The organism is Mediterraneibacter glycyrrhizinilyticus, assembly GCF_015560805.1.
Taxonomy (GTDB): Bacteria; Bacillota; Clostridia; order Lachnospirales; family Lachnospiraceae; genus Schaedlerella; species Schaedlerella glycyrrhizinilytica_A.
This window is the reverse complement of record NZ_JADMSO010000002.1, coordinates 1-374,001: the sequence shown is the minus strand read 5'-3', so window position 1 is coordinate 374,001 and position 374,001 is coordinate 1. Positions and strand designations below refer to the sequence as shown.

317 protein-coding genes, 1 tRNA gene, 1 rRNA gene, 1 other RNA gene, 5 pseudogenes and 1 riboswitch are annotated in these 374,001 nt (G+C 45.8%); of the genes and pseudogenes, 50 read left to right on the top strand and 275 right to left on the bottom strand.

Annotation, left to right across the window (positions count from 1 at the left end):
- The 5 genes from I2H87_RS03665 to I2H87_RS03645 all read right to left on the bottom strand — a co-directional run.
- Positions 1-82 (bottom strand): 16S ribosomal RNA (locus tag I2H87_RS03665); the annotation flags it as partial.
- Positions 83-874: 792 nt separating this feature from the next.
- Positions 875-2,578 carry a hypothetical protein gene (locus I2H87_RS03660; protein WP_044954853.1) on the bottom strand — a complete coding sequence of 568 codons (1,704 nt, stop codon included), beginning with the start codon at positions 2,576-2,578 and terminating at the stop codon, positions 875-877.
- Between the two features lie 94 nt (positions 2,579-2,672).
- Positions 2,673-4,118, bottom strand: a complete 1,446-nt coding sequence (locus I2H87_RS03655) for a TrkH family potassium uptake protein (protein ID WP_195609350.1) — start codon at positions 4,116-4,118, stop codon at positions 2,673-2,675.
- An 8-nt stretch (positions 4,119-4,126) separates the two neighbouring features.
- A complete protein-coding gene (gene trkA, locus I2H87_RS03650; RefSeq protein WP_195609349.1) occupies positions 4,127-5,491 on the bottom strand; it encodes a Trk system potassium transporter TrkA in 1,365 nt (454 codons plus the stop codon).
- 340 nt (positions 5,492-5,831) lie between these two features.
- Positions 5,832-7,907 (bottom strand): elongation factor G, encoded by a 2,076-nt coding sequence (locus I2H87_RS03645; RefSeq protein WP_195609348.1) that lies wholly within the window; start codon positions 7,905-7,907, stop codon positions 5,832-5,834.
- A gap of 226 nt (positions 7,908-8,133) precedes the next feature.
- Between I2H87_RS03645 and I2H87_RS03640 the strand changes: the two genes are divergently transcribed.
- Positions 8,134-9,231: a prephenate dehydrogenase gene (locus I2H87_RS03640; protein ID WP_195609347.1), complete on the top strand. Its 1,098-nt coding sequence runs from the start codon at positions 8,134-8,136 to the stop codon at positions 9,229-9,231.
- Positions 9,232-9,250: 19 nt separating this feature from the next.
- Complete coding sequence (gene aroA, locus I2H87_RS03635; protein ID WP_195609362.1) at positions 9,251-10,543, top strand: 3-phosphoshikimate 1-carboxyvinyltransferase; 1,293 nt, start codon at positions 9,251-9,253, stop codon at positions 10,541-10,543.
- Positions 10,544-10,673: 130 nt separating this feature from the next.
- On the opposite strand, the gene folK is transcribed toward aroA, so the two are convergent.
- The 5 genes from folK to I2H87_RS03610 are packed head-to-tail and all read right to left on the bottom strand — an operon-like array spanning position 10,674 to position 14,808.
- Complete coding sequence (gene folK, locus I2H87_RS03630; protein WP_009267566.1) at positions 10,674-11,498, bottom strand: 2-amino-4-hydroxy-6-hydroxymethyldihydropteridine diphosphokinase; 825 nt, start codon at positions 11,496-11,498, stop codon at positions 10,674-10,676.
- A gap of 54 nt (positions 11,499-11,552) precedes the next feature.
- Positions 11,553-12,377, bottom strand: coding sequence for a dihydropteroate synthase (folP, locus tag I2H87_RS03625; protein WP_009267567.1), 825 nt, complete (start codon positions 12,375-12,377; stop codon positions 11,553-11,555).
- Positions 12,374-12,907 carry an HD domain-containing protein gene (locus I2H87_RS03620; RefSeq protein ID WP_009267568.1) on the bottom strand — a complete coding sequence of 178 codons (534 nt, stop codon included), beginning with the start codon at positions 12,905-12,907 and terminating at the stop codon, positions 12,374-12,376. The genes folP and I2H87_RS03620 overlap by 4 nt, the downstream gene beginning before the upstream one ends.
- Positions 12,908-12,926: 19 nt before the next feature.
- Positions 12,927-13,481, bottom strand: coding sequence for a GTP cyclohydrolase I FolE (folE, locus tag I2H87_RS03615; RefSeq protein WP_009267569.1), 555 nt, complete (start codon positions 13,479-13,481; stop codon positions 12,927-12,929).
- Positions 13,459-14,808 carry a bifunctional folylpolyglutamate synthase/dihydrofolate synthase gene (locus I2H87_RS03610; RefSeq protein WP_195609346.1) on the bottom strand — a complete coding sequence of 450 codons (1,350 nt, stop codon included), beginning with the start codon at positions 14,806-14,808 and terminating at the stop codon, positions 13,459-13,461. Before I2H87_RS03610 ends, folE begins: the two co-directional genes overlap by 23 nt.
- 140 nt (positions 14,809-14,948) lie before the next feature.
- Here I2H87_RS03610 and I2H87_RS03605 point away from each other — a divergent pair, with 140 nt between their 5' ends.
- The 3 genes from I2H87_RS03605 to I2H87_RS03595 are packed head-to-tail and all read left to right on the top strand — an operon-like array spanning position 14,949 to position 18,274.
- Positions 14,949-15,326 carry a GntR family transcriptional regulator gene (locus I2H87_RS03605; protein ID WP_009267571.1) on the top strand — a complete coding sequence of 126 codons (378 nt, stop codon included), beginning with the start codon at positions 14,949-14,951 and terminating at the stop codon, positions 15,324-15,326.
- Positions 15,319-16,221, top strand: a complete 903-nt coding sequence (locus I2H87_RS03600) for an ABC transporter ATP-binding protein (RefSeq protein WP_009267572.1) — start codon at positions 15,319-15,321, stop codon at positions 16,219-16,221. The genes I2H87_RS03605 and I2H87_RS03600 overlap by 8 nt, the downstream gene beginning before the upstream one ends.
- Positions 16,196-18,274, top strand: a complete 2,079-nt coding sequence (locus I2H87_RS03595) for a DUF6449 domain-containing protein (RefSeq protein WP_009267573.1) — start codon at positions 16,196-16,198, stop codon at positions 18,272-18,274. The genes I2H87_RS03600 and I2H87_RS03595 overlap by 26 nt, the downstream gene beginning before the upstream one ends.
- Before the next feature lie 120 nt (positions 18,275-18,394).
- Here the strand turns inward: I2H87_RS03595 and I2H87_RS03590 are convergent, their stop codons facing one another.
- From I2H87_RS03590 to I2H87_RS03570, 5 genes are all read right to left on the bottom strand, one after another.
- On the bottom strand, positions 18,395-19,822 hold the full coding sequence (locus tag I2H87_RS03590) for a phospholipase D family protein (protein WP_009267574.1): 1,428 nt from the start codon (positions 19,820-19,822) through the stop codon (positions 18,395-18,397).
- Entirely contained in the window at positions 19,819-20,301 is a 483-nt protein-coding gene (locus I2H87_RS03585; RefSeq protein ID WP_009267575.1) for a precorrin-2 dehydrogenase/sirohydrochlorin ferrochelatase family protein, read from the bottom strand. The genes I2H87_RS03590 and I2H87_RS03585 overlap by 4 nt, the downstream gene beginning before the upstream one ends.
- Before the next feature lie 4 nt (positions 20,302-20,305).
- Complete coding sequence (locus I2H87_RS03580; RefSeq protein WP_044954857.1) at positions 20,306-20,953, bottom strand: precorrin-8X methylmutase; 648 nt, start codon at positions 20,951-20,953, stop codon at positions 20,306-20,308.
- Between the two features lie 94 nt (positions 20,954-21,047).
- Complete coding sequence (locus I2H87_RS03575) at positions 21,048-22,955, bottom strand: endonuclease MutS2 (protein ID WP_195609345.1); 1,908 nt, start codon at positions 22,953-22,955, stop codon at positions 21,048-21,050.
- 575 nt (positions 22,956-23,530) lie between these two features.
- Positions 23,531-25,111, bottom strand: a complete 1,581-nt coding sequence (locus tag I2H87_RS03570; RefSeq protein WP_195609344.1) for a glucose-6-phosphate isomerase — start codon at positions 25,109-25,111, stop codon at positions 23,531-23,533.
- 295 nt (positions 25,112-25,406) lie between these two features.
- Here I2H87_RS03570 and I2H87_RS03565 point away from each other — a divergent pair, with 295 nt between their 5' ends.
- Positions 25,407-26,756 carry an MATE family efflux transporter gene (locus I2H87_RS03565; RefSeq protein WP_195609343.1) on the top strand — a complete coding sequence of 450 codons (1,350 nt, stop codon included), beginning with the start codon at positions 25,407-25,409 and terminating at the stop codon, positions 26,754-26,756.
- Positions 26,757-26,810: 54 nt separating this feature from the next.
- Here the strand turns inward: I2H87_RS03565 and I2H87_RS03560 are convergent, their stop codons facing one another.
- The 30 genes from I2H87_RS03560 to I2H87_RS03410 all read right to left on the bottom strand — a co-directional run bounded on the left by I2H87_RS03560 (position 26,811) and on the right by I2H87_RS03410 (position 59,060).
- Entirely contained in the window at positions 26,811-27,680 is an 870-nt protein-coding gene (locus tag I2H87_RS03560) for a YitT family protein (RefSeq protein WP_022151701.1), read from the bottom strand.
- Between the two features lie 11 nt (positions 27,681-27,691).
- Positions 27,692-28,786 (bottom strand): bifunctional adenosylcobinamide kinase/adenosylcobinamide-phosphate guanylyltransferase, encoded by a 1,095-nt coding sequence (locus I2H87_RS13970; protein ID WP_330611463.1) that lies wholly within the window; start codon positions 28,784-28,786, stop codon positions 27,692-27,694.
- Between the two features lie 25 nt (positions 28,787-28,811).
- The gene (locus I2H87_RS03545; RefSeq protein WP_195609342.1) at positions 28,812-30,455 is read right to left on the bottom strand and encodes a peptide ABC transporter substrate-binding protein; all 1,644 of its coding nucleotides are present in this window, start codon (positions 30,453-30,455) and stop codon (positions 28,812-28,814) included.
- A 21-nt stretch (positions 30,456-30,476) separates the two neighbouring features.
- Entirely contained in the window at positions 30,477-32,315 is a 1,839-nt protein-coding gene (locus I2H87_RS03540; RefSeq protein ID WP_243273864.1) for a dipeptide ABC transporter ATP-binding protein, read from the bottom strand.
- Positions 32,300-33,130 carry an ABC transporter permease gene (locus tag I2H87_RS03535; protein WP_022151954.1) on the bottom strand — a complete coding sequence of 277 codons (831 nt, stop codon included), beginning with the start codon at positions 33,128-33,130 and terminating at the stop codon, positions 32,300-32,302. The genes I2H87_RS03540 and I2H87_RS03535 overlap by 16 nt, the downstream gene beginning before the upstream one ends.
- Positions 33,131-33,150: 20 nt before the next feature.
- A complete protein-coding gene (locus I2H87_RS03530; RefSeq protein WP_195609341.1) occupies positions 33,151-34,080 on the bottom strand; it encodes an ABC transporter permease in 930 nt (309 codons plus the stop codon).
- Positions 34,077-35,618: a uroporphyrinogen-III C-methyltransferase gene (gene cobA, locus I2H87_RS03525; protein WP_195609340.1), complete on the bottom strand. Its 1,542-nt coding sequence runs from the start codon at positions 35,616-35,618 to the stop codon at positions 34,077-34,079. Before cobA ends, I2H87_RS03530 begins: the two co-directional genes overlap by 4 nt.
- On the bottom strand, positions 35,615-36,544 hold the full coding sequence (hemC, locus tag I2H87_RS03520) for a hydroxymethylbilane synthase (protein ID WP_195609339.1): 930 nt from the start codon (positions 36,542-36,544) through the stop codon (positions 35,615-35,617). The genes cobA and hemC overlap by 4 nt, the downstream gene beginning before the upstream one ends.
- The gene (locus tag I2H87_RS03515) at positions 36,520-38,043 is read right to left on the bottom strand and encodes a cobyric acid synthase (protein WP_195609338.1); all 1,524 of its coding nucleotides are present in this window, start codon (positions 38,041-38,043) and stop codon (positions 36,520-36,522) included. The genes hemC and I2H87_RS03515 overlap by 25 nt, the downstream gene beginning before the upstream one ends.
- Positions 38,044-39,090: a pyridoxal phosphate-dependent aminotransferase gene (locus I2H87_RS03510; protein WP_195609337.1), complete on the bottom strand. Its 1,047-nt coding sequence runs from the start codon at positions 39,088-39,090 to the stop codon at positions 38,044-38,046.
- Positions 39,091-39,186: 96 nt separating this feature from the next.
- Positions 39,187-40,149 carry an adenosylcobinamide-phosphate synthase CbiB gene (gene cbiB / locus I2H87_RS03505; RefSeq protein ID WP_195609336.1) on the bottom strand — a complete coding sequence of 321 codons (963 nt, stop codon included), beginning with the start codon at positions 40,147-40,149 and terminating at the stop codon, positions 39,187-39,189.
- Positions 40,146-40,736, bottom strand: coding sequence for a histidine phosphatase family protein (locus tag I2H87_RS03500; RefSeq protein WP_195609335.1), 591 nt, complete (start codon positions 40,734-40,736; stop codon positions 40,146-40,148). The genes cbiB and I2H87_RS03500 overlap by 4 nt, the downstream gene beginning before the upstream one ends.
- A 42-nt stretch (positions 40,737-40,778) precedes the next feature.
- Positions 40,779-41,531 carry an adenosylcobinamide-GDP ribazoletransferase gene (gene cobS / locus I2H87_RS03495; RefSeq protein ID WP_195609334.1) on the bottom strand — a complete coding sequence of 251 codons (753 nt, stop codon included), beginning with the start codon at positions 41,529-41,531 and terminating at the stop codon, positions 40,779-40,781.
- Between the two features lie 34 nt (positions 41,532-41,565).
- The gene (cobT, locus tag I2H87_RS03490) at positions 41,566-42,657 is read right to left on the bottom strand and encodes a nicotinate-nucleotide--dimethylbenzimidazole phosphoribosyltransferase (RefSeq protein WP_408631509.1); all 1,092 of its coding nucleotides are present in this window, start codon (positions 42,655-42,657) and stop codon (positions 41,566-41,568) included.
- 14 nt (positions 42,658-42,671) lie between these two features.
- Positions 42,672-44,156, bottom strand: a complete 1,485-nt coding sequence (locus I2H87_RS03485; protein WP_195609333.1) for a cobyrinate a,c-diamide synthase — start codon at positions 44,154-44,156, stop codon at positions 42,672-42,674.
- 11 nt (positions 44,157-44,167) lie between these two features.
- Complete coding sequence (gene cbiE, locus I2H87_RS03480; RefSeq protein ID WP_195609332.1) at positions 44,168-45,409, bottom strand: precorrin-6y C5,15-methyltransferase (decarboxylating) subunit CbiE; 1,242 nt, start codon at positions 45,407-45,409, stop codon at positions 44,168-44,170.
- Entirely contained in the window at positions 45,402-46,133 is a 732-nt protein-coding gene (gene cobJ, locus I2H87_RS03475; protein WP_195609331.1) for a precorrin-3B C(17)-methyltransferase, read from the bottom strand. The genes cbiE and cobJ overlap by 8 nt, the downstream gene beginning before the upstream one ends.
- Entirely contained in the window at positions 46,130-46,999 is an 870-nt protein-coding gene (cobM, locus tag I2H87_RS03470; protein ID WP_195609330.1) for a precorrin-4 C(11)-methyltransferase, read from the bottom strand. The genes cobJ and cobM overlap by 4 nt, the downstream gene beginning before the upstream one ends.
- Positions 46,996-47,745, bottom strand: coding sequence for a precorrin-2 C(20)-methyltransferase (gene cobI, locus I2H87_RS03465; RefSeq protein WP_117550776.1), 750 nt, complete (start codon positions 47,743-47,745; stop codon positions 46,996-46,998). Before cobI ends, cobM begins: the two co-directional genes overlap by 4 nt.
- A gap of 16 nt (positions 47,746-47,761) precedes the next feature.
- Entirely contained in the window at positions 47,762-48,904 is a 1,143-nt protein-coding gene (cbiD, locus tag I2H87_RS03460) for a cobalt-precorrin-5B (C(1))-methyltransferase CbiD (RefSeq protein WP_330611461.1), read from the bottom strand.
- Between the two features lie 31 nt (positions 48,905-48,935).
- Entirely contained in the window at positions 48,936-49,709 is a 774-nt protein-coding gene (locus tag I2H87_RS03455; RefSeq protein ID WP_195609329.1) for a sirohydrochlorin cobaltochelatase, read from the bottom strand.
- Between the two features lie 47 nt (positions 49,710-49,756).
- Entirely contained in the window at positions 49,757-50,614 is an 858-nt protein-coding gene (locus I2H87_RS03450) for an energy-coupling factor ABC transporter ATP-binding protein (protein ID WP_195609328.1), read from the bottom strand.
- Entirely contained in the window at positions 50,602-51,369 is a 768-nt protein-coding gene (gene cbiQ, locus I2H87_RS03445; RefSeq protein WP_195609327.1) for a cobalt ECF transporter T component CbiQ, read from the bottom strand. The genes I2H87_RS03450 and cbiQ overlap by 13 nt, the downstream gene beginning before the upstream one ends.
- Positions 51,370-51,374: 5 nt before the next feature.
- Entirely contained in the window at positions 51,375-51,689 is a 315-nt protein-coding gene (locus I2H87_RS03440; protein WP_195609326.1) for an energy-coupling factor ABC transporter substrate-binding protein, read from the bottom strand.
- 5 nt (positions 51,690-51,694) lie between these two features.
- On the bottom strand, positions 51,695-52,441 hold the full coding sequence (locus I2H87_RS03435; RefSeq protein ID WP_195609325.1) for an energy-coupling factor ABC transporter permease: 747 nt from the start codon (positions 52,439-52,441) through the stop codon (positions 51,695-51,697).
- A gap of 103 nt (positions 52,442-52,544) precedes the next feature.
- Positions 52,545-52,745, bottom strand: a riboswitch (cobalamin riboswitch).
- 129 nt (positions 52,746-52,874) lie between these two features.
- On the bottom strand, positions 52,875-53,624 hold the full coding sequence (gene cobK, locus I2H87_RS03430; protein WP_195609324.1) for a precorrin-6A reductase: 750 nt from the start codon (positions 53,622-53,624) through the stop codon (positions 52,875-52,877).
- 8 nt (positions 53,625-53,632) lie between these two features.
- Positions 53,633-54,727, bottom strand: coding sequence for a cobalt-precorrin 5A hydrolase (locus I2H87_RS03425; RefSeq protein WP_195609323.1), 1,095 nt, complete (start codon positions 54,725-54,727; stop codon positions 53,633-53,635).
- 49 nt (positions 54,728-54,776) lie between these two features.
- On the bottom strand, positions 54,777-56,906 hold the full coding sequence (locus I2H87_RS03420; protein WP_195609322.1) for a glycogen debranching protein: 2,130 nt from the start codon (positions 56,904-56,906) through the stop codon (positions 54,777-54,779).
- Complete coding sequence (locus I2H87_RS03415; protein WP_195609321.1) at positions 56,896-58,317, bottom strand: sensor histidine kinase; 1,422 nt, start codon at positions 58,315-58,317, stop codon at positions 56,896-56,898. Before I2H87_RS03415 ends, I2H87_RS03420 begins: the two co-directional genes overlap by 11 nt.
- Before the next feature lie 35 nt (positions 58,318-58,352).
- Positions 58,353-59,060 (bottom strand): response regulator transcription factor, encoded by a 708-nt coding sequence (locus tag I2H87_RS03410; RefSeq protein ID WP_195609320.1) that lies wholly within the window; start codon positions 59,058-59,060, stop codon positions 58,353-58,355.
- A 229-nt stretch (positions 59,061-59,289) separates the two neighbouring features.
- On the opposite strand from I2H87_RS03410, the gene I2H87_RS03405 reads away from it, so the two are divergent.
- The 4 genes from I2H87_RS03405 to I2H87_RS03390 are packed head-to-tail and all read left to right on the top strand — an operon-like array spanning position 59,290 to position 61,913.
- A complete protein-coding gene (locus I2H87_RS03405) occupies positions 59,290-60,069 on the top strand; it encodes an ABC transporter ATP-binding protein (protein ID WP_054703250.1) in 780 nt (259 codons plus the stop codon).
- Complete coding sequence (locus tag I2H87_RS03400; RefSeq protein ID WP_195609319.1) at positions 60,066-60,830, top strand: ABC transporter permease; 765 nt, start codon at positions 60,066-60,068, stop codon at positions 60,828-60,830. Before I2H87_RS03405 ends, I2H87_RS03400 begins: the two co-directional genes overlap by 4 nt.
- Positions 60,827-61,597 carry an ABC transporter permease gene (locus I2H87_RS03395; protein ID WP_195609318.1) on the top strand — a complete coding sequence of 257 codons (771 nt, stop codon included), beginning with the start codon at positions 60,827-60,829 and terminating at the stop codon, positions 61,595-61,597. Before I2H87_RS03400 ends, I2H87_RS03395 begins: the two co-directional genes overlap by 4 nt.
- A gap of 37 nt (positions 61,598-61,634) precedes the next feature.
- Positions 61,635-61,913 (top strand): hypothetical protein, encoded by a 279-nt coding sequence (locus I2H87_RS03390; RefSeq protein WP_009267618.1) that lies wholly within the window; start codon positions 61,635-61,637, stop codon positions 61,911-61,913.
- A gap of 81 nt (positions 61,914-61,994) precedes the next feature.
- On the opposite strand, the gene queA is transcribed toward I2H87_RS03390, so the two are convergent.
- The 6 genes from queA to I2H87_RS03360 all read right to left on the bottom strand — a co-directional run bounded on the left by queA (position 61,995) and on the right by I2H87_RS03360 (position 69,193).
- Entirely contained in the window at positions 61,995-63,020 is a 1,026-nt protein-coding gene (gene queA / locus I2H87_RS03385) for a tRNA preQ1(34) S-adenosylmethionine ribosyltransferase-isomerase QueA (protein ID WP_009267619.1), read from the bottom strand.
- Positions 63,021-63,071: 51 nt separating this feature from the next.
- Positions 63,072-65,492 carry a phenylalanine--tRNA ligase subunit beta gene (gene pheT / locus I2H87_RS03380; protein WP_195609317.1) on the bottom strand — a complete coding sequence of 807 codons (2,421 nt, stop codon included), beginning with the start codon at positions 65,490-65,492 and terminating at the stop codon, positions 63,072-63,074.
- A gap of 68 nt (positions 65,493-65,560) precedes the next feature.
- On the bottom strand, positions 65,561-66,580 hold the full coding sequence (gene pheS, locus I2H87_RS03375; protein WP_195609316.1) for a phenylalanine--tRNA ligase subunit alpha: 1,020 nt from the start codon (positions 66,578-66,580) through the stop codon (positions 65,561-65,563).
- 406 nt (positions 66,581-66,986) lie between these two features.
- Positions 66,987-67,832, bottom strand: a complete 846-nt coding sequence (locus I2H87_RS03370; RefSeq protein WP_009267622.1) for a YihY/virulence factor BrkB family protein — start codon at positions 67,830-67,832, stop codon at positions 66,987-66,989.
- Positions 67,833-68,098: 266 nt separating this feature from the next.
- A non-coding RNA gene (ssrS, locus tag I2H87_RS03365) (6S RNA) lies at positions 68,099-68,279 on the bottom strand.
- Positions 68,280-68,311: 32 nt separating this feature from the next.
- Positions 68,312-69,193, bottom strand: a complete 882-nt coding sequence (locus I2H87_RS03360; RefSeq protein ID WP_009267623.1) for a YitT family protein — start codon at positions 69,191-69,193, stop codon at positions 68,312-68,314.
- 232 nt (positions 69,194-69,425) lie between these two features.
- On the opposite strand from I2H87_RS03360, the gene I2H87_RS03355 reads away from it, so the two are divergent.
- Positions 69,426-70,208 (top strand): EFR1 family ferrodoxin, encoded by a 783-nt coding sequence (locus I2H87_RS03355; RefSeq protein ID WP_054703248.1) that lies wholly within the window; start codon positions 69,426-69,428, stop codon positions 70,206-70,208.
- 138 nt (positions 70,209-70,346) lie between these two features.
- Here the strand turns inward: I2H87_RS03355 and asd are convergent, their stop codons facing one another.
- The 3 genes from asd to I2H87_RS03340 all read right to left on the bottom strand — a co-directional run bounded on the left by asd (position 70,347) and on the right by I2H87_RS03340 (position 73,662).
- Positions 70,347-71,432, bottom strand: coding sequence for an aspartate-semialdehyde dehydrogenase (gene asd / locus I2H87_RS03350; protein ID WP_195609315.1), 1,086 nt, complete (start codon positions 71,430-71,432; stop codon positions 70,347-70,349).
- Positions 71,433-71,487: 55 nt separating this feature from the next.
- Positions 71,488-72,867 carry an argininosuccinate lyase gene (gene argH / locus I2H87_RS03345; RefSeq protein ID WP_009267627.1) on the bottom strand — a complete coding sequence of 460 codons (1,380 nt, stop codon included), beginning with the start codon at positions 72,865-72,867 and terminating at the stop codon, positions 71,488-71,490.
- 102 nt (positions 72,868-72,969) lie between these two features.
- Positions 72,970-73,662 carry an epoxyqueuosine reductase QueH gene (locus tag I2H87_RS03340; RefSeq protein ID WP_009267628.1) on the bottom strand — a complete coding sequence of 231 codons (693 nt, stop codon included), beginning with the start codon at positions 73,660-73,662 and terminating at the stop codon, positions 72,970-72,972.
- Between the two features lie 163 nt (positions 73,663-73,825).
- Here I2H87_RS03340 and I2H87_RS03335 point away from each other — a divergent pair, with 163 nt between their 5' ends.
- The gene (locus I2H87_RS03335; RefSeq protein ID WP_009267629.1) at positions 73,826-74,593 is read left to right on the top strand and encodes an ABC transporter ATP-binding protein; all 768 of its coding nucleotides are present in this window, start codon (positions 73,826-73,828) and stop codon (positions 74,591-74,593) included.
- A complete protein-coding gene (locus I2H87_RS03330) occupies positions 74,586-75,398 on the top strand; it encodes an ABC transporter permease (protein WP_009267630.1) in 813 nt (270 codons plus the stop codon). The genes I2H87_RS03335 and I2H87_RS03330 overlap by 8 nt, the downstream gene beginning before the upstream one ends.
- A 177-nt stretch (positions 75,399-75,575) precedes the next feature.
- On the opposite strand, the gene I2H87_RS03325 is transcribed toward I2H87_RS03330, so the two are convergent.
- Positions 75,576-76,622: a serine hydrolase gene (locus tag I2H87_RS03325; RefSeq protein ID WP_009267631.1), complete on the bottom strand. Its 1,047-nt coding sequence runs from the start codon at positions 76,620-76,622 to the stop codon at positions 75,576-75,578.
- 3 nt (positions 76,623-76,625) lie between these two features.
- Positions 76,626-78,899, bottom strand: a complete 2,274-nt coding sequence (locus tag I2H87_RS13890; RefSeq protein WP_009267632.1) for a protein kinase domain-containing protein — start codon at positions 78,897-78,899, stop codon at positions 76,626-76,628.
- A gap of 296 nt (positions 78,900-79,195) precedes the next feature.
- Here I2H87_RS13890 and I2H87_RS03315 point away from each other — a divergent pair, with 296 nt between their 5' ends.
- Both I2H87_RS03315 and I2H87_RS03310 read left to right on the top strand, forming a co-directional pair.
- Positions 79,196-81,028 carry an NAD(P)-binding protein gene (locus I2H87_RS03315; RefSeq protein WP_009267633.1) on the top strand — a complete coding sequence of 611 codons (1,833 nt, stop codon included), beginning with the start codon at positions 79,196-79,198 and terminating at the stop codon, positions 81,026-81,028.
- On the top strand, positions 81,022-82,764 hold the full coding sequence (locus tag I2H87_RS03310) for a [FeFe] hydrogenase, group A (protein WP_009267634.1): 1,743 nt from the start codon (positions 81,022-81,024) through the stop codon (positions 82,762-82,764). Before I2H87_RS03315 ends, I2H87_RS03310 begins: the two co-directional genes overlap by 7 nt.
- Positions 82,765-82,907: 143 nt before the next feature.
- On the opposite strand, the gene I2H87_RS03305 is transcribed toward I2H87_RS03310, so the two are convergent.
- On the bottom strand, positions 82,908-83,669 hold the full coding sequence (locus tag I2H87_RS03305) for an SDR family NAD(P)-dependent oxidoreductase (protein ID WP_009267635.1): 762 nt from the start codon (positions 83,667-83,669) through the stop codon (positions 82,908-82,910).
- A 236-nt stretch (positions 83,670-83,905) separates the two neighbouring features.
- Here I2H87_RS03305 and I2H87_RS03300 point away from each other — a divergent pair.
- Both I2H87_RS03300 and I2H87_RS03295 read left to right on the top strand, forming a co-directional pair.
- Positions 83,906-83,978 (top strand) — tRNA-Thr (locus I2H87_RS03300).
- A 186-nt stretch (positions 83,979-84,164) separates the two neighbouring features.
- Complete coding sequence (locus tag I2H87_RS03295) at positions 84,165-85,532, top strand: sodium-dependent transporter (RefSeq protein ID WP_117550797.1); 1,368 nt, start codon at positions 84,165-84,167, stop codon at positions 85,530-85,532.
- A gap of 101 nt (positions 85,533-85,633) precedes the next feature.
- Here the strand turns inward: I2H87_RS03295 and I2H87_RS03290 are convergent, their stop codons facing one another.
- The 16 genes from I2H87_RS03290 to I2H87_RS03215 form a co-directional block, all read right to left on the bottom strand.
- Entirely contained in the window at positions 85,634-86,527 is an 894-nt protein-coding gene (locus I2H87_RS03290; RefSeq protein WP_009267637.1) for a mechanosensitive ion channel family protein, read from the bottom strand.
- A 19-nt stretch (positions 86,528-86,546) separates the two neighbouring features.
- The gene (pgeF, locus tag I2H87_RS03285) at positions 86,547-87,404 is read right to left on the bottom strand and encodes a peptidoglycan editing factor PgeF (RefSeq protein WP_009267638.1); all 858 of its coding nucleotides are present in this window, start codon (positions 87,402-87,404) and stop codon (positions 86,547-86,549) included.
- The gene (locus I2H87_RS03280; protein WP_022152527.1) at positions 87,395-87,772 is read right to left on the bottom strand and encodes a YraN family protein; all 378 of its coding nucleotides are present in this window, start codon (positions 87,770-87,772) and stop codon (positions 87,395-87,397) included. The genes pgeF and I2H87_RS03280 overlap by 10 nt, the downstream gene beginning before the upstream one ends.
- 51 nt (positions 87,773-87,823) lie before the next feature.
- Complete coding sequence (locus I2H87_RS03275; RefSeq protein WP_009267641.1) at positions 87,824-88,615, bottom strand: ribonuclease HII; 792 nt, start codon at positions 88,613-88,615, stop codon at positions 87,824-87,826.
- Between the two features lie 39 nt (positions 88,616-88,654).
- Positions 88,655-89,200 (bottom strand): signal peptidase I, encoded by a 546-nt coding sequence (gene lepB / locus I2H87_RS03270; protein WP_009267642.1) that lies wholly within the window; start codon positions 89,198-89,200, stop codon positions 88,655-88,657.
- Between the two features lie 20 nt (positions 89,201-89,220).
- Positions 89,221-90,069: a ribosome biogenesis GTPase YlqF gene (gene ylqF, locus I2H87_RS03265; RefSeq protein ID WP_195609314.1), complete on the bottom strand. Its 849-nt coding sequence runs from the start codon at positions 90,067-90,069 to the stop codon at positions 89,221-89,223.
- Between the two features lie 16 nt (positions 90,070-90,085).
- A complete protein-coding gene (gene lepB, locus I2H87_RS03260; RefSeq protein ID WP_009267644.1) occupies positions 90,086-90,754 on the bottom strand; it encodes a signal peptidase I in 669 nt (222 codons plus the stop codon).
- An 88-nt stretch (positions 90,755-90,842) separates the two neighbouring features.
- Positions 90,843-91,190 (bottom strand): 50S ribosomal protein L19, encoded by a 348-nt coding sequence (gene rplS, locus I2H87_RS03255; RefSeq protein ID WP_009267645.1) that lies wholly within the window; start codon positions 91,188-91,190, stop codon positions 90,843-90,845.
- 156 nt (positions 91,191-91,346) lie between these two features.
- Positions 91,347-92,204: a tRNA (guanosine(37)-N1)-methyltransferase TrmD gene (trmD, locus tag I2H87_RS03250; protein ID WP_044954869.1), complete on the bottom strand. Its 858-nt coding sequence runs from the start codon at positions 92,202-92,204 to the stop codon at positions 91,347-91,349.
- Positions 92,204-92,707: a ribosome maturation factor RimM gene (gene rimM / locus I2H87_RS03245; RefSeq protein ID WP_009267647.1), complete on the bottom strand. Its 504-nt coding sequence runs from the start codon at positions 92,705-92,707 to the stop codon at positions 92,204-92,206. The genes trmD and rimM overlap by 1 nt, the downstream gene beginning before the upstream one ends.
- A gap of 78 nt (positions 92,708-92,785) precedes the next feature.
- Positions 92,786-93,016: a KH domain-containing protein gene (locus I2H87_RS03240; RefSeq protein WP_009267648.1), complete on the bottom strand. Its 231-nt coding sequence runs from the start codon at positions 93,014-93,016 to the stop codon at positions 92,786-92,788.
- A gap of 23 nt (positions 93,017-93,039) precedes the next feature.
- Positions 93,040-93,285, bottom strand: a complete 246-nt coding sequence (gene rpsP, locus I2H87_RS03235) for a 30S ribosomal protein S16 (protein WP_009267649.1) — start codon at positions 93,283-93,285, stop codon at positions 93,040-93,042.
- A 51-nt stretch (positions 93,286-93,336) separates the two neighbouring features.
- Positions 93,337-94,686, bottom strand: a complete 1,350-nt coding sequence (gene ffh / locus I2H87_RS03230) for a signal recognition particle protein (protein WP_022152522.1) — start codon at positions 94,684-94,686, stop codon at positions 93,337-93,339.
- A gap of 1 nt (position 94,687) precedes the next feature.
- Complete coding sequence (gene ylxM / locus I2H87_RS03225; protein ID WP_009267651.1) at positions 94,688-95,038, bottom strand: YlxM family DNA-binding protein; 351 nt, start codon at positions 95,036-95,038, stop codon at positions 94,688-94,690.
- A gap of 124 nt (positions 95,039-95,162) precedes the next feature.
- Entirely contained in the window at positions 95,163-96,458 is a 1,296-nt protein-coding gene (locus tag I2H87_RS03220) for an ATP-binding protein (protein ID WP_009267652.1), read from the bottom strand.
- A 189-nt stretch (positions 96,459-96,647) separates the two neighbouring features.
- Complete coding sequence (locus I2H87_RS03215) at positions 96,648-97,559, bottom strand: S8 family peptidase (RefSeq protein WP_009267653.1); 912 nt, start codon at positions 97,557-97,559, stop codon at positions 96,648-96,650.
- 136 nt (positions 97,560-97,695) lie between these two features.
- Here I2H87_RS03215 and I2H87_RS03210 point away from each other — a divergent pair, with 136 nt between their 5' ends.
- The gene (locus I2H87_RS03210; RefSeq protein WP_009267654.1) at positions 97,696-97,920 is read left to right on the top strand and encodes a hypothetical protein; all 225 of its coding nucleotides are present in this window, start codon (positions 97,696-97,698) and stop codon (positions 97,918-97,920) included.
- Positions 97,921-98,004: 84 nt separating this feature from the next.
- Here the strand turns inward: I2H87_RS03210 and I2H87_RS03205 are convergent, their stop codons facing one another.
- Entirely contained in the window at positions 98,005-98,157 is a 153-nt protein-coding gene (locus tag I2H87_RS03205) for a hypothetical protein (RefSeq protein ID WP_195609313.1), read from the bottom strand.
- Between the two features lie 135 nt (positions 98,158-98,292).
- Between I2H87_RS03205 and I2H87_RS03200 the strand changes: the two genes are divergently transcribed.
- Positions 98,293-98,832: a hypothetical protein gene (locus tag I2H87_RS03200; protein WP_195609312.1), complete on the top strand. Its 540-nt coding sequence runs from the start codon at positions 98,293-98,295 to the stop codon at positions 98,830-98,832.
- Between the two features lie 67 nt (positions 98,833-98,899).
- The gene (locus tag I2H87_RS03195; protein ID WP_009267657.1) at positions 98,900-99,181 is read left to right on the top strand and encodes a hypothetical protein; all 282 of its coding nucleotides are present in this window, start codon (positions 98,900-98,902) and stop codon (positions 99,179-99,181) included.
- A 190-nt stretch (positions 99,182-99,371) separates the two neighbouring features.
- Here I2H87_RS03195 and I2H87_RS03190 read toward each other — a convergent pair whose 3' ends face one another.
- Complete coding sequence (locus I2H87_RS03190; RefSeq protein WP_054703279.1) at positions 99,372-99,845, bottom strand: acyl-CoA thioesterase; 474 nt, start codon at positions 99,843-99,845, stop codon at positions 99,372-99,374.
- 176 nt (positions 99,846-100,021) lie between these two features.
- Here I2H87_RS03190 and I2H87_RS03185 point away from each other — a divergent pair, with 176 nt between their 5' ends.
- Both I2H87_RS03185 and I2H87_RS03180 read left to right on the top strand, forming a co-directional pair.
- On the top strand, positions 100,022-100,876 hold the full coding sequence (locus I2H87_RS03185) for a tRNA pseudouridine synthase A (protein ID WP_195609311.1): 855 nt from the start codon (positions 100,022-100,024) through the stop codon (positions 100,874-100,876).
- 28 nt (positions 100,877-100,904) lie between these two features.
- The gene (locus I2H87_RS03180; protein WP_195609310.1) at positions 100,905-101,948 is read left to right on the top strand and encodes a putative ABC transporter permease; all 1,044 of its coding nucleotides are present in this window, start codon (positions 100,905-100,907) and stop codon (positions 101,946-101,948) included.
- Between the two features lie 51 nt (positions 101,949-101,999).
- Here I2H87_RS03180 and I2H87_RS03175 read toward each other — a convergent pair whose 3' ends face one another.
- The 43 genes from I2H87_RS03175 to I2H87_RS02965 all read right to left on the bottom strand — a co-directional run bounded on the left by I2H87_RS03175 (position 102,000) and on the right by I2H87_RS02965 (position 155,289).
- Complete coding sequence (locus tag I2H87_RS03175; protein ID WP_117550808.1) at positions 102,000-103,169, bottom strand: pyridoxal phosphate-dependent aminotransferase; 1,170 nt, start codon at positions 103,167-103,169, stop codon at positions 102,000-102,002.
- 91 nt (positions 103,170-103,260) lie between these two features.
- Positions 103,261-104,058: a metallophosphoesterase gene (locus I2H87_RS03170; RefSeq protein WP_195609309.1), complete on the bottom strand. Its 798-nt coding sequence runs from the start codon at positions 104,056-104,058 to the stop codon at positions 103,261-103,263.
- Positions 104,059-104,190: 132 nt separating this feature from the next.
- Positions 104,191-105,960, bottom strand: coding sequence for a DUF6044 family protein (locus tag I2H87_RS03165; RefSeq protein WP_009267665.1), 1,770 nt, complete (start codon positions 105,958-105,960; stop codon positions 104,191-104,193).
- Positions 105,961-106,056: 96 nt separating this feature from the next.
- On the bottom strand, positions 106,057-106,572 hold the full coding sequence (locus tag I2H87_RS03160; RefSeq protein WP_117550812.1) for a KdsC family phosphatase: 516 nt from the start codon (positions 106,570-106,572) through the stop codon (positions 106,057-106,059).
- Positions 106,573-106,585: 13 nt separating this feature from the next.
- Complete coding sequence (locus I2H87_RS03155) at positions 106,586-108,142, bottom strand: aldolase catalytic domain-containing protein (RefSeq protein WP_195609308.1); 1,557 nt, start codon at positions 108,140-108,142, stop codon at positions 106,586-106,588.
- Positions 108,129-108,875, bottom strand: coding sequence for a 3-deoxy-manno-octulosonate cytidylyltransferase (locus I2H87_RS03150; RefSeq protein ID WP_117550816.1), 747 nt, complete (start codon positions 108,873-108,875; stop codon positions 108,129-108,131). The genes I2H87_RS03155 and I2H87_RS03150 overlap by 14 nt, the downstream gene beginning before the upstream one ends.
- A 54-nt stretch (positions 108,876-108,929) precedes the next feature.
- On the bottom strand, positions 108,930-110,051 hold the full coding sequence (locus I2H87_RS03145; protein WP_195609307.1) for a polysialyltransferase family glycosyltransferase: 1,122 nt from the start codon (positions 110,049-110,051) through the stop codon (positions 108,930-108,932).
- Positions 110,039-111,442 (bottom strand): lipopolysaccharide biosynthesis protein, encoded by a 1,404-nt coding sequence (locus tag I2H87_RS03140; RefSeq protein ID WP_117550820.1) that lies wholly within the window; start codon positions 111,440-111,442, stop codon positions 110,039-110,041. The genes I2H87_RS03145 and I2H87_RS03140 overlap by 13 nt, the downstream gene beginning before the upstream one ends.
- Positions 111,435-112,475, bottom strand: coding sequence for a beta/alpha barrel domain-containing protein (locus tag I2H87_RS03135; protein ID WP_117550822.1), 1,041 nt, complete (start codon positions 112,473-112,475; stop codon positions 111,435-111,437). Before I2H87_RS03135 ends, I2H87_RS03140 begins: the two co-directional genes overlap by 8 nt.
- Positions 112,475-113,533, bottom strand: coding sequence for an acyltransferase family protein (locus I2H87_RS03130; protein ID WP_195609306.1), 1,059 nt, complete (start codon positions 113,531-113,533; stop codon positions 112,475-112,477). The genes I2H87_RS03135 and I2H87_RS03130 overlap by 1 nt, the downstream gene beginning before the upstream one ends.
- Positions 113,526-114,527, bottom strand: coding sequence for an aspartate aminotransferase family protein (locus I2H87_RS03125; protein ID WP_009267679.1), 1,002 nt, complete (start codon positions 114,525-114,527; stop codon positions 113,526-113,528). The genes I2H87_RS03130 and I2H87_RS03125 overlap by 8 nt, the downstream gene beginning before the upstream one ends.
- 10 nt (positions 114,528-114,537) lie before the next feature.
- Positions 114,538-115,503, bottom strand: coding sequence for a glycosyltransferase family 2 protein (locus I2H87_RS03120; RefSeq protein WP_227183208.1), 966 nt, complete (start codon positions 115,501-115,503; stop codon positions 114,538-114,540).
- Positions 115,500-116,699, bottom strand: coding sequence for an ATP-grasp domain-containing protein (locus I2H87_RS03115; protein ID WP_195609305.1), 1,200 nt, complete (start codon positions 116,697-116,699; stop codon positions 115,500-115,502). Before I2H87_RS03115 ends, I2H87_RS03120 begins: the two co-directional genes overlap by 4 nt.
- A gap of 49 nt (positions 116,700-116,748) precedes the next feature.
- Positions 116,749-117,882, bottom strand: coding sequence for a dTDP-4-amino-4,6-dideoxygalactose transaminase (rffA, locus tag I2H87_RS03110; protein ID WP_195609304.1), 1,134 nt, complete (start codon positions 117,880-117,882; stop codon positions 116,749-116,751).
- 37 nt (positions 117,883-117,919) lie between these two features.
- Complete coding sequence (locus I2H87_RS03105; RefSeq protein WP_195609303.1) at positions 117,920-119,578, bottom strand: hypothetical protein; 1,659 nt, start codon at positions 119,576-119,578, stop codon at positions 117,920-117,922.
- A gap of 369 nt (positions 119,579-119,947) precedes the next feature.
- Positions 119,948-121,456 (bottom strand): hypothetical protein, encoded by a 1,509-nt coding sequence (locus tag I2H87_RS03100; RefSeq protein WP_117550835.1) that lies wholly within the window; start codon positions 121,454-121,456, stop codon positions 119,948-119,950.
- 11 nt (positions 121,457-121,467) lie between these two features.
- A complete protein-coding gene (locus I2H87_RS03095; protein ID WP_009267685.1) occupies positions 121,468-122,400 on the bottom strand; it encodes a glycosyltransferase in 933 nt (310 codons plus the stop codon).
- Between the two features lie 18 nt (positions 122,401-122,418).
- Positions 122,419-123,354 carry a glycosyltransferase gene (locus I2H87_RS03090; RefSeq protein ID WP_054703215.1) on the bottom strand — a complete coding sequence of 312 codons (936 nt, stop codon included), beginning with the start codon at positions 123,352-123,354 and terminating at the stop codon, positions 122,419-122,421.
- A gap of 30 nt (positions 123,355-123,384) precedes the next feature.
- Entirely contained in the window at positions 123,385-124,206 is an 822-nt protein-coding gene (locus I2H87_RS03085; protein WP_009267687.1) for a LicD family protein, read from the bottom strand.
- A gap of 57 nt (positions 124,207-124,263) precedes the next feature.
- Positions 124,264-125,355, bottom strand: coding sequence for a glycosyltransferase family 1 protein (locus tag I2H87_RS03080; RefSeq protein WP_117550839.1), 1,092 nt, complete (start codon positions 125,353-125,355; stop codon positions 124,264-124,266).
- A complete protein-coding gene (locus I2H87_RS03075) occupies positions 125,352-125,849 on the bottom strand; it encodes a glycosyltransferase (protein WP_009267689.1) in 498 nt (165 codons plus the stop codon). Before I2H87_RS03075 ends, I2H87_RS03080 begins: the two co-directional genes overlap by 4 nt.
- Positions 125,850-125,861: 12 nt before the next feature.
- On the bottom strand, positions 125,862-126,311 hold the full coding sequence (gene pssD, locus I2H87_RS03070; protein ID WP_009267690.1) for a PssD/Cps14F family polysaccharide biosynthesis glycosyltransferase: 450 nt from the start codon (positions 126,309-126,311) through the stop codon (positions 125,862-125,864).
- 2 nt (positions 126,312-126,313) lie between these two features.
- Positions 126,314-127,687: a hypothetical protein gene (locus tag I2H87_RS03065; RefSeq protein WP_009267691.1), complete on the bottom strand. Its 1,374-nt coding sequence runs from the start codon at positions 127,685-127,687 to the stop codon at positions 126,314-126,316.
- Positions 127,684-128,913: a hypothetical protein gene (locus tag I2H87_RS03060; protein ID WP_195609302.1), complete on the bottom strand. Its 1,230-nt coding sequence runs from the start codon at positions 128,911-128,913 to the stop codon at positions 127,684-127,686. Before I2H87_RS03060 ends, I2H87_RS03065 begins: the two co-directional genes overlap by 4 nt.
- Before the next feature lie 3 nt (positions 128,914-128,916).
- Positions 128,917-130,329, bottom strand: coding sequence for a sugar transferase (locus I2H87_RS03055; protein WP_195609301.1), 1,413 nt, complete (start codon positions 130,327-130,329; stop codon positions 128,917-128,919).
- 3 nt (positions 130,330-130,332) lie between these two features.
- Positions 130,333-131,787 (bottom strand): flippase, encoded by a 1,455-nt coding sequence (locus tag I2H87_RS03050; RefSeq protein WP_044954829.1) that lies wholly within the window; start codon positions 131,785-131,787, stop codon positions 130,333-130,335.
- A complete protein-coding gene (locus I2H87_RS03045; RefSeq protein WP_054703210.1) occupies positions 131,784-132,818 on the bottom strand; it encodes a glycosyltransferase family 2 protein in 1,035 nt (344 codons plus the stop codon). The genes I2H87_RS03050 and I2H87_RS03045 overlap by 4 nt, the downstream gene beginning before the upstream one ends.
- Before the next feature lie 49 nt (positions 132,819-132,867).
- A complete protein-coding gene (locus tag I2H87_RS03040; protein ID WP_195609300.1) occupies positions 132,868-133,989 on the bottom strand; it encodes a glycosyltransferase in 1,122 nt (373 codons plus the stop codon).
- Between the two features lie 15 nt (positions 133,990-134,004).
- Complete coding sequence (locus I2H87_RS03035; protein ID WP_195609299.1) at positions 134,005-135,408, bottom strand: O-antigen ligase family protein; 1,404 nt, start codon at positions 135,406-135,408, stop codon at positions 134,005-134,007.
- Between the two features lie 32 nt (positions 135,409-135,440).
- Positions 135,441-136,514, bottom strand: coding sequence for a glycosyltransferase family 2 protein (locus I2H87_RS03030; protein ID WP_054703208.1), 1,074 nt, complete (start codon positions 136,512-136,514; stop codon positions 135,441-135,443).
- A 17-nt stretch (positions 136,515-136,531) separates the two neighbouring features.
- A complete protein-coding gene (locus I2H87_RS03025) occupies positions 136,532-137,752 on the bottom strand; it encodes a glycosyltransferase family 4 protein (protein ID WP_009267700.1) in 1,221 nt (406 codons plus the stop codon).
- Between the two features lie 16 nt (positions 137,753-137,768).
- Entirely contained in the window at positions 137,769-138,470 is a 702-nt protein-coding gene (locus tag I2H87_RS03020; protein ID WP_009267701.1) for a sugar transferase, read from the bottom strand.
- Positions 138,460-139,662 carry a DegT/DnrJ/EryC1/StrS family aminotransferase gene (locus I2H87_RS03015; RefSeq protein WP_022151988.1) on the bottom strand — a complete coding sequence of 401 codons (1,203 nt, stop codon included), beginning with the start codon at positions 139,660-139,662 and terminating at the stop codon, positions 138,460-138,462. Before I2H87_RS03015 ends, I2H87_RS03020 begins: the two co-directional genes overlap by 11 nt.
- 3 nt (positions 139,663-139,665) lie before the next feature.
- Positions 139,666-141,726 carry a nucleoside-diphosphate sugar epimerase/dehydratase gene (locus tag I2H87_RS03010; protein WP_009267703.1) on the bottom strand — a complete coding sequence of 687 codons (2,061 nt, stop codon included), beginning with the start codon at positions 141,724-141,726 and terminating at the stop codon, positions 139,666-139,668.
- Between the two features lie 18 nt (positions 141,727-141,744).
- Positions 141,745-143,529: an LCP family protein gene (locus I2H87_RS03005; RefSeq protein WP_195609297.1), complete on the bottom strand. Its 1,785-nt coding sequence runs from the start codon at positions 143,527-143,529 to the stop codon at positions 141,745-141,747.
- A 154-nt stretch (positions 143,530-143,683) separates the two neighbouring features.
- Complete coding sequence (glf, locus tag I2H87_RS03000; RefSeq protein ID WP_195609296.1) at positions 143,684-144,784, bottom strand: UDP-galactopyranose mutase; 1,101 nt, start codon at positions 144,782-144,784, stop codon at positions 143,684-143,686.
- A gap of 151 nt (positions 144,785-144,935) precedes the next feature.
- Positions 144,936-146,264: a S1C family serine protease gene (locus I2H87_RS02995; protein WP_195609295.1), complete on the bottom strand. Its 1,329-nt coding sequence runs from the start codon at positions 146,262-146,264 to the stop codon at positions 144,936-144,938.
- Between the two features lie 137 nt (positions 146,265-146,401).
- Positions 146,402-148,228, bottom strand: coding sequence for a glutamine--fructose-6-phosphate transaminase (isomerizing) (gene glmS / locus I2H87_RS02990; RefSeq protein ID WP_195609294.1), 1,827 nt, complete (start codon positions 148,226-148,228; stop codon positions 146,402-146,404).
- A gap of 130 nt (positions 148,229-148,358) precedes the next feature.
- The gene (locus tag I2H87_RS02985) at positions 148,359-149,882 is read right to left on the bottom strand and encodes a cohesin domain-containing protein (protein ID WP_022151996.1); all 1,524 of its coding nucleotides are present in this window, start codon (positions 149,880-149,882) and stop codon (positions 148,359-148,361) included.
- A 33-nt stretch (positions 149,883-149,915) separates the two neighbouring features.
- The gene (locus I2H87_RS02980) at positions 149,916-151,505 is read right to left on the bottom strand and encodes an LCP family glycopolymer transferase (RefSeq protein WP_195609293.1); all 1,590 of its coding nucleotides are present in this window, start codon (positions 151,503-151,505) and stop codon (positions 149,916-149,918) included.
- 65 nt (positions 151,506-151,570) lie between these two features.
- Positions 151,571-152,497 (bottom strand): glycosyltransferase family 2 protein, encoded by a 927-nt coding sequence (locus I2H87_RS02975; RefSeq protein WP_195609292.1) that lies wholly within the window; start codon positions 152,495-152,497, stop codon positions 151,571-151,573.
- Positions 152,478-153,875, bottom strand: coding sequence for an O-antigen polymerase (locus I2H87_RS02970; protein ID WP_195609357.1), 1,398 nt, complete (start codon positions 153,873-153,875; stop codon positions 152,478-152,480). Before I2H87_RS02970 ends, I2H87_RS02975 begins: the two co-directional genes overlap by 20 nt.
- Positions 153,876-153,885: 10 nt before the next feature.
- Positions 153,886-155,289: an undecaprenyl-phosphate glucose phosphotransferase gene (locus I2H87_RS02965; RefSeq protein WP_009267714.1), complete on the bottom strand. Its 1,404-nt coding sequence runs from the start codon at positions 155,287-155,289 to the stop codon at positions 153,886-153,888.
- A gap of 268 nt (positions 155,290-155,557) precedes the next feature.
- Here I2H87_RS02965 and I2H87_RS02960 point away from each other — a divergent pair, with 268 nt between their 5' ends.
- Together I2H87_RS02960 and I2H87_RS02955 are read left to right on the top strand one after the other, a co-directional pair.
- Positions 155,558-156,538 (top strand): glycosyltransferase family 2 protein, encoded by a 981-nt coding sequence (locus tag I2H87_RS02960; protein WP_195609291.1) that lies wholly within the window; start codon positions 155,558-155,560, stop codon positions 156,536-156,538.
- An 18-nt stretch (positions 156,539-156,556) separates the two neighbouring features.
- Positions 156,557-158,530: a DUF2142 domain-containing protein gene (locus tag I2H87_RS02955; RefSeq protein ID WP_195609290.1), complete on the top strand. Its 1,974-nt coding sequence runs from the start codon at positions 156,557-156,559 to the stop codon at positions 158,528-158,530.
- 664 nt (positions 158,531-159,194) lie between these two features.
- Here the strand turns inward: I2H87_RS02955 and rfbD are convergent.
- The 17 genes from rfbD to I2H87_RS02870 all read right to left on the bottom strand — a co-directional run bounded on the left by rfbD (position 159,195) and on the right by I2H87_RS02870 (position 178,215).
- Positions 159,195-160,037 carry a dTDP-4-dehydrorhamnose reductase gene (rfbD, locus tag I2H87_RS02950; RefSeq protein WP_009267718.1) on the bottom strand — a complete coding sequence of 281 codons (843 nt, stop codon included), beginning with the start codon at positions 160,035-160,037 and terminating at the stop codon, positions 159,195-159,197.
- A gap of 111 nt (positions 160,038-160,148) precedes the next feature.
- Positions 160,149-162,596, bottom strand: a complete 2,448-nt coding sequence (locus I2H87_RS02945) for a glycosyltransferase family 2 protein (RefSeq protein ID WP_195609289.1) — start codon at positions 162,594-162,596, stop codon at positions 160,149-160,151.
- Between the two features lie 31 nt (positions 162,597-162,627).
- On the bottom strand, positions 162,628-163,227 hold the full coding sequence (locus I2H87_RS02940; protein WP_195609288.1) for a hypothetical protein: 600 nt from the start codon (positions 163,225-163,227) through the stop codon (positions 162,628-162,630).
- Between the two features lie 16 nt (positions 163,228-163,243).
- Positions 163,244-163,978, bottom strand: coding sequence for an ABC transporter ATP-binding protein (locus I2H87_RS02935; protein WP_009267721.1), 735 nt, complete (start codon positions 163,976-163,978; stop codon positions 163,244-163,246).
- 39 nt (positions 163,979-164,017) lie between these two features.
- Complete coding sequence (locus tag I2H87_RS02930) at positions 164,018-164,794, bottom strand: ABC transporter permease (RefSeq protein WP_009267722.1); 777 nt, start codon at positions 164,792-164,794, stop codon at positions 164,018-164,020.
- Positions 164,795-164,811: 17 nt separating this feature from the next.
- Positions 164,812-165,372: a dTDP-4-dehydrorhamnose 3,5-epimerase gene (rfbC, locus tag I2H87_RS02925; protein WP_009267723.1), complete on the bottom strand. Its 561-nt coding sequence runs from the start codon at positions 165,370-165,372 to the stop codon at positions 164,812-164,814.
- Positions 165,373-165,481: 109 nt separating this feature from the next.
- Positions 165,482-166,360, bottom strand: a complete 879-nt coding sequence (rfbA, locus tag I2H87_RS02920) for a glucose-1-phosphate thymidylyltransferase RfbA (protein ID WP_022152005.1) — start codon at positions 166,358-166,360, stop codon at positions 165,482-165,484.
- Between the two features lie 124 nt (positions 166,361-166,484).
- The gene (rfbB, locus tag I2H87_RS02915) at positions 166,485-167,561 is read right to left on the bottom strand and encodes a dTDP-glucose 4,6-dehydratase (protein ID WP_009267725.1); all 1,077 of its coding nucleotides are present in this window, start codon (positions 167,559-167,561) and stop codon (positions 166,485-166,487) included.
- A gap of 61 nt (positions 167,562-167,622) precedes the next feature.
- Entirely contained in the window at positions 167,623-168,036 is a 414-nt protein-coding gene (locus tag I2H87_RS02910; RefSeq protein ID WP_009267726.1) for a DUF2304 domain-containing protein, read from the bottom strand.
- 15 nt (positions 168,037-168,051) lie between these two features.
- Positions 168,052-168,741 (bottom strand): glycosyltransferase family 2 protein, encoded by a 690-nt coding sequence (locus I2H87_RS02905; protein WP_009267727.1) that lies wholly within the window; start codon positions 168,739-168,741, stop codon positions 168,052-168,054.
- Positions 168,738-169,913: a glycosyltransferase family 4 protein gene (locus tag I2H87_RS02900; protein ID WP_195609287.1), complete on the bottom strand. Its 1,176-nt coding sequence runs from the start codon at positions 169,911-169,913 to the stop codon at positions 168,738-168,740. The genes I2H87_RS02905 and I2H87_RS02900 overlap by 4 nt, the downstream gene beginning before the upstream one ends.
- A 29-nt stretch (positions 169,914-169,942) precedes the next feature.
- Complete coding sequence (locus I2H87_RS02895; protein ID WP_195609286.1) at positions 169,943-170,824, bottom strand: LicD family protein; 882 nt, start codon at positions 170,822-170,824, stop codon at positions 169,943-169,945.
- The gene (locus tag I2H87_RS02890; RefSeq protein ID WP_195609285.1) at positions 170,821-172,089 is read right to left on the bottom strand and encodes a lipopolysaccharide biosynthesis protein; all 1,269 of its coding nucleotides are present in this window, start codon (positions 172,087-172,089) and stop codon (positions 170,821-170,823) included. Before I2H87_RS02890 ends, I2H87_RS02895 begins: the two co-directional genes overlap by 4 nt.
- Before the next feature lie 186 nt (positions 172,090-172,275).
- A complete protein-coding gene (locus I2H87_RS02885) occupies positions 172,276-173,937 on the bottom strand; it encodes a GH25 family lysozyme (protein WP_195609284.1) in 1,662 nt (553 codons plus the stop codon).
- A gap of 120 nt (positions 173,938-174,057) precedes the next feature.
- A complete protein-coding gene (locus I2H87_RS02880) occupies positions 174,058-175,596 on the bottom strand; it encodes a BCCT family transporter (RefSeq protein WP_195609283.1) in 1,539 nt (512 codons plus the stop codon).
- Complete coding sequence (locus I2H87_RS02875) at positions 175,593-176,480, bottom strand: NTP transferase domain-containing protein (protein ID WP_195609282.1); 888 nt, start codon at positions 176,478-176,480, stop codon at positions 175,593-175,595. Before I2H87_RS02875 ends, I2H87_RS02880 begins: the two co-directional genes overlap by 4 nt.
- Positions 176,470-178,215 (bottom strand): phosphotransferase, encoded by a 1,746-nt coding sequence (locus I2H87_RS02870; protein ID WP_117550861.1) that lies wholly within the window; start codon positions 178,213-178,215, stop codon positions 176,470-176,472. The genes I2H87_RS02875 and I2H87_RS02870 overlap by 11 nt, the downstream gene beginning before the upstream one ends.
- A 184-nt stretch (positions 178,216-178,399) precedes the next feature.
- Here I2H87_RS02870 and I2H87_RS02865 point away from each other — a divergent pair, with 184 nt between their 5' ends.
- Both I2H87_RS02865 and I2H87_RS02860 read left to right on the top strand, forming a co-directional pair.
- A complete protein-coding gene (locus I2H87_RS02865; protein WP_009267737.1) occupies positions 178,400-179,443 on the top strand; it encodes a hypothetical protein in 1,044 nt (347 codons plus the stop codon).
- A 158-nt stretch (positions 179,444-179,601) separates the two neighbouring features.
- A complete protein-coding gene (locus I2H87_RS02860) occupies positions 179,602-180,429 on the top strand; it encodes a hypothetical protein (protein WP_195609281.1) in 828 nt (275 codons plus the stop codon).
- A gap of 73 nt (positions 180,430-180,502) precedes the next feature.
- On the opposite strand, the gene I2H87_RS02855 is transcribed toward I2H87_RS02860, so the two are convergent.
- From I2H87_RS02855 to I2H87_RS02695, 33 genes are all read right to left on the bottom strand, one after another.
- On the bottom strand, positions 180,503-181,888 hold the full coding sequence (locus I2H87_RS02855; RefSeq protein WP_195609280.1) for a transglutaminase domain-containing protein: 1,386 nt from the start codon (positions 181,886-181,888) through the stop codon (positions 180,503-180,505).
- An 81-nt stretch (positions 181,889-181,969) separates the two neighbouring features.
- The gene (locus I2H87_RS02850; protein WP_243273863.1) at positions 181,970-183,067 is read right to left on the bottom strand and encodes a hypothetical protein; all 1,098 of its coding nucleotides are present in this window, start codon (positions 183,065-183,067) and stop codon (positions 181,970-181,972) included.
- A gap of 19 nt (positions 183,068-183,086) precedes the next feature.
- The gene (locus tag I2H87_RS02845) at positions 183,087-184,619 is read right to left on the bottom strand and encodes an MBOAT family O-acyltransferase (RefSeq protein WP_009267742.1); all 1,533 of its coding nucleotides are present in this window, start codon (positions 184,617-184,619) and stop codon (positions 183,087-183,089) included.
- Between the two features lie 119 nt (positions 184,620-184,738).
- Positions 184,739-185,581 carry a hypothetical protein gene (locus I2H87_RS02840; RefSeq protein ID WP_009267743.1) on the bottom strand — a complete coding sequence of 281 codons (843 nt, stop codon included), beginning with the start codon at positions 185,579-185,581 and terminating at the stop codon, positions 184,739-184,741.
- 90 nt (positions 185,582-185,671) lie between these two features.
- The gene (locus I2H87_RS02835) at positions 185,672-186,700 is read right to left on the bottom strand and encodes a hypothetical protein (protein ID WP_195609279.1); all 1,029 of its coding nucleotides are present in this window, start codon (positions 186,698-186,700) and stop codon (positions 185,672-185,674) included.
- Complete coding sequence (locus tag I2H87_RS02830) at positions 186,687-188,225, bottom strand: MBOAT family O-acyltransferase (RefSeq protein WP_195609278.1); 1,539 nt, start codon at positions 188,223-188,225, stop codon at positions 186,687-186,689. The genes I2H87_RS02835 and I2H87_RS02830 overlap by 14 nt, the downstream gene beginning before the upstream one ends.
- 50 nt (positions 188,226-188,275) lie before the next feature.
- Positions 188,276-188,503 (bottom strand): acyl carrier protein, encoded by a 228-nt coding sequence (locus I2H87_RS02825; RefSeq protein WP_009267746.1) that lies wholly within the window; start codon positions 188,501-188,503, stop codon positions 188,276-188,278.
- 119 nt (positions 188,504-188,622) lie between these two features.
- A complete protein-coding gene (locus I2H87_RS02820; RefSeq protein WP_009267747.1) occupies positions 188,623-189,885 on the bottom strand; it encodes an alanine racemase in 1,263 nt (420 codons plus the stop codon).
- A 16-nt stretch (positions 189,886-189,901) separates the two neighbouring features.
- Positions 189,902-191,434 carry an amino acid adenylation domain-containing protein gene (locus I2H87_RS02815; RefSeq protein ID WP_195609277.1) on the bottom strand — a complete coding sequence of 511 codons (1,533 nt, stop codon included), beginning with the start codon at positions 191,432-191,434 and terminating at the stop codon, positions 189,902-189,904.
- 24 nt (positions 191,435-191,458) lie between these two features.
- Positions 191,459-191,734: an HPr family phosphocarrier protein gene (locus I2H87_RS02810; RefSeq protein ID WP_009267749.1), complete on the bottom strand. Its 276-nt coding sequence runs from the start codon at positions 191,732-191,734 to the stop codon at positions 191,459-191,461.
- Positions 191,735-191,776: 42 nt separating this feature from the next.
- Positions 191,777-193,066 carry a CdaR family protein gene (locus I2H87_RS02805; RefSeq protein WP_195609276.1) on the bottom strand — a complete coding sequence of 430 codons (1,290 nt, stop codon included), beginning with the start codon at positions 193,064-193,066 and terminating at the stop codon, positions 191,777-191,779.
- Positions 193,053-193,928 (bottom strand): diadenylate cyclase CdaA, encoded by an 876-nt coding sequence (cdaA, locus tag I2H87_RS02800; RefSeq protein WP_009267751.1) that lies wholly within the window; start codon positions 193,926-193,928, stop codon positions 193,053-193,055. The genes I2H87_RS02805 and cdaA overlap by 14 nt, the downstream gene beginning before the upstream one ends.
- 30 nt (positions 193,929-193,958) lie before the next feature.
- Complete coding sequence (locus I2H87_RS02795; RefSeq protein ID WP_195609275.1) at positions 193,959-195,056, bottom strand: hypothetical protein; 1,098 nt, start codon at positions 195,054-195,056, stop codon at positions 193,959-193,961.
- A 3-nt stretch (positions 195,057-195,059) separates the two neighbouring features.
- Positions 195,060-195,455, bottom strand: a complete 396-nt coding sequence (locus I2H87_RS02790) for a hypothetical protein (RefSeq protein ID WP_009267753.1) — start codon at positions 195,453-195,455, stop codon at positions 195,060-195,062.
- A 58-nt stretch (positions 195,456-195,513) separates the two neighbouring features.
- Positions 195,514-196,260 carry a ComF family protein gene (locus I2H87_RS02785; protein ID WP_330611457.1) on the bottom strand — a complete coding sequence of 249 codons (747 nt, stop codon included), beginning with the start codon at positions 196,258-196,260 and terminating at the stop codon, positions 195,514-195,516.
- A 5-nt stretch (positions 196,261-196,265) separates the two neighbouring features.
- The gene (recD2, locus tag I2H87_RS02780) at positions 196,266-198,476 is read right to left on the bottom strand and encodes an SF1B family DNA helicase RecD2 (protein WP_195609274.1); all 2,211 of its coding nucleotides are present in this window, start codon (positions 198,474-198,476) and stop codon (positions 196,266-196,268) included.
- A 58-nt stretch (positions 198,477-198,534) separates the two neighbouring features.
- Positions 198,535-199,524, bottom strand: a complete 990-nt coding sequence (gene mreB, locus I2H87_RS02775) for a rod shape-determining protein (protein ID WP_009267756.1) — start codon at positions 199,522-199,524, stop codon at positions 198,535-198,537.
- Positions 199,525-199,731: 207 nt separating this feature from the next.
- Positions 199,732-202,578, bottom strand: a complete 2,847-nt coding sequence (gene uvrA / locus I2H87_RS02770; protein WP_117550879.1) for an excinuclease ABC subunit UvrA — start codon at positions 202,576-202,578, stop codon at positions 199,732-199,734.
- Between the two features lie 9 nt (positions 202,579-202,587).
- Entirely contained in the window at positions 202,588-204,576 is a 1,989-nt protein-coding gene (gene uvrB / locus I2H87_RS02765; RefSeq protein WP_022152240.1) for an excinuclease ABC subunit UvrB, read from the bottom strand.
- Between the two features lie 148 nt (positions 204,577-204,724).
- Positions 204,725-205,015, bottom strand: a complete 291-nt coding sequence (gene rhuM, locus I2H87_RS02760; RefSeq protein WP_022152239.1) for a RhuM family protein — start codon at positions 205,013-205,015, stop codon at positions 204,725-204,727.
- Positions 205,016-205,277: 262 nt separating this feature from the next.
- The gene (locus I2H87_RS02755; protein ID WP_022152238.1) at positions 205,278-206,573 is read right to left on the bottom strand and encodes a DUF6070 family protein; all 1,296 of its coding nucleotides are present in this window, start codon (positions 206,571-206,573) and stop codon (positions 205,278-205,280) included.
- Between the two features lie 192 nt (positions 206,574-206,765).
- A complete protein-coding gene (locus I2H87_RS02750; RefSeq protein ID WP_195609273.1) occupies positions 206,766-211,604 on the bottom strand; it encodes a SpaA isopeptide-forming pilin-related protein in 4,839 nt (1,612 codons plus the stop codon).
- A gap of 409 nt (positions 211,605-212,013) precedes the next feature.
- Positions 212,014-212,370 carry a hypothetical protein gene (locus I2H87_RS02745; protein ID WP_009267764.1) on the bottom strand — a complete coding sequence of 119 codons (357 nt, stop codon included), beginning with the start codon at positions 212,368-212,370 and terminating at the stop codon, positions 212,014-212,016.
- A 2-nt stretch (positions 212,371-212,372) separates the two neighbouring features.
- Entirely contained in the window at positions 212,373-213,863 is a 1,491-nt protein-coding gene (gene thrC, locus I2H87_RS02740) for a threonine synthase (protein ID WP_195609272.1), read from the bottom strand.
- A 14-nt stretch (positions 213,864-213,877) separates the two neighbouring features.
- Complete coding sequence (locus I2H87_RS02735; protein ID WP_009267766.1) at positions 213,878-214,369, bottom strand: 3-isopropylmalate dehydratase small subunit; 492 nt, start codon at positions 214,367-214,369, stop codon at positions 213,878-213,880.
- The gene (gene leuC, locus I2H87_RS02730; RefSeq protein ID WP_195609271.1) at positions 214,366-215,643 is read right to left on the bottom strand and encodes a 3-isopropylmalate dehydratase large subunit; all 1,278 of its coding nucleotides are present in this window, start codon (positions 215,641-215,643) and stop codon (positions 214,366-214,368) included. Before leuC ends, I2H87_RS02735 begins: the two co-directional genes overlap by 4 nt.
- A gap of 131 nt (positions 215,644-215,774) precedes the next feature.
- The gene (gene ytvI, locus I2H87_RS02725) at positions 215,775-216,905 is read right to left on the bottom strand and encodes a sporulation integral membrane protein YtvI (RefSeq protein ID WP_195609270.1); all 1,131 of its coding nucleotides are present in this window, start codon (positions 216,903-216,905) and stop codon (positions 215,775-215,777) included.
- A gap of 17 nt (positions 216,906-216,922) precedes the next feature.
- Positions 216,923-217,537: a ribosome biogenesis GTP-binding protein YihA/YsxC gene (gene yihA / locus I2H87_RS02720; protein WP_117550892.1), complete on the bottom strand. Its 615-nt coding sequence runs from the start codon at positions 217,535-217,537 to the stop codon at positions 216,923-216,925.
- Between the two features lie 29 nt (positions 217,538-217,566).
- Positions 217,567-219,912: an endopeptidase La gene (gene lon / locus I2H87_RS02715; protein WP_195609269.1), complete on the bottom strand. Its 2,346-nt coding sequence runs from the start codon at positions 219,910-219,912 to the stop codon at positions 217,567-217,569.
- 185 nt (positions 219,913-220,097) lie between these two features.
- Positions 220,098-221,369 (bottom strand): ATP-dependent Clp protease ATP-binding subunit ClpX, encoded by a 1,272-nt coding sequence (clpX, locus tag I2H87_RS02710; protein ID WP_009267771.1) that lies wholly within the window; start codon positions 221,367-221,369, stop codon positions 220,098-220,100.
- Between the two features lie 67 nt (positions 221,370-221,436).
- Complete coding sequence (clpP, locus tag I2H87_RS02705; protein ID WP_009267772.1) at positions 221,437-222,018, bottom strand: ATP-dependent Clp endopeptidase proteolytic subunit ClpP; 582 nt, start codon at positions 222,016-222,018, stop codon at positions 221,437-221,439.
- Positions 222,019-222,061: 43 nt separating this feature from the next.
- Entirely contained in the window at positions 222,062-223,348 is a 1,287-nt protein-coding gene (gene tig / locus I2H87_RS02700; protein ID WP_022152230.1) for a trigger factor, read from the bottom strand.
- Between the two features lie 259 nt (positions 223,349-223,607).
- Positions 223,608-224,162 carry a DJ-1 family glyoxalase III gene (locus tag I2H87_RS02695; protein WP_195609268.1) on the bottom strand — a complete coding sequence of 185 codons (555 nt, stop codon included), beginning with the start codon at positions 224,160-224,162 and terminating at the stop codon, positions 223,608-223,610.
- Positions 224,163-224,359: 197 nt separating this feature from the next.
- Here I2H87_RS02695 and I2H87_RS02690 point away from each other — a divergent pair, with 197 nt between their 5' ends.
- Together I2H87_RS02690 and I2H87_RS02685 are read left to right on the top strand one after the other, a co-directional pair.
- A complete protein-coding gene (locus tag I2H87_RS02690; RefSeq protein WP_054703123.1) occupies positions 224,360-224,815 on the top strand; it encodes a CYTH domain-containing protein in 456 nt (151 codons plus the stop codon).
- Positions 224,816-224,941: 126 nt separating this feature from the next.
- Entirely contained in the window at positions 224,942-225,319 is a 378-nt protein-coding gene (locus tag I2H87_RS02685) for a helix-turn-helix transcriptional regulator (protein WP_195609267.1), read from the top strand.
- 111 nt (positions 225,320-225,430) lie between these two features.
- On the opposite strand, the gene I2H87_RS02680 is transcribed toward I2H87_RS02685, so the two are convergent.
- The 10 genes from I2H87_RS02680 to I2H87_RS02635 form a co-directional block, all read right to left on the bottom strand.
- Positions 225,431-226,639 carry an aspartate kinase gene (locus tag I2H87_RS02680; protein WP_054703125.1) on the bottom strand — a complete coding sequence of 403 codons (1,209 nt, stop codon included), beginning with the start codon at positions 226,637-226,639 and terminating at the stop codon, positions 225,431-225,433.
- A 1-nt stretch (position 226,640) separates the two neighbouring features.
- Positions 226,641-227,846, bottom strand: coding sequence for a cofactor-independent phosphoglycerate mutase (locus I2H87_RS02675; protein ID WP_195609266.1), 1,206 nt, complete (start codon positions 227,844-227,846; stop codon positions 226,641-226,643).
- Between the two features lie 14 nt (positions 227,847-227,860).
- Complete coding sequence (locus tag I2H87_RS02670; RefSeq protein WP_117550900.1) at positions 227,861-229,078, bottom strand: homoserine dehydrogenase; 1,218 nt, start codon at positions 229,076-229,078, stop codon at positions 227,861-227,863.
- A gap of 77 nt (positions 229,079-229,155) precedes the next feature.
- Positions 229,156-230,260, bottom strand: a protein-coding gene (gene prfB / locus I2H87_RS02665; RefSeq protein WP_195609265.1) for a peptide chain release factor 2 whose coding sequence is annotated in 2 segments (ribosomal slippage) — positions 229,156-230,184 and positions 230,186-230,260 — 1,104 coding nt in all. Because the reading frame shifts where the segments join, the coding sequence is not laid out codon by codon here.
- A 68-nt stretch (positions 230,261-230,328) separates the two neighbouring features.
- Positions 230,329-232,905, bottom strand: a complete 2,577-nt coding sequence (gene secA / locus I2H87_RS02660) for a preprotein translocase subunit SecA (protein WP_195609264.1) — start codon at positions 232,903-232,905, stop codon at positions 230,329-230,331.
- A 179-nt stretch (positions 232,906-233,084) separates the two neighbouring features.
- Entirely contained in the window at positions 233,085-233,867 is a 783-nt protein-coding gene (gene hisA / locus I2H87_RS02655) for a phosphoribosylformimino-5-aminoimidazole carboxamide ribotide isomerase (RefSeq protein WP_195609263.1), read from the bottom strand.
- 138 nt (positions 233,868-234,005) lie between these two features.
- A complete protein-coding gene (locus tag I2H87_RS02650; RefSeq protein ID WP_195609262.1) occupies positions 234,006-234,392 on the bottom strand; it encodes a hypothetical protein in 387 nt (128 codons plus the stop codon).
- Between the two features lie 90 nt (positions 234,393-234,482).
- Positions 234,483-236,435 carry a fructose-1,6-bisphosphatase gene (locus tag I2H87_RS02645; RefSeq protein WP_195609261.1) on the bottom strand — a complete coding sequence of 651 codons (1,953 nt, stop codon included), beginning with the start codon at positions 236,433-236,435 and terminating at the stop codon, positions 234,483-234,485.
- A gap of 34 nt (positions 236,436-236,469) precedes the next feature.
- Positions 236,470-237,231: a 4-hydroxy-tetrahydrodipicolinate reductase gene (gene dapB, locus I2H87_RS02640; RefSeq protein ID WP_044954898.1), complete on the bottom strand. Its 762-nt coding sequence runs from the start codon at positions 237,229-237,231 to the stop codon at positions 236,470-236,472.
- Between the two features lie 125 nt (positions 237,232-237,356).
- On the bottom strand, positions 237,357-237,986 hold the full coding sequence (locus tag I2H87_RS02635) for a single-stranded DNA-binding protein (RefSeq protein WP_117550910.1): 630 nt from the start codon (positions 237,984-237,986) through the stop codon (positions 237,357-237,359).
- Between the two features lie 259 nt (positions 237,987-238,245).
- Between I2H87_RS02635 and typA the strand changes: the two genes are divergently transcribed.
- The 3 genes from typA to hpf all read left to right on the top strand — a co-directional run bounded on the left by typA (position 238,246) and on the right by hpf (position 241,342).
- Entirely contained in the window at positions 238,246-240,075 is a 1,830-nt protein-coding gene (gene typA, locus I2H87_RS02630; RefSeq protein WP_195609260.1) for a translational GTPase TypA, read from the top strand.
- Between the two features lie 12 nt (positions 240,076-240,087).
- Positions 240,088-240,699 carry a transporter gene (locus tag I2H87_RS02625; protein ID WP_009267788.1) on the top strand — a complete coding sequence of 204 codons (612 nt, stop codon included), beginning with the start codon at positions 240,088-240,090 and terminating at the stop codon, positions 240,697-240,699.
- Between the two features lie 85 nt (positions 240,700-240,784).
- Positions 240,785-241,342 (top strand): ribosome hibernation-promoting factor, HPF/YfiA family, encoded by a 558-nt coding sequence (gene hpf, locus I2H87_RS02620; RefSeq protein ID WP_009267789.1) that lies wholly within the window; start codon positions 240,785-240,787, stop codon positions 241,340-241,342.
- Between the two features lie 107 nt (positions 241,343-241,449).
- Here the strand turns inward: hpf and I2H87_RS02615 are convergent, their stop codons facing one another.
- On the bottom strand, positions 241,450-242,103 hold the full coding sequence (locus tag I2H87_RS02615; protein ID WP_009267790.1) for a YigZ family protein: 654 nt from the start codon (positions 242,101-242,103) through the stop codon (positions 241,450-241,452).
- Between the two features lie 245 nt (positions 242,104-242,348).
- On the opposite strand from I2H87_RS02615, the gene I2H87_RS02610 reads away from it, so the two are divergent.
- Complete coding sequence (locus tag I2H87_RS02610) at positions 242,349-244,961, top strand: transglycosylase domain-containing protein (RefSeq protein ID WP_195609259.1); 2,613 nt, start codon at positions 242,349-242,351, stop codon at positions 244,959-244,961.
- A 104-nt stretch (positions 244,962-245,065) separates the two neighbouring features.
- Here I2H87_RS02610 and I2H87_RS02605 read toward each other — a convergent pair whose 3' ends face one another.
- The 4 genes from I2H87_RS02605 to ftsH all read right to left on the bottom strand — a co-directional run bounded on the left by I2H87_RS02605 (position 245,066) and on the right by ftsH (position 251,368).
- Positions 245,066-246,013 carry an ROK family glucokinase gene (locus tag I2H87_RS02605; protein WP_195609258.1) on the bottom strand — a complete coding sequence of 316 codons (948 nt, stop codon included), beginning with the start codon at positions 246,011-246,013 and terminating at the stop codon, positions 245,066-245,068.
- A 39-nt stretch (positions 246,014-246,052) separates the two neighbouring features.
- Complete coding sequence (hprK, locus tag I2H87_RS02600; protein ID WP_009267794.1) at positions 246,053-246,982, bottom strand: HPr(Ser) kinase/phosphatase; 930 nt, start codon at positions 246,980-246,982, stop codon at positions 246,053-246,055.
- A gap of 202 nt (positions 246,983-247,184) precedes the next feature.
- Positions 247,185-249,038 (bottom strand): excinuclease ABC subunit UvrC, encoded by a 1,854-nt coding sequence (gene uvrC, locus I2H87_RS02595; RefSeq protein WP_054703130.1) that lies wholly within the window; start codon positions 249,036-249,038, stop codon positions 247,185-247,187.
- 113 nt (positions 249,039-249,151) lie between these two features.
- Complete coding sequence (ftsH, locus tag I2H87_RS02590; protein WP_117550915.1) at positions 249,152-251,368, bottom strand: ATP-dependent zinc metalloprotease FtsH; 2,217 nt, start codon at positions 251,366-251,368, stop codon at positions 249,152-249,154.
- Positions 251,369-251,554: 186 nt separating this feature from the next.
- Between ftsH and I2H87_RS02585 the strand changes: the two genes are divergently transcribed.
- The gene (locus I2H87_RS02585; protein ID WP_022151780.1) at positions 251,555-253,033 is read left to right on the top strand and encodes a DUF1846 domain-containing protein; all 1,479 of its coding nucleotides are present in this window, start codon (positions 251,555-251,557) and stop codon (positions 253,031-253,033) included.
- A 73-nt stretch (positions 253,034-253,106) separates the two neighbouring features.
- On the opposite strand, the gene I2H87_RS02580 is transcribed toward I2H87_RS02585, so the two are convergent.
- Positions 253,107-254,399, bottom strand: coding sequence for a PucR family transcriptional regulator (locus I2H87_RS02580; protein WP_009267798.1), 1,293 nt, complete (start codon positions 254,397-254,399; stop codon positions 253,107-253,109).
- 160 nt (positions 254,400-254,559) lie between these two features.
- On the opposite strand from I2H87_RS02580, the gene I2H87_RS02575 reads away from it, so the two are divergent.
- Positions 254,560-256,584, top strand: a complete 2,025-nt coding sequence (locus tag I2H87_RS02575) for an NAD(P)/FAD-dependent oxidoreductase (RefSeq protein ID WP_195609257.1) — start codon at positions 254,560-254,562, stop codon at positions 256,582-256,584.
- 74 nt (positions 256,585-256,658) lie between these two features.
- Here I2H87_RS02575 and I2H87_RS02570 read toward each other — a convergent pair whose 3' ends face one another.
- The 26 genes and pseudogenes from I2H87_RS02570 to I2H87_RS02450 form a co-directional block, all read right to left on the bottom strand.
- Positions 256,659-257,228, bottom strand: coding sequence for a phosphatase PAP2 family protein (locus I2H87_RS02570; RefSeq protein WP_054703132.1), 570 nt, complete (start codon positions 257,226-257,228; stop codon positions 256,659-256,661).
- 43 nt (positions 257,229-257,271) lie between these two features.
- On the bottom strand, positions 257,272-258,261 hold the full coding sequence (locus tag I2H87_RS02565; RefSeq protein WP_022150881.1) for an aldo/keto reductase: 990 nt from the start codon (positions 258,259-258,261) through the stop codon (positions 257,272-257,274).
- Position 258,262: 1 nt separating this feature from the next.
- On the bottom strand, positions 258,263-258,883 hold the full coding sequence (locus tag I2H87_RS02560; RefSeq protein WP_009267802.1) for a metallophosphoesterase family protein: 621 nt from the start codon (positions 258,881-258,883) through the stop codon (positions 258,263-258,265).
- A gap of 3 nt (positions 258,884-258,886) precedes the next feature.
- Positions 258,887-260,803, bottom strand: a complete 1,917-nt coding sequence (locus I2H87_RS02555) for a BMP family ABC transporter substrate-binding protein (RefSeq protein ID WP_009267803.1) — start codon at positions 260,801-260,803, stop codon at positions 258,887-258,889.
- A gap of 101 nt (positions 260,804-260,904) precedes the next feature.
- A complete protein-coding gene (locus I2H87_RS02550; RefSeq protein ID WP_009267804.1) occupies positions 260,905-262,488 on the bottom strand; it encodes an ABC1 kinase family protein in 1,584 nt (527 codons plus the stop codon).
- On the bottom strand, positions 262,481-262,885 hold the full coding sequence (locus I2H87_RS02545; protein ID WP_009267805.1) for a phasin family protein: 405 nt from the start codon (positions 262,883-262,885) through the stop codon (positions 262,481-262,483). Before I2H87_RS02545 ends, I2H87_RS02550 begins: the two co-directional genes overlap by 8 nt.
- 149 nt (positions 262,886-263,034) lie before the next feature.
- Positions 263,035-263,421 carry a diacylglycerol kinase family protein gene (locus I2H87_RS02540; protein ID WP_009267806.1) on the bottom strand — a complete coding sequence of 129 codons (387 nt, stop codon included), beginning with the start codon at positions 263,419-263,421 and terminating at the stop codon, positions 263,035-263,037.
- Positions 263,422-263,779: 358 nt separating this feature from the next.
- Entirely contained in the window at positions 263,780-264,652 is an 873-nt protein-coding gene (locus I2H87_RS02535; protein ID WP_195609256.1) for an Rpn family recombination-promoting nuclease/putative transposase, read from the bottom strand.
- 76 nt (positions 264,653-264,728) lie between these two features.
- On the bottom strand, positions 264,729-264,962 hold the full coding sequence (locus tag I2H87_RS02530) for a hypothetical protein (RefSeq protein ID WP_009267809.1): 234 nt from the start codon (positions 264,960-264,962) through the stop codon (positions 264,729-264,731).
- A 97-nt stretch (positions 264,963-265,059) separates the two neighbouring features.
- A complete protein-coding gene (locus I2H87_RS02525) occupies positions 265,060-265,998 on the bottom strand; it encodes a nucleotidyltransferase family protein (protein ID WP_009267810.1) in 939 nt (312 codons plus the stop codon).
- A 52-nt stretch (positions 265,999-266,050) separates the two neighbouring features.
- Positions 266,051-267,151, bottom strand: coding sequence for a UDP-galactopyranose mutase (gene glf / locus I2H87_RS02520; protein ID WP_117550925.1), 1,101 nt, complete (start codon positions 267,149-267,151; stop codon positions 266,051-266,053).
- Positions 267,152-267,179: 28 nt separating this feature from the next.
- On the bottom strand, positions 267,180-272,771 hold the full coding sequence (locus tag I2H87_RS02515) for an SDR family NAD(P)-dependent oxidoreductase (protein WP_195609255.1): 5,592 nt from the start codon (positions 272,769-272,771) through the stop codon (positions 267,180-267,182).
- A gap of 16 nt (positions 272,772-272,787) precedes the next feature.
- Positions 272,788-274,629: a glycosyltransferase family protein gene (locus tag I2H87_RS02510; protein ID WP_195609254.1), complete on the bottom strand. Its 1,842-nt coding sequence runs from the start codon at positions 274,627-274,629 to the stop codon at positions 272,788-272,790.
- 15 nt (positions 274,630-274,644) lie between these two features.
- The gene (locus I2H87_RS02505; RefSeq protein ID WP_009267816.1) at positions 274,645-275,826 is read right to left on the bottom strand and encodes a polysaccharide pyruvyl transferase family protein; all 1,182 of its coding nucleotides are present in this window, start codon (positions 275,824-275,826) and stop codon (positions 274,645-274,647) included.
- Between the two features lie 34 nt (positions 275,827-275,860).
- Entirely contained in the window at positions 275,861-278,635 is a 2,775-nt protein-coding gene (locus I2H87_RS13885; protein WP_195609253.1) for a polysaccharide pyruvyl transferase family protein, read from the bottom strand.
- Positions 278,632-280,455 carry a glycosyltransferase gene (locus I2H87_RS02495; RefSeq protein ID WP_083460734.1) on the bottom strand — a complete coding sequence of 608 codons (1,824 nt, stop codon included), beginning with the start codon at positions 280,453-280,455 and terminating at the stop codon, positions 278,632-278,634. The genes I2H87_RS13885 and I2H87_RS02495 overlap by 4 nt, the downstream gene beginning before the upstream one ends.
- Positions 280,452-281,405 (bottom strand): glycosyltransferase family 2 protein, encoded by a 954-nt coding sequence (locus tag I2H87_RS13770; RefSeq protein ID WP_243273860.1) that lies wholly within the window; start codon positions 281,403-281,405, stop codon positions 280,452-280,454. Before I2H87_RS13770 ends, I2H87_RS02495 begins: the two co-directional genes overlap by 4 nt.
- Positions 281,406-281,558: 153 nt before the next feature.
- Positions 281,559-281,936 (bottom strand): annotated as a pseudogene (locus tag I2H87_RS14130) (hypothetical protein); the annotation flags it as partial.
- A 27-nt stretch (positions 281,937-281,963) separates the two neighbouring features.
- Entirely contained in the window at positions 281,964-282,899 is a 936-nt protein-coding gene (locus tag I2H87_RS02485) for a DUF6270 domain-containing protein (RefSeq protein ID WP_195609251.1), read from the bottom strand.
- A gap of 23 nt (positions 282,900-282,922) precedes the next feature.
- Positions 282,923-284,818 carry an HAD family hydrolase gene (locus I2H87_RS02480; protein ID WP_195609250.1) on the bottom strand — a complete coding sequence of 632 codons (1,896 nt, stop codon included), beginning with the start codon at positions 284,816-284,818 and terminating at the stop codon, positions 282,923-282,925.
- Positions 284,819-284,931: 113 nt separating this feature from the next.
- A complete protein-coding gene (locus tag I2H87_RS13965; RefSeq protein ID WP_330611446.1) occupies positions 284,932-286,488 on the bottom strand; it encodes an ABC transporter ATP-binding protein in 1,557 nt (518 codons plus the stop codon).
- 11 nt (positions 286,489-286,499) lie between these two features.
- Positions 286,500-287,273: an ABC transporter permease gene (locus tag I2H87_RS02470; RefSeq protein WP_054703149.1), complete on the bottom strand. Its 774-nt coding sequence runs from the start codon at positions 287,271-287,273 to the stop codon at positions 286,500-286,502.
- Complete coding sequence (locus tag I2H87_RS13960; protein WP_195609249.1) at positions 287,270-288,703, bottom strand: LCP family protein; 1,434 nt, start codon at positions 288,701-288,703, stop codon at positions 287,270-287,272. Before I2H87_RS13960 ends, I2H87_RS02470 begins: the two co-directional genes overlap by 4 nt.
- A 20-nt stretch (positions 288,704-288,723) precedes the next feature.
- A complete protein-coding gene (locus tag I2H87_RS02460) occupies positions 288,724-290,166 on the bottom strand; it encodes a hypothetical protein (protein ID WP_195609248.1) in 1,443 nt (480 codons plus the stop codon).
- The gene (locus I2H87_RS02455; protein ID WP_195609247.1) at positions 290,138-290,983 is read right to left on the bottom strand and encodes a glycosyltransferase; all 846 of its coding nucleotides are present in this window, start codon (positions 290,981-290,983) and stop codon (positions 290,138-290,140) included. The genes I2H87_RS02460 and I2H87_RS02455 overlap by 29 nt, the downstream gene beginning before the upstream one ends.
- Entirely contained in the window at positions 290,940-292,163 is a 1,224-nt protein-coding gene (locus I2H87_RS02450; RefSeq protein ID WP_195609246.1) for a glycosyltransferase family 4 protein, read from the bottom strand. Before I2H87_RS02450 ends, I2H87_RS02455 begins: the two co-directional genes overlap by 44 nt.
- 423 nt (positions 292,164-292,586) lie before the next feature.
- Between I2H87_RS02450 and I2H87_RS13760 the strand changes: the two genes are divergently transcribed.
- Complete coding sequence (locus I2H87_RS13760) at positions 292,587-292,835, top strand: DUF234 domain-containing protein (protein WP_054703156.1); 249 nt, start codon at positions 292,587-292,589, stop codon at positions 292,833-292,835.
- Positions 292,836-292,973: 138 nt separating this feature from the next.
- Here the strand turns inward: I2H87_RS13760 and I2H87_RS02440 are convergent, their stop codons facing one another.
- On the bottom strand, positions 292,974-293,882 hold the full coding sequence (locus I2H87_RS02440) for an Abi family protein (protein WP_195609245.1): 909 nt from the start codon (positions 293,880-293,882) through the stop codon (positions 292,974-292,976).
- A 566-nt stretch (positions 293,883-294,448) separates the two neighbouring features.
- Between I2H87_RS02440 and I2H87_RS02435 the strand changes: the two genes are divergently transcribed.
- Complete coding sequence (locus tag I2H87_RS02435; RefSeq protein ID WP_054703158.1) at positions 294,449-294,766, top strand: helix-turn-helix domain-containing protein; 318 nt, start codon at positions 294,449-294,451, stop codon at positions 294,764-294,766.
- Between the two features lie 49 nt (positions 294,767-294,815).
- Here the strand turns inward: I2H87_RS02435 and I2H87_RS02430 are convergent, their stop codons facing one another.
- Both I2H87_RS02430 and I2H87_RS02425 read right to left on the bottom strand, forming a co-directional pair.
- A complete protein-coding gene (locus I2H87_RS02430; protein WP_133302625.1) occupies positions 294,816-294,995 on the bottom strand; it encodes a hypothetical protein in 180 nt (59 codons plus the stop codon).
- A gap of 125 nt (positions 294,996-295,120) precedes the next feature.
- Positions 295,121-297,631, bottom strand: a complete 2,511-nt coding sequence (locus I2H87_RS02425; protein ID WP_195609244.1) for a glycoside hydrolase family 3 N-terminal domain-containing protein — start codon at positions 297,629-297,631, stop codon at positions 295,121-295,123.
- A gap of 212 nt (positions 297,632-297,843) precedes the next feature.
- On the opposite strand from I2H87_RS02425, the pseudogene I2H87_RS02420 reads away from it, so the two are divergent.
- The 5 genes and pseudogenes from I2H87_RS02420 to I2H87_RS02400 form a co-directional block, all read left to right on the top strand.
- Positions 297,844-298,518, top strand: a pseudogene (locus I2H87_RS02420) (ABC transporter ATP-binding protein); the annotation flags it as partial.
- Between the two features lie 46 nt (positions 298,519-298,564).
- Positions 298,565-299,302 (top strand): ABC transporter permease, encoded by a 738-nt coding sequence (locus I2H87_RS02415; protein WP_195609243.1) that lies wholly within the window; start codon positions 298,565-298,567, stop codon positions 299,300-299,302.
- 33 nt (positions 299,303-299,335) lie between these two features.
- A complete protein-coding gene (locus I2H87_RS02410; RefSeq protein ID WP_195609242.1) occupies positions 299,336-300,091 on the top strand; it encodes an ABC transporter permease in 756 nt (251 codons plus the stop codon).
- A gap of 62 nt (positions 300,092-300,153) precedes the next feature.
- Entirely contained in the window at positions 300,154-300,828 is a 675-nt protein-coding gene (locus I2H87_RS02405; RefSeq protein WP_195609241.1) for a response regulator transcription factor, read from the top strand.
- Positions 300,804-302,144 carry a sensor histidine kinase gene (locus I2H87_RS02400; RefSeq protein ID WP_195609240.1) on the top strand — a complete coding sequence of 447 codons (1,341 nt, stop codon included), beginning with the start codon at positions 300,804-300,806 and terminating at the stop codon, positions 302,142-302,144. Before I2H87_RS02405 ends, I2H87_RS02400 begins: the two co-directional genes overlap by 25 nt.
- 78 nt (positions 302,145-302,222) lie before the next feature.
- Here the strand turns inward: I2H87_RS02400 and I2H87_RS02395 are convergent, their stop codons facing one another.
- Entirely contained in the window at positions 302,223-303,473 is a 1,251-nt protein-coding gene (locus I2H87_RS02395) for an L-lactate MFS transporter (protein ID WP_195609239.1), read from the bottom strand.
- Positions 303,474-303,689: 216 nt separating this feature from the next.
- On the opposite strand from I2H87_RS02395, the gene I2H87_RS02390 reads away from it, so the two are divergent.
- On the top strand, positions 303,690-304,307 hold the full coding sequence (locus tag I2H87_RS02390) for a TetR/AcrR family transcriptional regulator (protein WP_009267844.1): 618 nt from the start codon (positions 303,690-303,692) through the stop codon (positions 304,305-304,307).
- A gap of 59 nt (positions 304,308-304,366) precedes the next feature.
- Positions 304,367-304,867, top strand: a complete 501-nt coding sequence (locus I2H87_RS02385) for a DUF6512 family protein (protein ID WP_009267845.1) — start codon at positions 304,367-304,369, stop codon at positions 304,865-304,867.
- Here the strand turns inward: I2H87_RS02385 and I2H87_RS02380 are convergent.
- The 16 genes from I2H87_RS02380 to I2H87_RS02305 form a co-directional block, all read right to left on the bottom strand.
- Complete coding sequence (locus I2H87_RS02380; protein ID WP_195609238.1) at positions 304,859-306,967, bottom strand: ABC transporter permease; 2,109 nt, start codon at positions 306,965-306,967, stop codon at positions 304,859-304,861. The two genes, I2H87_RS02385 and I2H87_RS02380, sit on opposite strands and share 9 nt — an antisense overlap.
- Positions 306,957-307,724, bottom strand: coding sequence for an ABC transporter ATP-binding protein (locus I2H87_RS02375; protein WP_195609352.1), 768 nt, complete (start codon positions 307,722-307,724; stop codon positions 306,957-306,959). Before I2H87_RS02375 ends, I2H87_RS02380 begins: the two co-directional genes overlap by 11 nt.
- A 129-nt stretch (positions 307,725-307,853) precedes the next feature.
- Positions 307,854-308,900, bottom strand: a complete 1,047-nt coding sequence (locus I2H87_RS02370; RefSeq protein ID WP_195609237.1) for a sensor histidine kinase — start codon at positions 308,898-308,900, stop codon at positions 307,854-307,856.
- A gap of 78 nt (positions 308,901-308,978) precedes the next feature.
- Positions 308,979-309,674 carry a response regulator transcription factor gene (locus I2H87_RS02365; protein ID WP_009267849.1) on the bottom strand — a complete coding sequence of 232 codons (696 nt, stop codon included), beginning with the start codon at positions 309,672-309,674 and terminating at the stop codon, positions 308,979-308,981.
- A 111-nt stretch (positions 309,675-309,785) separates the two neighbouring features.
- Positions 309,786-312,410, bottom strand: coding sequence for a pyruvate, phosphate dikinase (gene ppdK, locus I2H87_RS02360; protein WP_009267850.1), 2,625 nt, complete (start codon positions 312,408-312,410; stop codon positions 309,786-309,788).
- Between the two features lie 151 nt (positions 312,411-312,561).
- The gene (locus I2H87_RS02355) at positions 312,562-313,977 is read right to left on the bottom strand and encodes an aminopeptidase (RefSeq protein WP_195609236.1); all 1,416 of its coding nucleotides are present in this window, start codon (positions 313,975-313,977) and stop codon (positions 312,562-312,564) included.
- Between the two features lie 87 nt (positions 313,978-314,064).
- A complete protein-coding gene (locus I2H87_RS02350; protein WP_009267852.1) occupies positions 314,065-315,450 on the bottom strand; it encodes an aminopeptidase in 1,386 nt (461 codons plus the stop codon).
- A 1-nt stretch (position 315,451) separates the two neighbouring features.
- Positions 315,452-316,852, bottom strand: coding sequence for a glycine--tRNA ligase (locus I2H87_RS02345; protein WP_009267853.1), 1,401 nt, complete (start codon positions 316,850-316,852; stop codon positions 315,452-315,454).
- Between the two features lie 121 nt (positions 316,853-316,973).
- On the bottom strand, positions 316,974-317,723 hold the full coding sequence (recO, locus tag I2H87_RS02340; RefSeq protein ID WP_009267854.1) for a DNA repair protein RecO: 750 nt from the start codon (positions 317,721-317,723) through the stop codon (positions 316,974-316,976).
- A 258-nt stretch (positions 317,724-317,981) separates the two neighbouring features.
- Positions 317,982-318,881 (bottom strand): GTPase Era, encoded by a 900-nt coding sequence (gene era, locus I2H87_RS02335; RefSeq protein WP_009267856.1) that lies wholly within the window; start codon positions 318,879-318,881, stop codon positions 317,982-317,984.
- A gap of 18 nt (positions 318,882-318,899) precedes the next feature.
- Positions 318,900-321,833, bottom strand: a complete 2,934-nt coding sequence (locus tag I2H87_RS02330; RefSeq protein ID WP_195609235.1) for an insulinase family protein — start codon at positions 321,831-321,833, stop codon at positions 318,900-318,902.
- A 157-nt stretch (positions 321,834-321,990) separates the two neighbouring features.
- Positions 321,991-322,368, bottom strand: coding sequence for a DUF1667 domain-containing protein (locus I2H87_RS02325; protein WP_009267858.1), 378 nt, complete (start codon positions 322,366-322,368; stop codon positions 321,991-321,993).
- A gap of 17 nt (positions 322,369-322,385) precedes the next feature.
- Positions 322,386-323,660 carry an NAD(P)/FAD-dependent oxidoreductase gene (locus I2H87_RS02320; RefSeq protein ID WP_117550972.1) on the bottom strand — a complete coding sequence of 425 codons (1,275 nt, stop codon included), beginning with the start codon at positions 323,658-323,660 and terminating at the stop codon, positions 322,386-322,388.
- Entirely contained in the window at positions 323,657-325,156 is a 1,500-nt protein-coding gene (locus tag I2H87_RS02315) for an NAD(P)/FAD-dependent oxidoreductase (RefSeq protein ID WP_054703170.1), read from the bottom strand. The genes I2H87_RS02320 and I2H87_RS02315 overlap by 4 nt, the downstream gene beginning before the upstream one ends.
- 195 nt (positions 325,157-325,351) lie before the next feature.
- Positions 325,352-325,816, bottom strand: coding sequence for a hypothetical protein (locus I2H87_RS02310; protein ID WP_009267861.1), 465 nt, complete (start codon positions 325,814-325,816; stop codon positions 325,352-325,354).
- 89 nt (positions 325,817-325,905) lie between these two features.
- Positions 325,906-326,832, bottom strand: a complete 927-nt coding sequence (locus I2H87_RS02305) for a DUF5688 family protein (protein ID WP_009267862.1) — start codon at positions 326,830-326,832, stop codon at positions 325,906-325,908.
- 224 nt (positions 326,833-327,056) lie between these two features.
- Here I2H87_RS02305 and I2H87_RS02300 point away from each other — a divergent pair, with 224 nt between their 5' ends.
- Entirely contained in the window at positions 327,057-327,383 is a 327-nt protein-coding gene (locus tag I2H87_RS02300; protein ID WP_009267863.1) for a PadR family transcriptional regulator, read from the top strand.
- Positions 327,376-327,912, top strand: a complete 537-nt coding sequence (locus I2H87_RS02295; RefSeq protein ID WP_009267864.1) for a DUF2812 domain-containing protein — start codon at positions 327,376-327,378, stop codon at positions 327,910-327,912. The genes I2H87_RS02300 and I2H87_RS02295 overlap by 8 nt, the downstream gene beginning before the upstream one ends.
- Before the next feature lie 429 nt (positions 327,913-328,341).
- On the opposite strand, the gene efp is transcribed toward I2H87_RS02295, so the two are convergent.
- The 23 genes from efp to I2H87_RS02180 form a co-directional block, all read right to left on the bottom strand.
- A complete protein-coding gene (gene efp / locus I2H87_RS02290; RefSeq protein ID WP_009267865.1) occupies positions 328,342-328,899 on the bottom strand; it encodes an elongation factor P in 558 nt (185 codons plus the stop codon).
- Positions 328,900-328,987: 88 nt separating this feature from the next.
- Positions 328,988-329,482: a YqeG family HAD IIIA-type phosphatase gene (locus I2H87_RS02285; RefSeq protein ID WP_009267866.1), complete on the bottom strand. Its 495-nt coding sequence runs from the start codon at positions 329,480-329,482 to the stop codon at positions 328,988-328,990.
- Positions 329,475-330,266 (bottom strand): shikimate kinase, encoded by a 792-nt coding sequence (locus tag I2H87_RS02280; protein WP_009267867.1) that lies wholly within the window; start codon positions 330,264-330,266, stop codon positions 329,475-329,477. The genes I2H87_RS02285 and I2H87_RS02280 overlap by 8 nt, the downstream gene beginning before the upstream one ends.
- Before the next feature lie 115 nt (positions 330,267-330,381).
- Positions 330,382-331,149 carry a peptidoglycan recognition protein family protein gene (locus I2H87_RS02275; RefSeq protein ID WP_117551042.1) on the bottom strand — a complete coding sequence of 256 codons (768 nt, stop codon included), beginning with the start codon at positions 331,147-331,149 and terminating at the stop codon, positions 330,382-330,384.
- A gap of 82 nt (positions 331,150-331,231) precedes the next feature.
- Positions 331,232-331,753, bottom strand: a complete 522-nt coding sequence (locus tag I2H87_RS02270) for a EutP/PduV family microcompartment system protein (RefSeq protein WP_009267869.1) — start codon at positions 331,751-331,753, stop codon at positions 331,232-331,234.
- A 5-nt stretch (positions 331,754-331,758) separates the two neighbouring features.
- Positions 331,759-332,187 carry a BMC domain-containing protein gene (locus I2H87_RS02265; protein WP_009267870.1) on the bottom strand — a complete coding sequence of 143 codons (429 nt, stop codon included), beginning with the start codon at positions 332,185-332,187 and terminating at the stop codon, positions 331,759-331,761.
- A gap of 11 nt (positions 332,188-332,198) precedes the next feature.
- Positions 332,199-332,561 carry a BMC domain-containing protein gene (locus I2H87_RS02260; protein ID WP_022152429.1) on the bottom strand — a complete coding sequence of 121 codons (363 nt, stop codon included), beginning with the start codon at positions 332,559-332,561 and terminating at the stop codon, positions 332,199-332,201.
- 294 nt (positions 332,562-332,855) lie between these two features.
- Positions 332,856-334,310, bottom strand: coding sequence for an IMP dehydrogenase (gene guaB, locus I2H87_RS02255; protein ID WP_009267872.1), 1,455 nt, complete (start codon positions 334,308-334,310; stop codon positions 332,856-332,858).
- Positions 334,311-334,593: 283 nt separating this feature from the next.
- Positions 334,594-336,219 (bottom strand): chaperonin GroEL, encoded by a 1,626-nt coding sequence (gene groL, locus I2H87_RS02250; protein ID WP_022152431.1) that lies wholly within the window; start codon positions 336,217-336,219, stop codon positions 334,594-334,596.
- Between the two features lie 69 nt (positions 336,220-336,288).
- Complete coding sequence (gene groES / locus I2H87_RS02245; protein ID WP_009267874.1) at positions 336,289-336,576, bottom strand: co-chaperone GroES; 288 nt, start codon at positions 336,574-336,576, stop codon at positions 336,289-336,291.
- Between the two features lie 133 nt (positions 336,577-336,709).
- Positions 336,710-337,036 (bottom strand): hypothetical protein, encoded by a 327-nt coding sequence (locus I2H87_RS02240; protein WP_009267875.1) that lies wholly within the window; start codon positions 337,034-337,036, stop codon positions 336,710-336,712.
- A 140-nt stretch (positions 337,037-337,176) separates the two neighbouring features.
- Entirely contained in the window at positions 337,177-337,956 is a 780-nt protein-coding gene (gene codY, locus I2H87_RS02235; protein ID WP_009267876.1) for a GTP-sensing pleiotropic transcriptional regulator CodY, read from the bottom strand.
- A 92-nt stretch (positions 337,957-338,048) separates the two neighbouring features.
- On the bottom strand, positions 338,049-340,124 hold the full coding sequence (gene topA / locus I2H87_RS02230) for a type I DNA topoisomerase (protein WP_009267877.1): 2,076 nt from the start codon (positions 340,122-340,124) through the stop codon (positions 338,049-338,051).
- Between the two features lie 48 nt (positions 340,125-340,172).
- Positions 340,173-341,297 carry a DNA-processing protein DprA gene (gene dprA / locus I2H87_RS02225; RefSeq protein ID WP_117550982.1) on the bottom strand — a complete coding sequence of 375 codons (1,125 nt, stop codon included), beginning with the start codon at positions 341,295-341,297 and terminating at the stop codon, positions 340,173-340,175.
- The gene (locus tag I2H87_RS02220) at positions 341,294-342,886 is read right to left on the bottom strand and encodes a YifB family Mg chelatase-like AAA ATPase (RefSeq protein WP_195609234.1); all 1,593 of its coding nucleotides are present in this window, start codon (positions 342,884-342,886) and stop codon (positions 341,294-341,296) included. The genes dprA and I2H87_RS02220 overlap by 4 nt, the downstream gene beginning before the upstream one ends.
- Before the next feature lie 229 nt (positions 342,887-343,115).
- Positions 343,116-344,177: a sulfate/molybdate ABC transporter ATP-binding protein gene (locus I2H87_RS02215; RefSeq protein ID WP_054703172.1), complete on the bottom strand. Its 1,062-nt coding sequence runs from the start codon at positions 344,175-344,177 to the stop codon at positions 343,116-343,118.
- Positions 344,178-344,236: 59 nt separating this feature from the next.
- Complete coding sequence (gene modB / locus I2H87_RS02210) at positions 344,237-344,941, bottom strand: molybdate ABC transporter permease subunit (RefSeq protein ID WP_022152436.1); 705 nt, start codon at positions 344,939-344,941, stop codon at positions 344,237-344,239.
- A gap of 17 nt (positions 344,942-344,958) precedes the next feature.
- Entirely contained in the window at positions 344,959-345,861 is a 903-nt protein-coding gene (gene modA, locus I2H87_RS02205) for a molybdate ABC transporter substrate-binding protein (RefSeq protein ID WP_195609351.1), read from the bottom strand.
- Positions 345,862-345,889: 28 nt separating this feature from the next.
- Entirely contained in the window at positions 345,890-346,825 is a 936-nt protein-coding gene (locus tag I2H87_RS02200; RefSeq protein WP_117550986.1) for an MOSC domain-containing protein, read from the bottom strand.
- A gap of 23 nt (positions 346,826-346,848) precedes the next feature.
- Complete coding sequence (moaA, locus tag I2H87_RS02195) at positions 346,849-347,826, bottom strand: GTP 3',8-cyclase MoaA (RefSeq protein WP_117550988.1); 978 nt, start codon at positions 347,824-347,826, stop codon at positions 346,849-346,851.
- Between the two features lie 11 nt (positions 347,827-347,837).
- Positions 347,838-348,857, bottom strand: a complete 1,020-nt coding sequence (locus I2H87_RS02190; protein ID WP_195609233.1) for a molybdopterin-binding protein — start codon at positions 348,855-348,857, stop codon at positions 347,838-347,840.
- Positions 348,854-349,834, bottom strand: a complete 981-nt coding sequence (locus I2H87_RS02185; protein WP_195609232.1) for an NTP transferase domain-containing protein — start codon at positions 349,832-349,834, stop codon at positions 348,854-348,856. Before I2H87_RS02185 ends, I2H87_RS02190 begins: the two co-directional genes overlap by 4 nt.
- 24 nt (positions 349,835-349,858) lie before the next feature.
- Positions 349,859-350,875: an XdhC family protein gene (locus tag I2H87_RS02180; RefSeq protein ID WP_195609231.1), complete on the bottom strand. Its 1,017-nt coding sequence runs from the start codon at positions 350,873-350,875 to the stop codon at positions 349,859-349,861.
- A gap of 264 nt (positions 350,876-351,139) precedes the next feature.
- Between I2H87_RS02180 and sigK the strand changes: the two genes are divergently transcribed.
- Positions 351,140-351,757 (top strand): RNA polymerase sporulation sigma factor SigK, encoded by a 618-nt coding sequence (sigK, locus tag I2H87_RS02175; protein ID WP_009267888.1) that lies wholly within the window; start codon positions 351,140-351,142, stop codon positions 351,755-351,757.
- Positions 351,758-351,764: 7 nt separating this feature from the next.
- On the opposite strand, the gene I2H87_RS02170 is transcribed toward sigK, so the two are convergent.
- The 10 genes from I2H87_RS02170 to mtaB form a co-directional block, all read right to left on the bottom strand.
- Positions 351,765-353,093, bottom strand: a complete 1,329-nt coding sequence (locus tag I2H87_RS02170; RefSeq protein ID WP_022152443.1) for a Na+/H+ antiporter NhaC family protein — start codon at positions 353,091-353,093, stop codon at positions 351,765-351,767.
- A gap of 134 nt (positions 353,094-353,227) precedes the next feature.
- Positions 353,228-353,578, bottom strand: a complete 351-nt coding sequence (locus tag I2H87_RS02165) for a PqqD family protein (RefSeq protein ID WP_022152444.1) — start codon at positions 353,576-353,578, stop codon at positions 353,228-353,230.
- A gap of 2 nt (positions 353,579-353,580) precedes the next feature.
- Positions 353,581-355,497 carry an OPT family oligopeptide transporter gene (locus I2H87_RS02160; RefSeq protein ID WP_022152445.1) on the bottom strand — a complete coding sequence of 639 codons (1,917 nt, stop codon included), beginning with the start codon at positions 355,495-355,497 and terminating at the stop codon, positions 353,581-353,583.
- Between the two features lie 112 nt (positions 355,498-355,609).
- Positions 355,610-356,857, bottom strand: a complete 1,248-nt coding sequence (locus I2H87_RS02155; protein ID WP_009267892.1) for a peptidase U32 family protein — start codon at positions 356,855-356,857, stop codon at positions 355,610-355,612.
- On the bottom strand, positions 356,854-357,546 hold the full coding sequence (locus I2H87_RS02150; protein WP_009267893.1) for an O-methyltransferase: 693 nt from the start codon (positions 357,544-357,546) through the stop codon (positions 356,854-356,856). Before I2H87_RS02150 ends, I2H87_RS02155 begins: the two co-directional genes overlap by 4 nt.
- Before the next feature lie 2 nt (positions 357,547-357,548).
- Positions 357,549-359,213, bottom strand: a complete 1,665-nt coding sequence (locus tag I2H87_RS02145; RefSeq protein WP_044954909.1) for a ribonuclease J — start codon at positions 359,211-359,213, stop codon at positions 357,549-357,551.
- A gap of 20 nt (positions 359,214-359,233) precedes the next feature.
- On the bottom strand, positions 359,234-359,494 hold the full coding sequence (locus tag I2H87_RS02140; protein WP_054703177.1) for a DUF1292 domain-containing protein: 261 nt from the start codon (positions 359,492-359,494) through the stop codon (positions 359,234-359,236).
- 55 nt (positions 359,495-359,549) lie between these two features.
- A complete protein-coding gene (gene ruvX, locus I2H87_RS02135) occupies positions 359,550-359,966 on the bottom strand; it encodes a Holliday junction resolvase RuvX (protein ID WP_009267896.1) in 417 nt (138 codons plus the stop codon).
- 7 nt (positions 359,967-359,973) lie between these two features.
- A complete protein-coding gene (locus I2H87_RS02130; protein WP_009267897.1) occupies positions 359,974-360,237 on the bottom strand; it encodes an IreB family regulatory phosphoprotein in 264 nt (87 codons plus the stop codon).
- 85 nt (positions 360,238-360,322) lie between these two features.
- Complete coding sequence (mtaB, locus tag I2H87_RS02125; RefSeq protein WP_195609230.1) at positions 360,323-361,618, bottom strand: tRNA (N(6)-L-threonylcarbamoyladenosine(37)-C(2))-methylthiotransferase MtaB; 1,296 nt, start codon at positions 361,616-361,618, stop codon at positions 360,323-360,325.
- Between the two features lie 122 nt (positions 361,619-361,740).
- Here mtaB and I2H87_RS02120 point away from each other — a divergent pair, with 122 nt between their 5' ends.
- The gene (locus I2H87_RS02120; RefSeq protein ID WP_009267899.1) at positions 361,741-361,974 is read left to right on the top strand and encodes an HPr family phosphocarrier protein; all 234 of its coding nucleotides are present in this window, start codon (positions 361,741-361,743) and stop codon (positions 361,972-361,974) included.
- Positions 361,975-362,126: 152 nt separating this feature from the next.
- On the opposite strand, the gene thiI is transcribed toward I2H87_RS02120, so the two are convergent.
- From thiI to I2H87_RS02065, 12 genes and pseudogenes are all read right to left on the bottom strand, one after another.
- Positions 362,127-363,308: a tRNA uracil 4-sulfurtransferase ThiI gene (thiI, locus tag I2H87_RS02115; protein WP_009267900.1), complete on the bottom strand. Its 1,182-nt coding sequence runs from the start codon at positions 363,306-363,308 to the stop codon at positions 362,127-362,129.
- A gap of 25 nt (positions 363,309-363,333) precedes the next feature.
- Positions 363,334-364,491 carry a cysteine desulfurase family protein gene (locus I2H87_RS02110; RefSeq protein WP_195609229.1) on the bottom strand — a complete coding sequence of 386 codons (1,158 nt, stop codon included), beginning with the start codon at positions 364,489-364,491 and terminating at the stop codon, positions 363,334-363,336.
- A 59-nt stretch (positions 364,492-364,550) separates the two neighbouring features.
- Positions 364,551-365,285: a 16S rRNA (uracil(1498)-N(3))-methyltransferase gene (locus I2H87_RS02105; RefSeq protein WP_195609228.1), complete on the bottom strand. Its 735-nt coding sequence runs from the start codon at positions 365,283-365,285 to the stop codon at positions 364,551-364,553.
- Between the two features lie 80 nt (positions 365,286-365,365).
- Positions 365,366-366,331, bottom strand: coding sequence for a 50S ribosomal protein L11 methyltransferase (gene prmA / locus I2H87_RS02100; protein WP_022150932.1), 966 nt, complete (start codon positions 366,329-366,331; stop codon positions 365,366-365,368).
- A gap of 48 nt (positions 366,332-366,379) precedes the next feature.
- Positions 366,380-366,946, bottom strand: coding sequence for a cyclic pyranopterin monophosphate synthase MoaC (gene moaC / locus I2H87_RS02095; protein ID WP_009267904.1), 567 nt, complete (start codon positions 366,944-366,946; stop codon positions 366,380-366,382).
- Positions 366,947-367,065: 119 nt separating this feature from the next.
- Positions 367,066-368,397, bottom strand: coding sequence for an alanine/glycine:cation symporter family protein (locus I2H87_RS02090; protein ID WP_456299353.1), 1,332 nt, complete (start codon positions 368,395-368,397; stop codon positions 367,066-367,068).
- Between the two features lie 48 nt (positions 368,398-368,445).
- Positions 368,446-368,832, bottom strand: a pseudogene (locus tag I2H87_RS14070) (GNAT family N-acetyltransferase); the annotation flags it as partial.
- 63 nt (positions 368,833-368,895) lie between these two features.
- Positions 368,896-369,330, bottom strand: a pseudogene (locus I2H87_RS14065) (GNAT family N-acetyltransferase); the annotation flags it as partial.
- A 3-nt stretch (positions 369,331-369,333) separates the two neighbouring features.
- Positions 369,334-369,810, bottom strand: coding sequence for a GNAT family N-acetyltransferase (locus I2H87_RS02080; protein ID WP_195609226.1), 477 nt, complete (start codon positions 369,808-369,810; stop codon positions 369,334-369,336).
- The gene (locus I2H87_RS02075) at positions 369,797-370,315 is read right to left on the bottom strand and encodes a methylated-DNA--[protein]-cysteine S-methyltransferase (protein WP_195609225.1); all 519 of its coding nucleotides are present in this window, start codon (positions 370,313-370,315) and stop codon (positions 369,797-369,799) included. Before I2H87_RS02075 ends, I2H87_RS02080 begins: the two co-directional genes overlap by 14 nt.
- Entirely contained in the window at positions 370,302-371,270 is a 969-nt protein-coding gene (locus I2H87_RS02070; RefSeq protein ID WP_195609224.1) for a virulence RhuM family protein, read from the bottom strand. Before I2H87_RS02070 ends, I2H87_RS02075 begins: the two co-directional genes overlap by 14 nt.
- Before the next feature lie 333 nt (positions 371,271-371,603).
- Positions 371,604-372,329 (bottom strand): helix-turn-helix transcriptional regulator, encoded by a 726-nt coding sequence (locus I2H87_RS02065; RefSeq protein WP_022150926.1) that lies wholly within the window; start codon positions 372,327-372,329, stop codon positions 371,604-371,606.
- A gap of 281 nt (positions 372,330-372,610) precedes the next feature.
- On the opposite strand from I2H87_RS02065, the gene I2H87_RS02060 reads away from it, so the two are divergent.
- The 3 genes and pseudogenes from I2H87_RS02060 to I2H87_RS02050 all read left to right on the top strand — a co-directional run.
- Complete coding sequence (locus I2H87_RS02060) at positions 372,611-373,198, top strand: helix-turn-helix domain-containing protein (RefSeq protein WP_022150925.1); 588 nt, start codon at positions 372,611-372,613, stop codon at positions 373,196-373,198.
- A gap of 125 nt (positions 373,199-373,323) precedes the next feature.
- On the top strand, positions 373,324-373,491 hold the full coding sequence (locus tag I2H87_RS02055; protein ID WP_009267911.1) for a hypothetical protein: 168 nt from the start codon (positions 373,324-373,326) through the stop codon (positions 373,489-373,491).
- A gap of 201 nt (positions 373,492-373,692) precedes the next feature.
- Positions 373,693-373,923 (top strand): annotated as a pseudogene (locus I2H87_RS02050) (transposase); the annotation flags it as partial.
- Positions 373,924-374,001: the final 78 nt, after the last annotated feature.

Genomic DNA, 374,001 nt, shown 5'->3' with positions numbered 1-374,001 from the left:
CCGGTAAAGTGCTTCGTTCGACTTGCATGTGTTAAGCACGCCGCCAGCGTTCATCCTGAGCCAGGATCAAACTCTCGCATAAAGAACTTGGATTTGGTCTTTTCAAATCCTACGTTCGTTTGCGCTCCGCATGTTCTTAGTGAGGTATTCCCGAACTTAGAACTGTCAGAGCTTCTTGTTTGTCTTGGTCAAGAATCGCTGCTAGCAATTCTTTTCCTTTTTTACTGTTTGGTTTGTTTCAAACCGTTCTTAAAAATCTTCTCTTAAGAAATTTTCAAGGATCTGTTGTCTATTGTTCAGTTATCAAGGTTCTTTGTTTTTGCTATCTGTTCAAGCAACAGCTTTAATAGACTATCACATCGTTTCCTGTTTGTCAACAACTTTTTTCAAGTTCTTTCATTCAGCCTCGATGTTTGCCGCCGGATGATCCAGGATCACATCTTCTGTACTCCTCTGTACTTACGGTTTCCAGAACGAAACATCCCCTTTGTATCCCAGCGGCAGCCAAGCCCCGGTCTGCAAATCTTTTTTGTTTTGTTCCTGTCCCCTCAGCGACGAAGACTATCTTACCATCGTCTCCATTAATTGTCAACGTTTTTCTTGTTTTTTATTTATTTCATGCAATTCAGACAATAATAGGATTTCCCGGTTTTAAACGGAATAATTGTCGCATTTTTCTTCTGTTGCCGAGTTTATTTGATTATTTCGGATAAAGAGACTCTCTTCATTCTATTTCTAACACAGTAAATACATTTTCATAAAAATCAAAAAAAGAGAACAGCATTCTTCTTTCTTGAAGTTACTGCTCTCTTTCTCTGATTTTTCTTTCTTTTTTACTCTACTCTTCACTCTGAGAGTTGCTCTGTTTCAGATTCTATTCCTCTGGATTTTCTGTATCCGAATCATTTTCACTCTGACTGTTTTCCCCTGTATCTGCTTCAGCAGCCTCTCCTTTGGAAGCACTTCTATTCGGACTGCTTCCATTCAAAGAAAGTACTGTATTCGCTTTTTCATCTTTCTTATATTCGACAGTCACTTCATCGCCGACATCATATTTGATAATATCGATGAAATCTACCACTGACACGTCAAAAATATCTTCCGATCCTTCCAGCATAATATAATAGTGAGAATTTCCCTCTATGACACCTTGAGCGATCTTGGAAATCTTTGCAGTCATCGTCTCAACTTCCCGGTTATCCGGCTCATCCACTTTAATTCCGTTTTGGTACATCAGTTCCGTATAAACTTCCTCACATTCACTGACCGTATCTCCAATCGCAACGATCTGATATTTCTGCACATTTACCATTGCATACTTTTTCACCAGCCCTGCATCATCTTTCAGTGCGATAAAATATGTCGGCTCTCCGGAAATATTTAACAGAAGCGGGAATGTAGCCACATATTTCAGATTCTGCACCTGACCTTCCGCTGAAGACATTGCGGACGCCTCGGTTGCACCTTCGATCGCATAGAATTTCGTTTCCATTGTACGCTGGTTCATCAATACAAATCCAACATTTGACTGGTCTCCGCTTACAGATGTTACGCCTGTATATACCCAAACATCATCGTCGATCGCAAGATAGTTATATCCATTTGTAGTGATCAGACAGTCTTTCTGCCCCAGAATACTATTGAAATATCCATGTTTTAATGTTCCGTAATAGTCATACAACTGTACCAGCAGATCAGCCGAATATGCATGGTCGATCCATTCCGGAACTTCATCGATCGCATAATCTTCTGTTTCTCCCGTAACAGCATTGCAAAGTACAACTCTGCCCACGGTCACACCGCCAAACAGACCGATATTATACTTCTTCACCGGACATACCCAGTACGGTACACCCTCTTCATCAATTTCAAAACTCAGATCATCAAAAATATAAGTCGGATATTTAAAACGAAGATGACGATAAATATTCCGGTTAAAATGATCGCTTGTCGTATATTTCATTCCCTCTTTAAGCTTCACCAACTCAGTATTCTGTGTCGCCATATCAATCTTTACATATGCCGGAATTCCATCTTTCTGGTTCGTAAACCATTTGATCAGATTCGCATAACGAAGCGGTGATACTCTCACCGGCTGATCCTGATAGTTGATCTGACTATATAATTCATCCACTTCAAACTGAGAAACCATATCTACCATGCTTCCCATTTTACGATTTCCAAGAAGTGTTGCAGAATCTTTATCCAGAAGAGGGATCTGATCAAACGATAGTTCTTCAATATCTTTTGTAAATTCTCCCTCTTCCACCTTTAAAAGCTGCTGGTATTTTTTTGCATTGATGATCGGTGAAGACAACAGACTTCCGATCAAATATGCTCCCACAACCAAAACACCGGCTGCCACGATCACTTTAAATCCTTTCAGCCTCTTTAATTCAAAACGTGTTGGTTTCTTCTTTCCGAGATACACTGCCGCCACGATCAGCACGACAATGATCATAAACATCCACAGATCCGAGGAATGGATATTCACTGCCGGAAGTGCCACATAGTAATACACTGCCGCAAATACCAGAGCCGCGATCACTGCGACCAGCTTCATTTTTCCTTTTTTCATACTTTGTCCCTTTCTTTTTACAAATCTGCTGTTTTCCCCCTCTTCTGTATCTGTGCCGTCCTTTTCCACCTCTTTCCATTTATGATAAACCACCCTAAAATCTGCGTCTCCAAAGTTCCGGTGACATCAAAAGCAGATATGGGAAGATTTCCAAACGTCCCAACAACATATCCATGCAAAATACAAGTTTTGACAACGGCGAGAACATATGGAAATTTTCCACCGGTCCCACCATGGAAATTCCCGGTCCGACATTATTTAGTGTTGTCAGTACCGAACTGAATGTTGTGGCAAAATCAAAATTATTGATCGAAACAAGCAGGATTGACACCATCATCACAAGAATGTAGCTGATAAAATAGATGTAAACGCTCCGTATCGTATCATTCCCCACACGTTTTCCATTGATCTTTACGATCGTTACTGCTTTCGGATGCAGCATTCTTCTTACTTCCTGCTTGATACTTTTCACAAGGATCAAAAAACGAGATACTTTGATTCCGCCTCCGGTAGATCCGGCACACGCTCCGATCACCATGATCCCTAATAATACAACCTTGGACAATTCGGGCCACAGGTTAAAATCCGCTGTACAAAATCCCGTTGTCGTGATCACAGACGCAACCTGAAACGACGCATACCGGAATGCATGCACGATATTTCCATAAATGCCGAGAATATTAACAGTTACGATCGCAACCGCTCCTGCAATGATCCCAAGATATGCATGAAGTTCTTCATTTTTCAATGCATCTTTCCAATTCTTCAGTCGGATCAGGAAATACAGATTAAAGTTTACTCCAAATAAAATCATAAATACCGTGATCACACCGTCGATATAGGCACTGTCATAATACGCCACACTGGCATTTCGATTAGAAAATCCTCCGGTTCCCGCCGTACTGAATGAATGAAGCAGCGCATCATAAAAACTCATTCCGCCGAACATCAAAAACACTACTTCCGCCGCTGTAAGCACAAAATACATCAAATAAAGGATCCTAGCCGTCGCTCTCGCTTTCGGCACCAGTTTATCCGCTTCCGGTCCCGGTACTTCCGCACGCATCAGGTGCATGGAATGCTCATCATCCAGAGAAGTGAGCATCATAACGAATACAAGCACACCCATTCCGCCGATCCAGTGAGTCAGACTCCTCCAAAAAGCCACACCTTTCGGAAGAGCTTCAATATCTGTGAGAATAGTAGATCCTGTTGTCGTGAATCCGGACACGGTTTCAAAAAATGCATCCACATAACTTGGAATGCTTCCGGTCAGCACAAATGGCAGTGCTCCAAATAAAGACCAGAGAATCCAGGCCAGCCCGACAATCACAAGTCCCTCTTTCGCGTAAATAACTTTGTTTTCCGGTCTTTTTCTTCCGAAAATGAAGAAAATAGCGCCAAGAACCGCACTGACGATCAAAAACTGAATAACGTCGCTTTCCCCATAGAGGAATGCAACGAATGCCGGAATCAAAAGGACCGCCCCCTCTACTCCGAGCATTTTTGCAATAATATATACAATCATCTTGTTATTCATGTCTGCACCTACAACAAAATCTCTTCAATATCCTGAATCTGCTTTTCCATAGTAACTACGATCACATTGTCTCCAACCCGGATACAATCATCCCCACTCGGATAGATGATCTTCCGATTTCTGACGATACAGGCAATCAGATTATTAGATTTCAGAGACAGTTCTTTCAGAGGTATATCTGTGTATCTTGTCTTCGCCTTGATCGCAAATTCCAGTGCTTCCACTTTTCCATCTACAAGCTGATACATCGTCTCCACATTAGCGCTTCCCTGAGAATTTCTTCTTGCACGGACATAGCTTAAGATTGCATCTGCAGTCGCAGTTTTAGCCGACACGACACTGTCCAGTCCGAAATCCTCTACCATCCGCGCCCGTCTTTCTTCATTGATCTTCACGATCACTTTCGGAACCTGCTGACTTTGCGCGAACAATGCCATAATGATATTTTCCTCATCCATTCCGGTCAACGCAATAAATGCATCTGTCTCTTCGATACCTTCTTCGATCAGCAGATCATGATCCGATGCATCACCGTTGATGATCGTTACTTTCGGAAGGATCTCGCAGAGATTTTCACATTTTTCCGAATCTTTTTCAATAATCTTCACCTGCATCCCCATGTTGCAGAGCCGTGTCGCCAGATAATAGCTGACCCGTCCGCCTCCGCAGATCAGAACCCGCCTGATCTTTGTCTGTGCTTTTTTATGCCCCAGCGTCTTAAAGAAATCATTGATCTCTGCATGGGATGCCGCCATATGCAGACGGTCGCCTGACTGCATCACATATTCCCCATCCGGGATAAACACATCGCTTTCTCTTTCCACTGCACACACAAGCACTTTAATCTGATACTTTGCATACATTTGCGCCAACGACATACCAACCAGGGAACTGTCTCTGATCACCGGAAATTCGATCAACTCCACTCTTCCTTTGACAAACGTCTCAACCTTGCTTGCCGATGGCACTAAAAGCAGCCGGGAAATCTCTCCGGCCACAGTCATTTCCGGATTCACTGCCATACTCAGATGAAGGTCTTCTTTCAGAATATCAATCTGCTTAAAATAAATCGGATTACGCACTCTGGCAATCGTATGTCTTGCCCCCAGTCTGCGCGCGATCAGACAACTCAGCATATTGCATTCATCTGTGGAAGTACATGCGATCACAAGGTCTGCCTCCGGAACTCCTGCGCTTTTCTGTACTTCAACACTTCCACCCTCTCCGGTTACACAGAATACATCCAGACGGTTCATCGCTTCACCGAGCTTTTTCTCATTACTGTCGATCAGAACAATATCATAATCTTCTTCCGACAGCTTTTTGGCAAGCATATAGCCTACCTTACCGTCCCCGATAATGACAATCTTCATTTTTCTTTTCCTCTTCTTTTTTACTCTGTAACTGTCCAATCGGGACAATCATTCCCCCAATTGGACAGTAGAAGAATTATAACACCTTTATATAGAAAGTACAATCCTTTTCCCTTTTAAAACAACGTCTGAAAATCCCCCGAAAAATAAAGCGAGAAATCCGATGCGGTATTCGCCCAATCACCGGAAGTGCCAAAAGGCACATTCCGGGATTGTAAGCAGTCGCCAAGGTCCCGGGCAAGCCCGGACTTTGGCTCGTCACCTATACCAAAAAAGCAGTGCCGTCAAGCATCTGGCACTGCTTTTTACTCTGCATAAAATTATACGTCCTCTTTTATTCCTACTCTTCTTCTGAACGTGCTGCGATCTCTTTTTCCTGTACATCTGACGGTGCCTGCTCATACCTTGCAAAACTGTACTCATAAGTGCCTCTTCCCCCCGTCATAGAACGGAGCACCGTACAATATCCAAACAATCCTGTCATTGGAATATCCGCTTCGATCACCTGCTTTCCGCCCATCAGCGGGTTCATACCGAGCACTCTTCCCCGTCTCTTATTCAGATCTCCCATCACATCACCTGTATAGCTGTCCGGAACGGTCACTTTTAATGAAGCGATCGGTTCTAACAGGACAGGATGTGCTTCCATAAATCCTTTCTTAAATGCCTGCACAGTTGCCGTCTTAAATGCCATTTCTGAAGAATCTACCGGATGATAAGATCCATCATAAAGTGTTGCTTTCACACCTACTACCGGATACCCTGCCAGAGGACCTTTTACAACAGAATCCTGAAGCCCCTTTTCCACTGCCGGGAAATAATTCTTCGGAACCGCTCCGCCTACGACCTCTTCTTCAAATACATACGGAGTTTCCAGATCTCCCGACGGCTCAAACCGCATCTTAACATGACCGTACTGTCCATGTCCTCCGGATTGTTTCTTATATTTCATATCCACATCGGAATTCTTCCGGATCGTCTCGCGGAATGCCACTTTCGGAGTTTCCAGTGTGATCTCGACTTTATATCTTGCCGCGATCTTACTTGCCGCGATCTCAAGATGCTGATCACCCATACCATACAGAAGCGACTGCCGGTTTTCACTGTCGTTGACCGCTTTTAACGTCACATCTTCTGCCATCATCTTCGCAAGCGCCTGAGATACTTTGTCTTCATCCCCCTTATTCTTCACAACGTATCTCATATATGTATACGGCGAGGAATAATCTGTCTTCTGATATAAAATCTGTGTATTCTTCGTGGAGAGCGTATCCCCGGTCTTTGTACTTGCCAATTTGGCGATAGCGCCAATGTCACCTGCAAACAATTCGGTTACTTCCGTCGGTTTATTGCCGCACATCGTATAAAGTTTGCCCGGCTTCTCCTCCGCATCTGCCCCCGCGTTATAAAGAACATCGTCTCCTTTAAGCACGCCGGAACACACTTTCACAAATGAGTACTTTCCGATAAACGGGTCTACCATCGTCTTGAACACATAAGCACTCTTTGCTTTTGCAAAATCATAATTTGCTTCAAACATATCATTGGTTGTCCGGTTCAATCCCACACATTTTCTCTTATCCGGACTCGGGAAGAAACGGACAATATCGGAAAGCAGATTTGCCACGCCCTGCGCCTGGATATTCGATCCCATCGCTACCGGAACGATGTCGCCGTCCATTACCTCTGTACGCATCGCTGCACGGATCTCTTCGATTGAAAACTCTTCGCCGTTAAAATAGCGCTCCATAAATTCTTCGCTCGTCTCTGCTACCGCTTCCATCAGGGAATCTCTCAAAATCTGTAAGTTCGGAAGACAATAATCCGGGATCTCACATTCTTCTCTCTGTCCGATATCAGTGTATCTGCGTCCCGCATTCTTGATCACGTTGATATAACCTACCAGTTTTTCATTCTCACGGATCGGCTGGAAATGCGGAGCGATCTTCTTTCCATAACGCGCTGTCAGATCTTCCACAATCTGACGGAAGCTTGCATCGTCCACATCCATCTCTGTCACATAGACCATACGAGGAAGATTGTACTTATCACAAAGTTCCCATGCCTTTTCCGTACCAACCTGAACACCGGCTTTTCCCGACACTACAATAACAGCGGCATCCGCTGCACTGACGGCTTCTTCTACTTCTCCTACAAAATCAAAATATCCGGGAGTATCCAAAATATTGATCTTAGCTTTTTCCCACTCGATCGGTACGACACTTGTACTGATTGAAAATCCACGCTTCTGCTCTTCTTTATCAAAGTCGCTGACTGTATTGGCTTCTGAAATCTTTCCCATACGATTGGCTGCTCCTGATACATAAAGCATCGCCTCTGTCAGACTTGTCTTACCGCTTCCGCCATGTCCTAACAAAACCACGTTTCTAATCTCATCTGTTCTGTAAACCTTCATGCTGCTGCCTCCTTGCGTGTCTTTTTCTGTGCGCCCTTAACGTTCTCACAGCGCAAACAAATTATGTATATATTGTACTAAATTTCTATTTACATTACAACTATTTTATGAATTTTTCACAATATATTATTTCGTTTTCTACTCGACTTTTTTCTTTACTATCACACTTTAAAGTGATAGAATATTTTTATATATGCCGTATCGGCAGAAAGACGAGGAACAGACTATGACTACAAAACGTATCGGCTTCATCGGACTCGGACTGATCGGAGGATCGATCGCCAAAGCGATCCGCCAATATTATCCGGATTACGAACTTCTTGCATTTGATAAAAATAAAGAAACTCTGGCGCTTGCAGTTCAGGAGGGAACGATCCACACCGCCTGCACTTCCATCGACGATCATTTTCAGAACTGCGCTTATATCTTTTTATGCGCACCGATCGCTTATAATACCGCTTATTTAAGCCAACTGAAACCATATATCACAGGTAACTGCATTTTAACAGATGTCGGAAGTGTCAAAACATCCATCCATGAAGAAGTCATCGCGCTTCAAATGGAAGAGCATTTCATCGGCGGACATCCGATGGCCGGTTCGGAAAAAAGTGGTTTTGTCAATGCAAAAGCACATCTGATTGAAAATGCCTACTATATTATCACGCCGTCCGCCAAAGTTTCCGGTGAAAAAGTCACAGAATATAAGACATTTATCGAATCACTTAAGGCGCTGCCGATCCTTTTGGATTATCAAAAACATGACGCCGTCACCGGGACGATCAGCCATCTTCCGCACATTCTGGCTTCTGGTCTCGTCAATTTTGTGCGCGAGACCGACACCGAAGATGAACTGATGAAGCAGCTTGCCGCCGGCGGATTTAAAGATATCACGCGGATCGCATCTTCCTCTCCGGTCATGTGGCAGCAGATCTGTCTGAAAAACCGGGAAAACATCTCCCGGATCCTCAGCGCATATATCGAAACATTAAATCAGGCGAAACTGGCGATCGACACCGGTGCGGAAAAAGCTCTTTATTCCTTTTTTGAAACATCCCGCGACTACCGGAACTCCATGCCGAACAGTTCCGCAGGACCGATCAAAAAGCAGTTTGCCATCTACTGTGACATCATTGACGAGACCGGAGGAATCGCCACGATCGCAACGATCCTTGCCAGCAATATGATCAGTATCAAAAATATCGGGATCGTCCACAACCGGGAATTTGAAGAGGGTGTGCTCCGGATCGAATTTTATGATGAAGATTCTTCAGCAAAAGCCGCCGCTCTTCTGCAGAAATACCGTTATATCGTCTATGAAATTTAAGAAAGAGAGAAGAAATATGATTGAATTAGCTGCCGTTACCGGCTTAAAAGGTAAAGTAACTGTTCCGGGAGACAAGTCCATATCCCATCGTTGTATTATGTTTGGTTCCATTGCCAAAGGCAAAACTGTCGTACGCAATTTTCTGCAAGGCGCAGACTGTCGTGCCACGATCCATTGTTTCCGTAATCTCGGGATCGAAATTGAGGATCGGAATGATTCGGTCATCGTGTATGGAAAGGGGCTTCACGGTCTGCAGGCGCCCACACGTCTTTTGGATGTGGGCAACAGCGGCACAACCACCCGCCTGATCGCAGGGATCCTTGCCGGGCAGCCATTTGATTCTAAGATTTCCGGCGATGATTCCTTAAATTCCCGTCCAATGAAGAGGATCATCGAACCTCTGACAGAAATGGGGGCAGATATCACAAGTATTCTGCACAACGGATGCGCGCCTCTGTATATCACACCGGCTGCGCTGCACGGAATCCATTATGATTCCCCGGTTGCCTCAGCACAGGTCAAATCCTGTATTCTGCTCGCCGGGCTTTATGCCGACGGAGAAACAACAGTGACAGAACCTGCACTTTCCAGAAATCATACAGAGTTGATGCTAAGAGAATTCGGAGCGGATATCCGTTTTACACATGCATTGGACAGTACAAAAGCCACCGCATCCATCCGCCCCTGCGAAGAGCTTTACGGACAAAATATCACTGTTCCGGGAGACATTTCCTCCGCTGCCTATTTTATCGCAGCCGGACTGCTTGTTCCGGATTCCGAAATTTTAGTGCAGAATGTCGGCATCAATCCCACTCGGGCCGGGCTTTTGAAAGTCTGCGAAGATATGGGCGGCGACATTACACTTTTGAATGAGCGGACGGAGGGCGGCGAGCCGATCGCCGACATTCTGGTTCGCACAAGCAGCCTGCACGGTACAACGATCCAGGGTGATCTGATCCCGACTCTGATCGATGAGATCCCGATGATTGCTGTCATGGCATCACAAGCCGAGGGCACCACGATCATCAAAGACGCAGCCGAACTGAAAGTGAAAGAAACCGATCGGATCGAAACGATCACAGATAACCTAAAGGCAATGGGATGTGATATTACCCCGACCGAAGACGGTATGATCATCCACGGCGGTTCCTTGCTGCACGGCGCTACAATCCATACACTTCTGGATCACCGCATCGCCATGGCATTCAGCATCGCCGCCCTGATCGCCGACGGTACGACGAAGATACTGGACAGCCAGTGTGTGGATGTGTCTTATCCGAACTTTTATGATACGTTTGAAAATCTGTTATAACTCTTCCGTAATACAGAAGACTGCATATAAAGAAGCCGGCTATTCTAAAACACCTTGAAATAGCCGGCTTCTGTACTTTCGTGTATCTCTCCTGTATAAAATTTTCCTGTCTTATACGATCACCATTCTGTTACGCATTACAGTCTTCCAACATTTCCCGCACCGTTTTTCCATATACGGGATGCCTCTTATAAGGCGCGATCTCGTGCAGCGGTTCCAGCACAAATTTCCGTTTGTGCATCTCTACATGTGGGATACATAATTCTTCTCTCTCCAAAACAAGATCGTCATAAAGCAGAATATCCAGATCCAGCGTCCGCGGTCCCCAATGGATCACACGCTCTCTTCCCGCATTTTTCTCAATCTCATGGATGGATTCCAACAGTTCTTCCGGACTTAAAAGCGTTTTAAGTTCCAGACATCCGTTCAAAAAATCATCCTGCTCCACCATACCGTATGGCGGCGTCACATAAAACTTGGAACAACGGACAACTTCCGAATCCCGACATTCATTCAACGCTCTCACCGCCTCTTTCAGGTATCGTTCTTTATCCCCGATATTGGATCCCAGCGCAATATACGCTGTATGCCATGCACGTTCGATTTCCACGGAAACCGTATCCATCGGAAGTCCCACCGGCGCCCATGGTTTTTTGATCTCCACCCACACTTTTTCCAGATGCGGTGTGCCAAGCAAAAGTTCTCTTGCCAGAGCTTCCGCCGCCCGCTCGATCAAAAGAAATGTATGTTCTTTCAAATAAGAATCAACAAACCGGCTCACCTCTCCGTAATGGATCGAAGCCGTCAGATCGTCTGTCATGCCCGCTTTTCTTGTATCCGTATACATCGTGATCGATACAAGAAATTTCTGTCCCAATCTTGTCTCTTCCGGAAATACACCGTGATTTGCAAATATTTCCAGATCTTTAATCTTAATTATATCGTATATTTTCATCCGATCATTGTCCTCCCGTCTGTCACTCCATGTTCACATTCTATCTGCCTTATCCTATCGGACAGCCAGATCATGTTCCCGGAAAATAGCTTCTGCCATCCGGATCGCACGGGCATTGGTCTCCACATCATGTACACGCACAAAAGAACAGCCTTGTTCCACGCCGAGAACGGTCGTCACCAATGTTCCCTCCTCCCGCTGATCTGCCGGCAGATCCAAAGTCAGTCCGATCACCGATTTTCGGGAAGTTCCCAGAAGTACCGGATAGCCCAGTTCTTTCAGACGTCCCACCACACGTATGATCTCCAGGTTCATCTCATATGTTTTTCCAAAGCCGACTCCGGGATCCAACATGATCCGGTCGTCCGGGATGCCTGCCGCTTTCGCGATCTGTACGCTTTCTCTCAGATCATCCAGAACATCCTCCACATAATCTGTGTAGTCGATCTGCTCCCGGTTCTGCATTAGGCAGCATGCCGCCTGATGGCGCGCGATCACTTCCGCCATGTTCTCATCATATTTCAGTCCCCATATATCATTGACCAGATCCGCACCGGATTGAAGCGCCGCCTCCGCAACTCTGCTTTTATATGTGTCGATAGAGACCGGAACGTCAAATCGTTTTTTCAACTGTTCGATCACCGGCGTCACACGGGCGATTTCTTCATCTTCGGTGATCTGTATATGCCCCGGTCTTGTCGATTCGCCACCCACGTCCAGAATGTCCGCGCCTTGATTTACCATTTCTTCCGCATGAAACAACGCCGCGTCCAGAGAATCAAATTTTCCGCCATCCGAAAAAGAATCCGGTGTTACATTCAGAATTCCCATAATATAGCAATGATTTTTTGTGTCAAAATTTTTCGTTCCGATCTTCATCTGTCGACCTCCATATTCTTTTTCGCCTGTTCCCAGTTACATTCCGCTTCCGCCGGACATATAAAACAAAGTCTTGATTTTTTATCGCTCTCATAAAGCAGACGTTCCAGATCTGTCTGTCCGTTCCGACTGCTGCGATGTCCGCGTATCGCCTGAAGAATCGCCGCTTTCTCTTCTTTAGAAAACTCGTCTCCCAGATCGTTCAGGATCGTCCCGGCAATCTCGGCGGATGCAATTTCATGCGGGATCCTTTCCTTATATTGAAGTGCTTTCCCTATATCGTGCAGCAAGGCAGCGGTATATAAAACTTCCCTGCGGATTCCAAGCCTCTCCTCTAGATTCTGGATATAAGCGATCCGTGCCACATCCAGAAAATGTTCCGCCGAATGACAACAAAACTTCCGCCCCTGTTCCGCTTCTTGAAGCTGACGGTAAGCTTCCGCATACAGCGGATGCTCCCAGATCTCCTGCAGCACATTCCGTCTCCGCTCTTTTCCCTGTAAATTCTCCTGTTCCATCTTCTGTTCCATCTTCTGTTCCATCATTCCTTTACGAAAGCATTCTGAAAAATGTATTCTGCAAAGCTTCCTCCTCTGCAAATACACCGCGTTTTGCCACCGTTACCGTCTTGCTTCCCGGCTTTTTGATCCCGCGCATCGTCATACACATATGTTCGGCTTCGATCATTACCATAACCCCTTTTGGCTCCAGATATTTCTCCAACGCATCTGCGATCTGCCCGGTAAGCTGCTCCTGGATCTGCGGTCTTCTCGCGTAAACTTCCACAGTCCGTGCCAGTTTGCTGAGACCGACAACCCGACCGTCCGGAATATAGGCGATATGAGCCTTTCCATAAAACGGGAGCAGGTGATGTTCACAGGTAGAATAAAAAGTAATATCTTTTTCTAAGACCATCTCGCTATGTTCCACTGTAAAGGTCTTCGCCAGATGCACACCCGCGTCTTCGGTAAGCCCGCCGTAAATCTCCTCATACATCCGGGCGATCCGCTCCGGCGTCTCGACCAGCCCCTCTCTGGACGGATCTTCCCCGATCCCCTCCAATAAGAGTCGGACTGCCTGCTTAATTTTCTCCTGATCGATCATTCTCACTTCCTCCCCTTTCTCCCAAAATATTCTCCGCACATCGGATCACTTCTCCCAAATAAGAAAGCGATCCGAATGCCAATATAATATCCTCTTTTCCCGCATCTGCTGCCGCCAGTTCCACCGCTGTTTCCACCGCTCCTGCTGCCTGCACCTGTACAAAGAGTCCCTCTTTCGCTTTGAGTTCATCCAATGTCTGTTTTAACCCCCCCGCCGGAAGCGTCCGCTCTGTATCCGGCAGGTTCACAGTATAAACCTGCTTTGCAAGCGGCAGCATGATCTTTGCGATCTCTTCATACTCCTTATCCCGGAACACTCCCATAATACAGATCAGGCGTTTTCCCGGGAAATATGTCTCCAACGATTCCCTCAGCCTTTTTGCCGCATCTGCATTGTGCGCGCCGTCCACCAAAAACAGCGGTTCTTCACAGATCGTCGTGAAGCGTCCGATCCACTCTGCCTTATAAAGTCCCTGCCGTATCACATCTTCCGGGATTCCAAAAGCACGCGCCGCCTCCCATGCTGTGATCGCATTGAGAAGCTGATGCCGTCCGGCAAGACGGATCGACAATGCTTCCGTTCCTTTGTATGAAAACGTCTGTCCACGATAAGTTTCTTTTTCAATCTGAATCTTTTCCGGCTCGGTAAAAATCAAAGAACAGCCCTTTTCCTCTGCACATTTTTTAATCACTTCATGTACTTCCGGCTCCTGTGCCGACGAAATCACCATGCAGTCCGGTTTGATGATCCCCGCTTTGTTCGCTGCAATTTCCTCTAATGTATTCCCAAGCACGCCCATATGATCCCGACTGATCGAAGTAAATACAGCCGCTTTTACATTGCTTACAATATTGGTCGCATCCAGCGCCCCGCCCAGACCGGTCTCCAGTACGACCAGATCGCAGTGCATTCTTTTAAAATACAAAAAAGCTATTGCGGTTTCGATCTCAAATACAGTCGGGCTTTGTTTTCCCTCTGCCTCCATACGCGCAACAGCTCTCTGAACTTCTTCCACTAATTCTGCAAATACATCTTCGGAAATCCATCTGCCGTCAATCTGGATCCGTTCCAGATACCCCATGACAGTCGGCGAAATATAATGCCCCGTCCGATATCCGGCAGCACTAAAAATTGAAGAGAGATACGCCAGTACCGATCCTTTCCCGTTCGTCCCTGCAATGTGGATAAACGAAAGAGTATCCTGCGGATCTTCCAGTTCATGCAGCAAATTCCGAATCGTATCCAAGCCAAGTACACTTCCGTATTTCGACACGTTGTCCAAATATACCCTTGCTTCTTTATATGTCACGATTTTCTTCCTTTCCATCTTTCATTCGCTGTCCATAATATCACTTCTTCTTTATTCTCACAAGTATTTTCCTTGACTTTCTGAAAAACTTATGCTACTTTGAGTGTACTATTACAGTTAATACACTTCTTCAAAAAACAGTAGAAGGGAGAATTGAAATGATTACCATCGATTATACGAGCCGGCTTCCACTCTATGAACAGATCGTAGAACGGTTTCAGATGCTGATCATCAAGGGGATCCTCCCCTCCGGGAGTCAGATGCCATCCGTGCGGGCGCTTGCCGTCGACCTTGCCCTTAATCCGAATACGATCCAGAAAGCCTATTCCATGTTGGAGCAGCAAGGCTATATCTTTTCCGTAAAAGGACGGGGGAACTTTGTAGCCGACGTCCACACACAGATCTGCGAAAAGCAGAACCGATGCAAGGCTGATCTGAAAGAACTTGTAAGCCATGCCCGGGAGCTCGACATTTCAGAAGAAGAGTGCCACAGACTCATAGAGGAAATTTACCACACGGAGGTGTCCCATGATTGAATTAACAAATGTAACCAAATCTTTTTCTAAACTTTGTGCCGTCGATCAGGTCAGCGCCACGATCCGTGAGGGTCTGATCTTTGGACTTGTAGGCAGCAACGGCGCCGGAAAAAGTACGCTTCTGCGCCTGATCTCCGGCATTTTGAAAGCGGATTCAGGAACGATCACACTGGATGACGAAGATATTTTTGAACATCCGTCCGTCAAACAAAAGATCTGCTTTCTGTCGGATTCCATTTTCTTTTTTCCAAATGCGACCGCCAATACAATGTGCCGCTATTACAGAATGGTTTACCCGGACTTTGACAGCGCCGCATTTTACAGTCTGATGGAGAAATTCGGGATTCCAAAAGATCAGAAACTTGCAACCTTTTCCAAAGGAAAGAAGAAACAGGTTTCTCTTTTGCTCGGGATCTGCACGAAAACACAGTATCTGCTCTGTGACGAGACATTTGACGGACTGGATCCGGTCATGCGTCAGGCAGTCAAAAGCCTCTTTGCTTCCGAACTGCTCAACCGGAACTTCACACCGATCATCGCCTCGCACAGTCTGCGCGAATTGGAAGACATCTGCGATCAGATTGGTTTGATCCACAACGGTCATCTTCTGTTCACACAGGATCTGGACACGTTAAAATGCAATCTCTGCAAAGTACAATGTGTCATCCCGGATCCGGCAAAAGAGGAACAGCTTCTGTCCCGGCTTCCAATCCTGCAGTACGAGAAAAGCGGTTCTCTCCTCACGATCACTGCCCGTGGTTTACGGGAGGATATTTTAAGACGTGTCAACGAGACAGAGCCGTTGTTTGCAGAAATCCTGCCCTTATCTTTGGAAGAAATCTTTATCAGTGAAATGGAGGTAGAAGGCTATGACGTCAAAGATCTCTTATTCTAAATTCATACGGGAAAACATCCGCAGGAGAGGCTGGCTTCTGGCAGTCTCCATGATCCTGATGTTTTCCATGCAGACGCTTTGGACCGCGATGCGGATCGAAACGCTTCTTTCCGGTTCCGCTCACTCTCCGAAAGCCGATGTAGCCTCTCTGGAAAATCTGCATTTTGCAGGATTTTTGAACGGGTTGGAAAATCCTCTGTTTGCAGTTCTTGTGGTCCTGCTCGCTTTATGCTGTGCAGTCAGTGGATTTTCTTATCTTCACAGATCAGAAGAGACTGATTTTTTCCATAGTCTTCCTCTGGCTCGCAGGCAGCTTTTCCTGATCTCATACACCGGCGGATTGATCTTGTTTCTTGTTCCATATCTGCTTGCCTGCATCGGTACGATCGCAACGGCTTATGCGATGGGAATCGGAAGCTGCATTTCCATCGCGGACTGCCTGTTGTCGATGCTTGGATGTATCCTTGGATTTTTGATCCTATACCAGGCCGCCATCGTTGCAATGATGCTGACAGGCAAACTGATCTCCGGCATACTTGCCGCAATCGTATTATACGTTTATACCGAAATGATCGCCTCGCTGTCCAATGCGCTCCCATCGCATTTTTTTGACACCTACCATGCGTCTGCCGCCGGAAGCGCCGACCTGATCAGGAATTTTTTATCTCCGATCGGATTGTATTCCCATCTGTATGCACAAACCGGATGGTTTGAGGGCACAGACCGGATTTCCCTGTTGCTCTCCGCTCTTTTTGCAGCGGCAGTCTGGATCGTCCTTACATGGGTTGCCGCATACTTCCTGTACCAAAAGCGTGGATCGGAAACTGCGGGAACTGCGCTTTCTTATCCGTTTTTCGCCGGATGGATCAAGTTTTTTGCCGCAGTGCCTGCCTCTTTGACCCTTGGACTTTTTGTCGCTTCCTTTTATGGAAACAATTCCGATACATGGGTAATTTTGATCAGCCTGCTATCGGTTGTCCTCCTGTGTGGGATCACGGAATTTATTTATCACACAGATTTAAAACAGGTCACACACGGAAAAGTATCTTCCTTTCTGTCGATCGTAACTGTTGCCGGAATCCTCGTCATCCTGCATTTTGACCTTTTCGGCTACAACACATGGCTTCCAAAAGAAAGCGAATTAAAAAGCATTGCCTTTACCGCAGACAGTTTTTCCAACTACTTTACCTATTATAATGATGGAAACGGAACGAAATCTTATGGGCTTCTGGATGAAAAAGAACTCCAAGTGACAGCCCCTGATCCGCTTCTTGCACTTGCCAAAGATGGGGTGCAGAATTATAAAAACGGGATCAAAACAGAAGACATTTACGAGGAATATGCAGACGACTATATGCAGATCAGCATCCGTTTTACGCCAAAATATGGAATGCCTGTTTACCGGGATTACGCGGTCTCCAAAAACGCCGTACTGGATTCCCTGGAGACACTCTGCAAAAATGAAACTTATCGAAAAAATTTGTTTCCTGTTTTCCAACTGGACACGGATAAAGTCTCCGAGGTCAAACTGACGGATATTTATCAGGTACCTCAGACACTTTCTCTTTCTTCCGAACAAAAAACGGAACTGTTTCACGCTTATGAACAGGATATCCTGAAAACCGACATCCGGATTTTGCAGACAGAATATCCGATCGCCGAGCTGACCGCTGGATTTCCCACAAACTACCATGCCGGCAATGATCTGATTTCAGAAGATTCCATAGAAAGCGTGACTTACCTTGCCCCGATGTCCCAAATGTATATTTACGAAAATTTCACGAACACTTTGGATCTTTTAAGCGAATACGGATATACGATCCGACGGGAAATTGCACTTTCCGATGTGCAGCATATGGATCTGGAATCCAATCTGGATGAATCAGAGCCTACAACACTGCAGGCAATCACAGACCCGGAAGAAATGCAGGATCTGCTGGATCAGCTGCATTATCCGTGTCCGGGGATCCTCGGCGGAAAAGATTTGCCCCGGCAATATATAGAGCTTTCCCATACGGCTTATCCTTATCCGATCTACTATCCATTGGTATGATAAATAAGAACTTCATCCGGCAGGATTCTCCGACCACGATGGAACCATAAAAGGCTCTAATGAGAGAACCACCCGCAGGATCCGGTATTTTCATCCGGTTCTCTGCGGGTGGTTCTCTCATTATAAAAATCTTCTCAGCGGAATCGTCACAACCCGGAGTACACCATAAAATACTTTTTTTCCGGTGCTGAGTTCTTTTGCTTCATAATTTTCTCCGTAAGAGTACGTTCCGTCTTCTTCTACTGTTTTACTGTATGTCTTATCCCGTTCGGCTTCTTCCCGAATCACGGCGTTGAGTTCTTTCGAATCCACCGCCAACATCAGTTCCGTATCCTGATAAGTGCTCCGCATATCCATATTGTAAGAGCCGACGATACTCATCCGGTCATCGATCAGAACCGCCTTTGTATGACAGGAATGCTTTCCCATAAACTCATACACTTTCACGCCTGTCGCATGGATCTTCTCTTTCTGGTTCAGATAATCCGTACATCCCCATGGGTTCGCGCCGCTTGCCACGTCATTTGTGATGATCTCCACCGAAACGTCCGAATCCCGGAGATTTTCCAGATCCTGATACATTTCTTTTCCGCAGATGATATACGGCGTGTAGACCGTCACCTGCTTTCCATCCTGCATCAACTGATTGAGCGAATACCACATCCACGGTTCCTTATTCGCCGCTTCCGCCGGATTATATAGCAAGGATACTTGATTTGTCTCCATCGTGTAAGCATTCCAGTCCCATTCCCGGTAAGCTTCTGGATAGAGTTCCATCAACTGTTCCCGGCGTTTTTTTAATTTTTCCGCACAGTCTTTTACTTCTTTCGTACGGTCTTTGCAAAGATATTCTTTACTTTCCGGGCGATTCCACACCGTATCAAAATAAGACAGCAGCTGATTCACGGAGGAATCCCCGTCCACATCCGGCTCATATATCAACAGTTCCCTGTCAATATTTTTGGATGAAGAATAATCTCCCAGGAACAGGTTCACCGTATTTCTTCCTCCGAGCAGATAAATCTTCCGGTCACAGATCACATATTTATCATGCATCCTTGCCTGCAATGTCCACGGCTTCAGCAGATTCACCAGATTGTAGATCCGCATCTCCACATTTTCATGGGCTGTCAACGCCTGAAACCATTCATTTCCGCGCATATCCAGAAAGCCGCTGCATCCGTCCACGATCACTTTCACGGAAACGCCGCGGTCGGCTGCGCAAAGAAGCGCCGACATCATATCTTTTCCGGCTTTATCCGCATTAAAGTCAAATGTGGACACAATAATTTCGTCCTCCGCTTCCTCGATCATACGCAGACGGCAAAGCAGTGCATCGGTATTATCATTGATATATGCCACCCGCTCCGTTCCTGTCTGCTCCTGATAAAACGTCCGTGTCTGAAAATGCTTTTGAAAGGTTTCCGATACTTTTTTATGCGGAATATACGGAACGACAAGCGCCGCGATATAAAGAAGCAGGATCACAAGCAGTATTCTTTTTACCGGCAGCTTCCGCACCGACGAGAGAATCGTTTTCCAGTTCATAATGTTTCCTCCCTGAATAATTGTTCTATTCTCCCCCTCACTCTGCGCGTCCTGCCCGGATCTGCGCCGCCGGAATTGATTCCGACCACAAGTTCTTCCTCCTGTACGACCGCCGGAAAATAAAAGTCACATGCATCTTTATCATCCGCTGTATTCACAAGGATGCGTCGCTGTTCTGCTTCTCCCCGTCTGGCACAGTCTTGTACGATCGTCTGATTGACTTCTTTTTTGTCCGTTGCAGCAAATACAAGATCCATCTGTTCCAGATCTTTCTCTTCATACATTTTTCGATGAAGAATCAGTTTGCCCGCATCTGCCAGCTTCTGCAGTTCTTCCGTCACCTCCGGCGCAATGACCGTCACGTCCGTCTGAAACTTCAATAACGTCTTCACCCGTCTCTCAGCGATCTTCCCGCCTCCTGCCACGAGGATTCTAAACCGGGATATATCCACAAACATCGGAAAATATGAATTTTTCATTTTCTCATGCCTCCAGCATATAGAGCAATGCGTTGCAGATACATGCCGCAATATTGCTTCCGCCTTTCCGTCCCCGCGCCACAATATACGGCGTCTCATCCAATGTTAAGATCAATTCTTTCGACGGCACTACATTGACAAATCCGACCGGAACTCCGATCACAAGCTCCGGACAAACCCGCCCCTGCCGGATCAGCTCGTAAAGACGGATCAGCGCTGTCGGCGCATTCCCGATCGCAAAGATCAGAGGTTCCTGAAGCGCCGCCGCTTTCTCCATGCTTGCCACCGCCCGTGTTGTCTGATGCTCCTTTGCCCAGACGGCAACGTCCTCATCCGACATAAAGCAGTGGACTTTTCCTCCGTACTGCGCCAGCTTCTTTTTGTTGATGCCGGATTTTCCCATCTGCGTGTCCGTCACGATCGACGCGCCGTTTCGAATCGCCGAGAGCGCTTTTTCCACTGCATGCTCCGAAAACACAAGATTTTTCGCATAATCAAAATCTGCGCTCGTATGGATACATCGCTTCACGATCGGCTCGGTACCCGGAATCAATTTTATTTCTCCCAACTCTTCCGTGATGATCTCGAAACTTCTTTTTTCAATCTCCGCCGGAAGCACCTGCTCGATCTCTGCCGGAATCTCTCCTGTCATCTCTTCCCTTGCTTCTGTTACTTCCAAGTTGATCTTTTCACGTTCTGCCATACTTTTCATCTACTTTCTTTTTTACAATTAACAATTGTCCTCATTATAGCACAATGCGGATTTCACCGTCCACACATTTTCCACGATCCATCTGATGACGAAGTTTCCGGTTCTCCACCGTATCAAATACAATAGAAAAATCATAGTCTTCCGGATAGAGCTGATCGGCTGCCACCTGCAGCTTCACCCGCTTCTGATTGATCCAAATCTTCTTTTGCGGCATCTGCACACGGAGCACTCCTTTTTCATTCGCCGTCTGGCAGACGATCCCGATTTTTTTATCCGGATAGATCATCACGCTGTCTCCGATCCGAAACGCATAGCTTTTGCTTTCCTGTGCTGTCTTTGTCTTTCGTTTCTGCACTTTCGCCACATGGGTCTTTTTCAACGTCTCTTCATTACAAAGCTGCTTTAACTCCTCCGGAAGCGTTCCGTTATACGCTGCTTTTGCAGCGGTTTCCAGCATCGTTTTCGGCATTCCCATCCGTCCTGCAATATAGAACGCACAGCTCTCCCCGGCTTCTCCGATCACCAGTTGATACAATGGTTTCAGGCTTTCTTTATCGAATGTCATCCGCGCATTGACGATCCCGTCGGTATGTTCCGCATATTGTTTTACTTCCGGGTAATGGGTCGTCACCAGAAACAGCGCGCCGCTCTTTTTCAACTCTTCCAGTATCGCGATCGCGATTCCCATTCCCTCCGTCGGATCTGTTCCCGATCCCAATTCATCCATGATCACAAGACTTTCTCCGTTGATCCTGCGCAGGATATCCAATACGTTTGCGATGTGTGCGGAAAATGTAGACAGATTCTCGGATAAGTTCTGTCCATCCCCAATATCACAAAGGAAACTGCTGTTCATACAGATCATGGCCCGACGGCACGTCACATGAAGTCCGCACTGCGCCATCATACAATTGAGCGCAACCGTTTTGATCGCCACGGTTTTCCCTCCGGTATTTGGACCGGTGATCACAACACCGCGAGTCCCCTCTCCCATCGAAAACTGAAGCGGCACACAGCTTTTTCGCTCCATCAGCGGATGTCTTCCGTCCTCCAATACGATTTTCCGCTCCGTATTGATCTTCGGCTCCGCCGCGTCCCATTCCAGACTCAGTTTCCCTTTTGAAAAAATAAAATCCAGTTTCTCGATCATCCGGATATTCTGTTCGATGACCTCTGCATTGTCATGGATATATGCCGTCAATTCATATAAGATCCGTCTCTCTTCATTTTCTTCCCGGATCTTAAGAAGCTGGATTTCCTCATAATGTCTGGAAACCGCCGCCGGTTCCATGAACACGGTATTTCCTGTCGAAGACTGGTCGATCACGATCCCTGCCACTTTATTCTTATATTCTTTTTTTACCGGAATACAGAGATGTCCGTTCCTGATCGTACTGAAGCTGTCTGCCATGTAGGACTTTCCCGCCCGCATCGCCCGGTCTGCCTTTTGCCGCATGGCATCCTCTTCCTTTTCAATCTGATTTCGGCACGTTTTTAGTAATTTGGACGCCTGATCATCCACTCTTCCACTGCGGATCTGCATCCGGATCCTGTCCCGGATTTCTGTCAGCGGATCCAGATTTTCCTCATAATATGCCAGGGAAATCTCATAAGTTTTTCCCTGTTCCAGATATTTTTTTAATCTTGACACCGCAGTCAGCGCCATCTCCACACCCTCCAGCTGCTCTGCACTCAGACAGCCTCCTTTTTCGGCGATCATCACCCATTCTTTTAACCCTTGAAGCGAATCCAAAGGCGGAAATCCATTCTTTTCCATCAAAATTTTTGACTCCGACGTTTCACGTATTGCCGCTGATAATTCATTCTCCGAGAGGATCGGTCTCATTTCCGCTATTTTATTCTTTGCATATTCCGTAAGGGCCAGTTCTTTCCAAACTGCTTTTACTTTGTCAAATTCTAACTGTTTTTCTGTATTGTTCATTTCGAAACTCCTTGTCTGCTTTTTGTTTTTCTTTTTTATTTCACTTTTTACTGTTTCTGTCCGCTTTTTCATCTGCTTCAAAAAAGGAATCTCCCTGCAGAACAATACCGTTCTTGCACACAAATCGCCGAAAGTGCCAAAAGGCACATTCCGGGATTGTAAGCAGTCGCCAAGGTCTCGGGCAAGCCCGGACTTTGGCTCTTCACCTATACAAAAAGAGAGTACATCCCTATGACATACTCTCCTTATCTCACACGCATAAAAGGCGGACGCATTCTTTTCACGAACACATCTGATGAGAACCGTGTATGTCACCAGCCTGACAGAAACAACGAATGGGATCGTGATAGAAAAAGGTATCACGAACAAAGCACCTTTTATGTGCCTTTCCCCTTACTTTTCTTTGTTGTTATCTACCTGCCACGCTGGACATCCACACACCTGCCTTTTATATTCTCTGATTCTTACTTACCGTCTTTTCGACCTCGCCCATTATAACCTGAAATTTTCCGAAAAGTCAAGCTTAAAATATGAAGCAACTCCCGAAAGCAGCTCCCGAATGAAAGATTCAGCCGCTAAATATTCAACAGATCGCTGAATGCTTTCAGTGCACCGTCTGTCTCATGTGCCAGCACACGTTTTGCCAGTACTTTTCCGAGCTGTACGCCCTCCTGATCGAAGCTGTTGACATTCCATACAAATCCCTGGAACATGATCTTATTTTCAAAATGAGCCAGAAGCGCGCCCAATGCTTTCGGATCCAGCTGTTCTCCGATGATCATGCTGGACGGGCGTCCTCCCTCAAAGTTCTTGTTCTTATCCTCATCTGCTTTTCCACATGCAAACGCAACAATCTGTGCGGCAACATTTGCACAAAGCTTCTGCTGGCTTGTACTGTCTTCGATCACAACATCCGTGCCGATCTGGCTGTTCTTAAATCCGACAAACTGAAGCGGCACGATATCGGTTCCCTGATGAAGAAGCTGATAAAACGAATGCTGTCCGTTCGTTCCCGGTTCACCGAAGATCACCGGACCGGTCGGATACGATACCGGTTCCCCGAAACGGTTTACGGATTTTCCGTTGGATTCCATATCCAGCTGCTGCAAATGTGCCGGGAAACGGCTCAATGCCTGGGAATACGGAAGAACGGCCGTCGCCGGATAACCCAAAACATTCCGCTCGTAGACGCCGATCAGCGCGTCCAGCATCGCCGGATTTTCCAGCAGATCTTCTTTCATGGACAGACGGTCTTCTTCTGCGGCGCCCTCCAAAAACTGTGCGAACACATCCGGTCCGAACGCCAGGGAAAGTACGGCTCCGCCCACTGCGGATGTGGAAGAAAAGCGTCCGCCGATATAATCATCCATAAAGAATGCCGCCAGATAATCCTCGCTCTTTGCCAGCGGAGAGGTCTCGCTTGTCACGGCGATCATATGTCTGGATGCGTCCAGTCCTGCTTTCTTCAATGCGTCTTTTACGAAAGATTCATTGGTCAGTGTCTCCAGCGTCGTTCCCGACTTGGAAACAAGCACGAAGATCGAATGTGCCACGTCGATCGAATTCAGGACTGCTGCCGCATCATCCGGGTCTACATTGCTGATGAATTTTGCTTCCATCTTAAATGTATCGTGCTTCTTTGCCCAGTTCTCCAATGCCAGATACATCGCTCTCGGTCCCAGATCGCTTCCGCCGATTCCGATCTGTACGACAGTCGTAAATTTTTCACCCGCCGCATTGGCGATCTCTCCGGTGTGTACTTTCTTTGCAAATTCCGCGATCTTTTCCTGCTGTTCTACATAGAACGCCCGTTTGTCCACACCATCGGCAACAACCGTATCTCCGAGCTGTCCCCGTGTCAACTGATGAAGTACCAGACGTTTCTCTCCTGTATTGATCACCTCTCCGTTATACAACGCTTTATATTTTTCTGTCAGCTGCGCCTCATCCGCAAGTTTGGAAAGTACGGAAAGTACGTTCTCATCCACCTGCTTTGCCGCGTAATTATATGTAAGCCCTGCCGCCATCAAAACACTGTAAGCCTGAACACGCTTTGCGCCGTTCTCACCGCTCATCACCTCTGCAAGGTTTACACGTTCTGCATGTTTCATCTCTTCATAGGAAGCCAGAGTATCTAAATTCTTCCAATTTGTCATACTTGTCTCTCTCCTTTGGTCGTAAATTTCGTCACAACAATGATTATACTCTGAAAGCCCTCAAAATTCAATGCCGGCACACAGAATTCCGTACAGAATATTCGCCATCTGTTTTCCGTTTCCATCCAAAAACTCTCGGGATATTCCTCAAAATTTTTCTATTACTTTTTTCCCGCTTTCTTTATAATAATGAAAATGCACATATATTTTCTTCCATGCCGGTCGGCAGGAATTTTATCGTTCCTCCTGCCGGCATTGTAAAAAATAAAACTCATAATGAGGGGTATGACATATCATGAAGAAGAACAAACGTACAATGGATCTGACCACCGGTAATCCGTTGGTTCAGATTTTTCTTTTCTCGCTGCCGCTCGTATTCGGCACATTATTTCAGCAACTGTACAGCTTTGCGGATACAGTGATCGTAGGACGGTTCCTCGGTGTTTCCGCATTGGGTGCGGTCGGTTCCACCTATTCCCTACATTTTCTGACATTGGGATTCGTACAGGGTGCCTGTATCGGCTTCGGTATTCCGATCGCCCAGAGCTTCGGCGCGAAAAACCGCGATGATATCCACCGGTATCTCTGGAATGGCATGTGGCTCTGTCTTATGATGGCTCTGCTTTTGACGGTCGTCATGTTTTTTGCTGCCGCTCCGCTTTTACAGCTCGTACATACGCCGGACGATCTTTTCCCAATGGCGCTCACCTATATCCGCATCATTTTTCTTGGAATACCGGCAAGTATTTTGTACAACTATTCGGCAAGCGCGCTGCGTGCCTTTGGAGATTCCAGACACCCGTTTTATTTTCTGCTGATCTCCAGCCTGCTGAACATCCTGCTCGATTATCTGCTGATCGTCCATTACCATATGGGCGTAGACGGTGCCGCATGGGCGACCGTTTTCAGCCAGCTGATCAGCGGACTGTTAAATACATGGTGGCTTTTAAACAAAATCGAACTGATTGAAATCCGAAGAAAGGATTTTGCGCTTTCCGGATTCCATATCAAGCAACTCTGTGTGATCGGACTTCCGATGGGATTTGAATATTCCGTTTCCGCCATTGGAGCCGTGATCATGCAGAATGCGATCAATCTGCTGGGAAGTGTTGCCGTTGCCGCACAGACTGCCGGAGAGAAGATCCGTCAGATGTTCACACTCCCGATGGAAAGCATCGGTATGGCGATGGCAACTTACACCGGTCAGAACTACGGCGCCGGACGGATCGACCGGATCAAAAGCGGAATTAAGAATGGTCTTCTGATCCAGGGAATTTATTGTATTTTCGCATGGATCCTGATTTTCTTCTGCAAAGGATGGTTTGTAGAACTTGTTCTCGGCAGCAAAAGCGTGGAAGTATCTGCGCTCGCGATCCAATACCTTGCGATCATCAGCATGCTTTTTATATTCCATGGATCTCTGATGATCTTCCGGAACGTGCTTCAGGGACTCGGATACAGCATACAGGCGATCCTCTCCGGAATTGGAGAATTGATCGGGCGCGGCATCGGCGGATGGTTCGCGGTTTCTTTCTTCGGATACACCGCGATCTGCTATTCCAATCCGCTTGCATGGGCGCTGGCTCTTTTCTACTGTGTATGGATGGTAACACGGATTTTAAAAAAGATTCAGACAAAGCAATAAAAAATCCCTTTCCGCTTCTCCTTTTCAGAAGTCGGAAAGGGGTTTTTATTCTTCTCATCGTTTTGGGCGATACCTCATCTCAGACACCGTATAAACCGTAATAAATGCTTCCGGATCTTCCCGGTTGATATAATCCATCAATTTCTGGTATTCCCCTTTATCTACGATCGTAATGATCTCATTTCGTTTCTGCATATTGTAAGCTCCGATCGCTTCATAGACCGTGGCGCCGCTGTGCAGTTCATGAAGAATAAACTGACGCAGTTCATTCTCTTTCTTTGTGATGATGCAGACTCTCCGTTTCAGGTTTTGTCCGAAAATAAAATGATCCAGCACGATCCCGTTGAAGTACGTTCCGAGAATACTCAGTACAACCGCCTTTTTGTCATAGACAAGCGCAGAAGAAAGCGCCACGCACATTCCGGATAAAGACATTGCCTTTCCAAGTTCCATGTGCAGATATTTATTCATGATCTTCGCCACAATATCCAGACCGCCGGACGACGCATTCCGGTTAAATAAAATGCTCAATCCCACACTTACCACTAAAATATAACAGATCACATCCAGTTCCGGACTTGCCGTCATCGATTCAAAATCCGGGAATATCTTTTCATATAACGCCAGAAATAACGGCAGTACGATACTCGTATAAACCGTTTTCACACCGAATTCTTTTCCGCACGTCAGAAATCCGATGATCAAAAGCACCACATTTAAAACCATCGTGATCGCCGACAACGGCAGCGGGATAAAATTGGAAAGCACGATCCCCAATCCCGAAATACTGCTCACCGACGTCTGGCTCGGCACAAGAAAAAAATAAACTGCGGCAGAGATCACTGCCACCGCCGCGGTCAAAATCACCGTCTCTTTTATCAGATCTCCATAATTGATCTTTTTTGTTTTTATCTGTGTCTCCATTTTCTTTTCCCTCACATCTCTTTTATCCTTGTATCGATCCCGCATACGATCCGATCCACCGCTGCCGCTTTCCCGGCAAGTCCGGTACAGATTCTTCCGACCGTCTCACGGTATGCCCGGTCAAATGCATCGACCGGAACCAGACCGTATCCGATTTCCGTGCACACGATCACCCGGTCCGGATTCGTCTCGATCAGCCGTCTGACCAGCCGCCCGACTTCCTCTTCCGCCTGACAGCTTATCTTTTCTTTCTGCTGACGCGCTTTGTTTTCTTCTCCCCGCATCCAGCGGGAAATCCATGCTTCCAGATGCAGGATGCCCTCCGCCTCCCATATATCATCCATCTTGCAGACTGAGCCGTCGCACCACCGAAGATCCGGATACGCGCTTTTGACATACGCTGTTTTCCCCTGAAATGCTCCGCCGACGATCAGGTGAACTCCCTTTCTTTTTTCTTGTTTTACCATTTCTTCTTTCATCCAAACGTCACTCTCCGGACTTCGTTCCCTACTCCCCAAAAAGACTTCTTTTTCTTTGACAGACAACGGGATTCCATAGACTACTTCCGTCACTTGAACAGCCCGTTTGGCCATCCAGCAGTTGATCTTTCCCAGCAGTTCTTTGTACCGGTACATCTCCGGGCTGTCCTGTGCGGTCTCCGAGCAGACTTCATTTGTCACAACGACAACCTGTCCGCAGAAATCGCACAATGCCTCGATACCCTCTTTGACAGCCTCAAATGCGCCGCTTCCTGCACCCGTTTCCTCAAACATTTCATTGGCAGTCAGATTTGACATACATTCCAACAAGACGACGGATGGTCTGTTTCCTTTTATTTCTTCCTCACGCACAAATCCTTTCAGATCCAGATAACATTCTTTTGTCAAAAAACCTTTGTCTTTCCGCATCTTCCTGTGACGGGCGATCTTTTTTTCCGTCTCCGCGCCGTAAGGGATCATTGTGGCGAGATACCAGACTCCGTCGTCAGATCCTTGTTTTTCCTCGTCTGAGGCTTCCTGACCGGATTTTCCGCGTAATTTTTGCACCAATGCTTCCGCATATTCCGATTTCCCGCTTCCGCTTCCTCCTGTCACCAAATATAACATTCTGCTCCTCTTTCTTTGCTTCCGTTTAATCTGCCCACTTTGCATAGCGGTATTCCAACGCTCCGGTTGCCGCGATCTGTGTGATCCCCTCCAATTTTGGCCGGATCAGATTACAGCTCTTCATCGAATAAAGCGGGATCACATAAAACTGTTCTCCTACGGCAAGGCGCTCCGCCTGATGCATCAGCTCCGCCCGTTTTGCCGGATCTGTTTCCGTATCGGACGCCGCCACCAAAGCGTCATACTGTGCATCCTGAATTCCGCTGCAGTTATAGGTGCTGTTGGACAACAGCATCGACAGATACGTATAAGGATCCGCAAAATCTGCGGTCCAGTTCATCCGACACAGATCGAAATTCCCTGCCCGGCGCTCGGAATAGTTCACCTGTAATTCCTGTGCATTGAGCTTGATCTCAATATTCAGATTTTTTTTCAGCTGTTCCTGAAGCACCTGCGCCGTGTCCGAATCCATCTCCAACGTCGGATAGTTATACGTCAGCACCGGAAATCCCTCCCCGTTTGGGTATCCCGCTTCTGCAAGAAGTTTCTGTGCTTCTTTCACATTTTCCTGAAACGGTGGTTCCGCTTCCTGGATAAAATAATTTCCGGTCGTCTTATCTTTCATATACGCCGCGATAAAATTGACCGTCGGCTCCGTATCGCCGCCCACAGCCTGACAAAGATTCTCCCGGTTCAGCGCCAGACTGATCGCCTTTCTGACCCGGACGTCCTGCAACGGCTCTACATTCAGATTGGGGTAAATATACCGGGTCGCGATCGTCTCCGTGATCTCCAGATCTTCTTTTCCCTCATACAGGCTCATCACCGTGGACGGCAGTCCGGTCGCCGCATCTGCTTCTCCGCTTTCGTAAGCATACAGCATCGCTTCCTGACTGTCAAAAAAACGATAGGTGATCTCATCCAATGAAACGGCATCCGCATTCCAGTACGATTCATTTTTTTTAAGCGTCATATACTGTTCCGGTACATATTCCGCAAGATAAAACGGACCGTTCGATACACTTGTCTTTGGATCGGTATCCCAGCCGCTTCCGGTTTCTTTTGCATAGGTACTGCAGGACGGTGTATAGACCGGAAGCCGCAGCAGATCCAGAAAATAGACGCACGGTTTTTCCAGATAAAAGATCAGCGTATAGTCGTCCGGCGTCTCCACTCCGAGTTCTCCGCTCTCCATCTCTCCGTTGTAGATCGCCTCGGCATTCCGGATCGGAAACAGATAATTTGCATAGCCGCTCCCGCTTTTCGGATCCAGCGCCCGCGTCATCGTATTCAGAAAATCCGCCGAAGTCACCGGCGTCCCGTCCGACCACGCCGCTTCTTCCCGCAGATGGAACGTCCAGACCGTCGAATCTTCATTGACTTCGTAGGACTCTGCCGCCCGGTAGTCGATCTCTCCGTCCGCATCAAATGTCAATAATTCGTCCAGCGCCGATACCGAATACGTCAGATAGGTAAGGGCAATACTGCCTGCCGGATCCATCGAACCGGTATCGCTGCTCGCAGCGACGGTGATACTGTTTCTCTCTTTTCGTTCTTCTGCTCCGGCTTTGTCCGTTTTGCCGCACCCTGCTGCCGCTGCCACAGTCACGAACGCCGCCATCACTGCCGCTATCCATTTCTTCCCCGCGTTTTTCCCGATCTTGTACATTCTTTGTTCCTTTCTTCTCATTCAAATCTGGGAAGCCATCCGGTACTCTTTGCTTCGTTTTCCGCTGTGCTGTTCCGAATACAAGAAACATGCCACTTCCCGATCTTCAAACCGGTAAAGTTCCGGTCGTTCTTTCTTACAACACTCCATCACATATCCACACCTGTTGGCATAAGGACAGCCGTTTTCCTCCCCACTGCCTGTACCGCCTCCTGACGTCAGCCCGGGAACATTTCGCCGTCTTCTCATTTTCTTCGGATCGGCAGTCAACGTCGAAAGCATCAATTCTTTTGTGTACGGATGCCATGGTTCCCTGTAAAGTTGTTCTGCATCTCCGCTTTCCACAAGCCTCCCATTGTAAAGAACGCCGATCCGGTCACAAATCCGCCTCACGACATTCAGATCATGGGAAATAAAAAAATAAGTCAGCTCCTGTTCTCTTTGCAGACGTTCCAATAATTGCAAGATCTGTTCCTGTACCGTCACATCCAGCGCGGATACCGGTTCATCCAATACGAGAAGTTCCGGCTTCAGCATCAATGCTCTCGCGATCCCGATCCTTTGCCGCTGTCCGCCGGAGAGCTCCCCCGGGTATTTCTCAAGGATCTCCGGTTCCAATCCTACTTTGAAAAGCATTTCCGCTGCTTCTGTCTTCCACACATCCTGCATGCCACCGCCCCAGATCTCAAGCGGTTCCGATAAGGCTTCTCCGATCGTTCTTTTCGGATCCAATGCTTGCGCACAATTCTGAAAAACCATCTGGATTTTTTGACACTGCGCTTTGCTCCTGCCTTTTTGTAAAGATTTCCATCGCTCTTTCAGATACAAAATCTGTCCCGCCGACGGTTCTATAATTCCGGTCATCATTCTTGCAAGCGTTGTTTTTCCGCTCCCGCTCTCCCCGACCAGCCCATAGGATTCCCCTTTTCGCAAAAAAAACGAAACATCCTGCACTGCTTCCGTCGATTTTTTTTTCAAAAAATGAAATTTTGTATATTGAAAGGAGAGATGTTCCGCCTGAAACAGGATCGTTTCTGAAATCCTGTGCTTATCCTGCGACCGGCTGCCATGTTTCCTTGCCGCTTCCACCAGTTCTCTCGTATATTGTTCTTTTGCTTCATGAAAAATTTCTTCTGCCGTTCCCGTTTCAATGATCTCTCCGTCTTTCATCACAAGGATTCTCTTCGCCAGTGCCGCAACGACTCCAAGATCATGGCTGACCAGTAAAACCGATGTGTGCGTCTCTTCCGCGATCCGCTTCAGGCGGTCTAAAATCTGCCGCTGTACCGTGACGTCAAGAGCGGTTGTCGGCTCATCCGCGATCAACAGCGACGGGCGGCATGCCAATGCGATCGCAAGCACAATCCGCTGCTGCTGCCCGCCGGAAAGTTCAAACGGATACCGTTTCATTATTTCTTCCGGATTCCGGATCCCGGTCATCTCCAACAGTTTTTCCGCATGCTCCCACGCACGTTTCCGACTGTTTTTTTTCTGCTGCTGTGTTGCTTTTTCCGTCACAGGTTCCGGATGCAGAAGAATTGTTTCGATCAACTGTCTGCCTACTTTGATCGTCGGATTCAGATAGGCAGACGGATCCTGAAACACCATCGCAGCCGAGGATTTTCCTCCCCGGATCCAAAGCTGTTCATAAGATACGTCGGCATCCTGCGGAAGAACGTCGAGAACTGCGCGCATCACGGTACTTTTCCCGGACCCGGATTCTCCGACCACTCCGACGATCTCGCCGCATCCCACGTCAAAGCTGACGTCGCGCACCGCTTCTTCTTTTTGACCGCCATGTTGAAATTCCACATGCAGATGCCTGACGAAAAGCAGTTCTTCTTTCATCTTCTGTTCCATCCTCCCTTTTGTTCCAGACCGACTCCGATCAAGTGCAGCGAGATCAACAAAAGACTCAGAACAAGGATCGGATATAACATTTGTGAGGGGTAAAGACGCATCTGACTTCTTGCCGCCTGGATCAGACTGCCGAGACTCGCCTGTGGCGCCTCGATCCCCACACCTACAAAACTCAAAAATGCTTCGGTAAATATCGCTTTCGGTATAAAGAACGTCAGGGAAACGATCACCGGTCCCCACGCATTCGGAAGCACATGTGTTCGCAGGATCCGGATCGGTCCCGCTCCCAGGATCCGGGCAGCCTCACAAAAATTCAGTGTCTTCACACGCTGTACTTCGGCGCGGACGATCCGCGCCGATTCCACCCAGCCCGAAATACAGATCCCCAAAAGGATACTTCCCGCATTGGCGCCGAATGTCAATGTGATCAATATCACATAAAGAAGAGACGGAACCGCATCGACCAGATCTCCGAGACGCATCAGCAGAAGATCGATGATCCCTCCCGCATATCCCGCAGCCGCTCCGATCACGATCCCCACTGCCCCGCAGATCGCCATACTGCCGATCCCGACAAACAGACTGATCCGTGTTCCATACCAGACACGCACGAATAAGTCCCGTCCAAATTTGTCCGTCCCGAAAAGATGTGCCGCGGAACTTCCGAGATTCTGCAGATCCGGATTCTGTTCCGCATAGGACTGTCCGGAGAAAATCGGAACCAGTACTGCCAGAAGTGTGAGCATTGCCAAAAGGATCACTCCTGTTTTCAATATGAAATTACTTTCTGCTTTCTGCCGATCTTTTCGTTTCATCCTGTTTTGCGTTCCTCTTTCTATACATCTTTTAAATAACTTTTCCGGATCCGCGGATCCATCCAGGCACAGAGCAGATCCACTGCCAGGTTCACACCGATCACCACAACTCCCATAAAAATCGTCAGCCCCATGATCAGCGTATAATCCCGGTTTGCAATCGAATTGACAAATTCTCTTCCCAGCCCCGGGATCGTAAAAATACTTTCCACAACAAAACTTCCGGTCAAAAGAAATGCCGCTGCCGGTCCCGCATAATTCAGTACCGGGATCCAGGCATTTTTCCAGACATGCGTCCAGGCGATGCGGCGCATGGGAAGCCCTTTCACTTTTGCAAGTACAACGTATTCTTTTTGCAGTTCCTGTCTGCATGTATGACACATCAGCCTTGTCACAACCGCCGTCGGATAAGCTGCAAGTGATAAGACCGGAAGCAGATAACTTGTCCACGAATCCAGTCCTACAACCGGAAGCAGTTTCCACTGTACCCCAAAAACCAACGCAAGAAGCAGGGCGATCACAAAATTCGGGATTCCGGCGCCGAAGATCGTACCGAATAGAATCGTTGTGCGAACCCACCTTTTTTGCGAAAATGCCTGAAGCATCCCCAAAAGCGTACCTGCCACAAGCGATACGATCACTGCCAGTATGCCAAGGGAAAGCGTCGCCGGCAATGCCCTCGCGATCACTTCCGTAACGCTTTCTCCCGGGTTCATATAGGAAATCCCCAGATCTCCGTGCAGCAGATTTCTCATATAAGTAACATACTGTGCAGACACCGGTTGGTCAAGCCCGTATTCCTGTTCCATCTGTTCCAGCACCTCTCCGGATACATTGCCGGTCTGAAACGGACTTCCGGGCATCTGTCTTGTCAAAAAGAAAGCGACGGTTATCAGCATCCATACCGACAGCAGACTGATCAGAAACCGCTTTCCTGTATAGCGGATCATGCCCGTTCTTCCTTTCCGTACAATAAAAGAAGCTTCTCTACCAGACTGTCTATTGTCGCCTGATCGGATATCTGTACCTGCATCCCGTAACGTTCTGCCTCCTTTGCAGTCTGCTCTCCGATGCAGACTGCCCGGATATTCGTGTAATCGGTCAGTTTCATACTCTGTACAAATCCATGTACCGTGGAAGCGCTTGTGAACGTCACCGCGTCCACCTCCCCGGAGCACACCGCATTTACGATCTCATCATGCAATGCTTCATGAAGTTCGCAGACCGTCTCATACAGCGCCACATCCTGTACCGAAAGCCCTGCGTCCTCCAAAGGGGGCAGCAGCGCTTCGGATCCGTCTTTTGCACGGACGATCAACACTTCACTTCCCGGCTTTGCATTCTGTGCAATGGATCTGCCCAAATGTTCCGCGTCATATACGTCCGGCACCAGATCCGGGATCAATCCAAACGAACGCAGTGCCTGTCCGGTCGCGCTTCCGATCGCCGCGATCCGAAGCTCCGTCTGTTTCCGAAATAATTTTCGGATATCCCACGCCTGTTTTTCCAACTGTTCAAAAAATGTCGCTACTCCGATCGGACTAGTGAACACAAGCCAGCTTTCAGCACTTGTGCCAAACTGTTCCAATGCCGCGGTCAGCTCCGGATTCGGCTCCACCGGTTTGGTGCGGATCGCCGGAAGTTCCAGCACCTGTGCTCCCAGATCCCGAAGCTTTCGCGCAAGAGACGAACTGTGCTGTCTCGGACGGGTGATCAAAAACTGTCTGCCGCCAAGCACACGTTTTTCTGCCCAGTGAAATTGTTCTCCCAACCGGCAGACTTTCCCGACCACAATGATCGCCGGCATTCCGATCCCCGCTTTTTTTGCCTCTTTCGGGAGATGTTTCACATCCGACACGACGCTTAGCTGCGCCGCCGTCGTTCCCCGCTCCAAAACTGCCGCCGGCATATCCGGCTCCATTCCCGCTTCCAGAAGTCCGCTGCAGATCGATTCCATCGCCGTGATCCCCATCAGGAAAATAAGCGTTCCGTTCAAGCGGACGAGCGCATCAAAATCGATCTGCAGTTTTCCGCCTTTTCTCGGATGCCCGGTGATCACATGAAACGAAGAAGTATAATCCCGGTGCGTCACCGGAATTCCTGCATATGCCGGAACCGCAGATGCAGAAGTCACTCCCGGAACGACCTCATAAGGGATCTGATGCGCTGCGAGAAGTTCCAGTTCTTCCCCTCCACGGCCAAAGACAAACGGATCTCCGCCTTTTAAACGCAGCACACGTTTTCCTTTCTGCGCTTCCTGAAGCAAGATCGCATTGATCTCCTCCTGGGGAACCGGATGGTGTCCCGAGCGTTTTCCCACATAGATCCGCTCCACATGATCCGGGATCTGGCAGAGGATTTCCGCGCTGACCAGCGCGTCATATACGATCACGTCCGCTTCGCAGAGCAGCTGTCTTGTTTTCACCGTCAGAAGTCCGGCGTCTCCCGGACCTGCTCCGGCAAGCCATACTTTTCCTTTCTCTGTCATCCTGCATTCCTCCCATATTTTTTCATACGAACAGCAAGCTCTTCACCCAGTTTTTTTGCCGTTTCCACGGCTCCGGTGATCGTATCTGTCCGAAACGTCTCCATCCCCTCTTCAAAATACAACCCGGTCAGTTTTAATTCTTTCCCTGAAATCTGCGCATGTGCAGCAACCGGCGATGTGCATCCGCCGTCCAGCGTCCGTACAAACTGCCGCTCGGCAAGCGCTGCCCACTCGCTTTCCCTATTGTGAGCGCAAAGAAGTTTGCCGCATTCCAGCATCCCGGACATGTACTGTAATTTTCCGTCTTTTCGGATCTGTACGGCAAGAATCCCCTGTCCCGCCGCTGGGATCATCTCTTCAACCGAAAAATACCGTCCCGGCAGTGAAATCCCAAGTCTTTTCAGACCGGCTGCCGCAAGGATCGTTCCGTCCATGCCCTCTTCCTCCAGTTTCCGGAGACGGGTCTGTACATTTCCACGGATTCCCCGCAGGCTGCAGTCCGGATACATCTGTTTCATCTGGATCGCCCGTCTGCGGCTGGATGTGCCGAGAATCCCGTTCTGTGGAAATGCTCCCATTCCGGTGCGAAAGATCAGTACATCCCGCGGATCTTCCCGCACACTGTATGCCGCGATCGGAAGTTCTTCGTTCTCTTCCATCGGCAAGTCTTTCAGACTGTGTACCGCAAGATCGATCGTTCCGTCCAAAAGTGCCTGATCCAGTTCCCGCACAAACAGTCCTTTTCCCCCGATCGTCTCCAGACTTTTATCCAGGATCTTGTCCCCGGTCGTTTTCATCGTCACAAGTTCCGTTCGGATCTCAGGATATGCACACTCGATCTGCGCCCGGATCAGTTCCGCCTGCATCACCGCCAGCCGGCTCTTCCTGCTTCCGATCCGTATTACTTCTCCTGCGGATAATTCCATCTGTCTGCCGCCCCTTTCTCCAAAATTTTGTAAATCCGTTCCATATCCAGATTTTCCCGGATGATCTCTGCCAGTTTGTCATACTGCTCTTCTTTATGCTGCGCCATATCTTTTGTCCGGATTGCTTCCGGATCCATCCCTTTCTGATACATCAATATCGACAAAAATGCCTGCGTCATTTCCGCCCGGTCAAAAATCCCATGGATATAACATCCACATACGCTGCCGCACGCTGCGCCGTCCTCCTCTTCCGTCGTCAGATTCAGGATCGGAGACGCTCCATGCAGACGGATCGTCTTCCCCATATGGATTTCATATCCCTCGATCTCCACACCGTTCAAAGGCGAAAACATTCCGTTCAGATTAGAAAAAGTCCCCCCGATACGCGTTCTTCTCTTCTCCGGCTGAAATATCGTAGAAGTCGGAAGCAGCCCCATTCCGCGGATCGTTCCTCCGTGTTCCGTCTGCTCCGGATCCGAAATCTGTTCGCCGAGCATCTGGTATCCGCCGCAGATTCCAAACACGATCCGGTCTGCCGAAGCATGTTTCAAAACTTTTGCTTCCAACCCGTTCTGCCGCATCCAAAGCAGATCATCCATCGTGTTTTTACTTCCGGGAAGAATCACCGCATCAGGATTTCCAAATGAAGACGCATCCGTGACATAACGGACGGAAACGCCCTCAAGACATTCCAGCGGCATAAGATCCGTAAAATTGGAAATCCGCGGAAACCGGATCACTGCAATATCGATCAAGGCGTCTTTTTGTTTCCGGTCAAATCGTTCCGTCAGGCTGTCCTCCTCGTCCAGATCCAGATGAAAATACGGGATCACGCCAAGCACCGGTCTGTGGATCTTTTCTTCCAGCATCCGAAGCCCCGGCTCTAAGATCGAGACGTCGCCGCGGAACTTGTTGATCACCGTTCCGACGATCCGCTCTTTCTCATCCGCCTCCAAAAGTTCCATCGTCCCGACTAACTGCGCAAATACGCCGCCCCGGTCAATATCGCCCACAAGAAGTACCGGTGCATCCAGCATCTCAGCCAGACCCATATTTACAATATCGTTTTCTTTTAAATTGATCTCTGCCGGGCTTCCCGCCCCCTCGACCACAATCATATCATATTCTTTTTCCAATGTGTGAAAGGCATCCAAAATGACCGGAATATATTCCTGTTTTCTGCGAAAATATTCTGCCGCCGACATCACGCCCGCCACTTCTCCGTTTAAGATCACCTGGGAACCGGTATCGTTCGTCGGCTTTAACAGGATCGGATTCATCGCCGCAGCAGGCTTCACTCCTGCCGCTTCCGCCTGCATGACCTGCGCCCGTCCCATTTCCAGCCCCTCTTCCGTGATAAAAGAGTTCAGTGCCATATTCTGTGATTTGAACGGAGCCACTTTATAACCATCCTGCTTAAAAACTCTGCAAAGTCCCGCCGCAAGCACGCTTTTTCCGGCATTGGACATCGTCCCCTGTACCATGATCACTTTTGCCATTTAAAACACCTCCATAAACGCCTGAAACAGCCGCATATTCTCTTCTCGTGTTTTGACTGCCACGCGGTAATCACCTTTGGAAAGACCGCCATAATTGCTGCAGTCTCGGATCAAAATTTCCTTTTCCAGCATCCGCTCCCACAGATCTTCACTCCCGCGAAACATCATAAAATTCACTTCCGACGGAATATAGGAGATCCCAAGCCGCTCCATCTGCCGCTCCATCCATCTGCGCTCGCCTGCCACATATCTCCGGGTTTTCTCCACCCGGTCTGTCTCTTTCAGCGCCGCCGCTCCCGCTTCCTGCGCAGCAGTCGATACACTCCACGGCTGCCGCATCTGCTCCATCTTATCAAGCAGTTTCTTATCAGAGCAAAATCCATAGCCGAGACGAAGCCCCGGCATCGCATGTATTTTTGTAAAAGCGCGGAGTAAAAACAAATTCGGAAATTTCTTCATTCGATCGATGTTTGCCCGCGCTGTCTCCGGATTTTCCAGAAATTCACAGAAACACTCGTCCAGCACGACAAAAATCCCCAGTTTTTCACATCTCTTGAAAATCTGTTCCAGCAATTCCGCAGAGATCGTGCGTCCGGTCGGATTCATCGGAGAACTGAGAAACAGCATGTCGATCTTTTCCGTGAGAGATTCCAGTACGTCCTCTCCGGGATCGAACTGCCGTTCTCGCTTCAGTGGGATCTTTTCCACAATACAGCCAGCTGCCAAAAGCGCCCTCTCATATTCGGAAAAAGCCGGAGCCGTCACAAGCGCTCTCCCCGGTCTTTTGGCAAATGCGAGCAGAAAGAGCAATTCTGCCGCTCCATTTCCGAACACGATGTTCTCTTCGCCGACCCCATACGCCTTTGCCGTCGCCGCCCGCAATTTCCGACAGCGGCTGTCCGGATAATGTGTCATCTGTAAAACGCCCTGCCCTGCCGCCTTAAGTACCGCTTCGCTTGGTCCCAATGGATTGATATTCACCGAGAAATCCAACAGCGTTTTTTCCTGTCCGTATGTATAAATATCACCGCCGTGTTCATAGCGCATCCCGTTTCTTCTCCTTTTTCTTACTTCTTCTTTTCCGGATGTTTCGGACAAACGAAGTCCGACTCCGAAAAATACATCCCCGTTTTCCCGGTCTCTTTAAATCAGACAGAGCAGGAAGCGAAGACTGCCGAACAAAAACAGCGTCAAAATCTCTGTCGCATACATCAGCAAGGCTGCCCGCTTAATGTCTTCCGCTTCCACACTCCGAAGCGGATCTCCGATCGTCTCTTTTTTATATCGTTTGCCGAAATAACAGGCGTCTCCGGCAAGCTGTATTCCAAGCGCCCCTGCGCACACCGATTCTGTCTGCGCCGAGTTCGGGCTCGCATGTTTCCTCCGGTCCCGCAAAAAAATCTTCCATGCCTGTTTCCCGTCCATCCCGCACAAGAAAGCTCCGGCGATCATCAACAGAGCGGAAATCCGAGCCGGGATGTAATTGACCACATCGTCCGCTTTCGCCGCGGTTCTTCCGATATAAAGATAAGTTTCCTCTTTATATCCAAGCATCGAGTCCATCGTGTTGACCGCCTTGTAGGCAAATCCAAGGGGCGCGCCGCCGATCAGCAAAAACAGAAGCGGCGCGATCACGCCGTCGGACGTATTCTCCGCGACGGTCTCCACCGCCGCCTTTGTCACTCCCTCTGCATCCAGACTGTCCGTGTCCCGTCCCACGATCATGGAAACCGCCTTTCGCGCCGCCGGAAGATCCTGTTTTTTCAATTCCCGATAGACTTTCATACTCTCTGTCTGAAGCGATCTCGCCGCCAGGATCTGATAGCACCAGAAGCTTTCCAGACCAAACGAAAGAAGCGGATGGATCTTCTCTGCCAAATATAACACCCCTGCCGGAACTGCCGTGGAAACAAGCAGGACAACCACAAAAATCACACCGCCTCCGATCAATAGACGCCGTTTGGATCCGTTTGCGATCCGCCGACAGATCTGTTCACATTTTGCGATCAAAGCACCGATCAGACGGACCGGATGATACAGCCAGTACGGATCCCCCAATACAAAGTCCAAGATACAGCCTGTCAGACAGACAGCCAAAATCCTCATAATTTCCTGATCTCCTTACATGTTCCTCTCAAAATTTCACGTTCTGTTCTCACATAAAAGGCGGCTCCGTTCTCCGCCTGCCAATGATAAAACGGACGTTGTTTATGATCCAGCCATTCCAGGATCGCCATGATCGTTCCGCCATGGACAACAAATGCCGCCCGTTCGATCTTTCGCTCCTGAAGTTCCGTTACTTTCTGTACAAATCCCTCTACACAGCGTCCGGCAAATCTTTCTCTGGACTCGCCGCCCGGAAATGCTTCCATACCGCCGCTGTCGATCCATCGCTGATATTCCGGTCTGTTTTTCAGTTCCTCATAATTCCTATTTTCAAACTGCCCGAAATCACATTCCCGAAATGCATCGCATACTTCCTGTTTTTTCCCCGGAAAAAGCAGTTCTGCACTTTCCCTGCATCGTTTCATAGGACTGACTGCAACACAGCGTACATCCGGCAGGATCCGATGTAGCCTTTTTTCCCATAAATCCCGTTCGCTTCCGGAAAGGATCGACTCATCCGTCGTCCCGATATAACGTTTTTCCAGATTTCCTTTCGTCTTCCAGTGACGGATCAAATACAGTTCCAACCTGAAATACCTGCCTTTCATCCTTTTTTATTTTTTCCGGCTCTATCCGACCAGAACAACTCCGCTCAAGATCGCCAGTTCGCAGATCTGCAGAAAATATCCTGCCAGATCCCCGGTCATTCCGCCAAACTGTTTTCTGCTCATCCATGCATAATAACCGAATGTCCCGGCTGCACAGAGAAGCGCTGCCACCCCCGACACCGGGCACTGTATCACCATCCAGACGGCAGCCGCTGCCGCATAGATACACATCGCAATCCGCGTTTTTCTCTTTTGGGATCCATCCTGAAATGTCTTCCCCAGTCCGTCCTCCCGCGCCGCCGGAAATGTCACCACCGAAAATCCGCTGAGCGCCCGGGAGAGGACTGCACCGGCTGCCAGCACCGGAAGCATTTCCGGACGGACTTCACTCCACATTGCAAGGCTCCAGATCAGATAGATACCAAGTCCCAAAACCGCAAATGCCCCGGTGTGGGAATCTTTTAAGATCGCCAGCTTTTTTTCCCGATCCCCGTAAGACGCCAGTGCGTCCGATGTGTCCATAAATCCATCCAGATGGATGCCTCCGGTCAGCAGGATCGGAAGCAGAGTCATACATGCCGAAAAGAACAAAACACCATAGTCCCGCCCTAAGATCCAGCTTCCCAGAGCATACTCGCAAATTCCGATCACAATACCCACCATCGGGAAAAAACACATTGCATACTTCATATTTTTCTCCTGCCATGCAATATGCGGCATCGGAAGTTTGGAATACATCGAAAACGCAATGATCATTGACTGCAGTACGTTCATCTCTCCGTCTCTCCTTTCCTCTTCCTGCTTTTCTCTACTTCAAGATCTGATACTGTTCTACCTGAATATCCGAAAAAGATCCCATCTTTCGATACACCTGCAGTCCCATCTCCAGAAGCGGCATCACGGCAACGGCGCCGCTGCCCTCTCCGAGACACATATCACAGGTCAGAAAAGGGGTCAGGTGCAGCGCTTCTAAGATCATCGCCCCGGCCGGTTCTGCCGAAACATGGGAGGGCAGCACATATCCTGCCGCATCCGGAACCATCCGCACCGCACACAGTGCGGCCACAGCAGAAATAAATCCGTCGATCACAACCGGCACATGGTATAATGCGCCGCCTAAAAAGAGTCCGGTCATCCCCGCAATATCCAGTCCGCCTACTTTGGACAGAACATCCGGTACGTCCTGTGCATATGGAGCGTGCGTCCGGATCGCCTCACGGATCACCCGGATTTTCCGCTTAAGTCCCTCGCTCGTCAGCCCTGCGCCTTTCCCGGTCACTTCCTCCGGATCTTTTCCAAGCAGAACAGACGCCACGGCGCTGCTTGTCGTCGTATTCCCGATTCCCATCTCTCCGGTTGCGATCACTCCATAGCCTTTCTCCCGTAACTCTCTGACGATTCCAATACCGACTTCAATCGCTTTCCACACTTCCTGCCTGCTCATCGCCGGCTCTTTCGCGAAATTTTTTGTACCTCCGGCAACTTTTTTCTCTCCCACAGTCAGCCCCGGTACATCTGTCGCCATTCCGATATCAACGGGAAAAATATCCACGCCTGCCACTTCCGCCATCATATTGGTGCTGGCAGCTCCTTTTGTAAAATTCTTTGCCACGATCGCAGTGACTTCCTGTCCGGTCTGTGTAACCCCCTCCGCCACGATCCCATTGTCTGCGCACAGGATCACCAACGCTTTTTTCTCCAGCGTATAATCTGCAGTCCGCTTGATCCCTGCCATCTGTATCACAGCGTCTTCCAACTTTCCGAGACTGAACAATGGCTTTCCGACCGTCATCCAGTGCGCACGCGCCTGTTCCATACTTCTCTCATCCACCGGAAGAATGTGCCTGCGCAGCTTCTCCACTTTGTCATCTGCACCCTCTGTTTCTTTTTGTTCCTGCATTGTCATCACCTGGGTCACTCCTTTCCTCCGGCTTTCGCACCATTCTTTTCTCTGTCGTTCACATCATGTTTTCTCTGCCTGCATAATTCCACAAACCGCTTTGCCACCTCCGGATTGGAATAAAAATGAAGATGCGGAAAACCTGCCAGCAGATTTCCTTTCATATGCACACATTCCCAGCTTCTCTTTCCGTCCGGCTTCACGGCAAGACAGTCGCTCCCATTGTTCGTACTGTCCCAATAATGAAATTCATGCCCCCGCAGTTCTTCTCCCTGTTTCAGAAAAACAGAGTCTCTCTGCGCTTTCAGACGGATATAACCAAATCGCTTCAGCCGCCCGGCTGCAAAACCATTTCCCTGGATCACGCCCGCCATCTCATACTGCTTTTGGTCTTTCCCCTCCAGACTGTCATGCAGATACAAAAATCCACCGCATTCCGCAATACAGGGAAGTCCATTTTGGATGGCTTCCCGCACAAAGCGGCGCATCCTCTCATTTTCGGAAAGTGTCTCTGCATACAATTCCGGATATCCGCCTCCTAATAAAAGACCGTCGATCTGTTCCGGAAGTTTGGTATCTGCAAGCGGAGAAAACGGGATCAATTCACATCCGAGTTCCCGCAAAAACCGGAAGTTATCCTCATAATAAAAACAGAATGCCCGGTCTCTTGCCACTGCGATCTGCACCGGGATCGGCTCTTCCCGTCCCCAGTCCGGCACATGTTCTCTCCTTTGTTCCCATTCAGAAACCGCCCCGCTCTCTGCGATCGAACGGATCTGTTCCAGATCGACGGTTGTTTTCAAAAGCGCTCCCGCGTCGAAAAGCTGTTGCCGGATCGCTGCGATCTCCTCCGGAAGCACCAGCCCCAAATGCCGGCTCTCCAAATGAAACAACGGATCTTCCGGAATATATCCGACAACCGGGATCGCATACCCGTGTTTGAAAAGTTCCCTCTCGATCATCTCTTTCAGCCGCGGATACAGCATCCCGGAACAACGGTTCAGTAAAATTCCTTTGATATGGCTGTTCTTCCGAAATGCCAGCATACCAAGTAAAAGCGGCACGATCGAAAGCGCCGTCCCTCTGCACGGCACAAGAAACAAGACCGGCATATGAAGCGCATCCGCCACCGCATAGGAACTGGCTGCGTCCGAATCCAACGAAAGACCGTCGTAATACCCCATCACGCCCTCTGTTATGATCAGATCCGCATTTGCACTGTGGCGGACAAATAATTCCCGCATCACTGCTTTCTCACAAAAAAACAGATCCAGATTTTCGGACGGGATCCCCAACACTTCCCGATGGAACATCGGATCGATATAATCCGGTCCGCATTTGCAGGCTGCCACCTGCAGTCCCTCCCGAAGAAATGCCGCCATCAAGGCACAGGTCACCGCCGTCTTTCCGCTTCCGCTCCCCGGCGCCGCGATCAGGATCCGCGGGATTTTACTGCTGTGCGCTTTCACATCCTGCACATCTCTTTTTTTCTGCTTCATAACACCTTTCCTCATTGATCTTCGGATGGTTCCGGACGTCCCTCCGAAATAATGTAAACCGGATTCAATCCGGTCATCATATGATACGCGCCCAATGTCCGCGCTCTCGATACGCTGACCTGTACGATCTCCGGGTTTCGCAAAAGTCCGCATTCCTGCGCTTCCAGCACCTCCCTCAGCGTCTCCAGAGAGATCGCGTTCAGCACGATCCGGACATCCGGATTCTTTTGCTTCACACACGCAAGGATTTCTTTTAAATTTCCGGAGCTTCCTCCGATAAACACATGAGTCGGAGGTTCCAGTTGTTCCAATGCTTCCGGCGCTTTTCCGAAAACCGGAGTCACCCAGTCTGCCCGGAACTTTCTTTTGTTTTCCTCGATCAGGCGGATTCCCTCCTCTTTTTGTTCCACCGCATAGACACGGATCGTGTCGGATCTTCCCGCCGCTTCCACCGCGACCGATCCGGTTCCGGCTCCCACATCATAAAGCACCGCATGTTCACACAATTCCAGCTTCGCAAGACTGATCGTGCGGATCTCCTCTTTTGTCATCGGAACTTTTCCGCGGATCCATTCCTCATCCGGAATGCTTCTTCCGATCCGAAGATCCGGCTGCTCATTTTGTACCAGTACCGTACACAGCCCATCCAGATCTTGCGGACAAAGTTCTTCGCCCCGTCTGCAAAAAATCTCTTCCTCCGGATAAGACAGATTTCTTCCGATCCAAAATGTGAGCCGGTTCAAATCGTACTCCCGGATTTTTCCGCAGACTTCCGCTCCGTTTTCCTTTCCGCCAAGGAGCAGAAACGTCTTCGCATTCCGCGCGATCATCTGCACATAATTCTGACTTCTTCCGTGAATACTCGCAAGCTTCGCATCCTCCCAGGATACGCCCAGTTTTCCTGCCAGATAGACGACCGAGGAAATGCCGGGAACCACGATGACTTCATATTCTGCGAGCGCCTCTTTTAATTTCCGCGCACCGCTGTAAAATCCGGGATCTCCGGAAAGAAGTACCGCTGCCGTCCGGATGTGATCTTGCTCTTTAAGCCACGCACCGATCACTTCCGGCTGGTAACTCTCCAACACTTCTCCTGATGCATGACCGCTTTCTTTTAACAAAACGGCAGCTTGCCGCACCATCCGTTTCGCCCCGATCACGGCATCACATCGCCGCAGGATCTCCTGTGCTTCCATCGTCATCTGGTTTTCGTTTCCCGGACCGATCCCGACAAGATACACCCGCTTACACATCCCGATACCCCCTCGGCGTCACCATATAACCGTCCAGATTTTTTGTCTGTTCATTTCCGACATAGACCGTGGTAAACATATCCGCCTCGGTCTGTTCCAGTTCTTCCAATGTGAGGATTTTCTTTTCTTCCCCGTCGCGTCCGATATTTTTGACGATGCCGCAGACCGTATCGGCACGTTTATATTCCCGCAGGATCCGGCATGCCCGTGCCAGATGATCTTTCCGCTTTCTGCTGGACGGATTGTAAATACAGATCACAAAATCCGCCGCTGCCGCCGCCCGGAGACGCGCCTCGATCTTCTCCCACGGCGTCAGAAGATCGCTCAGACTGATCACCGCAAAATCATGCATCAGCGGAGCGCCCAACACTGCCGCTCCTCCGGTCGCCGCGGTAATCCCCGGGACGATCTTTAATTCCACCCCCGGGTAATCCGCTTTCAATTCGTACATCAATCCTGCCATTCCGTAGACTCCGGCGTCTCCGCTGCACACCATCGCCACATCCTGTCCCTGCTGCGCCTGTTCCAGCGCCATCTTACAGCGTTCCGCCTCTTTTCGCATCGGAGTCATCAAGAATTGCTTTTCCGGAAATTCTCCCCGGATCAGATCGATATAGACCGTGTACCCTGCGATCACCGGACACTGTTCCAGCGCCTGCCGTGCCTGTGCCGTCATCTGCTCGCCTGCGCCCGGTCCAAGTCCTACCACATAGACGATGCTCATACCGTATCCTCCTCTCTGAAATGCGTGCCGTTTGTGTGATCTGCCGCGCCTATATACATAACGTTTCCACGATCTGATGTCCCCGGATTTCCACTGCTCCTGTCATCCGGCGGCAGGCTGGCTTTCCGGAATTCCGTGGTAAATGCCGGATTATAAAGTTCGGATCGGTCGTACTGATCTCCAAGCACATTTCCGACGACGATCAGCGCCGTCTTTGTGATCCGATTCTCTTTCGCCGTCTGCTCCAAGGTAGATACGGTACAGCGGCAGACTTTCTCATCCGGCCAGGTCGCCTTATATACGATCGCGGCCGGCGTCTCCGGCGCATATCCTCCCGCCTTTAATTCTTCCTGAAGTTTTCCGAGCAGCCCGGTACTCAAAAATAAAACCATCGTCGCCTGATGCGCCGCAAAACTCCGGATGCTTTCTTTCTCCGGTACCGGCGTTCTTCCAGCCATTCGTGTGATCACGACCGACTGGGATACGCCGGGCAGCGTATACTCCGCTTCCAGCGCCGCCGCCGCTCCGCAAAAGGAACTGACCCCCGGACAGATTTCATAGGAAATATGCTCCTTTTTCAATGCGTCCATCTGTTCCCGGATCGCACCGTAAAGGCAGGGATCTCCAGTATGCAGACGGACAACGTTCTTTCCGGCGCGCTCTGAGCGGATCAGAACATCCAGCACTTCTTCCAGCGTCATCCGCGCGCTGTTATAAACTTCACATTCCGGTTTCTTCTGATCCAGAAGCGCCGGATTGACAAGCGAACCTGCATAGACGATCACATCCGCTTCCTGAAGCAGACGCGCCCCGCGCACCGTGATCAAATCTTCCGCGCCGGATCCGGCGCCCACAAATGTAATCATGCCTGTTCCTCCTTCATGATCAAAAGTGAATAATATCCCGCATCATCCGGGATTTCTTCCACATTTTGATAAATCTTCTCCGTTTCCATTCCACAGTTTTCAACCATCCGGATCTTTTGTCCCATCTCTCCGGCTTTTTGCTTCACATAAGGCATTTTCCGTCCGGCTTTCATCAACACCTTTGTTCCCGGAAATCCAAGCGATTCCTCAATCTCGTAAGACGCCGGGATCACATGCAGTTCTTCCTTATTCTCCACAAGCCCGATCCCAAGCCGCGCTGCCGCCGCACAAAAAGACGGGATCCCCGGGATCAGTTCCGTCGTATATCCTGCACGTTTCAGCCGTTTCTGCACATACAGACAAGTAGAATACACGGTCGGATCGCCAAGCGTAATACAGGCGATCTTCTTTCCCTGATCCAGCAGTTCTCCGGTCAGGGCCGCGCAGGCGTCGTGGATTTCGATCAACTTTTTTTTCTCCTTGATCATCGGCATTGGAAGATATAACTTCGCTTTCTCCTCCATCTCGGGCACCATCGGCAATGCGATCTGATATGCTACGCACCGCTTCAAATATTCCGGATAACGTGCCGCTTCTCCGGCGGCTTCCACTTCCGGCGCTTTTAAGGACGCGTCCGATACGACCACTGCCACAATGTCACATTCCCGGATCGTGCTGATCGCTTTTACCGTCATCAGTTCCGGATCTCCCGGTCCCACTCCGATCCCGTAAAAAATTCCCTGCATCTTCTTATGCCTCCTGTCATTCTGCTCCTGCTCTTATCTCTTTTAAAAGAGCTTCCGCTCTTTTCGTTTTCCCGAGTATCCCGTCTTCGGTAGAAAATACGATCGCTTCCACTTGAAGCGATCCTCCCGCACGATGGCGCAGATGAAATTCAATCCGCTCCATCACCCGCTCCATCACTCCGGACAGGATTCCTTTTTCTTTCAAAAGTTCCAGCGCTTCCGTTGTCGTAATACAGCTCAGGATCGCCTGTACACACTCCGCCGAAGCTCCCTCTGCCGCCGCATGGGCTGCCAGCACTTCCATCCGGCAGTCCGCCTGTCTCGAATGAGTATTCATCACACCGGCCGCCACTTTGATCAACTTGCCGATATGTCCGATCAAAAGCAGCGACCGCATTTCCAGATTCACCGCGGCGTCGATCGTCTCCCCGATATAATTGCTGCATTTGACTGCCTGATCCGTATCGACGCCCAGCTGCTCTGCCAGAAAGTCCCGCCCGTAATTGCCGGGAACGACACAGCAGCGGTCGATCCCATTTTCTTTTAACATCTTCATTTCCAGAAAGATCGTATCCGTCAGCGCTTTCTCACTCATCGGCTCAACGATCCCGCTCGTTCCGAGTATAGAAATCCCGTTTTCGATCCCCAGTCGTGGATTGAATGTTTTGGCAGCAAGTTTTTTCCCCTCCGGAGCGGAAATGATCACAGAGAAACCGCCCTGATACCCATACCGGATGCTCTGTTCTTTTACCGCCTCCAAAATCATCTGCCGCGGCACCCGATTGATCGCAGCGGCACCGACCGGCTGCTCCAGCCCCTTTTTTGTGATCCGTCCGATCCCCTCTCCGCCGTCTAAATAAATCCCCGGCTCCGGTTCTTTTCTTACTTCGGCATAGACATAAATCCCGTTCGTCACATCGGGATCATCCCCGCTGTCTTTGCGGACCGCACACCGCACACCATGTTGTCTACGCTCGATCTGTTCCACTTCCAGATCCAGCTCGACCCCTTTGGGCGTCATCAGACGTACCTGTTGTATCACTTCTCCGGACAGGAGCATACAGACTGCAGCTTTCGCAGCGGCGGCCGCACAGCTCCCGGTCGTATAACCCGTCCGCATTTTTTTCTGTTCTACCCAAACTTCGCTGTTATTTTTCACCGCACCCCTCTCCTCCCGTCATTTGTATTCTTTAGATCACAGCCGTGATATGCTCCGCGAACATTTTTCGGATTCCCCGGAATTCTCCGAGCCCGCGCAGGATCACCCGGACTTCATATCCGTTCTCTTCCAATTCGGATTTCCAGGAATCCTCTTCTCCTGCCATATCATTTTTCGCATGATCGCCCGCTACCAGCATGAACGGCATCAAAACGACTTTTTTACATCCCGTGATCTCCAGCTTCGTCTGCACATTCTGCAAATTCGGAAATCCCTCCACAGTTCCCACAAGTACCTGACGGTAGCCGAGCAGATGAAACGTATATTCCAGTGTCGGGTATGCCGAATTGGCATGATGATCCGTTCCGTGTCCCATCAGGATCAACGTCTCGTCTTCCGCCGGATCGACCTCCGCCATCACAGCGTGCACTGCTTTCTTATAGTCTTCTGCCGTACTAAGAAGCGGCGCTCCGATCTGCATCGTTTCAAAACGATCCCGGTACGCTTCCGCCGCTTCCAGCATCCGGTCGTTCTCGATCCCGTTGATCACATGGGTCGGCTGGATGACCGCCGTTTCGATCCCGTCTGCCGCCATCCGCTCCAGCGCTTCCTCCACATTATCAAATATCAGATTTTCCTTTCGCTTTAATTTCCGCAGGATCATGCCGCTTGTAAATGCGCGATAAACGCGGTATTCCGGAAACTGCGCGGCAATATACTGCTCGACTGCCGTGATCGTCCGTTCCAGTGTATCGAGATGGCTTGTTCCAAAACTGACAACAAGGATTCCTTTCTTCTGCTCCATCTTTGTCCCTCCTTTTGCTTTTCTGCAAATAACCTGCCGCCGGCTCGTCAAAGTAACCGTTCCAATTCCGCGATACTAAGCGGCGGATGTTTTTCTTCTTTTAATATTCCACGCGCGCACAACCTCCGATAAAGCCGCAGCGCGCCGGGTTCCTCCAGATTTGTCCGGTGCAGGGCATCCGTATCGGCGCAGATTTCTTCGGGTGTTCCCATCCGCAGGATCGTTCCGTCTTTCATCAGAACGATCTCATCCGCCCAGGCGCAAGCGTACTCGATATCATGCGTCGCGATCAATACCGTGATCCCCTCTTCTGCAAGCTGATCCACATAATCATTGACGATCTTCGTATGCTTCGGATCCAGAGCAGCCGCAGGCTCATCTAAGATCACGACTTCCGGATGCATCACGAGAATATCCGCGATCGACACCTGTTTCTTTTGTCCGCCGCTCAACGCGTGGGTCGGACGATCCTGAAACGGTGTGATCCCAAGCCGTTCGATCACCTTGCGCACTTCCTCTCTTGCCTCTGCTTCCTCCACGCCCAGATTCAAAATGCCAAATGAAATCTCCTGTATCACATTTGCCGAAAAAAGCTGGCTGTCCGGATCCTGAAATACGATCCCGACTTTGCTTCGCAGTTCCAGAAGTCCTTTTTTTGTATATTCCACCGGTTTTCCATGGAATAAAATTTCCCCATGATCCGGACGGTGTATCCCGTTCATACAGAGAAACAATGTAGATTTCCCGGAACCGTTGGCTCCCATCAATGCAACTTTTTTTCCTCTTCGAATCTTCAGATTTACCTTTTGAAGTGCCGGCAGTTCCTCCGGATCATAAGAAAAAGAGACATTCTGCAATTCCAATATCACCGGGGTCTCCCTATCATTTTTTTTCAACGTATCCATAGTGCCACTCCTGTCAAAATGAGTTCAAATACGATCACCGCCGCCAATTCCTTTCGTTTCACCGGACGTTTCTCATGCAGGATGCGGATCTTTCCGTCATATCCGCGCGCCTCCATCGCAGTATACAGGTCATTGGAGCGCTTCAGTGCGCGGACAAAAAGCACCGCGCAAAGTTCCCCGAACGAGCGCAGCGACGTCCGATAATCCTGATATCCCAATCTGCAGTTCTGCGAAGTGCGGATCGCAGATGCCGTATCCGCCAAAATAAAAATATAGCGGTAGATCAACAGCATCAATTCCGTCAACAGTTCCGGGCAGTGCAGCTTCTCCAGCACCAAAAGGATTTCCGGCATCGGTGTGTTCAGCGACAGCACATACAGGCAGGAAACCGACGCAAGCGAACTTCCGATCAGCCGTACCGCCTGCCGGATTCCGTTCCGGCTTCCGGTCAGATACCAGCTTCCGATTGAAACAGCATAAGAGTCCAGCGGCGTCTTTGACAGATTGAGGATCATTGCCGCCGTCCCCAGTATCAAAAAAGCCAGCGGAACAAGCATCAACTTCCGGTAAAAAGGAAACGGGATCCTACCTTTTTTCACAGTCAGAATCCCATTCGCCAATAATACCAGCGCCGCTGCCGCAAGCGACCTGCTGATCAAGCAAATCAGCATTGTCGCCGCCGCATAGGCAAATTTTAAGCCGGCATTTACACCTCTCAATCCGGAATGGTAACAATAATGATCAATTGTATGCATACCGGTTACTCTTCATCTTTCATCCATTTTTTCCGTTCCACGAACCGTCCCATTACAAAAGCGATGATTCCAACGCCGATCCCGGTCTGTACGCAGAACAACATACTTTCCACTTCCCCCGGAAGTTCTCCGTCCAACGCTGTTTCCAGCACCGGAGTAAACCAAGGTTCATATTCTCCGTGGATTTCTTCCACCATCACGCTTCCCGCGTCGTCTGAACCGCCGAATTCCGCGTCTTTCAATGCAAACAACGGAATAAAAGCGATCAAAACAGCCACGATCAAAAGTCCTAAAATCAATTTCTTATTCTTCTTCGCCATTTTGATCAGACCTCCTTTAAAAATCCGACTGCTTTCAGCTCCGGACGCGCGTAGGATTCCAACGCGATCACGATCACAACGGTCAGGATCCCCTCGATCACTGCAAGCGGAAGCTGTGTCGGTGCAAATACTCCGAGGAATTTCACTGCGGATGCCGCGATTCCGCCGGATTCGGACGGATAAGCAAGCGCGAGCTGGATGCTCGTCACACAGTATGTGAAAAGATCACCTAAAAATGCCGCGAGAAATACCGATACTTTCCGATTCAATTTACATTTTTCACAGAGCTTATAAAGTCCAAACGACACAAGCGGTCCGGCGATCGCCATGGAAAATGTATTCGCTCCCAATGTTGTCAGTCCGCCATGCGCCAATAAAATCGCCTGGAACAACAATACGATGATCCCCAGCACACTGACTGCTGCCGGTCCCAACAGGATCGCGCCGAGTCCGGTTCCGGTCATATGGGAACAGCTTCCTGTGACCGACGGGATCTTTAAAGACGAGATCACGAAAATAAACGCGCCGGACATGGCGATCAGCGTGATCGTCTTTCGATTTTCTTTTACTCTTTTTTTCAGGGAAATCAATCCTGCCGCAAGAAACGGCAGACAAATAATGCCCCATGTCACACAGAATGCCACCGGAAGATACCCCTCCATAATGTGCATTGCATTCGCAACCGGAGCAGTGGCAAACAGGATCGTAAATGCGACCGTTGCCCTGAGAAATGCTTTTTCTTTTTTTGTCATACTCTCTTCTCTCCTTTTGTAAGTTTCCGTTTTGAAATATGCCAGGTAAACCACAAAACAAGAGACTTTGTGCAGCGTCCACCCGGTTATATTCCCGTAACCCTCTCAGATTCCTTTAAAAGCGGGTATTCTGACTTAGGCATCAAACACACTGTTCCGCCTTCTCATAGACCATTTGTCTACAATGACATCATGGAACAGCACTACTCCCATACAGCAACGGGCATTGTGCAGGACTCTCACCTGACTTCCCCGACGCACTGCTTTTCAAAAGACAGCGCTCCCTTTTAAAGTGCTTGCCGAATCTGAAACCTGAACCGCAGAACCTGCGGATCTGATATAGTATACCATAGTTGCTATATGATTTCAATCCTGCGTGCTGACCGATTCGGTGATTCTGATTCGGTGATCCCGGATCCGGTTATGACCGCTCTTATAAATGCTTCCGAAACCACGCGATGATCTCTTCTGCTTTTTTCCCGTCTTCCTCCGGTCTTCTGATCACAACCAGACAGGCTCCGTTCTCTTTTGCCGCCTCCAGCTTTTCCGGAAATCCGCCGGCTTTTCCGGTTTCTTTCGTCACAACGTATTTTGCATCCACATGAGCGATCATCGCTTTGTTCATTTCCTTTGAAAACGGTCCCTGCATCGCCAGCAGATGTTTCCCCTCTAAACCAAGCCCGATGCTTTTTTCCACCGCCTCTTTTGTAGAAAGAACTCTCGCATAGCATCGGCTGCGGAACTCTTTTAATCTTGTGTATTTCTGTAATTCCTTGCTTCCCGTTGTGAGCAGGATATTGCCTGTTGTCTCCTCCAAATATGTCACCGCTTCCGCAATACTCTCTACAAATACACACCCCTCCGCCGGTTCCCGGCTCTCCCGCAGACATCGGATATATGCGACTGCTTCCGCCCTGCATGCCTCCCGGATGTTTTCCGTGACGATGCGGGCAAACGGATGGGTCGCATCGATGACCAGCGTGATCTGTTTCTCCCGAAGAAAGCTCTGCATCTGTTCCTGATCCATCCGTCCTCTGACCACTTCCGTATTCTCACAGACTGCTGCCGAAGCCTCTCCGTATTCTGTCGCAACACTCACATAGACATGCACCGGATATGCACGGAGCGCCCTCACAAGCGCATTTCCCTCCGTCGTCCCGGAAAACACAAGTATCTGTTCCATATTCTCTCCTATCTGAATCTCAACACTTTTTCTCTTTCCACCGCCGCCGCCGTCATGCCTTTCCGGCGATTCTTTCCAAACACCGGCTTTCCATCCGGCGCGCAGGCTCTCGCCGCCCGCTCGCAGACGTTGTCCACCCCGGTCACCGACCGTACAAATTCCGAGGATTCTTCCACCTCCCCGGTCTTCATCAGTTCCTCCGCAGAATAACAGCGAAACGGGACATGCAGCTTTTCCGCCAGCCCGATCAGTCCCGGCTCGTCCTGCTTTAAATGGATACTGGCGATCGCAGTGATCTGTTCCATCCGGCATCCATGCTCCTCCAGGATCTCCCGCAGTCCGCTTTCGATCGCCGCTTCCTCCGTTCCCCGTCTGCATCCGATCCCCACCGCAAGATTCTGCGGGATCAACTGCAAGATCCCGGCAGGGCAGGCTTCTTTTTTCCCGCTGACCCAGATTCCAAAACCTTGCCGCTTTGCAAATGCTTCTAATTCTGATTTGCTCCCGCAAAGCCTGAGACGATCCGGGAATGTGCCCTGCCACGGATATTCCGCATAAAACCCGACACATTTCCCGTCCAAAAGCGCCGCCGAAATCTGTTTTGCCGTAGTTCGATTCCCGATGCGAAGCCGGTTATCCGCAGCAAAAACATCCACCGCAAAAACCTGTTCCACATCCGTAGCCGTTGTGATCACCGGTTTTGCTCCCACAGATCCGGCGATCTCCCGGGCGATCTCCACGGCTCCGCCCACATGCCCCGACAACAGCGGGATCACATATTCCGCCCGTTCATCCATCACAAGTACCGGAGAGTCCGTAAACTTATCTTTCACCCAAGGGGCGATCAGCCGGACGGCGATCCCCGACGCGCCGATGAACAAAAAAGCTTCTTTGCCCCAGTACTGTCCAATCCATGCACTCCGTTTTTCTTTCTCCGGAAGCGGTGCAAGACAGAGTTCTCTCTCGTTCTTATCTGCAAAGCGTTCCACCGTATAGCAGGAACAGCGATATCCGATCTCTGTTAATTTTTTCCCTATCTCCCGGTTCAGCCTGCTCCCCTGCTTTGTAAAGCTGATCACCCGGATCTTTTTCTCTTCGTTCATTCCTTTTTCCCTGTTTCTTGATTTTTCTGCGTTTCAGCTTTCCTGCTTTTTAATATGATTTCGTTGTAAAAACGGCTACGGAACGCGGCTTCATCACGAATTCCGATTCAATCCGCACTTCTTCTCCCTCCGGATAAACATATCTCCCCGCACCGTCTCCATATGTGTTCACGCAAAGATACCATGTTTCTCTCCCCTGCAGATCCGGCAGAAAGATCCTTGTATCCTCCCAATATGGGTTCACTGCCACATAGACAATATCGTCTTTTCCTTTTTCCGAATCATATCCGGCAAAAGAGACCGCCAGCATCCGTGCTTCTTTCTCGATATTCAGCTCCCCGTATTCGTTCCTTGTGTTCAGAGAACCTAATCCGCAAACTGCATCCGGCAGCTTTTTCCGGATCACCGTATGTTTTTTCCGAAAATGGATCATAAATTTGAAAAACTCGAACAATTCACGGTTTTTCTCCAAAAGACTCCAGTCCAGCCAGGACACCTCATTGTCCTGACAGTAGGAATTGTTGTTGCCGAACTGTGTGTTTCCGAATTCATCGCCTGCCAGAAACATCGGCGTTCCCCTGCTGCACATCAGTACCGCGCAGGCATTGCGGATCATCCGAAAACGAAGCATCTTTACTTCCGGATCGTCGGTCTCCCCCTCCGCTCCACAGTTCCAGCTCCGGTTGTCGCTCGCGCCGTCGGTATTGTCCCATCCGTTGGCTTCATTGTGTTTCGTATTGTAAGAATACAGATCGTACAGCGTGAACCCATCGTGACAAGTCAGAAAATTCACACAGGAATTGTAGCCCGCATACCGTTCGTTGCCGTCCTGCGTGTATCCGCCGTACAGATCTCCCGATCCGGATATACACCACGCCGCAGTCCACGCCTCCCAGAGATCGCCTTTCAGGTAACTGCGCAGACAATCCCGGTATCTTCCGTTCCACTCTGCCCAGCGCCGGTTTGCCGGAAACTTTCCGACCTGATACATGCCGCCGGCATCCCATGCTTCCGCGATCAGCTTTACATTACTCAAAACCGGATTGAACGCCAGACTTTCCAAAAGCGGCGGATTGTTCATCGGAGAACCGTCCGCATTTCTCCCGAGGATGCTTGCCAGATCAAACCGGAATCCGTCGATCCGATAGTTGATCGTCCAATACTGCAGACATTCCAGGATCATCTGCCGCACCATCGGATGGTTGCAGTTCAAAGTATTGCCGCAGCCGCTGAAATTGTAATAGTTCCCATCCGGCGTCAGCATATAATAAATCTTATTGTCAAATCCTTTGAAACAAAATGTGGGACCTTTTTCATTTCCCTCCGCGGTGTGATTGAACACAACGTCCAGGATCACTTCGATCCCATTCTCATGCAGCTCCCGGATCAGCGTTTTTAACTCCGTCCCCTCCCGGTTGTATTCCTCGGCAGCCGTATAGCTCGTGTTCGGCGCAAAAAAGCTGACGCTGTTGTATCCCCAGTATTCGAGCAGCTTTTTCCCATCCACCTCCCGGCAGTTCACAGTCTCATCGAACTCAAAGATCGGCATCAGTTCCACCGCGTTGACGCCCAGTTCTTTCAGATAAGGGATCTTCTCCCGCAATCCCTCAAATGTACCTTTCTGTTCCACACCGGAAGACGGGTGTTTCGTAAAGCCGCGGACATGCATCTCATAGATGATCAGATCGCTCATTTCCCGTTTTGACTGCGGCATATCGCCCCAGTCAAACACATCTTTCACTACCCTTGCATGATAAGCGCCCTCTTTTTTCTCGCCCCAGATCCGCTGTCCCGCCACTGCTCTCGCATATGGATCCAGCAGTACGTTTTCTTTCCTGAACCGCAGTCCTTTTTTCGGATCCCACGGTCCATCCACACGATAGGCATATTCCAGATCTTCAATATCCAGCCCAAAAACGATCATGGAATATACATCCCCGATCCGGTATTCATCCGGAAACGGCAGCACCGCGTACGGCTCTTCCTCGCCTCTGTGAAATAACAAAAGTTCACAGGACGTTCCTCCGGAAGTATGTACCGTAAAATTCACCCCCACCGGAAGCGGCGTCGCTCCGTTCGTCTCAAACATCCCCGGTCTTACAAGATAACCGGAGATCTCGCCCACCGCATTAAACGAAGTGTGGGATTCTACTGTATAACTTTTCATATCATGTTTCATCATCGTTCTCCTTTATCGGGAAATGCATTTCCACCGCAAAACCGCCTTTTTCCTCCTGTCTTCCATGATCCAGAAGCACGGTTCCTCCGTGTGCTGCCACGATCTGGCGCACGATCAGAAGCCCCAGTCCATGACGAGGTTCTTCCACGCCTCCGTCGCTCATCATATAATGCGGAGTGCTCTGTAATTTCTGAAGTTCTTCCTCGCCAATACCGATCCCGTCGTCTTCCAGCCGGATCACAAACGCTCCGTCCCCTGCATCCGTTTCTACCATAATACCACATCCATCCGGATTGTGTACCTGTGAATTTGTCAGGATGTTCCCGATTGCCCTGCAAAGCAGATCTTTATCTCCGCGGATCATCCCGCGGCCGCTTCCCTCTTTTGCTTCAAAACAGATCGGATATTTCTCCTCAAAATCCAGATTGGCGAATTCCGCGACCGTCTGTCTGACCACCGCCGCCAGACTGATCCGTTCCATATGAAGCGGCTGCATTTGATACTCCAGCTTGGAAGCGAGGTTCAGATCATTTACGAGATTTTTCATCTTCACACTCTGCAGACGGATCATCTGCGCCCGTTTTCGCGCCTCGTCCGGAAGTTCTGCGTCATCCTCCATCTGCGCGGCATATCCCATGACCATGGAAAGCGGCGTTCGGATATCATGCGACACGCCGGAGATCCAGTTCGCACGGGCACGCTCTTTCTTCTTAAGTTCCTGTTCCTGTATTTTCAGTTTTTCGGACGCTTCATTGACCGAATGCGCCAGATCCGTAAACAGTCCTTTCTCCCGGACATAGACCCGTTCCTCGGGAAGCGCTTCGATCCCGCGGATCAACGGGCGGATATATCTGACGATCCCCGAAGTGGAAAATGCGTAGATCAGAAACACTACCAGCAGATTCACAAGAAAGATCATCACTGCATTTCGCGGCAGATTTTTGATCAGAGACAGATCATACGTATTCCACATCGATTTCCAATACGTCTCTTTCGGATGTCCCATGATCAGCAGATCATTTTCTCTCGCCGCGGTTGTCGTCGGATAATCCTCGATATACCCCAACGTATCCGCGGAAATCTGCGCAGCCGTATAATGAAGCGGGATCTCCGCCGGCAGGTTCTCACTGTACCATACAACATCGCCGGTCCCGTCTTGAACAAGAACCGCCCACGCATCCCGCTCTGCTAAAATCTGTTTTCCGCGTTCCGAAACAAAATAAGTTCCGTCCCCGTTTTCCTGTAATTCCGCCGTCAGTTCTTCCGTCACCTGCCATCCGCCCCCGCTTGCCACTCCCTGAAACGAGACACCGATAAACAGGCAGATGTTCAGTACAAACAAGACCAAAAGGGAACATACAATGATCATGACAAACCGGCTGACCAGTTTCAGTATACTCTTATTTCTCATCTTCTACTCCTTTTGCGTTCATTTACAAAGGCGACTTACTCCTTGTCTGCCAGCGTCAGTTTATATCCCAATCCGCGCACCGTCAGCAGTGATACGGGGCTCGACGGATATTCCTCGATCTTCTCCCGGATCCGGCGGATGTGCGCCATCAGAGAATTTTCATATCCGAACGGATTATCCCCCCATGCCGCTTCACAGAGCTGATCGATCGTCACGATCCGCCCCGCGTTCCGGTACAATGCCTGTAAAATCTCAAATTCTTTTGCTGTCAGCGGAATCCGCTCTCCGCCGCGGATCACTTCTGCTCTGGAAAAATCAATCTGACTTCCTTTCAATGTCACGACCGGTTTTTCATCTTTATAGAAACGGCGAAGTATGATCCCGATCCGAAGAAGCAGTTCTTTCGGCAGAAAAGGTTTCACAAGATAATCATCCGCGCCAAGCCCGAGTCCGTGTAGCCGGTCTGAGTCCTCCCCTCGCGCCGTCAAAAATAAAATCGGGATATCCAGAAAACTTTTGATCTGTTCAAACAGGAAAAAGCCGTCTCCGTCCGGCAGCATCACATCCAGGATTGCCAGTTCTGGCATCCATTCCTGACAAACGCCAAGCGCTTCCCGCATGGTTCCCGCGGTTTTGATCTGCGTATACCCGTCCTGATTTAAAATCGATACGACCATCTGTAAAAGCCCCGGTTCATCATCTACAACTAAAATCCGTTTCTGTTTCCATCTGTCAAAATCCATAACAATTCCTCCTACTTTCTCCTGTCAAAAATTATACCACCACTTTCCGGACACTCCTATCCCCCGGTTTCATTTGTAAGGTAATCGTAAGGTATTCACAATCCGAACGCAAGATTCGTTTTTTATACTCATTACAGCGGAACGAACAAACGTATTTTCAAAGAACGTTTCCCTCCAAAGTTCCCGCAAAAAAACGCCGCATTTCCGCGGCAGAATGAGGTGTCATACGATGAATATCATTGAAACAAAAAATTTAACCAAATCATACGGCAGTTTTACCGCTGTCTCCAATGTAAACCTGCATATCCGGAAAGGAACTGTCTATGGCTTCTTAGGTCCCAACGGAGCAGGAAAGTCAACGACGATGAAAATGTTTCTGGGGCTCACAAGACCGACGCTCGGAAGTTTTCAGATTGACGGAAAGACATTTCCGAATGACCGTGTCGCGATCTTGAAAGAGATCGGATCGTTCATCGAATCTCCGGCATTTTACGGCAATCTGACCGGAGAAGAAAATCTGGACATCATCCGACGTATCTTAAAGCTTCCGAAACACAGTGTAAAGGATGCTCTGGAACTGGTCGGTCTGACGGAATTTAAAGACCGTCCGGCAAAAAAGTATTCGCTCGGGATGAAACAGCGTCTCGGACTCGCCGGCGCTCTGATCGGTCATCCACCGATTTTGATCCTGGATGAACCGACCAACGGACTGGATCCGGTCGGCATCCACGAGATCCGCACGCTGATCCGTTCTTTGCCGGAACAATACGACTGCACCGTACTTGTCTCCTCCCATCTGCTTCCTGAGATCGAACTGATGGCGGATGACATCGGAATCCTGAACCACGGACATCTTCTGTTTGAGGGATCTATGGAGCAGTTGAAAGCATATGCCCATGAGAACGGATATCCCACAGATAATCTGGAGCAGACTTTTCTGGCGCTTGTAGACGAAGACAACCAACAACTACTCCGCAAAAAAATAGAGAAAAGAGGGAAAAGATCATGACGCAAACACCGACCATCGGATTTTTCCAGATGCTTCCGCTGGAATGTAAAAAATTGAAACGGACCGGATGCCTGCCCGCAGTCGTGCTGTGCGGACTATTTGCGGCTGCATTTCCTCTGGCAAATATGCTGGTGCGCCCGGAAGCATTTACAACACTTCCGGGAGATCCGCTTTCCATCCTTGCCGACGCCAACTGGCAGATGATCGCGATGCTCAACATTTTGCTCTCGATCTGCCTCTGCTGCATCATGTATCACACCGAATTTGCCGACCGTGGGATCCAGAAGTCCGAAACGCTCCCGGTCAAAGCGCACCTGCTGTTTCTCGGAAAAGGAACCATTCTCGCTGTTTCCGGCATCGTTGTGATCCTGACGGAATGCGCGGCGCTCGGCTTCTGTGCGCTCCACTGGTTTCCGGCTTATACATTCGACAGCTCCGCTGCCTTTGCTCTTTTGAAATTCGCCGGCTTTCAGTGGCTCATGCTGCTCCCCACAATGCTGCTGATGCTTTGCATCGCATCCATCTGCTCAAATATGTGGACGTCGCTTGGAATCGGCATCATCCTGACTTTTACCATATATGTGTTTCCACAGAAGAATCTGCTGCTTGGTCTGCTTCCGTTCTCCACGCCTTATCATCTGCTGTCAGAATCTGTCTCGGCAGATCAGACGCTGCTTTATCCGGCAGCCTGCGCCGCGGAAACGATTCTGTTCGCCTTGTGCGGCGCCATTTATCCATCGATCAGGAGGTATCATTCATGAACTTTTTTTCTTTGATCCAAATAGAACTTCAAAAAATCAAACGCTCCAAGATCCTGCTGCTTCTGGTCATTCCGGTCTTTATGATGTGGATCCCGAGTATCCTCAATGCCGATGGGATCTTCGACACACAGGGAATCCCGATCACACCGGAATCTAATTTTTTCGTTCAGGGCTTTATGGGCATGGTCTGGTTTATGATCCCTGCCACGCTCATCCTCTGTACCGTACTGCTCCGGCAGAACGAACATACCAATCATGGGATCTTAAAAATGCTGGCGCTTCCCATAAGCGGTCCCGCCCTTTGTCTTGCAAAATTTACCGTGCTGATCCTGCTTACTTTTGTACAAATGCTCCTGCTGATCCTTGCATACTACTTAAGCGCAGCGGCGGCATCCGCAATGGTTGACTACACACTGCTTCTGCCGCCGCTTTTTGTTTTTCGTACTGTATTTGGATTTTATCTTGCTACCGTCCCGATGGCTGCCGTCTTCTGGATGATCGCGGTACTGATCGCCTCTCCGATCTTCCAGATCGGGATCGGACTTGCTTCCATCGTGCCCTCCGTCCTGCTGATCAACACAAAGGTCTGGTTCGCCTACCCGATGTGTTATCCGTTTTATCTGCTGATGATCGCATACGGACGGGCTGCCGCCGGGGTCTATGAGACAACCATCGACTGGATCCCATGGATCCCGATTGCCGCCTTGCTCACGCTCGCCGCACTTTTCATCGCCTGCCTCCGTTTTGGTCACGCAGAGCGAAAATAAAGAACACTTCCAAATCTATCCTGAAAGGAGATCACTTATGAAAACTAAAATTTATACTACTGTTTCCACGATCATGTTGTTCATCCCATGGGGGCTGCTTTTCCTCCGGCGCTATGACTGGGCGCTCCAGATGCCGATGGCAAAAATCCTGATTTCCGGCTGCGCCGCTTTGATGATCGCCGGTGGCGTCTTCTCCGTGATCGTCTATGCCAAAGGCAACGTCCGCCACCTCTGGATGCAGATCTGCATGATCATCCATATGCTCTATGCTGCCGTCGGGATCGCGGCGTTCTGCATGATGGCAATTTCAGATTAAAACATTCGATCACTCCGGGATCTACTGCGCTTGCGGCGGCTGCCGACATCATAGATACATCCGCCGCAGTCAGCGCAGCCATCATTCGATAAACATCGCATCTCCAAACGAGAAAAAGCGATATTTCTCCCGAACCGCTTCCTCGTAAGCCGCCAGCACATGATCTCTTCCGGCAAGAGCGGACACAAGCATGATCAGCGTGGATTCCGGCAAGTGGAAGTTTGTGATCAGACAATCTAATATTTTAAACTGATAGCCCGGATAAATGAAGATTTCCGTCCATCCGCTGCACGCTTTCAAACGCCCGTTTTCATCCGCCGCAGACTCGATCGTCCGGCAGCTTGTCGTTCCCACACAGATCACTCTTCCTCCGTTTTCTTTCGCGTGATTGATCTTCTTGGCTGCTTCCTCATCAATCTGGTAAAACTCAGAATGCATATGGTGTTCCGTCACTTCCTCTACTTTTACCGGACGGAATGTTCCCAGACCGACATGCAAAGTCACGCGGGCGATCTCAATCCCCTTATTCTGGATTTCCTCCAAAAGCTGCGGCGTAAAATGCAGTCCTGCCGTCGGCGCTGCCGCCGAACCCTCGTGGGTCGCATACACGGTGTTATACCGGTTCCGCTCTTTCAACTGGTGGGTGATATACGGCGGTAGCGGCATCTGTCCGAGCTGATCTAAGATTTCTTCAAAAATCCCCTCGTAATGAAACCGGATCAGACGGTTTCCCTCTTCCACAACATCCACGACTTCCCCGATCAGCAGCCCGTCCCCGAAACTGACTTTGGATCCGACTTTCATCTTCCGCCCCGGTTTCACGAGCGTCTCCCAAGTATCATTTTCCCTGCGCTTCAAAAGCAGCACTTCGATCTTCGCTCCGGTTCCCACGCGCTCTCCGATCAGACGCGCCGGAATCACCTTTGTATCATTGATCACAAGGCAGTCTCCCGGATTCAAATAGTTGATAATGTCTTTAAATACATGATGCTCCGTCTCCCCGGTTTTCTTATTTAACACAAGAAGCCGGGAAGAGGAACGATCCTCCAAAGGATCCTGTGCGATCAGTTCCTCCGGAAGATCATAATAAAAGTCACTCGTCTTCACTGTTTTGTTCCTCTCTAAATTTCACCTGCGCTCCGTGCGCGGATGCCGTTTCTATTTTCTCAGTTCGATCTCCATCTCTTCCAGAGCTTTCAGGATCTTCTCCATAGCCGCAGATACGTCCGCCTCTTCCAATGTCCGGTCTTTCGCGCGGAATACGATCGTATACGCAACGGATTTGTATCCGTCTTTGATCTGCGCGCCCTCATACAGATCGAACAGCGCAAAGCTCTCCAGATATTTTCCGCCTTTTGCTGCGATCACATCTTCGATCTGTCCCACAAGGATTTCTTTCGGCACGACCATACTGATGTCACGGCTGACTGCCGGATATTTTGCGATTCCCTCATACTTTCTGTCGAATGTCGCATACTCCAGGATTTCCGGCATGTCGATCACTGCCACATAAGCGCGCTCGCCGATTCCGTAAGTATCCGCCACTTCCGGATGTACTTCTCCGAGATAACCGACTACTTTTCCGTCGTAAATGATGTTCGCCTGTCTTCCCGGATGCAGATACGGTTTTCCTGCGTTCGGATCATACGTTTCACGCTGCTTCATACCGATCTTTTCGAAAAATTCTTCCACAACGCCTTTCATTGTGAAGAAATCTCCGTCTCCGTACATTCCCAATGTAAACTGCATCCGCTCCTCCGGAAGTTCCGTCAAAGGAAGCTGTTTCGGCAGATAAATATTTCCCAGTTCGTACAGTCTGACATTTTTATTTCTCCGATTGTAGTTCGTCGCAAGAGAAGTCAGCATTCCGTTCAGGGAAACGGTTCTCATCACGCTGTAATCTTCTCCCAGCGGATTCATGATATCCACGGTACGGCGAAGTTCGGAATCTGCCGGGATCAAAAGCTTATCAAATACTTTCGGGCTTTCAAAGGAATAGGACATTCCCTCGCTGAATCCGCAGAATTCCGCAATATCCCGTGCGATCTGTTCAATACGCAGTTTGAAAGAAAGCTTTCCGGCTGTCGCTTCTCCGGACGGAAGTGTCGTCGGAATGTTGTCATATCCGTAGAATCTTGCAACTTCCTCCGCAAGATCTGCGATACGGAACAGATCATGACGGAATGTCGGAGCGATCACTTCTTTTGTCTCCGGATCGTATCCGAGATCGATCTTTTCAAAATAAGCAAGCATCTGTTCTTCAGAAAGATCTGTTCCGAGCATTGCGTTGATCTTGTCCGCATCAAACGGTACGCGGACCGGTTCTTTCACTTTGCTGTACACATCCACGGTCCCGCCGACTACTTCTCCGGCTCCCATTTCTTCGATCAGCTGGCAGGCACGGTCGATCGCCGCTTTCGCATTGTTCGGATCCAGTCCTTTTTCAAATTTACCGGAAGCGTCGGTACGAAGTCCGACTCTCTTACTGGATTTGCGGATATTGACGCCGTCAAAGCAGGCAGCCTCGAACAGCATCGTCTTGACATCGTCGGTGATCATGGAATTTTCCCCGCCCATGATCCCGGCAATACCGATCGCTTTCTCGCCGTCGCAGATCATAAGAACGTCTTTGTCCATCTCCCGTTCCTGTCCGTCCAACGTTATGAACTTCTCTCCATCCTGTGCATTTTTTACAACGATGTGACGATCTACGATCGTGTCCAGATCATAAGCGTGCATCGGCTGTCCGTATTCTTCCATCACATAATTTGTGATATCCACCAGATTATTGATCGGGCGGATTCCGACCGACGCCAGTCTTCTCTGCATCCATTCCGGAGACGGTCCGATCTTGATATTCTTCACGACACGGGCACAGTAACGCGGACACAGCTCGGTATTTTCCACCGTTACTTTTACATAATCATTGACGTCCTCGCCATTTCCTGTCTCTGTCACGACCGGCGGACAGAATTTTTTGCCGAACGTAGCTGCCGCTTCCCTTGCGATACCGACAACACTGTAACAGTCCACACGGTTGGACGTGATCTCATACTCAAATACGACGTCGTCTCTTCCGAGCGCTTTGATCGCGTCTGCGCCGACTTCTGCATCTTCCGGGAAAATATAAATGCCGTTCTCCGGCGCTTCCGGATACATATTGGTATCCGATCCCAGTTCCTCGATGGAGCACATCATTCCGTAACTTTCCACGCCGCGCAGTTTCCCTTTTTTGATCTTGATCCCGCCTGCAACGCGCTGTCCCGGCTCATGTCCGCCAGCGACACGTCCGCCGTCCAGTACGACCGGGACCTTTGCTCCCTCAAATACATTCTTCGCGCCGGTCACGATCTGTACCGTCTCGCTGCCGACATTCACCTGGCAGACAACCAGCTTATCCGCATCCGGATGTTTTTCGATCTTGTCGATCTGTCCGATCACGATTTTTTCCAGATCTGCATCCAGTTCTTCAAATCCCTCTACTTTTGTTCCTGACAATGTCATCGCATCAGTATATTCCTGCGCAGTCACGTCCAGATCCGGGACATACGCTTTGATCCATGATAATGAAGTATTCATGTTTGTTCCTCTCTTTCTGTTCAATACTCGCCTTGCTTTTGCTCGTCTCTTATCTTACCGCCTGAAAACTAGAACTGTTTTAAGAACCGGATATCATTTTCATAGAGCAGGCGCATATCGTCGATTTCATATTTCAAAAGTGCGATACGTTCCAGACCGACGCCAAACGCAAATCCGGTGTATTCTTCCGGATCGATCCCGCACATTTCCAATACGTGCGGATGAACCATTCCGCAGCCGAGGATCTCGATCCAGCCGGAACCTTTGCAGAAACGGCATCCTTTTCCGCCGCATTTGAAACAGCTCACATCCACTTCCGCGCTTGGCTCTGTAAACGGGAAATGATGCGGACGGAATTTTGTCTTTGTCTCAGGTCCGAACAATTCTTTTGCAAATTCCTCCAATGTTCCTTTCAGATCCGAAAACGATACATTTTTGTCGATCACAAGTCCCTCGATCTGATGGAATGACGGAGAGTGGGTCGCATCTACTTCGTCTGAACGGAACACTCTTCCCGGCGCGATCATACGGATCGGAAGTTTTCCCTGCTCCATCACACGCGCCTGTACCGGTGACGTCTGTGTACGCAGCACAATGTCTTTATTGATGTAAAAAGTATCCTGCTCGTCTTTTGCCGGATGGTCTGCCGGAATATTCAATTTTTCAAAATTGTAAAGATCGTACTCTACTTCCGGACCCTCTACTACTTCATATCCCATTCCTACGAAGATCCGCTCTACTTCTTCCAATGCGATATTGTTCGGATGCCGATGTCCCACACTGCTTTTCTTTGACGGCAGCGTCACATCGATGACTTCCTGTTTCAGCTTTTCCTCTCGGATCGCTTTCTCCATCTTCGTTTTTGTCGCTTCCAGCATCTCTTCGATGACCGCTCTCGTCTCATTGACCATCTGTCCGACTTTCGGACGGTCTTCCGGGGCTACGTCTTTCATGCTTTTTAAGACTGCTGTCAATTCCCCTTTCTTACCGAGATATTTCACTTTTACATCATTGAGTTTTTCCAGTGCATCTGCCGCTTCGATCTGCGCCAGCGCATCTTTTTTGATCTGATCCAATCTGTCTTTCATCTGGTATCTCCTTTCCTGAATCCTTTCGATTTTCTTATGAATGCAATAAAAAAACTCCATCCCACATAGGGACGAAGTCATTCGCGGTACCACCCTGTTTCCCCGGCAATCCATTCCGCCCGGAGCACTCAAGTTATGCGTAACGTGCAGTCTACGGCGCTTCCTACCCGTCTTCTTGCAGAACTTCTGTCAAACCATCTGCCTCTGCTGATAAAAAGACTCTTCAAAAACGCAGCTTGCGTGGGAAATTCGGTCGCCATCTGAACTAAAGAGAACTCGCAGCCGGTGATTCTCTCTCTCTGATAGAAATATGGTTTCCTACTTTACACGGTCATTGCTTTTTTCCTATAAATCCGGCTCACCAAGCCGAACGTATTTCTAATTGTAAACATCTGTTTTCCAAATGTCAAGATAATTTTCCAAAATAGTACCGTTCCAACAGTGCGTTTACCTCACCGCCAAGCAGGATCACATACATACACATATACAGCCACAACATGATCAGGATCAATGTCGTCATACTTCCGTACATACTCGAAAATCCGGTAAAAATATCCAGATACACGGAAAACAAAAACGAGATCAGAAGCCATCCGCAGGCAGTAAATACCGCTCCCGGAAGCTGCCGCTTCAGAGTTGTCTTCCGGCGGTTTTTCCGGTTGGGGAGGAAACGGTATACAATATCCCAAAAGCAGGTCAGCACAGCCAGCGTCACGACCGTACGGATCCGGATGATAAAATCCGTTATATGACGGAAAAACGGCGCGTGTTCATTGACGATCGCGCTGATGCTGTTGCCGAAAACAGATAGCAGCAGAGACAATACGATCGCAAGGATAAACAGTACTGTATAAAAAGACGCCCGGATCCGCAGGTAGATATAATTACGCGTCTCAATATTTTCATAGACACAATTGAGTCCCGAAGTCACCGAAAGCACCCCTTTTCCGGCAGACCAGAGCGCCACTAAGATCGTAACGGAGATCACCGAGCCGGACTGCGCATACGCCTGTGTCACGATGGATCGGATCATCCCCTCCACCGAAGACGGAAATACCTGAGACAAGGCGTCCATCACCGCCGTCATCGTGATCGGCGTGTACTGTACCAATGTCATCAAAAGCAGGATGATCGGGATCAATGACAGCACAAAAAAGTATGCCGCCTGTGCAGCATACGCTCCTGTATGATGAGAATTGATAATGGCGATCACTTTGAAAACTTTTTCTTTCAAACGTCTGTTTTGCTTCATAATCTCTTCACTTTGCTTTTACAGCTTCCCCCTGATTTTATATTTCATGATCATAGCGTCAGTGTGCAAAGGAGTATACGGTCGAAGAAGAGCAAATCTAAGCCTCTTTGTTGTTGCTTTCGCTCCGCGTACGTCTCTGTACGCGTCGTTCAAATGCCTAAAAGAGACTTAGATTTGTCTCTTCTCGACTCACAGACCTCAACTGACGCTGTCGTCTCCGGATAAAGAAAGCACTTTCCGTATGGAAAGTGCTTTCCTGATTCTTTTGAGTCCCCAAAATGCCGTTCCCTGTATTTTGACTCCTAGCTGACGCTAGGTGGGCGACCGCATCTGCTTTTTTGTCTTCCGCTGCATAAACGGCGGCTTGACATATTACAGAGATGTAGGAATCCCGTTTAAAGTAATGTAGGTTCAAAATGACAGGGGTATCGAACACCCCAGGTTATTTCTGAGAGTATTATAACGCATTTACTTTGATTTTACAAGAGGTGTTTGTGCAAAGTAAATCCACGCCCTTTCACTTCACTCACCTGACTGATCACCATAAATGCTTTGTCATCGATCTCCATGATAAGCTGGTTTAATTTCGGCAGCTCCCGGTTGGAAACAACAGTCATGACCAGAAAGCCTTTATTATGAAGATAACCGGATTCCGTCCGGTACAATGTGGTTCCCCGATCCAATTTCTGATGGATCATCTCATTGATCTCCTCATAACGCTCGCTCATGATCTTCACCTGCATCTGATTTTTTCCCATCAAAAGAACCTTATCCACAAGCACTGTATAGATCATAACGAGCAGGATCCCATACAGACTCTTTTCGGTATCCCGGAAGAACATCTGACCGATCAGGATCAGAAAATCGAATGTATACAATCCGACCGATACCGGAACGCCCATTTTTTTATTCAGGATCAACGGCGGAATATCCATACCTCCCGTCGATGCTCCCGCTTTAATGACCATACCGATCCCTACGCCGATCGACACTGCCGCAAAAACCGTACAGAGCATCGGATCGTCTGTCAGATCCTGCAGCCATTCGATTTTTTGAAACACCCCGAGTATGACCGGAAAATAAAACGTACTGATCAACGAAGTCAGAGCAAATGCTTTTCCGAGCAATACGACCGCCAACAGAAACATGACCGTATTAAATATGGCCGCAAACAATTCGATCGGCACACCGAAATAATGATTGACGATCAGTCCCAGACCGGTCGTTCCGCCTGTCACCAGTCCGGTCGGAAGAACAAACGCCACGATTCCGGCACAATAAATAGTATTCCCGAGAAGTACAAAAAATATCTTCTTCAGATTAAAAATACTTCGCAGTTCCTTTTTTGATTCCACAGTCATAATTTCCCGTTTTCCTCTCTTTTATTTCTTAGTCTGCCTTGGATTTTATCGCATTAAATCAATAAATTTGCCGTAAAACGCAAGAAAAACAGGTTGCGAAACCTGCTTTTCTCTCACGTTGAACAGTATATCATTTTTTCAAAAAAGTGCAAGCATTTATCGCGTGCATTTTATGTATAAATATGATATAGTTACAGTTATACTTATTTTTGGATAAAAGGAGTTTTGCTTTATGAAAATGAACGAACTGGGACTTGTCTACTTCAGTCCTACCGGAACCACACGAAAGGTCATCATGGAGGCAGCAAGGAACATCGACTTGAAGTCTGTTTCTTACGATCTTTCCATCCACAAAGAAAAGAAGCCTGCAATGCAGTTTAAAAAAAATGATCTTGTGCTGTTTGGGATTCCGGTCTATGCCGGACGCGTTCCAAAGACATTTCTGGAATATTTTGAAAACTTACAAGGTGACAACACACCGGCGGCGCTCATTGCCACTTACGGATGCCGCGAATACGAAGACGCACTTCTGGAATTAAAGAATGAAGTGGAAAAACGCGGATTTAAAGTGATCGGAGCCGCTGCATTTCCTACAGAACATTCGATCGCGCGCAAGATCGGAATGAGCCGCCCGAACAAAGAAGATTTAAAAGTGATCGCAGATTTCGGCGTACAGTTAAACCGCAGAGTCAAAAAATCCGAAAATTTTGATAACATTTCCATCGAAGTTCCGGGCAACGACCCTTACAAAAAATACAGCACGACATCCCTTACACCGAAAGTAGACACCACACTGTGTACCGAATGCAAGGCATGTGCCAAAGCCTGTCCTGCCGGAGCGATCTCAATGACCGATCCAAAAAAGACCGACAAAAAGCTCTGTATCTCCTGTATGCGCTGTGTCCGCTCCTGTAAACAGAGAGCCCGTTATGTCAGCACATTTAAGATGAATCAGTTGGAAAAGAAACTTACAAAAATCTGTAAGACCGATAAAGCCGCCGATATTTTTATGTAACTATTTTTATTGCAAACAAAAGACTGCCGCCTTGGACATGAGGACGATCTCACAATGATCTCCCCTGTTTCCAAGACAGCAGCCTTTTTATGATTCTTTTAGCATCTTTCTTAGCGTGTTTCCCCTTGGACATCGACGCTACTTTTTCGCGATATATCCTTTTGCGGTCAGCGCTTCTGCACAAAGTACAGCTCCGCCTGCGGCTCCGCGGATCGTGTTATGAGACAGTCCGACAAACTTGAAATCAAACATGCTGTCTTCTCTCAAGCGACCGATCGACACGCCCATTCCGTTTTCATAATCCACATCCAACTGTACCTGCGGACGATTCTCCTCTTCCATATAACGGATGAAATGTTTTGGAGCGCTCGGCAGTCCTGCCTCCTGCGGAAATCCTTTGAAGTTCACCAGTTTTTCAATCAGCTGCTCTTTCGTCGGTTTCTTTTCAAAATTCACAAATACAGCGGCTGTATGTCCGTTTAATACCGGAACACGGATACACTGACATGTGATCTTCGGGAGTTCTGCTTTCACGATCTCACCGTTTTCCACTTTGCCGAGAACACGAAGCGGCTCCTGCTCGCTCTTCTCTTCCTCACCGCCGATGAAAGGAATGATATTCTCCACCATCTCCGGCCAGTCTTTGAACGTCTTTCCTGCTCCGGAGATTGCCTGATATGTTGTAGCCACAACTTCTTTCGGTCCGAACTCTTTCCATGCCGCCAGACACGGTGCGTAACTCTGGATCGAACAGTTCGGTTTTACCGCGATAAATCCGCGTGTTGTACCGAGACGTTTCTTCTGGTCTTTGATCACTTCAAAATGATCGGCGTTGATCTCCGGTACGACCATCGGCACATCCGGCGTCCAGCGATGCGCGCTGTTATTGGACACAACCGGTGTCTCCGTCTTTGCATATGCTTCCTCGATCGCTTTGATCTCCTCTTTTGTCATGTCCACTGCGCTGAACATAAAATCAACTGTAGCAGCAACCTTTTCAACTTCGTTGACATTTAACACAACGAGATTCTTAACTGCTTCCGGCATCGGCGTCGTCATTTTCCATCTGTCTCCGACTGCCTCCTCATAAGTCTTTCCTGCGGAACGCGGGCTGGCAGCCACAGTTACCACTTCAAACCATGGGTGATCCTCCAAAAGAGAGATAAATCTCTGTCCGACCATTCCTGTTGCTCCAAGTATTCCTACTTTTAATTTCTGATCCATTTTATTTTCCTCCTGTCTTTCCTTTTGATTTCCCATATAAACGGAACATGAACCTCTATTCTGTAAGCAAATATGCTTCTTCCATCTCGATCACTTTCTGCATCGCCTTTTGTCCCGGCGCTCCGATCGTGTTGCGCATCTCCACACAAGTCTTCATACTGATGGCGTCATATATATCTTCCTCAAACACCGGAGAGATCGCCCGGAATTCTTCCAGACTCATATCATCCAGCGCTATATTTTTCTCAATGCAGTAAAGGACGAGTCTTCCGACGATCCCATGCGCATCCCGGAACGGTACTCCATGATTTACAAGATAATCTGCCGCGTCGGTGGCATTGGTAAATCCATGCTTTGCACTGTCCTCCATCCGTTTCGGACGGAAACGCAGTGTGTCCAGCATTCCGGTGAACAGCGCCAGACAGCCTTTCGTCGTGTCGATCGCGTCAAATACCAGTTCTTTATCTTCCTGCATGTCTTTATTATAGGCCAGCGGGATCCCTTTCATCGTCGTGAGCATAGACATCAGCGCGCCGTACACACGTCCCGTCTTTCCACGCACAAGTTCCGCGATATCCGGATTTTTCTTCTGCGGCATAATGCTGCTTCCGGTACTGTACGCGTCGTCGATCTCCACAAACTGATACTCGTTGGAATTCCAGATGATGACTTCCTCCGAAAAACGGCTCAGATGCATCATCACCGTAGACATCGCCGATAACAACTCGATCAGATAATCCCGATCCGCCACGGAGTCCATACTGTTTAAAGTCGGTCCGTCAAAATCCAGAAGCTTGGCCGTATATTCCCTGTCCAGCGGATAAGTCGTACCTGCCAGCGCCCCGGATCCGAGCGGACAATAATTCATCCTTTTATAAATATCTTTCATCCGGGAACGATCCCGCTTAAACATCTCAAAATATGCTCCCAGATGATGTGCCAGCGTGATCGGCTGTGCTTTCTGCAAATGTGTAAATCCCGGCATAAACGTCTCGGTATGCTCTTTCATCAATTTCAGAAGACTCTGGAGGATCCCCTTTAAAAGCGCATCCAGTTCCAAGATCTCATCCCGCGTGTAAAGCTTCATATCCAGAGCAACCTGATCATTTCTGCTTCGTCCGGTATGTAATTTCTTTCCGGCATCGCCGATCCGGTCGATCAGATTCGCTTCCACAAAACTGTGGATGTCTTCATATTCTTCCGTGATCGGAAGCGTTCCGTTCTCCACATCTCGCCTGATCCCCTGTAGTCCCTCGATGATCTGCTCTTTTTCTTCGTCCGTTAAAATTCCCTGTTTGGCGAGCATTGTCACATGCGCGATACTTCCTCTGATGTCCTGCTCCCAAAAACGCCGGTCAAATGAAATGGATGCGTTAAACTGATATACTAACCGGTCTGTTTCTTTTGTGAAACGACCACCCCATAATTGTGCCATTCCCGAATTCCCCTTTTCCTAATCAAATGCTGTTCAAAATAGCAGGCTTTTCTTTGCCCGATATCTTCTCCATAGTTTAGCACAGTAACGTGTGAATGTCCACTATAAAAATGATTCTTTTTTATGATTCTTTTTGTGATCTTTTTCACTGGTTCCCTTTCGCTCTGCTCTCTTTCGTTCCTCCAGCGAGAACACACAGCCGCAGTAATCCTGCCGGTACATCCCGTATTCTTCCGACAATTCCACTGACCGCTTATATCCGTTTTTCTTTTTAAAATCCGAAAACAAATACTTCACACCGTATTGTTCTGCCAGTCTGCCTCCGATCTCATTTAACTTCTGTGCATTTTTCATCGGGCTGATACTGAGCGTCGTCGTAAAATAATCATACTTTTCTTCTGCTGCGAGCCGGGCGCATTCTTCCAACCGCATCTCATAGCAGGAAAAACACCGTTCTCCGCCCTCGGGAATCTGCTCCATTCCGCGCGCCATATCATAAAACCGCTTTGTGTCATATTCTCCCTCGATAAACGAAATAGGATGCCCCCACTCCCGCTTCCGGATCAATTCCTGCTGTTCACACACCCGCATCGAATATTCCTGCTCCGGATAAATATTCGGATTATAATAAAATACCGTGATCTCCATGTATTCGGAGAGATATTCCAGCACATAACTGCTGCAGGGCGCACAGCAGCTATGAAGCAAAAGTCTCGGAACTGCCTTTTGTCCGGAAATTTCCTCCAGCTCCCGTTCCAATACTCTCTGATAATTTATTTTCTGATTTTGTTTCATGAACGATTCTCCCTCATGTCATTTTTAAAATCTCGACCCAGAACCTGAGTATATCACACAGCGCTCTTTTTCACAAATCTCTTCTTCTTTCATAAATTAAAATATCAGAAGCCCCCGCCGTCACAAGGCAGTCATACAAATAACTTAGGATTGGAGTGTTTCAATGGAACCTGTACTGGAATTATCAAATGTCAATTATGCATACCACACAATGGATGGGGAGACCAAGGCGCTGAACGATATTTCATTTTCTGTCGCTCCCGGAGAATTCGTTGCTTTCGTAGGTCCCTCCGGATGCGGAAAATCCACGCTTCTCTCCATTCTCTCCGGTCTTTTGAAAACAGAAACCGGACAGATCCGTGTCAACGGAAAGGATTTGAAAGACAGCACGACAAACATCGGATATATGCTGCAGCACGATCATCTCTTTGAATGGAGAACCATTTACCACAATGTACTGCTCGGACTTGAGATCCAGCATATGCTGACGGCACGCACACGCGCCAAAGCGGAAGAACTTCTGGAACTCTACGGTCTGAAACCTTTTGCCGACTCCAGACCGTCCGAACTTTCCGGCGGAATGCGCCAGAGAGCCGCGCTGATCCGGACTCTGGTACTTGAGCCGGATATCCTCCTTTTGGATGAACCTTTTTCCGCACTGGATTATCAGACCCGGCTTTCTGTCGGAGATGACATCGGACAGATCATCCGAAATGCACACAAGACGGCGCTTCTCGTCACCCACGACCTTTCCGAAGCGGTAAGTCTGGCTGACCGGGTGATCATTCTTACCAAACGCCCCGCGTCGGTCGCGCGCATCGTGCCGATCACATTTTCTTTGGAAGATGATACGCCGATGCATCGTCGTGATGCACCCGAATTTAAAACTTATTTCAATCTCATCTGGAAGGAGCTGAACAAAAATGACTGACATTTCCCCGGAACAGATCCGGTATCTCAATCAAATAAAACGACATGTCTACATCGTCCGTACTGCGAGGATCTTCATCCTTTTCGGCTTTCTTATCCTCTGGGAATTGGCAGCCGATACCGGGATCATCGATTCTTTTATTTTCAGCAGCCCCTCCAAGATCGTCCGGTGCTTCCGGGAAATGGTCTCGGATCACACGATCTTTTTCCATATCTGGACAACGCTGTATGAAACGATCATCAGCTTTCTCCTCGTCACAGCTTTCAGCATCCTCGCGGCAGTTCTTTTATGGAGCAGTGTCAAGCTTTCCGAGATCCTCGATCCTTATCTTGTCGTCTTAAACAGTCTCCCGAAATCTGCACTCGCCCCGCTTCTGATCGTCTGGCTCGGAGCCAACTCCAAAACGATCATCGTTGCCGGAATGTCCGTTGCGATTTTCGGAAGCATATTGAACCTGTATACGGAATTCAAGACTGTCGACCCGGAAAAGATCAAATTGATCTACACGCTCCACGGCACCAAACGCCATGCGCTGACAAAAGTCATACTGCCGGGTTCCGTTCCGGCGATCATCAGCAACATGAAAGTCAACATCGGTCTGTGTCTGGTCGGTGTCATCATCGGAGAATTTCTCGCCGCCAGAAACGGACTCGGCTACCTGATCATCTACTCCAGTCAGGTCTTCAAAATGGATTGGCTGCTGATGTCGATCCTTCTACTCTGTATCATGGCGATGGGACTCTATGCGCTGATCAGTCTGGCTGAAAAATGGTATCTGAAACGAAACAACAGTGGGATCAGATAACGCAGCGACGCGGTCTTCGCGGAACGATTTATGCGAGACGATGCAATTTCCTGTCAAAGAAAAATCCAGATGGAATCCCTTTGTTTCGGACTCCGTCTGGATTTTGTATACCTATTGAAAATAGCGTCAGTGTACAAAGAGAAATACACCTTGTACACTGACGCTGCCTTTTGTTTCTCACTGCATCATTTCATATACAACACCGGAAGTTCTCGCTATGAACTGACGTGCCTGATAAGGATCTATAAGATTTTCAGACATCACACACAGCACATAGGTACCGCTGTTCCCATATACGATGGCTGCATCATTTTCCACATCGGAAAGTTCTCCTGTCTTATTTCCGACGATCACCCCGCCCGGAATACCGGATGGGATCTTACTTCTGCGCTCCTGCTGTTTCATATATTCCAAAATACTTGCGCTTCCTTCCAGCTGTCCGGCATTTGCCATCTTGAGAAAATTACAGCAGTCACGGACAGATGTGTAATTATCGTCGACATCATTTGGCTGCAGCATCAGTCTTCCCATATGAGTGTCCGAAAATCCATGATTGGCAGCGTACTGATTCACCAGCGCCATTCCGTTTTCCGCACTTCCGCCTCCAAGCCTTGTCACAAGCTGATTACAGGAATCGTTGTCACTTACCCGGATCATACTCCCGATCAAAGCCTCTGTCTCCCCGGCATAAGACTCATACACGCTGACGTTCCCGTAATTCTCATATACACAGCCTGCCACATACAGTTTGATCAAACTCGCCGCCTGCATCGGTCCGCCTCCGACAAGAGCAAGGTCATTCGCATCGACTGAACCTGCACAGATTGCCACCGTTCCTCCTGCCCCGTATTCCGTATTGACCAGATTTTCCAACTGTGTCTGCATCTCTGCAGGATCGGCACTTCCCGCATTGGACGGAGCTGTATTTTCCGCGGTTTCATTCACCGCTCCGTCTGTCTGCTCATTTGCTGTCTGCGCTTCCAATGCCTTTTTCTCCTGTTCTTCCTTTTCTCTCATCGCTTTTTCTTCTGCTGCTTTTTGCTTTTCTTCTGTCTCTGCAACGACTTCTCCTTTGATCACAGATTCCTCTTTTTTCGCCGCCTGCTTCTCGGCGTGAGACTCTGTCAGAACTTTCCCGATCAGGATCAGCAGAAAGATCAGCAGAATCGTTTCCAAGATCACCAGAACCCGGAGCAATCCTTTGACTTTGCTTCTTTTCTTCATATGCTATTTCCTCAGATATTCACTGTTCACATAGCCATATGCATCCAGATCCGGTACATATACATACCAGTATGTTCCGGTTGAGAAATCGATCACATCCACTTCCTGACCGTTTGCGATCTTGCCGATTTCATTTGCAGAGTCAAATGCTTTTGCATTACGCAGTGCCAGATATCCTGTCGATACATTTGCATAATACACGTTGTCATTATAAATATTTACACTTGCATAAGATGAGACAAGATAATCACTGTTTGTATATCCGTAGCTGCCCAGACTCGGTGAATATACATACCAATACTGTTCATTTGTCCGGAGCGCATATACATAATCTCCGTTGTACATTTTCCCGATCTCGTTTGATGCGTCAAAAGCTTTTGCATTGCGCAGTGCCAGATATCCCTTGGATACATTGATATAATATACCCCCTGATAATTTGCCGGCGGATTGCCCGGTCCTAACAGATCTCCGGTTTTCTGAGGCGCCTGCTGTGTATTTGCAGTTGCAGCCGCATCCTCTTCTTTTATCTCCGTTTTCTCGTCTGAGAGTTTACTGCTTTCCACATATCCAAATGCACTTTTTCCCGGAGCGTATATATAAGAATACTGATCCCCCGACATCGCCAGTACCGTCACTTCTTCGCCGCTTTCCGCCACTCCTAACGACACTGCCTCTGTGTCCGGTGTACTTAATATCGTCAAAGTTTCATCTTTCCCTACGTTCACATATTTCGTTGCCGGCTCCATCACTGCGTCACTTTTGTTCGTCAGGTAATGATAGTCGATATATCCTGTCACATCCTCCGCTTCCACATATACTTTCCAATAGCGGTCATCTCCTTTTTCCACCAGAGAAACCTTTTCTCCATTGTCCAGTTTTGCTACAACTTTGCCGTCTTTTTCTTCTGTTTCACGGACTTTCATCACATCTTTGCAGCCTGTCACATAATAATCCCCTGTGGTCTCGACTTTTTCTTTCCCTTTCCATAAAAATACGCCGATCCCCCCAACTGCTGCCAAGATCACCACTACGACTGCGATCACGATTCCCCAACGTTTCTTCTTCGCGGGAGCCTGTCGCTGTATGTCCGTCTGTGTACCATATGGCGGCTGCTGATATGACTGCTGTGTGTAGGGCTGCTGTCCATAAGACTGCTGGTTATATGATTGCTGTGCATACGGCTGCTGATTATACGGTTGCTGCATATTCGGCTGCTGATTATACGGTTGCTGCCCATAAGACTGCTGCTGTGTATATGCCGCCTGTCCACCGTACATTGTATGATCTGCAAACTCTGTCACAGAATCACCGGCAGAATCCATCTCGCAGCCCCGGATCATCCCCAACAGTTCCTCCATAGTCTGGCAGCGGCTTTGGGCATTCACTGCGAGACCATACAGTAATATATTCTCCTGCCGTTTTGAAATTCTGGCTCCCGTTTCGGACGGACGCTTCAGCAGATCCTGTCCTCTCCGTTCCGGTGCCTCGACCGGAGTGATCCCTGTGATACATTTATACATGGTTGCGCATAATCCGTACACGTCTGTCCATGGACCCTGCATTTCATTCCCCATATACTGCTCTTCCGGCGCATATCCTTTTTTGATCGTCCCGGTCTGTTCCTGACCTTGTTCCATGTAATACTGTGCCGATCCGAAATCCATCAGCTTCAGACAGCCTTTGTTCAGATACATGATATTGTCCGGACTGATATCCCGATGGATCACACCTAATTTGTGCATTTTTCCAAGAACAGTGACGATCGGATCGATCAAACGGAACACCTTTCCCGCATCCATCGGTCCATTTTCACGGATATAATCTGCCAATGTTCTCCCATCCAGATATTCCATGACCATATAGGCAGTCGCATTCGCTTCAAAAAAGTCCCGCACGTTTACAATTCCTGATTCTTCCGAAAACTGTGCTGCCTTTCTCGCTTCATCCAGAAAACGTTCCACGCCCGCTTTCACAAATTCACGCTGTTGATCTGTTGAGATCGTCAGCTCGTCTGTAACGGCATGATTACGATTAACATGCCCCGCCGGATAAAATTCCTTGACTGCAACTTTTGTATCCAGCACAAGATCACGACCTATATAAGTGATCCCGAAACCGCCCTCTCCGATCACATTTCCGATCAGATATCTTTCCCGAAGCACGGTTCCCGGCTTCAAATGGTGCGGCGCAATATCGGCAATCTGTAAATTTACACAGTCAGCACAAAGCGTTCCGGTTGTAACTTCTCTCATACAATTCATACAATACTTTTTCATATGTACGCTCCTTTATCTCCCTATGTTATTTTTTCATTCTTCCCTCAACTCTCTCTTTCCTCCATATTATAAGTTCATTCACACGCAATAGCAATAAAAATTCCAAATCTTTCCGGCACATCTCACCGTTTCTTTATTTTTCTATGCTTTCTTTGATCTGAATTGAAAAAATATGTCTTTTTCTTAACAATGCTTGCACTTTTTTGTGCATATGGTACAATTTTTGCATAGGTGCGCTTCCTTTTTCGGGTTATTTTCAGCGTATTCCTCAAAATTCAAAGGAGAGGTGAACAAATATGAGCAGACTAGAACTATCCACCCCAACTCAGGCTCAGCTCGTTGTGGAAGGTTTGTACAAAGATCTGGAACGCAGGATCGAATCCAGTCCTCCGGGACTTTGTCCGGTTGACTTATCCAGAGCTTTCCTCGACATGTGCCATGCCCAGACATGCGGCAAATGTGCTCCATGCCGGATCGGACTCGGACAATTGAGCCATTTTATTACCGACGTGTTGGACGGAAAAGCCACACTGGAGACACTGGATGTGATGGAAGAACTTGCACTTTCCATCATGGATTCCGCCGATTGCGCGATCGGATACGAAGCCGCGCACATGGTATACAAAGGACTGATCGGCTATCGTGAAGACTATGAAGAGCATATCCGGCAGGGACGCTGTACATGTACATATCATCAGCCGGTTCCCTGTGTATCTCTTTGTCCTGCGGAAGTTGATATTCCGGGTTATATCGCTTTGGTCGGAGAAGGCCGCTATGCCGACGCCGTCCGCCTGATCCGAAAAGACAATCCGTTTCCGACTACCTGCGGTTTTATCTGCGAACATCCATGTGAGGCCCGCTGCCGACGCAATATGGTAGACGACAAGATCAATATCCGCGGGCTCAAACGTGTTGCCGCCGACTTTGCCGGAAAAGTTCCTCCTCCGGCTTGTGCCGCTCCGACCGGAAAACACATTGCCATCGTAGGCGGCGGTCCCTGCGGTTTGAGCAGCGCTTACTATCTGCAGCTGATGGGACACCAGACGACCGTATACGAGATGCTTCCGGAGCTCGGCGGTATGCTTCGTTACGGAATCCCGAATTACCGGCTTCCGAAAGAACGTCTGGACGAAGACATTCAGGCGATCCTGGATACCGGTGTCGAAGTACAGTACGGAAAACGGATCGGAGACGATCTCACGATCCAGCAGCTCCGCGAGCAATATGATGCCGTCCTGATCTCCATCGGCGCAAGCACGGATAAAAAGCTCGGAATTGAGGGTGAAACTGCAGAGGGTGTGATCTCCGCCGTTCACTTCCTGCGCGACGTCGGTCTCGGAAAGAAACCGGATCTAAGCGGTCAGGAAGTTGCCATCATCGGCGGCGGAAATGTCTCCATGGATGCAGTCCGCACTGCGATCCGCCTCGGTGCGAAAAAAGTCAGTATTGTCTACCGCCGCCGGATCGCCGATATGACCGCACTTCCGGACGAGATCGAGGGAGCGATCGCCGAGGGCGTCGAAGTCCAGGTATTAAAAGCTCCGTCCCGGATCGATCTGGACGAGAGCGGACATATCAGAGGATTGTTTGTCACTCCGCAGATGGTCAGCAAGATCAAAGACGGACGTGCCAGCATCCGGCCAACCGGCGAGGAAGATCTGTTCATCCCTTGTACGACTTTGATCGTCGCGATCGGACAGGATATCGAATCCGGTCACTTTGAACAGGCGGATTTCCCGGTCATGCGCGGGCGACTGATGTCAGCAAAAAATGCCGGCTTCGAGAATATTCCGGGCGTCTTCACCGGCGGGGACTGTGCAACCGGTCCATCTTCCGTGATCAAAGCGATCGCCGCTGCAAAAGTGATCGCGGCCAATATTGACGAATATCTCGGATACCATCATATTATCACCGCAGATGTTGAGATTCCGAAACCGCGTCTTGACGACCGTACTCCGTGCGGAAGAGTGAACATGACCGAGCGCGAAGTCTGTGAACGCGTCTGTGATTTTGAGGGAGTCGAAAACTGCATGACGGAACAGGAAGCGAAGCAGGAAGCAAACCGCTGCCTGCGCTGTGACCACTTTGGTCTCGGAGTCTTTAAAGGAGGGCGGAAAACAGTATGGTAAATCTTACAATTGACAATAAAGCGATCTCCGTTCCCGCCGGAACCACCATTATGGAAGCGGCAGAGGCAAACGGAATCCGGATCCCAAGATTATGTTATCTGAAAGAGATCAACGAGATTGGCGCCTGCCGTGTCTGCGTTGTAGAAATGGAGGGAAAAGAGAAACTGATCACATCCTGTAATAATATCGTGGAAGACGGGATGGTTCTCTACACAAACAGTCCGAAAGTGCGGATGAACCGGAAAAATACGGTCAAACTGCTCCTTTCCCAGCACGACTGTCAGTGTGCGGTCTGTGTCCGCAGCGGTAATTGTTCCCTGCAGCAGCTTGCAAATGACTTGAACATCATCGATCCTCCGTTCCATCAGGAACTGGACCGTATTCCTTGGAATATGAACTTCCCGCTGATCCGGGATTCCGCAAAATGTATCAAGTGTATGCGCTGTATTCAGATCTGTGATAAAGTACAAAGTCTGAATATATGGGATCTGGAAAGCACCGGTTCCCGTACAACGGTTCATGTATCGAAAAACCGGAAGATCGAGGAAGCCGACTGTTCCCTCTGCGGTCAGTGCATCACCCACTGTCCGACCGGAGCGCTGCGGGCGCGTGACGACACCGCAAAAGTATGGAAAGCAATCGACGATCCGAACAAGATCACCGTCGTTCAGGTCGCTCCTGCCGTGCGTACCGCATGGGGCGAAGCGCTCGGGCTTTCCCGTGAGGAAGCGACAATGGGCAAGATCACGGATTCCCTGAGACGTCTCGGTTTCGACTATGTATTTGATACGACATTTTCCGCGGATCTTACGATCATGGAGGAGGGCAGTGAATTTGTAAAGCGCCTTACATCCGGTGAATTAAAAGACCGTCCGATGTTCACCTCCTGCTGTCCGGGCTGGGTCCGTTTCATCAAATCCCAGTATCCGCATCTGGTCAAACAGCTTTCCACTGCCAAATCGCCGCAGCAGATGTTCGGAGCAGCGATGAAAACCTATTTTGCCAAATCGATCGGTGTCGATCCGGAAAATATCTGTACCGTTTCCGTTATGCCTTGTACCGCAAAAAAAGGCGAGTGCAATATGGAACTCTTCTATGAAGAATATGCCGGTCATGATGTGGATCTTGTGCTGACTACCCGGGAACTGACCCGCATGATCCGTTCCGCCCACATCGCCCCATCTACACTGAAAGATGAGGTATGTGACGAGCTGATGCAGGATGGTTCCGGTGCCGGTGTGATCTTCGGCGCGACCGGAGGCGTTATGGAAGCGGCTCTTCGTTCCGCTTATTTCCTTGTAACCGGAAAAAATCCGGATGCAGACGCATTCAAAAACGTCCGCCGCACACGGGAAGACGAATTCACGATGACTGCTGAAATCCCGATCGGCGATATTACGGTACGAACCGCGGTCGTCAGCGGTCTTGCCAATACCCGACGTCTGATCGAGCGGATCGAACGCGAAGAAGTTCATTTCGACTTTGTCGAAGTAATGGCCTGTCCGGGCGGCTGTGTCGGCGGAGGCGGACAGCCGATCCATGACAGCGAAGAACTGGCGCTTACACGAAGTAAAAACCTTTACTTTCTGGATGCGTCCAATGAACTGCGGTTCTCACATGAAAATCCGGATATACAAAAACTATATGACGACTTTATGGAGGCTCCGCTTTCTCATAAAGCACATATGCTTCTCCATACCGACCATAACGCGTGGGAGATGCCGAAGCGGAAATAGTCAATTCCGGTAAATACCGATTTTTAACCTCTAAATAAAAAACGAATCTCCCATAGGAATCAAGGTTTTCATACCTTACATCCTGTGGGAGATTCGTTTTTCTTCATAGAAATCTTATTTTATGTACCGGCACTGCCGCTATATTATAACATCGCTCCGAAATCAGATACAAGAACCTGTCCGGTGATTGCACGAGACTCGTCACTCGCAAGGAAAAGCAGGATATTTGCCACATCCTCCGCTGTACAAGACTGTGTTCTCAGATTGCTATGTGTTGCCATTGCGCCGATCATATCCTGATCTAATTCTGCTGTCGCCGCAGAACCTGTTGTCATCGGTGTCAGGATATTTCCCGGACATACTGCGTTGCAGCGGATATTGTCATTCTGGAAACGAAGCGCGGTATGTTTGGTCACACCGATCACTGCCGCTTTGGAAGATACATATACAGCGCCGCCGCATCCTTTCTCTCCTGCCACGGATGCAACGTTCACGATAGAAGCGCCACTCTGCATTCTCTTCGCTGCCGCACGGATACAGCGCATCGTACCTTTCTGGTTCGTGTCGATGATCCGATCCAGATCTTCATCGGTGAAACGATCGATCGGCTTTAATCCTGCTTCCAGGATTCCGGCATTGTTAACCAGAATATCGATCTTGCCATACTTCTCCATCGCTGCTTCCATCAATCTCTCCGGATCTTCCGGTTTGGAAATATCCGTTGATAATGCGAGCACTTCTCCTCCTGCCTGTCTGATCTCATCGGCAATCTCTTCTAATGCTGCCGCTCTTCTTGCAGTGATCACTACAGATGCTCCCTCCGCTGCAAATAATTTCGCAGTTGCGGCTCCTACTCCGGAGTTACCTCCTGTGATGACTGCGACTTTTCCTGTTAAACGTCCCATTTTTTGTTCCTCCTTTATTTTTGAAAGAAATTTTTCTATTGAGAACTATACCACGCAAACAAGATTCCTGCAATGATATTTCAGAGATATCGCCGGAATTTTTACTGAATTTTCACAAAATTTCCCATAATTGAGGCACTAAAAGTTTGATGAAATTTTTGCGGATTTTTTTCAAAAAAACTGTTGAAATATATTTCATAATGCGCTATACTATTAAAGGTTCGTTTTATAGCCGTGCCGAAATAGCTCAGTTGGTAGAGCACTTCACTCGTAATGAAGGGGTCGTCGGTTCGAGTCCGATTTTCGGCTGACGAAAAACCGCAGATCCTATATGGATCTGCGGTTTTTTCTATATTACGAACAGCGTCCGTGTACAAAGGGAAATACACCGTCGAGGTCTGCGAGTCGAGACGAGGCTTATATTTGCTCTTCATCGACCGTTTTTCCTCTTATACATCGACGCTAAGAATGTTTATGAGAGAGAGGGAAAGAAAAATGAAACGAGAAAAGTTTGGTTCCCGTCTTGGGTTCATCCTCATTTCAGCAGGATGCGCGATCGGATTGGGAAATGTGTGGAGATTCCCGTACATTACAGGAGAATACGGCGGAGCCGCATTTGTCCTGATCTACTTATTCTTCCTGCTTGTGCTGGGACTTCCGATCATGGTAATGGAATTTTCCGTAGGACGTGCAAGTCAGAAAAGCGCGGCGCTGTCGTTTGATGTATTGGAACCGAAAGGCACAAAATGGCATTGGTATAAGTACGGTGCGATGGCCGGTAACTATCTGCTGATGATGTTCTATACAACAATCGGCGGTTGGATGCTTCTTTATTTCTTTAAGATGATCGGAGGACAATTCGAGGGGCTGGATGCCGAGGGCGTTTCCAACGCATTCGGAGAGCTGATGGGGCAGCCGGGGCTCATGGCAGTCTGCATGATCGTCGTTGTCGCGGCATGCTTTGCGATCTGTAACCTCGGACTGCAAAAAGGAGTCGAGAAAATCACAAAAGTAATGATGGGACTATTATTTGTACTGATGATCGTTCTTGCGGTCCGTTCCATTACGCTTCCCGGAGCCGGTGAGGGTCTGAAGTTTTATCTGCTTCCTGATTTTGGAAAGATCAAAGACGCCGGGCTGACGGAAGTTGTATTTGCGGCAATGGGACAGTCCTTTTTCACATTGAGTCTTGGAATCGGTGCGATCGCCATTTTCGGAAGTTACATCGACAGATCCAGAAGTCTGACCGGTGAGGCAGTCTGCGTTACGATCCTGGATACCTGCGTCGCATTGATCTCCGGTCTGATCATCTTTCCGGCATGCTTCGCATTCGGCGTCAACCCGGACAGCGGTCCGAACCTGATCTTCATCACACTGCCGAATATTTTTAACTCCATGAGCGGCGGACGGATCTGGGGCGCTTTGTTCTTCCTCTGCATGTTATTTGCAGCGGCATCTACGATCATTGCGGTCTTTGAAAATATCATATCGTTTGCAATGGATCTGACCGGATGCAGCCGTACAAAGGCAGTGATCTGCAATTTGATCGCGATCATCGTTCTTTCGCTTCCATGTCTTCTTGGATTCAACGTATTGAGCGGTGTACAGCTTCTCGGAGAGGGATCCACGATCCTGGATTTTGAAGATTTCCTTGTAAGCAACAATCTGCTTCCGCTGGGAAGTTTGATCTACCTTTTATTCTGCACAAGCCGTTATGGCTGGGGATGGAAAAATTTTGTATCGGAAGCAAACAGCGGAACCGGAATCAAATTTCCGAAATGGGCAAGAATTTATGTTTCTTACATTCTTCCGCTGATCGTACTGTTTATTTTCGTACAGGGATATTGGTCTATCTTCCATTAAAAACAATTTTTGCAAAAAGAAGCTCCGGTCGGCATTTTGAATGCCGCCGGAGTTTCTTTTTTGAAACAAATACTTTCGCGCCTTTTCTTTCTTCTTATCTTTTACTCTTGTCCGTTTTTCACATGCACGGTCATCTGATTGTACGGGATCTCGATTCCCTCTTTATCAAATGTCAGCTTGATCTCCTCCAGCAGATCCCATCTTGTCTGCCAGTATTCTTCTGTTTTCACCCATGCACGGATCCCAAGGATCACCGCACTGTCGCCCAGCGAATCCACAAAAACTTTCCAGTCTTCCTCTTTGAGGATGTGTTCATTTTGAAGAAGCATTTCTTCCAAAAGCTTCTTTGCTTTCTTCAGATCCGACTCATAGGATATACCAAGCTTCAAATCCAACTGACGTTCCGCTTTTGCCGTCACATTCGTCAAACTATTGTTTGTCAGTGTTCCGTTCGGTATCACGATCGTTTTATTCTCCACCGTCGTCAGCTTTGTGTAAAACACTTGTATTTCTTTTACCGTACCCTCATTTTTATTCGTGTCTTCGATAATATAATCACCTACCACGAACGGCTTTAACAAAAGGATCTGGACGCCGCCTGCCAGATTGGACAAAGTCCCCTGCAATGCCAATGAAATCCCCACGCCGGCGGATGCAAACAGCATCGTGATCGACGAAAGCTCTATCCCTAGATTCGCGGCGATGATGATCATAAGAATCGTATAAAGAAGAAACTTTAAAAACGAATCGGTAAATTGTCTGACTCCCTGATCCGCATCTCTTCGTATAAAAGAATTACTCACGCTTTTGCGGATCCACCGGATCAGAAAACGTCCGATCAGAAAGATCAAAAGCGCGATCAGAAGCCGGATCCCAAATGAGACCATATCCGGAATATGATCTTGTAAATACTGTACCAGTCCGCTTACATTTGCCTCTACTTCATTCATCGATGCTTCCGCTGATTCCTGTATGATCTCCGTTGTCGACTCCATCTTTTGTCTCCTTTCTTTCTCACGTTTCTTCATTCAGCGCCAGAAATGCCGCCAGATTGCCTCTTTGATCACCCATTGCCCGGTGAGAATACAGCACTTCACTGTTACAATGTGTACAAATATTCGTCACCGCAATATGTTCTGTTTTGATTCCGGATTCCAGAAAGATCATTTCATTTGCCCGCCAAAGATCCATCTGGTATTTTCCGTTTTCTTTCTTATAAAACAAGGATGCCCAGTCTTTCTCCGAAAAATGCTCTTGAAACTGCCGGATCACTTCCTCGCTCACTTCGTAGCAATCCTGACAGATCGATGGTCCTACGGCTGCCAGAATATCTCCCGGGTCGCATCCGTAAACTTCCCGCATCTTCCTGACCGTCTCTTTCCCGATCTTCGCAACCGTTCCCCTCCATCCGGAATGACTCAGCCCGATCACCTTTTTCACCGGATCCACGAAAAAAAGCGGCACACAGTCTGCATAAAATGTCACAAGACAGATCCCCGGAACATCCGTCACGAGACCGTCCACATCCTGCCACGCAAGCGGTCGTGTGATCCCCATTCCCCGATCTGCTTCTGTCACAACGCGCACATTTGACGTGTGGGTCTGCTGCGAAAATACCATATCCTCACAGCGGACGCCGATCGCATCGGCGATACGGCAAAAATTCTCCCGGACATCTTCTTCCCTGTCTCCACGGGTAAAACTTAAATTCATCGACGCATAGCATCCCTCGCTTACGCCTCCGAGCCGGGTGGAAAATCCGTGCTTCACAATCCCGGTATCCGAAAGCAGCGGATACCGCAGATAAGGAACTTCCCCGTCTTCCACTTCCAAAATCCGCTCTGCATTTTTATAGCTCAATTTCAAATCCATGATATCTCTCCCTCAAACGCATTCTTGATCACAGAGATTTTCCCATCCTCAATACCGATCACATCAAACCGACACGGCACATCCCCGATCCCATGCACGGTAAGATAATAAAGCGCAGACCTCCAGATCCGCCTCTGTTTTCTCGGATCCACAGCCTCCGCCGCGCTTCCGCAATGTAGATCTTTCCGGTATTTCACCTCGCAAAAGACGAGAACTCCGCCCTCTTTTGCGATCAGATCGATCTCTCCCATCGGACATCGATAATTAAACGCTACGATTTCATATCCATACTGTTCCAGATAAAATCCCACAGTCTGCTCATAAACACTCCCGAGCCTGCGATGATTCCTTTTCTTTTTTTCCGCCATAACTTTTCCTGCGACTGCTGATGACGATCCCCTTGATTCAAATGTATGTATCTACACAAAATTTTTGATGAAGCTCTGCCGATGGATCGGGGTTGCCCCCATCTGTTTCAATGCCGCGATATGATCTGCGGATCCATATCCTTTGTTCTTCGCAAATCCATATCCCGGAAGCACTTCTTCATACTGTATCATCAGACGATCCCTTGTAACTTTCGCCAAAATGCTTGCCGCCGCGATCGAGACACTTTTTGCATCCCCTTTCACGATCGGTACCTGCGGCACATCAAGCCCCGGGATCCGCACTGCGTCATTGAGCAGCACGTCCGGTACGACGCCGAGCGCACGGACAGCTTCCCGCATTGCCTCATAGGTTGCCTGAAGAATATTGATCTCATCAATCCTGGCAGGGGACGCCATCCCGATCCCTGTCGCCACCGCTTTTTCCATGATCTCGTCATACAGCGCCTCCCGACACTTTGCGGAAAGCTGCTTGGAATCATTCAGATAAAGGATCTCGCAGTCCTTAGGAAGAATCACAGCGCCTGCCACGACCGGTCCCGCAAGCGGTCCCCGTCCTGCTTCGTCAATTCCGCAAATATAAGTACAATCCGCGTACTGCCGTTCAAACTGCCGCATCACATCCAGACGCTCCCGCTCTTTTTGGAGTTTCTCTTTCTGTTTGTGGCACCGCTCGATCAGGACTTGAACCCCTTTTCGTCCATCCTGTGCATATTTCAGGCACAACACATCCAACGCTTTCTGCTGTTTCTCAGTCTGCGCTTCTTTCTGTACATTTTCAAATTCTTTCCGGATCTCTCCGATACTCTTCTTCTCGCTGCTCATGCCGCTTTCCTCACTTCTGATATACTCTGCTCTCCTCCGCTATTCGTGACGGATCACTCCGAATTCATCCAACGGCCAGATCCGGATCCATGCACGTCCCAGAAGATCTTCTCTCTTTAAGACGCCGACGGTTGCATCCCGGCTGTCGGAACTGTGATTCCTGTTATCTCCCAGCACAAAATATTCGTCGCTTCCCAATGTGATCGGCTCGCCGGCAATTCCGGCATTTTCCATCGGTTCATTTCCATAATTCTCATCCAGCGGCTCCCCGTTGATATAGACGATTCCGTCCGCCACCTGAACAGTCTCTCCCGGAAGTCCGATGATCCGCTTGATATAGTATGTATTTTCTTCATACTGATATGGGAATACAACGATCTCAAATCGTTCCGGCTCGCGGAAACGGTACGAAATCTTGTCTACGATCAGATTATCCCCATCGGAAAGTGTCGTCTCCATAGAGTGCCCGCTTACCCTCGTCCTCTGTCCTACGAATGTGATGATCAGATACGTCAGTCCGATGATGACCAATATATAGATCAGCCAGCCCCCCAGTTCCTTTAATATACTTTTTTCTTCTTCCATACTTTCCAAGTCCCTCTCCGTCAGTTATTTTCCGGTGTCTCCAATGTAATACGTCCCAGACGTCCGTTTCGAAAATCATCCAGAAGAAGTTTCGCCGCCTTTTCTGTATCCAGTTCGTTTCCTTTCACAAGACAATGTCTGCTCTCTGCGATCCCTCTCAGATTTTCAAATCCATCCGCAGATTCTTCGATCTCATATTTCTCTTTCAATACGTCCGGGTAAGAGTTCACGAGAAAACCGGTCAATTCCGCTGCCAGTTCTTCCGTGTTGAGGATTTCATCCTTGATCGATCCGATCCACGCCAGCCGCAGACCGACCGTCTGATCCTCAAATTTCGGCCAGAGGATTCCCGGCGTATCCAGAAGTTCTACGTTTTTATTCAGCCGGATCCACTGCTTTCCTTTTGTCACTCCCGGTTTGTTCCCGGTCTTTGCACAGGCTTTCCCCGCCAACGCATTGATAAACGTGGATTTCCCCACATTCGGGATTCCGACGACCATTGCACGGACCGGACGGTTTAAAATACCACGTTTCCGGTCGCGTTCGATCTTTTCTTTGCACGCTTCCTGGATCACACCCTGGATCGACTTGATCCCGCCGCCTTTCTTCGCATTTAACTTTACGACGGAATATCCTTTCTCTTTAAAATATGCTGCCCACACATCATTCATCCGCTCTTCCGCAAGATCGGACTTGTTCAGCAGGATCAGCCTCGCTTTATTCTTTCCGAGTTCATCCAGATCCGGATTTCTGCTGCTGACCGGAACCCGGGCGTCCACCAGTTCAATTACAAGGTCGATCAGCTTCATATTCTCCTGCATTATCCGTTTCGCTTTCGTCATATGTCCCGGATACCACTGAAAATGCATACTACGTTCCTCCCTCTTAATCTTTGATCCATCCAAAATTCTTTCCAAAACTTGCCACAAACCATACTTTTCCGTAAATATCTTCACGCTTTACATTTCCCACATCCGCCATCCGGCTGTCATCGCTGCTTGTATGATTGTCGCCCATCACAAAATATTCACCCTCGCCAAGCTTGACGGCGTCTTCCGCGATCCCCGGCGTTTCGATCTCAAATGTGTAAATGTCCTCCACATGTTCTTTGCCGTCGATATAGATCGCACCGTCTTTGATCTGCACCGTTTCTCCCGGCAGTCCCACAACTCTTTTGATCGAATAATGTGCATTCTCATTCCCGTTCGGCTTGAACGCGATCACATCTCCCCGCTTTGGTTTGCTCGCATTATATACCAGACGGTTCACCAAAACAATGTCACCGTTATGCAGCGCCGGACGCATCGAATCTCCTGCATTGCTGACACGCTGTCCGAAAAAGAACACCAACATAAATGCCAGAAGACAAACACAGACGATCTGGATGCCCCATACGGAAATCTTTCGCAGATCCCACTTCCGAAACGACACATGTTCCGCCGGAAAATGTAGTTTGGTCTGTTTCATCTTCTTAAGACTCGATGTCTGACGGCGTTTTTTATATTTTTTCTTCTTCGCTTTTTTCTTTCCCTCGCCGGAAATCATTTTTTTCATAATCTTTCCCCAACTTGTACACTGACATGATCATAAAAACGAAAAGGGACAAATACATGTCTGTAATTGTCCCTCTCATCGTCACTGCTTATTTTACTAACTCTTTTACTTTTGCTCTCTTACCTACACGGCTTCTCAAGTAGTTCAGTTTTGCTCTTCTTACTTTACCAAGACGAACAATCTCTACTTTTTCAACGTGCGGAGAGTGAACCGGCCATGTTTTCTCAACACCAACACCGTTGGATGTCTTTCTTACTGTGAAAGTCTCTCTTACTCCGCCTCCCTGTCTTTTCAGTACAGTTCCTTCGAATACCTGGATTCTTTCACGGTTTCCCTCTTTGATCTTAGCGTATACTTTTACAGTATCACCAACATGGAATTCCGGAGCGTTCTCTTTTAACTGCTCAGCTTCAAGATTTTTAATAATATCGTTCATTGTGTGACCTCCTTATTCTTTGACGTTCTTAACACTCGCCTGTTCGGTGCCAGAGGACCATCGCTCTTCTTTACACAAACAACTGTTGTAGTTTACCACATTTTTCTTCACATTTCAAGTGCTTATGCACATTTTTGTTTGCCTTGTCGTACATTTTTATTCGCCTTGTTCCGTATCCCGTTCTGCAAGCCAGCGCTTTTCTTTCTCCGTCAGCTCACATTTTTCAAACAGATCTGGACGGCGCTCCCTCGTTCTTAAGATCGACTGCTGCCGTCTCCATTTCTCAATATTCGCATGATGACCCGAGAGCAATACTTCCGGCACTTTTTTCCCATGCCATTCCTCTGGTCTGGAATACTGCGGATATTCCAGCAGATGATCCTGAAACGATTCAAATTCTGCCGACACATCGTTGTGAAGCACGCCCGGAACCAGTCTGGAGATCGTATCTACCATGACCATTGCCGGAAGTTCCCCGCCAGTCAGCACATAGTCTCCGATCGACACATAATCTGTCACGATCTCTTCCAGTACACGCTCGTCGATTCCCTCGTAATGTCCGCAAAGCAGGATCAGATCCTCTTCCTTTGCCAGTTCTTCCGCCATTTCCTGACTAAACGTATCCCCCTGCGGCGAAAGATATACGACACGCAGCTTCTTTTTTTCTGTTGCTTCTTCTATATTTTCCGCCTGTACTGCACTTACGGTCTGTTCCGCACTTTCCGCCTGCTCTAAGCCTTTCAGTTCCCCTGTGCACTCCGCCTGTGCTGCCCGCGCCAGTATCTGATCCTCCACTGCTTTATACGCCAGATAAACCGGCTCCGCCTGCATCAGCATACCTGCGCCGCCGCCGTAAGGATAATCGTCTACGCTCTGGTGCTTGTTAAACGCATAGTCTCTGATGTTGACCGCCTCAATGGACAGCAGTCCTCTTGCGGCTGCCCGTCCGATGATACTCGTATTAAGTCCGCTCATCACCATTTCCGGAAATAAAGTTAATATGTGGAAATTCATCATACGAGCCCCTCCAGTAAATGTACTTCCATCTGCATATTTTCAACATCCACATCCAAAATGCACTCGTGGATCGCCGGAATCAGCACCTCTCCGTATTTTTCAAACTCGACGACATATACTTCATTCGCTCCGGTTTCGATCACATCTTTCAACGTACCGTTTTCTCCGTCATCTGTCTTCACTTTCATTCCGATCAGATCTGCAATGTAGTATTCATCCTCATGAAGTTCCACAGCGTCTTCCCGGCTCACAAGAAGAGGTCTGCCTTTGTATCTTTCGATATCGTTGATGTTGTCAATCCCTTTAAATTTCAGGATCACAAACTGTTTGAAAAATTTGACATTCTGAACTTCCAGCGGAATCTGCTCTTTTCCCGCATCCAGAATCACATGCCTGAGCTCTTTAAAACGTCCCGCATCATCCGTTGTCGGAAATACTTTCACTTCTCCGCGAATCCCATGTGTAGAAGAAATCACTCCTACCTGAAAAAACTGCTCCATCTTTATCTCCTGTCTTCTCTGAAAAAGAAAAGGACAGTTACTCCGCACCGGGATAGCTGCCCTTTTTCTATTCTGTTATTACTGCATAATGTCAACAACGACTCTTTTATCTTCTTTTGCCGCAGCAGCTTTGACAACGGAACGGATCGCTTTTGCAATTCGTCCCTGCTTGCCGATCACTTTTCCCATGTCTCCGTCCGCAACGCGTACTTCGATCACAGTCGTTCTGCCGTCCTGGCGTTCCGTCACTGCAACACCGTCCGGATCGTCAACCAATGCTTTTGTAATTACTTCTACCAATTCTTTCATTTACGCGCACCTCCGCGAAACGATTATTTTTCGATTCCTGCTGCCTTGAAGATCTTTCCTACAACCTCTGTCGGCTGTGCTCCATTGTTGAGCCATTTCTTTGCTGCTTCTTCGTCTACTTTGAATACGCTCGGATCCTGGTTCGGATCATATGTTCCGATCTCTTCGATGAACTTTCCGTCTCTTGGGGATCTGGAATCTGCTACAACGATTCTATAAAAAGGAGCTTTCTTCTGTCCCATTCTTTTTAATCTGATTTTTACTGCCATGTTCTTTACCTCTTCTTTCTTAAAAATATTGTATTCTTTGTTATCTATGTGTTAAAAAGGAAGTTTAAATCTGCCTTTTTTACCACCTTTTCCGCCCATGAGTCCCGGAAGCTTCTTCATCATCTTCCGCATCTCATTGAACTGTTTCACCATCCGGTTGACTTCTGCAATGTCAACGCCCGCGCCTTTTGCGATCCGGTGTTTTCTTGAGGGATTCAAAAGATCCGGATTGCGCCGCTCCTCCGGAGTCATAGAGTAGATCATCGCCTCCATCTGCGCCATCTTCTTTTCATTTTCTTCCGAATCCAGATCCGGCATCTTTTTGCCGCCGATCCCCGGCATCATTCCCATAATACTGGAAAGTCCGCCCATCTTTTTCATCTGGCTCATACTCTCCAGATAATCTTCAAAGTCAAACTGTGCTTTTTTCAGCTTCTGCGTCATCTGTCTGGCTTTTTCTTCATCCAGTTCCGCTCCGGCTTTCTCGATCAACGTCAGCACGTCTCCCATTCCCAATATACGAGACGCCATTCGGTCCGGATAAAACTGCTCCAAATCCGAAAGTTTCTCTCCCATGCCGACATAAAGTATCGGACATCCGGTCACCGCCTTGATCGAAAGCGCCGCACCGCCTCGCGTATCACCGTCTAACTTGGTCACGATCACGCCGTCAATGCCGATTTTTTCATTGAAGCTGGAAGCTACATTCACGGCATCCTGACCGGTCATCGCATCCACAACGAGGATCGTCTGATGGACATTTACCGCTTCTTTGATCTCCTGAAGCTCCGCCATCATATCTTCATCGATATGCAGACGCCCGGCTGTATCGAGAATCACGAGATTATTGTGATTCTTCGCCGCATGTTCCATCGCTGCTTTCGCAATATCCGCCGGCTTTGCCTTATCTCCCATGGAGAAAACTTCCACTCCCTGTTTTTCACCGTTGATCTGCAGCTGTTTGATCGCTGCCGGACGATATACGTCGCAGGCAACGAGAAGCGGTTTCTTGCCTTTCAGCTTGAACTTTCCTGCCAGCTTCGCTGTTGTGGTCGTCTTACCGGCTCCCTGCAGACCTGCCATCATGATCACCGTCGTCGCGCTTCCCGGCTGGAGTGTAATCTCTGTCGTCTCAGATCCCATCAGAGCTACCAGTTCTTCATTTACGATCTTGATCACCATCTGTCCCGGATTCAGACCGTTCATCACATCTTGTCCGACTGCCCGTTCCTGAACATTTTTAATAAAGTTCTTTACAACCTTGAAATTGACATCCGCTTCCAAAAGCGCCATCTTAACTTCTTTCAGTGCTGTCTTTACATCTTCTTCTGTGAGCCGTCCTTTACTGCGAAGATTTTTAAATACATTCTGCAGTTTTTCTGTTAAGCTGTCAAATGCCATTCTATAACTCCTCTATTATCAGACCGGAGATTTTCCTGATCTGCGCTATCATCTCTTCGGTATTCTGCTTTGTCTTTTCATACTGATCCAGTAGCGCTTCGATCTCATGGACATTTTCTTTGATCGAAAGAAAACGTCTTACAAGATGGAGCTTTTCTTCATACCCTTCCAGTATCTTCTGGCATCGCTTCACCAGATCATGAACGCCCTGTCTGCTGATCCCTGCATCCTGCGCGATCTCGCTTAGGGACAGATCTTCCAACACAAACTGCTCATAAATCTCTTTCTGGTGGCTGGTCAGCAGCTCGCCGTAGAAATCATACAGCAGTGCCTGTTCTAAAATCTCATTCACTTTCATCACCTCTGTTATATTACTAGAACAGCCGAGAGTTGTCAAGTGTTTTTTCTTGACACTTTGCAGTGTAAAGGGGAAGCTGTCGCTTTGACGAAGTACATAACTGCTATATAGAACCTGATTATTTTTCAAGAATCTGCGGATCAAGAAGAAAATCATAAATATTCACAGTCAAGATACCATAATCGTCATAATAGGGCTGTACAATATCTTTCGTAATAACAATCTTTTTAAAAGAATCATCAATCTTTCTGAACGGTCTAATCTCCTGAGTACGTTTTGCTTCATCCGGCAATGAATATGCTGACTGGATGTAATATCTGGAAGAGCCAAGATTACATACAAAATCAACTTCCAGTTGTTTTCGTTTTACCTTACCATCCGCATCTTTCCCTGCAATCGTAACAACACCAACATCCACACTATAACCACGCATACGCAATTCATTGTAAATTACATTCTCCATAGAATGAGTCTGTTCAAACTGACGAAAATTGATTCTGGCATTGCGGAGCCCGAGATCAGAAAAATAATATTTCTTTGGGGTTTCAATATATGCCTTTCCTTTGATGTCATATCTCTGTGCCGATTCGATCAAGAAAGAATCCTCAAAACAATCCAGATATTTTTTTATAGTCTTAGCAGTTATTTTAGACTTCTTTACAGTCTTAAACGTGTTCTTTAACTTTTCAGGATTGGTAAGAGAACCAATGGCAGAAGAAAGGATATTCAGCAAATCTTCCAGTTCTCCAATATTCTTGATACGGTTACGTTTAAAAATATCTCGAATATATATTTCGCTGAACAAATTCTGCAATGTCGCCGCCTTGTCTCCGGCATCTTCTCGAAGTACAACAAGCGGAATACCACCATAAAGCATATATTCTGACAACCCCATATACTTATCACCTTTGTATACAGACATAAATTCTGCAAAACTCAATGGATACATATGAATTTCGTCTCCACGTCCGGCAAACTCTGTCACAATATCTTTGGACAAAAATTTTGCATTGCTCCCTGTCACAAAAACATCCATATTATCATTACGGAGGTAACCGTTCAATACAGCTTCAAAGCAATCCATCAATTGTACTTCATCTAAAAGTAAATAGTACATACCATCAGCAGTAACCTTAGAATGAATATATGCCATGAATTTTTCCGGATCAACTCCACGTTTTTCCTTTTCAATCTGAATAAGACTTTCGCCAATCAAATATAGGTCATCTGCTGAGTCAAAAGCAAAACGAATAATATGGTCATCAGTAATACCGGATTCCAGCAAATGGTTATAGAAAATGTTATTCAACAAATAAGACTTTCCACACCTACGAATTCCGGTGATCACCTTGATCAGCCCATTGTTTTTTCTTTTAATCAATTTATCCAAATAAAAATCTCTACAAATTTCCATATAGCAGCCTCCTCAGGAAAGATTTTTGCAATTTTATATACTTTTCAGTTCCATACTACCGTATCTCTCCCTACAATTCAATATGGGGACGTAATTTTAGGGAAGATTTTTGCAACTATTTATATTTTTCCGTTCCAAAATATGTTATATACTTCATTAGTAAGTATTAGCGTCGGTGTAAAGGGGAAGTCATCGCTTCCCCTCCATGAACCATTTCATATTCAGTATTCCCCATCCGCCAACACTGCTGTTATATGGTACGCAGCTTTCCCGCAGACGAAGTTTCACCTCTACATTTGACATATCAGGATATTTGGAAAGCACGCAGGCTACCGCTCCGGATACAATCGGTGTTGCCATAGATGTGCCGCTCTTCTCTGTATACGGCTGTTTCCATTTATTTATATATGCTCCGTTACAGCTCGTAATGTATGTTCCCGGTGCAACTAAATCCGGCTTAACCACGCAATTTTCCGTCGGACCTCTCCCGGAATAATCCCATCGCCTTTTTCCCACACCATTTCGCTCCGGCAGATTCACAGCCCCTACAGTGATCACTTTCCGGCTGCTTCCCGGCGCAGCCACCGTTCTTTCTTTTGGTCCGTAATTACCTGATGAAACTACAACTGTCACTCCCGCATCCCAAAGCTTTTCAACACTCTGTATCAGCCTTTCTTCCTCTTTTCTCTCCAATCCGGGATGTGTACCAACCGAAATATTTACAATATGGATATCCTGTGTTTGGATCAATTTCAAAATCCAGTCGATCCCATTTACGACTGCATCTACATTTCCATTTCCGTCTTTATCTAATACCTTTGCGATCACCAGTTTCACATTTGGCGCCATTCCTGCATACCTGCCATCTGACATTTTCCCACTGCCGCCCAAGATCCCTGCCACATGAGTCCCATGTCCGCTGTCATCATACACTTCCTCTCTGTGATCCACAAAATCTCTGAACGCCACTATCCTGCTGTCAAAATCCGGATGGAGGGAAATTCCTGTATCCAGAACAGCAGCCGTGATCCCCTGTCCCAGATATCCGTCTTTGATAATATCATCACAATAGTAGTTGATCGTCTCTTTCGCCGCGTTCATAATGAACTCCTTTTTAATTAGAATATGCATGAACAAGGCTTTGGAGAATATTTACAAACTTCAAAAAATCCTGCACACATCTGCATTCGGCACATATTATGAAGTGTAAACAATTTATTTGTCGGAGGATTTATTAATGAGTGAATTAAGTGCAACGAACTGTGGATGCGGATGCGAAAACGGCGGAATCTCCAACGGAAACAACTCTTGTCTGTGGATCATCCTGCTCCTTTGCTGCTGCGGTGGTTTTGGCGGCGGATGTAACGGCGGCGGATGCGGATGCGGCGACAATTTCGGCGGAAACAACTCCTGTCTGTGGATCATCCTGCTCCTTTGCTGCTGCGGTGGATGCGGATTCTGACTCTCCTCTCTCTAAAAACTCCCCGGTGCATATCCTGCATCGGGGAGTTTTTTGTATAGGTTTCCATATTTGCGGCAGATCCGTTTACTTTTCATCTTTCAAAGGACTTTTCTGTCCCTCCTCACATTGCCTGCTTCGTTCTTCCTGTACTTCCTCTTCCGTAATCTTACGTTTCAGCATACAATCTTCATCAATCTCATACACTGCATTTCCGTCGATGATCAATTTTCGCTTCATGCCCCGTACACTCCTGTTATTCTTTTCTCTACTATAATATGTAGAGACTCTGTCCTTAGTCTTTCCTCATATTTCATTTCTACTCCACATATATATCGAATGTGGGATATGATTGCCAAGATCGGGAGTGTATTCATGGAAAAGAAACCAACAAAACCAATGACGCCATTTGACGAAGTGACGATACCATTTGAACTGACGCTTTTGAAACTTATTTTGCCCTATACTTCTGCCGCCAAAGAACAAACTGTGTGGATCCTCATAAAACTGATGGAATTAAAAAATACGATCCGCTTTTTTAAACATCCCGAACACCTCCAAACGACCTTAGGTCTCACCGCCCAATCTGTCCCGCATTCTCCCACGGAAATACTGGATATTCTGACTCCCTATCTTTCACCGGAACAGACACAGACCATAGAACAATTTCAAAATGTAATGAACATGATGGAAATTGTACAAATGTTCCAAGCAGAAACCGCTTCCGATACCACCGGCTCAGCGTCGCCGGATCCGGAGAATCCCGGTTCAAATCCTTTCGGAACTTTCAATCCTGCCGATCTTATGATGAATATGCTCTCCGATGAACAAAAAGAAATGTTCCAAATGTATCAGGATCTGTTTTCCGACGCTTCCGATTCTTCGAAGCAACCATCGGAAAACTCCGCAACCTGATCCTACACTATTCTCCATATATTTTCTAAATCATTATAAAATTATAAAGAAAGGAATGAATATAAATATGAACGATTGGATTAACAGTCCACTTTTAAAAGATATTGATCCTGTCAAATTAGAGCTGATCAAAATGGCTGCTTCACAGACTTCCGGGAAATCCGGAAAAGATCTTGCCCCAGTCATGCTTGCCCTGATCACCAGCGCAAATAAAAAAGGGATCCGCTTTACAGCCGAAGAAATCCAACTGATCCTGGAAATTCTAAAAGACGGAAAATCTGCGGAAGAACAGGCGCAGATCGAACGCACAATGAACATGGTAAAAAGCCTGCTCCTCAAAAAAGGCTAGCGTCGATGTATAAGGGAAAAACGCCTCAAGCCGCGTAATTCCGGTGATTTTCAGCGTTATCCTCAATCAGCGGATGTCCTCAGTACGCTTCCATCGTCTGCCTTGAAAATCACCGAATCATCTGCGGTTGAGGTCGGTGAGCACGGGAGCTTACGCTCCCTTGTCCGCTGAAAGCAGCCTGAATTCATTTTCAGAATCCCTCTTCTTTTCGCTTTTTACGCATATCTCTCCGTTTCTTTGCTGCTTCCCATTCTGCTTTTTCTTCCTCGCTTTCCAAAAGCAGCTTCGGGACCGGACACGGTTTATCATTTTCATCCAACGCAACCATCGTAAAATATGCCCGGTTGATCGGTCTCCTCATTCCCTCCGTGTCTTCTATATAAGTATCTACGCGTACTTCCATGGATGTGGTTCCCACATAAGTTACTTTTCCGATGATCACGAGAAGATCCTGTTGATATGCCCCTCTGATAAAACGCAGGTTGTCCACCGAAGCCGTCGTACAATTACATCGGGTATGCCGCATTGCAACGATTCCCGCCACCTCATCGATCCACTGCATCAAAATACCGCCAAACAAACGCCCTGCCGCATTCAAATGATTCGGTCTTACAATATGCACCGTTTCTACTCTCGATTCCCCGACTGTTCTCTCTTCTGTCATAATATCCTCCTCGTCTGTATTCTTCATTAAATTATAGACTTTTTTCCCTGCTTTCGCAACTTTCATATCGTACAAGTTTATCCGTTTTCTCCAGCCTGCTTGCAAAGTCATTTCACATCGAGTAAAATAGCGTTATGCCAGAATGAACATGATAAACTATGAAAGAGGATTGCCTTATGCGAAATATAAAATTAACGCTTGAATACGATGGTTTCCGTTACAACGGTTTTATACAGCCTCCGAAAAAAGGAAATAAAACAACCGTCTCCGGCAAGATCACCGATGTCTTGTCACGGATGGAGTCTGCGGATACTGTTGCAAATACTGCCACAAATACTACTGCGGATACTGCCACAGATCTTCCCATAGATTTTCCCACAGATCTTTCCACCGGTTTTTCGGCTCTGTTTTGCGGAGAACGGACTGCCCCGGGCGTTCATGCACTGCAACAGACCGTAAATTTCAAAACGGATTCCGCATTATCCGTCGGAGAGATCCGGACTTACCTGAACCATTATCTCCCGCAGGATATTGTCGTATCTGAAGCAGTTGAGACTGCGGATCGTTTTCATGCAGAATTGAATGCCCGCTCTCGTACTTATGAATACCGCATCATCTGCTCGGCATTTCCGGACGTTTTTTTCCGAAAATATGCACATTTTCTATCGCAGCCTTTGGACATAGCCGCTATGGATCACGCTGCCGGACTGCTGACCGGGAAACACGATTTTGCAGCATTTTCTTCCGGAAAAACAAAAAAATCTACCGTACGTGAACTTTATTCCATTGATTTTGAGACCACAGACATTTCTACCGATAACGAACCTGACCGGGAAGAAATCCGGATTTACCTGAAAGCCAATGGATTTCTCCAGAAAATGCCGCTCTCACTGATCGGCACACTTTTGGATATCGGGCTTGGCAAGCGTACCCCGGACTGTATCGAACAGATTTTTTCCGGACAAGAAGATCCGTCACATTCCGCAGTGGCTCACGCATTGTTTCTGAAAGAAATCGAATATAACAATTAAACTTCAATCCTGTATTGGGAGGTACATTATGGATATTTCTATGAAAATTTATTTCCTTGCTCTATACTTTTTTGTATATGGCTTTCTCGGCTGGTGTACGGAAGTTGCATTTGCCGGTTTCAAAGAACGTCACTTTGTAAACCGTGGCTTTTTAAATGGTCCGATCTGCCCGATCTACGGCGCCGGAGTGTCTCTTGTGATCCTGTTCCTTACCCCATTACAGGATCATTTACTTCTCCTTTACATAGCTTCTGTTCTTCTCGTTACTTTATTGGAGGGACTGACCGGATGGGCAATGGATAAGATCTTCCACAATAAATGGTGGGATTATTCCAATATGCCGTTTAACATCGGCGGATATGTCTGCCTCTTATTTTCTCTGATCTGGGGCGTTGCATGCGTTGCGATCATGGAATTTATCCATCCGCTGATCCATAAACTTCTGACATTTCTGCCACGCCCGCTCGGCATTGGATTGATCGTAATCTTTACCATCATTCTGTTTGCCGATCTTTATGTGACAGCTTCGGAAATTTTCAAATTTAACCGAAAACTGGAAGCTATGGAAAAGATCGCACAGGAACTGCACGAAATTTCCGATCAGATCGGTTCTGATATTTATGAAAAAACTGTTCTCGCCATGGAAACGGCTTCCGACATTAAGGAAAAACATCGCGAAACATTGGAGGAACTTAAAGAAAGACAACAACAGGCATTGGATGAACTCAAAGAGAAGCAGCTGCAAGCACTGGATGAACTTAAGGAGAAAAATGAACTGCTTCAGGAACATCGCGATGCTTTCAAAGAACATCTGGAAGATCTCCGGGAAACCGCCGGCGACTTTGCTGACAGGATCGACTTCCGTGAATTCACCGAAGATCTGCGCGACCGCTCAATGGAGCTCTCGGAAGATATGAAAACCCGTATTTCCGCACTTCGCCTGCGTTATCAGGAATTGGAGCAGAAACCGGACAGAGTTGCCCGTCGTCTGCTGCGGGCATTCCCACGGCTGGAATCCCGGAATCATAAAGAACGGGTGGAGAAATTGAAAGAGAAGATTGGGAAGAGATAATTAAAATAGGGGGGATTAAAATCCCCCTCTCCGTGAAAGCTTCATTTTTCCTCATGCAAACTCATTTTCTAACCTTTGCAATCTACAAATCGCCTGTTCCAATGTCTTCATGTCACATGCAAAAGAAAATCTTATATAATTTTTTTCTCTTATTCCATATGCACTTCCTGGAACGCCTAAAACACCTATTCTCTCTAGCAGTTCCAGTTCTACACTCTTTGTTATATTTGGTAATTGTATTTTTACCCAAGCATAAAATGCACCTTCCGGAACCAAACATGAAAGAAATTTTATTTTATTTAATTCTCGAATAAAATAATCTCTTCTCCTCTCATATTCTTTTCTCATCTTTTTAATTTCAAGATCGCATTCAAATACCTTTAGTGCAGCTCGCTGAACAAAAGGGCTCAAGCCTGTGATCGTATGGGCATATAATTTAAACATTACGTCTACAATCTTTTTTTCTGCAATCACGTAGCCTATCCGCCATCCTGTCATTGCCGCACTTTTGGAAAACCCATTCACCGTAATTACTCTATTAAATATTTCTTTATAAGATGCCATACTTATACTCTTTTTGCTATCAAATGTAATTCTGTTATAGATTTCATCCGATATTAAATAAATTTGATGTTGTTTAACAATATCGAAAAGAATCCCACTTTCTTTCTCACTTAATATCTTTCCTGTTGGATTATTGGGATAATTGATAATGATCATTTTTGTTTTCTCAGAAATACATTCTTCTAACTTCTCTTTTTTTATCTCGTATTTATCATCAAAATCCAATTCGCAAATAATCGGAACTCCACCACAAGCTTTTACGATCGGGGCATACGATACCCACATAGGAGCTAATAAAATCACTTCATCCCCTGCATTGATCAAAGAAACGACCGACATAAATATTCCAAATTTCCCTCCAGGTGTCATTATGATATTTTCGGCTTTACATGAAATCCCATTTTCTTTTTCTTCATACTCTGCTATTTTTTCTCTTAACTCTAATAATCCCTGTCCAACTAAATAATGTGTATCGCCCTCTCTTAAGAGTCGAACTGCTTCATCTACTATAATAGCCGGTGTATCAAAATCTGGTTCTCCACCTGTAAGATTTACAACATTTTTTCCCTCTTTCTGTAATTGAGTTGCTTTTTGCATTAATGTAAGAGATTTCGAATCTTCTATTTTTTCTATATATTGATTAAACACATTGTCCATGCATTTGCTCGATATTTAAAAATAAATATCTTACTCCTTTCTACTGCTTTTATTCACATTCTGATCACATAGATTTCTGAATCTTACTACATTATTTTTTATACAATGTAACAAGCAGGAGTTCGGGAAAATTTCCTATCCGAACTGGAAACAAACTATCTCCAAGACCTCTGCTTACTATCATTGAAGTATCTTCTTTACAAATGATACCTTCCGCATATTTAGGGAAAAATCCTTGATGCGGTGCCAAAACACTTCCCAAAATCGGCAATCTAAACTGTCCTCCATGAGCATGTCCCGAAAAAACCAGATTTATTTTCACTTTAGAATAATAGTTAATAAATTCTGGTCGATGCGATAATAATATTGTATACATCCCCTTTTTTCGTTGATTCAATATAGAAAGCCTTTTAAGAAAATATTTTGCAAATAAAGAATCATCTATCTTCCCCAATTTTCGTAGTGCTGCATATGGATCGTCTATCCCGATCAGTTGAATACTGCTTTCTTCCTTTTTCAATTCTATAATTTCATCATGTAAAATCACTACTCCGCTTCGTCTCAAAAAAGAAAAAAAAGCACGCCTTACTTCCTCTTGAATTTCCCATTCATGATTCCCAGTCACATAAAATACCGGTGCAATCTTTATAAGTCCTCTTATATATAGGCACGCTTGCTTCATACCAGCATGATATTGGTCAATCATATCACCTGTCATAAAAATATAGTCTGGTTTTTGCTGCCTGCTTAATTGAATTAACTTTTCTTGCCTGTCCCCAAAATCACAATTATGTAAATCAGAAACGTGAAGAATCCGACACCCATTAAATGATTCTGGCAAGTAATTATCTTCGATATTTAATTTTGTAAGATCTATTTTTTTGTACATAAACAGCCCACTCCATTGTATCTTTTGCTCGAAATACTATATTATCAAAGGGCAATGCCTAAATCAGCTTTGCCCTTTGATAACTTAATTAAAAATAGATTTCTATCAGCTTTATAAATTTTCAGGAATATTTTATACTGAATAAACATAAACAGTATATGGTGAGTATTCATCCGTATGCACTGTATTTATCAATGATATTCCCAATTCAGCACTATTTGTAATCTGTACTCTCGAAAAAATATATTTTCCATTCATTTCTTTAAACACATCCATGTCCATATATAACTCTGTTTGTGTTAATTCAAATTCTTTTGGAGAAAGAAATTCCCATTCCGAAGACCAGATATATGCTCTCATTCCCGAAGAACGCTCCCAATAAGACTTATGTCCCTCATCTCGTTCCAGTTCCGGGTATATGAGCTTTTCAAATTTATCATGATAATCCAATGGATAATTTGAATAATATCCGTCTAAAGTCTTAATGCCATTATATTGAAGTACTGATGGTTCAATGCCATAAGCTACAGCCCATTCCCCATCATATCCAATTTCATTCTTAACTGTATCAAACAAATCCTCCGAATAATATTCTCTCCAAGTCCACTCATGATTCCCATCTTTAAAGCTATTATTTCCCAATAATGCAGCAATATTACAATATAATTCATTATACATAGAGTTAGATTGTGTATACATAGGGTCAAACGCAGTTGAACAAAAAGCAAGTATAAGAAAGCATATAGCAATAACTTTTTTATTTATATAATCGCATACCAAAGCGAATAATACCAGCCACATAAAAGGACTCAACCATGCAAATCTAGAAAATCCAAATCCCGAAGCAAACGGTATCAAACGTCTAAACAACGCATTATTATCAAAACAGCATGCTAACGTATTAAATATAATGCACCCATAAATTGTAATATATAATATGAGTACTTTCTTGTTTCTTATTTTCTTTCTAATTGCTGAAATGATTAAAAAAATCAAAAATATAGTACATACAGGTATGACCACATATCTTAAGGTAGCTCCCCCTGTATGATAATATCCATTTTTAAACAAAAAAGCATCTTTAAATTTTCCAAGTGACTGAAATACAGTTTCCGAATAACTCGATGACTTCAATGATTTTATAGTTTCCCGACTTCCGTGTAATCCTTGCAGTACATGATGAGAATTTGTCACAGTATATGCCGCTATCAACATTACCAATCCACTCAGAAGTTTAAAGTTAATTTTTCTTTCTTTTACAGAAACAACAATCAAAAAAATGGCTGTATAGAAGAGTGCAAATAATGCCAACATTGTAAATGATGTTGTAAATACAAATATTAACAATATTGGTATGTAACGTTTTTTCCCAGTTTTATAAATCATGTAAACACACAGACACCACCATGGTAAAGAAGCAAAACCTAAAGCTGCATGCGGCCATGTCCCAAGTATTCCATAAACTAATCCGCAAAGACACCAAAGATTAGGATTTGTATTGATCTTATCATATTCTTTTATTTTTATAGATAAAAAGTAAAATCCTAAGGAGGCTCCCAGCACTTTTAAAATATAAACAGCATAATATGCAACTAAAGTGGGAAAAAGTGCATAAATCCATGACTGAACACTCAACTCAACCCGGTATTCCGCCCGTAACACTTCCCCGCCTAAAAAAGGAATGGATTCATTAAATTTCCAAAAAAGATCAGTATCTCGTATCATTTTGTAAATAGGAACATTAGAATCCATATTATCATTAAGTGTTACATATATATTATCCCGCATAACAATTGCAAAAATGATCAGTATAAGAATATATATCCCCAATGTAATTATGCCATAATTTTGTTTTATTATATTTATTAGTTTATTATTATGCTCTTTACTTTTAGTACTCATCTTTACTTCTATCAATATCTCCCATGTTTATTTTTTGTGAGTAGCTCCAGTGTACAAGAGGCAATACGTCCTTGGTACACTGACGCTGTCTTTCTTTCAAATACCAATCCCATAGACTTCTGAAACAGCTCGATCCCATTCGCCATACTCACGCAATAAATACTCGATGATATCGCGAACTGCCCCATATCCTCCTTTTACATTGCTCACATAATCTGCAATTTCCCTTACTTCTATACAACTATCCGACGGACAACCTACAAAACCTGAAATTTTCATCGGTGGAATATCATTTAAGTCATCCCCGATATATCCAACTTCTTCTTTTAAAATTTCATTTTCTTGCATAAACTTTTTTAAAAATGACAATTTATCTTTAACATTTTGAAAAAGATAATCTACTTTTAATTCTGTCATCCTTCTCGTTGTTGCTGCACACTCTCGCCCTGTCAGAACCATTATTTTAATACCTGATTTATGTGCGGCAAAAAAACCTGCCGCATCTTTCGTACAAAATTTTTTTAATTCATTCCCATGTTCATCATAATAAATGCCTGCATCTGTCATTGTTCCATCAACATCTACTACTAACAACTTCACTTTTTTTTTCATCAAGCTTCTCCTTCTATTTATAAGCAGATTCTGTGATATAGATTACATCAACCCCGATTTTTTTAATTGCACTATTCACAGACAAATTATAATTTTTGTCACAGCCCCGAGAACTTTTTAATGATGATTTATAATAATTCTTCTTCCCATCAGTATAACCGTCTGCTCCTGCTACATATACAGACTCAATTCCCAATCGCCTTAACAATTTCAATGCCATTATATAACTATTATATCCCTGATCAAATGCACTTGCCAGTGAATTATAATTTAATCGTATCGTATTCTTATCTGTATTTATATTTGACGTTGTAATAATCTGACAGTATGTATCTGCTGACTGTACAAATCGTTTTGCATTGCTAAAAAACGCAAAATCTACATGATAGTCTTCCGGAACAAAATTGATTGAAATAATTACCGGATCGTTTATCTCGATAAATGTTAAAATATCTGTTTTATTTTCTTTGATGGATACCCCCGGAGCCATTAATAATATTTTTTTATTTTTCAAACTTTCTTTAAGCCTGGTCACAGTTTCGTTATCATCAATTATATTATTCTTGTATGCCTGATATTTATTCTCAGCATATTCGCGGTCAAATGTCGAAGCTTTTTCTCTATCAAAAGCCGCTAAAATATGATTAATATCTCGATTTGACAAATCCCCCTTTTCAAGATAATATTCCGCATAGTTTCTGTGCAAATTAAAACGGGCCGACAAAAAATATGCCGGGGTATAACCCCATTCAGATTTTCCTTTAATCGGTTCTATATATTCTTGAATGGCGTCCATCAAATAATCAATATCATATGTAGAATCTGTATAATCATTTAAATAATCCGCAATTAACTCAATTGGTAAATTTCCCGGTATCCTGCCCATTCCAAGTAAGCTGCCATCAATTGCAATTGGTCTGTTCAAATGCTTATCAACAAATTGTTGAGCAAGGCAACAACTCAACGACATGTTTTCATGCAAATGTAGCGCAACTCTGATATTCTTGTCTAAATTATTATCCACCAAACTTACAATCCGATCCAAATCCCTGCGTTTCATACTCCCGAATGTATCGACAATAGAAAACTGATAAGGTTGAATTTCATTTACTTGTTCAATGATCCACAAAATTCTCTCATCCGAATATCCCATAATATTGATCGGATTAATACTCAATTTGTAACCTTTTCTTTTAACTTCTCTCGCAAAGTCCATTCCCTCTTCTATATCATAATCATGCGCGGTGATCCGGATCATTTCGATTCCTTTTCCAGAGTAAGGAGTTAATTTATTAATATCATAATTACTCCTCATTGCCATTGCCGAATATCTTGTTTTTCCTTTTTTTTCTGGCAATAATCTATTTAATTCTTCAATTGTATTACATACTGTAATATCTTCATTATACACATCTACATTTCTTAAAAAACCAACTTCAACAAAATCTACCTCTGCTTTTGTTAAAAAACGTATAATCGCACGGGCATTATGATACCCCCACTTCCATTCATTAACATAGCCACCATCTCTAAGTGTACAGTCTAATAGTTTTAAATCATTTTTTTTCATAAGCACTTCTCTCTTTAATTATTTTTCTCACAAGTTCAAGATCTTTCTTCGTATCCACAGATATTGTCTTATACTCTGATTTAATTGCTTTCACTTTTATATCATTTTCTACAAATCTCATCAGATCATTTTCTTCCGCTATTTCTAGCAATGATTTTTCTGTACTATTATAAAATGCTAAAGCTGCTTTTGAAAAAATCTGTATCCCTGTTACTTTTTCATACTCAAATTCTAATGTCCCCTTTGGATACGGAATCGGGCTTCTCGAAATTAATAATACTTCTCTTTTTGCGTTAGTCACACATTTCTGATTACTAAAATCAATTACTTCCGATGGTTTTTCTATCACATTTGTTAATACAGAAACATAGCAATTACCTAATCCATTCATATCTTCAGGTATGATTAACGAAAAACTGTTATTATCAATCAATGGTTCATCCCCCATTAACATCAAATACAAATCTGCATCTGCTTTCATGGATACTTCATGTAGTCTGGAGGTTGGAGTATCGTGATTCTTGCTCGTCATTAATACATTCATTGAATATTCTCTACAAACGTTATATATTCTCTCATCGTCTGTCGCAACTACTACTCCACTTAACAATTTACATTTTATAGCTTCTTGATATACCCACCAAATCATAGGTTTTCCACATATATCTGCAATTGGCTTTCCCGGAAGCCTACCTGATCCAAACCGTGCTGGAATAACACCAAGTACTTTCATTTCATCACACTCCTCAACTTTTTATAATTGAATGTTATATCTGTACTTTCCATTTTATATTGTAGTGATCATATAATGTCCCTCTGCAAAATTCTCGCAATATTCAATCACCTCTTCATCACAAAGTAAGCGATATTTTGTCCCACTCTTCATATTTTCTTCGTACATTCCATCCAACAATATCAGATTGCATGTTAACTGATATGCTTTCATATACAACATAATAGCGCTTGTAGTAATCAGTATAATATCTTTTCCTTTTAAATACGGCAGTAGAACTTCGGCTGGTACTGAATTATCAACTTCCAAACATTTTATACCATTTTCAAATTGATAAACACTTTGCTCTCTGGGATGTTTTTTTAATAAAATATTTTTATAAGACCTTTGTATATAATTTTCTATACGCTCTATATATTTTTTATCATCCACTACAAAATCATCTAACGATCTGGTGAATAAAACCGCCTCTGTCTTTTCAAAATCAATTTTTTGAATTGCCGGATAAATCTTCTTAACTATATGATCAAACAATTTTTCATCCGTACCTTCCTGTGTATATAATTGTCTGATCTCTTTATAATTCCTATACTTCATTTTTTCTGGCTGGCTCGAATACTTTATACAGTATCGGTCTGGCTCAAACCAAAACCACCCAGGACTACAGTAACCCATTTTCGCCAAAAAAAATCCTTGCCAATTATATACCGATTTCATTTTTTCTTTGGATATCCATCGTGGTCTATTACTATAATCATTGATACCATCCTCAAGAATAACTATTTCTTTTTCTTCTCCCAATGCAACACAGGCCCCTGAAACTACTCCAACATCTGCAATCACTACTATTTCATCATAATCATTTAGCACTACATAAGAGTTCATAAGTTTTTTACAAAATTCCTTATGTTTTCCAATAATAAAGTGTCCAAACATAGATAAAATAACTTTTATTTTTTTCATACCTGACATATTGGAAAAATCAGTATCATATTTATATATTTTAGAAAAAACTCCCGATTCCTCACAAAAAGTATGCATGTATTCTCCTTTATATCCATTGGGCAAACACAATGCGTCCCATTCCTTTATTTTTCCTTTATTACAGTAATACCAAAGAAATTGATAAAGATTATGAGGATCATATATAATAGCAAGCCCTTTCATTTTTTCCATATCCCACCTTTCCATTCACTTCTTTTTACATATGTATAAATCAAGATGATCATTAATAGACTTCCGTATACAATATATCTAATCCACATAGTCTCATAAACTGTATATGACAAAACTGAAACTCCACTTATCCATAAAATAAAACATAAAAAAACTTTTTTTGAATAAATATGCTTCATACATTTTCCTGAAACGATTCCTGTTAAAATGAATAATAAGAAATAAGAAACAACTGTTGTGTAACATGCTGCCACGGCACCTGCTCTTGGAATCAACACCGCATTTAAAATGATATTAATAATCGCACACACACAAACACACATGGATAGAATCATATTTTTTTTATAAAACAAAGTAATTTCTGTATAAAATCTGTAAAGCATCATCATGCAGGCACTTACAACAAATGGGACAATATATTCAAATTGCCAGTAACTAGATGGAGCAATAATTTTTACTACTTCAGGACCTGCCATAATCAATCCAGTAGTTAAGATAGCAATCACTACCAAATACCACTTTTGGATATTTCCAGCCTCATGTACATCCTGTTCATCCAATTTCTGATAAATCCAAGCCTGTCGAACCGGCGCGACAGCTTGATCCACAGCTATGATCGCATAACCTAAATAATAAATCACAGAATATACTGCCGTATCACTACTTCCACATATATTCGTAATCATGACCTTATCGCATTGTTGCATCAGCATATATGAAATAGACATCACAACTGATGGTAACGCTATGGAAAGTGCATATTTCCAATCATTGATATCAATTAATTTCCCTTTATATCTCATCATTTCTATAAAGAGAAGAACTGCAATCCCACATACTCCTACGGTACTTCCAATAACTCGGATCTCAAAAGAAGTCTGACTAAGAAATAGCATAAAAAGTATCGGAATTATAAGTTGAAATGCATACGGTAATATTAAAAGCCATTGTTTTCGCTTATAGTCATTCTCCATATTTGCCGAATACATTCTATAATTAATTACAAAAAAACCATAGGAATGAAGCAGCAACATCACTATAATAAAAACAGAAAATTCATTTAACAGTATTTTTCCTGCCAACAATACTACCACGGAACTCAATATCATAATCACAAATGAAAGACACAGTACAGATTTACGAAATTCCTTTATTCTATTTTTTTTATCAATGTAGGCATTATTTAAAGCATAATGAAGATTTGCTCCTATCAACACGGTCACAACTGAAACATACGCATAATATGTACTATATAAACCATAGTCATTTTGATCCATTAAACGTGTAAAAACGATAATTCCTAAAAAAGTCATCCCCTGCCCAATAATGGTTGCAACTATATAGATAATCGAAGACTTTAAAAGCGGATTTATTTTCTTATTACTAATCATTGTATATCTCCGAAAAATATTCTGCGAAACTATACGGATTGTCCTCCAAATCCCTCGGTAATGAATCTGCTATTTCACATAATCTTTCATAGTTCATCGTTAATTTATTTTCCTTACTATATGCTACGATAAGACGTAAAGGATCTACCTCTTTCTGACTACTACATTTGTATATATCTTTTAGAAAACTAGAATGAAATTCTGCATATCCGCATATATAATCTAACGGATTTACAAGACTCTGTCTTACTATATTCCGTAATCCTGCATATCCATATTCTAAAACCCTAGGTATATCAAATCCTGTATTATACCCTCTCCGCTCTAACGACATGATAACCTGTTCTAATGAAGCGTTTCCTAAACTTCTTCCCAATCCTTGGAACGAACAATCTACATAGTCCATGCCTTTTGAAACACAATAAATTGTATTTTCTACTGCAAGTCCCAGATTATTATGTCCGTGAAATCCTAGTTCTACATTGGACATTCTTCTTGTACTTTCGATATATCTTCCAATCTCATCAGAACTCATACTGCCTGCTGAATCTACGATATATACACAACGCGCTCCCACATTGTGTACTTCTGCTGCTGCTTTTGCAAACTCTTCCGGTTCTGAAGCATATGTTTTCATAAAATTCACAAACACTTCCAGTCCTTCATAACACCCTTTTTTTACATACGGTATCGCTTTTTTATAATCAGAACATGCTACGCCGATCCGTATAAAATCCATTCCGTTTTTCTTTGCCAGCTCAAGATCTTCCATTCGTGCAATACCAGGAATACAAAAAAAACCTAATTTTGCCTTACCTGCAACTTTTCTTGCAGCTTTCATATACTCCTCATCCGATTGCAATGCAATACCATGCTCAGGACTACTCGCATTTAAACCTTGTCCATGACCAATTTCAATATACTCTATTCCAATTTTTTCAGCTTTTTCCACCAGGTTTTGGACATCTTTACAACTAAATTTAAAATCAATTGCATAACTTCCATCTCGAATTGTTGTATCTAATATTTTCACTATATACTCTCATTCCTTTCTCGTTCGATCGTTTTTTTTCTTTTTAACCAACTATTAAAGGGCTTTTCAATCAACAGATAAGACAAAATTGCCATTGCCCAACTTAAAACAACAAACCACACCACCGTACTTATCTTGCATAAATCAATGTCAAACAATGCCGCCACAATATTTCTTACACAGCTCATCGGCTCATTCCATATATATACTCCAAAAGATACTTTCCCCAAAAAAGAAAGTGTTCTACATTCTCTTTTTGGATTTGGTATCCATCTCATTACTAAGATCAAGACAGGAATCCACAACATAAGGGTATAAAAATAAAAATCTCCTGTTTCCAGAAAATGCGGCTTTGTTTTTAATAATCCTAAAAAGATAACCGGTAGCATCAAGCTTGCTAGTTCGCAACGATTTTTCCTTACTCTTTCAAAATAATCCGCGAGAAGAACACCGGCAAAAAATGAAAAGTATCCTCTGCTGACATAGCGATTTAAAAACAAGGTATTCCACATATACGTATTAGTCACAATACCTATCCCCATCATGAACAGATACATGTAACACTTATCAATTTTTAAACGCTCAGAGACTTTCGTACAAACAAATAGCCAGACATAACAAAGTAGTAAAACCGATAAATACCATGTCGGCTGATTTATACTTTCCGTTTGGATCAGTCCAATTGACTGGAGTCCTAATGCATTTATCACAATATCCAACAAATCACGGGAAAAACCAACATTGTTAATAATGGAATCATTTATATAACGCAATATCGTTTCTACAAAAACACTAATTGCAAGTAATGGAATAATACGATTTGTTCTCCGAGACATAAACTCTTTAAAGGTTATATGATCATCTAAAACAGACTTGTACACCATTACACCTGAAATCAAAAAGAATAGTTCAACAAGATAAGCAAAATTAAATGTTCCTCCATAAAACTTTATATGCTCAAAAGTAATATCTACTCCCTGTTGGTAATGATGTAAAACAATCAATGTCGCTGCTATAACTCGTAAAAGATCAATTGCTACATTCCGCTTTTTATCCATAGGCTATATTTTTCCTCATCTCCAATACTGTATTAGCAAGAAATCTCATGTCTTCCTCATCATATCTTTGGTCTATCGGCAAAAATACAGCGTTATCAGACATGTTGATTTCAAACTCATTTCCCTTTTTCAGTAATTCCTTTCCTTTCCACAATGTCGAAACAAATATCTTTTTTTTCACCAACTCTGATTTTATTTTTTCTCCATGATCACTTATCAATAACGGATATTGATATGCCGGACATTCTTGCGGAATCAATAACTCATTTATATTTCCCAACTCTTGATGTAAAACTCTATAATTTTTTATTCTTCTATTCTTTACATTTTCATAATCCACATTTTTTAGTAAACCAACTGTTAGTTTGGACATGCCTGTATATTGTTCTGCAATAATTTGATCTGCTGCTTTTTTTTCATGGTACGCTGCATTTACTCCACATTCATATGCTTTCAATAAATATCCGGCATACGCACAAGAATTTGCTAATTCTGGTGTCGATATTGAAATACCCTCAGCTACTACATAAGATCCATCCGGTACTCCAAAAAATTTTCTCGCGGAATATACATTATATATATTCTTTTGAAATATTGGCTCAGCAAAAAAGGAATGTGCATAATCAATAATCACCGCTGCTTTTTCATATTGTTTTGCAATTCTGGAAATGTCCTCTGTCTTTACCCCGAAATAATCTACCAGCAATATTAAATTTTCTTTCTCATCAGGAATTTTTTCCGGACATAAATCACTGGATATATGATAAAATGAAATATCCACTCCACTCTGCTTTAAAGCCTCTGTCGTCGACGGACAGTAATAATATGGGATCATTATTTTTAACGGTTTTTCTTGTTCGATAATATATTGAAAAGATGCCTTGACCGAATTAAATCTTTTTAAATACTTACTATACCTTTCGAACATTTCAGTTCCAGAATTTAACTCAAGCGGTAAATATCCTCCATACTCGCTCTTCCGTTCGTATCTCATACAATACCACCTACATTTCATCTGATTCTTGATAGTCTTTTATTACAAATTGCGGTGCATTATTTAAGGATATATATATTCGCCCTACATATTCACCAATCAATCCCATAAAGCACAAAAGAACTCCAAACATGAACAAATTCACCGCCATTATGGAACTATATCCTGCATTTACTGCTGCTCCTGCAAGCTTCATAATTATAATCGCCAATCCATAAAGAAATCCGCCGGCAGCGATAATAATTCCAACCCATGTGGCTATACGTAGAGGTTTTATGGAAAAAGAGGTAAAACCATTTAACCATAGTTCAATCATTTTCTTTAAACTATATCCCGATTTTCCTGATAGCCGCTCTCTATGTGTTACATTCACATTACAAGCATTTTGTGTGGCTCTCAACATCAATCCTCCTAAATAGGGAAATGAGTTAGGATAGCTGATCATTTGATCTACAACAAAACGTCTTGTGACCCAATATGTTGTCAATTCGAGTCCATGTGGCTTCGCAATAAGCCATGTGGCCATACTTTCATTTAAAACAGTACCTAGCTTTCTAAATAGTGAACGCTTTTCTCTCACTGCATATTTTGCTTCAACCAGATCGTAACCCTCTTCAATCTTTTGAAACAATTTATCAAGTTCATTAAACGGTGTCTGTCCATCATCATCTCCGCAAACCACATAGTCACCTGTTGCTTGATTCAAAGCTGCCATAACTGCAGAGGGCTGTCCGAAATTTCTTGCCAGATTAACTCCTTTGATATATTTTTCCGTCTTTACAAGTTCAAGGATTGCATCATATGTAGTTCCATCCGGAGATCCGTCATTCACTAATATAATCTCATAGTCATATTTATTCATTGAGTTATTCATGACTTCTTTTATTTCCTGAACGACTCTTCCTATTGTATTTGTTGAATTGTAACAAGGAATTACAAAACTTATTTTTTCTCTTTGTGCCTCACTGCTTATCACTTGAATACCACCTTTATTTTCTGCAATATTTTTTCCATCTCTTCAATAACTTTTTCCTTGTCATCTCCACCAATAATAAAATGTCCAGGACGAAGTCTCCCATATGCTGGTTCCTTTAATTCGTCACCAGCCTTGATCTCTAATTGATAGTCGATAAGCATTGGATGATTTTTTAGAAACTCGATTCCCTCTATATGTTCTACCGTTCCCTCTCCAAAATCAAAAAACCTCATGATTACATATCGTTTTTTAGAAAACTCTTTATTTTTTACAAACTCTTCATCTACAGGTTCGCCTAATGCCTCTTTTATCAAATATTCGTAATTATCTATTCCCGACATAAATGGAACTATTTTTCCTGACAAATTACTTCCACCACCGCGCGCTCCTGCCTCAATCAAATAAAACTTTCCTTTATAAAACTTATATTCACAGTGTGTAAGTCCCATAGGCAATCCCATTGCCTCTATCAATTCTCTATTTGCTTTTCGCAACAAATCATAATCATACTTATCTGATGTATAGGAATAGGATTGCATCATAGAAATATTAGGATTTTCCGGATACATCTCTTTTACCGAAATACATAACGGATAATGATGACTGTTTATAACCAATCCATCAATTGTAAATTCTGCTCCATCAACATATTCTTCTGCAAGAAATACTTTCCTACGATTAGACCATCCTATCGTATCTTTATATTTTTCTTCTAATTGTTTTCTCGAGGTAATGGTATATACCCCTCTACTCGATTGACTGTCGATTGGTTTTATAATGATTTTTTTGTATTTTTCAAGCATAACAACAGCATCATCTATGCTTTCACATAGCTTAAAATCCGGAACACAAATATCATTTTCTTTACAAAACTTTCTTTGAAGCGATTTATCCGTAAATAAATCTGCTTTCTTCGTTCCAATTCCTCTTAAATTCAACTGTTCATTTAAAAATGCTACCGTTGGTACTGCAATATCACTTTGATCTGAAATCACTGCATCGGGAGAATGTTTTTTCGCAATCTCAAGATTTTTCTGTTTGTCTAAAACATCCGCTACTTCCCCTAGATCAGCATACTTAAACCCTTTAGAATCTTTATAAAGATTAGAACAGATAACATAGTGCCCCATACTTTTTGCTTTTTTTATTAATTCAATCTGCCAATCTCCGCCTGCAATCACCATAATTGTCGACACGTTTATCTACTCCTTCCATCTCTTTATCGTGATTTATCATTCCTATTTTTTACAATCCCTTATAAAAATTTTTAATACTTTCTGTCACACATTCTATATTTTCTTTCCCTAATCCATAGTACATCGGAAGTCTCAGCAATCTCTCGCTTTCCCGCGTTGTATATTTATCTTCTCCATGAAATACCCCAAGTCTTTTTCCAGCCGGAGAACTGTGCAGCGGAATATAATGAAATACACTATTGATCTGTTTTCCTTTTAAATAGAAGATCAGATCTGTTCTTTCTTTCAAATCTCTTGTCTTAATATAGAACATATGAGCATTATGTACGCATCCCTCCGGAATAACAGGAAGCTCAATCCGCCCCTCATCTGCCAAAGGTTTTAATTGTTCATAATACAAGTTCCAACTCCGCATACGATCATCGTATATTTTTTGTGCATCTTCTAACTGTGCCCACAAATAAGCCGCATTCAATTCACTTGGAAGATAAGAAGATCCGGCATCCATCCATGTGTACTTATCAATCTCACCACGGAAAAACTGACTTCTGTTCGTTCCTTTTTCACGAACAATTTCTGCCCGAAGAATATTTGCTTTGTCTTTGATCAGTAAGGCGCCGCCCTCTCCCATGCTGAGATTTTTCGTCTCATGAAAACTATAGCATCCATAATCGCCGATCGTGCCAAGCGGACGACTTTTATAGGTCGCCATCACGCCCTGAGCAGCATCTTCGATCACATACAGATTATGCCGCTTTGCAATATCACAGATCGTATCCATCTCACAGGAAACACCTGCATAATGTACCGGAACGATTGCTCTGGTTTTCTCTGTGATCGCATCTTCAATCAGGGTTTCATCTATATTCATCGTATCCGGACGGATGTCAACAAAAACCGCCTTTGCCCCGCGAAGCACAAATGCGTCGGCTGTGGATACAAATGTATATGACGGCATGATCACTTCATCTCCCGGTTTTATATATGTCAGAATTGCTGCTAACTCTGTCGCATGAGTACATGATGTCGTCAAAAGAACTCTCTCACTTCCCGTCTGTTCTTCCAACCATCTGGAACACCGTTTCGTAAATGCCCCATCTCCGCATATTTTTTTAGAACGGATCGCCTCTTCCAGATAAATCAACTCTTTTCCTGCTACCGGAGGCACATTAAAACTAATCATTTCGTTTTCTCCCTTTCCTCATCTGCATTTTTTCTAACTATTTTTCATAAAATTTCCAAATAGTATATCCATCCACTTCTTTGTACACTTCGGCGCGAGCTTCCGGGTAATAATGTTCTCTTAGATAATTCAATTTCACCTCAGGCGCATAATTATCAACAAGATATATATTTTCCTTCACAAGTGACTGAAGCGGATTTTCTATATTTTTTTCTTTCAAACTTTGGACAATATCCGGAAAGTTCGTCGTAACCCCTCCCATATATCCAAAATTATCATGATATCCCACCGGAAGCGCTTTCCACGGGGACCACTCAAAATAAAGTGTCTGTATCGTTGTTGCAAAATCCAAAAAATAATAATTTTCCTGATGATTCTCTATTTCACCCAAAAGTCCGTTTTGGGGTCGTCCTTTATTTACTACTTTCCGATATTTTGCTGCATCATAATTCCCGGAATCATAAAATGTATCATCTATATATGCGATCCGCTCCTCAGATGTCACTTCCCGATAGCTTTGATCCGGAATATAAAGGACAATATGAGCAGCTATGCAAAGCCCGGACAAGATCATACATAACCGCATACCGGTTCGTTCTTCTGCAAAAAGAGGTTTTGTTTTCTCTCCTGAATCCCAAAAATAAAGTCCACACAAAAATATTCCTAAAAATATGGAATACTCCACCCGGTATACATGCCGTTCCGCAAAGCAAAAATACACAAACAATCCAATACCTATGACAATACTTCCCAGAGTCATCCACCATTTTCTGTTGTTGAAAAAAATCCCAAGTATCAGAAATAATGCACATGCAAAAAATACGGGCATTCCCGAATAATTCCGTTCCCGCAGCCGTCCCATGATCACATCAAATGTCATATCTTGTTGTTCTTGATAAGTAGAAATCGCATCTGCTGTCTGTTGTAATTTCTCAATGGTAAAGAAGTCATTGTCTGCAAGCGTCCAATTGCGCATCATGTAATAGTCATTCTCGGATATTCCTACGCTCTTCAAATCCTCCGCATATGCTTCATATCCATAATTACTCGCATCCACAACATCTGCGCGAGCACTGTTATATGCGGTAAAAAATCCATATGCCTCATCATTGTTATAGGTATACCAATCGATCCATTTACATCCATATGCTGCTCCGATCACCAAACAACCGGACAATACGATCGTAAGGAGTGGATATTTCCATCCTTTTGCCAAACTATCTTTTCTGACATACAACTTCCAAAATTCATATCCTAAGATAAAGAGAATAAATCCCCCTGCAAGATAGATCGTCGAAAATCGAACCATCGTTCCTATGAGACAAAGAAGTCCTCCAAATATCATTTTCCAGATACTCTTTTTTTCAAACAATGCCCATAAAAACAGCATTGCCCCAGCCATAACTGCAAACATGGCAGTCTTTGTAAACTGCACAAGAATATATGCATCATTTGAAAAAAACAAAATCAGTAAAACAGAAAGCATAAACGCCTTTTCTTTTTCCAGTTTTTCAAACAATACATATGTCACTGTTGTCGATGATACAAAAATCAGAAAAACCTCTGCCACGAAATACCAACTGATTTGAGGAAAAAGATAATATAAAGGAAGCAACAAATATCCAATGATCACATTTACAAAAATCATTTGAGGGTTCGGTGCATCACCGTATGCTCCGGACATAATCGAAGCCATAATAAAATCATCCGATACCTCATACTTCATATCACAGAAAAAAACAATCAACAGGAAGAAGATAAGATTTATCCCAACAGCTAAAAACATAGGGGAAGATAAAATCTTTTTTACCTTATTCTCTTTTTGTGAAGTTGATAAACTCTCCTCTTTCAATATGCATATTCCCTTTCCGTTTATATAAATTCAAGCATGTGTTTTTATTCCTCAAGTTGGAAACTTAAGGATTTTTGTATTATGTTATTCCTCATCTGTGCTTAAATCTTACATATTATAACATGTTTCTACATTTTTTTCTACTAAAGATTCAATTTTCCAGACTTTTCGTTTTTTGTTATGTCCTTGAAATGCGAAACTCATTAAATTCTGTCACTTTGCAATATATTTAAAGAAAAATGAATGATCTGTCGGTCCTGAAAAATTTCTGCCATTAAATATATCTTTCAGATCTGACGAGGGCTCATATACCGGTTCTTCCGTATACAAACGCTCAATCGTCTCCCGAAATGTTCTTCCAATTTCATGGATTGGTGTCATACTCCCTATCAAAAGTGTAAGAACAAGCATCCCCACGATCATCCGATCTTTCTTTTTATTTGCTTCGATCAACGTATCCATCACGAATACCATCAGAATCAACAAAGCCGGGATCGATGCCCGCATACAAAAGTCGCTTGCCGCTCCAATCTTAATAAATGGAATCAATAATAAATTAATTAAAATGTAGTAATATAATGCATTCTTTTTTTGATAATTATAAAGTATCAGGAAATATACGCCTACTTCCAACAAAATAAACATAAAATATTTTAACGGATGATCGGTATAGGCAGCTCCAAGAGATTGTTTTTCCATCACTGTATTTCCGGATAAGTTAATGGACAAATATAAAAATGAGAAAATCCCGATCACACCGCCTCCCAATATATTCTGTACGGTAAATGTATCTTTGATCCAGCTTTTTGTATAAGAAACGAATCGTTCTTTTTTTGTTTTTCCCTGAACATTTTCATATCTTCTTGTAAACATCCAAAAACATACAAGAAAGAGAAGTCCTACAAATCCAAATGTACTCGGCAGCATACAACATGCCAGTATCACTACGATCGATCGGTTATTTTTCTGCTTCCATGCCAACATTGTGCAGAGCCATGCCGGAATCGCCTGATTGAACACCCAGAAAAGCTGTGTTGTCATACTGGAATATTGATAAGGTTGTCCAACCCACCACTCAAGATGCGCATCCCCAACCCACGCCTGTAATGTCCCGGTGCTCAGACAATATCCGATCACGTCCAGTCCGCTGAAAAATATAAGTATCAGCAAAGACCACATCAACAGTTTTTTATATCGTTCACACAGCAGATAATACACAAGTGTGATTCCTAAGATTGCCCAAAAAATCTGAAAACCATATCCCGCTTCCAGACCGAAGATTTTTCCGACTACCGCTGCCGGAAGCCAAAAACCAATATAGTATACAAGACTTGTCGCTGTCGTTCCTTTTGGCATGATGTCCAGATTGACATCATAATTGATCACAGGCCAATCATACTGAACTAAAATATCAAAAATGGCGTTTCTTGCACTATGGTCTGTATTTTGAAATACAAGCCGTCCGATCCCTGAATAATAGACCCAGACTCCGATGACCGTGATGATAAAGACAATCTTTAACAGATTTTCTTTGTGCAACTCGGGAATCCAGCTTTTCTCCATTTCTTTACATATTTTATAAAAGCTAAAAATAAGTACGAACAAAATCGGTATCCAGAACCGTTTTCCCATCCAGCCGACTGCAAATATCAGAAAAGGAAGCATAATATACAGATATGCGATCACTTCCACCATTTTAGATTCTTTCAAATGATATTTCATCCGCTTCACCTCTATCCCGGAAAATATTCTTTCACGATCCCCAGTTTTCCCTGTTTCGCGTCTTTCCGGCAGCGATTCAGCATTTCCAGATTGTACACATAATCTTTTCTGCTGATGATATGCTGCATTCTCCAGTAGATCAGCCGCAGTCTTGGGATCGCATAGCTCATGATACAGTCCGTTTTATTTCCATACTTCCTGCATGTGTAAAAATAATTCCGGAATCCATAATAATCTTTCCAGAGATACCGTTTACTGCTTCTCTGGCTGTACAAATTTGTCTTATGATTCAGCCGGGCACGGTTGATATTTCGGATTTCTGTGTGCATCCGGATACGAAGCGAATATTCCAGATCGTCATTCCAGATAAAAAACTCTTTCTCCGGAAGACCGATCTTCTCCACGATCTTTCTTCCAACAACCAATCCGCAGAACGACGCGGCGTCCAGTTCAAATTCCTCTCCTTTGTACACTTCTTCCGGAATATTTACCATCTGTACGCTTCCCGCTTTTTTTCTTCTCCGGCGATGAAGTGTGTCGATCTGTCCCTCTGTCTCCACCACTCCGGTAAACGCACCGCATTCCGGATGACTTTTGACCGCCTCTGCGATACTGCTTAGGAAATCCGGCGCGATCATCGCATCGTCGTCGATCAACAAAAACCAGTCTCCTTTTTCCGCAAGCGCTGTTTCGACGCCGCGGGAGAAACCGCCTGCCCCGCCGAGGTTTTCGGATTCATTTACGATATGATACAATGGGCTTTGAAACTGCTCTTCCTGCAGATATTCAAGTGTGCCGTCCGTACTTGCATTGTTGATGATGATGATTTTTTCCGGCATTTTCTCCTGATTCGATGCATGCGCAACACACTCTTTCAACAACGCAAGTCGGTTGCACGTCACAATGATCACGCTGAAGCGTGGCTCTTCCTGTCTGTTTTCCATTCGTTTTCCCTCTCTGTCTTAACGTTTCATTTCCTTTTTGAATAATACAATGATCCAATCGGAAATCCATGTCTTCGGTGCATAATAACAATCTAAATATCGTATCAGCCGGATACCGCATAACAGACTATGATCTTTCAAAAAACGAAGTCTGTATCTGCTGTATCGGATCACTTTCCCGATGATCCTTTTTTGCCGATCCGAAAGAATGATATTCTGCTCTTTTATAAACTGCTCCAGTTTTTTCAGCACTTCCACATAATAAACAGCATCCGCCGTCTTCTTTGCAAGCCCGGTCGTTGCCACGGATGAGGCATTGTTGGCATGCCGCCGGAACCGGATCAACGGTTCATGATACAAATAGAGTCCGCCGGTCAGATTGGCATACCGCCAGAACAATGCATCATGCGGGTATTTTTCAAACCAATACAATTTGATCTTTTCCGCAAATGATCTCCTGGTACAATATACGCACCCCGGTCTGTGTACATATAAAAAACCGGTATCAAACGGATATTGTTCCAGCGTACCGTCGCTTTGCATTTTTTCCTCATTTCTTACCTTGTCCACCGCAGCGTCCATATAAAACGGCGTATAGTCCGAAGCCAGAACCGAGATCTCCGGGTGCTGTTCCATGACTGCACACATTTTTTCTAATTTTTCCGCTTCCCAAATATCATCCTGATCCGCAAAAAAGAGAAGGTCTCCCCTTGTCTTTTCGATCCCCTGCATGAAATTTTTTTCCCATCCGCAGTTTGTCTCATTGCGGCATATGCTCCAGTTTTTCAGATCATATTTCTGAATATACGCTTTGACTGCCTCAACCGTCTGATCTTTGGAACAATCATCGCTGATCACAACCTCATCCGCCGGACGGGTCTGCAACCGGATCGAATCCAGTTGTTCTTCCAGATAGGTTGTTCCATTGTAGGTTGACATAATGATCGATACCATGATTTTTTATTATTTCCTTCCATTACAATTCTACAATTCGATTTTCCACGGCTCATGCGTCACACGGTCTTCTTCCGGCGGAAGTTCCATATAAGTATTGCCGTAAAGCTGCTCCAAATACCAGCGGTAATCATGGAACACCGGAAAATCGTGGTCTTCAAACTTCAATGTTTCCGCCGGATAGACCTTTTCAAACGGCCATACCCTGTTCATTTCTTTGTCTCCCCGTGTGATCGGCGCGCGGTAATAAGCGTCTGCCGCCTGTTTCGGTTTGGATTTCAAAAAACGGGTCCCGAAATGCTGAAGCGCAGTGTTCGAAAATGGCGCCAGCAGTCCTTTCAGCATTTTCAATACGATCTCTTTTTTCCCGCTTCCACCCTGCACGGTCATATGGACCCGGCGAAGCAAAACCGACCGCAGCAATGGCTGCCAGAAGTCGCATTTCCTGATCCCCTCTGCGTGTTCCCGTTCAATCCCCTCCATCGGGAAAATATCAATAAAAACGCCCTGATGACTCTTCACATACCTTTCTTCCTTTGTGATAAATGTCGTTCCGTTTTTCCGAAGTTTCGCAAAGAAGTTCCAATATCCGGGATCGGTCTCGATACACTGCAGATGATACCCTTTTAATTTTCCCTCGCGGAATACGTCGATCAATCGATTATAATCTTCTCTTGGCATCAGCACGTCGATATCGTCATCCCACGGAATAAAACCACCGTGCCGAAGCGCGCCGAGCAGCGTTCCCCCCTCCAGAAAATAAGTCAGATTTTCTTCTTTGCACACACGATCCAACTCTATTAAGATCTCCAGCTCTCTCAATTGAAGCTGTCTTGTCAGTTCATTTGCCATCCTTTGTATCCTCTCCCATTTTTTCACATCCAGCATACACGTTGTGTTTTCTGTTTTTTAAGACCGGATCAGGTCTTGATACATTTCTTTTAAATGCGCCGCATTTTCCTCCAGATCATATCCTGCTGCTTTTAATGCCGTCTGTCCCATCCTGCAAGCTTTTTCCCGATCCGGGATCGGCATATCTGCAATCGCTTTGGTCCATTCTTCTGCTCCTGCCTCCAACGGCAGATACTGTACCAGGTCGCACAGTTTACACTCTCTCGTGATCACATCAGACAGCACACTCGGCAGTCCGGCTGCCTGCCATTCCATCACAACAAGCGGAAGTCCCTCATGTCTGCTTGGAAGCAGCATCAGATCCATTGCATTTAAAAGTTCCGCCACATTCGGTACATTTCCGAGAAACAATACCCGATCGGCAATGTGAAGTTCCTGACACTGTGCTTTTACAGCGTCCATCCGCTCTCCGTCTCCCATCAGCACAAGGCGTGCTTTCGGATTTTTTTCGGAAAATTTTTGAAATACTTCCACAACAAATTCCTGATTTTTCACTTCATTAAAGCTGCCCACATGACCGATCACAAAAGCGTCTTCCATCTTCCACTGTCTGCGGAACCGCTCCCGGATCTCCGGTAAATATGTCAGCCGTTTTAAATCCCGCCCATTCGGGATCACCGAAAACGGGCGCTCTTTGTAAAGCCACTCGCCAGCCGCTTTTCCACAGGCATAACGTTCCGTCACAAGATGATAAAACAGAGGGCGCAGTATCTTGTCCTCTGTCACATGGGTGCAGCTTGTATTGTGGCTGTGCGCGATCCGCACGTTACATCCCCCTAGTTTCGCACCGAGAAGGTCAAACGTCATTGTCGCACTGTTGCCGTGAACATGCACGAGATCATACTGCTGCTTCCGTATCAGTTTTGCAAGCCGGATCGTATAAAGCGGCGGATTGGAATTCCGGCAGTCCAAATGAAATACCCGGCATCCAAGATCGAGAAAACGCTTTTCATATTCCGGATTGGATGGTTTTACCGCAAGAATATCAATCTCCATCCCACTTTTATCCATCGCCTGCAAATATTGATACATACAGTCTGAAATTCCATTGTAATTGATCTCAACCGTTGTGATCCATAATAGTTTCATTTCACTACTTCCTCTACAATCTTTTCAAATGCTTCATTGAATTTTGCATTATTACTGGTCACTTTCGATGACATTTTCGATACGATCTGATCATAATCGGAAACGATCGTTTCTAACTCCGCAATGTCCATGACCGGGATGATATTTCCGTACCGTTTCGCCACTGCCGCCGCAAACTCCGCCTGATGATCATTGACATGCTCGTCAAATTCTGCGCGGCGCGGAACAACGATCGGAATCTTTTCTTCCTGAAGCGCCATCATAAAGCTTGCCGGTCCGCCATGCGTGATCACGATCCGCGCTTCCTTGACATTTTTTATCATCTCCGCATAAGGGATCAGTTTTTTCCATTCACAATACTTTGGCTCATATGTAGAAAAGCCGGATTGTATCATGACCGGTTCCTGAATGGTCCCGTTTTCTTTTAATCGGTCGATTTCCGTAAGCAGCCGGTCAAACGGCTGTTCATGTGTTCCTACTGTCACAAATATCATATCAGTCTCCCCTTAGAAAATACTTCCCAAATTGATCGCTTTTTTGTACACCTGTTTCATCTCTTCCCACTGCACGATGAAACGGTCGGTCACCGGATATACCATTTTGCCTGTCATGGTCGGTTTATCGATCCGGTCAAACACTTCGATATAGATTGTCTTCATCCCAAACAATTTTCCGAGATAAAAAAACGGAACTGCGACCGCCGCCCCGGAGGAGACAATTACGTCCGGGCGTTCTTTTCTCAATACTTTCCAGGCAAGTCTTGTATTGATCAACAATGCTTTCAGGCTCCGGTTCGTCGGGTAATAGCAATGATAAACCTGCTCTCCCTCCAGAATGCTGTTCGCATCCTCCTTATTAAACGTCACCCAGAACCGTTCCTTATCCTGCCAGAACGGCTTCAGCATATACAAATGGGTCAGATGTCCGCCCGATGAACCAACCAAACATACTTTCATAATTATTTTTCAATCTCCCTTTTTTCCAGTTCTTTCAGCTTTTCTTCCGATACCAGTCGTATTTCCCCTGGCTCTGTTCCCAGATCTTCCGATGACAGTGACCGGATATACCATCCTCCGCCGCCCTCTTCCAGAGTCATGCCGACCACATACGTTTCTCCCGCATACCAGAACAATACCGCATACTGCTGCTCTTTTCCATCATCCTGGAGCAGCACAGATTCCGTCAGATCAAAATACATAAAATACTTCGGATCTAATTCCTGCACGATCTTCCTGCCGGATTTTCCAATGATCTGCAAAGAAGCTTCCTCCTCATTGTAATCATCTCCTAAAAAGCCGTAACAAAATCGCTTTACCATCTCCGCGATTTCTTCCTGTTTCTGAAGAACTTCTACATTCGTATGTTCTAATTCTTCCGGGCTTTCATCCATGCAATACGCAAGCGCACGTCCCATATCTACTTTCTGAATACTCCTCACAAATGCTTCAATCGTTGATTCTGCTGTATCTTCTCTCAATGGATTCAAGACAAAATAGTTTGCCGGAAGACGCATTTCCTCGATGTCCTCATCCGTCAGTCCTGTATCCTCAAATAATGTGCTGTCCAGATTTTTCTTCTGCAACTGTTTTTTATAATCTTTTTCTTTCATCGTACCTTTCAGCGCCGCGAATTCTTCCTCTGTCGTTTTCCGCATCGGAGCTTCTGCCGTCGTGTCCGTCAATGCAGATCCAAGTGTCAGGACTTTCCATGAATCTCCATAATGCGCCATCGTAAGTCCGAGCAGATAGTCCTCTTCCTCACAGGAAATCCATACCATCAACTCTGTTAGGCAGTCGCCGCCCCAATTTTCCAGTATCTTACTATTGCCGCTTAATTTCTCCGGTTCCAGTTGTTGTTTCGGATCGACATAACAGATTTCTTCCACCTGAAATTCTCCCGCTTCTTTCAACTGCGCCGTCAGATTTTCCAGATTCGCCGTATACTCCCCAGCAAGCTCTGCCGCTGCCAGTTCATTATAATTACTGTAACTTCCGGACGGAGCGATTTCCATTTCCGTATAGAATTCTCCTGCCTCATTGATCAAATTCGCAAGAGATATATTCAAAATACTCTCATCAATCGCCATTCCCCGCAATGCCTTATCCAGATCCTGCTCTTTCACAGCTTCCACAAGATAACCCGCCACAACTTTCGGATCATTTATCACAGCCTGTGTCTCAGCCTGTGCAAGTTCCTGCGTGATATATTTCGGATCCACGGTCGTATGCGATTCCACGAACTGATATGCCGCCATGATCCCAACAACAAGAAAAGATCCTGCCACACCGCATACGACCGGATTTTCTTTCAAGAATTTTCCGATTTTTTTCATACTGTCTGTTTCCTTTTCTTTTTCCAATCCAATCTTTTTCCTGCTTTCACCGTCATATCTGCAAAGACCGCCCACAAAAACGGATTATAAGAAATATCCATCATATGATGCTCGATCATACACTGCACCGCCACAACCGCAAGGATCCAGAGCAGTACCCAGTTTTTCTTTTGGATCGCGGAAAAACCGATCACACTGCAGATGATCAAAATAATGCCAAGCAGGACAATTCCAAACTGCAGCGCCAGATTCATATAAGAACAATCCAGAAAGAAATACATTTCCGATTCTTTTACGGATCCCCCGTTTCCGATCATCGGGATATACTGACCCAACAATGAAAATCCAAACAGATCCACACCCTTTTTTCCGTAAGAAAGCCGGAAATTGATCAAACGGTTCAGAAATGCCGTCAACGGATTTTCGGAAGAATAGAAAACCGTCATCAACGTCATAAACAACGCGCAGATCACCGTGGACATCGCCAGAAGCCACGACCAGATCCGGTTCATCACATATATCTTTCCCTGCTTTTCGGCTCTTTTGTGCCGGATCTTATTGTACAGAAACGCCCCTGTCGCAACGAGGATGCAGACTGTGTTCACCCGGGCATCACAGAACACATAGACAAATACGCCTGCGCCTGCCATCAGCGCAAGCTCCACATAGTGAATACGCTCTCTGCGCAGATACCCATAGGCAAGCAGACTATAAAGCACATGGGCGGAAAAATCCGTCGGATAACAGATTCCGAACGCAATACGCGGACTTCTTCCCTCCTGGATATACACCAGATTTTCTGTGAATCCCAAAAGCGCCGCTGCCATCGTGATCGCCAAAAGTCCGGCTGTCACTGCCACATAGACTTTCAATATCTTCTCAAACGAAGTTCCTTTGCTCCCGAGGATCAGCAATAACGTATTTAATACAAGGGGATCCGACGTACGGATCCAGACTGCCAGAAAACACAGACTGATAAGCGCCGCAAACAAAACTTCTTTCAGATCATAGATTTCCACATAAGTCAGCTTGATCAGGATCACTACGATCAAAAGCACACGCAGATATGCCGGAAAGTTCTCTCTCCATTCGATCGGAAACGTTGTCGTCACCAGAAAATAATAGCCAAGAAGAAGTGCGAATACCGTCAGATAAAGAAAATCTGCAATGCTTTTGATCTTTTCTTTTGATATCCGGTATCCAAAGATCTCCGTCGTTCCTCCCATAGATTATACCGATCCTTTCCCTGTGATTACGATTTTAACCGTCTGGAACAAGATCTTGAAATCCAATCCGATGTTCCATCCCGTAATATATTTTTTATCCAGCTCCACAACTTCTTCAAAATCCACGATGTCGCTGCGTCCGCTCACCTGCCACATACCGGTCAGTCCCGGTTTGGCGGCAAGACGCGCTTTGTGGTGCTGTTCATACTGTTCATATTCATCGACTGTCGGCGGTCTCGTCCCTACCAGACTCATGTCCCCTTTCAGCACATTGAAGAACTGCGGAAATTCATCGAGAGAAGTTTTCCGCATAAAATGCCCGATTGGAATGATCCGGGGGTCGTTGTCCATCTTGAACATCAGCCCCTGCATCTTATTCTGCGCCATCAGTTCTTTTTTCCGTTCCTCCGCATCCGGATACATGGAACGGAACTTATAAATCTTAAATTTTCGTCCGTTTCTTCCTACCCGTTCCTGAGAAAAGAAGATCGGTCCCGGACTCTGGATATAAATGATCGGCGCAAAGATCACCGTGATCAGCGCTGTCAGGATGATCCCGACGATACCGCCTAAAATATCCATTCCTCGTTTGAGCATCAGTTGTCTCGGATCCGCGAAACTGATACTGGATGTGATCACCATATAATCGCCGACATTCTCAATGATCGCGCGGTGGGAACTCTTTTTCCGCTCCCCGATCCGCAGATGGCAGGTGATTCCCATCTCATTGCATGCTTCCACGATCTGCTCGCGCATGGCAGATGCATCCGGAAAGTATAAAAATACCTCGTCCACAACGTTCTCCCTCAGATAGTCGAACATCGACTCCCGATCGGCTACGACAGGAATATCGCAGATCGTCTTTTCTTTGCTCTCCTGATCCGGCAGGATGATCCCTTTCACATAATATCCGGAATATCTTTCTGCCGTCAGACCGGAGATCATCTCCTGTGCATACTTCTCCGGAGTGATCAGTATCATCGACTGCAGATAGCGATGGTCTTCCATTTTTCTGTGGATCGTACGTTTTCTCATAAGCCGCGCAAAGTAGATCACTACGATCCCGAGCACCCAGAACTGTAATAAAACGGCTCTTGAAAAAATGCGGGAAGTCTGGGTCACAAACAGATAGCAAAAAACTGCCAGCACTTCCGATGTCACAAAAACTGCCGTCATTTTCATTTCTTCAAACGGGCTTCTGCGCAAAATGTCTTTATAATTCTCCAGAAAGAATGTCAGACAGATCTGCACAAGCATGATGATGATCCCGAGATTTCTATAATTTTTATCCGTATATGGAATATACATTCCATACCGGATGATATAAGACATGACATAAGCAAGCTGTAAACAGACTACATCCAACAGCATAAAATCCAAGTGTTTCAGCCAAGGATTTTTCTCTTTTTGGTACATGATTTACCCTCTCTTCTTCACGAGCCTCAGACACGACTCCAATGTACTTGTTACGAATGTTTCCCGCAACATCAGTAAAATTATACCATATGTGCCGAAAAAGAAAAGGGCCGACACACATAATGTAAAGAAAATGCCAAGATTGGTAAGCGCTCCGGCAAAATATCCTGCTGCCGTCGCCCCGGCAAGTCCAAGGATGATCTTCCATACCTGGATCTCTTTTACGATCCCTTTCAGTTCTTTGTGCAGACCAAATCCCTGGATCGCCAGCACAAGCACCTCTGCCATCAAGGTGGAAAATGCCGCGCCGTCCGCACCGAATTTCGGGATCAGGATCAGATTGAACACAAAGTCCAGTACTGCTCCCGCCGTCACCGAATACACAACTTTGATCTCCTCTCCCCGCGGCGTCAGGATCTGGATGCCGGTAATATTTGACAATCCGATCAAAAGTACCGTCGGCATCAGGATCACCATCGGTCCGACAGCCGGCAGGAAGTCTTTTCCCGCCAGAAGCAGGATGGATTCTTTTGCATACAGTGTAAAATAAATAGAAACCGCCGTCGCCACGATCAGCACAAAGCTTAATGCCTTTGCCACCAGTTTCCGGAATGCCTCTTCCGCTTCCTGCTGTACATAGTAGGACAAACGCGGGAGCATGACGGTTCCGAGAGATGTGACGCAGGTCACCAGTACGGTCTTCACCTTGATCCCCGCATTGTAATATCCGACCTCGATGTCGCCTTTCATAAACTGCAGCATCACAACATCAAGATTCAGATAGACACTGGTCGCTGCCGACAAAAGGAAAAACCGAAGTGTCGGCTTGATATGCTGCCGTAAATTATAACTTCCTGTTTTCTTAAATGAAACAAATTTGCGCAGACGCAGGAAGTTCATCACATAAGAGCCGAAACTTCCGACCACATAGACAAATCCATACAACACATAATCTTCCGGCTTGCGGATCAGAACGAACATCAACGCCATTCCGATCACTTTAAACACAAGTGCACACGTTGTGATGTAAGAATACTGTTCCAGTGCATTATAAAGCCATTGTACACCGATGGAAGTCAGACCAATGCTGAGCGCCGTTACCATCAGCAGTTTTCTCTCTGCCGCAAACTCCGGTATCACAAATAAACTCACAAAAAACACAATGTACGTGATCGCGGTAGTGATCCCGCTGATGATCAAGAGCTCCTGTACAGTCTGGGACAATTTTTCCTTGTCATCCCGCACTTTTGCACAGGCGCGCACGCCGTAGGTCGGCAGTCCAAGCGATGCAAACATCGTAAAATAGGAAACGACCGACGTCGCAAAGGCCACCTTTCCATTGCCCGCCACGAGAAGCACACGGGAGATATAAGGAAATGTGATCAGCGGAAACAATACCGACGATACCGTCAGGATCGCATTCATAATAAAGTTAAATTTTACGGAATGTGTCTTCATACTTTTCTCACCTTTGCTCTTACCCGGCTTACCCATGTCCAAAAACGGTATCCTTTAAAATTCCGTTTCCGAAGCGCCGCCAGCATATGGCTTTTTTCTCCGGAAAGCCTGTATATTTCTTCACTTGTTTTCTTTACTTCTGCATCAAATGCGAGGAACTGGCGGCGAATTTCTTCATTGCCCCCCGGAAAACTTGCAAAAATCCCCGCCTGATCTCCGACCATCACAGCCGCCCGATTGTTGAGATATTCCGCCTTTTTTTTCTGTGCCGGAGAAGTCTCCTTGTTTTCCTCTGACATTTCACTGTACTTCGCCGCGAACTGTACAAGCCGCATCGTCACTTTTACATGATCCGGGAGATGTTTCTGGAATCCCTGCATGCTGACGCTCTGTGTCGCCTGGGCAAGGCGGTACATATACACCGGAATCTCATAATATTCCACCGTCTCCACAAATGGTACCGGAAATGTGATGTATTCATTGTCCACATAAAAGCAGTGCTCATCCAGCCTGATCCCGTTCTCTTTCAGGATCGCCGTCCGGATCACCAGCGCGTGCATCAAAATATCGGTGTTCCCGACAACCACCTCAAATCTGCACTTCGGATGCGCTTTCAGATACGGAAATGTTTCCAGTTTCTTCTCTTTTGTTCCATCATTGACTTTATAATAATCAGTCACAACGTAGTCGGCGCCGCTTGTTTTCAGGCGATGGAGCAATTCCGTGAATCCTCCGCGGTCCACCCAGTCATCTCCGTCCACTACTTTAAAGTACGTCCCTTTCGCTTCCTCGATCCCCCGGTTGATCGTCGAACCATGTCCGCCGTTTTCTTTCGAGATCAGACGGAATGTCTGCGGATAACGCTTCTCATACGCAGCCCCGATCTCCGGTGTGCGGTCTTTTGACCCGTCATTGACGATCAGCACTTCCAGATCATCCATGATCTCCGGGATCACAAACGACTCCAACGTTTCTTCCAGATATTTTTCCACATTATAAGACGGCACGACAACCGTCAGTAGTTTTTCCATGAGAACCTCCATTTTCAGAAATTATTTTCAGAAATCCTTTTCAATCATCTCATTTTACCAAATCTGTCAGCATCTGTTTCTGCGCTTCCAGCGTATAGTTTTTTGCTTCTTTTAAAAATACGGCGCTACTTCTCTCTTTTCCTGTCATCTGCAAAATCGCGTCTGCCCACTCCGACGGTGCCTCCTTTGCCGGGAGAAACATACAATTTTCCGTGATTTTCGTTTCCGCTGTGATCGTATCACTCAATACGCAGGGAAGTCCGGTACACTGCGCTTCCACCCCCACAGTCGGAAGTCCCTCGAAATGAGAGGGAAGCACAAATACGTCCATCGCCTGAAAGATCCGCTCCACATCCGGTCTCCACCCAAGAAAATGAACTGCCTTTTCCAGTCCGGCTTCTTTTATCTGCCGCCGGATCTGTTCCATGCGGATTCCCCGACCGACCAAAAGGAGCACTGCTTTTTGATTTTTCCTGTAAATCTCTTCAAAAACCCGGATCAAAAACTCATGATTTTTTTGATAGCAGAAATTCCCTGCATGTCCGATCACAAAAGCATCTTCGATCCCCAATTCTTTTCGGATCTCTTCCCGGATTTCCGGATGATATGAAAATCGTCTCTGATCAACTGCATTGCAGATCACATGAAATTTACCGGATTCCACCACTTTTTTCGGATACATCCAATATCCCGCTTTCTTAGAGCAGGCATAAAATTCTGTTCCGGCGCGGTACAGGAACGTCCGGCAGATCTTTTGTAACGTGTCAAACACGGCTCGTTTCGCGGCGCTCTCGCAGTCGTTACCGCCGGAATGGCTGTGCAGCATTCTTCGCGGAACATGCATCGACCAGGCTGCCAGAGCCGCAATGCAGTCCATAGAAGTGGAGATGTTCAGATAGACCATCCCGTACTGTTCTCGTCGGATCAATTCCCGCACCTGCTGGAATTGTCTGACCGGATGATGCAGATTTGCAATTTCATATAAATGAGAACCATATTCTCTCAACAGACGTTCTTTCAACTCCGGATCTGCTTCATTGGTCAAAAGGTCGATCTGCAGTCCCTCTTCTTTTACCGCATCGAGAAAATGCAGAATGTAATTGTCCACACCGCCGGACGTTCCGTCCATAATAAATCCAAGTAGCATTTTCTTTTTCTGTATCTCCGTCATCCGCCTCTTCTCCTCCTACAAAACATCGGACTTTTCACACGACTCATCCTTATACGGCACGAGCAGCGTCATCATATATCCAAAACACAGCCAGAAAATATATGTCTGAGGTCCGTTCAGATAAAACACCATGGAAATAAACAGACTCCCGCCTCCCATCGCCGCGATCACCGCAAAACATCCGGATAGAAACGTCCAATCCTCTGCTTTTACATCCCGGATCCGTTTTGCCAAAATCCAAAGTGTATTCCCTGCCAGGATCAGAAAAATAACGATCCCAACGATTCCCTGACTGACAAGGATATCCAACACCGAATTGTGCATCGAGTCATATTTTGCATGGATCGCATTATCAACCAGATATGTCTCCGGAAGAATTTCTTCTGCGTACGCCGTCATATTACGGAAGCTGACGCCGAAAACAGGGGAAGTCTTTGTGATCTCCAGACCGCTCTTCCAAATGTCCAGCCGTCCGTTGCTCGCGTCATTCTCCAGTTCCGTCTTGCGCGTATCTTTTTCGTACTCCGGTGTGACCGCTTTTTTCGGCAGGACCGCCACAAGCCGGGCGTCCATTTTTTCAAAGACAACTCCGCCTGCTTCTGCCGCGCCCAATGCCAGAACCGCCGTCAAAATCGCAATGAGCAATGGAAATCCGATTTTTCGGATCCGAAATACCCGGTCTTTCTCTCGTTGTTTCTGAAACTGACGGAAAAGCCCCCAGAAAAAGATACCTGCCGTCAGCGATACGATCCCGGTCCGGGAATCCGACAATACAAGATAGACAAACTGGATCACGATCGTAAGCAGACAGATCCCTTTCTGCCATCTTTTTTTTGCAGTCACGATCAGGTAAATTGTTAGCAGAATCGCAGCGACCGCGATCGTGCCGCCGTGATTCGGATCGTCGTAGATCCCCCAGAGTCTTCCCCATTTCAAACCGACCACTTTTGCTGTCGCTCCGGATCCGATCTTATACCCTCTTCCCCATACGACCATGGACAGGCTGACCAGATTTGCGATCGTACAATATGCCACCCACACCCACGCCAATATGCGAAATTCCTGTTTCATCTCGTCCGGTTCATACATGTAGGAGGAGCCATAGATCACGATCATTGAAATGCCAAGCCAGAGCATTTCTTTCAGATTGTCTGTCACGCCATACTGCCGGGTCAGTCCCGAGCTGATCAGGTAACTGACCAGAAAAGCCGCGATGATCCAGATATTCGGCATTTTCCGATATACATGAAACTGTGCCGCCATGCAGACAGCCGTCACAGCCCCGAACAGGACCAGGATCAACGTGGCGATTTCCATCACCGCCGATCCATTGACAAACGCATTGAATGCAAGCAGCACATAAAGCAGGTCATATAGTTTAAAGTAAAAAATCAGTTTCTTCATTTTTGGTTCTGTCATAACTCTTATCCTTTTCTTTGATCTCCCCCTGATCATCTGCCGGATTTCACCTTGGAATATAAAATCGGAAATCCGTGCCGGACAATATAAATCCCCCGTCCCATCAAGAGACAGAGCATCGTCCGTTTCCACTTTAACAGACGAAGCGCGATCTTAAGCGTCCTGCTCTCATCAGCCTTGGCCACCGGGATCAGATCTTCAAACAATCCCTGACAGAACAATGCGCGGCAGAACATATATCGCTGCTGATGATCCATCCCCGACCTTTTGTCGCAGTTTCTCTCCAGTGCGGACAAGATATACCGTCCATACAGACCGCCCAGCACCTGTTTGACTTCTTTTGTACAAAGATTCCAGTACACATGCTGATCGTAGATCATTTCGATCCGACGTTTGTGCAACGCAAAATAATCCGGCACGAATTTATTCGTCAGATTTTCCTCCAACCGTTTGGCATAATGGTACGGAGCGATCCCGAGAATATTCAGCCGCTCAATATCCATGAAATATTGAACGTTAAACACAATATCTTCGATCAATGTGACCGTCTCAAACTTTAAATTTAATTTCCGCATATAATCCAGACTGTAAATCTTATTCCATGTATATCCGTACAACGTCTGCTGTTCTAATGAAAGTACTTCTTTTCTCAGCTCTTCTTTGCCTGTGCAGAATTTCTCTTCCGGGCAGATCTCATGGGTATAAGAAAGTGCGCCTTTTCCGTTGTAATACTCTTCTACCAGTCCAAACATCACGACTTCGGCCGGATTTTTTTCCAGAGACCTCCTCACCTGTTCCAGAACATCCTTATCCACGGTGTCATCCGGATCCATAAACCAGATGTAAGATCCGCAGGCTTCTTTCATTCCCGCATTGCGTGCCTTACTCAGCCCTACATTTTCTTCCAGATGGAGCACCCGGATCCGCTCGTCTTTTTGGGCTTCCCGGTCTGCGATCTCACCGCTTCGGTCTTTCGCACAGTCGTCCACAACAATGATCTCCCAGTCACTTTCCGTCTGCGCCTGAATGCTGCGGATCGCCTGTTCGATATAGGCTTCCACGCCGTAAGCGGGCATCACGATGCTAAAATAAGGTTTTCTGGTCATATTGCTGATTTCTCCTTTTATTTCTCCAAGAGTCCGGCGATCATCCGCTCGATCTTCCGGTAAGATTTCTTCCGGTCAAACTCATTCTCCGCGATCTGACGGGCTTTTACTCCCATCTCAAGCCGTTTCTCTTTATTCTCATACATATCTTCGATCATATCCGCAAGCACGATCACGTCTTCCGGGATGATATTGACGCCAAATCCGTCTTTCTCCACTTTTCCGCGGAATTCCGGACTCATGCAAGTATTGATCATCGCTTTTCCGGCAGCCAGATAATCGCCGATCTTCGTCACGATACTCTGCGGCGCTTTTTTCACAAATGAATTGACAAGGATGTCTGACTTTTTCAGATAAGCCGCCATCTTTCCATACGGCGCATAACCGACAAACTCCACGGAATAGATCTGTTTCATATTTGCCAGCTCTTCCAGTTCTGCTTTCAGAGGTCCTCCGCCAAGGATCTTGAAACGGATATCGGATCTTCCGCGTTTTTCCAATTCTCCCGCAGCAAGCACCATCGTACGGATGTCGTAGCTTGTCCCGATCGTCCCGGCATAGGTCACCCAGAACTCGTCTTCCGCTTTGTTGACCTGCGCCATATATTCTTCCGCACCGTTATCAAAATCTGCAAGATCATTGCCCACATAGACGGTCTCCCTCGGAATCTCCCGTTTCTGATGCAAGAATGGGCGATCGCGGTATTCATCCGACGTTCCGATCACACCGGATGTCAGACCATACACTTTCTCCGCGTCCCGCTGAAGCGGATAGAACAGCACGGAACTGACGACCGGGATATCCAGCACCATCCGCATGGCCTCCGGCCAGAGGTCGTTCACATCCACGACAAACGGAATCCCTTTCTTTTCCGCATAGCGTGCGGCGGCAAGCGCCACATCATTCGGAGGGATCTCCGCATAAAGCAGATCATAGTCTCCCTCTTTTTCCAGAAGCGCCGTCAGGTTTTTCGCTGCGATCCGATGACTGCGTATTCTTTGCAGGTCAATATTCTTCTTATAACCCGGCTCATAAATAAATTTCAAACCAAATTTATAGTCATCCGCTTTGATCTTTTCCAGATCTCTCTGTTCTTTCTCCCAATGCTGGAATGTCGTCGTGATCAGATCGACTTCATACCCTGCGTCTGCAAGAAATTCACAAATATAGCGGAATCTTGTGTATCCTTTTTCCTGGTTCAGACGAACTCCCATTGTGATTACTGCGATTTTCTTCATCTTTTTTCTCCCAACATCATTTTAATACGGCAAGCACGGTATCGATCATGAGCTTAAAATCTCCGAACACACTGAATTCTTTCAGATAACACAGATTCCAGCGCATCTTTTCCGGCAGGACATATTCGACATAAACTTCGTCCACACTTTTTCCGGTCTTCGTAAGATAAGATTCCATGACTTCATCTTCATCTTTGTACGCAATACTCGTCCTCGAAGTAATTCCTGCCGGGAGAAGAAGCGTCGCATACATTTCTTCCGTATATTCATCTACATATTTTTTCACTTCCGGTCTTGTCCCGACAAAACTCATGTCTCCGGCGATCACATTAAAAAGCTGCGGCAATTCGTCCAGTCTGCATTTTCTGAGAAGCCGTCCCATCCGTGTGATCCGCGCATCTCCGGATTTCGTGATCGCCGGTCCTTTTTTGTCCGCATCGTTCACCATCGTCCGAAATTTGAAAATGCGATATAGTTTCCCATATCGCGTAACCCGTTCCTGCCGAAAGAAAACGGGACCTCTGCTGTCTAATTTGATACAAAGTGCGAGAATCAGCATCACCGGAGAAAGTACCAGACTTAACCCCAGCGCAAGGATCAGATCGATCCACCGTTTGACTATGATCCCGGCTTTTCGTTTTTCCAATGCCTCGTAATACGGTCTCACCGCATCACGCCGCATCGTTTCGGGAAGCTCATTCCATTTCTTAAAATACATTCCGAAATGCCTCCGTTACATATACAATTTCTTCATCCGTCAGTTTTGTGTGAAGCGGAAGTGTGATCTCATTCTCAAACTGACGATAGGCGTTCGGGTAGTCTTCGATCCGAAACCCGAGATTTTTATACGCTGTCAGCATCGGAAGCGGTTTATAATGCACATTCGAGGCGATTCCTTTTGCAGCCAGTTTTTCAATGACCTCATTACATTCTTCCCGGCTTTTTCCGTTCAGGCGCACGAGATATAAATGTCCGCTGGATGTGCTGTGCTCGGTATAATGATCTAAGAGCATCACCGGTAAATCTTGAAATGCCCGGTCGTACGCTTCAATGATCTCACGTCTGCGTTTTAAAAGTTCCGGATAACGCTTCAACTGCACAAGTCCGATCGCCGCCATAATGTCTGTCATATTACATTTATAAAGCGGCGCTGCAATATCATATTCCCATGCTCCGGCTTTTGTCTTTGCCAGTGCGTCTTTGGATTGTCCATGCAGGGAAAGCAGCATATATTCACGGTACAGTTCTTCCCCGTCGATCCCCGACTTTTCCACCCGGTCTGCCCAGGTAACGGCTCCGCCCTCCGCAGTCGTCAGATTCTTCACCGCATGGAACGAAAAACAGGTGAAATCCGCAATCTGTCCGCACATCATTCCATTTGCAGATGCGCCGAACGCATGCGCCGCGTCTGCCATTACAACCACTCTGCCAAGCGCCCGCTGCCGTTCATTGGCAGGACGAAACAACGCTTTCTTTTCTTCCGTGATCTGAAAGATCCGGTCATAAAAGCTGTACGGGAGCCCCGCAAGATCCACGCAGATGATCGCTTTTGTCCGTTCCGTCACTGCCGCCGCCGCCTGTTCCGGATCCATCTCGAACGATCCCGGAAGCGTATCGACAAGTACCGGCGTTGCGCCGGTATGACAGATACAGCTGCATGTAGCCGTATAAGTGTATGCGGTCGTGATCACCTCGTCTCCCTCTCCGATCCCCATCACACGGAGCGTCATCTCCAGACAGGCGGTCGCCGAATTCAAACAGACTGCCTTACTAGTTCTGCAATACTCTGCGATCCGCCGTTCAAATTCCTTTGTTTTCGGACCGGTCGTGATCCATCCGCTACGTAACACTTCCGCGACACTTTGTATCTCCTCTTCCGTAATATCCGGCGGTGAAAACTGCACGTTCATTGATCAATTCTCCTCTTTTCCCATCTGTTCTTCGTAATGAGCCACATCCATATCTGCAACTCCTCTGTTCAAAAAAGCGGTCGGAAGATTCGTCCTTGTATCCTGAAAATCTTTTTTCCATCCGGACTGGATCTTCTGATCCCGGATGATATCTGCCTCGCGCAGATGATAAGTCGGCACGATCTTCTTGACGATCCGTTTCATCTGATCGGTCTCGGCATACGCCTCCTGATACAGTTCTTCCAGATCCTTTAAAAATTCTTCTTCTTGAAATTCCAATGGACGTCCGATATGGATCAGCTCGTTCTCTGTTCCTTTCAGTCCCTCTTCTTCCATCAGAAGTTCCTCATAAAGCTTCTCTCCCGGTCGCAGTCCGGTATATTTGATCTCGATGTCCACGCCCTCTTTCAGCCCCGACAATCGGATCATATTGCGCGCAAGGTCGGCGATCTTGACCGGTTTTCCCATATCCAGCACGAAGATCTCTCCGCCCTTTGCGCTTGCTCCCGCCTGTAAAACAAGGGAAACCGCTTCCGGTATCGTCATAAAATACCGGATAATATCCGGATGGGTGACAGTGACCGGACCGCCCTCCTCGATCTGTTTGCGGAACAACGGGATCACGCTTCCGTTACTTCCCAGTACGTTTCCAAAACGTACCGCCACATATTCGGTTTTGGAGCGGTTGTTAAATACCTGGATGATCATCTCGCACATCCGCTTGGACGCCCCCATGATATTCGTCGGATTGACCGCTTTGTCAGTAGAGATCAACACGAATTTGCTCGTCTTATAACGATCTGCTGCCAAAGCAACTTTATAAGTCCCGAACACATTATTTTTGATCGCCTCATTCGGACTGTCTTCCATCAGCGGAACGTGCTTATGCGCCGCCGCATGGTACACGATGTCCGGACGATATTTCTCAAACACACTGTTGACTTTCCGCCCGTTGCGCACCGAACCGATCAGAACGACCAGATCCAGATTCGGATATGTCCGTTTCAGTTCCTGCTGGATATCATAAGCATTATTCTCATAAATATCGAAAATGATCAGCTGGCGCACGCCGTTTGCAGCGATCTGACGGCAAAGCTCGCTTCCGATACTTCCGCCGCCTCCGGTCACAAGCACCACTTTATCCGATACATAACGCCCGATCTTTTCCGTCGTGATCTGGATCGGATCTCTTCCGAGCAGATCTTCGATCTCCACATTCCGAAGCTTGGAGACACTGACCTCGCCGTTGACCAACTGATACACACCCGGGAGGATCTTCAGTTCACAGCCCTGCACCTGCTGGCAGATCGCAAGGATCTTTCTCTGCTCCACCTTGCTGGCGCTCGGAATCGCCACGATGATCTCGTTGATCGCATACCGTTCTGCATATTCCAGAATCTTGTCTCTTCCGCCTACGACTTTCACACCGTGGATATAAGTTCCCTGCTTTTTCACATCATCGTCGATGACACAGCAGATCCTCGCATCCAGTTCCGTGCTCAGTTCCAGTTCTTTCATGACCACATTACAGGCCTCTCCTGCACCGATGATCATCGTATTCCGGACATGTCGCCCATGAATATTGCTTCGGTATAAAAGCCGTACAAGCCGATATGAAAACCGGCTCACACAGGTTAGAAGAAACAGCGATGCTCCGTAAAGCAAAAAGTAACTTCTGAAAATCGGCTTATAAGTAAAAAAGTAGAAAAAGATATTCAAAAGGATCGATGCGATACATCCCTCGATCACATATACCAGTTCTTTGATACTGGCAAACCGCCAGAGACTGGAATACAATTTCAGGACTGCAAAGATCAGGACAGTTCCGACGGTGTTGACAAGCGCCGCCGAAACAATAGAATCTACATACCACAATTCAATATCGCTGATCTTCATATTAAAGCGAAGCCACAGTGCCAAAAAAGAACTTAGATTGATAAAAATGATATCCAATACGATCAATAAGACCTTATGCTGCGGAAATGACTCAACCCTTTCTTTTAAACTCTGCTTTCCCTGCTTTCTTTGCTTTTTTTCTTCTTTTTCTGCTGTTTTCTTTTCCATTTGTTTCTCCATGTATCATTACTGTACAACTTCCGAATCCGTAAATACTTCTCCGTTCTCTACGGAATCGATCATTGCCTTAATGGATGCAACCGAATTCGGATCCGGCTGCGTTACATACAGAAGTGATCCCGGTGAAGAGAAGCAATACTGCTGGTCTCCGGTTCCCTCTGCCGCAACGGATTTGATATTCCATGCGCCTCCGTCGCTCAACTGTGTCTTGATCAATGTCTGGATCTGATCCTGAGACATGTTTGTGTCCACATTGCCGCTCACACTGTTCAGAATACCGTTTGCTCCCACAAGGATCGCAGGGGAAACTGCCTTTTTGATCATCGCAGTGATCACTGCCTGCTGGTTCTTTCCTCTCTGGAAGTCACCGCCGTCCACATTCATACGTTCTCTTGAGAACGCAAGTGCCTGCTGCCCGTTGAAATGGTTCTCTCCCTGCACGACGTTCATGACCAGTCCGGTATCTTCACTCGTTGTGAACGCCTGCTCGGAATACACATCCACACCGCCCAGCGCATCCACCATCTCCACAAGGGATGTGAAGTTTACACGGGCATAAAAATCGATCGTCGTATCATAAAGCTGTCCCAATGTCGCCATCGATGCATCTACGCCATAGATGCCCGCATGAGTCAGCTTGTCCAGTTCTCCTCCGGAGATTCCCGGAATCTCCACATAGTAGTCGCGCGGCGTCGTGACGAGCAATATCTGATGGGACGTCGGATTGACGACTGCCATAATATTTACATCACTCCGGCTGTTTGTCTCGATCGCGCCGTATACGTCGATACCGCTGATATATACGGTAAACGTATCGTCTTTTACTTCTACCTGCTCGGCAGCATTATTCTCCACTTTTGTCTCAATGGAATGAGAATAGATCACTTTGATGCTGTTGCCGAAATCACCGAACTCTTCACTTAAGATCCCGTTATAAGCTTCATTGTAAATGATCGCCTGCACGTCTCCGTTGTGCAGCGCGGTTGCCTGTTCCTGCACACTGCGGTACTCCGTCTCCGCGATCGCACTTCCCAGTTCCTCATTGATCGCGCCGACCGTCTCCTGAATCTCCTCACCTTTCAGCGCATACTGCACGCCAAAGCTGTAATCTTTTGCGTCCTGGATCGACTCTGCCGGATCGTCTGCCAATACGGCTACCACAACCTTATCCACTTTCGTACCGCTTCCGGAAATCTCGCTGACCGTTCCGTTTGCCTTGAAAATATAGAAAGATCCAACTGCCAGGATCACCGACATCAGTACACTGAAAATCTTTCCGGCAATCCCTTTCTTTTTGGACAAAAGCTGACTCGTAAATACGATCAGCAATGCGATCAGCAAAAGTCCCGCTATGATCGCCAGATATTTGACCGGCAGCATATCCAGCACAAACAACGCGATCATAAACACAACCGATGCCACTGCCTGGATCACGCCGAGCACAACGCCGATCATCCAGCTGATCTGATTATCCCGCTTTCCATGTCCCTTTTTATTCCCGGGATAGCCGTTCTTTTTTCCGCTTCCGATCACAGATTTTGCCGGATTCTCATATGCCACCCGCTGTCTCTGCTCTTCCATTCTCCGCTTCCGCTGTGCCTGCGCCCTTTTATCCTGCGCGCTTCTTGTCGGCTGCTTCGTACTTCCGGCGCTCTTTGCTCCGCCTTGTCTTGCGCCGCTCTGCTTTGCACTGCTCCTGCTCTTCGGACTTCCGCCATTCCCCGTCTTTCTCGTACGTTCCCCGCTTCCTGCCGGTCTTGTATTTCGTACATTCTTTCGTTTTTCTGCCATTGTTTCTTCCTTCCAAACTTTTCCTGTCTGTTCTCAGAACCAGTTACTCACATTCGGTTATCATATCATTTTTCGTGTTTTTTCGCAACAATTCCGAAACATTTCCGTCACAATATCCCGTCTGTCCCAATTTCGAAACACTTGCCCACCGCTTTCACACGCCCATCTCTTCGAGTTTCAGAAGCGCTGCCTCAACCACCTTATCCATATCATAATACTGATAATTTCCGAGACGACCGCCGAAGATCACATGTTCCTCTTTCTCCGCAAGTTCTTTATAGGCGGCAAACAATTTACCGTTCTTTTCATCATTGACCGGATAATACGGTTCCATTCCCACTTTCCACTCGGAAGAATACTCTCTCGATATCACGGTCTTCTCCTGTGTGCCGAATTCAAAATGCTTATGTTCGATGATCCGGGTATACGGCACTTCTCTCTCCGTGTAATTTACGACCGCATTGCCCTGATAGTTGTCAGTATCCAGCACTTCTGTTTCAAACCGAACGGAACGATATTCCAGAGCCCCCAGCTGATAATCAAAATATTCATCGATCATACCGGTAAAGATCGTCGTATCCGCAATATCCGGATTTGATTTTCGGAATTCAAAATAATCCGCATCCGTCTGTACGTCCGCTCCCTCTAGCATTTTTTCCACGATCTTTGTATAACCGCCGATCGGGATTCCCTGATAACGGTCATTGAAATAATTATTGTCGTAGGTAAAACGCACCGGAAGACGGCGGATGATAAATGCCGGCAGTTCGCTGCAGGATCTTCCCCACTGTTTTTCAGTATATCCTTTTACCAGTTTTTCAAACACATCTTTTCCCACAAGAGAAAGCCCCTGTTCTTCTAAGTTCTTCGGTTCTATGATGCCGGTCTCTTTCACCTGTTTTTCGATCATCGCTTTCGCCTCCGCAGGTGTTTTGATTCCCCACATCTTACTGAATGTATTCATATTAAACGGGAGATTGTACAGCTCGTCTTTATAAACCGCGACCGGAGAGTTGATATAATTGTTAAACTCCGCGAACTGGTTCATGTACTCCCATATTTTTTTATTGGATGTATGGAAAATATGTGCGCCGTATTTGTGCACATGGATCCCCTCTATATCTTCACAGTAGATATTTCCGGCAATATGGCTGCGTTTGTCGATCACAAGACAACGTTTCCCTTTCTTCGTCAGTTCGTGTGCCATCACCGCGCCATATAAACCTGCTCCTACGATCAGATAATCATATTTCATGTTAAAACCCTCCTATGTATTTAATCGGAATCAGTATAGCACAATTCCGGAAATATGTATAGTTCGGTTTTTTTATGAAAAATGTGCATGAAAAACGGGAAAGAAACCTCTGACGGATCTCTTTCCCATTTTCACACGTTCTGATTTATATTTATTTTGCTGCTTTTCCAAGCGTCACATCCACGGTCTTCTCGCTGTATTCCCCGTTATTCTCCGGGATGCTGACCGTCACGGAAACGGTCTCGCCTGCCGCATAATATTCCAGTTCACTCTTTAAAGCATCCATAGACTCTACTCTTGTGCCGTTGATGGCAGTGATCACATTTCCCTTAGTCAATCCCGCGTCATCTGCCCCGCCGCCTCTTGTCACTTCATCGATATAGACGCCGGTCGGCATGCCGAACTGCTCTGCATTCTGAGCAGTCACGTCAAATCCGGTGATCCCAAGGTATCCTTTTTTCTCTTCCGGCACTTTCGCTTTCGTCTTCTGACTCATCAGATTATCCAGAATATCCATCACATCACTGATTGGGATCGCATAACCCATTCCTTCCACCGTCGTGCCTGCGATCTTGGAGGAATTGATGCCGACAACTTCTCCGTTTGCATTGACCAGCGCGCCGCCGCTGTTGCCCGGGTTGATCGCCGCATCTGTCTGGATCAGCTTGATATCGCTTGTCACTTCTTCTCCGGTCTGTGCATCTGTCCCGCTGTTCTGTCGATTTAGGGCGCTGATCACACCGGTTGTGACGGACTGACCGTATCCGAGTGCATTTCCGATCACGATTGCCGGTTCCCCAATCTGTAATTTTGTAGAATCTCCCAATGTCGCCACTGCGATCGCTTCCATCGTATCCGAAGAGATCGTATCAAGCGGTACTGCGATCACCGCGAGATCATGCTCGGAATCGGTTCCCTTGATGTTGGCTTCCAGACTCGTCTCATCATCGAATGTCACAGTCAGTGTCTCGCTTCCCGCGATCACATGATAGTTTGTCACGATCAGAAGTTCCTCATCTGTCTGGGAAATGATGATTCCGGATCCCGCGCTCTCACTCTCCTGCTGGGAAACGCCGCCGAAGAAATTCTGCACTTCCTGTACGCTCAGATTGGTAATGGATACAACCGACGGCATCACATTTTCCACAACACCGGAAACGTCGGATGTCACAACGCTGGACGACTTTGTCAATGTCGTTCCGCTGACTTTCGATGCCGTTTCCTTACTCTCTGTATTTTTTTCAAGCCCCAGCACTTTGCTTCCGACCAGATTCGACGTCAGAAATACGGCACTCGATACGACTCCGAACAGCAATGCCAATCCTACAACCGCTACCGCTCTTGGCATTTTCTTTTTTTCTTTTGGCTCCCGCGGCTCATGACCGTGAGACCATCCCTGATTACCGCCTTGATTCTGATATTCATTCTGACCATTCTGCTGATGATCGTCCGGGTTATAATAACTGTATTGATTTTCCATAAGGCATCCCTCTTTCTCTTGTGCTTCATTTTATGATGTTATCATAACCTGTCTTTGTGATAAAATTGTGTTCAATGTTTTAACAGATTTTGTTCTGCATGAATCACCGGCAAAAGCAGTTCTTCTTGCCGTTCGTCTTATTCCACTGTCACTGATTTCGCGAGATTCCGCGGTTTGTCCACATCGCATCCACGTCCCACAGAAATATAATATCCGAACAGCTGCAGCGGAATGATCGCAAGAGAGTTTGTAAAATAGCGGTTTGTCTGCGGTATATAGATCACATAATCCGCCGCCCGTTCCACCTCGCGGTTTCCCTCATTCGTCACTGCCAGCACAAATGCCCCGCGGGTACGCACCTCCACCATATTGCTGATCATTTTCTTGTACAGGTCTTCCTGTGTCAGCACTGCCGCCACAAGCGTCCCCTCCTCGATCAGGGAGATCGTTCCATGTTTCAGTTCTCCGGCCGCATAGGCTTCCGAATGGATATAAGAAATTTCTTTCAGTTTCAATGAACCCTCCAGAGAGATCGCATAATCGATCCCTCTGCCGATAAAAAACACGTCTTTCGCCGCAAGATAACGGTTCGCAAATTTCTGAATCCGGTTTTTATTATTCAAAAGCATCTCTACCTGATCCGGCAGTTTCTTCAGATCTTCGATATAACCATGCAGTTCTTCCTTTCCGATCACACTGCGCACCTCCGCAAATTTCATCGCAAGAAGATACAATGCGATCAGCTGGCTGGAATATGCTTTTGTCGTTGCGACGGCGATCTCCGGTCCTGCCCATGTATACATCACGGTATCTGCCTCCCGGGCGATCGAACTTCCGACCACATTCACGATACCAAGCACTTTTGAACCTTTTTCTTTTGCCTCCCGAAGCGCTGCAAGCGTATCTGCAGTCTCCCCGGACTGACTGATCACGATCAAAAGCGTGTCCCGGTCGATCAGTGGATCCCGGTAACGGAATTCCGACGCAAGATCCACCTCTACCGGGATCCTTGCCATTCCCTCGATCACATATTTCGCAGTAACTCCCGCGTGATAAGCGGAGCCGCAGGCAACGATCATGATTTTCTTCACCGCCCGGATTTCCTCCTCCGACATATCTAATTCCTCGATCACGATCTCCTGACCACGGATCCTCGGTGAAAATGTATCCGCGATCGCTTTCGGCTGCTCATACATTTCTTTCAGCATGAAATGTTCATACCCGCCCTTTTCCGCCGCATCTACATCCCAGTCAATATGGGTCGGGTTTTTCTCGATCGGCTCCTCATCCACATTATAAAATTCCATGGTATCTGCTGTCATGCAGACGATCTCTTCATTTTCAATGAAATAAACATCTCTTGTGTATTTCAGGACTGCCGGTACATCGGATGCGATAATACATCCCCCCTCTGTATGACCGATGATCAGGGGACTGTCCTTTCGCACGGCATAAAGCTGATCCGGATGATCCTGAAACAGAATACCAAGGGCATAGGATCCCTCCATCCGGTGCATGATCTTTGTGATCGCCTGAAGCGGATTTCCTTTATAATAGTAATCCAGCAAATGGGCGATCACTTCGGTATCTGTATCGGATACAAATTCATACCCCTTTGCCTGCAGCTTCTTTTTCAGTTTCAAATAATTCTCAATGATCCCGTTATGTACCACAACGATACTCTGCTCTTTATTAAAATGCGGATGCGCGTTCACATCGGACGGTTCTCCGTGTGTTGCCCAGCGTGTATGCCCGATCCCGATCGTTCCCGGAAGCGTTTCTCCCCCATGCGTCAACTCACTCAACACTTTCAGTCTGCCCTTTGCTTTTTTCATACCGATCTGTTCCCCGTCATATACTGCGATCCCTGCCGAATCATATCCCCGGTATTCCAGTTTTTCCAGACCATCCAGCAAGATTGGCGCTGCCTGCTGCTTTCCGATATAACCTACAATTCCACACATAATCTGTTCCTCCCTTTTCTTTCTGTCATGTAAAACAGTTCCGTATGCGATGCACCGCTCTGTTTCATGCCTCCATAAATTCGAAAAGGGCAGCACCGCCTCCGCAGTGCTGCCCTCCTCACAGCTTCTGTCAGATGTCTATGAAATCAATTCCGTAATCCTTGTTCTTTTTTGAATTTCCACGGTCTTCTTCTACGTCGTAATCATCGTAATCGTCGTAGTCATCATAGTCATCGTCTTCATACTCTTCGTCGTAACCATCGTCATCATAATCATCATCTTCGTAGTCGTCATAGTCATCGTCCGTAAAGTCGTCGTCATCATACAGTTCATCATCTTCATCATACGTTTCATCGTCATATGCATCGTCATCATCATACGCATCGTCATCGTAATCATCATCTTCAAAATCATCTTCCAGATAATCGTCATCCTCGTCATCGTCTTGTCTGACAAACTGTTTTCTGGAATTTTTCTTTACTTTCGGCAGATCATCTTCCTCATCAAAATCATCATACATTGCATCCAGTTCCGCATTGCTGTGTCCCAGCTTCACAGAAAGTATGATGATAACGATCAGAAGAAGCAGGATCACGGCCGCTGTCGCGGCTGCCACGATCATAAAATACTTTTCCACAAAATCCTGGGCTTTAGCGATCAGCCCACTTCCCGCTTTCTTTTCCTCTGTTTTTTTCTCGGAAACAACATAGCGTTGGTAAGTCCCCTCCATGGAATCATATTCATAGAAGCCCTCGTTGCCGTTGCTGCTCAGTGCATTCACGAGGTAATAATCCGTTGCTTCCATATTCTGCCATGCCGGGAAGATCGTTCCGTTTAATTCCAGAGTCGTCTCCGCAAACTGTTCCGGGAGAGAACTTCCGTCTCCCTCTCCGAGGATCAGCAGATAAAACTCATCTCCCATGATCACCTGCTCCGCTGCAACAAACTTACTGTTCTTCTCATCATACAATGCCATGATCGGATCGTTTTCCCCTGTCACAAGGAAAACAAAGGATTTTCCGGAATTGTCCTGTACAACAGCGCTGTGTTCCTCTCCATTATAAGTAATCGTCGATCGGGTAAATCCATCCGGGATCAGCGCATCTGTAAAATTCTCATAAACCGCATACATCGTACCGGCAACTTCGATATTTGCCTCTCCCAGTTCCTTGTCTGTCTCCCCACTGCTTTCCGTTCCGGAGGCTGCTGTTCCATCGCCCGGTTCGATCGTAACGGTCGAGCTTCCAAGCTGCAGGTTCAATGTACTGTTGTCAAACATATATGCAGTCGCCGCCGATACGTCGAGTGTTGTACTTCCCTCCGCAAGCGCTTTGAATACCATTTCATATTGAAGTTCCGTCTCTGTTCCGGTTCCCGCCGCAAAAAGAGTGACCGTTCCGTCTCCGCCCTCTGCATTCGTCCCGCTGACAAACTCCAATTTTGCAGGATCGTAAGTGACCGTCGCCTGACCATCCCCGATCGGGCTGCCATTCGCCTCGATCTTTCCGGTTACCGTAATATTCTCTCCTACTTTTCCTGTCGGATCCGAAAAGTGCAGGATACCGTCTGCCGCATGACTCACGATCATCGGTGAGATCATTGCAAAACATGTGACCGCCGCTGCCATGATCCATTTTCTTAATTTCTTGTTCATTTGCACAACCTCTTCTCTTTTTGTTTCAGCCGCCTAGTAATATACCCCGGTTCCATCGCCGGTTCCGGAGGTATCTCCCGTCCATGTTCCGTCTCCCGAAGTGTCCCCGCTCCATGTATCGGTTCCGCCTCCCGAAGTGCTTCCATCCCAGGTTCCCGTTCCCGAAGTGTCTCCGCTCCATGTATCGGTTCCGCCTCCCGAAGTGCTTCCATCCCAGGTTCCCGTTCCCGAAGCGTCTCCGCTCCATGTATCGGTGCCGCCTCCCGAGTAGTCGCTGTATCCCGAGCTGTCGGTATTTCCGGAATAATCGTTATATCCGGATCCATCATCCCCCGAGAGATAACTGTATCCGCTCAAATAAGCGATCTCATCGCTGATTTCTTTCACCTTGGATGACGGAACATACTCTTCTTCGTCGCCAAACAGATATTCATGTAACGCGGTCGCATTGCTCAAAAGCGTGACCGGAACTACGACATTCCCCGCATCCCCGTAATCCATCGTATCTCTTCCGTCTTCCGTCGGGAATCCGGTGGATTCTGCCAGTTTGTATTTCTTTACATCCTTTGCATACGCGAGGATCTCTGTCAGTTTAAAATTCGTCTTGACTTTCGGGAATACCCGGTCAATGATCTTATTCAACGTAGAAAGACTTGCCTGCTGTGCTTTCACTGCGATCTGTGTCAGCACTTCGCGCTGTCTTGCCGCACGCTGATAGTCGTCTCCGATCGCACGGATCCGGGCATATGCCGTCGCCTGTACGCCTGTCAGATTCTGGAGTCCCGGTTCCGTCACCGCCCAGGTATCCACGCCTGTATTCTCAATGATCTCACACGCATATCCGTTGATATACGGGATCTCCTCTTCCTTGACATCGATCGGTATTCCTCCCAATGCATCGATCACGTCGACCAATGCGGAAAAGTCTACCGTCACATAATGCTGGATGTTCAAGTCAAAATTACGGTTCAACATCGCGACCGCTTCCTCTTCTTCTCCAAAAGAATAGGCTACATTCGCTTTATTATAAGTACCGTCATCCTGCTGAAGCAATGTATCTCTGTAAATCGAAGCCATCCGGATCTCTTTTGTCTCCCGGTTCAGGCTTGCGATCATGATCGTATCGCTCCGCGTTCCCATCTCCTCGTCTTTTTCACGGGTATCCAGACCAAACAATGCAACGTTCAGATAACCGGTCTCATCATAAGTCAGTTCATCGGAAATACTCAGTTTATCCGGATTCAATTCTTCCGTCTTCAATTTGCTCATCTTGCTGGCAAGTACGCCGATCGCCGCCAGCACAAGGAGAAGCAGCACGATCAATACACCGAGCAATATCTTCTTTCCGATCGAATTCTTTCGTTTTCGCTTCCGCCGCTTCTTGCTCCCGCCGCGGACAGCTTCCCCGCCTTTCCCTTTCCGGTTCTGTGCTCTCATTCTCTCCAGCCGGGCTTCCTCCTCCATCCGCGCGCGGTTCTGCGCTCGTTTTGACGATTGGTCTTCCCTGACTCTTCTTTTTCCGTCCTCCTGACGCCGTCCGGCATCCTGCTGACTTTTTTTCCGTCTTTTTGCATGCTCCGGCGCTCTTCTATTCTCTGGACTTGCTGGTTCTCTCTTCGCCATGACTTATCCTTTCTTTCGTCCGTAAAAACTTTTACACTTCATCATACATGATTTTTCCGAAAACATCAACTGTTATTCTCCCAATAACGGCGGTTCATCGTACATCTCCGTATGACCTGGCCAGGCAGTTTCTTATACTGTTTTCCCAGCCGGTATCCAAGAAATTTGAACCCGCTCTTTGTGACAAGTGAAAAGATCAGCCACGGTTTTTTGATCCGGATCAGATATCTTGCCGTTTCTTTTACGAGACGGATCCCCTCATTTTCCGACTTTACTTCTTCAAAGATCTGCGGAAAATCCGTCTGGGAAACCGCCAGATCAAAATTTCTCTTAAATTGCTGCATACAGCTGTAATTGTGCGAGTGTATCACCTTTGCCTCTGCGGCATATGCGACTTTATAACCGCTTTGTATGATCTTCGCCGCCATCACCATATCTTCATTGAAGATCATTTTCTCCTCAAATCCGCCGAGAGACTCGTAAATCGGACGCCGGTACATCGCACATACATCGGAACAAAAATACGTCTTGATCCCCATTTTGGGCAGATCTTCCGCCGATTTCACACAGCTTTCAGGCGGATAGTTAAACGACCTCGTATATCGTTCGATCAAATGGCAGTCCGGCGCCGGCAGCTGCCGAGCATATGCCGCGCCTACTTTTTCATCCTCGAAGCAGCGGTATAACGTCTCGATCAGATCTTCCCCCACCGGAACCGCGTCCTGTGTCATATATAATAGGAACTCTGCCTTTGAGCGCATTGCCGCTTCGTGCCGTGTCCCGCCGTGGTCAAACTGTTCCGGACGGATGTGGGTCACGATCACCTCATCCGTAAATTCCGTCAATTCTTTCGGAAAACTTTCGCTGACTGTATTGACCAGATAAATATGATCCGGTCTGCGGCTTTGTTTCAGCAGTCTTCGCACGAGCAGTACAACCCGCTCATCCGGACGGTATGTCGGGATAATAACATCAATCTGATTCTTTCTCATTACTACTTCCTCGCCTTATTCTTTTCAACTTTTTTCCATCTGTCTTTTTGCGCCATGAAATCCCCGCATACATCATCATCGTGAGCGCCAGCCAGAACCATGTTGTCGGATTGCTGAACCATGTTGTAAAAAAGGAAAGCCCCAGATAGATCGCAATCTGTCCATAGAATAAATATACGAGTGGGTTTTCACTTTTTTTCGTCCAGCGCGTCAAGAGAAATGCACCGCCGCCAAGTACCAGCGCAAAGAGCACGACTCCTGCCGTCCCGAAATCATAATACGCATCGTAAAAGATCGTCAGTGTCGTCAACTCCGGTTTTGTCGTATAAAGCGGAAATGCAACTAACTGCGGAAAAACAAATTTTAATCCGGTCAGTGCAAACACCGGGAACAGCATTTTCAAACCATGTGTAAATTCCGGAAGCTGCGCGACCATGCAGTTAAAATTTTCATAATTGTTGACCACATACATATACGGCTGCGTCACAAAAATCGGCATTTCACTGTACTTCATCTCAAAAATACTGTTTAGATAAGTTACGTCATGTCTTCTCGCCACCGTCAGAAGTACATAGACCGGAATCAGGATCACGATCCCCGTCACGATCATCTTCCATGTAACATGGCGGTAGACCATCAGATAAACGACTGCAGCAAATCCAACCGCAAACAAAAGCTGAAATCTGGACACACACAGGATCGGAATTCCGACCGCCGTCACATTTCCGCAAATAAGAAGTATAAGTCCCGCCGGATTCCATTTTTCCACCAATCGAAAATACAGTACGGAGAGCGCAGGGATCAAAATACAGCTGATCGTAAAATAGTGAACCCCCGATACATGAAAATAAGAGTACGCATGCGGTTCCGGAGAAAACAGCGGGATGAAACCGACTACTGCCGCTTCCAGAAGAAAACAGGCAATAGATCCGAACATCAACGCTCCGATGCAGATCAAAATGCGCCGGCTTTTTCCCTGATCCCGCTTCCAGTCCGTTTTTTCTGCATGCGGCAGTTGTTGTTGCTTTCCCTTTCCATTTGCACCATTTCCGTCTGCAAATCTTTGCTCCAACAGATCATATCCTGCCATAAAGAAAAGATATCCAAAAAAGAAGCAAAGCCATGTTGTATTTTCCCAGTCCTGCTGCAGTCTGCTCAACTGTAGACAGGCAAGCCCCTCGCCCCCGATCCAGGACGCCGAAAACAGTCCCCGCAGATCCGTAAGGACACCGCTTCGCTTCACACTGAGCACATACAAAAACAAAGCTTCCCCCATCAAAACAACTCCAGCCGGATACGAATATCCGGCTTTTGACAAGACCACACAAAGTGCATAGCATATAATATATGAAAGATAATCTACTTTTTTTGTCTTCATCATTGATCCTTTAGTATGCATTCTTATTGATAAATCCTTTAAAAAATGTCAGAAGAATGATCTTAAAATCGAATCCGATCGTCCAGTTCTCAATGTAATAAAGATCGTACTCGATCCGCTTCCGAATGGAAGTATCTCCGCGGTATCCGTTGACCTGCGCCCATCCGGTGAGTCCCGGGCGCACCTGATGTTTGATCATATAACGCGGGATCTCTTCTTTGAATTTGTCTACGAACTGCGGACGCTCCGGTCTTGGACCGACCAGGCTCATAGTTCCCATCAAAACATTGAACAACTGCGGCAGTTCATCGATACTTGTCCGACGGATAAATCTGCCTACCGGCGTAACCCGAGGATCGTTCTTCGTTGTCCACTCTTTTTTCTCATCCGTATCTTCCTGTACAACCATGGATCGGAACTTGTACATATAGAATGGCTTGTTCTTCAATCCGATCCGTTCCTGTTTAAAGATCAGCGGCCCCGGAGACGTCACCTTGATCACGATCGCCGTGATCAGCATGACCGGTGAAAACAAAATCAGCGCCACAACTGCGCCGAACAAATCCACACTGCGTTTCACAAACCGGTTCAACAGATTGTTCAGCGGAACTCTGCGGATATTGATGACCGGAAGCCCCTGAATGTCTTCCGTATATGGTTTTGTCGGAATGATGTTGTTGTAATCCGGGATAAACTTCGTATGCACGCCGGATTTTTCACACATTGCAACGATGTGCTCCAGCTTCGCGTATTCTCCCAATCCCAATGTCACCGCGATCTCATCCAGTTTATTTGCAGGCAGGATCTGATTGAGATCTTCGATCACCCCGATCACTTTCACGCCCTTATATTCCGTACCGATCGGCTTGTTGTCATCTAAGATCCCACGCACCGAATATCCCCAGCCGGGATTCGCTTTGATCCGGTCAATATACTGTTCTGCCGCCCTGCTGTATCCGACAAGGATCATATGTTTCTGATTATATCCCTGTCTCCGGATCCTGCGCAGGATCAACCGGATCACATTTCGCTCAACAACTTCAAAAAATACATTGCTGCATCCGAACACAAACAACATCGTACGGGAAATATCGCCCATTCTGAGCACATATAAGATCAGGATCAATCCCATCAATCCGATCACATTCGCCTGCAGCACGCGCCATGCCTCCAGACGCCGTCCCATGATCCGCTTCGGAACATACAGACGGAATGCATAATATAAGATCAGAAAAACCGGAACGATCACATACAGCAGTTTCATATAGGACTGCCGGCTGAGATACCACTCGTCCAACGCAAACAACCCGCTTCGGAAACGGATATACCACGCAAATATATAAGAAACAACAATCACTGCCGCATCCAGCAATACCTGCATCCAATTCAGCAGTTTTTGATTTTCTTTTATCATAAATATCAAGCTTCCTTTTCTATCCATTCATCGGCGCTATGAGATCCGGCGCCGCCGGCAACATCAGCATACAACGCTTAGTACGCTGACGTTATCTGTAATATAATACTATATTTTACAGGAAAGGACAAGGAAAATCACTAATTTTACACATTCTGTTTTCCATTTTGTAACACTTTTGTAAAATATTTTCTGTTTTCTTTCTGGCAACCTGACAGGAAATTTGCTATAATACAACAGAAATCATTAAAATAAACGAGGTATCAGAATGAAAGTAACGGTTATCATTCCGAATTATAACGGAAAACATTTCCTGAAACCCTGCCTGGATTCTCTTAAAAAGCAGACAATGCAGGATTTTCATACATTAGTTGTAGACAATGCTTCTTCCGATGGAAGTCTGGATTTCATGAAAGAGCATTTTCCGGAGATCGAGGTTCTGCATTTGGATCAGAATTATGGCTTCAGCGCCGCAGTCAACGCCGGCATACGGCACGCGCAGACTCCATATGTCATCCTTTTAAATAATGATACGACTGTGGATCCACATTTTACAGAGGCGCTTCTCCATGCCATTGAACGATCACCGGATATTTTTTCGGTCAGCAGTAAGATGATCCAGATGTATCACCCGGATCTCATCGACAGCGCCGGGGATCTTTATACGCTGGTCGGCTGGGGCATCTGCCGCGGAACCGGGCGGCCAATTTCCAATTATACGGAAGCCGACGAGATCTTTACCGCCTGTGCCGGAGCCGCAATCTATCGAAAAAGCGCATTCCGCCGTATCGGATATTTTGACGAATCCCATTTCGCCTATCTGGAAGACATCGATATCGGCTATCGCGCACGGATCTACGGTTTCAAAAATATGTACTGTCCGGACGCTCTCGTCTATCATGTCGGAAGCGGGACAAGCGGTTCCAAGTATAACAGCTTTAAAGTAAAATTATCCGCCAGAAACAGCATATGGCTGAATTATAAAAATATGCCGTTCATTCAGCTGGTCGTTAATTTTCTTCCGCTTTTTGCCGGGTATGCGGTTAAATACCTGTTTTTCTGCAAAAAAGGATTCGGAAAAGACTACGCCGACGGGATCCGGGAGGGACTCTCAACGATCCGTTCCTGCAAAAAAGTACCGTTTCAAATGCGGCACCTTTCTTCTTATATAAAAATAGAAGCAGATCTTTTTTGCCACACTTTCCGCTATGCGGGAGATTGGTTTCAAAGAAAACTGTTCCATAAATAAGCGACTGGAGACACAACTATGAACTTATCTGTAACAAAATCCAAAAATCCAAAAAAATCAGCCGGACAGACCGACCACATGCACGGCGACCGGAAGCGTTCACTGCTGCGCATCATATTGATCGTAATCCCGGTTTTGTTCCTTGCATTTTTAAGTGAACTTGCATTTCAGATTCCCGCGCTCAGAGATTCCTACAACACGCCGCTTCCTGTCACCTCCGCTTCACACAAAGGATGTGAACCGGATGGGGACAGCATTGTCTGCGGCGCAGAGAAAAGCAGCGTCACATTCTGTTTCGATAAACAGTATGTCGGAAAATTTTATTTTTCGTTTGAACGCGAAGCGGCGGATAAACTGGCGGATTTTCAAATCTCCGTACATAGCTATAATGTATTCGGCACAGAAGAAATCGTGGAATATACCGACCAGAATCCAAATCTGATCCATACCTCCACCATCAACCTGCATAAAGAAGCCGACGAGATCACGATTCGCGTACCGGAGGGATTGGACGGACTCAAAATTACCAATGCCGGAATTAAAAATGAGTTCCAATTTTCCAAAGAACGATTCTTCTTTTTCCTGGCGTTGTATGCTTTGATCGCGTTTTTATTTTTTTCGCGATCTGCCTGGGCAAAAAAAGTCGAAAGCCGCTTTCTCGTCTTTACACTTGTGATCGGTACCGTTTTTGTTTCCGTACTTCCGATCAGCAAAGTCGGCTGGGATGAAGAAATCCATTTTAACCGTGCATACACACTGCCGATCACCCGTACCGCAAAATTAACACCGACATTGCATGAATATACCGCCGTCAGTCTCACGAACTGGCCTTATAATCTGCCTCAGTCGAAAGAAGAAAAAGTCGAATTGTTTGGTTCTCTCGATACACTTGCAGATTATCGCAGCCCGGAAGCGATCGAAATATCCAATAAACCAAACCTTACCAATTTCTACAATCTGCATTATATTCCTCAGGCATTGGGGATCAAAGCCGGTCAACTGCTTCATTTAAACTTTGGCTATGTCTATATGCTGGGGCGGTGGTGCAATTTGCTGGCTTATGCGGTGATCATGTACTTTGCTATCAAAAAACTGCCGATCGGGAAACGACTGATGGCAGCGATCGGTTTAATGCCTACGCCGATCTTTCTTGCAAGCACCTATTCTTACGATGCCATGATCATCGCAGGAATCACGTTTGGTTTTGCATACCTGCTCGCCGAATTGCTGGATCGGAAGAAACCGCTCGAGACAAAGAATTTCGTCTTCTTTGTTGTGTCGATCGCAGTGGCATCTCTTGCCAAAGCGATCTACATTCCGCTTGTACTGATGGGACTTTTGATTCCCAAAGATAAATATAAAAATAAAAAACAGCGGACGCTCTGCCGTCTTGCAGTGATCGGTTCCGTCCTGCTTTTGATCGGAACTTTTATCCTGCCAAGCTTTATTGCACCGCCTGCAACCGGCGATGTACGCGGCGGTGATACAAACCGGGCTGCACAGCTTGCACTCGTCCTGTCTCAGCCGATTTCTTACCTTGGAGTATGGTTTGAAAACTTCTCTTCTACAATTGTATGTTTTACACTCGGACCGGACAGCCTTGCTTTTTTAGGTCATCTGGCAACTTCGCCCTGCGTGCACCTGATCATGATCCTGATGATCGTTTTGATCCTGACCGATACTGCCGGACTTTCGAATCGCCATATGAACATAAAGGAAAAAGGCGTACTGACGTTCCTGCTTCTCGCGATCGCCGGAATGATCTGGTCCGCTCTGTATCTGGATTTTACGGAAGTCGGAAGAACCACGATCGCCGGAGTGCAGGGACGATATTATCTGCCGCTGCTCTTCCCATTGTTCAGTATGTTTCTTCCAGTGAAGCTTCGTACATTGTGGAACGAACGAAAATACGACCTTGCCGTCTTCGCAGTGATCGCATGCATTGAATTTAAAACGATCTATGACTGCGTATTGGTACCATTTAATATCTAATCTCATTAAAAACGTCCTGCCAGAAGTCTGGTAATATTACCGGTAATCAAACTTTGATTCTCCGGTATCATAACCTTTCTTTCCAACAGGACGTTTTTTATTCTCTTTTATTAATAAAATCTATCACATAATCCTACAAACCAAATTCTTCAAACTTATCTTTCATCAACTCCATCAATGCTTCACACATATCCTCTGCCTCCTCTCGAAATGGTTCTGGATTTGCACGAACGATCACATCCATCACCGATTGATTCCTTTTTCTGTTGTATCAGGAGATCCCCATTTTTTCGGAAACTCCTGCCTGATAAATGATGAAAAGCATGAATTTTCCGAAAAACCAGAATTGGATTTAGATCTACAATCTTCCAGAATTGAGATTGCATATAGAAACAATGACTTGAAATATACCGTCATGTATTCAAGAAAATAATGCTTTAAAAATAGTATAGCATATCTTTATCAAAATAAAAGGAGCAAAATAAAATAGTTCCGAAGTCCTCTCTCAATGTTGTACACATCATAAAAATAGCAGTCCGGTCACACAATTCAAACGACCAGACTGCTATCTTTTTGTATAGGCAACGAGCCAAAGTCCGGGCTTGCCCGAGATCTTGGCGACTGCTTACAATCCCGGAATGTGCCTTTTGGCACTTCCGGTGATTTACAATATAATCTCCAAATACCGTTTCAGCGCATCCTGCCATGCCGGAAGCGGTGTAAATCCATTCTCCGTCAGCTTGCTTTTATCCATCCGGCTGTTATGCGGACGTTTTGCTTTTGTCGGGAATTCGTCGCTGCTCACCGGATTCACTTTCACATCCCGTCCTGCCTGACGGAAGATCTCGCAGGCAAATTCATACCAGCTGCAAAGTCCCTCATTCGTCGCGTGATATCTACCATATTTTTCGGTTTCGATCATATCTACCAATAATACAGCCAGATCATACGTATATGTCGGAGAACCGATCTGATCATCAACCACATTCAACTCGTCATGTGTCTCGGAAAGCTTCAACATTGTCTTGATAAAGTTCTTTCCGTTTACACCAAATACCCAGGCGATCCGGATCGTAAAGAATTTATCCAGATACTTTTCAACTGCAAGTTCACCCTCATATTTGGTCAATCCGTAAACATTCAACGGATGACGCTCATCGTCCGGCTCCCACGGACGGGTTCCCTCACCGTCAAACACATAATCCGTACTGATGTACATCATCTTAATATCCAGTTCTTTACAAACCTTTGCAATATTCTCGGTTCCCTCCGCATTGATCTTACGGCAAAGCTCCACCTGATCTTCCGCAGCATCCACAGCGGTATACGCTGCGCAGTGGATCACTGCTTCCACCTCGGATGCCCGGATCACTTCATTTACTTTTTTTGCATCGGTAATGTCCATTTCTTCCACATCCACACCGATTCCTGTATGTCCGCGCTTTGCCAGCTCGTTCATCACGTCATGACCAAGCTGTCCTTTTACACCTGTCACTAAGATTCTCATGAGTTATCCTCCTTATTTCTTGCTTTCCCCTGTGTTTTCCACATCCCGAAACACCACTTTCCACATAGAAGTGGATAATTTCCGCACCAAAACGCATGATTTTCACGATACTTATTTCACACGCAGACTGAAATCATTCTTGTCCAGAGTCAGGTTCGGGCTGTAATACGGATCTCCCTGATCGAGAAATTCTTTCCATACCCGCATAAAGTTGTCAATCTCGGAATTGAACCGTTCCACTTTCTCTTCATTATCCTCATATCCTCTGGATTTTGATTCATAATGCATCAGTTCCGCATACGGATTATAGACGATCAAATAACCCGCCTTTCGAATTTTCAGGCAGAGATCCACATCGTTAAATGCAACCGCCCACTGCGGATCGAATCCGCCGACTTCCTCATATACGTTTTTTCGCATCATCATACATGCTGCCGTCACTGCGCTGTAATCCTGCGCCATCACGATCCGTCCGAAATATCCCGGAGATTCGTGTGGAAAATCCGTAAACGCATGTCCGGCAACGCCGCCCAGTCCGACGATCACGCCCGCATGCTGGATACTGCCGTCCTCATAGTAAAGCCGGGCGCCAACCGCCCCGACATCTTCCCGCATACAATAGCCGAGTAATTCTTCCAGACAGTCCTCATTGACGATCTCCGTATCATTATTCAAGAACAGCAGATATTCTCCGCCCGCTTTTTCAACGCCGAAATTATTGATCGCCGGATAATTAAATCCGGTTCCATCCCAAAACACAACTTTTGCTTTTGGATTCTTTTTCTCCAATTCCTTGTAATAAGCAAACGTTTCTTCCTTTTCACTGTTGTTCTCCACAACAATGTACTCTACATTTTTGTAAGTCGCTTTATTTTCAATCGAAGAAATACACTTCTCCAGATCTTCTGTATGATCCTTGTTCGGAATGATGATCGAGATCAACGGTTCACCGTGGAGATGGTATTTGGATCGGTAAATTCCTTTATATTCCGTCTGCATCACTTCCGCATCGATCCCCACACGGGCGTAATGAGCCTGCACGGCACGTCCGCCGGCGATAAACGCATATTCCTTACTTTCCGGATTCTCCGCCGTAGAATCTTTATGCGCGCGCCAGTGATACAAAATCTTCGGGATATGATGGATGTGTTCCGATTTTTCCACACATCGGAGAACAAAATCATAATCCTGTGCCCCGTCAAACTTCGGATTGAGCATTCCAACCTGCTCTAAGATTTCCCGTTTTACAACAAATAAATGACAAATATAATTGTTGCAGCGAAGCAGATCGATGTTAAAATCCGGTTTGAAATGCGGCATAAAGAACTCTTTGCCTTTCATATCCACTTTATCTTCATCTGTATACAAAAGTTCGATCGACCGATCCTCGTTCAATGCTTTCACACATTCATACAGCGCATCCGGCGCCAGCAGATCGTCATGATCAGAGAAAGCAATAAAATCTCCGGCTGCGATCTTCAGCGCTTCGTTCGTATTTTCCGAGATCTGAAGCTGTTCTCCCGTATATACGACACGGATCCGCGGTTCTTTGTGAGTAAGTTCATTCAGAACGCCCTCTATCGGAGAATCTTTTCCGCTCCCATCGGAAAAACACAACTCCCAATTCTTATACGTCTGCGCCTGCACGGACTGTACAAACTCCCGCAGATAATTCTCCGGCGTCTTGTAAAGCGGCACGACGATCGAAATCTTTGGCGCATACTGAAAATGTGCTTCACGCTGTGCCTGCAGCATTTTTGCTGTCGGCGCATTCCTCCGGATCCATGCTTTATAATTGATCGAATCCTGAACCGTGATCTTCTCAATACTACGTTTCACCGTTTCCTTAAATCCAAACTGCTGATAGTATGCTCTCGCCTTTCGGTAATATTTATCGAAAAGTTCGGCACCTTTTTCCAGTGGAGAATACACAAGCGTGATCGGAAAATCCGCCTTTTTCGTCGAAGATTCCAGATGCACGATCACTTTCTTCGGAGCATCCCCCTTATTCACCGCCTCAAATCCAACGATCTCATCCGCACTGTTTTCCGGATATAATTTCTGAACGTCACTGCGCCGTTTTCGCTTGATCTCGGCATCATATTTTTTGCCGGATTTATCAAACAATCCAAGCTCCACGGTTCCGTCGTCAATATACCAGCCGGAAACACGGAATCCGGTACTTAAGAGATTGCCGCCGTCAATATATTTCGCCATCTTACCCTGAAGATGCTGTAATCGTTTCGTCGAGATCTCCAACGCCGGTCCGCCCTCTCCCTCATAAAAATTCATGACCTGCAGATTTCTGCACGCTTCCCATCCTTTCGGAAGATCGATCCACAAAAAATACTGTTTGGTCACTTTCAGACCATCCAGCGCTTTTACGGCGCCGCCTACAAAGTCTTTCTCTTCCATTGTAAAATGGATCTTCTTTTTATCCAGGCAGACTCTCAGCTCATTATTGCCGATCGTATTCTCCCGAAACCATCCGATCACAAGAAATTTGTTCTTGTCTTTTGTATGGAAGCGATACGTCGTCGCTATGAATTTATTTTTCATTCAATTTCTACTCCTTTTATTGATACTCCCGCTATTTAAACAGTTTGTATAATGTTCTCATAAATACATAAACAAATGCCACAAATCCAAGCAGTACGATAAATGTCTCCACATCAAATCTGTGACAGAGCATCCGGCTTACAAGTACGCCGTTCGTATCATTCCCTTTCACAGTCAGTTTTCCGACATTTCCCTGAGTCACATAAAAACTCAGTCCGTTCTGCTCGTCGCTCCCCTCGCACGCCAATACAAGCGTGTATTCTTTTCCTTTTGTATCTTCCACTCTCGGAACTTTTAATTTATTGATCTTGTTATTCTTGATCTCTGATCCGGCAACAGAAAATTCAGAAACTTTTTCGTTGGATCCTGCATCTTTCAAAGTCCCCAAAAGTGTTACGTCCTCCGCATTCCCCACAGATGAAATCTTCAGATTGATCCCGTCGATCGCCTCATCTTTCATCGTAAACGTCTGCTCCAACGTTTCACCCTCTTCCAAAATACCGGTATTGATAAAATCTTCACTTTCCAGACTTCTGTCGTACAAATATATATTTTTATCTACATGCGCATATAAAAACGCACCTACCAAAATCGCAGCGATCAAGACTGCACTACTGATTTTCTTCTTCATATACTGTTAATCCTCATTAAGACTGCGCGTAAATATCACAGATATCTTCTGTGTTTCCAAACATCTTCAGGTGTCCCTTTTCCAGCCACGCCATCTTATTGCAGATTTTCTTGACCTGCTCAAGACTATGGGATACAAAAAGGATCGTTGTCCCATGATCCCGCATGTTCTGGATCCGCGCCTCACATTTTTCCTGAAAATGAAAATCTCCTACCGAAAGGACTTCATCAACGATCAGGATGTCCGGCGTACCGATCGTTGCGATCGCAAACGCAAGTCTGGAAACCATTCCCGAAGAAAAATTCTTGACCGGAACATCCATAAACTCCGCCAGTTCTGAAAATTCCACAATATCCGGATACTGCTCTTCCATCCGCGCACGGTTATATCCAAGCAGCGCGCCGTTCAAAAATACATTTTCCCGGGCTGTCAGATCCATATCGAATCCCGCGCCAAGCTCGATCAGAGGCGCGATCGTCCCATTGACCGCAACTTTCCCCTCCGTCGGTTTTAAAACGCCTGCGATCACTTTCAGCATCGTACTTTTTCCGCTGCCGTTCAGACCGACCAGCCCGACCGAATCGCCGCGCATCACTTCAAACGAAACGCCCTGCAGCGCCATAAACGCATCATAAGACACTTGCCGCTTGATGCTTTTGATCACATATTCTTTAAAACTGTCAAATTTTTCTGATGAAAGGTTGAATTTCATCGATACATTATCCACAGTTACAATCGGATTTCTTTCCATATTCTGCTTACCGCTCCTACTATTTCATCAGTTTTCTTTTTACAGATTCAAAATAAATTCATCCTGGTTCTTATAGAACACATACAGACCAAGCGCCAATGCCAGCGCCGCCTCGGCAATTCCGAGTAATACGGAAAATACGGATGGCAGTGTATTGTTGAACATCACATCCCGAAACATCAGCAGATAATTGGTGAGCGGATTGATCATGACGATCGTCTTCACAACATCCGGCAGCGCTGCCATCGGGTAAATAACCGGCGTCAGGTAAAGAAGCCCTGTTGTAAACACGGAATACAGATGGATCACATCCCGAAAACGTACCGTGATCGCCGCCAGGAACATTCCCACACCAAAAGAAAACAATACGACCATCGCAAGCGGGATCACAGACAAAAATACCGTCCAGTGCAACTCCGCTCTCGTCGCTACCATCACAAGCAGCAGCGCCGTAAAGGATGCCATCAGATTGATAAAACTGGACATCACCCTGGAAAGCACGAACAAGTACTTCGGCACATACACTTTCTTGATCAAAGAAGCGCTGCTGATGATCGCCGACATAGAACTGGTCGTCGAATCATTGAAAAAGTTAAAGATCACCTGACCGCTCAATACATACAACGGAAAATTTTCCACATCAAATTTAAAAATACTGGAAAATACGATGGAAAGAATGATCATCATGCAGAGCGGATTTAGGAGCGTCCAAAGGACGCCCAGAACAGACCGCCGGTATTTGATCTTGATGTCTCTCGCAACCAGCTCCGAAAGAAGCGGCTGAAATTTCACAAAGTTCCTTATATAACTTGACACGTTTCTCCTCCGTAATCCTACTTTCTATACTCGCGAATGCCGCCCCAATGCTGATCCTTTTCTGAAATGATCAGGTCTTTCTCTGTCATCCCCTCCGGCATCGGCCAGTCTACTCCGATCTCCGGGTCATTCCATGCCAGACCGCCCTCGTCGTTCGGATGATAGAAATCCGTACATTTATATGCGAATTCCGCGGACTCTGACAATACGACAAAACCATGTGCAAAATTCTTCGGAATAAAGAACTGCTTTTTATTTTCCGCAGAAAGCAGAACTCCATGCCATTGTCCGTATGTCGGAGAGCCCTCTCTTAAATCTACTGCAACGTCATACACCTCTCCGCTCACAACCCGGACCAGTTTGTCCTGCGGATAGTTGATCTGGAAATGCAGTCCTCTCAGCACGCCTTTTTTAGAACTGGACTGGTTGTCCTGCACAAACTCCATATCGATCCCGGCTTCTTTGTAATCATTGTAATTGTAAGTTTCCATGAAATACCCTCTTTCGTCTCCGAAAACCGCCGGGGTGATCACTTTTAATCCTTCGATTTCGCAAGTTTCTACTGTAATTTTTCCCATTCTGCAACCTCTTTCTCTCTTTTTTGCCGTGCATCCCAATTTCTCTCTCCGGATCCATACAGCAAGAATGATGCAGGTCATGTCTGTACAAGACCTGCACCGTTTATATTTATTCGATATATTTGCCGTCCATGACATCTTTTAAGTAACGTCCGTACTGATTCTTCTGGTACAGTTCACATGCTTCGCCCATCTTCTCATTGTCGATCCAGCCATTGTTGAACGCGATCTCTTCGAGGCAGGCGATCTTACGGTTCTGATGAGTCTCCACAGTCTTGACAAAATTCGTCGCATCAACCAGGGACTCATGTGTTCCTGTATCAAGCCATGTAAATCCTTGTCCGAGAAGCGTCACATCCAGATTTCCCTTTTCCAGATAGATCCGGTTCAGATCGGTGATCTCCAGCTCTCCGCGCGGACTCGGTTTGATCTGTTTCGCGTACTCTACAACATGACTATCATAGAAATACAATCCTGTCACCGCATAGTTTGACTTCGGATGTTCCGGTTTCTCCTCCAGAGAAACTGCCTTTCCGTCCGCATCAAATTCTACCACGCCGAATCGTTCCGGATCATCTACATAATAACCGAACACGGTCGCGCCGTCTTCTTTCGCCGCAGCGGCTTTCAGACGTTTTCTCAGACCATGTCCGTGGAAAATATTATCGCCCAAGATCATCGCGCAGCTGTCTCCTGCGATAAACTCTTCTCCAAGTAAAAATGCCTGCGCCAGTCCGTCCGGTGACGGCTGTACTTTGTATTCCAGATGAACGCCGAACTGACTTCCGTCTTTTAACAGTTCCTCAAATCGCGGCGTATCTTCCGGAGTTGAGATGATCAGGATCTCACGGATCCCCGCCTCCATCAGAATACTGAGCGGATAATAGATCATCGGTTTGTCATAGATCGGAAGCAGCTGTTTACTTGTAACCTGTGTCAGCGGGTACAGTCTCGTTCCGGAACCGCCCGCCAAAATAATACCTTTCATTTGTTCGTCCTCCAGTTTTTCTGTCGTGTATATCTGCTCGGAAACAGCCTTTTTGCCATTCTTTACACATATACAGCAACGCAAACCAGCAGTATCCAAGGATACTGCTGATTTTTATGACCGTTTATTTGTACATCTCTTCGTAATACTTCTGGTAATCACCGCTTGTAACATTCTTCATCCATTCCTCATTTTCAAAGAACCATTTGATCGTCAGACGGATTCCATCCTCAAATTTCGTCTCCGGATACCAGCCGACCTCTTCTTTGATCTTGTCCGGTGCGATCGCATAACGTCTGTCGTGTCCTTTTCTGTCCTCGACATAAGTGATCAGATCTTCGCTCACCAGTTCTTTTCTCGGATCTCCCTCCGGAAGCATCTCCTGCAGTGTATCCAGAATGATATGGATGATCTGGATGTTCTGCTTCTCATTGTGACCGCCGATATTGTAAGTCTCAAACAGTCTGCCTTTTTCCTGAACCATATCGATTCCCTTTGCGTGATCTTCTACATAGAGCCAGTCGCGCACATTTTTTCCGTCTCCGTATACCGGAAGCTTCTTGCCCTGCAGCGCATTGTTGATGATCAGCGGGATCAGCTTTTCCGGGAACTGGTACGGACCGTAGTTGTTGCTGCAGTTCGTAATATTTGCCGGGAACTTATAAGTATCCATGTAAGATTTCACAAGCATATCCGAAGATGCTTTGCTTGCGGAATACGGGCTGTGCGGATCATACGGAGTCGTCTCATAGAAGAATTCATCCTCGTTCTCCAAAGATCCGTACACTTCATCTGTGGACACATGTAAAAACTTCTTGTCCGGCTTGAATGTTCCGTCCGGAAGTTCCCATGCTGCTTTCGCTGCATTGAGCATCACCAGAGTACCAAGTACGTTCGTCTTTACGAATACTTCCGGATTGCGGATGCTTCGATCCACATGGCTTTCCGCCGCAAAATGTACAACACGGTCGATGTCATTCTCGTCAAAGATCCGGTTGATCGCCTCAGAGTCGCAGATGTCCGCTTTTACAAATGTATAATTCTCACGATCTTCGATGTCTTTCAGATTCTCAAGATTTCCGGCATAAGTCAGCTTGTCCACATTGATGATGCGGATCTCGTTGTCATATTTCCGGAACATGTAATGAATGTAATTTGAACCGATAAATCCGGCTCCTCCTGTTACCAAATAAGTTCTCATAATTGCACTTCCTCCATTGCATATTATTTTCTATTATACCATTTCTACGGCTTAAAATCAACTATTGCACGCTGTTCTTCACATCTGCGTCATTCTTGGCTTTGTTCTTGACGTTGTTCTTCATTCCTGCGTCTTCTTTTCGTTCCCTGCTTTCTTTCTGAAGCGCCTGTGCCTGTGTCAGTTCTTTGATCTGAGTCGACATCCGGGATACCGTCACCGTCAATGTGAAAATGATCACCAGAGAGAAGCAAAATCCAAGGAAAAACAGCATATTGACCGGACTTGCAACCCCGGCTTCATGGGCAAGCCATGTCAGGATCTGCGGAAAACAGTCCAATACAAGAATCCCTCCTCCGACAAACAGCCAGGCAAGCGCATACTGCAGTTCCAGACTTTTTTTTCGAATCATATTGATAATAGCAGCCAGCCCTAACAAAACGCCTGCAGCTACGATGATCTGAATTTTAATATCCATCTTCCCATCCTTTCCTTATCGACGAATCCGTTCGATCAAGATCGCCAACGTCACTTTGACCATATAATACACTGATTTCTTCATGGAAATCGAGGAAACACCGCCCTCGCGTTCCCGCATGATCACCGGCACCTCCGCTACTTTCAGACCTTTCCGGAGGATCGCCACAACACTTTCCGGTTCCGGATAATCCCTTGGATAATCCTTTGAAAATAATTCGATCACATTCCGTCCCGCCATACGCAGTCCGGAAGTCGGATCGGTGATCGTCTTTCCGGTCATCAGCCGTATCAGCCCGGAAAAGAACCGGATCCCCACCCGGCGCATCCCGGATGACTGAAATCCCTGTTTCTCGATAAATCGGGAGCCAATGACCATATCGACCTGATGGATTTCCAGATATTCTGCCATCAATTCCAGAAATTCCGGATCGTGCTGCCCGTCGCCATCCACCTGCACTGCCATGTCATACCCGTTCTCCCATGCATATTTATAGCCGGTCTGGACAGCTCCTCCGATCCCCAGATTGATCGGGAGATCCACATAATGAAATCCATGCTCCTCACAAATTTCTTTCGTCCGGTCTGTGGAACAGTCGTTAATAACAATATAATCAAATCCAACCGCATCCCTCTCGATGGACTCCACTGTTTTTACGATATTTGCTTCTTCATTGTATGCTGGTATGATAATTAACTTCTTCAACTGTTTTTCCTCGGTTTTCCTGTTGTTTTTTCCTGACAAAGCTGTCTCACCTGTGCAGATACGATATCCCATGTATAATGTGCTTTCAGCCGTTCATATGACAGCTCCGCCGCCGCATCCCGCGCTTCCCCCATCGAAACCGCCCTGCGCAGCGCGTCGGTCAGCCTCGTCGTCTCGTTGTCCTCGATCACCATTCCATAGTCATCCGTCGGGAACGTCTCTTTTGCACCGCCGCGTTTTGTCGTCACCACATAACAGCGGCATGCGATCGCTTCCAAAATGGAAGTGGAAAAGCCCTCGGAGAATGACGGCAGGCAGAAAATATCGCTTTCCGAAAGCATGGTGATGATCTCCTCAAACGGAAGTCTGCCAAGCGGGATCACATGCTCGTTCTGCCGCGCATTCACCAGTTCCTCCAAATCTCCGTCCCCTGCGACCCAAAGATATAGGTTCGGGTTCTCTTTCGCAAGGATGTCCATCGCATCCAAAAGCTGCGGGATTCCTTTTTCCGGTAACAATCTTCCGGTAAATGTGATCACCGTCGCATCTTCCGGAATCTGAAACCGACTGCGGTATGTTCTCTCTCCTGCCGTTAAGAGACGTTCAATTTCCTCCAGATCCACCGAATTATAAAGAACCCCTCTCGCCTTGATATGGAAATGCCAAAGCCATTCCACACAGGCTTTTGAAACCCCATAATAATCTTTGCAGAATAACTGTCCCACTTTTGTGATCATATGCTCATAAACACCGCCGATGGCATCCCACATCTTATTGTTCACGGAAAGATGGCTGCTTCCATGATCGATCGTGATGACCGGGATCTTTTTGCTCCATGCAAACCACTGCCCATACAGGGAATGAATGTAAAACCGCGTGTTCACGATCACGAAATCAAAATTCTTCTCCCGTAAAATATGGTGGATCTTGCGAAAATCACCGTTAAATTTCAAGACCGGATAACGTCCGTCCAACAAGTTGATGCACGGCATCCGGTATACCGTGATTCCCTCCATCTTCTCGTACGACGCGATCCGCTGTACATTCGAAGTCACTACCGTCACCTCATCCCCCGCCTCGGTCAGCTTTTTCGCAAGATTGTATGTATAGCGCTCTACACCGCCAAGATGCGGAAAATACTGCGCCGCAAAAATACAGTATCGTCGTTTCATTTCCTTCTTCTCCTGTTGTTTTCTGCCGTTTATTGGTTGTAGATCGGCGCCTCTCCCTCAAACTGGATCACTTTCGGCATATGGTTCACACGCTCATTTTCCGGAGGCAGTTTCATATAGTCGCCGTACACATGTGTCAGAAATTCATGATTGTTTGCCGGAATATACAGTTCCATATCTTCAAACGGAACTTTCTCAAGCGGAAACAGATCTTTCTTTTTTATTTTGTCTTTCAGACAGCCGTTATATTCAAAGGACGTCACATATTCTCCGCCGCCTCCGTTATAGCAGGTCGCCGTCCGTACAAATTTCCGATACAGACTTCTCGGTGAAACACGGAATAATTTCAGCACGGCATGCACGCAGGCACAGGCTGCCGCCATCAGGTTTCCGACAAGACCGTCCGCTGCGATCACCGGCTGTCCGGAACCGCACAGGAACAACATCCGCCCCCAGAATACCGCCATTCTTCCCTGCTTCTTCTGTGCACGCGCTTCTTCCGCCACCTCATCCAACGGAAAGATATCCAGATCGATACACTGTTCATAGGGAAGATTTTCCGTCACCTCTGAAATAAATTTCGTATGTTTCCGCTGCAGATGCGTCACGGTACATGTATAATCTCCATCCAGCTCCGGGGTCATCAGCTGATACCGTTCTGCCATCTCCTCCGGAAAGATCTGCAAAAACTTTTCGTAGTCTTCTCTGAGCATCGCCACATCCACATCGTCATCCCACGGAATAAATCCGCCGTGCCGCACTGCCCCGATCGCAGTGCCGTACACTGCAAAATAATGCAGCTGATGTTTTTCACATACCGCGTCAAAGTCACGCAGGATCTCAACCTGCACACGATGCAGCTTGTCCAGCACTTCTTTTTCATACGGTTTGTTCACTGTATATTTTTTCATACTTCACCTGACTTTCTCCGATAACTGCTCACAAACAACACTGCCGTTAAAAGCAGATAAACTGCCATTGCCGTACAATAGGCAAGGGATGCGCCCATCACAGCCCATTCTCCTACCAGCCATGCGGCTGTCAGCATGATATAGATCCATGTCAGCGCATAAGCGATCACAAGCACATACTGTCTGCGCAGTACAACAAGCGCATTATCCAGTACCGCCGCAAACGTATAGACACAGCCGCCCACCATGATCACCAGAAGTTCACTTTTATAAGCTGACAGATCCACCGCATAGACAATAGACAGAACCGGGATTCCGAGCAGTGCGCTTCCGATCATCAATACAATGCTGATCGCAAGCAGATACCCGATGATCTTTCCCAAAATTTTCAAAAAACGACGTTTTTCCCCTCGGTTCCATACGATCGCCATCTGCGTGATCATCGGACGGAACACGATATATGCCAGATTCAGAACCGATGCCGGCATAAACAAAATATTGAACACCGTCTGGATCCCCGCACTCATCTCTCCATTGGCGATCGCCGTATCGATCACCATCTTCGGCTCATTCAAGATCGACATGATCAAAAACGCATTGATAAATAATGGAAGTCCCTCCCGGAACATGTTTCCAAACCAGCCGCTCCGGTCACGCCCGTCCGGCACATCCCGAAATCGTTCCACTGCCATATGATACCGGAGATCGTAGATAACAAAGCAAAACAGATAAACGCCAAACAGGATCGCACAGGAAACCAGCAGATTTTTCGTAAAGATCAATCCGCATGCAAATCCTGCCGCCGCAAGGATCACCCGATAAGTCAGCGCTTTCCCGGACAGATCCAGGCGTTCTTTCTGCTGAAACCATCCCTCATACACATCCGCCAGAGAATCCACTGCACGGAACAGGCAGACAACAAGCACGACCAGCGCCTTTTCCCCTGTATAACCGCGGACTACGATATACGCGGCGCTGCTTACGATCATTGCCGCCACCGTTACGATACGGAAGATCAGATAGTGCCGGAACAAAAACGTCCCCTGCACGTCCGTCGCCTGATAGACACGGATCTGAAACGTTCCTACGGTTGCCATCAGCTGACTGATCGTCCAGGCAATGCTGAAAATGTCTGCCTCGCGGTCATCCAAGAAACGGGTCACGATCATCAATGCAACAACAGAAAACAATGCATTCACAATACTTCCGCAAATATTCCATATATAAATCGAGCGTTCGCCCGGCTGTTCTTTTATCGATTTCATACTGTCGATCCTTTTTCTTTTTTCCTATGCCGGCATACTGCAACCGACATCTCCGGCTAGTATACCGCAATCCTGCCATCCTGTAAAGTAATCATGAAAAAGATTTCCCATGCGATAAAACAAAAAGACTCTTCATCCGGAACCTTCTTTTCTCAAGATCCAGTCTGAAAAGTCTTTCTCTTTTATTTACCAGTCACATCTTCCGTCACTGAAAAATGTATATTCCACACCGTCGATCACCTGTGTTCCCGTGACCATCGCACCGTTCCCCGGTGTCAGATAATACCAGGTGTCTCCAAGCAGGAGCCAGCCTGTCGCCATCGCTCCGTTACCCGGTGTCAGATAATACCATGTATCTCCGACCAATACCCAGCCGGTCGCCATCATTCCTGACGGATACATGTAATACCAGCTGTCGCCAACCAATACCCAGCCGGTTCTCATCCATCCGCCCGGATCCAGATAATACCATGTATTTCCGTCCAGGAACCAGCCGCTTGCCATGGCTCCCGACGGATACAGATAGAACCATGAATCCCCGATAAACTGCCAACCTGTCGCCATCATTCCCGACGGATACATGTAATACCATGTATTTCCGACAAGCTGCCAGCCGACTGCCATCTTGCCGTCCTCTTTCAGATAATACCAGATGCCGCCCAATTCCAGCCAGCATCCGCTCAGACGGGCGCCGGAGCTGTTCATGTAATACCATTCGTTCTCAATATACTGCCAACCGGTCAGCATATATCCGTTTCCATCAAACCGGTAAGTTTGACCATTGATCTCTTTCCATTCATTTTTCGGATATGTTCCGTCATAGCAATGATACCACCAGCCGCCGCCATCAAGTCTCCACTCTCCGCCAACTTCCGGTTTTCCATAACCTGCTGCCGGTTCTGTCCGAGGCGTCACGATCGTTGTGTAATCTTTGTAACCGAAGTTAATATCAACGTTTCCGTCGATCCCTTTCACACGACCGGTACTGCTGCACTGCCAGATCCCGCGCGGGATGCTGTCATCCGGTTCGATACCGTAAGCCGCAACCCAATGTTCCACATCGCTGACATAGGACATGTCCACCACATTTTTATACCAGTTTTCATTTGTGTAGATCATCGGCGTATACCCTGCCGACTTCACTTCGTCACTGAACGCTTTCGCGATCTTTCCAAGCGCGGTTTTCCCAAGATTCACCTGAGAAGAATCTTCCATGTCGATCACAAGCGGGTAAGATACAAGGTAGCCCGTCGATTCTTCGATCAAAAACTTCGCGTCTTCCACAGCCTGTGCTTCATTCGTCGCTTTACTGTATATGTACACACCGACCGGAATCCCCGCCGCATTGGCTCCTGCCATATTCTGCTCGAAATACTTGTCCACAACATGCTCATACTTTCCGGTCTTCGGATCGGTATAACTGTAACCACCGCGGATGATTGCAAAATCATAACCATCCTGCTTCACCGCATTCCAGTCAATATCCACCTGCCACTCGGAAACGTCGATACCTTTCAACGTATTCTCATGTGCATCGGCATCTTCTCTCCAATAACCGTCACTGGCAAAATAATACCATTTTCCGTCAATCTGCCGCCAGGCTCTCTGTGCCCAGCCTCCGTCTTCATCCTGATACCACCAGCCCTTTGCATCCTGCTTCCATCCAGCTTCCACACGCGCCCGCGCATAAGTGCTGATTTCCTCATCGGCTTCTTTGCCCATCGAAACACCGGCAGTATGATCTTCCTCTTCCGCTGCATGTACCGGAAGCAGTGAAGCAGACGCCACTGCCATGCCAAGGCACAAGCCTCCGATGATTCCCGAAAAAAGGGTCCCTTTTTTGATCATTCGTTCTCTCCTCTCTTGTTCATTCGTACCGAAATTGTCGTCTGAAAGCGCTCCCCGCCAAACAACAATTCCTGTTTTTAGATTCCTATGTATTATAACGAATCCCTTTGTCGTTTTCAATCATTTTTTCTCCGATCCACTTTCCAGATATTTCCGCGCATCCTTGAAGAAGCTTGCAACGATCGCAATGACGATCAAACCGATCGGAAATGCTGCGATGATCGCAACCGACTGCAGACTGCTGATCGAATTTTCGGAAAAGATCAATGCGATCGGGAACAGAATGAACAAAACAGACCAGAATGTACGCACACGTTTATCCGGTTCCTGATCCACATCCAGCTTCTTATAAGAATAAGAAGAAACAACCATCGTCAGCGCGTCAAACGTTGTCGCATAGAAAGCGACCATCGTCACAACAAGGATCAAAAGTCCCAGCTCCGGCAGCGGCAGCGTATGGAAAATTTCCAAAATCGCAGCGGAAACATCCCCTCCCGCGGCGATCTCGCCTGCTATGTCAATCGTTCCTTTCATCTGCTGTGACAATCCATAATTTCCGAGCACGATAAAGGACGTAAATGTTCCTGCCAATCCCCAGCCATATCCGCCGAGTACCGTATTGCGGATCGTCCGACCTTTGCTGATTTTTCCGATAAAAAACGGATTTGCCACACACCACGCCATCCAATAAGCCCAGTAGAAGATCGTCCAGTTCTGTACGAAAGAATTTTCACGGAGCGGATCCGTCCATGTACTCATGCCGATAAAATTCTGTGCCAGATTCCCGATCGAAGACACTCCGGTTTCCAGAATATACCGCATCTCTCCGCCGCCCACAAGAAAATAGACAAGCAGTGCAAAGAAAAGATAAGTACATCCGGTTGCTAGACGCGCAACCCCTTTCATTCCAAACCATACCGTCAACGTATACACGACTGCGATCAACAGCAGGATCATGATCGTAAGCGTCACGCCTGCCGGTATATGAAATACCTCGCCGAGCGCCGCGGACAACAGCGGCGTTGCCATGGAAAATGTCGTTGCCGTTCCAGCCAAAAGCGCCAGCACCGCGATCAGATCGATCGCTTTTCCAAGCCAGCCGTCAACACGATTGCCGAGCAGCGGGCGGCAGGCTTCCGAAAATTTTTGTTTTTCCCTGCCTCTGACATGAAGCATAAATCCAAACGCGACTGCAAGTACAATGTAAAAACTCCATGCAGTCGGTCCCCAGTGAAACAACGGATACGTTGACGCCCATTTCTGGATCCCGCCCATCGCTTCAATCTGCGGTTCATTCGCATACAACGCCCATTCACATAACGAATAAAACAAGATATCTGCCGCCATTGTAGACGTAAAGATCATCGCTCCCCACTTGTAATCGGAATATTCCGGTTTTTCCACATTTCCAAGCCTGATTTTCCCGTAACGGGAAAATGCCATATACATACTGCAGATCAAGGCTCCCGCTGCGATCAACACATAATAAATTCCCAGATCGTCTCCCAAAAATCCCCGGATCTTTCCAAGCACATTCGTGGACTGCTCCGGTAGGATCATAAACAACGCACAAAGTACAACGATCCCGATCAGCGGTACGGTCATCGTCACAAGATCCAGCTTTTTCATCAGTCCCTTTTCCAGTTTTTCCGGTTTCATTTTTCATACCTCCCGATCTGTTTTTTCGCATATTCGTATCGATATTTCACGCCACGGCAATCAAATTCGATCCCCACGACCTGATTTCCTTGTTTGAGCGGATAAATCTGCCGGATCTCTCCCTCCGTACATTGTAAGATATCCGCCAGATTCTCCATAATCGCAGATCCCGTCTGATCCAGGTACTTCGGATCAAACGCCCGAAGTTCTTCCAAGCTGTCAAATTCACAGATTTTCTGATCTTCAAACTTCTTCTGATACAAGACCAGCTCTTGCCTGTGGAGGATAAACAGATCTTCCCAGAACAGATTTTCCGAAGCTTCTTTCCGCATCGCTTCTTCCAGATAAGCACAAAGTTTCGCGGTGAACGGTTCCGCAAGAAATGCATGTCCTTTCATGACCCACTGATCACATCCGCCGATCTCCACTTCCCGGATCCGTCCGTTCTCATCGGCAAAGACGCACCACTCATCGGTCTCTCCCGCTTCAAAAACCGTCGCATAGTAGGAATCTTCTTCCTCTGACCGAAAGACATTTTCCGGAAAATAATTGTCGCCGCAGCAAATATAAGTATTCTTCAAATGTTCCCGAACGACATACAAACTGGAATGATTGTTTCTTGTTTCATAATATGGATTTTCAACCAACGTCACCTTAAACTTTTCTTCCAAATAAGAAAAACATTCTTTTTTGTACCCGGTCACGACGAAAATTTCCTCAATCCCGGCTTCCCGAAGCTGCCGGATCTGCCGCTCGATCAGAACCTCGCCGTGTACATTCAAGAGCGCTTTCGGCGTCTCGTATGAGAGCGGCGCCAACCGCGTAGACATTCCCGCCGCCATGATCACCGCATTGTCCACTTTATATTTTTTATCATTCTGCATCTTCCATTCTCTCCTTTGCAAGCCGGTAAAATTCTTTCGCATAGCGATACTGCCTCAGAGAATATTCTCCGAATTCCACGCCCATCATACGCTTATATTCACACCAGTTGCTCCACAACAATCCGCAGACCGCAATATAACAGTAAATCTTCGTACGGACTTTCTCCGGGCACGCCCCCTCAAAATAACGATCGATCAGCCAGTCGATCCGTTCCCGGTCATACATCGCATAGATCGCGAACATCGCTACGTCTACATGGATATCCTGCATCCCCGCATATTCCCAGTCGATCAGATATGTTTTCTCTCCCGCAAACAAAAAATTATCATGATTTGCGTCAATGTGTGTCAACGCGATCTCTTTCGGCTGCCGGTCAATATACGCTTTCAATTCATAGATCTGCTCTTTGACTTTCTGATAATCTTTGAATACGGATTTCTCACCGTTCCAAAGAGATTCATAATACTCCATCTGCTCGAACAGATCAAATGAATGATCGACTTTCAGCCTGCAGTCGTGGAACGCGCGCAGATATTTCATCGCACGCGATACATCTTCATCGGAATCCGGATCACAGGTTCTCGCGTCCACAAATTCCGTGATCTTATATCCGTTTTCAGGAGAAATGTATCTCACCGGATCTGCGATCTCTTTTCCTTTCAGCGCCTGATAGACGTCATATTCCTGCTTGCGGTTGATCATTTTTCCGGTTCCCTCCCCCGGAATACGGGCAATATAGCGTTTTCTCCGACAGGTAAACTGAAACGACCGGTTCGTCATCCCTTTCTTCAATGCACGGATCTCCACGATCTCTTCTGTCCTGCAGTCCAGCACCTCTCCGATCAGTGAGAGTATGTCGGAATTCAACTGACTGGAATGATGATCCAGTTCCCGAAGTTCTTCCAGTGTGTTGATCTCATGAACAAGGTCTCCTTTCACTTCTCTCGGCCGTAAGTGCATCTTCCCGTCCCACACAAGAGCATCCTCCCAGAATGACTGGCGGTACTCCCGCTTTCCAAACAGTTTTTCCGCCTGCTCCTTAAGATGTCCCGCATCTTCTTTCAGAATATATGCGATCCCGATCATGCGGTTTCCGGCTTCTTCCCCTTTTGTCAGAACAAGCTCCTTTTTCCGGTTCACCCGGAAAATACTTTCCTCACTCTTTTCTTCCCCTACCATATACCAGGAATACCATTCCCGATCTGAAAATGGATTTTCCCTGCACCATACGTCGCACGGGATGATATAAGTATTTCCGATCTTGTGAAGAACCTGTTTTAAAGAATACAGATTGTTTTTCACTGCGTAATCTTTATTGAACACAAGGTGTACTCCATATTTATCGATCAAATATTCATACTGCTCTTTCATAAAGCCGACGACAATATCAATCTCCTTTACACCGGCTTCCAAAAGCTGTCGGATCAGACGTTCGATCAGAGGTTCACCATGGACTTCCAAAATCCCTTTCGGAACTTCCACGTTGATCGGGACCATCCGCATTCCAAATCCCGCCGCCAGGATCACTGCATTTTTCGGACGTTTTTCCTCCATCTCATTCCCGGCTTTTTTTGTCAGTCCCATCTGCCCATCCAGATATCCGGTCTCAACCAGTGTTTTCAGCGCACTGTTGATTTTTCCCAAAGAGTATCCTGTTTTTTCAGACAGTTCTCTTTGGTTTTTATATCGTTCATCCGCAAGGATGTTCATCAATTCATATTCTTGAATGTTCATGTAATCTCTCCTCTCTATTTTCACGAACAACCTGCTATTGATATTACATGTTTCTTTACAAAAATGCAAGTATTTTATCCTATTTTTAGAAGTTTTTCCTATTTTTTTCATCTTCTTTATTGTCTATATATGAAACTTGTCCTATAATAATGGTGATAAAGCCTATGAAAAGGAGGGAACTTTTATGAAAAAACATTTTAAGGCTCTATTACCGGTACTGCTTCTGACCGGACTACTGTTTGGACTTTCCATGACAGCTTCCGCAGAAGACTCCAAAGAAGGTTACTGGGTTCAGAACGGTGACCGATGGTGGTTCCAGTGTACAGATGACTGGTATCCGTCCAATGGTCTCTACGAAATCGACGGTGTAGAATATGCTTTCGATCAGTGGGGATACATGGTGACCGGATGGTGGCAGGATGAATACGATAACTACTACTATTTTGATCTGAACTCCGGCGCAATGCAGAAAGGCTGGGTATGGGACGGTGCATGGTACTACATGGATCCGGAATATGGATTTATGTACTATGACGGTTACTTTTGGATCGACGAGACCAGTTATCTCCTCAGACCGGACGGATCTATGGTAAGCGGCTGGTACTACTATGACTACGATCCAACAGATGAATGGGAAGGCAGCTGGCAGTACCGTAATCAGAATGGTACTAAATATGACGGATGGCTGTTAGACGGCGGTCAGTGGTATTACATCGCAGATAGTTATATGGTAAATAATACTGCTTTTTCTCCGGGTATCTATGAAGAAACAGGCGATGAAACCGCATGGATATTCGACGCTGCCGGACATCTTGTATATGGCGGATGGTATTGGGTAACTTACGAAGGCGAAGGCGGAACTTGGTTACTTGCAAATGCCGACGGTACCGGATATAACGGATGGCTCTGGGAAAACAATCACTGGTACTACATCGATAATGGCTACATGATCAACAATACCACTTACACCGCACCGGACGGATATATCTACGCATTTGACGGATATGGATATCTTGTAAATCAAGAGGGATGGATCTGGATCGGTGACAGCGAATATGGCTTCTGGACTTATACAGATGGAAACGGCGCAGTTCTGACGAACAGTTGGAAATGGATCGACGGAAAATGTTATTACTTCGGCGAATATGGAAATATGTACTCTAACGGAACATATATGATCGACGGCGTAGAATACTCTTTCGATCATACAGGCGCATGGATTCAGTAATAATCAGAAATTTCTTAATTTCATACAACACATACAAAAGAGGGCAGATCTTGTCCTCTTTCTTTTTATCTTTTTTCTGATTCTTCATTGTTTATTTTCTGATTATCATCTATAATGGTATATAATAACTGTTTTTTACGAAAAGGAGGGACTATTTTATGAAAAAATCTTTAAAGGCTTTACTTCCGATCCTGCTTTTGACGGGTCTCTTATTCGGACTGTCTATGACAGCTTCCGCAGCAGATTCCGGAAAACGCGGAGACTGGGTCAATTCCCCGAACGGATGGTGGTTCCAATGTACGGACGGAACCTACCCCAAAAACGGACTTTATGAAGTAGATGGAACCGCTTATGCATTTGATGCAAACGGCTACATGGTGACCGGATGGCATTTCCTCTCCGATTACTGGTTCTATTTTAAAGACTCCGGCGCAATGCAGACCGGATGGTTCTGGGACAAGGCATCCAATGCCTGGTACTACCTGGATCCACAATATGGATATATGTACAGCGACGGAGTACGCTACATCAACGGAACACGTTACGCCTTTACTCCAAGCGGGCAGATGGTAACCGGATGGTATTATGAAACATGGTACAGTGAATCCGCCCAGGCAACAGTCGGCGACTGGTGTTTCTTCAATGCAGACGGCACCGCTTACAACGGCTGGCTCTGGGACGATGCTTCCAATGCCTGGTATTATTTATCCCACAACAAAATGCTCCGCGGCCTGTACGAGATCGACGGATATATTTTCTACTTTGACGGCTCCGGGCGCATGGCAACCGGATGGACGTACACCGATACCGGATTCTGGTATCACTTTACAGGAACCGGCGCTGCGGATCTTGGCTGGATCTGGGATGAAACTTTCTATTCCTGGTATTACTTGGATCCGACCAACGCTTACCTGTATACAAACGGAACTTACAATATCGATGGCACACTCTATACATTTGACCATACCGGCGCATGGATCCAGTAAAGATCCTGACAAGCGAAACGGGAAATCACGATTTCAAGTGATTTCCCGTTTTTCTCATTCCGCCTTTTTTATCTTATAAATAATATTTGTAAGAAAATGGAGATTGTCCAAAGCAGTTATATCCTAATTCATATTCCAGATCCGGATCATAAATCGCTCCGTTGATCTCTACCCAGCCATGATCCACCCATTTGCCGGATACAGATGTTGTATATCCCGAGATGATCCGTGCGTCATATCCAAGCGCTCTTGCCGTATATCCGAACAATGCCGCAAAGCTGTGGCAGTCGCCATAACGGTTATTGAACATCTGGACTGCACGCCATTCCTGCCATGTATATCCGGCAGGCGTCTCTTCATAGAATGACTGATAAGTACAATTATCTACGATCCAGCGATAGCAACTGTAAAGATCATTTCCTGCCAGTGCGATCACCCCCTGCGCTGCCGCATTGGCTGCAGCAAGACCTGCATTCCATGCACCGGAAGAATCCAGCTCATATCCGTCGATCACTGTATCATGTGCCATCACGCCATTCTCATACATGTAATACCACATTCCGTTAATCTGGTTCCAACCGGTCACCATATTGCCGGACCCGGTCACATAATACCATTCCCCACCGAGCTGCAGCCAGGTTGCGGAAGCCATCGCACCATTGGAATGAAGATAATACCAGGTTCCGTTCAGATTCAGCCATCCGGTCTGCATCACTCCCTCTGCGTCCATGTAATACCATGTCTGTCCGTCCAATGTCCAGCCGTTCTTTGCTTTCGCACCGCCGACATTGTAAAAATACCAGTTTCCGTCTTCCTGGATCCACTGATTCTCATACATATGTCCGCTTGCGTTGAATCGGTACTCCTGTCCGCCGATCTCCTGTGCGCCGTTCATCATCCGCCCGGTCTCCGTATCCAGATAATACCAGCCATCCCAGCGTAAAAGCCATCCATAACTTTTCATTCCGCCCGGACCATAGTAATACCAGCCGTCTTCTCTCTGAACCCAGTTATCCTCGCACATCCGGCCGGATGCGTCCAGATAATAGGTCTGTCCGTCGATCTCTTGTTCCCCGGTCAACATCACTCCGGTATTCCAGTCCAGATAGTACCACGCGTCAAGATTGATCCAGCCATAAGCACGCCGTCCGCTCTCCTGCAAATAATACCAGGTTCCATCGTCATTCAGCCAGCCGGTCTGCATCGCTCCGGTGCTCTCATCCAGATAATAAGTTCCATCCGGAAGATAGAGCCATCCGGTTGCCCTCTGCCCATCCGCATAATAGTACCAGCCGCCGTCTTCAACCTGCCATCCGGATTTCTGATTTTCCGTTCCGGCATCCTGCGAGTCACTCTGGTTCTCCGTCTGACTTCCATCCGCAGATTCTGTCGCATGAACGGTCGCCGTTCCCAGCATGCACATTGACAAGATCAGAAATAGTGCCATTTTCTTTTTCATGCTTCCACCTCATGTTCTTTCAAATTTATCACTTATCAGTATACTCCCTGCTACAATTTTTGACAAGTTCTATTCCGTGTTCTATTCCATCGACGGGATCGCATCCAACACCTCGCCGAGCACACGCGAATACTCACGCGCCGCATCTCCGTTCATATGTCCGTCGTAATCCGTGAAGTTCGTGATCTCATGCGAAAAATCCGCAAAATATTCCCGGTTGAAATTCAGGTATCTGACATCCTTTTTCTCAAAAAATTCCGCAAAATAATTCCATGCATCCTGATAATTTGCCTCGTATGCAACGAGAGTCGATGCCGGAACCGGTGTCGATACCGCCACAAATTCAATATCATTTTCCCGGCAGAGATCGATCAGCCGCTCCAGATATTCCATATTCTGCTGCTTCACACTGTCTCTGGTGAAAAGCTTCAAAGCCTCGTTTTCCATCGAAAGCTGCGTCGTATCCACCGGATAACGTTCAATGAATCCGCTCTCATGATATTCCTGCTTGCTTCCTTTCAGGAAAGAAACATCATAGTTATGCATCCATTTCTGATACACGGTCTCCCACACTTTTTCCAGATCATATTTGAAAATGTATTCATACCACGGGAAGATCGCCGTACGGAAATCACATTCCATCATCGTTGCCTGAAAATACTCCAGTTTCGCTCTGGAGAGCGGAAACTCATGATAAAACAGCAAGTAGTTATTCCCGACTTCTTTTTCCGTCACAAAATATCCGGGATCCACTTCGTAAATGATACGCTCCGGCTTTTCCGTCTCGATCATCAGTTTCGTCAGATAATACGCATCGACCGCATATTCGCCGCCCACACACAGATTATGGGCGCTTCGTCCGGTCTCTTCCGACACAACGTCCGGATCAATGTTGATCTTTCCGTGAGAGGTTCCCAAAAATATATCCTGATGTGCTTCCGTCGTTACCGTATGAATATCATTTCTCATAAAGGTGCACGGATACAACAGATAATCCAGTCCGAACAGTACAAGCAGGACCGTCGCGATTCCCCCGACCAGTTTTCCGCCGCTGATCAGGCAGCGCATTCCCTTGGTGCGCTTTTTTCTCAAAACTTTTTTTCTTTTCACATTTCTTTTCACAGGTTTCCTTTTCCCGTTCTTATCGTTTTCCATCGTATTTTCGATATTATTTTCCATATTGTCTGCTCCTCCTTTCCTAGAACTGGGCGTAAATGAATCCGCGCACGGAAGCAGTCGAGCCCAAAAATCCTACTGCAAGAAGCAGCCCAAGATAAATTGCAAAATGGAACGCCGGCGGCCATGCCGCGATCCGTTCCCGGATCGAAATACCGCGCTCCTGGAGGAGTCCTACTACAAAGAGTACAAGGCATCCCGCTCCGAGAATGCACAATACCGTAATGGTCTGAACGGTACCTCCCGCCCCGGTTGTGATCGTAAGAAGCTGCGACGGATCAAATTGTGTGACGGCATATCCCATCATCCGAAACGCATCCCCAACACTTTCCGCACGGTCAAAGAACCAGCTGATATTTACAAGCAAAAAAGTTCTCACAACGCAGAAAATATGATACCATACCGCTTTGTCATTGATATGCAGCTTCTTTTTCCACGTCCGGTATGTATCCGCCATTAGACCGCTGAACGCGATGATCAGTCCATTGTAAATTCCGTAAACAATATAACGCCATTCTGCGCCATGCCAGACCCCGACCACAAAGAATACGATCAGATTCGCCAGACAGATCGGGATCACTCTTCCCTTTTTCCGCCCGAAGATCTTTTTCATCAGTTTGCCAAATGCGCCCATCCAGCCGGAAAGAGAGATCGGATAAAATACATAATCTTTCATCCATGTTCCCAGCGTGATATGCCACCGATGCCAGAAATCCGTAATCGACACTGCGAAAAACGGGCGTTTGAAGTTCTCGTCCATCTCAACGCCGAACAGGGATGCCACACCGATCACAACATCCATTCCACCTGAGAAATCCGCATAAAGCTGGATCGTGTAGAACAGCACCCCGAAAATTGCAAGTCCGCTGTACTGATCCGGCGCTCCGAAAATGGCATCCACAAAGACTGCCGCCCAGTCTGCCAGAACCATTTTCTTAAAAAAGCCCCACAGGATCCGTTCACATCCATGTAAGATCCGCTTTCCCGAAAAAGAATGTTCCGCGTAAAGCTGGTTTGCCAGCCGACCGAACCGTCCGATCGGTCCCTGCAGGATCTGCGGAAAGAACGATACAAACAACGCGTACCTGAACACATTCTTCTCTGCCTTTACTCGTTTCCAGTATACATCAAGCAGATACCCTGCCGTCTGAAATGTGTAAAATGAAATTCCAAGCGGGAGAAGGATCTCGATCCCGCGCAGTTCCATATGAAACAGTGCGTTCAGATTTTCTACAACAAAATTCGTGTATTTTATAATCCCGAGCATCCCGAAATTCAGGATCAGACCGCAGATTAAAATCGCTTTCTGCAGTTTTTTATTTCCTGTTTTCCCATTCTCGTCCTTATTTTCCGCAAATTTTTCGATCAGCCGTCCGCACAGATAACTGCACAACGTGGAAAATAAGATAAAGTACACATAGCGCGGTCCCGAATAAATATAATAAACATAACTTGCCACAAGAAGCACAAGCCATTGGATCTTATGCGGCAGAATATAATATAAAACAACCGTTATAAAAACAAATAAAATAAATAGATTTGATGTCAAAGACATGTTCGTTTCTCCTATGTAAAATTGAGGGTGTCTCAAAAGTCTGCCGCCGGAAAATCCATATCTCAGCTTACTTCTGAAACGCCCTCAAGCTTTTTCATCCAGTCTGTCAATTCAAGTCTCTACTGTACCAGTCCGTCATTCAGACATCCGCCGCCACCGCCTGGCTGTGGAGCCGGAGCCGGTTCTGGAGCTGGTGCCGGAGCAGGATCTGTCCACTGCTGTTGCTGTGCCCATGCTTCCGCTTCTGCCTGCGCCTGTGCTGCCGCCGCTGCTTCCGCTGCCGCCTGTGCTTCTGCTTCTGCCTGCGCCTGCGCTGCTGCTTCTGCCGCCGCCTGTGCCTGCGCTTCTGCCGCTGCCTGTGCTTCTGCTTCTGCCTGCGCCTGTGCCGCCGCCTGCGCTTCTTTTACGGAAATCTCTGCATCTTTTGTACTCACGACTTTCTTTGTCGTTGTATCTTCATATTTCAAAAAGACAACCTCTTCTTCCAGACAAAGTTCGCTCTCTTTAAAACTTCCAAAGTTGACCGTATGAAGCGCCAGATGACTCTGATCTGCAAAATAAACCTGGACTTCGTAAGACGCAGCGTCTCCTCCCGCAGCTGTATCCGCTGCTGTATCATAATAAAGGATCCGGCTTTCTCCGTTCTTAAATACGTCGCCCTCTGTCATCAGCCCCGCACCGTACTCCGGCAGATTCCCCGCTTTCAGCGCGATCCCGGTGATATCTTTTCCGGTACTGTTCTTCAGCGTCACGGAAATCACAGATTCTCCCTCTGCTTTTGTTCCGATCGTTTTCAGTTCTTCCTTTTTCGCATCTGCTTTTTTATCAGTCTGCTTTTTGTCTGTCTTCTCTGTTGATTCGGTCTTCGCGTTCTTTGTATCATCCGCTTTATCCCCACAGCCTGAAAGGGATCCCACTGCAAGCAGACAGCACGCTCCGAAAATCAGTATCTTCTTTCTCATCTTTGCTACTCCTTTGTTTCAAACATCCTTCAGTTTTCGCTTTTCAACGCTTCTATTATAAGGGATGCCCCCTGACCGGTCAAGTGCTTCTCACATATTCCGGGATAAACTCAGATATTCGCCGAGGATCCGGCTGAATTCATTTGCTCCATCCTCGTACATATGCCCCTCCATATCATAATACTTTTCCAAATCTGCCGTAAACGCTCCATTCTCATTGAAATCGATCAGAGGAACCCCCTGCTTTTTCAGCAGTTCCTCATAATACTGCCCGGACGCTTCATATCCTTCGGGGTTGGCGGTCCTCGTCTCTTCCGGCGCCGGAAGGATCACTGCCACAAACTCAATATCCTGTTCTTTACAATATCGGATCATCTCGATCAGATCCTCTTCCCTGTCTTTTTTGACCGCTTCCTCATTCCAATTCAGCCAGCTTTCCGCTCTGACCGTTTCTTCTTCCGGACGCTGGCGCGCCAGAAATCCCTCTCCGCGATAAATCGTCTGCGCATCGCTGACAAGCGCCGGATCATAATTCCGATATGCCTCCGATAATTTCATTTTCATAATTTCAGGTGCCTGAGAAAGATGATTCCGGTAGAACATCCATTGATGCAACAGAATCCGAAAATCGTCGTCCAGATATTTATCCGCCGCATAGCGGACTTTCACTGACGAAAAGGACATCTCATGGAGAACAAACGGATCTGCCATTCCCTGAAATTCTTCCACCGTATAATAACTCGGATCCAATTCATAGATCACACGCTTCGGCGGGTCGATCCTGCATGCCTCCCGGATCAGGTAAAGATCATCCAATGGATAAACGTTCCCCATGCAAAGGTTCGTACTCTTCCGTCCGGTAACCTCATCCACAACAGCCGGATTGATATTATTCGCTCCGCGGGACGTTCCGATAAACAGATCATCATATCCGCCCTGTTCCAGATTATGCAGGTTCATCCGCGCATACGTTACCGGAAGCAGCGCAAATCCAACCGCTTCATTCAATAAAACTACGCAAAGAAGAAACAAGCCTGCATACAGAATTCTCTTCCATTGCTTCCTCTTTCCGGTGGCACACATTTTCTTAACATCTGTCTCAAAATCAGAATTGTGCATAGATAAACCCTCCTTTCCCCGCTGTGATATATCCAAAGAAAGGCAGTGAGAACAGGAGTATCATCCAGATCCCCCATCGGATCAAAAGCGGATAGGACGAGATCCGTTCCCGTATCCGGATGCCTTTCTCCTGCAAGATCCCGACAGCAAACAGTACCGCAACACCGATCAAAAGCTGGATATAGTCCAGACGATCCAGCCCAAGCTGTAAAAGTGTCCCGTCATACAATGCAGAAATCCGGAATCCGAGAACCGTATTTTTGATCATCGTAACTGCCGCCGATAAACTGAGCGCCATATCGAAATACCAGCTGATATTCACGAGGAAAAATGTACGGATGATCCGCACGATCTTCCACCCAAACGACTTCGGATCGATATGTGTCCATTCAAATCCTTTCCGAAATACCGGTGCAAACAGACTAGCAAGCGCAATAAGCACGCCATTATACAAACCGTAAACGATATATTTCCACGCAGCGCCATGCCAGATGCCGACAACAAGAAATACGACGATGTTTGCCGCACAGATCGGAAGCACACGTCCTGTCTTCTTTCCGAACCGCTTTTTGCTCCACTTTCCAAAACGGCTCATTCCTTTGGAAAGAGAAAGCGGATAAAACACATAATCTTTCATCCATGTTCCGAGCGTAATATGCCATCGATGCCAAAAATCCGTAATGGAAACTGCTAAAAACGGGCGCTTAAAGTTTTCATCCAATGTAATACCGAACAATTCCGCTGTTCCAAGCACCACATCGATCCCACCGGAAAAATCTGCATACAGTTGGATCGAATAACAAAGGACTGCTACCATGACAGTGATTCCCATATAGTCTGTATAATTCTGAAAGACCTGATTGACGACCACACCGGCACGGTCCGCCAATACCAGCTTTTTAAAATACCCCCACAAGATCCTCTGCGCTCCGAATCCGATCCGTTCCATAGAAAACGAATGCGTCCGGTACAACTGTTCAACCAGGCGATCGTACCGACCGATCGGACCTTGCAAAAGCTGTGGAAAAAAGGATACAAACAATGCAAAACGAAATACATTTTTCTCTGCTTTGCATTTTCCCCAGTATACATCCAGCAGATATCCCATTGACTGAAATGTATAAAATGAGATTCCAAGCGGCAATAAAACCGTTTGAAATGAAAAACCTGTATGAAAGACCAGATTGATATTTTCCACAAAGAAACCGGCATATTTTAAAATTCCGAGAATCCCAAAATTGAAAACGAGTGTCAGGATCAACACTCGTTTCTTTTTCCGTTTCTTTGTGCCTTTTTCAATCTCTGTGTCTCCCACAGACCTTTCCAACATTTCCAAACTGCATCCGGCAACATAGGTTGTCAATGTGCCGGATAACAAAAAGAATACGACTCCGACGCCCGATGACAGATAGTAAAGATAACTAAATGCCAAAAGCCAGATCCACTGCCCTCTTTTCGGTATCAGATAATATCCGCCTGCTGAAATCAATATAAAGATTAAAAACTCTGCAGATACAAGTGACATGATTCTCCTCCCAAGATCATCGTCCGACGCGAGATTATCAAACAAAAAGCCTATTCATTCTGTAAACGCTGTACCATTGCCCACAGAGCCGCTGCGGAATTGAAATTTTCCGGAATGATTTCTGCCGGAGTGATCGAAATGTCGAATTCATCTTCCAATTCCCCTACGATCGACAGGATTGCAAAAGATTCCAAAATCCCGTCATCGATCAAAGTTGTACAGTTCTCATAATCTGCATCCGGCTGAATGTCTTCTAAGATTTCAATTAATTTTTCCATAAATGTTTCTCCTTCTCTTTTCTTGATTTTTATTTTTCAACGATAGCATCGATGTACAGGAAAAAATACTTGTCTTCTGTCGTGCCATCGTAAGCAAACCATTTCATCTCCGCCTGCTCTTAATGAACCGAATTCCACTCATTGGTCGGAAGCGCGCCCCGGATCTGTTCCAATCCGTTTTCCTCCGACCAGAAAAAGATCTGCGGAAGATCCCTGCTCAAAAACAAGTAGATCCCCTCTGTCACCGAGTAAGCACCCGTCCGTTCAAACACAAGGACATCGCCGATCTTTGCATCAACAAGAGGCAGCTGTTTTACGATCACATCGCTGACGGTACAAAGCGAGCCGCAGATATTCCATGCTTCTTCCCCGCCTCTTTCATTCAGAACAGGCTCTTTTTCCGATTGTTCTGTCCGGGATTTTGTGTACTCCGTCTCTTGCCTCACATGGCAGAATTTCGGAATTTTCATCGCCATCATCTGCCCGAAATAATTCAGATGATGGATCCCGCCGTCTACAATACAGTAATTTTGTCCCAGATTTCGCTTTTGATCTACGATCCGGGTCACATAATATCCACAGAATGCCGCCAGAAAGCGTCCCATCTCCAAAACAATCTTTCCCCGAAACCGCATGGAGTCCAAAGATTTTGAAAACGCATCCAGCATTTCTGCCTCCTGCTGCAGTTCTTCCTCATGGTCGAGGATTTCATTTTGGAAATAAGATACGGGAAATCCCGGACCATATTCTAAAATCTCCGCTTCATATCCATACGCTTCATTCAGTTCCGTAAGCAAGGAATCCAGTTTTTCTAATTCTCCCGCCAGTTTTTTCGTCTTTTTCTGTGTTCCGGAATACCATTGAAGTCCGACAAAATCCAACTGCGGAAATGCTTCCCGCTGACAAATGATCTCACGGATCACTTCCGGATCCATCCCAAATTGATTTCCGCTCGTCACCCGGAGCAGCACACGCAATGTCAGGTTTCTCTTTTTTCCCTCTTCCGCTAAAATCCTAAGATGCTCGCCGGACTCCACGGTAAAAATCCCATCCTGACCATATCGATCCAGAACCGATTCCATATCCGAAACATTTTTGTACACACCGGATAATACGATCTTCTCCCGAGGAATCCCGCTTCTCTCACAAATGTGAAATTCCCCCGGTGAACAAACCTCAAAGCAATCTACATATCCTTGAAGCGGTTCGATCAGAAATGGATTTGCTTTCATCGCATAACAAATTTCCACGCGCGCACCCAATTTCTCTTTCAGCTTTCTTACTCTCGTACGCAATGCATCCAGGTCAAACACATACAACGGAGTCCGCTCGTTTTTCGTGATCTGAGCAATTGTTTTTGCATCCATATTGTTCTGTTCCATCCTCACCTTTCTCTTTTCAACACTTTTCAATCCCGGCTTCCCGCATCAATGCTTTCCGGTCGATCTTTCCGTTCTTTGTCAGCGGAAGATGTTCCATTTTCTGAAATGCATTCGGGATCATAAACGGCGGAAGAATCTCGGAAAGTGCTTTCACGATCTCACGCTTTTCAATCTCCCCTTCATAAAATGCAAGGATCCGTTTCTTCTCCTCATGAAAAATACAGCATGCACGTACGATCGCGTCCACCTGATCCATTGCCGATTCGATCTCGCCCAATTCAATCCGATGTCCCATATGTTTGATCTGGAAATCTTTCCGGGATGCGTAACAAAGCTCTCCGGTCTCATTATAATATGCAAGGTCTCCGGTCCGGTAGATCGTTTCCGGATAATACGGATTCAGCGGATTTTGTACGAATGCCCTCCGCGTCTGTTCCGGCGCCTGATAATAACCAAGAGCCAGCGCCGTACCTGCTACGCAAAGTTCCCCCTTTTTGTTCGCTTCCTGCACAAGTTCCTCTTCTTCGTCCAGCAAGAATACTTTCTCATTCGGAAACGGAACACCGATCGGAAGAACATCCCCTTTTTGAAATTCCCGGTCGATCTTATAATATGTGCAGTTACAGGTGATTTCCGTAGGTCCGTACAAATTGACAAACTGTGCCTTTGGCAGGTATTTTCTCCAGATATTCAAATGCTTGATCGGCATCACTTCTCCGCTGAACAAAACTTTATTGATCTTTTCCGGTACTTTATAATCAAATCCTTTCAATGTGGAAATGATACATACCGCCGAAACCGCCCAGATCAAAGTCGTCACATTCCGCTCACAGAGATAATCCAAAAGTTTCGTCGGAAATGAAAAATACTGTTTCGGGATCATGACCATTGTTGCCCCGGTCTTTAAAGTTGCATAAATATCTTTGACCGACACATCAAAATCAAACGGCGCCTGATTTCCGATCACATCTTCCTCTGTGATCTCAAACAACTCCGGAAAATATTCCATAAAATCGATCACAGATCGATGGCTGACAACAACACCTTTCGGAATTCCCGTGGAACCGGACGTAAAATTCACATACAACGGATCGACATCGGCTGCATTGGCACGAATCACATCCAACACATCACCGTCCTCTTCCGAATCTTTCATCTGCTCGTAATAGACGATCTTTCCTTCAAATCCAAGCGCATCTGCCGTCTTTCTGTGATCCTCCGACATCACAACAAGAAGTGTGGCATCCAATGTCTTTAGGATCTGCTGAAGACGGGATACCGGCTGTTTGGGATCCAAAAGAATATAAAAACATCCGGCATTGACGATTCCGAAAAATGTCTGGACAGTCTCCACACTTTTTTCACCCAGAACAGGGATCGGACGTCTTGCCTCTGACATCCCAGCCAGCGCGCTTCCGATCCGGCGCGCGGCTTCCCATGTCTCTCGATAGGTACTCATCTTTTTCTCATCCTCAAACGCCGTTTTATCCGGATAACGCTCTGCCGAATGCTCCAGATACTCCAGTACATTTGATGTCGCTCTGTTCATCTTATGTCCTCCCCTTGTGCCTTTTTATTCTCCAAGCCCGTCTTCTACGATCTGGACCATCACATGAAGCGCCGCTTCTTCATCTTCCCCGTCACAGATGATCGTAACCTCGTCTCCGTTTTTGATACATGCTCCGAGTACGCTCAATACACTTTTTGCATTGGCACTCACTTCTTTTGTTCTGCTTTTTTTCTCAATTAAAATCTTACATTCAAACTGCATTGCAGTTTTGCAAAAAAGTCCTGCCGGCCGTAAATGTAGCCCCGTCGGATTTTTAATTATGACTTTTTCGCTCAGCATGTAGAACTACCTCCTGTCTGTTTTTATTCCGGTATTTTTCTTTCAGTGTCCTGACTCTGCCGCCTTTTCTGCTTCATCTTTCTTTTCTGTCAAAGTCACCGTAACTGCCAGACTGTTCATCACCGTAACCCCGGAATCCACTTCAATATTAACCGGAATTTCATAAACTCCCGGTTCGGTATAATCCTTCAAATTAATAGACGCCGCGTTCTGGATATCCAATTTTTTCAGCAGTTCTTCTTTTCCTGTAAACTGTACTTCCAGATCCGCATCGGATTCCACACTCACTTTCAAATTCTCCGCAAGATTCGTTACCCGGATCGCACCGACCGGCAGCGTGATCGTTCTTCCGCCCTCCTGCTCCACCATTGCGGTAACCGCTACTTTATTCGTTGTCTCGTCGACAAGCTTGATCCCATCCGGCAGATACGGCGAGATATCTACCGTCTGTTCCACTCTGGAGCTGGCGCCGCTGATATCGATCTCAGAAGCATTGACTTCAATTTCATCCACTTCACTCAAAGCTTCTTTTGTACCGCATACAACGACGCTCTCCGGTTCACTGCTCCACCCGGTGTACGTATATCCGGATGCCGGTGTGCCGGAAACATTAAATTTCAGTGCCACCTTTTTTGTCCTTAACATCTGCACGCTGACTGTCACACCTTTATCTCCCAAGTTGTTTGTCAGTTGTGCCACATTCATCGTATTTCCATTGCCGTCATAATAGTGAAGCGTCGCCGCCACATCAGTGTCTTCCGATAAACCGGTCACATCGATCTTTGCAACGACACGTTCGATATCATCAACGATCTGTTCCGATCCGCCGATCGTGATCTTTGCCGGATTAACTGTCGTCTCACCTACAACATATCCGTCCCTCGGCGTTCCCTCTGTCACAACCAAGATTGGGAAATCGTTGGATACAACCGCCTCAATCTGTACCTGCAGATTATGAGGTGACACTTCCGTAACAACGCTTGTATCATTTTCATCATATCCTGCGATCGTTGCTTTGATCGGGATCAATCCGGTACTGCTGTCCATCTCCCGGAAATCGGCCTTTGCGGTAATATCTGAATTTTTGATGTTTTCCAATATAGAACGCCGTGCGTGAACTGTTACCCGGATAGATTCCGGCGCATTCACGATCTCATAAGTGGAACCGTTATTCAGAACGATCTCGTCATTTTCCATCGTAACCTGCACGTCATCAAAGACTTTACTCATCTTTGGATTGTCTATATTGACAACGAACAGCCACAATAAGAATGAAAACAAAAGCGCAATGATCTTCAGCCCGATATGCTGTGTAAATTTATGCTCTTTCATTCTTACTACGCCATCCTTTCCATTTTGCAAACTTTTTCGGTTCCGAATTGCGGTACTGGATCTGATTCAGCCGCGTTGCAAGATAGTCCGGGGTCACGCCGCGAACCAACTGACCTCCCATAGCAATGGAAACCTGTCCGGTCTCTTCCGATACTGCGATCACAAGCGCATCGCTGACTTCACTCATTCCCAAAGCCGCGCGATGTCTTGTCCCCAGATCTTTACTGATCTGCATATTATCGGAAAGCGGCAGATAACAGGTTGCTGAAGTGATCCGGTTTCCGCGCACGATCACCGCTCCGTCATGCAACGGTGTATTATGCTCAAAAATATTGATCAAAACCTGCTCAGACACTTTACAATCCAGTTCGATCCCGGTCATCTCATACTCGGTCAAATGAATTGCCTGTTCCACGACAACAAGCGCCCCCGTCTTTACACTTCCCATACTGAAACAGGCGCTGACAATGCCCTCCAGCGTCTCATCGGTAAATCTCTGATTTTCCCGGTTCTTATCAAACAGGGAGATATTGCTCAGTATATTTTTTTCTCCCAGTTTCTCAAGCGCTCGGCGCAGTTCCGGCTGAAATACGACCACCGCCGCGATCGCCAGCACATTGATCGACTTCCCTGCCAGATACAAAATCGTATTCATCTGAAAAAATGCCGCGAAGAGAATAAACAGACCAAGCATCAATATTCCGCGAAGAAGCATCCATGCTTTTGTATTCATGATCCATTTCATGATCTGATATACGATCACAGAAATGATCAGGATTTCCAGAATATCTGTAACTCCAACTTGTGGGAAATACCAGTCTCCCATATACTTTGTCAGGACATTTGTGATCCACTGCTGCATCTCTTCACCTCCTTTTCCCGTATATCCTGCTTAATTTTCTTCTCCCGGGTCATCCAGACCGAGTTCTTTATTCAGGCTTCTCGTCAACAGAATTTCATCTGCACTCTTTGCTTCCTGCTCCCGTCTTCCTACTTTTCCATTCGAGCGGTTCTGTACTGCACTCTGCTTTTTCACCTGCGCTACATCGATCTTTCCGGTATCCTGTCTTTCATTGATATGTTTCACACTCTTTTCCGGTACGCTGACTGCAACTTTCGGCACCGCTTTTACATAATAATGGTATTCGTCGTCTTCAAATTCCAGATGCTCTGTTCTGGAATAATCAACTGCCAAAAACAAGACTTCCAGAATCAGACCGACTGCAATCGCAGCCGTTCCGCCGACCAAAAGTACCACATAAGAAATATGGGTGTTCAACACCACATTTCCCGCAACGCAAACGACAACTGCAGCTGCGGTTCCCGCAACCGACGCAATCTTCCATGCATGATCCAATGCCCGGGTGCGCACACTGTACACAACAAGCACACAGAAGATCACCGCTGCGATCATAACCCACATTTCTTTATTGGCAAGCGTCTGCTTTGTAAAACTCATCAGACCTTCCACCATACTGTTCGCACTTCCATCTTTGAACGTACTCGATGACATCTTCACAAAATGAACCATATAGTATGTAAAAGCACCGCACACAGCCGGGATCAGGCAGACCGGTGTTCCGAGAAGTCCGATCCCCACGACCACGGCAAACGGAACTTTCAGCGCAAATCCCACCGCTGTCAAGAGCGCCAGCCAGGCAAGCCTTGATGTAAAACGGAAATAAAAAATATACATCACGAAAAAGTACATCACCGCAACGATCGCGATCACCATAGACAGAGAATACAGGTGAAGCAGGATCAATGCAGTTGCCGCCAAAATCATAATGATCGTCGGCAGAAAAGCACAAACTGCTGCAAGCCCAACCGTACAGAGTCCGGATGATGCCGCTTTCATGAAACCAATATTGGAATTGATCAATCCAAATACGAGAAGTCCCAAAATCAGCCGCATTCCTATCGTGATATAGGTTGAATATTTTGCATATAATACCTGTAACTGTTCTTTCATGACAAGCAATGTACTCATATCTTATTTTTTCTCCTTCATTTCCATCTTTCCAAGCCGTGCCAGATCTCTGTAATACTTTTTCATGCGTTGTTTTGCTTTGTTATATTTTCCTTTATAAAAATTTCCGGCAAACACACAGTATATGATCACAAGGATCAGATAAATCCCAACCGCGATCGCGATCATCAAAAGCAGTTTCGTGATCGTCAGATTCTCCAATAGTGTATTCAAATTGCAAAGTGCATAGAGTCCTGCCAGGATCGCATACCCGACTGTGATCCACAGGACGGTGATCAATGTGTTCAGACTTGCATAATCTTTCTTATAGTAAGAACTGATCCTCAGATCTTCCTTTGCATGTTTTTTCTCATACGCGGACATCTTCGCCATCAGTCTGATTCTTTTTTTATCTAACATTTTCAGCCTCCGCTTATTCTTTTCCACAGTAACCCATCCTGTTTAGTATAGCATATACTCAAAGCCCTTGTCCAATGCTTATAGTCAAAAAATACACTTTTTGCACCCCTGCTTTTTTCAGTGCTTCCGCTGTTCTGTGGATCGTATTGCCTGTCGTATAAATATCATCCACAACGAGAATACACCGCTTTGGTTTCCATCCGGGAACAACGGAAAACGCGCCTTTTAAGTTCTGTCTCCGTCCTGCATCGTCCAGTTGTTTCTGATATTTTGTCTTCCGGATCCGTCGTACCGCTTTCGGCTCCACCGGGATTCCCGAAAGTTCTCCCAACGCTTTTGCCAACAGTTCCGCCTGATTAAATCCGCGCGTGCGCTTTCTTGACGGATGCAGCGGTACCGGAACGATCTCCTCAATTTCCCACCGTCGGATCCACTTTCCATACCGACTTGCCATCTCCCGAGCAAAAATCTCTGCATAATATCTTTTATTATGAAATTTAAACTGATAAATCGCCCTCTGTACAAGTGCAGTGTGCAGATATAAACTCCGCCCCTGATCAAATGCAAGTTCATGCCTTGCACAGTCGGCACAATATTCCCGTTCTTCTTCCCGCAGCGGTTTTCCACATTTCATGCAGCAAGGCTCCTCCACATACGGTAATTTCCCACTGCATGAAAAACAGATCCCGCGTTCTCCCGATTTTTCCGCACCGTTAAGAATCTTCCCGCAAAACGGGCAGACCGGCGGATACAAAAGATCTAATATTTTCTTCGTTTTTCTTCCTCCCGCTTCTTTTTCCTGCACAGTTTTTAGAATTCACAGATCCGCTCCGCAAGACTGGTGTAACGATTTTGTTCACTTTTATTCCGGATCATCTCCTGAAATACCTGCTCACTGCCTACGATCGTCAGACATTTTTTCGCCCTCGTCACTGCGGTATACAACAGATTCCGATTATACAAAAGTCTGGGACCCTGCAAAAGTGGGATGATCACTGCCGGGTATTCACTCCCCTGTGACTTATGTACTGTGATCGCATAGGCCAGCTCCAGCTCCTCTGCCATCTCGAACGGATACTTTACTTTCCGGTGTTCATCGTATTCGACTTCCAGCGTCTCGTCATATGTATTGATCTCTGTTACGATTCCCATATCTCCGTTAAATATACCCTGTCCCTGATCGACAACTAAACCATATTTTGTCTTCACTTCCCACTCCAGCTGATAATTGTTCTTGATCTGCATCACCTTATCGCCCACCCGGAAAACCCTACCGCCGATCTCCGTCTCTTCTTTTCCCGGTTCTGCAGGATTCAAATACTTCTGCAGGATCAGATTCAGACGTTCCACACCGAGAAGTCCTTTTCTTGTCGGCGTCATGACCTGGATTTCATTCTGCGGCGCATTGACATATTTCGGCAGCTTTTTCTGGATCAGCGTAAGTATCACACGGATCACGGTATCCGCATCCTGTCTCCGCAGGAAAAAGAAGTCCCGACTTTTATTGTCCGGCACGACCGGCTCTCCGGCATTGATCTTATGCGCATTAACTACAATATCGCTCTCTCCCGCCTGTCGGAAGATCCGGGTCAATGTCACAACCGGAAAACGCCCGGAGGCAATGATATCTTTAAGCACACTTCCGGCCCCCACAGACGGCAGCTGATTGACGTCTCCAACAAGGATCAGTCTTGTTCCGGCAACGACCGCAGAAAGAAGCGCATGCATCAGTGGAAGATCTACCATAGACATTTCATCGATGATGATCACATCCGTTTCCAGCGGATTCTCCCGGTTGCGCAGAAATCCGTTGACATTTCCCTCTTCCTCCGGATTGCCGCTCACTTCCAACAACCGGTGGATCGTCTGCGCCTCGTATCCTGTCGCCTCCGTCATGCGTTTTGCCGCACGACCGGTAGGAGCTGCCAGCAAAATATCCATCCCCTCACTCTCAAAAAACTGGATCATCGTGTTGATCGTGGTCGTCTTTCCGGTTCCCGGTCCTCCGGTAAGCACGAGGAGGCCATGTTTGATCGCCTCGATCACCGCCTGATGCTGAAGTGCGTCCAACGTGATCTTCTCTTTCTCTTCTACTTTTTTCAATCGTTTTTCGATCATATCTTCCGGCATCTCGCAGTCGATATCAAGATCATGCAGCATTTTCGCCGTATTCAGTTCCAGATAATAATAATGTGCCGGATAAATACGGATCTCTCCGTTTTCTTCTTTCATTACCGTCTTTCGGTCAATGCAAAGATCCATCACATATTTCTCTACCTCTGAGATCTCCACTCCCAGAATCTGCATCGCTCTTCGCGCAAGTACATCCTGCGGCAGATAAATGTGTCCCTCTCCGACAGCCTGCTGGAGCACATAGAAAAGACCGCTCCGGATCCGGAAATCGGAATCCGCGTGAATCCCGATCCGTGCAGCGATCTCATCCGCCGTCTTAAATCCGACTCCGTCAATATTATCCGCCAGCTGATAAGGATTTTCTTCCAACACCTGATAAAGTTTCGCACCGTAATATTCGTAGATTTTTACACCTAACGTCGTGGAAATGCCATATTTCTGCAAAAAAAGCATTGCCTTTCGCATCTCTTTTTTCTCTTCCACCTGTATCGCGATCTCCCGGGCTTTTCTCTCGCTGATTCCTTTGATCTCCGCAAGCCGCTCCGGTTCCTCCTCTATAATGCGAAAGGTATCTTCCTTAAACCGCCGGACGATCCGTGCCGCCAGCGCGGCGCCTACTCCCTTGACTGCTCCGGAGCCGAGATACCGTTCGATGGACACCAGATCTTCAGGTTCTTTTACCCGGTGACTGCTCACACGAAGCTGGGTTCCGTAAATGTTGTGATTCACATACTCCCCCTCCAGTTCCAGCAGCTCGCCCTCATTAATGTAATTGAAGTTTCCCACACAGGTCACTCCTCCGTTTTCATTTTCCAGACTGAACACCGTATATCCATTCTCACCGTTTCGATACACAATATGGTCTACATATCCGGTTATCGTCTCCATGTTTCCTCCTTAAGAAAAACAGGTCACTTCGCCGGTGACCTGCTTATCCCCATATTTATCAATAGTCTCTTTTACCACTCATAAACTCAACAAACTGTCCGGTACCGATCGCCACAACTTTCATCGGTTCCTCCGCAGTCATTGTATTGATCCCGGTCCGTTCTTCGATCAGTTCTTCCAAACCTCTGAGCATCGCGCCGCCTCCGGTCAAAACGATCCCCCGATCCAGAATGTCCGCCGACAACTCCGGCGGCGTCTGTTCCAGAACCCCGATCACCGCTTCCACGATCTGACTGGTCGTCTCACGGAGCGCTTCTTCCGTCTCTGACGAAGTGACGGTAACCGTCTTCGGCAGTCCTGTCACGAGATTTCTGCCGCGCACTTCCATCGTCTCTTCTTCCACAAGCGGGTAAGTGGTTCCGATCTTGATCTTAATATCTTCCGCCGTGCGCTCTCCGATCAGCAGATTATGCTTTTTCCGCATATAGCGCACGATCGCTTCGTCAAAATCATCCCCTGCCACTTTGATCGAAGTGTTCACGACCGCTCCGCCAAGCGAGATCACCGCAATATCCGACGTTCCGCCTCCTACGTCGACGATCATGTTCCCGCATGGTTTTGCAATATCGATCCCGGCGCCGATTGCAGCTGCCACCGGTTCCTCGATCAAATGTACTTCTCTGGCTCCCGCGGCGAACGTAGCTTCCTCCACGGCTTTCTTTTCTACTTCTGTCACACCGCTCGGCACGCAGATGCTAATCCTCGGCTTTTTAAACATCCGACGCCCCATCGCTTTCTGTACAAAATACTTGATCATCTTTTCCGTAACCGTGTAATCCGAGATCACGCCCTGCCGGAGCGGACGCACCGCCACGATATTTCCCGGGGTTCTCCCAAGCATCAGTCTCGCCTCTTCTCCGATCGCTTTGATCACATTCGTATCACGGTCAAAGGCAACAACCGATGGTTCTTTCAGGACGACACCTTTTCCTTTCACATACACGAGAACGCTCGCCGTTCCCAAATCTATTCCGATATCCACAGACATACAAACTCTCCCTTCTATCTACGCCTCTCCCAAAGGCACCCTTATCACCCATCTTTTTTCTCATTCGTATCTTTCTGCTTTTCTTTTGTATCGCTTTGCAATTCCCCCATACGAATGTATCTTTCATCCGTCTGCTTCTCTTCATTCACCCAAGTTGCTCTACTAGTATAATAAAATTTTCCATAAATGGAAAGTCTTTTTTGCTATCTATTGTTTCTTCAGAATTTCATCTATATACTTCCCTGTATAGGAATTTTTATTTTTCGCAACCTCTTCCGGCGTACCGGTCGCCACAACCGTACCTCCTTTATCGCCGCCCTCCGGTCCGATGTCAATGATATGATCGGCGGTTTTGATCACGTCCAGATTATGTTCGATCACGATCACAGTATTCCCGTCATCTGCCAGACGCCGCAGAATTTCCGTTAATTTATGAACATCTGCAAAATGAAGACCGGTTGTCGGTTCATCCAGAATATACACTGTCTTTCCGGTACTTCGCTTACTCAATTCCGCCGCAAGCTTGATCCGCTGTGCCTCACCGCCGGAAAGTTCCGTAGATGGCTGTCCCAATCGGATGTAGGAAAGCCCCACGTCATTCAGCGTTTCCATCTTTCTCCGGATACTCGGCACATTTTCAAAAAACTTCACCGCTTCCTCCACAGTCATGTTCAATACATCGTAAATACTTTTTCCTTTGTACTTCACATCCAGAGTCTCCCGATTATAACGTTTTCCGCCACACACTTCACACGGCACATATACGTCCGGCAGGAAATGCATTTCAATTTTCAATATACCGTCACCGGAACATGCTTCACATCGTCCGCCTTTGACATTAAAACTGAATCTTCCCTTTTTATATCCTTTCGCTTTCGCATCCGGCGTTGCCGCAAACAAATCCCGGATCAAATCAAATACACCGGTGTAAGTAGCCGGATTCGACCGCGGAGTCCGTCCGATCGGTGACTGATCGATGTCGATCACCTTATCCACCTGTTCCAGTCCCTCGATCCGTTTATGTTTCCCCGGTATTGTCCGGGCACGATTCAGCTCTTTTGCCAGCTTCTTATAAAGGATCTCGTTGACCAGGGAACTTTTTCCGGAACCGGAAACTCCTGTCACACAGGTCATCACTCCGAGCGGAAACTCCACGGTAATATTTTTCAGGTTGTTCTCCCTTGCACCGACAACTTTTAAATATCCGGTCGGCTTTTTCCGTACTTCCGGTACCGGGATCTTTTTCCGACCGCTCAAATATTCTCCTGTGATCGACCCCGGACACTGCATCAATTCCTGCGCCGTCCCCACTGCTACAACTTTGCCGCCATGCTCCCCGGCACCCGGACCGATGTCTACAATACAGTCGGCTGCCAGCATCGTATCTTCATCATGTTCCACCACGATCAGCGAATTTCCAAGATCCCGCAGGCGCTTCAGCGTCATCAGCAGTTTGTCATTGTCTCGCTGATGCAGACCGATACTCGGCTCATCCAAAATATAGGCAACGCCGACCAGACCTGAACCGATCTGTGTTGCCAGCCGGATACGCTGTGCCTCTCCGCCCGACAAGGTTCCGGTTGCACGCGCCAACGTCAGATAATCCAGTCCCACATCCATCAAAAACCGGGTACGCGCCTTGATTTCCTTTAAGATCTGATCTCCGATCAAATGCTGTGTCTGCGTCAATTCCAGATTTTCCAGAAATTTCTGCAGTTTTTCGATCGAAAGCGCCGTTACTTCGGCGATATTTCGATCACCCACGGTAACTGCCAGTGCGCTTTGCTTCAAACGTTGTCCTTTACACTCCGAACACGGCGTAATATTCATAAACGTCTCATACTCCGCTTTCGACGCCTCGGAATGCGTCTCGCGATAACGCCGCTCCACGCTCCGGATCAGTCCCTCGAACGCCACGTCATAGACGCCCTCGCCCCGCTGCCCTTTGTAATATACTTTGACAGCCTTTCCATTCGTACCGTAGATCAAAACATCATGGATCTTTTTCGGATAGTCTTCAAACGGAGTGTCCAGATCAAATTTGTATTCTTCACACAGTGCCTGAAGAATCGCATTTGTAAAGCTTCCCTTATCCGCACAGGACTGCCAGCCAAGCACCGCGATTGCTCCCTCATTGATACTTTTGGACGGATCCGGGATCATCAGTTCTTCTGAAAATTCCATCTTGTATCCGAGTCCAAAACAGGATGGACATGCCCCGAACGGATTGTTGAATGAAAAACTTCTCGGCTCAATCTCATCGATACTGATCCCGCAGTCCGGACAGGAAAAGCTCTGACTGAAATTCAGCGGTTCCTGTCCGATCACATCGACAACCAGCAGCCCCTCCGCCAGATTCAAGACATTTTCAATAGAATCTGACAGCCGCTTTTCAATCCCCGGTTTCACGATCAGACGATCCACAATAATCTCGATATTGTGTTTGATATTCTTATCGAGCGTGATCTCTTCGGACAATTCATACAGATTCCCGTCAACTCTCACACGGACATATCCGCTGCGTTTTGCCCGCTCGAATAACTTTACATGCGTTCCTTTTCTTCCCCGCACGACCGGTGCGAGCAGTTGGATCTTTGTCCCCTGCTCAAGTCCCATGATCTGATCGGTCATCTCATCTACCGACTGCTTCTTGATCTCTTTTCCACACTTCGGGCAATGCGGGATTCCGATCCGCGCATAAAGCAGACGGAAATAATCGTAAATCTCCGTCACGGTCCCAACGGTGGAACGTGGATTGTGATTCGTTGATTTCTGATCGATCGAGATTGCCGGAGACAGCCCCTCGATACTCTCCACATTCGGCTTTTCCATCTGCCCGAGAAACTGTCTCGCATAGGAAGACAGGGATTCCATATACCGTCTCTGCCCCTCTGCATAGATCGTATCAAATGCAAGGGAAGATTTTCCAGATCCGCTCAGTCCTGTCAGCACAACAAGCTCATTTCTGGGAATATCTACATCTATGTTTTTTAAATTATTTTCATTCGCGCCACGGATTCGAATATACTGTCTGGCATCCATCTTTGTACCCATTCTTTATTCTTACTCCTCCATCTCCTGTAAGGTCTTCTTCAATTCAAGTAATTTATCACGCAGCTCTGCCGCCGCCTCGAAATTCAGATCTGCCGCTGCTTTCTTCATCTTCTTTGTCACTTCACCGATCAGTTTCTCAAGTTCCTGACGGCTCATTGATTCCGGATCTTTCTCCAGTTTCATCTGTGCACTGTCCACTTTCTGGGAAATGCTGATCAGATCGCGCACTGCCTTTTTGATCGTCTGTGGGGTAATTCCGTGTTCTTCGTTATATTTCATCTGGATCTCCCGACGCCGTTTTGTCTCTTCGATCGCCATGCGCATCGAATCCGTCACGGTATCCGCATACATGATCACATGTCCCTCGGCATTTCGGGCAGCACGCCCGATCGTCTGGATCAAAGACGTCTCGGAACGCAGGAATCCCTCTTTATCCGCATCCAGAATCGCAACCAGTGTGATCTCCGGAATGTCCAATCCCTCTCTCAGCAAATTGATGCCGACCAGTACATCAAACACATCCAGACGCATATCACGGATGATTTCCGTCCGCTCCAACGTATCCACATCCGAATGCAGATATTTTACACGGATTCCCACTTCCCGCATATAATCGGTCAGATCTTCCGCCATCCGCTTTGTCAGCGTTGTCACCAGAATTTTGTTTTTCTTGGCGATTTCTTTGTTGATCTCGCCAAGCAGATCGTCAATCTGCCCCTCCACCGGACGCACTTCCACTTCCGGATCCAAAAGACCGGTCGGACGGATCACCTGCTCTGCCCGAAGCAGCTCATGCTCTTCTTCGTATACCCCCGGAGTCGCCGACACAAACAGTACCTGATTTATTTTACTTTCAAATTCTTCAAAATTCAAGGGGCGGTTATCTTTCGCCGACGGCAGGCGGAAACCATAATCCACCAACGTAGATTTTCTCGATTGGTCTCCGTTGTACATACCGCCGATCTGCGGCACCGTCTTGTGGGATTCATCGATCATCATAATAAAATCATCCGGAAAATAATCGATCAGCGTATATGGCGGCTGTCCCGGCGCGAGCCCCGCCAGATGCCTTGAATAATTCTCAATGCCCGAACAAAATCCTGTCTCTTTGAGCATCTCGATATCAAAATTCGTCCGCTCTGCGATCCGCTGCGCTTCCAGAAGCTTGTCCTGCCTTTTAAATTCTTTCACACGCTCGTCCAGTTCTGTCTCAATATCTTTCACCGCACGATTGATATTCTCTCGATCCACAACGTAATGTGATGCCGGAAAAATTGCAGCATGCTTTAACTCATCCTTGATCTCCCCGGTCAAAATATCAATCTCGGTGATCCGATCGATCTCGTCGCCGAAAAACTCGATCCGAATCGCTGTCTCTGATTCATATGCCGGGATCACTTCGACCACGTCGCCCCGCACGCGGAATGTTCCGCGATGGAAATCCATATCGTTGCGGTCATATTGGATCTCGATCAGCTTCGCCATCAGTTCGTCCCGCTCTTTGATCATGCCCGGTCGCAGAGAAATCACCATGTTCTGATAATCCATCGGGCTTCCCAGACCATAGATACAGGATACACTGGCGACAATGATCACATCCCGACGCTCGGTAAGCGCCATTGTAGCAGAAAGCCGAAGCTTGTCAATCTCATCGTTGATCGCGGAATCTTTGGCGATGTAAGTGTCCGAGGAGGGAACGTAGGCTTCGGGCTGGTAGTAATCGTAGTAGGAGACGAAATATTCGACTGCGTTATTCGGAAAAAATTCTTTGAACTCTCCATATAATTGCGCAGCTAAGGTTTTATTATGCGCGATGATAAGCGTTGGTTTATTCAATTGTGCGATGACATTTGCCATCGTAAATGTCTTGCCCGAACCGGTAACACCAAGAAGTGTCTGGCATTGGTTGCCCTCCCGGAAGCCTTGCACAAGTTGTGCTATTGCCTGGGGCTGGTCACCGGTTGGGGAATATTCTGATACTAATTCAAAATGATCCATGATTTACCTTTCCTTTTAAGCTAATTTCAAAACTGTTCTTTCCTAGCGTAATCAGCAGTTCTTCAGATCAGGAAAACGCCATTTCCGCAATCTAGGCTTTAGAATAATATTGTAAAATGTATCCACATAGCAATAATGATAATATATTTTATTGTTCATTTTTTCCATCTGACACCTCCTTTATTTCCAATTCCAACAGTACATGATCAAAATCACTCTGATACAATCTATCCTGTTTCACCCGATACTTTTTAAACTCACTTAACGCATGTTCTTCTGCTATTTGAGCTGATATACTTCCTGCATGCGTTAAAATTTCTTTCTTTGATAACCTTAAAATTCCTTCAAATTGTTCTGCCCAATCTTCCATTTTCATTGGAACTTGTTCTTCCGCCCGCATTTCTGCCAAATCCAAATAAGCATTAACAATCCTTGCCATTGCTTTGTGTTATAGTTTTTCCCATCTGAAGCAGTTATTCGAAATTTTCGAATAACTGAATTCTCATCTAATTCTCCATCCGCAAATATTTTCTTCAGATGATAATTAATCGTATGAGTTTCCACATTATAGAGAAATCCCATCCTTTTCTCTCTTTATACTCTCCCGTCATTATAACAGAATCTAAAATAAAAGTACAGAAAAACCGAATGTTTGTTCTGTACTTTAACATTCGAAAAAGTCTTCTATCACCTGCAAATTCTTAATCTCGCCACTCATCCGATATCCCTCCATAATAACCTTCCCATTCTTCATCTGTAAGCCGTGGCGTATACCACGGCGCGGGCTCTGTTTTCAAGCTCGCACTTCCTGCCGCATTTTCCCCGCTTTCCTCCTCTGTCTCTTCCGTTCCTACCACACGATTCGATATATACTGTACTTTGCCGTCATCAAGCAGTTTCACGACCAGTTCACTCGCGATCGCACAATCTGTTTTTTCTTTTATCCATACAGCTTCCACAAACAGTTTCAATTCCCCGTTTTCCAACTTCTCATAAGATACCACTTCCGGATAAGGTACAAATGGGAGTTCACAATCATATAATCCTCTCGGTCTGTAACGGTAAGTCCGGTTTTGTTCCTTATAAATGGTCTGCGTCCGGATCTGTGTCGGGCTGATCGGCAGATACGTCTGCAGAACTTCCTCGAACGACTGCTCCGGGATCTGATATTCAGCCCCCTCTTCCCCCCTATATGGAAATATTTCTCCATACTTCATCGAATACATTTGTTCATACAGATCATACAATTCTAAATTCGTATAATCCGCAGGATCCCAGTTTGTGATCAGCATATTATTTAATTCATATCCGATTGGAAGTACATAATGTCGGTTCAGTTCCCGGCATTTTGGATCCAGCGGTTTCACGCGAAATCCGATATCCCCTGTTGCTCCGTCATATCCGGGCGGATGGTATTCTTCCATAAAGAGATAACCTTTCTCGGTATATTTCCAATCATATACTTCAAACTCATGATAATAGTCCACGATTGGTTTATTATCTTTCCAATTTAAAGCACTTTCTCTTGCATAAATCTTCCCATTTTTTGTTGTCAGATCATAGCGCACAAATCCACCGTGATCCAGTACTGCCAATATCGTCGCCTCTTCTTTCTTTTTATTCTCTGCCGCCCGACAAAATGTTTCCACCTGCTCTGCATGAGTCATATCGATCTGATTCTCCAAATCTACGGCAGAGTATCCGGCTTCTCCAAGATATGAGATCACTTGCTGCCGAAATTCCAAAGTATCCAATTGCTCTTCTTTCTCTGCTTCCTCATAAAGTACCCGATACCCCTCTGCCAGTTTCTTTGAATCGGATATGATCTGATTTCGTATATTTCCCTCTGCATGTTCAGATTGTTTCTCATGCCCTTTGTCTTTTTCTTCTGTCGCACATCCGTTGAATCCAAACGTGCATGCCACAATCAGAAAAATACCGATACTATATCTCATTTTTCTGAAAACAGATTTTCCGGTTTTCTCTTTCCACCACATAACTTCACCTCTTTTTTCTTTCTTTTAGAAATCTCTTCATCCTACCTTTCAATCTTACATCTGTAATATTTTAAATTCAAGAGATCTTTTTTTAATATTCTCAAAAAGCGCAAAGAAAAAAGATCCGAAGCCTTTTCCCCCGGATCCTTTCCCTCTTCTAGACATACACACATCACTGCATATCGTCTCTGTTTATTTTCGCCTTTTTCTTCTGTATACAAGATCTGCGACAACCATGCTTCCGCTGATCACCACTGTCAGAAGCACTGCTGCCAAAAACCAGACGTCATCTCCTGTCTTTACACTCTCTGGTTTTTCTTCTGTTTTCATTGCCGGCATCTTCACACCGAACAGGATCGTCTGTTCCTGATCTTCCAAATCTTCATGTGATAAAATCTCAGTCTCTCCAATATATACTTTTTCAAAAACAACAACGGACTTTCCATTTAAACCGGTTGCGTCAAAACTGAATCTTACTTCTGCCGTTCCATCCTTTTCTTCCGGAACAAAACAAGTTTCCGCTGTGACCGTTTTTCCATCTACATGCAGCACTTCTCCGTTTTCCCGATTCATTAAAGTTCCAACAATCCGATATTCCTGTCCAATCTGAAGATTTCGGAATTCCAATGTATCGATCAATACGGTCTCTTTTTCCGGAAATGCCTCCTGTGTACCTGTTTTTTCACTTCGTGCTTTTGTGCCCAGAAGCTGTGTTTTTTTGTTTTGAATGCGCAGAATGTCTGTACTTTTGCCGTCAGCCGTGATCTGTCCGTCCTCAGAAACCTCGATCGTATATTTTACCGGATCGAGCATATACCCGGGAACGGTCATCGTCTCCTGAATCCAGTACGTTCCCGGAAGAAGTCCCCGCAAATGGATCTCTCCGTTCTCATCGGTTGTCCACAGTTGAATCGCGCTGATGCTCGTATCTCCGTTTTCAATCGGCATCGCACTGTCGCGGACAGTAAAACGTACTCCGGAAAGTGGCTCCTTTGTCTCCGCATCCTGTTTCAGTATTGTCAGTTCTGTCGATGTGTTTTTCAAATGCAGCGTTTTCAGAACGACCGGCGTATCCTGATCTTCATACATCAGATCGATCGGGTAGCTTTGCTGATCCAACACATATCCGACCGGAGGTTTCTTCTCCGTGATCACATATTTCCCGAAAAACAGTTCTTTGCTGCATGCAATACCGGCTCCTTTTTCTTCCATATCTTCTATTTCGATTCCGGTTGTGATCGTATCTGCAAGTTCTCCCTTTTTCAACTGCACCGTACCATCCGGCGTTATAATATCTTCTGCCGCTTGGATTTCAAACACCGCCCCGTTCAGTCTTTCCTTTGTCGAACGATCAGTTTTTACAATTCGGATTTTCCCCATTGCATTTTCATCCTCCATCCGTACTTTTTGTATTTCCTCGGTATTCGCCACTGTAAAGCGCACATCTTCCGCGACCAGATAACCGCTCGGCGCCTCAATCTCCTTGAAAATATATTCGGTTCCGGGCAGCAATTTTTCTGTCAGATGAGGAGTTTTCTTTCCTTTCCACTCATCCACAACATTTCCCGAAAGATCTGTGATCTGATATCGGCCGCCCTCTAATACTTTGCCGCTTGCACGATCATGCTTCGTAAATTCCACTTTCGTGTAATCATTCTCCACATTCAGGATTTCTTCTTTCTCTCCGTTTATAGTTCCATCCGCTTCAACTACAACTTCATACACCGCCGGATCCAATATATATCCCGGCAGTGTCCTGATCTCCTGAAGACAATACGTTCCGGGCAAAAGCTGTTCCAGAAGAATGGTTCCGTCTTTTTCAGTCGTCACTTCCCTCTTTTCGTTCTCTTCTCCTTTTTTCCAAAAATGAAACGTCACGCCCGAAAGTGGGGTTTCGCTCCCTTTTTCGCTCTTGACCAGCCGCACTTTCGTCGGTTCGTTTGGTATACTTATTTCCGTCAGCACGACCGGCGTGTTTTGATCCTGATACTTGATCTCCACTTCATAGCACTTCGGATCCAACACATAACCATCCGGCTGCTTTGTTTCCTGAATCTCATATTTACCGATATACAGCTCCTTGCTTAATGCTGTCCCGTCCTCTCCGACGATCAATATTTCCGCTACTTCTCCTTTCTTTATACGCACAGTCTGATCCGGAGTCACAATATCCTCCGACGCACGCACTTCAAATACCGCGCCGGAAAGTTTCTCTTTTGTCTCCGCATCGATTTTCTCGATCTGTATTTTTCCCATTGCATTTTTATCAAAATACTTCACCACCAAAGGCTGATCCCACACCGCTCCCTCTTTCACTTCGAACTGCAGGAGTTCTCCTTTCAAATATCCCTCCGGCGCGTTTACTTCCTCCAGATAGTACACTCCGTATTTCAGCTTTTCCGGAAATGTAAACTGCCCGTTTTCGTCCGTCTTAAATGTCTTATGCACCACTTCCGACGGATAATGCGTCGTCATCATGATCGGTTTCTTATCCGCATCGAGCAGACGGAATTCCACACCTTTTATCGGAATCTTTTTTCCGGTTGACGCATCCATTTTCACAACGGTGATCGGACTGACGATCAGCTTATCCTCTTTATAAATTCCTTTCCACACGATGCCCTCCTCCTGAATGGTCACTTCAAACGGCTCTATCGGTTTTAACCCCTCCGGATGTTTTGTCTCTTCCACCAGATATGTGTCAAACGGAAGACTTCCCCTCGGATGTTCTTTGGATGCTGTGGTCGCATAGCCGTTTTTATCCGTCACGATCTTCACAACTGTTTTTCCCGTCGTTTTCGACGTAAACGTAAATTCAACGCCCTCCAGCCCCTGCAGTGTATCTTCATCCTCGTTCTCATTTTCCCGCAGTTTGATCAGTTCCACATCTCCGCGAATGACCCTCTCCTTACTCTTCGTTTTGTATAAGAAGACCCGATTCTCCTCATCTTTCGCCTCTCCTTTGATCGGGTATTCTTTCTCATCCAGCAAATACCCATTGGACGCTTTTGTTTCTTTCACCGTATAATTCCCAAGCGGAAGTTCTTTCGTTTTTGCATATCCCTTTTTATCTGTGATCAACGTCTCCACTACGTTTCCCGCCTGATCTCTTACTTCATATTCTGCGCCTTTTAAGACCGCCACTCCCTGTGCTTCTCCTTTGTCCGTCTCACTGTCCACCTTTTGAATTTCAATTTGGATCTTCTGCGGTGTCTCCCCGCTTACAACTTCATATTCAAATACCTGTGTAATCTGATCGGTCGCTTCTCCCTCCACAATGTGAGTTTCCTCATCGATCAAATATCCGTTGGAAGCCTTGACCTCCTTTACTTTATAGGTTCCCGGAAGCAGTTCTCGGGAGACAGCAGCCCCCTTTTCATCTGTCGTCAGTGTATCCACAACCTGATTTTTGCTGTCACGTACTTCATACACCGCACCTTTCAATGTCGCATTCGCCGCAGACTCTGCTTTTCCGCTTTCTTTATCTACCTTCTGAAGACGAATCCTGATCTTCTGCGGCGTATTGGGAACAACCGGCACCTGTTCTCCTGTAACCGATTCCTGATCCGTTCCATCTTCCTGTATTTTCCGCACATACAATGTTTCATTTAAAAGATAGCCGTTTGGCGCTTTGCATTCCCGGATCGTCACGATCCCAAGCGGAAGCATGCTTTCTCCGGAAGCAGTCTTATAAAATGCATCTCCCGATACAAGATACGCTTCCTCGAGTTTTGCCAAGACCTGATGATACGTTTTATCATATTTTGTTTCCAACACCCAGGTTCGCGCCGGGGCAATCCCACTGTCTGCCGGATCCGAATCATAGACTGCCGGATCCACTGCATAATATTTCACCTCGAACCGTGCTCCCTCCAGCTTCTTAAGCTGTTCCTCTGACGGCTGCTCCCCTTGATCCGCATCTGTCTTTTCCACGATCACAGAAATCGGTTCATGGATAGCCTTGTCTTTCGCGTGATATACCCCCATCTGTCCGCCCGGTACTGATACTGTCGATTCCGACCAGTCCGGATTTAACGCATATCCTTTCGGCGGCACAAGCTCTTTGATCCAATATTCTCCCACCGGCAGGTTTTCTGCCTTTCCATAACCATTGGCATCGGTTGTGATCACTGCATCCGGATTGACATAATCGCCGCTGTCACGGTACACGCCATACTGCGCTCCCTCCAGAGAATATGCAGCATTGCCCTCCGTGACGGACGGATTTTCCGATTCTTTGTACAATTCCAGCCCGCCGGTATTCTCTGTCAACCATAATACTGCCTGAGCCTGCCAATATTCGCACACATAAAATGTACCATGCCCGGTGTATCTCCCGGATCTTTCCATCTCCTGCACCCAATTTACCGCCGAAGTCAGTACTTCTTCCTGAAAAGCAAGGTCTGTCCAAGACGCACTTCCCGAAAAAATATGCAGGTTTGGCCATCCCCATCCGTAATATTCATTCAGCTCTCTCCAGACAAGGAGCTGTGTAAAGAAATATTTCCCGAGATCATCCAAGTCGCTTCTCTGATTGTAAATGTATTCCTGATACAACGCGAGTCTCGTAACTTCCGTCTCATTCAGTCCAACCTCCTGCGCATCTGTCGGATAATACTGGATCCCGTCTCTGAATGATGTTTTTGCATCAATACAGATCGTCGGCTGTCCGTTGATTCCGATCACGCCCTCATTCCATTGAAAAACCACGGTTCCGTCGTCATAATTGGATCCAATGATAATATCCGTATCCTGCAAATGACTGCTCCAATATGTTTCACCCGAAAACGGAACCTGATTCTTTTCAAGATAATTTCGCCATGCAGTCGCGGAAATCCTTGTGTCGAGCTCTCCCTCTTTCGGTCCGAATAAACGTTCCAGATCACTGGTCTTTCTTCCGCTTTCATTTTGCGTCTGTTCCGTTTCCGCCATGCCGGGTGCTTCCTCGGCATGAACTGCCGATGCAAGCGGAAACAGCAGAACGATCAATGCTGCCGCCGCACAGCGGATCCATCGTTTTCCTCTGTTCACCTTTCTCCTCCTTTTATCGACCGGAGGCAGGGAATCTTTTCTTCATTTTCGATGCCTCCTTTCTTAACCGGAAACACCACATCTCTCATCTGTTACTTTTTCATCTGCCGCATTTTAATTTTGATCATGCAGCATATCGTACACCTCGCCCATAAGCGCTGCGCTCCTCCTTTCTTCTGTTGTAAAACTCGTTTTGGATCCTGGGATGAAATTCCCGTGAATTTTAGAAATGTCCTAAGACGAGTAACACAATCATAGCCCCTCCTCTTCGATTTGTCAATAGTCGTTTTCGGAGATTTTCTATGAACCGGTTCGTCGGACTTCCTTTCGTCATATACCGCAACGAAAAAAGGACCTGATGCCAAAAACATCACAAGGTCCTCACTTTCGTCTTCTTTCCGATTCTCTCTTACGAGCGGAAAAATTCTTTTTTCAATTTTGTTGTATATACCATATACCAGACTAAAACAGCTAAAAACAAAAACATTCCGACATAGTCTACGACCGCGATCGGCGTCACAAAACAATGGATCGCATCGATAATTCCATAAACCACAGCCGTAACGGAAAAGATAAGTACCGCTGGAAGCGCTTTCGCCAAAAATCCCTCCCGGTCTTTGCACTTATATTCCACATAGCTTTTCCCCAAAAGGAGCGCTTCGTTGATCGGACCTCCTTTTTTCATCTTCACATATGCGTAAATACCGTAAAGTCCGCAAAATAATACCAAAACGCCTATAAATCCAAATATACTGTCATCCATCATGATTATCTAATCTCCAATATGTCTTTTACCGTGTCTTTCATCTTATCAGCATCACATTCCCGCGTATGCCGGATCTCCGCATGCAAAATCTCTTTGATCGCACACGGGACTTCCATATTGGACGCCTTTTCCAGTTCATCGATCAATGCAAATTCATCCATCTGCGCATAAGCGTCATCGATCGCGGACATCACGCTTCTGACAAACTTATACGGACTCGCAGTGGATGCCACAAGCATTTTTCTGCTGTCTCCGCTTTCCTTACGGTATGCTCTGCTCACATGGGATGCAACCGCCGTATGGGTATCCATCACATATCCGGTCTCTTTATACACATTGTGGATCGCGGCTTTCGTCTCCGCTTCCGTTGCGTATCCGCCCGCAAAATCTTTCAGCTTTTCTTTCATCTCCGCCGTGATCTCGTATTTGCCGTTCTCTTTCAACTGTTCCATCAGTTCGCTGTCTTTCTCTGCGTCCTGCCCGGAAATCGTATAGATCAGCCGTTCCAGATTACTGGAGATCAGAATATCCATCGACGGGGAAGAAGTCAGCACAAATTTCCTGTTTCTGTCATAAGTTCCGGTCTGGAAGAAGTCAAACAATACTTTGTTCTCATTGGAAGCACAGATCAGTTTTCCGATCGGAACTCCCATCTGTTTTGCATAGTATGCGGCAAGAATATTGCCGAAGTTTCCGGTCGGAACCGTCACATTCAGTTCTTCTCCATCTGCGATCTCTTCATTTTCCAACAACTTGGCATAAGCATACACATAGTAAACGATCTGCGGGACAAGACGTCCGATATTGATCGAATTCGCAGAAGAAAACTGGTATCCTGCTTCCACAAGCTCTTTCTCCAGTTCCTTATCTTCAAACAGCGCTTTCACACCGCTCTGTGCATTGTCAAAATTGCCGTGGATCGCAACGACCGATGTATTCTCTCCTTTTTGCGTTACCATCTGCAGCTCCTGCACACGGCTGACTCCGTTCTTCGGATAAAATACGATGATCTTCGTTCCCGGAACATCCGCAAATCCTGCAAGCGCCGCTTTTCCGGTATCTCCGGAAGTCGCCGTCAGGATCACGATCTCATTTTTTACCTGATTTTTCTTTGCCGCGGTAGTCAGAAGATGCGGCAGGATCGACAGCGCCATATCTTTGAACGCGATCGTCGCTCCGTGGAACAGCTCCAAATGATAAGTATCTCCCACTTTTACAAGCGGCGCGATCACCTCGGTATCAAACTTGGAATCATAAGCACGCGCAATACAGCCTTTCAATTCCTCTTCCGTAAAATCTGTCAGAAACTGTTTCATCACTGCGTAAGCTGTTTCCTGATAAGACATCGTCTTCAGTTCTTCCATCGTCACATCCAGTTTCGGGATCTGCACCGGCACAAACAATCCGCCGTCCTCCGCCAGACCTTTCAGGATCGCTTCGGAAGCGGTCGCCGTATGCTCTGCATTTCTTGTGCTCTTGTATAATAAATTCATGATTCTTCCCTCTTTTACTTTTTCTTGCTGTTGGTATAATTCACAAGACCGCCTGCCGCGATCAGTTTCTGCATGAATTCCGGGAACGACTGTCCCTGAAATTCAGTCCCTTTCGTCCGATTATAAATCTTTCCGGAGTCAAAATCAACTTCAACTTCATCTCCGTCTTCGATTCCTCTTGCCGCTTCCGGACATTCAATGATCGGAAGCCCGATGTTGATCGCATTCCGGTAAAAGATCCTTGCAAATGTCTCCGCAATGATGCAGCTCACGCCGACTGTTTTCAGGCAAAGCGGCGCATGTTCTCTGGAAGAACCACAGCCGAAATTCTTATTTGCCACGATCAGATCTCCCGGTTTTACTTTATTCACAAACTCCGGATCGATATCCACCATCGCATGGCTCGCCAGTTCCTGCGCGTCAAATGAATTCAGATACCGCGCCGGGATGATCACGTCCGTATCCACGTTGTCTCCATATTTAAATACACGTCCCTGTGCTTTCATGACCGGTCACCTACTTTCTCTGGATTTGCAATGCATCCCTCGATCGCGCTCGCTGCCGCTACTTCCGGGGATGCCAGATAGATCAGGGAATCTACATGTCCCATACGTCCGACAAAGTTCCGGTTCGTCGTGGATACGCATTTCTCCCCGGCTGCCATGACCCCCATGTGTCCGCCCATGCACGGTCCGCAGCTCGGTGTGTTCACCGCACAGCCAGCGTCTACGAAAATGTCAAGAAGTCCCTCTGCGATACACTGCTTATAAATCTTCTGCGTTGCCGGAACTACCATCACCCGAACGTCCGGATGCACCGTATGTCCTTTTAAGATCGCCGCTGCCTTTCTCATATCTTCCATCCGTCCGTTTGTACAGGAACCGATCACAACCTGGTCGATCCGGATCGGATCCATCGCCTCGATCTCATCGATCGTCTTTGCATTGCCCGGAAGATGCGGGAATGCGACGGTCGGACGCACTTCTGACAGATCGATCTCGATCACCTCGTCATATTCCGCATCCGGATCTGCCTCATAAATCTGATATGATTTCTTCGTATGTTCGTTCAAATATGCTTTTGCCGCGTCGTCCACCGGGAAGATCCCGTTCTTTGCGCCTGCTTCGATCGCCATATTTGCCATCGTAAACCGGTCGTCCATCGACAGATTGGCGATGCCGTCCCCGGTAAACTCCATAGACTTGTAAAGCGCGCCATCTACACCGATCTTGCCGATGATATGGATAATGATGTCTTTTCCGCTCACATACGGTCCAGGCTTTCCGGTCAGCACAAACTTGACTGCGCTCGGAACTTTGAACCAAAGTTCTCCGGTCGCCATACCGGTCGCAATGTCCGTCGTGCCGACTCCGGTGGAAAATGCTCCCAGCGCCCCGTATGTACATGTATGGGAGTCTGCGCCGATGATACATTCTCCCGCTGCCACAACGCCTGCCTCCGGGAGGATCGCATGCTCCACACCGGATTTTCCCTGTTCAAAATACCAGGTCAGTCCCTGCGCTTTCGCAAACTCCCGAATTGCCTTTGAGTTCTCCGCTGATTTGATATCTTTATTCGGTGTAAAATGATCCGGAACAAGTACGACCTTGTCCTTATCATATACCTGATCTGCCATCTGGCTGAAAATCGGCAACGCCATCGGACCGGTAATATCGTTCGCCATTACAACGTCCAGTTTTGCCATGATCAATTGTCCTGCTTTCACAGAATCCAATCCTGCATGTGCCGCCAGTATTTTCTGTGTCATTGTCATTCCCATTACGACACCCTCCTCCTTTTCCAAGTCTCATTATGACAGACATTTTACCATACTAAAGCAAGAAAAAAAAGGGGAAATATTATCCCTTTGGGAATATTCCCCTTTATAGCTCCCTGTCTTGTATACTGTTTTTATTCTTTCGGCGGATTCCGAAGTTCCAGGATCCCATCCACAAGGATCCTGACATCATCCAAAATATAATCGAACGCGCCTGCCTGCAGCATATTGATCAAAACCATTCCTACCGGCACCGCCAGGATCATTCCGAGCACGCCGCCGATCCGGTATCCGATATACAAAAGCAACAATGTGACAAGCGGATTCATGCCCACACTGTCCGCCACCAGTTTCGGCTGCAGAAGCTGACGCACAAGCTGTGTCACCGCATAGATCGCGATCAGCAGGATCGCCATTTTATAATCTCCCATCAGAAACTTATAGATTCCCCATGGGATCATCGCCGTTCCCGTTCCGAAGAACGGAAGAAAATCCAGAAACGAGATCAGAAATGCAATCAGTACAAAATACCGGACGCCGAGCACGGCAAATCCAACAAGCAGGATCAGAAAGACAACCCCCATGATCTTAAACTGTGCCTTGAAATATCCGCCCACCGCATAGCGCAGATTGTCCATCACCAGCGTCATCCGTTTCTCCACCGACGGCGGCGCGATCTGCTTCATCCATTTCAGCACGTCCTCCCGCTGGATCGTAAAGAAATACGCGGACAAGATCGCCACAATGACCGAAATCAGATAAGATGGAAGACTTTTGGCAAAATTCCCCGCCGCCATCACCGTCGGCTCACTGATGCGTGAAACAAGATCTCCCATATATTGATCCAGATTCGCCACAACGGTATTCCACCCGTCCTGAATCACAACCGGAAGTTTTTCAAAAATGCCCGACATCGCGCTTCCGATCTGGCGCAGTCCGCTCTCCAACTGCGCGTACAGTTCGGGAATATTTTTGATCAGATCTCCCACTTCCAGTATGATCCGGCTTACGGCAAAATAAATCCCGACAACGATCAGACCGATCACGAGAATAACGATCAATGCCGATCCCAGCTTTTTGACGATATTAAATTTCTTTTCCAGCCAGTTGACAAGGGGCGCCGCGATCGCCGCAATTCCCCAGCCGATCACAAACGGCATCAAGAAGAATATCCCTTTGATCCCAAGATAGATAAAAATCCCGGTTGCCAGAATGCTGAATACCAGACTCACTGCCACCTGCCAATATGGGCGTTTGTTCTCCATACTGCACTTCACCTCGATTATTTATTTGCTTTCCCGTCCGACTCTTTTCCGAGGAATTCCGTCTCCACCAATTCCCATAGTTCATCCCGTCCCTGTTTGGACACCGATGAAAACGGGATGATCCTTGTTCCCGGAACAAGGTTCAGTCCCTCTTTTACCATCTTCACATGCTTCTGCACCTGACTTCGTTTCAGTTTATCCAGCTTTGTCGCCACAATGATCGGATGAAATCCCTGATCGACGATCCACTCGTACATCATCTTATCGTTTGCCGACGGTTCATGCCGGATGTCGATCAGCAAAAACACCGCTTTCAACTGTGCGGAACCATGCAGATACCGCTCGATCAGTTCTCCCCACTGCCGTTTTTCTTTTTCCGATACTTTTGCATATCCATATCCCGGCAGATCGACAAGATACAGTTCTTCATTGATATTGTAAAAATTGATCGTCTGTGTTTTTCCCGGAGTCGCCGAAATACGGGCATACGATTTTCGGTTCATCAACGCATTGATCAGAGACGATTTGCCGACGTTGGATTTGCCCGCAAACGCGATCTCCGGTTTTTCATTTTCCGGGAGACGGCTTGTGATCCCACACACTGTCTCCAAATTGATATTTCTGATTACCATACTTTTCCTCCTGTACCGTATCCCATTTTCTATTGTTCCGGAGCTCTTCCGGAAACAGGTTCCGCAAATGCTTCACGAAGCACCTCATCCATATTTTTTACCGGGAGAATGGAAAGTCCGCCGGTGATCTCGGATGAAAACTCTTCCACGTCCGCCTGATTGTGCTCCGGGATCAGAACCGTATGTATTCCGGCATTCTTCGCCGCAAGCAGTTTCTCTTTCAGCCCGCCGATCGGAAGCACTTTTCCCCGCAGTGTGATCTCTCCGGTCATCGCCAGATCCGCCCGGATCTTTTTCTTTATTACCGCCGACAAGATTGCCGTCGCCATCGTGATCCCCGCAGACGGACCGTCCTTCGGCACCGCGCCCTCCGGAATATGTACATGCAGATCATGTTTCTCAAAAAAGTCGTCTGCGATCTGCCAGCTTTTTCCCACAGAACGGATATAGCTGATTCCGGTCTGCGCAGATTCTTTCATCACATCGCCAAGCTGCCCTGTCAAGAGAAGCTCCCCTTTTCCGGGCATCACATTGACTTCGATCTGAAGCGTATCTCCGCCCACGCTTGTCCATGCCAGACCACGCACGATCCCGATCTCATCAGATGAATTCGCCATTTCATAAGTATATTTTTCCCGCCCGAGATATTCCGACAGGTTTTCTTTTGTTATTGTAACCTTTTTCCGCTCCGTTGTCAGTATTTCTTTTGCGGTTTTTCTGCAGATTTCTCCGATTTTCCGCTCTAATTGTCTGACCCCGGCTTCTTTCGTATAATTTTTCGCGATCTTCCAGACCGCTGCTTCCTCCATCGTCAGTTCCTCCGCAGAAAGTCCGTGTTTTCCGAGTTGCTTCGGAATCAGATGCTCCGTCGCGATATGCAGCTTTTCATTCTCGGTATAGCTGCTCACCTCGATCACTTCCATCCTGTCAAGGAGCGGACGCGGGATTGTCTCGGTCGTATTTGCCGTTGTCAGAAATACCACTTCCGACAGATCCAGCGGTACTTCCAGATAATGATCCCGAAATCCCCGGTTCTGCTCCTGATCCAACACTTCCAGAAGTGCGGAAAATGTATCTCCTTTATAGTCTGTACTGACTTTATCGATTTCATCCAAAAGGATCAGAGGATTTTTTACTCCGGCTTTTCGGATCGCATTGGCAATCCGTCCAGGCATCGCCCCCACATAAGTTTTCCGGTGTCCGCGGATCTCCGCCTCATCCCGGATTCCGCCCAGAGAGATCCTTACATACGGTTTCCAGAGCGCTTTCGCCAATGAACGGGCGATCGAGGTTTTTCCGGTTCCCGGAGGTCCCGCCAGACAAAGCACCGGACTTTCCCCCTTATGCGTCAACGCGCGGACTGCCAGAAATTCCAGAACACGTTCCTTGACTTCTTCCAGTCCATAGTGCTCCTGTTCCAGGATTTCTTTTGCATATTCCATATCCTCACAGTTTTCCGCTCTTTGATTCCACGGCATCTCCAGCATCGTCTCGATATAAGTACGGATCACGCCGTTTTCTGCCGGACTGTTCAGAGATCCCGAAAAACGCGAGATCTCCTTTTTGATCTTTTCTTTTACTTCTTCCGGTGCGTCCAGATTCTTCAGACGCTCCCGAAATTCATCGGCGTCATTTCCGGACGCCTCCTCTCCGAGTTCTTCCCGGATCACTTTCATCTGTTCCCGCAGAATATATTCTCTTTGATGCTGGTCTACCCGCTCTTTGACTTTCAAACGGATCTCATCTTTGATATCCATGATCTCTGTCTCATTGACAAGTTTCAATGCGAGCAATTCATATCGCTCCCAAAAATCCAGTTGATCCAGAAGTTCCTGCTGATCTGTATAATACAATGGTAGGTTCGCCGCGATCTCATCCACAAGTTTTTTCAGTCCCCGGATCTCCAGAATCTGCGCGATCAGTTCTTTGGGCAGCTTTCCGTTTTTGGCGGCATATTCCACAAATATATCTTTCAGTCCGCGTGCCATCGCCTCCGCATTCATTTCATCCGGAATCTCAAAACCACTCTCATCGACGACTTCCGCTTCCGCCAGAAGATACGGATCTTCCTCTTCGATCTGTTTTAAGATCCCCCGCGTCTCCCCGGTCACCATCACACGCATGATCTGACGCGGAAGCTTGGCGATCTGCTGGATCACTGCGATCGTTCCGACCTCATATACATCTTCCATTTTCGGTTCGTCCGTCTCGATCTTTTTCTGCGCCGTCAGAAAAATCCTCTGATTTCCTGTCATCGCTTCCTGTACCGCCTGGATCGAACGTTCACGACTGATGTCAAAATGAACGGTTTTCCCCGGCATCACAGTCATCCCTCGAAGCGCCACCATAGGAAGATGCAAGATTTCATTTTCCATACCTGTCTTTCTCCTTGTCTGTAAAATCATAAGTAGATATATATATCGAAATCACCGGAAGTGCCAAAAGGCACATTCCGGGTTTGTAAGCAGTCGCCAAGGTCTCGGGCAAGCCCGGACTTTGGCTCGTCGCATACTACAAAAAGCGGATACCGGTTCGCCGGCATCCGCCCATTCACATTCTCTTACGCACTTTCTGTTGTCAAAAAAGATTTGCGTTCTTCCCCATCCCGCTCATACAGCGGTTTTCCGGTTCCGTTCACGACGTCTTTCGTGATCCGGCATTCTTTGATCGTATCATCCGACGGTACGCAGAACATCGTCTCCATCATGATATCCTCCATGATCGCACGAAGTCCGCGCGCTCCGGTCTTCCGTTTGAGAGAAGTCTCCGCGATCGCAGTCAGAGCGTCCCGGTCAAAAACAAGGCGTACGCCGTCCAGTTCCAGCAATTTCTGGTACTGTTTTACAATCGCACTCTTCGGCTCTGTCAGGATCCGCACAAGCGCTTCCTGATCCAGCATATTCAGCGATACCGTGACCGGAAGACGTCCGACAAGTTCCGGGATCAGTCCGAACTTCACAAGATCCTGCGGCAGTGCTTCATGGAGCAGCACGTCCACGTCATATTCATGTTTGGATGCGATCTCCGCATTAAATCCGATGGATTTACGGTCCAGACGTGTCTCTATGATCTTATCCAGTCCCTCAAATGCGCCTCCGCAGATAAACAGGATATTGGTCGTGTCGATCTGGATCAGTTCCTGATGCGGATGTTTTCTTCCGCCCTGCGGCGGTACCGAAGCAACCGTTCCCTCGATGATCTTCAAAAGTGCCTGCTGCACGCCCTCACCGGAAACGTCTCTTGTGATCGACGGATTCTCGGATTTTCTCGTGATCTTATCGATCTCGTCAATATAAATGATGCCGTGCTCCGCGCGTTCAATATCACCGTCTGCCGCCTGGATCACTTTCAACAGAATATTCTCTACATCCTCGCCGACATATCCAGCTTCCGTCAATGCCGTCGCATCCGCGATCGCAAACGGAACATTTAAAATCTTTGCCAGCGTCTGTGCCAGCAGCGTCTTTCCGCAGCCGGTAGGTCCGAGCATCAAAATATTACTCTTCTGGAGTTCCACACCGAGATCCTCTCCCGCCATGATCCGCTTATAATGATTATATACTGCAACGGAAAGAACTTTTTTTGCCTCGTCCTGACCGATCACATAATCGTCCAGAAATGCTTTGATCTCTTCCGGGGTCAGAAGATTGATATCTTCAAACCGGTTCCGCTCTTCGTATTCAAATTCTTCCTCGATGATCTCTGCGCAGACATCTACACATTCGTCACAGATATACGCCCCGTTCGGTCCTGCAATCAGTTTGCGTACCTGAGACTGTGGTTTATTACAGAAAGAACATCTTACTGTATCATCCGTCAGTTTCCCTGCCATACTCGTTTCCCTTTCAACTATTCATTCCTGCCTGTGATAAGGGAGACATCACTGTCTCCCTCATTCATTAGTGGCTGGCGATCACTTCGTCAATCAAACCATATTCTTTTGCCTGCTGCGCGGACATAAAGTTATCGCGCTCCGTATCTCTCTGGATCACTTCCAACGGCTGTCCTGTATTTGCAGCAAGAATTTCATTTAATTTCTTCCTGATTTTCAAAATATGTTCCGCAGCGATCTGGATCTCTGTCGCCTGTCCCTGTGCTCCTCCGGACGGCTGATGGATCATGATCTCCGCATTCGGCAAAGCAAAACGTTTGCCCTTTGCACCTCCTGACAGCAAAAACGATCCCATGCTCGCTGCCATGCCGATGCATACGGTCGACACATCACATTTGATGTACTGCATCGTATCATAAATTGCCATTCCGGCAGTTACGGAACCGCCCGGGCTGTTGATGTAAAGCTGAATGTCCTTATTCGGATCATCCGCCTCCAAAAACAGAAGCTGTGCAACAATGATATTTGCAGATACATCTGTCACTTCTTCCCCAAGAAAAATAATACGGTCTTTCAGTAATCTGGAATAAATGTCGTAGGAACGTTCCCCGCGGCTTGTCTGTTCAATGACGTAAGGTACTAAACTCATCCGGTTTCCCTCCTAAACTTTTTAAATGAAATCTCTGCCGTTTTTATGCTTCTACTGCAGCTTCCGTGATCAATGTCACTGCATCCTGAACTGCAATATCTTCTTTCATCTGTGCTTTTTCATTTTCGCCCATGAATTCTTTCAGTTTTTCAACTTCCATCTGGTAAGCGTCTGCCATCTTCTGCAGTTCTTCGTCCAGACGTTCGTCTGTCACTTCGATATTCTCCGCTTTCACGATCGCTTCGAGAACCAGTCTTGTGCGGATTCTCTTCTCTGCCTGCGGCTCCATCTCTTCCATCATCTTCTCTTCGGAGAGTCCTGTAAACTGGAAGTACTGCTCCACAGTCAGTCCCTGCTGTGCGATGCGGCGTGCGAAATCATCTGCCATCTGCTTTGTCTGCAGATCGATCATCGGCTTCGGAAGATCCATTTCAGCGTTTGCAACTGCCTGCTCTACTGCCTGGTCTTCTTTTTTCTGTTTGCCCTCGCGCTCTTTACGCTCTTTGATTTTTGTCTTTACTTCTGCTCTGTAATCATCCATTGTTTCGCATTCGGAAACTTCAGATGCGAATTCGTCGTCTAATTCCGGAAGTTCTTTTGCTTTGATCGCATGTACGGTACATTTGAATACTGCCGCTTTTCCGGCCAGTTCTTCTGCCTGATAATCTTCCGGGAATGTAACGTTTACTTCTGTCTCTTTGTCGATCTGAGCTCCGATCAGCTGCTCTTCAAATCCCGGGATAAAAGAACCGGAACCGATCGTCAGCGGATAATCTGTTCCTTTTCCGCCCTCAAAAGCTTCTCCGTCTACAAATCCCTCAAAGTCCAGTGTTACCACATCTTTGTCCTGAACGGCACGGTCTGTCACTTCGATCGTTCTCGCGTTGCGCTCACGCTCTTTCTCGATCTCCTCGTCTACTTCTTTCTGTGTCACTCTTGTAGAAACTTTGTCCACTTTCAGACCTTTATATTCGCCAAGTGTCACTTCCGGTTTTACCGCTACTTCCGCTGTAAAGATGAATGCTTTTCCTTTTTCCAGCTGAACAACATCGATGTCCGGCTGAGAAACGATCTCAAGACCACACTCCTCATATGCTTTTCCGTAAGCTTCTGAGATCATGCTGTTTGCCGCATCTTCATAGAAAATCTCCGGTCCATACATCTTCTCGATCATCTGACGCGGAACTTTTCCTTTACGGAATCCCGGCAGGCTGATTCTTTTGCGCTCTTTTAAGTATGCTGCCTGCAGAGCTTTCTCTACGTCTTCTGCTGCAACTTCGATCGTGAGCTTCGCCATATTATGCTCCAAATTTTCTACCTGTAAACTCATTTTATTTTCCTCCTTGACTTGTACCCTGCTCTCTGCTTTATGCTCCATATAAAGCACGTCTGTACGTAAGCTTCTGTAGGTCAGAATGCCCGGGCGGGTATACTTTTTGTAATCGAATAAAAATAAACATTCGCAGTCATTGAGTCAGTATAGCACAAACATTCCCGAATTTCCAGTCTTTTTTCCCAAAACACCGCTTTTGTCGGTGTACAAATGGGAAAACGTATTTTCTCTTGTACACTGACGCTCTGCTTCTTTTTTATTCCTCATTATAAATGATCGATTTTCTCACTTCTTCTGCTCTTTCCATGCCGCAAAGAACCTCCACAAGCTTCAGTGCAAACGGGATCGCCGTTCCCATCCCTCTGCTTGTGATCACGTTCTGATCCAAAACCACCGGTTCTCTTACAACCTCTGCTCCGGTCAGTTTCTCTTCAAAAGACGGATAACAGCAGGCACGTTTCCCATCCAACATTCCGAGTTCTCCCAGAATACTCGGAGCCGCGCAGATCGCAGCCACATATTTTTCCGCTTTCCCGTATGCCAACAGCAGTTCCCTGAGACCTGTATGCGCCTGCAGATTCAATGTTCCGGGCATTCCGCCCGGAAGAACGAGCATCTCTGTCTCATGAAAATCCGTTTCTTCAAACAGCGCGTCGGCTTCCACACAGATCCCATGCGCTCCCTCTACTACACATTTTTTTGTCACGGATACGGTCGTTGTCTCCACACCTGCTCTGCGCAGAATGTCCACGACGGTCAACGCTTCGATCTCTTCAAATCCATCTGCTAAAAACACTCTTACATTTTTCATTTTCAATCTTTTCTTCCTTTCACTTTACATTTATTTTCACGTCATTGTACAAATAGAAACCATTTTCCTTTGTACAATAACGTAAACTTCCCCATTGCATCTTCCGCGGCGGTATTTTATTATGATCCTATGGCATCCGGACCGATTTCTTTTACGGATAGCCGATGCACATTCAAATAAGACAACGGAGGTTCCTTATGGAAATTGAGCGCAAATATCTGATCGACAAAAATAAGATCCCATTTCATCCATCCGACTTTCCCTGCAGACGGATCGAACAAGGTTATCTTTGTACCGAGCCGGTCGTCAGGGTTCGCCGGGATCAGGATGATTATATCCTCACCTACAAATCAAAAGGACTGATGGCTCGCGAAGAATACAATCTTCCGCTGACAAAGGAAGCGTATCTGCATCTGAGAGAAAAAGCAGACGGACGTCTGATCATCAAAGACCGTTATGTCATTCCGCTTTCTTTCGACTCTCCGCTTGTGATCGAACTGGATTTCTTCCGCGGAGATCTGGATGGTCTGATTCTTGCCGAGGTTGAATTCCCGGATCTTCTCTCAGCCGAGACTTTTCATGCTCCGGACTGGTTTGGAGAAGATGTCACCCATTCCTCCCGTTTTCACAATAGTAATTTAAGTAAGTTGTAAACATTCTGTTGCTTTTGTAATTTATGCTATATTACGTCGCCATCCGGTCAATCCTATTAAGAAACTTGCTATAATGTGGACTGGTTCACAGCACAGACAAGAAGTTTCCGGTATGGAGGGATGACGTTGGCAAATCTGCAGCTTACGAAAAATTTATATGAATATCGAAAAGCAAACGCACTGACACAAAAAGACGTCAGTGAGTATCTAAACATTTCCCGTCAGGCTTACTCCAACTATGAGACCGGAAAACGGGATCCTGATCTCGGACTGCTTGTCAAACTTTCCGAGCTCTATGAGATCTCGCTGAATCAATTGATCGTGGATTCCTTTCGTTCCTCCACACTCATGTTCCGCGAGGTATGTCCGCCTTATACTGTGGCACACAGAGAGCACAGCGACACAACCTTGATCCTGACAGAAGACGAATGTGATCTGATCTTGAAATACCGGCAGGCAAGCGAGGAAGACCGCCGTCTGGTCCGCAAGGTCCTGCATGAATAAACGGGCAGTGAAGCCGCCGCACTCCGGCAAGTTCACCGCCCTCTTTTTTTACTTTTTACCAGCTCTCTTTTTTACCGGAACTCTTTTTGCCGGATCTTCCATACGTCCCGCCTAAGCACCCAGTCCAAAGCCATCGTGAACGGCAACCATTGCACGCTCCACATCATTTTCATCGATCAAAACCGTGATCCGCACTTCCGAGGTGGAGATCATGCTGATGTTCACCTGTGCATTGAACAATGATTCAAACATTTTTGCAGCCACACCCGGGTTGCTCATCATTCCCGCACCTACGATTGAAATCTTTGCCACGTTATCTTTATGTTTGATCTCCTGGATCGTCAGCGACTCTTTGTTTTCTTCCAATGTCTTTAACGTATCATTTAAATCTTCCTGAGAAACTGTAAACGATATATCTTTCGTGCCGCCGCGTCCCACCGACTGCAGGATAATATCCACATTGATCCCTTTTTTCGCCAATGTATTAAAAATCTTAAATGCCACTCCCGGCTTATCCTGCACACCGATCACAGACACACGGGATGTATTTTTGTCGGATGCAACTCCGCTGATCAGCATTTTTTCCATTTTCGCTACCTCCTTGACTACCGTACCCTCCGACCGGTTCAGACTGGACCGGACGATCAGCTGTACGCCATATTTTTTTGCCATTTCCACCGAACGATTGTGAAGCACTTTCGCCCCCAGCGATGCCAGTTCCAACATCTCATCGTAGCTGATGGACTCCAGTTTTCTTGCATTTTTTACGATTCTCGGGTCTGCCGTATACACGCCATCCACATCGGTATAGATCTCGCACGCATCGGCGTGAAGCGCTGCTGCGATCGCAACTGCTGTTGTATCCGATCCGCCTCTTCCAAGCGTCACATAATCTTCGTACTTATTCACGCCCTGAAATCCGGTGATGATCACGATCTTCCGATACTCCAGTTCATGTCGGATGCGGTCCGCATCGACCCGTTTAAACCGGGCGTTCCCATAAGCGGATGTGCAATGCATTCCCACTTGAAATGCGTTCAGGGAAACCGCCGGGATTCCCATCGAAGAGATTGCCATTGCCATCAAAGAGACCGACACCTGCTCTCCGGTTGTCAATAGCATATCCATTTCCCGTCTCGATGCATTCGGATTGATCTCTTTTGCTTTCGCGATCAATTCATCCGTTGTATCTCCCATAGCGGAAAGCACAACGATCACATCATTGCCTTTTTTGTATTCTTCCACACAGCGTTCTGCCACATTAAAGATCCGTTCCCGGTCTGCAACAGAACTGCCTCCAAATTTTTTCACGATCAGCATACTATTCTCCTTCAAAAAGGTGCCCGATCAGGCGGTGCCCCTCTTCTTCTCTGATTTTACTCTTCATCCCATGTTTTTCATCATAGGACGCTGCTCCCTGCGCATTTTTCGTACTGTCATACAGCAAATACGGAACCGGATCGGCTGTATGCGTCCGCACGCAGATCGGCGTCGGATGATCCGGCAGGACCAGCATTCGGAAATCCTGTCCCTGTTTTGAAAGTCTCTCTGTCACCGGACCAATAATTTTTTCATCGATCCATTCGATCGACCGAATCTTGTCTTTTACCTTTCCCTGATGCCCCATCTCATCCGGAGCTTCGACATGGATATATACAAAATCAAATCCGTCTTCTGTCAGCGCTTTCACTGCCGCTTCCGCTTTTCCGGTGTAGTTCGTATGCAGTCCGCCGTTTGCGCCCTCGACCATGAGGTTCTGCATACCGGCTCCTACTGCGATCCCTTTCAGCAGATCCACGGCCGAGATCATCGCGCCTGTTTTCCCATGCAGTTCTTCAAATGCTTTCAATGCCGGTCTTGTTCCCGCTCCCCAGAACCATGCAGAGTTGGCAGGCTTCAAACCGTTCTTTCGCCTCGCTTCGTTGACCGGATGATGATTCAGAATCTCATAACTTTTCTCCATCATTTCCCGCAGCAGAGAATCTTTCGGAAGAAATTCCCCGATCCGCTTCGTCAGGATATCATGCGGCGGCGTCAATTCCACAACGCTTCCGTGTTTCCAGATCAGAAGGTGGCGATAGCTCGTTCCGACATAAAATTCATAACCATCCCGCTTTAAGCCCTCTTTCAGCGCTTCCAAAAGAACTGCCGCCTCTTCGGTACTGATCTCATCCGAACTGTGATCTAAGATCTTCCGGTCCTCATATTTCTCTTCTTCCTCGGAAAGTGTCACCACATTACAACGAAATGACACATCATCCGGCGCCATATCAACTCCGATACTCAGCGCTTCCAACGGAGATCTCCCTGTATAATAACATTTCGGATCATATCCGATCACAGACAGATTTGCAGTGTCGCTTCCGGGGGCCATTCCCTCCGGAACCGTCCGCACCATACCGATCTCAGAAACTTTTGCAAGTCGATCCATATTCGGCGTCGCTGCCGCTTCCAGCGGTGTTTTTCCACCCAGTTCCTCCAACGGTTCATCTGCCATTCCATCGCAGAGCATCACCAGATACTTCAATCTCTTTTCCCCCTTTACTCTTGTACACGGATCATATGCAGGATCCCCGGAAATTCTTCCGCACACTTCGCATACTCGCCCTCCGTCATCACTTCCGTCAAAAATCCAAACTCTCCGTCCAGACTTTCCGCCTGCACGATCCGGATCGGACCGAATTTGCTTTCCAGATGTGCTCTCAACGCTTCTGCTTCCCCTTTGATCCGGACAAAAAACTGTTTGCTCGTATCTGCGATCGGCTGCAAAGTCAGCTTTTCACTCTTCCACATCGTCATAATATTCCGGTGCAGGTGCTTCGCCTCATCCACCACGTCGGATACGACAGCGCTTGCTGTCGGAAGTTTTCCGGCGCCGCTTCCATAGAACATCGCGTCCCCGAGCACATTTCCGTGCACAAAAATCGCATTGAACACATCGTTGACGCTGTACAGAGGATGATCACTGCGAAGAAGATGCGGTGCTACGATCGCATGCAGATGATCGCCGTCTCTTCTGCTCGACGCAAGCAGTTTGATCGTCATGCCCATTGCCTTTGCGTACAGCATATCCTCTTTTGTGATCTCTGTGATCCCCTCGGTATAAATGTCCTCAAAATCCACCTGACGACCGGAGATCAATGAGGATAAGATCGCAATCTTCCGGCAGGCATCGTGCCCCTCCACATCCGCTTCCGGATTGCGCTCCGCATATCCTTTTGCCTGTGCTTCTTTCAGCACCTCATCATAATCCGCACCCTCATAGAACATCTTTGTCAACATATAGTTGGTCGTTCCGTTCAGGATTCCGGTGATCTCCTCGATCTCATCCGCCGTCATCGAAGAATTCAGCGGACGGATGATCGGGATGCCGCCGCCTACGCTTGCTTCAAACAAAAAGTTGATCTCCCGCTCCCGCGCGATGGAAAGAAGCTCCGCCCCGTGTTTTGCCACAAGCGCCTTGTTCGAGGTCGCCACACTCTTCCCTGCAAGAAGACATTTTTTCACAAATGTATATGCCGGCTCGATTCCTCCCATTACTTCCACGACGATCTGGATCTCCGGATCATTTACGATCGTATCAAAATCATGAATGATCTTCTCCTGGATCGGATCCCCCGGAAAATCCCGCAGATCCAGCACATATTTGATATGTATCTCATCGCCGACTCTCTGGTTGATCGTTGCGCCGTTTGTATTGATCACTTCCACGACCCCAGATCCTACCGTGCCGTAGCCCATCACAGCTATATTTACCATCTTCTTTCATTCCTTTCCTTTTTCGTGTAAACGGCAATGTCTGCCGGAGGGATCAAAAAATCCCCGCCGACAGACAATCACGCTTTTTTTGCACTTAAGTATGCATTGATAAACGGATCGATATTTCCATCCATGACCGCGCCTATATTGCTGATCTCCGCATTCGTCCGGTGATCTTTCACGAGCGTATACGGCTGCATGACATAGGAACGGATCTGGCTTCCAAATCCGATCTCTTTGATCTCTCCGCGGATGTCCGATACTTTGTCTGCCTGTTCCTGCTGTTTGATCAGATAAAGTTTTGCTTTGAGCATCTGCATCGCCTTGTCCTTATTCATATGCTGGGAACGTTCATTCTGACACTGTACAACGATTCCGGTCGGAAGATGCGTAATACGCACTGCCGAAGACGTCTTGTTGATATGCTGTCCGCCGGCTCCGCTGGATCGGTACGTATCGATCCGCAGATCGTCTTCGTTGATCTCGATCTCGATCTCATCCTCGATATCCGGGATCACATCGCAGGACACAAAGGAAGTCTGACGTTTTCCCGCCGCATTGAACGGGGAGATCCGCACAAGACGGTGAACGCCTTTTTCGGAGCGCAGATACCCGTAGGCATTTTCACCGCGCACCTCAAACGTCACACCTTTGATCCCTGCCACATCACCCTCCAGATAATCCAACACTTCCACAGTAAATCCTTTCTTCTCTGCCCAACGGGTATACATCCGATACAACATACTTGCCCAGTCACAGGACTCGGTTCCGCCGGCTCCCGCATGAATGCTCATGATCGCATCATTCCGGTCATACTCTCCGGTCAAAAGCGTTCCGATCCGCAGTTCTTCAAACTCTTCCTGAAACCTCTCCAGATCTTCCCGGATCTCTTCGATCGTCTCGTCATCCGGTTCTTCCTCGCTCATCTCGATCAGAAGCCCGATATCCTCGTAATCTGCATACATTTTTTCAATTTTTTTCACGGAATCCTGAATACTTCGGAGCAGCTTCATTGTATGCTGCGATTCTTCCGGGTTATCCCAGAAGTTCGGTTCCTCGATCTTCCGTTCCAGTTCCTCAATCCGTTCTTTCTTTGACGCTAAGTCAAAGTGAATCCCTCAAATCTTTCAGCGGTTCTTCATATGCAGTCAGATTCTGCTTTAATTCATCCAGTAAAACCACCTTGATCACCTCTTTCTTTTTCTTACATTCATTGGTCTGTATCTTCTGTTATTTGATCTTATTTGCTGTTATTTGATCTTTCTTCCGCAGCACTGCTTATACTTCTTTCCGCTTCCGCACGGACACGGATCGTTTGGATAAACTTTCTTTTCCTCACGGCGTTTCGGAGCGCGCACTGCGCTTTCGTCCTTATTCGTTCCGGTTACTTTTGCGACCTGTTCACGTTCCACTTTCTGTTCTACCCGAATGTGGAACAACGTGCGGATCGTCATCTCTGCGATCGCATTGGTCATCTCACCGAACATATCGTAGCCCATCATCTTATACTCGACAAGCGGGTTTCTCTGACCGTACGCCTGCAGTCCGATTCCCTGACGAAGCTGGTCCATATCATCGATATGATCCATCCATTTCGCATCGATCACCTTTAAAAGGATCACACGTTCCATCTCACGGATCTGTTCTGCCTCCGGGAACTCAGCCTCCTTTGCCTCATATGCTTTCACTGCATGTTCTTTCAAAAGATGCTTCAGCTCTTTCTGGGACGTCTTCTTCAGTTCTTCCGCTTTCGGGAAGCCGAGCTGCGGGATCACCTCGTGCAGCGTCCGTTCCAGTCCGCCGAGATCGGCGTCTTCCATATCCACATCCGGAGATACAAAGCGATCCGTCGTATTCTCCACGAACTCGGTGATCATATTGTACACCGTATCGCGCATACTCTCCCCGTCCAGAACCCGGCGGCGCTCGCCATAGATGATCTCTCTTTGTTCGTTCATGACCTGATCATATTCTAACAGGTTCTTACGGATGCCGAAGTTGTTGCTCTCGATCTTCTTCTGCGCTTTCTCGATCGCACTGGAAAGCATCTTGTGTTCGATCTGTTCGCCGTCTTCCACACCGAGTGTATTGAACACGCTCATCAACTTTTCGGAACCAAACAGACGCATCAGATCGTCTTCCAGGGAGATATAGAATCGGGATTCTCCCGGATCTCCCTGACGTCCGGAACGTCCACGGAGCTGATTGTCAATTCGTCTGGATTCATGCCGCTCTGTGCCGATGATCTTCAGACCGCCCGCTGCACGCGCTTCCTCATCCAGCTTGATATCCGTACCACGTCCCGCCATATTGGTAGCGATCGTCACCGCGCCGTGCAGTCCGGCATCTGCCACAATCTCTGCTTCCATCTCATGGTATTTCGCATTCAGGACATTGTGCTTGATCCCCTCTTTTTTCAGCATCTTGCTGAGCAGTTCCGATACCTCGATCGTGATCGTACCGACCAGAACCGGCTGTCCGGTCGCATGTGCACGGATCACTTCGTCCACGACCGCACGATATTTCTCCGCTTTTGTCTTGTAGACCGCATCGTCAAGATCCTGTCTCTGTACCGGTTTGTTCGTCGGAATCTCCACAACGTCCATTCCGTAAATATCACGGAACTCTTTTTCTTCCGTCAGAGCCGTACCTGTCATACCGCTCTTCTTCTCAAACTTATTGAACAGGTTCTGGAATGTGATCGTCGCCAGCGTCTTGCTCTCCCGGCGCACCTGTACATGCTCTTTCGCCTCGATTGCCTGATGCAGACCGTCGGAATAACGACGTCCCGGCATGATTCGTCCGGTAAATTCGTCGACGATCACTACCTCGCCGTCCGGCGTCACAACATAATCCTGATCCTTGAACATCAGATTGTGGGCCCGGAGCGCTAGAATGATATTATGCTGGATCTCCAGATTTTCCGGATCCGCAAGGTTCTCGATATGGAAGAACTGCTCGACTTTCTTGACGCCGTCTTCGGTCAGATTGACGTTCTTTTCTTTCTCGTTGACAATGTAGTCTCCCGTCTCCTCGATATCCTCGCCCATAATGGCGTTCATCTTCGTAAACTCTCCGCTCGCCTCGCCCCGCTCCAGCTGACGCGCCAGAATGTCGCAGGCTTCGTAGAGCTTTGTTGACTTTCCGCTCTGACCGGAAATGATCAGCGGTGTTCTAGCCTCATCGATCAGGACGGAGTCGACCTCGTCGATGATTGCAAAATTCAGCCCGCGCTGTACAAGCTGTTCTTTGTAGATCACCATGTTGTCACGCAGATAATCAAATCCAAGCTCATTGTTCGTCACATAAGTGATGTCACAATTATATGCCGCGCGGCGTTCCTCATTCTCCATGCCGTTTAACACAACCCCGACGGTCAGTCCGAGGAATTCATGAACCTTTCCCATCCACTCCGCATCACGCTTTGCCAGATAATCGTTGACTGTGACGATATGCACGCCTTTTCCCGAAAGCGCATTCAAATACGCCGGAAGCGTGGAAACTAAAGTCTTTCCCTCTCCCGTTCGCATCTCCGCGATACGTCCCTGATGGAGAATGATCCCTCCGATCAGCTGTACCCGGTAATGCCGCATTCCAAGACTTCGTTTTGCCGCCTCCCGCACAACCGCATATGCCTCCGGCAGAATATCATCCAGCGTCTCGCCGTCCGAAAGACGTTGTTTGAACTCTCTTGTCTTATCTTTCAACTCCTGATCGGACAATACCTGTATCTCCGGTTCCAGTGCATCGATCCGGTCTACGATCGGGTAGATACGCTTCAGTTCATTTTCACTGTGCGTACCGAAAATTTTCTCTATAAGCCCCATAGTCTGAATTAACTCCTTGTCTGTTTACTATTAACGAAATGACCTGCTTCCTATGTCATAATAGCGTTTCGTTTCATTTTATCACTATCTCGTTCCAAATTCAACCAATTTGCAGTCCGTTGCCATGAAGTTTTCCGTTCCGCCCGTTTTCTCCCCGGTAAGTATTCACAACAAACGATTCACAGTTCCTTTCCGTGGAATTGTGCTGCCCGCTCGTACGGGATATTTCCCCCAAACAGATCCAGCGCGCTTCCGATCGTAAAATCAAGCCGCCCTTTGCATAAATTTTGAAAATGTTCCAGCTCCTCAAGTGTTCCGATCCCTCCCGCATAAGTGACCGGGATCTTTCCCCATCTGCCCAGCAGACGCACAAGTTCTTCCTCCACACCGGAAGCTTTCCCCTCCACATCCACCCCATGTACGAGAAACTCACTGCAATGTCCGGCAAGTTCATCCAACAGCGTTACACTCAATCTCTCTTCGGTAAATGTCTGCCAGCGGTCGGTCACGATATAATATTCCCCGTCCCGTCTCCGGCAGCTTAGATCCAGAACGATCCTCTCCTTTCCGACCGCATCGCAAAGCTTTTTCAGATTTTCCCGGTTCAGCCGTCCATTCTGAAACACAAAGGACGTAACGATCACATGGCTTGCGCCTGCTTCCAAATACCCGGCAGCATTCCGATCCGTAATGCCTCCTCCGATCTGCATTCCCCCCGGGAATGCCCTCAGCGCCAGAAGCGCCTGTTTTCTCGTCTCTTCATAATAAGGCGAAGCCGGCGGATTCAACAAAATGATATGCCCGCCGTTCAGACGATCTTCCCGATATTTCCGTGCAAACCATGCTGCATCCTGCACGGCGGTAAAATTCGTTTTTGCCCGGTCTCCCTCATCTCTTAAGCTTCCGCCCACAATCTGTTTCACTTTTCCGTTATGTATATCGATACAAGGTCTGAATCTCATCATCCACCTCACAGTCTTTATTTCCGTCTCACATTTTACCACAGTACAGTAAAAAAGGGAAATAGATTTTCCGCTCTATTTCCCCTGCTTTTTACACTTTCTTTTGTCTCTGCGCCACTTGTGACCCGAATACTCCTTTTATCGTTCCGCATGATCTGTCGAACGTGCCGGATCCGTATTGTTATCTGCCTCCGTTCCGTTTCCGGTCAGATCATCGGTCACGTCATTGATCCCATCCGTCACATCATCCGTTACGTCGTCGATCCCATCTGTCACATCACGGACTGCGTTGTCGATCACACCGTCTCCGTTTCTGTCTGTTCCATCAACGGCATCATTTCCTGTCCCGTTTTTTTCCGTTGCTTTTTCTTTCTCTGCGGCTTTTTCTTTTTCTGAAGCTGATTCCTGTGTCGTCCGGTCCTGATCTGCACCGTCGGTCGTCCCGTTATCATTACCGCATGCAGTCATGCTTCCGATCATGCCGATACACATTGTCAGTACTAAAAATTTTTTCATATTTTTCATTTTTCTTCTCCCTTTCATATGCTCTTTCTAAAAGTAATATCTGCATTTTCAGAGATTTTATGAAAAATACTTACAGGAAAAATGTGGAATTCAAATTTTTTCTTTGATCTCACCGCTTCGATACGCCGCCAGCAGCGTTTCCAGATCCCGGATCTGTTCCCGGATCTCTTTCCCGTTGTCCGTATCGCCGACCAGACGGCGTTTCAGCACCCGTTTGATGACCATATTCTCCGAATGGATGTCGCTGCCCTTTTCGATCGCCGCCTCCGCCGATTCAAATGGCTCATGCGCGACAAGAAGCAGACCGTAAGAATTATAAACGAGCGTATAACCTGCGATCCCGGTTTCTTTCTGATACGCCTTTGAAAAACCGCCGTCTATGATCATCACGCGCCCGTTGCATTTGATCGGGCTCTCTCCGTTCTTGCATTTGACCGGGACATGACCGTTGATGATATATGCGTCTTTCAGGGACAATCCGAATTCCTGCATGATATGATCGACCACGTCGGAATCCTCCAGAAATGAATAGTACGGATTTTTCTTTTCGACATGCGTCTCCTTTTCTTTCAGAAAATACCGTTCGAATGTCGCCATTTTATCTTTTCCGAACAACGGAGAATTGGGGCTCTGCCAAATATACCACATCATGTCTTTTCCGTTCTCCCGCTCCGCTTCCTCAATCGCAAAAAAGCCTTTCCGCACATAACGTTCCAAAGCATCGTAAAGTGACTTTCCCTGAAATACATGATCAAAAAGACGGACTTTCTGAAAGGAACCATCTGCATTGAGCGGAACACAGCCGTGGTATAAAAGATTTCCATTGTGCACTTTATAAAGACCGCCTTTTGACAACAGAAAACGCATATGTTCCTGCAATTTCTCACATCCGAGAAACGCACGTTCCAACCGCTCCATAATATCCTGTTCTTCTTCAGAAAGTTCATACGGATTGTCCGGATCGATCGTCGGGAAATTCATATCCTGCATCGGATATTCTTTTCCGTCCAGAGTGACCGTCCCTTTTTCATGATCGATCCGATGCAGAAGTGCGCGTTCTTCCATTCCAAATTCCGGATGTCTGCGGATCGTCTGACCTTCGATCTTAAACTGGATCACAGAAATCGCCTTGTGCATCCGAAGATCCGTCTCCATCTCCGCCTGATTCGACCTCTGCGGTCCTTTCAGCGAAAAACAGGAGCAGGGATCATCTTTGTACATGCGAAGTGCAAATGTCGCAAGCGGAAGAAGATTGATCCCATACCCGTCTTCCAGAATATCCAGATTTCCATAACGTGCACAGATCCGGATCACATTGGCAATACAGGCTTGCTGCCCTGCTGCCGCTCCCATCCAGAGAACATCATGGTTTCCCCACTGGATATCAACCGAATGATAGTTAAGCAGCCGGTCCATGATCAGATGCGGACCCGGTCCCCGGTCATAAATATCCCCGACAATGTGCAGATGATCTACCACAAGACGCTGGATCAGATTGGAGATCGCCACAATAAATTCCCCGGCGCGGTTGATCCGGATCATGGTCATGATGATCGCATTATAGTAGGATTCTTTGTCGTTGATCTCTGCCCTTTCCGTGATCAGCTCTTCGATCACATATGCGAAATCTTTCGGCAATGCCTTGCGCACCTTGGAACGGGTATACTTGCTCGCCGCACGTTTGCTCACTTCGATCAGACGGTACAAATGGATCATATACCAGTCCTCCATGTTCGTCTCCGTCTCTTTTACCTGCGCGAGCTTTTCTTTCGGATAATAGATCAACGTTGCCAGTTCTTTCTTATCTCTCTGGCTCAGTGTATTTCCAAACACTTCGTCGATCTTCCGTCTCACCGAACCGGAACCATTTTTTAACACATGGGCAAACGCCTCATATTCTCCATGTACATCGGTAATAAAATGTTCCGTCCCTTTTGGGAGATTTAAGATAGCCTGCAGATTGATGATCTCTGTGGATGCCGCAGCGATCGTCGGATACAGATCTGCCAACCGTTCCACATACCTCGTCTCAAGTGCTTTCATGAACCGGTTCTCCTCTCTTTTTTGCCCGGACTGTCTATTCCAGTCCGATCACATCACTCATATCATACATCCCCGCCGGCTTTCCTGCCAGAAATCTGGCTGCTTCCACAGCGCCTTTTCCGAATACGCTGCGGGAATATGCCGTATGCTTCAGTTCGATCACCTCATCCAGCCCGGCAAACAATACTTCATGCTCGCCAACGATCGTACCGCCGCGAACTGCAGAGATACCGATTTCTTTCTTCTCTCTCTTGCGGCGTACCTGAGAACGGTCATAAGTATACACATAACTTCCGTCCATCGCTTCATTAATCGAATCTGCAAGCGCCAGCGCCGTTCCGCTCGGCGCATCCAGTTTCTGGTTGTGATGTTTTTCTACGATCTCAATATCATATCCTGCCGGTGCGAGCACCTTTGCCGCATCTTTCAGAAGCTTCAGCAGAAGATTGATCCCCAGCGACATATTCGCCGACTTCAGCACCGCCGTCTGTTTTGCCGTGTCTTCTAATTTCTGAAGCTGTTCTTCCGACAATCCTGTCGTACAAAATACCAGCGGGATCTGTCTTTTCGCACAATACTCCATCACTGCGTCTGCCGCGGCGGCATTGGAAAAATCGATCACCACATCCACATCGTCATCGCATGCGTCAATGGATCCAAATACCGGATATTCATTGGAAACACCCTGATATGTATCTACTCCAGCCGCGATCATCATCTCTTCCTCATCCCGTACAAGACCGGAAATCATCTGCCCCATTCTTCCGTTACAGCCGTGCATCAAAATCTTTATCATCATTCTGTTCCTCCATTATTGTCTGCATTTTGTAAAATATCCTTTTCAGATACATAAAAACAGGATACCACATTTGAACGCAAGGCTCAAGAAATGATATCCCTTTCACAATGTTTTCTTCTATATTATTCTTCCAGACATTCCAACTTGCTGACAGACACTTCATACGCAGTTCTCGTCTCAGTTTCCGTCTCGGAAAGTTTTTTAACATAATCCCGGCTCTGGATCCGTCCTAAAATCTGCACATGTTCTCCTACTTCAAATCCCGAGGCAAACCGTGCGTTTCTTCCCCAGCAGATACACGGAATATAATCGGATTTTCCATATGGACGGTTCACAGCAAGCAAAAGGTCTGCAATTTCACGTCCGAGCGGTGTCTTCCGGTAAATCGGTTTCTTACAGATATAGCCTTCCAGCAAAATATGATTTGTTTTTGCGCCGTCCAGTTCCTCGTCGATAAACTCTACTTCCCTTACGAACACCGATAATACAAGCCGGTTCTTCTGCTCTTCATGACGGTTGTATGACCGGAACTGTCCTGACACCATAATAAATTCTCCTGTATAATCTTTTGTCACATCAATCAGTCTTTCAGAGATCATGAGCGGGATCCGATCCTCGGAGCTGCTCAGACGTTTCACGAGCACATCTACCATATAGAATCCTTCCCCGAACACTTCATGGCTGTATGTAAATTTTGAAGCCACCTCACCCATGATCGTTACCTGGTTGTTTTCAATAATCTTATCTGACATGATTTGTAGTTCTCCCTTCCTCTTTGCGGTATTTTTGAGTCGATACTAAGTCTATGCCCCGATTCACATTTCCAGAACATTTTTCCGGAAAAACCGCTCGACAATTCCCGGCAGCAGACTCCGACAACATTTTTCGTCTTATTTTTCCACAGGCTGCCGCTCTCTTCCCGGAAATCTGATACCTTGCAAATTTTCATTTTTATGATAGAATATAACAGTTAAACAGAAGAATGATTCACAAAAGGAAGAGTGTTATATTATGAAGACAAAACGAGAAGACGTCAGAAATATTGCGATCATCGCCCATGTCGACCACGGTAAGACAACATTGGTCGATGAATTGCTCAAACAAAGCGGTGTATTCCGCGAGAATCAGGAAGTTGCGGAACGTGTCATGGATTCCAACGATATTGAGAGAGAACGCGGGATCACGATCCTCTCGAAAAATACCGCAGTTTTTTACAAAGGAACAAAGATCAACATCATCGACACACCTGGACATGCCGATTTCGGCGGCGAGGTGGAACGTGTCCTGAAAATGGTCAACGGTGTCATCCTCGTTGTCGATGCATTTGAGGGCGCAATGCCGCAGACCAAATTCGTACTCCGCAAAGCGCTGGAGCTGGATCTTCCGGTCATCGTCTGCATCAACAAGATCGACCGCCCGGAAGCACGTCCGGACGAAGTGATCGATGAAGTACTGGAACTTTTCATGGATCTGGACGCATCCGACGAGCAGCTGGACTGCCCGTTTGTCTATGCATCCGCTAAATCCGGAATTGCCGTTCTGGATCTGACCGATGAAGAGAAAGATATGGAACCGTTGTTTGAGACAATCATCAATTACATTCCGGCTCCGGAGGGCGATCCGGAAGCTCCGACTCAGGTTCTGATCAGTACGATCGATTATAATGAATATGTGGGACGGATCGGTGTCGGCAAAGTGGACAACGGAACGATCGCAGTCAATCAGGAAATGATGCTCGTCAACCATCATGATCCGGACAAACAGCAGAAAGTAAAGATCAGCAAACTTTATGAATTTGACGGTCTGAATAAAGTGGAAGTCAAAGAAGCCGGGATCGGATCGATCGTGGCAATTTCCGGAATTTCGGATATTTCGATCGGAGATACGCTCTGCTCTCCGGAAAATCCGGAAGCGATCCCGTTCCAGAAAATTTCTGAGCCGACCATTTCCATGCAGTTCATCGTCAACGACAGTCCATTTGCAGGACAGGAGGGAAAATTTGTCACTTCCCGTCATCTGCGCGACCGTCTGTTCCGGGAACTGAACACGGATGTCAGTCTTCGTGTGGAAGATACGGAAAATGCCGACAGTTACAAAGTATCCGGTCGCGGGGAGCTTCATCTTTCCGTTCTGATCGAAAATATGCGCCGTGAGGGATATGAATTTGCAGTCAGCAAAGCCGAAGTGCTCTATCACACAGACGAAAACGGAAAGAAATTAGAGCCGATGGAACTCGCCTATGTCGATGTGCCGGATGAATTTACCGGAACCGTTATCGACAAACTAAGCCAGAGAAAAGGGGAACTTCGCAGTATGGGTACTTCCAATGGCGGTTACACACGTCTGGAATTCCTGATCCCGGCGCGCGGACTGATCGGCTACCGCGGTGAATTTATGACCGATACAAAAGGAAACGGAATCCTCAACACAAGCTTTGACGGCTATGCACCGTACAAAGGGGACATCCAGTATCGTAAACAGGGATCCCTGATCGCATTTGAGACCGGAGAATCTGTCACATACGGTCTGTACAGCGCGCAGGAACGTGGAACCTTGTTTATCGGACCGGGTGAGAAAGTATATTCCGGTATGGTCATCGGACAGAACGGAAAAGCCGAAGACATCGAACTGAACGTCTGCAAGACCAAGCATCTGACCAACACCCGTTCTTCCAGCGCGGACGAAGCGCTCCGCCTGACTCCGCCGAGAGTATTAAGTCTGGAACAGGCGCTTGACTTTATCGATACCGATGAACTTCTGGAAGTAACTCCGAAAAATCTGCGTATCCGCAAGAAGATCCTTGACTCAAGAATGAGGAAACGCAGCAATGCCAATAAATAACAGGGAAAACACATGAAAAAATATGTTTATGCGTTTTTAAAAAATCTGACGACGGCGCTGGAATTTGTCATTGCACTGATTCTGGCTGCCGGGATCATTTTAATGACTTTTCAGCTGGTCCTCTCTTTCGGAAATCTCGCCGATCTGAGCAAGTATCCGAACTATGACGATCTGCTGACAACTTGTTTTAATCTGATCATCGGTGTGGAAATGATCCGTATGCTTTATCTCCATACACCGATGACCGTATTTGAAGTCCTTTTATTCGCGATCGCCCGTCAGGTGATCATCGACCACTCCTCACCGGTCAACAGCCTGCTCGGTGTGATCTCGATCGCGATCCTGTTTGCCACAAGAAAGTTTTTGTTTGTGGCGTTTGATGAATCCGAAAAAATCATTTTCCGGGCAGCGCAAAAAGTCCATCTCGTCAACCGCCTCACACATCTGAACATTCCTTATACAGATAACGAAACTCTCGGTGAACTTCTGCTCCGCAAACTGGAAGAGGACGAAACCGAAGTCGGTGTCGGTGCCTGCGCCTACATTGCAGACGTAGGTCTGCGCATTGCTAAGATCACAAATGGGAAAATTACTCGAATTGAAGTGATTCGTTCTATACATTGAGAGAATTTTATGTTATACTATGTACATAAAACACAGAAAGTTTCCATTATTTTCTGTGTAATATGAACAAAAGGAGTTGAGCAGCATGAAATTTATTATCAGTGGCAAGAACATCGAGGTAACCCCTGGACTCAAAAGCACGGTAGAACAGAAATTAGGAAAACTAGAAAGGTATTTCACTCCTGAAACAGAGATTATTGTAACCCTCAGCGTTGAAAAAGACCGCCAGAAGATCGAGGTGACGATCCCGGTTAAGGGCAACATCATCCGCTCCGAACAGACAAGCAGCGATATGTATGTATCCATCGATCTTGTGGAAGAAGTGATCGAACGTCAGCTTCGGAAGTATAAAAACAAACTGGTTGCGAGAAGCCAGGGTCATCCGACAGCATCTTCTTCCGGAAGTAATTTCAAGAAAGAATTCTTTGAAGAAGATGATACAAGCGTGGAAGATAACGAGATTCGCATCGTCCGCACCAAACGTTTCGGCATCAAACCGATGTTCCCGGAAGATGCCTGCATCCAGATGGAACTTCTCGGACACAGCTTCTTTGTTTTCAGCAACGCCGAGACAGATGAGGTCAACGTTGTGTACAAGAGAAAAGACGGCTCTTTCGGTCTGATCGAACCGGAATTTAACTAAACACTTCTATCTAAATAGCAGCATCAGTGTACAAAGGGGAAAACGGTCCTTGTAAACTGACGCTACCAAACACTTACATATTTTACGGACTCTTCGGAGTCCGTTTTTTATTCATCCGGAAATTCCAGCATCTCTCCATTCACATCGGCAAAGCTGCACGCATATGCCCTTTTGATATCTGCCTGACCGTTTGTCGCTTCTGTGATCTCCTGCACGATCTCGTTTTCCGCTTCTTCCGATACCAAGACTGACAATGTCACCTGATCCGTATATTCCGACTGTACGATCGGAATTTTCCGCTGTGCGAGCAGATATTGGATTTTCCCCAATCCGGTATAATCCGTTTCTATCTTGAGCCTGTACCCTGTGATCCGCGTTATGATCACACTTTCTGCCAGCGCCTGTTTTGCCGCTTCGGTATACGCACGAACAAGACCGCCTGTTCCGAGAAGCGTTCCGCCGAAATATCGGGTAACAACAACGAGCAGATTGCCGACCTGCTGGCCGCGGATCACCTCCAGGATCGGTTTCCCCGCTGTCCCGCTCGGTTCCCCATCATCACTCAAGCGTTCCTGCACCCTGTCCCCACTAATGACATATGCCCAGCAATGATGTCGGGCATCCCAATACTTCTTTTTCACCTGCTCCAGAAGTTGCATCGCTTCTTCCTCATGTTCCACCGGAAAAACTTCCCCGATAAATCGGGACTTTTTCTCGACGATCTCCGCACTTCCGCCTTTATGAACTGTTCTGCTCTCCATTGCTGTTTTGCTCCTTCCCCGCATCCGATTGATTTCGATTATTTTACACTATAACAAAACAGACTAAAGCACAAGAGATTTCTTAAATTATTTTGAATTATCTCTTCCTGACCGCATGCCCCCTTGTACACTGATGGTATCTTTGTTATAATGAAGCGTATCCTTTTTTTCGGCTTTCCGCAGCGATTGCGCACGCATACGTTGTCATTACCGGAAGAAAGTGTGAATAAAGGAGGCTATTATTCATGAATTACGGAAAGGAAAATCTTGAGAAGAGAAAAAAAAAGATCTCTTCCAAGAAAAATATGAAAAAGAAGCGAGTCGGGGTCCGTTTTTTTAAAGCTCTGATCATCTGCATACTAATCCTTGCAGTCGTAGGTGTCGGCGGCGTCGGACTTTTTGCAAAACGGATCATTGACAACACCCCTACTGTAACCCCCGCCGACGTCAAGCCACAGGGATTCACCAGTTTTGTCTATGCTGAGGACGGAACACTGTTGGAGCAGTTCCTTGAATCCGGTTCCAACCGTGTATACAAGACGATCGATGAGATCCCGAAATATTTAGGAGATGCGTTTGTTGCCATCGAAGATGAACGTTTCTACAAACATAACGGTATCGATCTTCAGGGAATCCTGCGTGCCGGTATTGTCGGCATTACCTCCGGTAATTTCTCCGAGGGTGCCAGTACATTGACACAGCAGTTGATCAAGAACAATGTATTTCCGAACTTTCTGGATGAGAAAACATTCTACGACAGATTGGAGCGAAAACTTCAGGAGCAGGTTCTCGCAATGGAAATCGAAAAGCAGATGACCAAAGAAGAGATTCTGGAAGCTTATATGAACACGATCAACCTCGGACAGAGCTGCCTCGGCGTGCAGTCTGCCGCCAAACGATATTTCGGAAAAGACGTTTCAGAATTGACTTTGTCGGAATGTACCGTGATCGCGGGCATCACACAGAATCCGACCGGATATGATCCGGTTGTATATCCGGAAGCCAATGCCAAACGCCGTGATATCGTACTTGGAAATATGCTGGAACAAGGATATATCACACAGGCAGAATATGACGAGGCAAAAGCCGATCCGGTTTATGACCGTATTGTTGCCACACCTCCGGTAGAAGATACAACGCCATATTCCTATTTCAATGACGAACTTTCCCAACAGGTTATCCAGGATCTTATGACCCGGAAAGGATTTTCGGAAACACAGGCTTACAATGCGCTTTACAGCGGAGGTCTGACGATCATTTCCACACAGGATGCACGGATCCAGCAGATTTGTGATGAAGAAGTTGCAAATGAAGCCGTTTACCCGTTTGGAACGGAATACGGTCTGGAATTTGCCCTGACGATCACCCGCGCTGACGGAACCGTAGAAAATTACAGCAAAGAAATGCTTGGTCAGTATATCGCTGCCGCATGGGGAAATGATTATCCCTTGATCTTTGCTTCCCCGGAAGAAGCGCAGACTGCAGTGAACGAATATAAATCCACGCTCGGCATCACAGAGAATGATACGGTCGACGAGCGTTGGGACGTTTCCCCACAGCCGCAGACTTCGGTTGTCGTTATGGAACAGTCTACCGGAAAAGTAAAGGCGATCGTAGGCGGACGCGGACAGAAAACAACCAGTCTTTCCCTGAACCGTGCGACAGATTCCACCAGACAGCCCGGATCCTGTTTCAAGATCGTATCCACATACGCTCCGGCTCTGGATTCCTGCGGATATACGCTTGCTACTTCCATTGAAGATAAAGCACCTTACACCTATCCAAACGGTCAGAAAGCAGAAAACTGGGACAAGATTTACCTCGGGCAGGCAAGCGTCCGATATGCGATCGAACATTCGATGAATGTCTGCGCTTTAAATACATTGACGGATATCGGATTCCAGACCGGATACGATTATCTGAAAAATTTCGGATTTACCACGCTTGTTAATTTCGATGATGACAACTATCCGGGCTTTACCGATGTTCAGGCTGCGACTGCCCTCGGCGGAATCACAAGAGGTGTTTACAATATCGAGATGACCGCTGCTTATGCGGCGATCGCAAATGCCGGAACCTATACAAAACCAATCCTGTATACTCAGGTGCTTGACCATGAGGGCAATGTCCTGCTTGATAATTCCACACCGGATACCCATCAGGTGATCAAAGATTCTACCGCTGCGCTTCTGACAAGTGCAATGCAGGATGTTATCACAAAAGGTACCGGTACTGCAGCGCGCATGGCGAATATGCCGGTAGCCGGAAAAACCGGTACAACAGAAAACAGTACAGACCTTTGGCTTTCCGCCTATACACCATATTATACCGCTTCCGTGTGGGGCGGATATGACTCCAATAAGCCAATGGAATCCATGAACCAGTCCTGGCATATGACACTCTGGAAAAACATCATGGAACGGGTTCACGAAGGACTTCCTTATAAAGATTTCACAATGCCTGCTTCTGTACAACAGAAAACAATCTGTACACAGACCGGTCTGCTTGCAACCTCAAGCTGTCCGGCACTGACTGAATATTTTGCAGAGGGTACCGTTCCTTCTCAAAGCTGTTCCGGACATTATGTAGCGCCTAGTGAAGATGAGACAGAAGAAAATGACGACGATTCTTCTGACAATGATGATTCCAATGATAGTGATTCCGGAAACGTAGGATCCAATGGAAACAATTCCGGCGGCAGCAATTCAGGGAATAACTCCGGCGATAACTCCGGTGGCAACAACTCCGGCGGCAACAATTCCGGTGATAATTCCGGCAACAACTCCGGTGATAACTCCGGCGGCTCCGGAACGATCGAACCGATCGTTCCTCCAGCCGCACCGGAGGGCGGACAATGATCCACAAACGCCAGAGCTCATAAAATAACAGCACAGAAAAACGGCAGATGCGAATCGGTTAGTTTTCGCATCTGCCGTTTTTCTGTCTCAGTATATTTTCTGTTCTATTCTTCTCCGACTGCATCCAGAAGCAATTTTGCCGCACCGCAGATTCCTGCATCATTTGCCAATGTTGCAAGCTTAAATTCCACATCTTTGTTTGCAAAAAAAGCGCGTTCCCGATATGGTTTTTGAATATATGGGATAAGTATCTCGCCTGCCTTTGACACGCCTCCGCCGATTACAAAAACGGACGGATCCGCTACTACCGCCAGATTTGCCAGCGCATATCCAAGATAACTTCCAAATTCTTCTGCGATTTCTTGTGCAACCTGGTCCCCCTCTTTCACTGCGTCAAATACATCTTTCGCCGTCACTGTTTCCGCACAAAGCACGGTCGGACGTGTCTCAGAAACAAGCTTTTTCTTTGCGATCCGTACGATTCCCGTTGCAGATGCATATTGTTCCAGACATCCCCGGTTGCCACATCCACAGTTTTCTGTTTCTTCATAGTTTACGCACAGATGTCCGATTTCTCCTCCGGCTCCATGTTCACCGATGATCACCTTTCCGCCAATGATCACACCGCCGCCGACTCCGGTTCCAAGCGTCACCATGATCATATTTTTCTGACCTGCTCCGCCGCCTTTCCACATTTCACCAAGAGCCGCTACATTGGCATCATTTCCGACCTGTACCGAAAATCCGGTCAGTTCTTCCAATTCCCGTTTTACTTCCTTATATTTCCATCCCAGATTTGCACTTCCATTTACAACACCAGCTTCGGTTACCGGTGCCGGAACACCTACTCCGACACCCAATACATCCTCCCCGCCGATTTTGCATACTTTTAGTTTTTCTTCTATTGCAGCTGCAATATCCGGAAGAATCGCTTTACCCTCATCTTCTGTTCTCGTAACAATCTCCCATTTTTCTACAATATCGCCGTTCTCTTCAAACAATCCCATCTTTACGGTTGTGCCACCGATATCTACACCAAAACAATATTTCATCTCTGTTGTCCTCCGCTTAATTCCTGCTGGTTATGTCTTCTAATTTCTTTTTGCCAGATTTTCCTGAACACGTTTGTATAATTCCTGCGCCGCATTGTATCCCATCTGTTTTTGTCTGTGATTTACCGCTGCCGACTCAACGATGATCGCAAGATTTCTTCCCGGTCGGATCGGAATGTTATGACACACCACCCGATTTCCGAGAAATTCCGTATAATTTTCTTCCAGTCCAAGCCGGTCATATTCCTTATCCCGATCCCAGTCTTCCAATGTAATGACCAGATCGATGTTCTGCGTTTCGCGCACACTTTGTACACCGAACATTGATTTCACGTCCACAATTCCAATTCCACGCAGTTCGATAAAATGTCTTGTGATATCCGGTGCAGATCCGACCAGCGTCTCATCACTTACCTTGCGGATCTCCACCACATCATCCGTAACGAGACGATGTCCTCTCTTGATCAATTCCAAAGCGGCCTCGCTTTTTCCGATGCCGCTCTCTCCCATGATCAGAACACCGACACCATACACATCCACAAGCACACCATGAATCGAAATACACGGCGCCATTTTTACATTCAGCCAACGAATCAGTTCCGCCATAAATGCGGATGTCATCTTTCTGGTGGACAAAATCGGAATATCCGCTTCCTTTGCCAGTTCCAGCAAATCTTCATCCGGATATAAATCTTTACTGAAAATCAAACATGGAACCTGACATGCCAGCAGTTCCTTATAAATCTCTTTTTTCTTTTCCGGCTCCAGTGTCTGCAGATATGTATGTTCCACATATCCGATAATCTGAACCCGTTCCGAATCGAAATGATCAAAATATCCGGCAAGCTGTAATGCCGGTCTGTTCACGTCCGGAACTGTCACCTCTTTTTCCGCAAGATCGACATCCGGCGTCAGGTTTTTCAACTGCATTTTTTCAGCCATTTCGCTTAATTTCACACCATGTCCCATAATAGCTCTTCTCCTTTTTTCACCTATTCTCAAATGCCCGGGGCAGCTTCCCACCGTCCGGGCAGCGCACCTCGATTCCGCTCCCGCTTCTTCTCGGTCGCTTCGCTCGCCAAATCGGGAACACCCCGGAGGTAAGTTTTCAAGCGAGCTTGAACTTGCCTCCGGGGTGTTCCCGGCTTGGCTCTGCCCTATACGCATTATATCATGGATGAAAAAAATTGTATACGGATTTGGCAGCCTTTTCATTCATCGAGGGGATTGCCGTTAACACTTCAACGCTTGCTTCCTTGATCTCGTCCAGATTCTGAAAACTGCGCATCAATGCTTTTCTTCTCGCGGGTCCGATTCCCTCTATATCATCCAATATGGAATGTACCTGCCCTTTTCCACGAAGTTGTTTATGATACTCTATTGCAAACCGGTGCGCCTCATCTTGAATTCTGGTGATCAATTTAAACGCTTCGGAAGAACGGTCGATCGTAATCTCTTCATTCTCATAATATAATCCTCTTGTCCGGTGATGATCATCTTTTACCATTCCGCAGACCGGTATATGCAAATGTAACTCATCGAGTACCTGCTGTGCGACATTGACCTGACCTTTTCCGCCATCCATCAGGATCAGATCCGGAAATGCTGTAAATCCTCCCAGTTCTTTACTCTCTTCCCGCTCTCGCAATCCATGAGTGAATCGTCTCGTAAGCACTTCCCGCATACTTCCATAGTCATCTGCCCCTTGAATTCCTTTGATCTTAAACTTCCGGTAATCATTTCGCTTTGGTTTCCCACGTTCATAAACGACCATGGAACCAACAGATTCAAAACCATTTGTATTGGAAATATCATACGCTTCCATTCGGGTGATTTCAGAAATTCCCAACATGTGGGCGATCTCCTTTACAGCCCCGATCGTGCGTCCCTCTTCTCTCTTTAAACGCTCTTTATCTTTCGACAAAACCATTGCCGCATTGTTCGCCGCCAATTCCACCAGCTTTTCTTTTGTTCCTTTCTTCGGAACACGGACGCTGACCTTTCCGTTTCGTTTTGCTGAAAGCCACTCTTCGATCAAAGCGGTATCTTCCAGTTCTTCCTGCACCATCAATTCTCCCGGGATAAACGGTGTTCCCGCATAATACTGCTTGATAAAACTGTCCAAAATGCTGCCGACCGACTCGCCTTTCGTGATCCGGAGATAAAAATGATCCCGTCCGATCAAGCGTCCGCCGCGTATAAAAAAGACCTGCACAACTGCATCTTCGTCCGCAGTTGCAGCCGCAAGAACATCTCGATCCTCGCCATGACTGTCCGTGATCTTCTGTTTCTGCGCGATTTTTTTCACACTGTTCCACAATTCCCGATACTCGATCGCCTTTTCAAATTCCAATGCCTCTGAAGCAGCCTGCATCTTTTCTTCCAACTCATGCAAGATCCCATCAAACTTACCGCTCAAAAACCTCACGGCTTCCGCTACGGATCTCTGATAGTCCTCCGCAGAAATATAGCCCTGACACGGCGCTTCACACTGTTTGATATGATAATTCAGACATGGGCGTTCTTTTCCGATATCCCGCGGAAGATTTCGATTACATGTGCGGATATGGTAAAGTTTATGGAGCAGATCGATCGTGTCCCGCACCGCGCCGCTGCTTGTATACGGTCCGAAATATTTCGCTTTATCTTTCTGGATCCGTCTTGCCAGCATGATCCTCGGGTAATCTTCTCCGACAGTCACTTTAATAAACGGATAAGTTTTATCATCCATCAACATCGTATTATATTTCGGATGATGTTCCTTAATCAGATTACATTCCAACACGAGCGCTTCCAGTTCGGAATCGGTCACAATATACTCAAAGCGGCGAATGTGTGTCACCATCTGTTCGATCTTCACCCCTTTATTCCTGCTGCTCTGAAAATATTGCCGGACCCGGTTTTTCAGACTGATCGCCTTTCCCACATAAATAATCTCGTCCTTTTCGTCATGCATGATATAAACCCCTGGTTTTCCGGGCAATTTTTTCAATTCCTCCTGAATATCAAACTGATACTGATCCATCTCTTTTCCTCATGATGCTTCTTCAAAATACACATCGTTCTTTCTATCATTCTTCAATAGAACAATCGGGCAGGAACAGGATGTTCGCCCTGTATCTGCCCGATCATGTCTGATTATTTGTCCTCTGCCGCATCCTGTGCTTCTTCCTCTTTCACTTCCTCAATCTTTTCCTCGGAAGTCGGCACTTTTGTATCTTCTTCTGCTGCAGGAGCGGATAAATTCATATCTGCGTCTGTCTCGGATGGAGTGATTTCCATGTCTGATACTGCTTCTTTTTCTTCGTTCACTGTATCCTGAACTTCCTGTCCCTCCACCGGCTTCATCGCAATCCGCATCTCTTTTTTCACTGTTTTTCCGTCCTGCTCTTCCGGTTCTTCCACACCTTGGACTTCCCGCAGGATCTTCATAAATTCTTTTCCGGTGATCGTCTCTTTTTCGATCAGGAACGCGGAAATCTTATCCAATGCTTCCCGATTCTCCCGCAAGAGCCGTTTTGCCTCTTCATAAGCATCTTTCAGCATCTTCATCACTTCGGAATCGATCTCTGCCGCTGTTGCATCTCCGCAGTTCATCACAGCACGTCCGTCCAGATACCTGTGCTGTACAGACTCCAATCCGATCAGACCGAATTTCTCCGACATACCATATTGTGTGATCATTGCACGGGCAATCTTCGTCGCCTGTTCAATATCATTAGACGCTCCGGTCGTCACAGTATCGAAGACGATCTCTTCCGCCGCTCTGCCGGCAAGCGCACCGACAAGCATTGCTTCCAGTTCTTTCTTTGTGTTCAGATATTTTTCCTCTTCTGGAGTCTGCATGACATAACCAAGGGCTCCCATCGTCCTCGGCACGATCGTGATCTTCTGTACCGGCTCCGCGTCTTTCTGAAGCGCACTGACAAGCGCATGTCCAACCTCATGATAAGAAACGATCCTGCGTTCCTCCTCACTCATGATACGATCTTTCTTCTCTTTTCCGACAAGAACGACTTCGACAGCTTCAAACAAGTCTTTCTGGCTGACCACCTGCCGTCCGTTCTTCACAGCATTGATCGCAGCTTCATTGATCATATTTGCAAGATCCGATCCGACAGCGCCGGACGTTGCAAGCGCGATCGCTTCCAGATCGACTGTCTCATCCATCTTTACATCTTTGGAATGTACTTTCAGCGTATCGATACGTCCTTTCAGGTCCGGTTTGTCCACGATGATCCTCCGGTCAAAACGTCCCGGACGAAGAAGCGCTGGATCCAGTACCTCCGGACGGTTTGTTGCCGCCAGCAAAAGCAGTCCTTTGTTCGTGTCAAATCCATCCATCTCGGCCAGAAGCTGGTTCAATGTCTGTTCGCGTTCATCATTGCCGCCGCCCATTGCGGTATCACGGCTTTTTCCGATCGCATCGATCTCATCGATAAATACGATACACGGCGCCATCTGCTGTGCCTGTTTGAACAGGTCACGCACACGGGACGCTCCGACACCGACATACATCTCCACAAATGCGGAACCCGACAATGAGAAGAACGGCACTTTCGCTTCTCCTGCCACCGCTTTTGCAAGAAGTGTCTTTCCGGTTCCCGGAGGTCCCACAAGCAGCGCTCCTTTCGGAAGCTTTGCTCCGATCCCGGTATATTTGCCCGGATTATGAAGAAAATCCACGACTTCCTGAAGCGACTCTTTTGCTTCATCCTGACCGGCAACATCCTGGAATGTCACCCCGGTCTCTTTCTCTACATATACTTTTGCATTGCTCTTTCCAATGCCCATCATGCCGCTTCCTTTTGACATCCGACGCATCACGAAATTGATCAGGATGCCGAACATCAGAAGCGGGAAGACGAGCGTCACAAGCAATTCAAAGATCAGGGACGACGCCGTATCCGGAATCTCCTGACTGAATTTCACTTTCGCATCCAGAAGTCTCTGCGGCAGCGTCTCGTCGTCTACACGTCCGGCAAAATAATCCGGCATCTTTTCGACGTCCTCTTCTTCTCCGTCTTCCTGCTGACTGACGAGTTCCTCCATCTGGCTGATCAGGTTGTTTGTGGCAAGCGCACCGTTCTCCTCGTCCTTACCCAGTTCTTTTTTTCTCGCCTCGTCTGTCAATGTAATGTAAATCTTGGTTGCATCCAACGCAACCGTGTCTACCTCGCCTTTATCGACCATCTCGATAAATTTATCATAGCTGATCTCTTCCGGATTCTTATCCTGCATCAGCGAATACAGCCCCATAACAACAAAAACAGCCAGCAAGGTGGTAAACATGATAATCCCCCATCCCTGCCGGTTGCCGCCGGGACCCTTACGATTATTATTTTTATTGTCCATTATGCTCCTCCTAAACTCAACTAATCTTATTATAAATATGCACCAGATAGAAATCAACAAGAAGATTATGAAAATATTGTAAACTGAATGAATGAAATTCTTGTAAAATGAAATCATTTTGTAGTATACTGATATGCGTATCTGAAAATTATAACGAATCATGACATCGAATGGAGATAGTATTTTATGAGAACAGGTTTTGATAACGAAAAGTATTTGCGAATGCAGTCTGAACACATCCGACAGAGGATCGAACAGTTTGATCACAAACTCTATCTGGAATTTGGCGGAAAGCTTTTTGACGACTATCATGCATCCCGGGTTCTTCCGGGGTTCGAACCGGACAGTAAACTTCGCATGCTGATGCATTTGAGCGACCAGGCAGAGATCATCATTGTCATCAGCGCCAAGGACATCGAAAAGAATAAAGTCCGCGGAGATCTTGGTATCACTTACGATACGGATGTACTCCGTCTGATGGACTCTTTCCGTCAGAACGGTCTCTATGTCGGCAGTGTTGTCATCACGCAGTATTCCGGTCAGGAAAGCGCTCTCCTTTTCAAAAACCGGCTGGAAAATCTGGGGATCAAAGTATATATTCATTACAATATCGCAGGGTATCCGTCCAATATCCCACTGATCGTCAGCGACGAGGGTTACGGAAAGAATGAATATATCGAGACAACCCGTCCGCTCGTTATCGTAACCGCACCCGGACCGGGAAGCGGAAAAATGGCAACCTGTCTCTCTCAGTTATATCATGAACATAAACGCGGAATCCATGCAGGATATGCCAAATTCGAGACATTTCCGATCTGGAATCTGCCGCTGAAGCATCCTGTCAACCTCGCATATGAGGCGGCAACCGCAGATCTGAACGACGTCAACATGATCGACCCGTTCCATCTGGAAGCCTACGGTGAGACGACCGTCAACTACAACCGTGACGTAGAAGTATTTCCTGTTCTGAACACGATTTTTGAAAAGATTTACGGAAAAAGCCCATACAAATCTCCGACAGACATGGGCGTCAATATGGCCGGCAACTGCATCTGCGACGATGAAGCTTGCCGCGAAGCTTCCGGTCAGGAGATCATCCGCCGTTACTACGCTGCCCTGAACGATCTTTTAAAAGGGACATGCTCGGAAGAACCTGCTCAGAAGATCGAGCTTTTGATGAATCAGGCCGGCGTTACGATCCAGGACCGCAAAGTAGTTGCCGCTGCTCTGAACAGAGCACAGGAAACCCAGTCCCCTGCTGCTGCTCTGGAACTTCCGGACGGACGCATTATCACCGGAAAGACTTCCAATCTGCTCGGTGCTTCCGCAGCACTTCTTCTGAACGTATTAAAAGAACTTGCCGGTCTGGGACATGAACTGCACATCATCTCCCCTGAGGCGATCGAACCGATCCAGAAGCTGAAAGTAGATTATCTGAAGAGCCGCAACCCGAGACTGCATACGGACGAAGTGCTGATCGCACTCTCCACAAGCGCCGCGGCAAATGAAGACGCCAGACTTGCTCTCGAACAGCTTCCTAAACTGCATGGCTGTCAGGCACATACTTCTGTGATGCTTTCTGACGTGGATATCAAGACATTCCAGAAGCTTGGCGTGCAGCTGACATGCGAATCTGTCTACGAAAGCGGACACGGATATTATTAATGCAATTTTATACGGGTACACCGTCTTTTTTGATAACAGCACGATGTACCCGTTTTTTAGTTCTGCTTCTGTTTTATTTGCCTGTCGTATTACTGTTCCCACTTTTATCTCCCGACAATTTCAAAAGCCGCAGAGATATTTCGTACTGAAATAACCGTTCTTCGATCGGTCCTCCAAGTAATTCCGCAATTTTATTCATCCGATAAAAAAATGTGCTTTTGTGGATATGGAGCGTTTCCGCACTTCTCAACGCATTTCTTCCGCAGGAAATATACACGCGCAATGTGTGAAAATATTCTGTCCTGTTTTCCCGGTCGTATGCTATCAAATATTTGATATCCGGATGGATCGCCGCTTTCCTCTGTATCTTTTTCATTTTAGGATCGATCAAACTTTCTATCATATATTCTCCATAACGCAGGACGCATGCCGAAGTCTCCAATGATCCGCAGACAGATAAAAGTCTTATCGTTTGCTGATAATACAGCTGTGCATCTGACGGATTATCAAATTGATGACTGATTGCCAATTTCATACGATTTAAAGTTAAAAAATCTTTTATTTTTACCTCCTCCGCAACATCAAACGGAATCCTCGCCTCTGCTGATGTCAGCAGAACGATATGTCCTTTATAAAACAGTGCAATGCTGTTTTTGATGATCGTCACCATTTGTTCTATATAATACCGCTGATTCATATAGATGTCCTGTTCTTTTTCAAACATACCTGTCATGATCCAATAGTGACGCATCGGTTTTCGCCCCAACTGCCGGATCCGTTGTTCGATAAACTCTTTCCCAACCATATTTCCATCCAATAAATCTGTAAGAAAATATTCGTATTTGAACCCTGTTCGCTCTGTAAAAAAACTATTTTTCTGCATTTCTACCGACAGCATCTGGGAAAGTGTGCGCACGATCTCAAAATCGGTCGTTTCAAACGAACGCTTCCTTGCCAGCACACAAATATAACCTACCACACTTCTTTTGATCGAAATCCTGCAGTACATCATATTTACCCCCAATGCATCCCTGTAAAATGTAAACGGCGCTGTCTCCGAGAAAATCCGTTCAACAAGACGTTCCCGATGCATAGACTGCACCGCTTCCGTTTTCATATACTGCTTACCGTTTCTGATCTCAAAATCCTTGTCATTTGAGTGAAGCGGATAATTTTCAATAATCGAAAAACTTGTATCGCAAACGGTGATCGGATTTTCGAGCAATTCATATGCCACATTTAAAATTCCTTTCATCCCGTTCCCTTTCTGCAATGCCTGAAACATTTCTTCTTTTTTCTTTCCCAATTTGATGAACGTTTTCATTTCCTCAACGGTCATCTCCTGCAATTCAAGATTCTTCTCCATAATTCCGCTTTCCTTTCAGACTAAAGTCTAAATAGTTCTTCTGCTTTTTCTCTTTATTCCATCCTTTATCTGATGTTTCTTCTTTGTTTTTTTGCTATACTCCCATCATACAACAGTCATTATGATTTAGACAATAGTCTTTAAAGAAAGGAGATCTTCCATGTCAGAGCAAAATCCATATTTTCCACATTTATTCTCTCCGATCAAAGTCGGAAGCAAAACGATCAAAAACCGCATTGAGGCGGCTCCCGCCCTATTTGCATTTGAACACTATATCGAAGCAGACGCTTTCGGATATTATCCACCAATGCCCAAACGCGCTTATTATATGCTTGAAGCAAAAGCCCGCGGCGGCGCCGGCAGCGTGGTCCTTGGTGAATTAAGTCCAAATCACACTTACTGCAAACGCTTTCCATTTGAACCCGATATTGATTTCACATCACGGGAGGATGAAATATTTAATATCACTAAGCAAACTGCCGAAATGATCAAAAGTTACGGCGCTCTTCCAATCGGAGAACTGCTTTCAACCGGTGAGATCAAAACATATATCGGTGACGGGATCAATCCGAAAGGTCCCTCCGAAAAAGATCTTGACGATGGAATCACACATGTAGATGCTTTCACTGAGAAAGAAATCCGGGAGCATATACAAGAACATATTACTGCCTGCCAGTGGTTTAAAGATGCCGGATGGGAAGGGATCATGATCCATTGCGGACACGGATGGCTTCCCGCACAATTTCTCTCTCCGATGTATAATAAGCGTACGGATTCCTATGGCGGGTCCTTTGAAAACCGCGCCCGTTTTACCGTCGAACTGCTTCAAGCGATCCGCAAAGCCATGGGACCTGATTTCCTGATCGAAATCCGTGTCAGCAGTGATGAACATCTGCCTGGAAGACTGAATCTTGACGACGCAGTAAAATATTGTCAATTATGTGAGCCTTATATCGACTTGATCCACGTATCCTGCGGTCATTATCTCAGTTCCTCGAGAAGCTGGGAATTTACAACCACTTACGCTCCTCATGGTGCAAACATTGATAACGCTGCCGTTATCAAACAGAATGTCTCCGTTCCGGTCGCTGTCGTGGGAGGTATTAATTCTCCTGAAATGGCAGAACAGGCGATCGCCTCCGGCAAAGTCGATATGGTATCCATGGGACGGCAGTTTTTTGCCGATCCGGAATTCCCAAACAAGGCGATGGAGGGACGTGCCGACGAAATCCGGCGTTGTTTAAGATGCGGACGCTGTTATCCGGGTCCATCGGGCGAACACGAAACCGAAAAATGGACGGTGAAGTTCCCTCCGCTCGACTCCTGCACCATCAACCCATATGACGTATGGCCTGCATCTCACCATAAAATTTTACCGGAACTCATGCCGCAGCCAAACGCAAGCCGCAAAGTTCTGATCGTAGGAGGAGGATGCGGCGGTATGCAGGCGGCTATTACAGCGTCTGACAGAGGTCATCAGGTCATTCTCTGTGAAAAATCACATACCTTAGGCGGTCTTCTCAATTTTACCGATCACACAGATCATAAAATTGATATCCGAAACTTCAAAGATCTGTTGATTCGTGAAGTAAGCAAACGCCCCATCGAAATCCGTCTGGACTGTGAGGTTCGCGCGGAACTGATCCAAACGATTCAACCGGAAGCAGTGATCCTTGCCACAGGTTCTGACGATCTGATCCTGCCGATCGAGGGGATCGATCAGGCTTTCACTGCCATGGATGTTTATAAAAATGACTTTGAACATCTGGGCAAAAGCACCATCGTTCTTGGAGGCGGACTGGTCGGATGTGAAGCTGCAGCCGATTATATCGCCCACGGAATCCATACAACCATCATAGAAATGCAGGAATGTCTGATGCCGGAAACAACCGGGCTTTACAGAACTGCCGTTCATGATTTTATTGACAAAAACGGCGGAAAGTATGAGGTCAATGCAACAGTGACCAAAGTCGGAAAAGATTTTGTCACCGCCGTTCAGAACGGGCAGGAAATCACCCTGCATGCGGACAGTGTCGTAAATGCAATGGGACGAAAAGCAAACGATACCTCTGATCTGAAAAAAGCAATCTCCGTTCCATTCTGGGAAATCGGAGACTGTGTAAAAGCAAGACAGATCGGCGATGCCATACGAGAGGGATGGACAGCCGCGATGGAAATCCTTTAAATTTATTACCATACTACAAGCCGAGGGCATCCGTCCTGTGATTGAAACAAATCACAGGACGGATGCCCTCTCTTTCAACTTTCTTCAGACTTCTTTTTCACATCTTTTTTCTCTCCCACGATCCGGCATGCGATCCATGCTGCAAGAATACCGATCAAGATTCCTGCGGCTACATCCGACGGATAGTGGACTCCCACATATAATCTCGACAGCGCGATGAGCGTTGCCAGGATCACGGCGGGTACACCATATTTCTTCGGAAACATTTTATAGTATACCATCGCCGCTGCGAATGATGCGCAGGAATGTCCGGATGGAAATGAAAAATCATGCTGAGGATCTACCAGTAAGATCAATCCGTCGATCACCTCATACGGCCTGGTCCGGGCAACCAGATTTTTCAACGCTACATTGGTGATCAGCGCACCGATCAAAAGGGAGATCAACGCCGCCGCACCGATCTTTCTCGTTCTTTTCGGAATCAGCAGGATCACAGACAATGCGATCCAAAACCATCCCGCATCGCCAAGCCAAGTGATAAATTTCCAGATCGGCGTCATCCATTCAAACCGAAGATATTCCTGAATGAAGAAAAGTACATTGACGTCGATAAAATTATGATCCAGCTGCGTCAAAAAATCCATATTGTGTCATCCTCCATGCGTTATCTGTTCAAAATCCATTCCATTATAACACGATCTCATCGATTTTTTGAAGCTCTTCTTCTGTAAAATCCGGACTGTTTATCATTTTGATATTATCCAGTATCTGTTCCGGTCTGGACGCCCCGATCAGAACGCTTGTCACCGCATCGTCTTTTCTGACCCATTTCAGCGCCATTCTCGCAAGACTCTCGCCACGCTCTTTTGCCAACTCATTCAGTGCACGCGCCTTTTCGATCTTATCGGATGTCAGCCGTTCCTTATTTAAGAATCTTCCATCCGTCTTCACCCTGCTGTCCTCCGGAATCCCGTTCAGATAACGATCCGTCAATATCCCCTGTTCCAAAGGACTAAATGTGATGATTCCGACCCCCTCTTCTTTTGCGGCAGCTTTCAGCCCGTTCTTTTCGATCGTGCGGTCAAAAATAGAATAACGGTTCTGATTGATCACAAACGGACAATGAAGTTCTCTTAAGATCGCGCATGCTTTTTTCATCGTCGCGCCATCATAATTGGAAAGCCCTGCGTACAACGCCTTTCCGCTTTTTACCGCCTGATCGAGCGCGCCCATTGTCTCCTCCAACGGCGTTTCCGGATCCATCCGGTGATGATAGAAAATATCCACATAATCCAGCCCCATCCGTTTCAGGCTCTGATCCAGACTTGCCAGCAGATATTTTCTGCTTCCCCAGTTGCCGTATGGTCCCAGCCACATATCATATCCCGCTTTTGTGCTGATGATCAGTTCATCCCGATACGGCATCAGGTCTTCTTTTAAGATCCGCCCGAAATTTTTCTCTGCGCTTCCCGGTTCCGGTCCGTAGTTATTCGCCAGATCAAAATGCGTGATCCCATTGTCAAATGCGGTAAAACAGAGTTCCCTCATCCTCTCAAAAGAAGCGGTGTCTCCAAAATTATGCCACAGTCCCAGTACAACTTCCGGAAGCTTCAGACCACTTTTTCCGCTGGCACGGAATTTCATTGTCTCATATCGTTTTTCATCTGCAATATACATCTTACTTTTTTCTCCTTTCATTTGACACTTCTCCGAATTCAAACACATAGCGTTCAAATCCGTTGATCACATGGGTATCTTGATATCTGTCATACCGTTTCTGGTTTCGCCCATAATTCATATGGACATGACCGTGAAGAAAAAAACGCGGTCTGTATTTTTCCATCAGATCCCGAAACACTTTGAATCCCTGATGCGGCAAGTCCCGGCCGTCGTTCAGCTGATATGCGGGTGCATGCGTGACCAGAATATCAAATCCTTTCTTTCTCCATAGTTTCCACCGAAGCTTCCTCACCCGCTTCTGCATCTCTTTTTCCGTATACTGATGCGCCCCGCCTGTATAACGCATCGATCCGCCGAGCCCCAGGATCCGGATCCCCTCGTATTCATAAATCTCATCTTCGATACAGGTACATCCCTCCGGCGGGATCTGTTCGTATTTTCCATCGTGATTTCCATGCACATAAAGTACCGGAACCGCCGAAAGCGTCACGAGAAACGACAAGTATCGCGGATCCAGATCTCCGCAGGAAATGATCAGATCCGCTCCATCCAGCTTACTTTTGTCAAAATGATTCCACAGATATTTCGATTCTTCATCTGCTATCACCATGATTTTCATACTTCAGATCTGCCCTTTCTCTTTTTTGACTCCCTGCTGAAACGTTACCGGCTTCGCCTGCTCTTTCAGTTCCTCCGTCTTCGGAATACTTCCGATCACATTCTCGGCAAGCCAGTCCATCTTTATAATTTCATCCGGCGTCAGACTTCGTTCCGGGTCGTCCTGTACAATCCCGTCCTGCGAAGAGAGCACGCCGGAAAACACGTCAAATTGCCCGGATATGATCGACTGTTTGAGCAGGTCTACCAGACGTTTTGTTTCATTCGGGATATTCTTTGAGCAAATGACATCGATCACTCCTGCCGACATTCCCCACCAGTAATTGATCGCTTTCTTACCCGGCGCTTTATCATCGCTCTTCCACGTTCCGTCCATGATCGTACGGATCAAAAGCTCATAGAATCTGCCCCAGTGCCAAAGCGGCATTGCCAGGCTTTGCGTGTAATCCCCCTCCTGTCTGTAAATCCCGAAAGACCTCGTCGCCTCTTCCGGGATCACCATATCTTTTCCGGAAATGCAATCCGGTCTGAGATTTCGGATCAGTTCATAAAGATCAAATCTTTTTCTGGACGTCCATTCCAAATATACCTTTACTCTCGGATTGATCATTTTTGCGCCAAGCGCAAATGCATTGATATTGGCAACCGAACCATAAATCGGATAATCCTCCAGATACAAAAGCCTGTTATTTTCCGCCATTGCACCCGCGATCGCACCCATCAGAAATTTGGCCTCATGCATCCGCGCGTAATACGTCCTGATATAACGGTGGGAAGTATTCAAAGAGCAATTCAATATCCGGACATCCGGATATGCGATCGCCGCTTTCAGACTCGCTTGCGCAAACGCTGGAGAAGTCGTAAATACAAGATTGCATCCCGACTTAATCGCCGATTCCATGCAGACTTCTATATTAGTAAGCGTTACATTTTCATAAACGACGGTGCTGACTTCATCCGGAAATGTCTGTTCCAGATGCAGACGTCCCAGCTCATGCGCATACGTCCACGCAGAGGTTCCCGGCGTTTTGGCGTAGATGAACGCAGCTTTTAATTTCGTGGAACTCATCGACAGGATTCTGCTTAAAAGTGTCTTTTTTTCTTCTGTCGGAGCCAGTTTCAGGTCGATTTCTTTCCCACTCTGCAACAGGGTAAATTCTTCCCAGCTTTTTGCCACCAGATTTTTCAGTTCACTCATCGTCTTATCACAGACCGCCTGATACCCATACAGTGTCACGAACGACAAAAATGCATCTCCCGGCGTAATGGACAGCTCTTTTCCGCCGCGCGCCGTATATTCTCCCAGAAAACGGGAGTATACGGAGCTGAACAGCAGCCGCTCTTCTTCCGTCCATACTTCATCCGGCTTTTTTTTCATCACAGTCAAGAGCTTCCCAAAACTTCCCGTATTGCTGAACCAGATATAATTCACTTTTGAAACTTCATAAAAATCCAGAAACTCAAAATAAATCCGGTTTTCTTTTTCTTTCGTTCTCGGAGGAATGATCCGGATCACCTCTCCCGGAATCGACACGGCATCATAATACTTCATAACGCTGACCCGCTTATTTCCCTCCAGAATGTAAAATTTATTCATGTATTCATAAGCCTTGACCGGTTCCCGGATTCCCTCGGTCACATGTGCTGTGCTTAACAGAGCCCATTTGATTGCAAATTCTGTATTATCTTTTAAGATCGGCATAAAATTACCCGCAAATGCACTGCTTCGCCCGCCGGTTTTCGTTCCCACGATCAAGTCCATCGGAATCTGCACCAATCCAAGCGGCACTTCCGAATAACTTCCTTTCGGCGGCAATATGTCATCCAGAACTTCTAAAGTCGGAGGAAGTCCTTTCATCATCCGTAACTGATAATCACGCTTCCCCATTCGCTGCGCTTTGATGTAATCTTCTTTTGACATTGCCCTCTCCTTCTTGTCATATAAACCATCTTGTCTTATAAACTATCTTGTCTTATAAACCGACTTTTCTTATTTTCTCCTGCTCTTTTCCCATCCTGCTGTCATTTTTTTGAAAAAATATGTTTCAAAAAAACATACACAACAATTCCGAATGCGATCAGATATCCAAATGCTCCCAGCGCCGGAATCCCCCAGATCTTCGGGCGCATATCCGTCGTACAGATAATACTGGAACTGATCAGAAGCGCCATGACCCATAACCCCATCACGATATTGCGGACCAGCCTGCGTAAAAGACGCTCCAGTTCATCCGATGCATGCAGATCCAGATTTACTTTTGTCTGCCCTTTCAGATGCCCCTGCATCAATTCCGCCAGAAGCGACGGAAGTTCGATCGACTTATACATGGATCTGTACAGACTCTTTCCGACGCCTTTCAATGTCTTTTTCCAGTCTTCTGTCCGAAAAATCCGATCTTTCATCCTTGCCGCCGCAATCTCCACCATATTGATCTCCGGAGAAATATCTGCCAGTACGCCCTCCATATGCGTCAGCCCACGAGCCAGCATCGTGAGTCCGTGCGGCATGACGATCTTATTTTCTTTCATCACATCCATCATGTCCATAAGAATTTCCGCCACATCGATCTGCCCCATATCCATCGTGCCATATTTGACAAACATCGCGCTGATGCTTTCATATAAAATACTCGGATCCGGCTGTTCTTTAAATTCTCCAAGCGCCATCACCGCTTCCTGGATCATGCTGATATCTTTTGCCGCCACACCGCGGACTGCCATTTCAAGCTGCTGCCTGTCCCGTTCCGTCAGACGTCCCATCATCCCCATATCGATCCAGATGATCTTGCCGTCCCGTACGCGAAGATTTCCCGGATGCGGATCCGCATGAAAAAAACCATCCTCGATCACTTGCCTGATAAAGTTATCTGCCAGTTTACTTCCGATCTCATCAAGATCATAGCCGTTCGTACGTAGCGTTTCCTTGTCGTCAATCCCAATGCCGTCAATATATTCCATGACAAGCACATGCGTCGTCGTATATTCCTGATACAGTTTCGGGACGCCAACGAATACAACTTCTTCATTCTGTTTTCGGAATTCTTCCATATTGGCAGCTTCCGTCAGGAAATTCATCTCTTCCCGCGTGACACTCCATAATTCATCCAGAACCATGTCCAGATCGACCATGCCTTTTAAACTGACCGGCGGCAGAAGTCGAACTGCTTTTTTCAGCAGCGCGATATCTCTCGCCATCGTCTCATAGATCCCCCTGCGCTGCACCTTGATCACAACCTGACTGCCGTCCTGAAGTACCGCGCGGTGTACCTGTGCGATCGAAGCAGCTCCGAGAGGTGTCTCTTCGATCTTTTGAAAGATCACATCCCATGAAACTCCATAAGCGTCTTCCAGAACCCGCGCCACTTCCACAAACGGCATCGGCGCCACCTCAGACCGCAGGCGCATAAGTTCTTCGCAGTACCGCTTCGGAAGAATATCCGAATGCATCGACATGATCTGTCCCAGCTTAATGTACGTTGGTCCCAGATCTTCCAAGATCAGCCGCAGCTTTTCCGGCGTAACCCCCCGGGTAATGCCATGTTTCCGCAGTACAGCGGTTATCTCCCTCAATCGTCCCTTGTATTCCGGAGCTTCCTGCTTACTCATCCTCACTCGCTTCCTTTACATTCTCCGCACCTTTCTCATCCAATGGTACGTTTTCCATCTCGGAAGTATCCGTTTTTTCAGCTTCCGGTTCTTCCTCCTGCTGATCAAGCTGGCTCAGCCGCTCTTTTAATCGAGTAATCTGTTCGGGTGTCATCTTCTCCAGCAGCTCGTCCAGTTCCTCCGGATCCGACACTTTCACGGAAACATTGACTTTCTCTTTCATCGTCTTCTTAATATTGTGTTTCAGCTCCTCATTCAGAACCTTTCCCTGTTCGACGGTCAATTCACCCTTTTTCACCATCTCATCCAGAAGCTCTTTGGATTTCTCTGTCGTTGTCGCAACCGCTCCGATTCCTGCTAATAATATTTTTTTAATGTTTTCTCCGATTCCATCCATAATTTTCTTCTCCTCCGTATTTTCTGATTCGTATTTTCTGATTCATATTTTCTGATTCATATTTTCTGATTCATATTTTCTGATTTGCCTTTTCTGTCCGAACTTTACTCTGCTATCGGCTTCCTCCTCTTTTTTGCCCGAACTTCGCTCTACTTAAGGACCATACACAAAAATTCCAGTCCCTCCGGGAGAAACAGGATCAGCCCTGCGATCACTGCCATTATCGCCGCAAGAAGAACTGCGCCTGCCGCCGCATCTTTCGCCAGTTTCGCAAGCGGTTTCCGCTCTTCGGTCACAAGATCCACAACGGCTTCCACTGCAGTATTTACGATTTCCAGCGACATAACCAGACCGAACAAACAAAAGCAGATACACCACTTCCATGCGGCAATCCGAAAGATTGCCCCCGCCAAAATGACAAGGATCATCACACAGCAATGGATCTTCATGTTCCGCTCTTTTTTTATGACCGCGGTGATCCCCTCCCAAGCATATCCGAAACTTTTGTGAAGTGGTTCTTTCTTTTCACCGCCCATCTTCCGCCTCCTTTTGCCCTGCCGCCCGAAGATTTTTCATTCATCATAAAGCGGGGCTGTGATAAAATACTATGCCTGTATTTTATCACAGCCCCGACTGATTTGCTATATTTTCTGCTATCTTCACTCGGCGATTCCGCTTTGTTTCCCTGGCAAATTTCTTCTTTCATAGTGTCTTTATACAATTTGTTTTGAAAGCGGTCTGGCAGACTCACGAATAATCTACATTTTCCTTTGATAGAATCCCTCTGTATGTTCTGAACTTTGCCTGAAACGGCATTGACTTTTTGACACGAATCCCGGATCATCATTTTCGATCATCCGGGACTTACAGACTCATCATAAAATGAGATTGAACTTATTCAGAAATTTTCTTTACGAACTCTTCCATAGACGCCGATTGAACTGCTATTTTTGCCCAATCCATCAATGTTTCCTGCTCCGATACAGAAGTAATCTTCTCTCTGATCGGTTCCGGAATCTCCCCTAAAATTTCCAACATTTTTAATAACATGTCACGCGCGCCTTGTGTCTGACCTAGCTTCCATCCTATCTTTTCACCTTCGGCACGTTCTTCCTTCAATTTTTCTTCCAAAAGCATAAAACGCTCCTCCATTTCCCGGTTTGCTTTTACTCTTTGAACTGAATCCTGAAGTCTGCGGACATAAGAATTATGAAAATCTTTCTGACTTTCTTCTAAATCCGCTTTCACATATTCCAAAAATGTCACCAGTTCTTTCGGAACTTCCTCCCGATTCTTCCCTTGCGTACTCAGAAAAATGATCTGCCTTGCATCTTCCAATTCTACATTGACATCTTCTTCACATTTCATCTTGAATGTGTACCGATAGAGTTCTTTTCCAAATGGATCAAAATCACAAATAAACACCACAAAACTTTTTGGCAGTTCTTCATAGTCTCTGCCGCTTTGCAGCATCTCCATGTCCATCTGGCTTTGATAATAACGGCTTCTTTTTCCAAGTACCGGTCTTCGTGATGCCTGCATTTCTACATTGTAGCAAGTATTCTCCTCATCCCGCGCATACACATCCAGACGAACGCCTTTATATTCCGGATGATAAACCATACTCTTTTCCTTGCTCACTTCAATCCGGTCAATAGAAATACCAAGGATCATCTCCAACAATTCCCTGCAGTTTTCCGGATCGGACATCACCGCACCAAACATAAAATCATCTTTTATTGTAAGTTCCCTTAACTTTCTTCCCATATATTTCCTCCTATATACAGAGGAATTCTACGGAATATAGTATAGCATGTTCCCTTAAAAAATGATATGCACTTTCTTATCCCAATATCTCCTGTGCAGCCTTAAAAAATGCCCGTTCTGTCCCCTGCACTTCCATCGTCACTTTCCGTTCCTGCTCTTCCCCCGGATGCTTTACGGTTACTTCGATCAATGTCCCCGGCTCGATCCCTTCACCGAAATTCTCCTTTAAGAACGGATAAAAATCCGGATGATTCTGAATAAACTGATGACGCTCATTCAACATTTTCATTACTGTAATCGGATTAATCATATTCTGCTCCTCTAAAATAAATCTCCGGATGGAATCTGTTCCGATCAGATCCTACCCGGAAATTGCTTTTCTTTCGTTTTATTTTTTTATTATTCGCTTACTTTTTCCAATCTGCAAACAGATCAGCCTGATAAATACCGTCTTCGATCAATTTCCGGAAAGAATCGACTACAACCGGCTTGTCCTCTTTGTATGTAACACCAAACCAACGATCTGCAGTTTCCAACACTTTGACACTTACCAAATCTTCCTGAAGCAATTCGTCAATGTAAATCGGAAGAAGGTACTCTGCTTTCTCCTCATTACCCTCCATATTCTCAAAAAATACCGAAAATCCCTCTTCCAGCATCGAGATAAACTCCGGCGTCAAGCCCCACATATTCATCGAAACATTTGACAATTCATCAATTGGAGATAAGTTGCCGTCTGCTTCTACCGCTGCACCATCTGCCGTCTTTACGATATTGGAAGTCTCGTCCACTCCGGTCAAGAATCCGTCAGAATCTACTTTGCATACACCTCTTGTAACACCGCCATTTTCGCTCAATGTATTTTTCAGGATAAAACCTGCCATACAAAATGCATTTGCACGATCCGGTGTATAATCCTGTAAGAACTCATGGATTTTTACAAATGCTTCTTTTCCATAATAGTCATCTGCATTGATCACTGCAAACGGCTCTTTTACAATATCTTTGCATGCAAGGACTGCCTGACCGGTTCCCCACGGTTTTTTCCGTCCTTTCGGAACAGAAAATCCATGTGGAATATCCGACATTTCCTGAAATGCATAACCGATCTCCACACCTTTCGCCGCGCAAAGCTCTTCCATACGATTTCCGATTGCTTCTCTGAAATCTTTCTCAATATCTTTACGGATGATAAATACGATCTTATCAAATCCAGCCTCTACCGCATCATGAATCGAATAATCCATGATGATCTCGCCGTTTGGTCCAACCGGTTCAAGCTGCTTGATGCCTCCCCCGAATCGTGATCCAATTCCTGCTGCCATAATAACCAATGCGGTCTTCATCTTAAAACCCTCCCGTGCTTTTCTATTAACGTAATTTCTTTTTTTGAAGCTATTATACCAGTTCTCCCTCACAAACTTCAAGTGCTGCTTCTATAACTTTGTCCATATCATAATATTTATAATTTCCAAGACGTCCGCCAAAGATTACATTTTCCTCTTTTGCTGCCAACTCTTTGTATTTTTCAAACAATGCATTATTCGTCTCATTGTTTACCGGATAATAAGGCTCCATTCCAACATGCCACTCAGAAGAATACTCTCTGGAGATTACCGTTTTTTCTTGCTTTCCAAACTCAAAATGCTTATGTTCGATAATACGAGTATAAGGCACTTCTCTCTCTGTATAGTTTACAACTGCATTTCCCTGATAATTATCTGTATCCAATACTTCTGTCTCAAAACGAACGGATCGATATTCCAATGCTCCAAGTTTATATCCAAAATATTCATCGATCATTCCTGTAAATACAGTTTTCTCTGCGATATCCGGATTCTCCTTGATAAATGTGAAATAATCCGTACTCGTTTTCACCTCAACACCATTCAGCATTTTTTCCACAATTTTTGTATAACCGCCCATTGGAATTCCCTGAAAACGATCATTAAAATAGTTATTATCATAAGTGAAACGAACCGGCAGGCGTTTAATGATAAATGCCGGAAGATCTTTGCAGTCTCTTCCCCACTGCTTTTCCGTATATCCTTTTACCAGTTTTTCAAATACATCTTTTCCGACAAGAGAAAGTCCTTGTTCTTCCAAATTCTTCGGCTCCGTAATCCCTGTTTCTGCAACCTGCCGGGCAATCTTTTCTTTGGCCTCCTGTGGTGTGCGGATATTCCACATCTTGCTGAATGTATTCATATTAAACGGCAGATTATAAAGCTCGTCCTTATATACAGCAATTGGAGAATTAATATAATTGTTAAATTCCGCAAACTGATTAATGTACTCCCACACTTTTTTGTTGGATGTATGGAAAATATGTGCGCCATATTTATGTACATTGATTCCCTCAATTTCTTCGCAGTAAATGTTTCCTGCAATGTGGTCACGCTTATCGATCACAAGACAAGTTTTTCCTTTTTTCTTTGCTTCATGGGCAAAAACCGAACCGAAAAGTCCGGCACCCACGATTAAATAATCGTATTTCATAATCTTCCTCCAATTTTCTTTTATAACATTATTTCGGATCACAAACTGATAAAGTTATTTCTTTATATTTTTCAAATTCTTCTTTTGCACGTTTTATTTCGTTTCGAGCCACTAAATATGACTCCGTGCCAATCAATAACGACTGAGGAAGTATATCCTGATTCGCTACGTTAATTATTTGTTGAGCTGCAATATCTTTACGATTAGGTATAGTTGGCACCTCCTGTGTATATCTACCTAAATTTTTATAATCTTCAATCTGTGTATCTATTACTGGATTATGAATCATTATTCCAGTCCTCATACAAACAAATTCAACTGCCATAAACCTGGCAAATCTCTGACATTCAGATTTCAATGTTCGTGTGAGCCCTTCTAGCGCTGCTTTTGCTGCCGAATATGTAGAAACTCTGGCTCTTGGCTGAATTCCAGCGATGGAGGTAATATTAATTACCGTTCCATTCTTATTTGTTCTCATATGTGGTAACACTGCTCTCATCATATTTTTAGGAATTGTGTAATTAACATTAAACACTTTTTCCATAATATCATCCGGACATTCTTCAAAACTGCTCCAGCAATTACTTGTCGCATTATTTACTAAAACATCCACTGAGCCCATCATATCAATCGCTGTTTGAATAGCTTTCTCACATGTATCACTACTATCAAGTTGGGATTCTATTTTATAAATCCCTTCTGGCATTGATTCCAACCTTGACATATCTCGACTTGTTACCGCAACGGTATACCCCAATTTCTTTAACCTTAATGCTAAGACTTTCCCACAACCACCACTGGCTCCTGTAATCAACCAATTCTGCATTTTCAACTTTTTATTTCTTGGCAACGTAATATCTTTCAAACTTATATTATCTTTTTTAGCTAAATCTGTAGATATTGAAACATTTTTATATTTTTCAGTCTCTTCGTCAAAAACTCGCATAACCTGTGGAAATTGTTGGTATGCATCCCATCCTAAAATTAAATCACGAGGTAATTCTTTGTGATTGACTGTTTCAATAACTGCATCAACTGTTTTTCCAATCTTATTTACATATTTCCGCTCATATGGATACAATTGAGGTAAATTTTTATACTCATCTATTTGCGTGTGTATTACCGTTTGTCTTTTAATAAGTCCTGTATTAATTCCACCTAATTCTACTGCCATAAAGCGCATAAACTTTTGGCATTCAAATTTTAAGTTTTTAGTCAAATTATCTACTGCAAATTTAGATGCAACATAATGAGAGCCAAAATTTCGTGCCCTAAAACCACTTGCCGATGAAATATTAATTACCGTACCATTTCTATTCATTCGCATATATGGAATTATAGACTTTACCATGTTCGACACTCCCCAATAATTAGTCGCCATGATTTGTTCTTCTATCTCTTCAGGTGTTTCTTCAAAACTTGATGTATGAGATAATCCTGCATTATTTACCAGTACATCTATTTTTCCTAACTGTTCAATTGCCATCTTTATAGCTTCTCTACAAGAATCAATATCTGTAACATCTACTTGCAATTTCACTATCCCTCTAGGTAACTCTTTCAATTTTGAAATATCACGGCTCGTTGCTACAACTTTATATCCTAATTCATGAAGTCGAATTACTAATGCTCTCCCGAACCCTGTACTCCCTCCTGTAACTAACCAATTTTGAATCTTATTTTTATCAATTATCCCACTTTTTTCAATTACACTAGCAGTTGTTTTTTCACCTGATCTATTTGTCAACTTTACATATTCGTCTGATCCACATCGCTTAATATCTGTTGTCACAATATCTCTGCTCCATGCAGTATCATATTTGACAAGTTTTGCCGGATTTCCTGCGATAACACAGTTGTTAGGATATGTCCCTTTCACTACACTTTGTGCACCAACAACACTTCCTGTATCTATGTTAGTTCCTGCCAAAATAAATGCACCTTTTCCAACCCAAACATGATCACCTAATACAATTTTGTTCTTGCATTCAGGAAGATTATCGTAATCGCTATTTGTATTTTTTCCCGTAGTCACATCAAACAATGTATGTCCATCTCCAGCCCAAACACTGATATCATGTGAAAACATACAATCACGACCTATAATTAACTTTTTACCAGCATTTGCATGCATGTCCAAATTAGATTCAAAACTACTTTCATCACCTATAATAATCGATGAATTCTGAGCATGTCCGTATACTCTAAAAAGTGCATCTAAGAAACGACATTTTTTACCGATTTTTACTGTAGATAATGGTATGACATTCCCTTTCAATTCAAATGTAACATCAAACGCAAATCGACAGCCATCGCCAATTTCAACCAATGCATTTGTATCCATATCAAAATTTAGGCTCTTTCCAATATGAATTCCCCTACCTAGCTCGATACGACTGTTTAATCCTCTAAACACAATCTTTTTCAGTATACCGGATGTTCCTACAATTCGATTTCCATATATATCTGAATAATTCCCCTTAGACAAATCATAATTTTCAAGCACTATTGGTTTGTGAACACGGAAAATATAATCTTTTTCATTCTGAAATCCTAAGTCTTTCAATAGTTTTTCAGCTTTTGCATCCCATGCATGTCCCAAACTAACAATATAATATTCATTGCTTTTTCCTTTCAGAGATTCAATTGCTCTAGTTGTTGTTCCATTTACCGGATGTCCGTATGCAAAAACAGTAAACGCAATATCTATATCAAAATATTTTTTGAATATTTTTTTTGATACTTTTCCCTCTCCCCATGCAACTACTTTTCTTCCTTTAGCATTTTCCGCTACAATTTTTCCCAAATAATACAAATTATGCATATTAGGGCTAATATCTTTCAATATTTTTTCTTCTTGTTTGCTAAAATCATCTCGAAAACAAGATAATGTAAGCTCTTTAAAGTTTGTATCATCCAGATGCTTAAAGAAATAGTTTCTGTTTTTATGCATACGATATGGTTTTTTCATAACGTGATTACCATTCAGAGCTATCTCAAGTGGAACCGGCTTCATTAACTTTGCAGTCCCTCTAAGTTCCTCTAAGAATTCTGCACCGCGCTCATTATTTACAAGTATTTCACTCGTTCCTTTTTGATCGTTGTACTCAGCATTGTACTTATTAATGCCCCAGAAATCTCCTATGGAAAGATCTGCTTGTCTTGGTAGTTTGTTAAATTGACACTCACCGCATGTTGTGTTCTTAGAAATACACTTAAGGTACGCAATAAAATATGGACATCGCTCCAATGGAACCGAATAACTTGTTCCATCTTCAAATCTCGCATTCGTTCCAGCATGCCATCCCCATGGTTGTTTTGCTTTAAATTGAAGATCTGTTAATTTCTTTCCGCCAAGCACATCCGCATGAAACTTATCAAATACTTTTTGCGAAGTAATCCCATGACATACTAAATCTATGGTATACAAATTCTTATACTTTCTACCTCCAAGACATGAATACAACGCTGCGATATGACATGGCAATCCTGTAAAGAGTACTAATTCACCTTGATTAAGCAAAATCTTGACATCTCTATAAATTTTCTGTACATCACTCTGCATGTACTTAGAACCTCGCATTTTCCAAAGTTCATCTTTACTATGAATAATTGTGTGTCTCACACTATAATCTTCATTATAAATCGTCCCCGCTACATACCCGCCTTTATCAAGAATATATTCTGCTGCAACTGTAAATACTCCCCCAGAAGAACTTACAGCTCTTATTTCATCAGATGCCCAAAATGCATAGCATTCCGGTTTTGAATAATTCTCATATTTAGGATGTAATGCAACACATTTTTTCTCACATAATCCACAATTAATACATTTGTCATAATCTACACTTGGGTTCAAAAACCCATCCTTATTCGGTAGCATTGTAATCGCATCTGCCGGACATACATTTGAACACGCGCCACACCCTGTACACTTTATATTCTTCCAAATAGCCGGAGTTGTTACTGTCTTATCTGCTAAAACAACTGGTGGCAATTTCTCCTTTGGTAACTCCAATGCATCTTTAAACCATTTATAACTTTTATCAATCTCTGGCTGCAAACGTTCTTGTACAGCATGATAATCTATCTTATCTTTCAACCATACATGTTCAAAAAGCGTACTAATATCGGAAATCTTTTCAACCATACGATTTCTTAACCCTAGTTGATCCATAAGGCAGTCAAAGCGTCCACCGCCTCTGCCAAAATTTTTCTTTACAATAAACTCATTCGAAAAAATACTTGCAAAAACAGAACCATGGAAAGAATCTGTAATAACAAAATCTGCATTTTTAAAACAATATAGCCATTCATTAAGCGTAGCTTCATCCCAATACTCCACATTTTTATAATCCAATGCTAATTTCTTTTTTGCTTCAGCTTTATTATCACCCTCATTGAATATAACAATTACATTTTTTTCTGTTTTTTCTGCAATCTTTTTGATTTCTTCTCCAAACTCCGGTCTTGGATCTAATATATAAGCAAACAGAAAATCTTTTCGTATATTTGTGCATTCCTGCGTTAATTCTTCATACTTCTCAAGAGGACATAAGAATACAGAATCTAACACCTGCTCTGCTTTTATTCCAAAATTCTCTGCACAGATTCTTTTGGAAAAATCATCTCGTACAGATATAGCCGTAAATCTGGCAAGATTTTTCTGTACTTCTTTCGCATATTCCTCTGGTGCATTATAAGTATCCTTTCCGAAAGACGTAGCATATGAAATAGCTTTCTTTTCATCCTCGACAAAATCAAAATAATATGACTGACGATAAGGCTTACTCAATCCATAATTCCACATTTGATCTGAACCAAGAACAAACTTATCACACATACGATTTAATTTAAACATTTCATTCAGATTATACAATGGAGTAATGTCATAATGCTTTTCTGCAAAACGTAAGGAATGAGATTTTGGCAATGTCTCTAAATTTATTCCTTCACGTCCAAGCGGATTTTTTATCATAACAGTAGAATACCCCATTCCCTTGAGAACTTCATCCAAGGCAAAATATGTAACCATACTTCCATAATTTCTACCATACCAGAGTCCAAATATACCAACATCATAATGCTTCTGTTCCATTTCAGTCATATTATAATCGTCCTTTATACGTTTCCTTGTAATGCCTATTTTTTCTTCCCATGTGTCAAAAACAACGGAATCAATTACTGACTTTTTTTTACTATCAATCACAACAATATTAAGTCCTCTTTGATCCACCGCCACTTCTTTTCCCTCTACAATAATAGATGCCCGATCCATTTTTTTATACGGAGAACTCAAGATCTGAATGTCTACTCCATCTATTAAAGTTTTATATTCGACATTTTCTCTTTTTTCATCTAATTTTTCATATATGACATCTCCATTAAAAATCACTGCCGCATATCCGCTCCAAAACTGTTGTGCAATATTATCTGTTCTTAACTGACTGAGTCCTAAAGTTTGCAGTTTACTATATTCCTCTTTTTTTATATTCGTTTTTGTTGGAGAGGTTACAATTGTATCTCGTACTGCCATAATTACAATACAGTTTTTTAGTTGTTTTAATTCATCAAGATAAGCACTAAACTCTCTCTTATTTATCAACGAATTTTCACTCATTTCGCTTCCTCCGTTCTTACATTCCCAAATATTCTTTCCAGAATTTTTCACCTTTCAATGTTTCTGAGGCTTTTCTGTATTGCTCGGCAATCTGTTTTCCCTGTGTTTTATATCTTTTCATTAATTTCTTTCTTCTTTTTATTAATTCCAGATACCTTTTTCTGGATCGTACTCTTAAATATGCTGTTTTTTCTACCGGATTTACCGCAAGCAGTTCTTTCTTCATATACTGCTTTGCAGGTGCTTCGAACCAATCATAAGGTATCACCCCTATCTCTTTTTTCAAAAGCCAGTTTGGTCCGATATGACCGTTACATGTCAAATTATACCAAAACTTCTTAAATCCTCTCAATTCTGCTTCATCATAAATTCCGTCAAATACATGTCCCATGTCCAGATTCAGTTCTCTGAAATCACGAATATCATGCATTTTTTCATTTTTTGCCCCTTGCTCTTTCATGATACGTTCACCTTGAGGAGTCATCATAAATTCCGGTCCATTTAAATAATCTTCCACAGCATCAAGAAGCAATTCACAGCTTTGGTAACTCAAGCGTTTTAGTTCTTTCCAGAAAAATGCATCAATTCGCTCCATAAAATCAATATCTTCACAAATTCCACTCATTGCCTGTGTAATAAAGCTGTTCCGATGTACAAGATATAATTCCAACGCCGCGTTATATTTATTTGCAAACCCTTTATGCCAAATACAAATTCCATTCAACGTAATAAATTGTGCGTGTTGTTTTACACTATATTCTACGTCATCTCCACGAATAAATAGTGGAATTGGCAAATCACTCATATCCATTGTTTTTACCGGAATACAGCAATACCACCATCCTGCATACGAATCCGGCATCGGTTCATATTCTTCTTCATTCATAAATACATGATCCCATAAATGTAACTGCATTCCCGGTTTTCTTGGACCAAACGAACCATCTTTATGTACATATCCTACGTCTTCATGCTGAATATTCATGTGTTCCATAAAAAGCATCGCGCCACTGATAAAATGAGTATCGTATTCCGGCTTTATCAAAGACAATAATGTATATGTACGGATCAGACTTTCCGGAAGAATTTTCACATCATCATCCATCAAAATAATATGCGTTGGCTTTTTCTCCGCAGACATAGATTCAAGTATACCTCGCGTAAATCCTCCTGCCCCTCCAACATTTTGGTTCGGATATATGTGAATATATTCGCTCTCATATTTTTCCTGATCCAATGTCCTGCCATTATCTACAATCCGTAAAGTAATATGCTGACCTGCCTGCTCATCAGAATAGAATAATTCACGTTCCAGAACATGAATATTATTCTCAATATATTCTTCTTTACGAAATGTTGTAGATGCAATCGAAATTTCTACATTACGAATCGCATCCCGATCCACAAATGTTGAGTAATATCCCTCATATATTTCAACGTCTGACAATGCCGCCAGATAAAACGCTGCAACTTCACTATTCAGATTTTTTGGATATGAGATTGATATTTCTGTAATTTCCGGACAATAAAAACGCTGCTTTTCTCCAATCCACTCTTTTTTTATATCACCGCTTTCCCTATAATGACCAAATAGCTGAATATCAAAAGTTCCTTTCACTTTTAAATTCAATGTAACATCATCTATTTGCGTATATTTTCGCCACTTACGGATCGTAATAGAGTTCAAATATGTAAAACAATCGATTGTCTCATTCGCAGAAAGAATATGACAAGATTTCTTGTTATCATGTATCATTCTTCTTCCATTTCTTGTCCTGTATTGCATCCACCAATGTTCATCCAACCCATATTTTTCTGTAAATATAAGATTTTGTAATTTAAATTTTATCTTTTTCATCTTTCCCCTCATTTCCTATTTCGCGATGTGTTCCTCTAACCATCGCATTGATTCGTCCTGAAGTTTTTGTAATTTCCGATCTGCTCTCGCATAACGAATTTCTTTTCGATACAAATAGAAATAGTCTCTCAAATCCGTCTTTTCATCACAAGGAACCATCCGTTCTTCCAATTCAAACCAACTTAATAATTCTCTAAATTCATTCTTTCTTTTGAAATCGGAAGGTACAAGAACAGAAAATGGTTTGTGAAATAAAATTGCAAAACATACACCATAATAAGAATCTGTTACAACATAATCACTATTCCAGATCGAACATAACCAATCATCCGCCATCACATGAAATGTTACATCCAATCCCAATTCTTTCGATGATTCAGGAAAACGATTAATATCAATATAATTGCGGCTTTCCAAATTCTTGATTTGCATCCCCGCTTCAATATATTTTTTTATCTGTTCATTTCCATGCTCAATGTATGTAAATATATACGGTTCTTTCGCATCAAAATGCGCATTTTTTATTAATTCTTCATACGCAGACATCTCGCACAAAAATACAGGATCCAGAATGATCTCCGCTTCACATTGAAATTGCCGCTGGCAAACACCCGCATCATATCCGTTTCTCACTGAAACTCCTTGAAACGAAGACAGTTGCTTTCCCACCTTTAATAACTCCACTTGTTCTGCAGAATTCCCCTGAACTTTTCCAAATGACGAGGCGCAAGAAATCTTAGTTATTTCCGGTGCGACACATCCGCCGAAAAAGAAATCCCCTGTTTCCTTTCCGCAAAGATCATAATTCCACAATACATCCGGACCGGCTAAAAACATATCACATTTTTTAAGTTCTTTATCCTCTATTTCCCGTTTAGCAACATTACAATATCTATGTATTAATTTTCCTGCAATGCCATCTGGATTATCATAATGTGTTGTCCACAATTCTTTTGGTTTATTTAACAAAACCGGCTTTCTGCCTAATTTTTCCACCACTTTGTACAATGCATATGCTGACAAAATAGATCCATAGTTTAATCCATACCATAAACTGGCAATCAACGTATCGCAATCATCCAGTTTATCCAGACCACAATCAGGATATTCTTCTGGCTGAACTATATCCTCCTTTTTTCTTGTCCCCATTGTGTTTGTTATATTCGTCTTATTGTCTTGATACTTTTTCTTTCGCATACCTCACACCCAAACTCCTTTCTCTTCTCCTAACTTATTTTCTCCGATAACACTTATAATCCGGTAAATGTGTGTCAAAACACACCGAATCCTCTACTATCCCACTCTCTTTCTCAATCAGGACAATATTAAATCCCCGTTCATTCACCGCATAATCTATTCCATTGTATTTAATGACAGCCTCGTTTCCGTTTAAGAACACTCTGCTGACCAAGCGAAGTTCTGCATCTTCCAAATGAAGTTCCGTCTCGATCGGTGAAAGTTCCTGTCCCATTTCTTCATATATATTCTCTCCACCGTCAATTACGGCTGCAAAACTTCTTCCATGTTTTCCAACCAGTTTTTCTCGTATACCCAATTTCTGAAATTTTTCACTGACATTCTCACTTACCGCTAATCCGGGCGTATCTTTTACTGCAATGAGTATTTGATATTTCTTACGCACTCGGAAAAGATAATCCAGATATTTTTCTATATCTGTAATATAACGTCCCTCTTTTCCAACCATACGCGCCAACTCCATCATTTCGCTATGAAGCTGCGAAATAGTCCGTTTTTGCTCCTCAATCAACTTCTTCATCATGTCATAGTCTGAATACAGATTTTTTTTAGGGGTTTTCAACTGGGCCAGCAGCCATTGAGTACATCTTTGTTTCTCTTTTTCGAGAATTTTATGAACTGCGGTATAATCAATATCCGCTATAACTGCCGGAACATTTTTTTCCAGTTCTTTACTGTTTTTAATCAATCGCGCTTCTAAACCGAACAGTTCCAACAACGATGTGAACCTGCTGCCGCCTCTTTTTGTATTCAAAATAGAGAGAAATGGTTTCCCCATAATGATGGCAAAACAAGTTCCATGGAATGAATCTGTTACAAAGTAGTCACAATTCATAATGCTGTCCAAACGTTCTTCCACTTTCAGATGCACAACATCCAAATCTCCCAACGGAGCGACATATTCTTTTGAATGTGACATTTCGGAATAAACTTCGATCGGCAGGTCCAGTTCTTTTCCGATCCTTTTCAGTATTTTCTGCTTATCCATTGACGGATCTAATATATAGGATGCAATATAATGTTCTTTTCGTTTTCGCTTCGATTTTTGCGCCAATTCACGATATACTTCTTTATCACATAAAAAAACCGGATCTAACACCCATTCTGCATCCACAGCAAAATGTCGTTTACAAAGCGCCACCGCATCTTTTTCCCTTACCGAAAACGCATCATATTTATGGAGGAAATATCCCATTTCTGCCAGTTCATCCACATCTCCCCAAATTTTTCCATGTCCGAATGATGCCGCATATGCGATCTTTTTTTTTCGGTCTTTCGCCCATGATAATGACACAAACTTATCTAAATCACGATAAAGTGTATATTGAAAAAGTTGATCGGAACCAACAACGAACTGGCGGCACACATTATTCAGTGCCTCCATATCCTCCCGTGTATTCATCCGCGGAAGCAGATCGATTTCATCGTAAGGACATTCCAAATACATCTTGGAAAGATTTGCATGATCCGCTTTTCCCCACGAAGAAAGCGGTCTTCCAATCATCCCCACAGAATATCCCATTTTTTTGATCGTTCGATACAGTGCGTACTGTGTCAAAGATCCTCCAAAATTTACAGCAAGATAATTTGACACCAATCCGACGTCAAATATTTTTCCGCTTACAATCTTTTTTTGTTCAATTCCGTTTGGAAGTGTTTCTTTTACTGCCTGATAAACATTATGCCTTTTTTTAAGTTCCTGAAAAAATTTCTCCCTTTTTATATTGGGTGGATATTTTGCATGAACACGGTTTTTTATTTTCCCGCCTATTTCCTGAAAAGGATAGGATTGTGTCTTGTAAAATCTTTTTTGGATTGCTGAAAACACACGCTCTCCCTTTTGGTTATTTACAAAAACAATCGACGTTCCTTTTCCGTCATTCTGCTTTCTATCAATATCTGAGATTCCCCAGAAGTCTCCGATCGACAGGTCACCTTCTCTTGAGTATTCTGAAAATTTACAATCGGAACAACATTTTTGCAACGTAAGATTCCGATAGAATCCTACTTCATAGGGATCATTCTGTGTTGTACCTATGTATTCGCTCTGATCTTCAAACTGAATCTGAACTTTCCCGGACTGCCATCCAAACTGTTTATTCCTAAAATTTACCGTTTTTATTTTTTTCCCATCCGCCACTTCCGATAAGTATTGTGTAAAAAGTGTCTGGGACGGAACTCCATGACAGATAATATCAACCTGTATCAGCTTTTCCTGTTCTCCCACAATATTTCGCAACGCTGCATTTTGACACGGTGTACCTGTAAATAAAACGCTTCTTCCTTTTTTCAATTCTTTAAAAATCTTCTGATATACATCACCGACATTACTTTGAACATATTTCGATCCGCGAAGTTTTTTCAAATCTTTCTTTTTTTCTACCAACATATGATGTACATTCATCTCCGTATCATATGCCGCGCCACAGACAAGTCCTTTTTCTTCCAGAATATATTCTGCCAGTATTGTAAATACGCCGCCTGAAGAACTCACCGCCCGCAAATCATCTGATGCACGGACTGCCCAGATTTCCGGAGTAGAACTATTGGAATTGTTATCCACTAATACCGGACATACCATGAGACATTTTCCACATTCGATGCACTGCGTTTCTTTCACATTGGGATAAAGAAATCCTTCCGTATCTGCCTTCATGGAAATTGCCGAAACCGGACACACATTCTTACAAGCGCCGCATCCGGTACATTGCGCTTCTGTCACTTTTGCATTGACTGTTTCTTTCCTCACGATTTATTTTCACCGTCCTTTTCCTTTGAATCAATTTCCAAATATCGGCTCCAAAACTCCAGATTCATCACTTCTCTTCCTCGTTCCCGGTATTCCGCCCGTACAATATCATATTTTTTCCTGCATAATTTTTTTAAATGTAAAAAATCTTTATACAGCCGGAAAAACTCTTTATTATTTTTGTATGTGACAAATCCTTTCCGACTCATAAAGTCATAATTCAACACACGTTCTTTTCTATAAAAATATAAAATATGTGGTTCGATCGTCGGAACGATCGCATCTCCTTTTGCTTTCAAAAACATTCCGTTAAATAATAGCTTTCGTTTTAACTGATGCATTCTCCCCTCAAAAAGATGTATCGTTCTCTCATAAACCGGAAAATCAAACGGCACTTCTAATTCGTTGATCAGCTGCATCTTATAGCCTTTTCCCATGACTTTACTATTCAAGGCTTCTCCATCTTGTTCTATTAACCAATCAATTCCTTTTAAAAAATCATTTGCCCCATCTAAAAGCAATTGTGCATTTTTAAATCTATATGTAAACAACTCTCTGACAAACCATTCTTTCAGTTCTGTTAGAAATTGTTTGTAAGAATAGGGAATCTCATGAATTGCGTTATCAATCAGTCGATTTCTAAAAATATAATAATACATGGAAGAGCTAAATTTATATTCAAACGGTTCATGCCATACGCAAATTCCATTCATAAGAATCAGATTTTTCATATTTCGAAGTCCATATTCCACATCATCCCCACGAATAAATAATGGAAGAGGCAGATTCGTTTCATTCACAAATTTCATAGGAATTGTACAGTACCACCACGCATTAAAATCACACTTTTCTTCGAATTCGTTGTAAAGGCAGGCATCCAGATCCCGTAAATCTAATCCCACTTTTCGACTGATCAAATTGCCACCATTCCACAATGCTCCCGATTCCGTCTGGTACCATTGCTTATCAAGCCGCAGCATAGCGCCCCCGATATAAGTATCGGAAAACTCTGGTTTTAAAACCGTTAAAATTCTCCATGTACGAAAAATTGATTCCGGTTGAATCATCACATCGTCATCCATAAGTAAAACATGTGTAAATTCTTCTGTTTTTTGATTTTTTAAGCATTCGATCAGACCTCTTGTGAATCCCCCAGATCCGCCCACATTTTTATTTGGAAAAATATGAACATATTCTGATTCAAGTTCTGTCTGATTTAAACTTTTTGCATTATCTGAAATATAGACTGCAAGATTTTTTCCAATCTCTGAGCACGTATTTTCGAAAAATCTTTTCTTCAACATTTTTATATTTTTATATACGAACTCTTCCCTTTTAAATGTACAGATCACAATAGCCAATCTTACTTTTTGCTCTTCTCCGAGAAAATCCGCATCATATTCTCCGCCATAAAATACAACGTCGTCTTCCATTGCAAGAATATTGAAAGCATACATCCCCTGTGTTTTTTCACAATGATAGAGGCTTTCGATTTCCGCAATTTTCCCTCCGGTATCGTATTCTGCTTCTTCCACGATCTGTGTATAGATTTGTCCCATCTGCTTTTCTTTATAAAAAAGCGTCAATCGGATTTTTCCCTTTACTTTTATTTTCAATCGGATCTTTTTCACCGTCGTATACTGAAACCATTTACTCGCAGAAAAACCGTTAAAATATGTATCAAACGAAACCATCGCCTCTTTTTTTAACATAATATTTTCCTGCGCCAGACTATATTCTACGTCTCCAAATCTCCGAAAATATAGGGCTTCTTCTGTACAATTTTCTGTTGACGGACTGATAATGTTCTGTATTTTCATTTATTTTTCTCCAAAATCTTCTGATATGACACAAATGCTTCATGTCCCTTACGGTTAAATCGCATTTCCAGCATTCTCCAAAGGAATGCTGCTTTATATTGATATTTCTTCCCACTTTTTTCCCGCATTTGCTTTTTTTCTTTCTTCGAAAAAAGCAAATTCTTTCCTTTTAAATAATCCTGCATCGCTAATATTGCTGCATATTCTCCCGAATAATCTTTTTGATTGTAATAATCATCCAGTTTCTTTTTCCAATCTTCCCACACGTCTTTTTCACTTTGATAAAATCCATGAATTGTATTAACGATCATACTATTCCTTATATCATAGTAAGATATCATTGCATTTTTTCGATATTCATACGTTTCATGCCACACTTGGATTCCATTTAATATCAATGGTTTCTCTCCATTTCGAATCCCATATTCTACATCGTCGCAATGTAAAAAAAACGGAAGCGGTTTATGTTTTCGCACATATTCCATCGGAAAGCACCCAAACCACCATCCTGTATAAACGTCTTTACTGACCGTCTCTTTGATGTGGTTCATATCCCATAAATTTTCCATTTTCGTCATATCCAGATTCCGACCTATATGCCGAATCTCTCCACGATTCCATATTTCCAACGCTGTATATTGAATCTGGCGTTGATCGGTCCGGAACATTCGCCCTGCGATCGGTCTGCTCTGGTATTCCGGTTTGATAATTTTCAAAAAAGAATACAAACGGTAAAGACTCTCTTTCATAAGCTCCACATCGTCATCCATCAAAAGGACCTGTGTAATTCCATATTTCTCTTCCTCTTTTTTACTCTCTTCCATACCACGGGCAAATCCGCCTGCACCTCCGGTATTTGGATTGTGAAACACTTTTATATAAGGCTGCTCCCTTACTTCCATTTCTGACGAATTATCCACAATCCTCATGCTCATCCCATGAAAATACATAGACTCCTCTTCAAAAAAAAGACTGTTTTGAAACAACTCCTTTATGTTTTGAATCATTTTTTGCCGCTGAAAAGTGCAAATCACCCATGAAATATGTACCGGATTTATCTTTTCCTCTGAAACAGATGAACTATAATAAATATTCCGAACACTCATTCCTGTTTCTGTGCTTAATTCAAACCAATATCTTCTCTCTCCAATCGGTAAAGCAATAATCTTTTTCACATAATTCAAACTATCCACTCTATACTGTGCAAATATTACTTCTTCCGTCCCATTTTCTGAATATAGCACCCGAATACTTCCGCTCCCCTTTACTTCCATCACTAATCGGATTTTTTCAATAGATGTATATTTCTTCCATATGGCACAATCTAGTAAATTAAGATAGGTGTTGGTTCGAATTTCTGTTTTTTCTTTTAAGGTAATCTGATTTTCTTCCGGAATCGCATTTCCTTTTTCTCTATAATACAATTCTTTTAAAGAACAAACTTTATCTTTAAAAACAACAGATTGTAACGTAATTTCCATACTTTTCCCCTATGATCTTATCCTTTTTCATGAAATTTCTTCTAATTTCTGTGACAATTCCTTTACTTGCTTCTGAAGCGCAGCAATCTCTTTTTTCATTCCCACAATGCTGTTGATCGAACTGCTATTTAATACTCTGGTAAAAAGTTTATTTTTAAATCCCTGCTCCAGATATAAATTTTCAACTGTATTAACTTTTAATTCTTTAAACAACGTGCGAAGCACTTTTGCAAGATAGATATAAGTATCCTCGGTATAATATAGCGGATGTTCACCACGTAGATGTGTTTCCACAGAATGAGTAAAAATCGGCAGTTTTACTACATGACATTCCGGTATATATCGATACAGTATTTGATATAATTTTCTCAAAAACTCGTTTTTCTCCCTGATCTTATATTCCGCCGGCTGCGGATGTAAGATCCCATCGGAATTACCAACCTTTTTTTCGGCATAATACGTTTCCAATACAACTATATTTTCAGCATAATATCCGTTTGGATTCTCTTCTGTTTTCACCAAATCCAGAGCAAAGCGACGATATTTTTCCTCCAGTTCTTCCCAATTCAATTCCAAAGCATCCATGATTATGCTTTCTCCATATTCGGAAAATCCATCCTCCATTATGCTTTGTTCTTCTTCTTGAAAAGCAATACCACATTTTGAAATTTCTTCATTGACAAAACGCTTCATACATTCATCCGCCAAATCCAAAATCAATACATTTGCCTCACTTTTTTTCAGCAAACTAACTGCGCTTCTTCCCATTTGTATTTTTAACATTCTGTAATTGTATTTACTCAATCCTGACAGATCAATTCCACGCTTTTCAAGTGAAACTCTTTTTTCATATAATGTACTGATCGGAATGTTTCCTATACAACGTTCTACACTATATAATTCTTCCGGCATATAGCGAAACAGATCCCTGCACACACAACTTCCCAATATATCGATCTGCATTCTTTTTTCCTCTCTTTTTTCTTTTACTCCAAATTCATTTGTACCTTTTCTGTTCTCAAAAGATTTCTGAAATACTCTTCATTGCTCAATACTGTCAACAACGGAGCATACGCATCTCTTCCACTGATTTTCGGTATTTTCTGCATGCGCATCAGATACCACTTTACAAAATCAATAATTCCGTCCTGTACTTCTTTCGCATCAATTTCAATCTCATGCTCTGCAAACTTCAACGTTCCATCTTCATTAAATCTTCTAAAAGAATATGTAGGCGATGCCAAAAGCATTTCTGCTGCCAGATTATCGCCACGATTCGGATTATGTTTTTTCCATATATCTCTGTTCTCCTGTTGGGAAAACGCATAACTCACTAATTTCCCCGAATATAAAAAGGATTCCGATGCATCCGGCTCCTGATTAAATATTGTATTCGTTCCGGCAACCAAGCCTGTCACATTACATTGCATTCCCCACACTTCATTAATAAGATAATCCAACGAAACCGCACCGCTTCCTGCCCATCCTATATCTACAACTGCCGCACTGGCACATTCCCTCAAAATTTCTCCAAAATATTGTTTTCCCATCTGGATCTGCGTCTGATAATGTGCTAGTACGTCTTTCCAATTTTCCTGTAAAAATTGTTTCACTTCCTCCGCCGTTTTTTCATCGAGCACACTGTTTTCCGTTTTCCCTTTGTGTCTGCTTTCTTGCAAAAAATCATACAGGAGATCTTCTAATTCCATAGATTGAAAAATGGCTTTTAAAGAATATCCTTGATTTACTTTATGATATAAAAAACGACGGAAATAATCATATTTAAAGTAATCTGCTGTCATTTTAGTCGCTGCGATCCTAGACCAATAAACATAATTCCACTTTCCAATTTCTTCGGGATAAAGCATCTCATAAACCTTACTTAAAATGTCGCCGTCTCTCGACAAAAATAAAATTTTCTCAATCTCATGTTCTTTGACATACTGATGAATCCACTGACAATATCCAAGAACAAAGATTCCCCCGTAAATAAATCCATATTCATATGGCATCGAATACGCTTTCATCCCGTTATAAAGCCAACTGTTCACAAGCCCCCGATAAATACTCCCTCCCACTTTTGACATATCCTCACTTCGATAAACAGCGCCTGCTTCGTTGACATTTGGATACCAAACAGCTTCGATCCCATTCTTTTCCGCCTGTTTTTTATCTGACACTTTATTATCACCTATATGTATGATCTTTTCAGAATTCTTACAAGAGTTCTTTATTTCCTGATATATACTGCCATCATGCTTTGACTTTCCATATTCACAAGATATAAAGTAGTGAGCAAATGTTCCATATCCGCAATGTGCCAGTAGTTTTTTTATCTCGTCTTTTCCAAGGTACATATCCGATGTAATGATCATTGTTTTCCCCAGTGATCTTAACTTCTCTACCACACGCTTCATATATGGATTTGCAAAACAATATTTTTTTTCTATCTCCCACTCAATCTGCATCCCTCGTTCTTTTGTTATTCCGGTCTCACTTTCCATCATGCTCCAGATTTCCTCAAACGTAACTTCCCGCACACCATATTTTTCGTATTTTTCCTTTCGTGCTCTCTGTTCCATTTCCATCCGGATCCTGCAAAAATCGAGATATTTTAACTCTTCTCCTACAAAAAAGAACAAATCGGATGGCTGTGAAACCGGTCGGAAAATCAGCGTATCAAAAACATCAAACGAAATCACATCATATTTTGCAAGCCGTTCTGCCAATTCTTCCGGTGTCTCCCGAAATACTGCGGATGATTCGCTCTCTTTCACACGAAGCTGCTTTTCTTTATAAAATAAATCTTCTCCGGCAGAAACCTTTTGCTTCAACAGCCGGTATTCTATATTCAGTTTGATCAAATACCCCCAGGCTTTCACTCGCGACACTCCTTGTACCTGATCTCTGTACCTGTGATATCGTATTGAAATATCGGGGTTTCGATTTACCAGATCTTGATAAATTTGTTCTATAATTTCCATATCTTTTCCTGCTAACTGTTCATTTTCTCGTAAGCCCGGCACACTTCTGCCGGGGTTCCGATATCTTTAAGCACTCCTTTTTCAATCCAAATTGCCTTTGTACAATTAGATCGAATCACGGATGTGGAATGAGAGACGATCAATACCGTGGAACCGCTTTTAATCATTTCTTTAATTCTCGCTTCACTCTTTTTACGGAAAAACATATCTCCAACACTTAATACCTCATCTAAAATCAAAATTTCCGGAGTATCTCGCATAGTTGCAATTGCAAATCCAAGTCTGGATACCATACCTGACGAATAATTTCTTACTTTTTGCTCCATAAATCCTTCCAACTCAGCAAATTTCACAATATCATCGTATTTTTCATCGATAAATTCTTTTGTATACCCAATAACAGCCCCATTCAAATACACATTTTCCCGACCTGTCAATTCAAAATCAAATCCCGTTCCCAATGTAAGTAGCTGAATCTTATCCCGATCCACTTCCACAGTTCCCGATGTAGGAGTCAATGCCCCCGAAATGATCTTCAAAATTGTACTTTTCCCGGATCCATTTGTTCCGATAATTCCTACAACTTCTCCTTTTCGAATTGTAAAGCTTACGTTATCCAATGCTTTGAATTTTTCTACTTTATTTTGGTGTTTGGCTGAACGTACAAACAATTCTTTCATGCTAGTCGCTTCATCTTTTGTACGTTTAAATTCCATCGTCACATTTTTTACAGCAATCTCAATTTCCTTTTCTTCTATAAAATCAAACGCTTCTAATTCTTCCAGTTTTTCTGGTTTTGACAAATCATCCTCTGCAAATTCTGATTGCTTCTTCACTTTTTTTCTTACAGTTCTTTTTTTCTTTTTTGCAGAAGCATGTCGATATTTTTTCATCATTGCGAAGATCATACCCATAAGAATCAATACAGACAAAGCAGCAATCCCCGGTACAATCCATTTTTTCCAAGATTGTACTGAATGTTCTTTTTTACCCTCTTGTTTCTCGGTCTCTTTCTGTTTTTCTTCATGATCCAATGCAGAATCTTTTTCTTCTTTTGAATCTTCTACTTTCGTACTTTCTTCTGCACTTTCCATTTCCTCATTTTCCGGAGCAGCTATGACCGGAACATTTCCATCTGCATCGGGCACATCGACTGCAACACTTGCTTCTGAAACTGTCACATCCTCTCCCATTATATTTTTTACATTTGTACTGGCAATCGTAACTGCGGTACTTCCCGGTTTTCTCGGAATCAGTTCCAACAATGTTCCTGCTTCTATTGAATTTCCATCTCCTACCGTTACATGTATGGTTCCCGGTTCGACCAGTTCCCCGCCCGAACTATATTCAAGAAATTCCGCATTATAATGAACATATAATTCTGCTGTTTCTACCGGCTGATCTGAATAAGCATATACTCCTATCTGCGCAGGAACATCCAATTCCCATCGATAACTTTCTGAGCCAAATCCGACTGCTTCTCCTGCTGCCTGTACCGAAAAACCTAAACTTATAATTCCGGTCAACATCAAAATCGGTAAAAGTATTTTTTTTATCCTATGTCTCATATCTTCTCCTGTTACATCTTTTGCATTACTTTGTTCTTGTTCTTTTCAAACACCAAATAACCAACAACAAACATTCCCACTCCCCAAAGTACCATTCGCAGTATTTCCGGAAATGTAGGAAGCTGCCCCCACATCATCACGCGTCTTGCACAATTGATATAATTGAACAATGGATTTTCCACAACAACACGCTTTACATATTCCGGTAGCATCTCAACCGGATAAAACAAAGCAGAGCAATACATCCACAATGTTAAAAGTACAGAATACAGATGCTTTACATCACCAAAAAATACATAAGCAATAGATAATATAAACGCAACTCCGGTTGAAAATAACAATGCAAAAAAGATAATAAGCGGATACAGCAACACACTCCATGTAATTTGAATCCGAAATACAATCAAAATTCCAATATAAGGAATCAACGAATATCCAAGATTTACCAGTGCGGTGCAAATTCTTGCCAACACAAAAATCTCCATAGGAAGCCTTACTTTGATCAACATATTTTTATTATCCACAAGTGTTGTCATCGCCGCGTTTGTTCCACTGGTAAACATATGCCAGATCACTGACCCCGTTAAGTAATACACCGGATAATTCTCAATCGCACGATGGAACATATGTGAGAAAATTAGTGTGATCACGATCATTGACAATAATGGATTCAATACACTCCATGCAATTCCAAGATAGGATCTTGCATATTTTCTTTTAATTTCTCTGGATACTAATTCTTTAATTACAAACGTATATTGTCTTCTCTTTTCCTTTTTTGTCATTTATATAACTCCTGTATCAATCGTTTTGCCTCTTCCACGGACGCCGGATCCGGCTCAATCACCGACAATTGCTGTCCCGGCATAGAAAACGTTTCCGCATACATCCCGGTCCCTGTCGACGTGTAAGACGTCACTTCCCACTGCGCCATATCCGCAAGCTGCATTCTGACAAGTGATGCGATCTGGTCATCCGGCATATTCGTTTCAAAGCTTCCGGACACAGCATTCATAACCGACGCATAATTTTTGAGTAAAGAACTTGATGCGCACTGCGCCACTACCGCACGGATCACTTCCATCTGGTTTTTTGCTCGCTGGTAATCTCCATCCGCAAAACTGTAACGCTCCCTTGCAAATGCAAGCGCCTCCAGTCCGGTCAGATGATTGATGCCGACGTGATACGTTTTAATTGGTTCTACCGTAAATTCATACTCGGAATTTACGTCAATCCCTCCCAACGCATCAATGATATCCACAAACCCGGAAAAATTAATGCGCAGATAATAATCGATCTGAATCCCATACAGTCGTTCCAAAGCATCCATAGATGCCTCGACGCCATAAATCCCCGCATGTGTCAGCTTGTCTTTTGCTCCGTCTGTCACATTGTAATCGACATAATAATCTCTTGGCGTAGATAATAAGAGGATTTTTTTCAACTTTGTATTTACGACTGCTAAAATATTGACGTCACTTCTGGAACGCGCTGAAATTCCTCCATATGTATCGATTCCACTCAAATACATCACAAATGTTTCCGGTACATTATCCGGAACTGCGCTTTCCTCCGTCACTTCCGCCTCATGCTCAACGGAAGTGATCCTGCGCAGATCTGTCGCGATCCAACTATACCCCTCTACATCCGCGAACATCCCGACATAGGCATCATTTAGAATAACTGCGCCTGCTTTTCCCTCTTTCAGTGCATCCAGCATTTTAAGAATGTCCTCATATTCCTGAATCTCCAGCGGACTTTTCAACACATTTTCCAACTTTTTCACCGTTTGATCCGTACGTTCTCTGTCCGTCTCCTTTACGATTCCAATCTGATAATCCTGAATTTCCTCTAAAGACTGTGCCGGATCTTTCTCCATTACATAAACCGAAATCACATCGGTTTGCTTATCCGCTTTTGATACTTCCGTGATCGTACGGCTTGTGCGGATCATATAATACGATCCCAGTACACATACAAATGCCAGGATCAAAGTCAGAATACTTGCCGCTATAGACGGGACCACTTTTCGGTGCATCCACAGAAACACACCTCCAAAAATAGTCAGAACCACCGCCGTCAAAATAAGATAACTAACCGGAAAAATCCGGGATTTTGCACAATAATAAATCAATCCAACCACGGACACGCCATAAAACACAAGCAAAATATATCCGATCCATTTATGAATACCTGATACTATTCTTCGATTCACTCTTTATCGTCTCCTATTCTCTACCCCTTAAAAAATCCCTGCCGAATATACAACAGATATTTATACAGCGCATACTGCCGCCAATGCTTTTTCACATTTTTTCCGGACAGAACTGCACTCCCCTCATACCAGGCGCTTTCTTTTATATATTTTTTCCGGATGCCAAACATCACAAGGATCTTGTTCCAGACATGGTTCTCACAAAGTTCCTGCTCCGACAGCTTTGCCGCAGTCTGTTTCGTATCTGTGTCCAGCACATCGTCTGAAAAACGAAGCGCTCCATAACAGGCTGCTTCCGCCCGGGACGGGCATCCCATAAACAGGCGCAGAAGTTTCCCGGTGATCCTACGCGCTTTTTTCCAGTCCAGTTTCATCAATTCCAGTCTTTGAAGCTCCGGATTCCGCATATCTGTCTTTTTCAAATGAGCGCTTTTCAACTGCCGCAAAAAAAATTCAGTATACCGCACCAGATACTGCTCGGTTTCTTCCATAAACATACGGCGTGGTCTGGAACATTCCGAAAAATACGGTTCATAATGCGCTTCCCGTTTCCGGTATCCCAATGTCATGCCATGAGGCGCACTGAAAATGGATTCAAACAGACAATTGCTGAAATATACTTTTGCGCGCAGCCCTTTTTTCGGACTGAAATAGTAGCAATGATACTTGACCGGATCCACGCCCTCCGGCAATTCATAAATGCCCCAGTAATATCCCTCCAGCGCTTCCTTTCTTCCCATTTTCCGAAGTGTCCGGTTCAGGATTTTCTGCATCGAGCCGACCCAGCCGCTGTCTACAAGCGCTGCCTTTTTCTCTTCCAGCAATCCCGCCTGCTTTAAATATCCGGCAAGCGCAGGCATACTCTCTTTTGAATGTACCTCAACACATTGGAGAAAATAACTACATTTTTGCAGTGCACTCCGAATCTCTCCCAGCTTTGCATAGGGGATCACAGCATCCGGGTCTTCCAAAAACTCGTGTGGAAGTTCCAGCTGTGTTCGGACGTTCTTCTGCTCTTCCCATGTGAGCCCCGAACGGTCCAGGATTTTCTGCAGTGTCACATCGATCCCGCCGCGGCAGATATAAGAAAGCGCTTCCTCCATATCTGTATGGTATGTCGGAATCCTTAAGGAGTACCGGGAGCAGCATAAATAAACACATTCCACCGGCAGACAAAGTTCTTCACAATACCGCTGTGCGATCCGGTACATAAAATATCCGTCCCGCGCAAGAAAATAAAGCCGTTCGATCCCGCTTTTCACAGCATTCTGCAAGACCCAAACAACAAATCCGTTTAAAGCCGGGGCAAGCACATAATAACTGGTCTGTTCGTGAATCTGGCACTTGTGCCCTGCAATCGTCTGATCTGCTTCCAAAAGACGTTTTACCGGATATTCCAATAATTCACTTTTTTTCAAAATCTCCCGATACTGCTCATACCGTCTTTGCATGTTGATCGACACGATACCCCTTTCTCGTACTTTGCCGGATCCGGTTTAAAACCGTTGGCGGAAACAGCCCGGCTGCCAGCGGACGCATCACATACGCTGCCGTCTCCGGACGCAGGATTCCCAACTGCCTGAATCCACGGTAACGGATCTTTACCTCCTGCATCCGGCTCTGGATCGTCCGTTTCCGATAAGTATGTTCATCTTCCCGGTAGCGGATCAACGGTTCCTGCAGGTTGTATCCACGATAGCCTGCCTTATGAAGCCGCATAAAAAGTTCATAATCCTCACACCGTCTTGTCTCCTCCGAGATCGGATAACCCTTGATCTTCCGCAGCACCTCCGCCCGGAACATCACCGACGGATGGATATACGGGGAATAAGACAGGAAATCCGATGCTTCCGGCCTTTCCGGCACACAATCCACTCCCCACACACCATGTTCATCAAACAGTCTGGAATTTGATCCCACCCATTGATACTCCGGATGCCGTTCCAAAAAATCATACTGCTTCCGAAACCGTTCCGGTTCGGAAATGTCATCCCCGTCCATCCGGGCAATATATTTCCCTTTTGCAATACTCAGACACTGGTTCAGTGAATAGCCCAATCCTTTATTCGTCTTATTCCGGATCCGGATGATCCGTTCATCCATTTCGATCGCCTCATCGATCAAAGGCTGATATGTAATATGGGATCCGTCATCACACAGGATCAGTTCCCAGTCCGTCATCGTCTGCCGGATCATCGACCGCACCGCAGCCTGAAGCTGCTTTTGCTCCACAGGGTTATACACACCCATGATGACACTGATCTTCACCTTTTCTTCCATTTCTTACACATTCCAATCTCTTATCTAAATCCTGATATACCAGTTTCATAATGGCATTCGTATTCTCTTTTCCGAACACTTCCGCTGACTTTCTGCACATCCGCTTCATTTCCTGGCGGACGTTCGGCGCAAGATTCCGAATGGTTTCCAATCCGTTGATCCAGCTTGACACGCTGTCACTCTCACAGAAATATCCGTTGATCCCGGGTTTCAAATATTCCCGCGTTCCCCGGTTTTCTGCGGCAAGAAGCGGGATTTCCATAGCCAGCGCTTCCAGTCCCGCCATTCCAAGTCCCTCTCTCCGGGACGGAAAAACCGACACATCCGCACACCCAAGAATTTCCCGCACATCCATACAGTAACCGAACATCCGCACATTGTGTTCCAGTCCCAACGTTTGGATCATCCGCTCTATTTTCTCCCGGAAAAATCCATCCCCACAGATGCCGTATTTGATTTTGGAAATATCTTTGCCCGCTCTTCTCATCTGCTCCAATGCACGAAGAATGATCTGCTGGTTTTTATTCTCATTTAACTCGCCCACCGATACGAGAAAGAAATCATCTTCTGTAATTCCAAGCTTCTTTCGCTTTTCCCTGCGCTCCTTTTCTGTAAGCGGGGAAAACCGTTCCAGATCCAGACCGATCCCTGGGATATGATAGACTTTTCCATTTTTACGCAGATGAAATTTCTTCGCATTTTTATAATCTTCCTTATTGATCACAACAAGAAGATCAGTAAAATGTGCGAGAAATCTCTCCACAAAATAATAAATTGTATTGTTGATAAAAGGCGCTCCTTTATAGAAGTGAAAACCATGAGCTGTATAGATGATCTGAAGCTGCCTCCTGCGAAACCACCATCCCATCTGCCGCCCAAGCATCCCGCCTACCGGCGTGTGGCAATGTATCGCGCATATATGATTTTGTTTGATAATCGCTGCCAACTGCCAGAATGCTTTCATGTTATAGTTCAGCATATAAGGGGATCTGGCAATATCAATATGATGCAATCTTATCCCCGCCCTTTCGAGTTCCTTTTCATCAAACGGATAGTGCTGTTCATTCATGTTTGCTGCATAATGTACCGTATATCCCATGCTCTGGAGTATTTTGACATTCTCCATCTCAAACTTTTTCAAAAAACCGCTGACTGTCGTCAGGATCAGTATATTTTTCATGAAACGTGTTTCCCTCGTTAGTTTTTTACATTTTTCTACACTTTTTTACATAATATATTATAGTTGCCCCCCCCCATAAAACGTGATATTTAAAATCATATTTGTATAAAAAATGTGCTATTATAAATCACATACACAAAATCATCATGATATTTTTGCTTTCATATGAAAGATTCTTGACCTTATTTAAAGTTCAAAATATAGTAATCACAATAAACATAATCGTAATTCACTATATTAAACATATGAAGAACCTGAAAATTTTTTGAAACAAGAATTGCGCGAGCCCGCACTTTATAATGCAAGTATCAAAACAATTGCTGAAAGCGCCTCACGTTTTAATGAAATTACAACAAAAGTTGGGTTTCTGGTAGAATTGCAAAAACTTATCCTAACGCAGTAAAACGACATTTATCAGATTATATGGAATTTACATTTGAAGAAATGTGTAAAGAATATCTTCTATATTATATTGATCCTCTTCCGATCGAATTAAATCAGATCAGTCGATGGTCGAGAACTGATCATCAAACAAAAAAGCAAGTTCAAATTGATATCGTCGGTATGCCGACAGACGGATATGAATATATCATTTGCTCCTGCAAATACCGTAATGAAAAAATAAGACTGGATGAACTTGTTACTTTGGTGACACTCGAAAATATGTATTAGAGAGCTAACTATATAAAAATATCCCTCTTTCAACAAATGGCGAAGTGCTTATCGTAACACTTCGCCGAAAGCCTAACCGGTTTGAGCTCAAAATGCTTGGTTAGGTCTGCTCTACTATTTTATGCATTTCCGCTGCATTTATACACTTAGATGTGTTTTCCAATCTGTTGGAAGATTCATTGCTGTAAGACTAATTACACCAATATTATTTTGGATCAGCTTGTCTAAGGCATCTGCGAATACTGTCCATTCCTCGTCAGATGAACGCAGATACTTCATCGCCAGTAAGATTTGATACAAACCATTGTGTGCCGGTGGTGGCGTAACTTTATCTGCATCCAAAATTTCCGGCGTCGTATGTATTGTGCGATTGTAAATTCTGGAATTATGCGCACACATATTACGCAACACTGAAACGCCCTGTATCCATGAGGCAAGCATTTTCTGTGATGGATTTACCTGATTTCCTTTTTTCGATTTATATTGGTAATTAGCCGCCAATATAGAATACGAACTTCCAATACCTGTTTTCAAATTCTTAATTATCTTCGATAGCGTACCAAATGAAAGAACTTCAACAGCTGCCCATACAGGCACCTCTCCATCATGCTTATCAAAATTATGTTTGATAAACACATCATTAGAACGAGCGATTTCTGACGCTACTGTAGACATATTCTGCCAATACAGTTTTTTCTCTTTAAAGATCGATGAATCCTGCAAAACAAGTGGTTCTCCGTGTATGAGTAACGCTTCCACTAATCGTACTCTCAAAGCCACCTCAATCTTAGAAATCATCGAAAAAACTAAAGCAGATAATTCCTGATCAAATTGATACAACCTTAAAATATCTTCAAACCTCGTTCCCGGAACATATTTCTTCGCAACATTATCGTACAAATGAAACGAATATCCACGCAAACGATAAAATCCAACAGATTTTAATGCCGTCTCTACATTTTCATGAGATGAAATCTCCATTCCTGCATCTATATAAGATTGCACTTGTTGTTCTATTGTTAATATTTGTTTGGGATACTGATACATAAAAACCTCCCCATAAATGAAAAAGTCCCACCGGGTTGCGCATGAAAAATCAGAGGCGTGGTGGGTTCTGTTAATACTATTATACAATTTTTTAAGTTACTGTCAAGATTTCTTTTGTAAAAAATCAGTCAAAAAGTCAACCACTCCCCTTTGTTCCTTGTGGTATCTATTTGTCATACATAGCATAATAGTTACAGACTCGGCTTTTTCATTTGACTTATGATATCGTCAGTGTGCAAAGCGAAAACAGCCGATGAAGAGCAGATCTAAGTCTCTTTGTTGTTGCTTTCGCTCCGCGTACGTCTCTGTACGCATCGTTCAATTGCCTAAAAGAGGCTTAGATTTATCTCTGCATCCCCCCGCTTCCTCAAGTTCCTTTTCATGAAACGTGTTTCCCTCATTAGTTTTTTACATTTTTCTATACTTTTTGACATCATCATATGCTTTATATTGTTGCATTGTCGATAAAATATACTTTTTAATATCATATTTTGTACCATTGCGTGATTTATAATGTGATATATACATACGAAAAATGATTTTAAATGTACCAGAGGGGTGAGATTTTGTACGAAAATGATTTTGCGAAACGCTTATCGGAATTGCGTATTCAGAAAGGAGTATCTGCGAGGGATATGAGTTTGTCGCTCGGTCAAAATTCCGGCTATATCAACCATATCGAAAACCGGCAGGCATATCCTTCTATTCCGGTCTTCTTTAATATATGCGACTATTTTAATATCTCACCGGAACAATTTTTTTCAACAACAGAAAAAGATCCCGCCTGTATCTCAGCGATCATTGATGACTTAAAACTGCTGAACGCAGAACAGCTCCACTGTCTCGCCGTGATCATTCGGGATCTAGGAAAGATCAGATCATAGATGGGACGTAAATCGTCCCATCACAATCTCATGTGTTGTCTCGATTCTTTTATTCCCCGCCCGGTCCATCGTGCCTCGGCACTTCATCCGGAATCACATTGGACGCATCCGTCTGTGTGGATAGCGGAATCTCGATCATTCTATCGGACTTTTCCTGATCTGTCAGTTTCGCCGGATTTGTTCTTCCCGGCATGTTTTTCGGTCTGTGACAATTTTCTATTTTAGACATCTCCTGCATTCTCCTTTTTCCTAATATAACGAATACCAGATTTTTGATATATTCGTTGTACTAGTATACCCAAAGCAAACACTTTTAAAACAGTGTTCGTTTTAGGTATCCCGGAGATCAGAAAATTATAGATCCGACGGATTTCTTTCCACCTCTGCTTTTGCATAAAAACTTCGTTGTGCCCCATCTACAAACGCATTTTCTTTCACATACAGTCGGTCTTCTATCTTCACATCTTCACTGGATGCCGCCGCCTGCACGATAAACGATCCTCTCTCAATCTTCCACCACATATCCGCATCCAGAAATGCCATCTGGCTCGGAGCAACTTCAAACCGTACTTTTGCACATTCTCCGACCTTGATCTTCACTCGTTTGAAGCCAACCAGTTCTTTCACCGGACGGGTCATCGATGCATATTCATCGCTCATATACAATTGAACGACCTCTTCTCCGTCCACATTTCCTGCATTTTTTACAGTCACATCAATCTTCCATGACTCGAACGGATCGATTTCTTTTTTGACAATCTCCATACTTTCATATACAAACTCGGTATAGGAAAGTCCGTATCCGAAGCAATACCGCGGCTTATGAGATCCATCGGCATAATCCTGAAATCCGATGCTCTCGCCCGCGTGATAACTGCTGCCCCGTTCATGACTGTAATAAACCGGGATCTGCCCTGCATTCAGCGCAATACTGACCGGGAGTCTTCCTGCCGGATTATAAGCGCCGAGCAATACATCCGCAACCGCTTCCGCGCCGTAACGCCCCGGCGTCCATGCTTCGATCAGCGCATTTAGCGTCTCATCCGCCGCATCACTGCTCACCGGACGTCCGTCAAAATGTACCCCTACTGTCGGTTTTCCCAAGTTTGCAAGTTCACGCAAAAACAGCTCCTGACATTCCGGGATCCGGATATCCATCGAATCAATTCCCTCTCCCATCGTGCATCCGGTATTCCATCCGTATTTTCCGCCTAACGTCACGATCACAAGGTCGGATTCCACCGCCAGTTTCAATGCTTCCTCAAAATACAACGTGTCATTTCCAGCCTGCGGATATCCGTAAGCATACTGCACATCCCAGTCCGGACAGCGCTCTTTTAGTTCTTCATAGAGACTGTGGATTCCCGGATAACATTTGCGGATCAGCGTGTCTGTCTGCGGATGTTCCATCAATATCTTACTTCCCGGATAGGTTTCTGTCGGAACTTTTTCTTTCATGGCATTATCACTTCCCTCGATTCCTGCCATTGTGTTAACGCCGCCGAGAGAATTTTCAATTCTCGCAATGTACATGTAGCATCCCATAAATGCCCGGGTTGTTCCTCCGTGCCACCCGATCACCGCTACTTTTTTCTTCTTTCCGGAATTTTCCTTTCTGTCCTGTTCCGCTGCATTTTTCAACGGCAGCACTCCGTCGTTTTTCAGCAGGATCATTGCTTCTCTCGCCATATTTCTGCTGATCGTCTGCGCCTCTTTCTCTTGTATGACCGCATCCCGCTCTTCCTTTTCCATCGGAAACGGATTTTCAAATAATCCAAGACGGAATTTGTGGATCAATGTTCTTCTGACTGCCTGATCCAAAATTGCCATATCCGCTTCGCCTTTTGCAAATCTGGCTTTCAAATCCTCATTAAATGACTCCACCTGCGGCAGCTCTACATCCATCCCGGCGCGCATGGCAATCTCTCCGGCTTCCTCCATGGATTCTGCCACACGGTGATTTGTGTGAAACTGGCTGATCGAAGAATAATCGGCGATCACTGTTCCGTCAAACTTCATTTCCCCACGCAAAAGATCTGTCAGAAGCCCCCGGCTTCCACCTGCCGGCATCCCATCATAGCTGGAATACGCATTCATCACACTTCCGATTTTCGCTTCCGTAACCGCCGCCTGAAATGGTTTCGCATACACTTCCCGGATTTCCCGCGGATTCGTTGTCGTTTTTGCCGCATGGATCCCTCCCATTCCGCTCATAAATCCAAGAAAATGTTTTCCGCACGCAAAAATTCCATCCTTGACATTCCCGTCATTCTGCAGCCCCTGTACATAGGCGGATCCCATCGCCGCCGCCAAAGTTCCGTCTTCACCAAACGTCTCCCCCTGCCGCCCGAACCGGGAATCTCTGCAAAGATCCAATACCGGCGCCAATCCCTGATGGATTCCGGCTGCGCGGGTTTGTTTTCCGATTGCTTTTCCCATCCTCTTTTCCAGTTCCGGATCCCATGTGGAAGCCTGTGCCAACTCGATCGGGAAATTAGTTGCTTCCGGAAGCAAAGATCCGGTTGCCGTCTCCACATGGAAAATTGCCGGGATATGATGCGGGCTTGCCTCCATGATCCGTTTCTGCAATTCCCCGATCACAGTTTCCCCCTCGTCCAGTGTTTTCAGCATGCTCGCAAACAGACAGGAAACCTGCCCCATCCCATACGGATATGCTCCGTCTTCCAAAAGCCGCTCCGCAAATCCACACTGTGTCTGCGCAAATTTTTCGTCCAAACTCATTTTCGCTAACAGATCGTCCGCCCGCTCTTCCGCAGACAGTGTCGGATCTAAATATTTCTCATACATCTCTGTTTTCTCCGTGTCCAGCCATACCTGTCCCGGATGAAATGCGTCATATCGCATCGCAATACCTCCCTTGTATACATCTCTGTGCATCATTTTCCCACTTTGGTACTTTATTATAGAATAGAACTTCATTGGAACCTATATAAAAATTCGTGTTTTCATATCTAAATTAAGGATTTTTCCTTTTCTGACCAGAAATTTATAAAAAATTTAAAAAGAGACGTTAGTGTTTTGATAAACACTCAAACGATCATGTAAAGGAGCCGATTATGGAATCATTTATTATTGAAACAAAACAACTGACTAAAAAATACAAAGGTCAACTTGCCGTAAACAACGTAAATCTTCATATTAAAAAAGGCAGTATCTATGGACTGCTCGGACGCAACGGCGCCGGAAAAACAACACTGATGAAAATGCTTCTTGGACTGACACCACCAACATCCGGAACTTTCACGCTGTTTGACCAGACACTTACCGGACATGAAAAACAGCTTTATCCACGGATTGGAGCCCTGATCGAAACACCCGGATTTTATCCCAATCTGACAGGAACGGAAAATCTCGAAATTTTTGCCCGGCTTCGAAACCTGAATGCATCACATACAGTCAAAAATGCTCTGGAAACGGTCGGACTCCCATTTAGGGATAAAAAATTATTTCGGGAATATTCCCTCGGGATGAAACAACGTCTCGGACTCGCCAATGCGCTTCTTCATCATCCGCAGCTTTTGATCCTGGACGAGCCGACCAACGGACTGGATCCGATCGGAATCGCAGAAATCCGAGATTTCCTGAAAACGCTCTGCAAAGATCACGGAAAGACGCTCCTTGTCTCCAGTCATATTCTGTCCGAGATCGATCTGCTTGCCGATGACATCGGGATTTTGGATCGCGGTGTACTTCTCGAAGAATGCAGTATAAAAACACTCAAAGAAAAAAACGATAATCTGGAGAATTATTTCAAAACGATCACAGGAGGGAAAGGAATTGCTTAAATTTATTCATATCGAACTTTTAAAACTGCGCCGTCGGAAATGTCTTATTCTCACGCTCGCCGCATCCCCGATCATGCCGTTTTTGTCCATGTTATATTTCAAATACATTGGGAAACCAAACGTGGAGCCTGTTTTATTCTACAAATGGTCCGTTTTCGGTTTCACCTGTTGGATGATCCTCCCGTTTATTTTAGGAATCCTTTCGTCATTACTTTTCTACACAGAATCAAGTAATCACATAAATACATATTTTTGGATTATTCCTGTTTGTAAACTTAAATATTTTCTTGGTAAGTTTTTCATATTATTTATATATTCATTCATTTTCATATTACTTACATTTATATGGACAGTCCTGTTTGCCGATCTATCCGGATGTGTTGCACAGGAGATTTCTTCCATTTTCTATCTAAGCAGAAAATGTATCGAGATCAGCATTCTTTTGCCGCTGGTCATGCTTCCGCTCCTTGCCGCTGCCACGCTCATCAACGGATATGTTCTTCCGGTATGTCTTACGCTCGTTTACATTTTTTCCGGATTTATGCTGGCGCCGCAGTCCCCCTGCCTGCATCCTTTATCCGCATTCTCCGTGCTCCTGAACCGAGACGGGGAAATACCGGGCGTACCGATGTCACCGCCAAGCCTGCTCGTTTCCGCATGCTACTGTATCCTGCTCTGGGATTTTTTCTCTGTCCTCATTGCAGGGATCTCACTGAAAAAGAAATCCTAAATTGCAAATTTTATGATCCAAAGGAGGCCAACTATGAAAAACCAATTCCTTTTACTTCAAATCGAACGGAAAAAACTTCGCCGTTCCACAATACTTTTGATTTCCGTCTTCGCCGTGATTCTGACCGCTGTGTTTGTCTTTGCTGCTGATCCGAACCGCTATACGGAGCATGTCGGATGGTATATGGATGAAGTACAGCCCTGGAGCATCTTTTTTCTCCTCCCATCCATCACTGCTTTATTCGGAAGTTATCTGATCTGTCGGGAAACGGAAGACGATACGTTAAAATCACTCCGGCTGATTCCCATACATCCGGCAAGGTTAACCACCGTGAAACTACTGCTGACGTTCCTGTTCTCCCTTGTACTTTCACTCCTGCTCTTCACCATCACCTGTTTGACCGAACTCTTTCTGCATGGGACTGCGCTCTCATTCCCACTGACCCTCCGCACGTTCCTGCAATACCTGTCAAATGGGATCGGAGTGTTTTTTGCAGTTTCTCCGCTGATCGCTTTCTGCGCTTTCCGAAAAAACGGACAATGGGCAGCGCTTATAGTGACGGAAATCTACTCCATCGGCGGACTGTTTGCCACGATTTCCGATCCATACCGAACCTATTATCCTATTGCAGCAATTTTCCAGTTTTCCGGTTACTATCCTGCCACTTTGAAAAACCGTCTGCTCAGTGTAATGATCCTCATTTCCTGTGGCATGTTCACCTTTTTCTTCCTGTGGATGTGCCAAAAATGCAAACGAGAAGATCCACACCACATTTTAAATATGATATAATAGCGTCAATATACAAAGGGAAAACAGTCAATCAATTTTCTTTTGTCAGGAGGGAAACTGCCATGGCTAAAATATTTGTTGTAGATGATGATCCAGATATGCTCGCCCTCATCTGTGCCGCACTTCAAAGAGACGGACATCAAGTCGATACGGAAGCAGATCCGACTGCCGTAACACCAAAGCGCTGCCGCTTTTATGATCTTCTGCTGTTTGATATCATGATGCCGAAAGAAGACGGATTTTCTCTGATCCGCCGCATCAGAACAGAAGTGGACTGTCCGATCCTGTTTCTGACAGCCAAGACCGGAGACGCCGCGCTTGTACAAGGACTGGGGCTCGGCGCTGATGATTACATAAAAAAACCGTTCAGCCTTGCCGAGCTGAGCGCCCGTGTCAACGCGCATCTGCGGCGTGAGAAACGACAGCCGACACACGCCCTCATCCGCGGCGACGTTCATTTTGATCTTCAGGCAAAAATGGTGACCGTCAAAGAACAGTCGGTTCCACTCACCAAAGGCGAATATGCGATCTGCGAATATCTGGCCCTGCACAGCGGACAGATTTTTACAAAAGAACAGATTTATGAAAATGTCTTCGGCTTCGATGCGGAGGGTGATTCCTCCGTCATCGCCATGCACGTCAAAAATATCCGTGCAAAATTAAAGGAGCATGGTGCCGCTCCGATCGAAACAGTCTGGGGGGTTGGATATAAATGGAAAAAAGAAAACGATCTGTAAGCCTTTCTTTCATTCTGCTCCGCTTTGCATGTATCATGCTAGGGCTGATGCTTTTTTGTGCCTTACTCTGGCTTGCCATCATGCAGCTGCTCCAGACGACCGGCTTTATCTATCATGGTTCTCTCCCGAACCGGCAGGCAGAAGCGATGCTGCTTGACCATCCGGAAACCTTTACAACCCCGGGAGAAGATTTTCTTTCCGATTACGCACTTTTTGCCGCTGATGGAAGTCTTTTGGAAACAAATACAGATTCAAAAGAAGCCGGTCGCCTTTCCGGTTTTTTAACAAAAGCCTCGGATGATCCCCATATCATCCGGTACACCTATGCCGATCAAAGTACGATACTGATCCACTGGGTATATCAAAGAGATTTCACCGATCCGCAACTCCGGAAGTTTCTTCCACCTTTTGAAGTACTCTGGTGGATCACGTTATTTCTGGCTTTCATTTTTGTCCTGCTCTTAAGCGTCTTACTACTTCGTCGAAGTTTGGCGTCAAAATTGAAGCTTTTTCATGATATAAGCAATAAAATCACTTCTCAAGAACTTGATTTTGCAATTTTTCCTGCAGGGATCCGAGAATTTGATGATGCGCTCGCCGCGATGGATGAAATGCGCCGTGCATTGTACGATTCCCTCACAGAACAGTGGCGTACCCAGCAGCAGCGGGAATCGGAAATATCCGCACTTGCTCACGACTTAAAAACGCCGCTGACTTTGATCGGCGGAAACGCGGAACTTCTCCTGTGTGAAAATCTCCCGGAGAACCAGAACCATATGCTTCACACGATCCTGGAAAATACCACCCGGGCACACCGGTATCTTTCCGGTCTTTTGGATGCTTCCACCGGTAACAAAGAACCAAAGATCCCCTTTGATCTTTCTGCCCTGCTGCCTGATCTTGTACGATCCATGGAACCGTTTGCCGGGATGAAACATATTTCACTGCATATGGACAATCACCTTACCGGCTTTTATCCGCTTCAGAAAGACCATTTTTCCCGGGCTCTTTCCAACATTGTCCAAAATGCGCTGGAACATACTCCCCCCGGAAAACAGGTCTCTCTCAGCGGCAGGACGTCCGATACAGGCTGGGAGCTTCTGATCTGCGATGAGGGAATGGGCTTTAGTCCTGCCGCGCTCCGTCATGCCACAGAACGCCTTTGGAGAGATGATCCGGCGCGTCAGGCAGACGGGCATAACGGGATCGGTCTCTGGTTTGCCGCCGAAGTGATCCGCTCGCATGGTGGAACTCTCACACTGGAAAATCGTCCGCAGGGCGGCGTGGTAAAGATCTTACTCCATAAATCATTCTAAACAATGCAAAACCTCCCTGCAATTTATGAGTACCATTCATAAATTGCAGGGAGGTTTTCTTTTTTATGCCCGGCGATCTTATTTTTCTCTCTTCTTACACATCCGATACAACACCGTCAGTATGATTCCAGCCACACTTAAACCTGCCGCGATTAAAAATGCCTGTGTGTAAGAACCGTTTTTATAATACACATTTTTCATGATCGTCGGTCCGAAATACCCTGCCATCGCAAATCCGATAAACATGATACCATAGTTGACACTGTTATGCGCCGCGCCAAACTGATCTGCCGTAAATCCGGGGAATACGCCCATAAATGCGCCGAAGCAAATACCTACGATCGAGATCCCGATATAAAACAGGATCAGATCTCCTTTCCCACAGAGATAGAGAAGCACATTCCCTCCGACAGACAAGAAACAGGCAAGCGTCAGCGTCTGGACACGCCCGATCTTATCCGAAAGAAATCCTGCCAAAATCCGTCCGAACGAATTAAATAACGCCAATACAGACACTGCGATCCCTGCCGCCGCAACCGAAAGACCGATCATTTCCATTCCCACTGCAGAAGCCTGAGAGATAATCATCATGCCACTGAAAGCCCCGCTCATCAAAAGCAGGATCATCAGATAGAAAATCGGGCTTTTCAACATCTCTTTCCAGTCTTTATCTGTTTCTTTTTGTCCGCCCGCCTGTTTTTCCGGCGCTTTCCAGCCCTCCGGTACGAAACCATCCGGGCAGGAGAACATAAACAAAGAAGATACCGAGATGATCACAAGAAATGTGATCCCGACAAGGATAAACGCCATTTTCACCTGCACTTTTTCTACCAGTAAATTGATCACCGGCGGAAGCAGAACCGAACTGAATCCATAAGCCGCCGTTGTCAGTCCGCCGATCAGACCACGTTTGTCCGGAAAGAATTTGACACAACAGCTGATCGTGCAGCCATATGCCATCCCAAGTCCCAGACCGCCAAGCAGACCATATGTCACCATCAACATTCCGACAGACGTTGACAGCCCAGCCAGGATCATACCGCATCCGAACATCACACCGCCTGTGAGGATCACTTTTTTTGGTCCGAACCGGTCATTGATCCAGCCTCCCGAGATCATCGTGATCGGACCTACGGAGTTGGCAACGGTATAGACGATCGCCAGATCCGCCGTTGTGATCCCGGTTCCTGTTATCGTTCCGAGATACTCTGCCATCGGCGCGGCAAACACGCTCCAGGCATAGACGGAACCAAGACATAAGTTCGTCAGACATGCAAACAGAAGCACAAGCCAGCGCCGTTTGGAAATATTTTTTTGTTGCTCTCTCATTCTTCTTACCCTCTTCTTTCATCCATATTTCAATACACTGCCATTGATTCTTCCGCATATTTATGCTACCCTCTTTATGCAGAGGAAATAAAACAGAACATATGCATTTCCTTATTATTTTATCAGTTTTCAAATGGGGAAACTATCATCAATCCAAAGACAATATGTTGAAAAAGCAACACTTATCATATATTTTGTTGCTTTGCAGAGGTTATTATGACTACAAAAGATTTACGTATCATCAAGACATTACAACAGATCGATCGGGCGCTTCTGGAGCTTCTAAATGAGCTGCCGTTCCAAAAAATCACAGTTCAGCTATTGTGTGAGCGGGCGCTGATCAACCGCTCCACCTTTTACAAATATTACACGGATAAATACGACCTGCTGGATCGTTATCTGAACAAAATCCTGCAGGAGTTCAAACAACAGGTCAACGTTGACTTCGTTGTCACAAATCCGAGCGTCACCGACGATGAGCATTATCAGATCCCTTTCCGGAATTTCACGGCATTCGTATATTCCAAACGGACAGAATATCTGATTTTATGGAAAGCTTCCATTGAGCGCCAGCCTTACAACGAAATGACGGATCTGGTTTATCGGCAGATTCTGGAAAAACTTCTTACCGAATCTCCCGAATTATCGGCAAAACATACATATTGCGAGCTGTATGCGCACCTCTTTTCTTCCAACATGATGGCGCTGATCCGCTGGTGGCTTACAAATGAAGACACGGTTTCTATTGAGGAAGTACAAAAGATCATGCATGAAAATATGAAAAAAGGATTGTTTTACACGTTCCGGCACTCTGTCCGAGATTCCATTCAATAATCTGACTTTTTTTGCATATACTATATTATCATCTGTTTCTATGGAGGTTCATATCGTATATGCGTTTTTATATCATTGCAGGCTATCTCTTCACCGCTGTTTTCGGAACCTTATCGCATTTTCTGTACGACTGTTCCGGGCAGAATCTGTTCATCGCCCTCTTTGCTCCGGTCAATGAATCTATATGGGAGCATATGAAACTTTCGTTTTTCCCGGTGCTTTTATATGCGTTTTTTCTGTCTTATATCCGACAGCCGGAAAAAGAATTTCATACGCTCCGTGACGCCCTGCTGCTTGGAAATTTCGTCGGAACGTTCAGCATTCCCGTACTTTTTTACACCTATTCCGGAATATTGGGACGTCATCTCCTTGCCGCAGATATCGCCGTCTTTCTACTCGGTCTTTTCTTTGCTTTCCGATTCGCATGGAAAGGAAAGGATACGGTCCGGACAGACAGCCGGCGAAAATGGATTTATCTATTGACTGCGCTTCTGGCTCTTTTATTTTTCATCTTTACCTTTTATCCTCCCCGGATCGGATTGTTTCTGGATTTAAGCTGAATAATGTACATTTCTTTTAAATCCAAGATACGTCATTCCAAAATAAATCAGATAGACTCCCGCAAAAATAAACAGGGAAATTCCGAAATAATACATTCCGCTTCCGTTTGCCCCGGTATAGAATACAAACTGATGTCCCGCATACACAGCCGTCGCCGCGCCTAAGATCACAGCGATCACGACCGGAACAAGATAGTAGAATGCCAGTTGTTTCAAGATCAGGCGGTCGATCTCTTTCTCATTCATTCCCAGCTTTGAAAGTACGTCATACCGGAAACGGTATTTCGACGAATCACTGAGCTGCTGGACTGACATGATCGTAAGCGCCACACATAGAAATACAAGTCCGACATACGCCAAGGGAAATACCAAAGACAACATCACCAGCTTCAGATCCATCCCAATGCCCTCCCGCACCAGAACGTCGCTGGCACAGCTTACGATCTGGTCGGTTCCGAATCCTCCCATCGTTTCTGATTCCCAATAGGCTTCTTCCGGTATCTCGCCGCGCTCCTGCATCTCGTAAAATTCTTCCTGCGTCGGGATCCCGTTTTTCTTCAGGCGGATCGTTTCCAGCGTTTGCTGCAGATCAGACGGCGCTTTCCCCTCTGTGGAGACTGCCAGTTCTGAAAAATAGCCGTCCATCCCTGCCGCCGCCTCATCCGGTACGATGATCAGATAATCCGCCCCGTTATTTCCATTCTGGGAAAACGGGATCGTATAAATCTCATCCAGCGTCAGTTCTCCCAAAGAAGTGTCCAGCGCTCTCGCTTTGATCTTATCATCCAAAAACGGAACCATCCGTTCTTTGATCTGAACCGCATACTTATCTTGTCCAAGTGTCACCGGTTCATATCCGAGCATTTCTCTTAAATGATTGTAATCACTGATTCTCATATAAGTATCATAAGTATAATATTCGTATCCGTCTTCTTCCACCGCTTTCTCATTCAGACTGCCGTCCGGATTTCGGTATTTTTTAGAAACGGTTCCGCCGTGTGTATACAGATACTCGTTCATCACCTGTTTCCCATCCTGATAAATCTGATAACTCCACGTATCTTCTGTTCTGCATTGATCGTGAATCGCTGCCAGTTCTTCGTCAAACGCATCATCAGGGTTTTCACTGTGTACCAGAATGTCAAATGGAACTGAATTTTCAATCGCCTGATTCTGGAACCTTGCAAACATCATCGAAACGCTACCTCCAAGGATTGCCGTCATCAAAAGCAGCGTCAATGTTCCCATCGTAAAACGCATCGTTCCCAGTTTTCCCGTATACTGACGCAGCAAAAATAATCGTCCCGGCTTATAGAGTCCTGATTTTCTTTTGTGGATATAGCTGGTGAGGATTGCTGAAAATCCATAGTAAAAAAGATAGACCGCCGCGATAAAACAAACTGTAATACAACATACTCCCGCAACCGAATATCTTTCCCCGAAAAGGAGGATCGTATACACGATAAAAAATCCGACTGCCACAAAAAACCATATCCTCGCAAATCCACTTTTACTTTCACGGATTTTTTCATTTTCCTTTTCCATCCGCATCAATTCCGCAATGGTCATCTTTTTGAACAACCGTCGGTTCCGGATCAGCGCAAAAAAATAGCACAGTATGTAAATTCCGCTGGTCATCAGCATACTCCAGCCGTTTAACTGTACATGAAGCGGATAATCCATTCCAAACACTCTGTAAAATATCGTCATCAGGATCTGCTGAAAAAACATGCCGACGCCAATCCCCAACAAAAATGCAATTGCCCCCATCAGGATATTTTCTTTCATATAAAGTCCGGAAATCTGTTTTTTATTCATCCCAAGCAGCAGATAGGTTCCGAATTCACGGCTTCTTTTTTCCAGCATAAACCGCGTCATATAGCGGATCAGCCATGCAAGGATGCACACGATAAACACGCTGACCAGACCGATCATCGCCCCCATCACCCCCGCTTCCCGGAACATGGTCAGAATGTCCGGGGATAACGCCATCGAATCAAACGCAAACATCATTGCCGCCATCACCGTCATCGTCAATACATAGACAATATAATCTCTCGAAGAACGTCTGGCATTCCGAAATGCAAGTTTATTCAGCATCACTGCACTCACCTCCCGTCAGCGCCAATACATCCAGGATCTGATTCAGAAACTCTCTGCGCGTCTCCTGTCCCCGGTACAGTTCATGGAAAATCTGTCCGTCTTTCAAAAAAAGGATCCGTCTGCAGTAACTTGCCGAAAATGCGTCATGGGTTACCATCAGGATCGTCGCTCCCATTTTTCGGTTCATCGTCTCAAACGTGTCCAAAAGCATCTGCGCGGATCTGGAATCCAGCGCTCCGGTCGGCTCGTCGGCGCAGATCAGCTGCGGCTTCGTTACAACCGCTCTGGCGCAGGCACAGCGCTGCTTCTGTCCTCCGGATACCTGTACCGGAAACTTATCGGCGATCTTTTCGATTCCAAGCGCTTTCATGACTTGTCCGGTGCGTTTCACGATTTCCGTCTTTTTCTGTTTTTGCAGCGTCATCGGAAGTTCTATATTTTCCCGGATCGTCAACGTGTCCAACAGGTTAAACTCTTGAAAGACAAATCCCAGATTTTCTTTCCGGAACTTTGCCAGCCCCTCTTCTTTCAGCATTGTAATATCCGTATCTCCATAATAAATATGTCCGGCGCTCACCCGGTCGATCGTGGAGATCATATTCAAAAGCGTCGTTTTTCCTGATCCGGAAGCGCCCATGATCCCGATAAATTCGCCCTCATCCACCTGAAAACTGACACGGTTCACCGCCTTTGTTATATTATTTCCGCTCCCATAATATTTTTCAATGTCACAGATTTTGATCAAATGTTTCATGTTATCCATCCTTTCGTTTCTCCCCTGCCTCCTCCGCTCACTATGAATGTTCAAAGGAAACTTTTTGCTGTGTTCTAAGTATAACAAGAAACATTCGGGGGTTGTATCGGAGTTCCTTTCCGCAATCTTTCAATTTTGAAAGGTTTTTTCCCATCCGATCTTCTGAAAATCACTTTCCGGAAACTGCAGCCATACCCGGGTGTACTGACCGTATTCCGATTCGATATGGATTCCCATTCCGAGCCGGTCGCAAAGTTTCTTCGTAAGGTAAAGCCCGATCCCGGTAGAATATCTGCCGCTCCGTCCATTTGTCCCACAGAATCCTTTTTCGAACACGCGCCCCAGTTCTTCCGGTCGGATTCCGATCCCGTTGTCTTCCACACACAATTTCACTTTGTTTTTTCCGGTTTCCGAAAAAATCCGGACGCAGCCATTTTCATCCCTGCTGTATTTGATACAATTCAAGAAAATCTGATCCAGGATAAACAATCCCCATTTTTCATCCGTCGAGACAAAACACGGTTCCATTTCTATTTTCACCTGCATCTTCCTGTCCTGAAATGCAAGCCGGTTTTTCTGAACCGCACGCAATACCAGTTTACGCAGATCCGTCCGGGCGATCAGATAATCTTTCCAGACCTGTTCCATCCGGGCATAATATAATACCTTATCCACCTGCCCCTCCACCTTGGACAATTCCAGACGCATCCGGCGGATCTGCGGCTGTTCCCGCTCACGTTCCATGTTTTCACAGAGCAGTTCCATCGCCGTGATCGGATTCTTTGCTTCATGTACCCAGCTTTCTATAAATTCTTTATATTCCCGCTGTTCGTCTTCTTTTCTTCGTATTTCTTCCAGAACAGCCTTATTGGAACGCCGTAACAACTCCCGATACACCCGGTCTTCCAATCTCCATGACGGCTCCATCAATTCTGCAAATAAAAGCGGCTGATCCATTTCCTCTATCATACTTTCCATACGGTCAAAATATTTTTTTCGGCTTTGAAACTGAACGATCAGACCGCATGCAAGAATCACTCCCCACGCTAAAAAGATCAACGCAATGGCTGACAGACTGTTACCCATCGCAAGAAGAAATGCAAAAAGCAGCAGCATCCCCATGCCATTTAACAGAATCCATCCCATTTTATCTTTTATATATGTTCCAAATCTCATACCAGACCTCACCCTTTTTTGCAGATCACCTGTCCCACAGACTGCCTATTCGCCGACTGCCTGTCCCCCGACTGCTTTTCAGATCATATAACCAAGTCCGCGCCTCGTCTCTATAAAATCTTCCGCGCCGATCTCATCGAGTTTTGCCCGGATCCTCGTAATATTCACACTCAGCGTATTGTCATCAATGAAAATCTCGTTGTCCCACAACCGATCGATCAGCTTTGTTCTGGACACGATTTTCCCCTGATCCTGAAATAATTCATACAGTATGACCAGCTCATTTCTCGTCAAAATCTGTTTCTTGTCACCTTTTTCAATCATCCCGGATGCCAGATCCAATGTCACGCCCTTATAATGCCGCACAGACGAAGACTGCTTTTCCTTTCCGCTGCGTCTGAGCACTGCCCGGATATGCGCCAGCAGGATCGGAAGCTGATATGGTTTTGCGATAAAATCATCACCGCCGCGCATCATGCAGTTCAACTCATCTAACGACGTGTTATTTCCTGTCACAAATATGATCGGCACATCCGATCGTCTTCTCAGTTCATCACAGATAAAAAGTCCGTCGCATCCCGGAAGCGACACATCCAAAAGCACCAGATCCGGCGTCTCCTGAAGAATACTTTCCGCTGTTTGAAAGTCGTTCTCAAACTTCTCGATACACACCGCTTCATATCCCTCATAGGTTAAAAAGCGTGAAAGCTCCTTTCGGATCAGTTCATCATCTTCCACGATCATAATTCTCTGTACATAATTCTTGCCGAACACTACTTTCACTTCCGTTTCTACACTTTATAAATCTTTCTAATTATAGCACAACGCCCTGTTCCAAAGGAACAGAGCGTTGCTCATTATTTCGTATTTAAAATATCAGCCAGATTATTTTGCTGCAATAGCTGCCTGTGCTGCTGCCAGTCTTGCGATCGGCACACGGAACGGTGAGCAGGATACATAATCCAGACCAAGTTTGCTGCAGAATTCAACAGAGCTTGGATCTCCGCCGTGCTCTCCACAGATTCCTACATGCAGGCTCGGATTAACCGGTTTTCCTAATGTGATCGCCATATCCATCAGCTTGCCGACACCTGTCTGATCCAGTTTTGCGAACGGATCGTTCTCGAAGATCTTAGCGTCATAGTAGGCATCCAGGAATTTACCAGCGTCATCACGGGAGAATCCAAATGTCATCTGTGTCAAATCGTTTGTACCGAAGCAGAAGAAGTCAGCTTCTTTTGCGATCTCGTCAGCTGTCAGAGCAGCTCTCGGGATCTCGATCATTGTTCCCACTTCGTATTTCAGGTCGATTCCGGAAGCAGCGATCTCTGCATCAGCAGTCTCAACAACGAATTTCTTCACATATTTCAACTCTTTGATGTCTCCAACGAGTGGAATCATGATCTCCGGTTTTACTGTCCAGTCAGCATGTGCTTTCTGTACGTTGATCGCTGCACGGATAACAGCTTTTGTCTGCATCTTAGCGATTTCCGGATAAGTAACTGCCAGACGGCATCCACGGTGTCCCATCATCGGGTTGAACTCGTGCAGGCTGTCGATGATCGCTTTGATCTGCTCAACAGTTTTGCCCTGAGCATCAGCCAGTTTCTTAATATCTTCTTCCTCAGTCGGAACGAACTCATGAAGCGGCGGATCAAGGAAACGGATTGTTACCGGATTTCCTTCCAGCGCCTCGTACAGTGCCTCAAAGTCTCCCTGCTGTTCCGGAAGGATCTTGTCCAGTGCAGCTTCTCTTTCTTCTACTGTCTCAGAACAGATCATCTCACGGAACGCATCGATTCTGTTGCCCTCGAAGAACATATGCTCTGTACGGCAAAGTCCGATACCCTCTGCTCCCAGCTCGCGTGCTTTCTTAGCGTCAGCCGGAGTATCTGCATTTGTACGAACTTTCATTGTTCTGTATTTGTCAGCCCATCCCATGATTCTTCCGAACTCACCAGCGATCGTAGCGTCTACTGTCGGGATGATTCCATCGTAAATAGCTCCTGTGGATCCGTCAAGAGAAATGCAGTCTCCCTCGTGGAACTCTTTTCCAGCTAATGTAAATTTCTTGTTTGCTTCGTCCATCACAATGTCTCCGCATCCGGATACGCAGCATGTTCCCATTCCACGAGCAACTACGGCTGCGTGAGATGTCATACCACCGCGAACTGTCAGGATACCCTGTGCGGACTTCATTCCTGTGATATCTTCCGGAGATGTCTCAAGACGAACAAGGATCACTTTCTCTCCTCTTGCAGCCCACTCAACTGCATCGTCTGCTGTGAAGACAACTTTACCGCAAGCAGCTCCCGGAGATGCTCCAAGTGCTTTTGCCATCGGTGTTGCAGCTTTCAGTGCAGCAGCATCGAACTGTGGGTGAAGCAGTGTATCTAAGTTTCTCGGATCGATCATAGCTACTGCTTCTTCTTCTGTTCTCATTCCCTCGTCAACAAGGTCGCATGCGATCTTCAGAGCAGCCTGAGCGGTTCTCTTACCGTTACGAGTCTGAAGCATATACAGTTTACCGTGCTCTACTGTAAACTCCATATCCTGCATATCTCTGTAGTGTGTTTCCAGTGTATGGCAAACTTCTTTGAACTGTGCGAATGCTTCCGGGAATTTCTGTTCCATCTCGGAAATATGCATCGGAGTACGAACTCCGGCAACAACGTCCTCTCCCTGAGCGTTTGTCAGGAATTCTCCGAACAGACCGTTCTCCCCTGTAGCCGGGTCACGTGTAAATGCAACACCTGTTCCACAGTCATCTCCCATGTTACCAAATGCCATCATCTGTACGTTAACAGCTGTTCCCCATGAATACGGGATATCATTGTCACGACGATAAACGTTTGCTCTCGGGTTGTCCCATGAACGGAATACAGCCTTAACAGCTCCCATCAGCTGTTCTTTTGCGTCAGCCGGGAAGTCTTCGCCGATTTTCTCTTTATACTCAGCTTTGAACTGTCCTGCCAGAGTCTTCAGATCTTCTGCTGTCAGTTCTACGTCCTGAGTTACACCTTTTTCTTCTTTCATCTTGTCGATAAGCTCTTCAAAATACTTCTTACCAACTTCCATAACTACGTCAGAATACATCTGGATAAATCTTCTGTAGCAATCCCATGCCCAACGAGCATTTCCGGATGCTTCTGCCAGAGTCTCAACAACTTCCTCGTTCAATCCCAGGTTCAGGATCGTGTCCATCATACCAGGCATGGAAGCTCTTGCTCCGGAACGTACGGAAACGAGAAGCGGATTCTCTTTGTCTCCGAATTTCTTTCCTGTGATTCCTTCCAGTTTCTCAATGGCTTCCATGATCTGTGCCATGATCTCGTCATTGATCTTTCTGCCGTCCTCATAATACTGTGTACAAGCTTCAGTTGTTACTGTGAATCCCTGTGGTACAGGAAGTCCGAGGCTTGTCATTTCTGCAAGGTTCGCACCTTTTCCACCAAGCAGGTTTCTCATGGTTGCGTTACCTTCGGTAAACATATAAACCCATTTTGCCATGTCTAATGACCCTCCTAAAATATTATTTTGCAAATACATTTAGACTAAGTGCATATCTATTCTAAAGGTTTTGCTGTTTCCCGTCAAGCGATTTAACCCCAAATTTGCCAGAATTGTACAAATTTTGCCATCGCCTCCATCCCTGCTCCGATCACACTTCCTGATAAAACGCACGATACGCTTTCACAGTCTCAAATAAATCGGCTTTGCTGAGCACTTCCCACGGTGCATGCATGCCCAAAACCGCCGGTCCGCAGTCGATCACATCCATCCCATATTCCGCAAGAATGTATGCGATCGTTCCGCCGCCTCCTCTGTCTACCGCCCCCAGTTCCGCTGTCTGATACACCACACCGGCTTCGTCCATGATCCGGCGCAGTTTTGCCATATATTCGGCACTGGCGTCGTTTCCTCCTGCCTTTCCTCCGCTCCCGCTGTATTTGCAGAACACAACGCCCTCCGAAAGATACGCGGCATTTTTCTTTTCAAAATAGGTCTCATATAACGGATCATATGCAGCGCTGACATCCGCGGAAAGCATCTGCGAATTCTGCAGAACATGTCGCAGTCTCCGATCTGTCGCTCTCTTTTGTCCCTTGTTTCCGTTTCGCTCTTTGTCTTGACTGATCGCAAGCTTCTCCAAAACATCCGCCGCTGTATTTTCAAAAAACCGGGAATGCATTCCGGTCGCTCCCCGGCTTCCTGTCTCTTCTTTGTCCGCCAGAATACAGCAGCATGTATGTTCTAACTGCGTCTCCGATGATTCCAGAAGCGCCAAAAGCGCCGCGTACGCGCAGCTTCTGTCATCCTGTCCATACGCGAGGATCATGCTGCCGTCCAAACCGCAGTCTCTCGCATTTCCTGCCGGAACGACTTCCAGTTCCGCAGAAAGAAAGTCTTCCTCCCCGATCTGATACTTCTGCATAAGAAGCTGCCGGATATATTCGACTGCCCTCCCACTCTTTTCCGCGCGATTCCCGATCAGAAGATCCAGTTTCTCAGCGTCGATAAATTCTCGTACCTTTTTCTCAAGCAGATCTTTCCCGAGATGCGGGAGCAGATCCGTGATCACAAAAACCGGATCTTCTTCTTTTTCTCCGATCTGTACCAATGTTTTCGTCCCGTCTTTGTGTACGACCACGCCATGCAGAGCCAGTGGCAGAGATAGCCACTGATACTTCTTGATTCCTCCGTAATAATGGGTGTCCAGATACACTTGGTTGGATTCTTCATAAAGCGGAACCTGTTTGACATCCAACCGCGGCGAATCCACATGCGCCCCGATGATCCGAAATGCTGCTGATGCAGTTCCTTGCAAATCCGTTCCTATCTGAAAAAATACCGCGGTCTTGGAGCTGTGCACCGCATATACTTTGTCTCCCGGTTTGATCTGCCTGCATTCCGACAATTTCCGATACCCTTTTTTCTTTGCCAGCCGCACCGCCTCTTTGATACATTCCCGCTCGGTTTTCCCGGCATCCAAAAAACGGCGATATCCGGAACAAAGTTCCTCAATCGCCGTTTCCTCTTCTTTTTTATACAACGTCCATGCCTGTCTCCGTTTCATAATAAGTCCCTCCCTTTGCTTTTCACATCCACGATCGATCGGATAGTCTTATTATGATTCTGCCGGTCACAAACTATGCGTGACTTTTTATTTCATGTCTTTTAAAAATGCGCAGTAACCGCGGTACGCCTCATAGACATCCGCCTTGCTGGAGATTTCCCACGGCGCATGCATACAAAGAACTGCAACGCCGCCGTCGATCACCTCCATACCGTACTGTGCCAGGATATATGCGATCGTTCCGCCGCCGCCCGCATCTACTTTTCCGAGTTCTGCCATCTGGAAATGTACCTCATGTGCATCAAATACATTTCTCAGCTTTGCAATATACTCCGCATTGGCGTCATTGGATCCGCTTTTTCCTCGGGATCCTGTATGCTTACAGAAAACCGGTCCCTTTCCAAAGAAACTTGTGGATTTCTTATCGTAAACCTCTGTATACATCGGATCATACGCCGCACTGACATCCGAAGAGATCATCGTAGAGCGCGCCAATGTCCGGCGAAGTTTCAGCTCTGAAAATCCGCCCAGTTTTTCATATAAATCCGCAACCGCATTTTCAAAGAAACGGGAGTGCATACCGGTTGCGCCCACACTTCCGATCTCTTCTTTATCAACCAGAATACAGCAGGAGGTCCGACTCACCGTCTCTACATCCAGCATCGCCGCAAGAGACGTATACGCGCAGATACGATCGTCCTGCCCATACGCCATCACCATACTGCGGTCCAGTCCACAGTCTCTTGCCTTTCCTGCCGGAACAACCTCCAGTTCCGCAGACATCAGATCTTCTCTTTCTATATGGTATGTATCTGCCAAAAGCTTCATGATCTGCGCTGCAACCGCCTCTTTTTCCTCACCTGCAAGCGGTCTGCTTCCGATCAGGATATCCAGATTCTCACCCTCCACGACTGCGGAAGCTTTCTTCTCCATCTGTTTGGAGGATAAATGCACAAGAAGATCTGTCACCGCAAATACCGGATCCTCTTCCTTTTCCCCGATGGATACGACTTCTTTCGTTCCGTCTTTGCGCACGATCACACCGTGGATGCCAAGCGGGATCGTCACCCACTGGTATTTCTTGATCCCGCCGTAATAATGGGTATCAAAATATGCAAATCCACTGTCCTCATACAACGGATTCTGTTTCAAATCCAGACGAGGGGAATCGATGTGCGCGCCTAAGATGTTCATTCCCTGTTCCAACGGTTCGCTTCCCACATGGAACAACGCGATGGACTTCTCCATCCAGGTCGCATACACTTTATCGCCGGCTTTCACCGCATCCATACTGTACAGATCACGATAGCCTGCCGCTTCCGCCTGACGCACAATCTCCGTCACACACTCCCGCTCCGTCTTTCCGGCATCCAGAAATGCTTTGTACGCTTCGTTCAATTTCTCTAATTCCTGTAACTGGGTATCATCATAGATTTCCCACAGATTCCATTCTTTCTGTTCTGCTTTTTCCATCTTAAAATCTCATCTTCTCTTCCAAATATGATTTCAGATCTTCGATCTTGATTCTTTCCTGCTGCATCGTATCACGGTCGCGCACTGTTACTGCACCGTCTTCCTCAGACTCAAAGTCGTAAGTTACGCAGAACGGCGTTCCGATCTCATCCTGACGGCGGTAACGTTTTCCGATATTTCCGCGGTCATCAAATTCACAGTTGTAATATTTACTCAGTTCCGCATAAATCTTCTCCGCACCTTCGTTGAGCTTTTTAGAAAGTGGAAGAATACCTACTTTTACCGGGGCAAGCACCGGATGGAAATGAAGCACGGTACGCATATCCGGTTTCTCTTCGGTTCCGATATTCTCCTCATCGTATGCGCTGCAAAGGAATGCAAGTACCATACGATCCGCTCCCAGTGACGGTTCAATTACATATGGAATGTATTTCTCTTTCTTCTCATCGTCAAAATAGGTCAGATCCTGTTTGGATACTTCCATATGCTGTGACAAATCGTAATTGGTACGGTCTGCGATTCCCCAGAGTTCTCCCCATCCGAACGGGAACAGGAACTCCACGTCTGTCGTCGCTTTACTGTAAAACGAAAGTTCTTCCTGATCGTGGTCACGGTAACGGATCTCGTCATCTTTCATTCCCAGCGCATGCAGCCAGTCAAGGCAGAACTGTTTCCAGTATGCAAACCATTCCAGATCGGTATCCGGCTCACAGAAGAATTCCAGCTCCATCTGTTCAAACTCTCTTGTACGGAACGTAAAGTTACCCGGTGTGATCTCATTACGGAATGATTTACCGATCTGAGCGATGCCAAACGGGATCTTCTTTCTCGAAGTTCTCTGTACGTTCTTAAAGTTTACAAAAATTCCCTGCGCCGTCTCCGGACGAAGATATACTGTATTCTTCGCATCTTCCGTAACGCCCTGGAATGTCTTGAACATCAGGTTGAACTGACGGATATCTGTAAAATTATGTTTGCCGCAAGACGGGCATGGAATCTGATGTTCTTCGATAAATGCAGTCATCTCCTCCTGAGACCACGCATCCACCGCACCCTCGATCTCGATTCCTTTTTCCGCACAGTAATCTTCGATCAGCTTATCAGCACGGAAACGCTCATGACATTCCTTACAATCCATCAGCGGATCGGAAAATCCGCCCAGATGTCCGGAAGCCACCCATGTCTGCGGATTCATCAGGATCGCACAGTCCACACCGACATTGTACGGAGACTCCTGCACGAACTTCTGCCACCATGCTTTTTTTACATTATTCTTTAATTCCACGCCAAGATTGCCGTAATCCCATGTATTCGCAAGACCTCCGTAAATCTCAGATCCCGGATACACAAATCCTCTTGATTTTGCAAGAGCTACAATCTTTTCCATCGTCTTTTCAGCCATAGTTTCTGTTCCTCACATTTCTTTTCACATTTCTTTTTCTTGAACTCGGTTTTCCCTGTTTCTTGAACTCAATTTCTCCCTAATTATAGCCGTTCCCGGTGCGTTTGTAAAGGCGAAAAACTTATTCCAGACCAACCAGCGTCTCCAGTATTTCCAGCGATTTAAACCGTTTATCCACATATACGTCCGTATACCGCTTCATCACCCGCGCCAATTCTTCCAACACGTTTTCTTTTACTACAAACGTATACAGTTTTTCGATCTGGCTGCTCTCTATATATTGCATACTATACAACGTGGACTGGTTCAGACAAATGCCGTCGATCACATCTTTTCCACAATCCGGACAGACAAGTCCTCCCTTTTTCACACTGAACACAAGCTGACCTTTTGTTTTCCCACAGGAAATGCACTGAAATACCTGCGGTCCCTCCCCGTTAATGCAGAGCGCGCGCAGTTCAAATATGTACCGGATCAGCCGGTTCGGAATATGCGGATTGGTCAGCGCCCGCAGTGTCTGATAAAGCAGTTTGAGCATCTCTCGCTCATCATTTGCCTCTTTCGTATAATAAGACGTAAATTCCAGAAAATAAAATCCGTAACAGGCGCCCTCCATATCTTCCCGCAATTCCGAAAAATAGTTGGATATCTTCGCCGACTGGACCGTATAGGAAGACCGCCCCGCATACACGGTGAACTCACCAAAAGAAAAGGGGTTCACAGCTGCAACAAGCGGACTGTTCGGTCTTCTCGCCCCCCTTGCAAACGCTGAGATCTTCCCCTGTTCTTTCGTCAATATCACAACTCTTCTGTCATATTCTCCAACCGGTGCTGCCTGAAGCACCAGCCCCGTCAATACGATCTGATTCAACTCGTTTCCCTCTGTCCTGTCTGTTTTTCCCGCATGGAGATATCTCGCCCGTCTCTCTTTTATAATCAAGATAATCTGCCACGCTTCCGCTCTTCATAAACTGTTCCCAATATCGCTGTTCCATCCGTCCACCTCTTCCTCTGTATAAGATCGACAAAGCTTTGCCGCTGTCGTGACAAAGCCTTGTTTTCTTTACTATTAGGTTTTCCGGTTCGGTTCCAGCTATACTACACAAATTCTGCCAGTATGCGGTTGTCGTTACATTTCATCCTCATGGTAACCAAAGTTTTTCATAAGGAAATCACTGTCTCTCCAGTTCTTCTGTACTTTTACCCAAAGTTTCAGATTTACCTTGCAGTCCAAAAGCCGCTCGATCTCATAGCGCGCCGTACTGCCGATTTTTTTCAGCATACCGCCCTGTTTTCCGATGATGATCCCTTTATGGGAATCCCGCTCGCAAATGATCGTCGCGTCAATATGCATCACTTTATTCTGCATTTTCATCCGGTCGATCGCAACTGCGATCCCGTGCGGAATCTCCTCCTGAAGACAATGCAACGCTTTTTCACGGATCAGTTCCGCCACGATCTGACGTTCCGGCTGATCCGTGATCGTATCTTCGTCATAGAACTGCGGTCCATACGGCAGATACTGCATGATCACCCGCACCAATTCATCGCTGTTCTCTCCGCTTCTCGCAGAAACCGGAACGATCTCCGCAAAATCATACTCCGTGCGGTATGTGTCGATAAACGTTAAAATTTCTTCCCGTTTCACCATATCGATCTTGTTGATCACAAGGATCACCGGCGTTTTCACCTTTTTCAGCTGTTCAATGATATGCCGCTCTCCTGCTCCGATAAAGTTCGTCGGTTCCACAAGCCAGAGCACCACATCCACTTCGTTCAGCGAACGTTCCGCGATATTGACCATATATTCGCCGAGTTTGTTTTTTGCCTTATGGATGCCCGGCGTATCCACAAAAACGATCTGTCCTTCCTCTGTTGTCAGAACCGTCTGGATCCGGTTTCTAGTTGTCTGCGGTTTATTGGACGTGATCGCGATCTTCTGCCCGATCAGCTGATTCATGAGCGTAGATTTTCCCACGTTCGGACGTCCGATCAATGTCACAAATCCGGACTTAAAATTTTCTTTCATCCCGTTTTCTCCTTTGTCTTAAAACAATGTTCTGACTTCGCCGAATAATGCTTTTTGTTCCTCGATCTTTTCCTCACTTCCGATCACACAGAGCTGATCCGCCGCAAGCATCGCCGCAACAACATCCGCAAGCGCACGGATTTCTTCCTGTCCGGCATTTAAGATCTCTTCCCGTTCCTTTCTGATCATCTCTTCCGTCACATGATTCATATAGAGATTCATGGAACGCGTGCCCTTTGCCGACGGATTCATCGGTCGGTCGATATTGCTGATCGTTCCGATGATATATTTATTCATATCCCGGTCATCCGCCTCGAAATTACGCAGATACTCAGTTACTTTTTCGTATACATCGATCGTTTTCTCCAGATTCGGATCACGGTAGGAGATCAGATACCCCTCTCCGATCCTGTTAAAGTTGCACATGCATCCATACGCGCCGCCTTTGACACGGATATTCTGCCACAGGTAATCATAACTTAAGATCACTTTCAAAATATGAAGCGCTCCGCTGTACGCTGCGCCTCCGTCAATGAAATTACCGGTCCGCGCCACATACTGTACTTTCGAGGACGTCTTAAATCCCTCATTTCGCTTTACGCAGTGTAAAATGCAGCGGTTTTCCTGCTCATCGCCGTCCGTTCTCTCAAACAGTCCGTTTTTGAACGTCTCCATTTCTTTTTCAACCGCATCCAGCCCCTCCGGCGCCGCCGTGTAACTGATCATCAGATTGTCTGCCCGGAAAATCCGTGCCGCAAGTTCTTTCAGATTCGCGATCAGTTCTTCCTTTTTCTCCTCAAAATGTTCTTCGATCTCTTTTACCGCTTCATAGTAGCCGATTCCATCGGTATCATCTTTGAACTTGGACAACGGAGACGAATAAGACAATGCTCTCAATGCCGCCGTCGTATGTCCGGAGGAAAGGAAGCTCATCTGCAGCCGGGATTTCAGCATCGAAAGAATCTCTTTTAAACGCTTTTCATCTTCCAGCTTGGACTCTGTAAGAATCTCGCGCATCATTTTGAACAATACATCCATCTTCGGATATAATGCCTTTCCTTTCATCTCAAACGTCGCCCGGAATTCTTTTTCTTTTACCTTTGTCACATCCGGATATAACTCCAGCGATGTGCCGATCCCTCCGGTATGAACGTTGATCTCATTGAACAATTCCCCATATTCATAATGTGTCGTGTCAATGATCCCAAGTACTGCCTGAAGCATTCCCACATACGGAAGTTTCTCTTCCGGAACTCCTGACAGATCGAACAACAGCGTCACATATCCAATACCGTTTGTCTCCACATTGTGATAAACCATGGGGATCCCGCCACACACCCGTTCTTCATTACAGATCGGTGCGATCTCTCTGGAAATATCTTCCCGTCCAAGCACCGGAATCTTTTCCATATCTTCTCTTGCATCTTCACTTTCCTGATATACGATCAGTTCCGCCGTATCCCGGGCAAGCTTTTCCACCTCGTCCGGAGAAAGTCCTGCTTTATACGTCTGCAGTTTTTCATCCAGTTCCCGGTCCATCCGCGCGGTTCTTCCTCTCTCCGGTTTTACGATCACCATAGATCCGTGGGGATTGTCAAGAATCCATTTCTGGATCAGATCTTCAAAATACCGCGTGCCGATCTGCTCTTTCAAGAATGCAAATGTCGGGATCGCCTGCATATGGATAAACGGTTTCTTTTCATCGTACAGCCAGCTGTCAAACAGATCCAGCCCGTACATCAGACCTTTCGGGTAATTTCCGAAATCCGCTTCCCGGAACCGGAACTCATGATAATTAATTCCCGCTTCCAGCGCTTTCCGATCGATTCCATCCTCCACGATCTTACGCAATGTATCTTCGATCACCTGCACAAACTGTTCTTTCTGCTGCGGCTCCGCATTTTTCGCGATGATGGAAAAGATCGGCTGATAAATCCCGTTGTCGTAAGATCCCATGATATCTTTGCCGATCCCCGCATCCATCAACGCTTTTTTCAGCGGCGCCCCCGGCGCGGATAACAGCGCATAATCCAAGATCTGGAATGCCTGATAAAGCTTTTCATCCAGACTGGTTGCGATCACTTTATTGTAGGAAAGATAGGTATTCTCTTCCTCCGTCTCCTCACTGGAGATAGAATACGTCTTTTCTACTTCGATCATCTTATCAAATGGTTTCTGAAAACAGATCTCAGAGTCCACTTCTGCCGCGTCAAATTCACACAGATAATTTTCATCCAGCCATTTCAGTTTTTCTTCCATATCCATATCGCCGTACAGGTAAATGTAACTGTTGGACGGATGATAATATTTCCGATGAAAATCCAAAAACTGTTCGTATGTCAGGTTCGGAATCTCTTCCGGATCTCCTCCTGACTCATACGCATAGGACGTATCCGGGAACAGGGAATTTAAGATCACACGGTCCAGCACGCCCTCCGGAGACGAAAATGCTCCTTTCATCTCATTATAAACGACTCCGTTGTATTCCAATTTGCCGTCCGGCTCATCCAGTTTGTAACTCCATCCCTCCTGCCGGAAAATCTCGTCGTGCTGATAAATATTCGGATAGAATACCGCATCCATGTAAACATGCATCAGATTCTGGAAATCTTTGTCATTACAGCTCGCCACCGGATATACGGTCTTGTCCGGATACGTCATCGCATTTAAAAAAGTGTTCAACGATCCTTTGACAAGCTCCACAAACGGATCCTTAACCGGGAAATCTCTCGAACCGCAGAGCACGGAATGTTCCATGATATGCGGAACTCCGGTACTGTCTGACGGCGGCGTCCGAAATCCGATCGTAAAGACTTTATTCTCATCATCATTTTCCATCAAAAGGACACGGGCGCCGCTTTTTTTATGTTTTAATAAATAGCCTTTTGACTTCAGATCCGGCAGATCTTCCGTCAAAACAACTTCATATGCATTCAGATCAAAAATACTCATTGCTGTTCCTCTCTTTTTCTTATTCTCTTCCAGCCGTCAGTTTTCAACCATACGCAGTTCGTGCATTCACTGACTGGCAGAATATTTGCACGGTATATTATAGCATCTTCGGCAGAGCATGGAAAGCAAAAAAGCTCGCTTTTTCAATCGTCCTTTTTCAATCGGCTTTTCCGACTGACCGCACCTCTTTTGTAGCTACGATATCGACTCCGGTACCTGCCACATCCGATATGATCACATCTCCGATACCTATCGGCGCACTCACTTCAACACCTGTCAGTGCTTTCATACATTCAAATATTTTCCCTTTCGGAATATCCTCTTTTGTCTTCACAGGCACAAGCAGCTCTGCTCCGCCTCTGACTTTCACGGTCGAAGTCACGATCCGGGTCGGATCCGTCACTTCTTTCCGCGCATAACGCTCGCCTCTCGGACAGGTATTTCCGGTCACCGATACGACGTTTTCTCCATTCATTTCCACCGTCACCGGACAGCCCATCGGACAACCGATACAAATCAATTCCTTTCGTTCCATCCTCGATCCCTCCCTTTCTATTCTTCAATCCGAATGATCAGTTCATGCCCGCTTCCGTCTGTACATTCTGGCGGCTGCTCAAACCATTCTTTTTTCAAAATAACTTGTTCCATCTCTCCGGGAGCCACGACCGGACGTTTTCTGGAAATGATCTGCTCTCCATCTAAAAATGCACAGATCCGGCAATTTTTATACACTTTTCCCACACGAAAACGTACGATCTGTTTCTCCTCCATCCGTTCCGGATCGATCCGTGACGGAACGGTATAGCGTACTCCGTTCTCTGCTTTTATAGGAATCGAGATCCCGCTCTTCATTCGTTCGTTTTTTACATAGCATGCGGCATTTTTTCCGGCGGTTGCTGCTTCTTCCGACACAAAATCCACCAGATCATGCACATGCAGTACATTTCCGCAGGCAAACACGCCGTCCAAATTGGTTTCCAGACTTTCATCCACAACCGGACCGGAAGTCACGTTGCTCAACGCAATACCCATCTGTGCGGACAATTCATTTTCCGGAATCAGACCGACTGAGAGCAGCAAAGTATCACATTCGTAAAATTCTTCGGTTCCGGGAATCGGTCGGTTCGTCTCATCGACTTCTGCCAGCACGATCCCCTCCACCCGCTCTTTTCCTTTGATATCGATCACCGTATGACTCAGTTTCAACGGAATATCATAATCATCCAAACACTGTACGATATTTCGCTTTAACCCGCCGGAATAAGGCATCAGTTCCGCCACGACTTTCACTTCCGCCCCCTCCAGTGTCATGCGGCGCGCCATGATCAGACCGATGTCTCCCGATCCGAGGATCACCACTTTTCTGCCCGGCATAAATCCCTCTTTGTTGACCAGCCGCTGGGCAGTTCCCGCCGAATAAATCCCCGCCGGACGGTATCCCGGAATATTCAGCGCTCCCCGCGCCCTTTCGCGGCATCCCATTGCCAGGATCAGCGCCTTTGCCCGGATCTGATACATTCCATCCCGGCGGCTCATCGCCGTTACAACCTTATCACTGCTGATCTCAACTACCATTGTGTTCAAACGATATTCGATTCCAAGTTCCTCAACTTGTTTCATAAACCGCGCCGCATATTCCGGTCCGGTCAGCTCTTCCTGAAATGTATGCAGACCAAATCCGTTATGAATACATTGATTTAAAATTCCTCCCAGTTCCTTATCCCGCTCCAGGATCACAATGCTTTCCTCTCCCTGTTTTCTCGCGGAAACCGCCGCTGCCAAACCGGCCGGACCTCCGCCGATAATGACAATATCATATGTTTTCATTCCGCATCCTCCCCCTGATAAATCTCTTTGCTGTGTCCGGTGATCAGTTTGGAACCGCCGCCCGACTTTGTCAGTTCTTCCATCGGTACTTTCAATTCTCTCGAAAGAATTTCCATTGTCCGCGGAGAACAAAAACCGGACTGACACCTTCCCATTCCTGCGCGTGTTCGTCTTTTTATGCCGTCTAATGACTTCGCGCCGAGCGGTCGGTGGATCGCATCCAAAATTTCCCCCTCCGAAATCATTTCACACCTGCAGATCATATTTCCATATGCGGGATTTTTCTGGATCAGTTCATTATGTTCTTCCAGAGAAAGCCGAGACGGATCCAAAATCCCTTTCCGTGTCCCCTGAAAATTCGGATCCTCTTTCAGATCCATCTTTTCTTTCAAAATTCCTGCCACCATCTTACCGATTGCCGGCGCACTTGTAAGTCCCGGCGATTCAATTCCGGCGCAGTCAATAAATCCCGGTACATCCTCCAATTCCCCGATTAGAAATTCATGTCCCTCTTCATGCGCACGCAGTCCCGCAAAGCTCGTGATCACGCTGCGAAGAGGAATATTTTTCACACAATTTCCTGATTTTTCCCGGATTTCCGCCAATCCGTCTGCTGTCGTGTAATTGCCCTCTTTATCATCCAAGTCCGTCGCAGTCGGTCCTACAAGCAGATTTCCGTGGACAGTCTGGCTGACCAATACACCTTTTCCATACTTCCCCGGAAGTGCAAAAATGGTTCGGCTCACATGTTTTCCTGCACTTTTATCCAACAGGAAATACTCTCCTTTCCGTGGTGTGATCTTAATTTTCTTTTCACTCACCATATTATGAAATCTGTCTGCATAAACCCCCGCCGCATTTACGATATATTTCGCTTCAAATGTCCCTCTGGATGTCTTGATCTGAAATCCCGCTTTTTCATTTTCCGACAGTTCAGAAGTTCCTGGATGTTCAGCCAATCTCATCCGTTCAATTGTTTCCACTTTCGTATCGAAAAAGAAAGAGACGCCGTTCACTGCCGCATTTTCTGCCATCGCGATGTTCAGACCGAACGGACAGACGATCCCCGCTGTCGGCGCATAAAGTACCGCAACCGTATCCTCGGAAAGATTCGGTTCCATCGCAAGCGCTTCTTCTTTCCCGAGGATCTGCAGATTTTCTACGCCATTTTTGATCCCTCTCTTCTGAAGCGCTTCCAATTTCGGAATATTTTCCTCCTCAGTACAGACTACAAACGAACCGGTTCGTGCAAATGAGAAATCTAGTTCTTTTGAAAGTGATTCCATCATCTTGTTTCCCTGAACATTCAGCTTTGCCATCAGACTTCCCGGCTCTGCATCGTATCCCGCATGGACGATCCCGCTGTTTGCCTTGGAAGTTCCGCAGCAGACATCCTCTTCTTTTTCAAGTACGCAAACATTCACCTGATATCGTGACAGTTCCCGTGCGATCGACGATCCGGACACACCTGCTCCGATAATCACTACATCATACATATCATTTCCTCCTTGTATCAGCCAAAGCGAAAAAAGACCGACAGAAAAAACGTACCTGTCTGATACGTCCTCTGCCGGTCTCTGCTCTCCTTGGCTCCGCTTTCAGAAACATCCCTCTGATCCATGGATCATCCGAAAGTTTTATTGTCTTATGTAATGATTATAGCGCGTTCCTTACTATGACACAAGTCCTTTTTAGGCGATCACACGCTCTAATTTTTCCAGACGTCTCCCGTAATCTTCAACAATCTGCAACACCAGAGTTGTATTGTCGTTTTCCAATCTGCTGATTCGATAATACCGTTCTACGTTTTCTATTTTTTCATTTACCTCTCCGATTCGCCGCTCCATAATTTCCTGTAAGCGATCCACTTCCTCCAAAGTAGAATTTTCAGATGCCCGAATTTCTTTTCGCAAAACTTCCAGAATATTTTTCTCGGTTTTTTCCAGATTCTGCTGAAATTCTACTCTGAGGCTCGCGGTCTCCTTATGCAGTCCTGTCATTTCCTCTCGCAGGCTCGCGGTCTCCTTATGCAGTCCTGTCACTTCCTCTCGCAGGCTCGCGGTCTCCTTATGCAGTCCTGTCATTTCTTCTCGCAGGCTTGCGGTCTCCTCTCGGAAAATCCCACGGATTGCCTGCAGCATCTTCGTTTCTTCCATACTTCTCATCTCCTTTGTTCACTAGAATTTTAAATAATAAAAACCTTGGCATTTTCAACAGAATGTCCGGTTTCAACTTCATATCGCATCTATATCCTGCTTGAAAATACCCATTGCAGTACCTCTTTCCCCGCATCATATATATAAACATGATCACTTAGGATTTCTTCCGGATCTACTACATTTTCATTTACCTCCTTCACCATTTGATCTAATTCTTTTCTCGTAATACTTTCCGTCATTGGTACTATGATCATCTCATGTACACTGCTCGGGATCACATAATAACCGCCGTTGAGAATCTCTGCGATCTTTTTTTGCACACCGGGATAAAGAATTGCAGCCGCACCCAAATTACGATGAGAATTAGTAAGAACATACATAAATTCGCCTTTCAGATTTTCCGGATATTCAAACAGATTGATCGGTTTTCTTCTCCCAAGCTCCAATGTTTCTTCTACAATTTCCCGCATCAAAAACAACTGCGGCGGTATCAGCCTCTGCACATTTTCATACGCAAATGACAAAAGCTGTTCTTCATCCATCCCCCATACTTTTAAATGTTCATTTCGAATCAAAATAGTCGCAGTCGAACGCTCCTCCATGTCAACGATCAAATAGAACACTATACTCAGATCCAGAATCTCCCGATGAGGAATTTCTTTCAGCAAAGCTCTGTTTTTTTCAGAATGAATCAATTTAAATACAACCTTATCCCGAATCCCCTCTATCGTTTCCAGATCCGTTATATCCAATGACTTTTTGCACCTTACTTCCTGATAACATTTTAAAAGTTCATCTACAAGCTGATCCAATGTATCACCACTTTGATACCGCTGATATACTTCTTCCAGATAAAATGCCGGAGAAATATTGATTCCCGGGCTTTCCACCAGAACTCCTCTTTTTACTTCACCATTATTTTTCACCGCTTCATGCAAGCTGGCATGCATCCCTCCTGTCATTTTTAAATTCATTTTTCTTTCAACCGCGCTTAAAAATTCCTGATATTCCATATAACTCCTTTCACTTTCCCTATACGCGTCCGTCTTGAAATTAAAATGAGAAATTTGGTACGAGATGTACCGGAATTGTTGATTTAGAAACAAATTACATAAACTGATTATATCGCTTTTTCATATGAAAAGCAATCTTGATTTTCATCATCAACAAACTCTTGCATCCTATTACGGTTAGTGAAATATTTATTACAGTAACCGTAGTATTGGAGGTATCATTCATGCGGGACAATACAAAAAGCGGGGCACTTACAGAAGTGACCTTTTATATTTTGCTTTCCCTCTATACACCAAGGCATGGATATGCCGTTATGCAGTTTATTGAAGATAAAACGAAAGGGCAGCTTTTGTTAGGGGCAGGTACTTTATACGGCGCGTTGACCTCTTTAGAAAAAAAAGGTTGGATCACGCCCTATGGCGATCTGGAAAAAAGAAAAAAAGAATATTGCATAACACCTCAGGGAAAAGAAATTGCAGAAAAAGAGCTTGCGAGGCTTCATGAACTTGTAAACATAGCAGATACGATCATCGGAGGTGCATATGAGTAAAAAATATTATCGATTTTTGGGCGGTCTTTTGAATACACAAATGAAATGGCTGAACAACATGTCCAAGAAAGGCTATCGCCTTATACGAACAGAAAAAATCTTATATGAATTCGAGCCATGTCGCCCCAACCAGGTAAAATACTGTATCGATTTTATCGGACACAAATCCAAAGAAGAAGCAGACAATTATTATATGTTTTTAGAAGATATGGGATATAAAGTTTTCTATAAAAATATAAATCTTAATTACTCCATCGGGAAAATACGTTGGCGACCATGGGCTGAAAAAGGCGGACGTCTGGCAACCAATGCGACAACGTTCAACCGTGAACTGCTGATCGTAGAAAAAGCAAATGACGGAAAACCGTTTGAACTGCATACTTCTTATGAAGATAAAGCGTACTACTACAAAAATTTACGAAATCCGTGGCTGTTGATCCTGTTCCTATTTGCAATATCTGCCATCATGAAAACCTCCGTTGTTTTCGGATCACTTACCCTTATAACGCTGATTCCCGTACTCATATAGCGTCGGTGTACAAGGGGAAAAACGGTCGATGAAGAGCAAATCTAAGCCTCTTTATTGTTACTTTCACTCCGCGTACGTCTCGTCTCTGTACGCGTCGTTCAAGTACCTAAAAGAGGCTTAGATTTGTTTCTTCTCGACTCACCGACCTCAACCGCAGATAATTCGGTGATTTTCAAGGCAGACGATTGAAGCGTACTGGACGTACGCTGATTGAGGATAACGCTGAAAATCACCGAAATTACGCGGTTTGAGGCGTGTTTCCCCCTTGTACATCGACGCTATCAATGGCAGATCATAAAAAGCCGGCGGGAATCAAAAACTTCGGAATCCTGATCTTATAATGCAGGATGGGAGCAATTCAAACGAATCGCTCCCATCCTATATTAGAAATGCCTGTATTCTGACACTTCAAAAAATCACTGCCTATTCTTATACTCTGGACAGATATTCTCCTGTACGGGTATCAATCTTCAGAACATCTCCATTCTCAACAAACAGCGGAACCATAACAGTTGCACCTGTCTCAACTGTTGCCGGCTTGGTTGCTCCCTGTGCCGTATCGCCTTTGAATCCCGGCTCTGTCTCTGTAATTGCAAGTTCTACAAACAGAGGCGGCTCAACGGAAAATACGTTACCTTTGTGAGAACATACTTTTACTACTTCGTTCTCTTTTACAAACTTCAGCGCATCCCCTACAACTTCTTTGTCCAATGCGATCTGATCATATGTCTCAACATCCATAAAGTTGTACAGATCACCATCCTGATACAGATACTGCATATCTTTTCTGTCGATATGTGCTTTCGGGAATTTCTCTGTCGGTCTGAATGTCTTTTCAATCACACCACCGCTAATGATGTTTTTCAGTTTCGTTCTTACAAAAGCGGCTCCTTTTCCAGGTTTTACATGCTGGAATTCCAGAATCTGGTAAATATTTCCATCAATCTCAACGGTAACACCGTTCTTAAAATCTCCTGCTGCGATCATTTGTAATCCTCCTTCAATCGCGCGCTCTATGCGCATATGTTCTCAGCTTTTATCATTCTATAATAATTTTCTGCTTTTTTCAACCTTTTTATTTCTTTTTCAAATAGAAATGAAGCACGACCCGCTCCAGATACCGCTTTAAAACGATCTGAATCTCTTCTTTCGGATAAATCGGTTTCACAAGGATATTACGGATCCCGGTCCTTTTTGCGCCCCATACATCCGTAAAAAGCTGATCACCGATAAACAATGTATTCGTCTTATCCGTCCCCATCAGTTCCATTGCATGCAGATAATTTTTTGTAGACGGTTTGTGCGCGTTAAAAATGTAATTTGTCCCGATTTCTTCATTAAACATCTTAACCCGCGGTTCTTTGTTATTTGAAAGCAGACAGGATTCAAATCCGATTTTTCCAAGTCTTTCAAACAACTTCTTTGCGCGCTCATCCGCCGGCGCTCCATGTGGTACCAACGTATTATCAATATCAAAAATAACGCCGCGATACCCTTCCTCATATAGTTTTTCAAATGCAATCACATAAGTGGATGCTACATATTCATCCGGAAAAAATTTATCAAACATCTTTCTTTTCTAACTCCGTTAATTTTGTGATCAGTTCTTCGCAGATTTCCAGCACGGTTTTTTCATCTGTCCGAATCACAATATCTGCCGCGGCCTCATATTTTTCACGACGCGTTTCCATTAAATCTGCAATATAAGCAACATTTTTGTTTCCATTTAGAATCGGACGATCCCCACAGTCTTTCACACGTTCATACACCGTGCTCGGGCTTGCCGTTAAAAGCACGACTCTTCCGTTCTTTTTCATTTCTTTTACATTACGCTCTCTAAGCGCCGCTCCGCCTCCGCAGGAAATGATCGTATTTTTTCTCGACTGCATCTCGATCAGCAGATCCGTCTCCAAATCCCGAAAATATTCTTCTCCGTAAGTAGAAAAAATATCCGGAATGCTCATCTCTTCCCGATCTGCGATCACCTGATCCATCTCGACGATCTCCATTGCAAACATCGTACTCAGATAATCGGAAACCGTGGATTTCCCTGCCCCCATAAACCCGATCAGAACAATATTGTATGGAAACAATGTTCTTGCCTGAATCCGTTTACTGTTCCGGATGATCCGCTCAAACACATCTTCGATCTCTTTTTCATAGCGATTGTCTTTTAACTTTTCCCTGCGGATCCGTTCCTGTTTCTCTTCCTGTGCCGGCTGCAGGATCCGCATTCCGTACTCTTCTTTATAAGACATGATCTTTTCGACAATCTGATTCCGTTCCGCCAGAGCGTCAATAATCTTATCATCACACATCGCAAGCTGCTCGCGATACATTTCCAAATCGTTCATTTCTTCTCTCTTCCTTTCATGCGGGCAGCTCACTTTGGAAAGCGACGTCTGGAAATCCCGCTCTTCCCTATCCGCACATTATACCAACTTGCGCATATCTATGCAAGTATTTCCATTATCCTTTTCCTTCTCCGTTTTCTTTCCCGGCTTCATCCGAACCACCCTTTGCAAGCGCTCTCGCCACATCTTCCCGAAAGGTCTTCCACGCGTCTTCATTTTGTACAAAATAGCGAGGGCAGTCTTTTCCGGTCACATCGTAATGGCGGATCACTGCATCTGCCGTCAGATCATATTTTCTGCATAAAAATGCAGTCAGCTGCACTACGGACGCATAAGTTTCTTCTGTAAACTCTCCGGTTTCATCCGGATGACAGCATTCGATCGACACTGTATCATGATTCCGTTCGTTGGAAGCATACGCGATCTCCCATGTGGGCACACATTGGATGATCTCCCCATCCAGTCCCACCACAAAATGACTGCTCACCGATGTATCGTGTCCATCCTGCAGACCATTGAAATAATCCCGATTTTCCTGCGCTGTGCTTCCGGGATTTGCAGTATAATGGATCACAACGCCGGTAATCGGATCCGATTCGATCCCCGGGCGCGAATATTCATTGACATCCAAAAGCTGCACATCAATTTCAGGCATAGAGGCATCCACATTCAGATGACCGGATTGTCCGCTTCGTCTCCCACAGCTGTACAATATCAATATAAAAAGAAGCGCACCAAGCACTGCCAGTCCAATCTGAATACAAATGACCTGCCGCCTGTGCGCTTTTGCTGCGCTTGCAGAACTTCCTGCTCTGTATGCTCGGTTCTGCGATCTATTCTGTGATCTTTTTTGTTTTTTTCTATGATTGCCCGTATCTTTCATCTTTAGACTCTTTTCATAAAAAGCTTTTGTTTCCATCGCTCAAACCTGTCCGCAGAACTACTTTATTCATACAAAAGCCGCTTCACTCTGGGTAACTCACCCCATCCGGAAGAGGATCCCATTCATTCAGTCCCAGACTCTGCTTAAACTTCGCTTCCTCCATCGACAATTTCGGAAGATCTTCTTCCAAATAAGCGATCAGCTCATCCAGCCCCTCACGAGTCACGTTATTCACTTCAAAAATGCGCTCGCATCCGGCATTGACCATCCACTGTCTGACCATCGGAACATTGGCGTGCGGGGAATCTACTTTTGTGATGATTCCGATATAGGGTCGCAGGATAAATGCCCGCCCTCCCGGACCGAACAAATTATACGGCTCATCTGCTGCCTGTACAAGCGCTACTACATCCGCTTCAAAGGAAAAACAGGCAAGCCCCACACTGAAATGCTTTGACTCCGCATACTCTCCCGGGGAATCGATCGTATCGTCATCGGTATTCGTATACTGTGTCTTTACATAATGAAGTTCTTCTCCCTTCAGCGCCTGTGTCAGGGAAGTTTTCCCGGCTTCACTTCTGCCCATTAAAAATATCTTTTTCATGTTCCTTAACTCCTGTGAATCTCACACGTCCTAAATCCAAGCTTCTCGTCAAAAAACTTTACGACTTCTTCCACTGCGGTCTGCACCGAGCTTAAATTCCCAAGCAAAATCAACGTCCCGCAAAACCGATCCATAAATCCAATCTCGACGTCCGCGCTTTTTACCGCGATATCTGCGGCTGCCACAACCGACTCCCAAGGAGTAAAACGGATCAGACCGATGGATTCTCCCGTATGGTCTTCTCCCTCGTGCACTCCGATATGCAGCGCCAGATTCTCATAAATACAGGTATCCGATCTGCTGATAACATGTGCCATACAGACTTCTTTTCCCGGAACCCTCACCCGTGTCAGACGCAGTCTTTTCCCTTTGAGTTCTTCATAATCATTCTGAAATAACTTTTCAAGCAACGCTTCTTTCGTTATCTGAGCCATATCATTACTTCCTATCGTTTTGTAATATCACAAACCACATATCCGAGAGAATCCCTGAAATAATTTACGATCTCCGTCAATGCCGATGTCACATCGGAAATCTCCCCGGTAATGATCAATGTTCCGGTAAACCGGTCTGCAAATCCCAGATAGACATTTCCGCTTTTCACTGCAATATCCGAAGCGATCACCGCAGACTCCGGCGGCGTCATATTCATGATCCCAATTGCAGATGATCCATAATCAAGCTGCGGGTTCAGCCCCAGTTTCTGATAAATGATCGGCGCCGGACCTCCCATCACATGTGCAAATGTAATCTCTTTTCCGGCTACCGTTTCCTGTACAATTCTTATCTGTTCGCCATGATCGTTCATCTCTTAACTCTTCCTCACTTTCAGAAAATCACATACCGTTTTCTCATATAGAAAATCATACTATCAGAAGCTTTTTCTGTCAAGCTGAACCTCTATTTTTCTGTGGTTTTTTGTGGATTTTTTCTGTATTTTTTGTGGTTTCATGAATACTTTTTTCCATTCGACACCAACATCCGTGTACAAGAAGCATCTCATCTCCTGTACACTGACGCTGCCCCCCTATAAAATAAAGAAGAGCCGGACTGTAAGTTTCTTCTCACAAGCCCAACTCTCCGTTTTTATTCTGCCATAAGTTTACTCATCTACACTGTAGTTTGGAGCCTCTTTTGTAATATGAATGTCATGTGGATGACTTTCTTTCAAAGATGCTGCGGAAATCTTAACAAATCTTCCGTTCTCTTTCAGTTCTTCGATGTTTGCAGTTCCGCAATATCCCATACCGGAACGAAGTCCACCCATCAACTGGAACACGGTATCTTCCACAGTTCCTTTGTAGGCAACACGCCCCTCTACGCCCTCCGGAACAAGCTTCTTCGCATTCTCCTGGAAGTAACGATCCTTGCTTCCGTTCTCCATTGCGGAGATCGATCCCATACCACGGTATACTTTGTATTTTCTTCCCTGATACAGTTCAAATGTTCCCGGGCTCTCATCGCATCCTGCAAAGATGCTTCCCATCATACATACATTCGCTCCTGCCGCGATCGCTTTCGTCATATCTCCGGAATACTTGATTCCTCCGTCTGCGATGATCGGGATTCCATACTCTTTTGCAACCGCATAACAATCCATAACTGCGGATACCTGAGGCACACCGATTCCGGCAACCACACGCGTCGTGCAGATCGATCCCGGTCCGATTCCGACTTTTACCGCATCGACGCCTGCTTCGATCAGCGCTCTTGTCGCCTCACCTGTCGCTACGTTTCCTGCGATAACCTGAAGCTCCGGATATTTCTCCTTGACCATACGGACCGTACGCAGTACGTTTGCAGAATGTCCGTGAGCGGAATCCATAACAATCACGTCTACTTTTGCTTTTACAAGCGCTTCCACACGCTCCAGACAGTTTGCCGTGATACCGATTGCCGCACCGCAGAGCAGACGTCCCTGAGAGTCTTTTGCTGACAGCGGATATTTGATCTGTTTCTCAATGTCTTTGATCGTGATCAGCCCTTTTAAATTGCCCTCCGCGTCAACGATCGGAAGTTTTTCCTTTCTCGCTTTCGCAAGGATCTGTTTTGCTTCTTCTAAAGTAATACCCTCCGGTGCAGTGATCAACCCCTCGGATGTCATCGATTCCTTGATCTTTTTCGTGAAATCTTCTTCAAATTTCAGATCGCGGTTTGTGATGATACCGACAAGTTTTCTACCCTCGGTAATTGGTACACCGGAAATGCGGAATTTCGCCATGAGATTATTTGCATCCTCCAGAGTATGCTCCGGAGACAGATAGAACGGATCAGTGATGACTCCGTTTTCTGAACGTTTTACTTTGTCGACTTCCTCTGCCTGCTGCTCGATCGACATATTCTTATGAATGATACCGATACCGCCCTGACGTGCCATCGCGATCGCCATACGGTGCTCTGTTACCGTATCCATCCCCGCACTCATCATCGGGATATTCAGTTTGATTTTTTTTGTCAGATGTGTTGACAGGTCTACCTCATTCGGAATGACTTCTGAATAGGCCGGAACCAACAGCACGTCATCAAATGTAATGCCTTCTCCAATAATTTTACCCATGGCTTTCTTTTCCTCACTTTCTGCATTTCAACGTAAAACGAATGCCTTTATCATTCGTCCACAAACAATTGCACAACTGCAATCCAAACCGCTTCCGGACGGGCAAAGCTCCAAACTCCGTCACAGTCTCTGCGGCTGTTTTATGTGATATGGTACAAAACTTTACCACACTTGTCAAGACATTTCCGAAAAAAGAGAGCAGCTCCCGAAAAAGTTGCCCCATCCGCCACTCTGGATAAACACTTTTTCCGGGAACTGCCCCTGTATATACTGCCGGGAAAGATTACATCATTCCCATTCCGGCGCCCGCGCCTGCCGGCATTGCCGGCGTATCTTCTTTGATCGTAGATACAACAGATTCTGTTGTCAACAATGTAGATGCCACGCTTGTCGCATTCTGCAGTGCGCTTCTTGTTACTTTTGCCGGATCCAGAATACCCTCTTTCACCATATCTACATACTCTTCTTTGTATGCGTCGAATCCGTAACCAACTTCAGACTCTCTCACTTTGTTGATGATCACTGCACCCTCTAATCCGGCATTGGTAGCAATGTGGAACAGCGGAGCTTCCAGTGCTTTCAGAATGATGTTTGCACCCGTCTTCTCATCACCCTCCAATGTCTCTGCCAGTTTCGCTACCTCTTTGGAAGCGTGGATATATGCAGAGCCGCCTCCGGAAATGATACCCTCTTCTACTGCTGCTCTTGTCGCATTCAGCGCATCTTCCATACGCAGTTTTGCTTCTTTCATCTCAGTCTCTGTTGCAGCGCCTACACGGATCACTGCTACGCCGCCTGCCAGTTTTGCGAGTCTCTCCTGCAGTTTTTCTTTATCAAATTCAGAAGTTGTCTCTTCGATTCCTTTTTTGATCTGCGCAACTCTGTCGGAAATCGCCTGTTTGTCTCCGCATCCATCAACGATGATCGTGTTCTCTTTCTGTACTTTTACGGATTTTGCACGTCCAAGCTGATCCATCGTTGTTTCTTTCAGATCCATTCCCAGTTCTTCGGAGATCACCTGTCCGCCTGTCAGGATCGCGATATCCTGAAGCATCTCTTTTCTTCTGTCTCCGTATCCCGGTGCTTTTACAGCAACGACATTGAATGTTCCACGCAGTTTGTTGACGATCAGAGTCGTCAGAGCCTCTCCCTCGATATCTTCCGCAATGATCAGAAGTCTTGCTCCGGACTGTACAACCTGCTCCAGAAGCGGGAGAATATCCTGAATATTGGAAATCTTCTTATCTGTGATCAAAATATACGGATCATCCAGAACAGCTTCCATCTTTTCCATATCGGTTGCCATGTATGCGGAAATATATCCACGGTCGAACTGCATACCCTCTACCAGATCCAGTTCTGTCTGCATTGTCTTGGATTCCTCGATCGTGATCACACCGTCGTTGGAAACTTTTTCCATTGCGTCGGCAACCATCTGTCCCACTGCATCGTCTCCGGAAGATACGGCTGCGACTCTTGCGATCTGTTCTTTTCCGGTTACTTTGCTGCTCATCTCTGCGATTGCTTCTACCGCTTTATCTGTGGCTTTTTTCATGCCCTTTCTAAGAACGATCGGGTTTGCGCCTGCCGCCAGGTTCTTCATTCCCTCGTTTACCATAGCCTGTGCCAGTACGGTTGCAGTTGTTGTACCGTCTCCGGCAACGTCGTTCGTCTTTGCTGCAACTTCACGGATCAGCTGAGCTCCCATATTTTCAAATCCATCTTCCAGCTCGATCTCTTTTGCAATCGTAACACCGTCGTTTGTAATAAGCGGAGCGCCGAAAGATTTGTCAAGTACAACGTTTCTTCCTTTTGGTCCAAGTGTTACTCTGACCGTATCTGCCAGCTGGTTTACACCTTTTTCCAGTGCTGCTCTGGCTTCCGCACCATATTTAATTTCCTTTGCCATGATCAATCACTCCTGTCAATATAAATTCTTCAATTTCTCTGTCAAAAAGTTCTTTATCCGAAAAGTCCTCTATGCTTCCACGATCGCAAGAATATCGCTCTGTTTTACAATGATATATTCTTCGCCGTCAAGTTCTACTTCTGTGCCTGCATACTTGGAGTAAATTACTTTATCCCCGACTTTTACCTGCATTACCACTTCTTTTCCATCTATTGTTCCGCCCGGTCCGACTGCGATCACTTCAGCTTCCTGCGGCTTTTCTTTTGCCTGACCCGGGAGTACGATTCCGGATTTCGTTGTCTCTTCTGCCTCTAACTGCTTTAATACAATCTTGTCACCCAATGGTACTAACTTCATTGTAATTCCTCCTTTTCTTTTTGTTAGCACTCATTTCTTTTGAGTGCTAACCCATGAATATAAAATAGCACTCTGCCGACTATTTGTCAACAGAGTTTTCATTTTTTCTCCAGATATTTTTGCAGATACTTTTTTACATGTTTTTTTCGATCCCGTCACCGTCCGAGATCGTATAAAATCCATTCTCGATCCGAAAGACAAGCATATTTCCATCTTCGGAATGAAACCGTTCTTTTACAACTCCGGTACAACAGAGAAGTTCATTTCTCGTGGCAATATAACAGCGGTATTTTGCATCCAGAGAGATCGTCGTCAAGTCGTTTTCTTTCAATTCCAGATAAATGAAATCTTCCTCCATATCATATTTGAAAACCTGACACTTATGGATCGCCTCATCCAGAACCGCATCCGCTGAGATCAGTTTTACCATTCTTAAATCCGCCGGATTTCCCTCGTACATCGTTTCTCCTCCTTATCAGACCACGCCCGTTCACCGGACTCTTCCGCCTGGGTCGTTCTATATCTTTTGCAACAAAAGGGCATCAGATCCCTGATACCCCTTTTCATTCTCTTTTTTCGTTCTTTATCAATCGTTCTTTATCAAAGTTTTTCTTTTTTGATCTTTTCCAGCTCTGTAAATACATAGTCGTTCAGAACCTTGATATATGTACCTTTCATTCCGGAAGAACGAGATTCGATCACACCGGCGCTCTCGAACTTCCGCAGTGCGTTGACGATCACCGATCTTGTGATGCCGACCCTGTCTGCGATCTTGCTCGCGACAAGGATTCCCTCCGTTCCGTTTAATTCATCAAAAATATGAATGATCGCTTCCAGTTCCGAAAACGACAATGTTCCGATCGCAGACTGTACAATATGCTCTTTTCTCGATTCCTCCGCACTCTCTTCATTAACGGAGCGAAGCATCTCCAGACCTACGACCGCGGTGCCGTACTCACTCAAAATAATATCGTCAATCGAATACGTCTCATTGCATTTATATAAAAACAGCGTTCCGAGACGTTCTCCCGCAATATCGATCGGCGTGATGATCGCCTGATAACCGCCTACATTTTCCGGAGAAAATCCAAGTGTTTCCAGATTCACATTCTCCTTCGTCGATAAAATACTCAGCAGACGTTCGTTTAACATTCCATCAATATGAGAACCGACAGACTCGCCGAGCAGCTCGCCGATGCATGCAACGGACGCACATTTGCTCACGCCGAGGATCTTCCCTTTCTTGCTCACGACCAAAACATTTGAATTCAGAATCTCTGTCAGCACAGCGCATATATCGTTAAACACTACCTTGCTGGAATTATTGTTATGAAGCAGTTTATTAATCTTTCTTGTTTTATCCAGTAACTGTACACTCATTATTTTCCTCCGATTTTAAATTGTATGCAAAAATCACATCAATTCGACTAACAAACTTATGTTATCATACAATTTTTGAAATAGCAATGAAATTATTCTTCCTTTTTCATATTTTCCACATAACCGCATTTTTCATCTGCGCAGACCAGCTTATTTCCCTTTTCGACCATATAGCCTCCGCAGTCCGGACATTTTTTCTCGGACGGCTTCTGCCAAGACATAAAATCACAGTCCGGATGGTTCTCACATCCATAGTACTTTCTGCCCTTTTTCGTCTTGCGGATCACGACTTCGCCGCCGCAGAGTGGACACGGCACGCCGATCTTCTCCAGATACGGCTTTGTGTTCCTGCACTCTGGAAATCCCGGACATGCCAGAAATTTTCCGTGCGGTCCGTATTTGATCACCATATTTCGTCCGCATTCTTCGCAGATCACATCGGTCACTTCATCTTCGATCTTGACGCTTTCCAGTTCCTTTTCCGCAATCTTGACCGCCTCGTCCAGATCCGGATAGAAATTGCGGATGACTTCTTTCCATGCAACTTTTCCCTCCTCGACCATATCAAGAAGACCCTCCATGTTCGCTGTAAAATTCACATCCACAATACTCGGGAACGACTGTTTCATGATATTGTTCACAACCTCGCCGATCTCCGTCATATACAGATTCTTTCCCTCTTTTGTAATATACCGGCGCGCCAAAATCGTGGAGATCGTCGGCGCGTACGTACTCGGACGTCCGATTCCCAGTTCCTCCAGTGTCTTTACAAGCGTTGCCTCGGTATAATGTGCCGGCGGCTGTGTAAAATGCTGTTTTTCTTCCAGTGCTTCTTTCGTCAGCACCGAGTCCATGCTCAGACCGTTGACCAGCACATTGCTCTCTTCTTTTTCCTCGTCCGCTTCGGTATAAACCGTACGGAATCCCTCGAACGCCACGCGGGACGTCGCCACCGTAAACAGATAATCTCCCGCCGCGATCTTCACGGAAGTCGTCTCAAATCTTGCCGGCTGCATCCGGCTTGCCGCAAACCGTTTCCAGATCAACTGGTACAACCGGAACTGGTCTCTCGTCAGAGAGTCTTTAAGAGCCGCCGGTGTTCTTGTAATATCCGACGGACGGATCGCCTCGTGGGCATCCTGGATCTTCTTCTCGGTCTTTTTCTCCGAACTTCCTGCCGCTACATAATCGCTGCCATACGTCTCCGCAATATAAGCTCTTGCCGCAGCATCTGCTTCCTCAGAAATACGTGTGGAATCCGTACGCAGATAGGTGATGACACCGACCGTTCCGTTGCCTTTGATATCCACACCCTCGTATAACTGCTGTGCGATCCGCATTGTTTTCTGCGTTCCGAAATTCAAAACCTTTGCCGCCTCCTGCTGAAGCGTACTGGTGGTAAACGGAAGCGGCGCTTTTCGGATCCGCTCCCCTTTCTTAATATCCGCAATACGATAATCCGTCGCTTCTACTGCCTGCTTGATCTGATCCAATTCCTCTTTCGAGTGGATCTCCATCTTGTTCTTTTCCGTTCCGTAGAACTTTGCAGTCAGCGGACGACGCTCACCTTTCACTTTAAAGACAGCATCCAGCGTCCAGTATTCTTCCGGTATAAATGCGTCGATCTGCGCTTCCCGGTCCGCAATGATCCGAAGCGCCACAGACTGAACACGTCCGGCACTCAGACCACGCTTTACTTTTGCCCAGAGCAGCGGGCTGATCCGGTATCCCACCATACGATCCAGGACGCGGCGCGCCTGCTGCGCGTCCACCAGATCCATATCGATCTCCCGAGGAGCTTTTAACGATGCCTTGATCGCATTTTTCGTGATCTCGTTAAACGTAATACGGCGCATTTTCTTTTCATCCAGTTTCAGAGCCGCCGCCAAGTGCCATGAAATAGCTTCTCCCTCACGGTCCGGGTCAGTTGCGAGAAAAACTTTATCCGCTTTCTTTGCTTCTTTTCTCAAATTCGCAAGAATATCTCCCTTTCCCCGGATCGTAATGTATTTGGGTTCAAAATCATTTTCCGGATCCACCCCAAGCTGACTTTTCGGCAGATCCCGTACATGTCCGTTTGACGCAGCGACTGTATAACTGCTTCCCAAAAACTTTTTAATGGTCTTCACCTTTGCCGGTGACTCCACAATAACCAGATAATGTGCCATGGTACTTATTTCCTCCATTCGGCGGTATGATCACGCGCCTTTCTTTATTCACTCACCACAGACACGAGCACCCTCCCCGCATCTGACATAATAATTCTTTGCTTTTTCTCTGATATAGCCTTTCATTTCCAGCATGGTCAAGATCCCGATGATCTCAGACGGCGGAAGTTCGATTTCTTCCACGATCTGCCCCACGCTTTTTGGAGAAACGCCAAATGAACTATACACCAAATCTTCTTTCGTTTCAAGCACTTTTTGAGTTTCGGTCTTTTTTCCCCTCTTTTCCTCCTTTTCTACAATTCCAAGATCCAGACATAATTCTTCCGGCGAGATCAGTATTCCGGCTCCCTGCCGGATCAAAAAATGACACCCGCGGCTCAAAGGACTTCCCACCGGTCCGGGAAGCGCATACACATCTTTTCCCTGCTCCAATGCAAGGTCTGCGGTGATCAGGGAACCGCTTTTTTCCTTCGCCTCCATCACGAGCACCACGTCTGACAGCGCACTGATGATCCGGTTGCGCCTCGGAAAATTCCATGCAAATGGTTTCGTCTCCGGCGGCTGTTCCGACAGAATCCCTCCGCCATGTGCCAGAATATCCGTATACAGCCCGATGTGCTCCCTCGGATAACAGATATCCACGCCGTTTCCCAACACTGCATAGGTCGTCCCTCCTCCAGTCAGCGCGCCTCTCTGGGCGCTTCCGTCGATCCCGCGCGCCATCCCGCTGATGATCTGGATCCCGTTTTTTACCAACTCTTTCGCAAACCATCTCGCACATTCTTCCCCATAGGCAGTGCACGCCCTCGCCCCGACGATCGCAGCCGACGGTTCCTTGTCTTTGGGAAGATGTCCCTTTCCATACAATGCATAAGGTTTATCGGAAATACACGACAACCGGGCAGGATATGTTTCCTCAAACGAGAGGCTCATCCAGATTCCGCTGTCTGTCACCCGAGCCCATTCTTCTTTCGGATCTCTCTTTTTTTGCTCCTGCATAATCGTATTGCGGTCTGTCTCATTTAAGAACTTCATCCGTCCCAATTCTGTTTCTTCTATATAATAAATCGCTTCTCCCGATTTCATACATGATCGGAGCAAGATCTTTTTTTCATCCGTAAGCCCCGGTATCGATGCAAACCAATATTCAAACGCACGCGCTGTATGATTCATAAGATCCCTCCTCTGTATTCTTGATCAAATGACCGATAACCGATCGCCTCGGCTAAATGCATCGATTCGATCTTTTCCGATCCTGCAAGATCTGCGATCGTGCGGGCAACTTTCAAGATCTTATGATAAGATCTCGCTGTCAGTCCCAGTCTCTCATATGCCATTTGGATCAATGCCTCCTCCTTATCCCCTAATTTACAATATTGCTCCACTTCCCGGATACTCATCATCGCATTAAATCCTGTGCCGGAATCAGAAAACCGTCTGTTCTGTATCTCTCTTGCCGCGCATACTCTCTGCCGGATCTGTGCGGAAGTTTCCCCTTTTCTTTCTGCCGTTTTTCTCCCTGACATTTTCCCTTTTAGCGCCGCATAGGTCACTTTCGGAGCCTCCACACACAGATCCATCCGATCCAAAAAAGGCTGACTTAATTTTCCGAGATAGCCTCGTACCTGCCCCGGTGTACATGTACAGTTCCCACTTCCAAACTCTCCGCACGGACATGGGTTCATCGCACAGACAAGCATAAAATTTGCCGGAAATAAATAAGTTCCATGTGTGCGGGAAATCCAGATTTTCCGTTCTTCCAGCGGCTGGCGCAGCACTTCCAATACCGGTTTGCGAAACTCCGGCAATTCATCCAAAAACAGAACGCCTCCATGCGCCAACGTGATCTCTCCCGGAGACGGGATCAATCCGCCTCCGGTCAGCGCCGTTTTTGTCACCGTATGATGAACACTCCGAAACGGACGTGTCCTGATCAGCGGCTCCTGACCGTCGATCTGACCGACAATGCTGTATATTTTTGTGATCTCCAGACTTTCCTCCAACGTAAGCGGCGGCAGGATCGTCGGGATCCGTTTGGCGATCATCGTCTTTCCGCTTCCCGGCGGTCCTACCATCAGAAGATTATGTCCGCCAGCCACAGCAACCTCCACCGCACGTTTCACGGCGCTTTGCCCGCATATATCCTGAAAGTCCGGCTTTTCTTCTGCACACTCCCGTTCCTCTCCGTATACTTTTCCTTTGGAAACTTCCATGCCTTTTTTCTTTTGCTGTGACAAACGCCTCTTCTTTGTTCCTTTGATCCATTCGAAAGCTTCTTTTAAAGTCTGCACTCCGGTCACTTCCATCCCATCCACCAGCCTGGCTTCCTGCTCGTTTTCTAACGGGATCATACAGCGGCAGATTCCCTGCTTTTTTGCTTCCATCACAACCGGCAGCACTCCCGGAACTTTGTGCACTGTTCCGTCAAGTCCCAGTTCTCCCAGGATCAGAAGCCCTTTCGTATCTTTTTGTGCGACCGTTCCGAGAGAGGTTAAGATCGCAATGGCAATCGGCAGGTCAAATGCCGCCCCTCGTTTTCGGATCGTAGCCGGAGACAGATTGATTACGGTCTTCTTTGCCGGAAATTCCAAACCGGAATTTCGGATCGCTGTCCGCACCCGTTCCCCGGCTTCTTTCACTTCCGATGAGAGGTACCCAACCATATGAAATGCCGGAAGCCCGTTTCCAACGTCCGCTTCCACATTGACCAACTCTACCCGAAGCCCGAAAACAGCTGCAGACTGTACCGTACTTACACCCATGTACGCACTTCCTTTCTACTTTTCCTGCTTTTTACGTTATTCTCTTTTTATCCTTTTCGGATTTATGACCGACTCGGTCGGATCGTGTGAGTCGGAGAGAATTCTCCGACTGATGATTGTATCATATTCCTCTTTGATCGTTTCTGTCAAGAACTTTCTGAGCTTCTGAATATTCTTCTGATGCTTTGCTCTTCATCGATCATTTTTCCCTTGTGCACCGACGCTGCACTTATGCCAGAAACATCATACATTCTTCCGAAAGCTGCAGATGATCCGGCATTCCTTTTTCCTTTAACTGCGCGATTTTTTCCCGCTGTACAAACCAGCGGACCGTCTCCGGATCGTTAGTCTTTTTTTCCCCGGACACCGTCAGATAATACTGAACTTCAAACGGAAGCTGCGCTGTATTTTCCACACAGACCGGAATACTGTTTTTTTTCCGCTCTCCCCAGACCGGAATGAAATCGTGCGCACGATAGCCGATCCACTCACAATTTTCCGGGACATCCTTTCGTACATGCAGGAAGAGTCCCCATTCGGTCAGTTCCACCGTATGCGCATCCACACGTTTTGCCTTGAAAAAATTTTTACATCCGGTCAGTTTAGCCGCTTCTTTCAGACGAGGATTTTGAAACAGTTCTTTCGTCTTGTCCGATACAAGCACGTTCCCATGATCCAGGATCACGGTCTCTTCACAAAAGCGGTATACCTCATCCCTGTCATGAGACACAAGGATCACCGTTCCCTCATAGTCTTTCAACATGTTTTCCATTTCCCGCTGCAGATTATCTTTCAGATAAATATCCAGTGCGGAAAATGGTTCATCCAGGAGAATGATCTCCGGTTTATATGCCATGATCCGCGCCAGTGCTGTCCTCTGCTGCTGCCCGCCGGAAAGTTCTCCCGGAAGCCGTCGTTCCAGACCGTCCAACTGAAATTTCCCGACCATCTCCCGCACCCGTTTCCGCTTTTCCTCCCGGCTTCCCGAAAGTCCGGCCGCAATATTTTGTTCTACGGTCATATTCGGAAAAAGCGCATAATTCTGGAACAAATATCCTGCCCGACGATTCTGCGGTTTCACATTGATCTTTTTCCCGGAATCAAAAACAATCTGTTCACCGATCCGGATCGTACCGGCATCCGGGGAAATGATCCCCGCAATACTTTTCAAAGTCATACTCTTCCCGCACCCCGACGCTCCAAGAATCCCGATTCGCTTTGCTTCACTTGCAAACCGGATATTCAATGTGAAATTTCCCAGTTTTTTATGTACATCTATAAAGATCCCCATTTGCTGCACCTCGTATTCTCATGCATTTTCCAAAGTTTTTCTCCGCTCCTGACGCATTTTTACCAACGTTTGACCTGTTTCATGTGTTTTCCGGAGATCAGGTTCATTAAAAAAATCACGATAAATGCGATCAGGATTACGATCGCAACCCATATGCCTGCAGTCAGATAATCGCCGTCCTGAATGACCATCGCGATCTTCTGTGAGATCGTCCCCGTTTTTCCCGGAATATTTCCCGCCAGCATCGATGTTGCGCCATATTCCCCCAGCGCTCTTGCAAACGTCAGGATCGTACCGGAAGCTACCCCGGGTCCCGCCGACGGAAGCACCACTTTCCAGAAAATTTTCGTCTCAGACATTCCAAGCGTCCTTGCCGCATAGATCAGATTCACGTCGATCTGTTCAAACGCAGCTCTGGCATTGCGGTACATCAGCGGAAAGGCGATCACCGTCGCCGCGATGATACAGCCAAGCCAGGTTTGTACAACTTTGATATCAAACTGCTCGTATAAAAGGATTCCAAGCGGTCTTCTCCTGCTGAACAAAAGCAGCAGAAAGAAGCCTGCCGCCGTAGGCGGAATGACCATCGGAAGCGTCAGGATCCCATCCAGAACCGCTTTTTTCCCCGGTGTCGTATGCATGACCTTTCCTGCCGCAAAGATTCCAAGAAAAAAGGAGATCACCGTTGCCGCCGTCCCTGTCTTAAGTGAGATCCAGAGAGGACTCCAATCCAGTTCTTTTAAGATTTCCACAACCGCTTCCATAAGGTTTCTCCTTTTTCCTACTCAATCTCTGTATCAAAATAATATGCGTCAAAAACAGCTTTTGCCTCATCCGACAATATGTATGCCAAAAACGCTTCCGCCGCTTTTGTCTGCGCTTCATCTGCTTCGGTATTTTTCACCTGCGCGATCGGGTAGATCACATTGCCCGTCAGATCATACGGTACCGTTTCCAGAATGTCCAATTCTTCTTCATAGCCATATGTATCGGAATAGTACGTTGTTCCCACTTCGCAGGAGCCCTCCACAACGGCAGTCAGTACCTTGCTGACGTTATCCTGTTCGGAAATCTCAACACCCCCAAGCACCTCGGATATCTCTGCCGTTGTGATCGCGGACACATCTTCTGTTTCCGGAAGCATCCCGAGATTCACCATCGCCTGTCTTGTATATTTTCCGACCGGAACACTGCCTCCCGCAAGTGCAATACTTTCCGCTTCGCCCAGATCAGCAAGACCCGTCACGGCTGTCCCGCTATCTTTTAATGTCACCACGACCACCTGATTGTTTACGACGTCTGCCCGTGTTCCGTCCACGAGAAATCCGTCGTTCTCCAGTTGATCCATCTGTTTTTGTGCCGCAGAGAAAAACAGATCGCACGCATATCCCTCTTCGATCTGCGTCATCAAAGTTCCGGAACTGTCCGCATTATATATGATCTTGACTTCCGGATGTTCTTCGTTATACTTTTCCGCCAGCTCTGTCATGACCGTGTTCAGACTTGCCGCAATAAATACCTGAATTTCCGTCTCCTCTGACACCTTGTCCTCTTTACTTTCCGCTGTTTCGTTTTTCGCCTTTTCTGATGGCTTTCCCGGTGCCGGCTCTTTTTCTCCTGCACATCCTGTCATCCCTGCTGCCAGTGCTACAGTCAGCAGCATTGCGATCCCTTTCTTTTTCATGTTCATTTTCATGCTTGATCTCCTTTCATCAACAGTTTCCACATTCATTCTCGGTTCCCCTTAAGATTCCAAGCCCATGTCCAAGCGCAGGAAGCACATACTCAAGACTTTCTTTTACCGCTTTCGGGCTTCCCGGCAGATTCACGATCAATGTCTTTTTTCGGATCCCCGATACTGCACGGCCAAACATCGCCCGATCCGTGATCGACAATGAATGCATTCGTATCGCATCCGCAATTCCCGGCGCCATCCGGTCACATACCGCAAGTGTCGCTTCCGGCGTCACGTCACGCTCCGAAAATCCGGTGCCCCCTGTCGTAAAGATCACACTGATCTGCCGCTGGTCTGCCAGACGTATCAGCTGCCGTTCCAATCCGGATCTCCCATCCGGCAAAAGCAACGTCTCAGCCACCTCATAACCGGCTTCTTTGAGCATCGCTGCGACCAGAGGACCGCTTTTATCCTCCCGTTCCCCTGCAAATCCTTTGTCGCTCAATGTGACGACTGCCGCCGTAAACGGACGGTCCGCTGCCGGAAGCGTCATCTTCACTTCATCTCCCGGGCGCACAATGCCGCCCTTTTCCACAACGGTAAACACGCCCTCCCTCGGCATGATGCAGTCTCCCATTTTTTTATAAATTTCGCAATGACTGTGGCATTCTTTTCCGATCTGGGTCAGGACCAGTCTTGCCTCTCCGATCTGGAATGTTGCGCCGACCGGTATTTTGCGAAGATCATACCCCGCTATGATCATATTTTCCCCAAATGCTCCGAAATCGACTTCCGCGCCTTTTTCCCGAAATGCCTCAATTTTTTCAAATGAAAGCAGGCTCACCTGCCGATGCCATTTTCCGGCATGCGCATCCTGCTCGATCCCCCAGTCTTCCACCAGACGTACTTCTTCCACTTCTTTTTTCTGCGTTCCCTTTTTTTCACTGATGCAGACTGCAATGACTTTTCCCATCTTTCTCTCCTCTGCCTTTCTTTTTATCCGCCGATCTGTACCATCTTCCGATCTTCTGTGATCTCCTGAACCGCTTCAAAGCAATGCGCTTCCGGCTTTCCTGCCACTGCATTTTGAATCTGTTTCTGCAGGAGGTATTCCCCCTCTTCTTTCTTCTTCGTCCGAAGTGCGCTGCGCAGATCATATGTTTCACCATAACAGAGACATGGCTTCAAAAGTCCCTGAGCGGTCAGACGGATCCGATTGCAGCTTCCGCAAAATTTCCCGTGGATCGCACTGATAAAGCCAATGCTTCCCTGAAATCCCGGAATCTGATAATATTGTGCCGGTCCGTTCCCATGTTCTCGTTCATCCGCCGCCATTTCCGGATATCGCAGTTCCAGCTTCTTTCTGATCTCTTCATTGGACACCGCCTCAAACTGTCTTCCATACCCGATCGGCATCATCTCGATAAACCGGACGTCCAGAGGATAACGTTCTGCCAGTCCTGCCAGATCTTCCCACTCTTTCTCATTTACAGATTTTAAAAGGACGGAATTGACCTTTGCCACGATCCCGCTCTCAAGCACAGCCTCAATGCTCTCAAGCACAAGCGGCAGCTGATCCCGTCCGGTGATCTTCCGATAACTCTCCCGGTCCAGACTGTCCATACTGATATTCACCGCATCCAGTCCCGCAGCTTTCAGATCCGGCAGCTGTTCTTTTAAAAGCACGCCGTTCGTCGTAAGTGTCACCTGTTCCATACCGGGAATCTGTTTCAATCTTCCGATCAACTCTGCACAGCCAAGCCGTACAAGCGGTTCTCCTCCTGTGATCTTCAGTTTCCGGATCCCGGTTTTTGCCGCTGCTGTACAGATCCGTTCAATTTCTTCATAAGTCAGGATTTCCTCCATAGATACCAGTTCGATCCCCTCCGGCATACAATACCGGCAGCGGAGATTGCAGCGATCCGTGATCGACACGCGCATATAATCTACGGTTCTCCCATATTGATCTCTCACGCTCGTTCCCCCTATTTCCCGAATCCGCAGTTTGGAAATGTACAGACCGAACAAGACAGACATAAACCGCCCTCGCCCAGGCTGTCCAAATCTTCTTTCACAAGGATTTCATCCGCCATGATCCTCGGAAGCACAAGATCAAATACCGTACGTTTCGCATACATCACACACCCCGGCAGCCCGACGATCGGGATCTTTCTATTATAATAGGCGAGCATAAACATTGCCCCCGGAAGCACCGGCGCTCCATAAGAAACCACATCGGCTCCCGTATTTCTGATCGCAAGCGGCGTCCGGTCATCCGGATCCACGCTCATTCCCCCGCTGCACAAGATCAGATCCGCTCCGAGATCCAAAAGTTCCATGATAAATCCCGTCACCCGTTCCGGATTATCGTCGCTGATCCGATGACCGATGATCTCCGTATCATATTCGGCAAGTTTTTCTTTCAGTACCGGAGTAAACGCATCCTCGATCCGCCTGTGATACACTTCGTTTCCGGTCGTTACGATCCCGACTTTTTTATGTACGAAAGGTTTCAATTCAAAAATCGGATCTCCTTTGCACACTTCCTCTGCGCGCCGCATTTTTTCTTTCTCGATCACAAGAGGAATGATCCTCGTTCCCGCAATCTTATCCCCTTTTTTCACAGGGAAATTGCCGTGCCGGCTGGCGATCATCATCTCGCCGAGATGGTTGAGGGCATTTAATTTCTTCCGATCCACCTTCAAAAGTCCGTCACATTCTGCGATCACTTCGATTTTACCCTCTTTCACTGCTCCCGGCGACATGTTTTTATTTCCACAGAAACGATATAAAATCTCCGCCGCTTCATTTTCATGTAGCATGTTTTCATTATTTTCCCAAATATAAATATGATCCTTTCCCACGCTTAAAAGTACCGGGATATCTTCTTCCCTGATCACATGTCCTTTCCGGAACACCGCATCTTTTGTCACGCCCGGAATGATCTGCGTAATGTCATGACACAAAATCTGTCCCACCGCATCTTCCGTCTTCATTTTTTTCATAGTTCGTTCCCTCCGTCTGTGTTCATCATCAAAGTGCCGCCTTGAAATATTTCCCGAAATTTCTCGTCGCTGTATTTCTGGACGCAACGTTCCAGTTCCTCATATTTTCGGATCAGTTCCATTCCTGCTTTCGTCACTTCTGCCATACCGCCATATTTTCCGCCCTGCTGGCGTCCCACCAGTTCCGCTCCGGTTTCCTCCTCCGCCGTTCGGATCATCGTCCATGCTTTGCTGTATGAAATCCCTGTTTTTTCACTCGCTTCCCGTACCGAGCCGAGACTCCGGATCTGTTTGAGTAATGTGACCATCCCCGGTCCGAAATATGGTTTTGTATTTACAAGCTGTACTTTTACTCTTGCTCTTGACAGTTCGCTCCGATATTGCGCTTCCAGCCGATGATCTGATTTTCTCTCCCCGGCGGGTGAAACGCTTCCCACATCTTCCACCTCAATATATTCCACCTCAGCATGTGCCTCCCGGATCGCCCCCCGCAGTCCGTCGTTTCCCCGGTACGAAAGGATCGATTCCACAGCCTGCCGCCGGATTTTGACCGGATGTCCGCCTCTGTTTTGATAAGACGGGATCGCCACCTCCGCCGAACTCTTCCATAATCGCTCCACCGTTCCGGCAGAAAAGAACGGGACATCCACCGGACATACAAAAATCTGGCTGCATCGTTCTCTGCAATACGAAAGCCCCAGTCTGACTGCCTCAAACATCTCGGTTCCTTTTTCCGGATCTATTCTCAAAAACGTTACCCCAAATCCTCGCAGCTGTTTTTTCAGAGCGTCCTCTTCCTCTCCGCACACGAGGATCAGATCTTTGATCCCTGCTCTTTGAAAATTTAAAACAACCCGTTTTACATGACTCAAACCACCAACTACATCCAACGCACCCGGGGCATTCCGGCGCGCTCCGCCGCCGGCTGCCATGATCACCGCTCCGGTATCTTCATATGATACTGTCTGTCCGCTCAATAATATCGTCGCCTGCCTTTCTTCCTACTTCCGTACTTTTGCCCGTACTTCGATCATCTGCGCCGCAATACTGATCGCAATTTCCGCCGGAGTCTCCGCGCCGATCTCAAGCCCGATCGGCGTTGTGATCCGTTCCAGATCCCGATCTGTAAACCCATCTTCTTTCAACACCCGAAATACGCTTGCTTTCTTTCTTCTGCTTCCGATCACTCCGATATATGCCGCCGGAGTCCGTAAGATCTGTTCCTGAACGATCGTATCATCTTTATGTCCCCGCGTCATAACACAGACATAATCTTCCTCACCGATCGATACATAATCTCCCAGATACCAGTTTTCGATCATGCGCACGTCCTCTGCTCCGGGAAATAATTCCGGTCGGCAAAACTCCTCCCGATTCTCCAATATCACACAGGAAAAGTCTACCGATGTCAGAATCGGAACCAATGCCTGCGCCACATGACCTCCGCCAAAAATATACACCTTTCCGGAACTGTGAAGCCGCTCATAATAGTAAGTAGTCCCATCCGCTTCCACCGTTCCAAATGCAGTGCGCATCTCCTCTATGACTGTTTCCGGGATCTTCCATCCGATCTGCCCCGTTTTCTTTCCGTAAACAGCCGCCTCCCCCTCATGGATCCCGTTCAGACCGATCAGCAGCCAGACAGATTCTCCCGCAGCTTCCATTGCCCTGCAGCCCTCCGCCATCTCCTGCCACCGTTTCTCATCTGCGTCCACATAGATGAAGCTGATGTCTACATCCCCGCCGCAGACCATTCCAAGATCCCGCACGTCATTCGGAGCAAGCCGGTAATGTTCACAGACCGACTTCTTTTCTTTTAATAGTCGGTGAGCAAAGAGTTCGGATTCATATTCCACCGCTCCGCCGCCGACTGTTCCGAACACGCGCCCCGCTTCTGTGACTAACATATGAGCCCCTGCACCGCGCGGCGCGGATCCTGTGCTCTTGTAAATACTCAAAAGCACCGCACTCTGACCATTCACGATTTGTTCTTCTAAAGCATCAAATAATTTTGCCATCTTTGCACCTCTTTTTGCCTTTGATATTTCTGATTATATCATATCAGAAATAAAAAAAACAGATGTATCATATTCTTTTTTAGATTCTATTAGATGTTCTAATAATTTTTTAGATTTTTAATCGCACCTTTGGCTGTATCGAAATATGAAAATATATGCTCACAATTTTTGAGACTGGTTTAAAAATGTTCGCTTTGGGTATGGAAAAGCACAGAAACTGTCCTCCTCACATAGACTATACCAAATGTGCTAAGAGGTGCCATCTTGAAATCTTTTCCAAATCCACTGACCCCCTCGGAAGAAAAACAATATATCCAGCAGTACACGGAGGGAGACCTGCACGCAAAACACATCCTCATCGAACACAATCTACGGCTCGTCGCACATGTTGTCAAAAAATATCAATATCTGGATGAAGATCCGGAAGACCTGATCTCGATCGGAACGATCGGTCTGATCAAAGCAGTCGTTACATTCAATGCAGACAAAGGAAACCGCCTGGCCGCTTATGCATCGAAATGTATCGAAAATGAGATCCTGATGTACTTACGTTCCAAAAAGAAATCCAATAAAGAAGTCTCCCTCTACGAACCGATCGGTACCGACCGTGAGGGAAATGAGATCAAACTTTACGACATCATCGAGACCGATGAAGAAGACGTTTCCGAAAAAATATATCTCCGGGAAAATATTCAGAAATTATATGAAAAAGTGGAGAGTGAACTTTCCGACAGAGAGCGTCTTGTTCTGAAAATGCGCTACGGACTTTACAGCGGAGAAGAATACACACAACGGGAGATTGCCAGACAACTCGGCATCTCCCGCTCTTATGTATCGCGTATTGAAAAAAGTGCAGTTGAAAAACTCCGGAAAGTATTCTGATGATTTTCTAATGTTTTTGTTCCGGCGCACTGTTTTTCTGCGGCAGCACAAAGATAAAGATCAGAGAGCTGACCAATAAAAGTCCCGGATAAAACAGATTCGGAATGATCTGAAATGCGGAAACTTCATGTCCCAGTTCCGCTGCCGCGGAAATCGCAACAAGCATCTGCGCACCGTAAGGGATCACCCCCTGTGATATACAGGAAAAGGTATCCAAAAGCGATGCCGCTTTTCTGGATGTGATCCCATATTCCTTTGACATTTCCTTTGCGATCGGATTTGCCATTACGATCGCCACTGTATTGTTCGCCGTTGCAATATCCATCGCACCGACAAGCAGTCCCATACCGAGCTGACCGCCCCGCTTCCCTTTGAATACTCTGCGGATCGCGGACAGCAGCGCTTCAAATCCGCCGTACTCGCGGATCAGCGCACACATCGCAGCCACAAGGATCGCAACCATGGAAGTTTCAAACATTCCCGCTGCGCCGGATCCCATATTTGCCAGAAGATCTGTCGGCGCTGTCTGCCCTGTGCCGAGCATGATCGCCGCCCCGGATATGATTCCGATCAGGAGAACGACAAACACGTTGATCCCCGCAATTCCTCCGATCAGGACAAGAACGTACGGCACGATCTGGATCAGATTATAAGATTCCACAACCGCTCCGTCAAGCTGTGTGCGGAATGAAAGCACCAAAATCAATATCACGGTCGCAAGCGCCGCCGGCAGCGCGATTCCGAAATTCTCCCGGAATTTATCTTTCATAGCACATCCCTGTCCGTTACAGGCTGCGATCGTCGTATCGGAAATAAAAGAAAGGTTATCCCCAAACATCGCTCCTCCCATTACCGAACCGATACAAAGCGGCAGATCAAAACCGGATGCCGTTGAGACCGCAACCGCGATCGGCGTCAGAAGCGTGATCGTTCCGACAGACGTCCCCATTGCCGTCGATACAAAACAAGCCACAACAAACAAGACAACAACGGCAAATCTGGTCGGGATCAGTCCCAGCATAAAATATGCCACACTCTCCGCACTGCTCCGTCCTACGACGCCGACAAATGTTCCCGCTGTCAGGAAGATCAGCAGCATCGTGATGATATTCTTGTCTGCCAGTCCCTGTGCCATCAGTTCCAGCTTTTCATCAAATTTTACATTGCGGTTCTGCAGACACGCGACAAGAATCGCCGCAAGAAATGCAATGATGATCGGAATATTGTAAAATCCCATCGGGATTTTCAGCACATACTCAAATAAGATCCCAAGTCCCAGATATAAAACCAGAAAGACACCGATCGGCAGAAGTGCGATTGGATTACTTTTTTTCATAAGCAAATCCCCCTTTTCTCTCGTATTGTAATATGATATTGTGTCAATCGATAGCGACAGTGTACACTGATGCTGTCGTTTTATTAAAATATTATTTTCAAAAAGAGCTGAAGCCTTACGGCTCCAGCCCATTTTTACTGCCATTTCAGAAAATGATAACTGTCTAAAATCTGAAAAAACTTCGCCAGTCTCGGATAAAGCGGTTCTGCCTCTTCCCCAAACTGCTCTTTTACCAATTCTCCAAGCTCGATAATATTTTTCTTGCCATCCAAAAGCGGCCATACAAAACTGCCGGTCGCATCCAGATGAACGTGTGTGACTTTTGGCTTGTGAAACAGCTTCTGTGCAATCCGGTTCATCACTCCGGTATTCTCGATATCCAGAGTCACAATTCCCTTTTCATCCGTGCTCCACCCGATCTCTTCCGGGCGCATCGGAATCTTTTCCAGATAATTTGCTGAAATCACATTATCTTTTTTCTTCATGATTATTTACTCTCTTTTCTCTTTTTCCAAACAGAGAATTTCAGAACGATCAGAATAAGCAGAGCAAATACTCCAAGGCTTGCAACGTTAGCAACTGCCGGCGCCAGATTCAGCTTTCCGGACAGGTTGATCACCTGATCGATTCCGCCGATCGCGAACAGAGCAAGTAAGATACCTACAAGACCCTCTCCTGCGATCATACCTGAACAGAACAGAACACCGTCGTTAACGATAGCATCTTTGTTTGCTTTCTTAGCGCTGTATTTTTCAACACCAAGACGAACCAGTCCACCAACCATGATACAAGCGTTGAGCTGTACCGGAAGATATACACCGATTGCAAACGGAAGTACCGGGATTCCAAGGATCTCGATCACAATTGCAAGGAATACTCCTGTAAATACAAGTGCCCATGGAAGATTTCCATCCATAACACCTTCGATGATCATCTTCATCAGCATTGCCTGAGGCGCTCCAAGTTCTTCTGAACCGAATCCCCATGCAGCATCTAACAGATACAGTACTCCACCGATAGCAAATGCGGCAGCAACAACACCAAGAACCTCTCCGATCTGCTGTTTCTTCGGTGTTGAACCAAGCAGATAACCGGTCTTCAGATCCTGTGAAGTATCACCTGCGATCGCTGCTACGATACAGATGATAGAACCGATCGCGATAGCGCCCTGCATACCGTGTGCTCCAACGTCTCCTGTCAGTTTCAGGATGATCGTTGCAAACAAAAGTGTTGCGATCGCCATACCGGATACCGGGTTGTTAGAGCTTCCTACAAGACCTACCATTCTGGAAGATACTGTTGCAAAGAAGAATCCGAAGATCACAACGATGATCGCTCCAACCAGTGTTACCGGGATAGCCGGTACAAGCCATACAAGCAGTGTCAGAATAAGAATTGCGATCAAAATAAATTTCATGCTCAGATCCTGTGCTGTACGCTCGTTGCTGTCGCTTCCAACTCCGCCTTTCATGCTCTTCATGGCATCGCGGAATGTGCGTACGATCAGCGGAAGAGACTTGATCAGACTGATGATACCACCAGCAGCAAGTGCTCCTGCACCGATATATTTGATGTAGTTAGACCAGATCGCGCTTGCACCGCCTGTTGCGAACAATTCTCCGATCGGAACTGTTCCCGGATACAGTGTCAGTTCAGAACCGAACAGCACGATCAACGGAATCAATACAAGCCAGCTGATACATCCGCCGGCGAACATGTAGGAAGAAATCTTCGGTCCGCAGATATAACCTACTGACATAACAGCCGGATAAATCTGAGTTCCGATCTCTCCTGCAAAACCTTTTACGCGGAAACTCACTTCACTCGGAACAAGTTTCAGACCGTCGATCACAAACTTGAATGCTGCCGCGATTCCGAGACCTGCAAATACAGTCGATGCATTTGCTCCGCCCTCTTCTCCTGCCAGAAGTACTTCTGCACATGCAGTTCCCTCCGGATACGGAAGTGTTCCGTGCTCTTTTACGATCAGAGCATTACGGAGCGGTACCATGAAGAATACTCCGAGAAGACCACCAAGTAAAGCGATGATCGTAATTTCAAAAATTCCCGGTTTGTCCATCTTACCTTCTGCTGCCCACAAGAAAAGTGCCGGCAGAGTGAAGATCGCTCCTGCAGCCAGAGATTCTCCTGCAGAACCGATCGTCTGTACTATGTTACTTTCCAAAATAGAGTTTTTGCGCATGATCACACGGATCACACCCATGGAGATAACGGCTGCCGGAATAGATGCAGATACCGTCATACCGACGCGCAACCCAAGATACGCGTTTGCCGCGCCAAATACCACTGCAAGGATGATACCCATTACGATTGACGTTACTGTCAACTCTGGAGTAACCTTTTCAGCCGGGATATATGGCTTAAATTCTTTTTCGTTGTTCATATCCTCTCTCCTTTTCATTAGTCACAACATGTGATATTATACCGAAAAATTTGAAATTATGCAATAGAACTTAGCGATTTAATCTGATAAACTGCTAAATTTTTGATGTTTTTTATTCTTTTCTTTCCGCCCGTCTCAGAATATCATATTTTTCTGCCTTTCCCTCCAGATCGACATACAGCACCTGCTTCGAATGCGGCGCACTCTCCTGCTCTTCCCCTTCTTCGTTCAGAATCCGGCGCACGACCACTTCTATGTCGCTTCCGTCGGGCTTCATGATCTCGATGGTCTCTCCCACCGAGAATTTATTCCGCTGTTCGATCCGGCACAAACCGTCCTTTACTTCTCCGACAATCCCAAGATATGTATATTCTTTCACATAAGTGTTGCTGTCATAGATCTGTGTGTTCTCATCCGGCTTTCCAAAGAAAAATCCAGTTGTAAACTGTCGGTAAGTGCAGTTGGATATCTGATCCAGATACCATGGCATATTTTTTTCGTAAAGCTTCGGATCCTGCCGGTAATCATCCAATGCCCTCCGGTATGTTCTCGCCACCGTCGCCACATAAAGCGCAGTCTTCATCCTGCCCTCGATCTTCAAGCTGTCGATCCCGGCGTCGATCAGCTCCGGAATATGTTCGATCATGCAAAGATCTTTCGAGTTAAAAATGTAAGTTCCCCGCTCATTTTCATACACCGGCATATACTCGCCCGGTCTGGTCTCCTCGACCACCGCATATTTCCACCGGCACGGATGTGTACATGCTCCGCGGTTGGCGTCACGCCCGGTAAAATAATTACTCAAAAGACACCGTCCCGAATAAGAAATGCACATGGCTCCGTGGATGAACGTCTCGATTTCCAGATCTTGCGGAATATTCGCACGGAGTTCTCTTAACTCTTCCATCGACAGTTCTCTTGCCGATACGACTCTGCTCGCCCCCTGCCGATACCAGAAGTTATATGTACCGTAATTCGTATTGTTCGCCTGCGTGCTGATGTGACGCTCGATCTCCGGGCACACCTCTTTTGCGATCTCGAACACCCCGGGATCGGCAATGATCAGAGCATCCGGCTTGATCTCTTTCAATTCTTCAAAATAGGTTCTGACCCCCTCCAGATCATCATTGTGGGCAAGGATATTTGCCGTCACATAGACTTTCACACCATACTCGTGTGCAAATGCGATCCCCTCTTTCATATCATCCATCGAGAAATTCTTCGCTTTTGCACGCAGCCCGAATGCTTCTCCTCCGATATATACCGCATCCGCACCAAAGATCACCGCGGTTTTCAGCACTTCCAGACTGCTCGCCGGAATCAGCAGTTCCGGATGTCTTCTCTGCTTTGCTTCACTCATATCTGTTTCCTTTCCTGTATATTTTCCTGAATATTTTTCTTTCCTTTTTCTGCTTTCACACTCAGCGCCACGCCGTCTCCAAGCGGAACGATGGATGTTTCCAGCAGCTCATTGTGTTTCAGTTCGTATAAATATTCCCGCATCCTTGCATGGATCGTACGATCCCGGCGTTCCACACAAAACCGGGATTCGATGATGCTCCCGTCCTGCATCACATTGTCCGAGACCAAAAGTCCTCCCGGCACAAGAAGTCTTAATACATCCGGAAGAAAATGGATATACTGTCCCTTTGCCGCATCCATAAAGATAAAATCATACGGTTCGTCCAATGTCTTCAGCACATCCTGCGCATCCCCCTCAAGCAAGGTGATCTGCGCTTCCTTTCCTGCCCGGCGGAAGTTTTCCCTTGCTATGGGAATCCTCTTCTCATAATTTTCAATTGTTGTGATCACTGCGCTCTCCGGCAGATATTCACTCATCAATAACGCAGAGAAACCTACGGCAGTTCCGACTTCCAGAACGCGCATAGGTCTCTTCACAAGTAAGAGCACCTTTAAGAAGCTCTGCATCTCTTTCCGAATGATCGGAACTCGGGCATCCAGAGCTTCTCTCTCGATGTTCTCTAATATTCGACTGTTCTCTGTCTCCATAGAATTGATGAATGTCACAATACGTTCATCTACTATCATAATCACACATCCATAATAATCGGGATAATCATCGGTCTTCTCTTCGTCTTTTTCCAAATGAAATCATTCATCGTATCGCGGATCGTCAGTTTGATCTTATTCCAATCGGAATGACGGTTGGAAAGACATTTTTCCAGACTTTCGGAAACGGCATTTCTCGCTTCCTCCATCAGACCCTCAGACTCCCTCACATATACAAACCCTCGTGAAACAATATCCGGTCCGGCAAGCAGGCGGTTGCTTCCGCGCTCCAACGTCAGCACAACGATAATGATCCCGTCTTCCGCCAGATGCTGCCGGTCTCGCAGGACGATATTTCCGACGTCTCCGACTCCGAGACCATCCACAAGGATCGCCCCGGTATGCACCTTATCTGTCACTCTTGCAGACTCCTCATCCATCTCCAGTACGTCTCCCGACTGCAGGATAAAGATATTCTCATTCGGGATTCCAAGATTCCGCGCGATCTCTGAATTTGCTTTCAGATGACGGTATTCACCGTGAACAGGAACCGCATACTTCGGTTTCACCAGCGAATAGATCAGTTTTAACTCTTCCTGACAGGCATGTCCGGATACATGAGCGTCCTGAAAGATCACGTTCGCACCTTTTGCCGACAGCTCATTGATCACCTTGGAAACGGATTTTTCATTTCCCGGGATCGGGTTGGAGCTGAAAATGATCGTGTCGTTCGGCTGGATCGTCACTTTTCGGTGCACATCCGCCGCCATGCGCGACAACGCTGCCATAGACTCTCCCTGACTTCCGGTTGTGATCAGGACCATCTTCTCCGGCGGATAATTTTTCATCTCATCGATCTCGATCAACGTATGCTCCGGCACGTTCAGATAGCCAAGCTCCGACGCCGTAGAGATGATATTGACCATGCTCCGTCCTTCCACGACTACTTTTCTTCCATATTTGTAGGCAGAGTTGATGATCTGCTGCACACGGTCCACATTGGAAGCGAACGTAGCGATAATGATACGCGTGTTCTGATGTTCCGCAAAAATATGATCAAATGTGATTCCAACCGTCCGCTCAGACTGGGTAAATCCTTTCCGCTCCGCGTTGGTGCTGTCAGACATCAATGCCAGCACGCCTTTTTTTCCGATCTCCGCAAAACGCTGCAGATCGATCGCGTCCCCAAACACCGGCGTGTAATCCACCTTAAAGTCTCCGGTATGCACAACAATACCTGCCGGGGAATAGATCGCAAGTGCAGACGCATCCTGGATACTATGGTTTGTCTTGATAAATTCGATCCGGAACTTGCCCAGATTGATCGACTGTCCGTGACGGACTACCTTTCTTCTCGTACTGCGCAGCAGATTGTGCTCTTTCAGCTTATTCTCAATAATCCCCATCGTCAGCTTCGTCGTATAGATCGGAAGATTGATCTCTTTGAGCACATACGGCAACGCACCGATATGATCCTCATGTCCGTGAGTGATCACAAATCCTTTCACCTTGTCGATATTATCTTTCAAATAAGTCACATCCGGGATCACCAGATCGATACCCAGCATGTCGTCCTCCGGGAATGCCAATCCGCAGTCCACCACAATAATACTGTCTTCATATTCAAAGGCAGTAATATTCATTCCAATCTGCTCCAGACCTCCCAGCGGTATGATCCGAAGCTTTCCGTTATTCTGTTTTTTCACAAACATTTACACCTCCGTTCTTACATTTCAATATCTACATCTTCCAGCAACTCTTCAAAAAGCTTCGACACTGCCAGAAGTTCGGTATCATCCTCTACGACCTCGTAGATACTCTCTCCGTCTTCTTTCGACACCGTCTCTTTTAAAATCAGACATTCCGCGTCGTCTTCCTGTGAGTCTGTTACCAATATGTATACAGAGCCATTGAGCTTCGTCTGTTCCAGCACAAAAAACTCAACAGATTCTCCGGCATCTTCAAATGTAAATTTGATTTTTTCCATCTATATGCTCCCTTTGCGGCATCTATACTTGCCGCTCTCTATTTTGCCTTGTTATTTACAGTGAATCCAGATACCCCTGAAGAATAAAAACCGCCGCAATCTTATCGATATACTGCTTCCGGTTCTCTCTTCTTACCTTACTTTCGATCAGCGTACGCTCCGCCGCAACCGTCGTCAAACGTTCGTCCCACATCACAACTTCCAATCCGGTCCGTCTTTTGAGCATCTCGCCAAATTCCAGTGCTTTCTCCGCACGTTCCCCGATATCATTATTCATGTGCTTCGGAAATCCAAGCACAATCTTCTCCACGTCGTATTCTTTTATCAATTCTTCTATACGGGCGCAAGTCCGGCGCAGCTTGTTCTCTTCTTTGCGCTCGATCGTCTCGATCCCCTGCGCAGTGATCTTCAAAGCATCGCTGATCGCCACTCCGACCGTCTTTGTCCCGTAATCCAGTCCCATGATCCTCATAATCTGATCATTCCCATGAATTATGCTGAATATACGCTTTCAGCAATTCTTCTACCAATTCATCGCGCTCTACTTTCATCACAAGACTTCGCGCGCCGTTGTAACTTGTAATATAAGTCGGATCTCCGGACATGATATATCCGACGATCTGATTGACCGGATTGTATCCTTTTTCTTTCAGTGCCTTGAACACGATCTCCAGAATATCTTTCGCGGAAATCTGCGGTCCCGGTTCAACCTGGAAGAACTGTGTATTGCTTAAATCACTCATGCTTTTCCCTCCGTTTTCCTTTCATTTCTTGCGTCAATCTCTATAAAATCACTACACTTTATTCTAATATAAAGCGATTTAAAATTCAATGAATAATTTGTAAATCCTTGCCTACCGTGCCTTTTACGATCCGGTTCTGCAGGTTCTCTTCCGAGGAAACCGCCACTTTGATATATTCTTTCGTGTGTCCGATCCAGACTTCTTTTCCACCGATTTCCGCGGTCTCTTCTATGAGAACTTCCACTTCTCTCCCTGTATATTTCCGTTCATATTCATTCTGTTTTTCATGTCCGAGACCGATCAGCACTGCGCTGCGTTTCGCTTTGATCTGCTCCGGAACCTGATCTTTCATCACAGCGGCGCGGGTCCCCTCCCTGCGGGAATATTTGAATATATGCGTCTCATAAAAACTCACTCGCTCCACAAATGCCCGTGACGCTTCGAATTCCTCTTCCGTCTCTCCCGGGAATCCGACGATCACATCCGTCGTCAGCGCCGGCTCCTGAAAATATTTCCGCAGAAGCGTACATTTTTCATAATATTCTTCGCTGTTGTAACGACGGTTCATCCGCTTCAATGTCTCATCGCATCCGCTTTGCAGGGACAGATGAAAATGAGGACATACTTTCGGCAACTCAGACAAACTGCGTGCAAATTCTTCAGTGATGATACGTGGCTCCAGTGATCCAAGACGGATCCGTTCGATCCCCTCAACAGCATGCACCGCGCGGATCAGTTCCAGAAGCCCGATCTCCTCGTCGAGATCGATCCCGTAAGAACTCAGGTGGATTCCGGTCAGTACGACTTCGCGATATCCATTTGCCGCAAGATGACGCACTTCCTCCACTACGCTCTCCGGACGGCGGCTGCGCACCCGCCCTCTCGCATAAGGAATAATGCAGTAGGAGCAAAACTGGTTGCATCCATCCTGCACTTTGATATATGCCCGCGTATGTTCTCCGGTCTTCGTCAGATGCAGCTCCTCATATTCATGTGTATGATTGATATCGATCATTTCTTTTTTTACATCTGAATGCTGCGCCTCATATTCTGTCAAAATAGACAGCAGATCCTGTTTCTTGTTATTTCCGATCACGATATCGATACATGGATCGATATCCTCTTTTGCTTCCTGCGCCTGCACATAACAGCCTGCCGCCACAACGACCGCCTCCGGATTCATCTTCCGGGCGCGGTGCAGCATCTGTCTTGATTTGCGGTCTGCGATATTTGTCACGGTGCAGGTATTGATGATATAGATATCTGCGCCCTCCTGAAACGGCACGATCTCGTACCCCGCGCCCTCCAGCATTTCCTGCATGGCTTCGGTCTCGTATGCGTTTACCTTGCATCCAAGATTATGCAGTGCAACTTTTTTCATTTTTGTAACTCTCCTTTTATATTTTTTCCAGTCTCTTCCTTGACTTTTACGAACTGATTTCGTAGAATAAACATAGGGTGCAAAAAGCCCCTGACTGACAAAGAACAAGGAGGACTACCGTAATGAAAACTGTTCAGATTTCGTTAAACTCAATCGACAAAGTAAAATCATTCGTAAATGAAATTACCAAATATGACAATGACTTTGATTTAGTATCCGGAAGATATGTGATCGATGCCAAATCAATCATGGGCATCTTCAGCCTGGATCTTTCCAAGCCGATCGACCTCAACATTCATGCTGACGGTGATCTTGACAGCATTCTCGCTGCTCTTGATCCATACATTATCAAGTAAGATCCGACCGATCTTTCCATCAGATGATATTCAGGCTGTCTCATTTCGAGACAGCCTGTTTTTTGTATAGGCTACGAGCCAAAGTCCGGGCTTGCCCCAGACCTTGGCGACTGCTTACAATCCCGGAATGTGCCTTTTGGCACTTCCGGTGATTATTTGACTTTGATGATCTCTACTGTGTCGATCGCCTGCTGCACCAGTTCGTCGATCTTCTCCGAAAGATTCAGTTCCGACTTCTCGATCCGTTCCAGATTCGGTTTTGTCACCGGATGTTTCGCAACAAAGATCGTACAACAATCCTCAAACGGCTGTATCGACGTCTCATACGTATCGATCTTTTCGGAAATCTCCACGATCTCCCGTTTATCAAATCCGATCAAAGGACGGTATACCGGCAGCGTACAAACTGCGTTGGTCGCCGCCAGGCTCTGCATCGTCTGGCTTGCAACCTGTCCGATACTCTCTCCCGTGATCATACCAAGACAGCCGTCTTTTTTCGCAAAATGCTCTGCGATCTTCATCATATAACGGCGCATGATGATCGTCAGCTCCTCGTGCGGACATTTCTCATAAATGTAAAGCTGAATATCCGTAAAGTTCACAACGTGCAGCTTGATCGGTCCCGCATACTTGGAAACCAGTTTTGCCAGATCCACAACTTTTTCTTTTGCACGCTCGCTTGTATACGGCGGTGCATGAAAATAAGTCGCTTCCAGTTCCACGCCACGTTTGGAAACCATATATCCGGCAACCGGGCTGTCAATCCCGCCGGAAAGAAGCAGCATCGCGCTTCCGTTCGTTCCGACCGGCATGCCGCCCGGTCCCGGAATGATCTCGGAATAGAGGTAAATCTCTTCCCGAACCTCCACATTCAACCGGATGTCCGGATGATGCACATCCACTTTCATCTCCGGATAAGTCTCAAGGATCACTTCTCCGAGATCACAGTTGATTTCCATGGAAGTCTTCGGATAAGATTTCCTGCTCCGTCTCGCCTCCACTTTGAATGTTTTATTTTTATCCGGGTACATTTCCCCGATATATGCAGCAACATCTTTTTTCAACTGTTCAAATCCACGATCTTCCAGACGTACGACCGGGCAGATACCGACGATACCAAACACCCGCTTCAGACTCTCAACGGTCTCTTCATAGTCGTAATCTCCGTCGCAGTCTACATAAACTCTTCCATAAGATTTGTGTACATAAAAGGAACCGTCCACATCTTTCAGCGCAAACCGCATCTGACGTACAAGTGCATCTTCGAACAGATACCGGTTCTTTCCTTTGATTCCGATCTCACCGTACTTTATCAAAAATGAATGAAATTTCATAATCTTCTTGTCTCCTTTGCCGCTTTTATCTGCGTGTATATTTACGAAGCATCGGTACACAATTATATAGTGTTTCCAATGTATAGTCAATTTCTTCTTTCGTCGTAAACTCCGACATACTGAACCGAAGTGTTGCGTCCAGATATTCCTGCGCGGCTCCGATCCCTTTCAGCACACCGCTGATCGCCGGATGATTGGATGCGCATGCCGAGCCGGAAGATACATAGATCCCTTTCTCTTCCAATGTGTGGAGAAGCACCTCGCTTCGGATTCCTGCGATCCCCGCACTGATGATGTGCGGCGCGCTTCCCTCGTCCGTCAGACCATGGATCACGGTACGGTCTATTTTCTTCAGTCCCTCGATAAAATATGCTTTTAACTCCCGCATCAGCGCCACTTTCATGTCCAGATCTTTGTAGATCATCTCCGACGCCAGTCCCAATCCCGCGATTCCCGGGACATTTTCTGTTCCGGAGCGGATATTTTTCTGCTGTTCTCCGCCGTACACGATCGGAGTGATCTTCACTTTTTCTCCGATATAGAGAAAACCGATCCCTTTCGGTCCGTGGATCTTATGCCCGCTGGCGGAGAGCAGGTCGATCCCCATACGCTTCGGATAAATGCGGTATTTTCCATATCCCTGTACTGCATCCGAATGAAAAATGATCTGCGGATCGTAAGCTTTGACCATCTGCACCGCTTCCTCGATCGGCTGTACCGTTCCCACTTCGTTGTTGACATACATCACAGAAACCAGGATCGTATCCTCACACAGCGCTTCTTTCAATGCGTCAAGCCGGATTCTTCCCGCCGCGTCAACCGGAAGATATGTGACACGGAATCCCTCTTCCTCCTCCAGATGACGCATCGTATTCAAAATAGCCGGATGTTCGATCGAGGAAGTGATCAGATGATTTCCTCTCCTTTTATTTGCCCGCGCCACACCGATCAGAGCCAGATTATCGCTTTCCGTACCGCCGGACGTAAAAAAGATTTCTTTCGCATTAACTTTCAGATTTTTTGCGATCGTTTCTTTTGCGTCTTTTACATAATGCTCCGCCTCCACGCCTTTCCGGTGCATCGAAGACGGGTTCCCATAATCCCGGCACATCACTTTATACACAAGCTCACCGACTTCCGGATATGCCCTCGTTGTCGCCGAGTTATCTAAATAAACTTCCATTCCTATCCTTCCTTTACATTTCTTCTCATTTCTTCCTGATATTATAAAGTATGAATCCGTTATTCCAGATGATACATCAGGATCGAGAGTACCGCTATTCCCGCCGTCTCCGTCCGCAGGATCCGCTTCCCGAGCGTGATCGGCACTGCGCCCGTCTCCTGTGCTTTTTGCACTTCCGCTTCCTCAAATCCGCCCTCCGGTCCGATAAAAATCCCCACCGACTGTCCCTGCCGGATTTCTCTGATCACACGTCTTGTCTTTGCCATTCCCTGCGCATCCTCATAAGGCATCAAGATCAGATCCAGATCCGCCGCATACGCAAGCGCGTCTTCCAATGTCATCACATTTTTCACGACCGGTATCACATCACGCCCCGACTGCTTTGCCGCTCCCTCTGCGATCGCATTCCAGCGTACGGTCTTCTTTGCCGCCTTTTTTTCATCCAACTTTACAACCGCACGGTGCGTGGCAACCGGGATCACCTCATACACGCCAAGCTCCACCGCTTTCTGAACGATCAACTCCATCTTATCTGATTTCGGAAGTCCTTGGAATAAATACAGCCGGGATCCCAATTCATTCTGCGATCGCTGTATCTCTACGATCCGGAAGCATGCCTGTTCTTCTTCAAACGTTTCCAGCTCGCAAAGATAATTCTTCCCGTTCTGATCGCTGATCTGCACTTGTTCTCCCACTCTCATACGAAGCACATTTTTCATATGATTGACGTCCGATCCCTCTATAAAAATCTTACCATCCCGTACCTGCGACGGATCCGTAAAAAAATGATGCATGCCCTCTCTCCTTATAACGTCCTGCTTATCCTGTCATTTTCTATACTGCCGAATGCTTTCATTCTCTGCACTTCCCGAACTCAAGCCCGTTTTCTCGCTGTCACGGAAACCCATTCTCCCTGATAAGTGACTTCCAGCACTTCCAGTCCTGCCTTTTTCACAGCTTCCACAACAGTTTCTTCTTTATCGTCAATGATACCGCTTGTAATGTAAACTCCGCCCGGTTTCAGCTGATTGACGATCACCGGCGTCAGTTCTACAAGAACCGGAGCAAGAATATTTGCCGCTACAATGTCATATTCTTCAATTCCGACTTTTTTCTGGATCTCTTCGTCATCGATAATATTACCGATCATCACCTCGTACTGATCTTTTGCGATTCCGTTCACTTCCATATTCTCATGCGTCGCATCGATGGCACATGGATCCAGATCCGTTCCGACCGAATAAGCCGCGCCGAACTTCAGCGCCAGCATTCCCAAAATTCCACTGCCGCATCCCACATCCAGGATCTTCGTCTCCGGCGTAACATGTTTGCGGATCTGACGGATGCAGAGCTGTGTCGTCTCGTGCATTCCCGTACCGAACGCAGTTCCCGGATCGATATGGATCACCATCTTGTCACTGTCCTCCGGCTTCACTTCTTCCCAGGACGGAATGATCAGAATGTCATCAACATAGAACTGATGAAAATACTGCTTCCAGTTATTCACCCAGTCAATGTCCTCTGTCTGTGATTCTTCGATCGTACATTCTCCAAGATCCATAAATTCCGACATCTCTTCCAATTCTCTTTTTACATTGGCAAGCAGTTCGTCCATCTCTGACTTGTCCATCTCCGAATCCAAATAGAAACTCAAATATGCAATTCCGTCATCCGCTTCCGTCTCCGGCAGGATATCTACAAACATCTGCTCTTTATCCGCAGCGGTCAGCGGGATCTTATCCTCGATCTGTACCCCCTCTACTCCAAGATCTGCCAGCATGCTGCTGACAATATCTTCCGCCTCTGTTGTTGTTTTTAAACGAAATCTATTCCATTTCATAGTCACTTTTTCCTTTCTTTTTATCTTTTTAAATTTCTCCCTCTTTTTTTACCAAAGATGAAGATCTTTCGCATCCCAGTCCGTCTTGCTTTTCTTCCCATTTCCTGCCGGCTCTTCCGAAATCGAAATCTGCTGCAGCGGCTTTTCATTACGCACGTCTCCGCTCTTTCCGCCGGTCTTTCTGCAAAGATAGATCTCCCCGATCTCCATCGACTTGTCCAGCGCTTTACACATATCATACACCGTCAGAAGCGCTACGCTCACTCCGGCCAGCGCCTCCATCTCCACCCCGGTCTTTCCGGTCACTTTCACGGTACAATAACAATATACCGCACATTCTTCCGGTTCCATCTGAAAACGGATCCGGCAGTTAGTGATCGGAAGGATATGGCACATCGGAATCAGATCCGCCGTCCGCTTCGCCCCCATAATGCCGGCAGTCGTCGCAACAGACAGAACATCTCCTTTTCCTACCTTTCCCGCCTCGATCGCATCGTATACTGTCCGGCTCACGGTGATCTTTCCGGCTGCGGTCGCCTCCCGTACAGTATCCTGCTTATCCGTAACATCCACCATCCGCGCCTTTCCATTTTCATCAAAATGTGTCAGTTCCATGGTTTTTCTCTTCCTCTTTTCCGTACTTTTCTTCATCAATCTTTCTATATTATAGGGGGTAAGCGATAATTTTACAATCTTTTTTCCTCTGGAATTCCATCCTGACCGCCTGATGTTTCCTATTCTTTCCACTCCACATATCGTTTCAACATCCAAAGGCAGAACACATTCGGAAGCACCATCAATGAATTAAACAGATCCGACATTTCCCATACCGCTTCTAAAGGGAGGATCGTCCCGATCAGCACGGATCCGATATATAAGATCCGGTACAGACGGATTCCCCGCCCTTTTCCGAGATACTCCACCGCCCGCTCTCCGTAATAACTCCATCCGATGATCGTAGCAAATGCAAACAGTACAAGCGACACTGACAGCATCTCACTTCCGCGAAACGGAAGATTTTCAAATGCCAGAAAGCACAACCTGTCATCTGCCGCCTGCAAATAGCGCGCAGGTTCTTTGATCATACATCCGATGATCGCGATCCCCGTAACCGCGCACATCACAACAGTATCCCAGAACACGCCGGTCATTGACACAAGGCTCTGTCGGTATGCTGATTTCGTCTGTGCCGCAGCCGCCGAGATCGGAATGGAGCCAAGTCCGGCTTCGCTCGTAAACAATCCGCGCGCAACACCGATCCTCAGCCCCGTCATCACAGTGACACCTGCCACTCCTCCTGCTGCCGAACGGGCTGAAAATGCCGAAGTCACAATGAGACGGATTGTTTCCAGAAAGACGTCCCTGTTCTTCCACACAAGAAACAGACAGCCTCCCAGAAAAAAACAGCTCATAAACGGAACCAGCCATGTACAGACTTTCGTGATCTTATCTACACCTCCTAAGATCACGATTCCCACCAGACCTCCCAATAAGATTCCGATCACTTTTGGATCTATCGTCCAATGTTCGTTCACTGCCGCTGCGATCGAATGAGACTGGACGCTGCTTCCCATCCCAAACGAGACGAGCACAACTGCCAGCGCGAACACAATCGCCGCGCTTTTTTGATGAAGCGCATGCTCCATCACATACATCGGTCCTCCAGTATAAGATCCATCTGTCTTTTGCACCCGGAAACGTACTGACAAATAACACTCCGCATAGCAGGTTGCGATTCCTAAGACACCTGTGATCCAGCACCAGAAAATCGCTCCCGGTCCTCCAATCGCGATCGCCGTGGAAATCCCGATGATATTTCCGGTTCCAATCGTCGCCGCCAACGCTGTCGCGAGCGCTGAAAATGGAGAGATTCCGCCGGTTCCCGCTTCCTTTTCCGGCAAAACGCTCCATCGGATTCCAAGTGGAAGTTTCCGCTGGATAAAATGCAGCTTTACCGTAAAATACATATGTGTTCCCAAAAGCAGCAACAACATCGGAATTCCCCATAAAAATTTCTGTACGGACTGCATCAATAAAAAAAGTGTTCTCATAGTTACACCGATCATTTATCGTCAGTCTATACTTATGAGAACTCTTTTCATTTCATCACCAAATCACACGTTCCATGTCATTGTATATTCTTTCTCTTTGGTTGGAATTTCTATCTGCTCCGATTCGATCTTAAAGCCCTCCCGCATATAAAACTGCACTGCCCGCCGGTTTTTTTGATAAACGGACAGCGTCAACTTCTTTTTCCGTCCTTTCACATGATCCAGCATAAACTTCCCGATCCCTTTTGACCTCGCCGTACTTTTCACAAAAATCCCCTCAATGTAATCTCCCTCCGACCGATCGTACAGTCCGATAAATCCGGCGATCTGTTCCGTACTCTTATCGATACAAACATAAATTTCCGCATGGGGAAGCATTTCTTTTACCGCCTCATAATTCTTTTCCCAATAGGACGCTTCGATAAACGAATGCGCCTGAAGATTGCTCTCAAGCCAGATCTGCATCACTTCCTCCAGATCCGTATCTCGGAACTTCCGAATCTGATAAAACGGTCTGCACATATAGATCATATCTTTCAGTTGGATTCCATTTTCATAGATTGGATGATCATAATGCTCTGTAAAAAAATCTTTGATCCGATGAGAATAAGTAAATCCACACTTTTCATAAAAGGGAACTGTCAGAGCACTTTCTCCTGTACCAACCTGTAAACTCGAAAAATCAGCATTACATTCTTTCTCAAGAAATAAAATTAATTCTTTCCCGTACCCTTTCCTTTGAAATCCCGGAACTGTTGCAAGATTTTTAATTTCCAAAATCCCATTCCCCTCATCTGTCACGACACATTCACTTTTTACACCGTCATCTTCCAACACATACATTTTTCCGCGTTCCAGGTAACGATCGACCATATCCTCCTGCTCATCTGCAAGCAGCAACAACGGTAAATATTGTTTTTTATTCTCCTTTACTTCTCTGATCTTCATCTGCTATTCCTTTTCCATCACATAATTTATCAACAAAACACCCTGCCGGGTTACCTGTTGTTCTTTCACAACCCGGTATCCCCGCTTTTCAAAGAACGGGCGCGCCGTGATCGACGCATGTGTTATGATCTTTTTCGAGACATTTTTTCCCGCAATCTTTTGTTCCAGCCATTTTCTCTCCAGACGATCACAGATTGCCGATGCGATCCCTCTTCTCTGGTATTTTGCGTGGACATACAACCTGTCCAAATATCCGGTATCATCCATATCGCCGAAGCCAACAATCTGCCCGTCTTCTACTGCTACAACCGTATCATGTTCGCAAAATGAACGATCCCATTTTTCGAGATCCACTTTTCCCGTCGCCCACACATCCAACTGTTCTTTTGTATAATCTTTCGCATTGACTGTATGAACCGTGTGATAAAATAATTCTGCAATTTCCTTACAATCTGTACTTTGATATTCACGAATTTCCATCTTTATGCCATCCCTCTGCCTTTTCAATCTCCAGTAATTTTATCTTCTTGTCAATTCCGCCTGCATATCCGGTCAAGCTTCCGTTTGCCCCGATGACTCTGTGACACGGCACGATCACAGAAACTGGATTATGCCCGACAGCTCCTCCCACAGCCTGTGCGGACATCGTCCGCATCCCTCTTTTGAAAGCGATCTGTCTGGCAATTTCTCCGTAAGTCATCGTTTTTCCATAAGGAATCGTACAGAGTATCTCCCATACTTCCATCTGAAACTTTGTTCCGACCAGATGGAGCGGAATCGAAATATCCGGTTTCTTTGCTGAAAAATAGACATCAAACCACTTTTTTACATCCGCAAACAACGGAATCTCTTTCTCTTCATATGCTTCATCCAAACAACGGGCAAAATATTTCTGCTCATCGAACCATACACCGGTCAGCCCGATCTCGTCCGCCGACAACAACATTTTTCCAAGTGGAGAATCGTAATAGCTAATATACTGCATAACATACCTCACTTTCCGTCCGCACAAAAGATTTTGCAATTGCCGCAGTAACTTTCCCTTTGTTTTGCAGAACTTCTGCATCGTTAAATTGTAGAAACGCATCCAGTTTTGAAGCCCAATCTGACATTGTCATGGGAATATGCCGTCTTGCCTGCCTTGTAGCATAATCCAAATACATCGTAACAATCTCGTTTAACTCTTGTGTTTCATCAATGGATAAATAATTTTTTGCAATGGATACATCCGCTTTGACAATTTTCCCATCGGGCGCATTACGCCATGAAGTTAAGCCCATATGCTCTTTCGTATGATCTGCTCTTGCTACAATAACCTCCGCTGCAGTATTTCCATGAACTGCATAATGCATTTTATTCTGTACTGTCGCAAAAAACTCTTTCGTGATTTGACTATCAAGAGAATAATCAACTGCAGTTGCATAAATATCCGTGATCTTTTGATAGAAGCGGCGTTCGCTTGCTCGAATCTCCTGTATTTCAGAAATCAAATGTTCAAAATAATCTTCATCAAACAGCTGACCGTTAATCAGTCTACTCTTATCCAAAACATATCCCTGCTTAGTAAAGGTATCCAACACTTTTGTTGCCCACTGCCGAAACTGAGTTGCTCTTTCCGAATTGACTCGATATCCAACTGCAATTATGGCAGCCAACGAATAGAACTTATATTGATAAGTTTTTCCATTATCCGCAACTTGTGCAAAATTTGCACAAGTTGAATCCTCAGATAATTCGCAACTTTCATAAATATTTTTCAAGTGTTTTGTGACAACACTTCTGTCTACCTCGAAAAGCTGATCAATCGCTTTTTGTGTCAACCATACATCATGATCCTGCACACGAACTTCAATGCCATCTTCATGAGCATCCTTTGTAAATATAAGAAAATCAACCGTGCTGTTGCGAATCTGCTTTTTTGTATCTTTGTTCTCAGTCATTATGTATCCCTCAAATCATTCTTTCATTGAATCCTTTATTTTTATATTTCTCGTATCAACCTGCTTCTTAACCAAGATCGTAGCCACAGTAGCTTGATTTTATGTTTTTCATTATACGATTTCTTGCCTGTGGAATCAATCTTTAGCCTAAGCTAAAACTTTAAAATCTCTGAAAGGAGAATTTAACCTCCCCTGTCAGAACAACTGACCTACGACGTATACAGCCTAGATCAAATTGCCGATACTGTACAGGAATCGCTTGATTCCGAATGATATTTCCTCAGAACAGAGAAAAGGCTTCTTCTTTCGCACACAAAGAAGAAGCCTCGTTTACTATTCGTATACGTCCTCGAAAATTATTTCTCCCTCTGTCAGGATCTCACGAATCGTCACATTTGTCTCACATAATTCTCTTTCCTGCTCTTTTCCTAACGTATATTCATATGCACCCTGTTCATCCCTGACCGAAAGCGTATGTTCCGGTTTGCCGTCTTCTTTTCCCTCACTCCACCGTATTTGGATATTCTTTCCATCCTCGATCGTATAATAATCCAAAACCATATTATGGAAATGCAGTGTAAAATCAAAATATTCCGGCATGGACTGATTCGGCAATGTGAAATAACTGTCCTGACCGCTCATCTTCTTATAATATCCCAATTGCTCATCAAACTGAAACCCATTGCTTTCCACACCTGCTTCAAACTTCGCTTCCAATGAGTTTTTCGTATTGTGCCAGACAATCCCCCAACCGGTCAAGCCGAGCAGCAACAAGATTAAAGTCATACTCAAACCTAACATGATATTTTTCTTAAATCTTTTGCTGAACTTTATTTCCTTATTCAATTTTTTTACCATCTTCGTATCCTCCTTAAGCATAACGTCCAGGGAGATATGAAATTCTTCACTCATAAAAATCAGAGTCTCCAAATCCGGATAATTCTTTTCTTTCTCCCAATTTGATACCGTCTGTCGTGTAACATGAAAAATTCGTGCAAAGTCTTCTTGTGTCATATTCCTTTCTTTTCGTATCTCTGTGATCGTCTGTCCTAATCTCATATGTACCTCCTTTCAGTATCCATTATGCTCGAAGATTTTTCTAATAGCCAGCAAGTCTGCCTTACAGTGTGCCGTCTCCTGCGCAAGTATTATTTACATGCACGGATTCCGCATATTCTACAAAATTTTCTTGTAACTTAAATATGAAACCGAGTATAATTAGTTGGAAAATCCTATTTTAATTTATGTAAAACTATTTTAACAATGAAAAAAGGGCAATGTCAAAGGCTTTTGACAGACAAAACCGCTATATTCAGATACAATAAAGGAGAAGATTCAAGATGGATATTGGATTACAAATCAAGAAATTCAGAGAACAACAAAAAATTTCTCAAGAAGAGCTGGCTCTTAAAGTATTTGTTTCAAGACAAACAATTTCTAACTGGGAAACAAATAAAAGTTGTCCGGATGTTAAAAGTTTGATTACTTTATCTAATATCTTCAATGTGTCTTTAGATGATTTTATAAAAGAAGATATAAAGGAGATGCGGAAGATTGTAGAAAAAGAAGCAACTAAAAAGTTTCATATGATAAGTATGGTTTTTCTTATGGAGTTGATCGTCGTAGCCGTAAGTGCCTATCCTTTATTTAGTATTAAGGGAAATATAGGAATTGTTATCTGGTTATGCTTGTTCACAATAACACTCTATACGGCAAGTAAAATTGAAAAATTCAAAAAGGTCTATGACATTCAAACTTATAAAGAAATTCTAGCGTTTATTGACGGAAAACAATTAACACATGATGAAACACAACAAGAACTAGGAAAAAGAAATTACCAGAAAATCATATTTGCACTCATTACAGGTGTAATCACACTTATTATATGTTTTATTGTAATTTCTATTTTTCAGTATTCAACAAATTAAAAGAGAGGAATGATATAATCATGGAATTTTGGCTTATTATGATCGTCTTTATAGCTATGGGCGGAAGTTGTTCATTAGCAGGTACTTGGTGGGATAAAAAGAAGAAGAAATAGGAGGGAGCTAAAATGTTCAATTTAGTCTATAAATCAGTTGTTGTAGAATGTTCTACCGGTGTAGAAGATTTAGCAAAAGCTATCGAGAAAAAATCAGAGGAAATGCTGAATAAAGGATATAAATTAGTAACTATGTCTATGGTCGGAACAAATAAAGCTATATTAGTCTTCAAGATTTAGGTCACTGATAAATTCTGACACAATGAAATATCTACACACAAAGCAGTCCATATTGACCCACTTTAGCAAAAGAAAGGAGACACCATGTTCATGAACTGCTCTCCGTCAAGAGGACAATGGAGAATGTGAAACTTTTTCTGTAAATAATGTTTTAGAAGGTCTTCTATGGTAAAATATTTTATCATAAGGAGGCCTTTTATTATGGCAAGAGAAAAGAAACCTGTACACAAAGTACAAATGACAGAAGGAAAACGTAACATCATTCATCAACTCTTGGAAGAATACGATATCCAATCAGCAGAAGATATCCAGGATGCTCTGAAAGATCTTCTTGGTGGAACCATCAAAGAGATGATGGAAGCGGAAATGGATGACCACTTGGGATATGAAAAACCAGAACGTTCTGATAGCGATGATTATCGCAATGGTTATATGATGTTAGAATATAAATAGTACAAAATAAACATGACCATTTTCAATAAATAGTATATGATAGTCATAGATCAAGGA

Bases quoted from the DNA above. Each gene is read 5' to 3' on its own strand.
- I2H87_RS03660 (WP_044954853.1), bottom strand. From the start codon at position 2,578: ATGAAAAAAGGAAAAATGAAGCTGGTCGCAGTGATCGCGGCTCTGGTA.
- I2H87_RS03655 (WP_195609350.1), bottom strand. From the start codon at position 4,118: ATGAATAACAAGATGATTGTATATATTATTGCAAAAATGCTCGGAGTA.
- trkA (WP_195609349.1), bottom strand. From the start codon at position 5,491: ATGAAGATTGTCATTATCGGGGACGGTAAGGTAGGCTATATGCTTGCC.
- I2H87_RS03645 (WP_195609348.1), bottom strand. From the start codon at position 7,907: ATGAAGGTTTACAGAACAGATGAGATTAGAAACGTGGTTTTGTTAGGA.
- I2H87_RS03640 (WP_195609347.1), top strand. From the start codon at position 8,134: ATGACTACAAAACGTATCGGCTTCATCGGACTCGGACTGATCGGAGGA.
- folK (WP_009267566.1), bottom strand. From the start codon at position 11,498: ATGAAAATATACGATATAATTAAGATTAAAGATCTGGAAATATTTGCA.
- folP (WP_009267567.1), bottom strand. From the start codon at position 12,377: ATGAAGATCGGAACGAAAAATTTTGACACAAAAAATCATTGCTATATT.
- I2H87_RS03620 (WP_009267568.1), bottom strand. From the start codon at position 12,907: ATGGAACAGAAGATGGAACAGGAGAATTTACAGGGAAAAGAGCGGAGA.
- folE (WP_009267569.1), bottom strand. From the start codon at position 13,481: ATGATCGATCAGGAGAAAATTAAGCAGGCAGTCCGACTCTTATTGGAG.
- I2H87_RS03610 (WP_195609346.1), bottom strand. From the start codon at position 14,808: ATGGAAAGGAAGAAAATCGTGACATATAAAGAAGCAAGGGTATATTTG.
- I2H87_RS03605 (WP_009267571.1), top strand. From the start codon at position 14,949: ATGATTACCATCGATTATACGAGCCGGCTTCCACTCTATGAACAGATC.
- I2H87_RS03600 (WP_009267572.1), top strand. From the start codon at position 15,319: ATGATTGAATTAACAAATGTAACCAAATCTTTTTCTAAACTTTGTGCC.
- I2H87_RS03595 (WP_009267573.1), top strand. From the start codon at position 16,196: ATGACGTCAAAGATCTCTTATTCTAAATTCATACGGGAAAACATCCGC.
- I2H87_RS03590 (WP_009267574.1), bottom strand. From the start codon at position 19,822: ATGAACTGGAAAACGATTCTCTCGTCGGTGCGGAAGCTGCCGGTAAAA.
- I2H87_RS03585 (WP_009267575.1), bottom strand. From the start codon at position 20,301: ATGAAAAATTCATATTTTCCGATGTTTGTGGATATATCCCGGTTTAGA.
- I2H87_RS03580 (WP_044954857.1), bottom strand. From the start codon at position 20,953: ATGACAGGAGAGATTCCGGCAGAGATCGAGCAGGTGCTTCCGGCGGAG.
- I2H87_RS03575 (WP_195609345.1), bottom strand. From the start codon at position 22,955: ATGAACAATACAGAAAAACAGTTAGAATTTGACAAAGTAAAAGCAGTT.
- I2H87_RS03570 (WP_195609344.1), bottom strand. From the start codon at position 25,111: ATGACAAATTGGAAGAATTTAGATACTCTGGCTTCCTATGAAGAGATG.
- I2H87_RS03565 (WP_195609343.1), top strand. From the start codon at position 25,407: ATGAAGAAGAACAAACGTACAATGGATCTGACCACCGGTAATCCGTTG.
- I2H87_RS03560 (WP_022151701.1), bottom strand. From the start codon at position 27,680: ATGGAGACACAGATAAAAACAAAAAAGATCAATTATGGAGATCTGATA.
- I2H87_RS13970 (WP_330611463.1), bottom strand. From the start codon at position 28,786: ATGTTATATTTGGTGACAGGAGGAAGCGGAAGCGGGAAATCGGAATAT.
- I2H87_RS03545 (WP_195609342.1), bottom strand. From the start codon at position 30,455: ATGTACAAGATCGGGAAAAACGCGGGGAAGAAATGGATAGCGGCAGTG.
- I2H87_RS03540 (WP_243273864.1), bottom strand. From the start codon at position 32,315: ATGGAACAGAAGATGAAAGAAGAACTGCTTTTCGTCAGGCATCTGCAT.
- I2H87_RS03535 (WP_022151954.1), bottom strand. From the start codon at position 33,130: ATGAAACGAAAAGATCGGCAGAAAGCAGAAAGTAATTTCATATTGAAA.
- I2H87_RS03530 (WP_195609341.1), bottom strand. From the start codon at position 34,080: ATGATCCGCTATACAGGAAAGCGGTTTCTGATCAGTCTGCTGTCGGTA.
- cobA (WP_195609340.1), bottom strand. From the start codon at position 35,618: ATGACAGAGAAAGGAAAAGTATGGCTTGCCGGAGCAGGTCCGGGAGAC.
- hemC (WP_195609339.1), bottom strand. From the start codon at position 36,544: ATGGAATTATCCGCAGGAGAAGTAATACGGATCGGAAGCAGGAAGAGC.
- I2H87_RS03515 (WP_195609338.1), bottom strand. From the start codon at position 38,043: ATGGCAAAAGTGATCATGGTACAGGGGACGATGTCCAATGCCGGAAAA.
- I2H87_RS03510 (WP_195609337.1), bottom strand. From the start codon at position 39,090: ATGCGCTATGAACACGGCGGTGATATTTATACATACGGACAGGAAAAA.
- cbiB (WP_195609336.1), bottom strand. From the start codon at position 40,149: ATGAGGATTTTGGCTGTCTGTCTGACAGGCTGTATCTTGGACTTTGTA.
- cobS (WP_195609334.1), bottom strand. From the start codon at position 41,531: ATGAACGTACTGCAGTCAATGATCATTGCGTTTTCGATGTATTCCAAA.
- cobT (WP_408631509.1), bottom strand. From the start codon at position 42,657: ATGCAGGAACAAAAAGAAACAGAGGGTGCAGATGACAAAGTGGAGAAG.
- I2H87_RS03485 (WP_195609333.1), bottom strand. From the start codon at position 44,156: ATGAAGCAGAAAAAAAGAGATGTGCAGGATGTGAAAGCGCACAGCAGT.
- cbiE (WP_195609332.1), bottom strand. From the start codon at position 45,409: ATGTGTAAGCGGGTGTATCTTGTCGGGATCGGTCCGGGAAACGAAAAC.
- cobJ (WP_195609331.1), bottom strand. From the start codon at position 46,133: ATGAGCATCGTCTATGTGGTAGGACTTGGACCGGGCGCAGGCGAGCAG.
- cobM (WP_195609330.1), bottom strand. From the start codon at position 46,999: ATGATTACATTTGTGGGCGCCGGATCCGGCGCGGAAGATTTGATCACG.
- cobI (WP_117550776.1), bottom strand. From the start codon at position 47,745: ATGCAGGGAATTTTTTACGGGATCGGAGTGGGACCGGGAGATCCGGAA.
- I2H87_RS03455 (WP_195609329.1), bottom strand. From the start codon at position 49,709: ATGGAGCAGAAGAAAGGAATCCTTGTTGTCAGTTTTGGAACAAGCCAT.
- I2H87_RS03450 (WP_195609328.1), bottom strand. From the start codon at position 50,614: ATGGATACGTTGAAAAAAAATGATAGGGAGACCCCGGTGATATTGGAA.
- cbiQ (WP_195609327.1), bottom strand. From the start codon at position 51,369: ATGCATACAATTGATCATTATTGTTACCATTCCGGATTGAGAGGTGTA.
- I2H87_RS03440 (WP_195609326.1), bottom strand. From the start codon at position 51,689: ATGGCGAAGAAGAATAAGAAATTGATTTTAGGACTTTTGATCGTGGCT.
- I2H87_RS03435 (WP_195609325.1), bottom strand. From the start codon at position 52,441: ATGACAAAAAAAGAAAAAGCATTTCTCAGGGCAACGGTCGCATTTACG.
- cobK (WP_195609324.1), bottom strand. From the start codon at position 53,624: ATGGAACAGATACTTGTGTTTTCCGGGACGACGGAGGGAAATGCGCTT.
- I2H87_RS03425 (WP_195609323.1), bottom strand. From the start codon at position 54,727: ATGAACGAAGAGAAAAAGATCCGGGTGATCAGCTTTACAAAGCAGGGG.
- I2H87_RS03420 (WP_195609322.1), bottom strand. From the start codon at position 56,906: ATGAAACATGATATGAAAAGTTATACAGTAGAATCCCACACTTCGTTT.
- I2H87_RS03415 (WP_195609321.1), bottom strand. From the start codon at position 58,317: ATGAGAAATAAGAGTATACTGAAACTGGTCAGCCGGTTTGTCATGATC.
- I2H87_RS03410 (WP_195609320.1), bottom strand. From the start codon at position 59,060: ATGGATTTTGACAGATGGAAACAGAAACGGATTTTAGTTGTAGATGAT.
- I2H87_RS03405 (WP_054703250.1), top strand. From the start codon at position 59,290: ATGAATATCATTGAAACAAAAAATTTAACCAAATCATACGGCAGTTTT.
- I2H87_RS03400 (WP_195609319.1), top strand. From the start codon at position 60,066: ATGACGCAAACACCGACCATCGGATTTTTCCAGATGCTTCCGCTGGAA.
- I2H87_RS03395 (WP_195609318.1), top strand. From the start codon at position 60,827: ATGAACTTTTTTTCTTTGATCCAAATAGAACTTCAAAAAATCAAACGC.
- I2H87_RS03390 (WP_009267618.1), top strand. From the start codon at position 61,635: ATGAAAACTAAAATTTATACTACTGTTTCCACGATCATGTTGTTCATC.
- pheT (WP_195609317.1), bottom strand. From the start codon at position 65,492: ATGAATACTTCATTATCATGGATCAAAGCGTATGTCCCGGATCTGGAC.
- pheS (WP_195609316.1), bottom strand. From the start codon at position 66,580: ATGAAAGACAGATTGGATCAGATCAAAAAAGATGCGCTGGCGCAGATC.
- I2H87_RS03370 (WP_009267622.1), bottom strand. From the start codon at position 67,832: ATGAAGCAAAACAGACGTTTGAAAGAAAAAGTTTTCAAAGTGATCGCC.
- I2H87_RS03360 (WP_009267623.1), bottom strand. From the start codon at position 69,193: ATGACTGTGGAATCAAAAAAGGAACTGCGAAGTATTTTTAATCTGAAG.
- I2H87_RS03355 (WP_054703248.1), top strand. From the start codon at position 69,426: ATGAAAATGAACGAACTGGGACTTGTCTACTTCAGTCCTACCGGAACC.
- asd (WP_195609315.1), bottom strand. From the start codon at position 71,432: ATGGATCAGAAATTAAAAGTAGGAATACTTGGAGCAACAGGAATGGTC.
- argH (WP_009267627.1), bottom strand. From the start codon at position 72,867: ATGGCACAATTATGGGGTGGTCGTTTCACAAAAGAAACAGACCGGTTA.
- I2H87_RS03340 (WP_009267628.1), bottom strand. From the start codon at position 73,662: ATGAAACAAAATCAGAAAATAAATTATCAGAGAGTATTGGAACGGGAG.
- I2H87_RS03335 (WP_009267629.1), top strand. From the start codon at position 73,826: ATGGAACCTGTACTGGAATTATCAAATGTCAATTATGCATACCACACA.
- I2H87_RS03330 (WP_009267630.1), top strand. From the start codon at position 74,586: ATGACTGACATTTCCCCGGAACAGATCCGGTATCTCAATCAAATAAAA.
- I2H87_RS03325 (WP_009267631.1), bottom strand. From the start codon at position 76,622: ATGAAGAAAAGAAGCAAAGTCAAAGGATTGCTCCGGGTTCTGGTGATC.
- I2H87_RS13890 (WP_009267632.1), bottom strand. From the start codon at position 78,899: ATGAAAAAGTATTGTATGAATTGTATGAGAGAAGTTACAACCGGAACG.
- I2H87_RS03315 (WP_009267633.1), top strand. From the start codon at position 79,196: ATGAGCAGACTAGAACTATCCACCCCAACTCAGGCTCAGCTCGTTGTG.
- I2H87_RS03310 (WP_009267634.1), top strand. From the start codon at position 81,022: ATGGTAAATCTTACAATTGACAATAAAGCGATCTCCGTTCCCGCCGGA.
- I2H87_RS03305 (WP_009267635.1), bottom strand. From the start codon at position 83,669: ATGGGACGTTTAACAGGAAAAGTCGCAGTCATCACAGGAGGTAACTCC.
- I2H87_RS03295 (WP_117550797.1), top strand. From the start codon at position 84,165: ATGAAACGAGAAAAGTTTGGTTCCCGTCTTGGGTTCATCCTCATTTCA.
- I2H87_RS03290 (WP_009267637.1), bottom strand. From the start codon at position 86,527: ATGGAGTCGACAACGGAGATCATACAGGAATCAGCGGAAGCATCGATG.
- pgeF (WP_009267638.1), bottom strand. From the start codon at position 87,404: ATGGATTTGAAATTGAGCTATAAAAATGCAGAGCGGATTTTGGAAGTG.
- I2H87_RS03280 (WP_022152527.1), bottom strand. From the start codon at position 87,772: ATGGCGGAAAAAAAGAAAAGGAATCATCGCAGGCTCGGGAGTGTTTAT.
- I2H87_RS03275 (WP_009267641.1), bottom strand. From the start codon at position 88,615: ATGAGCAGCGAGAAGAAGAGTATCGGAGAGATCCGGAAAGAATTTGAA.
- lepB (WP_009267642.1), bottom strand. From the start codon at position 89,200: ATGGAAGAAGAAAAAAGTATATTAAAGGAACTGGGGGGCTGGCTGATC.
- ylqF (WP_195609314.1), bottom strand. From the start codon at position 90,069: ATGCATTTTCAGTGGTATCCGGGACATATGACGAAAGCGAAACGGATA.
- lepB (WP_009267644.1), bottom strand. From the start codon at position 90,754: ATGAAAAAAATGATTTCCGGCGAGGGAAAGAAAAAAGCGAAGAAGAAA.
- rplS (WP_009267645.1), bottom strand. From the start codon at position 91,190: ATGAACGATATTATTAAAAATCTTGAAGCTGAGCAGTTAAAAGAGAAC.
- trmD (WP_044954869.1), bottom strand. From the start codon at position 92,204: ATGAATTTCCACATATTAACTTTATTTCCGGAAATGGTGATGAGCGGA.
- rimM (WP_009267647.1), bottom strand. From the start codon at position 92,707: ATGGAGCAGTTTTTTCAGGTAGGAGTGATTTCTTCTACACATGGGATT.
- I2H87_RS03240 (WP_009267648.1), bottom strand. From the start codon at position 93,016: ATGAAAGAATTGGTAGAAGTAATTACAAAAGCATTGGTTGACGATCCG.
- rpsP (WP_009267649.1), bottom strand. From the start codon at position 93,285: ATGGCAGTAAAAATCAGATTAAAAAGAATGGGACAGAAGAAAGCTCCT.
- ffh (WP_022152522.1), bottom strand. From the start codon at position 94,686: ATGGCATTTGACAGCTTAACAGAAAAACTGCAGAATGTATTTAAAAAT.
- I2H87_RS03220 (WP_009267652.1), bottom strand. From the start codon at position 96,458: ATGGAAATTTGTAGAGATTTTTATTTGGATAAATTGATTAAAAGAAAA.
- I2H87_RS03215 (WP_009267653.1), bottom strand. From the start codon at position 97,559: ATGAACGCGGCGAAAGAGACGATCAACTACTATTGTGATGATATTATC.
- I2H87_RS03210 (WP_009267654.1), top strand. From the start codon at position 97,696: ATGAGTGAATTAAGTGCAACGAACTGTGGATGCGGATGCGAAAACGGC.
- I2H87_RS03205 (WP_195609313.1), bottom strand. From the start codon at position 98,157: ATGAAGCGAAAATTGATCATCGACGGAAATGCAGTGTATGAGATTGAT.
- I2H87_RS03200 (WP_195609312.1), top strand. From the start codon at position 98,293: ATGGAAAAGAAACCAACAAAACCAATGACGCCATTTGACGAAGTGACG.
- I2H87_RS03195 (WP_009267657.1), top strand. From the start codon at position 98,900: ATGAACGATTGGATTAACAGTCCACTTTTAAAAGATATTGATCCTGTC.
- I2H87_RS03190 (WP_054703279.1), bottom strand. From the start codon at position 99,845: ATGACAGAAGAGAGAACAGTCGGGGAATCGAGAGTAGAAACGGTGCAT.
- I2H87_RS03185 (WP_195609311.1), top strand. From the start codon at position 100,022: ATGCGAAATATAAAATTAACGCTTGAATACGATGGTTTCCGTTACAAC.
- I2H87_RS03180 (WP_195609310.1), top strand. From the start codon at position 100,905: ATGGATATTTCTATGAAAATTTATTTCCTTGCTCTATACTTTTTTGTA.
- I2H87_RS03175 (WP_117550808.1), bottom strand. From the start codon at position 103,169: ATGGACAATGTGTTTAATCAATATATAGAAAAAATAGAAGATTCGAAA.
- I2H87_RS03170 (WP_195609309.1), bottom strand. From the start codon at position 104,058: ATGTACAAAAAAATAGATCTTACAAAATTAAATATCGAAGATAATTAC.
- I2H87_RS03165 (WP_009267665.1), bottom strand. From the start codon at position 105,960: ATGAGTACTAAAAGTAAAGAGCATAATAATAAACTAATAAATATAATA.
- I2H87_RS03160 (WP_117550812.1), bottom strand. From the start codon at position 106,572: ATGAAAAAAAAAGTGAAGTTGTTAGTAGTAGATGTTGATGGAACAATG.
- I2H87_RS03155 (WP_195609308.1), bottom strand. From the start codon at position 108,142: ATGAAAAAAAATGATTTAAAACTATTAGACTGTACACTTAGAGATGGT.
- I2H87_RS03150 (WP_117550816.1), bottom strand. From the start codon at position 108,875: ATGAAAGTACTTGGTGTTATTCCAGCACGGTTTGGATCAGGTAGGCTT.
- I2H87_RS03145 (WP_195609307.1), bottom strand. From the start codon at position 110,051: ATGGAAAAAATGAAAGGGCTTGCTATTATATATGATCCTCATAATCTT.
- I2H87_RS03140 (WP_117550820.1), bottom strand. From the start codon at position 111,442: ATGATTAGTAATAAGAAAATAAATCCGCTTTTAAAGTCTTCGATTATC.
- I2H87_RS03130 (WP_195609306.1), bottom strand. From the start codon at position 113,533: ATGGATAAAAAGCGGAATGTAGCAATTGATCTTTTACGAGTTATAGCA.
- I2H87_RS03125 (WP_009267679.1), bottom strand. From the start codon at position 114,527: ATGAGATACGAACGGAAGAGCGAGTATGGAGGATATTTACCGCTTGAG.
- rffA (WP_195609304.1), bottom strand. From the start codon at position 117,882: ATGATTAGTTTTAATGTGCCTCCGGTAGCAGGAAAAGAGTTGATTTAT.
- I2H87_RS03105 (WP_195609303.1), bottom strand. From the start codon at position 119,578: ATGGCTTCGATTATGTCCGGAGCATACGGTGATGCACCGAACCCTCAA.
- I2H87_RS03100 (WP_117550835.1), bottom strand. From the start codon at position 121,456: ATGAAATATCATTTGAAAGAATCTAAAATGGTGGAAGTGATCGCATAT.
- I2H87_RS03095 (WP_009267685.1), bottom strand. From the start codon at position 122,400: ATGGAAAACAGACAGGAAGAGCCACGCTTCAGCGTGATCATTGTGACG.
- I2H87_RS03090 (WP_054703215.1), bottom strand. From the start codon at position 123,354: ATGGTATCGATCATTATGTCAACCTACAATGGAACAACCTATCTGGAA.
- I2H87_RS03085 (WP_009267687.1), bottom strand. From the start codon at position 124,206: ATGGCAAATGAACTGACAAGACAGCTTCAATTGAGAGAGCTGGAGATC.
- I2H87_RS03080 (WP_117550839.1), bottom strand. From the start codon at position 125,355: ATGAAACTATTATGGATCACAACGGTTGAGATCAATTACAATGGAATT.
- I2H87_RS03075 (WP_009267689.1), bottom strand. From the start codon at position 125,849: ATGATATTTGTGACAGTAGGAACACATGAACAGCCGTTTGACCGGCTG.
- pssD (WP_009267690.1), bottom strand. From the start codon at position 126,311: ATGAAAGTATGTTTGGTTGGTTCATCGGGCGGACATCTGACCCATTTG.
- I2H87_RS03065 (WP_009267691.1), bottom strand. From the start codon at position 127,687: ATGAAAAAAATCGGAAAATTCTTGAAAGAAAATCCGGTCGTATGCGGT.
- I2H87_RS03060 (WP_195609302.1), bottom strand. From the start codon at position 128,913: ATGGGAGGAACGACGGAGATCTTTGGATACCGGATATCAAAAGAAAAG.
- I2H87_RS03055 (WP_195609301.1), bottom strand. From the start codon at position 130,329: ATGTACCAAAAAGAGAAAAATCCTTGGCTGAAACACTTGGATTTTATG.
- I2H87_RS03050 (WP_044954829.1), bottom strand. From the start codon at position 131,787: ATGAAGACACATTCCGTAAAATTTAACTTTATTATGAATGCGATCCTG.
- I2H87_RS03045 (WP_054703210.1), bottom strand. From the start codon at position 132,818: ATGGAAAAACTACTGACGGTTGTCGTGCCGTCTTATAATGTGGAAAAA.
- I2H87_RS03040 (WP_195609300.1), bottom strand. From the start codon at position 133,989: ATGACGGAGATACAGAAAAAGAAAATGCTACTTGGATTTATTATGGAC.
- I2H87_RS03035 (WP_195609299.1), bottom strand. From the start codon at position 135,408: ATGACAGAACCAAAAATGAAGAAACTGATTTTTTACTTTAAACTATAT.
- I2H87_RS03030 (WP_054703208.1), bottom strand. From the start codon at position 136,514: ATGACCAGAAAACCTTATTTTAGCATCGTGATGCCCGCTTACGGCGTG.
- I2H87_RS03025 (WP_009267700.1), bottom strand. From the start codon at position 137,752: ATGAAGAAAATCGCAGTAATCACAATGGGAGTTCGTCTGAACCAGGAA.
- I2H87_RS03020 (WP_009267701.1), bottom strand. From the start codon at position 138,470: ATGTATTTTAAGAAATGGAATGAGCTTCCCGAAACGATGCGGCGTGAT.
- I2H87_RS03015 (WP_022151988.1), bottom strand. From the start codon at position 139,662: ATGAACGTGCAGTTTTCACCGCCGGATATTACGGAAGAGGAGATACAA.
- I2H87_RS03010 (WP_009267703.1), bottom strand. From the start codon at position 141,726: ATGGAAAAGAAAACAGCAGAAAAAGAAGAAAAAAAGCAAAGAAAGCAG.
- I2H87_RS03005 (WP_195609297.1), bottom strand. From the start codon at position 143,529: ATGGCAGAAAAACGAAAGAATGTACGAAATACAAGACCGGCAGGAAGC.
- glf (WP_195609296.1), bottom strand. From the start codon at position 144,784: ATGAAATATGATTATCTGATCGTAGGAGCAGGTTTATATGGCGCGGTG.
- I2H87_RS02995 (WP_195609295.1), bottom strand. From the start codon at position 146,264: ATGGAAAATCAATACAGTTATTATAACCCGGACGATCATCAGCAGAAT.
- glmS (WP_195609294.1), bottom strand. From the start codon at position 148,228: ATGTGTGGAATTGTAGGTTATATCGGAAAGCAGCAGGCAGCGCCAATC.
- I2H87_RS02985 (WP_022151996.1), bottom strand. From the start codon at position 149,882: ATGAACAAGAAATTAAGAAAATGGATCATGGCAGCGGCGGTCACATGT.
- I2H87_RS02980 (WP_195609293.1), bottom strand. From the start codon at position 151,505: ATGGCGAAGAGAGAACCAGCAAGTCCAGAGAATAGAAGAGCGCCGGAG.
- I2H87_RS02975 (WP_195609292.1), bottom strand. From the start codon at position 152,497: ATGAGAAAGAATCAGATTGATGTTATTATCCCGACATACCGTCCGGAT.
- I2H87_RS02970 (WP_195609357.1), bottom strand. From the start codon at position 153,875: ATGAAGACAAAAAAAGTAGATTATCTTTCATATATTATATGCTATGCA.
- I2H87_RS02965 (WP_009267714.1), bottom strand. From the start codon at position 155,289: ATGATAAAAGAAAATCAAAAACTGCTGAATTGGATGCAGGTATTGCTG.
- I2H87_RS02960 (WP_195609291.1), top strand. From the start codon at position 155,558: ATGAAAGTAACGGTTATCATTCCGAATTATAACGGAAAACATTTCCTG.
- I2H87_RS02955 (WP_195609290.1), top strand. From the start codon at position 156,557: ATGAACTTATCTGTAACAAAATCCAAAAATCCAAAAAAATCAGCCGGA.
- rfbD (WP_009267718.1), bottom strand. From the start codon at position 160,037: ATGAGAATCTTAGTGACAGGTGTAAAAGGACAGCTTGGTCATGACGTG.
- I2H87_RS02945 (WP_195609289.1), bottom strand. From the start codon at position 162,596: ATGAAAAATAAATTCATAGCGACGACGTATCGCTTCCATACAAAAGAC.
- I2H87_RS02940 (WP_195609288.1), bottom strand. From the start codon at position 163,227: ATGAAGAAGAAAATCAGTAGTGCAGTCTTGATCGCTGCGATTTTGGTA.
- I2H87_RS02935 (WP_009267721.1), bottom strand. From the start codon at position 163,978: ATGGAAAGAAATCCGATTGTAACTGTGGATAATGTATCGATGAAATTC.
- rfbC (WP_009267723.1), bottom strand. From the start codon at position 165,372: ATGGGAAAAATTACAGTAGAAACTTGCGAAATCGAAGGATTAAAAGTG.
- rfbA (WP_022152005.1), bottom strand. From the start codon at position 166,360: ATGAAAGGTATTATTTTGGCGGGCGGTTCCGGAACGAGACTGTACCCG.
- rfbB (WP_009267725.1), bottom strand. From the start codon at position 167,561: ATGAGAACTTATTTGGTAACAGGAGGAGCCGGATTTATCGGTTCAAAT.
- I2H87_RS02910 (WP_009267726.1), bottom strand. From the start codon at position 168,036: ATGGATATTAAAATTCAGATCATCGTAGCTGCAGGCGTTTTGTTAGGG.
- I2H87_RS02900 (WP_195609287.1), bottom strand. From the start codon at position 169,913: ATGAAACGACGATACTGTATTTTTGCGGCGCAGTATTTTCCGCATCTT.
- I2H87_RS02895 (WP_195609286.1), bottom strand. From the start codon at position 170,824: ATGAAAAAATATACAGTGAACAAACCGTATGAAAAAGAAGTGCTGGAC.
- I2H87_RS02890 (WP_195609285.1), bottom strand. From the start codon at position 172,089: ATGAAATCGATAAAAGAACAGCCGGGCGAACGCTCGATTTATATATGG.
- I2H87_RS02885 (WP_195609284.1), bottom strand. From the start codon at position 173,937: ATGATCAAAAAAGGGACCCTTTTTTCGGGAATCATCGGAGGCTTGTGC.
- I2H87_RS02880 (WP_195609283.1), bottom strand. From the start codon at position 175,596: ATGAAACCGGAAAAACTGGAAAAGGGACTGATGAAAAAGCTGGATCTT.
- I2H87_RS02875 (WP_195609282.1), bottom strand. From the start codon at position 176,480: ATGCAGAATGATAAAAAATATAAAGTGGACAATGCGGTGATCATGGCG.
- I2H87_RS02870 (WP_117550861.1), bottom strand. From the start codon at position 178,215: ATGAACATTCAAGAATATGAATTGATGAACATCCTTGCGGATGAACGA.
- I2H87_RS02865 (WP_009267737.1), top strand. From the start codon at position 178,400: ATGAAAAAACATTTTAAGGCTCTATTACCGGTACTGCTTCTGACCGGA.
- I2H87_RS02860 (WP_195609281.1), top strand. From the start codon at position 179,602: ATGAAAAAATCTTTAAAGGCTTTACTTCCGATCCTGCTTTTGACGGGT.
- I2H87_RS02855 (WP_195609280.1), bottom strand. From the start codon at position 181,888: ATGAAAAAGAAAATGGCACTATTTCTGATCTTGTCAATGTGCATGCTG.
- I2H87_RS02850 (WP_243273863.1), bottom strand. From the start codon at position 183,067: ATGGAAAATAATATCGAAAATACGATGGAAAACGATAAGAACGGGAAA.
- I2H87_RS02845 (WP_009267742.1), bottom strand. From the start codon at position 184,619: ATGTCTTTGACATCAAATCTATTTATTTTATTTGTTTTTATAACGGTT.
- I2H87_RS02840 (WP_009267743.1), bottom strand. From the start codon at position 185,581: ATGAGAAAGAAGATACTGATTTTCGGAGCGTGCTGTCTGCTTGCAGTG.
- I2H87_RS02835 (WP_195609279.1), bottom strand. From the start codon at position 186,700: ATGCACAATTCTGATTTTGAGACAGATGTTAAGAAAATGTGTGCCACC.
- I2H87_RS02830 (WP_195609278.1), bottom strand. From the start codon at position 188,225: ATGTCACTTGTATCTGCAGAGTTTTTAATCTTTATATTGATTTCAGCA.
- I2H87_RS02825 (WP_009267746.1), bottom strand. From the start codon at position 188,503: ATGGAAAAATTAATTGAAATCTTAGAAGACATTCAGCCGGATGCAGAT.
- I2H87_RS02820 (WP_009267747.1), bottom strand. From the start codon at position 189,885: ATGGAACAGAACAATATGGATGCAAAAACAATTGCTCAGATCACGAAA.
- I2H87_RS02815 (WP_195609277.1), bottom strand. From the start codon at position 191,434: ATGAACAGAGCGACATCAAATGTACTGGAGTATCTGGAGCATTCGGCA.
- I2H87_RS02810 (WP_009267749.1), bottom strand. From the start codon at position 191,734: ATGCTGAGCGAAAAAGTCATAATTAAAAATCCGACGGGGCTACATTTA.
- I2H87_RS02805 (WP_195609276.1), bottom strand. From the start codon at position 193,066: ATGAAAGAGCATAAATTTACACAGCATATCGGGCTGAAGATCATTGCG.
- cdaA (WP_009267751.1), bottom strand. From the start codon at position 193,928: ATGCAGCAGTGGATCACAAATGTCCTGACAAAGTATATGGGAGACTGG.
- I2H87_RS02795 (WP_195609275.1), bottom strand. From the start codon at position 195,056: ATGAGTACATTGCTTGTCATGAAAGAACAGTTACAGGTATTATATGCA.
- I2H87_RS02790 (WP_009267753.1), bottom strand. From the start codon at position 195,455: ATGTTAGATAAAAAAAGAATCAGACTGATGGCGAAGATGTCCGCGTAT.
- recD2 (WP_195609274.1), bottom strand. From the start codon at position 198,476: ATGGAGACGATAACCGGATATGTAGACCATATTGTGTATCGAAACGGT.
- mreB (WP_009267756.1), bottom strand. From the start codon at position 199,524: ATGTCTGTGGATATCGGAATAGATTTGGGAACGGCGAGCGTTCTCGTG.
- uvrA (WP_117550879.1), bottom strand. From the start codon at position 202,578: ATGGGTACAAAGATGGATGCCAGACAGTATATTCGAATCCGTGGCGCG.
- uvrB (WP_022152240.1), bottom strand. From the start codon at position 204,576: ATGGATCATTTTGAATTAGTATCAGAATATTCCCCAACCGGTGACCAG.
- rhuM (WP_022152239.1), bottom strand. From the start codon at position 205,015: ATGGCAAGGATTGTTAATGCTTATTTGGATTTGGCAGAAATGCGGGCG.
- I2H87_RS02755 (WP_022152238.1), bottom strand. From the start codon at position 206,573: ATGTGGTGGAAAGAGAAAACCGGAAAATCTGTTTTCAGAAAAATGAGA.
- I2H87_RS02745 (WP_009267764.1), bottom strand. From the start codon at position 212,370: ATGATGGATGACAGTATATTTGGATTTATAGGCGTTTTGGTATTATTT.
- thrC (WP_195609272.1), bottom strand. From the start codon at position 213,863: ATGAATTTATTATACAAGAGCACAAGAAATGCAGAGCATACGGCGACC.
- I2H87_RS02735 (WP_009267766.1), bottom strand. From the start codon at position 214,369: ATGAAAGCACAGGGACGTGTATTTAAATATGGAGACAACGTGGATACG.
- leuC (WP_195609271.1), bottom strand. From the start codon at position 215,643: ATGGGAATGACAATGACACAGAAAATACTGGCGGCACATGCAGGATTG.
- ytvI (WP_195609270.1), bottom strand. From the start codon at position 216,905: ATGGAGAACAAACGCCCATATTGGCAGGTGGCAGTGAGTCTGGTATTC.
- yihA (WP_117550892.1), bottom strand. From the start codon at position 217,537: ATGGTAATCAGAAATATCAATTTGGAGACAGTGTGTGGGATCACAAGC.
- lon (WP_195609269.1), bottom strand. From the start codon at position 219,912: ATGGAAAATGAAATCTTGCATCTTCCTATGGTGGCGCTTCGAGGGATG.
- clpX (WP_009267771.1), bottom strand. From the start codon at position 221,369: ATGGCAGGGAAACTGACGGATGATACAGTAAGATGTTCTTTCTGTAAT.
- clpP (WP_009267772.1), bottom strand. From the start codon at position 222,018: ATGAGTTTAGTACCTTACGTCATTGAACAGACAAGCCGCGGGGAACGT.
- tig (WP_022152230.1), bottom strand. From the start codon at position 223,348: ATGAGTTTACAGGTAGAAAATTTGGAGCATAATATGGCGAAGCTCACG.
- I2H87_RS02695 (WP_195609268.1), bottom strand. From the start codon at position 224,162: ATGAAAAATGTAAGAGTGTTTTTAGCAGATGGATTTGAAGAGATCGAA.
- I2H87_RS02690 (WP_054703123.1), top strand. From the start codon at position 224,360: ATGGAAATTGAGCGCAAATATCTGATCGACAAAAATAAGATCCCATTT.
- I2H87_RS02680 (WP_054703125.1), bottom strand. From the start codon at position 226,639: ATGCTGATCGTGAAAAAATTTGGAGGCAGTTCTGTTGCAGACCGGGAA.
- I2H87_RS02670 (WP_117550900.1), bottom strand. From the start codon at position 229,078: ATGGTAAATATAGCTGTGATGGGCTACGGCACGGTAGGATCTGGGGTC.
- secA (WP_195609264.1), bottom strand. From the start codon at position 232,905: ATGGGGCTTATAGAGAAAATTTTCGGTACGCACAGTGAAAATGAACTG.
- hisA (WP_195609263.1), bottom strand. From the start codon at position 233,867: ATGAGATTCAGACCTTGTATCGATATACATAACGGAAAAGTGAAACAG.
- I2H87_RS02650 (WP_195609262.1), bottom strand. From the start codon at position 234,392: ATGAAAAATATGAAAAAATTTTTAGTACTGACAATGTGTATCGGCATG.
- I2H87_RS02645 (WP_195609261.1), bottom strand. From the start codon at position 236,435: ATGAAAGCACTTGAGACGAGGTATGTGGAACGGTTGGCAGATCTGTAT.
- dapB (WP_044954898.1), bottom strand. From the start codon at position 237,231: ATGATAAAGATTTTGATGCACGGCTGTAACGGAAGAATGGGGCAGATG.
- I2H87_RS02635 (WP_117550910.1), bottom strand. From the start codon at position 237,986: ATGTCAGATAAGATTATTGAAAACAACCAGGTAACGATCATGGGTGAG.
- typA (WP_195609260.1), top strand. From the start codon at position 238,246: ATGAAGACAAAACGAGAAGACGTCAGAAATATTGCGATCATCGCCCAT.
- I2H87_RS02625 (WP_009267788.1), top strand. From the start codon at position 240,088: ATGAAAAAATATGTTTATGCGTTTTTAAAAAATCTGACGACGGCGCTG.
- hpf (WP_009267789.1), top strand. From the start codon at position 240,785: ATGAAATTTATTATCAGTGGCAAGAACATCGAGGTAACCCCTGGACTC.
- I2H87_RS02615 (WP_009267790.1), bottom strand. From the start codon at position 242,103: ATGGAGAGCAGAACAGTTCATAAAGGCGGAAGTGCGGAGATCGTCGAG.
- I2H87_RS02610 (WP_195609259.1), top strand. From the start codon at position 242,349: ATGAATTACGGAAAGGAAAATCTTGAGAAGAGAAAAAAAAAGATCTCT.
- I2H87_RS02605 (WP_195609258.1), bottom strand. From the start codon at position 246,013: ATGAAATATTGTTTTGGTGTAGATATCGGTGGCACAACCGTAAAGATG.
- hprK (WP_009267794.1), bottom strand. From the start codon at position 246,982: ATGGGACATGGTGTGAAATTAAGCGAAATGGCTGAAAAAATGCAGTTG.
- uvrC (WP_054703130.1), bottom strand. From the start codon at position 249,038: ATGGATCAGTATCAGTTTGATATTCAGGAGGAATTGAAAAAATTGCCC.
- ftsH (WP_117550915.1), bottom strand. From the start codon at position 251,368: ATGGACAATAAAAATAATAATCGTAAGGGTCCCGGCGGCAACCGGCAG.
- I2H87_RS02585 (WP_022151780.1), top strand. From the start codon at position 251,555: ATGAGAACAGGTTTTGATAACGAAAAGTATTTGCGAATGCAGTCTGAA.
- I2H87_RS02580 (WP_009267798.1), bottom strand. From the start codon at position 254,399: ATGGAGAAGAATCTTGAATTGCAGGAGATGACCGTTGAGGAAATGAAA.
- I2H87_RS02575 (WP_195609257.1), top strand. From the start codon at position 254,560: ATGTCAGAGCAAAATCCATATTTTCCACATTTATTCTCTCCGATCAAA.
- I2H87_RS02570 (WP_054703132.1), bottom strand. From the start codon at position 257,228: ATGGATTTTTTGACGCAGCTGGATCATAATTTTATCGACGTCAATGTA.
- I2H87_RS02565 (WP_022150881.1), bottom strand. From the start codon at position 258,261: ATGTATATTGCAGATGAAAAACGATATGAGACAATGAAATTCCGTGCC.
- I2H87_RS02560 (WP_009267802.1), bottom strand. From the start codon at position 258,883: ATGAAAATCATGGTGATAGCAGATGAAGAATCGAAATATCTGTGGAAT.
- I2H87_RS02555 (WP_009267803.1), bottom strand. From the start codon at position 260,803: ATGTCAAAAGAAGATTACATCAAAGCGCAGCGAATGGGGAAGCGTGAT.
- I2H87_RS02550 (WP_009267804.1), bottom strand. From the start codon at position 262,488: ATGAGTAAGCAGGAAGCTCCGGAATACAAGGGACGATTGAGGGAGATA.
- I2H87_RS02545 (WP_009267805.1), bottom strand. From the start codon at position 262,885: ATGGATGGAATCGGAGAAAACATTAAAAAAATATTATTAGCAGGAATC.
- I2H87_RS02540 (WP_009267806.1), bottom strand. From the start codon at position 263,421: ATGGGCGGTGAAAAGAAAGAACCACTTCACAAAAGTTTCGGATATGCT.
- I2H87_RS02535 (WP_195609256.1), bottom strand. From the start codon at position 264,652: ATGGGAAGAAAGTTAAGGGAACTTACAATAAAAGATGATTTTATGTTT.
- I2H87_RS02530 (WP_009267809.1), bottom strand. From the start codon at position 264,962: ATGATTAATCCGATTACAGTAATGAAAATGTTGAATGAGCGTCATCAG.
- I2H87_RS02525 (WP_009267810.1), bottom strand. From the start codon at position 265,998: ATGAAGACCGCATTGGTTATTATGGCAGCAGGAATTGGATCACGATTC.
- glf (WP_117550925.1), bottom strand. From the start codon at position 267,151: ATGAAATACGATTATTTAATCGTGGGTGCCGGACTTTTCGGTTCGGTT.
- I2H87_RS02515 (WP_195609255.1), bottom strand. From the start codon at position 272,771: ATGAGTGAAAATTCGTTGATAAATAAGAGAGAGTTTAGTGCTTATCTT.
- I2H87_RS02510 (WP_195609254.1), bottom strand. From the start codon at position 274,629: ATGAAAAAGATAAAATTTAAATTACAAAATCTTATATTTACAGAAAAA.
- I2H87_RS02505 (WP_009267816.1), bottom strand. From the start codon at position 275,826: ATGCGAAAGAAAAAGTATCAAGACAATAAGACGAATATAACAAACACA.
- I2H87_RS02495 (WP_083460734.1), bottom strand. From the start codon at position 280,455: ATGAAAATACAGAACATTATCAGTCCGTCAACAGAAAATTGTACAGAA.
- I2H87_RS13770 (WP_243273860.1), bottom strand. From the start codon at position 281,405: ATGTATTTTCATGGGATGAGCATGAGGATTGTGGATAATTCGTCAGAA.
- I2H87_RS02485 (WP_195609251.1), bottom strand. From the start codon at position 282,899: ATGCAGATCGATATATTGGGAAGTTGTGTGTGCAGGGATCTGTTTCGC.
- I2H87_RS13965 (WP_330611446.1), bottom strand. From the start codon at position 286,488: ATGAGACATAGGATAAAAAAAATACTTTTACCGATTTTGATGTTGACC.
- I2H87_RS02470 (WP_054703149.1), bottom strand. From the start codon at position 287,273: ATGACAAAAAAGGAAAAGAGAAGACAATATACGTTTGTAATTAAAGAA.
- I2H87_RS02455 (WP_195609247.1), bottom strand. From the start codon at position 290,983: ATGGAAGAAAAGGTGAAGATCAGTGTCATCATGGGTGTGTATAACCCT.
- I2H87_RS02450 (WP_195609246.1), bottom strand. From the start codon at position 292,163: ATGAAAAATATACTGATCCTGACGACAGTCAGCGGTTTTTTGAAAAAG.
- I2H87_RS13760 (WP_054703156.1), top strand. From the start codon at position 292,587: ATGGAATTTACATTTGAAGAAATGTGTAAAGAATATCTTCTATATTAT.
- I2H87_RS02440 (WP_195609245.1), bottom strand. From the start codon at position 293,882: ATGTATCAGTATCCCAAACAAATATTAACAATAGAACAACAAGTGCAA.
- I2H87_RS02430 (WP_133302625.1), bottom strand. From the start codon at position 294,995: ATGTCTAAAATAGAAAATTGTCACAGACCGAAAAACATGCCGGGAAGA.
- I2H87_RS02425 (WP_195609244.1), bottom strand. From the start codon at position 297,631: ATGCGATATGACGCATTTCATCCGGGACAGGTATGGCTGGACACGGAG.
- I2H87_RS02410 (WP_195609242.1), top strand. From the start codon at position 299,336: ATGAAAAACCAATTCCTTTTACTTCAAATCGAACGGAAAAAACTTCGC.
- I2H87_RS02405 (WP_195609241.1), top strand. From the start codon at position 300,154: ATGGCTAAAATATTTGTTGTAGATGATGATCCAGATATGCTCGCCCTC.
- I2H87_RS02400 (WP_195609240.1), top strand. From the start codon at position 300,804: ATGGAAAAAAGAAAACGATCTGTAAGCCTTTCTTTCATTCTGCTCCGC.
- I2H87_RS02395 (WP_195609239.1), bottom strand. From the start codon at position 303,473: ATGAGAGAGCAACAAAAAAATATTTCCAAACGGCGCTGGCTTGTGCTT.
- I2H87_RS02390 (WP_009267844.1), top strand. From the start codon at position 303,690: ATGACTACAAAAGATTTACGTATCATCAAGACATTACAACAGATCGAT.
- I2H87_RS02385 (WP_009267845.1), top strand. From the start codon at position 304,367: ATGCGTTTTTATATCATTGCAGGCTATCTCTTCACCGCTGTTTTCGGA.
- I2H87_RS02380 (WP_195609238.1), bottom strand. From the start codon at position 306,967: ATGCTGAATAAACTTGCATTTCGGAATGCCAGACGTTCTTCGAGAGAT.
- I2H87_RS02375 (WP_195609352.1), bottom strand. From the start codon at position 307,724: ATGAAACATTTGATCAAAATCTGTGACATTGAAAAATATTATGGGAGC.
- I2H87_RS02370 (WP_195609237.1), bottom strand. From the start codon at position 308,900: ATGAGATTTGGAACATATATAAAAGATAAAATGGGATGGATTCTGTTA.
- ppdK (WP_009267850.1), bottom strand. From the start codon at position 312,410: ATGGCAAAATGGGTTTATATGTTTACCGAAGGTAACGCAACCATGAGA.
- I2H87_RS02355 (WP_195609236.1), bottom strand. From the start codon at position 313,977: ATGAAACGGAGACAGGCATGGACGTTGTATAAAAAAGAAGAGGAAACG.
- I2H87_RS02350 (WP_009267852.1), bottom strand. From the start codon at position 315,450: ATGGAAAAAGCAGAACAGAAAGAATGGAATCTGTGGGAAATCTATGAT.
- I2H87_RS02345 (WP_009267853.1), bottom strand. From the start codon at position 316,852: ATGGCTGAAAAGACGATGGAAAAGATTGTAGCTCTTGCAAAATCAAGA.
- era (WP_009267856.1), bottom strand. From the start codon at position 318,881: ATGAAAGAAAATTTTAAGTCCGGATTTGTGACATTGATCGGACGTCCG.
- I2H87_RS02330 (WP_195609235.1), bottom strand. From the start codon at position 321,833: ATGAGTATTTTTGATCTGAATGCATATGAAGTTGTTTTGACGGAAGAT.
- I2H87_RS02325 (WP_009267858.1), bottom strand. From the start codon at position 322,368: ATGGAACGAAAGGAATTGATTTGTATCGGTTGTCCGATGGGCTGTCCG.
- I2H87_RS02320 (WP_117550972.1), bottom strand. From the start codon at position 323,660: ATGAAAACATATGATATTGTCATTATCGGCGGAGGTCCGGCCGGTTTG.
- I2H87_RS02315 (WP_054703170.1), bottom strand. From the start codon at position 325,156: ATGTATGATGTAGTGATTATCGGAGCAGGTGTGTCCGGATCGTCGATC.
- I2H87_RS02310 (WP_009267861.1), bottom strand. From the start codon at position 325,816: ATGGAAGAAACGAAGATGCTGCAGGCAATCCGTGGGATTTTCCGAGAG.
- I2H87_RS02305 (WP_009267862.1), bottom strand. From the start codon at position 326,832: ATGGAATATCAGGAATTTTTAAGCGCGGTTGAAAGAAAAATGAATTTA.
- I2H87_RS02300 (WP_009267863.1), top strand. From the start codon at position 327,057: ATGCGGGACAATACAAAAAGCGGGGCACTTACAGAAGTGACCTTTTAT.
- I2H87_RS02295 (WP_009267864.1), top strand. From the start codon at position 327,376: ATGAGTAAAAAATATTATCGATTTTTGGGCGGTCTTTTGAATACACAA.
- efp (WP_009267865.1), bottom strand. From the start codon at position 328,899: ATGATCGCAGCAGGAGATTTTAAGAACGGTGTTACCGTTGAGATTGAT.
- I2H87_RS02285 (WP_009267866.1), bottom strand. From the start codon at position 329,482: ATGTTTGATAAATTTTTTCCGGATGAATATGTAGCATCCACTTATGTG.
- I2H87_RS02280 (WP_009267867.1), bottom strand. From the start codon at position 330,266: ATGAACGATTTGGAAATGTATCGCGAGCAGCTTGCGATGTGTGATGAT.
- I2H87_RS02275 (WP_117551042.1), bottom strand. From the start codon at position 331,149: ATGAAAGATACGGGCAATCATAGAAAAAAACAAAAAAGATCACAGAAT.
- I2H87_RS02270 (WP_009267869.1), bottom strand. From the start codon at position 331,753: ATGAAAAAGATATTTTTAATGGGCAGAAGTGAAGCCGGGAAAACTTCC.
- I2H87_RS02265 (WP_009267870.1), bottom strand. From the start codon at position 332,187: ATGGCTCAGATAACGAAAGAAGCGTTGCTTGAAAAGTTATTTCAGAAT.
- I2H87_RS02260 (WP_022152429.1), bottom strand. From the start codon at position 332,561: ATGAACGATCATGGCGAACAGATAAGAATTGTACAGGAAACGGTAGCC.
- guaB (WP_009267872.1), bottom strand. From the start codon at position 334,310: ATGGGTAAAATTATTGGAGAAGGCATTACATTTGATGACGTGCTGTTG.
- groL (WP_022152431.1), bottom strand. From the start codon at position 336,219: ATGGCAAAGGAAATTAAATATGGTGCGGAAGCCAGAGCAGCACTGGAA.
- groES (WP_009267874.1), bottom strand. From the start codon at position 336,576: ATGAAGTTAGTACCATTGGGTGACAAGATTGTATTAAAGCAGTTAGAG.
- I2H87_RS02240 (WP_009267875.1), bottom strand. From the start codon at position 337,036: ATGTACGAGGGAAATCCGGCGGATTTAAGAATGGTAAAACTGATCTCA.
- codY (WP_009267876.1), bottom strand. From the start codon at position 337,956: ATGAGTGTACAGTTACTGGATAAAACAAGAAAGATTAATAAACTGCTT.
- topA (WP_009267877.1), bottom strand. From the start codon at position 340,124: ATGGCACATTATCTGGTTATTGTGGAGTCACCGGCAAAGGTGAAGACC.
- dprA (WP_117550982.1), bottom strand. From the start codon at position 341,297: ATGAATCATACAGCGCGTGCGTTTGAATATTGGTTTGCATCGATACCG.
- I2H87_RS02220 (WP_195609234.1), bottom strand. From the start codon at position 342,886: ATGGGTGTAAGTACGGTACAGTCTGCAGCTGTTTTCGGGCTTCGGGTA.
- I2H87_RS02215 (WP_054703172.1), bottom strand. From the start codon at position 344,177: ATGGGGATCTTTATAGATGTACATAAAAAACTGGGAAATTTCACATTG.
- modB (WP_022152436.1), bottom strand. From the start codon at position 344,941: ATGGAAGCGGTTGTGGAAATCTTAAAAGAACTGGATTGGAGTCCTCTC.
- modA (WP_195609351.1), bottom strand. From the start codon at position 345,861: ATGAAAAAGAAAGGGATCGCAATGCTGCTGACTGTAGCACTGGCAGCA.
- I2H87_RS02200 (WP_117550986.1), bottom strand. From the start codon at position 346,825: ATGGGAAAAGTCATTGCAGTCTGCATCAGTGAAAAAAAGGGAACGCAG.
- I2H87_RS02190 (WP_195609233.1), bottom strand. From the start codon at position 348,857: ATGAAAAAAATGAAGACGGAAGATGCGGTGGGACAGATTTTGTGTCAT.
- I2H87_RS02180 (WP_195609231.1), bottom strand. From the start codon at position 350,875: ATGGCAAAATTATTTGATGCTTTAGAAGAACAAATCGTGAATGGTCAG.
- I2H87_RS02170 (WP_022152443.1), bottom strand. From the start codon at position 353,093: ATGAAAAAAAGTAATCCAATCGCACTTCTGCCGATCGGTGTCTTTCTG.
- I2H87_RS02165 (WP_022152444.1), bottom strand. From the start codon at position 353,578: ATGAAGAAAAAAGATAATGTGATTTCAGCAAATTATCTGGAAAAGATT.
- I2H87_RS02160 (WP_022152445.1), bottom strand. From the start codon at position 355,497: ATGAACAACGAAAAAGAATTTAAGCCATATATCCCGGCTGAAAAGGTT.
- I2H87_RS02155 (WP_009267892.1), bottom strand. From the start codon at position 356,857: ATGAGTGAAGCAAAGCAGAGAAGACATCCGGAACTGCTGATTCCGGCG.
- I2H87_RS02150 (WP_009267893.1), bottom strand. From the start codon at position 357,546: ATGATAGTAGATGAACGTATTGTGACATTCATCAATTCTATGGAGACA.
- I2H87_RS02140 (WP_054703177.1), bottom strand. From the start codon at position 359,494: ATGGAAAAAATCAAATTTACATTTGAAGATGCCGGAGAATCTGTTGAG.
- ruvX (WP_009267896.1), bottom strand. From the start codon at position 359,966: ATGAGGATCATGGGACTGGATTACGGGACAAAGACGGTCGGAGTGGCG.
- I2H87_RS02130 (WP_009267897.1), bottom strand. From the start codon at position 360,237: ATGAGTGATTTAAGCAATACACAGTTCTTCCAGGTTGAACCGGGACCG.
- mtaB (WP_195609230.1), bottom strand. From the start codon at position 361,618: ATGAAAAAAGTTGCACTGCATAATCTTGGATGCAAGGTAAACGCATAC.
- I2H87_RS02120 (WP_009267899.1), top strand. From the start codon at position 361,741: ATGAAAACTGTTCAGATTTCGTTAAACTCAATCGACAAAGTAAAATCA.
- thiI (WP_009267900.1), bottom strand. From the start codon at position 363,308: ATGAAATTTCATTCATTTTTGATAAAGTACGGTGAGATCGGAATCAAA.
- I2H87_RS02110 (WP_195609229.1), bottom strand. From the start codon at position 364,491: ATGGAAGTTTATTTAGATAACTCGGCGACAACGAGGGCATATCCGGAA.
- I2H87_RS02105 (WP_195609228.1), bottom strand. From the start codon at position 365,285: ATGCATCATTTTTTTACGGATCCGTCGCAGGTACGGGATGGTAAGATT.
- prmA (WP_022150932.1), bottom strand. From the start codon at position 366,331: ATGAAATGGAATAGATTTCGTTTAAAAACAACAACAGAGGCGGAAGAT.
- moaC (WP_009267904.1), bottom strand. From the start codon at position 366,946: ATGGAACTGACACATTTTGATGAAAATGGAAAGGCGCGGATGGTGGAT.
- I2H87_RS02090 (WP_456299353.1), bottom strand. From the start codon at position 368,397: ATGATCGGTGTAACTATGAGAACACTTTTTTTATTGATGCAGTCCGTA.
- I2H87_RS02080 (WP_195609226.1), bottom strand. From the start codon at position 369,810: ATGGAAATTCGTGAATATCAAAGTACAGATTGTAAGGAAATTGCAGAA.
- I2H87_RS02075 (WP_195609225.1), bottom strand. From the start codon at position 370,315: ATGCAGTATATTAGCTATTACGATTCTCCACTTGGAAAAATGTTGTTG.
- I2H87_RS02070 (WP_195609224.1), bottom strand. From the start codon at position 371,270: ATGACTGAGAACAAAGATACAAAAAAGCAGATTCGCAACAGCACGGTT.
- I2H87_RS02065 (WP_022150926.1), bottom strand. From the start codon at position 372,329: ATGAGATTAGGACAGACGATCACAGAGATACGAAAAGAAAGGAATATG.
- I2H87_RS02060 (WP_022150925.1), top strand. From the start codon at position 372,611: ATGGATATTGGATTACAAATCAAGAAATTCAGAGAACAACAAAAAATT.
- I2H87_RS02055 (WP_009267911.1), top strand. From the start codon at position 373,324: ATGTTCAATTTAGTCTATAAATCAGTTGTTGTAGAATGTTCTACCGGT.